This is a genomic window from Cognatishimia sp. SS12, assembly GCF_028369055.1.
Classification (GTDB): domain Bacteria; phylum Pseudomonadota; class Alphaproteobacteria; order Rhodobacterales; family Rhodobacteraceae; genus Cognatishimia.
Map to the genome: position 1 here is coordinate 167,096 of NZ_JAQNCZ010000001.1, position 455,034 is coordinate 622,129.

Genomic DNA, 455,034 nt, shown 5'->3' on the forward strand with positions numbered 1-455,034 from the left:
CGTGCCCGGTGCCGGGCTGTTTGGTGTCAACAAGGCCGGGCGGGCCCGTTGGGAGGATTTTCCCGACATCATCTCTGATGACATGTTTGTACGGCTGCATTTCAAACCGCGTGAACGGCTTGCCGTGCCCGGAACCTACATCTGGCCAGTGGCCGAGGGTTGGAAAAACCTGATCAAAGTGCGCCGCCGCCAAAACGCGGGCGTTGCGCAGCTTGCCGATCGATATCCGCGATTGATGCAGCACGAAGACAAAGGCCAAATGACTAAGGGCGAGCTGGCGCGCGCGGCCAGTCAGCGCCCGCTGGGGTTCTTGGTCTATGGGATTGTCTCCGCCATCGTGCGGTTTACCAATGATCCCGCTGCCCAAACCTGGAGCCGCGGTCGATGAGCGCGGCGCAGAAATCCGGGATCATGACCCGTGCGCGCGGGCTGCTGACAGGCGAGGCCTTCAGCGCCCGGCTGATGCGGGGCGCGGCGCTGACCGTGGCCGGATTTGGCGCGGCGCAGATTTTGCGTCTGGCATCCAACCTGATTTTGACCCGGCTGCTGTTTCCCGAAGCCTTTGGCATGATGACGCTGATCTATGTGTTTTTGCAGGGGCTGAACAATTTTTCCGACGTCGGGGTCAAACCCTCGATCCTGCAAAGCAAACGCGGCGATGATCAGGATTTTCTGGACACGGCCTGGACCATTCAAGTCATCCGGGGCTTTTTGCTGTGGGGCGTGACCTTTGCGCTCGCCATTCCCGCAGCGCGGTTCTTTGATGCGCCGCAGATGACCCAATTGCTGCCTGCAGTGGGCCTGACGCTTGTCATTTCCGGCTTTAACCCAACACGCATGGAAACCGCCAACCGCCATCTCAAATTTGGTCGCCTCACGGTGATTGACCTTGGCGCGCAGGTTGTTGGTCTGCTTGTCGCGCTGGCTTTCGCCTACCTGCTGCAATCAGTCTGGGCGCTGGTCATTAGTGGCATTATCGGCGCTTTGGCGCATCTGGTTCTGGCGATGCTGTTCCTGCCGGGACAGGCCAATCGCTTTCGCTGGGAACCGGCGGCGCGCGATGAGCTGATCCATTTTGGCAAATGGATTTTTCTCAGCACGCTGATGGGGTTTTTCCTCAGTCAGGGCGACAAGATTATCCTGGGTAAATACCTGAACCTTGAGATCCTGGGGATCTACAATATCGGCTATTTTCTCGGCAGTTTTCCGCTGGTGCTGGGCATCACTTTTATCGCGCGCCTGCTGATCCCGATTTATCGTGAGAAACCACCAAAGGAATCGCGGGCAAATTTCAAGAAATTGCAGAAAATGCGCTTTCTGCTTTCAGGAGCGCTTTTGGCGATGTTGTTTGCTGTTGGAGGGCTTTCCACCTGGCTGGTCACGACGTTGTATGACCCGCGTTATGTGCTTGCATCGGGTATCTTGGTGGTGGTCGCATGCGCGCAGCTTCCGCAATTGATCATTTTGACCTATGATCAAGCAGCTCTGGCGGCAGGGGACTCACGACGCTTTTTCGTGCTGATTGCAGCACGCGCGATCATGCTGCTTCTGGGGTTGTTGATTGGGGTCGAATATTTCGGTCTGCTTGGTGCGTTTACGGGGCAGGGGCTTGCGATGCTTCTGGTCTATCCGGTTGTGATCTGGCTGGCGCGCCACCAAGGCACCTGGGACCCGCTGCATGATGCGTTTTTTGCGGTCGTCGGCGGGGGCTTGATGGCAGTTGCCCTGACCTTGAACTGGCCCGCGGTTGCGGCGCTGATCGCCTTGAATTCGCCTTGATCTGTCCCAGTTGCCGCTCTCATTGGCAGCTAGGTTTTCTGTAACGAGTGCGGCGGCTTACCCAAGTGCGCCCGCCGAAGGATTGTGATCGAGCGGACTATGGCGACGGAAACAGAAGCGGATTATTGGACCGAGAACGATATTGCGATTGTGGGCATGGCGGCGCATTTGCCAGGCTCTGCAACGCTTGAGGACTATTGGACCAATCTGCGGGACGGGGTGGAATGTATCACCCCGCTGAGCGAAGAGGCGCTGCTGGAGGCAGGGGAAAGCCCGTCGCGCCTGCGCCACAAGAACTATGTGCGCGCGGCGGCGATTCTGGAGGATTTCGAAAAATTTGATGCGGAGTTCTTTGGCCTCAGCCCCAAAGAAGCCGCAATCATGGACCCGCAGCATCGCCAGTTTCTGGAAGTCAGCTGGGAAGCGCTGGAAATCGCCGGTCACATGCCTGAACGGTTTGAAGGCGACATTGGCGTCTTTGGCGGCTGCGGCATGGGCAGCTATTTCTATTTCAATGTCTGCAGCAACCCGGAGCTGGTGGACAGCACCGGCATGTTCCTGCTGCGCCATACCGGCAACGACAAGGATTTCCTCTCGACCCGGCTGAGCCATATTCTGGATCTGAAGGGCCCCAGCCTGTCGGTGCAGACTGCATGTTCCACCTCGCTGGTTGCCGCGCATTACGCCTGTCAGGCGCTTTTGAATGGCGAATGTGACATGGCGCTGGCGGGCGGCGTCACGATCGAGTTGCCGCACAAGCGCGGCTATATCTTTGAAGAGGGGGAAATCCTCTCGCCCGACGGTCACTGCCACGCCTTTGATCACCGCGCTCAGGGCACGGTCTTTGGCAGCGGCGCGGGCGTTGTCGTGCTGCGCCGCATGGCGGATGCTTTGGCGGATGGCGATCATATCTGGGGCGTCATTCGCGGCTCTGCGGTCAATAACGACGGCTCGGCCAAGGCGGGTTATCTGGCCCCGTCTGTGGATGGGCAAGCCGCCGCAATTGCCGACGCGCAGGCCATGGCGGATGTCACCGCTGATACCATCGATTATGTCGAATGCCACGGCACCGGCACCTATCTGGGCGACCCGATTGAGGTGGCAGCCCTGACCGAAGCTTTCCGCGAGACCACCGATGCGCGCGGCTATTGCCGCATCGGATCGGTCAAAACCAACATCGGCCATTTGGACACCGCCGCCGGGGCGGCCAGCCTGATCAAAACCGCGCTGTCGCTGCATCACAAACAGATGCCGCCGTCGCTTGGGTTTGAGGCCCCGAACCCGGCGATTGATTTTGAAAGCAGCCCGTTTGAGGTCAACGCTGCCTTGCAGCCCTGGGAGAGTCATAAGGGGCCGCGCCGTGCGGGCGTTAATTCGCTCGGCGTCGGGGGCACCAACGCCCATGTGATTGTCCAAGAGGCCCCACAGCGCCCGGCGTCCGAGCCTTCGGATTGGCCCTATCACCTGTTGACCATATCCGGACGCAACGCGAAGGCGCTGGACGCCAATTGCGCCGCGCTCGCTGCGCATCTGCGCGCCCATCCTGATCAGGATCTGGCGGATGTCGCCTATACGTTGCAAAAAGGCCGCCGCGCGTTTGAAAAGCGCCGCATTGTTGTGGCGCGCGATCACGCGGAGGCGGCGACGCTTCTAGACGAAAAGACCGAGCGCCGCGTTTTCACCCATACCGCAGATCATGCCGACCCTGAGGTCGTGTTCATGTTCCCCGGCGGCGGCGCGCAATATGCCCGCATGGCGCAGGACCTTTATGAAACCGAGCCGGTGTTTCAGGATTGGATGGACCGCGGGCTGGATATCCTGCAGGCCAAGGTCAGCCATGATGTGCGCGCGCTTTGGCTTGCCGAAGGGATGGATCTGACAGCCGCTGATGAACAGCTAAAACAGCCCTCGCTGCAACTGCCGCTGATCATGATTGTCGAATATGCGCTGGCGCAGCTCTGGATGAGTTGGGGTGTAACGCCTGCGGTGCTGATGGGCCATTCCATGGGCGAAAACACTGCCGCCTGTCTGGCCGGAGTCATGAGCTTTGAGGACTGCATCGGGCTGGTTCTTTTGCGCGGTCAACTGTTTGACACGGTGCCTGCGGGCGGCATGCTCAGCGTACCGCTGGCGCTGGATGCGCTTCACCCCTATCTGGATGATGATCTTGATATTGCTGCGGAAAATGCAGCCGATTTGACGGTGGTTTCTGGCCCCGATGCTACGCTTCAGGCACTGGCGGAGCGTTTGGCGGCGGATGAGATTGAGGCGCAGCGTATCGCCATCGATATTGCCGCCCATTCGCGCATGCTGGAGCCGATCCTGGCAAAATTCGAGGCCTATCTGCGCCAGATCACCCTGAGCGCGCCAAACCTGCCGATTATGTCGAACCGCAGCGGTCAACTGCTGAGCGACGCCGAGGCGATGGACCCGATGTATTGGGTGGGCCATCTGCGCGGCACCGTGCGCTTTGCCGCCTGCGTTGAGACCTGCGCTGCCAAACCGGGCCGCATCTTTCTTGAGGTTGGCCCGGGCAAAGCGCTCAACTCGCTGGCGCGGATGAACCGGCAGGTCGGCGCGGGGCGCACCCTGTCCAGCCTGCGCCATCCGCAGGAAGAGATTGAGGATGATCTGTATTTCATGCAGGTGCTGGGACAGCTCTGGGCCTGTGGCGCTGGATTTGACTGGGCACAAATCTGGGGCGAGGCGCGGCGCAATCGCGTGATCCTGCCGACCTATCAGTTTCAGCGCAGTTCCTATTTCATTGCACCCGGCAGTCACGCCAGTACCGCGACAGAGGCGCTGTTGCGTCAGGAAAACATGGCCGATTGGGGCTATCGTAGCGCTTGGATGCCGCGCGCGGCAGAGTGTGACGTTGATCTGGCCGAGGACCTGACACTGGCGGTGCCGCACACTTGGCTGATTTTTCTGGATGACGCTGGCCTGGGCACGGCGCTGACAGGCAAGCTGCGCGCTGCCGGGCAGACCGTAATTACCGTGGCGGCGGGTGACGCTTATGATCGCGTCAGCGAGGATCACTATCTTCTGGCCCCAGAGCGCGGCCGCGAAGGGTATGACCAGCTGTTGGCCGACCTGATCGCCCTTGGCCGTGCGCCGGACCGGATTGTGCATCTCTGGCTGCTGACGGCGAGCGCAAGCCATCGCCCGGGCAGCAGTTTCTTTCATCGCAATCTTGAGCAGGGGTTTTACAGCCTGATGTTCCTTGGCCAAGCCATGGTATCGGAAAACCTTGCGCGGCCTATTCAGTTGACAGCCGTCACCAATGGTGCGGCGCAACTGCGACAGGAGGGGCTGCCGCAGCCGGAAAAAGCCACCATCCGAGGCCCGCTGGGCGTGATGCCGCGTGAGGTGCCCGGCCTGTCGTGCAAAAGCATTGATGTGGATGAGCTGGATGTCGGGGCTTTGCTGCCGCTTTTGACCGAAGATCTGATGGCCCCGCCGGAAACTGCGCAAGTGGCCTATCGCGGCGCGCGCCGCTTTGTCAAAACCAGCAAACCCCTGCCGCTGCCCGCGCAGGCCGCACTAGAATGGCAGGCGGGTGCCACCTATCTGATCACAGGCGGTTTTGGCGGCATCGGCGTGACCGTCGCCCGGGACATGCTGCAGGCTGGGGCCAATGTGGTCCTGCAAACCCGTCGCGCACTGCCCGCGCGCAGCGAGTGGGATAGTATTCTTGAATTTACCGGCAGCACCGATCGTCGCGCGCGTCAGATCGCAATCGTCCGCGAGCTGGAGGCATTGCCCGGCAATCTAAAAATTGTTGTGGCGGATGTGAACAATATCAACGACATGCGCGCCGCCAAAGAGGATATCTTGGCGCAATTTGGCGCGATCACCGGGGTCATCCATGCTGCGGGCGTGATTAATGACGCGCCGATGCTGTCCAAATCTTCCGCCGATGTCGAAGACGTGCTGGCCCCCAAACTGCACGGCACCCTGGTGCTGGACCAGCTGTTTGCCGATGGTGCATTGGACTGGCTGGTGCTCTTTGCCTCGACCTCCACGGTGATCACTCCGGCGGGGCAGGTCGACTACGTCGCCGCAAATGAGTTCCTCAACGCCTATGCCCAAAGCCGTGCCGGTGATCAGACCAAGGTTCTCGCCGTCAATTGGGGGGTGTGGTCTGATGTGGGCATGGCTGCCGAGGCGATTGCCGCCGACACAAGCGCCAAGCCGACCAAGCGACGCCCGGTTGAGGCCCCGACCTTGTCTGACGTGGCGATCGACGCCGATGGCACCCTGACGTTTGAGGCCACGCTTGACGCCGACACCACATGGATGTTGGATCAGCACCGCAGCCTGCTGGGAGAGGCGATCATGCCCGGCACAGGGTATCTGTCGCTGATTTCAGAAGCGATGCAGGTGCTGGATGGCGCGCGGGCCTATGCTGTGCGGGATTTGACTTTTCTACGGGCGCTGCATGTGACTGAGGGCGCGACCCGCGCGCTGCGGCTGAGGCTCACGCCAACCGATGCGGGATATGATCTTGCGGTGCTGGCCGATTATCGTGACGGCTTTGTCGTGCACGCCGAAGGGCGTATTGCCATGTCCGCGATGCCGCAACCGACCGGGTTTGATCTGGCGGCGGTGCGCGCGCGTTGCGATCAAGATGTTGCGCAGGCCAAGCCGGGCGAAACCTTGCGCAGCCCGCAAGAGGCACATCTGCGCTTTGGACCGCATTGGCAGGTGGTGACGCAGACAGCGCTGGGCGCGGGCGAGGGGCTGGCCGAATTGACGCTTCCGGATCATCTGCGCCAAGAGGCAAAAGGCATGGCGCTGCACCCCGGTTTGCTTGATTTGGGCACTGGCTGGGCGATGCAATTGATTGATGGCTATCAGGCCGGAAACCTTTGGGTGCCGGTGCGCTATGACGCGCTGCGTCACTATGGGGCTTTGCCGGCGCAGATCGTCAGTTGGGTGCGATTGGTGGACGGCACTTCAGGCAGCGGCACCGCGCGGTTTGACGTGGTGCTGGCCGACAAAAACGGCTCTGTCTGTGTCGAAGTGCAGGGGCTGACCCTGCGGCGTCTGGCTGGGGGCTTTGCGCTGAATGCCATGCCCGCGCCGAAAGCCTCGGAAATTCTGCGGGACGGGGCCGCGCAACAGGTGCAGCCGCTATCGGCCAATGAACAGCGGCTCCAGCAAACCGTGGCCGAAGGGATCCCGGCGCAGCTGGGCGGCGAAGCGTTGCGGCGTGCCATGGGTCAGATGGGCCAAAGAGGCCAAGGCGCCAAAGGCCTGTCGCAGGTCATTGTCTCGTCGCTTGATCTTGCTGGCCTGTCGGCGCAGCTTGATGCGCTTGGCGCGGATGATCCGGCCCAAAACCAGGGCTTTGAGCGCCCGGATCTGGATTCAGAATTTGTTGCCCCCGCCAATGATATCGAACGCACGCTGGCGCAGTTCTGGCAGGAGCTTCTGGGCATCGACGAGGTGGGCACGCAGGACAGTTTCTTTGATCTGGGCGGGCATTCGCTGGTCGCTGTGCGGCTGTTTTCCATGGTGAAAAAGACCTATCAGATTGATTTTCCAATTTCAGTGCTGTTTGAGGCACCGACCATTGCGCAATGCGCGGCGCTGATTGCGGAGCGTATTGGTCCTGCCGCCGCAAGTGAGAGCCCGCAGCCCGCAGAGACCGCCAAGGCCGAAGTGCCAGAGCGCCGCTATACGCATATCGTGCCGATGCAAGTGGCCGCTGACAGCGAAAAAACCCCGTTTTTCCTGGTGGCGGGCATGTATGGCAATGTGCTGAACCTGCGCCATCTGGCGCATCTGATCGGCGCGGACCGGCCCATTTACGGGCTGCAGGCGCGGGGGTTGTTTGGCGATGCTGCCCCGCATGATGATCTGGCCGAGGCCGCGCGCGATTACCTTGCTGAATTGCGGCAGGTGCAGCCCAAGGGGCCGTATCTGCTGGGCGGGTTTTCAGGCGGTGGCATTACTGCTTATGAAATGGCGCAGCAGTTGACCGAGATGGGCGAAGAGGTTTCGCTTTTGGTGATGCTGGACACGCCATTGCCGCTGCGCCGCCCCCTGTCGCGCGAGGATCGCATTGCCATTCAGATGCAGGAACTCAAAGCGGGCGGGCCGGGCTATCTGGCACGCTGGATCAAGAACCGCGTCGCATGGGAGCTGCAAAAGCGCCGCCGGCCCGAGGCCACCGATGACACGGTGGGCGCGCAGTTCCATAATGCTGAGATCGAAGCCGCGTTTTACCGCGCCTTGCCGAAATATCAGCTGCGTCCCTGGCAGGGGCGGGTGGCGCTTTTCCGTCCGCCGCTTGTCGGTAAATGGCAGGTGGGGCCGGATCGCTGGGTCAACAGCGAGCGCACCTATGTGCTGCCGGACAACGACTGGGGGCAATATGTGTCCGATCTGGTGGTGAGCGAAGTGCCCGGGGATCATGACAGTATGGTGCTGGAGCCGAACGTGCGGGTCTTGGCCGCGCAGATCCAAAAAGAAATTGAACGCGCCGAGGCGCGCCACCAGGTGGTGGTGCCCTTTCGCCCGGCTGCGGAGTAAGCCATGACCGATAGCACCGTTTGGACGGTTATTCTGAATTATCGCACCGCCGAAATGACGCTGCAGGCGGCTGAGGCCGCATATGCAGATATGGCCAATATCCCGGGCAAGATTGTCATTGTCGACAACGACAGTGGCGACGGCTCGTTTGAGGCGCTTCAGGCAGGCGTTGCGGCCAAGGGCTGGCCACAGACGCGCATTGAGGTGCTGCAATCGGGCCGCAATGGCGGTTTTGGCGCGGGCAATAATTTTGGCATTCGCCATGGTTTTGCCTGTGGGATTGACGGCGCACTGCCAGATTACTTTTTCATTCTGAATTCAGATGCCTTTCCGCAAACCGGCGCGATCAATGCCCTGCGCCAGCATCTGGATCAGCATCCCAACACCGGCTTTGCGGGGAGTTATATCCACGGGCCGGATTATGCGCCGCACCTGACGGCTTTCCGTTTTCCCTCCATAAGCGGAGAGCTGGAAGGCGCGGCGCGTCTGGGGCCAATCAGCCGCCTCTTGAAACATGCGATTGTTCCGTTGCCGGTGCCCGCGCAGACCTGCCGCGTGGATTGGCTGGCCGGGGCGTCAATGATGATGCGGCGGCAGACGCTGGAAGAGATTGGCCTGTTTGATGAGGCCTATTTTCTGTATTTCGAAGAGACGGATCTGTGCCTGCGTGCGCAACGCGCCGGGTGGTCGACCGATTATGTGCGCGAAAGTGAAGTGATGCATATCGGCTCTGTCTCAACCGGCATGAAAAGCTGGCAGCGCATTCCGGGCTTCTGGCTGGATAGCCGGTGGCACTATTTCCGGCGCAACCATGGGTATGGCTATGCGATTGCCGCGACGCTGGCGCATTTGACTGGCGGGGCCATCGCGCGTTTGCGCGGTTTTGTGCAACGAAGAACCACAGAGCAGCCCAAATATTTCCTCATTGATATGGCATATCATGCGGCAAAGGCGGCGATTGGGCGCGACAATCGACGTCAGAGAAAAATTGATTATCCCAAGGGTTTAAGGCCTTTGCACGGAGAGTAGGCAATGAATATCGAGCGTCCATCCGGACAGGCACCGCAGCGTGCACTGATGATTGGCAATGAATCGCTTCTGATCGAATGCGCCAAGATTTGGCGCGCCGCAGGCCACGATATCGCCATGATCCTGACCCGGAACGACGCCATCGCTGCTTGGGCCAAGGCCGAAGGCTTGCCCTGTCAGCACCACGACGGCGCGCTATCGGCGCTGACGGTGAAAGCCGAGTATGACTGGCTCCTAAGCATTGCCAATTTGCAGATTATCCCAGAACGGATGCTGCGCGCGGCCCAACGCGGCGCGGTGAATTTCCATGATGGCCCGCTGCCTGATTACGCCGGTCTCAATGCGCCGGTCTGGGCGCGGCTGAACGGCGAATACCGCCACGGCATCAGCTGGCACATGATCGAAAACGGCATCGACGAGGGCGACATCCTTGTTCAGCGCCTGTTTGACATCCGCGAAAGCGATACCGCGCTCACGCTGAACACCAAAAGCTTTGGCGCAGCGCTCGACAGTTTCCCGGACGTGGTTGCAGCCCTTTCTACCGCAACGCTCCCGCGTCAGCCTCAGGATCTGAGCAAACGGCGCTATTTCGCGCGTGATCAGCGGCCTGAGGCCTTCGGGCGTCTCAGTTTTGACGGCACATCTTCCGAGATCATCAACATGGTGCGCGCGCTGGATCACGGCGATTATTTCAATCCGCTGACGTGCCCCAAAATATCACTTAATGGCGTCATCGCCTGCGTGGGTGCGGCGGAGATTGCGAGCGGTCAGGGGCAGCCCGGTCAGATCCTTGATGTGACAGAGGCGGCGCTGACCGTGGCCACGGCTGACGGGGCCGTCACGCTCAGCGGCCTCACCGATGCCATGGGCCGCGCGCTGCAGCCTGCAGACATTGCCCAAGCAGGGCAGCCGCTTGCTGCGCCGCAATCACCTGAACGGCTGACCGCAGCGCAGAGCAAAATTGCCCCCCACGAAAGCTTTTGGCGCGATGTCCTTGCCGGGTTCGTGCCCGCGAAATTGCCGCTGATCGCAACATCCGATGAGGCCGCTGATTTCGCGAGCCTGCCAGTTGATCTCCCAGAGGGCATGAGTGTCGCGGCGCGCTTGGCCGCCATTGCCCTGCTGGCCGAAACCAGCGGTAGCGAGGCCCCCGCGCATCTGGCGCTGGTGGCTGAGGGCATGACCCATGCGGCGGGTTATGTGGCACCTTGGGTGCCCTTCGCGCTGCGCCCCTCTGAAGACACGCCGCTCTCCGCAGTGGTTCAATCGGCAGAAGATCAGTTTGCCAGGCTTTGCGCCAAGGACAGCTATGCGCTGGACCTTGTGGCGCGCGCGCCTGATATCGCCCCGATCACAGACCCAGATATCGCCGTCATCTGTGACCCTGATGCCAGCACGCTGGAAACCGTGCCGCTGAATCTGGTGATGACCGAGGCCGGGCTGCGGCTGCGCTATGACCAAAACCGCGTGACCGAAGATCACGCCGCGCGCCTGATGGCGCGTCTGGCCTTAATCGCGCGGCAGGTGGCCGATGGCGCACTCCTGCGCAGCGCGTTGGATCCGTTACCTGTTGCTGAGCGCGACGCACTTGTGAACACGGCGAATGAAACCGCCGTTGCGGTGGATCTTGATCAAAGCATGGTGGCCGCCATTGCTGCGCAAGCGGCTGAAACCCCAGACAAAACAGCCGTGGTCTTTGCCCATGGCACGCTGACCTATGCGGAGCTTGAGGCCCGCGCCACCCGCACAGCCGCCGCGCTGATTGCGCGCGGCGTTCAAAAAGGCGACATCATTGGCGTGCATTGCAAACGCTCACTTGATCTTGTGGTGGCCTGCCTTGCGGTGATGAAAGCAGGGGCCGCCTATCTGCCACTCGATCCGAGCTTTCCTGCCGACCGCATCGCGCTTTACATAGAAGACAGCGCCACGCAGCTGATTATCACCCAATCGACGATTTCAGCTGAGCTGCCGGATACGGCCGCGCAGCTGCTGGAGATCGATGTCGATGCCAGCTGCCAAGATACCAGCCCCGGTGCGCGTGCGGATCTGCCGGCTGTGTCGGGCCGTGATCTCGCTTATATGATCTATACTTCCGGCTCTACCGGGCGCCCCAAAGGGGTCATGGTCGAGCATGGCAATGTCGCCAATTTCTTTGCCGGGATGGATGCGCGCATTCCGCCGGCGGATGATCCGGTTTGGCTGGCTGTTACCAGCCTTTCGTTTGATATTTCGGTGTTGGAGCTGTTTTACACGCTGTCACGCGGCTACAAGCTGGTGCTCAGTGGTGATGAAAGCGCCACACAGATTTCCAACGGCCCGGTCGGCAGCGGCGGAACGCCGATGGATTTCAGCCTCTATTACTGGGGCAATGACGATGGGGCGGGATCCGGTAAATATCGGCTGCTGCTGGAGGGGGCGAAATTTGCCGATGACAACGGATTTTGCGCGATCTGGACGCCTGAGCGGCATTTCCACGCCTTTGGTGGCCCCTATCCGAACCCCTCTGTAACCGGCGCAGCCGTGGCCGGGATGACGCGCAATATTGGCGTGCGGGCAGGCAGCTGCGTTGCGCCGCTGCATCATACGGCGCGCATTGCCGAAGAATGGGCCGTCATTGACAATCTGACCAATGGCAAGGCAGGGCTGGCGATTGCCAGCGGCTGGCAGCCGGATGACTTTGTCCTGCGCCCCGAAAACACGCCGCCCGCCAATAAACCGGCGATGTTTGAGCAGATCAAGGATCTGCGCAAACTCTGGCGCGGTGAAGCGGTCGAATTCGCCCGCCAGGATGGCAGCATGATGCCTGTGATCACTCAGCCCCGGCCCGTGTCCGAACAGCCTGATCTGTGGGTGACAACCGCAGGCAACCCGGAAACCTGGCGCGAAGCGGGCCGCAATGGCACCCATGTTCTGACCCACCTTCTGGGACAGAGTATCGGTGAAGTAGCTGAAAAGATTGCGTTATACCATGATGCACTGCGCGAAGCGGGGCATGACCCAAAGGCCTTTAAGGTCACGCTGATGCTGCATAGTTTTGTCGGCGCAGACCGCGAAGAAGTGCGCGAGATTGCGCGCGATCCGATGAAAGACTACCTGCGGTCTGCCGCTGGTCTGATCAAGCAATACGCATGGGCCTTCCCCGCCTTCAAGAAACCGGAAGGGGTGAAAAACCCCTTTGAACTCGATCTTGGCAGCCTGAATGACGAGGAACTGGAGGGCATCTTGGATTTTGCCTTCCTGCGCTATTTTGAAGATTCCGGCCTGTTTGGCACGGTGGAGGATTGCGTTGAAAAGGTTGAGGCGCTGAAAAAGATCGGCGTCACCGAAGTGGCCTGCCTGATTGATTACGGCATTGATACCGACGTGGTGCTTGAAGGTTTGAAACCGCTGGCCGAGGTTGTCGCGCGCTGTAACCACGGGGGCGGGGTGCGCAATGATGATGTGTCGATTGCTGGGCAGATCATGCGCCATAAGGCAACGCATCTGCAATGCACCCCCGCGATGGCGCGTATGCTGACGATGGACGAGAATGCCGCTGTCGCACTGGGGCAGATTGACCAGATGTTGATCGGCGGCGAAGCGCTCTCTGGGACGCTTGTGGCTGAAATCAACGCGCTGACGGATGCGAAAATCACCAATATGTACGGGCCAACGGAAACCACGATCTGGTCCTCCACCGCAGTCGCGCAAAGCGCCGACGGTGTCGTGAGCATCGGCACGCCGATTGCCAATACCCAGTTTTATGTGTTGGGCGAGAATATGCAGCCTGTGCCGCTTGGCGTGGCAGGGGAGCTTTATATTGGTGGCGCCGGGGTCACGCGCGGCTATTGGCAGCGCCCGGAGCTGACCGCAGAACGCTTTGTTGATAGCCCGTTTGAGCCCGGCGCGCGGCTGTATCGCACCGGCGATCTGGTGCGGGCGCGTCTGGCAGGTGGGTATGATTTCATCGGGCGCGCCGATTTTCAGGTCAAACTGCGCGGCTATCGCATTGAGCTGGGCGAAATTGAAAGCCGCCTGGAAGAGATGGCCGAGGTGGCTCAGGCGGTGGTTATCGCGCGCGAGGATACGCCTGGCGATGTACGTCTGGTGGCCTACCTGCGCGGCAGCGCCGAGCCGGAGACCATGCGCGCCCATCTGGCGCAGCACATGCCTGATTACATGGTGCCCAGTCACTTTGTGACGCTGCAGGATTTCCCCCTGACGCCAAATAAAAAGGTGGATCGCAAAGCTTTGCCCGCGCCGCAACAGCGCGCGCCGCGTGCGGCCGTTCTAAGTGCTGAAATTAACGTGAATTATGGCGCGCAATCATCTGATATTATGTCGAAAATATCGGAGATATGGTGCGATATTCTTGGGCTGGATTCCGTACATGCGGGGGACAATTTCTTTGACCTTGGCGGCCATAGTCTTTTGGCTGTTCAGGCCCATCGCCTGCTGCGGGACAGCCATGGGTATGACAAGCTGTCGATCACCGACATTTTCCGTTTCCCGGTTCTGTCGGCGCTGGCGGACCGTGTGGCCAGCTTTGGTACGCCGCAGGTGCGCCCCTCCACAAAGCAACCTGCACCCGCGCCAACTGACTCTGTCGCTGGGAAAGGGGGCTCTGCACGACAAGAAATGATGTCAAAACGGCGCGCCCTGCGCGCCCGCCGCCGGGAGAAGAGCCCATGACCATGCCATTGCGCCAATTGTCCATGCTTGAAATGGCGGCCCGCACCATTGTGCCCGCGCGGGTTGCCGTGGCTGTCACCGCCGCCGACCACACGGCGGAGCCTTTGTGGCAGGCCGAAGAGGCCGCCATCGCCGCTGCGCGCCCGGCGCGCCGGGTCGAATTTACCGCAGGCCGGGCTGCGGCGCGCAAGGCGCTGCTGGCATTGGGGCGCGCGCCCTCGGCCATCCCGATGGGGGCGGATCGCGCCCCGGTCTGGCCGCGCGCAATTGTTGGCAGCATCGCCCATGATGACCGCGCCTGTATCGCCGTGGTGGCAGAGCGGGACCGCATGCGCGCCATCGGCATAGATCTGGAACCCGACGCCCCACTGGAAGCAGACCTTTTTGGCGAGATTTGTCGCCCAGAAGAGCTGGCGTGGCTGCGGCAACTGCCGTTTGAGCGCCGGGGCCATGTCGCGCGCCGGTTTTTCAGCGCCAAAGAGGCCATCTATAAATGCCAATATGCGGTCAGCCACGAAATGTTCGATTTTCACGCGCTGTCTTTGGTTTTTGATCATCAGGGGCGATTTGATGCGCGGTTAATGAAAGCGGTGCCGGGCTTTGATCACGGGGCCTTGTTCCGCGGAACGTCCATCAAGGCTGGTGATCAGATCCTGAGCCTGTGCCACATCGGCGAAGGGGTGGATCTGGAAGATGATCACCGCAATTCAGTCATCGGATAACCACATTCCGGTGGCAGAACCCTTAGAAACAAGATTAATGCAAACAGGGTCTTGGCGACAAAACGACCGATTTGCAGAGGAATGAGTAGGCGAATGAACAGGTTGGCGACCCTTGATGAGGTGATCAGCGCGGTATTGCGACATATCGTGCTTTTGGCGGTTGTGGTGGCAATTGGGGTGGTGGCTTCGCTCTTTTATGCGCTCAGCCTGCCGCGCGAATACGAAACCAGCGCGGTGATTCAGATTGAACAGCCACAGGTGCAGGCCCCGAATCTCAGCGGCGTGTCGTCGGTGAATGCGCAGACGCTGCAGCAGCTCCAGATCATCGAGCAACGGGTGATGTCGCGTGACAATCTGTTGGCGATCATCAAAGCCGAAGGGCTGTTTGCGGCCGAGGCGGATTTGACCGACAACCAGAAAGTGGCGGCCCTGCGCCGATCGGCCAGCGTGATCCGCATTTCCGATCCGGCGCTGGCCTGGCGGCCCGACGTGATCCCAACCGCGATGAATATCACCGTTCGCCTGGGCGACCCGGAGGTAGCGACCCGTGTGGCCAACACGCTTGTGGACAATGTGCTGGAAGAAAACCGCAGTCGTCGTGCGCTCCGTGCTAGCGAAACGCTGGCGTTTTTTGAAAGTGAAGAGCAACGCCTGGGCACCGAGATCGAAGCGCTGGAGGCGCGGATTTCTGAATTCAAACGCAACAATGCCGACAGTCTTGATGGCGGATTGGCTGTGCACCGCGAAGAACTGGCGCTGCTGGAGCAGGAAAAATTGGCGGTGGATCGGGAAATCATTCAACTGACCAGCAGCACGCGCGGGACACGCAATTCCGTGGCCCAGAACCGGATCGAGCAGCTGGAAGAGCAGCGGCAGCTGCTGGAAGCGCGCATTGATCGCGTCCGGGTCTTTGTGGAAAGTGCGCCGGAAGCTGAACGCGAACTCAGCGGGCTGGAACGGGCGCTGATGAAGCTGACGGATCAGTATCAGGTCATCACGCGCAACCAGGCGGAGGCCGAAATGGGCGCGATGCTGGAGGCAAGCCAACAAAGCGAAAGCTTCCGCGTGCTCGAACGGGCCGTGGTGCCCGACTACCCGATTGCCCCGAACCGCAAAATGATTGCGCTTATGGGATGTATTTTGTCCGGGCTGGCCGGCCTTGCGTTGATTGCGGTGCTGGAATTGCGCAATCCGGTGATCCGTACAGAGCGGCAATTGGAGCGGCATTTGGCGTTGCGTGCAGTTGCCGTGATCCCCACGGTCCACGTCGCCCATGAGAAAGCGCGCAGCCGTGTCTTCTGGGGGCTGGGCATTGCCTTGGCTGTCGTGGGCTTCGTTCTTGTGGCGGCCTATGTCTCGGCCCGCTAGCGACTCGGGCGCACTTTAAATCAAATTGATTCCATTACAGAAATCAGGCGCCACATTGGCGCCTTTTTTCATGTGCGCGTGCCTTAATTGCGAATCAAATTGTGACCCGCCATAGGGTTAGGTTTCCGCATTATGCACGCATGACGTTTAATTTATTAATGATCCTAGGATTGAGGGGGAATTGGAAACGCCGCTTTTTGGCGAATTATGGACAATCGCAGGTAAGTGTCGGGATTTGTTAAGAAATGGAAAAAATCACCCGGCAAATTGGGCTTAATTTTGGCAATTTCGGATAGGATTTTGCCATACTTTAGAAAATATCGTTTAAAAACAATACGCTAAACCTATGCGTGTATGGTAATTTTCTGGACGATTTTTGCCACATTTGATACTGTTTCTTTGAAAGTTGAATTAGACGCAGATTACGACAGAGACGGAATTCCCGCCCAAACTGAATTTCAGTATCGGGGGCACGATAAGGCGGGAGGACTTCCAGACACCTCAGGGACAAACGCATGCTTTGCATGCGATGGGGCGTTGTTGTCTGCAATCCTGGGAAGGAATTGGGATGGCTTATTTGGATCGGCGCGTGATCGCGCTCGAGACGATTGCAGTGAAAGGATCGGCCCCCGGTCTGTATGCTGCGTTTTTCAAACGTGCCTTTGATCTGGCCTGTGTGGCGCTTCTGGCGTTGCCAGTGGCAGTCGTTGTCGGCTTTCTGGCGCTTTTCGTGGCGCTGGATGGGTATTCGGCGTTTTATCTGCAAAAGCGGATCGGCCGGAATGGCAAAGTGTTTTACATGGTCAAGCTGCGCAGCATGGTCAAAAATGCAGACCTGATACTGGAGGGGCATCTGGCGCGCAACCCAGAGGCGCGCGCTGAATGGGACGAAAAACAAAAGCTGAAGAATGACCCGCGCATCACCAAAGTCGGTAAATTCATCCGCAAGACCTCGCTTGATGAACTGCCGCAGCTTTGGAATGTTCTGATGGGCGATATGTCTTTGGTTGGGCCGCGCCCCATGATGGAAGACCAGAAATCCATCTATCCGGGTGCAGATTATTACAAGCTGCGTCCAGGCATCACCGGGCTGTGGCAGGTGTCAGAACGCAACGAAGCCAGCTTTGCCCAGCGCGCCTTTTACGACAACATGTATTACGACGATCTGGGTTTTGTCAGCGATCTGAAAATCATGCTGCGCACCGTGGCGGTTGTGCTGACCGCAAAAGGGCACTGACCGACCGACGAATTTGTACCCGTAACGAGTGAATTGAGAAGAGCACGCCATGAAAATGGCGTGTTTTCTTTTTAGGGTGACTCTCAAGTAAGATATCGCAGGGCGACTCGGCCCATATCGGTGCATGAGCAGTCAAAGGATCAAAGCGCAGATGCCCAACAGCATTGCCTTTCTGGTGTTGGCCAGTTGGCCCTTGATCATGGTGGGGCTATTCCGCGCCATGCCGCCGGCGCGCGCGCTGATCTGGTCGTTTCTGGGGGCCTATCTGCTGCTGCCACCCAACCCGACCGCTTTTGATTTTCCGCTGATGCCGCCGATCAACAAGTTGACGTTGCCCAATCTGACATCGCTGTTTCTGGTGATCTTCATGCTGCGCATTCAGGTCAAATGGTTGCCGGAGTCGCTCTGGGGCAAGGTGCTGACGCTGGTCTTTGTCTTTAGCCCGCTGTTCACCGTGCTGACAAATTCCGAGCCTGTGCTTTTTGCGACGGGCGGGTTGCGCGGGCTGTATTTCATGGATGTCATTGCCCTTGTGATGACGCAAATGATGTTGTTGATCAGCTTTACCCTGGCGCGGCAATTCCTGACCACCAAAGAAGATATGCGCGATCTGCTCATCGCGCTCTGTATTGCGGGGCTATTCTATTCCTTTCCGATGCTGCTTGAGGTCCGTCTGAGCCCGCAACTTAATGTTTGGATCTATGGCTATTTCCAGCACGCCTTTGATCAGATGATGCGCAACGGCGGCTTCCGCGCCATCGTGTTTCTGAACCACGGTATTTGGGCGGCGATGTTCATCATGATGGCGTTGGCCGCAACCGCGACATTGACGAAATATGCCGAAGGGCGCGCGCGGCTGCTGTTTGGTTGTGCCACGGTCTTTCTGTTCGTGGTTCTGGTCCTGAACAAAACGCTCAGCCCGCTGATCTATGGATTGGTTTTCTTGGCGCTGGTCTTCCTGACCAATTGGCGCATGCATTTGCGCCTTGCACTGTTGCTGGCCTCGCTGACCATTGCCTACCCGCTGATCAAGGGCGTGCAGATGGTTCCCGAGACGCAGATCCTGGCCGCGGCCAGCGCGGTGCACGAAGAGCGGGCGCGCTCGCTCAAGTTCCGATTTGACCAAGAGACGATCCTGCTGGACCGCGCCGCAGAAAAACCGATCTTTGGCTGGGGCACCTGGGGCCGCAACCAAATTCTTGACCCGGTGACAGGACGCATCCAGTCGATCAGCGACGGGCGCTGGATCATCACAATTGGCGTGTTTGGCTGGGTTGGTTTTCTGGCAGAGTTTGGACTTTTGGCGCTGCCGATCTTTCTGCTGGCCTTCGAGGCCGGGCGCGCAAAGAAAACGACGGAGCGCCTCCGGCAACGACATGCGCGCGCGGACATTCCCATTCGCCGCAAAGAGGAGCGGATGGTTTCGGAGCAAGCCGTTTCACCGATGGCCGGCGCGATGGCATTGATTCTGGCGCTGAACATGGTTGATCTGCTGCCCAATGCGACGCTGACACCACTGACATGGATCTTGTCAGGGGCGCTGCTCGGCTATGCAGAGGCGCTGAATGCGCAGGTTTCCGAGCTTGGCGAGCGCGCGCGTTCCATGCGGCGCACAGCGCTCTCAGGCACGCAGATGTTGGCACGCAACGCCCCGGAGTTGCCAAAGCCCCACCGGCGCAAGATCTGATCAGCGTCGCGCCGCGCGGCGTTGCCTGAGCGCGTTTGTCACCTGTGCGGGCAGGATCGCGAAACACAGCATGTAGCGTTTAAACAACCGTTTGGGATTGCTCATCATGCGCCAAAACCATTCAATCGCCAGTGCGCGGGCCCATTTCGGGGCGCGGGTCTGATGTCCGGCCAGAAAATCAAGCCCGGCCCCAATGCTGGCATAGCCAATGCCCGGTGTCAGCTCTCGACCGCGCGCGGCCAACCGTTCCTGTTTGGGCGCTCCCAGCGCCAGAAAACACAGCGCGGCCCCTGAGGATTCGATTTCTTTCAGCGCGGCTGCGGCCTCTGGCCCGTCTGGATCAAACCCGAAGGGTGGGGCAATCATTGCGGCAATCTCAAGCCCCGGTACCGCGCTGCGCATTGTGTCAGCTGCGCCTTTCAGCGCCGCGTCGGTGCTGCCCAGAAAGGCCACGCTTTTTCCTGCGAGCGCGGCCCACCGCGCCAGCGGCAGGCACAGGTCCGAACCGGGCACAAGCTCGATCGGGGTGCCTGCCAATTTGGACAGCCAGACAATTGGCCGCCCATCGGCCACCACCAAATCCTGCGCCTGATACGCCGCATAAAACGCCGGATCCGCATTCATTTTCACCAGGTGGTCAAGGTTGAGCGTTGCGAGGGCAAATCCTTGATCTTGTGCGAATTTTTCCTGAACGCACTGCTGTAGATGCGCGCGCGTGGGCACATTGATCGCAATTTCACCATTTGCGGTTTCAAACGCCATAAAACACTCCCGTCGCTCCGGCACATGGTTTAGCATGCCCGTAGGATAATGCCATCTCGCATGGCGCGGTTATTGCAATGTGCGGCAATTGCCCGACGGGTGACTTAATCTTGTCGAGATTCAGGGCTAGCACGCAGGCGAGACCTCCGTAAAAACGGATGCAGAAGAAGGGCGAGCAGGCCAAGCTATGACAGAAATTGCGATCATCGGCTGCGGTTTCGTGGCGGATCTTTATATGCGGTCGTTTGCGCGATTTCCGCACGTGACCCTGCGCGCGGCTTATGATCGTGACACCGCGCGTCGCGATGCTTTCTGTGCGCATTGGAACATCGCGCCTGCTGACAGCCTAGAGGCGTTGCTGTCTGATCTGCCTGCTGCGGGTTTGGTGCTTAATCTAACCAACCCCGGCAGCCATTATGCGATCAATATGGCCTGCCTTGAGGCGGGCCATCATGTCTATTCGGAAAAACCGCTCGCCATAGCAATGGAAGAGGCGCAGGCCATTACCGCGCTTGCCAGATCGCAGGGGCTGCAGGTTGCGTCCGCGCCTTGCAGCGTGTTGTCTGAGGCCGCGCAAACCATGGGCAAAGCCCTGCGCGATGGTGTGGCTGGCACACCGCGGCTGATCTATGCAGAGCTTGACGATGGGTTTATTCCGCAGGCCCCGTTTGAGAGTTGGCACAGCGAAAGCGGCGCGCCATGGCCCGCGCAGGATGAATTCGAAGTGGGCTGTACCCTGGAACATGCGGGCTATTACCTCAGTTGGTTGATTGCATGGTTCGGCCCGGTAAAAACCGTGGTTGCGGCCGCCGCCGAAGTGCTGCCGGACAAATCCCCCAGTGGGCGGGGCACGCCTGATTTTTCCTGCGCGACGCTGTTTTTTCACGATGGCCCGGTCGTGCGGCTGACATGCTCTATCGTTGCGCCGCATGATCACCAGATCCGCGTGATTGGCGACAAGGGCGTGCTGCGGCTGACCAAAGCCTGGGACAATAGCGCGCCAGTGCGGTTTTACCGCCGCCTGCGCATTCGCCGCCGTTTGCTTGAAAGCCCGCTGGGGCGGCGCATGCGTCTGGCAGGGCCACGCCAGCCCAAGATGGGCCGCTGGGGCGCGGCCTCGATGAATTTCGCGCTGGGTCCTGTGGAGATGCTGGAGGCCATCGCGCAAAATCGCCCCTGCCGGTTGGGGGGGGATTTTGCCTTGCATCTCAATGAAGTCACGCTTGCGATACAGAACGCCGGGTCAGACACCGGCGCGCAAGATATGACAACCACCTGCACCGTGATGGAGCCAATGCCATGGGCGCGCTAAGTCATATTGCGTATCTGACCGGCGAATACCCGCGAGCGACTGATACGTTCATTCAGCGCGAGGTTGCGGCCCTACGCGCTCTGGGCCACGACGTCAGCACCTGTTCCATCCGCCGCACCGGTGCAGCACATCTGGTGGGTGCAGAGCAGCGCGCCGAGGCCGCGCGCACCTTTCACGTTTTGGAAGCAGCCAAGAAACCGCTCCACTTGCTGCGTTGCCATCTGACATATCTGCGGCGCGACCCCCGCCGCTACGGCCGCGCGATGGCGCTGGCCCTGCGCACTGCGCCGGGGGGCCTTAGAGCCTTGGCCTATCAGCTGTTTTACTTTGCCGAGGCGGCGGTTTTGGCAGATCACCTTGAGGCGCAAGGCGTCACCCATCTGCACAACCACATCGCCAAATCCAGTTGCACGGTGGCCATGCTGATGTCAGAGCTGTCGGGCATTCCCTTCAGCTTTACCCTGCACGGGCCAGATATCTTTTTTGCACCGGACCGCTGGGCTTTGGGCGAAAAAGTGGCGCGCGCCCGCTTTGTGGCCTGCATCAGCCATTTCTGCCGCTCACAAGCGATGAGCTTTTCGCCGCCAGAGGCCTGGGAGAAACTGCATATCGTGCATTGCGGGGTGGATCCGGATCGTTATGGCGGCACGCCCGGGGCTGGCGGCAACAAGTTGCTGTTCGTTGGGCGGCTGGCCGCGGTCAAAGGGCTGCCAGTGCTGCTGCAGGCAATGCAGGCTGCACCTGATTTGACGCTGGACATCATTGGCGACGGCCCGGACCGCGCCGCGCTTGAGGCGCAAGCGCAGGGTTTGGGGCTATCTGCGCGCGTGCGCTTTTTGGGCTATAAATCGCAATCAGAGGTGGCTGAGGCCTTGATCGAAAACGATATATTTGTCCTGCCCAGCTTTGCCGAAGGCGTGCCCGTAGTGCTGATGGAGGCAATGGCCGCCGCCCGCCCTGTTGTCACGACCCGCATCGCTGGTGTGCCAGAACTTGTCAAAGATGGTGCCTCCGGTCTTTTGGTGCCGCCCGGCGATATCGCTGCGTTGACCGAAGCGCTTGTGCGCCTTGCTTCCGATCCTGAACGGCAAAAAGCCATGGGGACAGAGGGGCGCGCAAAGATTTTGGCAGAGTTCACCCTGTCCCAAGAAGCAGGCTGGCTGTCGCAGCTCTTTGAAGGCTACGCTGAAGGGCGCGCTTCATTTGCTCTGCGCCCCGCGGAGGACGCGCCATGACGCTTGCCGTGATTGCCATTGGCCGCAACGAAGGCGCAAGGCTTGAGGCCTGTCTTGCCTCTCTGCAGGGGCGCGCCGCGCGCATCATCTATGTCGATTCAGGTTCGGTTGATCAGTCCGTGGCCACAGCCCGCGCGGCCGGTGCAGAGGTGGTGGAGCTGTCGGCTGATCGCCCCTTTACCGCCGCGCGTGCGCGCAGCGCGGGCTATGCGCAGTTGAAAACCGGCGAAATGCCCGATTTTGTGCAATTTATCGATGGTGATTGCCGCGTGGCAGAGGGCTGGCTTGAGGCCGCACAGGCAGCGCTGGCCGCGGATGAACGCTTTGGGTTGGTGACAGGCTGGCGGCGCGAAATTCACCCTGAGGCCAGCATTTACAATGACCTTTGCCATGATGAATGGGACCGGCCCGAAGGCGACATTCTGACCTGCGGCGGCGATATGATGCTGCGCCCGGCGGCCTATGAGGCAGCGGGGGGCTTTGATGCGACGGTGATTGCCGCCGAGGACGATGAATTCTGCGTGCGCTTGCGCGCTGCGGGCTGGAAAATGCGCCGCATTCCGCATGAGATGAGCTTTCATGACGCCGCTATGCTGCGCTTTGGTCAATGGTGGCAACGCGCGGTGCGTTCAGGCCATGGGTTTGCCCAGGTGGGCCATATGCACCCGCCGTATTTTGCCAAAGAAATCAGGCGCGTGCAGATCTACGGGCTGGTGCTTCCGGTGTTGGCCTTGCTGGGGGGGCTATTTGCGCCGCTGCTGTTCTGGGGGGTGCTTGCGCTCTATGGCGTCAACTACCTGCGCACCTACAGAGGGCTGACCGCGCGCGGTATGGCCGCCCCTCGGGCACGGCGCCACAGTGTGTTTCTGACCCTTTCAAAACTTCCCAATGCGCTGGGCCTGCTGCTGTTTCACTGGCGGCGGCTCAAAGGGCATTCCATGCAAATCATCGAGTATAAATGACATGACGATTTCCCCCATTCGTACCGCCATCATCGGCGCGGGTTATATTGCTGACTGGCACGCCGAAGCCTTGAAAATGACACCGGGGGCCGAGCTTGTGGCGGTCTGCGACCTGTCGAGTAGCGCGGCGGACGGCTTTGCCGCCGCTCACGGTGTCGCGGCCTATCACGATCTGGACGCCATGATCGCCGCCGATATTTGCGACGCCGTCCATATCCTGACGCCGCCCAATTCGCATGCAGCGCTTGCCGAAACCTGCCTGCGCGCGGGGCTGCATGTCTTGGTGGAAAAACCCGTTGCTCTCAGCGCCGAAGACACGCGCAAGATCGTGGCTGTGGCCGAAGAGAGCGGCAAGACCTTTGCCGCCGGGCATAATTTTCTGGGCCTGCCAAGCTATCAGCGCCTGAAAGACGCGGTGCGTGCGGGAAAACTGGGCAAGATCACATCGGCGGAAATCAACTGGCACTTCCCGCTTGCGCCGCTGCGCTCTGGCCCGTTTGGCCTGTGGCTGCTGCAAGAGCCGAAGAACCTGTTGCTGGAATTGGGACCGCATCTGTTTGGCTTTGCGGTGGATCTGTTTGGCGCGCCCGAGATTGAATACCTGAGCCTTGGCAAGCCAATTGCTTTGCCGGCTGACACCGACCGCCCGCAAAGCTGGCGCATTCTGGCGCGGGCCGGGGATGTGGATGTGACGCTGAACATTTCACTTGTGGAAACCATGGATGATCGGTCAGTCACGGTGCGAGGGTCCTCTGCGCAGGCACGGCTGGATTATGCGCAGGATACGCTGGTGGTGGCGGCTGAAAACGCCTCTGACATCGTGGTAAATCCGCTGCGCCGCCAACTGTCGCAAAGCGCGCAGGCCCTGCGTGAAGGAGCGGTGAATCTGGCGCGGCAGCTCAGTTCGCTCAACCGGAAATCCGCCTATGGGCTCAGCTTTCAGGGGGCGTTTGCCGCCTTTTATGACTCGCTACAGTCCCAGAATCCGCTGGATGAACGGTTTGATGGCGCAGCGGCAGTGCAAGTGATGCAGGCGATTGACGACACGCTGGCGCTGATGCCCGCGCCGGCGGAAAAACCGCGCCCGCAAAGCAACAAGACACCCAAGCCGAACGTTTTGGTGATCGGTGGCACCGGCTTTATTGGCCGCGCCCTGACGCGCAAATTGGTGGCGCGCGGCCATGACGTGCGCGTGCTGTCGCGGGGCCGGACCGGGCCGTTTGATGATATCGCCGATCATGTCGAATTGTTTTCAGCGCCGCTCACCGACCGGGCCGCTCTGCTGGCGGCGATGGAGGGGATCGAAGCGGTTTATCACCTTGGCAAATCGCTCGACAAAAGCTGGGAGGCCTGCCTGAAAAACGATGTCGGCGTCACCGTTGGCATTGCCGAAGCGGCGCTTGAGGCAGGGGTGAAACGCTTTGTCTATACCGGCACCATCGCCTCTTATGACATGAGCGATCCGGCGGTGACGATCACCGAAAAAACCGGCTTTTCTGATGACATGAGTGACCGCAATCTTTACGCGCGCTCCAAGGCGAAATGCGAACAAGAGCTGGAAATATTACACCACACCAAAGGCTTGCCCTTGGTGATTGCCCGTCCGGGCATTGTCGTGGGGGCGGGCGGGCCATTGCAGCATTGGGGCATTGGCCGCTGGCACGGGGCCGGGGCCGTGCGCATCTGGGGCGATGGCAGCAATATCCTGCCTTTCGTGCTGATCGACGATGTTGCCGAAGCGCTGGTGTTGATGATGGAAAAAGATGCCGCCGTCGGCGAGAGTTTCAACCTCGTGGCCGACCCGATGATGTCAGCACGCGACTATTTCGCGGCCATTCATCAGAACCTCGGCGCGAAAATTGCCGTATCGCCGGGCAATTTGACAGCCTTTTGGCTGGCAGATGCGGTGAAATACGCGCTGAAACGCCACGCTCTGCGGCGCCGCGATGCGATCCGGCCTTCGCGCGCTGATTGGAAATCACGGGCGCATCTGTCGCCCTTTGACAACAGCCACAGCAAATCCTTGCTTGGCTGGACACCAGAAAGCAGCAAAGCCGAGTTCATCCGCAGCGCTATCACCGAAGCGAATTTGCTGGGCTTTTAAATTATCGCCATAATTTGTGCCCAATTGCGGGCTAAACTGCCGGAAACGCGGGAAAACCCGCTCGATACAGGACAGATGCATGACCAATGAAACCCTGCCAAGCGCACAGCGCGCCGACGTCTACATGAACCTCGGGGACGAGGCGCAGGTGCTGTGGGATGAAATGCATGAAATTGATCTGGATCGTGCGCATTTGATGCGCCACCGGATTGTAACGGCGGAAAAATCCAGCCCGGCGCACAAGCGCTTTGACATGCTGCGCACCCGGCTGTTGCTGGCCATGCGCGAACATGGCTGGACGCGCATTGCGGTCTGCGGTGTGACCGAGGGCTGCGGCTCCAGCTTTGTGGCGGCCAATCTGGCGATGTCGGTGGCGCGTATGGAGACGGTGCGTACCATCCTGTTTGACATGCATTTCACCAAGCCCAGCTTGGCTGAGCTGTTTGGCGTGTCAAACCCGGGTCGCCTGTCGGATTACCTGGCGGGTCATATCGCCCCGGAAGAATTTCTGATCCGTGCCGATGAATCCCTGGCGCTGGGGCTGAATGACACCAAAGTGTTGAATTCCTCAGAGCTGATTCAGCAGATGATGACCACGGATGTGCTGTCGGAAATGCAGGACCTGCTGTGCCCGGATATGGTGTTGTTTGACTTGCCCAGCGTGCTGGACAGCGATGATGTGCTGGGCTTTCTGCCCAACGTCGACGGTGTGCTGCTGGTTGTTGGCGGCGGAGAATCCACCCCCGAAGAGGTGCAGCGCGCTGAGGAAATCCTGGGCGAGCGTACGCAGCTGCTCGGCGTGGTGCTGAATAAGGCCGAAGGGCTGTTTGCCTGATCGCAGAGCACGCCAAACGGCGCACCCGTGGATGCGCCGCCGTTTATCTTAAGAATTGGGCCGAATGCGCGCCGCTGACTTATCAGCAAAGGCCGCCAGTCGCGCACGTGCATCTGGCTGCGTATTGACGACGCCGGCCACCACCGCCTCAGCATAAGCGGCATCCAATGCTGACATGTTCTGCATGTGGCTGATGGCGGAGCAGATCGCAAAATTGGTCAGGGGCAGGTTGGCCGCCGCGCGCTCTGCGAGTTCTAGGGCTTTGTCAAAGCTGTCGCCCGCAACGCGATATTGCGCCAGCCCCAGGTCAATGGCTTCCTGCCCCTGATAAACCCGCCCGGTCAGCATCATGTCGATCATGCGCGCCTTTCCGATCAGGTCGGCCACGCGAATGGTGGCCCCGCCGCCGGTAAACAAACCGCGCTGCCCCTCGGGCAGGGCGAAATAGGTGCTTTCATCCGCAACGCGGATATGCGCGGCGCTGGCCAGCTCCAGACCGCCGCCGACAACAGCGCCCTTCAGCGCGGCAATCACCGGCACGCCGCCATATTCCATCTTATTGAAAGCCTCATGCCAGCGCAGGCAAACATGCATGAAATCAGCCGGGCTGCGATCCGCATCATGATGTTCGATCAGGTCGAGCCCGGCGCAGAAATGATCGCCGGCTGCAGTCAGTACGATGGATTTCGCGCCGCTGCGTGGCGCGGCGTCAAACAGTGTCACCAGCTCTTCGATGGTGGCGGCGTTCAGCGCATTTCGCTTCGTGGCTCGGTTGAGCATCACAACCCAAACGCCGCTGTCTTTCTTCTCAATCAGCAGATTCTCAAATTGGTCCGTGTCAAATTCGCGTGGCATGGTGCACTCCTATTTTGTGCTTTCCTGCCAGATAATCCTTATGATATCGCATTTATATGCCAGATGATGCCAACATAATTGCCAAAACTGACAAACTGCGGGGAGGGGCATCAGACTGGGCGACCCTGCCTGTGGCGTTTCTGGAGGATTGGTTCACCGCGCTTGAGCGCTGTTGCGGCCCTGCGGGCTGCGCTGCGCTGTTGGCGCAAAACGGCATTATACGGGGACAACCGCACAGCCGGGTCAGCCGCGATCAAATTGTGCAGCTTTACCAGCAGGCGGCGGTGCATTCGGGCGATGAAATGATGGGCCTCTGGAGCAGGCCAATCCGTGCCGGCGCGCTGAAACAGCTATGTACAACGGTCATGGCAGCGCGGCAGATGCGTGGTGCGCTCTATCGCTTTTCGCAGTTCTGGAACCTTTTGCTTGATGATTTTGAACTGCACCTTGACGACACCGCAGAGGGGCTGCGCCTGCGCCTGCTGCCGCGCGGGGCCGCTGTTCCGCAGCGCTTTGGCCATATGCTGATTTTGAAACTGACCCATGGCGTGGCCTCCTGGCTTGCCGGGCAGGAATTGCCGCTCGCACGGGTGTCTTTGGCCTTCCCTGCGCCGGAGTTCGCGCGCGATTACGCCATCCTCTTTCCGGGGCCAGTGTCATTCGGGGCCGGAGCCAGTGAAATTATATTTGCCCCTGGATTTGCTGATCTGCCCATCGCACGCCATCGCGGCGAGATGGATGCCTTTTTGGCGCGGGCACCTCGGGATTGGATTTTCACCCAATCGGTGAGTCACTCGCTGGCGCTGAAGGTGCGCGGGCTGATCGAGCTTGAAGAGGGCGGGCGGCAGACGCTGGAGGCCATGGCCGCGCATCTCAATATGACGCCGCGCACCCTGATGCGCCGTCTTGCGGATGTTGGTACGTCATTTCAGGATATCAAAGACGGGCTGCGCCGTGATCTGGCGTTGCGAAAGCTGGGGGTCGAGCGAATATCCATTCCGCAAACTGCCGCGGAGCTGGGCTTTGGCTCAGAAGCCAGCTTCCACCGCGCCTTCAAACGCTGGACCGGTCATACGCCGGGGGTGTATCGGCGGGGGGATACCAACAGGGGCTGAAACGGCCGGGCCGCCCGAACGGGCTGCATCAGCTTTGCCGCGCAAGGGTATGAAATATATATGAATGCATGGATTTCACATCAAAGTGTGAAATGGTGCGGTCGAGAAGACTCGAACTTCCACTCCGGTTAAAGAACAACGACCTCAACGTTGCGCGTCTACCAATTCCGCCACGACCGCACATGACTGGTGTGGGGGTCTATAACGGCTCGCAAAATGGATGTGAAGCGCAAAAAAACACCTTGGCGGGAAAATAATGTGCCGGCGGTCAGGACGCTGGCGCGGTTGACATTGCGGGGGGCGGACATCATTGCTGCCAATTGCATCACTTGGCGGGCGCATCACCTGATTGGCGCATAAGGAGGCCGGGGCATCCCGGATCGATCATGGTAGACTGGATCATCAGCGACGGGCTGACCGATTATGACGACGCGGTGACTTTTATGGAGGCGCGGGCTGAGGCCATTCGCGCCGGGACCGCCCAAGAATGCGTCTGGCTGGTCGAGCATCCGCCGCTCTATACCGCGGGGACCTCTGCCAAACCTGCGGATCTGACGGACCCGGATCGCTTTCCCGTCTACCAAAGCAAACGCGGCGGTCAGTATACTTATCATGGGCCCGGGCAACGGGTGGCCTATGTGATGCTGGATGTGGGCGCGCGCGGCAAGGATGTGCGCGCTTTTGTCCATCAGTTGGAATCCTGGGTGATCGCAACGCTAGAGCGGTTTAACGTCAAGGGGGAAATCCGCGAGGGGCGGGTGGGCGTCTGGGTCACGCGACCTGACAAACCATTGACCGTGACCGGCGCGGTGGCCGAGGACAAAGTGGCCGCCATTGGCATCCGCCTGCGCAAATGGGTTTCGTTCCACGGGGTATCGATCAATGTGGAACCAGACCTGAGTCATTTCACCGGCATTGTGCCCTGCGGCATCACCGAGCATGGCGTGACCTCGCTTGTCGATCTTGGTCTGCCGGTCACGATGGATGACGTGGATGTTGCGCTAAAAGCCGCGTTTGAGGACACTTTCGGCTAGCGACCGCCCACGGCTTTTTGACGCATTGCGTTTGGCGCGCGCAGGGACGATGTTGTCGCTGAACGCGCATTTCAAACGCATGAGGCACTCATGAAAATCATAGCACTGGCTGCATTGGCGGTTTCGGTTGTCGCCAGCCCTCTCTGGGCAGAGGGTGACATCGACGCAGGCAAAAAGGCCTTTGGCAAATGCAAATCCTGCCACTCGGTAATTGCACCGGATGGTGCCGTCTTGGAAAAAGGCGGCAAAACCGGGCCGAACCTCTTTGCGGTCGTGGGCAGCCCTGCGGCAAGCAAGGATTTCAAATATTCCAAAACCCTCAAGGCCGCAGCCGAAGCCGGGTTGATCTGGGACGAAGCCGCGCTGGCGGCCTATGTGGCGGATCCGCGCGGCTATCTCAAAGAGCTGGGCACAGACGGCAAGACCAAGATGACTTTTAAGCTGAAGAAAGGCGGCGCTGATGTCGCGGCTTTCCTGGCATCGCTGGCGCCCGCCCCAGAGGTCGAAGTTGAGGTCGAGGCAGACGGCGCGGCAGAGGCCACCACCGACTGAGCTGTCTTGATATTTGGAACAAAAAAAGGACGCGGCCTGTTCAGGCTGCGTCCTTTGTGTTTGGGATGGACCTCATTTAGGTCAGCGTGTTCAGCAGCATAAAGATGATGCCTGACAGCAGCGCAGCGGCGGGCACGGTGATGACCCAAGCCGCGGCAATGGTCATGAAATGCGAGCGACGCACCAATTTGCGGCGGCGGCGTTCTTCGCGCGAAAATTGCTGGCGGTCTGGCAATGCCCGCCGCGCCTGTTTGATGCGGCGCTCTGTGTACCATTCGCGGAAAAAGCCGACACCAAAGACCCCGCCAACCGCGATATGAGTTGAGCTGACAGGCAAGCCCAGCCAACTGGCGATAATCACGGTGATCGCGGCCGACAGCGCGACGCAGTAGGCGCGCATTGGGTTCAGTTTGGTGATCTGGTTGCCGACCATGCGGATCAGCTTTGGCCCAAACAAGAACAGACCAAAGGAAATACCAAAGGCACCAATCAACATCACCCAGAGCGGGATGCTGACCGCCGCGAGGAAATCGCCTGTGCCCGACGCTTGCACAATCGCGGCCAGCGGGCCAACCGCATTGGCCACGTCATTTGCGCCATGGGCAAAGCTCAGCAGTGCGGCAGAGACCACAAGCGGCACGCCAAACAGCACTTTTAGCGATTTGTTACGGTTCTCCAGCCCCTCAGATTGCCGTTTGATCACCGGAATGGTCAGCGCCCAGACGGCGACGGCAGCGGCAGCGCCGATCAGCAGCGCGGTCTGCAGGTCGATCTTGACGATTTTTTTCAGGCCTTTGATGGCCAGATAGGAGGCAAACGCCCCTGCCATGATGCCTACAAGCACCGGCACCCATTTGCGCGCCGCGGCGATTTTGTCGTCTTGGTAAACAATGCGCGCCTTGATGAACCAAAGAAACCCGGCCGCGATCAGACCGCCAAGCACGGGTGAAATCACCCAGCTGGCGGCAATCGTACCCATTGTGCCCCAGCTCACGGCACCAAAGCCTGCCGCGGCAATGCCTGCGCCCATCACGCCGCCCACAACCGAATGGGTGGTAGAGACCGGCGCGCCGACCCATGTGGCAAGGTTGACCCAGAGCGCCGCCGCCAAAAGCGCGGCCATCATGGCCCAGATAAAGGTGGCCGTGTCGCCCAATGCCGTTGGGTCGATGATTCCTTTGGCAATGGTTTTGACAACGTCCCCGCCGGCCAGCAACGCGCCTGCGCTTTCAAAGATGGCGGCGATGGCAATGGCCCCAGCCATGCTGAGTGCGCCAGCGCCCACAGCCGGGCCCATGTTGTTGGCCACGTCATTGGCCCCGATGTTGAGCGCCATATAGGCCCCAAAGGCGGCGGCGATGACAACGATAAAGCCGTTGCTTGTCTGGCCAAAGAACAGTGCAGCCACCAAAGCGGCCAGCGCGATGAACACCAAGGCAATGCCGCCGCCAATGATCGGGCGCGCGGCGAAGGATGTCGCTTGCTCTAGGCTGGACAGACGCCCAAGGTCACGGTCCAGCGTTTCAAGGTGACGAACGTCCTGATTGGAATGGTCTGACATAGGTAAGGTCCCCAATTGCTTGCGCATCGCTTAGGGGCCTTGCGGGGCTATTGCAACAGATTTGTAACGGTTTTGTAACGGCCGCACCCTGCGTCATCGGCGAGGGCGTTCAGCGCTTGTTGTTAGAATGCGCGCAAAAGCTCTTTGAGTTCAGGTTCATGCACCAGATTGGCGGCCTCTTCAGGGCTGACCCATTTGCGGTTGCGCTCGTGCGCTTCGGGGAATTCATCGGCCAGCTCTTTGACCTTCACCGGGAATACCAGCGTTTCCACCGGCTGCGGCCAGCCCATGGATTTGGTCTTAAAGTAGCGATATTGCCCAAGTGGGTCTTTCTGGGTTTCGCCGCGGCGTACCCCGGCCTCTTCCCAGGCCTCAACTAGCGCCGCTTCGGCAGAGCCTTTGCCGCGCATCGGCCAGCCTTTGGGGATAATCCAACGCCCAGTGCCACGGCTGGTCACAACCAGAACTTTGCGCCCCTTGTCGCTGTCACGATAGCACAGCGCCGCAACCTGCAATCGGCGCGGACGTTGAACCATGGGGCGGATAAATTCCCCCCAAACCGTTTTAAGTGGCTTAAGCACTGACGATGCCTCGATGTCTTTTTTTCTCCAGATACCTTATTTTACTAGCGATTAAAAGGGTAGGGCGGCGGCTGGATTAAAGGACGTTAACCCTGCAGGGCGCTGGCGGGCTTTCTGGGCGATCCGCCGTTGACGCGCAAGGGCGGCGATTTATGCTGAGGTCAGATCAACGGGCAATTGGCCCGCGATTTCGATTGCAAAGGATCACAAATGCCGCCCGCACTTTCTGCTGACAAACTTATGACCCGCGCCAAACAGGCGACCAAAGCAGAAGACTGGGTGGAGGCACATGCCAATTATCAGGCGGTACTGGCGCGGTTTCCGGGCAACAAACGTGCGCGACAAGGGCTGGAGGCGCTGCGCCTTCCTGCGTTGCCCGCGCTGCTGAAGAAGGCCAAAGAAGGGCAAGCCGCGAGCAATTGGAGCCTGGTTGAGCAGCAGCTCGCGACAGCCCATGCCCTGGCCCCTGACCTTAGCCAGATCGGTGTGGCCTATGCGAGTGCCCTGATCGAAAACAGCAAACCCATCAAGGCGCTCAGCATTACAGATGAGGTTCTGGCGCGCTTTCCGCAGGAAACGGCAGCCATGATGAGCAAGTCGCTCTGCCTGCATGAATTGGACCGCCCGGCCGAAGCGTCGGCCATCCTGACCGAACTTGATGCTCTGATGCCGGATGCCGCCCCGGTGCTCAACTTGTTGGGCCTTGTGGCCCGCTCGCAGGGGCGCAAGGACGAAGCAGCGGCGTATTTCCGTCGCGCCATTGCATTGCAGCCCAATAATGCCGCGTTTCATCGGCATTTGTCGCTGGTCCTGGATTATAAGAACACCCCGGAAAATGCCGCGCATATCCGCGAGATGAAAGCCGCGCTGGCCGCAAATGGTGCGGGCAGCGCCGATGCCGCGCCGCTGCATTTTTCGCTGTTCCGGGCGCTTGACAGTCTTGGGGATCACGACAGTGCCTTTGCGCATCTGGCGCAGGGCAATAAGCTCGTCAAAGACAGCAAAGGCTATGATTTCAAATCAGACGCCGTGGTCGCCGCGGTCAGCAAAACACTTTTTGCGGCACCGCTGCCAGCGCCGGACATGGCCGAGGTGCGGCAGGCCAAGCGGCGGCAGATATTTGTGCTGGGGCTGCCGCGCACCGGGACAACTTTGGTGGAGCGCACGCTCTCGCGCGCTGCGGGCACGCAGGCCTGCGGCGAGCTGATGATTGTGCATCACGCCGTGACCGCGCTGCTGCATGAGGTGAGCAGCCGCAAGAATTCGGTCATCACTCAGGCCGATTTTGACGCGCTGCGTCAGGAATTGCTGACCGGGTTTGACGCCATTTCCAACGGCAACCCGGTGATGATCGACAAGATGCCGCTGAATTTCCGCTGGCTTGGCTATATTTGCACCGCGCTGCCCGAGGCGCAGATTGTGCATATCAACCGCGATCCAATGGCCGTGGCCTGGTCGCTCTACAAGCATCTGTTCTCGCGCGACGGCAACCGTTTTATCTATGACATTGCTGATATCGCCCGCTTTATGGTGCTGCATCGCGACCTGATGGACCATTGGCGCAAAGTCTGCCCGGGGCGTATCCATGATGTGAATTACGCCGATCTGGTGGCCGATCAGCGCAGCACCACTGAGGCGCTGGCCACCGCCACCGGCCTAGAATGGACCGAAGACTGGCTGAGCCCGGAGAAAGCCACCAACCACGTGCGCACCGCAAGTGTGATCCAGGTGCAAAAGCCGGTGTATTCCGGCAGTGACCAGGCCTGGCGCGCGTATGAAAGCCACCTTGGCCCCTTGCGCGATGCGCTGACGCAGGCTGGAATTCTGTAAATCCCGAATTCCGTGCAAGTCAAAGTGTCGCGCTTTGCACGTTGCGCTTACGTCCTTTAGGGCGAATTCGCGGCCATTTGGTTCGTGAACGCCCGGATTTTACCCCCAGAAGTCCCCCAATGCCGCCTCACGCGGCATTTTTTCTTGATCTGCGTCAAAGACGGTCATTGCCGCGCCTCACGTTGCACTCTAAAACGTGCAGGAATCCGCGCGTGAGGTGACTCCCGCGCCAATCATGCACTTCAACAGGAGGCGACGCATGGCAGACGCAGCCATTCACGGCCACGAGCACGAGGACAACCGAGGGTTCTTTACCCGCTGGTTCATGTCCACGAACCACAAAGACATCGGTCTTCTTTATCTTATTGTATCCGCAGTTGTCGGCCTGATCGCCGTCGCGCTGACTGTTGGTATGCGTCTGGAGCTCATGGAGCCGGGCGTACAATATATGTGCCAAGAGGGCAGCCGCTTCCTGTCGCTTGGGGCCACCACCGAAGGCTGTACGCCAAACGGGCACCTCTGGAACGTCTTTATCACCTATCACGGTGTGCTGATGATGTTCTTTGTTGTCATTCCGGCGCTCTTCGGGGGCTTTGGCAACTTCTTTATGCCGCTGCAAATCGGCGCGCCGGACATGGCCTTCCCGCGTCTGAACAACCTGAGCTTCTGGCTGTATGTCTGCGGGACCTCGCTGGGTGTTGCGTCGATGTTTGCACCGGGCGGCAACGGTCAGCTTGGCTCCGGCGTTGGCTGGGTTCTCTACCCGCCGCTCTCCACCACCGAAGCGGGTATGTCGATGGATCTGGCGATCTTCGCGGTGCACGTGTCTGGTGCGTCGTCGATCCTGGGTGCGATCAACATCATCACCACATTCCTGAACATGCGTGCCCCTGGCATGACCCTGTTCAAAGTGCCGCTGTTTTCCTGGTCGATCTTTGTCACCGGCTGGCTGATCCTGCTGGCGCTGCCTGTTCTGGCGGGCGCGATCACCATGTTGCTGACAGATCGTAACTTTGGCACAACCTTCTTTGATCCAGCTGGCGGCGGCGACCCGGTGCTTTATCAACACATCCTGTGGTTCTTTGGCCACCCGGAAGTGTACATCGTGATCCTGCCGGGCTTTGGTATCATCAGCCACGTGATTGCGACCTTCGCGCGCAAGCCGGTCTTTGGCTACCTGCCAATGGTCTGGGCGATCATCGCAATCGGCGCGCTGGGCTTTGTTGTCTGGGCGCACCACATGTACACCGTTGGCATGAGCCTCAGCCAGCAGTCCTACTTCATGATGGCGACCATGGTGATCGCGGTGCCGACCGGGGTTAAGATCTTCTCGTGGATCGCGACCATGTGGGGCGGCTCGATCGAGTTTAAGGCACCGATGCTCTTTGCCTTCGGCTTCCTGATCCTCTTTACCATGGGCGGCGTGACCGGCATCGTTCTGTCGCAAGCCTCTGTGGACCGCGCTTATCACGACACCTACTACGTTGTGGCGCACTTCCATTATGTGATGAGCTTGGGTGCGGTCTTTGCGATCTTCGCGGGCGTCTATTTCTACTTTGGTAAGATGACCGGCCGTCACTACCCTGAGATGGCAGCAAAGATCCACTTCTGGCTGTTCTTCATCGGCGCGAACCTGACCTTCTTCCCACAGCACTTCTTGGGTCGTCAGGGCATGCCACGCCGCTACATCGACTATCCGGAAGCCTTCGCTTACTGGAACAAGATCAGCTCTTACGGTGCGTTCCTGTCCTTTGCGTCCTTCCTGTTCTTCTTCGGCATCGTGTTCTACGCGCTGTTCAAGGGCAAGAAAGTGACCGAGAACAACTATTGGAACGAATATGCCGACACGTTGGAATGGACCCTGCCATGCCCACCGCCAGAGCATACTTTCGAAATCCTGCCCAAGCAGGAAGACTGGGACAAAGGCCACGCGCACTAATCCCGATCTGATGGATCACCAAAGAGGCCCCGGATCAAAGGATCCGGGGCCTTTTTTATTTTTGCAGAGGCGCAGAGGCACCACAGCCCGCTGGTTCTTCCAAAGAAATGCGGCCCTGTGCGCGCCATCCAGAAAAGGTCACGATGCCCTATCATTGGAACACAGATGCGCATGACCCCGTGGTGTTGACCCTCACGGCGCACCGCTCATTGCCACCGCGCGGTTTCGCGGCGGTGATCCTGGGGGCGTCGGCGATGATCGCATTGCCGCTGCTGGGCTTGCTGGGCACCAGCCACCTTTGGCGCATGCTGCCGTTTCTTGCGCTGGCCATTGTAGCGCTATGGGTGGCGCTGCGCCGGTCCTACCGCGATGGCACCGAACGCGAGCGGCTGGAGCGTCATGGCGATGTGCTGACGCTGACGCATATGCCCGTCAGGGGGGCGTCCAAACGCTGGGAGTGCAATATCTATTGGGCCCGCGCCGAGATGCACGCCACGGGCGGTCCTGTACCGCAGTATATCACCCTGTCGGGCGGCGCGCGCACCGTAGAGATCGGACGGTTTTTGTCCGAAGAAGAGCGCGTTGCGCTGTTTAAAGAGCTGTCCGGCTATTTGGCGCGGCCCGGAACGCCCGGTTGAACCGCCGCGAAGCGCTTGATTCGACCCCTCTGGTCTCATTTACCGCGAGTTACGCAAGACGATCGGTGGTGTTCAGCTCTGAAATTGCACAAAAAATTGGCAATTCAGCCGCGTTCACAACACTGTGACCACCTCATGCTGCGGTGCGGCGTCAGCTTTGTCGCCCGAAATTCGCAGTGTTGAGCAAAAAAAACGACGCTCAGGCGCGTCGTTTTTCGGGTGGATTTCAGGAACGCGGGGCAGGGGGGATCAGACGATCCCGCCTTTGATCAGACCGGTGGCAATGCGGGCATAAGCCTCGGCCATCGGGCCGTCGCCGGCGGCGATGGGCGTGCCGGAATCTCCGGCGAGCCGGGTCTCAAGATCAATGGGCAAGGCGCCCAAAAGCGGTACGCCCAGTTTCTCGGCTTCGGCGGCGACACCGCCATGACCAAAGATATGTTCTTCGTGTCCGCACTTGCTGCAGACATGTGTGGACATGTTTTCGATCATGCCCAGGATCGGCGTCTTGAGCGCGCCAAACATGTCGATCGCCTTGCGCGCATCCAGCAGCGCAACGTCCTGCGGGGTGCTGACCAGAATGGCCCCGGTAAGATCGGCCTTTTGGCACAGTGTCAGCTGCACATCACCCGTGCCGGGCGGCAGGTCGACAATCAGCACGTCAAGTTCGCCCCATTCCACCTGGCCCAGCATCTGTTGCAGCGCCCCCATCAACATGGGGCCGCGCCAAACAACCGCCTTGTCGGGATCTAGCATGAAGCCAATCGACATAAGTGTAACCCCATGAGATTGGAGGGGAATAATGGTTTTTCCGTCGGGGGAAGAGGGGCGTTTCTGGATGCCCATCATACGGGGTTGCGACGGACCATAAATGTCCGCATCCAAGAGGCCGACCTTGCGGCCTTGTTTGGCCAGCGCGACGGCCAGATTGCTGGAAACGGTGGATTTACCCACGCCGCCTTTGCCCGAACCGACCGCAATAATGCGTTTCACCCCGGCGATTTTCAGCGGGCCGTCCTGCGGTTTTGGGTGGCCGCCGACCTTCAGGCTTGGCGGGGCTTTTTCCTCATGCGCGGTCAAGGCGGCGGTCACTTTGCCCACACCCGGAACTTGCCCAACCACCTGTTCACACGCGCGGCGTAGGCCTTCCATCTGGCGGGCGATGTCGGGGCTGGGGGCCTCAATCACAAAGCGCACCTGATCCCCGTCGATCGTCAGCGCCCGGATCATGTCACGGCTGATCAGATCTCCGCCGCCGGGCAGCCCCAGGCTGGCCAGCGCTGTTTTGACATCACTTTCAGATACCATTGGTCAGGCTCTCCTCAGCTCGTGCAGGTTTCAGACACACCTAAGCAATCCTGCCAGGCAATGAAACCACACAAATGATCCGCCCTGCAAAATTCGCAGAGCGACGTTAGCGCTATTCAATTTCTGCATAGCAGCATTGCAATGGTGGTCGTTGTGCGACTGCAGCAATTTAATATATCTCTGAGGCAACAGAGACGAAGACGACGAACAGAAAGAGATCACGATGGCATACGCAGCACATTACTCGGCGAACACGGCAGCAACTGCACCACGCGCCGCTTCCATGCTGACCAAATTGATCGAGAAGTTTGGCCAGTACCGCCTCTACAAACAGACCGTGGCAGAACTGTCCATGTTGTCCAACCGCGACCTGGCCGATCTCGGCATCAGCCGCAGCGGCATCAAGGGCCTGGCACTGGAAACGGTCTACGGCAAGTAATTTAGTTTCGGATGGTCTTCCTCCTCCCTGACCATCCGACGATAGCGGCGGCATCCTCCTCCTCCCTGATGCCGTCGCAATAACAACCGGGCCGCAAGGCCCACGACATTCGAAGGCCTCGTCCTCCTCCCTAGAGGCCTTTGATGCAAGACCGGTGGCGCTCTCCTCCTCCCTGCGTCACCGGACCTGAACAACGGATCGAATGATCCAGACATGCAGATGGCCTCTCCTCCTCCCTGGCCGGATGCTGAAAAGAACGGTGGTGCCCTTCCTCCTCCCTGGCACCACCGTTTTTTTATGCCTTCTTGATGGCGCGTCTTCGGCACACAATCGTCGCAACCCTGCCGGGTCGCGGTGCAAAACTGCGCGCAGGGCCCTGAAACAAAGCGTCACATGAATTTGCGCGGCTTTGACCTGATCGCAACGCATCTTCGCGCTATGTTATGATGAGGAGCGGGCATGAAACGGAGGTAGAGCTGTCCAAAATGAAATGGCCAAGGTTCACGAAAAAGCTGCAGGCATTGTTCCGGCGCAAAATGACGGGGCCGCGCAAGGATTCCGCGCAGCAGCGCGGGCCTCAGACTCATGTGATCATATTGGACGGCACCATGTCGTCGCTGGCAGCGGGGATGGAAACCAATGCCGGGCAGGCCTATCGACTGGTCAGCGAGGTCGCGCCGCAGGTGTCGCTGTATTACGAGGCGGGCGTGCAATTTACCAAATGGCGTGACGCCCCTGACGTGATGATGGGGCGCGGCATCAATCGCCAGATCCGTCGGGCGTATGGGTTTCTGGCCTCGCGCTATCGGCCCGGCGACCGAATTTTCCTTTTTGGGTATTCACGAGGCGCCTTTGCGGTGCGCTCTTTGGCTGGCGTGATTGACCGCGTTGGTCTGCTGGAGCCGACTCATGCCACTGAACGCAATGTCCGGCAGGCGTATCGGCATTATGAATGTGCCCCCGATAGTGATGCGGCGCGGGCGTTTTCAGACGCTTATTGCCATGAAACCATAGAAATCGAGATGATCGGTGTTTGGGATACCGTCAAGGCGCTGGGGGTGCGCTTGCCAGTCATCTGGCGGGTTTCCGAGCGCAAACATGATTTTCACAACCACCATTTGGGGGATGTGATCAAACACGGGTTTCACGCGCTGGCGCTTGATGAAACCCGCAGCGCCTATACGCCCATTCTCTGGGAATGCCGAGAAGGCTGGGCCGGCAAGGCGGAACAGGTCTGGTTTCGCGGCACCCATGGCGATGTTGGCGGCCATCTGGATGGGGTCGAGGCCGCGCGCCCTCTGGCCAATATTCCGCTTGTCTGGATGCTGGGTCGCGCTGAAACCTGTGGTTTGCCTTTGCCCCGGGATTGGCGCGGGCGCTTCCCATTGGATGTGACCGCCCCCTCGATTGGCACCTGGCGCGGCTGGGGCAAACTCTTTCTTTTGCGTGGCAAACGCAAAGTTGGCGCGGATCGCTCTGAATCGATTCACGAAACCGCTTTGGCCTATCCGGGCCGCCGCCGCCGCGCACGCTGGTTTCTGCGCAAACAGACCTGACGCGGTCAGGCCACCGAATTCAGCGCGGGCTTGCCCGCAGGCACACCCAAGGCACGGCACACATCCAGCGTCAGCTTGGCTTTGTTCAGCGGATAAAAATGCAGAACATCCACGCCTTCGGCCATCAGCTTGTTACACAGATCAATGCAAAGCTCGGTCGCCAGCTTCTCTTGGCTGCCATCCAGCGCGGCGCGGGCAAAAGCCTCTTCCATCCAACCGGGAATGCTTGCGCCGCAGCGCTTGGCAAAATTGCGCGCGCCTTTCCAGTTTTCAATCGGCAGAATACCCGGAATGACCGGCGCAGTGATGCCCGCCTTTTCGCAGCGATCACGGAAGCGCAGAAATACTTCTGGTTCAAAAAAGAACTGTGTCAGCGCCTCGGATGCGCCGGCATCCATCTTGGCCTTAAGCCAGCGAACATCCGCATCTGCGTCTTTGGCCTCAGGGTGTTTTTCGGGATAGGCCCCAACGCGGATTGTGAATTGGCCTGAATCGGCCAGCGCTTCGATCAGATCAACCGAACTGGCAAAGCCGTTCGGATGGGCCTGAAATGCGCCGGTTCCCTTGGGGGGATCACCGCGCAGGGCGACGATGTCTTTAACTCCGGCGTCAAAGAATTCTTTTGCGATTTCCAGCGTTTCCGCGCGGGTGGAGCCCACGCAGGTCAGATGCGCGGCCACTTTCAGGCCGCTGGCCTTGTGCAGGGTGGCCACGGTGTCGCGCGTCAGCTCGCGCGTGCTGCCGCCGGCACCATAGGTGACAGACACAAAGCGCGGCTCAAGCGGTGACAGCGCTTGAACGCTATCCCAAAGGCGAAAGGCCCCTTCAAGGTTCTTGGGCGGCAGGAATTCGAGCGAAATACGCGGGGCAGTCATGAATTGAAGTCCTATTTCTGAGTTGTCCCCTTGTGGCACGCGCGGGGTTGTGAGAAAACTTCATAATACTCAACAACAATATGAGTTTTGCATGAGGATGCACATTGAATTCCGCCATCTGCGCACCGTGAAGGCCATTCACGAATGCGGCGGTTTGGCGCGCGCGGCAGAGCAGCTCAATATCACGCAGTCGGCCTTGTCTCATCAGATCAAAGGGCTAGAGGAACAAGCGGGTGTTGAGCTCTTTGTGCGACGCTCAAAGCCCATGAAGCTGTCAGCCGCCGGCATGCGCTTTTTGCGGCTGGCGGAACGTATCTTGCCCGAGGTCCAAGCCCTAGAGGAAGAATTCAGCGGGCTGCGCGATGGCAAATCGGGGCGACTGCATATCGCCATTGAATGCCATGCCTGTTTTGAATGGTTGTTTCCCGTGTTGGAACAGTTCCGCAAGAAATGGCCGGACGTCGATGTTGATATCCGCCCGGGGCTGGCATTTGATGCGATGCCCGCCTTGCAAAAAGAAGATGTCGATCTGGTGGTCTCCTCTGATCCAGAAAATATGCCGGGTGTCGAATTTACCCATCTCTTTGATTACAATCCGGTTTTTGTCGCCTCAAGCCAGCATCCTCTGGCGCAGAAAAAATGGATTGATGCCGAGGATTTTCGCGGAGAAACTTTGATCACTTATCCGGTGGATCGCGCACGACTGGATCTCTTCAGTCAGCTTCTGACCCCTGCCAAAGTCGAACCCGAGCGCGTGCGCCAGGCCGAGTTGACGGCGGTGATCCTGCTGCTGGTGGCGTCCAATCGCGGTGTTGCCGTGCTGCCCGATTGGGTGGTGCGCGAAGTGAAATACAGCTCTGACTATATCACACGCCCGCTGACCAAAGACGGCATCACGCGGGGGCTGTTTGCCGCCACGCGCAGTGACGATCTGGAAAAACCCTACATGCAGGATCTGATTGCGCTGGCAGGGATCGAAGCGAAAAAACTGCAGGCCATTTAAGCGGCGTTTGTCTCGGAAATTCTGGGCTTTCCCCCGGTTTCGCCCTTGGCAAAAGGGGCGTCGCGGCGTATACGCGCGCCTTGATGTCAAAGGAGCCGAGCCATGGCGGTCAGCGCAAATCTTAACGTAATGATGAAAGCCGCCCGTAAGGCAGGGCGCTCGCTGGTGAAAGACTTCCGCGAAGTCGAAAACCTGCAGGTGTCTATGAAAGGCGCGGGCGATTTTGTCAGCCGCGCGGATGTCGCTGCCGAAGAGATCATCAAAGAAGAGTTGATGGGGGCCCGCCCCACCTATGGCTGGATGGCCGAAGAGGGTGGCGAGGAAGAGGGCAAAGACCCAACACGCCGCTGGATCGTTGATCCGCTTGATGGCACCACAAACTATCTGCACGGCATGCCACATTGGGCAGTGTCCATCGCGCTTGAGCACAAAGGCGAAATCGTCGCTGGCGTGATCTTTGATGCCGCCAAAGACGAAATGTTTTACGCGGAAAAGGGCGAAGGTGCCTGGCTGAATGACAGCAACCGTCTGCGTGTGTCCGGGCGTCACCGGATGATCGAATCCGTGTTTGCAACCGGCGTGCCATTTGGTGGCCGCAAGGAGTTGCCTGACACGTTGCAGGATCTGGCGCGCTTGATGCCAACCTGCGCTGGTGTGCGTCGCTGGGGCTCTGCAGCGCTGGACATGGCCTATGTCGCCGCGGGGCGCTATGAGGGCTATTGGGAACGTGGGCTGAATGTCTGGGACATCGCAGCCGGCGTGATCATCATCAAAGAAGCGGGCGGGTTTGTGCAGGCCATGGACCCAGAAGAAAGCGTGCTTGAGAGCGGCACCGTGCTTTGTGCGAACGAGCCGATTTTTGATCAGTTCTCAAAGGTTATCCGCAACAGTTAAAGTAAAAATGGCGCTCTTAGGAGCGCCTTTTTTGTTTGCTTATCGCCGGCGTTTCACCCGGGGGACTGTGCTGCGCGCATAGCGGTATCTTGTGCCCGGATGCGGCGGATGGCCGTGGTTCACGCGCCAGAAGGCCACACCGCCCTTGCGCAGCCACAGCGGGATCACCAGCAGGAAACCGACGACAAAGCCGCCCGCATGCGCCCAATAGGCCACCCCGGCGCTGGCGGCGTCGATCGACAGCCCGTTGATCAATTGCAGCGCAAACCAGATGCCCAGCATCACCCAGGCCGGGATCGATATGACTTTGATAAAGACGATCAGGATCAGCAGGATATCGACTTTGGCGCGCGGGAAGAGCAGCAGATAGCCACCCAGCACCGCGGCGACAGCGCCCGAGGCCCCAATGGTTGGCACGGGGCTGAACGGGTCAGAGGCCACCTGCAGGAGCCCCGCAGCGATACCCCCGAAAAGATAGAACAGCGTGAACCTGCCATGGCCCATCTCATCTTCGAGATTGTCGCCGAAAATCCAGAGAAACAGCATGTTGCCCGCGATATGCATGAAGCCGCCATGCAGGAACATCGATGTGAAGAGGCCAGCAAAGCCGGTGCCAGATGAGATGCGGTCAGGAAACAGCGCCCAGTTTGAATAGAAAAGCGACAAGGCGCGCGGGTCGCTTTCCAGCGGCCAGCTGTAAAGAAAGATCGCCACATTCGCGGCGATCAGAAAGTAGGTTACATAGGGTATGCGCCCGGATGGGTTGTGATCTCGGATCGGAAACATACCCTATAGCTGGGGTGTTTGGGGGCGGGCGTCAAGCCGCCCCACCCAGCAGGGCCGCATTCCCCCCGGCCGCTGTTGTATCGACACAGACATGCCGCTCGGCGCGGGCGCGGGTGACGTCGGGCTGCCCGGTGATCAGCGGAATCAACGCGCCCTCACGCTCTGCCAGCGCTTTTTCATAGGCGCGCGCTGTGTCAGCATCGCCCCACCAAAGCACCCCGGCAAACCCGCTTAATGTGCGCAGTGCCGCCGCCTCTAGGCTGCCGCTGGCCTGCGCCGCACGTCCGCCAAGTTCGGTGATGGCCGCTGCCTGCGCCGCTGCAGCGTCAGCCCCGGGCCCAAGGCAGAGGACTGGCGCGCGGGATTCGGTGGACAGGCGGTTGGATTCGCCCGTTGGTCCCGGCAGGCTGACCGTGGTGACAGGGGCCCCGGCAGGTGCGCTGTCGATGGCCTTTTGCATCGCCGCAGCATCCATGGAGTTTGCCCAGGTGCCATTGGCCTCTTCGGTGGGCACAGCGCGGAAGCGGCTGAGGTAGTGCGGGCCACCGGCCTTGGGGCCAGTGCCGGAAAGGCCTTCGCCGCCAAAGGGTTGGCTGCCGACAATCGCGCCGATCTGGTTGCGGTTCACATAAACGTTGCCCGCGTGGATACGGTCGGACACATGCTGTACGCGGTCATCAATCCGGGTTTGCAGACCAAAGGTCAGCCCATAGCCGGTGGCATTGATCGCATCGATCACTGCGTCGATCTCGCCGGCTTTGAAGGTCGCGACATGCAGAACCGGGCCAAAGATTTCCTTTTCAAGATCAGCGATGCTGTTCACGCGGATGATGCTCGGCGCGACAAAGGTGCCGGTCTGCGGCGTGCGCAGCTGATACAGCACGCGCCCCTCAGCTTGCGCCTCTGCGATATGAGCCGAAATTTCCTGTTGCGCGCCGGCGTCAATTACTGGGCCGGAATCGGTGCTGTAATGCCACGGATCATTGAGGTTCAGCTCTTTCATCGCGCCGACCAGCATTTCAAGCACATGGTCAGCGATGTCCTCTTGCAGATAGAGGCAGCGCAGGGCCGAGCAGCGTTGACCCGCCGATTGAAACGCGCTTTCGACAATCGCTGTGACCGCCTGTTCGGGCAGGGCGGTGGAATCCACGATCATGGCGTTGAGGCCACCGGTTTCCGCGATCAGAGGCGCGCCAGGGGCCATATTGTCGGCCATGGCTTTGCGAATGCGCTGCGCGGTTGCGGTTGAGCCGGTGAAACAGACGCCATTGACGCGCGGATCAGAGGTGATCGCCGCCCCCACTTTGGAGCCTGAACCGATCACCAGCTGCAGTGCGCTGCGCGGCACACCGGCCTGATGCAGCAGTTTCACGGCCTCATAGGCGATCAGCGGCGTTTGATCTGCCGGTTTGGCGAGCACGGCATTGCCTGCGGCCAGTGCAGCAGAGATTTGGCCTGTGAAAATGGCCAGCGGGAAGTTCCAGGGGCTGATGCAGGCAAATACGCCTGCCGGGGCGTCGCTTGGGGCGTTGGCCGCATAAAAGCGCAAGAAATCAACCGCTTCGCGCAGTTCGGCCACTTGGTCCATCGGGGTCTTGCCCGCTTCGCGTGCCAGAATGGCGAAGAAGAGACCAAAGTTTTCCTCAAAGAGGTCCGCGGCCTTGTTCAATACCGCAGCGCGCTCCTCTGGGCTGGCGTCCCAGGGCTTGGCAGAAGCCAGCGCAAGCTCAATGCCTTCGGGGCTGGCGTGCGCCACGGTGCCAAGGGAATCGCCGGGCAGATAAGGGTTGGTGACAGGCACCGGCGCAAGTGTCGGCGCATCGGCTGCGAGCAGCGGAACCGCATGCCAGGCCACATCCCGGTAAGGGGTACGTGCCGCGTCGATTTTTTCAAGCGTGGGCACATCGCGCAAATCAAAGCCTTGGGAGTTCACACGCTCTGGCGCAAACAGCTCTGGCCCAGTGGTCAAGCTGCCGGAGACCTCTGCATAGGTTTCAAACGGGTCACGGGCGACCGTTTCGGGCGCGACGTCTTCGTCGACAATCTGGTTGACGAAAGAGCTGTTGGCCCCGTTTTCCAAGAGTCGACGCACAAGATAGGCCAGCAGGTCACGGTGCGCGCCCACAGGTGCATAGATCCGGCAACGTGTGCCTTCGGCGCGGTGCACGATGTCATGCAGGCTTTCGCCCATGCCGTGCAGACGCTGGAATTCGAATGTGGTTTTGTCGGTCGCCATATCCAGAACGGCGGCCACGGTGTGGGCGTTGTGGGTGGCAAATTGCGGATAGATCCGGTCGGTCATGCCCAGCAGTTTGCGCGCATTGGCGATATAACTGATGTCGGTGGCGGATTTGTTGGTGAAAACCGGGAAATCCGCAAGGCCATTGACTTGCGCCAGCTTGACCTCTGTGTCCCAATAGGCGCCTTTTACGAGCCGCACCATGATCTTGCGATCCAGTTTGGTGGCCAGCTCATAAAGGTAATCCAAGGTTGCGCCGGCCCGTTTGCCATAGGCCTGCACCACAACGCCAAAGCCATCCCAGCCGGCGAGGGCGGGTTCGGACAGCACGGTTTCGATCACATCCATCGAGATCGACAGGCGGTCGGCCTCTTCGGCGTCAATGTTCAGGCCCATTTTGGCAGATTTCGCCAGCAGCGCGAGAGACCGCAGGCGCGGCACCAGTTCATCCATCACGCGCTCGCGTTGGGTCACTTCGTAGCGCGGATGCAGCGCCGAGAGTTTGACCGAGATCCCCGGATTTTCGCGAATGTCGGCATGGGTGCAGGCGGCTGCAATCGCCGTAATCGCGCGCGAATAGGCAAGGTGATAGCGCATGGCGTCGGCATCGGTTTTCGCCGCTTCGCCCAGCATGTCGTAGGAATAGGTGTAGCCTTTGGCTTCCATCTTGCTGGCGCGATCCATCGCCTTGACGATGGTTTCTCCCAGAACGAACTGGCGGCCCATTTCCTTCATCGCGCGGCCAACGGCGGTGCGGATCACCGGCTCGCCCAGGCGTTTGACGGCACCGCGCAGCGCGCCTACGACGCCTTTGTTGTCGTCATCCAAAACCTTGCCGGTCAGCATCAGCGCCCAGGTGGAGGCATTGACCAAAGACGAGGTGGAATGGCCCAGGTGTTTGCCCCAGTCAGACGGGGCAATCTTGTCTTCGATCAGCGCATCAATGGTATCGGCATCCGGCACGCGCAACAGCGCCTCGGCCAGACACATCAGGGCGATCCCCTCATCGGTGGACAGGCCGTATTCTGCCAGAAACACCTCCATCAGACCGGGCTGGGTCTGGTTGCGGATCTTGCGCACCAGTTCTGCCGCAGCGCTGCTGATGCGCGCGCGGTCCGTGCTGCTGAGGCCGCTGGCCTCTTGCAAGCGCTGCACCAGCGCGGTTTCATCCTGATAGGTGAGGGTGTCAATGAGACGGCGATGCGATGTCATGGGATTCTCCACGAAGGTATTTCGGCGATTTGAATAGTATTGCATATCATATGTGGTCTTTTCGTCTTATTCACATTAATATGGTATTCGTTTCGCCTAAAGATTGGGGTTATTGATATGCAAAGTGATCAGGTTGAATTGGATCGTCACGACCATAAGATTCTGGATGCGCTCGCCAGCGACGGGCGGATGTCTATCACGGACCTGGCCAAGACCATCGGACTGTCAAAAACACCCACACAGGCGCGGCTGCGGCGGCTGGAAAAGGATGGTGTGATCAGCGGCTATCGCGCCATGGTGGATCCGGTGCGCTTGGGGCTTGATCACATCGCCTATGTCGAGGTGAAGCTGGACGACACGCGCGAAGCGGCGTTGCGGGCCTTTAACGCGGCGGTGCGCAAGATTGCCGAGGTTGAGCAGGCGCATATGATGGCGAGCCATTTTGACTATCTGCTGAAAGTGCGGACCCGCAATATGAAAGGGTTCCGCCGTGTCTTGGGCGAAAAAATCTCGACTCTCCCGCATGTTGCCAGCACCTCGACCTTTATGGTGATGGAAGCGGTGAAGGAATTTGGCTTGGATGACTGATGGACAAAGCTGCGGCTCTTTGCCGGGGCAAAGCCCCTGTGGTTTGCCATCACAGATCTGTTGAATCGGCCTTTACACCCCATGCCGGCACGCTATTGTCGCGCGCGTTGGTGCGCCCTCGTGGTGGAATGGTAGACACAGGAGACTTAAAATCTCTAGGCCGTATAGGCCGTGCCGGTTCGAGTCCGGCCGAGGGTACCAACAAATGTCGCGGTAGCCGTTATTGGGCCGACTGCGCCAGACGCACGTGTTCGCGGGCATCGCGCATGAGGTCGCTGACAAATTCCGGATTTTCGGCGAGCCAAGCGCGATAGGCGTGATAGCCGCGCATGTCGAAATCAAAGCGCTCTGCGCTGGACATCGCTTGATAGGTGGCGGCGTCTGTATCCCTGAGCAATTCAAATTTTATCGCCGTCTGATAGCCGACGCAAAGCTGCGCGTCTTCAAGGGGCAGGGGCGCAATTTCGGCTTGGGCGTTGCAGAAGAAAAAGGCGGTAATCAGGTGGATAAATTCCGGTGTCATTCTTGTTCCCTCCAGCCATTCAAAGCGGGGGGAGCAAGGTAAAACTACACGGGCTACGCGACACACAGCGCGCGCCGAACTCTCCACAGGGCTTTGAAGCAGTTCTTTATGTGTTGAAAAACGCGCAGCACATCCAGTCTTGGCGGCACGTCTGGGCACAGCTTGAACAGCGCGGTACCCTTATTTACTGTCGCATAAAGAGTGTGAATGTTCAATTATTATGTTAATATTCGGCGTGGTTCGCAAGAATATTGCGCGACGCCATGCTGAGGGGTTGGGCATAAAAAACGCGGCCCGCCGGGCCGCGCTTGTCGCTTTGGACAGCTCTGTGCTTAGTCGCGGGTGCCAGCGAAGCGTTCTTGCCAGCTGTCGCGTTCCTCATCGGTGATCTTGCGGAATGTCACCTCGGGCACGGTAAAGGCATGGCCGGGGGCCAATTTGGAGAGCTGCGCGGCCACATCGTCGGGCCATGGCGTCTCTTCGGCGTTCATGGAGCCCAGGAGAGAGGCGGCGGCATCCGGGATGAATGGCGCGGAGAGGACCGCATAAAGCGGGATCAGGTTCAGCGCGAGCCGGATCTGAATTGCGGCCTTGGCCGGGTCGGTCTTGAACGTCGACCAGGGGGCCACGGTCTGCAGATATTCATTGCCCGCCGCCCAGATCGCGCGCAAATCTTGCGCCGATTTGCGCACTTCCATGGCTTCCATGTGCTGCTCATAGGTGCGTACACGTCGGCTGATATCTTCGATCAACGCCAATTCGTCGGGGCCATAATTGCCACCTTCGGGCACCGCTTCGGAGAATTTGGAGCGGCAGAACTTGGTGACGCGCGAGACAAAGTTGCCCAGCACATCCGCCAGATCCTTGTTGCAGGAGCTTTGGAAGCTTTCCCAGGTAAATTCGCTGTCGCTGCTTTCAGGCGCATGGCTCAGTAGCCACCAGCGCCAGTAGTCGGCAGGCAAGAGTTCTAGCGCCTGATCCATAAAGACGCCGCGCCCGCGCGAGGTTGAGAATTGGCCACCATCATAGTTCAAGTAGTTGAAGGATTTGATGTAATCCACCAGCTTCCACGGCTCGCCCGAGCCAAAGATCGTCACCGGGAACGATAGGGTGTGGAAGGGCACGTTGTCCTTGCCCATGAACTGGGTGTAGGTCACATCTTCGGCCCCTTTGTCGGTGCGCCACCAGCGTGCCCAATCGGTGCCTTTGCCCGCATCCACCCATTCCTGGGCTGCCGCGATATATTCGATCGGGGCATCAAACCAAACGTAGAACACCTTGCCTTCCATGCCGGGCCAAGGGGCATCGCCTTTCATCACCGGCACGCCCCAATCAAGATCACGGGTGATGCCGCGGTCTTGCAACCCATCGCCGTCGTTCAGCCATTTCTTGGCGATGGATGTGGTCAGCACCGGCCAGTCACTTTTGCTGTCGATCCAGTCCGCCAGTTTGCCGCGCATTTCGGATTGGCGCAGATAGAGGTGCTTGGTTTCGCGTTCCTCAAGTTCGGTCGAGCCGGAGATGGTGGAATAGGGGTTGATCAGATCGGTTGGATCGAGCTGCTTGGTGCAGTTGTCACACTGATCCCCGCGCGCGCTTTCAAAGCCGCAGTTGGGGCAGGTGCCTTCGATATAGCGATCCGGCAGGAACCGCCCATCGGCATGGGAATACATCTGGGTTTCGCTGACTTCGCGGATCAGGCCCGCATCGGCCAGTCGGCCTGCGAAATGCTGGGTCAGCTTATGGTTCTGCACGCTGGAGGAGCGGCCAAAATGGTCAAAGGACAGGCGAAAGCCTTCGGCGATGCGGGCCTGAACCTCGTGCATTTCGGCGCAATATTCTGCGACGGGTTTGCCGGCTTTGGCCGCGGCCAGTTCTGCCGGGGTGCCATGTTCATCGGTGGCGCAGAGAAACATCACCTCATGGCCGCGCCCACGCTGATACCGGGCGAACAAATCCGCAGGCAATTGGCTGCCAACAAGGTTGCCCAGATGTTTGATGCCATTGATATACGGAATGGCGGATGTGATCAGGTGCCGTGCCATGGATCGCTTTCCTTCATGCGGTGTCCGGCCTTCCCTAGACCAAAGTTGCCCCCAGTTCCAGAGGCGGATGCGATCTGGATCCCGAATGGGCGCGTGTCGAGTATCTTCTTGCAATGAAAGGGTGCCGTGCCAAAAAAATCGCGGGTTTTGCGGTTGCAGTCTGCGGTGTCGCCCTTACCTTTGAGCCAAGCAACAGAGAGGACAGTGCCATGAAACGCAACCGGCTTGGCCGCACCGATATCGAGGTTTCGGCCCTGTGCCTTGGGACCATGACCTATGGGACACAGACCCCCATCGAGGACGCCCACCAACAGATGGATATGGCGCTAACGGCGGGGATTGATTTCTGGGACACGGCTGAAATGTACCCGGTCAATCCGGTCGCGGCCGAACACCAGGGGCGCTCCGAAGAATTCATTGGCAGCTGGTTTGAAAAATCCGGCCGCCGGAATGAAGTGATCCTGGCCACGAAACATTCGGGCGAGGGCATGAAGATCGTGCGTGATGGCGCGCCCATTTCATCGGCCACAATTCCAGAGGCGATTGATGGCTCGCTTAAGCGGCTCAAGACCGATTACATCGATCTTTATCAGTTCCACTGGCCCAATCGCGGCAGCTATATGTTCCGCAAGAATTGGACATTTGATCCCAGCGATCAGCCGCGCGCCGAAACGCTCGACAACATGGCAGATTGTCTTGAGGCGCTGCAAAAAGAAGTGGCGCGCGGGCGCATTCGCGCCTTTGGCCTGTCCAACGAAAGTGCTTGGGGCATGGCGCAATGGGTGCGGCTTGCCGAAGAGATGGGCGCGCCGCGTGCGGCCAGCATCCAGAACGAATATTCGCTGCTCTGCCGCCTCTATGATACGGATCTGGCTGAACTCAGCCATCAGGAAGACGTGGGGCTGATGGCCTTCTCGCCGCTGGCCACCGGGCTGCTGACCGGCAAATACCAGGGCGGGGCGGTGCCTGAGGGCTCGCGCCTGTCGATCGGGCGCAATCTGGGTGGCCGGATGAATGATCGCACATTGCCGATCACGCAGCTGTATCTGGATCTGGCAGCGCGTCATGATCTGGACCCGGTGCATATGGCGCTGGCCTGGTGCATGCAGCGCCCGTTTATGATGTCCGCGATCTTCGGCGCGACCACTGCGGCGCAGCTGGAGCATATCATTGCCGGTAAGGATTTGGTGCTGAGCGATGCCGTGATGCGCGAAATCGACCAAATCCACCAAAGCGCGCCAGCGCCGTATTGAGGCGCGGCCGACGCATGAGACCAAACGTGACCGTCACCACAATCTGACGGTCACGCCATACCGAAATTCGCATCTATGACCCGTGCGGCCATGTTTGCAGTTCCTTGCGCGCTTTCATCGGTTTCCAGCACATGGATGGGCACGCGCAGCCGATACACCAACCGATCGCTTTCGATCACACGTTCGGCCGTGCCCTGAAGCATCGTCGGGATAATCTTGGTCAGCAGGGTAGAGCCGAAACTCGCCGTTCCCTCGACATTGCCCCCGGCCATACCCGAAAGATCCTCCTGCCATTCAACCACCAGCTGCGGATCGGCCGCCTCCGTTTCTCTGCGCCAAGTTACGGACACCTGACCGTCGTCCCCGGACAACGCGCCGTATTTTTGCGTGTTGGTGGCAAGTTCATGAAGGGCCAGACCAAATTGCTGCGCCGCTTCTGAGCTGATGTGCAAATCGGGGCCATCGACGCGAATACGGTCTTCGTATGTCAGGCGCAGGGGGGTGAGTTGATTGTCCACTACGGTTCCCAGGTCTGCGGAGGCAGAGCTATCTCCCCCGATCACCATAGACGTCGCACTGGCCAGCGCATTGATGCGCCCCAGCAGGACCGAAACATAGTCATCAATATTGGTTTGCCCACGCGCGCTTTGCCGGGCGATGGATCCAACCACAGCCAGAAGATTTTTGCTACGGTGCACCGCTTCGCGCGCCACCACGGCCATTTTGGCATTGGCCTGTTCAAGCTCTTCTGTGCGCTCGGCGACCGTTGCTTCCAGCGCCAGCTTGATCTCGCGCAGCTCGGCCTCTGACGCTTCGTATTTGGCGACTTGTTCGCGCAATTTCTGGTTCAGCGCCTCGAGCTCTCCGTGGCTTGGAATTGCGATGAGCGTCGGCACAAGGCGGAACAGCACAAGCGCCGTCAGCCCCGACACAAGCCCGGTGGCGAGTTTGGCGATCCCAACATAGGGGTAAATTGGCCACCACAGGGTGACGATGTTCAAAAGGTGGGTGAGGCCACAGAGCAGAATAAACCCGGCAAATAGCAACACCAGCTTGCGGTTGCGCAGGTCGGGACGTTGTTTCAGCACCCGCAGCAGCGATACCGGGATCGCGGTGTAGGCCGCAAAAATAAGTACATCAGAGCCCGCCCAGAGCACCACGAGCCAAGGCTGCCAAAGCAGACACATGCCGTGGGGCATGTACTGCCAGATATCAATGAAATGTCCCATGATTCTTTATCTCTGCCCAAAGTCAATATAAGTGCTAGCACTATCCACGCCGCAGATAGAAGAACTATGCCGCTTCTGGCAGAATGCGAGGGTAATGCGAGGCTAAGGTGGGCACATTAGATCACCCCTGCCGTCTCGGAATAGGCAAAAACACTCAACAACGATGCACAAAAAAGGCCCCACTGGTGCGGGGCCTTTCTGTCATGCTCGTATCTTTGCGTTAGCCGGTCGTATCGCTGCTTGTGCCATCGTCAAAGGCCAAGAGCGGTGCATAGCGGGGGCGGGTGAACACAAACGTATCGATATCGTGGTCCCCAAGGCCGACATTCAGAATTGGGCTGTAGGTAAAGAAGCTCTCAACCACAATCACCGTATCCTGGTCTGCCATGGTCGGCAGGCTGTCTGCCAGATCCACCATATCGCTGGCTTGCATGGCTTCGTATTGCGCGCCGCGCACTTCGGACCATTGCAGCTCATAGGCGGCGTCGGTTTCGTTCCAGGTGATCACCGAGAGCCGCAGGGAGGCACCGGGGTCTGGTGTGACCTCAACGCCGTCGATATTCAGCGTCGCCGCATATTCGGTGTTTTCCGCCTGTCCGCCGACCATCGCCTCAAACAAGGTCAGTGTATTGTCGACGTAGGTTGGCGTGATCGCATTGGTTTCACGCGACAACATATCGCTGATGGTATAGCTGGCTTTTTCGGCGGCTGATTTGGTGCGGAACACATCAAAGTAGATCGCCATGGCCGCCATCGCCCAAAGCAGCAACGGCAGGATCAGCGCGGTTTCCACCGCGATGGTGCCATCTTTGTTCTTGGCGAATTGCGCCAGTCCGGCGCGAAGTCGTTTTGCAAACCGTGTCATAGCTTAACGAGGCTCCTGTACAAAGGCCGTCATCTTGGTGATGCTGGCATAGCCGGCGTCATCCTGTGTCAACGCGGCTGCAAAGCTTGTGCCGGGGAAAATCGGTTCAAACTTGGCGCAGGCGCGAATGATGACCAGCTCGTTATCCATGCCAAAGCTGTATTCTGACATGGGGGTGATTTCGGTGGATTTGTCGATGCAGGCATAGTCCTCTGGCAGGGCCTCCCAGGCGCGCAGATTGCGCGGCAAGAGTTCCAGCGTCAGGTTCTCCTGACAATCTGGCACCACGCCATATTGGCAGACCATGGCCTTCAACTCTTCATGCGTGGGGGAGGCCCCTGTGTTCAGACGGATCCAGCGCACCGTTTCATCCAGCGACCGTTCCAGCATGGTTTGCCGGATCGTCATGATCCCGATTTCCACACCCGCCATCAAGGCCAGCAGAAGGATCGGCACCATTACCACAAATTCGGTTGCGATATTCCCGGCGTCCTCGCGGCGGAACGCACGCAGTTTGTTCAGCAATACCTGTTTCATTGTGTCAACCTCAGCTGGCGGATGGAGGCGGCGATGGCCGCAAACGCATCGTTGATTTCTAGCCCATCCACATCAAAGTAGTGGCTGGCAGAGCTGGCGCAGTTTTGCAGAACGGTCTGCCCGCCCGAGGGCGCTTCAAACCCGATGGTGAACACCACGATGTCCTCGTCCTTGGCCGCATCACAGATCGCTTGGGTGCGCGTGTTCTTGGCGCTGCTGCCCACATATTTGCGGATAGAGCTGTACCAATCGTAGTTGGCGTCATCGTAGCCCATCCAAGGTTTGTAGTGATTGTCGCGGTTGTATTTCATCGACGTATAGGCCCAGAGGCCTTCATAGGTGATAACCTCGGCGCTGCCCGGTTCGTCTACCGTGACGGTGGTTTCGATTTCTTTATATTTCTTGCATTTGCCGTTCTTGCGGAAAGAGGTGCATTCGCTTGAGATTTCCGTGGTTTCATAGGTGCCCTCGCCATAGGCGTGGTCATTCCATGTCCCGTCATGTGGCCAGTAAAACATCGGCTCAAACAGATCGCCGTCGTTGTCCTCATCGCCGGAATCTTCACCGATATAGACCGAATATTTTTCTTCCTGCTCGTTCCACCAAATGTTGGATTCGCCAGAGCGGAAATCTGGGTGAATGTAATATTGCGACGTGTTCTGACCATCGGTCATCAGCACAATCACTTTCAGCGTTTCGCTCGAGGAATAGGCGTTTGGGCGGCCTTCAAAGGCGCTGGCCACGGCCCCATCGCTGATCATATTGCTGATCACAGGCTGCAGGCTGCTGTCGAGCAGCGCGGTGCCCCATTTCATGCCGATGTCGATCGACGTATTGCCGCCGCCCCACATCGAGTCGATGAAGGTTTTCAGCGCGCTTGCGTCTTTCTGCATCACCACGATCTGGCGGCTGGTGTCGGTGGATTCGCGGCAGACCGGGTTAGAAACCAGGTTGACCGGATCATCATCGCGGCCATCATTGCTGGACCAAGGGTCAAAATGCATCGTCCGTGTAAAGGCGGTCGCCGGATCCAGCGTTGTCGTCGCAAAGTCATCCGATGCAAAGTTGATGCAATTGGAATGGCTATGTTCTGTCGACAGGTTCAGATATTGCGCCAGGCTATCGGGCGCGGATACCTGCGTTGCATAGGGCACGATGTTGACCGACAGCTTGCCATCTTCGGTGGTGGTGGTCAGCGTGTCGACAAAATCCTTGGCTGCGATCTTCAGGTTATAAAGACGGCTGTTGTTGTTCATAGAGCCGGACACGTCCAGCACCATGGAAATTTCAACGCTGCCAATACGTTCTTCTGCGCCGCTCAGCGCGTTCATGGTCAAGGTGTCCACCCCGGCCAGATGCATGAATTTGGTTGCCATGGAGGTATCAGCGGTCGCGGTAACGGTGCGATAGCCTAGACCTTCTTCGACCTGAATATCCTGCAGATGCTCAGAGAGCGCGGATTTTTCAAAGTAGTCTTCGACCACGCTTTGCGGATCCAGATCTTGCTCCAACGACGATGCCGCCAGAACCGCGCGATCCAAGGTATCTTGCAGTTGCGTGCGGCGCATTTCCGCCAGCATGACGTCAACGCCGATACCGCCAACCATCAACATGATCAGGAAAATGATCATGCCTAGATAGACCATGCTACCGTCTTCTTCGCGGCGGAACTGCCGCAGGAAGCGGGCAGAATCCGTCCTTCTGTGTCGTGCAGAATGGTGTCCCATGTCTTGTCCCTCACTTAGGCCCCCAAAACCGCCCCCAAAACACGAATGGGGGCGACTCCGGATACTTTCACTCCCGATTGTGTATGACGGTAAATTTGGGCCGAAATACGGCGGGTTATGTGAATTATTGGGCCGTTTCGCCCCATATTTGCGGCATTAATGGGGCGAGGCGGGCTGATCGTGGGATTGGTGGGCTATTGTCGCGAAATCGGAAACAGAACAGATTTTCCGCGGCCTGCTGGAAATTGGATCAGAAAAAGTTTTCAAACTGATGAAATTTTGTGCAGATGCGCCTCGCTTCTTGTGGTGAAAAAGGATTAGGTGAAGCTATTGAGTTGCGACATTGAGTCGCGAGATTGCTTGTCGGGAGGTAAATGATGAGCGTAGCGAATGAGCCGAGTTTCCGTGACAGTGTGGATCTGATGTTCAACCGGGCGGTGTCCCTGTTGGACCTGTCACCTGGGCTCGAAGAAAAGATCCGTGTGTGCAACGCGACCTATACTGTGCGGTTTGGCGTGCGCTTGCGGGGCAAAATCCAGACCTTCACCGGCTACCGCTCTGTGCATTCCGAACATATGGAGCCGGTCAAGGGCGGTATTCGTTATGCGCCTTCGGTCAACCAGAACGAAGTGGAAGCGCTCGCAGCGCTGATGACCTATAAATGCGCGCTGGTTGAGGCCCCGTTTGGCGGCTCCAAAGGGGGGTTGTGCATCGACCCAACCGAATTTGAAGAACATGAGCTGGAGCTGATCACCCGGCGCTTTGCGTATGAGCTGGCCAAACGCGACCTCATCCACCCGTCACAAAACGTTCCAGCCCCTGACATGGGCACGGGTGAACGTGAAATGGCCTGGATCGCCGACCAATACGCCCGCATGAACACCACTGATATCAACGCGCGGGCTTGTGTGACCGGCAAGCCGCTGAACGCCGGCGGGATCGCGGGGCGTGTCGAGGCCACGGGCCGCGGTGTGCAATATGCGCTGCAGGAATTTTTCCGCGATGCGCGCGACATCGAAAAGGCCGGCCTGTCCGGTTCGCTGGATGGCAAGCGCGTGATTGTGCAGGGCCTTGGCAACGTGGGCTATCACGCCGCGAAATTCCTGTCCGAAGAAGATGGCTGCAAAGTGATCGGCGTGATTGAACGCGACGGCGCGGTGGTCAGCGCGGATGGGCTGGATATCGAAGCGCTGCGCCATTGGATCGTGAACCATGGCGGCGTCAAAGGGTTCCCGGATGCCACCTATGTGGAAGACGGTTCCAAGGTTCTGGAAGAGGATTGCGACATCTTGGTGCCGGCGGCGATGGAAGGTGTGATCAATCTGACCAATGCTGAGCGCATCAAAGCCCCGTTGATCATCGAGGCCGCGAATGGTCCGGTCACGGCGGGCGCGGATGATGTGCTGCGCAAGAAAGGCACGGTCATCATTCCTGACATGTATGCCAACGCAGGCGGTGTGACCGTATCGTATTTTGAGTGGGTCAAAAACCTCAGCCACATCCGCTTTGGCCGCATGCAACGCCGTCAAGAAGAGGCGCGCCACCAGCTGGTTGTCGATCAGCTCGAAGCGCTGTCAGACTCCATGGGCAAATCATGGTCGCTCAGCCCGGATTTCAAACAGAAATATCTGAAAGGCGCGGGGGAGCTTGAACTGGTCCGCTCTGGTCTGGATGACACCATGCGCATTGCCTATCAGTCGATGCGCGACATTTGGCACGACCGCGAGGATGTGACCGATCTGCGCACCGCCGCCTATCTGGTGTCGATCCAGAAAGTCGCCGCAAGCTATAAGGCCAAGGGCCTCTGAGCAGCGCGCCGCCGAAAAACCGATCAAAGCCCGCCTTGTGCGGGCTTTTTTCTTGCGGTGCCCCGGCGTGGCTGGCATTTCTGGGGCAAAGAGACGGAGATGACCCATGCGTATTGCGCTGACCTGTGCTGTGATTTTTGCTGCCAGCCAAAGCTGGGCTGAAGAGGCTGGCGACCCCAAAGCCGCGCAATGTGATGCGCTGGGCGGGGTTGTGACGCAGCTGGTTGCGCTGCGCCAAGACGGCAAACGCGAAAACCGCGCCATTCGCATGCTGACCAAGGGCAATGCCGCGATTGATGAGCCACTGCGCCCGGCGGTGCAGTTTCTGGCTGGCTGGGTCTATTCACTGACCGATGACGAACTGGGGTTTGAGCCCGGCCCGAAATACGCCGAAGCCTGCAAAACACAGTAAGCGCGCGTCCTGAAAGTCAGGCCGAGTTCTCCACAGCATTTCGCCGCCCTGCGCTGGACATCCGCGCGCGCGCGTTCATATAGTACCGCATGAGCCTCACCCCCGCTTTCATGGATGAACTGCGCAACCGTACCAGCATCGTTCAGGTGGTGGGGCGCAAGGTCATGTGGGACAGCCGCAAGTCCAATCAGGGCAAGGGCGACATGTGGGCCCCATGTCCGTTCCACCACGAAAAATCCGCGTCTTTTCACGTCGATGACCAAAAGGGGTTTTACTACTGCTTTGGTTGCGGCGCAAAAGGCGATGCCATCAATTTCGTGCAGGAAAGCGAGAATGTCAGCTTTATTGATGCGGTCAAAATCCTCGCGGATGAGGCGGGGATGACGCTGCCCGATCGCGACCCGCGCGCGCAGGAGAAAGCGGACAAGCGCGCTGGGCTGACCGAGGTGATGGAGCAGGCGGTGCAATTCTTCCGCATGTCTCTGCGTACAAATGCGGCGACCGAGGCGCGGGCCTATCTGGCGCGGCGTGGCCTGACACCGGCGCAGCTTGAGCGTTGGGAAATCGGCTTTGCGCCAAATGGCTGGCAGGCGCTTTGGGATGCGCTGAAGGCTAAGGGCGTGCCTGATGAGTTGATCCTCGGGGCAGGGCTGGCCAAACCCTCGAGCAAGGGTAAGGCCCCCTATGACGTGTTTCGCAATCGCATCATGTTTCCCATTCGCGATGCGCGCGGGCGGGCGATTGCTTTTGGCGGGCGGGCGCTGGACCCGAATGACAATGCCAAATATCTGAACTCGCCTGAAACCGCCCTGTTTGACAAAGGGCGCAACCTCTACAACCACGGCCCGGCGCGGGCCGCCGTGGGCAAAGGCCAGCCGCTCATTGTGGCCGAAGGCTATATGGATGTGATCGCGCTGGATGGCGCGGGGTTTACCGGGGCGGTTGCGCCGCTGGGCACGGCGATCACCGAAGCGCAACTGCAGCTCTTGTGGCGCATTTCGCCGGAACCTGTGATCGCGCTGGACGGCGATGCCGCGGGCATTCGCGCCGCGTTGCGTCTGATTGATCTGGCCTTGCCGATGCTTGAGGCTGGGCAAAGCCTGCGCTTTGCGATCATGCCTGAGGGGCAGGACCCGGATGATCTGCTGAAAGCCAAAGGGCCCGAGGCTTTGCAGGCCTTGCTGGATGCGGCCAAACCAATGGTGGACCTGCTGTGGCAGCGGGAAACCGAAGGCAAAAATTTTGACAGCCCGGAGCGTAAAGCCGCCCTCGACAAGGCGCTGCGCACGAAAATCAAACAGATCCGCGACCCGAGCATCCGCGCCCATTATGGGCAGGCGATCAAGGATCTGCGCTGGGAATTGTTCCGGGGCGCTGCGCCTGCACGCGCGAAGGATGGCCGCAAAGCGCGCGGCGGGGATTGGCGTAAGCCGGCGCCGCCACGCGCGCAGGCCACAACCAAAGCCTCGTTGCTGGTGGCCGGAGATGAGGCGCACCAGCGTCATATGCGCGAAGCGGTCATTTTTGCATCGATCCTTTCGACCCCGGCGGTTCTGGATGAATTTGAAGACCAGCTGGAAGCCCTGCGCTGCGCTGATGACGATCATAACTTCATCCGCGATCTTTTGCTGCGGCAGGCGCATCGCGGAGTGCAGGATCTGAAATCCATCATTGCCGACGCCATGGGGCCGGAGGCCCTTGATTTTCTGCTGGCGCACCCACATGTCCGCATTGCGCCCCCCGTGCGTCGCCCCGGTGATGTTGATACGGCGCGCCAGACTGTCGCCGAAGAGCTTGGCAAACTGACTGCGGCGCTGGGACATCGCGCCGAAGTGGCCGAAGCCGTTGAGGTGATTGGCGAGATCGAAGATGAGACGATAACCTGGCGGTTGGGCCAAGCCGCAGAGGCGCATGACCGCGCCGTGCGCAGCATTCAGGAGGATTCAGCGGAATATGAAACCGGAGAGAATGGTGCCGCCATCGACAAGGACGAACGTGCAGCGCTGAACGCGCTGATGGAACGAATCAGTTTCACGAAGAGGCGATGATGCAAATTTTCTGGCCTCTGGGTGAAGAATTCATAAAGAAATCGGGGTAAACGGGTGTGCGAATCGCGCAATCGCGCTATTGATTCGCTCTAATACGAATCACCAGCCCTTGTTTGCAGGAGCAGCGAATGGCCGCAAAAGACAACGACGACCGTAAGCCAGACGATCAGGACGCGGAAATCTCACTTGATATGAGCCAAGCCGCGGTCAAGAAAATGATCTCGGAGGCGCGCGAAAAGGGCTACATCACCTATGATCAGCTCAACAAAGTGCTGCCGCCTGATCAGGTCAGCTCTGAGCAGATCGAAGATGTGATGTCGATGCTGTCCGAAATGGGCATCAACATCATCGAAGACGAAGAAGTCGAAGACGAAGAACAAAAGTCGACCGCGCTCGTCGATGCGTCGTCTGGCAATCGTGAAATCACGCTTGGCTCGGGCAACACCGAAAAGCTCGACCGCACAGATGACCCAGTGCGCATGTACCTGCGCGAAATGGGGTCGGTTGAACTGCTGAGCCGCGAGGGCGAGATCGCCATCGCCAAACGCATTGAGGCTGGGCGCAATACGATGATTGCCGGGCTTTGCGAAAGCCCGCTGACCTTCCAGGCGATCACCATCTGGCGCGACGAACTTCTGTCCGAAGATATTCTGCTGCGTGACGTCATCGACCTGGAAACCACCTTTGGCAACCAACTGGGCGAGGATGACGACGAGGAAGAAGAGGCAAGCACCGTTTCGGCCGCCAATGTCTCCTCCGCGCCAGACAAGAAGAGTGACACGCAGGAACTAGACGCCGACGGCAACCCGATTGCCAAGGATGACGACGACGATGACGATGATGAGCAGGCGAACATGTCGCTCGCCGCGATGGAAGCAGCGCTGAAACCGCGTGTGCTGGAAACGCTGGATCGCATCGCCGACGATTACGAAATGCTGTCTGCCATGCAGGACAGCCGAATTTCGGCCACGCTGAACGAGGATGATACATTCTCTAGCGGGGATGAAGAGAAATACCAGAAGCTGCGGTCTGAGATCGTTGAACTCGTGAATGAGCTGCACCTGCACAACAACCGGATCGAAGCGCTGATCGACCAGCTATATGGCATCAACCGCCGTATCATGCAGATCGACAGTGCGATGGTGAAACTGGCTGACCAGGCACGGATCAATCGCCGCGAGTTCATTGATGCCTATCGCGGCCGTGAACTTGACCCGACCTGGCTTGAGGATATGACGCAAAAGCCCGGTCGCGGCTGGCAGATGTTCATGGAACGCTCGGTTGAAAAGGTCGAAGAACTGCGCGCGGACATGGCGCAGGTCGGGACCTATGTGGGTCTAGATATCTCTGAATTTCGCCGCATCGTGCAGCAGGTTCAGAAGGGTGAAAAAGAAGCCCGTCAGGCCAAGAAAGAAATGGTCGAGGCCAACCTGCGCCTCGTGATTTCCATCGCGAAAAAGTACACGAACCGTGGCCTGCAATTCCTTGATCTTATTCAGGAAGGGAACATCGGCCTGATGAAGGCGGTGGATAAGTTCGAATACCGCCGTGGCTATAAATTCTCGACCTACGCCACCTGGTGGATTCGCCAGGCGATCACCCGTTCGATTGCAGACCAAGCGCGCACCATTCGTATCCCTGTGCACATGATCGAAACGATCAACAAACTGGTGCGGACAGGTCGTCAGATGCTGCATGAAATTGGCCGCGAACCGACCCCGGAGGAATTGGCCGAAAAGCTTCAGATGCCGCTTGAGAAAGTGCGCAAGGTGATGAAAATCGCCAAGGAGCCGATCAGCCTTGAGACCCCGATCGGGGATGAGGAAGACAGCCAACTGGGCGACTTCATTGAGGACAAGAATGCCGTGCTGCCGCTGGACAGCGCCATTCAGGAAAACCTCAAGGAAACCACGACTCGCGTGCTGGCCTCGCTCACGCCACGCGAAGAACGGGTGCTGCGCATGCGCTTTGGTATCGGCATGAACACCGACCACACCCTCGAAGAGGTGGGCCAGCAGTTCAGCGTGACGCGCGAGCGTATTCGCCAGATCGAAGCGAAAGCGCTGCGCAAGCTGAAACACCCAAGCCGCAGTCGCAAACTGCGCAGCTTCCTGGATCAGTAAAGACACACGCCCTGCCGATGAATTGGCGGGGCGTTTTCCTATGGGGGGACCCTGATGTCACTTTTGAAAAAGCTTTTCGGCGGCGCAGCCCCGAAAGAGGCAGAGCCTGAAACCTACAAAGGGTTTTCCATTTTTGTGGCACCGCAGAAAGACGGCGCGAACTATCGCATTGCCGGTCGGATTGAAAAAGAGGTCGACGGCACGCTGAAAACCCATAATTTTCTGCGCGCCGATACTTTCAATACCGCCGACACCGCCGCCGACATGACCCTGATGAAGGCCAAGCAGCTGATTGACCAGATGGGCGAGCGCCTGTTCTAAGCGCTCGCACCCGCGCCATTTTCAGACCCTAGGTTAGGTGGGTGTTGAAAAACGCCACCGTCCGCTCCCACGCCAGATCCGCAGCCGCCTCATCAAAGCGCGGCGTGCTGTCGTTGTGGAACCCGTGGTTTGCCCCCTCGTAAATGAACGCCTCATAGGTTTTGCCATGCTCTTGCAGGGCCGCTTCATAAGCGGGCCAGCCGGCGTTGATGCGTTCATCCAGTGCCGCGTAATGCAGCATCAGCGGGGCCTGGATGCGCGGCACGTCTTCGGCCGCGGCCTGGCGACCATAATAAGGCACCGCTGCGCCCAGTTCCGGGTAGGCCACAGCTGCCGCATTGGCGACCCCGCCGCCATAACAGAACCCGGTGATGCCGACCTTTCCGGTGGTCAGTTCATGACCCATCAGGAATTCAACGGCGGCGAAGAAATCATTCATTAGCTTGGTGCCATCGACCGTGCGCTGCAATTCACGCCCTTCGGCATCATTGCCCGGATAACCGCCCACGGATGACAGCCCATCAGGGGCCAGCGCCACAAACCCGGCTTTGGCCACACGCCGTGCGACGTCCTCGATATAAGGGTTCAGCCCGCGATTTTCGTGCACGACCACAACGGCGGGGCGTTTTTCGGCAACCGGGGTGCCACCCTCGGCCGGGCGCACTAGATAGCCACGCACCTCACCGTGCCCATTGGGCGATGTGTAGGTGATATATTCGGGCAAGATCTCGGGATCGGTGAATTGCACCTGCGTCGCCCAGGCATAATTGGGCTGCATCAACTCAAACGCGGTGAGCGCCGTCATCCCGGCCAGCGTATATTTGCCGGCCCGGTTCAGAAACTCGCGCTTGGTGATTTTGCCATGCGCATAGAAATCATAAAGCTCCAGAATGGCGGGGTGAAAATCCTTGGCAGTCAGACGTTCCATAATATTATCTCCCTGAAGGCACGGCGCCGCTGCGCCGACCTGCAAAGGGTAGCACGGCGCGATAGATTGGCGACGGGCGAATGCATCACGTCCTAGTGATGAGGCAATTGGAAAAAGGCAGAGCATGCAACATCGGTTTGAGGTCCGCACCAGCGGGCAGGGGCTTTATGAATTCACCCGCGATGTTCAGGGCTGGCTGCAAACGCAGCAGGTAGGCGCGGGCCTGCTCACGCTCTTCGTGCAGCATACCTCCTGCTCGCTCTTGATCCAGGAGAATGCCGACCCCGAGGTGCAGACAGATTTGCGTAATTTCTTTCACCGGCTGGTGCCGCCAACCACCGACCCGGCGATGTCTTATTTGACCCATACCTACGAGGGCCCTGATGATATGCCTGCGCATATCAAGGCGGCGCTCTTGCCTGTGAGTTTGAATATTCCCATCGTTGATGGCGCACTGGCCTTGGGCACATGGCAGGGCATTTACCTGTTTGAACACCGCAATGCCCCGCATCAGCGCCGCATCATTGGGCATATTTCCGCCGGGTGATGCATCATATAGCGGCTGCATTTCTCCACTACCCAAACTCTAGCGGGTCGCCTATAGTGGCTGTGGATAACTTTGGGCTGCACCCAAAGTTGCATGGCATGTCGGTTTTGGGGGATTATCATGCGCTGCCCGTTTTGCGGAAATATTGACACTCAGGTGAAGGACTCGCGCCCAGCGGAAGATCATGTATCCATTCGGCGGCGACGGTTTTGCCCGGCCTGCGGTGGGCGGTTCACCACCTATGAACGGGTGCAGCTGCGCGATCTGGTGGTGGTGAAATCCTCTGGCCGCCGCGAAGATTTTGATCGCGACAAGCTGGAGCGCTCGATCCGTATCGCGCTGCAGAAACGCCCGGTGGAGCCTGAGCGGATTGACCAGATGATTTCTGGCATCGTGCGGCGTCTGGAAAGCATGGGCGAAACCGATATCAATTCCAAAACCATCGGCGAAATTGTCATGGAGGCGCTGGCGCGGATCGATACTGTGGCCTATGTGCGCTTTGCGAGCGTCTATAAAAATTTCCAGGCGGCGGATGATTTTGACAAATTCGTTTCCGAACTCAGGCCGAATGTGAAGCCAGAAGAGTGAGCCAGCAAGACCACCGTTTCATGGCGCTGGCGCTGTCCATGGGGCGGCGCGGGCAGGGGCGCTGTTGGCCGAACCCGGCCGTGGGATGCGTGATCGTGAAAGACGGGCGCATTGTCGGGCGCGGGCACACACAGCCCGGCGGTCGCCCCCATGCGGAGACTGAGGCGTTGGCGCAGGCCGGTGCCGCCGCGCGCGGGGCTACTGCCTATGTCACGCTTGAGCCCTGTTCGCACCACGGCCAGACGCCGCCTTGTGCTGAGGCACTGATTGCGGCGGGCATCGCGCGGGTTGTTGTCGCCGTGGGCGACAGCGACGGGCGTGTGGCCGGGCGCGGGTTTGACATGCTGCGGGCGGCTGGGATCTTGGTTGATGTCGGCATTGGCGCGGCTGAGGCGGCGCAGGATCTGCAGGGATTTTTTCTGAAGACAGAGCAATCGCGACCTTTCCTGACGCTCAAGCTTGCAGCCACTTTGGATGGGCGCATTGCCACAGCCACCGGTGAAAGCCAGTGGATCACCGGGCCTGAGGCACGGCGGCGTGTGCACATGAGGCGCGCCCGTCATGATGCGGTGCTGGTGGGCGGCGGCACGGCGCGGGCGGATGATCCGTCATTGACCGTGCGCGATCTGGGCATTGATCATCAGCCGGTGCGCGTGGTGGCGAGCCGTCGGCTTGACCTGCCGTTGATGAGCAAACTGGCGCGCAGCGCAACAGAGATCCCTGTGTGGCTGGCGCATGGGCCGGATGCGGATGCAGAATTGCTACGCACCTGGGCGGATCTGGGGGCAGAGCTGCTGCCCTGCGATCTGTCGGGTGGGCATTTGTCGCCAAAGTCGCTGTTGCAGGCGCTTGGGGGCAAGGGGCTGACGCGCGTCTTCTGCGAAGGCGGCGGCGCCTTGGCGGCCTCGTTGTTGTCAGCGGATCTTGTGGATGAATTGGTGGTCTTCCATGCGGGTATGGCCATGGGGGCCGAGGGCACGCCCGGCATTGGCGCGATGGGCATTGCGGCGCTGCGCGATGCGCCGCGCTTTGCGCTGGTCCGGCATGAACCGGTTGGCGGCGATATCATGAGTGTCTGGCGGCGCCCCACCTAGGGCCGCGTTATCGCCAGAAAGCGCGGCGGCTGGCCAAAATACCCTGCAGTTTTGAGAGCAAGCGATTGGCGTATCCCGGGTGGGGAATGTCGCCTTCCGACAGGCGCAGCAAGGCCTGCTCGACCGCGCAGGGCGCGCCCAGACGCGGGTCATAATAGCGCGGCGCATCAATCAGCGCCGCATGCACCAGCCCCGCCAGCGATACCTGCGCCTGGCGCCGCAGGGGGATTTTTCCCAGATCTTCGGTCAGCCCCCATCCGGCATAAAACGGCGCGCCCAGCGTGGTCACGTGACAGCCGCGCAAGAGCGCCTCAAATCCGGTGAGGGATGTCATTGTCCAGACCGCATCGACCTGTTGCAGCAGGTGCGGCAGGTCCGCATCTTCGGTGACAAAATCCGCGAGTTCATCTGCGTCATAGATCGCCCCGTCGCGCAGCCCGGTCAGCACATCTGGATGGGGTTTGTAGATCAGGTAAGCATCGGGGTTGGCGGCGCGTGCCGCCTGCAACAGCGCGCGATTGGTCTTGACCGTATCCGCGCCGGTGAGAATGGAGGCATCATCTTCGACCTGCCCCGGAACAAGGATCTTGCGACGCCCGTTCGCGGCCAGCTCTGGTGCGCTGCCGCCGAGATTGTATTTGCTGAGCCCCTGCGCCACCAGCCGCTCGATCAGCCGCTCTGCGCGCAGGCGCTGATCCGGGCGCAGCGCGCTGCGCGCGGCAATCAGCTGTTCCATGCGGCTGGGGCGGGTCGGATCGTAATAAACCCCAAGGTCATCAACGATCAGCGACAGCGGCGGCACAAGCTCTGCCCCCAGACCACGCGAACGCAGAAACCCATCCTCAACGCGCCATGTGTCGCCCGGGCCATCCTTGCTGCCCCAGGTCATGCTGCGCGGGCTGGGCGTTTCAGGTTCAAACCGCATCGGCGTGTGGGCCCCGAAGAAGCGTTGAAAATGTTTGCGCTTCCAAAGGCGAATGCCATGGCCGCTCCAGCCTGCGTGATCCTCGCGCCAGGCGCGGCTGCGCGCGTCAAGGCTGTCGATGACCGTTTCCAGCGGGCAGAGCGCATCACGTGCCGGGTCATACCATTTCGGATAGAGCAGCATCGCTGCTGCAAAGAGCTGCGCCCGCGTCAGGCGGCGCTGACGGCGCGGCACTGGGCGTTCGTCCTGCGTCAGCCCCCATCCAGCATAAAAAGGCTGGCCGAACACACGCGGCTTGTGGCCGGCAAAGATCGCTTCAAATCCCATCTGCGACGAGATGGTATAGACGCCAACCGCGCCCTCAAACAGCTGCCAGGGGCTGATGGGCTGGTCAAACAGCGTCACCCGTTCATTGACATCCGCCTCCGAATAATAGCCGCTGCGATAGCCCTGCTGGGTTTCAGGATGGGTCTTGATCAGAACCCGCGCGCCGGGGTGCTCTTCCTGTGCCATCACCAGCATTTCGCGAAAATGCGCATCGCCTGCGCCGCTGGCGGTGACGGCCGCATCGCCCCGGGTCTGATCCACCACCAGCACATAGCCGGGGTCGGGCAGGGGGGTATCAAGCGGTGTGGCGCTATATTTGCTGAGGTGCGCCTCTTGCAGACGGGCGATACAGCCGCGCGCCCGCGCCAGCAGGGCGCTGTCATCCAGTGGATGGTTTGCCAGAACCTCTTCGAGGTCCGAGGGCTGGCGTGGATCGTAATGCATGCCGCCAGTGTCCAGACACAGGCCCACCGGCGTTTCGCCCGCGCGCCCCGGAAACAGCCCGCGCAAAAAGGCATCTTCCACCCGCAGCAAAGGTACCTCGCGGCGCGCGGCCACCGCCTCGCCGCGATGCGCAGTCGGGCTGTGGCCCCAGACGCCAACCCAGTCTGCCGTGTCGCTGCCTGCGCCGGGCAGGCCCAGGCTGATGTCATAGCCGCAGAGCTTGAGGATGCGCCGCACCCTGCGCTGGGTGAGAAAGCCGCCGTTATAAACGAAAAGCCGCCGGGGAGGTGCCTCCCCGGCGGACATTTCGGTCGTCATCGGTTGCGCGTTCATCCGCCGCCGGCCAGCGTCGTCAGCGAGCTGACAGAGGTGGCTGAGCCGGTGATTGAGGAAATGGTTTTGTCCCACGTGGTGAACGGCGCTTCGGTGACGTAAAGCGTGTCGCCATCGCGGATCACGAAATCACGGGCGCGGAACATGCCATTGGGTTCGGTCAGGTCCAGCACATAGACAAGACGCTGCGCCCCAATCAGATCGTCGCGGCCCAGCACCTGATTGGCAATCGGTGCAGGTTCGTTGCGAAACACAAATACGCCGGTTGGGTCAGCGGCTGCCGAGTTCAGCCCGCCGACCTGTGCAATGGCTTCGATGGCAGACAGGGTCTGGGTTTCAAAGCTCACGCGGCTTTGCGTGCCGGTTGCGCCAAGGGCGGTAAAGGCGCGGGTGTCGGCCTCCACCAAAATGCGATCCCCGCCACGCAGGGCGATGTCCAGATGCGGGTGGTCATACAGATCCTGGAACCAGATCTTGCCGGTGGAGCCATTGCGCAGTACCAAGACCTGGGCAATTTCAGGTTCAATCGCCACACCGCCAGCGCGAGCCAGCATTGAGGCAAGGGTGCGAGTGGGGCGCTCAATCGGGTAAACGCCCTGGCCGGTCACAGCGCCAACAACCGATACGGTTGCGCCATCACCCGCCGCGCGGCGTACTTCGACCTGCGGATCAGGGGTCTGATCTTCCAGTTTGGTGCGGATCACCCGGCGAATGGCTTCGGGGGTGTTGCCAGCGGCGCGAATACGGCCCGCATAGGGCACGAAGATAAAGCCAGCGCCATCAACTTGCACTTCTTCCAGCACAGCGGCCACTTGCCCTTCCGGGCCAAGCAGGGGTTTGTCAACGTTTTCCCAGATGGTCAGCGACAGCACATCGCCGGGGCGGATGGTGTCAGAGCCAAGCTGGCCTGCATTCTTGAAAGCATCTGAAAAGCCAAGCGCCGGGGTCACGGCGGTGGCGCGGGTCACGCGGTCATTCACAGCAACCACAAAGGCGTCGCCTTGTTGCTGCACGGAGCCTGCGTAGATTTCGCGTTTGTTTGGGCCCGGTCGGGGCAGGCCACAAGAAGACACAACGGCCATAGCCGCGATAAGGGCGACGCATTTCGCCCAGCGGGACGTTTGGGGTTTCACTGCTCGGTCTCCTCGACCTGTTATTATTCTGCCTCGATATTTTCAGGCAAATTAGCGCAAATCGCCGATAAAATCTAGCGTTTGTCTAGCCTTGCCTTATTTGACGGCGCGCAACTGTTGCCGGGGTGCCGCTGTGCCCGCCTTGAGCGCGTCATAGGGATCTTCGGCAGAGAGCATCATATCCACCACATGGCGCATCAGCTGGCGGCGTCCTTTGCGTGAGTAAAACCCGCCCGCAACCTGGCTGGTTTCCAGCAGATAGCGGCGGTATTCGCGATAGGCGCTCATGTCTGGGCGGATCGCCCCGGCGAAAAACCGGCTGAGCGGCTGGCTGGTGATGAATTCGGGCTGATCATAGACCGCCTTGCCAAAAATCTTCAGCGGAATGCCGCGCCACAGCACCTGCTGCCCCGCCGTGGAATTGACCGTCACGGCGCTGCGCGCGTCATTCAGCAGCTGCGCCAGCTTGCCGCCGCGTACGAAATGCACCCGGTCCTCTATGCCGTACTGCCGCGCAAGGCGCTGGATTTCGCGCCGCACGGGGATGCGCCCGTCTTCCAAAGGGTGCGCCTTGAACACCAGATGGTGGTGCTGCGGCGCGCCTTCGGCGAAATTCTCCATCACCAGTTCCAGAAATTCGGTCTGTGTGGAAAAGGGCGAATGTTTCTGAAAGCTGCTGTCGTGCTGAAGCTGCAGAAGCGCTAGATGATACGGAAAGCCGCCAAAGCGAATGCGCCGTGTGGCGATGCGCCGTTCAATCGCGTGAAAGGGCATGCGCAAGAGACGTCGGAGATAGAGGCGAAATTCTTTGCCAACGCTCAGGTCGCGATGGGGGCGAAAGGCGGGAAACCGGCGGTTCCAGAACATCACAAACCAATGATAGAGCGCGCCGTAAAATACGTGCTGGCGCATGTCTCCCCAATGGCTGGGCGGGAGGGGCGTTTCCATATCCGAGCCTTCCAGCGCCTGTTGCATCTGGGGGATTGTCATATCCATCAGGCGCGAATTCCCGTTTGAGCCGCCGCGCTCATAGGTGATCCAGAAGGGGCGCAAATAGCCCTCTTCAAAGATATGGATGGTCAGACCCCGGTCTTTGGCGATGGCAATCGCTTCGGCATGGATCGCGCGGACATCACCATACAGCACAATGTCGGTGACAGATTTATCCGCGATCACGCGATCAAAGAATGCGGGCCACTGGCTTTGGTCGTCCTGAAACGGAATGAGCGTGGATTTATCGTTCCAGAAAAACGCATCCCCGGCATTGAAGGCGACGCGCCATACCACTGCGCCAGAGCGTGCCACCATTTTGGCGAGGCCCTGAAAAAACGGCCCGTGCGGACCTTGCAGGAATAAGAAGACGCGGCTGCTGCCGTCGCCTGCTGTGGCGGCCTGTGTCATCATTGTCTGCCCATTTGTTACAGCTTATCACGCTGCATTTTGACAAAGGTTAACGGATGTTGAGGGCAAAAGTAAGGCGTCTTGTCAGGCCAAACCGGGCGCTGTAGACCTCTGGGGACGATCCGATCACCTCACGAGGGCAGCATGTTCACTGGCATTATCACCGACATTGGCGAAATTCGCGCGCTGGAGCAGCGTGGCGATCTGAAGGCACGCATTGGCACCGGCTATGACACCTCGGGCATTGCGCTAGGGGCGTCGATTGCCAGCGATGGCGTTTGCTTGACGGTGATCGCATTGGGCGATGACTGGTATGACGTTGAAATTTCGGCAGAAACCGTATCGAAAACCAATATCGGGCAAAGCGGATGGCAGGTTGGCAAGCGCGTCAATCTGGAGCGTGCGCTGAAGGTTGGTGATGAACTTGGTGGGCATATCGTGTCGGGCCATGTCGACGGGGTTGCTGAGATTGTCGACATGCAGGACGAGGGCGACAGCACCCGTGTCACCCTGCGTGCCCCCAAAGATCTGGCCAAATTCATTGCCCCCAAAGGATCGGTTGCGCTCAACGGGACATCGCTGACGGTCAATGAGGTTGCCGGATGTGATTTTGGCATCAATTTCATTCCGCACACCAAAGAGGTGACAACCTGGGGGGATGCTAAGGTGGGCGATCTGATCAACCTGGAAATTGACACGCTTGCGCGCTATGTCGCGCGGCTGACCGAAATGAGCGAGGCGGGGTAACTCCTTTTCACGCCTTATAATTTTCCTCCTGTGACGTTGCTGCTCGACCGGCAATGCACGAATTGCTTCACTGGTCATTTCAGCCCAGATGGGCTATGGGCAGGGGGACTTCTGCTGAGCGAGACCCAAGATGAGCTTTGAAACCCCCGGCCCGGTTGAAACGGCCCTAAAAGACGCAATCAGCCCGATTGAAGACATCATTGAAGAGGCCCGCAATGGCCGGATGTACATTCTGGTGGATCACGAGGATCGCGAGAACGAAGGCGACCTGGTGATCCCTGCGAATTTCGCCACGCCGGATGCGATCAACTTTATGGCCACCCATGGCCGTGGCCTGATCTGCCTGACCCTGCCTGCGGAACGTATTGACGAGCTGGGCCTGCCGATGATGGCGATGCACAACAGCTCGCGACATGAAACTGCCTTTACGGTCTCGATCGAGGCGCGCGAAGGCGTGAGCACCGGGATCTCCGCCGCAGATCGCGCGCTGACCGTGGCGACCGCGATCAACCCGCAATGCACCGCCGCCGATATCGCAACGCCGGGCCATGTCTTCCCGCTGCGCGCGCGCAAAGGCGGCGTTTTGGTGCGGGCCGGACACACCGAGGCCGGTTGCGATGTCAGCCGTTTGGCGGGGCAATATCCTTCGTCCGTGATCTGCGAAATCATGAAAGAAGATGGCACCATGGCGCGCCTGCCGGATCTGGTGGAGTTTGCCAAGAAACATGGTCTGAAAATCGGCACCATCAGCGATCTGATCACCTTCCGGTCGCGCAATGACAATCTGGTGGTGCAAACGGCGCAGCGGATGGTTGACTCCGAATTTGGCGGCCGCTGGGACATGCGCATATTCACCGACCAGACCCATGGGGTGGAACATGTGGCGCTGATCAAGGGCGATATCACCACCGACGCGCCGGTTCTGGTGCGCACCCATGCGCTGAAGGTTGAAAAAGACATGCTGGGCCTTGGGGCCAAACGCGCCGATGAAATGCGCTCTGCCATGGAAGCGGTGGACCGGGAAGGGCGCGGGGTTGTCTGCCTCTTCCGTTCGCCGAAAAACCGCCTGTTCCAAGAAGAAGACGCAGGCCCGCGCACCGTGAAACAGATCGGTATCGGCGCGCAGATCCTCAGCAAGCTGGGGCTGAGCCGCTTGATCCTGCTGACCAATTCGCCACAGGCTGTCTATCTGGGCCTGCAGGCCTATGGTCTGGAAATCGTCGACACCCGCCCCATCGAAGTGGAGTAACCTATGGCCACCGCTGAACAGCATTACATTTTGCCCCGCCCCAGCTTTGACAAGCCGGTCAAGATTTTGATCGTGGTGTCGCCGTATTACAAAGACATTGCCGACAATATGATTGCTGGCGCCGTGGCGGAAATCGAGGCCTGCGGCGGCAGCCATGAGGTGGTCGAAGTGCCCGGCGCGCTGGAAATCCCCACCGCCATCGGCATCGCCGAACGCATGAGCAACTTTGACGGCTATGTCGCCCTTGGCTGTGTCATTCGCGGGGAAACCACCCATTACGAAACGGTCTGCAACGACAGCAGCCGCGCCATTCAGCTGTTGGGATTGCAGGGGCTGTGCATTGGCAATGGCATCCTGACGGTCGAGAACCGCCCCCAGGCCGAAGTGCGCGCAGATCCGAAAGATCAAAATAAAGGCGGCGGAGCGGCCGCTGCGGCCTTGCATCTCGTGGCACTTTCGCGCAAATGGGGCGGCCCGCGTAAGGGAGTCGGATTTATTCCGGCTTCTGATGAGATCCAGATCGCGGGTGATAGCAAAGGTGTCCCGACCGCATGACCTCTGAGACCAAAGCTGGCCTGTCCGGCAACCAGAAACGCAAGATGAAATCCGCAGCCCGTTTTTTTGCGGTGCAGGCGCTTTATCAGATGGAGCATTCTGATCAGACCTATGATCAGGTGCGTGTTCAGTTTTTGGACCACCGGTTTGGCGAAATCTTTGATGGCTATGAAATGCTGGAAGGGGATGTGCCCTTGTTCTCGTCGCTGCTGGAAGAGGCGGTGAACAATCAGGCGCTGATCGACCAGATGACGGACCGCGCGCTGGTGGCCAAATGGCCGCTGGGCCGCATCGACAGTACGCTGCGCGCATTGTTCCGCGCCGCCGGGGCCGAGCTGACGCAGATGGACACGCCGCCCAAAGTGGTGATCGTCGAATTCGTGCAAATCGCGCAGGCGTTTTTCCCCGAGGGCAAAGAGGGCAGGTTCGTCAATGGCGTGCTGGACCATATGGCCCGCGAAGCCAAACCAGAAGCGTTTTGAGTAGGCCGGGCTTTAGCCCGGCTTTTTATTTGGAATGCGTTTGGGGGTGCCGGGCTGAAGCCCGGCCTACGGGTCATGAAAAGCACCCGGCGCGGTCCAACGGACCGGGCCACGCCCGACCCTCCCCATGGGAGGGCGTTTGTTAGGCTATTTTGTTTCGTGGCGGCGCGTGTTTTGCGATAGCGCGCGATAAGGCATAGGTAGCGTCGCCCTCCCAGGATCGGGCGTGACCCTATCTGAGCCTTAAAAATCCAACCCCAAATCCACAGTCCGGGCTGAGTGTGTCAGCGCGCCGGAGGAAATGTAATCCACCCCGGTGGCTGAGATCGACGCAATGCGATCCAGTTTGACGTTGCCGCTGGCCTCGGTTTTGATCTGCCCATCGACGATCTTCACCGCCTCGCGCAGCGTGTCATTGTCCATATTGTCCAGCAGCACCACAGAGGCCCCGCCCACGGTCAGAACCTCTTTGAGCTGATCCAGACGGTCGACTTCGATTTCCACGGCCATCATGTGGCTGGCGTGCTGTTTGGTGGCCTCCAGCACTTGGCGCACGCCGCCCGCTGCGGCGATGTGGTTGTCTTTGATCAGGATCGCATCTGACAGCGAATAGCGGTGGTTGTGCCCGCCGCCATGCAGCACGGCAAGTTTCTCCATCAGCCGCATATTGGGCGTGGTTTTGCGCGTACAGGTCACACGCGCCTTGGTGCCTTTGGTTTCGGCCACAAAGCCCGCTGTTTTGGTGGCAATGCCTGTCAGGCGGCCGGCATAGTTCAGCGCCACACGCTCGCCCGAGAGGATCGAGGCGGCTTTGCCGCTGATTTCCATCAGCACATCACCCTTTTTGCAGGGCTGACCATCCGCAATATGCGTGGTGATCTCAAGCGTCGGATCCACCAGCCGAAAGGCTAGCGCCGCAACTTGCATGCCAGATACCACCGCATCTTCGCGCGCGTTCAGCTTGGCGACATAGCTGGTCTCAGCCGGGATCACCGCGCGGGTGGTCACATCGCCATAGCTGCCCAGATCTTCCAGCAGCGCAGCGCGCACCATCGGCTCTAGGATCAGGTCGGGAACGGTGGCAAAGCTCATGCTGTGTCCTTCAGAATAGCGTCGCGCCGGGCCAGCGCCTCGGCATAGGTCATGCTGGAGCGCTTGCCGTCACCGGGCAAGCTGTCGGGGAAATCGGCGCGGGCATGGGCGCCGCGGCTTTCTTCGCGCAAGAGCGCACAGAGCGTGATCATCGTCGCCGTGGCGCACATGTTTTGAAAGCTGGGCGAGGGGTCGCGCGTTTCCAGATCTGCAATGATCTTAAGCGCTGTGATCAGGCGCTCAGCCGTGCGCACAACGCCCACGTTGTCCGTCATGCATTGGCGTAATGTGGTGATGTTTTCCGGCTGGGGTGGCGTACCGATGCCGGAAAATTCCAGCGTGATTTCAGCGGTTTGTGCGGGGATGGTGGCGATATGGGTCGCGATGCCTTCGGCGCAGATGCGCGCATAGACCAGCGCCTCGAGCAGGCCGTTAGAGGCGAGGCGATTGGCCCCGTGCAGGCCTGTGCTGCTGGCTTCGCCGCAGACCCAAAGATTGCCGAGGCTGGCGCGCCCGTCGGTGCCCGTCTCAATGCCGCCCATATGGTAATGCGCAGCGGCAGCAACTGGAATTGGCTCGAGCGCCGGATCAATGCCGTTGCGGGCGCAATATTCGGCCACCGAGGGGAATTGGGTTTTGATGTCTTCGCCAAGCGCGGCGCGCGTGTCCAGCATGGGGCGATTGCCCGCTTGGCTTTGGGCATAGATCGCGCGGGCGACGACATCGCGGGGGGCGAGTTCCGCGTCGGGGTGGATCGCCTTCATGAACCGTTGGCCCTGCGCATTGATCAAGACCGCGCCTTCACCGCGCAGCGCCTCTGTTGCAAGCGGGGCCGGGTCTTCGCCGACATCCATGGCTGTGGGGTGGAATTGTACAAATTCCGCATCGGCAATCACCGCGCCCGCCCGCGCCGCCATGCCAATGACCTGACCGCGAATGCGCGGTGGGTTGGTGGTGACGGCATAAAGCCCGCCAGAGCCGCCGCCCGCCAGCAAATAGGCCGCGCCGCGCAGCATGATCGGGGCAGAGCGGCTGTCGTCACTTTCTTGGATGGCGATGCCACAGACAGCGCCATCCTGCGTGTCCAGCGCCACGGCCATCGTGCCCTCAAGCACTTGGATGCTGGGGGTCTGGTGCACCTGTTCAATCAGGGCCGCCATAATCTCTGCGCCCGCCTGATCACCTTTGACGCGCACCACGCGGGCAAAACTATGCGCGGCCTCGCGGCTGAGCACGTAGCCGCCGGTTTCGGTGCGATCAAAAGGCGTGCCCATTTTTGTGAGCGCCAGAATATGCTGGCGCGCCTCTTGCGTGACCATCTGCGCCACATCGGCATTCACCGTGCCTGCGCCTGCGTTCAGCGTGTCATGGGCGTGGTTTTCCGGGCTGTCCTCGGCATCCATGGCCGCTGCCACGCCGCCTTGCGCCCAGGCCGAGCTTGCCCCTTGGCCCAGCGTTTCCGGCGAGATCATCACCACCGGATGCGGCGCGAGGCTCAGCGCCGCATAAAGCGCGCCCATGCCCGCGCCCACAATGACAATGCGATCGGTGGTGATCTCTTGCACGTGTTTAGAGGCCCAGTTTTTTGGACAGATCAATCATCGCCTGCACAGATTGACGGGCTTTCGTAGCCATATCTGGATCGACTTCGACCTGATTTTCCATGGTGTGCAGCACATAAAGGATTTTCTCGAGTGAGATTTTCTTCATGTAGGGGCACATGTTGCAGGGCTTGGCGAATTCAACTTCGGGCAGCTCATCGGCGATGTTTGAGGCCATGGAGCATTCGGTGACCAGCATCGCCTTGGCGGGCTTGTTGTCATGCACCCATTTGATGATGCCAGAGGTGGAGCCGGTGAAGTCAGATTCTGCAACCACATCCGGTGTGCATTCCGGGTGGGCGATGATCTTGACCTCTGGGTCCAGCTCGCGATAGGCGCGCAGATCGTCAGCTGTGTAGAGTTCATGCACGATGCAAGAGCCGGGCCAGAAGACCACTTTTTTCTTGGAGAGATTGGCCACGTTTTGCGCCAGGAACTGATCTGGCGTCATGATCACGGTGTCAGACTCCATCGCATCCACGATCTGCACAGCATTGGAGCTGGTGCAGCAGATGTCAGAGGCGGCTTTGACCTCGGCGGTGGTGTTCACATAGCTGACCACGGGCGCGCCGGGGTATTTGGCGCGCATCTCTTCCACGCCTTCGGCGGTGATGCTTTCGGCCAGCGAGCAGCCCGCGCCCATATCGGGCATCAGAACGGTTTTCTCAGGGCTTAGGATTTTGCTGGTTTCAGCCATGAAATGCACGCCAGCCTGCACGATCACATCAGCATCAACATCGGTGGCTTTCATCGCCAATTGCAAAGAGTCACCGACAAAATCACTGACGCCATGGAAGATTTCCGGCGTCATGTAGTTGTGGCCGAGGATCACGGCATTGCGGGTTTTCTTCAGCTCGTTGATGGCCTTGACATAAGGCGCGTAAATCGCCCAATCCGCCGGAGAGATCACGCGATCCATCTTGGCGTAGATGTCTTGCATCGAGGCCGCGAGGTCAGGATTTGGCGCAAGGTCATAATGCTCTGCGAGCGTCGAGCGGACATTGGTAAGATCGAGCAACGGTCTGTTCCCTAAAGACTGCGATACCGCGCGTTTACACGGCTGTTACACTATAGGCTAGTGTTATAAGGGAAAAAGCCAGAAGGGCGACGGGATTTTCATGCTTTTTGACCGCGTGTTAGCGTTAAATTTTGTTCTTATTGGTGCGCTAATGGCTCGGCTGTAGCCACTTTAGGACCAGCGGCGCGCAGGTGACGATCAAAGCGATGCGCAAAATGTGGTGCAGCACCACATATGTCAGGTCCGCCCCGGCGATAATGGCCAGTACGACCATTTCGCTTTGCCCGCCGGGCAGGAACGCCAGATAGGCATCCATGTCGGACGCCGCAAGATGGCTTTGCACGATCAGGAGAATGAATATCCCGGACAGCAGCGCCAGAAGCATGGCATTCACGATGCCAGCGAAAACGATGGTGCGCATTTCGCGCAGCGTCAGCCCGACATAGCGGCTGCCGACTGCGATACCGATGAATAACTGGCTGGCCCAGATCATCTCAGCCGGGGGGCGCTGGGTGATGATGCCGCTGACCGACAAAAGCGTGGTCAGCACCATTGGGCCAAGAATGGAGGCCCCCATGATATTGAGCCGCAGCGCGATGCGCCAGCCGATCAGCCCGGCGCTGATCAGCAAGGCGATTTGCAGCGGCGGCAGATCGGCCGCAGGTCGCCCGGGCGGGGCCACCAGATCGACGGCCCAGATGGCGTTGAGGATCAAAGGGGCAATGCTGACAATGCACAGCACGCGCGTTGCATGGATCAACGACAGCACCCGCAGATTTGCCCCCGCTTCCTCGCCGAAGATCAGCAGATCCTGCAAACCGCCGGGCATGGCCGCGTAGTAGCTGGTGGTGGGATCAAAGCCGAACACCCGCCGCATGAGCGGATAAGAGGTGGCAGCGACAGTCAGCAGAAACAGCGGCAGCAGCGCCAGCGAGGCCGCCATTTGTGGCAAGGCTGACAGGACTTCGGGGGTGATCGAGGCCCCGATGGCCACCCCCAATATCGTGCGAAACGCCATGCCGATTTGGCCCATGCCTTCGAGCGACTGACCGGCAAGAGCAAGGGCCAGGCATATGGTCATCGGCCCTAGAAGAAAGGGCAGCGGAAGGCCCAAAAGCCAAAAAACCGCGGCTCCGAAGGCGGCGGCCAAAGCGGTTTTGATCTGGGTGAAAGACGGGCGCATAAATGGCCTTGGCTAGGGGGTGCGCCGCGCGAACGAAGCCGCGCGGCGGGGTTTTGTCTCGGCTCAGTCGCCGTCGGCCACGCCTTCCGCGCGCAGGCGTGCGCGGCGTTGGCGATAGCTTGGCAGCACCACCAGCACCACCGCGAGACCCAGCAGGCCCAGTGTCATCGGGCGCTCCCAGATAAAGGCCATGCCGTCATAAAGCTGCATCGCGCGGGAAAAGTTGTTTTCCAGCAGCGGCCCAAGGATAAAGCCGATCAGCAGCGGCGCGAGGGGATAATCCGCAAAGCGGAAGGCGGTGGCCACCACGCCAAAGCCGACCAGGATCAACAGCTCTGTCGCGTTGTTCTGCCCGATGTAGGCGCCCATCAAAGTAAAGAACAAGATGAAGGGGATCAGGTAGTTCCGCGGCACCGCCAGCACCTTGGCGATATATGGGATCAGCGGCAGATTGAGGATCAGCAGCACAAGGTTGCCAAGGTACATTGAAATGATGACGGCCCAGAAAATCTGTGGCTCATCCACCATCAGGCGCGGACCCGGGCTGACGTTGAGCGCAATCAGCGCCCCCAGCAGAATGGCAGTGGTGCCGGAACCGGGAATGCCCAGTGTCAGCAGCGGCACAAACGATCCGGTACAGGCGGCATTATTGGCCGATTCCGGTGCAGCGATGCCTTTGATCGATCCTTTGCCAAATTCGTCCTGCTCTTCCTTGCTGGCGATATTGCGTTCCACCGCATAGCCGAGGAAAGAGGCGATGGTGGCCCCAGCCCCCGGCAGAACGCCAATGAAAAAGCCTTGCAGCGACTGGCGGCCAATGACGGGTGCAATGCGGCGGCCCTCTGCGCGGGTGATCCGCAGGTCCTTGATTTCGTTGCTGCTTCCGCCGCCTTCGGTTTTGGACCGTTTCGGATCCAGCACCAGATAAATGGCTTCGGGCAGGGCGAACATGGCCATGGCCAGGGTGATGAACCCAAAGCCCGACTGCAGATCCATGATCCCCATGGTGAAGCGGGGCATGTTGAACAGAACGCCTTCGCCCACAGTCGCCATCATGAGGCCAAGGAACGTCATCAACAGCGCTTTGGAGACCTGCCCAGTGCCGGCAAAGGCGGCGATGGCCGACAGGCCCACCACCATAAGGGCGAAGTATTCAGAGCTGTGGAACAGCAGTGCGACAGAGGCCAATGCGGGTGCAAAGATCGCCAGCAAGATCGCGCCAATCGTGCCACCAGCAAAGGATGACACAGCGGCCACGGTCAGCGCCTTGCCCGCCTGACCCTTGCGCGCCAAGGGATAGCCGTCAAACGAGGTGGCAACCGTCGATGCCACCCCCGGGGCATTGATCAGGATAGACGAGGTCGAGCCGCCAAAAACGGCGCCATAATAGACACCCGCCAACAAGATTAGCGCGGTGGCTGGATCGCCAATGGTGATGGCAATCGGGATCATGATCGCAATGATCGACATTGGGCCAAGCCCCGGCAACATGCCGATGAATGTGCCGATCAGGCAACCGCCGATCACCATGAGAATATTGGTAAAGGTAAAGGCCGTGGACAGGCCCATCAAAAGTCCTTCGAGCATGTCAGCCTCCGTTCATGAAAAAGGGAAGGGGGCTTAGGAAGATGCCCAAAACGGAATCCACCAGCCACCAGACCGACCCGGCGGCCAGGGCCGCAACCAGCACCATTAGCCCATAGCGGCGTTCGCCCAGCAGATAGCTGCCAATGGTCAGAAACAGGAAGGTTGAAGCCAGGAACCCCAGTGGACGCAGCAGCAGGGCATATGCCACCATCAGACACAGCAGCATCACCGCCTGCGCCACGTTGTAATCGCCCAGTCGCGTCAAATCGATGTCGGGGGATTTCTCCGCGCCGATTGGCTTTTCAAGCTTCAGCAAGATCGACAGGCTCATCAGGATGCCGCCAATGCAAAGCACCTTTGGAAAACTTGAGGGCCAGATCGGGCTGCGCTTCATGATCGGTGGCAGAAGGCCATCCATGGTGAAAAAGGCTGCGTACCCATAGGCAAGGCACAGCAGTAGAATAAAAAAGGCGATCCAGCGGTCGAGCGCCATAACCTGCCCTCCTGTTTAGAGAAAATGCGCCCGGGCATAGCCGGGCGCATGACAATGATTTCAGGGGTTTAGAGGAAGCCCAGCTTCTTCATCAGATCGCCAATGACCTTTTCCTGATCTTCCAGGAATGTGCGGAAATCGCCGCCTTCGTTGTGGATGTTGACCCAACCGTTGCGGGCGCGCACGGCTTCCCACTCTTCGGTGTCATACATTTTGGCGATGGCATTCTGATAAGCCGCCAGTTTTTCTTCGGGCAGGTCAGGTGCCGCGAAGAACCCGCGCCAGTTCACAAATGTGGTGTCATTGCCCTGCTCAACCATGGTTGGCGCGTCTGGATATGCATCCACGCGCTCTGGCGCGGTGACGCCGATGATGCGCACTTCGCCCGCTTTGGCCAGTTCAACCGCTTCGGAGAAGCCGGTGGACACCGCCTGCACTTCGCCGGACAGAAGGCCTGCCATCGTCGCGCCGCCGCCATCATAAGGCACGTATTTCATTTCCACCGGGTCTGCGCCCGCTTCTTCCATCACCATGGCCGCAACCAGATGGTCCATGCCGCCTGGAACAGAGCCGCCACCCACAGCCGTGCCATTTGGATCGGCGTTGAATTTTTCAACCAGGCCGTTCAGGTCCTGAATGTCGCTGTCAGCAGCAACAACCAGCGCGGCATAATCGCCGATAGTCCCGGCCACCAGTGTCAGGTCACGGAAGCTTTGCGGGAATACGCCAGTCAGCGAACGGATCACGATGGGGGTGGAGTTCACCATCAGCGTGCCTTCTTGGCTGGCTGCGTTTTCGATCAGATAGCCAATGGCTTTACCGCCGCCGCCACCGGACATGTTTTCATAAGAGGCAGAGCCGACGAGGCCGGATTTTGTCAGTGCTTCACCCGTGCCGCGCGCCGTGCCGTCCCAGCCGCCGCCTGCGCCGCCCGGAATCAGAAAGTGGATGCTGTCCACCACCTGATGGCCGCCTGCCAAAACAGGTGCGCCCAGGCTCATCGTGGCAACCGTTGCCGCCATCATTACGCGGCGGGTGAATGTGAATTTTGTCATGGTGTCCTCCCTAAGACATATTTCCAAGTGGCCTGGGCGGGCCCTGCATGTCGTAGGGGTGCACGCACCGTCCCCATCGTCACACCCGCATGCGCATGGCCATCGCAATGGCCCGCGCCCATCGGCGTGTGGCGTGGAAATCCGGTTATGTCCTCCCCATTTGACAAGCCGCCCAAGAGCCGCTCATGACTGAAGGGAACACGCGAAGCTGACACAAACCTGTCACGCGCCGCGGATCAGGGGAGGAAATGGCATGCGGTTTCTGCTTGTCGAGGACAATGAGGGCCTGGCCGGCGCGGTGCTTGATCGCCTGCGTCTGGACGGGCATGTCGTGGATCATGCGGCCGATATTTCAGCGGCTGATCATTTTGCATCGACGGCTGATTACGATCTGATTTTATTGGATATTATGCTGCCTGACGGGGACGGGCGCAATTTTCTGAAAGCCCATCGCGCGCGGCAGAACGAAACCCCAGTGATCGTCCTGACCGCCCGCAGCGAAGTGTCAGACAGGGTCGGTGTTCTGGATCTTGGGGCGGATGATTATATCACCAAACCTTTCGATTTTTCCGAGCTTGAGGCCCGTTGCCGGGCCGTCTTGCGCCGCCGTGGCGGGGCGTCAAGCAACGCGCAGCGATTCGGATCACTGGTGTTTGATGCGCTGGCCGGTACGTTGAGAATCGGGGAAGAGGTGATCACGCTTCGCAACCGTGAGCTGCGATTGCTGGAAGTGTTCATGAGCGCGCCGGATCGGATTTTTTCAAAGTCCAAGCTTGTGGACCGGCTGTTCTCCTATGACGAAGATGTGTCCGAGAACGCCATCGAAGTCTATGTCGGACGGTTGCGCAAGCATCTGGCCGGCACCGATGTCGAAATCGCGACCGTTCGCGGGCTGGGCTATCGCATGTCGCTGATCCCGGGGCCATCATGACGGAAATACCGCAAAGCTCTGGCTCGCTCAGCCGCCGCTTGACGCTGCAACTGATGAGTGGGGCCGCAATATTGGCGACGATGCTGTATTTCGTTGTGCTGAATGTCGCCCGCGATCTGGCCGAGACCTCGCAGGACAACATCCTGTTTGCCTCGGCCACCGCAATACTGGAGGCCACGTCGGTGCAGGGCGAAGAGGTCGAAGTTGACATCCCCTACGGGGCGCTGTCGATGCTGGGCAATGTCAGTGACGATAGGGTGTTTTATCGCATTTCGGTGGCCGATACCTTTTTGACCGGCTATCGGGACCTGCCACAAGACCCTCAAGAAAATGGCGCAGGATCTCGTTATTTCACAGATACTTACAAAGGCGAAAGCGTGCGCGCCATTACGGTGATGCGTCGCATCAGCCTGAACGCGCAGGCGGCAGACGTCGCTGTGACGGTGGCACAAACTCGCACAGGGCAGATGGCCACCGTGGCGCGTATGTCGCAGGTTGCGCTGATTTCGGGCGCGGGTTTTTTCACCGTGGCCGCGGTGCTGGCCGTTTTGACCGCGCGATCTGCCATTCGCCCGCTGAACCGGCTCGCGGGCTCGGTGTCGCGGCGGGGGCCAAAGGACATGCGCCCGGTGATTGGCCCGGTGCCCAGCGAAATGGTGCCGCTTGTCACCTCGCTCAATCGTTTTATGGCGCGGCTGAAAACCTCGCTGACCCGGTCCGAAGATTTCATTGCTGAGGCGGCGCATCGCGTGCGCACGCCCTTGGCCACAGTGCGCACCCAGGCCGAGGTGCTGCTGCGCCGCGTGGACCGCGAAGAAAACCGCCATTCGCTGCGTGAAATGATCCGCGCGATTGACGAAAGCTCGCGCGCGGCGGGGCAATTGCTCGATCACGCCATGGTCACGTATCGCACGGACCACTTGGAGCGCGAGCGCATTGATCTGGCGGAGCTTGTGCGCGAATTGGTGGCGCGGCTGCAGCCGGTTGCCGAGCTGAAAGATCTGACGCTGGTCGCGGATCTTGAAGGGGATGCATGGCTGCATGGGGATGCCATTTTGATCCAGAATGCCGTGCGCAATATTCTTGATAACGCCATCAAATATTCCCCTCGCGAACGCAAGATCACGGTATCGGTCAAACGTGATGGCGAAAGCATTAACCTGCAAGTCACGGATGAGGCGGGCGGCTTTCCCACCGAAGGGTCGGCCTTGCTGACAGAACGGTTTGCGCGTGGTCAGAACTCTGCCGGCACGGTTGGCTCTGGACTGGGGCTGACCATCGCAAAGGAAGTGGCCGAAGCCCACGGCGGCAGTTTGATCCTCAACAACACCAAAGACGGAGGCGGCGCATGCGTTACCTTGCAATTTGTCTAAGCGCGCTTTGCAGCGCCATTCTGATAAGCTTTCCGCTACAAGCTTATGAAATCGAAGGACAACATCGGTTTGGGCCAGACGATGCAAACCGCGTGCTGCGCATCATTTCGACGGCCGATGTCGATATTCTTGAACCGCTGATGACGCTTTACCTCAAGGGACAGCCCGATGTTGCGATTGACTATACGCTGGTCAGTAGCGGTGAGCTGATGACCGCGATTGCGGACGAGGGCGCGCAGTTTGATCTGGCGCTGAGTTCCGCGATGGATCTGCAGATCAAACTGGCCAATGACGGCTTTAGCGCCGTGCATGAATCCAGCGCCACGGATCTGGTGCCCGAGTGGGGCAATTGGCGCAACCATGTCTTTGCTTTTTCGCAGGAAGAGGCGTCGATTGTGGTCTCCCCGCAGGCCTTTGCCGGATTGCCGATGCCGCGCGACCGGCAAGAGCTGATCAATATTCTGCGCCGCCACCCCGAGCGTTTTGCCGGCCGGGTTGCCACCTATGATCTGCGCCAAAGCGGCACCGGCTATTTGTTTGCCACGCAAGACGCGCGCACGACAGAGACCTTTTGGCGTCTGATGGAGGTGATGGGCAGTTTGGACGCGCAGCTATTTTGCTGTTCCGGTGTGATGATCGAGGCGGTGAGCCGGGGCGATCTGGCTGTGGCTTACAACGTGCTGGGCAGCTATGCACGTGCCCGCGAGGATTTGGCAGATAGCATTGCCGTGATTGATCCGGCGGATATCACGTCGATGATGCTGCGCACGGCGATCCTGCTGAAAGGGGCCAACGAAGATGCACTGGCCCGCAGCTTCATTGATCACCTGCTGCGCAGCGCCTGGGGGGCGGACACCGTGCCCGAATATCCGTTCTACAAGTGGCACCTTGATCGGTCCGAGGCCGCCGCCGCCACCAAACCCATTCGACTTGGGCCGGGGCTTTTGGTGTTTCTGGATGCGCAGAAGCGCAAGCGGTTCCTGCGGGCCTGGCTCGCCGCCATCAAACAGGAGTAGGCACAGCGTTCTGCGCTTGAAATTACAGCATTTCTCGCACTGGACCTTTGCCCCTGAATGGGGCATATGAAAAGGGAATTTGCGGAGGCATGCATGAGCATTCTGAAAACGATCCTGAGCGCTGTCACCTGGTGGAACGGCCAGACATTGAACACACGTTTTTTCACCTGGCGCAAAGGTGAGAAAGTTGGCGAAGATGATCAGGGCAACGTCTATTACCGCAACAAAGACGACAGCAAACGCTGGGTGATCTACAACGGCGAAGCCGAAGCAAGCCGCGTTGGTGCGGATTGGCATGGCTGGCTGCACCGCACGTTTGATACGCCACCCTCGGAAAAACCGCTGGTGCACAAGGCTTGGGAAAAGCCGCATCAGGAAAATCTGACCGGCACCATGCTGGCCTATGCGCCCGCCGGGTCGATTCGTGTCGGCACCCCGAAAGAGCGTAGCGACTACGAAGCTTGGCAACCGGAATAGGTGGCAAGCGATATGGCGGCGCAAAAAACGGAAATCGCGGTTGGCGGCGTCGTTCTTGCGGCGGCGCTTGGCTTTGTCATCTACATGGGGCAGGTCACGGGCTTTGCCGCGCGCAGCAGCGGTTATGATTTAACCGCCTCTTTCCGCTCGATCGAGGGGGTGACAGTTGGCACCGATGTGCGGCTTGCGGGCGTCAAGATCGGCACCGTGACGGATATCGCGCTCAACCCACAGACCTTTCGCGCTGACGCCACTGTGACCGTGCTGGACGGGATCGCATTGCCGGATGACACGTCGATTGTGATTGCCTCCGAAGGACTTTTGGGCGGCAATTTTGTCGAGGTTCTGCCCGGTGGCTCGCCCTTCAACCTGGAAGCGGGCGACGAGATCGAAGACACCCAAGGCTCTGTTAGCCTGATCAGCCTGCTGTTGAAGTTTGTCTCTGGCGGCGGGGACAGCGAATGATGCTGCGCCTGGCTACAGCTCTGTCGCTCTGCGCCGGGCTGGCCGCTGCGCAGGAAATCACCATTGAGCAGCTTGATGGGCTCGAAGATGGCATCACGCTGCGGCAAGCCCCAATCTTTGAGGATGTGATCGAAGAGGTCAAAGCCATTCGTGGCACCGGTGCGGTGCTGCGTGGGCTCGACAAGCTGACGGGTGATGTTGCTGACGTCGAGTTGCAAAGCGGCTTTAGCGTGCGGTTTGCCACTCTGCGTATTGATCTGGCTGAATGCCGCCACCCCGAAGACAATATCGCTGGCGAAGCCTTTGCCTATCTGGCGATCCATGATGGCGAAGCAGCGACCGAGACATTTTTTGAGGGCTGGATGGTGGCCTCATCCCCGGCGCTGAACGCCATGGATCATGCGCGCTATGATATCTGGGTGTTGCGCTGCACCACCGATGCGGCCAGCACCTCGGACGCGCCTGCCAGCGAATAAGCCATTATATCCGCCTTTTTGCGCACAGCCATATCCAGCGCAGCGTGATAGGCGGCGCGCGGAATTTCCACCGCGCCCAATGAGGCAAGATGCGGCGTCAGAAACTGCGTATCAAACAGGGTAAATCCGCATCTGTTCAGATGATGCACCAGAAACGCCAGGGCGATTTTTGACCCGTCGGTGGCCCCTGAGAACATGCTTTCGCCAAAAAATGCGGCCCCCAAAGTGACGCCATAGACGCCGCCAATCAGGGTGTCCTCTTGCCACACTTCCAAAGAGTGGGCTTTGCCCATTTGGTGCAAGTCCATGTAAAGACGATGAATTTCCCCGTTGATCCATGTGTCATCGCGTGCCGCGCAGCCATTTAGGACCGCTTCGAAATCCCTATTCAAAGATGCGCGGTAGCCCCCCTTGCGCATGCGGCGCGCGAGGCTGCGGGAGATGTGGAATTGATCAAGGGGCAGAACGCCACGGCGTTTGGGGTCGACCCAGAAAATATCCGGGTCGTCCCGATGTTCAGACATGGGAAAGACGCCCATCGCATAGGCGCGCATCAGCATGCTCGGTGTGATCTCACCCATGCTGGCGCGCGCCGCCAGGCATCAGCCGTAGGTGGCTTCCAGCCACTTCTCCAGCCAGTGAATGTTGTATTCTCCGGAATGGATGTCGCCTTCTTCCAGCAGCGCGTGAAAGAGCGGAATGGTGGTGTCGATCCCATCCACGATCAGCTCTCCCAGAGCGCGGTGCAGACGCGCCAGCGCCTCCTGCCGGTCGCGGCCATGCACGATCAGCTTGCCGATGAGGCTGTCGTAATAGGGCGGGATGGAATAGCCATCATAGAGCGCCGAGTCCATCCGCACACCCAGACCGCCGGGGGCGTGATATTGGGTGATCTTGCCGGGGCAGGGAGAGAAGTTTGGCAGGCGTTCTGCGTTGATGCGCACTTCGATCGAGTGACCGTTGATGGTCAGATCCTCTTGTCCAAAGGACATCGGCAGACCGGCTGCGACGCGGATTTGCTCGCGCACCAGATCCACACCAAAAATCGACTCGGTCACAGGGTGTTCCACCTGTAGTCGGGTGTTCATCTCGATGAAATAGAACTCGCCGTTTTCATAGAGAAATTCGATTGTGCCCGCGCCGATATAGTTAATCTTGGCCACAGCGTCGGCACAGATCTTACCGATCTTGGCGCGTTCTTCTGGTGTGATGGAGGGGCCGGGGGCCTCTTCAAAAACCTTTTGGTGGCGGCGTTGCAGCGAGCAGTCGCGTTCGCCCAGATGCACCGCCTTGCCTTTGCCATCGCCAAACACTTGAATTTCGATGTGGCGCGGGGTGGTGAGGTATTTCTCGATGTACACCTCGTCGTTGCCAAAGGCGGCTTTGCCCTCAGCCCGCGCGGTGCGGAACGCGCTTTCCATGTCCTTGGCTGTCTGCGCCACCTTCATGCCGCGCCCACCGCCACCGGCGGTCGCCTTGATGATCACCGGATAGCCGATCTCTTCGCCAATCTTCTTGGCGGTTTCCAGATCTGGCACGCCGCCGTCCGAGCCGGGCACACAAGGCACACCCAGATCTTTCATCGTGTCTTTGGCGGTGATCTTGTCGCCCATCACGCGGATATGTTCAGCGGTCGGACCAATAAAGGTCAGGTCGTGATCTTCGACGATTTGTACGAATTTCGCGTTTTCCGACAGAAAGCCGTAGCCCGGGTGGATCGCCTGAGCGCCCGTCACTTCGCAGGCGGCGATGACGGCGGCGAAATTCAGATAGCTGTCCGTGCTGGGTGCAGGCCCGATGCAGATCGCCTCGTCGGCCATGCGCACATGCATGGCGTCAGCATCCGCAGTGGAATGCACCGCCACGGATTTGATGCCCATTTCGCGGCAGGCGCGGATCACGCGCAGGGCGATCTCGCCGCGGTTGGCAATAAGAATTTTATCAAACATGCCCTGACCTTACTCGATGATGGCCAGTGGAGCGCCATATTCGATGGTGGCCCCATCTTCGACCAGGATGCGTTTTACGGTGCCAGATTTCGGAGCCGGGATGTGGTTCATGGTTTTCATGGCTTCAACGATCAGCAATGTGTCCCCTTCGGAGACCTGCTGGCCGACCGAAATGAACGCTGGCGCACCGGGTTCTGCCTGCAGATAAACCGTGCCCACCATCGGCGAGGTGACGGCACCGGGATGTCCGGCAGGGTCTTCGTCCACAGCAGCTGCCGGTGCTGGGGCGGCAGGTGCTGCCGGGGCCGCAGGTGCTGCCGGGGCAGGCGCAGGCGCTGGGGCAGCCATCGAGGTGATCACCTCTTGCTTGCGGCTGACGCGCACGTTCAGGCTGTCGTTGTCCGCGTATTCCCGCATGACCTCTACTTCGGTCAGATCATTTGCTTGCAACAGCTCCGCCAGAGCTTGGATGAAGGCGACATCAGAGTCGTGGTTTTTTTTGCTCATGCTTGTCCTCTGTCGCGCATATGTCAGCGCGTTTGGTTGTTTACCCCTAAAGGCCGCTTATAGGGCAATTTTGACCCAAGTAAAAGCGGCGCTTGGCGGCTGAATTGGTCCGAATTCACGCCCTATGCAAGAAAAATCGCCCCAGTGCGAAAATCAAACAGCTCAAAGCGGCATTCCGGAGAGTTTTGCCACCAGCTCTGCCAATTTGCGCGCGCCGAATTTCTTGAGCAGACGGGCGCGGTATTCTTCAACGGTGCGATAGCTCAGATCCAGGGCAAGGCCGATCTCCTTTGAGGTCTGACCGCGGCAGGTCAAAATCGCGACCTCGCGTTCGCGCTGGGTCAGCTGCACCACCGGGCGTTCCTCGGACAGGTCGGCGAATGTCCAGACGCCGCAATAAAACGGCTGATCAGGTGTCAGGGATTTGCCGCGAACCCGGCACCAGAACAATGTGCCATCAAGGCGGCGCATGATGCGTTCATCATGATATGCCCCCTGTGTTTCCATTGCCTCACGGACCCGCGCGCCGATTGTGGCAAAATCCTCTTCTGAGGCATAGAAATCGCCGATGGAGCGGCCTTTGCATGCGGCAAGGTCGCATTGGAACATGGCGGCAAAGGCATCATTGGGGCTGCGGATGACCCGGTTTTCAAGCAGGCAGATGCCAATAGGGGCGTGTTTGAAGGCGAGATCCGAAATCGACATGGGGGCATCATGCACAACTAATCGCCGGTGCCAAGGGAGCGGGGGGCGTGACGCATTTTTGCGCTTGGGGAAATCGCCATTGCTGGCCTAGGGTTTATGTCATGGGACATACTTACTGGAAGCAAAAAACCTTAATTGCGTTTGCCGCCTTCACCGGGCTCACCGGCTGTTTGGCCGAGGAAAAAACCTTTGGCTATGCCGCAGGATACGTGCGATCCTATCCGGCGCCGATTGTGCTGGACATGCCGGCGAATGCGCCGTCGATCACACAGCAATTTCGCGGCACGCTCGAAGTGAGCACTCTTGAGGGCATTGACGAGCATTTTGGCATCGATGTTCACGCGCCGATCGGCACCCCTGTGATCGCCGCCGCAGGTGGTGTGGTTGAGCGGTCTTTCTGGGGGCCAGCCTATGGCAATCAGGTGCAGATCCGCCATGCCCCTGACGCCAGCGGCAAATCCAGTCGCACCCGTTATGTGCATCTGCACAAGCGTCTGGTGGCACAGGGGGACGTTTTGGAGCGCGGCGAACAATTGGGCGAGCTTGGCGTCACCGGCTTTTTGTCGAGCGGCTTTCCGCATCTGCATTTTGAGCTGATCTATCAAGGCACCGCGCTTGGCACCAGCTCTGCTGATCCGCATCGGTTCTGGGCCCAGGGACGCGGAAAAATCACCTGCATGGGCCCTGAATGGGCAGATATCAGCCCCGAGACCTTTAAGCTGACCTATCCGGTCCCTTGTAAATAACGCTGCCGCAGAAACGCAAAAACCCGGCCATTGGCCGGGTTTTCTTTAGCGATGTTTTGCCAATCAATCGGCTCAGTCAATCAACGATGGTGGCTTCGGTGGCGGCGCGCATATCGGCCTCGCTGACGCCCTCGGCCAGTTCGACAATCTTCAGACCGCCTTCGACCACGTCCAGAACCCCAAGGTTGGTGATGATACGGTCCACAACGCTCTGGCCGGTCAGGGGCAGGGTGCAGGCTTTCAGCACTTTGCTGTCGCCGTGCTTGTTGGTGTGATCCATGACCACCACCACACGGCCCACGCCTGCCACCAGATCCATCGCGCCGCCCATGCCTTTGACCAGCTTGCCTGGGATCATCCAGTTGGCAAGGTCGCCGTTCTCGGCCACTTCCATTGCGCCCAAAATCGCCATGGCAATCTTGCCACCGCGAATCATCGCAAAGGATGTCGCGCTGTCAAAATAGGCGGTTTGCGGCAGTTCTGTGATGGTCTGCTTGCCTGCGTTGATCAGGTCCGCGTCCTCTTCGCCCTCATAGGGGAAGGGGCCCATGCCGAGCATGCCGTTTTCCGACTGCAGCGTCACTTCGATGCCCTCGGGGATATAGTTGGAGACCAGCGTTGGAATGCCGATGCCCAGGTTCACATACCAGCCGTCTTGCAGCTCTTGCGCCGCGCGGGCGGCCATTTGATTACGATCCCATGGCATATCAGGCCTCCTTCCGCTGACGGGTTGTGCGCTGCTCAATGCGCTTTTCATGGTCGCCCTTGATCAGGCGATGCACGTAGATACCAGGCAGATGGATCGCATCGGCGTCAAGCGAGCCGGTGGGCACGATCTCTTCGACTTCGGCGATGCAGATCTTGCCGCAGGTCGCTGCGGGCACGTTGAAGTTGCGCGCGGTTTTGCGGAAAATCAGGTTGCCGGTCTCATCGGCTTTCCAGGCTTTGACGATGGCCAAGTCGGCGAAGATGCCCTCTTCCATAATATAGGTTTCCATCGCGCCATCAGGGCCGGTTGGGAACTCTTTATGGTCTTTGCCTTCGGCAATCACGGTGCCAACGCCGGTTTTTGTGTAAAAACCGGGAATACCAGCGCCGCCAGCGCGCATCCGCTCGGCCAATGTGCCCTGCGGGTTGAACTCCAGTTCCAGTTCACCAGACAGATATTGACGCATGAATTCCGCGTTTTCACCGACGTAAGATGAAATCATCTTTTTGACCTGACGGGTTTGCAGCAGGATGCCGATGCCAAAATCATCCACACCTGCGTTGTTGGACGCAAAGGTCAGATCCTTGGTGCCAGCGTCTTTGATGGCTGACAGCAGCAGCTCTGGAATGCCGCAGAGGCCAAAGCCGCCCGACGCAATGAACATGCCGTCATGCAAGACCCCCTCAAGCGCCTCCGCCGCATTTGCATAGACTTTTTTCATGGAGAACTCCCTAAATTCGGATTGGGCAAGATATCAGGGGCAGCGGCCCTCAAGTCAATGATCCTGCAAGGCTCCGGTATTTCTACGGTCCAATGATGTGGCGATTTTTTTGCGCTGCAAATGAACTTTTGCGCGCGCAGGCTGCACTATACTTATGAAACAGAGCAAAGTGGAGCCCATGACAGAGAAACGCCGCGCCTTGGAGGAATATCTGGTGGCGGGCGCGCGGCTGAATGACCGTGCGGCCATCGCTGATCTTGTGCGGCTGCGGGGGCCGCGCCTGCTGGTGCACGCCACGCGGCTGCTGGGCAACCGCGACGAGGCGCAGGATGCCGTGCAAGACGCCTGGGTGGAGATTCTGCGCGATATCAGCAAATTGCGCGTTGATGCGGCCTTTGCCGCCTGGGCGACGCGCATTGTCACCCGGCGCTGTGCGCGGATCATTTCAGGCAACCAACGCAACCGCCGCATCGCACAAGATCTGGCGCCACTGACGGATTTCGCCGCAGCGCCTATGGTCGACGATCAGGCCGCAGTGCGCCGCGCGATCGCGGATCTGCCAGCGGCGCAAGGCGCGGCGGTGGCACTGTTTTATCTGGAAGACATGAGCCTGGCCGAAGTGGCTGTGGCAATGGATGTGCCGCTGGGCACGGTGAAATCCCGGCTCTCGCATGCGCGGGAGCGGCTGAGAGAAAGTTTGAAAGGAGCCTATCATGACACAGGACACGGAGCGTGACCTTGATCAGATGATCCGGGCGGCCCTGTCGGGGCAGGATCGCGATATTTTGGAGGGAACCGCAGAGCTTGGCTGGTTCAAGCTGGGGCTGAAGCAATTCAGCGGTAAACTCGGCTGGGTCACTTGGGTGATCATGATCGTGCAAAGCGCGATGTTCATTGCCGCAGTGATTTTCCTGATCCGGTTTTACAATGCGACTGATGCGCTGACAGCAGTGAAATCGGGGCTGACGGGGGGTGTTCTGCTGTTGATGGCCACGCAGCTCAAGCTGAGCCTGATGCCGCAGATGCAAGCAGATCGCGTGATCCGTGAAATCAAGCGCTTGCAGCTGATGTTGGCCCGCCGCGAGGGATAAAGCAATAATGGCCGGGCGCTAGGCCCGGCCAATCTTTGCGCGCTCAAAAGTTTACTCGCTCGTTGCGGTCTTTTTCTTGGCGGCGGTTTTCTTGGGGGCCGCTTTCTTTTTGGCGGCGGGTTTCTTTTTGCCTTTGCCGGTCTTGGCGGCTTTCTCATTCACCAGCTCAACGGCCATCTCGACGGTCAGGTCGGTGGGCTCGACCCCTTTGGGCAGGGTGGCGTTGACCTTTTCCCATTTGACATACGGACCATAGCGCCCATCCATGACGTTCATGGCCCCGCCATCCGGGTGCTCACCCAACTCACGCAGTGGCTTGGCGGCGGCGCGGCGGCCACGGCCGGGGTTGTTGCGCTTTTCGGTGATCATCTCAACCGCAAGGTTCATACCGATTTCAAACACTTCGTCCTGTGTTTTCAGATTGGCATAGACCGGTTTTTCCTCATCCGGCAGCTTGTGCATGAGGTAGGGGCCAAAGCGCCCGAAGTTGGCGGAAATCACGCCACCATCCGGGTGCTGGCCAATTTCGCGCGGCAGGTTCAGCAGCTTCAGCGCCTGTTCCAGCGTCAACTCAGCGGCATCCCAGTTTTTCGGGATGCTGGCGCGGGGCGGTTTCTTGTTCTCTTCGGTGACTTCACCGCGCTGCACATAGGGGCCAAAGCGCCCTTTTCGCATAAAGATCGTATCGCCATTGTCCTCACCCAGCTCCATATCGCCGGTATCATCGGTGTCGCCATTCAGCGGGCGGGTATAGCGGCATTCAGGATAGTTGCCGCAGCCGACAAAACCGCCGGTGCGCGAGGTTTTCAGGTGCAATTGCCCGGTGCCGCACTTGGGGCAGATCCGTGGATCTGAGCCATCTTCGCGGGGCGGATAAAGCTGTGGGGCAAGGGCCGCGTCCAGCTTGTCCAGCACTTCAGAAACCCGCAGGTCGCTGGTTTCGGCAATGGCCGCCGAGAAGTCACGCCAGAATGTGTTGAGCACCTCTTTGTAATCCAGATCCCCCGCCGAGACGTCATCGAGGCTGGTTTCCAGATCAGCGGTGAATTCATAGCCGACATATTTGCGGAAGAAATTCATCAAGAAGATCGTAACAATGCGGCCTTTTTCCTCGGGGAACAGCCGGTTCTTGTCTTTGCGGACGTATTCACGATCTTGGATGGTGGTGATCACCGAGGCATAGGTCGAAGGACGGCCAATGCCCAGCTCTTCCATACGCTTGACCAGAGTTGCCTCGGTATATCTGGGCGGGGGCTGCGTGTGGTGCTGCAGGGCCAGCACGCCGGCGTTTTCCGACAGGATGGCCGAGTCCGCGCGCTGCATGCCGCTGCTTTCAACCACAGCATCTTGCTGATCGGCGGCCTTGGCGTATTGCGCCGCCAGACCTGTTTTGGCAAAGACGATCGCTTCGCCCTGGCTGATTTGCGGCAGGCGCTTGTCGTCGTCATCCTGCGCGACATCATCGCGACCTTCTTCGTAGACCCGCAGAAAACCGTCAAACAGCACAACCTGTCCTGTGGCGCGCAGCTCTACCTGATCATCGCGCGAGGCGATGTCGACGGTGGTGCGCTCCATCCGGGCCCCTTCCATCTGACAGGCGAGCGTGCGTTTCCAGATCAGATCATAAAGCTTGCGCTGATCGTCTTCGGTCACCTTCAGCTGGCTGGTATCGCGCGACATTTCAGTGGGGCGAATACATTCGTGCGCCTCTTGGGCGTTCTTGGCTTTGTTCTTATAGATGCGCGGGCTGCTGGGCACATATTCCGCGCCATAGCGGTCGGCGATCGCGTCGCGCGCCGCGCTGACCGCTTCGGGGGCCATATCGATGCCGTCGGTCCGCATATAGGTGATATAGCCCGCCTCATAGAGGCGCTGCGCCGCATTCATACATTGACGCGCGCCCATGCCGAATTTACGGCTGGCTTCCTGCTGCAAAGTCGATGTCATAAAGGGGGCCGAGGGGTTGCGGCTTGCGGGTTTGGCTTCAACCGATTTTACGTAAAGATCGCGGGAAGTGACCGCCTGCACGGCAAGTTCGGCGGCGGTGCTGTCTTTCAACGACATCTTGTCGAGCTTTTCACCGCCAAGCACGGTCAGACGCGCTTCGAAATCCTTGCCGCGCGGGGTTTGCAGCAGCGCGCGCACAGACCAATATTCTTGCGCATTAAACGCCTCGATCTCCATCTCGCGTTCAACGATCAGCCGCAGGCAGACCGATTGCACACGACCGGCAGAGCGGGCACCGGGCAGTTTGCGCCAGAGCACCGGCGACAGTTTAAAACCCACCAGATAATCCAGCGCGCGGCGTGCCAGATAGGCCTCGACCAGCGGCTCGTCCACCTGACGCGGGTTTTTCATCGCTTCGGTGACGGCTGCTTTGGTGATGGCGTTAAAGACCACGCGCGACACCGGTGTGTCTTTCTTGATGGCGCGGCGTTTGCGCAGCGCTTCTTCGAGGTGCCAGGAAATCGCTTCTCCTTCGCGATCGGGGTCGGTCGCGAGGATCAGTTCGTTGTCGTCTTTCAGCGCATCGGCAATGGCTTTGACATGCGGGCGGGATTTTGTATCCACCTCCCAGGTCATGGCAAAATCATTGTCGGTGTCCACAGACCCATCCTTGGATGGCAGGTCGCGAATATGTCCGTAGGACGCGAGCACAGTGTAGTCAGAGCCCAAGTATTTATTGATCGTTTTGGCTTTCGCCGGAGACTCTACGACAACAACTGGCATTCAATTTCCCTTCGACTCAATACGGTCGGTCTTATGGCGGGCAAAAATGTGGGGTGAAAGGGGGGAATGTCAATGATAGGAAAATTTCATATGGAAGTTTTAGGGCGAACTGCCACTTAGTTGCGCGACAAGAGGCCCCCGGCGCGACGTGCGATCTGGCCGTTCAGCTCCATGTCGACCAGGGCGGCAGTGACCTCCCGTGTCGGCAGATTGAGATCGCGCAGCAATTGGTCTTCGGCAATCGGTGAGGGGCCAAGGTGCGACAGGATCTTTCGGTGCAGCTGCGCAAGGTCGCGCGCAGTGGTGCTGGGCACCTCGGGCAAGGCACGGCCTTTCGGGTTAGGGTCCGGGTCAGGGGCAATGGCAGAGGCCGGCGCTAAGGGGTTTTGCAGCGCCTCAATCACATCCTCGCCGCTGCGCACCAGCGTGGCCCCATCGCGGATCAGCATGTTGCAGCCCGCCGCGCGCCCATCAAAGGGATGGCCCGGCACCACCAGCACCTCGCGCCCCTGCGCCAAGGCATTCTCTGCTGTAATAAGCGAGCCAGACTTTGCTGCGGCCTCAACCACAACGACGGCCGCGCCCAGCCCCGAGATCAGCCGGTTGCGCGCCGGAAAATGTCGGGCGCGCGGGTGCATACCCATGGGCTGTTCGGACAGGATAAGGCCTCGCGTGCGTATGTCTGCCGCCAGATTGGCGTTTTCCGCCGGGTAGTCGATATCAACACCACCGGCGACCACCGCAATTGTGCCGCTGTCCAGCGCAGCGCGGTGTGCCGCCGCATCGATGCCGCGCGCCAATCCGCTGACCACGACATGGCCCGCCGCGCCAAGTTCCTGCGCCATGGCGCTCGCGGTACGGCGGCCGAGGGCCGAGGCATTGCGCGCGCCCACCAGCGCAATCGCCGGACGGGTGAGCAGGCTCAGATCGCCCTGTGCCCAAAGGAACGGTGGCGCATCCGGCAGATCGCGTAGCGCCGAAGGATAGCGTGGATCAGCAATAAACAAGAGCCGCGCGCCAGCGACGCGCGCCGCGGCACACTCGCGTTTGACCACATCCACCGGGCAGGGAGCATAATCGTTTACCCCCGCCGCCGCCGCGATCTGCGGCAGGGCCGCCAGGGCGGATGCGGCGCTGTCATGTTCAGCGCGCAGGCGATGAAAGGTGCGTGGCCCGATCCGGCGCGAGCGCATGATTTGCAACCAAGTGAAGACCTCCGCCCCGGCGGGGGTGCCCGGGCTGGCCGGTGATGTGGCGGCTTGATTTTGGCCCGACATGGCTGGCAGCTCCGTTTCGTGCCAGCGCAGTATCGGGCCGAAGTCTTAACCGGCGGTGAAACCGATCAGGCCGCAGAGCCGCCCACGGTCAGCCCGCCCATGAGCACAGTTGGCTGGCCCACGCCAACGGGGACCCATTGGCCTGCCTTGCCGCAATTGCCCATGCCGGGGTCAAGCGCCATGTCATTGCCCAGCCCACGGATTTGCATCATCGCGGTGGCCCCGTCGCCAATCAAGGTTGCGCCTTTGACCGCCGCGCCGATCTTGCCGTTTTCAACCCGGTAGGCTTCGGTGCAGGAAAAGACGAATTTACCGTTGGTAATATCGACCTGGCCGCCGCCAAAGCCGACCGCATAAAGCCCGTCTTTGAGCGAGGCAATCAGATCCGCCGGATCACTGTCGCCGCCCGCCATATAGGTATTGGTCATGCGCGGCATCGGCGCATGGGCATAGCTTTGCCGCCGCCCATTGCCGGTGGGGGCTACGCCCATCAGCCGCGCATTCTGACGGTCTTGCATATAGCCGACCAGTATGCCGTCTTCGATCAGCGTGGTTTTGCCCGAAGGGGTGCCTTCGTCATCCACCGTGATGGAGCCTCGGCGATCCGGGATGGTGCCATCGTCAATCACCGTCACCCCCTTGCTGGCGACCTGCTGGCCAATCTTGCCAGTGAAATTGCTGCTGCCTTTGCGGTTGAAATCGCCCTCAAGCCCATGGCCCACAGCCTCGTGCAGCAAAATACCTGGCCAGCCCGGGCCAAGCACGATATCCATTTGCCCCGCAGGGGCGGGCACAGCGTCAAGGTTCACCTTGGCGATCCGCAGCGCTTCGCGGGCTTTGTCCTGCCAGTCTTTCGGGTCAATCAGCCCATCCAGACCGACACGGCCCCCGCCGCCGGCGCTGCCGCTTTCGCGGCGGCCATCTTGCTCGATGATCACCGAGACATTGACCCGCGTCATGGGGCGGGTGTCCATAATGCGGGTGCCATCCGGACGCAGGATCACCACTTCTTGCATCGACGCCGCCAGCGAGGCGCTGACCTGTACAACGCGCGGGTCCAGATCGCGGGCAAAGGCGTCGATTTCGCGCAGCGTGTCGATCTTCACGGGAAAATCCGTGCCGCCGATCGGGTCGGCATCGGTATAAAGCCGCTGATTGGTGGCGCGCGGTGGTTCTGCCAATGTGCCGCCGCCTTGGCCCACGGCGAGCCGCGCAGTTTCAACCGCGCGCTTCAGCGCAGATTCGGAAATCTCGGTGGAATGCGCATAGCCTGCGACCTCGCCGTTGACCGCGCGCAGACCGAATCCTTCGGAGGCATCATAGCTGGCGGTCTTCAGGCGACCGTCATCAAAGTGCAGCGCTTCCGCGCGGCGGCGCTCCAGAAACAACTCGCCATCTTCAGCCCCTCGGGTCGCTTCGCGCAACAGCGTAAGGGCGCGCGCTTCATCCAGCGCGGTCTCAAAAGGGTCAAATTTGCTCTGCATAGCACGCTCCTGGCTGAGTGTTTTTGAGATAAATCAAAAAAGCGTCTGTTTGACGCAAGCATATTCCTTTATCTGCGCGCCAGAATATGGTTCATAGCACCGACAAAACAACGGGATTCCGTCCTCTGGGCGAATTTCCCCCCGAATAGACGACCAAAATACGCAACCGATCAGGGTGATACATGCGAATTCTTTCGACCCTCATGGGACTCTGGGCAGCCTTTTCCGCCCTTCCTGCCATTGCTCAAAGCGCTGAGCACCTCGGAAAACCAGTCGACAAGGGGCTGGGCTTTCAGCCTGCCGCGACCGAACTGTCTCGCGACATCCAGTCGCTGGACAACCTGATCAACGTGATCATCTTTATTATTGTGGCTTTCGTTGCAGCGCTGCTGCTGATCTGCATCGTGCGTTACAACCGCCGTGCCAACCCAAAGCCTGCAAGTTTTACCCACAACACGCCGCTTGAAATTGCGTGGACGGTGCTGCCAATCGTGATCCTGCTGGTGATCGGGGCGTTCTCGCTGCCGGTTCTGTTCAAGAACCAGGAAATCCCTGAGGGCGAGCTTTACATCAAAGTCACCGGCCACCAGTGGTACTGGTCCTATGAATACCCAGAGCAAGAGCTTGAATTTGACAGCTACATGATCGGTCAGCCTGCCTCCATCGGTGAGGGTGACGAGAATGTAACCCCTTACGTTCTGGATGATGCAATGCGTGCCAAACTGCAGCGCGCGGGCTATAACGACGATGAATTCCTGCTCGCGACCGACACCCGTGTTGTTGTGCCTGTAGACACTGTCGTTGTCATGGGCATCACCGCAAGCGACGTGATCCATTCCTGGACCATCCCGGCCTTTGGCGTAAAGCAGGACGCCGTGCCTGGCCGTTTGGCGCAGCTGTGGTTTAAAGCCGAAAAAGAAGGCGTTTACTTTGGCCAGTGCTCTGAGCTTTGCGGTAAAGACCACGCCTATATGCCGATCACTGTGGAAGTTGTCAGCAAAGAAGCCTTCCAGGCCTGGACCGAATCCGCCGCTGAAGAACTGGCTGCAGGCAACGCTGTGCCAACTGCCTATCAGGTCGCTTCCAACTGATCCGGCTGAGAAAGACGGGCAGTGGCACCCAGGGTGCCCTGCCCAGCTGATCTGACAGACGGGGGCATCGGCCCCCACATCAAGGACCCACCATGACCGACGCCAGCATTCATACGCAATCCCAGCAGCAGGAGGCCTCCTTTGGGGATTACTTCGCGCTTCTGAAGCCGCGGGTGATGTCTCTGGTGGTGTTCACGGCCATGGTCGGCCTCTTGGCCGCGCCGGGCGGGTTGCACCCGATCGAGGCGTTTTGCGCCATCCTGTTCATTGCTATTGGCGGCGGCGCATCCGGCGCGCTGAACATGTGGTATGACAGCGATATTGATCAGGTGATGAGCCGCACCAAATCGCGCCCCATCCCATCGGGCAAAGTGACCCGCGAAGAGGCCTTTGCCATCGGCATGGCCCTGTCGGTGATGTCGGTTGTGATGCTCGGGCTGGCGACCAATCTGGTGGCGGCGGCGCTGCTGGCCTTTACGATCTTTTTCTACGTGGTGATCTATACCATGTGGCTGAAACGCTGGACCCCGCAGAACATCGTAATCGGTGGCGCGGCAGGGGCCTTCCCTCCGATGATTGGCTGGGCGGCTGTGACGGGTGGCATTTCGGTTGAAAGCGTTCTGATGTTCACCTTGATCTTCATGTGGACCCCGCCGCATTTCTGGGCGCTGTGCCTGTTCATGAAATCTGATTATCGCGACGCGGGTGTGCCGATGCTGCACGTGACCCATGGGCGCGCCTCGACCCGCAAGCACATTCTGGTTTACACCCTGCTGTTGGCGGCGATTGCGATTGGCATTGGCTTCACCTCGGTCGGTGGCTTGATCTATCTGACTGTGGCGCTGGTGCTGAACGCGCTCTTTGTGCTTGGCGCGGTGTCGATCTGGCGGCGCAGTGACGCCGACTGCGAAGCGGACAACCACAAGCGCGAGAAAAGCTTTTTTGCGCTGTCGCTGCTGTATCTCTTTCTGCACTTTGGTGCGATCTTGGCTGAAGCGGCGCTTGCGCCTTATGGCCTGGGAGGCTGGTAATATGGGGTTTCGCGTAGAGCATGAACTTCACAAGCGTCGCTTTGGCCGCAATGTCGGTGTGGCGCTGGTACTCGTGGCCTTCGTTGTGCTGCTGCTCGGTCTGACCGTTGTCAAAGTCACGCGCGGCGATTTCGCCCCGCAAGCGGTGGGGCAATCAGCGTCATGAGCATGGACAAGAATACCAAAACCGTTCTGAAACTGGGTGGCGTGGTTGTTCTGATGGGCTCGCTGGCCTATGCCTCGGTGCCATTTTACGATTGGTTCTGCCGTGTCACCGGCTTTGGCGGCATCACGCAAGAGGCGGACGCCGGCGCGGATGAGGTGCTGGATCAATATATCACCGTCAAGTTTGACGCCTCAAAGGCGCGCGACATGATGTGGGACTTTAAGCCCGTGCAACATGAAATGCGCCTGAAGATTGGTGAAACCGGGTTGGCCTTCTATGAGGCGCACAACCCAACAAGCCGTCCGATTGCCGGGCAGGCGAGCTATAATGTGGCCCCCTATGAAGCGGGCGGCTTCTTTTCCAAGATCGACTGCTTTTGCTTTACCGAACAGGTGCTGCAACCCGGCGAGACCGTTCAGATGCCTGTGACCTTCTTTGTCGATCCTGAACTCGTCGAAGATCGCGACGCGAAATATGTAAAAGAGATCACCCTGAGCTATACGTTCTATGAAATTGATCTCCCCGAAGACACCGCGGCCTTGACCGATACTGTCAAAGCCGTAGAAACGAACGAAAACCCATCCTCCAACGAGGGATAAGACTCTATGGCGCACGCTAAAAATCACGATTATCACATTCTGACCCCATCCTGGTGGCCGTTCCTGGGCGCGGTTGCGGGCTTCTTCATGCTCTTTGGTGCGGTTCTGATGTTCCATGATGCCGGACCTTGGATGTTCCTGATCGGCCTCGTCGGCGTGCTGTACGTCATGTTCGGCTGGTGGGCTGATGTTGTCGCCGAAAGCAATGTCGGCGATCACACCCCGGTTGTGCAACTCGGCCTGCGCTATGGCTTTATCCTGTTCATCATGTCCGAAGTCATGTTCTTCGCGGCCTGGTTCTGGAGCTTCTTCAAACACGCGATTTTCCCGATGGGTCCAGACAGCCCCATGGTGGACGGCGTTTTCCCGCCCGTGGGTATCGAAACCTTTGATCCTTGGCACCTGCCGCTGATCAACACGCTGATCCTGCTCTGCTCTGGCTGCGCGGCGACCTGGGCGCACCACGCGCTGGCACATGAAAACAACCGCGAAGACACCAAATGGGGCCTGATTATTGCCATCGCTCTGGGTGTGATCTTCACCGTGTTCCAGGCCTATGAATACAGCCACGCGGCCTTTGGCTTCTCTGGCAACATCTATGCGGCCAACTTCTTCATGGCGACCGGCTTTCACGGTGCGCATGTGATCATCGGCACCATCTTCCTGTTTGTTTGCCTGCTGCGCCTGATGCGCGGTCACTTTACCCAGGAAAAACACGTCGGTTTCGAAGCGGCGGCCTGGTACTGGCACTTTGTGGATGTGGTCTGGCTGTTCCTCTTTGCAGCGGTCTACATCTGGGGCCAATAAGCCGAAGGGGTTTGTCCTTTCGCAGGAATGAGATTATAGCAAGTCGCGGCGTGACATCGCCGCGGCTTTTGACGTTAAAGGGCACTTTGTGCAGCGACTGATCCTTCCATTGTTCTTTGGCATTCTGGGCACGGCGATCCTGCTGTGGCTGGGCAGCTGGCAGGTCCAGCGTCTTGCCTGGAAAGAAGGTGTGCTGGCCGACATCAATGCCCGCATGACAGATGCCCCCGTGGCTGTGCCCGCATCGCCTGATGTCGCGCGCGACCAATATCTGCCGGTGGTGGCCAGCGGGTTGATCACCACTGACGAAATCCACGTTTTGGCCTCCAGCAAGCAAACTGGCGCGATCTATCGCGTCATTGCCGCCTTTGAAACCGCAGATGGCCGTCGTCTGCTGCTTGATCGTGGCTGGATCAAACCCGAGGCAAAAGACACGCCGCGCCCCGAAGTGGCGACCACCGTCACCGGAAACCTGCATTGGCCCGATGAGCGCGACGGCTTTACCCCAGATGCAGACACCGCAGCCAATATCTGGTTTGCGCGCGAAGTGCCCGAGATGGCCGCCAAGCTGGGCACAGAACCCGTGCTGATTGTGGCGCGCGCGACTGATGAAACACGCCCCGATGTGACCCCAATGCCGGTGACGTCTGCGGGCATTCCAAATGATCACCTGCAATATGCAGTCACCTGGTTCGGCTTGGCGCTGGTCTGGGTTGCCATGACACTGTATTACCTGCGCCGGATGCGCATACGAGAAAAGGTCTGAGAGCTGTGAAATATATCTCTACCCGCGGCAACGCGCCGGAACTGAGCTTTGCCGAAGCCATGCTGACCGGGCTTGCCCGTGACGGCGGGCTGTATCTGCCCAAGAAAATCCCAACCCTGTCGCATGACGAAATCGCCGCGCTGGCGGGGCTGCCTTATGAGGACATTGCCTTTCGGGTGATGAAGCCCTTTGTGGGCGAAAGCTTCACGGATGAAGAATTCAAAGGCATCATCGCGCGCGCCTATGCGGGCTTCCGCCATGCCGCGCGTGCGCCTTTGGTGCAGCTTGCGCCCAATCACTACTTGCTTGAGCTGTTCCACGGCCCGACGCTGGCGTTCAAAGATTTCGCCATGCAGCTGATCGGCCAGCTCTTTCAGTTTGAACTTGAGCGCCGCAAAGAGCGCGTCACAATTGTGGGCGCGACCTCAGGCGATACTGGATCGGCGGCCATCGAAGCTTTCCGTGGTCTTGATAACGTCGATGTCTTTATTCTCTACCCAGAAGGGCGCACCTCGGACATTCAGCGCAAGCAGATGACCACACCCGATGACAGCAATGTGCATGCGCTGGCGCTGGACGGGGATTTTGACGACTGCCAGGCGCGCCTGAAGGATATGTTCAACGATTTCGAGTTCCGCGACGGTGTGAAACTTGCCGGGGTCAATTCGATCAACTGGGCGCGTGTTCTGGCCCAGGTGGTGTATTACTTCAGCGCGGCCACCGCGCTGGGTGCACCGGCGCGCAAGGTCAGCTTTACGGTGCCAACCGGCAACTTTGGCGATATCTTTGCGGGGTTCATTGCCAAACAGATGGGCCTGCCCATCGACAAGCTGGTGATTGCCACCAATCAGAATGACATTCTACACCGCACGCTGACCACCGGCAGCTACACCAAAGAGGGTGTCAAACCGTCGATCAGCCCGTCGATGGATATTCAGGTGTCTTCAAACTTTGAACGCGCGCTGTTTTACGCCTATGAGCGCGATGGCGAGGCGGTTGCCAAGCTGATGGAAGATTTGCAAGACGGGTCGTTCAAGATCAGCCAGGGCGCGCTTGAGATGCTGCGCGACACTTTTGCCTCGGGCCGCGCCTCCGAGGAAGAAACCAGCGCGACGATCACCGCAGAATTTACATCGTCTGGCGAAACGCTATGCCCGCATACAGCGGTGGGCGTGAAGGTCGCCAATGAACACCTGTCAGACGTGCCGATGATCACACTGGCCACCGCCCATCCGGCGAAATTCCCCGACGCGGTGGTCGCGGCCACCGGGGCCTACCCGGATCTGCCGCCTCATATGGCCGACGCCATGCAACGCGAGGAACGCATCTGCAAGGTGCCCAACCAGCTGGCACTGCTGCAAACCCTCATCAAAGATCGGATCGCATCCCGTTGACCGTTAAACAACATACCCTGCCAAACGGCTTTCGCATTGTGACCGAGCATATGCCCGGTCTGCAATCCGCCTCTGTTGGCGTTTGGGTCACAGCCGGTGGCCGCCACGAAACACCGCAGGAAAATGGCATCGCGCATTTTCTTGAGCATATGGCCTTTAAGGGCACCAAGCGGCGCAATGCGTTGCAGATCGCCGAGGCGATCGAGGACGTGGGCGGCTATATCAACGCCTATACCAGCCGCGAGGTCACGGCCTATTACGCGCGGGTGCTCAAGGGTGATGTGCCACTGGCGCTGGATGTGATTTCCGACATTCTGCGCAACCCGGTGTTTGACCTCAAAGAGATCGAGATTGAGCGCGGCGTGATCCTGCAAGAGATTGGCCAGGCGCTGGATACGCCCGATGACGTGATCTTTGACTGGCTGCAGGAACGCGCCTATCCGGATCAGCCGATGGGCCGGACGATTTTGGGCCCGGAAGAACGGGTGCAGAATTTCTCTCGCGCGGATCTGCAGGCCTTCACCGAGCGCCATTATGCGCCCGAACGCATGGTGCTGGCGGCAGCAGGCGGCGTGGATCACGACGCGATTGTCAAACTCGCTGAAGCCATGTTTGGCGATATGGCACCGGGTGCCCCGGCGACGATCCTGCCCGCGCGCTTTGCGGGCGGTGAGTGCCGCGAGGAAAAGACGCTGGAGCAGGCGCATTTTGCTTTGGGCTTTGAAAGCCCGGATTATTGCAGCCCGGAAATTTACACCGCGCAGATCTATTCGGTTGCGCTGGGGGGCGGCATGTCATCGCGGCTCTTTCAGGAAGTGCGCGAAAAGCGCGGTCTTTGCTACACGATTTATGCGTCTGCCGGGGCCTATTCTGACAGCGGTATGACCACCATCTATGCAGGCACATCCGGTGAGCAAATCGCTGAGCTGGCCGAGATCACCATTGATGAAATGAAGCGCGCCGCGAGCGATATGAACGCCAAAGAAATCGAGCGCGCCCGCGTGCAGATGAAGGCGGGCATGCTGATGGGGCTGGAAAGCCCCTCGAGCCGCGCTGAGCGTTTGGCGCGCATGGTGTCGATCTGGGATCGCGTGCCCAGCCTCGAAGAAACCGTGGAAAAGATTGACGCGGTGACGGATGCTGATGTGCGCCGCTTTGCAGAGCATATGGCCAGCGCCGCGCCCGCCGCTATGGCGCTCTATGGTCCTGTGGCGACCGCGCCAGCGCTGCAAAAACTTGAGGAGCGCCGCGCTGCCTGATGCTGCTGACCCGCAAGAGAATCCGTATTGAAACCGAACGCCTGACCCTGCGCCCGCCGGTGCACGCGGATTTTCGCAGTTGGGCGTGGTTGCGCGAGCAATCTGCAGATTTTCTGACCCCGTGGGAGCCGTCTTGGGCGCACGACCATCTGAGCCGCAAGAACTTTACCAACCGCGTCTACTGGGCGCAGCGCAGCATCTCGGCAGGCAACGCGGTGCCGCTGTTTCTGGTTGAACGCGACTCAGAGCGCCTATTGGGGGCGATCACGCTGGACAATATTCGCCGGGGCCCTGCGCAGGCGGGCACTCTCGGGTATTGGGTTGGGCAGCAATACGCGCGGCAGGGGTACATGCGCGAAGCGATTGAGGCGCTTGTGCATCACGCTTTCCACCGGCTGCAGCTGAGCCGTATCGAAGCCGCCTGCCTGCCGGAGAATACCGCGAGCCGCGGCGTTCTCGAAAAATCAGGCTTCAAATACGAGGGTGTCGCGCAGAGCTATCTGCAGATCAATGGCCGTTGGCGGACCCATGTGCTTTACGCCGCGCTGCGCAATGACCGGCGCGGTCGCACGGACGCAGGCTAGACGATGGCGCGCTGGATCATATTGCTGCGCGGGGTCAACGTGGGCGGACACGGCAAACTGCCGATGGCGGCGCTGCGTCAGCATTTGGCTAACGCCGGATATTCCGGCGTAAAAACATATATTCAGTCCGGCAATATCGTTCTGGACAGCACGCAGGAGCGTGATGCGCTCTGCAGGCAGATCGCGGACCTGATTGAGCGTCATTTTGGCTTTTGCCCACCGGCCCTGGCCCTGCGCCCGGATGAGCTGCGCACCGCGCTGGCCGAAGCACCCTTTGAGGTGGCGGACAAAAAGCAGCTGCATCTCTATTTTCTCGGGGGCACGATCGCACTGGACGCCGAGGGCCTGCGCGCGGACTGTACATCAGGCGAGGTCTTTGAACGGCGCGGCCACGTGCTTTATCTGGCGACGCCGAATGGCATGGGGCGCTCGCGTGCAGCGGCGAAATTGGAAACCCATCTTAAGGTAGATGTGATCACCGCGCGTAATCTGAACAGCTGTGAAAAGCTGCTGGCGCTCGCCGGCGATTGAGCGGGCAGAAAATCGCGTGACCTTGTGCTATCCTGCGACGCAGGAGGAGCCGCCATGCCGGATGTCATACGCTTATTTATGTTCGCTGTCGCGATCGCCTTTGCAGGTCCTGCAAGTGCGCAGGAGGGCGCTGCCCGCCGCGCCAGTCACTGCATCGCCCTTGCCAATGCCGCGCCGGGGCTGACCTATCTGCATCAGGCCAGCTTTCACACCCCGGTGGCCGAGGACAGCGTGCGCATCCGCTACATCGACCATTCGGCCTTTTTGATTCAGACCGAGGGTGGGTTGTCGGCTGTGACGGATTTCACCGGATTTACGGGCAGTGCGCCGTTTTTGCCCGATGTCGTCACCATGAACCATGCCCATTCCAGCCACTGGACGCCGGTGCCCGACCCGGCGATCCCGCATGTGCTGCAGGGCTGGGGCAGCAATGGCGTGCCAGCCAGCCACCACTTGGATTTGGGCGAAATGCTGGTGCGCAATGTGCCTACCGACATCCGGTCGGGCATAGGGGTGGAGGAAAACGGCAATTCAATTTTCATTTTTGAAGTCGCCGGTCTGTGCATTGGTCATCTGGGGCATCTGCATCATGAACCGGACGCAGCGCAATATGCGGCATTGGGGCGGCTGGATGTGGTGATGGCGGCTGTCGATGGCGGGCGCACGGTGGATCTGCCGACGATGATGCGGATCCTCAACCGGCTCAAAGCCTCGATCGTGATCCCGATGCATTGGTTTGAGGAATTCACCTTGAACGCCTTTCTCACCGGCATGTCCGAGGCCTATGTGATCGACCGGGACGTGGGCCATGAGCTTACCGTGTCGCTCCGCAGCCTGCCAGATCAGCGCAAGATTGTGGTTTTGCGGCCAAAATTCCTCTCGCCCCCCTAGCGGTTTGCGCCCGGCATGATAGGCATGGGCCATGAGCCTGCGTTCCGTTGACACCGATTTCATAACCGCACTGTCCGCGCACCTGCCGCAAGATACCCTGCGGCCGGTTGAGCCGCGGTATCTGGAAGAGCCGCGCGCGCGCATAGAGGGCATCGGCGGCATTCTGGCCCTGCCCAAGACCACTCAGGAGGTTGCCACCATTCTGAAGGCGTGCCACGCGGCGCATGTGCCGGTGGTGCCCTATGGCGGCGGCACCGGGCTGGTGGGCGGGCAGGTGATGCCGCGTGGTGGCGCAGAGCCGCTTATCCTGTCGCTGGAGCGGATGGCGCGCATACGCAAAGTCGATGCCGCCTCGGCGGTGATGGTCGCTGAGGCCGGGGCGATCCTGGCAGATGTGCAGGCCGCCGCAGAGGCGGCAGAGCGGCTGTTTCCCCTGTCGCTGGCGGCGCAGGGCAGCGCGCGTATTGGCGGCAATCTGGCGACCAACGCCGGCGGTCTTAACGTGCTGCGCTATGGCAATGCGCGCGATTTGTGTCTGGGGCTTGAGGCGGTGCTGCCCGATGGCACCCTCTGGAACGGCCTGTCAGAGCTGCGCAAAGACAACACGGGCTATGACCTAAAAAACCTGCTGATCGGGGCCGAGGGCACATTGGGGGTCATCACGGCGGCCAGCCTCAAACTGTTTCCGCGCCCCGCCGCGTATGAAACGGCGTTTCTGGTGGTGCCGGACCCCGAGGCGGCGGTTGCGCTCTTGTCTCTGGCGCGCGGCCAGTTCGGTGAACAGATCAGCGCCTTTGAACTCATGCAGCAGCAAAGCTGGAATTTTTTGGCCCATGCTTTCCCCGAGATGCGCCAGCCGTTTGCCGAAGCGCCTGCGTGGTGCGTGCTGATTGAATTGGGTCTGTCACAGCAGGGTGCGCCGGGGGAGGCGATTGAGGCGCTGTTTGTCAATGCGCTGGAAGCGGGGCTTGTTCAGGACGGCGCGGTCGCCACGTCAGAGCAGCAGCGGCAGCAGTTCTGGGGCCTGCGGGAAAGCGTGCCGCTGGCCAATCGCAAGATCGGCGCGATCAGCAGCCATGATATCTCCGTACCGATTGCGCGCATCGGGGCGTTCGTCGCTGAGGCGCGGGCCGCTCTGGCCAAAGTGTCTGATCTGCGGATCAATTGTTTTGGACATCTTGGCGACGGCAATCTGCATTTTAATCTATTTCCCGCCGAGGGGAAAAAGCGCAGCGATTATAAGGATATGCAGGACGACCTTAAGCGGATCGTGCACGATCTTGTCGCCGCGCATAACGGGGCTTTTTCGGCTGAACACGGGGTTGGACGCCTGAAAACGTCAGACCTATTGCGCTATGGCGATCCGGGAAAACTGGCGATGATGCGGGCGGTGAAAGCCGCGCTGGACCCGCATGGCATCATGAACCCCGGCGTGATTTTTGCCGAAGGTTAAAGCCCGTCAAACGCGCAGAGCGCCTGCACATCCATGCCAAGGCCTTCCAGCTTTTTGCGCCCGCCAAGGTCCGGCAGGTCAACGATAAACGCGCAACTGAGGATCTCGCCGCCCAGACGCTCCACCAGTTTTATCCCTGCTTCGGCGGTGCCGCCGGTGGCCAGAAGATCATCCACCAGCAGGATCTTTTCACCGGCCTGAATGGCGTCGTCGTGCACTTCGACAATGGCCTCGCCGTATTCCAGTTTGTAGTCCTGTGAAATGGTGGTGCCCGGCAGTTTGCCTTTCTTACGGATCGGCACAAAGCCGACGCTCAGCTGATGGGCGATGGCCCCGCCCAGGATGAACCCACGCGCCTCAAGCCCCACCACCTTGTCGATCCGCTCGCCCGCGTAGGGGTGCAACATTTGGTCGATCGCCATGCGAAAGCCGCGCGGATCGGCAAAGAGCGTGGTCACGTCACGAAACAAAATCCCCTCGTGCGGGAAATCAACGATGGTGCGGATGTAATCTTTGACGTCACTGCTTTTGCGCATGGGGGCCTCCTGATTGCAGATTTATGTCGCTGATCCTCGGTCCGTTTGCAAGGGCAAAGCCCTGTTTTTATGCGGTATTCCCTAGGCGGAACGGCGCAGCGTAGCGGTCATCGTGGCCATGGTGATCAGCGCGACGCCGCCAAAGCGGGTCAGGTTTCTGATCACTTTTGGGCGCGCAATCTGGCGACGCAATTTGTCAGCCAAGAGCGCATAGATCAGCGCGTTGGCCGCCGCGAGGCTCACAAAAGACGCGATCATGATGGCAAATTGCGGCGCGATGGGCTGATCGGCGGTGATGAACTGCGGCACGAAGGCGATGAAAAATCCGATGCTTTTCGGGTTCAGCGCGGTCACGGTCGCCGCATGGCCAAAGACCGCGCGTGCTGAGGTGCCGTCCGCTGCATTTACCCGATCAAAAGTGGTGCGCTCGGCGCTGCGCAAAAGCTGCAGTCCGAGGTAGAGAAGATAGGCCACACCCACCCATTTGAGCACGGTAAAAGCAGTAGCTGAGGCCAGCACCAGCGCGCCTAGACCCAAAAGCGAGGCCGTCATGGCGATCAGATCCCCCACGGCGACCCCGGCGGCGGTGGCCAAAGCAACCGAGCGCCCCTGTGACAGCGCATAAGACAACACCAGGAGCACGGTGGGCCCGGGGATCAAAAGCAACGCCAAAGAGGCGGCCATGAAAGTTATCCAAAGATCAAACGGCACGGTCAGCTCCGAGTTACCACACAGCCAGTCAAGACAGCGGCCGGGCAGGGCGTCAAGCCCTTCGGTGCCCGGCCTGCTGCGCTGAATTGGTGTTAGCCAAGCACGCGGCCTGCAATCGCATCCAGCTTGGCAACGAGGGCCGGGTCGCGGGCCTCGGGGGCGGTCAGGATGGCAAATTCCAGGGCACGGTCGCAGCCATGTGCGCAAGGCGTGCGCTCGGCCCCCAGCAGCGCGGGAAGGCGTTTCACCAGATTGCGTCCTTTGTCGGCATTGCCCATCAAAGTTTCGATGATCTTGGTGACATCCACTTCGCCATGGTCCGGGTGCCAGCTGTCGTAATCGGTGATCATCGCGACGGAGGCATAACACAGCTCGGCTTCTCGGGCGAGTTTCGCCTCGGGCATATTGGTCATCCCGATGACATCACATCCCCAGCTTTCGCGATACATCTTGCTTTCGGCCAATGTGGAAAACTGCGGACCCTCCATCGCCAGATAGGTGCCGCCGCGATGCATGGTGATGCCGGCGGCCTTGCCCGCGGTCTCGCAGGCGTCCGACAGGCGCGGGCAGGTGGGGTGGGCGACGCTGACATGGGCGACGCAGCCGGTGCCGAAAAAGGATTTTTCGCGGGCAAAGGTGCGGTCGATGAACTGGTCCACCACGACAAAATCGCCGGGGGCCATTTCTTCGCGGAATGATCCGCAGGCCGAGACTGAAATCACGTCAGTGGCGCCAAGGCGTTTCAGCGCGTCGACATTGGCGCGATAGGGCACGGTTGAGGGCGAATGTTTGTGCCCGCGCCCGTGGCGGGGCAGGAACGCCATTTTAACGCCGTCAAACGACCCGGTGAGGATCTCGTCAGATGGGTCCCCCCAGGGCGTCTCCACCCGGGTCCACTGGGCGTTTTCCAAGCCGTCGATGTCATAAATGCCCGACCCGCCGATTACGGCAATCATGGTTTCAGTTGGGGATGTGGGTGTATCCGCGCTCACGTGCTCGCTCCTGTTGGTGTTCTGCCCGTAGTCTTTGCGCGCTCCGTGCAAGGATGCAACCACTTCGCGCGCAATTCCCCCCGCGCTGCGCCAATCTGGCCCGCGCCCTTGTGGACAAAGGGGTTTTCCGATAGGCGGGGCGCAAAATGCCAATCCTTTATTGCTGATGGGACGTCCCGAATGAAACGCGCTGTCTGGGCAAATTTTGCCTCAAATATTTCTCCGCCCAACCTGTCGATCATGCAGGACGAAGGCTGGTCCGTTGCGCGCGTGCGCACCGAACTTCTGTCAGGTCTGACCGTGGCGCTGGCGCTGGTGCCCGAGGCTGTCGCCTTTGCCTTTGTCGCCGGGGTCCACCCGCTGGTGGGGCTGTATGCTGCGTTTCTGGTGGGTCTGATCACCGCGATTTTTGGCGGGCGTCCCGGGATGATTTCCGGGGCGACAGGCGCGCTGGCGGTTGTGATGGTGGCGCTGGTGGCGGAACACGGGGTGGAATATCTGTTCGCCACGGTGGTCTTGATGGGCATTTTGCAGGTCTTGGCCGGGGTGATGCAATGGGGCAAATTCATCCGGCTGGTGCCGCACCCGGTGATGCTGGGCTTTGTGAACGGGCTGGCGATTGTGATTTTCCTGGCGCAGCTGACGCAGTTCCGCGACCCGGCGAGTGGCGGGGCTGACTGGTTGGCGGGCGGTCAACTCGTTCTGATGCTGGGGCTGGTCGCGCTGACCATGCTGATCATCTGGGGTATGCCCAAGCTGACGAATGTGATCCCGGCACCGCTTGCGGGCATTGGGATTGTCGCCATTCTGGTGATTGCGCTGGGGCTGGATGTGCCGCGCGTGGGCGATATGGCCAGCATCGAGGGCGGCCTGCCGAGCTTTCATATTCCGATGGTGCCGCTGTCTTTTGAAACCTTCCAGATCATTCTGCCTTATGCGGTGATCCTGGCCGCGATTGGTCTGATCGAAAGCTTGCTGACGCTGAACCTGGTGGGCGAGATCACCGGCAAACGCGGCGGCGCGTCGCAGGAATGTATCGCGCAGGGCGCGGCCAATGTTGTGACCGGCTTTTTCGGTGGCATGGGCGGCTGCGCGATGATTGGCCAGTCGATGATCAACGTCAAATCCGGCGGGCGCACCCGCATTGCCGGGATCTTTGCGGCGCTGTGTCTGCTGCTTTTCATCGTGGCGGCCAGCCCGCTGATTGAACAGATCCCGCTTGCGGCTCTGGTCGGGGTCATGTTCATGGTTGTGATCGGCACCTTTGCTTGGAACTCGCTCAAGATCATGACCAAAGTGCCGTTGATGGATGCGTTTGTGATTGTGCTGGTGACGGTTGTGACCGTGGCCACCGACCTTGCGATTGCTGTGGTTGTGGGCGTGATTGTCAGCGCCTTGGCCTATTCCTGGAACAACGCGCGCCGCATCCATGCGCTCACGCGCGAAAGCGCCACAGACAAGGGCGCTAAGGTCTATGAAATTCAGGGGCCGCTGTTCTTTGGCTCCACCGACGGGTTTGTCGAGCTATTTGATGTCGCCCAGGACCCCGACAGCGTGATTGTCGATTTCAAATACAGCCGCGTGGTGGATCAATCCGCGTTGCAGGCGATTGAAACGGTTGCCGGCAAATATGAGGAGGCGGGCAAAACGCTGACCCTGCGCCACCTCAGCCGCGATTGTCATGAGCTTTTGACCCGCGCGGGCCACCTGATGATCGACAGTGATGATGACCCAGATTATGAGATCGCCGCTGATTACAGCGTACGCACAGGCATTCTCGGCGGGCACTAAGTTGCAGAACTTGAAAATAGAAAACCCGGCCAAGCGCCGGGTTTTTTACATCAGCTCTGATCGGGGCGGTCGAGCGAAAACACCTCTGACACATAGCTGTAGTCGCGATAGCCAAGCCGGGTGAGGGGCTGCACCTTGGTGATGTCAAAGATGCCATCGTGGATATATTCGTCGCGCATATGAATGCCGACCACCTTGCCCAAAACCATGAAATTGGCCTCGCCCTCAAGGCGGATGATCTCGCTGAGCGTGCATTCCAGGCTGGCGGGGGCCTCGGCCACGCGCGGGCAGTCAATCGCCTCGCAGGCGGCGGGGGTCAGCCCGGCCTTGGCGAACTCATCGACCTCTTTGGGCAGCGGCGCGGTGGTGACGTTCATGACATCGCGCAGCACTTGCGGCACGATATTGACGCAGAAAACACCCGTGTCGCGAATATTGCTGACACTGTCCTTGCTTTCGCGTTGATCTGCCTTGCTTCCGGTGGAGCCAAACACCAATTGCGGCGGCGTGTCGGCCATCAGGTTGAAAAAGGAATAGGGGGCCAGATTCAGCGTGCCATCGCTGGCGCGGGTCGACACCCAGGCGATCGGGCGTGGCGCAACAATAGCCTTGATCGGGCTATGGGGCAAACCATGGCCATCCTGCGGGCGGTAAAACATTTTTTCGCTCCTTCACGTTTGGCAAAGAGGTAGCGCCGTGCTACTGCCGGTGCCACCATAAAATCACGAACGCGCGCATGAGGGACCGCCAAGGTGTTTCACCTGTCACAAGAAACAGAGGCCGATTGGTGGGAAGTCGAAGCGCTTTATGACCTGTGCTTTGCGCCCGGGCGCGAGGCGCTGTCGTCCTACCGGCTGCGGGACAGTGTGCCGCGCGTTGCCGAACTAGCGCTGGTGGCGCGCGATGCTGACGGCATTCTAGCCGGGGCCATTCGCTATTGGCCCGTGCATGTCGGCGCAGATCACGCGGCGCTCCTGTTGGGGCCTGTTGCTGTGCACCCGACGCGGCAGGGCGAAGGTCTGGGCGGCTTTCTCATTCGGGAAAGCGTGGCGCGCGCCAAGGATCTGGGCTGGGAGCGAGTGATCCTGGTTGGGGACGCCCCCTATTATGAGCGCTTTGGCTTTCAGACCTTGCCGCAAGTCACAATGCCGCCGCCCACAAACCCCGCCCGTGTTCTGGGGCTGGCGTTGCGGGCCGGGGCCTGGGACGGGGTTGGCGGTGCTGTCCGGGCGTGGGGCAAGGCTTGAAAACTGTCCCTGCGCGCCCACGTAGTACCGTGGAGGCCGTTATGACACAAAACCCTGACACCGCGCGTAACACCGCAAAACCAGATGTGGATGCCGAGCTTGATGCGCTTGTGCTGCGCTATCGCGGGGCCAGCGGTCTGGCCATTGATGTGCTCAACTTGCTGGGCGGGACGGCAGACGGTCTTATTGACAAATTGCCCGAGCCGGTGCGCAATCGCTTGCAGGATGCCACCGAACTGGCGCTAAAGCAGGCCATGAAGGCGGCCAATGGCTCTCGGCGGATTGTGGGGGCACCGCAAAATGGCTGGCTGCACACGGCGCTGGCCACCACCATCGGCATGGCAGGCGGGGCAGGTGGGCTGCCCTCCGCGCTGGCAGAGCTGCCGGTGACGACAACCATTTTGCTGCGCGCCATTCAGGATGTGGCGCAGGACTATGGCTTTGATCCCAGTGCTGAGAATATTCAATTTGACTGCATCGAGGTGTTCGCCGCCTCTGGCCCGTTGTCTGATGATGACAACAGTGATCTCGGCTTTCTGGGCGCGCGGATGGCGCTGTCCAGCGGCGGGCTGCAAAAGCTGACCGCATGGGTTGCGCCGCGTTTGGCCACGGTGCTCGGCCAAAAGCTGGCCGCGCAAGCCGTGCCGGTGCTCGGCGCCGCCGCCGGGGCCGCAACCAACTATGCATTTGTGAATTATTACCGCGAAATCGCCCATGTGCATTTCGGGCTGCGGCGGCTTGCGATTGAGACCGATGTACCGCACGCCATGCTGGTGGAGCAATTCCGCCGCAAGCTGCGGCCGGAATTGGCCAGCCCCGCAGCCTAGGCCGGGGCGACGGTCAGTCGCGGCCCTGCTGGCGCAAGTATTCCATCACCGCCGGGCGCACCGATTGCTCGCCGCGTTCGCGCGCATCCACAATCACCTCTTTCAGCTCAACCAGATTGGTCCGCCGGATCAGGCTTTTGACCGGTCCGATAGAGGCCGGGCGCATTGACAGTGTCGGGATCCCCATGGCGGCAAAGCAGATCGCTTCGATCGGGCGACCCGCGTCCTCGCCGCAGAAACTCAGCGGGGTATCGGTGCTGCGGCAGCGGTTGGCGATGCCTTCGATGAAGGTCAGAAAGCTGACATTCAGCGTGTCATAGCGGCGGCGCACGCGCTCATTCTCGCGGTCTGCCGCAAAGAAGAATTGCTTCAGGTCGTTGCCGCCAATGGAAATAAACGACACTTCCTCAAAGAACTTTTGCGGCGCAAAGGCCAATGAGGGGGTTTCCAGCATCGAGCCAACATCAAGCTGGCTGGGAATGGCATGGCCCAGACGCAGCTCGCGGGCGACGGCCTTGTCCATCTCGGCGCGGGCGGCTTTGAATTCATCATATTGGGCAATGAAAGGGAACATCACCTTCAGGGGTCGCCCCTTGGCAGCGCGCAGCAGGGCCTGCAACTGCATGCGCAACACACCCGGTTTGTCCAGACCAACGCGGATCGCCCGCCAGCCAAGCGCCGGGTTGGGTTCATCCTGCGGGGCCATATAGGGCAGCACCTTGTCCGACCCGATATCAAGCGTCCGGAACACCACCTGTTTGTCGCCGGCCTGATCCATCACATGGGCGTAAAGCTCGGCCAATTCGGTGCGTTTGGGCATCTGATTGCGGATCAGAAACTGCAATTCGGTCCGGAACAGTCCAACGCCTTCGGCGCCAGAGCCCGCCAGCGAGGGCAGATCCGCCATAAGGCCGGCGTTCATCTGCAATTTGATGCGGCGACCATCCAGGGATTCGGCAGGTTTGTCACGGATCGAGGCATAGCGTTCCTGCGCATTGGCGCGCATTGCGATCTTGTCACGGAACGCCGTGCTGACGGAATCGTCGGGACGCAGATGCACGATGCCCTGATCACCATCAACCATGATGTGATCGCCATTCAGCGCCTCGGTGGTAATTCTTTTGACGTGAATGACCAGCGGAATGGCCAGCGCCCGCGCCACGATGGCGGCATGGGAGCCGACCGATCCTTCTTCAAGCACGATGCCCTTGAGCTTGCGATCATATTCCAAGAGTTCTGCCGGGCCAATGTTGCGCGCCACGAGGATTGGGTCATCGGGCATCTCAGCGCCGGTGTCTTTGCCTTGTCCGGTCAGGATACGCAGCAGCCGATTGGACAGATCGTCCAGATCGTGCAGCCGGTCGCGCAGATAGGCATCATTGGCCTTGGACATGCGGGTGCGGGCGATGGACTGTTCTTTTTCCACCGCCGCTTCGGCAGAGAGGCCCTGCGCGATGTCCTGCTCCATCCGGCGCAGCCAGCCTTTGGAATTGGCGAACATGCGGTAGGCTTCCAGCACCTGAAGCTGCTCTTTGTCGCCGCCTGCGGCCCCGGCCAACATGCCGTCCACCCCCACGCGAAGCGTTTCAATGGCGTCTTTCAGGCGCTTCAGTTCCACTTCGGGATCTTCGGCGATCGGGTTGGCGACCACCACGCGCGGCTCGTGCAGCCAGACATGTCCCTCGGCCGCGCCCTCCTGGGCGGTGCCGCCGGGAATGGAGATCGGCTGCTGGTGCAGCGGAGACAGTGCAGCGCCTTCGCCCACAAAGGCCCCGAGTTCGGTCATCTCGGCCAGAACCATGGCGACAACTTCGAGCGCATAGACTTCGTCTGAGGAAAAGTTGCGCGCCTCTTTGGACTGCACAACCAGAACGCCGAGCTTTTCGCCCAGACGCTGGATCGGCACACCGCAGAAGGAGGCATAGATCTCTTCGCCGGTTTCCGGCATGAAGCGGAAGCCACGCTCAGCCGGGGCGTCAGCGGTGTTTACGACATCGCTGCTTTTGGCAACGCGACCCACCAGACCTTCGCCCATCCGCAGGCGCGTCTGGTGCACGGCCCCGGCCTTCAGGCCTTCGGTGGCGCAAAGTTCGAGGGTTTCAGGATCACGGAAAAGATAGATCGAGCACACTTCAGTGCCCATCGAGCTGGCGATCAGGCGAGTGATCTTGTCAAGCCGCGCTTGGCCAGCACTGTCTTCGGCCATGGCGTCACGCAGACGCCCCAGCAGTTTGCGACTCTCGCTGTGGGTTCTCTCGACCATATTCTTTTACCTGTCGGCGCAGCTGTCTGCGCCGATCAGGGCGCGAAGCTTAGGCCGCTTTGTCCAATTCGAATGCATCATGCAGGGCTTGGACTGCAAGTTCCATGTATTTCCGGTCTACAAGCACAGAAATTTTGATTTCTGATGTTGTGATAACCTTGATGTTGACGCCTTCGTCCGAAAGCACTTTGAACATCTTGGCGGCGACACCGGATTGCGAGCGCATGCCAATGCCGACAACCGACACTTTGGCAACGTCCGCTTCGACCTGCAAATGGTCGTAGTTCAGTTCTTTGCCTTTCAACTCGTTCATGGCCATCTCGGCGCGGGCCACCTGATCGTTGGGCAGGCTGAAGGTCATGTTGGTACGCCCTTCCTCAGAGATGTCCTGCACGATCATGTCGACATTGACGCCTGCGTCGGACAATTTGCCAAAGATGGTGGCGGCAATGCCCGGACGGTCGGCCACGGACAGAAGTGTCATCTGCGCTTCGTCACGGGAATAGGCGACACCGGCAACTACGTTGGATTCCATGATTTCATCCTCATCACAGACGAGCGTTCCTGCCTCGTCAGATTGTTCTTCAAAAGAGCTGAGCACCCGCAGCTTGACCTTGTAGCGCATCGCCATCTCAACCGAGCGGGTCTGCAGAACCTTCGCGCCCAGCGAGGCCAGTTCCAGCATCTCTTCAAAGGCGATCTTGTCCAGTTTGCGCGCCTTGGTACAGATGCGCGGATCGGTCGTATAGATGCCATCAACATCAGTATAGATATCGCAACGCTCTGCATCAAAGGCCGCTGCAAAGGCCACCGCTGTCGTATCAGACCCACCGCGCCCCAGCGTGGTAATGCGGCCCTCGGGGCTGATGCCTTGGAAACCGGCGACAACCGCCACTTTCATGCCCTCACCGAATTTGGCGTTGATATTGTCGGTGGGGATCTCTTCGATCCGCGCTTGGCCATGGGCCGACGTCGTTTTGACCGGCACCTGCCAGCCCTGCCAGCTGCGGGCCGGGATGTCCATTTCCTGCAAAGTGAGCGCCATGAGGCCCGCGGTGACATTCTCACCCGAGCTGACAACCGCGTCATATTCGCGGGCATCAAACAGTGGCGAGGTTTCATTGACCCAGCCCACCAGCTCATTGGTTTTGCCGGACATGGCCGACACGATGACGATCACGTCATAGCCTTTGGCCACCTCGACCCCGACGCGCTTGGCGGCGCGGCGAATGCGATCCAGATTGGCGACCGAGGTGCCGCCGAATTTCATTACCAATGTGGGCATGGCGTTTTGTCCTGCCTTTGACGTTCTAAGTTGCAGGGCGGTTTACGCGCTGGGCGCGCGAAGAACAAGCGTTCAGGGGGTGCCAAACCGCAGCGCAGCGGCAAAAGAATAACATTTGTTGCGCCGCGCTTCCGCTATCTGCGGCGCAGGGCAACGTGCTGTCCAATTTAGCAGAATTTTATTGCGGCAGGGTGCTGCGCCGTCTTGCGCGGGAATCAGTTGGATTTGCGACCCGGGCGAAACGGCAGGGGTAGCACAGGAATGCCGTCTTCGATCAGCGCGCGGGCATCGTCAGGTTTCGCCTCGCCATAAATGGCGCGTTCGGGGGAATCCCCGCTGTGGATCGCGCGGGCCTCGCTGGCGAAATTGTCACCGACGTAATCAGAATTCGCTTCCACCGCTTTTCTGACTTCGGCGATGCGCTTTTCCACCTCGCTTTGCGGGGTGCTGAGCGGCAGTGCCTTGTCGGCTGCTTTTTCGACGGGCTGTGGGGCAGGGCTCTGCTCGGTTTCGCCGAGGCCGGACACAGCCGAGCGTGCCGCGCGCACGCGCGGGGCCATGATTGCCTTTTCCACCTCTGTTGCGCCGCAAACGGCACAAGTGACCATGCCGGCGCTCTTGAGTTTGTCAAAGGCAGCGCCGCTTTGGAACCAGCTGCTGAACTGGTGGCCCTGGGCGCATTTCAGAGAAAATTGGATCATGTCTCAGCTCTGCGTGGATGCCTTATCATATATGCCGCCTGAATGGGCGCTTCAAGTTGGCGATCAGGCGCCGACCTGCGCTAGTGGCGCAGGTTGCGCGGATCAAAGGTCAGAATGATCTTGGCCAGCTCGGGTTCATGGACCAGCTTGGCGGCTTTCTTGCGATTGAACCATTTGCGGCGGCGTTGCCCCGCTTCTGGAAATTTGTCGTGTAGCGTCTTGGCTTTCATCGGGTAGACCATGACGGCCACCATCAGGTTTGGGGCCCTGTCCTGCCGTTTGACGTAGGTATACACCCCGAGGCACTGATCACTTGTCTTGCCCTTGACGCCAGCCTCTTCCCAGGCTTCCTGCGCTGCGGCATCCGCCGGACGCATATTGCCCATCGGCCAGCCTTTGGGCGCGATCCAGCGTTTGGTGCGGCGCGTGGTGATCAGCAGGAATTGCACCTTTCCCTGATGGATGCGGTAGATCAGGGCAGAGAATTGACTGCGTACCTCACCTTTGGGTGCGCGCCCGAGATTGAGGGGAAGTTGTACCGTCATCTTTCGTTTCACCGGTTGCTGCTGGCCTCGGTTGTGCGGGTTTCCCGCGTGTTGTTGCCCCATGGTTGGACTGTTTTGGCGTTTTGGCAAGGGAATTGCATGGTTTTATTGGGGTTTTATGGGGAAAAGCGGGTGAAAAGGGCACATTTCTATGCGTCATGGGAAAACATGGGCCGTACATGGCCCAGCCTTCAATAATCGCGTCTGTTTGAAGGGTTGAGGGCCATAAGGCCCGAAATCAGAACATGTTTCTACGAATGAATGCGAATATTGCGGGAATTTTAGGGAAACTCAGTATGTGCATTTTTTACTATATATGGACAAAATGTCCAGTAGTGGCACCGCATATTGACGTATCGAAGCGAATTGGCGGTGCATGCAAGCGATGTAGCTCCCATCTGGTGCAGTTTTTTCCCATGGTTTCCCATTTTTTTGTTGATTTGTGGCCAAAGTCATGTCATCCATAGACCTACGATGAGGTCGGGATAAAAAACGGGGCAACTAAAGATCCCGAAATAAAAATCCTAAGTCAGGTTTCATACAGGCACCGATTTTATCGAACCAAGAGATCCGGCGCGCGAGCGAGCAGACATCCCCCCAGGTGGCGCGCGCAGCTGGACATACCCCGCAATGCGGGACGAGGGCGGCGGATTGGGCAGTGGCAGCAGCTCAATCCGCCGTTTCGTTTCAAGGGCTTGCGGATCAGGTGACAACAAGAGGGGCGGGTCAGGCAGTGGCACGCAGATTCAGAGGCGAGAGCCAACATAAGGTGGACGCAAAGGGCAGGGTCTCAATCCCGGCCTCGTTTCGCCGTGTGCTCGAAGCATCTGATCCCAATTGGAAATCCGGCGAAACGCCCGAATTGGTCATTGTTTATGGCGATCACCGCAGAAATTACCTAGAATGCTATACCATCGAAGCGATCGAAGAAGTCGATGACAAGATCGACGCTCTGCCGCGCGGCTCGATGGAGCGTAAGATGCTGCAGCGTCTGTTTCACGGTCAATCCTTTCCGACCGCAGTAGATGAAACCGGGCGCCTGGTTCTGCCCGCCAAGCTGCGTCAGAAAATTGGCCTTGAGAAAGAAGCCTTTTTTATCGCTGCCGGCGACACCTTCCAGATCTGGAAGCCGGAAACCTATGAACAGGATGAGCTGTCCAAGACCGAAGAATGGCTGGAAGACTTGCCTGATGATATTGACCCGCTGATTTTCCTTGATCAGCAAAAGGAGCGCTGAGGGATGACGGACAAGGCCCCCGACACGCCGAATGCCCCCCATGTCCCTGTTTTGTTGCGCCCGCTGTTGTCGGGCGTTTCGCCTGTTCAGGGGCGCTGGCTGGATGGCACTTTTGGCGCGGGCGGTTATACGCGGGGCCTGCTCGAGGCGGGCGCCGACATGGTCTATGGCGTTGATCGTGATCCGCTGGCCTTTCAGATGGCGGCGGATTGGATCGGGCAATATGATGGCCGGATCGAACTGGTGGCAGGCGTCTTCTCGCGTATGGATGAATATGCGCAGAACCTTGATGGCGTGGTGCTGGATCTGGGCGTCAGCTCGATGCAGCTGGATCAGGCTGAGCGCGGCTTTTCCTTTATGCGCGACGGGCCGCTGGATATGCGCATGAGCCAGGATGGCCCGTCGGCCGCTGACCTAGTGAATGGCGCAAGCGAAGAAGACATCGCAGACATTCTCTATCATTACGGTGAAGAGCGCGCGAGCCGCCGCATCGCCCGCGCGATTGTGCGCGATCGGGCGGCGCAGCCGTTTAAGACCACGCTGCAGCTTGCTGAATTAATTGAAAAAAACCTGCCTCGCACCAAGCCGGGGCAAAGCCATGCGGCCACCCGCAGCTTTCAGGCGCTGCGCATTGCCGTCAATGATGAATATGGCGAGTTGTTCCGGGGTCTGATGGCCGCAGAACGGGCGCTGAAACCCGGCGGCCTGCTGGCGGTTGTGAGCTTTCATTCGATCGAGGACCGCATGGCCAAGAAGTTCATGCAGGCGCGATCAGGCCGCACCGGCGGTGGCAACCGCTATGCGCCCGAACAGGTGAAAGATCAGCCCGCATTTGAGCTTTTGACCCGCAAGGCCGTCGGCCCGGATGATCAGGAATTGGCCGAGAACCCGCGCAGCCGCTCCGCCAAGTTGCGGATTGCCCGGCGCACGGACGCGCCAGCGGGCGAAGTGGATGGCAAGATGATTGGTATGCCGATGTTAACGGCGAAAACAACGGGAAGACGTAGATAATGCGCAGCCTTGTTTATGTGATGACGGTGCTTTTTGTGATCTCGCTGGCGTTTTGGGCCTATCGCGAGAATTACGCCACGCAAGAGGCTCTGGGCGAGATCGAGCGCCTGCAAGGCGAAATCGGCACGGCGCGCAATCGCGTGGCGGTGCTAAAAGCGGAATGGGCCTATCTGAACCGCCCGGACCGTCTGCGGGATCTGGCAGAGCTGAACTTTGAGCGCCTGCAGCTGCTGCCGCTGCGCCCCGACCAATTTGGCATGATCCAGCAGGTGGCCTATCCGCCGATGGGCAGCGTCACCATTGATGGCATCGTTGAGGTCTCCAGCCAGGAGGGCATGTGATGATCCGCAAGCCGCTGCGGCCCCTGGCCACAATCATGCGCGCGCGGGCGCGCGGTGAAAATCCCGACGCCATCGAAAAGGAAAACATCCGCAAACGCCACGAAGAGATGCGCGACCGCGCACGCCTCCGTGCTGAAGGGCGACTTTTGGTGCTTGGGGTAGCCTTTCTGGCGGGTTTTGCCGTCATCGGCCTGCGCATGGGGGCCTTGGCCCATAGCGAAGCCGAAGAGCCCCGCGCCAGCGCCACGGGCGCGCGCATTCTGGCGCAGCGCGCCGATATCGTGGACCGCAAGGGGCGCATTCTGGCGACCAACCTTGAGACCTTCAGCCTTTATGCGCAGCCGCAACAGATGATCGACAAGCCGGGCGTTGCCAAAGCGCTGGTCGAAATTTTCCCGGATTTGAACGAGCAGCGCCTGCTGAAGGACTTTACCGGCAAGCGGAAATTCCTCTGGGTGCGCAAAAAACTCAGCCCCGAGCAAAAGCAGCTGGTGCATGACATTGGTGACCCTGGGTTGCTGTTTGGTCCGCGTGAAATGCGGCTTTACCCCAACGGCAAGCTGGCCGCGCATGTTCTGGGCGGGGCCGGGTTTGGCCGCGAGGGCGTGAATGCCGCTGAGGTCATCGGCGTCGCCGGGGTGGAAAAAACATTCGACGAGGTGCTGCGCGATCCGGCCAATGGCGGGCGGGCGCTGACCCTATCGCTGGATCTGACCGTGCAGGCGGCCACCGAACGGGTACTGTATGGCGGCATGAAACTGCTGAATGCCAAAGGTGCCGCCGCTGTTTTGATGGATGTGCACACGGGCGAAGTGCTGTCACTGGTTTCGCTGCCAGACTTTGACCCGAACAATCGCCCCCGTCCGCTCACACAGGGCGATGCGGCGGACAGCCCGCTGTTCAATCGTGCCCTTCAGGGGGTCTATGAGCTTGGCTCGACCTTCAAGATTTTCACTGCGGCGCAAGCGATTGAGCTGGGGCTGGTCACGGCTGAAACCGTGATTGACACCAAAGGGCCGATGAAGGTTGGCGGGCATCGCATTGGCGAGTTTCAGAACAAGAATTACGGCAAGCTCTCGGTCACGGATATCATCGTCAAAAGCTCCAACCGCGGCACGGGCCGCATGGCGCTGGACATTGGCGTAACGCGGCAGCAGGAATTCCTTAAGTCCATCGGCTTTTTTGAGCCAACCCCGATTGAAATTGTTGAGGCCAGCGGCGGCAAGCCCTTGCTGCCGGCGCGCTGGACGGATCTGTCGGCGGTGACGGTCTCTTATGGGCACGGGCTGTCGAGCACGCCGCTGCATTTGGCGGCCGCCTATGCGACGCTTGCCAATGGCGGGCGGTTGGTCAAACCCACGATTCTGCGTCAGTCTGCGCCTCAGAACGGCCCGCGTGTGCTGAGTGAGCGGGTTGCCGCTCAGTCGGTGCAGATGTTGCGCAAGGTTGTTACCGAAGGTACCGCCAGCTTTGGGGAGGTCCCCGGCTATTTCGTGGCGGGTAAAACCGGCACAGCGGACAAGCCCAAGCCAACGGGCGGCTATTACGACGACAAGGTGATCAATACATTTGCCTCGGTTTTTCCGGCGCATGATCCGAAATACGTCTTGATCGTCACTTTGGATGAGCCAGTAGAGACCTCTGGGGATGAGCCGCGTCGCACCGCTGGCTGGACGGCAGTGCCGGTCGCCGCCGAGATTGTGGAGCGCGTGGCCCCACTGTTGGGTTTGCGTCCACAAGTTGAACCCGTGGCATTGACTGATATAACCCTCGCATCACAATAACGCCCTTGATGGGCAGGGGAGCAAGGGCAGTATATGTCAGCGCAGGCAAAGGCACTTTCTGAACTGGGGCTGACGGGCGCAGCCGGGCGCAACCCCGACATCACCGGCATTGCCGTCGATAGCCGTGAAGTGAAAGAGGGCTATCTCTTTGCGGCCTTACCCGGCACGCGCGTCCATGGCGCGACATTCATTCAGTTTGCCCTGCGCATGGGCGCAAGCGCCATTCTGACCGACGCAGAAGGGGCCCGCATTGCAGACAGTGAATTGGCGGCCTCAGACGCGGCGCTGGTGATCTGCGCAGATCCGCGGCAGGCGCTGGCCTATACGGCCGCCCTGTGGTTTGGGCAGCAGCCTTCTGTGGTGGCGGCGGTCACGGGCACCAACGGCAAAACCTCGGTGTCGACATTTCTGCGCATGATCTGGCAGGAAATGGGCCTGCCCGCGATCAATCTGGGCACCACAGGGGTGGAAGGCGATTATCAAGCGCCGCTAAAACATACGACCCCAGAACCGATAACATTGCACCGCACCCTCGCTGAGGCGCAGCAGGCCGGCATTGCCTGCGCGGCGATGGAGGCCAGCTCTCACGGGCTTGAGCAGCGCCGCCTTGATGGCGTGCAGCTCGCGGCAGCGGGCTTTACCAATTTTACCCAAGACCATCTGGATTATCACGCCAGCTTTGACGATTATTTTGATGCCAAAGCCGGGTTGTTCGCGCGGGTTTTGCCCGAAGATGGCACCGCCGTTATCAATATTGACGATATGCGCGGCACCGATATGGCGGCCATCGCCAAAGGCCGCGGGCAGGATGTGCTGACGGTTGGGCGGCATGGCGCGGATATCGAGATTCAGGCGCAGCGTTTTGACGCCACCGGGCAGGATTTGCGCTTTAGTTTTCATGGCAAAAGCTATCAGACGCGCCTCTCGCTGATCGGCGGATTTCAGGCCGAAAATGTGCTGCTGGCCGCGGGGCTGGCGATTGGTTGTGGCGCGGATCCGGAGCGCGTGTTCGAAGTGTTGCCCGCGCTGACAACGGTGCGCGGGCGCATGCAACTGGCGGCCACGCGCAGCAATGGTGCGGCGGTTTTTGTCGATTACGCCCATACGCCTGACGCCATCTCCACGGCCCTGCAGGCGCTGCGTCCCCATGTCATGGGGCGGTTGGTGGCGATCATTGGCGCAGGCGGGGATCGGGACGCGGGCAAGCGCCCCTTAATGGGGGCCGCTGCGGCAGAATTTGCCGACATGGTGTTTGTCACCGATGACAACCCGCGCAGCGAAGATCCGGCCCATATCCGTGAAATGGTGATGGAAGGCGCGCCAGAGGCGATGAATATCGGCGACCGCGCCGAGGCGATTTTGCGCGGCGTTGATGCGCTGGGGCCGGGCGATGCGCTGTTGATTGCGGGCAAGGGCCATGAAACCGGACAGATAGTCGGCGATGACATCCTGCCCTTTGATGACGCAGAGCAGGCCAGCGTGGCCGTTTCTGCCTTGGACGGAGGCATGGCCTGATGCTTTGGACCGCACAAGAGGCCGCCAAGGCCACCAGCGGGCGCGCCACCGGCGATTGGGGCTGCCTGGGCATTTCGATTGACACGCGCACGCTTGCCAAGGGCGATCTTTTTGTAGCGCTCAAGGCGGTGCGGGATGGGCATGAGTTTGTGGCGCAGGCGCTTGCAAACGGGGCCGCCGCCGCTTTGGTGAGCCGCATTCCCGAGGGGGTTGCAGAGGATGCCCCCCTGCTGCTGGTGGACGATGTGCAAGCCGGGCTGGAAGATCTTGGCCGCGCGGCGCGGGCGCGGATGGCGGGCAAGGTTGTGGCTGTCACCGGGTCGGTCGGCAAAACATCGACCAAGGAAATGCTGCGCAGCACATTGTCCGGGCAGGGGCGCACCCATGCGGCCGAAGCCAGTTACAACAACCACTGGGGCGTGCCGCTGACGCTGGCGCGTATGCCGCGTGACACGGAATTTGCTGTAATCGAAATCGGCATGAGCAACCCGGGCGAAATTGCGCCGCTGGCCAAAATGGCGCGTCCGCATGTGGCGATCATCACCACGGTGGCCCCGGCGCATCTGGCAGCCTTTGAGAACATTGAGGGCATCGCCCATGAAAAAGCTTCGATCTTTGACGGGCTTGAGCCTGATGGCACAGCGATTTTCAACGGCGATCTGCCGGTTACGCCGATTTTGAAGGCCAAGGCCGCACAGCACGCCAAACGCCTGGTTTCTTTTGGGCAAAGCCCGGGGCTGTCCTATCAGCTTACGGCCGCCACAGTGGGCAAATCGGCAACCGTGGCAGAGGCCAGCCACCGCAAATCTCCGCTGCTGTTCAAAGTCGCCGCCCCCGGCGCGCACTACGCGATGAACGCATTGGCGGTCCTCGCAGCCGCGCAGGCGCTGGGGCTGGACCGGGCGATTGCGCTGGGGGATTTGGCCGCTTGGCAGCCCGGAGCCGGGCGCGGGCACCGCGAAGTGATTGCGCTGGATAAGGCTGATCCAACCCCGACCATTGAATTGATTGATGACGCCTATAATGCCAACCCGGCCTCGCTGGAAGCGTCGCTCAATGTTTTGGCCAGTGCCGCCGTGACCGATGATATCGGGCGGGTCCGGCAAGGGCGGCGGATCGCCTATTTGGGCGACATGAAAGAACTTGGCCCGCAAGAGGTCGCGCTGCATCAGGCTGTGGCGGATTATCCGGCCATGGCCAAGATCCACCGTGTGCATTGCGTCGGGCCTTTGATGAAGGCATTGCATGCCCGCCTGCCAGAGCATCAACGCGGCCGCTGGACCGAAACGGCTGACGACATGACCCAGCGTTTGGCGCAGGATCTGGACGCAGGGGATGTGGTTTTGGCCAAGGGCTCTCTCAGCATGGGGATGGCGCGCGTGGTTGACGCGATCCGCAATTTGGGTCATCCCGCGCCGGATACGAATGAAGGAAACTCCTAATGCTTTACTGGCTGACAGCGCTTTCGGATGGCGGCGACTTTTTCAACTTGTTCCGCTACATCACCTTTCGCGCTGGCGGGGCGTTTTTCACCGCGCTGGTGTTCGGGTTTCTGTTTGGACGTCCGCTGATCAACGTGCTGCGCCGCCGTCAGGGCAAGGGGCAGCCGATCCGCGATGATGGCCCTGAGGGGCATTTCAGCAAGGCGGGCACCCCGACCATGGGCGGGCTGCTCATCGTGGGGGCGCTTGTCACTTCGACCCTGCTCTGGGCGCGCTGGGACAATGGGTTTGTCTGGATTGTGCTCTTTGTCACGCTGGCCTATGGGCTGATTGGTTTTGCCGATGATTATGCCAAGGTCAGTAAGCAGAACACCAAAGGTGTGTCCAGTAAGATGCGGCTTTTGCTGGGCTTTATCATTGCCGGCATCGCCGGATATTGGGCGACAACCCTGCATCCTGAAGCGCTGCAAAACCAAGTCGCCTTGCCGGTGTTTAAGGATCTGTTGTTGAATTTTGGTTTCTTGTTCCTGCCGTTTTCGATGTTTGTCATCGTGGGCGCGGCCAATGCGGTGAACCTGACCGACGGGCTCGATGGCCTTGCCATCATGCCCTGCATGATCGCGGGCGGCGCTCTGGGTGTCATTGCCTATGCCGTCGGGCGGGTCGACTTTACCGAATACCTTGATGTGCATTACGTGCCCGGCACCGGCGAGATTCTGATTTTCTGCGCCGGGCTCATTGGTGGCGGTTTGGGGTTCTTGTGGTATAACGCGCCCCCCGCTGCGGTGTTCATGGGCGACACAGGCTCGCTCGCGCTTGGCGGCGCGCTCGGGGCCATTGCCGTAGCGACCAAACATGAATTGGTGCTGGGCATTGTCGGCGGCCTTTTTGTGGTCGAGGCGCTCTCGGTGATCATTCAGGTGCTCTATTTCAAACGCACCGGCAAGCGGGTCTTTCTGATGGCCCCGATCCACCATCATTATGAGAAAAAAGGTTGGGCCGAGCCGCAGATCGTGATCCGCTTCTGGATCATTTCTCTGATCCTCGCGATGATTGGCCTCGCGACACTGAAGGTACGGTAAACATGATCCCTGTTCGCGGATTTGACGGGGCGCAGGTTGCGGTTTTGGGGTTGGGGCGATCGGGTCTTGCCACCGCGCGGGCGCTGCATGCGGGCGGTGCAGTGCCGCTGTGCTGGGATGACAATGAAGCTGCGCGCAGCAAAGCCGAAGACGAAGGCTTTGCGATTGTCGATCTGAAGGCCAGCGGGGCATTTGAAGGCGTGGCGAGCCTGATCGTTTCGCCCGGCATTCCGCATCTTTATCCGGTGCCAAACCCGGTCGTGAAGGCTGCGCTTGCCGCAGGCGTGCCGGTGGACAATGATATCGGGCTGTTCTTTCGATCCTTCGCGACGCCGGATTGGCACGAGATGGACGTCGCCCCCAAAGTGGTGGCGGTGACCGGATCGAACGGCAAATCCACCACCTCGGCCCTGATCCACCATGTGCTGAGCGAAGCGGGGCGCAACACGCAACTGGCCGGAAATATTGGTCGCGGTGTTCTGGATATCGATCCCGCTGCCGATGGCGATGTGATTGTGCTGGAGCTGAGCAGCTATCAAACCGATCTGGCGCGCGCCCTGACGCCGGACATCGCGGTTTTCACCAATCTTTCGCCGGATCATCTGGACCGGCACGGCGGCCCCGGTGGCTATTTTGCCGCCAAACGCCGCCTGTTCGCCGAAGGCGGGCCGGACCGCGCGATCATTGGCATCGACGAGGACGAGGGGCTGTATCTGGCCGGGCAGCTTGCCGAAGGGGGCGGGGATGATCGGGTGATCCGCATTTCGGTGGCGCAAAAGCTGACCGGCCCCGGCTGGCATGTCTTTGCGCGCAAGGGCTTTCTCAGTGAATATCGCAAGGGGCGTCAGGTCGGATCGGTTGATCTGCGCCCGATCAAAGGGCTGCCCGGCGCGCATAACCATCAAAACGCCTGCGCTGCCTATGCGGTCTGCCGCACGCTGGGGCTGGCCCCACGGGTGATCGAGCAGGGCTTTGCCAGCTTTGCAGGTCTGCCGCATCGCAGTCAGATCATCGCCGAAGCAGGCGGCGTGACCTATGTGAACGACAGCAAGGCCACCAATGTAGACAGCGCCATGAAGGCGCTTTCTGCCTATGAAAACATCCGCTGGATTTGCGGCGGGCTGGAAAAAGAAGGCGGGGTTGGCGCGCTGGCCAGCGCCGCTGGGAATGTGCGCAAGGCCTATGTCATTGGCCGAGAGGCGGCGCAATTTGCCATGCAGCTCAGCGGCGTTGATACCGAAGTCTGCACCAGCATGGCGCTGGCCGTGGCGCGTGCTCATGCCGAAGCTGCGCCGGGCGAGACCGTGTTGTTGGCCCCCGCCGCAGCAAGCTTTGATCAATATGACAGCTTTGAAAAGCGCGGCGCGGATTTCATCAAAGAGGTCGAAAACGTTCTGAAAGGCTAAGCTGCAGGCACCTCAGACGGTTTCAAGCGTTTGCGATATCTGCCGGCCCGATCCGGCGATATGGTCATGGATGCAGGTCAGCGCGGCCTGCTGATCGCGGGCCTGGAAGGCGGCAATCAGGGTCTGGTGTTCGGTAATGACCTCTGCATGACGGGCCTGAGAGGCGGGCAGGCGCAGCGCGAGGGCGTTCAAGATGCGTCGCTGCAGATGCCAGATGGAAAAGGCACGCCGATTGTAGTGCTGACGCCCGATGATGGCATGAAATTGCAGATCAAGATCCGAAAGCTTGGCGCGGGCGTCATAGGCCGTGGCTTCGATTTCGGTCTGGATAGCCTGAAGCGCCTCCAGGTCCTTTTGGCTGCACTCATGCGCAAAGCTTTGCACAAAATAAGGTTCGATCAGCTTGAGCACTTCGAAAATGTCGCGCAGCGCATTGGCGTCAAACCGCGCCACTGTGGCCCCTTTGTTTTGCGCAATGGTGACAACACCTTCGCCCTGCAGCAGGCGCAGTGCTTCGCGCACGGGGATGATGGATGTGCCATAGCGATCGGCCAGGTCCTGAACCTTCAGACGTGTCCCTCCGGGAAAAACGCCCGTGCCGATATCAGCGAGGAGCCTGTCATAAATTGAAATGTTGTCCTGGGATGTTTTTGCCAAGACTGCCCCCCTTACTGTCGCAACGCGAACGCGCCGCTCTCCTCTACGGAGAATAGGGTTAGCGTATTTTTTGGAAAGGTTGAAGGGGCCACGTGGCGGCACCCCAGCGCCGCCCATACCAGCATGGCGAATTGCCAGGGCCCAAGCTGTGGAAACGGGTTAGCTCTGGCTTTGAATATGCGTGCCGGCCGCGTGGCCAGAACTCCAGGCCCATTGGAAATTGTAACCGCCAAGCCAACCTGTGACATCCATCGCCTCACCAATCACATAAAGGCCGGGCACGTCTTTGGCCGCCATGCTGCGCGAGGACAGCGCATCGGTGTCAATCCCGCCCAGCGTGACTTCGGCGGTGCGATAACCTTCCGTGCCATTAGGCGTACGCTGCCAGTTGTGCAGCGCGTCCGCCAGCGCGCGCAGGGCCGCGTCGCTTTGATCGGCTAGGTTGCCTTTCAGCTCATAAAGCGTGCTCAGATGCTCGGCCAACCGTGTGGGCAAAAGCTGGCCCAGCACGGTCGAAAGATTGCGCCGACCATCGGTGCCACGTCGGGATTTCAATGCCTCAAACGCATTTTGCCCAGGCAAAAGATCAATGGTGATCTGCTGCCCTTCGCGCCAGTAGCTTGAGATTTGCAGCATTGCCGGACCGGACAGGCCCCGGTGGGTGAACAGCATGGCTTCGTCAAAATGCGGGCCATTGGCGCTGGCGCGCACGTCTTGGGCCACGCCTGCGAGCGGCTTGAACTCGCCATTGGTGAAGGTAAAAGGCACAAGCGCGGCGCGGGTTTCGGTGACAGCCAGCCCGAACTGCCGCGCCAGATCATAGGCGAGGCCCGTTGCGCCCATCTTGGGGATGGATTTGCCCCCGGTGGCCAATACCAGATTGCGCGTGGACAAGAGAGTGGATTTCCCGTCGCGCTCAACTTTGATGGCAAAGCCGTCGGCGGTTTTGTCGACCCTATGGATTTGGGTTTTAAGCCATAGCGCGGCCCCGGCCTTTTGCATTTCGGCCAGCAGCATCTGGATAATATCCTTGGCGCTGTGATCGCAAAACAGCTGCCCCAGTGTTTTTTCGTGATAGGCGATGCCGTATCGGTTCACGAGTTCAAGGAAATCCCACTGCGTATAACGACTGAGCGCGCTTTTGCAGAAATGCGGATTCTGAGACAGGAAGTTTTCCGGCCCGGTATACATATTGGTGAAATTGCAGCGCCCGCCGCCCGAAATGCGGATTTTCTCACCCGGGGCCTTGGCGTGATCCAACACCAGCGTGCGCCCGCCCGCATGGGCCGCGCACATCATGCCCGCCGCGCCGGCCCCAAGGATGATGGTATCATACTGCATGGGCGCGCTGTGCCAGCCTGCACGCGCCGGGTCAAGCAAATCACGCAGGTGCTGCTGTAAAGCTTCCCATAGGGCGCAACTGCTGATAGAATCACTTCAGATCCGGAAAACCGGACACCCAGAGGCAGATACGCGGCAGGTCCCGATGACAGAGATGGTTTATGGCACGCTCCCTGAGCGGAATGTAGAGCCGATTCTACCCAAATGGTGGCGCACGTTGGACAAATGGACGATGTCCTGCATCCTTGCGCTGTTTGGTATTGGCCTGTTGTTGGGCTTTGCCGCCAGTCCGCCCCTCGCGGAAAAGAACGGTTTTGGGCATTTTCATTATGTGATCCGGCAAGGGATTTTTGGCGTCGCCGCGCTTGGCGCGATGTTTGTGACCTCAATGATGAGCCCCAAATTGGTGCGCCGCCTTGCGGTGCTGGGGTTCCTGGTGGCCTTTGTTGCCTTGCTGCTTTTGCCAATATTTGGCACGGATTTTGGCAAGGGCGCGGTGCGCTGGTATTCGCTTGGCTTTGCCTCCATTCAACCGTCTGAGTTTCTCAAGCCCGGCTTTGTCGTGGCCGCCGCCTGGCTGATGGCGGCCAATATGGAAATCAACGGCCCACCCGGCAAACTCTGGTCGTTTATGCTCACCATCGTGATTGTGCTTGTGCTGGCGATGCAGCCCGACTTCGGGCAAGCGTGCTTGGTGCTGTTTTCATGGGGGGTGATGTATTTCATCGCCGGTGCACCGATGACGCTTTTGGTGGCCATGATGTGTCTGGCAATCTTTGGCGGCATGATTGCCTATAATTCCTCAGAACATTTTGCCCGGCGCATTGACGGCTTTCTAAGCCCCGAGGTCGATCCCACCACCCAGCTTGGCTATGCCACCAACGCCATCCGCGAAGGCGGGTTTTTCGGCGTTGGCGTCGGCGAGGGGCAGGTGAAATGGAGTCTGCCGGACGCGCATACAGATTTCATTATCGCGGTCGCAGCCGAAGAATACGGCCTGATCCTCGTGCTGGCGATCATCGTGCTTTATGCCATCATCGTGGCGCGCAGCTTCCTGCGGCTCATTCGGGAACGCGATCCGTTCATCCGTCTGGCCGGGTCCGGTCTGGCCGCGATGTTTGGCGTGCAGGCCATGATCAACATGGGGGTGGCGGTTCGCCTCCTACCGGCCAAGGGGATGACATTGCCCTTTGTCAGTTATGGCGGTAGTTCCCTGATCGCGGGCGGGATCGCCGTGGGCATGCTTCTGGCATTCACGCGCAGCCGTCCGCAGGGTGAAATTGGTGATATTCTTCGAGGCCATTTTAGATGACACAACAGCCGCTGCTGGTGCTCGCCGCCGGAGGGACCGGGGGGCATATGTTCCCGGCGCAGGCGCTTGCCGAACGAATGCTGGCCAAGGGCTGGCGGGTTAAGCTGACCACAGACGCGCGCGGTGCGCGTTATACCGGGGGGTTCCCCGATGCCGTCGAGATCGAGGAAATGCCCTCGGCCACCTTTGCGCGCGGCGGCGTTTTGGCCAAAGCGATGGTGCCCCTGCGTATTCTGGGCGGTGTGGCCGCAGCCCTGGTCAAACTGCGCAAGGATCGTCCCGCCGCCGTGGTGGGCTTTGGCGGCTATCCGGCCATTCCGGCCATGGGCGCGGCGCTGATCCTTGGTATTCCACGTATGCTGCATGAACAAAACGGCGTTTTGGGCCGGGTGAATCAGTTGTTCGCCAAACGGGTAGATCGCGTGGCTTGCGGCACTTGGCCGACCGACTTGCCGGAAGGCGTGCAGGGTGAGTTTACAGGCAACCCAGTGCGCGGCGCCGTGCTGGAGCGCGCGGGCGCGGGCTATATTCCGCCCGGTGATTATCCGATGTCGATCCTGGTGATCGGCGGCTCGCAGGGCGCGCGCATCTTGTCGGACATCGTGCCGCCCGCGATTGACGCACTGCCCAGCGAAGTGCGCCGCCATATCCGCGTCAGCCATCAGGCGCGCGGCGAGGATTTTGACCGCGTTGCCAAATTTTATGCCGATCAGGGCATTTCGGCAGATGTGCAGGCGTTTTTCACCGACATCCCGGAGCGGATGAGCGAGGCGCAATTGGTGATTTCGCGCGCGGGGGCGTCCTCGGTCGCGGATATCTCGGTGATCGGGCGACCGTCGATCCTGATCCCGTTTGCCGCCGCGACCGCCGACCATCAGACCGCAAATGCGCGGGGTCTTGCCGATGCGGGCGGCGCGATCGTCATTCCGGAAAACTTGCTGGAAGTCGCAAGCCTTTCAGAGCAGATTGCCACAGTTCTTCAAAATTCCGACGGGGCAATGAAAATGGCACAGGCCGCGCTATCTGTCGGCAAACCGGACGCGACCGAGGCTTTGGTGGCGCTGGTTGAGGATTTGGCAAGTAACGGCGGCCGATAGGGGCGCGGCAAGGGGGCAGGGCGTATGAACGCAGCAACAAAATTACCGGGCGACGTGGGCGCGCTTCATTTCGTGGGGATCGGTGGCATCGGCATGTCTGGCATTGCCGAGGTGCTTTTGAACCACGGCTATACGGTGCAAGGCTCGGACCTGAAGGAGACCAAGATCACAAACCGCCTGGCCGAAATGGGCGCTGAGATCTTCATTGGTCAAAAGACCGAAAACCTTGAGAATGCCGAAGTTGTGGTGATTTCATCGGCGATCAAACCCGGCAATGCCGAGCTCGACGAAGCCCGCCGCCGTGGTTTGCCGGTGGTGCGCCGCGCGGAAATGCTGGCCGAGTTGATGCGCCTGAAATCCAATATCGCGGTTGCGGGAACGCACGGCAAAACCACCACCACCACCATGGTGGCGGCGCTGCTGGATCACGGCAAATTTGACCCGACCGTGATCAACGGCGGCATTATTCATGCCTATGGCTCTAACGCGCGTGTGGGGGATGGCGAATGGATGGTGGTCGAGGCCGACGAAAGCGACGGCACCTTTAACCGGCTGCCCGCAACCATCGCGATTGTGACCAATATCGACCCAGAGCATATGGAGCATTGGGGAGACTTTGATACGCTGCGGGCGGGCTTTGATGAATTTGTCTCAAATATCCCATTTTACGGTCTTGCGGTCTGCTGCAATGACCACCCCGAGGTGCAGGCACTTGTCGGCCGGATCACCGATCGGCGGGTTGTGACCTTTGGCTTTAATGCCCAGGCTGACGTGCGCGCCATCAACCTGACCTATCAGGGCGGCGTGGCGCATTTCGATGTGGCGCTGCAGACAGACGGCACAGTAATCGAGGGCTGCAAACTGCCCATGCCAGGCGATCACAACGTGTCCAACGCGCTCAGCGCGATTGCCGTGGCGCGGCATTTGGGCATGAAGGCAGAAGAAATTCGCGAAGCCTTGGCGAGTTTTGGCGGTGTGAACCGCCGCTTTACGAAGGTGGGCGAAGTCAACGGCGTGACCATCATTGATGATTATGGCCACCACCCGGTTGAGATTGCTGCCGTGTTGAAAGCAGCGCGGCAGGCCAGCGACGGGCGCGTGATCGCGGTGCATCAGCCGCATCGCTACAGTCGCCTTTCGAGCCTGTTTGACGATTTCTGCACCTGCTTTAATGAGGCCGATGTGGTCGCCATTGCCGAGGTGTTTGCCGCAGGCGAAACCCCAATTCCCGGGGCAGAGCGCGATGATCTGGTAGCGGGGCTGATCGCCCATGGCCACCGCCATGCGCGCGCCATTGTCTCTGAAGATGATCTGGAACGGCTCGTGCGCGAGCAGGCGACACCTGGCGATATCGTGGTCTGTCTTGGGGCGGGTACAATCAGCACCTGGGCCAATGGGTTGCCAGCGCGCCTTCAGCAGTAATCAAAGGGGCACCGCCATGAGCAGCTCTGTCATTGCCGCGATGATCTGGATGGTTGTGACCAACCTGCGCGGCATGTTTCCCAGCAGCGACAACCACTGGCGGTTCGCTTATCTGATGATCGCCCTTGGCGTGCCGATCCTGATCTGGTTGTTTATAGATCATGGCATCTGGCTGGCGCTGTTGTTCCTGCTGGGGGCGATGTGGATTCTGCGCTGGCCGGTGATCTATCTGGGGCGTTGGCTAAAGAAGGTGATCGGGAAATGAATGCAGACAACCTTCTGCTGATTGGCGGCACCATGGCGCTGCTGCTTGCTGTGGCAGGGTTTGTGCTGACCCAGCGCAACGCCTGGCGTGTGATCCTTTTGCTGGTGGCGTTGCTCGGCGGGCTGAACATCGGCATCTTTATCTGGTCGGAAATCCTAGAGGGGTGGAGCAGTTTTCGCCTCTTCCTCTTCTGGATTGCGGCGATTTTGCCACCGCTTGTGGGGCTCGCCGTGGGAGCCGGGCTTGGCGCGTTTGTGAACTGGCGCATCGCCCGTATTGATCTGGCCAAAGAACGCAAGAAAGGCACCGCCTCATGAGTGATGTTTTTACAGCTCTTCCCGCCGTGCGCGGCAAGCTGACAGCTGATCGGTCCTTGGCCGATCTGACTTGGCTGCGCGTGGGCGGCCCGGCGGATTATCTGTTTCAGCCGGCGGATGTCGCGGATCTGCAAGACTTTCTGGCAGCGCTTGATCCTTCGGTTGCGGTTTTTCCAATGGGCGTCGGCAGCAATCTGATTGTGCGCGATGGGGGGCTGCGCGCCGTGGTGGTGCGCCTGGGGCGCGGTTTTAACAGTATTGAGGTTCTTGAGCGCGGGCAGCTGCGTGTTGGTGCGGCTGCGCTGGATGCTCATGTGGCGCGCAAGGCGGCGGATGCGGGCATTGATCTCACGTTCCTGCGCACCATTCCCGGTGCCATCGGCGGCGCGATCTGCATGAACGCGGGCTGCTATGGGTCTTATATTGCTGACGTTTTTGTCAGTGCGCGCGCGGTGACGCGCGCCGGAGAGCTGGTGACTCTGACCGCAGAGGACCTTAAATTCCAATACCGTCAAAGCGACCTGGCAGAGGGCTGGGTGCTGGTGGATGCGGTGCTGCAGGGCTCCGATGGCACCCCCGAAGAGCTGCACGCCCGCATGGCAGAGCAGCTGGCCAAACGCGACGCCACCCAACCCACCAAAGACCGCAGCGCCGGCAGCACTTTTCGCAACCCGGCCGGCTTTTCCAGCACCGGCAAGGCCGATGATGTGCATGATCTGAAGGCTTGGAAAGTGATTGACGACGCCGGGATGCGCGGCGCGCAGATCGGCGGCGCGCAGATGAGCGAGAAGCATTCGAACTTTATGATCAACGCCGGTGGCGCAACTGCCGCAGATTTGGAAAACCTCGGCGAAGAGGTGCGAAAAAGGGTTTTCGAGACCAGCGGAATAACGTTAGAGTGGGAAATCAAACGGGTCGGCGAATTCTAGGTGTAACACATCTGGCGTCAGGCGCGCATCGCGGTCAATTTTCTGATCGTGGCAATAATAAAACCGGCGACAGTTCTGAAGAAGTCAGGGCAAATTGGTCGCTAAAGGCCCCAAAAAGGGGCGAGCATAAGGGCCGCAAACGGCCCAAGATTTGAGGCGCTAACGTGGGTATGTCGAGCAGGGCAACCCCAAAAGTGGCGGTATTGATGGGCGGTCCCTCTGCTGAACGCGAGGTGTCCTTGTCCTCAGGGCGTGAATGCGCCGCTGCTTTGAGGGAAAGTGGATGTGAGGTGATCGAGGTCGATGCAGGCCGCGATCTCGCTGCCGTTCTGACCAAGATCAAACCGGATGTTGTCTTTAACGCGCTGCATGGCCGTTGGGGCGAAGATGGCTGTGTGCAGGGGCTTCTGGAGTGGATGGGGCTGCCCTATACCCATTCCGGTGTTCTGGCGTCATCGCTGGCGATGGACAAGGAAAAGACCAAGGACGCTTATCGCGCTGCAGGGTTGCCAGTGGCGGCCAGCCGCATTGCCAGCAAGGCCGAGATTCAGGGGTCCCATGTCCTCGCGCCGCCTTATGTCGTGAAACCCTATAACGAAGGCTCCTCGGTTGGTGTCTATATCGTGCGCGATAAAGCGAACCGCCCACCGCAGATTGCTGATGATATGCCCGATCAGCTGATGGTCGAGGACTATGTGGCCGGGCGTGAGTTGACCACAACCGTCATGGGCGACAAGGCGCTGACCGTGACCGATATCCTGACGGATGGTTGGTATGATTATCATGCCAAATACGCCACCGGCGGCTCGCGCCATTTTGTGCCGGCAAACCTGCCGAAAGAGATTTTTGAGGCCTGCATGGATTACGCGCTGCGCGCCCATCAGGTTCTGGGGTGCAAAGGCATCAGCCGCACGGATTTTCGTTGGGATGAAAGCCGGGGCCTGAAGGGGCTCATTCTTTTGGAAACCAACACACAACCGGGGATGACACCCACGTCGCTCAGCCCTGAGCAGGCGCAGAGCTGCGGCATCACCTTTCCCGAGCTGTGCCGCTGGTTGGTGGAGGATGCGTCATGCGACAGATGACCCAGCGCGCGGATCCGGCCCCCTCGCGGTTGACCTACCGCTTTGAGCGTATGATGCTCACCCCGCTGTTTCGCTTTGCGCTGCGGGTGGTTCTGCCCTTTGGTCTGACCGCGCTCAGCGCGGGCATCTGGTTTTCCGATCAGGACCGACGCGACAATATCAATATGGTTATTGATGATGTGCGCACCAGCATTGTCGAACGTCCGGAATTCATGGTGAAGGCCATGGCGATCGAAGGGGCCTCTGCCAGCGTTGCAGATGATATTCGCGAAATTTTGCCCGTGGATTTCCCGGTCAGCAGCTTTGATCTCAGCCTTGAGGATATGAAAGAAACCGTGGTTGGCCTGTCGCCCGTCAAAGCGGCAAGCCTGCGGGTGCGTCCCGGCGGTGTGCTTCAGATCACCGTGGCGGAGCGCACACCCGTCATGCTCTGGCGGATGCGCGATGGCTTGCATCTGGTGGATGCCGAAGGCTTCGTAGTGGCGCAAGCGGCCGGGCGTGACGCCTATCCTGAACTGCCGGTCATGGCAGGTGAGGGCGCAGATCAGGCCACTGCCGAAGCCATGACGCTGATGCGCGCGGCCGGACCTCTGACACCGCGCGTGCGCGGCCTTGTGCGGGTTGGCGCGCGGCGCTGGGACGTGGTGCTGGACCGGGGGCAACGCATCATGTTGCCCGAAGTGGGCGCCGTGGCCGCATTGGAACATGTGGCCGCCCTGAGCCAAGTGCACGAGATGCTGGAACGTGATCTTAGCGTTGTGGATATGCGTCTGGGTGATCGACCAACAATAAGAATAGCAGAGCGCTCCGTACAGGCGTGGTGGCGTATCCGCGAGACAAGAGTGGGGCTTGAGTGATGTTTGAACTTTACCAATCGCAACGGGCCATGCGCGCCATGCGCAAAATGGCGATGCAACGCGGCGTCGTGGCGGTGCTGGATGTCGGCACGAGTAAAATCGCCTGTCTGGTCCTGCGGTTTGACGGCAGCGATCACCTCGCTGAGGCCGATGGGGTTGGGTCCCTCGCCGGGCAAAGCGGATTTCGCGTGATTGGCGCGGCGTCCACTCGATCTCGTGGTGTGCGGTTTGGCGAAATTGTTGCCATGCAAGAGACCGAGCGCGCCATTCGCACCGTGGTGCAGGCCGCGCAGAAAATGGCGCAGTTGCGGGTTGACCATGTGATCGCCTGTTTTGCCGGGGCTGAGCCGCGGTCCTATGGGCTGGATGGCCGGATTGAACTCGATGAGCAAATGGTGACGGAACAGGATGTCGCCCATGTGCTCGCCAATTGTGATGTGCCGGATTATGGGGCGGGGCGCGAGGTGCTGCACGCCCATCCAGTGAACTTCGCCCTCGACAACCGCTCTGGTCTTGCCGATCCGCGCGGGCAAATGGGGCAGGAGCTGACCTGCGATATGCATATGCTCACCGTGGATGCGGCGGTGGTGGCCAATGTCGCGCATTGCGTCAAGCGCTGTGATCTTGAACTCGCCGGTGTGGCAAGCTCGGCCTATGTGGCGGGGCTGTCGGCGCTGGTGGAGGATGAACAGGAACTGGGGGCTGCCTGTATCGACATGGGCGGCGGGGCGACCAGCCTGTCGATCTTCATGAAGAAACACATGATCTTTGCCGACAGTGTGCGTATGGGCGGCGATCATGTGACCAGCGACATTTCCATGGGGCTGCAGGTGCCGATGGCGACCGCAGAGCGGATCAAGGCGTTTTATGGCGGTGTCCATGCCACCGGCATGGATGATCGCGAGATGATTGATATTGGTGGCGACACCGGCGATTGGGAACACGATCGAAGGACAGTCAGCCGCGCCGAGCTGATCGGCATCATCCGCCCGCGGGTCGAAGAAATTCTGGAAGAGGCGCGCGCGCGTTTGGACGCGGCGGGGTTTGAACATCTGCCCAGCCAAAAGATCGTGCTGACCGGCGGCGCAAGCCAGATTCCTGGGCTTGATACTTTGGCCAGCCGCATTCTCGGCCAGCAGGTGCGTCTGGGGCGCCCGATGCGCGTCCATGGCCTGCCGCAGGCAACCACCGGGCCGGGGTTCAGCGCCGCTGTCGGCATGTGCCTGTTTGCGACAAACCCGCAGGATGAATGCTGGGATTTTGACCTGCCGGTCGAACGCCAGAGCGCCCGCACGTTCCGGCGCGCCGTACGCTGGTTCAAGGCCAACTGGTGATCTTCGGTTAGATTTAAACGCGGTTAACAGCAGAAGGAATGCCGTCGACACATCATTGAGATTCGTATAGGCTGGTGAGTAAGCATCACTAAAGATGCATTCGGTAGGGCGAGCAGGCTTTGCCAAAAAGTGAATCACCCGCGGTCAGATCGCCCCGAATTGGGCGGTCCGTTACTGCTTGTTGTGTGCCTTCATCCCAAATTCCCCAATATCTGCGCTGGTCGGCGAAATGCCGCGAATTGCGGCGCAAATTTGTCCACATTTTGTGGATAACTTCGCTTTTGGACGTGACGTGTCCACTGGCACGCGGTAATAATAGGGTTGAGTAGGAGTACAAAAACCCGCTTTAGCGGGGCGTAATAACAGGCGGACGCTCTCATGGCACTGAATCTGATGTTTCCTGAACAGGAAGACCTAAAACCCCGTATCACTGTCTTCGGCGTTGGGGGCGCTGGTGGTAACGCGGTCAACAATATGATCGCAAAACAGCTGGAAGGCGTGGACTTTGTTGTAGCCAACACTGACGCGCAGGCCTTGCAGCAGAACCAATCGCAACAGCGCGTGCAACTTGGTGTGAAAGTCACCGAGGGTCTCGGCGCAGGCGCACGGCCTGCGGTCGGCGCAGCCGCTGCAGAAGAAAGCATTGAACAGATCGTTGATCACCTGGCGGGGGCACATATGTGCTTTATCACCGCGGGTATGGGCGGCGGCACCGGCACGGGGGCCGCGCCGATCATTGCGCAAGCCGCCCGCGAACTGGGTGTTCTGACCGTCGGTGTTGTCACCAAACCCTTCCAATTCGAAGGGGCCAAGCGCATGCGTCAGGCCGAAGCAGGCGTTGAAGCGCTGCAAAAGGTCGTTGATACGCTGATCATCATCCCGAACCAGAACCTGTTCCGCCTCGCCAACGAAAAAACGACCTTCACCGAAGCCTTCGCACTGGCCGATGATGTGCTCTATCAAGGTGTGAAAGGTGTGACAGACCTGATGGTCCGTCCGGGCCTGATCAACCTCGACTTTGCTGACGTACGTGCTGTGATGGACGAGATGGGCAAGGCCATGATGGGCACTGGCGAAGCCACCGGCGAAGATCGCGCCATTCAGGCCGCCGAGAAGGCGATTGCCAACCCGCTCTTGGATGAAATCAGCCTGCGCGGTGCAAACGGCGTTCTGATCAATATCACCGGCGGTCATGACCTGACCCTGTTCGAACTGGACGAAGCCGCCAACCGCATCCGCGAAGAGGTGGATCCAGATGCCAATATCATCGTCGGCTCGACGCTGGATACCGATCTGGAAGGGGCGATGCGCGTTTCTGTTGTCGCCACCGGCATCGACGCCACCGAAGTTACCAGCGAAATGCCGGTACCGCGCCGCAAGCTGTCTGAACCACTGAAACAGTCGGTCGCCATGGAAGAGCCCGCGCCAGCAGCAGAACCAGCGCCGGCACCGGCCCCTGCTGCGCGCAACATCGCGCAAGAAGAGACGCCCGCAGAGCCAAGCCTTTTCGGAGAGTTTGACACCCAGCGCGCCGCTTCCGAAGAGCAGATGGAAGACATCTTCGAAGAGCCAGCCCCGGCCCCTGCCGCACGCAATATCGCGCAGGATGATGGTCTGCCGCCCCCGGCCTATCAACCACGGGTCGCGCAATTCCAGCCGCGTCAGGACTATTACGAAGACGAGACCGAAGGTTTTGTGGCCCCAAAGGCCCCGGCACCCGGCACCCCGTCTCCGGAAGCGATGGCGCGCCTGCGCACCGCGGTCAACAAAGTACCCTCCGCACCGCAAGAACGTCAGCCGGTCGTGAACCGCGAGGCCCCTGCGCCGGTTGAAGAAAAACCGCGCTTTGGCATCAACTCTTTGATCAACCGCATGACAGGTCACGGAGAGTCCGCGCAGCCTGCGCAGCGCCAGCAGCCCAATGTTCAGGCTGCACCGGCGCAGCCTGCGCCACAGGAAGATCCTGAGCAGGAGCGCATTGAAATTCCGGCCTTCCTGCGCCGTCAAGCGAACTGATCGCACACACATTTTTGCAAAAGGGCCGCCAGAACTGGCGGCCTTTTTCGTTTGTTTACAGAGATTTATTTTACATTCGGCGGTCTTCTGCCGCTTTGTAACCTGCATGTTTCAGATGGTTACAATCTTTGAGTTGAGTGTTTCAGGTTCAGCAATTAGGCCTATGCCACGGCCCGCAGAGGGTCTTTTGAACTGGGGCACGATTTGCAGAACACGATCAAAAATCCTATTCGCTTTGTCGGTGTTGGCCTGCATTCCGGGCGGCCTGTCCGCATGACGCTTGAGCCAGCCTCTGCTGGCTATGGGATTTGGTTTCAGCGCACCGATGTGCTGGACGGTGATCAGATGTTGCCCGCCCGCTGGGACATGGTGGAACAATCGCCGCTTTGCACCAAGCTGGTGAATGGCTCTGGGGTTAGCGTCTCTACGATCGAACATATCATGGCCGCGCTCGCGGGCTGCGGCGTGCACAATGTTCTAGTGCGCATCGACGGCCCCGAAGTGCCGATCATGGACGGCAGCAGCGCTGTTTTCGTCAAATCCATTCTGGCCTGCGGCCTGATGGGGCAGGGCGAAAAGATCCGCGCGATCGAAGTTCTAAAACCGGTGCGCGCCGAACGTGTGGATGCCTGGGCCGAATTGCATCCGGCGGATAATCTGGAAATTGATTTCCACATTGAATTTGCCGATGAGGCCATCGGTGTGCAGCACCGGACGCTTGATATGGCCAACGGCAGCTTTGTGCGCGAACTCTGCGATTGCCGCACCTTCTGCCGTCAGGCAGATGTTGAGAATATGCAGGCCAATGGTCTGGCCCTGGGCGGCATTCCCGGTATCAACGCCGTGGTGTTTGACGGCGCGCGCGTGCAAAGCGGCGCAGGCCTGCGCCGGGCGGATGAACCTGTGCGTCACAAAATGCTGGATGCGCTTGGCGATCTTTATACCGCAGGCATGCCGATCCTTGGCCGCTACGTCGGGCACCGTTCTGGTCACGCGATGACCAACAAGCTGCTGCGCGCGCTGATGAGCGACCCGAGCGCCTATCGCGTGGTTGAATGCACGCCCGAAATGGCGGCACGTCTGCCGGGGGCCGGGGTGCGCATGGCGGAAATGCCAGCCGTCGCCTAAGCTTTCGCCGGAATTCGCGCCAAAGTCATTTTGCCTCGTAAATTTCTGTGCTAACAGCAGGGGGCCGGGGCATGCCTCGGCGATGCAGTCAATAAAGGTAGAGCAGAATGGCGCGTCGCGACTCTCGTAAAATCGTAGGTGCTGCAGTTTTGTCAGCGCTTCTTCTGGCCGGGTGCGGCGGCGGTGGCGCAGATCAGAAACTCTTTGGCTCCCAACCGATCGAAGCCTTCACCGCAGAGCAGATTTTCGGCCGCGGCGAGTTTGAGCTGGAGCGCAACAAGCCCGATGATGCGGCGTTTTATTTCGCCGAAGTCGAACGGCTATATCCTTATTCGGCCTGGGCCAAACGCGCGCTGATCATGCAGGCCTTTGCCTACCATCAGGACACGGATTACGAAAACAGCCGTGCTGCGGCACAACGCTATATCGATTTTTACCCGCAGGATGATGATGCCGCCTATGCGCAATATCTGCTGGCGCTCAGCTACTATGATCAGATCGACGAAGTTGGCCGCGATCAGGGGCTGACATTTCAGGCGCTGCAATCCCTGCGCAAGGTGATTGAGACCTATCCTGACAGTGAATATGCGCGCTCTTCCGTGCTGAAATTTGATCTGGCTTTTGATCATCTCGCCGCAAAAGAAATGGAAATTGGCCGCTATTATCTGAAGCGTGACCGCTTTGCCGCCTCGATCAACCGCTTCCGCGTTGTGGTTGAAGATTTTCAGACCACCAGCCATACGCCAGAAGCGCTGCACCGACTTGTGGAGGCATATCTGTCGCTTGGCCTGACCGACGAAGCACAGACCGCCGGGGCCATCCTGGGCCACAACTTCCGTTCAACCGACTGGTATGAGGATAGCTATCGCCTGCTGACGCAGCGTGGCCTACAACCTCGGGCTCGGGGCAACGGCTGGTTGGCCAGCGTCTATCGTCAGACCATCAAAGGCAAGTGGCTCTGAGCGGGTGCAGGTGAGGGCGGTGTAACGCGATGCTGCGCGCATTAGAAATTCGCGACATGTTGATCATCGACCAGCTGGCGCTTGAGTTTCAGCCGGGTCTAAATGTGCTCACCGGGGAAACCGGGGCCGGTAAATCCATTTTGCTGGACTCGCTGGGTTTTGTGTTGGGCTGGCGCGGGCGCGCTGAACTGGTGCGCAAGGGCGCGGATCAGGGCGAGGTGGTGGCCGAATTTGACCTGCCCGAGGGCCACCCGGCTTTCGCCATTCTCGACGATGCTGGCCTGCCGGTGGACGACGGGTTGATCCTGCGGCGCGTCAACCGCAAGGACGGGCGCAAGACAGCCTGGGTCAATGATCGACGTTGTTCGGGCGAGGTGCTGCGCGCCCTGTCCGAAACGCTGGTGGAATTGCACGGCCAACACGATGATCGCGGGCTTTTGGATCCCAAGGGCCATCGCGCGCTGCTGGATCAATATGCGCAGCTTGGCCCGATGAAGGCCGATCTGCGCAGCGCTTGGACCGATATGCAAGGCGCGCGCAAAGCGTTGGCCACGGCCGAGGCGGCGCTGAGCGCGGTTGAGGCCGAAGAGGATTTTCTGCGCCATGCCGTTGCCGAGCTCGACGCGCTGGACCCGCAGCCCGGCGAAGAGGCAGAGCTTGATTCTCGTCGCCGCATGATGCAGGGGGCCGAACGCATTCGCGCAGATGTGGCGCGGGCGCAGGGCGCGCTTGGCCAGGAAGGCGCAGAGGGCGCGATGGGCGAAGCGCTGCGTTGGCTTGAAGGGGCGACAGAGGCGGTAGAAGGCCGGTTGGATGCGCCTATGGCCGCGCTGGAACGGGCGATGACCGAACTTGATGAGGCGGCCGCCGGTGTTGCCGACTGCCTTGAGGCGCTGGATTTCAACCCGCTTGAGCTGGAGCAGTGCGAAGAGAGGCTCTTTGCCATTCGTGCCCTGGCGCGCAAACATAATGTCGCGCCCGATGAACTTGGCAATTTTGCCGAGGAGCTGCGCGGTAAAATGGCAGCGCTGGACGCGGGTGAGGGCGAAATAGCTGCCCTGCGCGCCACGCTGCACGCTGCCGAAAATACCTATACCGATCAGGCGGCGGCGCTGTCTGCCGCCCGCAAAGAGGCCGCAGGCGCGCTGGATCGCGCGGTGATGGCAGAACTAGCGCCGCTGAAAATGGATCGTGCGGTGTTTACAACTGCCTTTGAGGCCGAGACCGCTGGCCCCGAGGGCATTGATGCGGTGTCCTTTACGGTGGCGACCAACCCCGGCGCGCCCTCTGGCCCCCTGGCAAAGATCGCCAGTGGCGGCGAACTCAGCCGGTTTCTGCTGGCGCTCAAGGTCTGCCTGACCGGCGAAGAACGCAACACCACCATGATCTTTGATGAAATTGACCGTGGCGTGGGCGGGGCGACAGCAGATGCGGTCGGCCGCCGTCTGGCCGCGCTGGCAGAGGGTGGGCAGATCCTGGTGGTGACGCATAGCCCGCAGGTGGCGGCCTTGGGGGCGCATCACTGGCGTGTGCAAAAACATGTGGCCGGCGAGATGACCCTTTCGACCGTTGTGCATCTGGGGGCCGCTGACCGTGTGGATGAAATTGCGCGCATGATTTCCGGCGATACGATCACCGATCAGGCACGTGGTGCCGCAGAGGCACTTCTGGCAGGCTAAGTTGCGCACAGGGCTTTTCACGCAGGGGCCAAGCGCCTAAAGCATAAGAAAGACGGAACTTTCGGGGTATCATGGCCCATCCCCTCGGCACTTTTCTTGCAGACAGTCTGCGCCGCGCTGCCGCCAGCGCACGCGGCGGCTGGCGCATTTTGCTCAAACAGGGGCCAAGCCAGTTTCAGTTCTGGGTGATCGCCCTGATCATCGGCATCGCCTCGGGGTTTGCTGCGCTGTTGTTTCGCAAAGGGATCATCTGGCTGCAATCCACGCTTTATGGCACGGAAAATATAAACCGGCTGCACAGTTTCGCCGAAACGCTGCCGTGGTATCTGATCTTAATCATTCCGATCTTTGGCGGGCTGTTCGTTGGCCTATTGCTGGACCGCTACACCCGCGATGGGCGCGCTTTTGGTCCGGCGGATGTGATCTACGGGGCCGCGCTGCGCGAAGGCCGCGTGCCCATCAAAGAAGGGCTGGTGTCTGCGCTGGCCTCATTGGTCACGCTGTCATCCGGCGGCTCCACGGGGCGCGAAGGACCGGTGGTGCATCTTGCAGCGGTAATTTCAAGCTGGGTCAGTGACCGCATTCACGCCAATGGCATCACCGGGCGCGACCTATTGGGCTGCGCGGTGGCGGCGGCGGTCTCAGCGTCGTTTAACGCGCCCATCGCTGGGGCGCTCTTTGCACTTGAGGTTGTGCTGCGCCATTTTGCGGTGCATGCCTTTGCGCCGATTGTCGTGGCCTCGGTTGCAGGAACGGTCATCAATCGGCTTGAGTTTGGCAATGTCACCGAATTTGTGCTGCCCGGTGAATCCGCCCTGGCGTTTTATCAGGAACTGCCGGCCTTTCTGATGCTGGGCGGTCTCTGTGGCTTTGTGGCCGTTGCCCTGATGTGGACGATTTTCTGGGCAGAGGACATGGGCAGCCAGATCATGGAGCACATGCGTCTGCGCCGCTGGATGCGCCCGGTGATTTCCGGCGCGCTGCTGGGCGGACTGGCGATTTGGTATCCGCATATCATCGGGGTCGGCTATGAAACCACGTCAGCGGCCCTGACCGGGGAGCTGGTGCTGCATGAGGCAATTGTCTTTGTGGTGCTCAAGGTGATCGCTGTTTCCATCACCATGGCCGGGCGCATGGGGGGCGGGGTGTTTTCACCCGCGCTGATGATCGGGGCTTTGACCGGGTTGGCCTTTGGGCTCATCGCCACGCCAATCTTTCCCGAAGTGTCCGGTTCACACACGCTTTATGCGCTGGCCGGGATGGGCGGGGTGGCAGCCGCCGTGCTGGGCGCGCCGATCTCCACGACGCTGATTGTGTTTGAATTGACAGGGGATTGGCAGACAGGCCTTGCGGTCATGGTCACGGTGTCGATTTCCACAGCGCTTGGCTCGCGGCTGGTGGATCGGTCCTTTTTCCTTACGCAGCTTGAGCGCCGCAATATCCATGTTGCTGCCGGACCGCAGGCTTATCTATTGGGCCTGTGCGGTGTCGGCAGCGTCATGACCGAGGTTGATGGCCGCAACGGGGCCAGCGAAGCGGCCTGTTGGGATCTGGTGCAGGCGGGCCGTTACACCGACGCCGGCGCCACGCTTGAGCAGGTGATGCCGCTGTTTGAACAACACGGGCTGAGCTTTCTGCCCGTGGTGCGTCTGGCCGGAGAGGACCAGGCACCGAAACTTGTCGGTGTTTTGCATCACATTGATGCGCTGATCGCTTATAACAAGGCGCTGGCCGAAACCGCCGCTGAGGAACACTCCTAAACAGTGTGCGCCCGGCGTCGGCGCGCCAGCCACAGATGCGCAATCGCCCCGCTGAGATAGCAGCAGATCAGCATCCCGATGAGGCCGGAAAAATCAAAACTGCCCATGGCCAGCAACATCAGCGGTGTGCCCAATGTATTGCCCAGGTTGCCCATCTGGCTCATGCCGCCATTGGCCCGCGCTTGCGCCTCTGCGGAGGGGTTGAGCTGCGGGATGGCGGCAAAGCTGGCAGATTGCACCAACCCGAGCATGGCAAACAGCGCCACGTAGAAAACCGCCACACTCGGAAACAGCGCGATGACAGCCACCGACGCCGCGCTGAGCGTAAACGCCATGACCACCAGCCGCACCGCATCCAGACGCGCCAGCAACCATGCGCCGAGCGTCAGCGAGGTCACAGTGCTGGCCAGCGGCAGGATCGGCAGCAGGATCAGCCGCACCTCGGGGTTCAGGTACCGGGGCAGCAGGGTCATGGTCGACACAAACGTCAGCGTGTAAAACAACCAGCCGAGCGCCGCGGCAAATTCATCGGCTGAGGCATAGCTGCGCCGATGTTGCGCCAGAATGCTGGCAAGGCCGGGGCGCGGCGCGCGTTTGACCGCGCCGCCCGGCAGCCATTTGGCCAGCACAAGCCCCATCACTGCCATATAGGCCGCATGGCCGCCATAAAGCGCACCGGTGCCAAATTTTGCGGTGACCCATGGCGCGACAAAGGCCATGACAGCAAAGGCGACGCTGAACATCGTGCTCCAGAGTGCCATGAAAAACCCGCGGTCTTTGCGCTGGCTCAATACGCCGATCAGCGTTGGGGCCGCCACAACGATGCCAAGGTGCGCCAGCCCTTCGACAATGCGCGAGGCCAAAAGGATCGGATAGGCTGGAAAGCTCGCCTGCAGCACCGAAATCGCGGCCCCAACCCCAAGCGAGGTCAAAAGCATGCGCCGAAACCCGATGGAAGAGACCAACTGCCCGGCGGTCATGCCCAGGGCCACGCCCAGGATGCTGATCACGGACACAATCAGGCCTAGCTGCATGTCGCTGACCGGATAGATCCGGCCAAGCGCTTCGAAGGTCACAGAAACTTTGGCAAATTGCCCCGCCGCGCCAAGCCCGGCAGCCCAAAGTGCCACGATCAGTGCGACTGGGGTTTTCTCAACCATGGCACATCCCCTAAGAACGCAAAAAGGGGCCGATGCGGCCCCTTGCACGTGCGTTTGATACTAATATCAGAGCTGCTCAACCGCGACATCGGCGCTGATATAAAACGCGAGATGCCCCTTGATGCGCGCAGCTTCTTCCTTGGGGTCTTCATAGCTCCAGGCGCAATCTTGGATCGTCTTGCTTTTGGTGACGATCGAGAAATGGCGTGCATCGCCTTTATGTGGGCAATGCGTGACCTTGTCGCTCGCATCCAGAAACGCCGTGGCGATATCTTCGCGCGGGAAATAGATCACAGGGGGCAGATCGCCTTCGGAGAGTTCAAGCGCATTGGAGGTTTCCCCCAAAACCGCACCACCGGCGCGAACGGACCATTTCCCTGGCGCTTTGCGGATTGTAATGTATTGGCTCATGCGTTTCTCCTCGTGTCCTCAACTTCTGCGCCCCTAAGACAGGCAACATGTTACAAGAGTATGTCAAACCGGCTGCGTTGCATCTGACAGCCAAAGTTTGGTGTCAGCATCCAGACGTGGAGCCAAGCGTGTGAAACACTCCTGATGGTAGGCATTCAGCCAATCCCGCTCTGCGGCGGTCAGCATATTGACGAGGATCATGCGCCGGTCAATCGGAACATATGTGAGTGTGCTAAATTGCAGCATCTCACGGTGATCATCGCCGTCCTTCCGTGATGGAGCTTGCTCTACCACAACCAAATTCTCAATGCGAATCCCAAATGCGCCCTCGCGGTAATATCCCGGCTCGTTGGACAGGATCATACCGGGTTTCAGCGGCACGTCGCTGACACGCGACAAGCGTTGCGGGCCTTCGTGCACGCAGAGATATGCGCCGACGCCATGGCCCAGACCATGGTCAAAATCCATCCCGGCTTGCCACAGCGGCGCGCGGCCAAAGGCCTCAAGGTCGCGCCCGGCCAAGCCCTTGGGCCAGACCAGTTGCGAGACGGCAATCATGCCTTTCAGCACCAGCGTAAAGGCGCGTTTTTCCGGCGCGCCGATGGTCGATCCGACTGGCAGGGTGCGGGTGATGTCGGTGGTGCCATCGACATATTGCCCGCCGCTGTCCAGCACCATGATTTCACCCTTTTGCAGGGTGCGGTTGCTGTCGTGGTTCACGCGATAATGGATCACCGCGCCATTGGGGCCGGTGCCAGCAATGGTATCAAAGCTGATGTCGCGCAGCTGGTTGGTGTCGCGGCGACAATTTTCCAGCCTTTGGGTGACGTCAATTTCAGTGATGCCTTGTGTGGCATTGGCGTCAAACCACGCCAGAAAGGCGCAAACAGCGGCCCCATCACGCAGATGCGCCTCGGCGGTGCCGGTGATTTCAGCGGTGTTTTTGCAGGCCTTTGGCAGCTCGCAGGGATCGCCGGCATAGGCAATATCAATGCCGGCGCCGCTGAGGGCCGAAACAATCGCCAGCGGCACGCTGTCTTTGGCCAGACGCACGGTGCCCGAAAGCCCGGTGAGCGCTGATACCAACGCTTTGGGCGCGTGGCAGCGCACATCCGGGCCCAGATGATCTTTCACATCAACCAGTTTGTCCGCGGCCATGAACAGATCCACGCTGGCGTCAGCGTGCAATATGGCAAAGCCATGCGCGACCGGGTTGCGGGGAATATCCGCGCCGCGGATATTGAGCAGCCAGCAGAGGCTGTCGGGCAGGGTGATCACGGCAGCGCTGTGCCCGGCCTTTGCCAGCTCTGCCGCAAGCCGCTTGCGCTTGTCCGCATGGCTTTCGCCGGCAAACTCCAGCGGTTGCACAAAGGCTTTGCCCTGCGGCGGGGCAGGCTGATCCTGCCAGATTTGATCCACCAGATTGGCGGTGGGCGTCAGGGTAATGGCGCGGCCTTTGAGGGCGCCCTGCAGCTCTTCGATCTGCCCGGCGGTGTGCAGCCAGGGATCAAAGGCGAGGGTTCCGCTCGGCAGATGCGCCACCAACCACGCGGCCAGTTTGACCTCGGGCCAGTTGACAGGGGTAAAAACATCCGCCACCTGCTGGCGCACCTGCAGGCGGTATCGTCCGTCTACAAAGACCCCGGCCTGATCCATCAAGGCGCAGCAAAACCCGGCGGAGCCGGTGAAGCCGGTGAGCCAAGCAAGGCGATCATCATGCGGGGCGACATATTCGCCCTGATGGGCATCCGCGCGCGGGATCAGAAAGCCATCGACTCCAGCGTCGGTCATGGCAACCCGCAGCGCCTCAAGACGCGCCGGACCATGGGCGGGATCGGATGGGTTTTCAAAGGATTGAAACATGACGCAAACCTCCTGATGCTTGGCAATTGCTAGCGGGTTGCAGGCGACAGGTCCAGCCCGCGCCAAGGCGCGACGTCGCGGAAAGAGAGGGAGCGTGGCTGCCGTCAGTGACGCTGAAGGAAAAGATAGCCGCGCTTGGCATATTGTGTCGACCAGGCGCAATGATGCGCCGCGATAGTCTGCTGAAACCCAGCGATATTGGATGTTTCATCTGCAATCAGAACCCAGCCCTGTGGTGTGACGTGATCCAGCAGGGTTGCAAGCACCTGCTGTTGCGCAGCTTGGTCAAGCATGTGCAGCGTCCGGTCGATCAAGATGATCTCAAAATTGCCGTCGGGTGTGTATTTGGTGATATCGGCAACATGGCCGGTGATCGGCAGGTTTTCCGCCTCTGCCGCCGCACGTAGGTCACGAATGCCGTTGGCCGAGAGATCAACGCCCACCACATGATGCCCTAAACGCGCAATGAACAGCGCGTCACGACCTTGGCCGCAGCCAATATCCAATACGCGCTGGGGCGCGCCGCTGAGCTTGCTAAAGAAGTCGACGAATATTTGGGTTGGATCCCCCAATGCGTTGGGCGTATCGCCGTAGAGTTTGTCGTAATTGTAAGCCATAGACCCAGCGATAGTAGATATCGCCGCCAATGGCTAAGTGTAATATTTCGTGAGCAAATGCCCAGCCTTAGACTTTGCGCATGCCCATCACGCGGGCTCGGGCGCGCGGGTCGCTGTCAAACAGGCTGGCAAGCTGCTCGGTCATCGCGCCGGCCAGTTGCTCAACATCGGTGATGGTGACGGCCCGCTGGTAATAGCGGGTGACATCATGGCCGATCCCAATCGCCAAAAGCTCCACCTGACGGCGTTTTTCCACCATGGCAATCACATCGCGCAGGTGTTTTTCCAGGTAATTGGCTGCGTTGACCGACAGGGTGCTGTCATCCACCGGCGCGCCATCGGAAATTACCATCAGGATCTTGCGCGCCTCAGGCCGGCCCGCCATGCGCCGATGCGCCCATTCCAGCGCCTCGCCGTCGATGTTTTCTTTCAGCAGGCCTTCTTTCATCATCAGCCCCAGATTGGGTCGCGTGCGCCGCCAAGGCGCGTCTGCCGACTTATAGATGATATGACGCAGATCGTTCAGGCGACCGGGCTGTTGCGGGCGACCATCCGCGAGCCATTCTTCGCGGGCCTGACCGCCTTTCCAGGCGCGCGTGGTAAAGCCGAGGATTTCGACCTTTACATTACAGCGCTCCAGCGTGCGGGCCAGCACATCGGCGCAGATTGCGGCGATGGAAATCGGGCGCCCACGCATCGAGCCAGAGTTATCCAGCAGCAGCGTCACGACTGTGTCGCGAAACTCTGTGTCTTTTTCGACTTTGAAGGACAGCGGCGTGGTCGGGTTGGCCACAACCCGCGCCAGACGCCCGGCATCCAGAATGCCCTCTTCCAGATCAAACTCCCAGCTGCGGTTCTGCTGGGCTTGCAGGCGGCGCTGCAATTTGTTGGCGAGGCGGCTGACCGCGCCCTTGAGGGGTTCCAGCTGCTGGTCAAGATAGGCGCGCAGGCGCTCTAGCTCTGCCGGTTCCGCAAGATCCTCGGCGCGAATTTCTTCGTCATGCTCAGAGCTGAACACAAGATAATCCGGGTCCGCATCGGACACGGGCTGCGGCGCGGGTGGCTCCAGCGGGGCCTCTCCTTCGGGCATTTCCACGTCATCGGCAAATTCATCCTCGGACATGTCGTCCATGGTGACTTGCGCCTCAGAACTGTCCTGCTGTTCTTCCTGTGAGGACTCGGGGGTGGCGTCGCTTTCGTCCTGATCGCTGTCATCCTGCCCGGTGCTATCGGGATCGGGCTCTTCGTCCTCTTGGGTTTCCGCCTCATCCTGCTGGTCATCTTCCAGATCGTCCGGGTCATCGCCGAGCTGATCGCCATAGCCAAGATCATCGATAATCTGACGGGCGAATTTGGCGAATTTGGACTGGTCGGACAGCATCTCTTGCAGATCTTCGAGCGTGTCGCCCGCGTTCTGTTCGATAAAGCCGCGCCAGAGGTTCATCACATTGGCCGCCGCAGGGGGCAGGTCGCGCCCGGTCGCCAGGTGGCGCAACAGGTAGTTTGCGGCCATATCCAAAGGCGCGTCCGAAGCGGTGGTGATCTTGTCGTAGTTGCGCCCCCGCGCTTCGCTTTCAATTTTGGCGTCGATATTCACGGCGGTGCCGGGCATGTCGCGCGCGCCCATCGCTTCGCAGCGTGCAATTTCCATCGCCTCAAACAGCTGCCGCGCCATACCCGCAGGCGGGGCATATTTCGCGAAGGTCGCATTGTTATGATAGCGGCGGTGCAAGGCCAGACTGTCGGCGGTCCCGCGCGCCAGCATGACCTCTTCGCGGGTCATGCGACGGCTGACCTGCGGCAAGCGCATCTGATCCCCAGACAGACCCGAAGGGTCCACCGTGTAGGTGACGCCCAGATCCGGGTCATTGGCCATCACGCGGGTGGCCTCTGCCAAGGCTTTCTTGAACGGATCGGCCGGGTTGTCAGATGGTTTTGACATGCGATCTACCTTGTTCATTCACATCGACGGGGGCAAGGGGCGGCGCACCGCCCGGCTTGCTGTCTGCTTTGGCCTGCGAGGTCAGGCCCCCCGGGCTTTAGCCCAGGCTCAGGCTTGCGGCGCTTTCTGGCAGCTCTTCGTCAAACAGGCGCTGATAGAATTCAGCAACGGTCTGGCGCTCAAGCTCGTCACATTTGTTCAGGAAGCTGAGGCGGAAGGCATAGCCGATGTCGCGGAAAATCTCGGCGTTTTGCGCCCAGGCAATCACGGTGCGCGGGGACATGACTGTCGACAGATCGCCATTCATAAAGGCGGTGCGGGTCAGATCCGCGACCGTTACCATCTGCTTGATCGTCTTGCGGCCCGCTTCGGTGTTGTAATGCGGCGTCTTGGACAGAACGATATTGGTTTCGGCATCGATGCTCAGATAGTTGAGCGTCGCCACCAGAGACCAGCGGTCCATCTGCGCTTGGTTGATCTGCTGTGTGCCGTGATAGAGCCCGGTGGTGTCACCCAGGCCCACGGTGTTGGCCGTGGCAAACAGGCGGAAATACGGGTGCGGGGTGATGATTTCATTCTGATCCAGCAGGGTCAGCTTGCCGTCATGTTCCAGCACGCGCTGGATCACAAACATCACGTCGGCGCGGCCGGCGTCATATTCGTCAAACACAATCGCCACCGGGTTGCGCAGCGCCCAGGGCAGAATGCCTTCGTGAAATTCTGTCACCTGCTTGCCGTCGCGCAGTTTGATGGCGTCTTTACCGATCAGGTCGATCCGGCTGATGTGGCTATCAAGGTTCACACGCACTGACGGCCAATTCAGCCGTGCAGCCACCTGTTCGATGTGGGTGGATTTACCGGTGCCGTGATAGCCCTGGATCATCACGCGGCGGTTGTGGCCAAAGCCCGCAAGGATGGCGAGCGTGGTGTCCGGGTCAAATTTATAGGTCGGATCCACAGCGGGCACGCGGTCGGTCCGCTCTGCAAAGCCTTTGACCGTCATATCCGTGTCGATGCCAAACACATCGCGTACCGAAATGGTCTCGGTGGGTTTTGCGTTGATGTCGGTCATGCCATCCGCCATGTCATTGTCCTTCTTGCATCGGCCTTGGCCGCGTCATCTCTGAGTATGGGTGCAACATATCGTTGCGCCGCGCGAGGGAAAGGGAAAAAGCGTCGTTTCCGGGATGCTGCGCCGGAAAACTCTGCGGAACGGGCCAAGTGGCCCCATAGAAACGCGCCAACTGGGCGCATCGGCGAAGGTAGGGCGGGCCTCACGCGGATGTGAGGCGTTTTGCTTTGCAATCCAGCCTCTGATTTTTGACTGTGGCACCAACCGTGCTGCCCGCACATTGCCAAAGGATTGCTGATCATGACCCGCCGAGAACTGCTGCTAGGGGGCGTTGCCCTATCTGTTATGGGCGGATGGGCCGCATCGCGCGCCAGCGCGGCGGGCACGTTTGAGGTCACGCGCACCGAAAGCGAATGGCGCGCCATGCTGACGCCGTTGCAATATAAGGTAATGCGCGAAGAGGGCACTGAGCGTGCCTTTACTTCGCCGCTGGACAAAAATTGGGCCGATGGCACCTATCACTGTCGCGGCTGTGACCTGCCGCTTTATTCTTCAGAACACAAATATGACAGCGGCACCGGCTGGCCGAGTTTCTATCGCGTGATGAAAGATGCCATTGGCACCAAGCCGGACCGCATCCGCCTGCGGGTCTATACCGAGGCCCATTGCCGCCGCTGTGGCAGCCATTTGGGCCATATCTTTGACGATGGTCCCAAACCCACCGGCAAACGTCATTGCATCAACGGTGTGTCGCTGGTGTTCAAGGCCGCATAGCGCGCACGCCTCAAAAGGCAAAGTCGCCCTCAACACAATGAAGTGATGGGAAAAGCCGCGCGCATTCTGATCCGAAACCTCAGGCACTCCGTATCCCCTGCATACCCAACGCGATGTTGGGCGAATTTGACAGGAGATATAGAATGCAACTCGTTAAAACTCTGGCGCTTGGCTTCACACTTGCAGCAGGTACGGCCTTTGCGGGCAGCCACGCAGCCAAGGAAAACCCGATGGTTGGCGGCGCAAAGATGATGGCGGATATGAACATCGTGGAAAACGCGGTGAACTCTGCTGATCACACCACGCTGGTTGCCGCAGTGGGCGCAGCCGGTCTGGTTGAGACGCTGCAAAGCGAGGGGCCATTTACCGTGTTTGCACCGACCAATGCCGCGTTTGACGCGCTGCCCGCGGGCACTGTCGACACGCTGCTGAAGCCGGAAAACAAGGAGATGCTGACCAAGATTCTGACCTGCCATGTTGTGGCGGCCGACGTGATGAGCGAAGCCCTGGTGGGCATGATCTCGGATGCAGATGGGGCCTATGACATTGAAACCGTTGGCGGCTGCACCCTGACCGCTATGGTCGAGGGCGAGATGGTGAAAATCAAAGACGAAAAAGGTGGCATGGCCACCGTGACCATTGCGGATGTCAAACAATCCAACGGTGTGATCCATGTGATCGACGCGGTTCTTCTGCCTGCTGAATAAGTCAGCTGGCATTGCCGCTGAACACGAAGGGCCACCCATGGCATTCATGGGTGGCCCTTTTTTCTATTTTGGAACAGTCGCTTATTTAAAGCTGTTGCTGTCCTTGATCTGATCCCAGGCCCAGACCACCTCTTGCAGCTGTTCTTCCTGGCTGCGGTCGCCGCCATTCATATCCGGGTGCAGCACTTTGATCAGCTTTTTATAGGCTTTGCGGATCTCGGCCTTGGACCAATCATCCTTGGCCTCAAGAATATCAATGGCGCGGCGCTCGGTTGGAGGCAGGCGGCGGCCGACGGCGTGGCGGCCCGGGTTCTGCGTGGCATTGCCGCCCAGCACCTGATGCGGATCCTCAATGCCCAGGCGTGCCCAAGCGCGCGCCTCGGGGTCATCCATGCGCTTTGTCTCACGCTCCCAGACTTTGTCTTTGGATTTCTGGGCGTTGGTCTCGGCCTCGGTCTTGCCCTCAAAGAAGCTCCACTGCGCGTTATACTCGCGCACGTGGTCTTTGCAGAACCAGCGATATTCATCCAGAACATCCGGTGCTTTGGGCGCACGGTATTTGCCGGCCTCTTCGCAACCATCCTTTTCACAGACACGTGTAGAGGTGGCGGACTCCCCAGACATACTGCGTCGCCCGCGCGGATTTTTCTTCTTCGCGGAAGAGACAGACATGTCAAAACCGAAGGGATCTGTTTTTGCCATGGTTCACCTTTTCGACTCGAAGCCGAGAGTTTAATCTATTGGTCGCCAGATTGAAGGGGGCAGATAGAAAAAATGCGCGTCAAAGATGAAATTCATGAGCGGTTGTCCGCAGCTTTCCAACCACGGGAGCTGCAGGTGGTCGATGACAGCGAAAGCCACCGTGGCCATGCTGGATACCAAGAGGGCGGTGAAAGCCATTTCAACGTGAGAATTCGGTCAGAAGCCTTTGAAAATAAGTCACGTTTGCAGCGCCATCGCGCGGTGCATGAGGCGATTGGCAAGGATCTGGTAGCCCGCATTCATGCGCTGGCGCTGGATATCGACAGCTAGGATTATTCGGCTGGCAGGTCTTTTTTCGCGGCCCGTGCCCGGTTGCGCAGGGCGGCGGGCAGCGCGCTGGGTTTCTCTGCGTGCAGGGACGCGGGGGCGCTGTCCTCTTCGGTGTCCTGTATCGGCGGCTCTGCCGGTTCTGCTGGCATGTCGGTGACATTGGCCGCTTCTTGAATAGGCAGTGGGTCTGCGACCACAGGTACCTCAGCGACAAGCGCCTCTTTCAGGCGCCGGAACACCATCACGCTGCGAAAAACCGTTGTGGTGCTGCGCAGCCCGCTGCGTTCTTCGCTCGGTAGGGTTTCGCTGCGCCAGAATTCCCAGCGGTCCGCCGCCAGGTCATTCATCAACGTTTCCAGCGCATATGCAAAACGCGCCTCGGGCTTTTTCACACCGCGCGCCTTGCGGCCCTTGCTGGGGGCAGGCACGACTTTGTACTCGTACAGATCCATCGGTATCTTCCATCTGGGGCGCGTTACGCGGCGGGGTTTAGCAAGCTTTCGGCAGGCTGTCTGGCCCGATTGCGCCCAACGCGCAGATTGCGGCAGCTCTGTTGCCCAAAAATCCCAGCCTGAAGAACTTGGAATTTTCTTTCATCCAAATGATTTGGCGCTACGTATGCCAAGAGACGAATAGGGGGACTTATGCCAGAGAATGCGCCAATTTTGCTGTGGATGCGCCGTGACTTTCGGCTTGCCGATCATCCGGCGCTGGCCAAAGCGGCGGCTTTGGGACGGCCTGTGGTGCCGGTCTTTGTGCTGGACGAGGTGGCCGAGACCTATGGCGCAGCCCCCAAATGGCGGCTTGAAGCGGCGATCAGGCATTTTGCGGCGGAGCTGGAAAAAATCGGATCGCGCCTGATCCTGCGCCGGGGCGGCGCGCAAGAGGTGTTGCTGGCGCTGGCTGCGGAAATTGGGGCCAGCCAAGTGCTGTGGACCCGCGCTTATGACCCCGATGCCATTGCGCGGGACACGCGCGTTAAGGCGGCGCTGAAACAGGCGGGGTATGCGGCTGAAAGCCTGCCGGGCCATTTGATGTTTGAACCCTGGGATGTCGCGCCAAAGCAGGGCAATTATTTCAAGGTTTACAGTGCCTTCTGGCGCGCGGTCAAAGAACGCCCGGTGGCGGATCTGTCCGCGAAGGCGACGCAGTTGACCGCGCCAAAGCAGTGGCCACACAGCGACGATCTGGCTGGCTGGCAGCTCTCGCGCGCCATGAACCAGGGCGCAGCGGTGCTTGCGAAATACGCAGTGGTCGGCGAGGCGGCGGCGCAGGCGCGGCTGGATCAGTTTATCGACACCGCAATTGACACCTACAAAGAGGCGCGCGATTTCCCGGATCGCCCCGCCACCTCGGGCCTGTCGGAGAACCTCGCCTGGGGGGAGATCAGCCCGGCGCGTCTTTGGTTTGCGGGGCAACGGGCACTGGAGGCAGGCGCAAAGGGCGCGGAGCATTTTCTGAAAGAAGTGGTCTGGCGCGAATTTGCCTATCATCTGGTCTATCACACCCCGCGCATCACTTCGCAGAACTGGCGCGGTGAATGGGATGGGTTTGGCTGGTCAGAGGCCGAGGATGCAGCGGTGAGGCGCTGGCAACAGGGGCGCACTGGCGTGCCTTTGGTCGATGCGGCCATGCGCGAAATGTATGTGACCGGCACCATGCACAATCGCGGGCGCATGATTGTCGCGTCCTATCTGACCAAACACATGCTGACCCATTGGCGTATCGGCCAGAAATGGTTTGAAGATTGCCTGATTGATTGGGACCCCGCGGCCAATGCCATGGGCTGGCAATGGGTGGCCGGGTCGGGCCCGGATGCCGCGCCCTATTTTCGGGTGTTCAATCCGCAGCTTCAGGCCAAGAAATTTGACGCAGACAGCCGTTATGTCAGCCGTTTTGTGGCAGAGCTGGTCGACACGCCCGCCCGCGAAGCGCTTGATTTCTATGCGGCCTGTCCTCGGTCTTGGGGGCTGACGCCCAAGGATGATTATCCTGATCCAGTGGTCGGCATAGACGAAGGCCGCAAGCGTGCGCTCGCGGCCTATGAAAATCGGTGATCGGGTAGGGTGCGCTTAGCCTTTCAGCTTTTGCGCCACCAGCTGGTTGACCGCCTTTGGGTTGGCCTTGCCGCCGGTGGCTTTCATCACCTGACCGACAAACCAGCCCGCGAGCTTGGGGTTTTCCTTGGCTTTTTCGACCTGCGCCGGATTGGCGGCGATGATCTCATCCAGCGCCGCCTCGATGGCGCCGGTGTCTGTCACCTGCTTCATGCCGCGCGCATCGACGATTTCAGCCGGATCACCGCCCTCGGTATAGACGATTTCAAACAGATCCTTGGCGATCTTGCCGGAAATTGCATCCGAACTGATCAGATCAATGATCCCGCCCAGCTGCGCAGGCGACAGCGGGCTTTCGGTGATGGTTTTGTCGTCTTTCTTCAGACGCCCAAAGAGTTCGTTGATCACCCAGTTGGCGGCCAGTTTGCCATTGCGCCCGTGGGCGACCGATTCAAAATAGGCGGCGTTTTCAGCCTCTGCGGTCAACACGGATGCGTCATATTCGGACAGGCCGAAGTCATTGACGAAACGCGCTTTTTTCTCGTCAGGCAGTTCGGGTAGCGCGGCGGCAATATCGTCCACCCAAGCCTGTTCAATCTCAAGTGGCAGCAGGTCAGGATCGGGGAAATACCGATAATCATGCGCCTCTTCTTTGGACCGCATGGAGCGGGTTTCGTTTTTGTCCGCGTCATACAGGCGGGTTTCCTGATCCACGGTGCCGCCCGCTTCGACAATGGCGATCTGACGGCGCGCTTCGTATTCGATGGCGGCTTGGATAAACCGCATGGAGTTCATGTTCTTGATCTCGCAGCGCGTGCCGAGATGCGAGAAGTCCTGCGTTTCCATGTATTTTTCATACTGACCTGGACGGCAGATCGACACGTTGACGTCCGCGCGCAGGTTGCCGTTTTGCATATTGCCATCGCAGGTGCCGAGATACCGCAGGATCTGGCGCAGCTTGGTGACATAGGCGGCGGCTTCTTCGGGGCCGCGGATGTCCGGGCGGCTGACGATTTCCATCAGCGCCACGCCAGTCCGGTTGAGGTCCACAAAGGACATGTTCGGGTCCATGTCGTGTACGGATTTGCCGGCGTCCTGTTCCAGGTGAATGCGCTCAATGCGCACCTTGCGGGCCACACCCGGGCCCATATCGACGATAATTTCACCTTCGCCGACAATCGGATGATAAAGCTGGGAAATCTGATAGCCCTGCGGCAGATCCGGGTAGAAATAATTCTTGCGGTCAAAGGCGGATTTCAGGTTGATATCCGCATTCAGACCCAGGCCGGTGCGCACGGCCTGCTCAACGCAGTATTCGTTGATGGTGGGCAACATGCCGGGCATGGCGGCATCCACAAAGGACACATTGGCGTTCGGCTCTGCGCCGAATTTCGTCGAGGCCGCAGAGAAGAGTTTCGCGTTGGAGCTGACCTGCGCGTGCACTTCCATCCCGATCACAAGTTCCCAGTCATGTTTCGCGCCCGCGATGACTTTGGGTTTCGGGGTTTCGTATGTCAGGTCCAGCATCTGCCGTCGCTCCATTTTCCTGTGTCAGATCGCGTTCTAAGACAGGGCGCGGGCCGGGGCAAGAGGCACCGCGCGCGAAAGGGGCGGCAGGGGCCGTCAGGGTTGAATTTCGGTAATGCCATCTGGGCCGAAATGGATCGTCAGCCCGTCTTCCAGCCCCGTCATAAAGGGCTGCGCAACCGCGTTCATTGCCAGGGCGCGGCCTTTTTGGGCGAGCCGCTCGATTGAGACAGAGCGCACGCCATTGTCAAACCCAAGTTCCGCATGCCCCCAGATCAGCGGATGCAGCTCGCGCAGGTGATCCTGCACCACTTGATCAAACCCTGCGCGCAGGGCGGCAGATTTCTTCATGTCCTCACCGCCCTCACGCGCCAACTGGCGGCAGGCCTGCCAGGCGCAATACAGCTGGGCGGCGATAAGATTTGCCATGGCCTGATCGCTGCGGCGTTCCAGAATATCAAAGGCCCCGTCCAGGAAATAGTCGACATCAATGTGCGCCAGCGCGGCGGGGTCGGTCAGGCTGGCGTCAAACCAGACCCAGCAATAGCCGCCAGCCCCCCAGAGGTCATAGGTGCGCGCGGCGGTGCGGCGCGCCTCAAGGTCCAGCGCGGCATGGCTGCCGTACCATTGGGGCAACATATAGGTGCCAAGCGCCCGCATATGGCGCGGGTTCTCTGGGTCCAGATCAATCAGGTCCTCAAAATCATCTGCAATGCGCTCGCCTGGATAGTCTGCCGCGGGCAACAGCGCGCAGCGCGCGGCCGACAGGGCTGCGGAGTTGAGCTCATGGGCACTGAAGCCGTCCAGAATCTCTTCGGCGCGGGCGAAATGGGCCAAAAAGGCTTCGCGGTTGGTCTGGTTCAGGCTGGCCTCGGCTACGGTGCCACGCCAGGCCCAGCCGATGTCGATATGCATATGGGCCACGATCAGCGCCAGCGCATAATCTTCGGGGAATTCTGTCAGCATCAGTTCCAGATCTTCGATGCCTTCAAAGAAATTGGAATCCTTGGCCGGTTTGCCGTGCAGCAGCGCGTGTTCCGCCGCCGCGACGACATCAGAACGGGCGCCAAACAGCAAGAGTTCGGACACCGGCGTGCCCTGCGGCGTGGTCTCGCGCGCCTGATCGGCGTCGCGGATGCGTTCACTCAGCGAGTCCCAGCGCTCTTGCCGCGCCAGGAACTGCCCCAGATCGCGCACATCCGTGTCGCCGCTCATCTTCAAAGAGGCGTTGTTCACCGGGATCTTGATCTGGTCAATCAGGTTGGCAGAGCTTGCCACATGGGTTGGCAGAAAGGCCAGGGGGGCATCATCCGCAGGCGGAGAGAACTTGCGCGCGATGGCCAGGATCGGTTCGGGCAATTTGAGTTTTGTCAAAACCGATTTCTGCGGAATGAATTTCATGGCGGGCTCCTTAATCTGGAGCCTTTGTGGACGTCAATTTGGGCGGGAAATGGGCGCGAGATGGGAAAGACGCGGACCATTGCCGATGCAAATTGGGCAATTGTGCAGCAGCATGGCTGCAATCTATGGGGAAGTTCTCGACTGTTTCGAAAAAGCGCACAGTGCGTCGTCGGCTGCGCGCTTTTTCGCTTATCCTAAGAGGCTTAGCCGAGAATGCGGCTGACCATCTCTGTCGTGTCCGGGCTGAGATTCGGTGTGGACAAGATTCGCTCAAGTTGCGCGCGGATCAGGGCCTGCCGCTTGTCATCATAGCGTTTCCAGGTCTGAAAGGCGCTGCACATGCGCGCCGTGGTCTGCGGGTTCAGCGCATCCAGTTTGATCAGCCAATCGGCCAACAGCGCATAGCCTGCGCCGCTTGGTTCGTGAAAGCCCGCATGATGACCCGCCAGCGCGCCCATGACCGCGCGGAAGCGGTTGGGGTTCTTCATGTCAAAATCAGCATGTTTCGTTAGCGCATCGGTGACAGCCACAGCCTCAGAGGGTTTGGCCATCGCGATTTGCAGGCCAAACCATTTGTTGATCACCAGCCGGTCGTCTTGCCATTGATTGTAAAATGCCGTGACCGCCGCGTCGCCTTTGCCCAGATCAATCAGTCGGGCGAGGGCCGAGAGCTGCTGGGTCATATTGTCGGCGCTCTCATACTGCGCCTGCGCTGCTGCGCCGCCATCAAGGCGCGACAACAGAGATAGTGCCGCATTGGCCAACGCCCGTTTGCCTGCGCCTTCGGCATCAGGTGCATAGGACCCCGGTGTCTGGTGATCTGCATAGAGCGCTGGCAGCACATCGGCAAAGGCTTCGGCCTTGGCTTGCCGCAGCGCCTCGCAGGCGCGGTGGATGGCGTCCGGGTCGGGGATATCGCCGGCTGCCGCCAGAACCCCGGCCAGTTCGGTTTCGGTCGGTTGGGCCAGCATCAGCGCCCGATAGGCCGGATCAAGCCCGGCGTCGGTGAGCAGCGATTTCAATCCTGCAAGATAATCGGAATTGGGCGCAGCGCCGTCGCGGATCATCGACAGCAACGTGTCGCGCGCCAGCTCGCGCCCGGCTTCCCAGCGGTTGAACGGATCGGTGTCATGCGCCAGCAAAAACGCGCGGCGCGCATTGTCGATGTCTTGCTCTAACATTACGGGGGCAGAGAAGCCCCGCAGGATCGAAGGCACAGGCCGCGCGCCAAGGTTATCGAAGGTAAAGCTTTGCTCTGCCTCGGTCAGTTCCAGCACTTGGGTTGGGTGGGTTTCATCGCCATTAGGGCTAAGCAGGCCGACCGCCACAGGGATCACACGCGGGTCTTTCACGTCTTGGCCCGGTGTCGGCGCAGTGGATTGCGACAGATGCAGCGTAAAGGTGCTGCCATCCCAGTCTTCGCGCACGCTGACCTTTGGGGTGCCTGATTGGCTGTACCAGAGTTTGAATTGGCTGAGGTCACGCCCGGTGCTGTCCTCAAACACCTGTATCCAGTCCTCGATCGTGGCGGCATCGCCATCGTGGCGGGTGAAATAGAGATCCAGCGCCTTATAATAAGCGTCATGGCCAACCAGCGTTTTCAGCATACCGATCACTTCAGCGCCTTTTTCATAGACGGTGGCCGTGTAGAAATTGTTGATCTCTTGGAACTCTTCGGGCCGCACCGGATGGCTCAGCGGGCCTTGATCCTCGGGGAACTGGCGCGCGCGCAGGGCAATGACGTCTTCGATACGTTTCACCGGCGCGCTGCGCATGTCTGAGGTGAACTGCGCGTCGCGATACACAGTCAGCCCTTCTTTCAGGCAGAGTTGAAACCAATCGCGGCAGGTGATGCGGTTGCCGGTCCAGTTGTGGAAATATTCATGGGCGATGATCGCCTCAATGCGTTCAAAATCCGCATCGGTCGATGTGGCTTGCGAGGCGAGCACACAGGAGGAGTTAAAGACATTGAGGCCCTTGTTTTCCATCGCGCCCATGTTGAAATCATCGACGGCCACGATGTTAAAGATATCTAGGTCATATTCACGGCCATAGACATCTTCGTCCCATTTCATCGAATCCTTCAGCGCTTGCATGCCAAAGGCGCATTTATCCTCATCGCCGGGGCGCACATAGATGTTCAGCTCAACCTCTTTGCCGGACATGGTGGTGAAGGTGCCGGGAAAATTGACCAGATCGCCCGCGACGAGGGCAAAAAGATAGGCGGGCTTTTTCCACGGGTCGGACCATTCGGCAAAGCCATCACCCTTTGCGCCCGGATTGCCGTTAGAGAGCAACACCGGCTCTGCCCCTTCAATGCGCACATCAAAGGTGGCCATCACATCGGGACGATCTGGGTAATAGGTGATCTTACGAAAGCCCTCAGCCTCACATTGGGTGCAATACATGCCGTTTGACATATAAAGCCCCTCAAGCGCGGTATTGGTCGCGGGGGAAATTTCCACCTCGGCTTCAAACACAAAGGGGGCGTCGGGCACTGTGGCGGTCAGGCCGGTCTCTGTCACCTCTGGGTCAATCGCTGCGCCGTCAATCTTGGCAGAGATCAATTTCAGCTGCTCACCATGCAGAAAGAACGTTTTATCCGTCGCCGCGGGATTGGGGCGGAACTGAATGCGCGACAACACGCGGGTTTCGGTGGGGTGCAGCTTGAACGTCAAATGCACACTGTCGATCAGATAGCCGAAGGGGGTGTAATCCTTAAGGTAGATCGTCTGGGGGGCTGCATCGCGCATGTGGGGCTCCGTAATGTCTGTTGGGTTAGATGTAATAGGCCTGCGCTGCGCTGCAAGCGGAATGCGGGGTCACGTCGCGTTCTGCGCCCCGAGGCTGCCACGCGGCACGAGACAGTTGTTGACCTTGACGCAATCGCCTATCACTCTCGCAAAGGGTTTAAAAAGGGGTAGCGCTATGTCACGTATTGAAAAATCCGGCCTGCAGGTCTCTGCGGAATATGTGGATTTCATTGAAAATGACGCACTGCCCGGTACCGGCGTCGCGCCAGAGGCTTTCTGGCAAGGGCTGAGCGAATTGGCCCATGAGTTTGGCCCGGAAAACGCCGCGTTGCTGGCCAAGCGCGAAGACCTGCAACAGAAGATTGACGCCTGGCACATTCGCCACCGCGCCCAGCCCCATGATCCGGCGGCCTACAAGGCCTTCCTGCAGGACATTGGCTATTTTGTGCCCGAAGGTGATGACTTTGAGATCGACACAACCAATGTCGATGCCGAAATTGCGCTTGTGCCCGGTCCGCAGCTTGTGGTGCCGGTGACAAATGCGCGTTATGCGCTGAACGCGGCCAATGCGCGCTGGGGCTCGCTCTATGATGCCTATTACGGCACCGACGCGCTGGGCAGCCTGCCCGAAGGGCGCGGCTATGATGCGGCGCGCGGCGCGGATGTGGTCGCAGCGGCCAAGGCGCATCTGGATGCCGCTGTGCCCTTTGACGGCTGCGCCTGGGCCGAGGCGACGGGGTTTGACTTTCAGGATGGCACATTTGTTGCGCTGACGGCCAAAGGCGCCATGCCGCTCAAGCGTCCGCAGCAATTTCGCGGCATCACCGAAGATCTGTCGCAGATCATCTTTGTCAAAAACGGTTTGCACATCCGTGTGGTGATCAACGCGGGCCACCCCATTGGCAAGGACGACCCGGCCGGCATCGCCGATGTCATTCTGGAAAGCGCGGTTTCGGCGATCATGGATTGCGAAGATTCCGTGGCCTGTGTGGACGCAGAAGAAAAAGTGCAGGCCTATCGCAACTGGCTTGGCCTGATGAAAGGCGATCTGGAGGCGCGGTTTGACAAAGGCGGCAAACCCCAGACCCGGCGTCTGGCCGAGGATCTGACCTATAAGACCACCGCGGGCACCGAACGCACCTTAAAGGGGCGCGCCTTGCTTTGGGTGCGCAACGTCGGGCATCTGATGACCAATCCGACGGTGCTTGACCGCAGCGGTGAGGAGATTTTCGAGGGCCTGCTGGACGCGCTGACCACGGTGGCGATTGCCATGCATGACCTCAAGCGCAGCGGCGGCAACTCTCTCAAAGGGTCAGTCTATGTGGTCAAACCCAAGATGCATGGGCCGGATGAGGTCGCCTTTGCGGATCGGATCTTTGCCAAGGTCGAAGATATTCTGGGCCTGCCGCGCCATACCGTGAAAATCGGCATCATGGACGAGGAGCGTCGCACCTCGGTGAACCTGAAGGCATGCATTCGCGCTGCCAAATCGCGGGTCGCCTTTATCAACACCGGGTTTTTGGATCGCACCGGCGATGAAATCCACACCTCGATGGAGGCTGGGGCGTTTCTGCGCAAGGATGACATCAAAACCCAGCCCTGGATTGCCGCCTATGAGGCGCTGAATGTGGATATCGGGCTGGAATGTGGCCTGAAGGGCCGGGCGCAGATCGGCAAGGGCATGTGGGCCATGCCCGATATGATGCAGGCGATGATTGCGCAAAAGATCGGCCACCCCAAGGCCGGCGCGACCTGTGCCTGGGTGCCAAGCCCCACCGCCGCGACACTGCATGCGCTGCATTATCACTTGGTAGATGTGATGGACGTGCAAGATGGGCTGCGCGCAGAGGGGCGGCGCGCTTCTGTCGATGACATCCTGAAAATCCCGCTTGCCCAAAACCCCGACTGGAGCGCCGAAGACATTCGCCGCGAAGTGGAAAACAACGCGCAGGGCATTCTGGGTTATGTGGTGCGCTGGGTCGATCAGGGCGTGGGCTGCTCTAAAGTGCCGGACATCAATGATGTCGGCCTGATGGAGGATCGCGCGACCTGCCGGATTTCCTCGCAGCATATCGCCAACTGGCTGCACCATGATGTGGTGACGGCGCAGGACGTCATGGGCGCGCTGCATAAGATGGCCGCCGTGGTCGATGCGCAGAACGCAGATGATCCGCTCTATCAGCCGATGGCCCCGGATTTTGATGGCGTTGCCTTCCAGGCGGCCTGTGATCTGGTGTTCAAGGGGCGCATGCAGCCTTCGGGCTATACCGAGCCGGTCTTGCACGCCCGCCGGCTTGAACTGAAAGCGCAATAAGCCGTGCGCCTGACGCGCCGACAGATGATAAAGGCGGGGACGGCGGCTGCGCTTGCCGCTGGGGGGAGGCCCGCGATGGCAAAGACCTTTGAGGTTTCGCGACCTTATGTGCCGCCCGAAGAGGCGGCGCATGCGCTGACCTTCATGCAATGGCCCAGCAGCCGCAAAGTCTATCGCGAGCGCTGGGCTCTGAAAGAGGCGCAGGACGCCATCCTGCGCATTGCCAATGCCATCGCCGATTTTGAGCCGGTGGTGATGCTGGCCGATGCAGGCTTGCACGCCAAAGTGCGCCCGCAGCTGGCGCAGAATGTGACGCTTTGGGATGTGCCGACCGATGACCTTTGGTGCCGGGACTCTGGCCCGTTGTTTGCCTGGCACAATCGGGCGCTTTGCGTCAGCCATATTCAGTTCAATGGCTGGGGCGGCAAGCAGGTCCATGGCAGCGATGCGCTGGTGGCCGCGCGCGTGGCCGAGCGGCTGGGCCTTGATTTGTTGCCCAGCGGCCTGAGCGGCGAAGCGGGCGGGGTTGAACACGACGGGCAGGGGCTTTTGATGGCGCATGCCAGTTCCTGGCTTGGCCGCAGCCGCAACCCGGGCCTCAGCCGCAATGACATCGGGGCACGTTTACTGCGCGCGTATGGCGCGGATCAGATCATCTGGTCAGACGGGGTCGCCGGGCTTGATATCACCGATTATCACATCGACAGCCTGGCGCGCTTTACCGGTGCGGGCCGCGTCCTGATGAACCTGCCACAGGTGCCGGACCCGGAGGACCCCTTTCATCAGGCCGCGCTCAGAACGCACGACCGTTTGTTAGGCGCGGGTTTGACCGTCGATGTCATCGCAGAGCCAGAGGCCCCGCGGGTGCGTGATCTCGACTTCGTGGCGTCTTATGCCAATTACTATGTCTGCAACGGGGCGGTGATTGCCGCGCAGTTCGGCGATGCCGAGTATGACGCCGCAGCCGCCCGGGCGCTCGCCAAACACTTTCCTGACCGCGCCATCGTTCAACTTGAAGTTGATGCGCTTGGCTATCTGGGTGGCGGCATTCACTGCGCGACGCAGCAGATGCCACAGACATAGACTTTGCGCATTTGACCTGTTTCAATTTGCGCAAAAGTGAGGCATCTTGGCCCTGCGCAAAACGATTACGTAGTTAGTTTGAGGGTAGAATGGCCGAAATCAACATTCGCAAAGCACGCACCATCATTCGGAAAACGCTGGAAAAAGGACGTGAGATGGATCTGCAGCCACTTGCGGTTGTAGTGGTGGATGCCGGTGGCCATGTGATCGCCTTTGAACGCGAAGACGGCAGCCCTCCCGGGCGCTTTCCAATCGCGCAGGGTAAGGCCTATGCGGTGGTGATGATGGGCAAGGGCGGCGAGGCCCTGCACAACCATGCGGAGCAACGACCTCAATTTGCGGGTGCGCTGGCCAGCGTCTATCACGGACAATATATCCCCGTTCCGGGCGGCATTCTTGTGCGCAGCAAGAAAGGCGAGGTTCTGGGGGCGGTCGGCGTCAGCGGTGACACCAGCGCAAATGACGCAGAGGCCGGTCTTGCCGGGATTCTCTCTGCCGGTCTGCTGGGCGAAGCCTAAAGGCGCGTTCCGGCGCAGCCCTGCGGATTTGCACAGATCTTTGCGCATGATTTCCTATGGTTATCGCGCGGGGCTGATGTAAGCTGATGGCATGGAACGTGAAAGGACACCCATGCAGCGCCCTGTGATCGGCATCATTGGCAATCAATATCTGATCGACGGGCATTACCCTGCCCATACCGGTGGCAAGATGAATTCAGAAGCGATCGCAGCTGTGGCAGGCTGCATGCCGTTGCTGGTGCCTGCAGATCCGCGATTGGTGTCGGTGCCTGAATTGTTGACCTGCTGCGATGGTTTTTTGCTGACCGGGGGGCGTCCGAATGTGCACCCCAGTGAATATGGCGAAGACGTCACCGAGGCCCATGGCGAATTTGATCAGGCCCGCGATGCCATTGTCCTGCCACTGGTGCGGGCCTGCGTTGAAAGCGGGCAGCCCTTCTTGGGTATTTGCCGCGGCTTTCAAGAGGTCAATGTGGCGATGGGCGGGTCGCTATACCCGGAAATTCGTGATCTGCCGGGCCGCCAGAACCACCGGATGCCGCCCGATGGCACGCTGGAGGAAAAATTCGCGCTGCGCCATGAGGTGAAATTTACCCCGGGCGGCGTGTTTCATCGGCTGATGGGGGCAGAGCGGGTGATGACAAACACGCTCCACGGGCAGGGGATCAAACGTGCTGGCGCGCGCGTCGTCATTGACGGACATGCCCCGGATGGCACACCAGAGGCGACCTATATTCAGGATGCGCCGGGATTCACGCTTTCTGTCCAGTGGCACCCAGAATGGAACGCGGCGGCGGACCCTGTCAGCCGCCCCTTGTTTGAGGCCTTTGGCCATGCCGCGCGCGCCTGGGCACAGGGGCAGGCGGTACCGGTTGCGGCCATTTAGGCCGCTTTTTGCTGCATGCCTTTGATCATGCGCAGCACCATGCGGCGCGGCAGCAGCGGTGTGACCCAGTTCAACAGCAGAGACAGGCGACGTTCGTTGATCACCACCAATTTGCCTTTCATCATCCCGTCATAGCCTATTTTGGCAACGCTGGCCGCGCTTGCGCCTTTCTGGTCGGACAGACCTGTACCGGCCAGATCGGCGGTCGCGACAAATTCAGTGTTAACAAGACCGGGGTTAAGCGATGTGACCGTCACGCCCAATGCGCGCAGCTCTTCGTCTAGGGCCTGGCTGTAGGACATGACAAAAGCCTTGCTGGCAAAATACACCGCCTGCAGCGGGCCAGGCATCATCGCGGCGGTTGAGGCCACGTTGAGAATGCGGCCTTGTCCTGCCTTGGCCATTTTGCGCGCAAAGGCGTGGGTAAGCTCGGCGAGGGCCTGAACGTTGAGGCGGATCATCGCCGCTTCATCTTCCCAATTGCGCTTGATGTGCAGCCCGTGGCCGCCAAAGCCTGCGTTGTTGATCAGAATATCCACGGCCAGGCCGCGGTTTTCGACTTCGGCAATCAGCGCCGCAGCGCCACCAGCCGCCGCCAGATCGCAGGCGATCACATCGGCCGTGATGCCATAACTCTCGCGCAGTTCCTGCGCCAGCGCTTCCAGCGCGGGCAGGCGGCGCGCGGTCAGGATGACATCGCCCCCCTGCGCCGCGTGATAGCGCGCAAATTCTTTGCCAATGCCCGACGAGGCCCCGGTGATCAGTGCGGTCTGTGCCATGGTCTGTCCTTTCAAGATCGGTTCATTAGACGTTCTGACATATTTAGCGTAAAATGTCAGGATGTCAATTGACAAAATTTATCCAAACTGTCAGAACGTCTAAATGCACAGTAACGACCCAATCGAACACCCGCCTGAAACGGCTCAGCTTGATGATCCCAAGGCGACCGCCATTTTGCATGCGGCCTTTGCCACCTTTAGCCTCTATGGCTACCGGCGCAGTGCCATGGCAGATATCGCCAAGGCAGCGGGCATTTCGCGCGCGGCGCTTTACCTGCATTTCAAGAACAAAGAAGATATCCTGCGCGGCATGATGCAGCGGTATTACCAGGGCGCAGAGATCGACTTTGCCGCCGCACTCGGCGCGCCCGGCGTGGTGATGTCGCAATTGCAAAACGGGTTTGCGGCCCTTTCGGGCGAGACGTTTCGCCAATTGCTGAATGCGCCGCATGGGCATGAGCTGCTGGACGTCAAAGCCGAAGCTGGCCCGGTCGTGGCGGAGGGGGAGGCGGCGCTGGCGCGGGTCTTGGCGCAGTATCTGCGAGACGCCGAAGCGGCGGGCCGCATTTCACTGGACCTGATTGGCGCAGATGCTGATGCGGCCGCAGGGGTAATGATGCAGGCCTATAAAGGGCTGAAACAAGATGGCCCCAGCTACGAGGTGTTTTGCGAAAAACGCGATCAGCTTGCACGGATCTATGCGGCGGCGCTGATGCGCTAACTACGCATATCTGACGCGCTTGATTCCAGCCTCAAACGCAACATGGCGGCGCGCGAATTTTGTGTCGTCCAGACATTGCGGCGCGCTGATCCGGTCCATACGGAAATGCCGAAACGCCCCGCGTGCCGGATCCCAAGCCACCAAATACCACAGCGGCGGCAGGATCAGCATCGCTTGCGGTTCAACCTGCCGAATGGACGTCTGTCCCTTGGCGTCGCGATACTGAAATTCCAACAGATGCTGATGCAGAAACGCGGGTTCAACGGCGCTGAGCAACGCGGCATCCATCGCCCCCATGTGTGATGTGTCGACACCGGCGGCAAGCGGGCCGATCCAGAGACACTGCATCAGGCGGCGCAAATCGCGCACTTTGTCGGCGGGCAGGGCGCGTTCGATCTTGGCCAGCCCGGCATCCGCCAATGCGCCAAACGGCAGCTGCGCGGCGGCGCGCATACTGGCAACAGAAATCACCAGCGCAAAGACCTCGGGAACAGACAGGCGCGGTGTGGTCTGAAGGGATTGTGGGTCCAGATAAAGCCCGCCGCCGCGCCCCGGCTCGGAATGGATGACAAACCCCAGATCGCGCAGGGCGGCAATGTCGCGCAACAGCGTGCGGCGCGAGGCCCCGACCTCCTGCGCAAGCTCGGCGAGGGTGGCAGTGCCAGCGCGGCGCAGGCTGCGAATGATGGCGTCATGTCGGGCTCGGATGGTCATGGCAGCAGTATAGCAAGAAAGGTGCCAAATTTTGGCACCTTTTTCTGGCACACCGCACTGCGAGACTCAAAAACAGGAAGTAAGTCTATGACAGATTATCAGAAATTCCCGGAGCCGAAGATGATTTCGGCCAATGGCGTGACGCTCGAAGTGTTCGAAGCTGGGGCGGAAAACGCCGGAAATCCCATCGTTTTATGCCACGGATGGCCCGAAATCGCCTATTCTTGGCGGCACCAGATCCCGGCGCTCGTGGCGGCGGGCTACCATGTGATCGCGCCCAATCAGCGCGGTTTCGGTGGTTCGTCCTGCCCGAACGAGGTGACGGCCTATGACATCACATGCCTCACCGGCGATCTAATCGGTCTTTTGGATCACTATGGCTATCAGGATGCGGTGTTTGTTGGCCATGACTGGGGCGCGAATATTATCTGGTCCCTCGCGCTGTTGCACCCGACGCGCGTGAAAAAGATCATCAACCTGGCGCTGCCCTATCAGGCCCGCACCGAGGTGCCGTGGATCACTTTTATGGAAGCCGTGTTTGGACCGGACCATTACTTTGTGCATTTCAACCGTCATCCCGGTGTCGCGGACGCGGTGCTCGATGCCCATAGCGCGCAGTTTCTGAACAATCTTTTTCGCAAAGACCTGCCGCCGGCGCCGCCACCTGCGGGCATGATGATGATCAATCTTGCCAAGGCGGATGCCGCTTTGGGGCAGCCGATCCTGACCAATGCGGAATTGGCGGTTTATGTTGCCGCTTTTGAGGCGTCGGGGTTCACCGGCGGGATCAACTGGTATCGCAACCTTGATCGCAACTGGAATATCCTGGCGGATGTTGACCCCATTGTGCGCGCCCCGGCGCTGATGATCTATGGCACGCAGGATATGATCCCGCCGTCAGACACCCTGACGGATTTTGTGCCAAATGCTGAGGTCATCCACCTGCCGTGCGGCCATTGGATTCAGCAGGAACTGCCCGCCGAAACCACGCAGGCCATGCTGCGCTGGCTGGCGGCGGACTAGAGGCGCTGCGTCATTGCACGTCGGGCTCCGGGATCCCGAGCTCGGCGCGTTTCTTTTTGGACAGCCCTTTGCTGACCAGCGCGTAGGACAGGCGAATGTGGTCCTTCAGCTCTGCATCGGGCAGGCCCGGGGTGTCGTATTGCTGCAGCCATTTCATCCCGCGCGAGGCCAGATAGGGGGCGGGGCGAACGCCCGGCTGGCCTTGCAGCACCTCAAAGGCGAGCGGCGTGACCTTGAAGGTAAAGGCGTCACGCCCGTCCGCCCAGCCGCAGATGGCAAACACCTTGCCACCGACTTTCCAGACGTCAGCATTGCCCCACTGCACAACATGGCTGGTCGCGGGCAGTGCAGCGCAGAAATTTTGAAATTCGTCACGTGTCATAGCCGGGCCTTTTGTGTTTCATCAGGTTGCGCCGAACCAGACGCCGGTACAAGCGCGCGTTGATCGGGTGCCAAAGGTCAGCCATATGTTAGCGCTGTGCTTTTGCGGGATTGCAAGGCTCTCTCGTATAACTACGGGTAAGTTCGCCGCATTTCTTGCAAAAACACCAGCAGTCACTTGTGAATATGTCCGCCAGACAGTATGCAAAATTCCAATCGGCACAGACCGAACCGGGGGAATAGGAAGTTCTGTTAAGGGGGACTGGAACGTGAAAATCGGAACGCCAAAGGAGATTTTTGAGGGTGAGGCGCGTGTCGCCATGACCCCGGACTCCGCCATGCAACTGCAAAAGCTTGGATATGAGTGTCTCATCGAAAAAGGCGCAGGGGAGGCTGCGGGTTTTTCGGATGCTCTTTACGAAGACGCAGGCGTCACGGTGGTTAAAACCGCCGCCGCGCTGTGGAAAGAGGCGGACATTATCGCCAAGGTGCGTCAGCCCGAAGAGGTGGAGCTGAAGCGCCTGAACAAATCCAAGACGCTGATATCCTTCTTCAACCCAGCCGGGAATGAAACCGGCATGGAGATGGCCAAATCCAAAGGCGCGAATGTCATCGCCATGGAAATGGTGCCGCGGATTTCGCGTGCGCAGAAAATGGACGCTTTGTCCTCCATGGCCAATATCGCCGGCTATCGCGCGGTGATCGAGGCGGGCAACAACTTTGGTCGCTTCTTTACCGGACAGATCACCGCCGCGGGCAAGGTGCCACCGGCCAAGGTTCTGGTTGTGGGCGCAGGGGTGGCCGGTCTGGCCGCCATCGGGACGGCAACGTCGCTGGGCGCTGTGACCTATGCGTTTGATGTGCGTCCCGAAGTGGCAGAGCAAGTTGAATCCATGGGCGCGGAATTCGTCTATCTCGACTTTGAGGAAGAGCAGCAGGATGGCGCGGCCTCTGGCGGTTATGCCTCTGTGTCCAGCCCCGAATTCCGCGAAGCGCAGTTGGCCAAGTTCCGCGAGCTGGCGCCAGAAGTGGACATCGTGATCACAACGGCGTTGATCCCGAACCGCGAAGCGCCTGAGCTGTGGACCGAAGATATGGTCGCAGCGATGAAGCCAGGCTCGGTGATTGTCGATCTGGCCGCCGAAAAAGGCGGGAACTGCAAGCTGACCGTCAAAGACGAAAAAATCGTCACCGACAATGGCGTGACCATTATCGGCTATACCGATTTCCCGTCCCGTATGGCGGCGCAGGCCTCCAGCCTCTATGCCACCAACATCCGCCATATGATGACCGACCTGACCCCTGAAAAAGACGGTCAGATCAACCACAATATGGAAGATGACGTGATCCGCGGTGCGACTGTGACGTTTGAAGGTGATATCACCTTCCCGCCACCCCCGCCAAAGGTGCAGGCGATTGCCGCGCAGAAACCCAAAGAGGTTGCGCCAGAGCTGACCCCAGAAGAAAAGCGCGCCGCCGAAGTCGCCGCGTTCAAAGCGCAGACCAAACAGCAAGTGACCTTGCTGGCGATTGGTGGCGCGTTGATCTTGGGGGCAGGTCTGTTTGCACCGGCCAGCTTTATGCAGCACTTCATCGTGTTTGTTCTGGCGGTCTTTGTTGGCTTCCAAGTGATCTGGGGCGTGGCGCACAGCTTGCACACACCGCTGATGGCTGTGACCAATGCGATCTCTTCGATCATCATTCTGGGTGCGCTGATGCAAATCGGCTCCGGCTCGTTCCTGGTGATCCTGCTTGCCGCGCTTTCGGTCTTTATGGCCGGGATCAATATTTTCGGCGGCTTCCTCGTGACACGGCGCATGCTCGCCATGTTCCAGAAATCTTAAGGAGACGGGGACAATGGAATTTGGTTTTACAACAGCGGCTTATGTGGTCGCAGCGGTTCTTTTCATCCTGTCTTTGGGTGGTCTGAGCGGTCAGGAAAGCGCGAAACGCGCGGTCTGGTATGGCATTGTTGGTATGGCGCTTGCCGTTGTGGCAACGCTGATTGGTCCGGGCTCTGGTCTGTGGCTTTTGTCGATCCTGCTGATCATCGGCGGCGGCTCTATCGGGTATTATGTGGCTAAAAAGGTCCAGATGACCGAGATGCCTCAGCTGGTGGCAGCGATGCACTCTCTGGTGGGCCTGGCAGCGGTTTTTGTGGGTTTGATTGCCCATATCGAACTGGGCCGAGTCCTGGCGATGGACGAGGCCGAGAAAAAAGCGCTCGAAGGTTTTGCGGCACTTTTGGCCAAGAAAGATGGCGTCGAAGTCGGCATCCTGCGGGTTGAGCTGTTCTTGGGTATCTTCATCGGTGCGGTCACTTTTACCGGCTCTGTCATTGCCTATGGCAAACTGGCGGGCAAGGTTTCGTCGGCGGCAACCAAACTGCCGGGCGGTCATGTACTGAACGCGGGCGCAGCGGCGCTCTCGGTGATCTGTCTGATCTGGTACTGCAACACAGGGGGCATTTTGCCACTGACCCTGATGACCATCGCAGCGCTGTTCATTGGCTATCACCTGATCATGGGGATCGGCGGCGCGGACATGCCTGTGGTTGTCTCGATGCTGAACTCTTACTCCGGTTGGGCCGCGGCGGCGATTGGCTTCTCGCTGGGCAATGATCTGTTGATCGTTGTGGGTGCGCTGGTTGGCTCGTCAGGTGCGATCCTCAGCTACATCATGTGTAAGGCGATGAACCGGTCGTTCGTCAGCGTTATTCTGGGCGGCTTTGGCGGTACCACTGGTCCTGCTATGGAAGTGGAAGGCGAGCAGATCGCAATCGATGCGGATGGCGTTGCCACCGCGCTTGAAGAAGCGGATTCTGTGATCATCATTCCGGGCTACGGCATGGCGGTGGCGCAGGCACAGCAGAATGTGGCGGAACTCACCCGTCGTCTGCGGGCCAAAGGCAAGAACGTGCGCTTTGCAATCCACCCGGTTGCGGGGCGTCTGCCGGGGCATATGAACGTGCTCTTGGCCGAAGCCAAAGTGCCCTATGACATCGTGATGGAAATGGACGAGATCAACGAGGACTTCCCGGAAACGGATGTGGCGATCGTGATCGGCTCTAATGACATCGTGAACCCTGCGGCGCAGGAAGATCCGAACTCCCCCATCGCGGGCATGCCGGTTCTGGAATGCTGGAAAGCCAAGCAGGTGTTTGTCTCGAAACGGGGTCAAGGGACCGGCTATTCCGGCATCGAAAACCCGCTGTTCTACAAAGAGAACACCCGCATGTTCTATGGCGACGCCAAAGCATCGCTGGACACGCTGCTGGGTCTGATCAGCTAAGGCTGACAAGAGATGAAAGACTGAAAGCCCCGCCTCTGGCGGGGCTTTTTCTTTGGATGTGCTATGCTTGGTCGTGGCTGCGCGGCGGCACCCCGCAGATGATGAAAGGTATGACAGATGCAAAAGGTAGACGGGATCGGCGGGGTCTTCTTTCGGGCCGAAGACCCAAAGGCGCTGGCAGAATGGTATGAGCGGCATCTTGGCATTGATCCGGTGGCCGAGGTGCCCTGGACCACTGCGGCGGGCCATACGGTCTTTGCGCCCTTTGCCAAAGACACCAGCTATTTCGGGCGCGACAGCCAGCAATGGATGATCAACTTTCGCGTGGCCGATCTGGCCGCGATGATTGCCCAGCTTGAGGCGGCGGGTATCGCAGTTCAGACCAATCCCGCGTGGGATGCAGATGGCGCCTACGGCAAGTTTGCCCGCATTCACGACCCAGAAGGGAACCCGATAGAGCTGTGGGAGCCGCCAAAGGCCTGACCCGTGCGCGGGCAGGCCATGGTGGATGGTTTGCCCGTTTGGTCAAAGCGACCGGATTGCACCGGATTCTCAGTGGCTTAGAGTTACTGTATACCGTTGTATTCCTCTAAGTCATTGAAAATGAATAAAAATCTTTACAAAGCTGCTGCAATCGCTACTTTGCCCTGAAGAACAGGAGCCATTATGACGCCGATTGAAAACCATCCGCAGCGCTTTGCATTGGCCAATGAACTGCACGCACGCCCTTTTCCGTCCCTGTTGGCCCCGTCCACAGCGGCGTTTCTGGCGATCAAAAAGGGCACCGACGCGGCGGCGCGCGATACCGGCGAAGATCTGGCCTATTTGATCAAGCTGCTGGATCGTTTCGGTGCCCCGCACCCGCAACCCGGCGCGACGCATTATTCGGGCCAAATCGGGCGGCATGAACTAAAGTGGGAACAGCACACTGAATTTGTGACCTTCACGGTCTTTACGCCGGGGGTGTCACAGCGCCCATTTGATCCGGCTGAGTTTGATGTCTTCCCCGACGACTGGCTCGCTGAGGCACCGGGGCTGCGGTTTACATCGGCCTTGATCCGCGTCGAAGCGCGGCCAGATCAGGCGACGATTACCCAAAACCTGAAAGACTGGTTTGTGCCCGAAAGCCTTGCGGTCAGCGAAGTTCTGGATCAATCGGCGGTGATCGCGGGTGACTTTCGGATCGACAATGCCGGGCACCTGCGCTTTGCGGTATTTGTGCCCGAAACAACCGGCAAACAACGCATTGGCCGTATCGTGCAGCGCCTGTGCGAGATTGAAACCTATAAATCGATGTCGATGCTGGGCTTTTCCCGGACGCGCGAAATGTCGAGCCATCTTGGCCGGATCGAACCGCAATTGAGCAAATTGATGGGCGAAATGGGCAGTGAGGCGGACGCGGAACAGACCCTGAATGGTCTTTTGGCCATTTCCGGAGAGCTTGAAACATTGGTGGCGCGCGCCTCTTTCCGCTTTGGGGCGACGCGGGCCTATCAAGCCATTGTTGAGCAGCGGATCGATGTGCTGCGCGAAACCCGCTATCAGTCGCGCCAGACCTTTACCGAGTTCATGATGCGTCGCTATGAACCTGCGATGCGCACTGTGGCCTCTACAGAGGCGCGCATTCAATCGCTGGCGGATCGGGCCATGCGTGCCGGCGATCTGCTGCGGACCAAAGTGGATGTTGCGCGCTCTGCGCAAAACCAGAAACTGCTGGCCAGCATGGATCGCCGCGCGGATCTGGCGCTGCGCCTTCAGGAAACTGTCGAAGGCCTTTCGGTTGTTGCCATCAGCTATTACGCGGTCTCGCTGGCGGGATATCTGTTTTATCCTCTGACCTCGGTTCTGGGCATCTCCAAAGGGGTGCTGATCGCGGCGCTGACACTGCCTGTCATTGCAGCGGTTTGGTATATGGTCCGCCGAATTCGCGCCCGCATGCACTAGCAGCGCTTGGTAAAGGGGCGCAGTTTGGCTAAGACTGGGGCGCAGGCTGTTGCAAAGGGGGCCCCATGGCTGTGATCCTGTCACCACGCGAGATTTTGGAACGTCTCGTTGCGTTTCCGACCGTCAGCAGCGCAAGCAACCTGCCGCTGGTCGACTGGGTCGAAGAGTATCTTGCCAGTCACGGCATTCAGGCGCAGCGCCATTACGATGACACCGCCGAGAAAGCCGCGCTGTTTGCCCATGTGGGGCCCGGCGTGGCGGGTGGGGTCGTTCTTTCGGGCCACACAGATGTGGTGCCGGTGGCCGGACAGAGCTGGGACAGCGATCCCTTTCAGGTGACGGAAAAAGACGGTCGGCTCTATGGCCGCGGCACCTGCGATATGAAGGGGTTTGATGCGCTGGCGATTGCCGCGATGGTGGCGGCGCAGCAGCAGGGCGTAAAGCGCCCGCTGCAATTGGCGCTGAGCTACGATGAGGAAATTGGCTGCATCGGTGCGCCGGGCATGATTGCCGCCATGGCGGGCCTGCCGCGCGCCTCAGTGGTGATCGTGGGGGAGCCGTCGATGATGAAGGCGGTGAATGGCCATAAGGGCACGGCCTCGTTTCAGGTGCACCTGCGCGGTCATGCGGTGCATTCTTCGCTGCTGCATCAGGGTGTCAGTGCGATCATGGAAGGGGCCAAGTTGATCGACTGGGCCAATCAGCGCAACGCCGAGAATATGGCCGCAACGCCGGGCACGCTGGCCTCGGTGTTTGATCCGCCCTGTACCACGTTGCATGTCGGCATGATCAAGGGCGGCACCGCCCATAATATCACCGCCAAAGACTGCTGGTTTGAGGTTGATTTTCGGGTCGTCCCCGGCGAGGCGGTGCGCGACTGGCAAGAGGCTTTCACAGCAAAAGCAAATGAAATCGCCGCCGCCATGCAGGCGGTTGTGTCGGAAACCGGCATTGACCTGACGGTCGGCTTTGATGTGCCGCCGCTGGTGCCGGAAAATGATGGGCCCGCCGAAAGATTGGTGCGCCGCCTCACCGGGGACAATGCCAGCCATGTGGTGTCTTACGCCACCGAGGGGGGGCAGTTTCAGCAGGCGGGCTATTCTACGATCATCTGCGGCCCCGGGGATATCGCGCAGGCCCACCAACCCAATGAATATCTTGAACGATCCCAACTTGCCGCTGGCGAGGCTTTCATGCAGGCGCTTTTGGCCGAATTGGCGCAGCCGCAAAGACCGGAGTAACCATGCCCATTAAGAACCGTTTTGCCGAGCTGCTGCCTGAGATCACAGCCTGGCGGCGTGACATTCACAGCCACCCCGAGATCTTGTTTGACACCCATCGCACGGCGGCGCTGGTGGCTGAAAAACTGCGCGACTTTGGCTGTGACGAGGTGGTCGAGGGCATTGGTCGAACCGGTGTGGTGGGTGTCATCAAGGGGCGCAGCCAGCGCTCGGGCAAGGTTGTTGGTCTACGCGCAGACATGGACGCGCTGCCCATCCAGGAAGAAACCGGGCTGGCCTATGCGTCCAAAACGCCGGGGGCGATGCATGCCTGTGGTCATGATGGGCATACCGCCATGCTGCTGGGCGCAGCGCGCTATCTGGCGGAAACCCGCAATTTTGACGGCACGGCTGTCGTGATTTTCCAGCCCGCCGAAGAGGGCGGCGGCGGCGCGCGCGTCATGTGCGAAGATGGGCTGATGGCGCGGTTTGGCATTCAGCAGGTCTATGGCATGCACAACTGGCCGGGGGTGCCCGCGGGGCAGTTTGCGATCCGTGCTGGCGCGTTTTTTGCCGCCACGGATCTCTTTGAAATCAAACTGGTGGGGCGCGGGGCGCATGCGGCCAAACCGCATGACGGCATTGACCCGACGGTGATGGCCAGCCATGTGGTGCTGGCCCTGCAGACCATTGCCAGCCGCAATGCCGACCCGGTGGATCAACTGGTGGTGTCTGTCACCAGCTTTCAGACCAGTTCAACTGCCTTTAACGTCATTCCTCAGAGCGTGACCATCAGGGGCACTGTGCGCACCATGAGCACCGAGATGCGCGCCCTTGCCGAAGAGCGTATTCGCGCCATTTGCACCCTGCAATGTCAAAGCTTTGGTGGGGACGCCGAGATCAGCTATCGGCGCGGCTATCCGGTTATGGTGAACCATGCGGCGGAAACCGAGTTTGCCGCGGATGTGGCGCGCAGCGTCAGCGGGGCCTGCGCAGAGGCACCGCTGGTGATGGGGGGCGAAGATTTCGCCTATATGCTTGAAGAGCGCCCGGGGGCCTATATTCTTGTCGGCAATGGCGACACGGCGATGGTGCATCACCCGAAATATGATTTCAACGATGAGGTCATCCCAGCCGGCTGTAGCTGGTGGGCTGAAATTGCCGAACAGGCCATGCCCATAAGTGCCCGGTAGGCGGCGGGTTTATCCGCCCGTGTGACTCATGTGGCGGCTCATCTGACCGCCCACTTCCTGACGCGAATAGTCAAAATCATGGCCCTTGGGCTTGAGCGTTATGGCGCGCCGGATCGCGTCTTCCAGTTCGGCATTCTCGGCCGAGGCCCGCAGCGGCGCACGCAGGTCCGCCATATCCTCTTGTCCCAGACACATGTAAAGTTGCCCGGTGCAGGTCAGGCGCACACGGTTGCAGCTTTCGCAAAAATTATGCGACAGCGGTGTGATAAAGCCGATTTTCTGCCCGGTCTCTTCCAGCCGCACATAGCGCGCCGGGCCGCCCGTGCGCTCGCTCAGTTCGGTCAAAGTGTAGTGCGCACCATAGGCTTTGCGCAGATCTGAGAGCGCCCAATATTGGTCCAGCCGGTCCTCATTGCCCAGATCGCCCATGGGCATGACCTCAATCCAGGTCAGATCCATGTCGCGCGCGGCGCACCACTGGGTGATGGGTAGCAGTTCATCTTCGTTCACGCCCTTCAGCGCCACAGCGTTGATCTTGACCCGCAGCCCGGCCTTTTGCGCCGCGTCAATGCCACGCAGCACATTTTCCAGTCGGCCCCAACGGGTGATCTGCGCGAATTTGTCGGCATCAATGGTATCAAGCGAGATATTCACCCGCCGCACGCCGCAGGCATAAAGGTCATCGGCAAAACGATGCAGCTGACTGCCATTGGTGGTCAGGGTCAGTTCTTTCAGCTGGCCGCTGTCCAGATGGCGGCCCATGGCGCGAAAAAAGGTCATGATATCGCGGCGCACCAAAGGCTCCCCGCCGGTAATGCGCAGCTTTTCCACCCCAAGCGCCACAAACTGGCTGCAAAGGCGATCCAGCTCTTCCAGGGTTAAGAGATCCCGCTTGGGCAGAAAGGTCATATCCTCCGCCATGCAATAGACGCAGCGAAAATCGCAGCGGTCTGTGACGGAGACACGCAGATAGGAGATGGCGCGCTGGAAAGGGTCGATCAATGGGGCTGTCATGTCGTAGAGTTAAGCATGGCCTTTCGGCAGAGCAAGCCTAATTCATTATGAGTACGAGGGGATTTTGTATGAAACACATGATTTTGATGCTTTCCGGGGTCGCGCTGTCTGCCTGTGCAGTGGTGCAAGAGCCCGCGCCGATTGTCGCGCCAGCGCCGCAGGTTTCAGGCCCGGTCACAGAGCCAGAGGCCCAGATCCTTGCCGAAGCCGCCAAAGTTGATCCGGGCGGCAGCACAAAGACCGGCGTGCTGGGCACTACGATTGCGACCTTGGATGCCAAGCTGCCGGGCATGATGGTGAAGACGCCGCTGGTTGATGTCACCCAAGATGGGCAGATTCAATACGCCGGGCGCACGGTTAAGGTACAGCTGATCCCGATCACTGGCCCGGACACCGGCGGTACTTTTGTGTCGCTTCCGGCGATGCAGGCGGTGGGGGCTCCGCTTGCGGGGCTGCCCAAATTGACTGTGATCGGGCTTTGAGCTGCCGCTTAGTCGAGGTAGCGCGCGGCTTCCTTGCGGGCAAAGGCTTTCATCTGATCGCCATGCGCCGCCAGAAAGGCGCGGGCGCGCGGCGCGTCATGCTTTGACAGATCGCGCAGCCACCAGGCCACGGCCTTCTGAATGAACCATTCCGGGTCGTTCACATAAGACGCGGCCCAGCCCAGAATGCGATCACGCGCCGCAAGTTCATGATCTTTGGGAAAATTCTGTTTAGTCCAGGGCAGGGTGATCACCAGCGCCGCGCGGCGCGTCCACATATGATCGGATGTGGTCCAGGTTTCGATGGTGTCCAGCCGCGCCGGATCGGCCACCAGCCGTTTTTGACCGGCCGCGCAGGCATGGTCGGCGATGGCCCAGCTGTCAAAATCCGGCACCCAGCTTTGGATCAGTGCCCAGGCCTCGTTATCCGGGCGCAGCCGCGCCTGCGTCAGAAGCTTTGCCGCCGCGATCCGCGCTTCAAAAATGTCACTCTGCCAAAGTGCATCCGCCAGGGCGACACGTTCCGCAACCGACAGGCTTTGCCGCCAGGCTTTGGTGATGTCGTTCAGCGCCGGGTTTGGCACGCCCAGCACGGGGCGTGTCTGTTTGTGATAGCTGGCCTTTTGCGCGGCAGTCTCAGGTGCCGCCTCTGCCCTCAGTGCACTCAGGGCCTGCTCCAGCGTCAGCGCCATTATTCCACCGTCACCGATTTGGCGAGGTTGCGCGGCTGGTCCACATCGGTGCCTTTGGCAATCGCAGTGTGATAGGCGAGCAGCTGCGCCGGGATCGCGTAAAGGATCGGCGTGAGGATCGGCGAGACCTCTGGCAGTGTGATGGTCTGCCAAGTGTCTGCGCCGCCTTCCTTTGCTCCGCGCGCATCGGTGATCAACAGCACTTTGCCATTACGGGCCATGACCTCTTGCATGTTGGAAATCGACTTATCAAACAGCGCGTCCCGCGGGGCCAGAACCACCACTGGCACATGTTTGTCGATCAGGGCAATGGGGCCATGTTTCAACTCGCCACTCGCATAAGCTTCGGCGTGTATGTAACTGATTTCTTTGAGTTTAAGCGCACCTTCCAGCGCCAGAGGATACATCAGGCCACGCCCCAGGAACAGAATGTCACGGGCCTCGGCCAGCTTGCGCGCCACGCCTTCCATCTGGTTTTCCACCGCAAGCGCGGTGTTCAGAATGCCCGGCAGCGCGCGCAGCGATGACAGGTGATCGCTGAGGGTTTCGCGATCAACCGCGCCGCGTTCCCCTGCCGCCTTGAGCGCCAGCATCAATAGCACGGTCAGCTGGCAGGTGAATGCCTTGGTCGAGGCAACGCCAATTTCCGTACCCGCCAGAATGGGCAGCGCCAGATCGCTTTCACGCGCGATCGAGCTTTCGGCGACATTCACCACCGAGATGATTTTTTCGGCTTTGCCCGCGCAATAGCGCAGGGCGGCCAGCGTATCAGCGGTCTCGCCCGACTGGCTGACAAACAGCGCCACAGTGCCCTTGGTGATGGGCGGTTCGCGATAACGGAATTCAGAGGCGATATCGACCTCTACCGGGATGCCGGCGAGCTGCTCAAACCAATATTTCGCGGTCAGGCAGGCATAAAACGCTGTGCCGCAGGCCACCATGGTCAGACGCTCGACCTTGGTGAAATCAAGATCGGCCCCATCCGGAAGGGTGATTTCGGTGCCCTCGTTGGAAATATAGTGGCGCAGAGCTTCGCCGATCACTGTGGGCTGCTCGGCGATTTCTTTGGCCATGAAGTGCTTGTGCCCGGCTTTGTCCACTTGGGAGGCAGAAATTTCGATGGTCTTTTTCTCGCGCGTCACCTTGGTGCCCGCGGCGTCAAAAATCTCAAGCGAGGTGCGGGTCAATACGGCGCAGTCACCTTCGTCCAGATAGGTGATTTCACTTGTCAGCGGGGCCAGTGCGATGGCATCCGAGCCAATGAACATTTCGCCGTCGCCATGGCCAATCGCCAGCGGCGAGCCCTTGCGCGCTGCGACGATCAGATCCTCTTCGCCTTCAAACAAAAACGCGACCGCAAAGGCACCATCAAGCCGCGCCAGCGCCTGTCGCGCCGCCGCCACCGGCGCAAGGCCCTGCGCCAGATACATCTGTGCCAGCAACGCGATGGTTTCGGTGTCGGTCTGGGTGCCAAATTCAAACCCGGCCTCGGCCAGTTCGCTGCGCAGCTCACGAAAGTTTTCAATAATGCCATTGTGCACCACGGCGACGGGGCCGGCGCGATGGGGGTGGGCGTTGTCTACCGATGGCGCCCCGTGGGTGGCCCACCGGGTGTGGCCAATGCCGGATTTGCCCCGCAACGGGTCATGCACCAACAGATCAGAGAGGTTGACCAGCTTGCCGACCGCACGGCGACGCTCTAGCGTGCCGTCGTTAATCGTCGCAATGCCCGCGCTGTCATAGCCGCGATATTCCAGACGCTTGAGCGCCTCAACCAGCAGAGGGGCCGCTTCGTGGTGGCCAAGTACACCGACAATTCCGCACATTATTCTTTTCCCTCGTCCCGCTTGGCCTTTTTGGCCTTTAACATTTCAAACAATTTACGTGCCATGCCCGGTTTGCTGACCTGCTGCGCCCGTGCCAGCGCTAGGGCACCATCCTCGACATCTTTGGTGATGACAGAGCCGCTGCCGGTCATCGCCTCATCCCCAACGCGCACCGGGGCCACCAGCATGGTGTTGGACCCGATAAAGGCGTTCCGGCCAATGGTGGTTTTGTGTTTCATCACCCCGTCATAGTTGCAGGTGATGGTACCTGCACCGATATTGGCGTACTCGCCCACCTCGGCGTCGCCGACATAAGACAAGTGGTTCACCTTTGCGCCCGTGTCGATGATGGCATTTTTGGTTTCGACAAAATTGCCGATCTTGACGTCTTCGGCCAATTCCGTGCCCGGACGCAGCCGCGCATAGGGGCCGACGATGCCGCCACGCGAGACATGCGCGCCTTCAAGATGGCTGAAGGCCCGAATGCGCACGCCGCTTTCCACCGTCACCTCGGGGCCAAAAAACACGTTGGGTTCAATCACGCTGTCGCGGCCAATCACGGTATCATGGCTCAGCCAGACAGAGGCCGGGTCCACGAGGGTGACGCCATCTAGCATCAACTCTGCGCGGGCGCGGGCCTGAAAGGCGGCTTCGGCCTCGGCCAGATGCGCGCGGGAATTGACGCCCATGGTTTCGCTGCCGTCGCAGGCAATGGCGGTGGCGGAATGGCCCGCGTCGCGCGCCACTTTGACAATATCAGTCAGGTAGTATTCACCCGAGGCGTTTTCGTCATTAATGGCGTCCAGAAGGTCAAAGAGCAATGTGCCTTTGATCAGCATAACGCCGCTATTACAGAATGTTACGGTGCGCTCTTCATCCCTGGCGTCGGCAAATTCGACAATGGATTGCAGGGCATCATCCTGCATGATCAGACGACCGTATTTTTCGGTGGCGTCGGCATGAAACCCCAAAACAACCACAGCGTGGTCTGCGCGTGCGGCCACCATCCGTTCCAATGTGTCTGGTTGAATAAACGGCGTGTCGCCGAACAGCACCACAACGTCGCCGTCAAACCCGGCGAGCGCCTCGCGCGTGACCATGACCGCATGGCCGGTGCCTTTCTGCTCTTCTTGCAGAACAACCGTCGCCTCGGGATCATAATCTGTTGCGGCCTTAGCCACTGCATCAAAACCATGGCCAGCCACAACAACGCTGCGCTCTGGATTGAGCGTCGCGCCTGCTTTCATCGCGTGCACCAGCATGGGCGCTCCGGCGATTTCATGTAATACCTTGGGCATGTCGGAATTCATCCGCGTGCCTTTGCCAGCGGCCAAAATGACCAGCGCGATGCTCATAATGTTTTCTCTTTGTAATTCGCTTGCGGTCGTTTTATCCGGTTGGGCATGGGGCGCAAGGGCCGCAGGCATCAAAGAAGGTTGCGAGTTGTAACAGCGATGGGCGCTTTCTCGCTTGATCTGCGGTGCAGCGCGCACAAAAGGCAAAGGGACAGGCATGAAATCGGTGATTTTTGATCTGGATGGCACGCTGGCGGACACCAGTGGCGATTTGCTGGCCGCGGCCAATGTGTGTTTCCGCGATATGGGCCATGGCGACGTGCTGCACACGGGCCGCGATGCCGGCATTGCCCTGCGTGGAGGGCGCATGATGCTGACACAGGGTTTGAAGCGCATCGTGGCCTATGACCCGGCCACAGTGGATCGCTATTATCCGATGCTTCTTGAGGCCTATAGCAGCGCCATTGCGCATCACACGCGGCTCTATCCCGGGGCAATGGAGTCGGTGGCGGCTCTGGTGGAACTGGGTTTTGGGGTCGGGATCTGCACCAATAAACCCGAGGCGCTCGCCGAACAATTGTTGCAGACGCTCGGCGTGCGCGACGCTTTTGGCGCGCTGGTCGGGGCTGACACGCTGCCGGTGCGCAAACCGGATCCGGCCCCTTTGCGCGAAACGGCGCGTCGTCTTGGGGGTGATCCGGCGCAATGCCTTTTGGTGGGTGATAGCGATACCGATCGCAACACCGCGCGCGCGGCAGGCGTGCCCTCGGTGCTGGTGACATTCGGGCCAAGCGGCGAGGATATGGCCGCGCTGCAGCCAGAGGCCCTGTTGGCGGATTTCACCGCGCTGCCAGATGTCGCGCTCAGCCTGCTGGGTCCGGCGCGCGCGCCCTAGGGCAAGGCAAATCCGCAATTTCGAAATTTCAAATCCAGCCCCGGCGCATTGACGTATGGCGGCACAATTCACGAAAGTGGTCCCATGACAGAGGTATTCACCGGCAATTTCACCCAGCAAGAGCCGATCCCGGAGGAGGGCATCGCAGCAGCCGTTGCCGTCATGCGCAGTGGGCGACTGCATCGCTATAACGTGGCCGCTGGTGAGGCGGGCGAGGTGGCGCTGCTCGAGCGTGAGTTTGCCGACTACCTAGGGGCCAAATACTGCCTCGCCGTGGCCTCCGGTGGCTATGCCATGGGGGCGGCGTTGCGGGCGTTGGGGGTGAAGCCCGGCGACAAGGTTCTGACCAACGCCTTTACGCTTGCGCCCGTGCCAGGGGCGATTGCAGCGGTGGGCGCGGTGCCGGTGTTTGTCGGCGTGACCGAAGATTTGGTGATCGATTTGGAGGATCTGGCCGCCAAAGCAGATCAGGCGGATGTCTTGATGCTGTCGCATATGCGCGGGCATCTTTGCGATATGGAGGCCTTGATGGCGCTTTGCGATGCGCGCGGTCTGCGGGTGATCGAAGATTGCGCCCATACCATGGGGGCCGATTGGAAGGGGCGGCCGTCTGGGCTTTGGGGGGTGATGGGCTGTTATTCCACCCAGACCTACAAACATATCAATTCTGGCGAGGGCGGGTTTCTGGTGTCTGATGATGCCGAACTGATGGCGCGGGCCACCATCCTGTCGGGGTCTTATATGCTGTATGACCGGCATCTTGCCGCCCCTGCGCCCGAGGTATTTGAAAGGGTGAAATACCACACGCCCAATGTCTCGGGCCGTATGGATCATCTGCGCGCGGCGGTTCTGCGTCCGCAGGTGCGTGCGCTGGATGCGCAATGCGCGGCGTGGAATGCGCGCTATCTGAAAATCGAAGCGGGCTTGCGCGGCACGCCGGGTCTCAAGGTGATTGACCGCCCAGAGGCCGGGCGGTTTGTCGGCTCTTCCATCCAGTTCTTGCTGCTGGACTGGGGGGAGGCGCATATCAAGGACGTCGTGGCCCGCTGTCAGACCCGCGGTGTGGAGCTGAAATGGTTTGGCGGCAAGGAACCTGTCGCCTTTACCTCGCGCTATGACAGCTGGCGCTATGCGCCTTCAGCGCCCATGCCTGCCAGCGACCGTATTTTGGCGTCGATCATGGACATGCGTGTGCCACTGACCTTTAGCCTAGAGGATTGCGCGCTGATTGCCCGGATCATTCAAGAAGAAGTGCGCGCAGTGCATCACATTGTGCACGGCGGATAGCCAGCGCCTAAAATGTCTTGCTTTGCTCAGGGGCGCGTCCGATAGATCGGTATGTTTAAGACCCCAGCCATTACGTTTATTTTGTTGACCCTGATGATTGATGCCATCGGCATTGGCATCGTCTTCCCGATCATGCCCGATCTGATGGATCGCGTTGGGGCCGGAGATACCGGGCAGGGCGCGTTTTGGGGTGGGTTGCTGATGGCGGCCTATGCTGCGGCCTTATTCCTAAGTGGCCCGATTGTTGGCAGTATTTCAGACGCCATTGGGCGCAGGCCGATTTTGATTGCGGCGCTTGCGATGCTGGCGCTTGATTATGTGATCATGGCGGTGGCCGAGAGTTTCTGGCTGCTGTTGCTGGGGCGTACGCTGGCCGGTCTGGCAGGGGCGACCTATATCACGGCGACGGCCTATATCGCTGATATCTCATCGCAAAAAGACAAGGCCGCGAATTTTGGTCTGATCGGCGCAGCCTTTGGCATCGGGTTTGTGCTGGGGCCTGCCGTCGGCGGCCTCGCAGCCGGGATCAGCATTTCCGCGCCGTTTTGGATTGCGGCGGCCTTGTCGGCGGCCAATGCGATCTTTGGCTTTTTTGTATTGCCCGAGAGTCTGCCGCCAGAAAAACGTCGTCCCTTTGGGCGGCGGGATCTTAACCCGTTTCGATCAATGTTTGATGCCTTCCGCCTGCCGGGGCTGGCGGTGCCCCTGATCTGCATCTTCATCTTTGAATTTGCCAATATGGTCTATCCGACCTTGTGGGCATTTTGGACCCGCGAGGTGTTTGATTGGCCAACGCTCTACATCGGGCTGTCGCTGGCGGCCTATGGCGTGTTGCTGGCCGGGGTGCAGGGCGGGTTGATGCCGGTCTTTATCAATTGGATCGGGGAATACCGGACTTTGATGCTGGGCATGGGGTCAGCTGTGGTTGGGTTGATTGGCTTTGGCTTTACTGGGTCAGTGATCGCGCTGGCGGTGTTTTTGGTGGTTGCTGCCTTGGCGGATCTTGTCCCCACGCTGATGACAGCCATGGCGTCAAATCAGGCGGATGAGGATCGTCAGGGTCTGGTGCAAGGCGTGATTGCATCGCTGTCTTCGGTGGCGGCGATCTTGGCACCAATTGTGATGACCGGCCTGTTTCAGGCTTCGGTGGATGACAAGGGTGTCTATCTGCCCGGCGCGCCATTCTTCTTTTCTGCGTTGCTGGTGATTGCGATGGTCCCCTTGGTGATCCGCCTGCGGGGCCACGCAGCCGCCTGATCGCAGCGGAATTACAGGCATTTTGACAAAGGAACGTCGCGTCCAAACGCGGTACGCACCCTTGCGTGAATCAAGGGTTTCCGTTTCAATTGAACAAACGTTCAATAACGGGGTGTCCCATGTTTATGCACACTATGAATTTTGATCTTGGCGAAGACGTCAACGCATTGCGCGACATGGTGCACCGCTGGGCGCAGGATCGCGTAAAGCCGATGGCGGCCGAGATCGACGAAAAAAACGCCTTTCCAAATGAGTTGTGGAAAGAGCTTGGCGAGTTGGGCCTGCTGGGCGTGACCGTGCCCGAGGAATTCGGCGGCGCAGGCATGGGCTATCTGGCGCATGTGATCGCGGTGGAAGAAATCGCCCGCGCCTCGGCCTCGGTCTCGCTGTCTTATGGCGCGCATTCCAACCTCTGCGTGAACCAGATCAAACTGAACGGCACGGCCGAGCAGAAAGCCAAATACCTGCCCAAGCTGGTATCGGGCGAACATGTCGGCGCTTTGGCAATGTCGGAAACCGGCGCAGGCTCTGACGTTGTGTCGATGAAGCTGCGGGCCGAAAAGAAGAATGACCGCTTTGTTCTGAACGGCAATAAATTCTGGATCACCAATGCGCCGGATGCGAGCACGCTGGTGGTCTACGCCAAAACCGACCCAGAGGCCGGTTCTAAAGGCATCACCGCCTTTATCATCGAAAAGGAGATGGCTGGCTTTTCGGTGTCCCCGCATTTTGACAAGCTGGGCATGCGCGGTTCAAACACAGCTGAGCTGATCTTTGACAACGTCGAAGTGCCGTTTGAAAACATTCTGGGCGAAGAGGGCCGCGGTGTGCGCGTTCTAATGTCCGGTCTGGATTACGAACGTGTGGTGCTGTCGGGCATTGGCACCGGCATCATGGCGGCCTGCCTGGATGAGGTCATGCCTTACCTCAAAGAGCGCACACAATTTGGCCGCCCCATCGGTGATTTCCAACTGATGCAGGGCAAAATCGCCGACATGTACACCAAGATGAATTCGGCGCGCGCCTATGTCTATGAGGTGGCAAAGGCCTGTGATCGCGGTCAGGTGACACGCCAGGATGCGGCAGCCTGTGTGCTCTATGCGTCTGAAGAGGCCATGGTTGTGGCGCATCAGGCGGTGCAGGCCATGGGCGGTGCGGGCTTTATGAATGAAACCCCTGTCAGCCGTATTTTCCGCGATGCCAAGCTGATGGAAATCGGCGCGGGCACCAGTGAAATTCGCCGCATGCTGATCGGCCGCGAGCTGATGAGCAAGATGGCCTGATCTGAAATTTTGACGCATTATCTGGAGCTTGAGACATGAAACTCACTTCTGCTGCTCTTCCGTCCTCCGAGGCGTTTAAGGCCAATGTGGCCGGTCACGAAGAGGCGTTGAAAATCGTTTCTGACGTGGCGCAGGCGGCTGCGCTTGGTGGCGGCGACCGCGCGCGCGAGCGTCACCTGAGCCGCGGTAAAATGCTTCCGCGTGAGCGCGTGGCCAATCTGCTGGATCCCGGTTCTCCGTTTTTGGAAGTCGGCGCGACAGCGGCCCATGGTCTTTACGACGGCGCGGCCCCGGCGGCAGGTGTGGTGGCCGGGATTGGCCGGGTGCATGGCCAAGAGGTGATGGTTGTCTGCAACGATGCCACCGTCAAAGGCGGCACCTATTATCCGATGACCGTCAAAAAACACCTGCGTGCCCAAGAGATTGCCGAAGAATGCAACCTGCCGTGCATCTATCTGGTGGACAGTGGCGGGGCGAACCTGCCCAACCAGGATGAAGTTTTTCCAGATCGCGATCACTTTGGCCGGATTTTCTACAATCAGGCCCGGATGAGCGCCAAGGGCATTCCGCAGATTGCGGTTGTCATGGGCTCTTGTACCGCGGGCGGGGCCTATGTGCCTGCCATGTCTGACGTGACCATTATTGTAAAAGAACAAGGCACGATCTTCCTGGCAGGTCCCCCCTTGGTCAAAGCCGCCACCGGCGAAGTCGTTTCGTCAGAAGATCTGGGCGGCGGCGATGTGCACACGCGCCTGTCGGGTGTGGCAGATTACCTGGCCGAAGATGACGCCCATGCGCTGGCACTGGCGCGCCGCGCGGTCAGCCATCTGAACCGCGCCAAGCCGCAGACCGTCAATTGGCAGTCCCCCGAAGAACCCGCCTATGATCCGGCTGAAATCTTTGGTGTTGTGCCCACCGATCTGCGCACGCCTTATGACATCCGCGAAGTCATCGCGCGTGTGGTGGATGGCAGCCGCTTTGATGAGTTCAAACCGCGTTTTGGCGAAACGCTGGTGACAGGCTTTGCACATGTCAAAGGCTGCCCCGTGGGCATCGTCGCCAACAACGGCGTGCTGTTCAGCGAAAGCGCGATCAAAGGTGCGCATTTCGTCGAACTCTGCAGCCAGCGTAAAATCCCGCTGGTGTTCCTACAGAACATCACCGGCTTTATGGTCGGGCGCAAATATGAAAGCGAAGGCATCGCGCGGCATGGGGCCAAGATGGTGACAGCCGTGGCCAGCACCAATGTGCCCAAGATCACCATGTTGGTTGGCGGCTCTTTTGGGGCAGGCAACTATGGTATGTCGGGCCGGGCCTATAGCCCACGCTTCTTGTGGACCTGGCCCAACTCGCGCATCTCTGTGATGGGCGGCGCGCAGGCCGCTGGGGTTTTGGCCACCGTCAAACGCGACGCGATTGAACGTCAAGGTGGTAGTTGGTCCGCGGACGAAGAAGCGGCGTTCAAGCAGCCCACCATCGACATGTTCGAAGAGCAGAGCCATCCGCTCTATGCCTCGGCCCGCCTGTGGGATGACGGCATTATTGATCCGCGCAAGACCCGCGATGTATTGGCCCTGAGCCTCAGCGCCGCGCTCTGTGCGCCGATCGAAGATACCCGCTTTGGCGTGTTCCGCATGTGATACGCCCGTGATGTACCGGGGGCCAGCCCCCGGGATGCGGCCTTGCCGCATCCTCCCCCGGAGTATTTTTGAAAAGATGAATGCAAGGTCCAGGAGGCCGCAATGTTTGACAAGATCCTGATTGCCAACCGAGGCGAAATTGCCTGCCGGATCATGGAAACCGCCCGCGCCATGGGGGTGAAAACCGTGGCGGTCCATTCCGATGTGGACGCGGATGCCAAACATGTGGCCCTGGCGGATGAGGCTGTCGCCATTGGCGGTGCCCGCCCGGCCGAAAGCTATCTGCGCGGCGAGGTGATCATTCAGGCGGCGCTGGAAACGGGCGCAAAGGCAATCCACCCCGGCTATGGTTTCCTGTCGGAAAACCCGGAGTTTGTGGACGCGGTGGAAGCGGCGGGCTTGGTGTTTATTGGCCCATCGGCCAAGGCCATTCGCGCCATGGGCCTGAAAGACGCCGCCAAGGCCCTGATGGTGGAGGCCGGGGTGCCGGTGGTGCCCGGCTATCATGGGGCGGAGCAAGATCCGGCATTCTTACAGCAGCAGGCCGATGAAATTGGCTATCCGGTCTTGATCAAAGCCGTCGCAGGCGGCGGCGGCAAGGGCATGCGGCTGGTGGAGGCTGCAGGTGAGTTCATGGATGCGCTCAAGAGCGCGCAGAACGAAGCAACGACTGCCTTTGGAAACCCGGATGTGCTGATTGAAAAATATATCCAGCAGCCGCGCCACATCGAGGTGCAAGTCTTTGGCGATGGCGAAACTGCCGTGCATTTGTTTGAGCGCGATTGTTCGCTGCAGCGCCGCCACCAAAAAGTCATCGAAGAGGCCCCAGCACCCGGCATGACCGTAGAGATGCGCGCCGCGATGGGCGATGCGGCTGTGCGCGCTGCCGAGGCAATTGGCTATAAAGGTGCGGGCACCATTGAGTTTATTGTCGATGGCTCAGATGGGCTGCGCGCGGATGGGTTTTGGTTCATGGAAATGAACACACGGCTGCAGGTGGAGCACCCGGTGACGGAGCTGATCACCGGCGTTGATCTGGTGGAGTGGCAGTTGCGTGTGGCCGCGGGCGAAGCGATCCCGCGTCAGCAGGATGAGCTAAAGATTATCGGTCATGCGTTTGAATCCCGGCTTTACGCCGAAGACGTGCCCAAAGGTTTCTTGCCCGCCACCGGCAGGCTGAGCCATCTGAAATTCCCAGAGAGCTGCCGCGCCGACAGCGGCGTGCGCGCGGGCGACAGCATCAGCCCGTTTTATGACCCGATGATCGCCAAGGTGATTGTGCATGGGCCAACCCGCGCGGTGGCCTTGTCGAAAATGTCCCAGGCGCTTGCAGGCTGCGAAGTTGCGGGCACGGTGACAAACCTGGCGTTTTTGGGCGCGCTTTGTGCGCATGATGGGTTCAAAGCAGGCGAGGTCGACACAGGGTTGATTGCCCGCGACCTTGACGCACTGGTGGCAGAGCCGGCGTTGCCCCCCGCGACACTCGCCCAGGCCGCGATGGCGGCAGCAGGGCTGCTGGACGCGCCGCAATCTGAGCAGGGCTTTACGCTCTGGGCACCACTGGTGCAGCAGGTGGACCTGCGCCGCGGCGAGGAATATTACACCGTCAAACTGCAGGTGATGGGGCCCGATCATGTGCTGGCAGAGGTCGCGGGCACAGAAATCACCGCCCGGCGCGGGCTGGATGGCTGGAAAATCGGCGGGCGAAAAGCGGCCGTCGCGGCGCAGAGCGGCGCTGAAATCACGGTCTTTGACAGCTTTGGCATCACCTTTGAAACGATTGATCCACTTGAGAAATCATCTGGTCACACTGGGGATGGCAACATCATCGAAGCGCCAATGCCCGGGCTGGTCAAAGCGGTGTTTGTCAGCAAAGGGCAACATGTTGCAGCGGGGGACCGGCTTGCGATATTGGAAGCCATGAAAATGGAACATGCGCTTCTTGCGGCGCGCGATGGGACCGTCGCCGAGGTGCTCGTCGCCGAGGGCAGCCAGGTTGAGGCCGGGGCCGCGCTGATCCGTTTGGAGGAAGAGGGGTAACGCTATGTCGGTCTTGCATCATGTGCCCGCCTCCAGGTCCTTCCGCATCCTCTGGTTGCTGCACGAAATGGGCTTGCCGGTCCGCCTGAAAACATATCGCATCGGCGATGGCTCCCTGCGCGATCCGGGCTTTTTGGCGCTTTCGCCGGCGGGGCGGGTGCCAGCGCTGGAAATCGACGGCAAGGTGCTGTTTGAAAGCGCGGCGATCACCCAGTATCTTTGCGAAACCCGCCCGCTTTCGGGGCTGGCCCCGGGGCCGGATGCGCCCGAGCGGGTGCCGTTCTTGCAGTGGTTGTCCTATGCGGAAACACAAGCCAGTCTGTTGGCGGATCTGAATTTGCAGATGGTCTTTCTGCGCCCGCCTGCGCAGCCTTCGCCGGCGGTGGTCAAGCTGCAGGTGGCGCGTTTGCGCGCCAGTCTTGCGCCGCTGGAGACGCATTTGAAACAGCAGGACTGGTTGCTTGAAAGCGGGTTTTCGGCGGCGGATACCATGCTGGGCTATAACCTTTTTGCGGTGCCGTATTTCGTGGATCTGGCCCCGTTTGACAATCTGCAGGCGTATATAGGCCGCATCGAGGCGCGCCCTGCTTACAAGGCTGCGCGGGCCATGGACGGGCCGCAGGCGTTTTATGACAAACCGTTTTATCCGGTTCCAGAAGGGGCGTGATATGTCTGAATTCGTTGAGGTTTTCGAAGTTGGACCGCGCGATGGTCTGCAAAATGAAAAGGCCGAAATCGCCACTGCTGACAAGGTCGCCCTGGTTGACCTGCTGAGCAGCGCGGGGTTCAAACGCATCGAGATTGCCAGTTTCGTTTCGCCCAAATGGGTGCCGCAGATGGCGGATTCTGCGGCTGTATTGGCGGGCATTACCCGGCGTGCCGGGGTGTCCTATGCCGCTTTGACGCCGAACATGCGCGGCTTTGAAGGGGCCGTGGCGGCGCAGGCAGATGAGGTCGCGATTTTCGGGTCGGCGAGCGAAGGGTTTTCCAAGGCCAATATCAACGCCACCATTGCCGAGAGCCTGGACCGCTTTGCGCCTGTTGCAGCCGCCGCGCAGGCTGCCGGGCTGCCTGTGCGCGGCTATGTCAGTTGCGTCACCGATTGCCCCTATGACGGGCCGGTCACGCCGGGGGCGGTCGCCAAAGTGGCGAAAGCGCTGTTTGATATGGGCTGCTATGAGGTGTCCTTGGGGGACACGATCGGGCAGGGCACGCCAGAAAAGATTGACGCCATGCTCGCTGCTGTGGCTGATGTTGTGCCAGCCGCGCAGCTGGCCGGACATTACCATGATACCGCTGGCCGGGCGCTGGTGAATATCGAGGTGTCGCTTGCACGCGGGCTGCGGGTGTTTGACGCGGCCGTGGGCGGTCTTGGCGGCTGCCCCTATGCGCCGGGGGCTGCGGGCAATGTGGCGACAGAGGCCGTGGATGCGCGTCTGAAGGCACTGGGATATACGACCGGGCTGGACGCCGCGATCCTGGCAGAGGCCGCCGAAAAGGCGCGCGCGATGCGCCAGCCGCGCGCGGTGGATTAACTAGATAAGGCAGGGACCATGCAAAGCTATTCTACGATCACGATTGAGATTGATCCGCGCGGCGTTGCCGAAGTGACATTAAACCGGCCAGAAAAACACAATGCCATGTCCGCCGAAATGATGGTGGAGCTGACAGCCGCCGCCGCTGAACTGGGCGCAGATCCGGCGGTGCGTGTTGTCGTGCTGACCGGCGCGGGCAAAAGCTTTTGCGCGGGGGGGGATCTCGGCTGGATGAAGGCGCAGATGGCTGCAGATCGCGACACACGCTTTGTGGAGGCGCGCAAATTAGCTGAGATGCTTAATGCCCTGAATACGCTTCCTAAACCCCTGATCGGTAAGTTGCAGGGCAATGCCTTTGGCGGTGGGGTCGGCATGGCTTCGGTCTGTGACGTGGCCATTGGGGTCGACAGTCTGACCATGGGTCTGACCGAGGTCAAATTGGGGCTGATCCCGGCCACGATTGGTCCTTATGTCTTGGCCCGCATGGGCGAAGCGATGGCGCGACGGGTCTTTATGTCGGCGCGGCTGTTTGGCGCTGACGAGGCGGTGACTTTGGGTCTGCTGGCCAAGGCGGTGCCTGCGGCGGATCTGGACGCAGCCGTGGAGGCGGAAATTGCGCCTTACCTGAAATGCGCACCCGAGGCCGTGACGCGCGCCAAAGCATTGGCGCGCTCGCTGGGCCCCAAGATTGATGACGCGGTGATCGACCATACGATCAACGAATTGGTCGCCTGCTGGGACGGCGCAGAGGCCAAAGAAGGGGTGGGAGCCTTTTTTGACAAACGCCCACCGGCTTGGACCACGTAAACAAACCCGGACAACCCCGTCAATTCTGACCAGAATCGACGGGTTTATCCCGAAAGATGCGTCTGAAAATCAATCAGTTTTGCCTGTTTTTGCGCAGCACCGCGCAACAAAGTTCTGACCCGCTTGGGCCAGAGCGGTAAAAAAGCGGTAAAAAACTGTGACCTTTCGGGCAAGGCGCTGACGCGATTTGCGGCAAAATTCACCATATTTTACATGGGTGCGGCAGCAATGCCGGTGCGCGCCGCAAAAGCGGTGTGGTAGGTCCAGATATGGTTGACCCCACCTTGGGGCAGGGGTAAACCCCGTTCTGATCTATAAGCCATCTGACTGCAGGATTTTACCTGCATGAAAGGAGCCACCCCGTGGAAGAGATGCTGAGGGAATACCTTCCCATTCTCGTCTTTCTGGCCATCGCCATTGCTCTTGGTCTCGTCCTTGTTCTTGCTGCTGTCATTGTTGCCGTGCGCAACCCGGACCCAGAGAAGGTGAGTGCATATGAGTGTGGTTTCAATGCCTTTGACGACGCGCGCATGAAATTTGACGTTCGATTCTATCTGGTTTCGATCCTGTTCATCATCTTTGATCTGGAAATTGCGATGCTGTTCCCTTGGGCCGTGGCCTTTAAGGATGTCAGCATGGTGGGCTTCTGGTCGATGATGGTATTCCTCGGCGTGCTGACCATCGGCTTTGCCTATGAGTGGAAGAAGGGGGCCCTGGAATGGGAGTGATGACGGGTGCAAACACCGCTGGCGTCGACAAAGAAGTCGCCACCCAAGCGCTGAACGCCGAGTTGCAGGACAAAGGGTTTCTGCTGACCTCGACCGAAGACATCATCAACTGGGCCCGCACCGGGTCTTTGCACTGGATGACCTTTGGTCTGGCGTGCTGCGCGGTTGAAATGATTCAGCTCTCGATGCCGCGCTATGACCTTGAACGGTTTGGCACCGCCCCACGCGCATCCCCGCGCCAGTCCGACCTGATGATTGTGGCCGGCACGCTGACTAACAAAATGGCCCCCGCGCTGCGCAAGGTCTATGACCAGATGCCAGAGCCACGCTATGTGATCTCCATGGGCTCCTGCGCCAATGGCGGCGGCTACTACCATTATTCCTACTCCGTGGTGCGTGGCTGTGACCGGGTTGTGCCTGTTGACGTCTATGTGCCGGGCTGCCCGCCCACCGCAGAAGCGCTGCTGTATGGCATCCTGCAGCTGCAACGTAAGATCCGCCGCACAGGGACAATTGTACGATGAGCGATGCGATGAAAGAGCTGGGCGCTCTGATTGAAGCCAAACGCCCGGATTGCGTGCTGAGCTGGGATGTTGCTTTTGATGAGCTGACAGTCAATGTCACACCGGCCAACCTGGTTGGTTTTGTTGAGTTCTTGCGCAGCGAACCGACCTGCAAATTCACACAGCTGATCGACCAGACCGCCGTGGATTACCCCGAGCGCGACAAGCGCTTTGATGTGATCTATCACTTCCTGTCGATGCATCAGAACCAGCGCATTCGGGTGCGCGTGGCGATCCGCGCCGATGAAATGCTGCCTTCGATCACATCGGTGCATGCCGGGGCAAACTGGTTTGAGCGCGAGACATTTGACATGTTCGGGATCATCTTTACCGATCACCCGGATCTGCGCCGCCTGCTGACCGACTATGGGTTCCGCGGCTATCCGCTGCGCAAAGACTTCCCAACCACTGGCTACACCGAAGTGCGTTATGACGACGAGCTGAAGCGCGTGGTCTATGAACCTGTCAGCCTGACACAGGAATACCGCCAGTTTGATTTCATGTCCCCATGGGAGGGCGCGAATTACATTCTGCCGGGTGATGAAAAAGAGGGGGCGAAGTGATGCCGTTTCTGACCGAGATGATCTGCCTGTCGATTGCCGCGATTGTGGTTGCGATGGCTGCGCCTGCGCCCCAAAAACAGCGCGTCAAAGTGCGCGTGCGCAAGGAGGCCAAATGATGGACGGCTCCAAGTTTGATGATGGCAGCGTTGATACGCTGCAGGGCGAACAGAAAATCCGCAATTTCAACCTGAACTTCGGCCCGCAGCACCCGGCTGCGCACGGGGTTCTGCGCTTGGTTCTGGAACTTGACGGCGAGATTGTCGAGCGCTGTGACCCGCACGTCGGTCTGTTGCACCGTGGGACTGAAAAGCTCATGGAAAGCCGGACCTACCTGCAAAACCTGCCGTATTTTGACCGCCTCGATTACGTTGCGCCGATGAACCAGGAACATGCTTGGTGTCTGGCGATTGAAAAGCTGACCGGCACGATTGTGCCGCGTCGTGGCCAGTTGATCCGCGTGCTCTTCTGCGAAATTGGCCGTGTGCTGAACCACCTGATGAACGTGACGACGCAGGCGATGGACGTTGGCGCGCTGACCCCACCGCTTTGGGGCTTTGAAGAGCGCGAAAAGCTGATGATTTTCTACGAGCGGGCCTGCGGTGCCCGTTTGCACGCCGCTTATTTCCGCCCTGGCGGGGTGCATCAGGATCTGCCGGACGCGCTGCTAGATGACATCGAAGAATGGGCCATCACCTTCCCGGCACGTCTGGATGACATCGATGGGCTGCTGACAGAAAACCGCATCTTCAAACAGCGTAACGTTGATATCGGCGTCGTGGACGAAGAGATGGTGCTGCAATATGGCTTTACCGGCGTGATGGCGCGTTCGGCAGGGCTGGCATGGGATCTGCGCCGTGCGCAGCCTTACGAATGCTATGACGAGTTTGAATTCCAGGTGCCTGTGGGCAAAAACGGCGATTGCTATGATCGCTACCTGATGCGCATGGAAGAAATGCGCCAGTCGGTCAGCATTATCCGCCAAGCCATCGTGAAACTGCGCGAAGCCACCGGCGATGTGCTGGCACGCGGCAAGCTTACGCCGCCAAAACGTGGCGAGATGAAAACCTCGATGGAAAGCCTGATCCATCACTTCAAACTCTACACCGAGGGTTTTCACGTTCCGGCGGGCGAAGTTTACGCCGCAGTGGAAGCGCCCAAAGGCGAGTTTGGCGTGTATCTGGTCGCGGATGGCAGCAACAAGCCATACCGCAGCAAGATCCGCGCGCCCGGCTATGCGCATTTGCAAGCCATGGACACTTTGGCAGGCGGCCACCAGTTGGCTGACGTTGCCGCAATTATCGGTACGATGGATATCGTGTTTGGGGAGATTGACCGCTAATGCTGCGCCGTCTGTATCATGAGCAACCCGAAAGCTTTGCCTTCACCCCGGCCAACCAGGCCTGGGCCGAAGCGCAGATCACCAAATTTCCCGAAGGGCGTCAGGCCTCGGCAGTGATCCCGCTGTTGTGGCGGGCACAGGAGCAGGAAGGCTGGGTCAGCAAACCGGCGATTGAATATGTCGCTGACATGCTGGGCATGGCCTATATCCGCGTGCTGGAAGTCTGCTCTTTCTACTTTATGTTTCAGATGCAACCTGTTGGATCTGTTGCGCATATTCAGATCTGCGGCACGTTGTCCTGCATGATCTGCGGCGCGGAAGACCTGATTAAAGTGTGTCAGGAAAAAATCGCGCCAAATCCCCATGAGTTGTCAGCCGATGGCAAGTTCAGCTGGGAAGAGGTCGAATGCCTTGGCGCTTGCACCAACGCACCGATGGCGCAAATCGGCAAAGACTTTTACGAAGATCTGACCGCCGAAGGCTTTGCCAAAATGCTGGACGATATGGCCGCTGGCCAAGTGCCGGTGCCCGGCCCGCAAAATGGTCGCTATGCCGCAGAGCCACTGTCCGGTCTGACGACGCTGACCGAGCATGACAGCGGCAAGACGCAATATAATGCCTCCGCCCAACTGGCGACGGATATTGGCGACACCATCAAGCGCATCGACGGCACCGAAGTGCCGCTGAAAACGCCTTGGATCGGCAAAGACGGCGTGGTTGCTGGCCGCGCCGCAGCGGATCCGACACCGGCTGAACCGGCAACAGGTCTGCCGGCCGCAAAGCAGGCTGAGCTGCGCAAAAAGAAAGAAGCCGAAGAGATCGCCCGCCCGGACGTCAAACCGGCCGCAGAGCCGGTTGAGCCGTCTGAGGTCGACGTCGAAGAGCGCGCTCCGGAAACTCTGGAGGCGGCGCGCGATGGCAAGGCGGATAACCTCAAGCTGTTGAAAGGCGTGGGTCCAAAGCTGGAAGCGACGTTGAACGAGCTTGGCTTTTACCACTTTGACCAGATCGCTGCCTGGGGCGCTGAAGAAATCGCCTGGGTGGACAGCCGCCTGAAGTTCAAAGGTCGCATTGAGCGGGATGGCTGGATCGAACAAGCCAAAATTCTTGCCGACGGCGGCGAAACCGAATTCTCCACGCGCTCCAAAAAGGGCGACGCATAGGGGATGTGAATGATGGGTGAGCACACTGATCAGTCCCTGGCAAGGCGCAGCCGCATGGTGAGCCTGGTGATTGCCGGAACGCTGATCACTTGGATGCTCATCCAACTGATAGGAAAGCAGATCGGACTGCCCGGGCGCTATGCCCTGCTGTTTGATTTTGCTGCCATTGCGGCGCTGATTTGGGCGCTGGTGAACGTATTTCAGATCTGGCGCGCGCGTCAGTCAACAGAAGGGTAAAACGGGATGCTCAAGGATCAGGACCGTATCTTTACCAATCTTTATGGCATGCATGAGCGGACCCTGAAGGGTGCGCAGAAACGCGGCCATTGGGATGGCACTGCGGGCATCATTGAAAAGGGCCGTGACTGGATCATTGACACCATGAAGGCCTCGGGCCTGCGTGGGCGGGGCGGGGCGGGTTTCCCGACCGGTCTGAAATGGTCGTTCATGCCAAAAGAAAGCGATGGCCGCCCGTCTTATCTGGTGATCAACGCCGATGAATCAGAGCCGGGCACCTGCAAAGACCGCGAAATCATGCGCCACGATCCGCACACGCTGATCGAAGGCGCGCTGATCGCCTCTTTCGCGATGAACGCGCATACGGCCTATATCTATATTCGCGGTGAATTCATTCGTGAACGCGAGGCGCTGCAAGCGGCGATCGATGAGGCCTATGATGCCGGCATGCTGGGCAAGAACGCCGCTGGGTCTGGCTGGGATTTTGATCTCTTCCTGCATCACGGTGCGGGCGCTTATATCTGCGGTGAAGAAACTGCGCTGCTGGAAAGCCTTGAAGGCAAAAAAGGCATGCCGCGCATGAAGCCACCGTTCCCGGCAGGGGCGGGTCTTTATGGCTGCCCAACCACTGTCAACAACGTTGAATCCATCGCTGTGGTGCCGACCATCCTGCGCCGCGGCGCAGATTGGTTCACCAGCTTTGGCCGCGCCAACAACGCGGGCACCAAGCTGTTTGGTATCTCTGGCCACGTCAACAACCCCTGTGTGGTTGAAGAGGCGATGTCGATCTCCTTTGAAGAGCTGATTGAAAAGCATTGCGGCGGTATTCGCGGCGGCTGGGACAATCTGCTTGCGGTTATTCCGGGCGGCTCGTCTGTGCCCTGCGTGCGCGGTGAAAACATGCGCGACGCGGTGATGGATTTTGACTATCTGCGCAATGATCTGGGCTCTGGTCTGGGGACGGCCGCTGTTATCGTGATGGACAAGAATACCGACATCATCAAAGCGATCTGGCGTCTGGCGAAGTTCTATAAACACGAAAGCTGTGGCCAGTGTACCCCATGCCGCGAAGGCACCGGTTGGATGATGCGCGTGATGGATCGTCTCGTGAAGGGCGAAGCAGAGCTTGAAGAGATTGACATGCTGTGGGATGTGACCAAGCAGGTCGAAGGCCACACCATCTGTGCGCTTGGCGATGCGGCGGCTTGGCCTATTCAGGGCTTGATCCGCAACTTCCGCGAAGAAATCGAAGATCGCATCAAGGCCCAGAAAACGGGCCGTATGGGCGCAATGGCGGCGGAGTGATCAATATGCGTGGTGCAGTTCTTCTTGTGATGTGTCTGGCGGCGGCGGCCCCGGCGTGCTCGCGTCTGAAAAAGGACGACGGCGTGCGTTTTGACGGCGAGCGTTTTCGCATCAAGGCCAGCAAGGTCTCCAAAGAAGATCGCGCGCGTTTTATTGTTGCGGCCAGCCCGGCCTCTGCCACGCTCGAAGGGGCGCTTGAGGCGGCGGCGTACGGGGGCACGAAATATTGCATCCAGGAATATGGCACCTCGCTGATTGCCTGGTCTCATGGTCCCGATGACACCCCACGCCTTGAAGGTGACGCGCTGATCATGGAAGGGCAGTGCAAACCGTGATCACCCCGATCGCATATCCGGGCCTGACGGCCCCTGCTGATCAGCAGAAGCGCGCCGATATTGGCGCGTGTTATTGCATATCAGCCCCTCAAATCTCTGATTTGAGCCAGGCAGGCTGCGTTTTCGCGGCCCGCTTTGGCATGCAAAAAGGAGAGATGACATGCGCATGATGGCACTGGCATTGGTTTTGGCGGCAAGCACCGCGCAGGCGAAACCACCGCTTGAAGAGGTCAAAAGCGTCACAGATGGGCTGCTTTGGGTGGGGATTGCGGATGAAATCCGCAATGTTTGCCCCAGCATTTCGGCGCGAATGGTCAAAGCGCTTGGCTATATCAATAGCATTCAGGCCGACGCCAAGGCGCGCGGCTATACCAAGGCAGAAATTGATGCCTTCCGCACCAGCGAGGCCAATAAGGCAGAGCTGCGCCGCCGCGGAGAGGCGTATCTGAAATCGCATGGGGTCGATTTTGACGACCCTGAAAGTTACTGCGTGCTTGGGCGCGCGGAAATCAAGAAATCCAGCCAGATCGGCGCGCTGTTAAAGGCCAAGTAACCATGTCTGACCTACGCAAGATCATCATTGACGAAAAAGAACTGGAAGTGGACGGCGCGATGACGCTGATCCAGGCCTGTGAGCAGGCCGGGATCGAGGTGCCACGGTTCTGCTACCACGAGCGCCTGTCCATTGCCGGCAATTGCCGCATGTGTCTGGTCGAAGTCGTCGGCGGCCCGCCAAAGCCAACCGCATCTTGCGCCATGCAGGTCAAAGATTTGCGCCCCGGACCTGAAGGCCAGCCGCCTGTTGTGAAAACCAACTCTCCGATGGTCAAAAAGGCCCGCGAAGGGGTGATGGAATTCCTGCTCATCAACCACCCGCTGGATTGCCCGATCTGCGATCAGGGCGGCGAATGTGACCTGCAGGATCAGGCCATGGCCTATGGCCTGTCCGGCAGCCGCTTTAAAGAAGCCAAGCGCGCGGTGGATGATCTGGATCTGGGGCCGCTGGTTGCGACCACAATGACCCGCTGTATTTCTTGCACCCGCTGCGTGCGCTTCACCACCGAGGTGGCGGGCATCACACAGATGGGCCAGACAGGCCGCGGCGAAGATGCGGAAATCACCAGCTATCTGAATGAGACGCTGCACAGCAACCTGCAGGGCAATATCATTGATCTGTGCCCAGTGGGCGCGCTGACCTCCAAGCCCTATGCCTTTACCGCCCGCCCATGGGAGCTGACCAAGACCGAAACCATCGATGTGATGGACGCGCTTGGCTCGAACATTCGGGTCGACACCAAGGGCCGCGAAGTGATGCGCATTCTGCCGCGCAACCACGATGGCGTGAACGAAGAATGGATTTCCGACAAAACACGCTTTGTCTGGGATGGTCTGCGTCGTCAGCGTCTGGATCGCCCCTATGTGCGTGAAAACGGCAAGCTGCGCCCCGCAAGCTGGCCCGAAGCGCTGAGCGTCGTCGCTACAGCTATGAAGGGCAAAAAAGTTGCCGGCCTGGTCGGTGATCTTGTGTCCACCGAAGCGGCCTATGCGCTGAAAACCCTGATCGAAAGCATGGGCGGCAATGTGGAATGCCGCACTGACAATGCGCGTCTGCCGATTGGCAACCGCTCTGGATACGTCGGCACTGCCAGCATCGAGGACATCGACAGCGCCAAGGCGATCATGCTGATCGGCACCAACCCAGAGTTGGAAGCGCCGGTGCTGAACGCGCGCCTCCGCAAGGCCTGGCTGAATGGGGCCAAGATTGGTGTTGTCGGCGAAAAGCTGGATCTTTCTTACGAATATTTCCACATCGGCACCGACCGCGCTGCGCTTAAGGGGCTGCTGGGTCCAAACACCAAAGACGCGCTTGGCAAAGACACGCTGGTGATCGTCGGGCAGGGCGCGCTGCGCGAAGCGGACGGCCTGTCGGTTCTGGCCCATGCCCAGAAATTTGCCGAGATGACCGAAAGCAAATTCATGGTGCTGCACACCGCCGCTGGCCGTGTTGGCGCGATGGATGTGGGCGCTGTCACCGAAGGCGGTCTGACCGCCGCCATCGACGGGGCCGAGGTGATTTATAACCTTGGTGCGGATGAGGTGGACATCGATGCCGGTGCCTTTGTGATCTATCAGGGCAGCCATGGGGATCGCGGCGCGCACCGCGCGGATGTGATCCTGCCAGCGGCGGCCTATACCGAAGAAAACGGCCTGTTCGTGAACACCGAAGGGCGCCCACAGCTTGCGATGCGCGCAAACTTTGCGCCGGGCGAAGCCAAGGAAAACTGGGCGATCCTGCGGGCGCTGTCTGCCGAATTGAATGCGGTCTTGCCGTTTGACAGCCTGGCGCAGCTGCGCACAGCGATGATCGCCGATGTGCCGCATCTGGCGCAGGTGGATCAGGTGATCGAAAACGATTGGCAGCCACAAGAGATTGACGCGCTTGGCGAAGCGGATTTCCGCAGCGCCATCAGCGATTTCTATCTGACCAACCCGATTGCCCGCGCCAGCGCGCTGATGGCAGAGCTGTCTGCCGGCGCAAAGGCCCGCGGCGCTGAAAAAATCGCGGCGGAGTGAGCTGATGACGCTGTCCATCCCACAAGCAGGCGGTCTGCTGGCGCTTTGCGCTGGCCTGTCGGCCTGCACGGTGGATGGCGGTGATACGGCCGCGCGCGGTGATCTGGATTTTGCCCCCCAATATGATGGCGTCAGCACGCGTCTTCTGGATGGGGATCTGGTGAATTTCCATGTCGAAATGCGCGGGGCAAGAAACGAGGCAGATGTTCAGTCCTATGCCGAATGTGCGGCGGCGCAATATACGCTGATCCGTGGATACGGATTTGCGCGACATCTGCGGACAACAATTGAATTTCAGGGTGGAATTTGGCGAGGGGATGCTGTTTACACCATCTCGCCAGCGCTGCCTCGTGGATTGAAAACCATCGACGCGGAAGTCACGGTTTCAAGCTGCGAAGAAAATAGAATACCCACGGTGTGAGGACCTATGGCTGATTTCTTTACCACTCCCCTCGGATTAGGCGTGATGATCGTTGCGCAAGTGCTGGCTGTCGTCGGCTTTGTGATGATCTCGCTGCTGTTTCTGGTGTATGGGGACCGCAAAATCTGGGCGGCAGTGCAGATGCGTCGTGGCCCGAACGTGGTGGGGGCCTGGGGGCTTCTGCAAACCGTGGCGGATGCGCTGAAATATATCGTGAAAGAGGTCGTCGTGCCTGCGGGTGCGGATAAAACCGTCTTTTTGCTTGCGCCGCTGACCTCTTTTGTTCTGGCGATGATTGCCTGGGCGGTGATCCCGTTCAACGACACCTGGGTGCTCTCGGACATCAACGTCGCGATCCTTTATGTCTTTGCCGTCTCCTCGCTTGAGGTTTACGGCGTGATCATGGGGGGCTGGGCGTCGAACTCGAAATACCCGTTCCTTGGCAGCCTGCGCTCTGCGGCGCAGATGATTTCTTACGAAGTCTCCATTGGTCTCATCATTGTGGGCATCATCATCACCACAGGCTCGATGAACTTTGGTGATATCGTGCGCGCGCAGGATGGCGATTACGGCTTCTTTAGCTGGTATTGGCTGCCGCATTTCCCGATGGTCTTCCTGTTCTTCATCTCGGCGCTGGCGGAAACCAACCGCCCACCGTTTGACCTCCCCGAAGCGGAATCCGAACTGGTGGCGGGCTATCAGGTGGAATATTCATCGACACCCTTCCTGCTGTTCATGGCCGGGGAATATATCGCCATCTTCCTGATGTGCGCGCTGACCTCGCTCTTGTTCTTTGGCGGCTGGCTGTCGCCGATCCCGGGCCTGCCTGATGGCGCGCTGTGGATGGTGGGCAAGATGGCGTTCTTCTTCTTCATCTTCGCGATGGTGAAGGCGATCACCCCGCGCTACCGCTATGACCAGCTGATGCGTATTGGTTGGAAAGTCTTCCTGCCGCTCTCCCTCGCTTGGGTGGTGATTGTGGCATTCCTCGCAAAATTCGAAGCCTTCGGCGGTGCCTATGCACGCTGGGCGATTGGAGGCTGATATGGCAAACGTTGACTACACCCGCGCTGCCAAATATTTCCTGCTGGCGGATTTCATCAAAGGCTTTCAGCTTGGGTTGAAATACTTCTTTGCCCCCAAGGCAACGCTGAACTACCCGCATGAAAAGGGGCCATTGTCGCCACGGTTCCGTGGTGAACACGCGCTGCGTCGCTATCCAAATGGTGAAGAGCGTTGCATTGCCTGCAAACTCTGCGAGGCGGTTTGCCCGGCGCAGGCGATCACCATTGACGCCGAACCGCGCGAAGACGGCAGCCGCCGCACCACGCGCTATGACATCGACATGACCAAATGCATTTACTGCGGTTTCTGCCAAGAGGCCTGCCCGGTGGATGCAATTGTCGAAGGCCCGAATTTCGAATTTGCGACCGAAACCCGCGAAGAGCTGTTCTATGACAAGGCAAAACTGCTGGAGAATGGCGAGCGCTGGGAAGCGGAGATCGCGCGCAACCTAGAACTGGATGCACCTTACCGATGACCGACAGCTCAAACCCCTTTGAAAAGATGATCCAACAGTATCAGGACATGGCGAAAGCCATGAACCCTGCTTTGGAATCCTTCACGCCAAAAGGGTTTGAAAAACTGCTGCCGACCATGCCCAAGGACATGATGGAAATGTTCTTTGGCAACACGCTGAACGCTGACGGGCTGGACGCCAAGACCCGCCTGCTTTTGACACTGGCTGCGCTGACCGTTTTGGGTGGGCAGGCTGACGCACAAATTCGCCTGACGGTCCGGCATCTGCTGGAGCTGGGCGCAACGAAACAAGAAATCGTCGAGACCATTGGCCAGATGTCAATGTTCGCCGGCATCCCCGCCATGACCAAAGTGATGGAACTGTCACAAGAGGTCATGGACGACAACGAGGAAAGTGAGACATGACCATTGCGGTGCTTGCATTCTACCTGTTTGCGATCTGTGTGATCGCGGGCGGTCTTTTCACGGTCATCAGCAAGAACCCGGTGCATTCCGTACTGTGGTTGATTTTGGCCTTCATCAGCTCTGCCGGGCTGTTCGTGCTTTTGGGCGCGGAATTCGTGGCGATGCTGCTGGTCATTGTTTATGTCGGCGCGGTCGCAGTGCTGTTCCTCTTTGTTGTGATGATGCTGGACGTTGACTTTGCCGAGCTTAAAGCCGGGATGGCGCAATATCTGCCGCTTGCCATTCTGATCGGCGTGGTGCTGCTGATGCAATTCGGCATTGCCTTTGGCGTCTGGGAAACCGCTGAGCAGGCCGAAAGCCTGCGCGCCGCCGTTGCGCCGGAAGGGGTGGAGAACACCGCCGCGCTTGGCCTGTTGATCTATGACCAATATTTCCTTCTGTTCCAACTGGCGGGGCTGATCCTGCTGGTGGCGATGATTGGCGCGATTGTCCTGACGATCCGTCACCGCCGCGACATCAAGCGTCAGAATGTTCTGACCCAGATGTGGCGCGATCCGGCCACCGCGATGGAGCTGAAAGACATCAAACCGGGGCAGGGGCTGTAATGGCGCTGCACAAGACTAACAAAGACGCGCGCGGGGATGGCCTTGCTGCCCTGCGTATCGTGAAACAAAAAAGAATTGGGACCAGTGGGTGACGATATGATCGGACTGGAACATTATTTGACCGTGGCGGCGACCTTGTTCGTCATTGGTATTTTTGGCCTCTTCCTCAACCGGAAGAACGTCATCATCCTCTTGATGTCGATCGAACTGATGCTGCTGGCGGTGAATATCAACCTCGTGGCGTTCTCCAGCTATCTTGGCGATCTGGTCGGGCAGGTGTTCACGCTTTTCGTGCTCACCGTGGCAGCCGCAGAGGCGGCGATTGGCCTCGCGATCCTGGTGTCCTTCTTCCGCAACCGTGGCACCATCGCGGTTGAAGATGTCAACGTGATGAAAGGCTGATCGAGCATGGAAACCATCATCCTCTTTGCGCCTCTCGTCGGGGCGATTGTCGGCGGCTTTGGCTGGCGGTATATCGGCGAGACCGCCGCGCAATACCTGACCACCGGCCTGCTGTTCCTGGCCTGTGCGCTCTCTTGGATCGTGTTCCTGACCCATGGGCCAGAGACGCAGCACATCCATATTCTGGATTTCATCCAATCCGGCGCGCTGGACACCAGCTGGTCCATCCGTCTGGACCGTCTGACATCCATCATGCTGATTGTTGTCACCTCGGTGTCGGCGCTCGTGCATCTTTATTCGCTGGGCTACATGGCGCATGACGATCATTTTGGGGACGACTACAAATACAAAGCGCGCTTCTTTGCCTACCTCAGCTTCTTCACCTTTGCGATGCTGATGCTGGTGACATCTGACAACCTTGTGCAGATGTTCTTTGGCTGGGAAGGCGTGGGCGTGGCCTCCTATTTGCTGATTGGCTTTTACTTCAAGAAGCCTTCGGCAGGTGCCGCCGCGATCAAAGCCTTTGTTGTGAACCGTGTCGGTGACTTTGGCTTTGCGCTGGGGATCTTCGGCCTCTTCATGCTGACCGACAGCATTCAGTTCGACGTGATCTTTGCCTCTGCGCCGGAGCTGGCGGAAACCACTGTGACCTTCCTTTGGACCGACTGGAACGCGGCGAACCTTTTGGCCTTCCTGCTGTTTGTCGGCGCGATGGGGAAATCGGCGCAGCTGTTCCTGCACACATGGCTGCCGGACGCGATGGAAGGCCCGACCCCTGTGTCGGCGCTGATCCACGCGGCGACCATGGTGACTGCGGGTGTATTCCTGGTGTGCCGCATGTCGCCGCTGATGGAATATGCCGATGCGACCATGGCGTTTGTGACCTTCTTGGGCGCGACAACGGCCTTTGTTGCCGCGACCATCGGTCTGGTGCAGAACGATATCAAACGTGTGATTGCCTATTCGACCATGTCACAGCTGGGCTATATGTTCGTGGCTGCGGGCGTTGGCGTTTATTCGGTGGCGATGTTCCACCTGTTCACCCACGCATTCTTCAAAGCGATGCTGTTCCTGGGCGCGGGCTCTGTCATTCACGGCATGCACCACGAGCAAGACATGCGGAACTATGGCGGTCTGCGTAAAAAGCTGCCTTATACCTTCTGGGCGATGATGCTGGGCACATTGGCCATCACCGGGGTTGGTATTCCGCTGACCCATATTGGTTTTGCTGGCTTCCTGTCCAAGGATGCGGTGATTGAAAGCGCCTTTGCGGGCACGGCGGGTGGCTATGCCTTCTGGATGCTGGTGATCGCAGCGCTTTTCACCAGCTTTTACAGCTGGCGCCTGATGTTCCTGACCTTCTTCGGCAAGGCCCGTGGCGACGCGCATACCCATGACCATGCGCATGAAAGCCCGATGGTGATGCTGGTGCCACTTGGGGTTCTGTCCCTTGGGGCGGTCTTTGCCGGGATGATCTGGTATGGCAGCTTCTTTGGCGACCACCATAAGGTGAACAGCTTCTTCGGGATCGAGGCGCACGCCGAGGCCTCCGAACATGGCGATGACAGCCACGGTGAAGCCGCTAAGGCGGATGACCATGGCGCAGCGGATACCCACGGCACCGCGGATGACCATGGCGCGGACAGCGCAATGGCGGATGCCGCCCATGGCGCGGCACCCACCGGCGCGATCTTCATGGCCGCGGACAACCACGTGCTGGACGATGCGCACCACGTGCCGACCTGGGTTAAACTCAGCCCATTTGTGGCCATGGTCATCGGGTTCATCACTGCGGTCTGGTTCTACATTTGGAACCCCGAGATGCCCAAGCGCGTCGCGCAAACGCAGCGCCCGCTCTATCTGTTCCTCTTGAACAAATGGTACTTTGACGAGATCTACGATTTCCTCTTTGTGCGTCCGGCGATGGCGATCGGCCGCTTCTTCTGGAAGCGCGGGGATGGCAATGTGATTGATGGCTCTATCAATGGCGTCGCCATGGGCATTGTGCCCTTCTTCACCAAACTCGCTGGCCGCGCGCAGTCCGGTTACATCTTTACCTATGCCTTTGCCATGGTGATCGGCCTCGCCGTTCTCATCACCTGGATGACGCTCAGCGGAGGAGCGCACTGATGGATAACCTTCTTTCCATTGTCACCTTCATTCCTGCGCTGGCGGCGGCGATCCTGCTGGTGTTCCTGCGCGGGGACAGCGACAGCGCCGCGCGCAACGCCAAATGGGTGGCGCTGATTGCAACGGTGATCACCTTTCTGATTTCGCTGTTCATCCTGTTCCAGTTCGACCCGAATGACACCAACATGCAGTTCGTTGAAGAGCGCGACTGGCTCTTGGGCCTGAAGTACAAGCTGGGCGTGGACGGCATTTCGGTGCTCTTCGTGATGCTCACGACCTTCATGATGCCGCTGACCATCGCGGCCTCCTGGGGTGTGGAAAAGCGCGTGAAGGAATACATGATTGCCTTCCTGCTTCTGGAAACGCTGATGCTGGGCGTCTTTATGGCGCTGGATCTGGTGCTGTTCTACCTCTTCTTTGAGGCTGGCCTGATCCCGATGTTCCTGATCATCGGCATCTGGGGCGGTGCGAACCGCATCTACGCAAGCTTTAAGTTCTTCCTGTACACCTTCCTTGGCTCTGTTCTGATGCTGGTGGCCATGGTGGCGATGTTTGCTGACGCTGGCACCACCGACATTCCGACGCTGATGAACCATACGTTTGCCTCTGAAAGCTTCTCTATCCTTGGCATTCAGGTCATCGGTGGTCTGCAGACCCTGCTGTTCCTGGCGTTCTTTGCCTCTTTTGCGGTAAAAATGCCGATGTGGCCGGTGCACACCTGGTTGCCGGATGCGCACGTTCAGGCCCCAACCGCGGGGTCGGTTGTGCTGGCGGCGATCCTCTTGAAAATGGGCGGCTATGGCTTCCTGCGGTTCAGCTTGCCGATGTTCCCCATTGGGGCGGATGTGCTGACCGATCTGGTGCTGTGGATGTCGGCGATTGCCATTGTCTACACCTCGCTGGTGGCGCTGGTGCAGCAGGACATGAAAAAGCTGATCGCTTATTCCTCGGTTGCGCACATGGGCTATGTGACCATGGGGATCTTTGTTGGAAACCAGCAGGGGATTGACGGCGCGATCTTCCAGATGATCAGCCACGGCTTTATCTCTGGCGCGCTCTTCCTGTGCGTTGGCGTGATCTATGATCGTATGCACACCCGCGATATCGACGCCTATGGTGGCCTTGTGAACCGCATGCCAGCCTATGCGCTGATCTTCATGTTCTTCACCATGGCCAACGTTGGCCTGCCGGGCACCTCTGGTTTTGTCGGTGAATTCCTGACCCTGATGGGGGCCTTCCAGAAAAACACCTGGGTGGCCGCAATTGCGACCTCGGGTGTGATCCTCTCGGCGGCCTATGCGCTGTGGCTCTATCGCCGCGTCGTGTTGGGCGAGCTGATCAAGGAAAGCCTGAAAACCATCACCGATATGACCGCGCGCGAAAAATGGATTTTTGCACCGCTGGTGGCAATGACCCTGATCCTGGGTGTTTACCCGGCGCTGGTCACAGATATCATTGGCCCCTCGGTTGAGGCGCTGCTTATTAACTACGAAACCGCACTGGCTCATGCTCCGGCAGCAGGCCAAGTGGCTGCGCACTGACGGGAGCCATCCAAGATGATCTCTGCTGATCTGAATATCATCCTGCCGGAAGTCATTCTGGCGATCTACGCGATGGTCGCGCTTGTGGGCGCGGTCTACACCGGAAAGGACGCGCTGGCCGGGCCGCTGACCTGGCTGACGGCGGGGGTCTTTGTCCTGCTTGCGGCCTGGATTGGTCTGGGCGGTGAAGGCAACCAGACCGCCTTTGGCGGCATGTTCAACGACGATGGCTTTGCGCGCTTTGCCAAAGTGACCATCCTGCTGTCTGCCGCCGCTGTGCTGGTGATGGGCAAGGACTATATGGCGCGCCGCGACATGCTGCGCTTTGAATATGCCTCGCTTGTCTCGCTGGCCGTTGTCGGCATGATGATGATGGTAAGCGCGGGCAACCTGATGTCGCTCTACATGGGACTCGAGTTGCAATCGCTGGCGCTCTATGTCGTCGCCTCGCTGCGTCGTGACAGCGTGAAATCGACCGAAGCGGGCATGAAATACTTCGTGCTGGGCGCGCTCTCCTCCGGTTTGCTGCTTTATGGCTCCTCGCTGGTCTACGGCTTTGCCGGGACAACTGATTTCGCGGGGATCATCATTGCGGCGGGCGAGGGGCACACCACTCTCGGTCTGCTCTTTGGTCTGACCTTCATTGCCTGTGGCCTTGCGTTCAAAGTGTCGGCTGTGCCGTTCCACATGTGGACACCGGATGTCTACGAAGGTGCGCCAACGCCGATAACAGCGTTTTTTGCCACCGCGCCAAAAGTGGCGGCTATGGCCCTGTTTGCGCGCGTCGTGCATGATGCCTTTGGCGGCGTTGTGAAGGATTGGCAGCAGATCATCGCGCTGCTTTCGCTGCTGTCGATGTTCCTGGGCGCGGTTGCGGCCATCGGTCAAAGAGACATCAAACGCCTGATGGCCTATTCGTCGATTGCCCATATGGGCTATGCGCTGATGGGTCTGGCGGCAGGGACAGCCTTTGGCGTGCAGGCGATGCTGATCTATATGGCGATCTACGTCACCATGAATATCGGTACATTCGCCTTTATCCTGTCGATGGAGAAAGATGGCCACCCGGTCACGGATATTGCCGCGCTGAACATGTATTCCAAGCGCGCGCCCGGCAAGGCGCTGGCCATGCTGATCCTGCTGTTCTCGCTGGCGGGGGTTCCGCCGCTGGTCGGGTTCTTTGGCAAGTTCTATGTGCTGCGGGCCGCCTATGATGCGGGCCTCGCGTGGCTGGCCATCGCGGGTGTGATCGCCTCTGTGATTGGCGCGTTTTATTACCTGCGTATCGTCTTCTTCATGTACTTTGGCGACGAAGACGCCGAAGGGCTGGATCAGGGCCGCAACCCGGTGCTGATGGGCTTCCTGATGGCCTCGGCTGCGGTGATGCTGATCGGGGTTGTAAACCTCTTTGGCATCGAAACGCTGGCTGAAGCGGCGGCGCTGACGCTGGTCAACTAAGCGCAGCTCACAAAACAAGTTTGAAAGACGCGCCCGCGACGGGCGCGTCTTTTTGCATTATCATCAGCGCAATATCTCACGAGGAGTGAAAACGCATGTTGCAAGATTGGCCCCAAGGATACGGTCGCGTGGTGCTTGAGGAAGTGGACAGCACCAATGCCGAGGCTCTGCGTCGCGCCCCGGATCTGACCGGGCCAACCTGGATCTTGGGGCTTAAGCAGACTGCTGGGCGCGGGCGTCGTGGGCGCGACTGGCGCTCGCAATCTGGCAATTTTGCCGCCACGCTGGTGCTACGGCCGCAGGAAACCCCGGATGTGGTTGCCCTGCGCAGTTTTGTGGCGGCGCTGGCGCTGTTTGATGCCTTTGTGGCGGTCACGGGCCGCGCCACCGGCTTTGCGCTGAAATGGCCCAACGACGTTTTGTTGAACGGCGGGAAGGTCGCAGGCATCCTGTTGGAAAGCGCGGGGATCAGTGGCCAGCAGATCGCACATATGGCGATCGGGATTGGCGTCAATCTGGCCCAGGCCCCGGATGCCAGCGCGCTTGAGGCCACCGCGACACGCCCGGTGTCGTTGCTGTCCGAAGGCGGCGCTGCTGTCACGCCAGAGGCGTTTCTGGAGGTGCTGGCTCAGGCCTATGCCGCCTGGGAGATGCAATTTACCACCTACGGCTTTGAGCCGATCCGCGCGGCTTGGATTGCCCGCGCCGCCAAAATCGGCGAGGTGATCCGCGCCCGCACCATGCGCGAGGAGTTCACCGGCACGTTTGAGACGGTGGACAAACAGGGCAATCTGGTGTTGAAGACGGCGCAAGGCGCTGTGGCGATCCCCGCCGCTGATATCTTTTTCTGAGGGTGGTGAGCATGCTTCTGACCATTGACTGCGGCAATACCAATACCGTGTTTTCGATCTGGGATGGCACGCGGTTTCTGGCGACTTGGCGCACAGCCACCATGCACCAGCGGACCGCTGATCAGTATTTTGTCTGGCTGTCCACACTGATGGAAGTGCAAAAGCTGAAGGTTGAGATCACGGATATGATCATCAGCTCCACCGTGCCGCGCGTTGTGTTCAATCTGCGGGTCTTGGCCGATCGGTATTTCAATTGCCGGCCGCTGGTGGTAGGCAAGCCGGAATGCAATTTGCCCGTGGACGTCCGTGTCGATACCGGCACCCAGGTGGGCCCAGACCGGCTGGTTAACACGGTAGCTGGCCATGCCCTTTATGGCGGTGATCTGATTATCGTTGATTTTGGTACCGCAACCACCTTTGATGTTGTAGCTGCTGATGGGGCCTATATTGGGGGTGTGATTGCGCCGGGCGTGAACCTAAGCCTTGAGGCGCTGCATTTGGCTGCAGCCGCGCTGCCACATGTTGATATCAGCAAACCGCAATCGGTGATCGGTACCAATACCGTGGCCTGCATGCAATCGGGTGTGTTCTGGGGCTATGTTGGCCTTGTGCGCGAGATTTGCGCCCGCATCAAAGCCGAGCGTGATCGGCCTATGAAAGTAATTTCTACGGGGGGGCTCGCCCCGTTATTTCAACAGAGCGAAGCGTTGTTTGACGCTTTTGAAGATGACCTAACAATGCATGGGCTCACAGTGATCCATGCCTACAATACAGAAAGCTAACGCATTTATGAGCAGTGACCGTTTGATCTATCTGCCCCTTGGTGGGGCGGGTGAAATTGGCATGAACGCCTATGTTTATGGCTATGGTCCGCAGGGCAAAGAACGTCTGATCCTGGTGGATCTTGGCGTGACTTTTTCCGATATGGAAACTTCGCCCGGTGTTGATCTGATTTTCCCGGATATGAGCTGGCTGATCGCCAACAAGGATCGGCTGGACGCCATTTTCATCACCCATGGCCACGAAGACCACGTGGGCGCGGTGGGCCAATTTTGGGAAAAGCTGGGGGCCCCGGTTTACGCGCGGGCTTTCACGGCCAATCTGGCGCGCCACAAGATGCGCGATCAGGGATTGCCCGATGATGTTGTCACCACGATAGGGGCCTGGCCCGAGGTGACGCAGGCCGGCCCGTTCAGCGTCGGCGTTCTGCCGATGTCGCATTCGATTCCCGAGAGCGGCGCGTTGGTGATCGACAGCCCGGCAGGTCGCGTCATTCACACCGGCGATTTCAAGCTGGATGAGACCCCGATTGTGGGCGAACCCTTTGATCCCGACCTTTGGGCGTCGGTCAGCAAAAATGGCGTCAAGGCGCTGGTCTGCGACAGCACCAATGTGTTTTCGCCCCATGCGGGCCGCTCCGAAGCCTCGGTTGGTCCCGAAATTGAAAAGCTGGTGGCCGCGGCCCCCAATATGGTCGCAGCGACCACCTTTGCCTCCAACGTGGCGCGGGTCAAAACCCTGGCCGAAGCAGGCGAACGCGCTGGTCGCTCGATCTGCCTGATGGGCCGCGCCATGCGCCGGATGATCGAAGCCGCGATTGAAACCGGGGTGCTTGACAGCTTTCCCAAGGTGGTCTCACCCGAGGATGCCCGCGCGCTGCCACGCGAAAACCTGATGCTGCTGGTTACAGGCTCGCAGGGCGAACGCCGCGCCGCAACCGCACAGCTCGCACGCGGCAAGCATAATGGCATGACCCTGAAAGAGGGCGATCTGTTCCTCTTCAGTTCAAAAACCATTCCGGGCAATGAAAAAGGTGTGTTCCGCATTATCAATCAGCTGTCCGAGAGGGGCGTTGATGTCGTGGATGATACTGGCGGTCTGTATCACGTGTCCGGCCATGCCAACCGCCCCGACCTTGAGCGGCTGCAGGATATCGTGAACCCGGATATGGTGATCCCGATGCATGGCGAACACCGCCACCTGCGCGAGCATGCGAAACTGAGCGAAGCCAAGGGCCGCGCCAGTGTCGTGGCTGTCAACGGCACGATGCTGGATCTGACCGGCGCAGCACCAAAAGTGACCGAGTTTGTCGAGACCGGCCGGACCTATCTGGATGGCACGGTCAAGATTGGCGCGCTGGATGGTGTGGTGCGTGATCGTATCCGCATGGCGCTGAATGGTCATGTCATGGTGAATGTCATTCTGGACGAAGACGATGAGCCCTTGGGCGAGGCCTGGGTGGAAGTGATGGGGTTGCCGGTACAGGGCAGCAGCAATGCACCGCTGGCTGATATTCTGGAAGCGGACCTGACACAGTTCTTGGGCCGGGCCGGCGCAAAAACGCTGGCGGATGATGACAAACTTGAAGAGGGGCTGCGCCGCATAGCGCGCAATTCCTGCAAGGATGAAATCGGCAAAAAACCGGAATGTACGGTGATCATCAGCCGCCTGAGCTAAGCGCAGGCAAGAGCATACAAAAAAGGGGCCAGCTGGCCCCTTTTTCTATTATATCAAACGACTGTTTAAAACGATTTAGCTGGCGCGCCGCTCATCAAAGCTGAGCGCGATAAAGCTGGGCAGGTGATCGCCCATGCCCACAACATCATTGCCATGGCCGCGATCGTTGCCGCGCCCGCGCGAGCGGCTACGCCCCGAAGGTTTGTCGCGGTTTGGCTGCTTGTTGTCACGCTTGGCAGTGTCTTTCTTGTCCTGCTGTGGCGCGGCACTCTCGGCCTTTTTCTCGACTTTTTTCTCGGGCTTGGTGTCGGTGTCTTCCGCTTTGGCCTTTTTCGGCTTGCTCGGCGTCACCGGGTTTTCAATGCGCGGGATCTCTTTTTGAATCAGCGCTTCAATCGCGGCGAAGTTCTTTTCGTCGCGTGGCACGCAGATCATCACGGTCTTGCCAGACTTTCCAGCGCGACCCGTGCGGCCGATGCGGTGCACGTAATCTTCGGCATGGCTGGGCACGTCAAAGTTAAAAACGTGGCTCACATCCGGGATGTCGAGCCCGCGCGCCGCCACATCAGACGCCACAAGAAAGCGCAGCTCACCACTACGGAAGGCATCAAGCGTTTTTGTGCGATGGGACTGATCCAGATCGCCATGGATCGGCGCGGCGTCCAGCCCGTATTTCTTCATCGATTTGGCGGTGATATCAACGTCGGTCTTGCGGTTGCAAAAGATGATCGCGTTGGTGCAGGCATCACCTTCCTGTTTGATCAACTCGCGCAGTACTTTGCGCTTTTCGCTGCCTTCGCGGTCGCGGCGCGAGGCTTTGAACATCACCACGCCTTGGGTGATATTTTCCGATGCCGTCGCTTGGCGTGCCACTTCGATGCGCACCGGGGCCGATAGGAACGTGTTGGTGATGCGTTCAATTTCAGGGGCCATTGTGGCCGAGAAGAAAAGTGTCTGACGGGTGAATGGCGTAAGGCCAAAGATCCGCTCGATATCGGGGATGAACCCCATGTCAAGCATACGGTCGGCTTCGTCCACCACCATGACTTTAACGTCCGACAGGATCAGTTTGCCCCGTTCGAAATGGTCCAGCAGGCGGCCCGGCGTGGCAATCAGGACATCAACGCCCTTGTCGATGATCGCCTCTTGTTCCTTGAAGCTCACGCCGCCAATCAGCAGCGCTTTGGTCAGCTTCAGATGCTTGGTGTAAGCGTCGAAGTTTTCGGCCACCTGGGCGGCCAATTCGCGCGTTGGGCAAAGCACCAGGCTGCGCGGCATCCGGGCGCGGGCACGGCCACGGGCAAGAAGCGAAATCATTGGGAGGGTGAAGCTGGCGGTTTTGCCAGTGCCGGTTTGGGCAATGCCCAGAACATCCTTGCCCTCAAGTGCGGGCGGGATCGCGCCAGCCTGAATTGGGGTGGGGCTTTCATAGCCCGCTTCGGCGACGGCTTTCAGAACTTTTGGGTTCAGATTCAGATCGGAAAATTTTGTCATGCGTATCCGTGATTTACGGACACTCAGGCCCGTAGCGGCGAAGGGGGATCAGGCCCGTATGGCCTCGTGTTATGTCACGGTAATGATCCCTCGCGCAGGGCATAGCCTAATCCGTTGAAGAGGTCAACGAAAGCTCGGCCTTGCGCCGCAGTGTCAGCGATTTGTTTCTGTTTTGGAAACAGATGCTTGCCAATCTGGAAAATGTTTCGCCCGCTTTGCCGCCAAGTCCAGCGTGAACACGCGCAGCATGTTTTGGCCTTCTAAGGCCTCCAGCAGGCGCGGCGTGGCGAGGCAAACCTCTTCGAAAAAGGCGCGCAGATCCGCCTCGCCGGTTTCGGTCAGGCCCGAAAACAGCGCGTGCCGCGTGATGCGCCCGCCCGACGACCCGCCCGTCAATTCGGCCCGATAAGACCCGCGCGTCAGGCGGAACTGCATGATTTCAAGCCATTTTTCCCAGCTTTCCACATGTCGATGACAGAGCAACACATCAGGCGCGGTCTGCTGCGGCATTTCCTGATCGCCGTGCTGAAAGATGCGGTGGATGCCGAATTTGACATCTGCATGCCCGGTGCGCGCGATCACCTTGCCGGCGGTGTGGCTGATGAACCCGTCTTTGAAAAGCCCGCCGAAATTCGGATAAAGCGCGCGCTCGACGCTCTGTTTGTCCCGCCCGGCGGGCACTTTGGTTTTGCAATAGGTTTTCGGCCCGGCAGTCTCGCTCACGTCGCAAAGCGATTCCACAGGCTCGACTCGCAAACTCGGCATGTCTGCGGGTTGTGCCGCAAGGATTTCGGCCATGGGCCGGGTCGGGCAGAGGAATTCATCCACATCGATATGCGCCAGCCAATCCAGCCCCTCAGCCTGCCGATAGGCGCGCGACGCATTCTGAACCTGTCGCACCTGATGTTTCTTGGGGCGGCGGCCATGGGTCTTTTGCCAATAGGCGTCGTCGCACAGCGTGGTGGTGACGGCGGGATTGTGCGCCAAGGCAGCGGCCGTTTCGGCGTTGGCATCATCTAGGTAGACAAAGATGTGATCCGCCCCCAGATCCAGATGGTAGGCGACAAAATTCAGCGTGTCTTCTGTCGGGGCTTTGATTGTGGTGACAATGCCCCAGCGCGGGGTGGCAGCGGTCATGGGGTGATGACCTCTTGGCTCATTTTTTCGATCTTACGCGCCAGATCGAGGTTGATTTCATAAAGCGCGTCATGGGCGGCAAGCGCTTTCAAAACATCCGGGCGGGCGCGGCACATCTCGTCAAAGAAAGCGTCTATACTTTCATTTTCATTATTTGGGTCAAGGCTTTCCAGCGCAGAGCTCACGTCGATGCCATCGGTTTGGACCTGGCGATAACCTTCTGCAAGGCGGCGCGGCAGGGCGCTTTGGAATTTGGCAAAGCTGGGCGCATGGCAATGCGCGATGCGCAGGTCCGCGGCCATTGCCCCATTGCTGGCCGCTTTGCGCTGATGCTTGACGACATAATTGCCAACGCGAATTTTTCCGATCTTGCCGCGCACAAAAATGCGGGGATGCGCAGGGCCCAGGATCAGATCAGGCAGATACCGGCCAAACACCGGATAAAGATCGTCGCGCTGGTTGGCGTCGAGGCCATAATCATCTGCCGGCGGGCGGAACAAATGCGGTGCATCGGCAAATTGTTCGACAACCGGCAGGGTCAAAAAGGCAAGATCACCAGAGGTGCTGGCCAGACGGTCAGCCACCGGCTGATCCGCGGTCAGGAATTCATCCGTGTCCAGCATGGCAATCCAGTCAAGCCGCATATTGCGCCGGGCACGATTGAAATAAAACAGCTTTCGGGCGTTGCGCGTGGTCAGCTTTTCGCGCTGCTCTTCGGTGATGACGGTTTCATCGGCGATGACAATGCTGATACGCGGATGGTGCATCAGCTCTTCGGGGGCATGGGCCGGGTCATCGGCGGTCAGCACAACGGCGTCGGCCCCCAAATCCAGATGATGCGCGGCAAAGCAGATCGCCTGTTCGCGGTCCTCATTCAAGGTGGCGGCCACGCCCCAGCGCAGGCGCGCGGGGTTGGTTTCGACAATACGGCGCGGCACCGGGATCGGGTTGGGGTTTGTCAGCGCGCGGCGCTTGCGGCGATGGTCCGCCATGCGGCGCAGACGTCGAAACAGCGTGCCGGGATCGGTGTTGATGGCGTCAAGCAGATGTTCGGCCAACGGGCGCACAACCGCATCCTGCCTGGCGTCCTGCCAGAGCCGCGTCAGTACAGCGACATCCAGCCCGCCGCCCAATAGCGCATAGGTCGGGCTGTCCAGCGGCAGGGCGGTATTTGATTTTTCCGCGCCCGAAAACACCTCATCCGGGCGGTGGCCGGAATAAAGCCGCTCAAATTCGTAAAGTTTGATCATCGCAAACATCAGCATCAGCGCCCGGCCAATGCTGCGCTGCGCCTCGTTCACGCCATGGTCACCAAACGTCGTGATCGCCGACACCAGCCAGCGCAGCGGCAGGTGCGCGATCAAGAAGTCGCCATGTTCCGCCCAGATGCGTTGAAATAGCGCGGGGGCATGATCCGGGAAATCTGTTTTGCGCAGGTTGGAAATCACCAGCCCGTGCAGCGCCAGCAGGGCAGGTTGCCCGTCAAATTCCTGTTCCAGCGTATGTTTTTTGGCCGCATAGCTGGACCCGCCCGCCTTGCGCGGGCTGGCGGCAGTCGGCGTGGTGCACAGCGCAGCCAGATCCGTATCAAGCGGCGCAAGCGCCTCGCCCTCGGCATAGTCCAACGGTTCGCGCCGCGATTCGGCGCGCTCCATCAGTTTGTCGTATCCACCCGGATATGTTTCTGTCTTTGCCATCTGCTCGTGCGGCCCCGATTTGGCCGCCCTTGGGTTGAGCGGCTAGACCATCATTTCCTTTGTAGCGGTAAGTCGCACGTCTGGATAGTCTCTGCCGACGCGATCAATATCCCATTGCAGTCGCGTCAGGTACACGATGTCCCCATCATGATCGTGCGCGATGTGCTGTTTATTGGCTTCGGTAAATTTATCAACGGCTTGCTTGTCGCCGCTCACCCAGCGGGCGCTGGTAAACTGACTGGCGTCAAAGCGCACTGGCAGGCCATATTCCAGTTCAATCCGGCTGGCGAGCACTTCAAATTGCAGCGCGCCGACCACGCCAACGACAAAGCCCGACCCGATCGAGGGTTTGAAGACTTTGGCCGCACCTTCTTCGGCAAATTGCATCAGCGCTTTTTCAAGGTGCTTGGCCTTCATGGGATCGCCTGCACGCACGCCCTGCAAAAGTTCGGGCGCGAACGAAGGGATGCCGGTTGCGCGCAGCATTTCGCCTTCGGTCAGCGTGTCGCCAATGCGCAGCTGCCCGTGGTTGGGAATGCCGATGATATCGCCCGCCCAGGCCTCTTCGGCCAACTCGCGGTCCGAGGCGAGGAATAGCACCGGGTTGCTGATTGCCATGGGCTTTTTGCTGCGCACATGGGTCAGCTTCATGCCGCGTTTGAAATGGCCGGACGCCAGGCGCACAAAAGCCACGCGGTCGCGGTGCTTTGGGTCCATATTGGCCTGGACCTTGAAGACAAAGCCCGCGACCTTTTTTTCTTCGGGCGCAATGGCGCGTGGATCGGCGGATTGCACCTGTGGCTCTGGCCCGAAATTGGCAATACCATGCATCAGTTCCTGCACCCCGAAGGAGTTGATGGCAGAGCCGAACCAGATGGGCGTCATATGCCCTTCCAGCACCGCCTGCGGGTCAAGCTTGGGCAGCAGCTCCTTGGCCATTTCGACCTCTTCCAGGAACTTCTCAAGCAGGTCGGCGGGCACGTGTTCGGCCAGTTTCGGATCATCCAGCCCCGAAATTTCAATGCTTTCCGCCACTTTGTTGCGGTCCGCGCGATCCATCAGCTCCAGCCGGTCGCGCAGCAGATCGTAACAGCCCAGAAACTCGCGCCCGACGCCAATCGGCCAAGAGGCCGGGGTGACGTCAATCGCAAGGTTTTCCTGAATTTCATCAATGATCTCAAACGTGTCCCGACTTTCGCGGTCCATCTTGTTACAGAAGGTCAGGATCGGCAGGTCGCGCAGGCGGCAGACTTCGAAAAGCTTTTGCGTCTGGCTTTCGACACCTTTGGCCCCGTCGATCACCATCACCGCCGCATCCACCGCCGTCAGGGTGCGATAGGTATCTTCGGAAAAGTCCGAGTGGCCCGGCGTGTCGACCAGGTTGAACCTGTAGGTGTCAAAGTCAAAGGACATCGCCGATGCCGAGACCGAAATGCCGCGGTCCTGCTCCATCTTCATGAAGTCCGAGCGCGTGCGCCGCGCTTCGCCCTTGGCACGCACTTGGCCCGCCATCTGAATCGCGCCACCATAAAGCAGGAACTTTTCAGTCAGCGTGGTTTTGCCCGCATCCGGGTGCGAGATGATCGCAAACGTGCGGCGACGCGCGATTTCGGGCGGGAGTGCGGGGCGGTTTGTGGCGGTGTCTAACATGTTGGCGCATATAGCTGCCCGACCGCCGCCGCGCAAGCCAGCCTGCACAGTGCCCGTGCCTTGTGCAGAGGGTTTATCGCCCGGAAGCGCGCCGCAGATATTCGGCGGTGTCGATGTCCTGTAAAAAAGCTTCGTTCAGCTCAAGCGCGATGGCGTCTTTGCCGGGCAGGCCGGGCTGACTTTGCGCGAATTTTGCCGCCAGTTCCCGGGGCAGCACCGGGCGGGTGCTGTGGGTGACGGCCATGGTTTCGGTGGCTATGCCCTCGGCAAAGATGATTTCATGCGTATCAAACAGGATCTGGACATATTCGACAAAACCGCCGTCGGTTGTGGTGATGCTGTCGCCGTTCACCAGATGCCGCGCCTTCACCAGAAGCTCTGCTTGGCCAACGCCAAAGGCATCCTGTCGTTGATAGATGAACAGCCGGTGGTCCGGGTGCACGGTCAGATCGCCAAGATTGTTGAGCGTGCCGGCCTTGATGGTGACGGGCGCAAAGGGGCCGCTGGCGCGCAGGGTGCTGCGGCCGATCCAGCGGATTTTCTGGATGCCGGAATCACGGGTCAGGATGCGATCCCCAACCTTGAGCGTTTCGACCGGGTGCTGCGCCCCCGTCGCCATGGTGATATTGGTGCCTGCCGCAAAGGACACGCAGTTGATCAGGGCCATGCGCCGCTTTGCGTTTTCGCAATCAATGCCAACAAGCGTATAGGCGGTTTTTGCGGCTAGGGGGGCCAGCGGGTAAAGGTAAATTTCCGCGATATGGCCGCTGGTGTCCACTTCGACCAAAATCAGCGCTTCGATGGTGCCCCCGTGCAGGGGCATCAAGGTGATGCAGCTGTCCAGATGCAAAGTGGCCCCGGGCGTGCCAAGCGCGGAATTTGGCGCGACCTGATAGCCGCCCTGCGGGGTCAAGATGACAGAGAGGGCGCGCGATTGCGCATCGGCACCCAGCTCATAGCTGTCATCCAGCAAGAGCTCTGCGGCATGCGATAGCGCATCACCGTGGTTGGCACCGCTCGTGACAAGGAAATCAGCAGCGCAATAGACCGGCAACTGCTGTCCGGCGCTGGATGGTGCCATCTGGTCCGATACCTCTGTGTCAGACATTCACTTTCCCTTTGTCTTGCGTCTTCTCAAAGATGCTGACCAAATATGGCAACATCAGGGATTGCCCTCGGCATTTTGCTGGCAGAGGGGCAAGGCAGCTGCGAAGGTAGCATAAAAGTTGGGAGCGCGACTATGGATTTGGGACTCACCGGGAAAAAAGCATTGGTTTGCGCCAGCTCAAAGGGGCTGGGGCTGGGCTGCGCCGAAGCGCTGGCTGAGGCTGGCGTAGATCTTGTGATGAATGCGCGCGGCGCAGAGGCGCTGGAAGCTGCGGCAGATGATATCCGCAAGCGGTTTGGCGTGTCAGTCATGACTGTCGCTGCGGATGTCACCACTGCAGAGGGACAAGCGGCGGTGCTGGCAGCTGCCAAGGGGGCTGATATCCTTGTGACCAATGCCGGGGGGCCGCCGCCGGGCCTCTGGAGCGATTGGGACCGCGACGATTTCATCAAGGCGCTGGATGCCAATATGCTCGCGCCCATCGCGCTGATGAAGGCGATGCTGCCTGATATGATTGCCAAAGGGTGGGGACGGGTGGTCAACATCACGTCAGTTTCGGTCAAAGCGCCCATTCCGCAACTGGGCCTGTCAAACTCCGCCCGTGCTGGCCTGACTGGCTATGTTGCCGGCACCGCGCGGCAGGTGGCTGAACATGGTGTGACCATCAACAACATGCAGCCGGGTATTCATGCGACGGATCGGGCGGTTGCGCTGGACGGGGGCGCGGGCAAGGCAGAGGGCATTTCCGCAGCAGAGGCGCGTGCTAACCGCGAAGCCGGCATTCCGGCGCGCCGCTATGGCACGCGCCAGGAATTTGGCGCAACCTGTGCCTTCCTCTGTTCGCAACATGCCGGGTTTATCGTGGGGCAGAACATCCTGCTCGACGGCGGCGCGACCAACACCACAATGTAAGACCCGGAAACCAAATGGCCGAGAGTTTTTCCCTTGCGGATCATATCTTTAATGCGCAGTCTATTGCCGATCTTGCCCATGAATATGCGGCAGCTCTGCCGGGGTTTGACCCGGCAGCGTTTCAGTCGACTGTCCTGGCCGGCTTCGAAGAGCGCGGGTTTCTGGAGCGGCTGGAATGGATTGCCGATTGCCTGACGCCATACTTGGCAGATGATTTCCCGCGTATGGCGGATCAGCTTGAGGCGACCATGGTCCCAGAGCTTGACCCCACGCGCACGGATGATGATTTTGGGCGGTTTATCCATGCGGTGCCCGGCGTGCTGGCGGTGCGCCATGGGCTGGCGGCGCATCCGGACCGCGCGCTTGATCTGCTTTATCGAGCGACGAAACGGTTCTCGATGGAGTTTTACATTCGACCGTTCCTCAATCACTGGCCAGAACAGACCTATGCCCGGCTACAGCTGTGGGTGCGGGATGACAATTATCACGTGCGCCGCCTGGTCAGTGAAGGCACCCGCCCCAAACTGCCCTGGGCCAAAAAAGTGACGCTGCCGCCAGAGAAAACGCTGCCGCTGCTGACGGCCCTACATGGGGACACGACCCGCTATGTGACCCGCTCTGTGGCCAATCACCTGAATGACATTGCCAAGACCGCGCCAGATCTCGTGGTCAAAACACTAAGCGATTGGCGCGATACAGATCAGCAAGACCCCAAGGAACTCGGCTGGATGACACGCCATGCGCTGCGCACCTTGGTGAAACAGGGGCATGGCGGGGCGCTTGCGCTGCTGGGCTATGCGCCCGACGCGCCAGTGCGCTTGCGCAGCCTGCAGCTCAAATCAGCGACCGTTGCCGCCGGGAAGGCCGTGGAATTTGATCTGACACTGACAGCAGAAAAACGATGCCCGGTGATTGTGGATTATCAGATCGTCTTTCAGCGCCACGGCGGAAAGACGAGTGCCAAAGTCTTTAAGCTTAAGCAGACCGTTGTGCCCGCCGACAAACCGCTCTTGCTGTCAAAGCGTCATGTCCTAAAAGCAGACGCGACAACCTTTCGGCTATACCCCGGTGCCCATGAGGTGATTGTGCAGGTCAACGGCAAAGAGATGGGGCGCGCCAGCTTTGCGCTGACGGTTTAGCGGCAGTCCCCCGTGATGACAGGGTTTCACATTCGCGTGGGACACAGCGCCGGGCGCTAGCTTGACGATTTCCGCGCTGTTACAGCGGATTGACAGCAACCATCAGGAGAGCGCCATGACGGCCACCGCAATTATCGCCATCTTTGCCTTCATCATAGTGGCAAGCCTTTACGTGGCTCCGCGCCGTGCCTCGGTCGAAGGGTTCTTTGGTGGTCTCAGCGCGACGGGCGTTGCGCCGGGGTTGTGGACCTTGGTCCTCAGTCAGGTGACAACCTGGATTTTTGCCCGCTCGCTGATGAATGCCGCGATCCTAGGGTTCTTCTATGGCATTGCCGGTGTGCTGGCCTATGCGGCCTATTACGGCTCTTTCCTGACGGGCGGCTTTATTGTCGGGCGCTTGCGGCGGCGGGGGGCACGCTCGGTCCAGGATTGGCTGAGCGAGGCATTCGGTGCGCTGGGCACAGGATGCTATAATCTGGTGATTGCGCTGCGATTGTTGTCCGAGGTTTTCGCTAATTTGATTGTGGTTGGTCTGATCTTTAGCGCGGCGCTGCCCGAAGTGGCCTTTGCCGAGACCGCATCGATCCTGATCGTGGGGGCATTGGCGCTGGGCTATTCGGCTTGGGGGGGCTTCAGCGCGGCGTTGCGCACCGATGTGGCGCAGATGCTGCTGTTTCTTGTGGTTTTTGCGCTGGCCTTTCTGGCGCTGGTGCTGCAGCCGGGGTTTTCGCTCGGCGCGGTGCTGACTGCGGAGGGTGTTTCGGGCCAATACAACGGCTGGGTGCTGCTGATCGTGGCCTTTCTGCAGGTGTTTTCCTATCCGGTGCATGACCCGGTGATGATGGATCGCGGCTTTGTCGCGGATGAGGCAACAACCCGCAAAAGCTTTCTGCATGCGTTCTGGATCTCGGCGCTGTGCATCATCGGCTTTGGGTTCTTTGGTATTCAGGCCGCTTTGGAAGGGGCAGAGTATGATGGTCAACTGATCGGCACATGGGCGACGATCCTGCCGGCATGGGTCTTTGTGCTGCTTCTGGTGTCCTTGCTGGTATCGGCGCTGTCGACGCTGGACAGCGCGCTCAGCTCGGCGGCGCGTCTGGTGGTCGAAGAACTGTCGCTGGCCCCCAAGACCCTCAATGGTGGGCGTATCGCCATGCTGGTGTTTGCCCTCGCGGGGGGTGCGCTGACGCTTTGGGGCAATCAATCGCTGTTTGATGCGGTGGCCGTGTCTGGGACCGCGTCAATGTTCCTGACGCCGGTAATTGTGGCCGGGCTTTTGATGCGCCGCAAGGTGGCGCTCTGGGCTTATGTGGTCAGCTTTGGCGCGGCCATGCTGGGCGCGGCCGCCTATTTCCTGCGCGCCAACGAGGCGGTGGCTGCGGTTCTGGTTGAGGGGCACAAATACGAACAGCTCTTGCAGATTTGTATTGCCGTTCTGGTTGTCGGTTTTGTCGCTGTGGCGCTGGGCGCACGCAGGGTTGAAGAGGGTCAGGCAGGCTGATAAATGATTCAAAACCCGATGACTTTCATCGGGTATTGCAAGAGGCAGCCGTGACAGAAGAGCAAAGGCCGACAACGCCGCCCCGTCTGGAAATCCGCAATCTCAACCGTCGCTTTGGCGATCGGCTGGTGGTGAATGACGTGTCGCTGAGCATTGAGCCGGGGCAGGTGACGTGCCTTTTGGGGCCCTCGGGCTGCGGCAAGTCAACAACGCTGCGCATGATTGCCGGTGTTGATATGCAGGACAGCGGTGAGATTTATGTCGATGGCGAGCTGATTTGCGACACCCACTTCCGCATTCCGCCGGAGCGGCGGCAAATCGGGTTGATGTTTCAGGATTTTGCGCTGTTCCCACATCTGAGCGTCGCGGATAATGTGGCCTTTGGCCTGAAGGACAGCGCGGGCGTCAAACGGCGCCGCGTCGCGGCGCTGCTGGACAAAGTGGGGCTGGGCTGGGCGATTGATGACTATCCCCATGTGCTGTCAGGCGGCGAGCAGCAGCGCGTGGCGCTCGCCCGCGCCCTTGCGCCGCGTCCGCGCATCATGCTGATGGATGAGCCATTTTCTGGGCTGGACAACCGTCTGCGCGATGGCATTCGCGATGAAACGCTGGCTCTGCTCAAAGAAGAAGACACCGCCGTGCTGCTGGTCACGCACGAGCCGGAAGAGGCGCTGCGCATGGCCGATGAAATCGCGCTCATGCGGGACGGCAAGATTGTTCAGTGCGGCGCGCCTTACAACATCTACAACGCGCCGGTGGACCGCGAAGCCATGGCGTTTTTCAGCGACGTAAATGTCATTCGGGGCACCAGTCGCGGCGCGTTGACCGACACGCTGTTTGGGCAGTTTCTAACGCCGGGCTGCGCTGACGGGGCCGAGGTTGAGATTGTCATTCGCCCGCAGCATCTGCATCTGGATTTCTACCGTTCCGGCAAAGGCCCTGCGCCCTCGGATCTACATGGGCAAGCGGCGGCAGGGATCGTTGAGCGCGCCCGTTTTATGGGCACTGAAAGCCTAGTGGAATTTCGCATGGAACATGATGGCAGCCTCCTGAAGGCCACGGTGCCAAACGTGTTTATCCCGCAGGCTGGCACGCGCCTTTGGCTGACATTGCGGCGCGACAGATGTTTTGTGTTTCCTGTAAAGAACGTCCATTAAGGCGTTGTCAGGGTTCAAAATTTTCCGGGACGCCAAAGGGTGGCGTATCAAGCGTTGTACCGGTCAGAGCCTTCAGAAACGCGATGATATCTGCCACCTCTTGATCGCTCAGGCTGATCGGTTGAATGTCGACTTTGGCGCGATGACGCGCCCTCTCAAGCCGGTCTGAGTGCACCACGAAATCAATGGCGGCCAGCCAAGGCGCATCGGGCAGCTGCGCATCTGCAGGCTGCCAAGCATCCAGCGCGGTCAGCGGATCAAGGTGGTGCCGCACGATGCCTTCGAGTGTCGCATAGGCCCCGTTGTGCCCATAGGGCGCAGTTAAGGCCACGTTGCGCAGCATCGGCGTGCGAAAGCGATAGGCATCCTCCAGATCATCACTTTCCCCCATGCGGCCCACGTCGCGCACCATCGGGTCAAATCGGCGGGTGCGCCCGGGGCCAAAGGCGGGCAGGGCGAGCGCGTGGAATTTCTGATCACTCATCAAAGGCCCGGAATGGCAGCTGCTGCAATTGGCTTTGCCGTAAAACAGCGCCATGCCGCTTTGTTCGCTGGTGGTCAACGCGCTGATGTCACCGGCCAGATATTGATCAAACCGACTGTCGATGCTGGTCCATTCCACGGCCATAAAGGCGGCCAGCGCATTTGCGATTTCGACAATCGTGACCTCTTCGGGCGCGATGATATGCTCAAAGGCGTCGACAAAACGCGGGCCGTAATCGCCCTTTGTGCGCGTGGCTTTGGCAATGATGGGCCAGGGCGCATCAATTCGCTCATGCACAGCGCCAGCAATCTGGTTTTCGCCGGGATTGCCTGCCATTTCAAACTGCGCCACCAGCGGAAACACGGCTTGCGCGGCGAGGATGGAGTTAAAGCCTTTGGGCAGCCATTCCTCGGCGGGGGAATTGAACCCGTTCTGATAGTCGTCCGAGATGCTGAGCCGTCCATCGTGAAACAGGGTGTGGATCTCTTTGGCCCCCAGATTCCACAGCGCAGGCGCATTGCGCGGGATGCGTTTTTTGATGCGACTTGTGCCCGTGCCGGCGGTGCGCTCACGGCCCAGACCGACGCCACCTTCGCCAATGCCCAGCGACAGGCCATCGCCGGTGCCAAGATCAGGATGATGACAGGTCGCGCAGCTGATATTTCTGTTACCTGACAGGATTTTGTCGTAAAAAAGATCACGCCCCAACGCGGCCTGTTTCATGTCAAATTCAATGAAATCCGCTGCGCTGAGAGGCCTTGGGAGGTCCGCCGCAACAGCGCCTGTTGCGGCCAGAATAGAAAGACAGAAAAGATGCGCGCGATAGCTTTTGCTTTGACCTTGATGGCGACGCCGCTTGCGGCGGAAATTGAACATGCCCGTGACCTTATGGATGAGGGGAAATTTGAGCAAGCCTACCAAGAGTTGTGGCCCGCGGCGCGGTCTGGCAATGCGGATGCCGAGGAACTCATCGGCGTGATGTATGCCATGGGGCTGGGGGTGGAGCGGGACGATCAGCGCGCCTTTGAATGGTACCTGCGCAGTTCGCTCAAGGGGCATCCGGGCGCGCAGTCTGGCATTGGCTGGTATTACGAGGTTGGGCGCGGGATGCCAGCGCCCGATCTGGTGCGGGCCTATATGTGGTACACGCTCTCGGCCATTGGCGGCGATCCGGATGCGGCGATCAGCCTGGAAGAAGTGGTCAAAAAGATGACCCCGGAAGAGATCGAAAAAGCGCATGTCTTGGTGAATGACTATAAGGCTTGGATGTACCCGTTCCGCTAAGCGTTGCGGGATTGGCGAGGCGCGCAGTGCGCCTCGCCAGATATCATAGCGGTGCTTACTCGACGTCGACAGCCCGCGCCGCTGCAACCGCTTCTTCAGCCGTCGCAACTGAGGCGCTCAGCGCGTTGAAGACCTCTTCACCGTTGGCAACATTGGCTTTGAACCAGTCGTAAACCGGCGCTGCGGCCTCTTTGAACATCGCCTTTTCTTCTGGGGTTGGCACGTAAAGATCGCCGCCACCGGCAACAAACTCTTCGTAGGCGGCGATTGATTTGCGTTTTGGCGAGGCAAATGTCGCCTGTTGCAGCTGATAGAACCCATCGCTGACCACGGCGCGCAGGCCTTCTGGCATGCCGGTCAGTTTTTCATTGTTCATGAACCACAGCGCGCCCATATAGGCGTGACCGTCCAGCGTGACATATTGCAGACCCGCCTCTGGGAATTTCATGCTCATGATGTCGGTGATGCCGTTTTTGGAGCCTTCGACAACGCCGGTCTGGAACGAGGTGAAAAGCTCAGGCCATGGGATTGGGGTCGGGGAGGCCCCCAGCGCTTTAACCAGCTCTTGTGGCAGATCCGCGACCACGGTGCGGATTTTCAGACCTTCCATGTCAGATGGCATCGCAACACGGCGTTTGGTGTTGGCAAAATTGCGCCAGCCACCTGTGTTGCCGATCGTCATCAGGCGGATTGCACCGCTGGAATCTTCCATCACGCGCTTTTTCATCGTGTTGGTGAATTCCGTGCCACTGGCCAGCGCTGCCTCGGCAATGCGGTCATCTGACATCAGATAAGGCAGATCCAGCACTTGAACATAGGGGAAGATGCCCGACACACCGCCAGAGGTGGAGACATAAACGTCGATCTGACCTTCGGCGATACCTTGCAGACATTCTGCGCCGTTGGAGCACAGCTGCGTGCCCATGAAGATTTCGACTTCGATCGCGCCGTTGGAGGCCGATTCAACGTAGTTCTTGAAGACAACAAGACCGTCATAGTCTTCGTCATTTTCATTGGCATTGGCTGTAGCGCGGATGGTGTAATCCGCCGCTGAGGCCGTCATCGCCGTGGCCGCAAGCAGCGCGGCGACCGACAGTGACTTGAGGGTGTGTTTGAGCATGGTGTTTCCTCCCCTGTTAACTCAAATCAATTTGCGAAACCCGTCAGACGCGGGATCGTCATGCTAATGGCCGGGACATAGGTGATCAGAAAGATCACCGCGATTTCCACGGCCAGGAACGGTAAAATGGCTTTGGCGATGGTTTCGACTTTCTCGCGCGACACCGCCGCCGCCACAAAGAGCACCAATCCCATGGGCGGCGTGGCCAGACCCACGGTCAGGTTGACGCTCATGATGATGGCAAAGTGAATCGGGTCCACCCCAAGGTCGATAAAGATCGGCCCCAGGATCGGCCCCAGAATGATGATGGCCGGGCCCGCATCCAGGAACATGCCAACAACAAACAGCAATATGTTGATCAGAAACAGCAGGATCAACGGATTGTCGCTGAGGTTCAGGATAAAGGCAGCCAGCGTTTCTGGCGCGTGGCTCAGGCTGACCACGGTCTTAAAGGCCATGGCCGCGCCCACCAGCAACAGCACCACAGCTGATGTGATGCCAGCCCGGATCAGCACCTCGGGCAGGTCGTCAAGGCGCATGGTGCGCAAGACGCCAAAGGCAACGATCAACGCATAGGCCACCGCGATGGCCGCCGCTTCGGTCGGGGTGAAGACCCCGGCCAGAATGCCGCCCAAGATCAAGACAGGTGTTTGCAGCGGCACCACGGCGCGTTTGCAGACCATGCGGAAATCCTGGCTAACCAGACGACGTAGGCCCAGCATCAGCCCATGTGCCGCCAGGATGCCGCCGCCAAACGTCAACCATTTGGCTGTGCTGGTCGGCTCTGCGCCCAAGGGGACAAACTGCGCCAGCAGCAGCCCAATGTTGAGCCGCAAAAGCGCGAAAGAGAACCAATATTCCAGCGGTTTGATTTCGGCCCCAGAGAGGACCACACGCTGCGCCGGCGGCAGGTTGTACCGATCCGCAGTGACGCGCACCATCACCATCAGGCCGACGCCGACCATGATACCCGGCACGATGCCCGCCAAGAACAGCGCCGCAACGCTTTCGCCCATCACATAGGCATAGATGATCATGATGCCCGAAGGCGGAATGATCGGCCCAATGACCGAGCTGGCGGCCGTCACCGCGGCCGCGAATTTGCGGGTATAGCCCTGCTTTTCCATCGCTGGGATCAACATGGAGCCAAGCGCCGACGTATCGGCGACGGCCGAGCCCGAGAGGCCAGCAAAGAGGATCGACGAGAGGATATTCACCTGCGCCAACCCGCCCCGCAGATGACCCATCAGCGCTTGCGAAAATTCCACCAGCCGTACGGTGATGCCGCCTTTGTTCATCAGCTCGCCTGCAAGCATGAAAAAGGGAATCGCCATCAAAGGAAAGCTGTCCATCCCGTTGTAAACATTGCGATAGAGCAGGGTGATGTCTTTTTCCTGCCCATTGAGCCAAAGCAGGATACCCGGCGCAGCCAGCAGGCCGAAAAACACCGGCAAGCCGACGGTCAGAAAGATCAGAAAGACTGGTAGAAACCAAATCAGCATTATTCTGCCCCCCGCAGTTCTGCGCCGTCGATATGGGGCAGGCGGTCGCGCCCCCCAAGCAGGTGCACAATGTTGCGCAGCAGCAGCTCAATATTGACCGAGATCAGCAGGACGACTCCCACCAGAAGCGAGGCCATCATCCAGCTGCGCGGCACACGGTACCAGCTGTCAAAACTGATGGATGTCGGCAGGTAGAGCGAGGCGGTGGCAAAACGGCCGCCAAAGCCGGTGACTTCGCCATAGCCCAGCCGCACCGCGACCAGCAGCACCGCGAGCGAAATGACCAGCAAAAACAGATTCAGAATTGAGCCCACACGTTTGGGCAACATGTCAGGAACGGTTTCAATCGCGACAAAACCGCCGCGCCGAAACGCGGTCGGGGCCATGAGGCCGGTCATCCACAGCATGCCAAAACGCGCCGCCTCATCTGGCCAAGGCAGCGCGTTGTTTAAAATATACCGGAAAAACACCTGAATGAGAATGGCCGCCACCATGAATGCCACGGCCACACAGCCGATCCCGCGCCCAATCTTGAGCAACAGAGCATTCACGAAACTTAGCGGCGAAATAATCGCCAACAATCCGCCCATGCAGATCCCTCCCTGGTTGTGGTGCGCACCTGTCCTCCACAGGTGCGCTGCGCTTATGTTTGCGCGAACTCGCCGTATTTCCCGGCGAAAAAGGCCAGCGCGTCTCCATCGCGCATTTCGGCCCTCAGAACCTCTCCTAGAATAATCATATGATCGCCGCCGTCGTATCCTGCGACGCGTTTGCATTCAAACCGTGCGAGGCAGTTGGCCAACACGGGTACGCCTTCGATATTGCGTTCATGTTCAATATGTTGCAAGGCAAAAGCGTTCTTGGCAAAACCCATGCAGAGATCGGCTTGATCCGCCCCCAGAACATGGATCGCATAGTGGTCTGCCTCGGCGAAATAGGGGTAACGCCGTGACGTTTTGCTGGGGGCCCAAAGCACCAAAGGCGGGTCCAAAGAGACCGAAGAAAAGCTGTTTGCGGTGATGCCGACCGGGCCATCTGCACCTTGGGTCGTGACCACTGTCACCCCGGTCGCAAACCGCCCAAAAGCGTCCCGCAGCAGTCGCGTGTTTTCGCGGTCTGGTTGAAACGCAACCGGCATATTGGGCGCATGGGCATTCATCACGGCACCTCTTGTCCCAGCGCCGCCTCATACAGACGATACCAGCTTTCGCGATCAAGCGAGACCTTTAGCGCATCCGCCAGCGTTGCGATGCGCGTCAGGTTGTTGGTGCCCATGACAGGCAAAATTTTTGCCGGATGCGCCAACAGAAAGGCCACCGCAATGGCGGCGCGATCGACGTCATTTTCAGCCGCCAATTCATCCAGTACCGCGCCCAATTGGCCGCTTGCCCCCATCAAAGCGCCGCCGCCGAGCGGCGACCAGGCCATGACCGCATCGCCCTGTTTTTGATGGAAAGCCAGATCACCATTGGTGAAGGGGCTGATTTCGCCGAGTGAAATTTCGATCTGGTTTGTCACCAGTTTGGTTTTCATGCCCGATTGCAGCAGATCCCAATCCCAGGGGCGAAAGTTGGACACGCCAATGTTGCCCACTTTGCCAGAGGCCACCAGATCATCCAGCGCCGCGCCGGTTTCGTGGTGATCCATCATCGGGTCGGGGCGGTGGATCAGCAGTAGGTCAATGTGCTCGATCCCCATTTCGCTCAGGGAGGTATCGACTGATTTTTCAATATGCCGGCGCGAGGTGTCGTAATGTTTGACCTTGGCGTCCGCATAACGCCCGCAGGGGGCGATGATGTCACATTTGGTGACAATTTCCATTTGATCGCGGAGGGCTTTGTTCGCTTTCAATGCCCCGCCCAGCACGGCCTCGGCCGCGTAATCCCCGTAGATGTCGGCCTGGTCAAAGGTGGTGATCCCCTGCGCAAGGCAGGCTTGGATCTTGGCTTCGACATGGGCCGCCGAAGTGTCGCTGTCATCCCCAAGCCGCCACATGCCGTAAACGATCTGGCTCATAGAAAGGGTGGGGGAAAGGTCAACGCGGTTCATTAGCGGCGCACTCCGGTACCAAGGGGGGTTGCAGGGGGTGTGGCGGGCACGCGGCCATATTCATGCGGCAAGGAGCATGTTTTCAGGTTCGGCAGCACGCGCGCGCCAAAATGTTTGGCTTCCTCAAGATGTGGATAGCCCGAAAAGATAAAGGCGCGGATGCCCATCTTTTGGTATTCTTCGATCTTGCTCATGACCTGGTCGGTGGAGCCAACCAGCGCTGCGCCGCAGCCAGAGCGGGCGCGGCCCACGCCGGTCCAAAGATTGGGCTCGATATACCCGTATTTGTCCGCCAACTCGCGATTTTTGGCCTGATGGCTGACCCCCAAAGAGCCGCTGTCCAGCGCACGCTCGCGGATCATTTGGCCGTATTCATCATCCAGCTTGCTGACGATGTGATCGGCGTATTCCTGCGCTTCTTTCTCGGTGTCGCGCACGATCATATGCACGCGCAGTCCGTAATCGAGGGTGCGGTTGTATTTCTCGGCCACACTGTGAACGGCTTTCATGCGGCCCTTTAGCTCTTCGATCTTTTCAGGCCACATCAGATAGACGTCACAATGCTCGCCGCAGAGTTCCAGCGCGGAAGGGGAATAGCCGCCAAAATACAGCAGCGGGCCGCCGTTTTGCTGATAGGGGCGCACCGGGTCAGTGGTAAGACCTTTGAAGTTGTAGACTTCGCCCTCGTGGTTAATCTCGTCCTGAGTCCAAGCCTGTTTCAGGATCTCAACCACCTCGCGTGAGCGTTGGTACCGATAGGCGCTTTCTTCCTTTTCGCCGGGAAAATCGGAGCTGATGATATTGATCGTCAGCCGACCTTCCAGCATGTGGTCCAGCGTGGCGATGGTGCGCGCCAACATAATGGGTTGCACCTCACCGCAACGAACCGCCGCAAGCAGGTTGATCTTGTCGGTGATCGGCGCGCAGCCCGCCACAAAGGACAGCGTGTCTTGCCCAACCTGATAGGACGATGGGCAGAGGATATTGCGAAACCCTTGCTTCTCCGCCTCTTTCACAATGTTTGAACAATGCGCCCAGGACGAGCGCAGGTTGCCGTCCGGCACGCCCAGAAATTCGTAGTCATCCGAACAAAGTGCTGAAAACCAAGAAACTTCTGCGGCCTGCAGGTCTGGCGATGTGATCGGGACGACTGTCATTTTCAAACCTATGGGTTGTCTTCGCTTGCTTCTTGGGTAACATCCGCTTTGATATGGATCAATAGTGTATCAATTTTTTCTGCGACATCCTGACACGGGGGCGAATATGACAAACCGATCTCGAAATGCGCTGCCGGTATATGTTCAGATCGCTGAACTGATCATGCGCGACATAGACGCCGGGCGCCTCTTGGATGGCGAACGGCTGCCACCGGAGCGGGAAATGTCAGCGAGCCTGAACACCTCGGTGGGGACATTGCGCAAGGCGCTTGGCGAGCTCACGGAAAAAGGGCTTTTGGAGCGAATACAAGGCTCTGGCAACTATGTGCGCGCCGGGGCCACACGTGACTCTGTCTATGGCATGTTCCGCCTTGAGTTGCATGAGGGCGGTGGATTGCCCCGTGCAGATGTCCTGTCGGTCGAAACGCTGGCGAAGCCGGATGACCTGCCAGATTTTGGCTATGCTGCACGCGCAGCGCGGATCCGCCGCCTGCGGTATTTGAATGACACAATCATCGCGGTTGAGGAAATCTGGCTCGACGAATCTGCGGGGAAGGTCACGGCCAGCGCTCTGTCAGATTCGCTTTATCGCTTTTATCAGAAGCAGCTTGGCTTCTGGATCACCCGGGCCGAAGACCGCGTGGGCATTGGTCAGGTGCCGACATGGGCACCGGCAACGTTCACCAAAGCGCCGGGAACAACAGTAGGATTTGTGGAACGTTTGAGCTGGGCGGATAAAGACGCCCCGATCGAATATTCCCGCACTTGGTTTGACACGGATCAGGCGCTGTATGTGCAGCGCTTGAAATAAGGGGAGACATCATGACCCGTGACATCACCTATGGCATCATCGGCTGCGGCATGATGGGTCAGGAACACCTGCGCAACATCGCCTTGCTCGATGGCGCAAAGGTTGGCGCGATATATGAGCCAAACGACATCATGGCCAATGCCGCCAAGGCGATTGCCCCGAATGCACAGCTTTGTGCCTCGCTGGAGGAATTGTTGGACGGCAAGGATCTGGATTGCCTATTGGTGGCCAGCCCGAACCATTTGCATGTGCCACAGCTTGAAGTGATTGCAGCGCGCAACCCATTGCCCTTGCTTATGGAGAAGCCGCTGTTCACCGACCCGGCAGACGCCGATAAGCTGCGCGCGTTCAAGCAAAGCTATCCGGCTCCAATCTGGGTGGCGATGGAATACCGCTATATGCCGCCGATTCAGACCCTGCTGGAGCAGGTCGAAAAGGCGACAGGCGGCGTGACCATGCTGACGATCCGCGAACATCGTTTTCCATTCTTGCAAAAGGTCGGCAATTGGAACCGCTTCAACCAAAATTCCGGCGGGACGCTGGTCGAGAAATGTTGCCATTTCTTTGATCTGATGCGGCTGATCATTGGCGCGGATCCGGTGCGTATCACCGCCTCTGCCGGGCAAGAGGTGAACCATCTGGATGAAACCTATGATGAGGTGCCCAGCGATATCTGGGACAGCGCTTATGTCATTGTCGATTTCGCAAATGGTGCGCGCGCCATGCTTGAACTTTGCATGTATGCCGAGGGCAGCAAATTTCAGGAAGAGATCAGCGCCGTAGGTCCCAATGGCAAGATCGAGGCTTTGGTGCCAGGTCCGGGACGGTTCTGGCCAACCCATCTGGGGGAGCCGCCGGTGTCACAGGTGATTGTCAGCCCGCGCAGCCCCAAGGGGCCGCAGGTGGTTGAGATCCCGGTTGATCCGACCATTCTGGACGCGGGGGACCACAATGGGTCGACCTTTTATCAGCATGTCAAATTCCTTGAGGTCGTGCGCGGCCTCTCTGATCCCGAAGTGACGCTCATGGACGGGCTGCATGCGGTGCGCATGGGGCAGCTGGCGCAAGAGTCTGCACTTGAACATTGCGTTAAAACCTATTGATAAAAAATGATAACGCGCCATTTCGGAATGGCGCGTTATTCCGGCGGGCCTATTGCGCCGGGGCTTCTTTTGGGCGCAGCGCCAGCCAGATCAAAGCGGCACCTGCCAGAACAATAAAGGGGGCCATGGCCAGGTTGACGGCCGTCCAACCCTGCACAGCATCGCCGCCAGAGCAGTTCATCAGCCCGCCAGAGGCCAGCGAGGCAACGGTGACACCGCCAAAGACGATCAGATCGTTCATCCCCTGAATGCGGCCGCGCTCATGCGTCTCATGGGCGCTGGCCAGCATGGCTGTTGCGCCAATAAAGCCGAAATTCCAGCCGACGCCCAAGAGGATCAGCGCGACAAAGAAATTGCCAAGCTCGACACCTTGCAGGGCCACGGCCCCGGCAGCGGCGAGGATCAGCATCCCAAGCCCCACGATTTTCTCAACGCCAAAGCGGGCGATCAGATGGCCGGTGAAAAACGACGGTGCAAACATCGCGATCACATGGCCGCTGACGACATCTGCGGCGGCGTCAGTCCCAAAACCGCAGCCCACCACCGCCAGAGGGGTGGAGGTCATCATGAGGTTCATCAGCGCGTATGAAACAGTGCCGCAGATGATGGCAACTGCGATCCGCGGCGTGCGCAGCAGCTCCATCCGGCTGCGGCCCTTTGGGGCATCGGCCTTGGGTGCTTCGGGGGTCGGCAGGTCCAGCAGCAGGAAGAGCGCCATACCAATGATATTCAGCCCAACGACTGCTCCATAGGTGCCAATAAACGGCACGACCCACAGATCTGCTGTGAACTTTACAAGTTGCGGCCCAAAGAGCGCGGCCAAAAGCCCGCCGGCCATCACATAGGAAATCGCCTTGGGTCGAAAGCTATCGGAAGCGCAGTCAGCCGCCGCAAAGCGGTAAAAGCCATGCGCACTCATATAGACACCAGTGAACAGGCTGCCCAAGAGAAACAGGCCAAAGCTCCCATGATACAGACCAAGCGCGCCGACAATGCCGCCCAAAATGCCAAAGGCCGCCCCCAGCATAAAGCCAAAGCGCCGCCCCCGGCTTTGCATGATACTGGCCATGGGTGTTGCGGTCAGCATGGAGCCGAGCACGATCATGGAAATGGGCAGCGTGGCAAAGCAGGCGTTGCTCGCCAGTGATTGCCCGGCGAGGCCGCCAATGGTGAAGATCATCGGCATCTGCGCGCCAATGATGGCCTGCGCCAGCACCAGCACCACAACGGCGCGTTTGGCGCGCCTATCGTCAGCGTATTGGGTCATGAAATCTGACTAAAGCGCGCGCGCCGCTTTGCAAAGCAAAATCACTTGCGCAAAACCGCATATTTGCAGCGCGTTTTCGCAAGCGGCGGTTTGACATGCTGCACCGCATGGGTCACAGCCGGGATATGAGCGAACGGATTATCAAAACAGAGGCCTGCGTTGCGGAGGGGGCAGACTGGCTCGCACGCCAAGACGCGCGCTTTGCCACAGCCTTGCAAGAGGTCGGTCCGCTGCCGCTGCGCCTGCGCAAAGACGGCTTCGCAGCGCTGCTGTCCGCCATTGTCAGCCAGCAGGTCAGCGTCGCCTCCGCCAATGCGATTTGGGCCAAGATGCAGGCCGCAAAGCTGACGGGGCCGCGCAAGATCCTTTGGGCGCGCGAGGAGGATCTGCGCGCTGTTGGGCTGAGTCGGCAGAAAATGCGCTATGCCCGCGCGCTGGCTGAGGCGCGTATTGATTTTGCCGCCCTGCGCCATGCCTCCACAGAGGAGGTCGTGGCCCGTTTGACTGAGGTCAGCGGCATTGGCGTCTGGACCGCCGAGATTTATGCCATGTTCAGCCTGGGCCGGGCAGATGTCTTTGCGCCCGGTGATCTCGCCTTGCAAGAAGCGGCGCGCCTGCTGTTTGATCTGCCCGAGCGACCCAGTGAAAAAGCGCTGCGCCAGATGGCCGCCGACTGGTCGCCCTGGAGATCGGTTGCAGCGCGGCTCTTGTGGGCCTACTACCATGTGGCAAAGGATAGGGAAGGCATCCGATGACACGAGTACTAAACACGCTCCGCAAAGAGCCGCTTTCAGGCGAAACCCGCTCTGTTGTGGTGTTTCTGCACGGCTATGGTGCCAATGGGCAGGACCTGATTGGTCTCGCGGACCCGCTGGCTGAACATCTGCCCGACACGCTGTTTCTTGCGCCTGATGCGCCAGAAACCATCCCCGGCATGCCAATGGGACTGCAATGGTTTCCGATCCCCTGGATCGACGGCAGTTCCGAAGAGGAAAGCGAACGCGGCATGATGGCCGCAGTTGACGATCTCAACGCCTTTCTGGATGCGATGATGGTGGACGAAGACGTGCTGCCTGAGCAGGTGGTGTTGTTTGGGTTTTCGCAAGGCACGATGATGGCGCTGCATGTTGCGCCGCGCCGCGAAGATGAAGTGGCTGGTGTGGTGGCCTTTTCCGGGCGTCTCTTGCGCCCCGAGCTGCTCGCCGATGACACCGTCAGCCGCCCTGCGGTTCTGCTGGTGCATGGCGATGCGGATGATGTGGTGCCGGTGCAATCCTTGCCCGAAGCGGCCGAGGCGCTACAGCAGGCGGGCTTCAAGGACGTCTATGCCCATATCATGAAAGGCACAGCCCATGGGATCGCGCCTGACGGGCTGAGCGTGGCGTTGGCCTTTATGCGCGACAAACTCAGCCTCTGAGGGCGTCGCCGAGGCGGTGGGCATGGCCGCTTGTGGATAACTGTCACAGCCCCGTTACGGAATCATTCTACCCCTTCTCTCAAACTCATACATCGTGGGGCTTGCCAAGTGGCGAACGCGATATATAGTGGTGGTAGAGTTGGGGCGGGGTGTCCCGCCCGAATGCTGAAAATTCAGGCAGTTGGGCGGAGGTTGAGTCCCAAATGGACGGCGATTTCAGGACAGAATTTGTACACCAGCCAGGTGGGCTACGGCAGAATCCGGCATTGGTTCTAAACGCGGATTATAGACCGTTGTCATATTATCCGCTGTCGTTATGGCCATGGCAGGATGCGATCAAGGCGGTCTATATGGACCGCGTTGATATTGTGGCGGAATACGACCAAATCGTGCGCAGCCCCAGTACCGAAATTCGGATACCTTCGGTGGTGGTTCTCAGAGATTATGTCAAACCAGTAAAGCGCGTGGCCTTCACGCGCTTTAATCTTTTTTTGCGGGATGAATTCCGTTGCCAATACTGTGGCGGCAAAGGGGATTTGACGTTTGATCACGTGATCCCGCGCGCGGCTGGCGGTGTCACCAGCTGGGAAAATGTGGTTGCGGCCTGCAGCCCATGCAACCTGCGCAAAGGCTCCAAAAGCCTGCGGCAAGCCAATATGCATCTGCGCAAACCCCCTCGGCAACCGAGGGCCACAGAATTGCGCAACATGGGCCGCAAATTCCCGCCTAACCACTTGCATGAAAGCTGGGTGGATTTCCTCTATTGGGATGCCGAGCTGGAAGCGTAAACCTGGGTCATTCAAAGCGGGGGCGGGCACGGAGCTTTCAGCTGCCTAATCTAAGGCGGTCATCAGGCCAAAAACCTTGCGCCGCATCCATGCGGCCATGGGGGTGGCCTCTGATCGCTTGTGCCAGATGCCGATAATCAAAGCCGGATCAATCTTCATCGGCGGCTCAAAAACCCTGAGTCCAAAAGTCCCGGCGACTTTCTCGGCCAGTTGCGCAGGTACAAGGGCGATGAGGTCGCTTTCGCTCACCGCGCGGCAGACACCGCTAAAGACCGGCACCGTCATGGCGACTTGCCGGGTTTTTCCCACCCGGTGCAGAGCAGCATCCCCCATCGCGGCGAGGTTCCCCTCGGGTGAAAACAGAACGTGGTTCAAGGTGCAAAAGACTTCCATTGGCATCTGCTCGCCGTCTGTCAGCTCTGCGATGCCCGGATTGCCTTTGCGCGCAATCACATGGAACGGCGAATGAAACAGCGGCTGGGTGTTGATCCAGTCTGGCACGGCCATGTCGGGGATGAGCGCGATGTCGGCGTTGCGCCGCTCAAGGCTTGCTGCGTAGTCATTGGGCACAAGATCCACGAGCTGCGCCCGAATTCCAGGCGCTGATTTCTGCAAGAGATCGCCCAGGGGCGGCATCAGAAGTTCAGCGAAAAAATCGCTTGCGGCAATCCTGAATGTGCCTTCGGCGGTCTGCGGGTCAAAGACGGTTGGCGGCGCCAGCATGGCCTCTAGGCGCTCCAGTTCTTCTCGCAATCCGGTTTCAAGCCCGGCGGCATAATCGGTGGCCACCAATTGGTTGCCCTGCCGCACGAAAAGCTGATCGCCCAAAGCATGACGCAGGCGTGACAGAGCGCCCGAAACAGCGGATTGTGACATCGCCAGTCGGCGCGCAGCTTTGACGGTTGAACCTTCCTGAAGCAGCGCGTTCAAGACACGCAGAAGGTTCAGATCGAGCGTCGCGAAATTCACTTTGTCGATACCTCTTATCTGATAATGCGATTTGCCTGATAGGTTGGCCCCGTTGTATTATTCTGTCAACGAAAGCGCTTTCGTTTCAATCCACAGACAAAGGAGAGAAACGATGAAAGATCTGGCCCGGCTTGACGGCGCCATCGACTGGCTCGGCGTTCAGTACAAGACCATCCTGACACCAGCGCAAAGCGGCGGTGCGATGTCCATCGTGGACAGTTTGTCGCCCGTTGGCAGTGGCCCGCCGCGCCATGTGCATGAGACCGAAGATGAGGCATTTATCATCATGACGGGCCAGTGCAAATTTTGGCTCGAAGGGGACGAATTTACTGCCGGTGCCGGCGAAAGCGTGTTCATCCCGCGCGGCAAGGAACACACGTTCAAAGTGATTGGGGATGAGCCCTGCCGCCATGTGTTGATCCTGACGCCTGGCGGTTTTGAAGGGTTCTTTGCCGATATGGCGGCAGGTCAGTTCCGCATTCCAGAAGACATGGCAGCGATCGAAGAATCAGCCAAACGGCACAATCTGGTTTTTACCGGCCCGCCGCTGGAGTGACGTGAAATGGCAAAGCATATCGTCTATCACATTCCTGTCTGCCCCTTCTCACAGCGTCTGGAAATTCTGTTGGCTCTACGGGGGCAGCGTGACGCGGTCGAGTTCAGGGTTGTGGACATCACAAAACCCCGCGACCCCGAATTGCTCGCCAAGACACGTGGCACAACCGCATTGCCGGTGCTTGAAACCAGCGATGGTCGCATTTTGAAAGAGAGCCTGGTGATCCTACGCTATCTTGATGAGGCATTGGAGGGGCGTGCGCTGCGCCGGGCTGATCCGGTCGAACACGCGATTGAATCCATGCTGATCGCGCGTGAAGGGCCTTTTACAATGGCGGGCTATCTCTTTGTCATGAACCAGGACCGCAATCAGCGGGACGCGCATCGCGACAAAGTGCTGGCGCTTTACCGGGACATCAATGATTTTCTCGTCGATCAGAACCCAGACGGGCCATATCTATTTGACGATTTTGGCTTGGCAGAGACGGTTTTTACGCCTGTTTTCAAACGGTTCTGGTTCTTGGAATATTACGAGGATTTCACGCTGCCGGCAGAAGGCGGCTATGATCGCGTGCGGCAATGGCGTGATGCCTGCATGGCGCATCCTGCGACGGGGCAAGTCACCCAAGAGGAAATCGTCAAGCTTTATTACGACTACGCACTCGGTGCTGGAAATGGGGCTTTGCCTGCGGGGCGCGCGGTGTCCAGTTTTGCCATTCAGCCAAAATGGCAGGACAGGCCGATGCCCCCGCGCGACAAATACGCTGGTTCAGCCAGCGACCACGCGCTTGGCCTTGCCAGCTGACGCACCGCTAACAGCGCGCGCCTTTGATCAAAAAGCCCCCCTCAGCGTGGCTGAGGGGGGCGAAACGCGCGGCGTGCAGCCGGAAGGAAAGGGACGTTACTGCACGACCTTTGCGCGCTGAAGCATGCCAAAGAGATCGCGCGGATCATCTGGGTCCGCCAGCATATCCAGCGGCTCAGAAAATGGCGTGTCTTTGACGCGGTCACGGATGTAGCGCAGGGCCGAGAAATCCTCGATCGCAAAGCCGACGCCGTCAAATAGGGTGATCTGCTTGTCATCCTTGCGGCCGGTGGCTTTGCCGGTGATCACTTCCCAGAGTTCAATCACAGGGAAATCTTCGGGCATCTGCTGAATTTCGCCTTCGATGCGGGTCTGCGGCGGGAATTCCACGAAAACATCCGACCGTTCCAGAATGCCAGAGGCCAATTCGGTCTTGCCCGGGCAATCGCCGCCGATGGCGTTGATATGCACACCGGCGCCGACCATGTTGTCGCTGAGGATGGTGGCGTTTTTCTTGTCGGCGGTGCAGGTGGTCAAGATCTGCGCGCCCTGAATGGCCTCTTCAGGCGTTTGACAGATGGTCACGTCAACCCCCATGCCGCGCAGGTTGCGCGCACATTTTTCCGAGGCCGCCGAGTCCACATCATAAAGGCGCACGTTTTCAATGCCGACAATGGCCTTCATCGCCAGCGTCTGAAATTCGGACTGCGCGCCATTGCCAATCATCGCCATGGTTTTGGCATTCTTGGGGGCCAGATATTTTGCCGCCATCGCAGATGTCGCAGCAGTGCGCAGCGCGGTCAGCACGGTCATTTCGGTCAGAAGCACCGGATAGCCAGTGTAAACATCCGCCAGCAGACCAAAGGCGGTCACGGTTTGCAGGCCCTCAGATGTGTTCTTGGGGTGGCCGTTGACGTATTTGAAACCATAGGCTTCGCCATCGCTGGTTGGCATCAGCTCAATCACACCGACGTCAGAATGCGAGGCAACGCGCGGGGTTTTGTCAAACAGCTCCCAGCGGCGGAAATCGGCTTCGACATAAGACGCCAGATCGCGCAGCATGTCTTCGATGCCGATGTGATGCACAAGGCGCATCATATTGTCGACGCTTACGAATGGGACGAGGGCTTTGTCAGATGGTTGTGGCATGGGGACCTCTTAGGTGCGACGTGTCAGGTGGATGCCAGCGATCATGCAGCGCACAGAGCCGCCGGCGGTTTCGATTGTGGGGATGGACAGGGGCAGGGGCTCTGCCGATTTTTCGACAATGGCCAACTGGTCCGGGCGCAAGGATTTGAGCGCGCGCTCCGAAAGGGCCAGCACCCGGCGGTGGCCCATCAGTTCAATCGCGTTGCCTGCAAATTCACCAATCTGTTCGTGGCTCAGCGCGATGACCTCGCAGCCAGATTCCTCAAGCCGGTGCGCAACCGTGCGGCGGCGCTCAGGCTCGACAATCATGTCCAGACAAATCAGCGCATAATCGGTGCCAATGCCCATCAGCACGTTGGTGTGATAAACATCACGCCCTTGGGCATCCTTGGCCTCAAATGCGATGGGTTCATAGTTAAAATGCGTGCAGAAACGCTCCAAGATCACCGGGTCGGCGCGGTTGGATTGCACGGTATAGGCAATGCGCCCGGTGTGATCGAGCACCATGGCCCCGGTGCCTTCCAGCGCCAGATTGTCTTGCTCAAGACCCGAATAATCAATCACGTCCTGTACGCGATATTCGGCCTTCAGCATTTCGATGACATCCATGCGCCGTTCTTTGCGACGGTTTTCTGCGAACATCGGATAGATGGCGACATGCCCGCCGGCATGGGTGGAAAACCAGTTGTTGGGGAACACACTGTCCGGCGTGTCGGTGCCGGTGTCGTCAAACACATGCACCCGCACGCCAGCATCGCGCAGCTTGGCAACCGCGCCGTCAAATTCGCGCAGCGCGGCCTCAGAGGTGGCATCCACGCTGGCGTTGCTCAGGGTTTGAAACGCATTGTCATCGCGCGTTTCCGGGTTAGAGCAGAAGTGATGCGGGCGGATCATCACAACCGATTGGGGGGCTTGAACAGATTTCATCAATAGCTCCGGGTGGGTCTGTCAAAGATGCGGCGCCCCAGCGACGATGCGGCCAGGTCAACCATCAGAGAGGCGGTGCGCCCGCGCTCATCCAGGAAGGGGTTCAGCTCAACCAGGTCGAGCGAGGTCATCAGCCCGCTGTCATGCAGAAGCTCCATCACCAGATGCGCCTCGCGCACGGTTGCGCCGCCTGGCACGGTGGTGCCCACTGCGGGCGCAACGCTTGGGTCAAGAAAATCGACATCCAACGACACATGCAGCAACCCGTTGGCATCAGACACTTTTTTCAAGAATGCCGTCAAAGGTTTGGCAATGCCGTTTTCGTCAATTTCGCGCATGTCGTGGCGCAGAATGTTGCTTTGTTGCAGGGCCTCGCGCTCTGCGCCATCCACACTGCGCAGGCCGATGATGCAGATGTTTTCCTGCGGGACGGGGGCGGTCAGTTCAGGAAACCCGTCAAAGCCCTCGCGCCCGGTGAAATAGGCCACAGGCGTGCCGTGCAGGTTGCCGGAATCGGTGCTCTGCGGCGTGTGGTAATCGGAATGCGCATCCAGCCACAGCACAAATTGCGGACGATTCTGCGCCTTGGCATAGCGGCTGACGCCCAAAACGGACCCCGCCCCTAGGCTGTGATCGCCGCCCAGGAAAATCGGCAGACCGCGCGCCATCGCCGCTTCGGCGGCGTCGGCGATCGCATGGGTCCAGCCGATGGTTTCAGCCCAATGATGCACATGTTCGGCAGGCGGCGTTGCTTCAACGGAGGCTGGTTTCAAATTCCCGGTGTCGGCAACCTCATGGCCCAGCTCAGTCAAAGATTCGACAAGCCCCGCGGTGCGATAGGCGTCAGGCCCCATCAAACAGCCCCGGCGTTTCTTGCCGGAATCTACCGGCGCGCCAATGAGAATACAGGTTTTCAGTGACATCGATTCACACCCCATTTGAAGATATGATCGCAGTTTGATGCCAATTCGGGTTGAATTATAGCGCTCAAATTGTACAAATTGGGCAGTGATTGCGCGAAATGGAAGGGTAAACGTTCGAAATGGATGATGTTGACCGGCAGTTGATATCTGCGTTGCGCCACGACGCGCGCGCGTCGCTTTCGGACCTGGCGACAGAGCTGGGTGTGTCGCGGACCACGGTGCGCGGACGGATTGAGCGCCTGCGCGAACGCGGCGATATCGTCGGTTTCAGCGTGGTGCTGAAAGAGGATGTGCAACAAGATCTGGTGCGTGGCCTGATGATGATCGGCATCGAAGGGCGCGGCGCGGATCGCATCAGCCGCCAGCTTCAGGGCATGCCGACCGTGCGGGCCATTCACTCCACCAACGGGCGCTGGGATCTGATTGTTGAGCTGGGCACTCAGACGCTAGAGGATTTGGACGCAGTTCTTGCCCGCATCCGGCGGCTGGAAGGGGTGGCGCACAGCGAAACCAATCTGCTGCTTGCCACGCGCAAACGCAGCTGACGCTTAGGCCGTCTTGCGCGCCGCAATCACCCAGAGCACGGCCAGCACCAGCGAAAACACCGCGTTCAGGTTGGCCATGGTCAGCCCGGCCATCTGCCAAGGAATCTCGTCGCAGCGGATCAGCGGCGCGGTCATGATCTGCTCAAAGAGCTCATCGCTGTTCAGCCCGCCAATATCGGTGGAGGTACAGGAATTCGGCCCTTCCCAGAGTTTGCGTTCCACGCCGGAATGATAGATGCCGATCACGCCGGTCGTGGCCGTTGCGGCCGCGCCAAGCCAAGCCAGCACCCGAAGCCCCGCCGCATAGGCGATGGCCCCAATGAGCACCGCCGCCATATGTGGATAGCGTTGCCAGTAGCAAAGCTTGCAGGGTGCATAGCCGAAATACTGAAACCCCCAAGCCCCAATGAGCAAGGCCGCGGAGGCAGCGGTGAGCGAAAGGATCAATGCGCGTTGGGTCATATTATAGGTACCGAACAAGGAAAAAGCCGCCGAGCAGCAGGATCAGGAACAGGGTAAAAACCAGTCCCAGGCGTTTTTCAATGAAATTGCGGATGGGTGCGCCAAAACCCCACAGCAGGCCTGCGACGATGAAAAACCGCAAGCCGCGTGCCAGAATTGAGGTCGCAACAAAGGTCACAAGCGGCATGCCGCTCCAGCCCGACATGATGGTGATCACCTTGTACGGGAACGGGGTGATCCCCGCGCCCAGAACAGCCCAGAAACCGAAATCGTTAAAGCGCGTGTTAAACGCGGCCATTGCGTCCCCTTTGCCAAGCGCGTCCAGAATCGGCTGGCCAATCTGTTCATAGGCAAAGGCACCGATTCCATAGCCAAGCAGCCCGCCCAAGACCGAGGACACTGTCGCGACCAGCGCGATCAACCAGGCGCGGTGCGGGGCTGCGAGAATCATGGGAATCATCAGGATATCCGGCGGGATCGGAAACACGCTGCTTTCGATAAAGCTGACAAAAGCCAGTGCCCAAAGTGCATGCGGATGGTCCGCAAGGCGCATTGTCCAATTGTAAAGGTTTCTGATCATAACGGCCCCATCTTCTTGCGCCACTGCCTGCGGTCTTTGCGCGTTAAGTGCAAGCGTTAATTGCGCCTTGGCTGATTTCGGGCGGGGCGGCGGAAGGGGTGCGAAAAATGTAGGCGCGAATGCTAATTTTGCGTTTTCTCTCTGGACGAAGGCAGCGGGCTTGGGTATCTCAGCCAAACGTGCCCAAGTGGCGGAATGGTAGACGCAGGGGATTCAAAATCCCCCGTCCTAGCGGACGTGCCGGTTCGAGTCCGGCCTTGGGTACCAGCTTACCTCGCTGGAAACAAAAACGGGATGTGCCTTGGCACATCCTTTTTTTGTTGTCACAGCCGTGTCAGAGGGCGAGCGCGCCATAGGTGATATCTGCGGCCTCGAGCGCCCCTTCGAGGAAGCCACCAAATTCGCGCGCTGTTTCGCTTCCAGAGAAAAACAGTTTTCCAGCCAATGGTTTGTCCAGTGCGGGCGCTGGACCATAGGCCGGGTGGTGACCTAGCGGCGCGGCATCTGCCGGTGTCGCCGTAAACGCATCGGCGGCCCAATCTTTGATATGAAGTGCCAGGGGTTCTGCGGCTTGCGGGCCGAAAAGCCGCGCGAATTGCGCAAGCGCGGCGGCACGCAGTGCGCTGATATCTGTGCGCGCGGCGGCAGGGAGGCCGACAAAGCCGAATAAGGCGGCGGGGCCATTTGGCAGGCTCGCATCATGGATTTCGACCATGGGGCCATGGCGGCTCATGGCGTCGCCGGACAATCCGGCATCCCGCCAAAAGGGGGCCTCATAGGTCGCCAAGACCTTGGCTTGGCCGGCCATCCATGTCGGCGTCGCGGCGAGCCGGGCGCGGGCCGCATCTGGCAGGTCCGGCATTTGGATTGTTTCGGCAGCAAGCCGTGGGGGCAGGGCAAGAACAACCTGGCGCGCCTGAATGCTGCGCCCACGATCGTCGATTACATGCAATCGGTCATTGCCGCTCTCGATGCGGGCAATGCGCCAGCCGTGGTGCAGCCTGTCCTGCGGCAGCTTTTGGACAAGGGCAGAGATCAAACCGGCAAATCCGCCCTCAAGGCGCAGAGAGCCTTGCATTGAGGCAAAGCCAGCGCCCCGTTCAACCCGGCCCCGGGCATCTTCGAAGCTGAGCGTGCCAGCCCAATGTTGCTCATAAACCTTGAGGTTCAGCTGCCGGATCAGCGCCGCGATCCTCGGTTGGCCCGGCCAGAACCAGGCTGGACCAAGGTCAAAGGCGGCGTCTGGGCCGATCCCGCAGATGCGGCCGCCAAACCGCGGGCGCGCTTCGATCAGGGTGACGTCGCGACCTTCGGCGTAAAGGCGGGTGGCCAGCGCCAACCCAGAGAGGCCGCCGCCGACAATTAAGATATCGGTGTGCATTGTGGGTCCAATGTTAGACAGTTGGGGCCTTTGCAAACGGCAGATGGCCGGTTTTTGACCAGAGTTTTGCCCCGTCCGTCCCGGCAGTGGCCGTGAACGCGGCCCCATCAGGCAGCCGGGTCCAGCTGCCTTTGGTCAAGATCTCCCCATCACCTGTCAGGCTGCCCGAAAGCACCAGCAATTCAATCCCGCCCGCATCGCTGAGCGATAGTTTGGCACCGGGGGCCAGCTCCTGATAGCGCACAGTCTCGCGCGTATCCTCATGCAGCACGGCGGTCGCAACGCCATCTAGAGGAGCCCCAAGCTCGTCGGCCATGGTTTTTCGAAATTGCGTGCGGTCATTCGCGTCGAATTGCCAGAGTTTGACAAAGATCACGCAGCCCTCTGCGGCGCCGGGCGTATGGGCCGTGGTCGGCGGGTTGCGCACATATGTGCCCGCCGGATAATCCCCATGTTCATCCTGAAACACGCCCTCCAGCACAATGAACTCCTCGCCGCCGGTGTGGGTATGGGCCGAAAATTTGCTGGCCGGCGCATACCGGACAATTGAGGTCGCGCGCGCGACCTCATCACCAATCCGGTCCAGCATGCGCCGGTCCACGCCTTTCATGGGGGAGGGGACCCAATCAAGCGTTTCTGTGTCAATCGTGACCTTTTGGGAAAAGTCTGAATTCAGTTCCATGATCCCATCCTTTCAGGCTCAATTGGCGACCGAGGGGCGCTCGGCAACCCGTGCGCGCCAGGCGTGCAAATGGGTCAGCTCTTCGGCGATGTCGACCTTGGCAAAATCAGCAAAGGCAAGCCCCGCAAAGACCGTGATATCCGCGACCGAAAACGCATCGCCCGCAACGTAAGGGCTCTCGGCCAGAACACCATCCAGGTAAGACATGGTTTTGGTGGCGACGGCTTTGCGTTTTTCGCCCCATTCTGCGCATTGGTCCGTTTCAAGATCTGGGCCAAGGCCGGGGGTGGCGTGGTGGAAATAGTCAGCCACCGCATTCAAGAGACCATTTTCAGCGCGCAGGTTCATCATAGAGATATGCGCGCGCGCAAAGGGGGAGCGCCCGGTCAACGATGGCCCGTCAAAGCTGCCGTCAATGTATTCGGTGATGGCGGTGCACTGCGCAATGCAGGTGCCATCTGCAAGCTCAAGGTAGGGGACCGTCGCGTCCGGGTTCTTTGCGCGAAAGGCCTCGCTGCGGTGTTCCCCCGCCATGACATCCACAGGGACAAAGGTCACGGCGTCCGATGCGTTTTTTTCGGCCAGCGCCATGCGGATGCGGGCAGGGTTGGGGAAACCGGCGGTTTCATAGATCTTCATGACGTGGCCTTTCTGAGAACGCGTTTACATATACCTACTGATAGGTAGATAATTTTGCAAGACATTCTTACGCTGGCCATATGTTGCTCAAATGTGTTTTATCTTTCTGATTTCTTTTTGTTTTTTCCCTGATGTGAACCAGAACGCGGCAAAAAAACGCGCTCACTTTGGTGTGAGCGCGCTGCGTTTGCTTGAATATTGTTGCCCTAGAGGTGGCGCAGAATCACGCTTTCATGTTTGCGCAGGATGGGGCGCGCTGCAGTAAATACGGCCTCCGGCGCGTGCTCCAGATCCGGGAAAAGCGTGAATATCTCTGTGCGTTGCGCGTCATCCAGACCTGCCAAGGCCTGCGCACCGGGCTGAAAGCTTTCGCTCCAGATGCCATCAGACAGCACAATTTCATGGCCGTCGCACATGAAATGCACATAGCTGATGTCGGTGACATCGGCGCGGGTAATACCGGGCATGCCAATCAGATGTTTTGCCGACACGAGAATTTCTGTCTCGCCAAACAGCAGTTCGGTTTTTGGGTCCGTGATCAATACGCGATGGTTGGGGCTGACGCACATGTCGCGACTGGGCAGCGCATTGCCCAAAGCCCCGCGCGCGATTTTGACCGGCTGTAGATAGCTGTGTTGCGCCAGTTCCCGTGCGGACAAAACACGGTGGCCGAGCCATCGGATGGGCTGCATGCCATGGTCGCGGGTTTTCACAAGGTCGCCGATCATAAGATCTTCGACCAAGATATCGCCACGTGCCGTGTTGATCCTGGTGCCCGGCGTGAAGCAAGGCACAATCGTTTCTACACCCTCAAATTCGGCGCTGCCGGTGACGGCACCATGCGCGTCAAGGAATTCGATCATGCCGGATTCGCTGTCATATTCATTATAGACCACGCGGTAATCGCCCGCGCCCGACAGGTTGATCACATCGTTGTCGCCGTCAGACTCGCCGCCCCAGATCGTGTCGCCATCGGTGATGTCGCGGAAGGTGTCGCTGCCGTCGCCGCCATTCAGCAGATCGGCGGCATCGCCACCATAGAACACGTCATCTCCTTCGTCGCCTTGCAGCTCGTCCGCGCCGCTGCCGCCATAAAGCGTGTCATTGCCAAGGCGCGCGTAGATCGAGTCGTTGCCCGCGCCGCCTTCGATGATGTCATCGCCTTCGCCTGCGAAAACCCGGTCATCGCCGCCGAGGGCGCGGATGTGGTCGTCATCGCCGCTCATGCCGGGCAGGGTGGCGTCGTCGCCGTCAATCACGTCGCCGTCGGTGTCTGCCTCATTGATGTTCAGCGTATCGTCGCCTTCGGTGCCGGTGACATAGCCATCCGGTGCCGCTGGGATGCCCATTGCCTCCAGAACGGCGGCGTCCGAAACATCGGCTGCGCTGACGCCGACGAGTGTCAGGGCCGCGCCGCTGGGGAAAGTCAGCACCGCGTTGCCATCACTGTCAGCGGAAACGCTGACATTCTTGGTGGTGATCGGAAGCTCCTCATCATGCCAGATCAAGGCGCTCACATCCAGCAAGTCGCCGGCGGTATAGCTGCCGTCGCTGTTTTCGCTGGGCAAGGTAAAGCCGGTCACGCTGTCCTGGCCTGAGCCATCAGACAGCAAAATCGTATCCTGACCAGCGGACAATACGATATGTTCGATATCGAAAAAGGTGGTTGTGTCGGTCCCGTCTGTAAAACTGCCGCGGCCAGGGGTGCTGTCGGTCAGATCAAGTGTGACGCCTGTGGTGACAGCGGACATGTCGATGGTGTCGCCATCCACCTCATCAATGTCCTCGCCTTCGATGGTGTCATTGCCAAAGCCATCTTCAATCACAAAGACGTCGTCGTTATAACCGCCCCAAAGGAAATCATCGCCCTCGCCGGTGCCGCCCGAATAGATGGTGTCATTGCCGATACTGCCGCGCAGATAGTCATTGCCGGTGCCGCCGTGCAGTTCATCATCGCCGATATGCCCATTGATGCTATCGTCGCCGCTGCCGCCAAAGACGGTGTCATTGCCTTCGTTGGTTTCAATTGTGTCGCTGCCTGCGCCACCAAAAAACAGGTTGTCGCCCGCGCCGCCCAGCAGGTAATCATCCCCGTCGCCGCCATCCAGCGTGTCGTTGCCTTCCTCGCCAATCAAGACGTCGTTGCCATCTTCGCCCAGGATCACGTCGTCGCCATCCCCAGCGTAAACCGTGTCATTGCCGTCCCCTGCATGGATGACATCATCGCCATCGGTGACGCGGTCGCCCTCGGGGTCATCCACATAGGTTTCGTCAATCAGATCAGCGGCGGCCGTGCCCTCAACGATTCCGACCGAAGCGTTGACAAAGCTGATGTTGCCCACGCCGATATCGCCGGTCTGCGCCGCGTCTTCGCCGTTTTCAAAAATGATCTCGAGCGAAGTGATCGGCCCGATGATCGATACGCTGACGGTGTCTTCGGCCCCTCCGGTATTGGTGGCGCTGTCTGCCATGCCAAAAGCGTCCAGAATGCCATCGCTGGCGCTGTGGGTGGTGTGCAGATCCGAATAGGACACCGGAAAGATGTTGCCAGCAGCGTCGGTGGCCAGAATGGTGACGCGCTCATCCCAATCCGTGCCGTTCTGGTCGACATCAAAGAGTTCAAATTTCACATTCTCGACCGGACCGTCAAACTCAATCGTGGTGGTCACAGCATCGGACAACCCGCTGACCCAGAGCGTTTCAGCAGCGGGGCTGCCGCGGCTTTCAATAGCGCCGGTCTGCCCATCGCCATTGGTGGAGGTTGTGATGGTCACATCCATCGCCGCCTCGCCGCTGCCGACGGTGGAGGATCCGTTGGTGCCGGTGTCGGCCCAGTTCAAGATCTTTGCGCTTGGCATAGTCTGCTCCGTCTCAATGCTCGTTTTGCGCGCGCGATGTGCGCGTGCTTATTAATTTGACTAGGATGTGACCGGGCAATGCGGTCGTACTGTGATGGAAATTGGGCAAATTTCGTGCGGATTTTATTAATTCTGACGGAAATGGGCCATTCCCTTGGCGATGTCAAATATTGCCTGAATTCATCAGGTTTTAGTCAAATTGCCGCCGTTTTTGCCTTCTACTCCGAGGGCATTGCCAGGCCCGCAGAAGCAGGCCAAAATGATAAAACGGATTAAGCGAATGCGCGTTCGGATTGTGAATCGACGTCTTGCAGAGCAGGCCGTCCTCCCCAGTTTCGGGGATAATATTTTTGCGCAGGTTCAAGAGCGTTGCGGTGTGCAGGCCGTTGTTCCCGCACCTGCGGAGGGCCGCGCAGCCAACGTCCTGCGCCCAGCCGGATTTCAATGCACCGGCATTGACCGCATCACCCAAGCCACCCCTGCCGATCAGCGCGGCGTCAGCTGCCTTGCGGCGACCGCCACGGTCGTGACAAGCGCCGGTCTACGCGCCCTGCATGATCTGCGCGCCGGGGATCTGGTTCTGACACGGGACAACGGATTTCAACCCCTGCTTTGGATCGGCCATGTCGCGGGTGACAAAGCGGTGCCAATGGCGATTGAAATCGCCGCAGATGCCATCGACGAAGGCATCCCGAGCGAGCCGCTGATTGTCTCGGCCCGGCAGCGCATTCTGCTGTCTTGTCCAGAAATTGCTGCGCAATTTGGCACCACTGAGGTGCTCGCCCGTGCGGTTGACCTCTTGCACCTTGAGGGTGTGAGTGAAGTGGCGGCCCCGGACAGTTTCTTTGCGCTGTTCTTTGCGCGCCATGAGGTGCTGCGCGTCAATGACGCCTGGCTGGACACTTTGCAGCCGGATGCGGAGAATATGCGGTGCTTCAGTTCATCTCAGCGCGATGCCATCACAGCCTTGTGCCCGCGTCTGAACGCGCTGCCGCTGGAGCGAAGCTATCCGGCGGCGCGTCCCAGCCTGCGGCGCGCCTTTGCTCGTCAGTTCCAGCGCAGCTGAGATTCAGCGCTGCTCCTCGTCGATGCGCGAAGGCTTTTCAAGCGGGCGCATCTTGAGTTTGGTGATGCGGTTGTCCGTGCGTTCCAGAATTTCAAACCGGAACCCATGAAAGGCAAAAACCTGTCCGGCGGACGGGATGGTCTGCGCCTCATGAATCACCAGCCCCGCGATGGTATTTGCCTCATCATCCGGCAGGTTCCAGTCACTGGCGCGATTGAGGTCGCGGATGGTCATCGCACCGTCGATCAGGAAATGCCCGTCGTCTGATTTACGGATCGGGTGTTCATCATCTGGGTCAAACTCATCGGTGATTTCCCCCACGATTTCTTCCAGAATGTCTTCGAGCGTGATCAGCCCGCGCAGCGCGCCATATTCATCCACCACCAGGGCAAAGTGGCTGCGGCGCTTCAGGAACTGGCGCATTTGATCATCCAGCGATGACGTATCTGGCACAAAATAGGGTTTTTTGGCCACGAGGCTGAGATCAAAGCTGGTGAGGTCGCCGGCGGTGGATTGTCCGGCGGTCAGACGCCCATGCATCGCGCGCAAGAGGTCTTTGGCATGGACAACGCCGACGATATTTTCGGGGTCGTCTTTGTAAACGGGCAGGCGGGTGTAATTGCTTTCCAGACATTGCGCCAGAATATCAGCCGGGGCGTCATCGGCGTTGATCATCTCGATGCCCGAGCGGTGCAGCATGATCTCTTCGACGGTGCGCTCGGCCAGGTCAAGCGCGCCCAGAATGCGGTCACGGTCTTCCTTTTCCACGATGCCTTCGCTGTGGCCCAGCTGGATCGCGCCGGCAATCTCTTCGCGCACAGCAAGAATATGGCTGTCCGGGTCCGTGCGCACGCCAAAGACACGCAGCACCAGCCGGACCAGCAGGCGCACGGCTGAGACGACAGGCGCAAAGACTGTGACCACCACACGGATCACCCCGGCCACGCGCGACGCGGCGGTTTCCGGTTCGGTGATGGCATAGGTTTTGGGCAGCACCTCGGCAAAGATCAGCACCAAGAGCGTCATGACCAAAGTGGCCAGCGCAACGCCGCTTTCGCCAAAAACGCGCGTGAACAGCGCGGTGGCCAGCGAGGTCGCCAGAATGTTCACCAGGTTGTTGCCCAGCAAAACCGAGCCGATCAGGCGTTCGCTGTCTTCGGTCACATCCAGCGCGCGCTGCGCCCCGGTGTTGCCCTTGTCCGCCTGGCTGCGCAGCTTGCCCCGGCTTGCCGCCGTCAGTGCGGTTTCGCTTCCGGAAAAAAACGCGGACAGTGCCAATAGAACAGCAATGGCCCCAGCCGTGACCCAAAAGGCGCTATCCAATCCCATAGATGTGATTTCCCTCGGTGAAAAAATCCACTTAACTGATGACGTTATGGGGCGCAGCGCGCGCGCGTACAAGGGTGCCAGCAAAGGATAGTGTATGAAAACAGTGGATCTGGGTGTTTTGGATGGTCCGCTGTTGCTGTTTGGTGGGCCTTATTCCAACCTTCAGGCGACCAAGGCGCTGCTGAGTGTCGCGCAAGAGCGCGGTATTGCCCCCACGCAGATGATCTGCACCGGCGATCTGGTGGCCTATTGCGCGGATGGGGCCGCGACTGTCGCGCTGCTGCGCGATCACGGCTGCGCCATATTGGCGGGCAATTGCGAAAAGCAGCTTGCCGCAGGCGCGCTGGATTGCGGCTGCGGGTTTGACAGCGGCACCACCTGTGATCTGCTCTCAGCGGGCTGGTACGCCCATGCCAATGACACCATTGACGCGGGCCAGCGAGACTGGATGGCAGACCTGCCGGATCTGATCACCTTCTCGCACGCCGGGCGACGCTATGCGGTGGTGCATGGCGGGGCCACCGATATCAGCCGCTTTGTCTGGCCAACGTCACCTGACGCCGTCTTTGCCGAAGAGTTCGCCGCAATAACGCAGCATGTCGGCGCGGTGGATGCCGTGATTGCCGGGCATTCAGGCCTGGCGTTTGAGCGCGTGAGCTCAAAGGGGCTTTGGCTCAATGCCGGGGCAATTGGCATGCCCGCAAACAATGGTGACACCGCAACCCGGTACATGCTGTTGCAGGGCGGGCAGGTCGAGATTTGCGCCCTGAAATATGACTATGACGCCGCCGCCCGCGCAATGGAGGCAGCGGGCCTGCGCCAAGGCTATCACAGCGCGCTGCGCACAGGCTATTGGCCCTCAGAAGAGGTCTTGCCACTGGACCTGCGCCGCGCCGGATAAGCGCCTAGCCGTCTTTGGCCAAAGGGTGGTTTTCCAGCACCAGCTCTTTCAGCCGTTCGTCAAGAACATGGGTATAAATCTCGGTCGTGGCGACATCGGCATGGCCCAGCAGCGTCTGGATCGACCGCAGGTCCGCCCCATTGGCCAACAGATGGGTCGCAAAGGCATGACGCAGAGTATGCGGGGTGACTTTGTCCGGGTTGACCCCGCCGGTCACGGCAAATTCCTTGATCAGTGCATAAAACCTGTGGCGGGTCAGATGGCCCAGCTTGCCCCGGCTTGGAAAAAGATAGCGCGAGGCAGGTTTGCCATCTTGCTGGCGCGCCTCTTCCAGCGTGTCACGCGCCACCAGCCAACTCGCCAGCGCATTGCGCGCTGCCGGTGACAACGGCACCATACGTTCTTTGCCGCCTTTCCCGCGGATCAGCAGCATACGCGGATCACCACGCGCGGCGCTTACGGGCAGGGAGACCAATTCAGACACCCGCATGCCGGTGGCGTATAGCACCTCCATCAGGCAGATATTGCGCTGCCGGTCATGGGCGTTGCGGCCTGATGCACGCGCGGCCTCGATCAGCTTGTCGACCTCGATGACTTCAAGCGTCTTGGGCAAGCGTTTGTCTTGCCCGGGCCCTTTGATCTGAATGGCTGGATTTGTCTCCATCCAGCCCTCTTCAAAAGCAAAGCGATAGAGCTGTTTGATCGCCGATAGCCGCCGCGCGCGGGTAGATTTTGCCAGCCCCTGCGCATCGCAATGCACCAGATATTTTTCGACAGCGTCACGGCTGACCTCATTGAGGCCAATGTTCTGCGCTGCAAGCCAACCGGAAAAATCCTTCAGATCACGCGCATAGGCCATCTGCGTGTTTGTCGAGGCCCCCAGTTCGGCGGCCTGTGCTTCCAGAAAAGTTGAAATCCAATTAAAATTACTCATTAAAATCCTCGCTCTAGCAGCAGAACTTGAAGCGCTGCCTGCCGTGCGGTGTCTTCCAGCCCAATGGCGCGAAATGTCGCCAGGGCATGCGTCAAAGCAGGCAGATCGCCTGCGGCTCCTTTTGAGAATAGCGTCATCGTCTGTAAAATCACTTCGCCCAGTTGTCCCCGCGCCAAGTGATTTGACAGAGTTTGCGGCACACCCGCCCCGTGAAACGCATCGGAAACGGCTTGTTTCAAGCCGGTGTCGGCGCGTCGCGGCGGGGTTCCGGTGGCAAGCCCTGCGAAATAGTCTTTTGGCCCTCGTTGGCCCACGGTTTCATAGTTGGGGGAGAGAAGCAATATTTCTCTCGCCAGAGTTGCAGGATTACCGCTGAGTGCGATCTTTTCCAGCGCAGGGCCGTAAAACCGGGCAAAGCTCACCTCTAGGCGGGCCTGGCGCATGGCTATCCAAGCGCTTTCCAGGCTTTTGGCGACCGCGCGCGCGTCTTTAGCGGCAATCGCGCGATCAAAGGCCTGTACTGCGGCGACCCGGTCCCAGACGCCGCCAGAGGCCGCGGGACGCCGATCGGTATAGATGCCAAACAACCGGTTTTCCGGCAGCGCGCCAGAGCGCGCCAGCCGTTCGGCGGCATCAAGCTGCGCTTTCCACCCGGCATTCGGGCCGATGTCGATATGTGCAAAGGCGCGGGGCAGGGTGGTGGTGGCCAGAGTTTCGCCAATAGCCTCATAAAGGCGGAATTTCAGTGGATTCGGATCTGTCGGCCTGACAAGCAGCGGCTCACCTTCAAACAGCTCCGGATCGAGAAACCGCAACAGCAGCGCATCTTCTTCCTCGCTGATCAATCCCAAGAGTTGGGCTGAATTCAGCGTGAGCGCCGCAGAGGTCCAGTCACCCGCGCGCGCCTGGCAAAATATCCGGCTGGCGTAGTCATCCGTCAGGCGCGGCGCGGCCAGCAGCGCGGTGCAGGCCTCTTGTTCTTCGCCCAGCAACAGAGAGACATCAAACCAGCGCTGAAACAGGTGGGGCACCGAGGGGTTCGCCCGCTGCAACAGCGCATGGGCCTGTTCAATCGCGCCCATCGCCATCAGCTGATCGACCCGCGCCAGCAGTAAGGCGTCATTGCCAGCGCTGTTAAAGGGCGGGTTCGCCTCTGCCAGCAACAGGGTATAGGTCAGCGCCTGAATGGCTGGCAGCGCCTCGGCGGATTGTTCATTGACCAGCTCTGCCAAACGTTCTGCGCGACTGGCTTGCCAGAGGTTGGCAGGCAGGCCGGTGACGCTGCTGGGCAGCAGGCCCACCGCATCGCGGCCCGTGTCGTCCAGCGGATCAACTGCCACGTCGGGCGTGTCCCCATCCTCGGCCACGGGCGGCTCGCCTGTGATGTCTAATGTGACGGTTGGCGTTTGGTTCAGCCAATCAATGGCCGATAATGGCGTATGGGTCTCTGCGGCCAACTCTGTTGCGAGCAGCCCGGCCGCAACCGCCAGCCAATGGGGCCTAGCTGCCATCAAGCGGCACCGTCACGCGCATTTCACGTTGCGGGGCAGAAAAATCCGCGCCAAAAATCGGGCCGATATAGGCATAGCCAATCAGTCCGATGGCAATCAGAATTATCAAAAAAAACACTGCTCTGAACAGCTTGCCCATATGTGTCCCCAATCTCGCCCGTATATTTTTTTCGCATTATAACTGGCCTTTTACGCAAGATCACGTCATTCAGTGCCAAATGGCGGATTTTGGCCGGGCTGGGGCCTAAAATCCCATATCGGGGCTGATGTTGGCATGAAACTCAAAAAAACTGTTGTCATGGTCGGGATGATGGGGGCCGGTAAGACGGCTGTCGGACGGGCGCTGGCGGCCAAGCTGGATGTGCCTTTTCTCGATTCGGATGCTGAAATCGTGAAGGCGGCCAATATGGAAATCGCAGAGATTTTCGCGCGCGACGGCGAGGCGTTTTTTCGTCAGAAAGAAACGCAGGTCATTGACCGGCTGCTGGAAGAAGAGCGCGGCATTCTATCCACCGGGGGCGGGGCCTTTCTGTCTGATGTCAATCGGGCGATGATTGCCGAAAAAGGGGTGGCCGTCTGGCTGGACGCGGATCTGGAGCTGCTCTGGCAGCGCGTGCGCCACAAGGACACGCGCCCGCTGTTGCGGACCGCCGACCCCAAAGCCACGCTGACCGATATTTATGAGGCGCGTGTGCCGGTCTATGCCAAGGCCGATCTGTCGGTGAAGTCGCATGCTTCTTATTCGATCGAAGATATGGCGGATCGTGTGCTTGCCGCGCTGCTGACCCGCCCGGATGTACTGGAGAGATAACCATGGAAACCGTCCATGTTGGCCTCGGCGCACGCGCCTATGATATCCACATTGGCCCCGGCCTGCTGGCCCGCGCCGGGGATTTGATCAGCGCTGTCAGCCCGCGCAAGCGTATGATGATTGTGACCGAAGAAAACGTTGCCCCGCTGCATCTTAAGGCGCTGCAAGACGGGCTAGCGCATGCCGGGATCACAAGCGAGGCGCTGGTCTTGCCGGCGGGGGAAAGCACCAAGAGCTGGCGCTATTACCAAGAGGTCAGCGAATGGCTTCTGTCCCAAAAAGTCGAGCGCAAAGATCTGGTGATCGCGCTTGGTGGCGGGGTCATCGGGGATCTGACCGGCTTTGCCGCCGCCACGCTGCGGCGTGGGGTCGGGTTTGTGCAGGTTCCGACATCGCTGCTGGCACAGGTGGATAGTTCGGTTGGCGGCAAGACCGGCATCAACGCGCCGCAGGGCAAAAACCTGATAGGTGCGTTTCATCAGCCGACATTGGTGCTGGCCGATACCGAGGTGCTGGGCACCATGACCGTGCGTGATCTGCTGTCTGGATATGGCGAGGTGGTCAAATACGGGCTGCTAGGCGATGCGGCGTTTTTTGACTGGTTGGAACAGCAGGGTCCGAAATTGGCGGCGGGCGATATGGGCGCGCGTATCGCTGCGGTCAAACGGTCGTGCGAAATGAAGGCCGATATCGTGATCCGCGACGAGACGGAACAAGGCGATCGCGCATTGCTCAATCTGGGTCATACTTTCTGTCATGCGCTTGAGGCGGCGACCGGATATGGCGACCGGCTGCTACATGGCGAAGGGGTGGCGATTGGCTGCGCGCTGGCGTTTGAGCTGTCGGCGCGCCTTGGGCTGTGCAGTCAGGAAGATCCCAGCCGCGTGCGCGCGCACCTGAGGGCGATGGGCATGAAGACTGACCTCAGCGATATCGACGGCGATTTGCCATCGGCCGAAGCGCTGGTGGAGTTGATGGGGCAAGACAAGAAGGTGGTTGATGGCCAGCTGCGGTTTATTCTGGCGCGGGGCATTGGCGAGGCCTTCGTGACGGCGGATGTGCCAAAGGATGCGGTGCTGAAACTCTTGTCTGACGCGCTGGCGGCGCGGACCTAAACCGCGCTGCGAGCCTGGGTTATGCCCCCGGTTTGCGGGCGGCATACCCCATGCTCAGCTGGTGCGCGAGCCTCGCGCTGGCCAGTGGGATTGCCGAAATATCGATCAATCCACCTTGGGTGAAGAGCGCTTTGGCACGGCTTTCGCTGATGCGCTGCGTGCGCCAGAGCAATTGGATCACAGCGCCAAGCGCGGTCGGTCGGGTGATGGCGCTGATGACAAGCCCGCCGGGGCGCAGCACGCGGGCAATTTCTGCCATGCCCAAATGCGGGTTGAGCATATGCTCAAGCACATGTCCCAACAGCACCACATCGCAGCTTTCATCCGCCAGGGGCAAGGCCAATAGGCTGCCCTCAATCACGGTGGCGTGCACACCAAGCGCGTCAAGATTGCGCTGTGCCTGCCCAAGCATCGCGGGGGAAATATCGACCCCGGTCAGATGCACGGGCGTGTGGTGATACTGGCAAAAGGCCCCGGCCAAAGCGCCGGTGCCGATGCCAATGTCAACCACATGTGGTTTGGGCGTGGTCAAAGCATAGCGCGGTTGCGCCGCAACACTTTGGATCAGCGCCGCATAGGCCGCGCCAAAGCCAAGCCTGTCAATTTTGCGCGCCCATTTATGCGACAGCGCGTCATACTGTGTCGAGAGCTGCGCCGCGTCATATTCTTCGCGTCCGACGCTGATGTGCCAACTGCCAAGACGCTTTGAAAACAGTGGCAAAATTCGCGGCGCACGGGCGGTTTTCTGATCGGTCTGCAAAGCGCTGAGCAAAAGCGGCGCGTCAGTCATTTTGTGCCCCGCTTTGCGCCTGTTCCGTGATCGGCCAGCGCAGCGCCAGCACAAAAATGACCGCAAGTGTCACAAGAACCACCACCGCAAAAAAGATGTCATCCGGATCGTTGGGCACGCCCAGAAAAAGGCCCGCGCCTGCCACGGGGGCGGCACCAAGATTTAGCCGCCGGGCCCAGCGTGGCAGGGCCAGAACCGACAGCACGAAGGCAAGCAGCAGGATCTCAACCGCAAGGGCCCCCATGAGCAACACGCTCTCGGTGACTGGATTGCCATTGACGTGACCTGTCAGAATTTCTTCGACATTAGCGGCAATGGTTAATTCGTGAATGTCACGAAAGAGAATATTGAGAATGGCAAAGAGCCAGAGCATCGCAAGCATCTGGCCACGGTTCGGGGCAGGGTGAGACATCGGTAGATCCTTTTTGCGACATCTTCACCTCTGTGAAATTTGAATGGAATTGACGAAAATCTTGGGTCTTGTATACGCAAATAGATGAACTGGGATGCTGTAGATTTTGACTGGAACCATATCCGCGCCTTTCTGGCGACGGTGGAGCATGGGTCATTGTCGGGCGCGGCCCGGGCGCTGCGGCAAACTCAGCCGACACTCAGCCGGCAGATTTCGGCCTTGGAAGACACGCTGCAAGTCACCCTGTTTGAACGCGGCACACGTATCATGCAATTGACCGAGGCGGGCCGTCAGCTCTTGCCGCAGGTGCGGCATATGGCAGAGGCCGCCACACAGATTTCGCGTGTCGCCACGGGGCAGAACCAGACTGTCGAAGGGCTTGTGCGCATCACCTGCAGCGATGCAATGGCGGCCTTTGCCTTGCCATCGGTGCTGGTTGAAATGCAGGCGGTGAACCCCGGCATCCGGATCGAATTGATTGCCGCCAATGATCTGAAAAGCCTTTCGCGGCGGGATGCTGATATTGCGCTGCGTCATGTGCGCCCCGACGAACCTGACCTGATTGCCAAGCGCATTGGCGACATCACCGTGTCTCTCTTTGCCTCTGAAAGCTACATGCGCCGGCTTGGTCCGGTCAGCAGCCCCGCCGATCTGAGCCGCGCGCAGTTTATTGGCTATGAATCACCTGAAAGGCTCATCCCGCAACTGGCCGCTTTGGGGATCGCGGTGAATGCAAAGAGTTTTGCCATCACCTCCTCCACCGGCAGCGCCATGTACGAATTGGCCCGCGCCGGGGCGGGTATTGCCATCTTGCCCGAAAGCGTCGCCGAGGGCCGCTTGGCTCTCACGCGCGTATTGCCGGACCTGCCGAGTTTTGCTGTGCCCACGTGGCTTGTCACACACCGGGAAATCAAAACCAGCCGCCGCATCCGCCTGACCTTTGACTATCTGGTGTCCGCCCTGACAGAAGATGGCTGGAAATCACTGGTTGCGAAATTCTGATGCAGTCATGATACGCTACAAAAACAAAGCCCCGCGATTGCGGGGCTTTGAAATTTAGAACGGGATTTCGTCATCCAGATCGCGCGAGGGGGCGCTGCTTTGACCGCCGCCGAAGCCACCGCCGCCACCTTGCTGGCCGCTGTCATAGCCGCCTTGACCACCGCCACCGTAGCTGCCGCCCTGGCCGCCACGGTAGCCGCCGCCACCGCCTTGGCCGCCGCCTTCGCCGCGCCCGTCGAGCATGGTCAATGTGCTGCCAAAGCCTTGCAGCACCACTTCGGTGCTGTAACGGTCCTGACCGGATTGGTCCTGCCATTTGCGGGTTTGCAGCTGGCCCTCGATATAGACTTTGGAGCCCTTGCGCAGAAATTGCTCACAGACGCGCACCAGCCCCTCGCTGAACACCGCAACCGAATGCCATTCGGTTTTTTCGCGACGTTCGCCAGTGTTGCGGTCTTTCCAGGTTTCCGAAGTGGCAATGCGCAGGTTGCAGACCTTGCCGCCATTCTGGAAGGAACGCACTTCTGGATCACGCCCCAGATTACCAATCAGCATTACTTTGTTCAGTGATCCGGCCATAGAGCTCTTCCCCGTGAATCGTGTTTCAAAATCGCGTCCACATACACCACCCCAAAGAAAGGAAGGCCAGCAGAAACTTGCGTACGCTGACAGAGTGAAACGCAAAGGCTTTAAAAATCAAGAAACAACGTTATATTCGCGTGAATTCTGCGCAGGTGCCTGCGCGGTATCGTGAAGGGACAGTGACTATGCGACTGGGGTTTGCCGTTCTTATGGCAGGCGCACTTGGCCTGACCAGCGCCATGCTGGGCACCGCTGTGGGTGCCGGTGATATCATCGGCAGCAAGTCCCGCACCAGCCTTTTCAAAAGCCAGACCAGCGTCTTGGATACCCGCGCTGCGGCGCAGTACAAAAACTCCGTTCGGCTGCAACCCGCCAATGTGGTGACGCCAACAAAATGGGGCAGCACCCAGCCCTATAAGGGCAAGTACCGCGGACCATATATTGATCTCGCCCGCAGTGCGGCGCTGCGCCACAACGTGCCGGTCGACCTGTTCCTGCGCCTTGTGCAGCAGGAAAGCGGCTGGAATGCCCGTGCCCGGTCCCACAAAGGGGCAATGGGCCTGGCGCAGCTGATGCCTGGCACTGCGCGGCTGCTGGGGGTGGATGCGAATGATCCGGCGCAGAACCTGGAAGGGGGCGCGCGTTATTTGGCAGAACAATATCGCGAATTCCGGTCCTGGCGACTGGCGCTCGCCGCTTATAATGCGGGGCCGCAAGCGGTGCGCAAATATGGCGGCGTTCCGCCTTATCGCGAAACGCAGAACTACGTAAAAATTATCTGGGGTAGTGGCTAAACCGGCTGCAAGGCCTTGGATTTACGTCGAATTTCTGTAGGCGTGGCCTTGCAATGCTGCTGCATGAACCGCGTGAAATAGGCCGGGCTCGCAAACCCGAGCGTTTCTGAAATCTGTTTGAAGGATGTCTGTTCGCGTTGCAGTTTTTTGCGCGCGGCGACGGTGAGGCATTGCGTCAGAATTTGCGCCGCGGTCAGCCCAGAGGATTGCTTGCACACCCGCGTCAGATGCGTGGGGGTGACGCCAAGTTTAGCGGCGAGATCCGCCATGGAGGCCCCGCTGTCATATTCTTGCGCAGCCAAGGCTGAAAACCGCGTCATCAGCCGCACAGAGGCGCTGGGTTTCTTGGCGGCGGGCAGGAGCGCCAGTTGCCGTTTCAGCCAGATCGCAATCAACCCGGCCTGCGCGCAGAGCGCATCTTCGAAAAATGGGCGGGACTGCTGCTGCTCGCGGCTCATGTCATCCAAAAGGCCGGTCAACTCGGCCTGCAAAAGCCCGTCCTGAATGCGCAGCTGCTGCGGCATCTGCGGAAATTCGGCCAGCGCAGGGGCCGCGCCGGCAGGGATGCGCACGACCTGACCAAGGCTATGGCGCCCCAGATCAATGGACCAGATGTGCCCGGCTGGTACAAATATGGCGTTATGCGTGCCAAAGCCGCGCCTTTGCCCATCCAGGGTCAGCACCCCCTGACCACGGGTGATCCACAAAAGAAGGTGATCTTCTTCAACATGCATCAGCTGCAGCGCGGCCGGGTCATTGGCGCTGAGCTGCGCCAGGGTGCGAATGGTGATTTGTGACATGGTCAGGTGTTCAGTATTTGCGTTGGTGCGATGAATACAAGATTCGGCCCGCATGCCTAGGGTGGCGCGGCAAAAATGTCCGAAAAACGTCATTATGGGCGAATTATCGCGCGTTGGCGGCCCGCTTAGGGGGCAATCGGGGTCCAGTCTTTCATGCGCGCGCGAAACCAGGTGCGCTGACGTTTGGCATATTGCCGCGTGGCGATGGTGGCGCGTTCGCGCGCCTCATCCAGCGTGATTTCTCCGCGCAGATAGGCGATCAGCTCAGGCGCTCCAATGGCTTTGGAGCTGGCCAGCGCCGGGTTCCAATCGGGCAGGTTCGCTTCGGCCTCCTCCAGCGCGCCACTGCTGAGCATGAGGTCAAAGCGCCGCGCGATCCGCGCGTTCAACCATTGCTTGTCGACATCAAAAACAAAAGCGGCCGCCTTATCACGCGGCAGCAACGGGGCGGGCGTTTCATCCTGCCATTGCCAAATCGGCTTGCCCGTCGCGGCGAGTACTTCCCAGGCGCGCTGCACGCGCATGGGGTTTTGCACATCTATCCGCGCGCGGGTTTCGGCATCGAGCTCGGCCAGAAGCGCGCCAATCCCGTCGCGCGCGACGATCGCATTGGCCTTGTCGCGCAGCGCCTCGGGTGTGGCGGGGATCTCGGCCAACCCGGCGGTCAACGCCGTGAAATTGAGCCCGGTGCCGCCAACAATGATCGGGCGCTGCGTGCCACTTAGAAAGGGCGCAACCTCGCGGAGCCAATGCCCCGTTGAATACGGCGCGGTCTTGCTGACATGGCCATAAAGCGCATGTGGCGCCGTGGCCTCATCCTCAGCTGAGGGTCGCGCGGAGAGCACACGCCAGTTGTCATAAACCTGCAGGGCATCGGCATTGACAATCACGCCGCCCTGACGCGCGGCAATCTCCAGCGCAAGGGCGCTCTTTCCGCTGGCAGTGGGCCCCGCGATCAGCACCGGTGCCTCAGGAGATAGCAAATCAAAGTTGATCAAAGCGGAAATCCATTTTTTTCAGCGATCTGGCCATTTGACCGGAGATCACGCATTGAACCTGAAGGCGTTTTCAGACATCTTGCGCGCAACTTACAATCCTGTGCCGACGGAGTGCAACATGACCGTGTCATCCCCCGAAAATCAGACCAAATACAAGCGCGTCATGCTAAAAATTTCTGGCGAAGCGCTGATGGGGGATCAGGGCTTTGGCCTGCATCCGCCGACCGTGCAGCGCATTGCCGAAGAGGTAAAGTCGGTACATGAGATGGGCGTTGAAATCTGCATGGTCATCGGCGGCGGCAATATCTTCCGCGGCCTTTCCGGCTCAGCGCAGGGTATGGAACGCACGACTGCTGACTATATGGGGATGCTGGCGACGGTGATGAATGCCCTGGCCATGCAATCGGCGCTGGAAAGCCTGGGGGTCTTTACCCGCGTGATTTCTGCGATCCCGATGGATCAGGTCTGCGAGCCCTATATTCGCCGCCGCGCGGTGCGCCACCTTGAAAAGAAGCGGGTCTGCATCTTTGCTGCCGGCACCGGCAACCCTTATTTCACCACCGACACCGCCGCGACGCTGCGCGCCAATGAAATGGCATGCGAGGCGATCTTTAAAGGCACCAAGGTGGATGGCGTCTATGACAAAGACCCGGTCAAACATGACGATGCGGTCCGTTACGATCACGTCAGCTATGATGATGTACTGGCCAAACGCCTGGGCGTGATGGACGCAAGCGCCATTGCCTTGGCGCGCGACAACAACTTGCCGATCATCGTCTTTTCGCTGGATGAACCCGGTGGCTTCCGCGGCATTCTCGCGGGCAAAGGCACCTATACCAAAGTACTCTGACACATGATCAACGTGGGGCAGGCGCGCCTTGCCCCATGATGGCCCGACCGTGATTGCTGAGGCGGGCATAACGACAGTTGTTATCCAAAGGCAAAAGGCGGTATACCCAAATAAAAATTGGGTGCGCCCCGTAACGCAGGACCAAAAGCTATGGCAGACAAAGAATTTGAGCTTGATACCGATGATCTGACCCGCCGCATGGAAGGCGCGATGGCCAATCTGAAAACAGAATTTGCGTCATTGCGCACCGGCCGGGCCTCGGCCAGCATGTTGGAACCAGTGCAAGTGGATGCCTATGGCTCGATGACACCGATCAACCAGGTTGGCACCGTGAACGTGCCGGAGCCACGCATGGTGACGATCAATGTCTGGGACAAAGGTCTTGTTGGCAAAGTCGAAAAGGCGATCCGCGAGTCGGGCCTGGGTATCAACCCGCAGCTCAATGGCACCATCATCATGTTGCCAATCCCAGAGCTGAACGAAGAGCGTCGCCGCGAGTTGGGTAAAGTGGCTGGTCAATACGCCGAAAGCGCCCGCGTGTCCGTGCGCAACGTGCGCCGCGATGGGATGGATCAGATCAAGAAAGCCAAAAACGACGGCATGTCCGAGGATGACCAGAAACTCTGGGAAGGCGAGATGCAGGAAATGACGGATTCCTACATCAAAAAGATCGACGACGCGCTTGAGACCAAGCAAGCCGAGATCATGCAGGTATAAGTCGGATTACTGTGAACATGGCCACCAAAGACAGCCTGAGCGAAGGCCCACGTCACGTGGCCCTGATCATGGACGGTAACGGACGCTGGGCGCAAGCGCGCGGGCGTCCGCGCCTTTTTGGCCATCACGCCGGGGCCAAACGTGTGAAAGAAATCGTGCGCGCCTGCAAACCGCTGGGCGTGAAATACATGACGATTTTTGCCTTCTCGACGGAGAACTGGAAGCGCACGCAGTCCGAAGTTTCCGGGCTGATGAGCCTCTTTCGCCAATACATCCGCAAAGAAGCGCGTGGCCTGAAGGCCGAGGGGGTGCGCGTGCGCTTTATCGGCGACCGGGTGCGGCTGGATGAAAAACTCGTCAAGCTGATGAATGAGCTTGAAGAGATGACTGCCGAAAATGATGTCGTCAACCTGACGATCGCCATCAACTACGGCGGGCGCGACGAGGTGGCCCGCGCCACCAAACGTTTGGCGCGCGATGTGGCGAACGGTACGCTCAGCCCCGATGACGTCGACGAAGAAACCCTGCCGCGCTATCTGGACACCCACGTGCTGCCCGACCCTGATCTGGTGATCCGCACCAGCGGCGAGGCGCGGATTTCCAACTTTTTGCTTTGGCAATCCGCCTATGCGGAATATGAATTTATCGACACGCTCTGGCCGGATTTCACGGAAGAGGAATTCACCCGCATTGTTGGCTCTTTTGGCGGGCGAAAGCGCCGCTTTGGGGCCGTCCCTGCATGAGCGCGCGCGGCAAATGGGGGGATTTGCAGGCACGCTTTTTTTCCGCAATCGTCATGCTCGTCGTGGGGCTGGGCGCACTTTGGTATGGCGGTGTTGCTTTTCTATTGTTGATCGCTCTGATTGGGGGCGGGATGATGTGGGAACTTTCACGCATCATGAAGCCGGAGCCGCGTGAATTTGCGTCTCTCATTGGGCTCGTCACGGCGGCAACCCTGTGCAGCATCGTGTTTCTCCCAGAAAAATACTTTCTTTTTGCGACAGCCATTCCGGCCTTTGTCGGGGCGTTTTTCATTGGCCGCGATAAGCTGATTTTCTGCGGCTATGCGCTGGGGTTGATGTTTGCCTGCTTCGGCGTGCTGCTCTTGCGCGATTTTCGCGGTTTGGACACCGTGCTGTGGCTCGGCGCGGTGGTTGTTGTGACGGATGTGGCCGGCTATTTCGCCGGGCGCATCCTGGGTGGGCCGAAATTCTGGCCTGCGGTCAGCCCCAAGAAAACATGGTCCGGCACGGCGGCGGGTTGGGTGGCTTCGGCCATTCTGGGCTTTGCCGTGGGCGGGGCCGAGTTTGCCTTTCTCAGCGTTGGCCTGTCGTTTGCCAGCCAGCTCGGGGATATCGCTGAAAGTGCCATCAAAAGGCGCTATGGCGTCAAGGACAGCAGCGCGCTGATCCCCGGTCACGGGGGGCTGCTGGATCGATTTGATGGTCTGATCGCTGCTGCGCTTTTGATGTTTGTGATCTCGGTGCTGGTTGGCCTGCCGCAATTTCCGGGCTAGATAGCACTGACGAAGCGGAGTGAGCATGAAACGCCTTTCCATTTTTGGCGCAACCGGGTCCATTGGGCAGAACACGATTGACCTCGTGCGGCGCGCGCGTGCCGAATATCAGGTTGTGGCGCTGACGGGCGGGGCCAATGTGGCGCTGCTGGCGCGTGATGCCATTGATCTGAGGGCCGAGATTGCCGTCACCGCCTTTCCCGAACGGCTTGAGGATCTGCGCGCTGCGCTGGCCGGATCAGGCGTCAAGGCGGCGGCAGGGCCTGCCGCGTTGGCCGAGGCTGCGGCGATGCCAGCAGATTGGGTGATGTCCGCCATTATCGGTGCGGCCGGGCTTGAGCCAGGGTTGATCGCGCTTCAGCAGGGGGCGACGCTGGCACTGGCCAACAAGGAATCCTTGGTCACAGCTGGGCCGCTGGTGATGCGGACCGTCGCGCAGCATCAGGCGCAGCTGCTGCCGGTCGACAGTGAACATTCGGCCATTTTCCAGGGGCTTGTGGGCGAGCGTATCGAAGATGTCGAGCGCATCACCATCACGGCCAGCGGCGGCGCCTTTCGTGATTGGCCATTGGATCAGATGGCCGCCGCCACGCCGGCGCAGGCTGCAACCCATCCCAATTGGGATATGGGGCAACGCATTACCATCGACAGCGCCTCTATGTTCAACAAAGCGCTCGAGGTGATTGAGACCAAAGAATTCTTTGGCGTCAGGCCTGACCAGATCGAGGTCTTGGTGCACCCGGAATCTTTGGTGCACGCTTTGGTGGGGTTTCGCGATGGCGCGCAGATGGCCCATGTTGGCACCGCAGATATGCGCCATGCGATTGGCTATGCGCTGCATTACCCGGCGCGGCTGCCATTGCCTGTGCCGCGGCTGAACCTCGCGCAGGTCGGGCAATTGAATTTCTACGCGCCAGATCCGGCGCGCTATCCGGCGCTGCGCCTTGCTTGGGACGTGATGGAGATCGGCGGCATGGCTGGCTGTATCTTTAACGCCGCCAAAGAAAGCGCGCTGGACGCCTTTATCGCCGGTCACATCGGATTTCTTGATATGGCGCAGGTGGTTGAAAAAACCCTCAATAAACTGGCGGCTGACCGCAGTCTTATTCAGGCGGAAATGTCGCTTGAGACTGTGAAACAGACCGATAAAATCGCGCGCAGATTGGCGCAAGACTTTGCGATGCCGCAGATGACAACCGACAAAGGATAATCCATTTTGGACCTCACTTCTTTTCTGCCGCAGTTTCAAAGCGGGGCCTTGACCCTGATTGCCTTTGTTGTCGCGCTTTCGGTGATTGTCGCGATCCACGAATACGGCCATTACATTGTTGGTCGCTGGTCGGGCATCCATGCAGAGGTGTTTTCGCTGGGCTTTGGGCCAGTGCTGTTTTCGCGTCATGACAAGCGCGGCACCAAATGGCAGGTCGCGCTGATCCCGATGGGGGGCTATGTGCGCTTTAAGGGCGACAGCGATGCGGCCTCGGGCAAGGATGGCGAGGTGATCTCATCGCTCAGCAAAGAAGAGTTGCGCAGCACAATGCACGGCGCGCCGCTTTGGGCGCGGTCTGCCACGGTTGCGGCAGGGCCGATCTTTAATTTTGTGCTGTCGATCCTGATTTTTGCCGGGGTGATCCTGTCGCAAGGGGCCATTGGCGAGCGGCTGATTGTCGGTGAACTGCGCGATTTGCCCGCCGAGGGCGCGGCACTGCAGACCGGCGATGTGGTTCTGGCCATTGACGGGCAGGACCTGCCGGATCTGTCCGATAGCGCAGCAAATGACGCCTTTCTTGCGGCGCTGCGCACCACGGAGATTGTCCCATATCAGGTTGATCGCGATGGCGATGTGATCACCGTCCCGGGGCCCTACCTCTATCCGCCCATCGTGCTGCAATTGTCGCCGCGCAGCGCGGCGATTGACGCCGGGCTTGCGCCTGGTGATGTCATCACCGCCATTAACGGCGTGCCGATTGCGGCCTTTCGCGAGCTGAAGGATGCGGTGGAAGGCTCTGGCGGTGCGGCGCTGGCGCTGCGGGTCTGGCGCGACGGAACCGAAGGGGATTTCACCCTGACGCCGCGCCGCGTGGACGAGCCGCTGCCCGATGGTGGGTTTCAGACCCAATGGCGCATTGGCATCGGCGGTGGTCTGGCGTTTGAGCCAGCGCGCGAATCCGTTGGCGTCGGGGCGGCTGTCTCAGGCGGCGTGTCCCAGACACTGCGCATCATCAATGGCTCGCTGTCCGGGCTCTATCACATGGTGACAGGCGCGATCAGCAGCTGTAACTTGTCTGGCCCCATTGGCATTGCCCAGACCTCGGGTGCCATGGCCAGCCAGGGCACACAGAATTTCATCTGGTTCATTGCGGTCTTGTCGACGGCAATTGGCCTGCTCAATCTCTTCCCAATCCCGGTGCTCGATGGCGGGCATTTGGTGTTTCATGCCTATGAAGCGGTCAGCGGCAAACCCCCGAATGACAAAGTGATGCGGGTGATGATGACAGTCGGGTTGGTGTTGATCCTGAGCCTGATGCTCTTTGGTGTCAGCAACGATCTGTTCTGCCCGTAACGGCACACTAACACCCAGTGTGGGGCAGGGCGCTGCGCGTGCCTTTGCCCCCAATGCCCCCCAATGCCCCCATTGCTGCCCCATTCTTGCCCGATTTCACCTGCATGTTCTCACGCAGGTACTTTGAAATTGGGAGACCCTGATGCAAACGATTCAAAACGGCTATCAAGCGATGGGCGTGCTGTTGGACGTGAACTGGGAGCGTCTGCTGTACCCTGCCGCTATTCTTCTGTCTCTGGGCGTTGGTGCCCAATTGGGCAGCATGGGGCTGTTCTGGCACTAAGCCGCTGCGACATTCGCACGACAGCCTGACTTTTTTCGCACGCGCCCCCCTCCGGGGGCGCGTCTGTTTTTGACAAGTTGGCCCTTTCCCGATACTCACAACTTAACTGGGATGTCTGACAGGATTTGGGGTTATGAGAGAGCATATGTGGGGTGCCGGTCGGGCGCAGAAACAACATCGTGGGGTTTTGCGCCGGACGGCCTTTGCGTTTTCCGTATTGGTTTCAACGGGCTTTCTGTTGGCTCCCGACTCGGCCAATGCACAAAGCTATCGCTTTAACGGGCTGGTGATCGAGGGCAACAACCGCATTGAGGATGCTGCCATCGCCTCATACGCGGGAATCAGTCAGGGGCAGGTTGTTTCTGCCGGCGATCTGAATGAAGCCTATCAGCGTATTCTGGCCACGGGTCTTTTTGAAACCGTTGAACTGACCCCGCGCGGCAATCGCCTTGAAATCTCCGTTGTCGAATTCCCAACAATCAACGTCATCCGCTTTGAAGGCAATCGCCGCCTGAAAGACGATGAACTTGAGGCAGTCATAGAAAGCCAATCGCGCCGCGTGCTGAACCCGGCCGTCGCCGAGCGGGACGCCAATGCCATCGCCGAAGCCTACGCCCAGAGTGGCCGTATCGCCGCCCGTGTGACCCCACGTGTGATCCGCCGTTCTGACAATCGGGCGGATCTGGTCTTTGAAATTTTCGAAGGGGCGCTGGCTGAAATTGAACGCCTGAGCTTTGTCGGCAACCGCACCTTCAGCGACCGCCGCTTGCGCCGCGTGTTGAGCACCAAACAGGCAGGCCTGCTGCGTGCGCTGGTCAAACGCGACACACTGGTTGAGGATCGCATTGAATTTGACAAGCAGGTTCTCACTGATTTTTACCAATCGCGCGGTTATGTGGATTTCCGCATCACCGGCGTGAATGCCGAGTTGGCGCGCGAGCGTGACGGTTATTTCCTGACCTTCAACGTCGAAGAGGGTCAGCAGTTCTCATTTGGTGAAGTGACCGCATCCAGCGACCTGCCCGAAGTGGATGTGGAGCTGTTCCAAGACGCACTGAAAGTGCGGCCGGGCGTGACCTATTCACCCAGTCTCGTTGAAAATTCGATCTCGCGCCTTGAGCGTCTGGCCATCAAAGAAGGGCTTGATTTCGTGCGGGTCGAGCCACGCATCACCCGCAATGATCGCGATCTGACGCTGGATGTTGAATTCGCGCTTGTGCGTGGTCCACGTATTTTCGTCGAGCGGATTGATATCGAAGGCAATACCACCACGCTTGATCGCGTTGTGCGCCAGCAGTTCAAAATTGCCGAGGGCGATCCGTTTAACCCACGTGAAATCCGCGAAGCCGCAGAACGCATCCGCGCGCTTGGTTTCTTTGAATCCACCGACGTGAATGCGCGCGAAGGCTCCAGCCCGGATCAGGTTGTTGTGGACGTCGACGTGGAAGAGCAGCCCACAGGCTCTCTGTCCTTTGGTGGTACCTATTCGACCGATACGGGCTTTGGCCTGGTCGTGGGCTTTTCCGAGCGCAACTTCCTCGGGCGCGGGCAGCGACTTACAGCAAATGTGTCGACCTCGCCGGATGTGAACAACTATGAACTTAGCTTCACGGAACCGGCGTTTCTTGGGCGCGACGTGGCGGTTGGGTTCAGCGGGACCTACCGCGATTTGACCTTCAATCAGGTCCGCTATGAAAACACGGTTGGTAAGTTTGAACCATTCATCGGCTTCTCCACTGGCGAAAACAGCCGCGTGCAGCTGCGCTATACCTATGAGTCGGTCGACATGTCGATCCCGGGCACCAATCTCGGGGTGCTGATTGACGCCGAAGCCGCGCGCGGCACGCTGGCGCGCAGCTCGCTTGGGTATACTTACATCTACGACACTCGTATTGGCGGGCTGAACCCGGATGCTGGTGTCCTGCTTGAGTTTGGTCAGGATTACGCGGGGGTCGGCGGCGACATCAATTATGTCAGCACCTCTGCAAAGGCGATTGCCCAAACCCAAGTGCTGAGCGGCGATGTCACGCTGCGGGCTTCGGTCGAAGGCGGTTTCCTTTACACGCCGAACAATGATTCTCGGATCAATGATCGCTTTGTACCTTCCAGCCAGCAATTCCGCGGCTTCCAACCTTTCGGGATCGGCCCGCGACAGATTTCTGGCGGTGCGGACGATGGCTTGGGCGGTAAATATTTTGCTGTCGCCCGTTTTGAAGCCGCATTCCCGCTGGGTCTGCCGGAAGAATATGGCATCTCAGGCGGTGTCTTTTACGATGTCGGTTCGGTCTGGGGCGTGGACGCCACCGGGCCTGGCGTTGTCTCCGATGATTTCAGCCTGCGCCATGTGGTTGGTGTCTCGGTCTTCTGGGATACGCCGATTGGGCCACTGCAGTTCAACTTCTCAAAAGCCCTCAAGAAAGAGAGCTTTGACAAGGAACAGAACTTTAACCTGACGATCCGGACAGAGTTCTAAAGTGCGCGCGCTTGCGTTTGCGGTGATGCTCTTGGGGGCCGGTTTCGCGCTGGCCCCTGTTTCGGCGCAACAGCAGCCGCCTGCGACGGCCAGCCAGATTGTCATCATCGATTCTGAGCGGCTTTACCTGCGATCAGATTTTGGCGAACGCGCCTTGGCAGAGCAGGAGGCCGCCAAGGCCGTGCTGCTGGCAGAAAACCGGCAGATCGCTGCTGAACTGGCCGCCGAGGAAGAAGAGCTGACAAAAAAACGCGAAACCATGCCAGCCGAGGATTTTCGCAAATTGGCGGATGCCTTTGATGGCCGGGTGCAGGAAATTCGCAATATTCAGGACGAAAAAGAACGCACGATCGTGCGCCAGGCCGAAGAGGCGCGGCGTGATTTCTTTGCGTCGCTTTCGCCGGTGCTTCAGCGCGTGCTGACCGAACGGGGCGCGTCCATCATCCTGGAAAAACGCGCCACTTTTGCCTCCAGCAGTTCTTTGGACATCACGGATCGCGTGTTGCAGGTGGCCAATACGCTGATTGGTGATGGGCACAGCGCCGACAATACAGACGCATCCCCCACCGACAATTAGGCAAGGCCCTGCCTGCTTGCCCTGCGCCGCCGGGGTTGCTAGGGACAGGGTGAGACAAGAATAAAAACAGCAGGAGCCTGCAATGAGCGAGTCATTCAAAAGCGCAGACATTCATCTGATCCAGCGGATCATTCCGCATCGCTATCCCTTCCTGCTGGTGGACAAAGTGGTTGATATCGACGGCTATCAATCGGCGACCGGCATTAAGAATGTCACCATGAACGAACCGCATTTTCAGGGGCATTTCCCGGGCAATCCGATCATGCCGGGTGTCACCATCGTCGAGGCGATGGCGCAGACCGCCGCGGTGATGGTCGGCACAGAGCTGGGCATGGAAGACAAGAACATGCAGGTCTATTTCATGGCCATCGACAAATGCAAATTCCGCCGCATGGTGGTGCCCGGTGATGTGCTGAAAATGAAGCTGACCACAACCCGCGGCAAACCTGGCGGCAAAGTCTGGAAGTTCTCTGGCGTTGCTGAGGTCGAGGGTGAAATGGCCGCCGAGGCCGAGTTTACCGCCATGATGGAATTGCCCAAGGAGTGACGCGAATGGCCATTTCTCCAGAGGCGCAGATTCACCCGTCAGCGGTGATCGAAGAGGGCGCAGAGATTGCGGCTGGGTGCGTCATCGGGCCGTTTTGCACTGTTGGGGCGCAGGTGGTTCTGCACGCGCGCGTCACGCTGAAATCTCATGTTGTGGTTTGTGGCGATACCGAAATCGGCGAAGACACCAGCGTTTTCAGTTTTGCTGTGTTGGGTGAAATCCCGCAGGATCTGAAATTCAAGGGCGAGGCCTCCAAGCTGCGCATCGGGGCGCGCAACCGCATTCGCGAACATGTCACCATGAACGCGGGCACCGAAGGTGGCGGCGGACTGACCAGCGTGGGCAATGACGGTCTGTTCATGGCCGGCTGCCATGTTGCGCATGATGTGCATATCGCCGATCGGGTCATTCTGGTGAATTCGGTCGCCATTGCCGGCCATTGCGTGATCGAAGATGACGTGATCGTAGGCGGCTTGTCCGGTGTGCATCAATGGGTGCGTATCGGCCATGGGGCCATCATTGGCGCGGTTTGCATGGTGACAAATGATGTCATGCCTTATGGGCTGGTGCAGGGGCCGCGCGGCAAGCTGGATGGTCTGAACCTCGTCGGCCTTAAACGGCGCGGGGTTGCGCGGGCCGATATCGCCGCGTTGCGCGCCGCCTTTCAGGCTTTGGCCAAAGGCGAGGGGTCGTTTCAACAGCGCGCGGGTAAGCTTTCGCAAGACAGCGACAATGCCTATGTGAAGGAAATCGTTGATTTTATTCTGGGCGAGAGCGATCGCTCCTTTCTAACGCCGGAGTAAGCCATGGGCCGCCTTGCCATTCTCTCTGCCAAGGGCGGCCTGCCGGTCGCTTTGGCGGCTGCGCATCCGGATGCGCTGATCTTTACCCTGCAAGGCGTGGATCATGACCACAGCTGCGCGACGATTGAGCATCGGTTTGATCGTCTGGGTGACATGATCACCGATATGAAAACGCGCGGCGTGACCGAGGTGGTGTTTGCGGGCGCGATGATCCGCCCGGCGCTGGACCCGGCGCAGTTTGACGAATTGATGCAGCAAATCGCGCCTGAGCTGATGAAAGCCTTTCAAAGCGGGGATGACGCGCTCCTGCGCTTTATCATCACCCTCTTTGAGGACCGCGGCATCGCCGTGCGCGGCGCGCATGACCTCTTGCCAGAGCTGACCGCCAACCCTGGCCTAATTGCCGGTCCCGAGCCGGATGTTGCGCAACTTGACGACGCCAAGAAAGCCGCAGAGATCCTGCGCACCCTCGCGCCGATGGATGTCGGTCAGGGGGCGGTGGTCGCCGCCGGGCTGTGTCTGGGCATCGAAACCCTGCAGGGCACCGATGCGCTGTTGCGCTTTGTCGCCGAAACGCCCGCGAGCCTGCGGCGCGGCAAGGGTGTCCTGGTGAAAGCGCCCAAAGCCGGGCAGGATCTGCGCGTCGATATGCCCGCGATTGGCACCCAAACCATTGACGGTCTGGCCGCCGCTGGCCTGGCGGGCATTGTGATTGCCGCAGGCCGGGTGTTGCTGGTGGATCGCCCCGCGATTGAGGCCCGCGCCGCAGCCTGCGGGGTCTTTGTGTTGGCGCAGGAAAACCTCTGATGAAAGTCTATGTGATCGCCGGGGAACTCTCGGGGGACAAACTGGGCGCGGCGCTGATGGCGGGGCTGAAGACCCTGCACGGGGCCGACATCCATTTTCACGGTGTCGGCGGGCCGCGCATGCAGGCCGAAGGTCTGGCGAGTCAGTTCCCGATGGAAGAGCTGTCGATCATGGGGCTGGTGGAAATTCTGCCAAAATACCTGCACCTCAAACGCCGTATCCGTGAATGCGCCGCCGCCATTGAGGCGCTGCAACCGGATGTGTTGATCACCATCGACAGTCCTGACTTTTGCCTGCGCGTCGCAAAATTAGTGCGCGAAAACAGCACCTTGCGTGCGGTTCATTATGTTGCGCCGTCGGTCTGGGCCTGGCGGCCGAAACGCGCGGAGAAAATGGCACCCTTCATAGATCAGGTGCTGGCGCTGCTACCGTTTGAGCCCCCCTATATGGAGGCCCATGGTATGCGCTGCGATTTTGTCGGCCATCCCGTGGTGAATGACCCGGTGGCCAGTGCTGATGAGATTGCCGCCTTTCGCGCGGCCCATAATCTGAACGCTGCGCCCATGGCGCTGATCCTGCCGGGCAGCCGCAGCGGAGAGGTGCGCCGCCTCTTGCCGATTTTCAAAGATGTTATGACGCGGCTGCAAGCATCGCGGCCTGATCTGCGGTTTGTGTTGCCCGCTGCCCCGCCGGTGGCGGATTTGGTACATGAGATGACCGCAGATATGGATGCGCCGCCACTGATCCTGGATACGCGCGAGATGGCGCGCGAGGCGGCGCAGGTTGAAAAGCGCGCGGCCTTTGGTGCGGCAGATGTGGCGCTTGCAGCCTCGGGCACCGTGTCGCTTGAACTGGCCGCCGCTGGCACACCGATGGTGATTGCCTATGACGTCAACTGGATCAGCCGCAAGATCTTTGAGCGCATGCTGAAGATCGACACGCTGACACTGGCCAATCTGGTGACAGAAACCCGCGTGATCCCGGAATTCATCGGCAGGGATTGCCGTGCTGATCTGATCGCGCCGGGGATTCTGGCGGTGCTGGACGCGCCAGAGGCGCAGCAGAAGGTGGTCGCAGAAACCATGCAGCGCCTTGGCCGTGGCGGTGAAGATCCGGGCCTGCGTGCCGCGCGCGCTGTGCTGGACGGTCTACAAGACTGAGCTGACGCGCCGCGTTACGCGCCGCGCCAGATCCAGCCGCCGCCAAAGATGCGGCTGCTGTCATTGTCGTAAAAGACGCAGGCCTGCCCGGGGGAGACGCCTTCTTCCGGTGTCAGCAATTCTACTTCGGCAGTGGTCGGCCCGGTTGGGCGAATGATCGCCTCGCGCGGCGGGCGGGTAGAGCGGACTTTGACCGCCATGTGCCATTCTTTCCGGCTTTCAAATGGGGTATCCCCCAGCCAGTTGATTTCGCGCACCGGGATGATGCGGGTCGACAGCAATTCTTTGGGGCCGACAATCACTTGTTTTTTGTCGACGTCCAGCTTGACGACATAGATCGGCTCGCTCAGCCCGCCGATACCCAGCCCGCGGCGCTGACCGATGGTATAGTGAATGACGCCATTGTGCTGGCCCACCACCTTGCCGGTGTGATCCACAATCTCGCCCGGTTCCGCCGCGCCGGGACGCAGTTTTTCGATGACCTGTGCATAATTGCCATTAGGCACAAAACAGATGTCTTGGCTGTCCGGTTTGTCGGCCACTGCCAGCCCGTATTCTGCCGCCAGCGCCCGGGTGGCGTCTTTGTCCGGCAGATGGCCCAGCGGAAAGCGCAGGTAATCCAACTGCTCGGGTGTGGTGGAAAAGAGGAAATAGCTTTGGTCGCGCCGCGCGTCTGCGGCGCTGTGCAGCTCGGGTCCATTGGGCCCAATCTTGCGCTGTATGTAATGGCCTGTGGCCATGCAATCCGCCTCCAGATCCTTGGCGGTTTCCAGCAGGTCTTTGAACTTCACCCGCTCATTGCAGCGAATGCAGGGCACCGGGGTTGCCCCCGCCAGGTAGCTATCGGCAAATTCGTCAATCACCGCATCCTGAAAGATGTTCTCATAATCCAGAACGTAATGCGGAAAGCCCTTTTCTTCGGCGACGCGGCGCGCATCGTGAATGTCGATGCCCGCGCAGCAGGCACCTTTCTTGGCCAGGGCCGCGCCGTGATCATAAAGCTGCAGGGTGACGCCCACCACATCATAGCCTTCGTCCGCCAGCTGCGCTGCCACCACAGAGCTGTCCACGCCGCCCGACATGGCGACGACAACGCGGGTCTCTGAGGGCGGCTTGGCAAAGCCAAGCGAATTCAGAGGGGGATTTTGATCCAGAGCCATGGGATTCTCCTGCGGCGGCGAAAGAAAGGAATATAAGAAAATTCGACATACTCTCAAGCCCCAGTTTTAGGCTTCGTTAAGCTGCTGCCGTCACCCTTGGTGCAAAGGCGAGGACAGGTGATGTTTTTGAAAAAGATTGACGGGCGGCGCACGGTAACTTTGCCAGATGGGCGGGTGTTGTCGCAGGCGGATTTGCCAAGTGAAAACACCCGACGCTGGGTTGCATCACGCAAGGCTGCTGTGGTGCATGGCGTGCGGTTCGGTCTGCTGTCGCGGCGCGAGGCCTTGCAGCGCTATGGGCTGTCCGAAGAAGAGTTTTCGCAGTGGGAAGAGGCGGTCAGCACCCATGGCGAACGGGCGCTGAAGGTGACGAGACTACAAAAATATAGACAACTTTAACGGGTATGTTAGTCTTCCGGTTACAAATTAAGCATTAATTAACTCATAGCTGCTCAGGTCACTGGACTGCTGTGCCTTTACCGGAGAGATTTGATGCGAATTTTATTGATCGAAGACGATCCTGCCACCGCAAAAAGTATTGAGCTGATGCTCACCCATGCCAATTTGAACGTCTACACCACCGATTTGGGGGAGGAAGGCATCGATCTGGCGAAACTTTATGATTATGATTTGATCCTGCTGGATCTTGGTCTGCCGGATATGCTGGGTCATGATGTCTTGCGGCAATTGCGTCTGGCGCGGGTGGACACGCCTATTCTGATCCTGTCAGGGGATGATGACACCGACAGCAAGCTCAAAGGCTTTGGCTGTGGCGCGGATGATTATCTGACAAAACCCTTTCATCGCGAAGAGTTGGTGGCCAGAATTCATGCGATTATCCGCCGTTCCAAGGGCCATGCGCAATCGGTTATTAATACCGGCCGCATTGCGGTCAACTTGGATGCCAAAACCGCCAGCGCCGATGGCGCGCCGGTGCATCTGACCGGCAAGGAATATCAGATGCTGGAACTGCTGAGCCTGCGCAAGGGCACCACGCTGACCAAGGAAATGTTCCTCAATCATCTTTACGGCGGCATGGATGAGCCGGAACTGAAGATCATTGATGTGTTCATTTGCAAGCTGCGCAAAAAGCTGAGCGAGGCGACCGATGGCGAGAATTACATCGAAACCGTCTGGGGGCGGGGATATGTGTTGCGCGACCCGGACCCTGTGGTTGTGCAGATGCCCGAAGAGGTAGCATTGCGCGCCTGACCCTCTCATGCGAATTCGCCCCGAGGGTGCTGTGCTCTCTGGACGAACATAGCGGCCCGTTTTATCTATTTGATAATTAATGGGAGCGGGCGCGCGTGACGAAGAAGAAACCGATATCCGAACTGACCGAGGCTGAGGCGCGGGCAGAGTTGGAAACCTTGGCCGCCGCGTTGACCAAAGCCAATCAGGCCTATCATGGCGCGGATGCCCCGGAGCTGTCGGATGCGGATTATGATGCGCTGAAACAGCGCAACCTTGCGATCGAGTCGGCGTTTCCCGCGTTAAAGCGCGCTGACAGCCCCAGCGATCAGGTCGGGGCCCCGGTGACGTCGGGCTTTGGCAAGATCACCCATGTGGTGCCAATGCTCTCGCTGGGCAATGCGTTTGACGACGAAGAGGTCAGCCAGTTCACGGCGCGGATTCGCGCGTTCCTGTCGCTTGCGCCGGATGCGCCGTTGGCCTTTACCGCAGAGCCAAAGATCGACGGTCTCAGCCTGTCGCTACGCTATGAGAACGGCAAGCTGGTGCAGGCCGCCACGCGGGGCGATGGGGCCACCGGCGAAAACGTCACTGCCAATGCGCGCACCATTGATGACATTCCGACCGAATTGACCGGCGCGCCGGACGTGCTGGAGGTGCGCGGCGAAGTTTACATGAGCCACGCGGATTTTGCGGCGCTGAACGCGGCGCAAGAGGCAGCGGGCGGCAAGCTCTTTGCCAATCCGCGCAACGCCGCGGCCGGGTCGTTGCGCCAGCTTGATGCCAGCATCACCAAGGCGCGTCCCTTGCGGTTCTTTGCCTATGCTTGGGGCGACCTCAGCGCGCCATTGGCCGAGACGCAATCGGGGGCAATTGCGCGGCTTGGCGCTTTGGGATTTCAGACCAACCCATTGACAAAACTATGTCATTCGTCGCGCGATCTGATTGCGCATTACCGCGATATCGAAGCGCAGCGTGCCACGCTTGGCTATGATATCGACGGCGTGGTCTATAAGGTGGATGCGCTGGATTTGCAGGCGCGGCTTGGGTTTCGCGCCACCACGCCACGCTGGGCAATTGCCCATAAATTCCCGGCAGAGCTGGCCTGGACCTGGCTTGAGGGGATCGACATTCAGGTCGGGCGCACCGGCGCGCTCTCGCCCGTGGCGCGGCTGCAACCCGTCACCGTGGGGGGCGTCGTAGTCTCAAATGCCACGCTGCACAACGAAGATTACATCACCGGGCGCGACAGCAAGGGGGGCGAAATCCGCGGCGGCAAGGATATTCGCATTGGCGACTGGGTGCAGGTTTATCGCGCCGGCGATGTGATCCCGAAAATCGCCGATGTGGATCTGACCAAACGCCCCAAGGACGCGGTGCCTTATGTCTTTCCGGCGACCTGCCCGGAATGCGGATCAGAGGCCGTGCGCGAAGAGGGCGACGCGGTGCGCCGCTGTATTGGTGGCTTGATCTGCCCGGCGCAAGCGATTGAAAAGCTGAAACATTTCGTGTCTCGCAAGGCCTTTGATATCGAAGGGCTGGGCGCGAAACAGATCGAAATGTTCTATGACGATGCGGACCTGCCGATCAAGCAGCCGGTGGATATCTTTACGCTCGCGGCCCGCGATGGCGGCAACCTGAACCGGCTGAAAAACCGCAAAGGCTGGGGCGCGCAATCGGCGGCCAACCTCTTTGCAGCCATTGAGGAACGGCGCAGCATCGGCTTTGGCCGTCTGCTGTTTTCGCTCGGCATCCGGCATGTGGGCGAAGTGGCCTCAAACCTGCTGGCGCGTCACTATGGGGACTGGGCTGCTTTCACGCAGGCGATGGACGATGCCGCCGGTTTTGAGGGGGCGGCCTGGCAGGATTTGTTGGATATCGATGGCATCGGCGAGGTCATGGCGCGCTCACTGGTCAGCGCCTTTGCCGCGCCGCGCGAGCGGGCCTCGATTGATGCGCTGACCGAACATCTGACGGTTGAGGCCGCCGCGCAGCCCAAGACCGAGGGCAGCCCAGTGGCCGGCAAAACCGTGGTTTTCACCGGCACACTTGAAAAGATGACCCGCGCCGAGGCCAAGGCCCGCGCCGAGGCGCTGGGGGCGAAAGTCTCCGGCTCTGTCTCGGGCAAGACCGATATCCTGATCGCTGGCCCGGGCGCGGGATCAAAGGCCAAAAAGGCCGCGGACCTTGGGGTCAAAACCATTGACGAAGACGCCTGGCTGGCGTTGATCGAGGGGCTGTGAGCGGTCGCCCCGAAGCCCTTTTCCCGCTGTTTGCGGATCTGACCAAGCTGGAGGGCGTGGGCCCCAAGATTGCCCAGTTGATGGGAAATATGGGGCTTGAGCTGCCGCGCGATGTGGTTTTTTCCTTGCCTTATGCCGTGGTGGACCGGCGGCGTCGCGATACGGTGCAGGGGGCAGAGCTGCCCGGCGTTGTCACCGTTGCGGTCACGGTTCTGCGCCATCGCGCCCCGCGCAACAAACGCGGCGCCTACCGCGTGACCGTTGCAGATGCCGCCACCGAATTTGATCTGGTGTTTTTTCATGCGCGCGGCAGCTATCTAGAGGCGCAGCTGCCGGTGGGTAGCCAGCGGCTCGTCTCTGGCAAGGCTGAGTTGTTTGATGGCGTCGCGCAGATGGTGCATCCCGATCACATGCTGCCTTTGGACGAGGCCGCTCAGATCCCGGATTTCGAACCGGTTTATAATCTGACCGCTGGCGTCACGTTGAAAACCATGGGCAAAGCGGTGCGATCGGCCCTGCGTCTGGCCCCGCCGATGGCCGAATGGATTGATCCGGGGCAAAAGACCAAGGCCGGCTGGCCGGACTGGCAGGCCGCGATCAGCGCCGCACATGACCCGCAAGGACGCGGAGATCTGGCGGCCACGGCCCCGGCGCGCGAGCGGCTGGCCTATGACGAATTTTTTGCCCATCAATTGACGCTGGCTTTGGCGCGGGCGCAGGTGCGGCGGGGCAAAGGCCGCGCCAGCGCCGGGACCGGGCGGCTGCAGCAAAAGGTTTTGGCGGCTTTGCCTTATCGGCCCACCGGCGCGCAGCAGCGCGCCATTGCCGATATCTCCGCCGACATGGCGCGCGCCCATAAGATGAACCGCCTGCTGCAAGGTGATGTCGGGGCGGGCAAGACACTTGTCGCCTTCATGGCGCTGCTGGTCGCGGTGGAGGCAGGCGGGCAGGGCGTGATGATGGCCCCGACCGAAATTCTCGCGCGCCAGCACATGCAGGGGCTGCGCCCCTTGGCCGAACAGGCAGGCGTGGTGCTTGAGATTCTGACGGGGCGCGACAAGGGCAAAGAACGCGCCGCCAAGCTGGCTGCACTGGCGCGGGGGGATATCCATATTCTGGTCGGCACCCACGCGGTGTTTCAAGCAGATGTGGCGTTTCACGATCTGCGGCTGGCGATTGTCGATGAACAGCACCGCTTTGGCGTGCGCCAGCGGCTGGAGCTGGGGCAAAAGGGCGGTTTGGCCGATGTTCTGGTGATGACGGCGACGCCGATCCCGCGCTCGCTCGCGCTGGCGCAATATGGTGATATGGATGTGTCGATCCTGGATGAAAAGCCGCCCGGCCGGCAGCCAATCAAAACCGTCATGGTGTCTTCGGGCCGCATGGACGAGGTTGTCGCGCGGCTGCAGCAGGTGGTGCGCGAGGGCAAGCAAGCCTATTGGGTCTGCCCGCTGGTCGAGGAAAGCGAGGTCATGGACCTGACCGCCGCTGAGCAGCGGTTCCAACATTTGCGTGCAACCCTTGGCGAGGGGGTGGTTGGCCTTGTGCATGGCCAGATGCCCCCGGCTGACAAAGACGCCGGCATGGCCGCCTTTGCGCGTGGCGATACCAAAGTGCTGGTTGCCACCACGGTGATTGAGGTGGGCGTTGATGTGCCCAATGCCACCATCATGGTGATCGAACGGGCCGAGACCTTTGGCTTGGCGCAGCTACACCAGCTGCGCGGCCGGGTCGGGCGCGGCACCCAAGCCTCCACCTGTCTGCTGATGTATCAACCGCCGCTCAGTCAAAATGGCGAACGGCGCCTGACCGTGATGCGCGACACAGACGATGGGTTTGTGATTGCGGAAACCGATCTTGAGATGCGCGGCGCGGGGGACATGATTGGCACGGCGCAATCCGGTCTGCCGCGCTTTCAGATCGCGGATATGGAATCGCAGGCCGCGCTGATGGCGGTGGCGCAATCAGACGCACGCAAACTGTTGACCGATGACCCGACGCTGACTTCGCCGCGTGGACAGGCCGCGCGCGGGCTGCTGTGGCTGATGCAACAAGATCAAGCAATTCGTTTGATTTCAGTGGGTTAAGTTTTTTCGTTCTTTTTTGTTCACAAATGTTCTTAAAAAGTTCTTTACACGCTGCGCGCAATATGCGAACAAAAAGGCAACAAAAGGAATGACACAGCAGGAGGCACCAAGATGTTCACTCAGATCAAAACCATCGTGACGAATTCGCAAAGCACGTTGCTGCAGGATGCGATTGGCATGGCGGCCTTGGTTGTGATGCTGCTGGTGGCACTGCACATTCCCGGAGTTGCCTGATTTACCTCTGCCTTGCGCGCGCGGCTGCTCCGGCCAACGTATTCTGCCCCCCAGTTTGATACGTCGGATGTCACTGCCTGTCCCCGGGTTTCCGCTATGTCTGCCTCATAGCCTCACACCGGTTCAGTCCGCGCGCGCATCCTTGTCGCCGCCTTCCTCCCCGGGAAGTGCGGCGATTTTTTTTGCCATCCCAATGCGCTGGTTTCTTTGGTTCCGTGGGGCCTCTGTGCCCGTGCGCTCGTGCGCTCGGGCGCGGAACGGGGCGCATTGATTAACTCAGATGGGTGAGCTCCTGCACCAGCCAAGTGCCGAAGACGTCGATCTGCGTGCTGCGGCTTTTCCCGGATCCAGTTGCGAGCCAATAGGCGTGATCGGTCTTGAACGGGGCCTCATAAGGCACAACCAACCGCCCCTCGCTAAGATCTTCGCGCACAAGAAACGTCGGAACCAGCGCGACACCAAGCCCCGAGATTGCCGCCGCGATCGACAGGTAAAAATCCTGAAAGCCAAAGCCGGTTGCATCGCCCCGTGGGCCTGTCTGATCACTCTGATGGGCGCTCAGCCAGCGTGTCCACAGCTCTGGCCGTGTGGTGGTGTGGATCAGGGGGAGCCGCGCTAGATCGGCAGGGTCAGACAGGGGCTGCGCCGCAATCAGCGCGGGGCTGCACACGGGAACAACGACCTCGTCAAACAGGTGGGCCCAGTTTTGCGCGGCCTCAGAGATGGGGCCCGGCACCACCGCGCCATCATGCCCGCTGGTCGCAAAATCCGGGCAGACATCCGAAACCGACAGGTCAAGGACAAGCTGCCCGTGTTTGAGATGAAACTCTGCCAGACGCGGCGCCAGCCACCGCAGGGCCAGACTCGCCGGGGCGGAGATTTTCAAGACATGCACGCCGCGCGCTGTGGCGTGGCTTGCCAAAGTGGCCCGTTCAATCTGGCCCAATGCCGAACTGGTGTCTTGGTGAAAGGCGGCACCTTCGGCGGTCAGCGACACCCCCGTGCGCGTGCGGATCAGGAGCGTGTTGCCAAGAAAGGCCTCGAGATTCTGAATATGCTTGCTGACCGCGCTTTGGCTGATCTGCAAGGCCCGGGCCGCCGCACTGAACGAGCCTTTGCGCACAACCGCGTCAAAGACTTTTACGGCATTTAAGGGGGGCAGGTTTCTGTCCATAAGTATCTCTTTTTGAGATGGCTGCCCGAGTTTTTTAGCAGTTTTCTGACGAAATTCAGCAATTAATATTCCAAGGGTCAAAGTCTGCGTAGAGATTGGGGATTTCAAAGATGCCACAAGACACATTTTCGCCCGCGCCGGTGCGGTTGATGCCATCGGTGCCTTTGTCACCCACGCTTGAGGCGGACGCCTTGGCGCAAAAGCTGCGCCGGGATGGGCGCGAGGTTTATCACATGGGGTTCGGACAGGCCCCGTTTCCTGCGCCGCAGCGGTTGGTTGATGCGCTCAATATCCATGCCCATGAAAAATCTTATTTGCCGGTGGCGGGGCTGCCGGAACTGCGTCAGGCCGTGGCCACCCATCAGCAGCGATTGATCGGCACCGATCCAGAGGCGGTGGATGTGTTGATCGCCCCGGGCAGCAAATTGATCATCTATGCGGTGCAAATGGCGATTGAAGGGGATTTGCTTTTGCCGGTTCCGTCCTGGGTCAGCTATGCGCCGCAGGCTGCCATGCTGGGCCAAAAGGTCATTCCCGTCGCAACAGACCTGACGCCAGAGGGAATGCTGATTTCGGGTGCCGCATTGGAGCGTACCATCCAAGACGCGAGGGCAGCTGGCCAGAACCCGACAAAAATCCTGCTCAACTACCCCAGTAATCCGACCGGGCTGACCATCCCGCAAGAGCAGTTGCAAGACATTGCAAAGGTGTGTGTTGCGCATGGCGTCACCATCATTGCCGACGAAATTTATGGCCGTCTGGTGTTTGATGGCAGATATCGCTCTATTGCGCGCTATGCGCCGGACAATACGGTGGTCACGAGCGGGCTATCCAAACACCTGTCGATAGGTGGCTGGCGGCTTGGTATTGGTGTGGTTCCCAAAGCGATCACCGGCTTGTTTGAGGCACTGACCGGGATTGCCAGCGAAACCTGGTCCTGTGTCGCGGCCCCGATTCAGATGGCCGCGATTGAGGCCTATCAAGGCCATGAGGACATCGAGGAATTTGTCAAAGACAGCACGGTCATTCACGCGGCTGTCACGCGCTTTGTGGCAGAGGGGCTGCGCGAGATTGGCATTAAGTGCCTTGATGCACAGGGCGGATTCTATCTGTGGCCGGATTTTGGCACCGTCGCTGACCATCCAACTTCAGAGGCTTTGTCACGGGATTTGATGATGCAAGAGGGGATTGTGGCTTTGCCGGGCACTGCCTTTGGCGCGCCCCCCGAAGCGCTGCGGCTGCGCTTGTCGACCTGCGATTTTGACGGGGCCGAGGCGCTGGCGTTTTTGCGCAAAGCGGGCGGTCGACTAACGCCGCAGGACGTGCCGCAGTTTGCACCACGTGTGGCTGCTGCGCTTGATGGGTTTCGTAGGTTTGTGCATGCACAACACGCCTGATCGAGATCGCGCCTGACGGCTGGCGTCAGGCGCAGTCTGATTGCGCGGCCTGATCAAAGGCCTCTAGGCTGGCGTCAAGCGCCAGCAGGATCGAGGCATGGCGGTTCTTGTAGTCGCGCGCAGGGCGCAGAACTTCCAGCCCGTCAAATGGCGCGGGCGGGGTGGGGCCACCCTCTTTTAGCATCAATTTCAGCGCGTCGCGCGCGGCGGCAATCTCATCCCGGCTGCGGCCGATGATATTCTGCCCGACAACCGAGGCGGCCGCTTGTCCCAATGCGCAGGCTTTTACATCCTGTCCAAATTCCGCAACGACACCGTTTTCAACCACCAGATCAACGGTGATGGTCGAGCCGCACAGAGGCGCGCGTTTCTTGACGGTGGCATCGGGCGCAGCCACTCGATCCGTATGCGGCATCTCGGTCGCAAGGGACAGGATCTGCCCTGAGTAAAGCTTGATCAGATCGGTTTCGCCAGACATCACAGTTCCCTTTTGCGCGTCTTTCCTAGATAGAGAGGCTGACGGCAGATGCAAAGGGAAACATCATGACATTTGATCCACAAAGCCTGAAGTATGACGCGGCCGGTTTGATCCCGGCGATTGCGCAGGATGCGGACACCCATGAGGTGCTGATGATGGCTTGGATGAATGCGGATGCGGTGGCCAAGACACTGGAAAGCGGCAAGGTGACCTATTGGTCGCGTTCGCGCCAGCAGTTCTGGATCAAGGGCGAAACCAGCGGTCATACGCAGGCGCTGGTGGATTTTCGCTATGATTGCGATCGGGATTGCATTCTGGTGCTGGTGCGCCAAGAAGGCCCGGCTTGTCACACCAATCGCCGCAGCTGCTTTTACCGTTCGGTGCGCGAGGGTGAGGTCATCGAATTGATGAAGCCCATGGTATAAAGCACTACAAACCAACCATTTTTCGAATGTCGGCCGGGCTGGCCCCGGCAGCGCGATAGGTGGCAATGGCGCGGGCATCATCGCGTTTTGCAAGGCGTTTGCCCGCCGCATCGCGGATCAGATCATGGTGGTGATACTGCGGCACAGCGAGGCCGAGCAGCGCCTGCAGTGCCACATGAACCTGCGTGGCCTCCCACAAATCGGCACCGCGCGTGACCTGGGTGATGTTCTGTGCAGCATCATCCACCACCACTGACAAATGATAGCTGCTGGCCATGCCGCGGCGCACCAGAATGATATCGCCAACATCGCGGATCAGCGCCTCTGCCGTCACCGCATGGGTGCCAGAATAAAGCGCGCCAACTTCGGTAAACTGCAGATCCTTCAGCAGCGGGGCGGCCTTTTCCATATTCAGCCGCAGCACGTCGTCGGGGCCAGCGTCTGCCGGGGTGCGCGCGCGGCAGGTGCCCGGATAAATGCGCCCGTCTGGGCCAAATTGCGGCACGCCTTCTTGCGGGGCCGAGGCAGCGGCCTCAATGTCCGCGCGGCGGCAGCGGCAGGGATAGGTCAGGCCCATGTCTGTCAGCCGCGCTAATGCAGCCTGATAGGCCGCTGTGCGCTCTGACTGGCGCATCACGGGTGTGGGCCAGTCCAGCCCTAACCAGGCGAGATCCTCAAAAATCTGCGCTTCCCACTCTGGGCGACTGCGACTTTGGTCAATATCCTCGATGCGCAGCAAAAACCTGCCACCCGCCTGCGCGGCATCGGCGGCAGCGATCAGCGCAGAATAGGCGTGCCCCAGATGCAGCGGGCCAGTGGGCGAAGGGGCGAAACGGGTGCAAAATTGCAAGGGCGTGCCTTTGGGAAGTTGGTATGGCTCAGCTTTGCGTGCTGAGCCAGTTTTGCCAAGCCTCTTTGGCGCGGTCTGTATAGGCCTTGTAGCGGTCCTTGCGCCCCCGGCGCCCGCCCTTGAGCCCGTCCACGGGTTGAAAAAGCCCGAAATTGACGTTCATCGGCTGAAAGGTCTTGGCCTCGGCGCCGCCGGTGATGTGATGCACCAGCGCGCCCATGGCCGAATTGAGCGGTGCAGTCGGCAAAGGTGTGCCCAGGATTTCCGCCGCTGCCAGACGCCCAGCCAGCAGCCCCATGGCGGCGCTTTCCACATAGCCTTCCACACCGGTGATCTGCCCGGCAAAGCGAATGTTGGGGCGTGATTTCAGACGCATCTGATCATCCAGCAATGTCGGCGAATTGATAAACGTGTTGCGGTGGATCCCACCAAGCCGGGCAAAGGACGCTTCTTCCAGACCCGGAATCATCTTAAAGACTTCGGTCTGCGCGCCGTATTTCATTTTGGTCTGAAAGCCGACGATATTTAGCAATGTTCCCAAGGCGTTATCGCGCCGTAGCTGCACAACCGCATAGGGTTTGTTGTCCGGATCATGCGCATTGGTCAGCCCCACTGGTTTCATCGGCCCATGGCGCAAGGTCTCGCGGCCCCGTTCGGCCATCACTTCGATTGGCAGGCAGCCATCAAAATAGCCGGCGGTTTCGCCTTCGTGAAACTCGGCTTTGTCGGCGGCCAGCAGCGCGTCAATAAAGGCCTCATACTGGTCTTTGGTCATCGGGCAGTTGAGGTAGGCTTTCTGCTCTTCCTCGGTGTCGCCCTTGTCATAGCGCGATTGTAGCCAGGCGATATCCATATTGATGCTGTCGGCATAGACAATCGGCGCGATGGCATCAAAGAACGCCAGTGCATCAGCCCCGGTTTCCGCCTGAATCGCGCCGCCAAGCCCGGCGGACGTCAGCGGGCCGGTCGCGATGATCCAATGGCCCTCGCTGGGCAATTCGGTGATTTCGCCATACGCGACCTGAATGCGCGGGTGGGCCAACAGCGTGTCGGTGACACTCTGTGCAAACGGGTCGCGATCCACCGCCAGCGCGCCGCCAGCCGGCAGGCGGTGCTTGTCCGCCATCTGCATGATCAGGCCGTTTGCAGCGCGCATTTCCCAGTGCAAAAGCCCGACAGCGTTCTGTTCGCTGTCATCAGAGCGAAAGGAGTTGGAACAGACCATCTCCGCAAGATTGCCGGTGCGATGGGCAAAGGTTTCCACCTTGGGGCGCATTTCGTGGATCACCACGTTAAGGCCCATGTTGGCAGCCTGCCAGGCGGCCTCTGATCCGGCCATTCCGCCGCCGATGATGTGCAATGTCTGTGTCATAGGGGCGAAATAGGCCAGTCCGGGCGCTTTGAAAAGGGGCAAGCGCCGCATGGTGGGCGCGCGCTGCGAGGCGCGGTGGTTTTGCGAAGGAGGAAAAGGTATCACTTGGGTCGCTGCGGCAGGAAGGTCGAGGTCAGAGAGAGTTGACCCTGGAGGGACTTTCCACCTGGCAGCGACCCAATCGTGGTCGCCGACATTGTCGGTATGCCGGTTATGGCATGCGGGTGAGGGGCGGACCAGTTCAAATTGGGAAAAAATGCGGCACGAATTCGGAAACAATCGAGATCTCGGACCATTGTTTGAAAATTTTATAAAAATTTGAATGCGTTGCAGGTGGCAGGATGCACGGGCAGCGCGCGGCTTTGCCGCATTTTGGGCCTAATTATGTAATGTCGCGGTTTTCCGGCTGCGCTTTGGTGCCGCAACGTTCCGCGCGCTGCCGGCTTGTGTTTTGCGCGGCGGCTCGCAACCCTGATCATGTCAGAACCAAAGGGAGGATGCGGCGTGACGGCCATGATGACACGAGAGGATGTGACGCGCTTTCTGGCCGAGGTTTTTCCGCAGATGGGGCCTGAATTTGTGATCGATCTGCTGGCACGGGACCGGGCGGTGATGCGGCTGCGCGTCGCGGATCAGCATTTGCGCCCCGGCGGCACAGTATCCGGCCCGTCAATGTTTGCGCTTGCCGATGTGGCGGCCTATGTCGCGACGCTTGCGCGTATCGGGCCCAAGGCGCTGGCCGTGACCACCCATTGCAGTATTGATTTCATGCGCAAACCGGCGGCGGGGCAGGACCTTATCGCTGAGGCCGAGGTTCTGAAGCTGGGCCGCGCCTTGGCGGTGATTTCTGTGCGCCTGCGGTCTGAGGGGCAGCTGGACCTCGTGGCCATCGCCTCTCTCACCTATTCCATTCCCCCGGACAAACCGGCGGCATAAGCGCATTATCTTGGCGGAAAAAAAGCCGGGGCGAACCCCGGCCAAGTAAGCTGACGTCCGACGGGGTGTACGTCCGTCAGCACGGTGGCCGCCGATGCAGCCAATCTCGTCACCGGGAGTGACACCGAAGACGAAAGGCCGACAGAACGCGCAAGCGCCGTCGACACCAAAGCCGAGCTGAGAGGCCGACCGAGGGCGACATATTTCCAACATGGGACCGGAAGAGGGTGGCCCATCCCAAAAACATGTCGTTTTCCTCTTGAGCAAATCAGAGGCTTGCCAGATAATTGTATCAATACAAATACCATGGCGAATTGGTAATCAGTGGGTACAATTTCAAAAAACGTGCGTCTAGGATAATATTGTAATGGATACAAAATGGCAGCCGCAGCAATTGCGTGCAGGCACCGCAAAATATAAGGCTCTGGCCACGGAAATCCGCGATGCCATCGCCTCTGGCACGCTGACGGCGGGGGAAAAACTCCCCCCGGTGCGTGATCTGGCCTATCGCCTCAGCATCACGCCGGGCACAGCGGCACGGGCCTATTCGATCCTTGTGGAAGAGGGCACTTTGGAGGCAGGCGTCGGGCGGGGCACCTTTGTTTCCAATCCGTTTCAAAGCGCCGGGCCACAGGAATGGCCCGAAATCGTCGACTGCCTCAGCCCCCGTATTCCAGACATGGGGCAGGACAAGCTGATCCGGGATTCCCTGCGCCAAGTGGCACAGGATTTGCCGACTAAGGCTTTGATGCAATACCCAAAAAGAGAGGTGAACCGCCCCGCGCGCCGGGCCTTTATGCAGTGGATGGGGGATGCGCCGCTCGGGCATTACACCGAAGATGACCTGGTGATCACCCACGGCGGACAGAACGCTTTGATGCATATCATGCAGGCGGTCTTGCGCGGCCCGGCCCCAGTCGTTCTGGTGGATGAGGTCAGTTATTCCGGCTTTCGCAAAGCGGCCGAACTCTGCCGTGCGCAGGTCGTTGGGGTGCCTTGGGATGGCGAAGGGCCGGATGCCGATGCTTTGGAAAAATTGGTACAATCTACCGGATCGACTTTGTATTGTACCTCATCGGAAATCAATAATCCGACGACACGTCCCACATCGCCAAAACGTCGGCGGGAAATTGCTGCTGTGGCGTTGCGCCATGGGCTGCATGTGGTGGATGACGATTGTTATTACACGGGCAGCCACAGCGCCGAGACTTACCGCGCGCTTTTGCCGGACCTTGGCTGGTATGTCGGCTCGCCGTCCAAACTGGTGTCGCCCGCTTTGCGTGTCGGGTTCACCTTGCCGCCGCGCGGCTGGGTCGGGCAGATGTTGCAAAGCGTGCAGCTGAGCCATTTTGGCGTCTCAAGCATCCTGACCGAGGCGTTTGCGCGCGTGATGACCGACGAAAACCTGCCACGTATCATTGCCAATGTGCAGGGGCGGATCAACGCGGATCTGCGTTTTGTCGTGAAGCAACTGGGCGGCTATCCGATCCGCTGGCGCAGCCATGTGCCGCTGGTCTGGGTCGAGCTGCCGGTGGCCTGGCGCGCGCCTGCCTTTACCCAAGCGGCCAAGGCCGCCGGGGTCGAGTTGAAATCAGCAGATGAATTCACTCTACGGGATGGGCGGGCTGTGCATGCGGTGCGGATTGCGATCAACGGGCAAATTGATCAGGCGCGGTTTCAGCAGGCGGTGATGGTGCTGCGTGACCTGCTGGACAACCCGCCACGCGGTTTTACCACGTAATTTGCCATGATGCGCATGAAAATTTATGGGGTAAAATAATACCTATTTTGTAATTCATTGAAAACAAACAATTAAATTGGCTTTTGTGCGGTTGACTGTCCCTGTGGGGGCTTTATAACCCGCCCATCGCATATTGATGTGTCGACTCGCGCCATGTGGGGCGACCATCTGTCAACCAAACCTAGGTAGACCACCATGAAAACCTTTTCTGCTACTCCGGCAGACATCGACAAGAAATGGATCATCATCGACGCCGAAGGCGTGGTGCTGGGCCGTCTTGCGTCGATCGTCGCGACCCGCCTGCGCGGTAAGCACAAGCCGTCGTTCACCCCGCATATGGACTGTGGCGACAACGTGATTGTCATCAACGCTGACAAAGTTCAGATGACTGGCAAGAAGCGCACTGACAAGAAATATTACTGGCACACTGGCCACCCAGGCGGCATCAAGCACCGCACTGCGGAGCAGATCCTGGAAGGGGCCTATCCAGAGCGTGTCGTGACTGCTGCTGTTAAGCGCATGCTGCCAGGCAACCGCCTGAGCCGCAAAATCATGACCAACCTGCGTGTTTATGCCGGTGCTGAGCACCCACATGACGCGCAATCGCCAGAAGTTGTGGATGTCAAATCCATGAACTCCAAGAACACGCGGAGCTAATCAATGGCTGATCAAATCAATTCTCTGGAAGAGCTGTCCGCTGTTGCAAACGGCGACGCGCTGGTGGCCGAAGCAGCCCCACGTGAGCCGCAGCGCGACGAGCTGGGCCGTTCTTATGCAACCGGCAAGCGTAAAGACGCTGTTGCGCGCGTTTGGATCAAACCAGGTTCTGGCAAAGTCGTTGTTAACGGCAAGCCACAAAACGAATATTTCGCACGTCCGGTTCTGCAAATGATCCTGGCGCAGCCATTCACTGTTGCGGGCGTTGAAGGTGAATTCGACGTTTATGCAACCGTGAAAGGTGGCGGCCTGTCCGGTCAAGCGGGCGCGGTCAAGCACGGGATTTCCAAAGCGCTGCAGCTTTATGAACCCTCCCTGCGCGGCGCGCTGAAAGCCGCTGGCTTCCTGACCCGCGACAGCCGTGTTGTTGAACGTAAGAAATTCGGTAAGCGCAAAGCCCGCCGGTCCTTCCAGTTCTCCAAGCGTTAATCGCTGGCCAAAGACTTTTCAAAAGGGCTGCCTTCGGGCGGCCCTTTTTTTCTTTGGTGTATCGCCAAAATTAGGCGGTGACATTTTGAGTATTTGAGAAAAGGTGAAGCTGCCCTAGCTCTTGGTCAGCGCGCCGCTAATTTTGCATTTCCCAAATCTTTGGCGTCGGAAAATGCGCGGTCTTTGTACAATTTGGCCGATCCAATGGGTGGGGGACATCTGCGATAGAGCCGTCCGCTGATACGCGATCCTTGCGGATATATGTTAGCTCCAGCACATCGGGGATGGTGTGACCGGCCAGGGAAAAATACGGCGCGGTATTGTTTGCGTGGATATGGCACAGCAGGTGATTGGCGTTCAACTGGTTCAGGATCTTACCGAAACGCGCCAACCAATCGGCCTGCCACATCTTATGGAGATCATGAATTTCAAGAAGAATGATGCGAAAGCGGTCAAGCGTGGCGGCTGAGACATGCGGCAGAACATCATATTCTGCACCCTCGATGTCCATTTGAAGGATCAGATCACCGTCGTTCGGGACAGACGCCTTTATCCAACTTGGCAAGGTGACGAAGGGATCCGCATCGCGCGCGCCCAAAAACGTTTTCTGAAACTGCATATTGGGCAGCAAATGATCGGGTTCCTCAACCGATGCATCCATCAGAAAGCAATCAATGCCGCGACGGGCGATTTCATGATCAAAGCCGACGGTATCTGACACGCCGGGCGAAAAAAGCGCGGCGATTCCGTCCAGATCATCGGGCAACAGATAGCCGCCATCATCCTCTGGCCCCAAGCGCACGAGCGGCACATCAATGGCATATGGCGCAAGTTTGGTGAGTGCAGAGGTTATCTTGTCCTGCGGGGCGTGATTTTCAGATGCGCGAAAAGAACCCACTTCGCGGCTTAGGCGCGCGCTTTTACGTTTCCATTTTCTGTTGCGATTGGCGGTTTGTAAGGTGGACCTGAGAGTCGTCAGCATTATGAGCAATCTTATAGCGTTCAAATTACCCCTTAAGGGGAAATACATTATGAAATTTCAGCTATAAGTGTACTCTTAAGCGTCCGGTTTGATCAAGCCGAGACCGCGCAGATAAACGCCGATACCGCTTTCCAGCAGATCTTCGGGTGGGAAGGGGCTTTGGCTGCCGGGTGAATTTCGCGCGAAAAGTTCGACGACCCCGTGGCTCATCGCCCAGATATGCGCGGAAAACATCGTTGCGGGGGGGCGTTTTTCCGGCGGGATATGTTCAGATAGGTCGCTTGCGGCCTGTTCCATCACACTGCGGGCGCGCCCGGCGACGGCGGCCAGCTCGGGCGTGCGATTGACCGAAACGCCGCTTTCAAACATTGCAATGTAATGGCCGGGGTATTTGCGGGCAAAGGCCAGATAGGCCCGGCCCGTCGCCTCAAAACTCGCCAGGGCCGATGGTTTTCCCTTGTCATAGGCGTATTGCATAAGGTCCGCAAAAATTTCATAGCCCTGACGCGCCGCTTCGGCGATCAGATCTTCGCGGCCTTCAAAGTGGCGATAGACCGCGGCCGGGGTGACGCCGGCGGTTTTGGCGGCCTCGGACAGGGTGAAGCCAGTTGGTCCTTTGGATTCAATCAGTTGCAGCGCTGCCTCAACCAAGGCCTGGCGCAGATTGCCATGATGATAACCGCGTTTAGGCATGCCAAATATCCGTGCCGCCGCAAATTTTCGCATCGCACGCGCCGATGGCGGCGCTGTCCTTGTGGGCATAATCCACGCGCGACAGCACGTGGCGCAGCGCATTGAGCCGTGCGCGGCGTTTGTCATCGCTGCGAATAACGGTCCAGGGGGCATGGGCGCTGTCCGATTGTGCAAAAGTCTCGGCAATCGCCTGCGTATAAGCATCCCATTTTTTCAGGCCTTCAACGTCAATCCAGCTGAGTTTCCACTGTTTCAGCGGATCAGATTCACGCGCCAAAAAGCGGCGCAGCTGTTCCGCGCGCCCGACGTTGAGCCAGAATTTGATCAGGATGACGCCATCATCCACCAGCATCTTTTCAAAATTATTCACCTGCTTGAAAAACAGCGCCCGCTCGGCATCGGTGCAAAAGCCAAAGACCTTTTCCACCACACCCCGGTTGTACCAGCTGCGGTCAAAAAACACGAGTTCCCCTGCGGCCGGCAGGTGCGGCACATAGCGTTGAAAATACCACTGGCTCTGCTCAGTCTCGGTTGGTTTGCCCAGGGCCACAACGCGGGCATGGCGCGGGTTCAGGTTTTCGCGGAAGCGTTTGATCGTGCCGCCTTTTCCGGCGGCGTCGCGGCCTTCAAACACAATGGCGATGCGCTGTCCGCTCTCGCGCAGGCTGGCCTGTAGTTTTGCCAGCTCGATCTGCAGCGCGGCCATCTCACTTTCGTAGGCTTTGCGCTTTTGCCGGGCATCATAGGGAAAGCTGTCGTCCAGAATAGCGCCCTTGTCCGCTGAGGCGATGGCCTGTCGGATCGCCGCGGGCGCGGTGTCTTTGTAAAAAGCGCTGATCGCGCCATCAAAGGGCAGCTCCATGAAAACCTCGTTGTTTTCTTTTAATATGGCGGTGTTAGGCGATCAGTTCAACTTTGCCCGTGCGGAAGCGCGGTCAATCGCGTCAATCACGGCGGTTTCGGCGCTGTGGTGCGGCATGTGTCCGATGCCCTCCAGTACCGTGAGATGGGCATTGGGCAGGATGCGCGACAGCGGGCGCGAGTGGATCTCAAGCCCGACGGTGGTGTCCGCATCGCCATGCAGCAATTCGGTGGGGGTGGTGATCTGCGGCAGCCGGGGTTGCAGCGCCTTGATTTCCTCAAGCAGGCCGGCTCGTTGCAGGGCATTTGCGCGCAGCGCGCTGCGGCGCAGGGTCAGGCCAGGGCCAAAGTGCGCGGCATAGCCTTCGGGGGCCGATTGCGGCGCAAAAACGCTTTCGACCTCGCGATTGACCTTGCTTGTCGGCACCCAGGCGGTCAGCACCGGAATGACCAGCGGGCCTAAGAGCGGGTGCGATGTCAGGCCGTAAAACAGGCTCAGCGCGCTGGTCCAGGGCAGCGATGGGGTCGACAGCGCCACAAGCGCCGCAATGTTGTCGGGGTGATGGGCGGCCCAGGCCAGGGCGACCGAGCCGCCATAACTTTGGCCCAGCACAATCGGGGTTTCTGCGCCCAGTTGCGCCGCTGTTTTCTGTAGCAATGTGGCTTGCTGCTGAATGCTGGCCCCACCCATCGGCGCGGTATAGCCCAGCCCGGGGCGGTCAATGGCAATGACCCGGTAGCGGTCTGCCAGTTTGCCCACCAGAGAAAAGGTGAAATCGCGCGCACTGCCGGAGGAGCCGTGGATCAGGACCAGATCAGGCCCGCTGCCACGCACCACCACATGCACCGGATGGCCATCGACCCGCAGGATTTGCCCCTCGGGCGGATAGCGCTTTTCAGCCCGCGCCTCATTGGCGCGGGCCTTGATCATCGTGGCCACTGCAAAGGCGACCAGAAGAAAAGCGCATATGATGAACGCCTTAGCTGCCAATGTTGTTCATGTCGTAATGGGTGGTTTCATAGACTTCGGTGATCCAATTGCCATAAAGCAGATGCGCATGGCTGCGCCAGCGGTTCTGCGGCGGCTGGCTGGGATCATCATCCGGGTAATAGTTCATCGGCACGTTGATCGGCGTGCCCTCGGCGACGTCGCGATCATATTCCTGTTTCAGCGTGTCGCTGTCATATTCGAAATGGTTGAAGATATAGAGCGCACGGTGCTTGCTGTCCTCAACCAGGCAGGGGCCGGCTTCGTCGCTGGCCAGCAGGGTTTTGAGCGCTGGCACAGCGTCAATTTCGGCCTGTTTCATTTCGGTCCAGCGGCTGACCGGAATCACGCAATCATCGGAAAAGCCGCGCAGAAAATGGCTGGACGGGTCCAGATTCTTGTGACGGAAACAGCCAAAGGCCTTGGCGTCCAGCAGGTGTTTTTTTACGCCGTGGAAATAGTTGATCATGGCCATGCCGCCCCAGCAGACCCCAAAGGTCGAATGCACATGGGTCTGCGTCCAGTCAAAGACCTCGCGCAATTCGTCCCAATAGGTGACATCGTCAAACGGCAAATGTTCGATCGGGGCCCCGGTGATGATCAGCCCATCAAATTTTTCGCCCGTGGCTTTGACCTCGGAAAAGGGGCGATAGAATTCGGCCATATGTTCTGCGGCTGTGTTCTTGGTCTGATGCTCGCTCATGCGGATCAGCGACAGTTCAATCTGCAACGCCGTTGCGCCAATGAGGCGGGCGAATTGATTTTCTGTCTGGATCTTTTTTGGCATCAGGTTCAGCAGGCCAATCCGCAGTGGGCGGATATCCTGCCGGGCCGCTTGATCTTCTGCCATCACCATGACGCCTTCGCGCGAAAGCACGTCAAAGGCAGGCAGGTCTGAGGGCAGTTTGATGGGCATTGGACAGTCTTCTTTTATGGTGGAAGGGGTTATGTAGGGCAGGCGGCAGCGTCACTCAAGGGCGCTTGCGATCAGCGCGTCAAACTCTGACGGGCTTGTGACTTTGGCCAGATCTTCAGCGCGCAGGGTGATGCCCCATTTGGACATCGCCTCATAGCGGGGCTGACGATGGGCCAGAGCCTTGGCATAGGTCCAGCGCACAAAAGCATCCGGGTTCACCTCGTCAGGGGCGCAGCCCTCGCTTTGCAGATATTCGTTCCAGCGATCAATCAGGAAATCCGGCTGATAATACATCGGCTTTGGCGCTTTATCAAAGCGGCGGATCAACTCATCCGTATGGGCGTCAGACCCTTTGATCCAGACCATTAACGCCGTCTCGCTTAGCATCTTTAGGATCGGATCTTCGGGATCTTCTGGGTTCACCACCTCGCAGATCGAGCCGCCGGTATCGCAAACGAAATGGTCATAGCCATACAGCTCATGCGCCCGCGCAACGAAATGCGGCGTGTCGTTAAGTGCAGCAATTTCAGCTTCGCGGTGTTGATTTTGGCGGCGCAGATATTCTTCAAACGGCACACCGCCGAGGTCGGGATTGCCGGGTTTGCCTAAATAGGTGCTGAGGGGGGCGAGATTGTTGAAAGTGATGTTAGAGCCGATGTAAATGCTGTCACTCAGCAGCAGCTCACGCAGAAACGGCACTTTCATCGCTTCGGCTTTGGCGTTGTCCGCGATGTGTTCGCCCATGTATCGGGTGCCAATCCGGTAGTCGACCGAATAGTGAAACCAATCACCGGAGTCGCGCAACATGTTGGAAACATGGGTTTTCCCCAGGCCTGACATAGCAAAGAGAAGAACCTTTTTTTGCGGCGCGTCCCGCCAGTCGCTTGCGGAGTTGTAAAGCATCTACCCGACCCTGTTGGTTTTACTTGTAGGTAGCGGGCAGGCCGCGCCGGGTCAATGTCATGCAGCAGGACCACCGCGCCGATCCGGGCGCGATGGTCGTGATTTTCAAAAGCGGAAACGCACTTTGAGACCCGCGCCCCAGGCGCTGTTGTCACTGAATGACGCCGCGGTTGCCGGTGAGATGGATGCCAGCGTTGTATCTGCATCGCCCAGCCAGACGTGGCTGACGCCGCCGGTGATCTCCATATTGCCCTGCTTGTAGGTCGCGCCAATGGTGACACCGGATTTTCCATTTGTGGGTTTCAGGTTCGAAGAAAAGCCGGACACCCGCGGCTCGTGCATTACCGAAATAGCCCCGGACCAGTTTTCATTGAAGCGGCGGCCCACGCCCAAAGTATAGGTGATGGTGTCAGAGCTATAGGACACAAGCGGCACGGTGGTCGCGGCAACATAGCCCGGTGGGGAAATGTCAAATTCCGACCAATCCACCCAGCGCGCGCTGCCAAACAACAACGTGTCTTTGGCGATGCCAGTCTGAAATTCCAGGTTCAGCGATTGCGGGGTTTCGGTGGACAGGCTGTTGGTGCCGGGCACGGGGCCGGTTTCGACGATGGTCCAATCGTGCTGGATGGCCGAATTATAGGTCAGCGCGACGCGCAGCGCGATATCCGGCCGCTCATAGGCCACCCCGGCGACATAGCCAAAGCTGCCATCATTGTCGCTGCTGGCGGTGTAACCGGCCACAAACGGCAGGGAGGCCGCGGCCTCCAGCGTCTGATAGCGCAACCCGCCAAAGACACTGACATTGCTGTCGGTGGTGTATTTGATCAATCCGGTGAGGGCTTTGCTGTTCAGCGTGGCTGTGGAGCCTGCGGCAAAATATCCGGTGCCGCTGGGGTAGGCCACGTCTGCGCCAAAGGGTTGATCAAAAATCAACGCCGCCGACAGGCCCGTGCCCAGATCCTGTTTATAGGCCAGACCTGTCTGAAAATACCGCTCGCTCATGTCACCTGAGGCAACGCCCGTCGTCACCGCCACGCCGGTGCCAGAAACGCTGGGATCGACCACGCCAACGCTCAGTTCAACCAGATCGCCCTGTTCAAAAAGGATGCTGGCCGATTGTGTGGTTCGCTCGACCCCGCCAGCCATTGCGCCGCTGGCAAGAACCCCAATTGCCGCTGCACCTGTCAGTGCTTTTTTCATGTCACGCCTCCCCGCGTGTTATTGCAGTTCGGGCACGCTAGGAAACGGTGGGCTTTGGGGTCAATTGGTGACTGCGCGTTAAACTGATCAGTCTAACGCAAAGTCAACTTGGCGTTGTTTTTGGATTCTGTGATGATGTTCAAGTAGTTACCCGCGAAAATCAGAACAGCGCCAAACAGTACGCTCAGTTGTAGAGGTTCCGCGTAAAGCAGCGCGCCCACCAAAGCGATCACTGGTAGCCTGACAAAGTCGATGGGCGAAACAACCGATGCGGGTGCCAGTGACAGCGCGGTCGTCATGCAAAAATGCGCTGTGACGCCCGCGAGCCCGATCAGAACAACCAAGGGCAATATGGCCAAGGATGGCAACGTGATCTGCAGGTCGTATCCCGTGGCAATCAACCCAAATCCGCTTTGCATCAGGGTAAGGTAAAACAGGATGGCATAGGTGCTGTGGCGCGCGGTCAGTCGTTTGGTAAAGATCACGGTCAGCGCAAAACAAATGGCGCAGGCCGCCGCTGGCAGAATGCCCGGCCCCAGACCGCCGACACCAGGCTGCGCGATGATGAGGATGCCAACAAAGCCGATCAGCGCCGCCAAAAGCCCCACCGCGCGGATCGGCCGCCCCAGCAAGAATGGCGACAGCAGCAAGACCCAGATCGGTGTGGTGAACTCCAGCGCGAAAAGCTGCGCAAGCGGCATCAGTGTCAGCGCATAAAACCACAGGTTCTGCCCAGCGAAATGCGCCAGATTACGCATGCCATGCAGGCCCAGATCCGCGCGGGTGATAGTGTGAAACTGCCGCTTCAGCGCGATCAGGCCGATGACGATCAGCAGCCCGATCAGGCTGCGGTAGGTCATGATTTCGAAGGTATCCAGTTCAGCGCTGGCCTCGCGCCCGGCAACGGCCATGACGGAAAAGGAAACAATCGCCCCTGACATCCAAAGCGATGCCCTCAAAAAGTCACTCATGGTTGCCTCACTCCGCCCGCGGCGACTGTGGGGGCAATTCAGACATCGGTCAAGTCACCGGCGCGCGCCCGCGGCACGGTGAGGCCTAGGGCCTCCTTGGCTGAATATTTTGGCTGCCAGCCGAAATCCGTCGGAGCAAGGCGCAGGGGCGCAAAAAAATTGTCGTAAAGATAGGGGCGGCGCAGCACTGTGGCGCTGGCTTTGAGCAGCGGCAGCGGCAGGGGAAACAGCCGCTCAGGCCGCCCCAGAGCCTTGCGCAGCGTTCGCGCGATGGTGGTGGCGGTCAGATCATCGTGATCGCTGGCCAGAATATCCTGCGGCGCGTTCGGGTCCAGGATGCAATGGCGGATCAGGTCTGCAAGGTTTTGCACCGCCATCATGCTGCGCGGCGCGTTGCAATAGGCAAAGGGCAGGGGCGCAGCGCTATCGCAGAGTTTGTGAAAGCGCCGCCACAGCCCCGGCGCATGCGGCCCGTAGACCAATGGCACACGCAAAATCGTGGTGCGCATGCCGCTGGTGCGCACGATCTCTTCGGCTTCCAGCTTGCCCTGCGCATAAGGCGAATTCGGCGCAACGGGATGATCAAAAGAAATGACCTGATCCGAACTGCGCAGCCCATAGACCGCCACGGTCGACAGAAACACAAAATGCCCGACGCCCGCCGCTTCGGCCTGCGCAATCAGCGCAGCAACGGCGTCACGATTGTCGCGGCGATGCTGCGCAAGCGCAGTTTTTTTGTCGTCGCGCCCATGCACGCGCGCGGCGCAATGCACGACGGCCTTGGCCCCGGTCAGCACCTTGGACAGATCGCCGATATTGCCAAGATCAAAGCCGTGCACCAGCCCTTTGGCCGGTTTGCGTGTCAGGCCAACCGGGTATTCCCCGGCTTCGGCCAAGGCGCGCATCACATGGGTGCCCACAAAGCCAGAGGCACCAGTGACAACGATATGGTTCTTTTGGGGGGACATGCCGGCTGCTCGCTTTGTTGCTTTTGCCACATCTACAAAATGGACGCCGCCTGACAAAGAGGGAAAAGCCGCCATGCACCGCAAAAGCAGGCGGCGCGCAAAGAAAAAGGCCGCGCGCTGATCTGCGCCCGGCCTTTTGTGTCTGTCAGGGATTTATTCCCACTCGATCGTGCCCGGAGGCTTGGAGGTGATGTCATAGGTGCAGCGGTTGATGCCCTTGACCTCATTGATGATCCGGGTGGCGGTTTCGCCCAGGAATTCATGGCTGAAGGGGTAATAATCCGCGGTCATGCCGTCCACCGAGGTCACAGCACGCAGGGCGCAGGCATAGTCATAGGTGCGGCCATCGCCCATCACACCCACGGTGCGCACCGGCAGAATGGCCACAAAAGCCTGCCAGATATCGTCATAAAGACCGTGCTTGCGGATCTGGTCGATAAAAATCGCATCTGCTTCGCGCAGGATGTCGAGCTTTTCGCGGGTGATTTCGCCCGGACAGCGGATCGCCAGACCCGGCCCCGGGAAGGGATGGCGGCCAATGAAACTGTCCGGCAGCCCCAGCTCGCGGCCCAAAGCGCGCACTTCGTCTTTGAAGAGCTCGCGCAGCGGCTCTACCAGTTTCAGGCCCATCTTTTCAGGCAGACCACCGACGTTGTGGTGCGATTTGATTGTAACCGAAGGCCCGCCAGAGAAGGACACAGATTCGATCACATCGGGATACAGCGTGCCCTGCGCGAGGAATTCGGCCCCCTCGATCTGGTCCGCGTATTTCTGGAACACATCGATAAAGAGCTTGCCGATAATCTTGCGCTTGGTTTCCGGGTCAGATTGGCCTTCCAATTCGCCCAAGAACAACTCGGTTTCATCGGCGTGGATCACCTGCAGGTTCATGTGATCGCGGAACATGCCGACAACTTCCTGCGCTTCGTTCTTGCGCAGCAAGCCGTGGTCCACAAACACACAGGTCAGCTGATCGCCAATCGCCTCGTGGATCAGCGCCGCCGCGACAGAACTGTCGACACCGCCAGACAGGGCGCAGATGACGTTTTTGTCGCCGACCTGATCGCGGATCGCCTCGACCATCTGTTCGCGATAGGCCCCCATCGTCCAGTCGCCCTTGAACCCGGCGAGACGCACGAAGTTTTCATATAGCGTTGCGCCGTTGGGCGTGTGGTGTACCTCAGGGTGGAATTGCACAGCATAGAAGTTGCGCGCAAGATCGGCGGTGATGGCATAAGGCGCGTTTGGCGAGGTGCCGTAGACTTCAAAACCGGGCGCGATCTCAGAGACATGATCGCCATGGCTCATCCAGACCTGTTCGGTCTGCTCAAGGAACCAGCCTGCCAGCAGGTCAATGCGCTCTTCGCTTGGGGTGACATGGGCGCGGCCAAATTCGGCGGTGCCATGGCCGGACTGAACGGTGCCGCCCAGTTGATGCATCATCACCTGTTGCCCATAGCAGATCCCAAGGATCGGTACGCCGTAGTCAAAAATTTCCTGCGGCGCGCGCGGGCTGCCCTCGCGGGTCACGCTGTCAGGGCCACCGGAAAAGATCACGGCCTTGGGCGCAAAGCTGCGCACGAAGTCCATGGTGACATTCTGATAGGGGTGTATTTCACAATAGACATTCAGCTCACGCAGGCGGCGCGCGATCAGCTGCGTCACCTGGCTGCCAAAGTCTATGATAAGAAGGCGGTCATGGGATGTCTCTGTCATGCAGGCCGCATAGGGCAAAGCGGGCGTTGAGGCAAGATTGTTTCAGCCAATATGCAAAATCATCTGTCGCCTTTGCGCGCCTTTTTCGCAGCCGGGCGGAGTTGAGAAATTTTTCTTGCCAAAATTCGCACGGGTACGGGACAGTGTTACACAACTTAACAGGGTGTTGCGTGACAGGCGTGCGGGCGCGCGCCGTGCTCTGGAACCGTTTACGATTGGGAAACAATCTTTCCAATATCCAGCGGCGCTGCGCTGCCGGAGGATATGCAAATTTCAGACCAATCGGGGGCAGGTATGTCAACAGAAGTAAGCCGCGCGAATGAGACGGGTAAAGTACCGGGCTGGGTGCCGGCCTATGCGGTACGGTATTTGGAGCACACAGAAAAAGGCGTTTCAATTCGGCAGCTTGCAAGGAATTCACAATGTCATGCCTCCACGGTATTGCGCCAGATAAGGCGGGTCGAGGCCCGGCGCGAAGATCCGCTGATCGACGAGGCGCTGGTGCTGCTGGGCAAACATGTTCAGGCCGATGACGGTCACAGCGCCGCCAGTTTGGCGCAGGTCGGGCGCAACGCTTTGCCCGAGGGGCCGCCCAGCGAGGAGAGTTTTGACAACGCCGCGCGGGAGGTCCTCTCAAAGTTGAACCAGCCCTCCGCAGTGTTGGCGGTTGCCGTCGACATGGAAAAGGGGGTCGTGGTGCGGGACGGTGCGGATGGCGTGCCCGAACGTATGGCGGTGGTCGACCGGGCCATCGCGCAGGCTTTGGCGCTGAAAGACTGGATCAGCTGCCAGACCGCGGCCCGCATTAGCCGCTATGAAATCACCCCGGCGGGCCGCGATGCGCTGGCGCAGTTGCTGGCCGCCGGTGCAAATGTCGCCCTGCGTGATGCGGCCGACGCGGCTGCGGCCACCTCGGTGCGGTTTCACAGCCAGGAAAGCCCCCTGACCGTCCTGGCCCGGCATCGGGACCGAGAAGGCAAACCGTTTATTTCACGCGATCTGGTCGCCGCCGGCGAACGCCTGCGTGAAGATTTCGAATTGGCGCAGATGAATGGTGTCTTTGCCGCTGATATCTGTGGCTGGCTGGCCGAGACCCGCGCCTCCCGTGACACCTCGGCGGACCATACGGCGGGGCATCAGGTGCAGAACGCCGCAGATCGCCTGCACCGCGCCTTTGAAACTTTGGGCGAGGGGCTGGCAGACGTGGCGCTGCGCTGCTGCTGTTACCAAGAGGGGCTGGAGCAGGCCGAGCGCAGCCTCGGATGGCCCGCGCGCTCGGGCAAAGTGGTGCTGCGCATTGCATTGGCGCGCCTTGCCGCACATTATCAGGCCGCCCGACAAGAGCAGGGCGACCTGATCGGCTAAGGCGTCAGCCCTGCATCGCCATGCGCGCCGTGCGGATGCCATTGGCGTAGGCCGGGCTGATCTGCTCGTAATGGGTCAACACGCGGGCAATGGTTTCTTCTTTCGCGCCCTGCATCGCTTCTGCGGTGTTCTGATACAGCCGCGCCCGCTGCGCGTCGTCCATCAGATCGTGCAATGCCCGGGCCTGACTGTAATCATCATTGCCTTCGCGATGATCAAACCGATCTGCATCGCCTGACACCGCCAGCGGGGGTTCGGCAAAATCGCGGTCCTCGCGCGGGGCACCTTCGATCGAATTGGGTTCGTAATACACATCCGGGTTGCCGGTGCGCCCGCCGGTAAAGTTCATCTGGCCATCTTTGTGATAGTGATGCACCGGGCATTTGGGGGCGTTGACGGGCAGGGCCTCGTAATGGGTGCCAAGGCGATAGCGATGGGCATCTGCATAAGAAAAGATGCGGGCTTGCAGCACTTTGTCTGGGCTGAAACCGACCCCCGGCACGATATTGGAGGGGCTGAAGGCCGCTTGCTCAATTTCGGCAAAGTAATTGTCCGGGTTCCGGTTGAGTTCAAATTCCCCGATGGTGATGGGCGGAAAATCCGCATGCGGCCAGACTTTCGTCAGATCAAACGGGTTGAAGGCGGTTTGCGCGGCCTCAGCTTCGCTCATCACTTGAATCTGTAGGGTCCATTTCGGGAAGTCACCGTCTTCGATCGCCCCAAACAGTGCCTCTTGATACCCTTCGCGGGTTTCGCCGATCTTGGCACCGGACTCCGCATTGGTCAGATGTTGGTGCCCCTGCTGGGTTTTGAAGTGGAATTTCACCCAGGTGCGCTCCCCCTGATCATTGATCAGGCTGTAGGTATGCGAGCCATAGCCATTCATGTGCATGGGCGTGGTCGGGCAGCCGCGATCCGACATCAGGATGGTGACCTGATGCAGCGCCTCTGGGCTGAGCGACCAGTAATCCCACATTGCTTCGGCGCTGCGCATATTGGTGCGCGGGTGGCGTTTTTGCGTGTGGATGAAATCAGGGAACTTGTAGGGGTCGCGCAGAAAGAACACCGGGGTGTTGTTGCCTACCAGATCCCAATTGCCGTCGTCGGTATAGAATTTCAACGCAAAACCACGCACGTCGCGTTCGTTGTCCGCTGCGCCGAGCTCTCCGGCCACGGTGGAAAAACGCGCCAGCATCGGCGTGGTCGCGCCTTTTTGCAGCGCTTTGGCTTTGGTGTATTGGCTGATGTCTTCGGTGATACGCAACGCACCATAGGCCCCCCAGCCTTTGGCATGTACCACGCGCTCTGGAATGCGTTCGCGGTTTTGATGCGCCAGCTTTTCAATCAGCTGATAGTCCTGCAGCAGCACCGGGCCCCGCGCGCCGGCGGTCATGCTGTTTTGGTTGTCCGAAACCGGGGCACCGGCGGAGGTGGTCATTGTTTTCTTGGTCATGGGTCACTCTCTACAAATCTGATACGCGCAGGGTCGCAGGATAATGTGATAATATCCAATTGTAGTTTTTCATGAGTTTGATAGGAAATACTTATGAATGTGACGCTAAAACATCTGACCTACTTCGCAGCTTTGGCCGAGCATCGGCATTTTGGTCGCGCGGCAGAGGCGTGCCATGTCAGTCAGCCCGCCTTGTCGGTTCAGATCCGCGATCTGGAGCAGGCCCTGAACGGCCCGCTGGTCGAGCGGCGCACCCGTGACGTGACCCTGACCCCCTTTGGTCGCCAGACCTTGGCCGCCGCACAGCGGATCTTGCAGGAAATCGAAGCGCTCGAGCGGGCGGCGCGCTGGCGCAAAGGGCTGGCGGGGTCGCTGTCGCTTGGGATGATCCCGACGATTGCGCCTTATCTTCTGCCCGGGGCGCTCGCCGCGCTGCGCGCGCGCGACATTTCGTTGGATGTACACCTGCGCGAGGGCAAGACCGAGCGATTGATTTCCCTCTTGCATGCCGGGCATCTGGATGCGGCGGTCATGGCGCTGCCTTCGGGGGGCGAGGGGTTGGTGGATATCCCGTTGTTTGAAGATCGCTTTTTGCTGGCCGGGACGCCCGCGCAGCTTAAGGCGCTGGATCACGCCAGTGATGGGCTGCACCCAGAGGCGTTGCAACCGCATCGCCTGATGCTGCTGGAAGATGGCCATTGCCTGACCGATCAGGCACTTGCGGTCTGTGGACGTGGCCGGGGGCACAGCCAAATTGACATGGGGGCATCGTCGCTGCCGACGCTGACCCGTCTGGTGGCGGCCGGGTTTGGCCTGACATTGCTGCCCGAACTGTCGATTGCCGATGAACAGAGCGCCACACCCGAGATTGCGCTGCGCCGCTTTGCTGATCCGCAGCCCGCGCGACACATCGGTCTGGTGCGCCGCGCCGGGGTCAGTGATGCCGGGTGGTTTGACGCTTTGGCGGCTGTTCTTCAAGACGTCGGTCAGGCGCTGGTTGCGCAAACACGCTGACCAATAGAAACGAAAAAAGCCCGCGCAAGGCGGGCTTTTCAGATGATTTTTCCAGAGATACCTGTGGCTTATGCCGCGGCTTCGTCTGCCTTGGCTTTCAGGTGCTTCAGCAGGTTTTCTGGGGAGCTTTCGCCATAAGGATCTTCTGGGTGGTTGTCATCACGGCCTGGCTCTTCGAACCATGCTTCGACCACACCATCGTTGACGATGGCCGCATAGCGCCAGGAGCGCATGCCAAAGCCGAGGTTGTCTTTGTCAACCAGCATCCCGACTTTGCGGGTGAACTGGCCGGACCCATCCGGGATCACTTTGACGTTTTTGATGCCCTGCGCTTCGGCCCATTTGTTCATGACAAAGCTATCGTTCACGGACATGCAGTAAATCTCGTCGATGCCCTGCGCTTTGAACTCGTCAAAGCCGTTTTCAAAGCCCGGCAGCTGATAGGTAGAGCAGGTCGGGGTGAACGCCCCTGGCAGCGAGAACAGGATCACGCGCTTACCAGCGAAGTAATCATCGGTGCTCATGTCCTGCCAGCGGAAAGGGTTTGGCCCCTCAATGCTTTCGTCGCGTACGCGGGTGCGGAAGGTCACTTTGGGCAGTTTTTGGCCTGCAAACATCATGATGTCCTTGTTTTGAATTTCCATTGAGGTGCGATTTAAAATGATTCTAATCTTACTTCAATTGCTCGGCCGGGTTTTCCTGTTGATCTGCGGCAATATTGAACAGCCCGCGCGCGATATTTCAGCACTTGCATAGCGGCATTGCACCTCTGGCCCTAGCTGCTATCAGTCGCTATGTTACCAAGACTTGTCGCAACCCTCGCCATAAGGACGCCAGCGTGAGAGACCTGAAAATCCCAGAGCAGCGCCACCCGGAAAAAGCCCACCGTCCGGATAATGCGCAGCCCAAGAAGCCAAAGTGGATTCGCGTCAAGGCCCCCACGGGCGAAGGCTATAACGCCACCAAGAAGATCATGCGCGAAAACAAGCTGGTGACGGTCTGCGAAGAGGCGGGCTGCCCCAATGCTGGCGAATGCTGGAGCCAAGGCCACGCCACCATGATGATCATGGGCGATATCTGTACGCGCGGCTGCACCTTCTGCAATATCGCCACCGGTCGCCCGGATGCGCTGGATGCGTTTGAACCGGGCCGCGTCGCGGATGCGGTGCAGAAACTGGGTCTCAATCACGTGGTGATCACCTCGGTGGATCGGGATGACCTCAAAGACGGCGGGGCGGAGCATTTTGCCCAGACCATCCGCGCGGTGCGTCATCGCTCCCCCAAGACCACCATCGAAATTCTGACGCCTGATTTTCTGAAATGTGACGACTCGGTTTTGGAAACCGTCGTGGCAGCCAAGCCGGATGTCTTTAACCATAACCTTGAAACGGTTCCCGGCCTCTATCCCGAGGTGCGCCCCGGCGCGCGTTACTTCCACAGCCTGCGCCTTTTGCAGCGCGTGAAGGAACTGGACCCCAGCATCTTTACCAAATCCGGTATTATGGTTGGGCTGGGCGAAGATCGCCAATCCGTGCTGCAAGTGATGGATGACGCCCGCGCGGCAGATGTGGATTTCCTGACCATCGGGCAATATCTACAACCGACCCCGAAACACCATGCGGTGGATCGGTTTGTGACGCCTGAAGAATTCGACAGCTTTGAGAAAGCCGCCTATGGCAAGGGGTTCCTGATGGTGTCGGCCACGCCGCTGACCCGCAGTTCATATCATGCCGGGGACGATTTCGCGAAGCTGCGCGCCAATCGCTTGGCCAAGCTGGGTCAAGCGTAAGGCGCTGATTTTGCAATAAAAATGCTAAGCGTCGGCCCGGGTGGGCGCGAAATGCGCCCGCCGTGGGGCGGGCGGACGCATGCCCGCCGCTGACGCGACAGGCTATGTCTCAGGTAGGGCTTTTAGATAGGCGGCGATCGCCGCGCGATCTTCGGCGCTCAGCCGCGCCATGTTTTCCACCACATGCGCCATCGCGCCGCCAACGCTGTCAAAATCAGGCGTAAAGCCGCTTTCCAAGTAGAACGCGATGTCGTTCTCTGACCAGCTGAGGGTGCCCGGTGAAATGCCGGGGATCTTGCCTTCGCCCGGCAGCTCGGCCCCCGTCAACCAGGCGTCGTATTGCAGATCGCCCAGCGGGCCGCGCGGTGTGTGACATTCGCCGCAATGGGCCAGTGCCTCAACCAGATAGCGCCCGCGTTCCAATTGCGGTGTATCGGCGGCGTCCATCACCCAATCATCATTGAAAAACAAGAACTTCCATCCACCAAGGCTGCGGCGAATGTTGAAGGGAAACCCGACCTCATGCGCGCGGCTTGCGGTGTCGGACACTGGCAAATCATCCATGAAGGCCTTGAGGTCGACAATGTCCTGATCGGTCATCTTGCTATAGGCCAGATATGGAAAGGCCGGGTAATAATGCTGCCCCTCAGGTGACACGCCCTTGGTCAGAGCATTGGCAAGGTCTGCAACATCCCAGCCGCCGATGCCAACCTCGGGATCAGGTGAAATATTGGGGGCATAGAAAGTGCCGAAATCCGATGGAAAGGCCTGACCGCCAGTGAGCAGCGGCATGTCAGACGCTTCGGCTTTGGGCGCGGCATGGCAAGATGCGCAGCCGGCGGCGTGAAAAACCAACGCGCCCCGGTCGGCGTCGCCGCTGAGCGCGTCAAAACGGGCGGCGTCCACCGTTTGGGGGCGCGTGATAAAATAAAAGGCTGCAAGGCCCACGAGGGCAAGAAAGATAAACCATCTGACAAAGCGGGCCATACAGATCCTTTAGATTAGCGGCTGCGATATTCTCTGTGACAGGCGGTACAGGCGGCACCAAGTGGCCCCATTGCGCCGCGCAGCGCGTCCAGATCCGTGCTTGCCGCTGCTGCCATTGCGTTGGCCGCCTCGGTGGCCGCAGTTGCTTTGGCGATCACATCAGGGAAGTTCTGCCAGAGTTCCGGCTTGGCGCGGGTGCCTTCAACGCTGCCGTTGTCAGAGCCTTCGGGCCACATGTTCATGCCGTTGATGCTGGCCGCGGCCACGATATTGTCGGCCGCGATCTGCGCCACAGCGGCATCATATTCGATGTCGCCCTTGGCCATGCCGCCAAGAACACCAAGGTTGTGGTTATAGAGGTTCATCTGCCCTTGGCGCGCTTTGATCGCGCTATTATGGGCGGCATGACCATCCGCGTAGGTTAGGGTCGCCGTCAATGCCATCGCAGCAGCGGTTAGTGCAAGTGCTGTTCGTTTCACAATCGTCTCCCTGATTAACACCCCAAGGGCTCTGCATTCAGCCTAAGGCAAAATGTCGCAATTCATAGTGTCCAGAGGCGCAAACACCTCACGATTGTGTGAATGCCCGGCAAAACGGCACACTACTCATTGTAGTGGCTGCGCTTTGATACGCTGGCCGCCCATCTTTTCCGGGCTCAGCGCCTCGGGCCAGCCCCAAAAGTATTCCACCGCAAACAGCAACGCAGCCAATGCCAGGACAATGGCCACAAGGATTTGCCGTTGCCGCGACGGGGGGCGGCGCACCCAAAGCGCAGCCCGCAAGAGCCAGCGCGGGTTCATTCGGTAAAGCGCACTTTGCCGATATAGGGCAGGTTGCGATTTCGCTGTGCGTAATCAATGCCGTATCCGACGACAAATTCGTCGGGGATCTCAAAGCCGGTCCAATCGGCGCGCACGTCCGCCTCGCGGCGCGACGGCTTGTCCAGCAGCGCAATGGTGCGCATTTTACGGGGCAACCGGCTTTCCAGCAGGTGTTTGACATGGCTTAGGGTGTGGCCGGTGTCCACGATATCTTCGACAACCAGCACATCGCGCCCGTGAATTTCACCGCGCAAATCCTTGAGAATGCGCACCTCGCGGCTGCTTTCTGTGCTATTGCCATAAGACGAGGCCTCTAGAAAATCGACCTCCACCGGCAGATCAAGCTCGCGCACAAGGTCAGCGATAAACACAAATGACCCGCGCAGCAGCCCCACCACAACCAGCTTGTCGGTGTCGGCAAATTCGCGGCGAATGTCGCTGGACAGCGCTTCGATACGGGCGGCGATGGATTTGGCAGAGATCATCTGGTCGATCACATAGGCAGGCTGTGACATGCTTCCCTCTTGATTTTTCAGCCCTACCATACGAAACGGGCGCCCAGAGTCCATGCGAAACCACGACGTCAGAAGAAGGCCCTTCATGCCCACACATTCCGAAACCCGCACCCTCCCATACAGCGCAGCGCAGATGTATGATCTGGTGGCGGATGTGGCGGCCTATCCGGAGTTTCTGCCCTGGTGCGCGGCGGCGCGTATCCGCGCGCGCGAAGATCACGGCACGACCGAAGTGATGTTGGCCGACCTGGTGATTTCTTTCAAAGTGTTCCGCGAACGCTTTGGCTCGCGCGTCACCTTGCACGCGGAGGACAAGAATATTCTGACCGAATACCTCGATGGGCCCTTCAAATACCTCAAGAGCACCTGGGATTTCAAAGATATCGACGGCGGCTGTGAGGTTTCGTTTTTTGTGGATTTCGAATTTAAGAGCGCTCTCTTGCAGGGCATCATTGGCGTCGTATTCAACGAGGCCATGCACCGCATTGTGCGCGCCTTTGAAAAACGCGCCGCCGCGCTTTACGGCTGACCTCGGTTGACCCCGTAGGCCGGGCTTCAGCCCGGCACATGAGTTGGGCCCAAAGAAAATGGGCGACCCAAAGGCCGCCCACATCAGAACATTTAGCGCGCGTACTTAAGAGCTGACATCATAGGCCCGCTCACCATGCACGTTGAGATCCAGACCGTTGGTTTCGGTTTCTTCATCCACGCGCAGCGGGGTGATCAGCGCGCAGAGTTTGATCAGCACAAAGGTCACCACCAGGGTAAAGACACCGACAATCGCCAGCCCGCCCAGCTGCGCCGCCCAGGACCCTGCGCCAAAGACGGCGATCATGATGGTGCCGAAAATACCGCCCACACCGTGTACGGCAAAGACGTCCAGCGTATCGTCAATCTTCAGCCCATTGCGGATCACGTTGACCGCCTCTTGGCACAGAATGCCTGCGATGGCCCCGATGATCAGCGCCTCTACCGGGCCGACAAAGCCTGAGGCGGGCGTGATCGACGCAAGGCCCGCAATGGTGCCCGTGACCATGCCCACAAGCGAGGCTTTGCCATATTTGATCTTTTCCCACAGCGCCCAAGTGAGCGAGGCGGTGGCCGCAGAAATATGGGTGACAGTCAGCGCCATGGCTGCGCCGCCATCAGCGGCCAGTTGTGAGCCGCCGTTAAAGCCGAACCAGCCGACCCACAACATGGCCGCGCCAATCATCACCATCCACGGGGCATGCGGCGGCGTGGTTTTGTTTTTGCGCGGGCCGAGCACAAAGGCCAGCAGCAGCGCGGCCAGACCTGCGGTTTCATGCACCACGATGCCGCCAGCGAAATCGCGCACACCGGTCTCGCCAAAGATGCCGCCATCGGCCAGCATGCCGCCGCCCCAGATCCAATGCACCACCGGCGCATAGCAGAGCAGCATCCAAAGGCCCGAGAACAGCAGCACAAAGCCAAAGCCGATCCGCTCTACATAGGCACCGACAATCAGGGCCGGGGTGATGATGGCAAAGGTCATTTGAAAGGCAAAGAACAGCACTTCGGGCAGGGTGCCCGACAGGCTGTCAGCGGTGATGCCCGCAAGGAAGAACTTGCCCGCGCCGCCCCACAGCCCGCTGCCGCCTTCGCCAAAGGCGATGGAATAGCCAAAGATGAACCACAGAACGCTCATCACGCAGGCAATGGCATAGCAATGCATAAAGACGCTGAGAACGTTGCGCGCGCGCACAAGCCCGCCGTAAAATAGCGCCAGCCCCGGCAGCGTCATAAAGAGTACAAGCGCCGTAGCGACAATGATCCAGGCGGTGTCCGCTCCGTTCATGGTCTGATCCTTTCCCAAGTTCCGTTTTTTGTGATTGCAGCGGACAAAGCGGAAGTTGGACGCAAAACAAAGCAGCAAGCGCGTCAAATGCGCTCGAAAATTGAGCAAAACGCCAATTGGTCAAAATTTGCGCGAAAACAGGGGTGCTGTGCTTAAATATTGATCAGTTTAAGGATAGGGCGCGCCGCAACAGGGTGAGCGCGTGGATTTTGGCCGACTCTCGCACATTTTTTCGACCAAGTGCGCCAAATTCCACCGTTTCAACAAATGTCCCGGTGCGCGAAGTGATGCCAAAACAGACACGGCCTTCGGGTTTATGCGCCGATCCGCCCGGGCCGGCGATGCCGGTGACGGAAACGGCAATATCCGCCTTGCTATTAGCGCGCGCGCCTTCGGCCATCTCGCGCGCCACCTCTTCAGACACCGCGCCATGAGCGTTGAGTGTCTCCGGCAAAACGCCCAGCATCTCGATTTTGGCGGCATTGGTATAGGTCACAAAACCGCGTTCCGCCACGGCAGAGGAGCCTGGGATATCCGTCAGCGCCGCCATGACCAGCCCGCCGGTGCAGCTTTCGGCGGTGGCGATCATGAGGCCCTGCGCGGTCCCTTGGCGAATGATCTCTGCCGCCAGATCCGTCACGCCAACACCAGATGAAACAGCGCCGCCAGTGCGGCGGTGCCAAGCGCGGCGTAAACGCCCGCAATCACATCATCCAGCATCACGCCCAAAGCGTCCCCGCGCCGGTCGGCCCAGCCCACAAGATTGGGTTTGGTGATGTCAAAGAGGCGAAACAACAAAAAGCCGCAGATCCAGCCGGGATAGAGCGCCAGCGCATCTAGACCTGCGTGCCAAGCCCCGTAGCTGACCGGCCAAAGCGCCAGCCATTGTCCGGCGACCTCGTCAATCACCACTTCGCTGGGGTCGTGATCCTCGGCGTCGCGGGTGACTTCCGCTGTGGCCCACCAGCCGAGCGGAAACACCAGCAGTGTCGCGAGCACGAGCAGTGGGAAGCCGCCTAGGGCATGCAGGCCAAGCGCCAAAAGCACGGCGACCGCAGAGCCCCAGGTCCCAGGGGCCGGGCGCAGATAGCCGCTGCCGCCCACGGTTGCGATCAACTGCGCGGCGCTCATGGCTTGACCAGCGTTGCGGTGGCGATGGCGGCAATGCCTTCTTCGCGGCCAGTAAAGCCGAGCCGCTCGGAGGTGGTGGCTTTGACAGAGACTTGATCGGGGCGCAGCCCCATCAGTTCACCCATGCGCGCCATCATCTTGGCGGCATGTGGTCCGACCTTGGGCTGCTCGCAGATCAGCGTGCAGTCGATATTGGAAATGGCATAGCCCATCTCTTGCGCCAGCGCGACCGCATGTTTGAGGAAAATGGCGCTGTCGGCGTCTTTCCATTCTGCCTCGCTGGGCGGGAAGTGGCGGCCAATGTCGCCCTCTGCCAGCGCGCCATAGATGGCATCGGTGACGGCATGCATGCCGACATCGGCATCTGAATGCCCCCGCAGCGCTTTGTCATGTGGCACGCGCACACCGCAGAGCACAACATGATCGCCCGGTTCAAACGCATGTACGTCAAACCCGTTGCCCAAACGAATATCCATATGTCCTCTCAGGATTTTTTCCGCCCGAGCGAAATCGCCCGGGGTGGTGATTTTCAAATTGTCTTCGCTGCCTTCGGTGATGGTCACGTGCATGCCAGCAGCGCGGGCGATGGCAACGTCATCTGTGGCCTCGCCCTCAAATGCGCGATGCGCCGCCAGCAGCGGCGCAAAGTGAAACCCTTGTGGCGTCTGCGCCCGGAACAATCCGGCGCGGTCCTCAACCCCGGTCACGGCTGCTTCGGCGCCGCGCCAGAGTGAATCGGTGACTGCCAGCGCCGGGGCGGCTCCTTGGTGGGTGCGCAGCGCGTCAAGGACGGCGCTGATGCAGGCCGCGGGCACAGCAGGGCGGGCGACATCATGGATCAGAACCAGATCAAAGCCGCGACCTTCCAAGGCCTCCAGCCCATTGCGCACCGATTGCGCCCGGCTTGTGCCGCCTGCCACAGACTCATGCGGCAGGCTGGCGTATTGCGCCGCGTCCGCGGGATTGACCACAAGCAGCACGTGATCAATGCCCGGATGCGCTGCAAATTGCGCACAGGTCCAGTCGGCCACGCGCTTTCCGGCCAGCGGCTGCCATTGTTTGGGCACGCTGCCGCCGGCGCGGCTGCCACGTCCGGCGGCCACGATGATTGCGGCTGTTTTTGAGGCACTTACTGTCATGCGCCTTGTCTAAGCCCTGCCAGTGAAAGACGCAATTCAGCCCTTGATGCTGATTAAAATTTAGGCGATTGCGTAAAACTAGCACAAATATTTGGGTGGTTTCGTTGTGACCCCTCTGTAATGGGCCTAATTTAACGGCAAGCGATAAGGAATTTGATCGGTGGATATCCGACTCGGTACCATAACACTCACCCCGCCTGTTTTTCTGGCACCCTTGGCCGGAATCACGGATCTGCCGTTCCGCGACGTGGTGGCCAGCTTTGGGGCTGGGCTGGTGGTGTCCGAGATGATCGCCTCCCAAGATTTGTTGAACGCCAAGCCGGGCGTGCGCGAAAAGGCCGAACTGGGCTTTGGCGTTGCCGGAACTTCAGTGCAGATCGCAGGGTGCGAAGCCTATTGGATGGCTGAGGCGGCAAAAATGGCGGCGGGCAACGGGGCGCAGATCATTGATATCAATATGGGCTGTCCGGCCAAAAAGGTAACGAGCAGCAGCGGGGCCGGGGCCTCCGGTTCTGCGCTGCTGCGTGATCTTGATCACGCGCTGACGTTGATTGAGGCCGTGGTCGATGCGGTTGATGTGCCCGTCACATTGAAAACCCGCCTGGGCTGGGATGATGAATTGCTGAATGCGCCCGATCTTGCCACGCGGGCCGAGGCGGCGGGCATCCAGATGTTGACCATTCATGGGCGCACGCGCTGTCAGTTTTACAAAGGCACCGCCGATTGGGCCGCGATTGCGCAGGTGAAAAGCGCTGTGAAAATCCCCGTCATTGCCAATGGCGATATCGTGGATGCCGCCAGTGCCCGTCGGGCGCTTGATCTCTCGGGGGCAGATGGCGTGATGATGGGGCGCGGCGTGCAGGGACGCCCGTGGCTCTTGGCCGAAGTCGCCGCCGCACTCTATGGCACGCCCGTACCGAAAATTCCGACCGGGCAGGATTTTATTGATTTGGTATCAGACCATTACAGGGCGATCCTTGCCTTTTATGGCGAAGATCTGGGCCTGCGCGTCGCGCGCAAGCATTTAGGCTGGTACATGGATAATGTGAATACGAATAAAATGTTAAGAAACAGAATTTTAACAGCAAGATCCTCACGTGAGGTGCTGGCCCTATTGCCAGATGCACTGAGCCTTGATGACAGCCGGAGTGCCGCCTGATGGATAATACCGCGCTCTGGTCCTCATTGCCGTTGCCCGCCTTGCTGGTGGACGAACATGATACGATCCAAGACCTGAATGGCGTTGCCGAAAACTTCCTGAATGCGTCGGCCAAATCATTGATTGGGGCCCCGGTCTGGGACCGCATTGCCGTGGACGCCCCACTGGAGGAAGCCTTTGCCCGGGCGCGTGCGCAAGGCACGCCACTCTTTGTCAACGACGTCGATGTCGGCACGGGCAACGCGCCGCCGATGCAATGCAATCTGCAAATCGCGCCTTTGCAGGGCAGTGATGGGCAGATGATTTTTCTGATATCCCCCAGAGAGTTGGCCAATCGCGTCACCAAATCTGAAGGGGTGAAAAACGCCGCAAAATCGGCCATCGGTATGGCCGAAATGCTCGCCCACGAAATTAAGAACCCGCTGGCCGGCATCACAGGGGCCGCACAGCTTTTGTCGATGAACCTGTCGCCGGATGATCTGGAACTGACCGATCTGATCGTTGAAGAAAGCCGCCGCATTGTGAAGCTGCTGGAGCAGGTGGAACAGTTCGGCAATCTGCAACCGCCCGCCCGCGCCGCGGTCAACATCCATGATGTGCTTGATCGGGCGCGCCGCTCAGCCTTGCTGGGGTTCGGCGCGCATATGAAGATCATCGAGGATTATGACCCCTCGTTGCCGCCTGCTGTCGGGGATGCCGATCAATTGCTGCAGGTGGTGCTAAATCTTCTTAAGAACGCCTCAGAAGCGTCTGGAAAAACAGGTACAATTCGCATTCACAGCTACTTTGAGCATAGCTTTAAGTTGCGGCGCAGCGACGGGTCGGGACAGGCCCTGCCGCTGCAGATAGAAATCATTGATGACGGCCCGGGGCTGCCGCAGGACATCAAGGGCGATATATTTGATCCCTTTGTGTCTGGCCGTGAAAACGGCACCGGGCTGGGGCTGGCGCTGGTCAGCAAGATTATTTCGGATCACGGGGGGTGGATCTCTGTGGATTCCGTTCCCGGGCGCACGGTTTTCCGTATCTCTCTGCCACGCGCGCCCAAAGACCTTATTCCCGTAGAGGAGACATAACAGATGGATGGCACCGTACTTGTCGCGGATGATGATCGCACGATCCGCACCGTTCTGACGCAAGCCCTAACACGCGCGGGCTGCAAAGTGCATGCGACCAGCTCGCTGACAACCTTGATGCGCTGGGTTGCGGAAGGCAAAGGCGATGTGGTGATCACCGATGTTGTGATGCCTGATGGCAATGGCCTTGAGATGCTGCCCAAGATTTCCGAGGATCGTCCCGGTTTGCCGGTGATTGTGATTTCGGCGCAGAATACCATCATGACCGCAATTCAAGCGGCGGAGGCGGATGCCTATGATTATCTGCCCAAGCCCTTTGATTTGCCCGACCTGATGAAGCGCACCGGTAAGGCGCTGAGCCAAAAGCGCCGCGCCGCGCCGGCCAGCACCGCCGCTGACAACAGCCGGCCTGATGAGCTGCCGCTTGTGGGCCGCACCCCGGTGATGCAAGCGCTCTACCGCGTGGTGGCCCGGGTCATGAACACCGATCTTCCGGTGATGATTTCGGGCGAAAGCGGGACAGGTAAGTCATTGATTGCACGTGAAATTCACGACTTTTCTGATCGCCGTACCCTGCCATTTGTCACCGTCACCGCGGCAGATCTGGCCGATCTTGAAGGGCCAGCCCGCATTCTGGCGCGCGCCAAAGGTGGCACGATCCTGTTTGATGAGGTTTCTGATTTTGACGACGATGATCAGGCGCGCGTGGTGCGCATGATCGACAATCCCGGCGAACATGCGCCGCGGTTTATGGCCACCAGTCAGCAGAACCTGATGGATGCGGTTGAAAACGGCAAGGTGCGTCAGGATCTGTTTTATCGCCTGAACGGCGCGGCCTTGCATCTGCCCTCGCTGCGCGAGCGGGTTGATGACATCCCGCTGTTGATGGAGCATTTTCTGGCCCGTGCCGAACGGGACGGTGCGCCGATGCGCAGCTTCTCCTCCGATGCGCGCGAACTGTTCCGCGCCTATAGTTGGCCGGGCAATGTGCGCCAGCTTGAAAACGCCGTCAAACGACTGGTTCTGACCGCGCGCGGTGATGAAATCGCCCGCTCTGAGGCCGAAGGCGTGCTCGGCAGTCAGCCAGAAGCGGTGCCGCTCCTGGGGGGCAGCGAAAGCGAAAAGCTGTCAGGCTCGGTTGAGCGGCATTTGAAACGTTATTTCGATCTGCACGGCAATATGCTGCCGCCACCGGGGCTTTATGCGCGGATCCTGCGCGAGATTGAGTTGCCGCTCATCGAAATTGCGCTGGACGCCACCGGCGGAAATCAGGCGAAATGCGCCGATCTGCTCGGCATCAATCGCAATACTTTGCGCAAAAAGATCACCGATCTGGATATTCACGTGACACGCCGCCGTAAGTTGATGTAAAACTGCCACAGGCGTTGCGCTTTCGCCGCATAGGGCAGGCGCACACCTATATCTGGCAATGCGCCGCTTGGGCGCCACTAGATCAACTGGGGGCAGCGGGTGACAACCCGGGCAAAAACAACACATTGGGTGCGTCTGCGCCGCTTGCAACGGCAGCGGCGGGTGCAGAATTTTGCCACCTTTGGGCTGGTGGTGCTGGGGCCGATTCTGGCGCTGGCCACATTCCTTGTCTTTGGGCCGATGGATCAGGGCGCATCCTCTGTTGCGCTGCGCGCCATTCTGCTGGCCGACCTTGTTTATGTGCTGCTGGTGGCGGCTTTGGTACTGCAACGGATTGTGCGCATGATCTCATCGCGCCGGGCGCATTCGGCGGGGTCGCGCTTGCATATGCGCCTGACCGGGGCCTTTGCGCTGATGGCCCTTTTGCCCGCTGTCACCATGGCGATCTTTGCCGGGCTAACCATCAATATCGGCCTTGAAGGCTGGTTTTCTGACCGGGTCAGCAACGTGATCGGCAACTCGGTTGCCGCTGCCGAAGCCTATGAGGCGGAACATGTGCGCGGCCTTGAAGAAGACGCCATCGCCATTGCCCGCTTTATCAACGCGCGCCGGGCCAGCAGCGGCACGGTGATTGGCGCCGGGGAATTCCGCGAAATGCTGAGTCAGGCGCAGCCGCAAATTCAACGCGGCCTGCGCGAAGCTTTTGTGGTGGATGGTGGCGGCGCGCTGCGTGCGCGCGGCGACCGATCCTATTTGTTTGATTTTGAACAGCCCACGCCTGAACAGATCGAGGCGGCGCGCGAAGATGGCATTACCTTCATGCGCGATCTTGAGCAAAACGAGCTGCGCGCGCTATTGCCGCTGACCGCTTATGTCGACCGTTTTCTGTACGTCAGTCGCGAGGTGGACGGCGCGATTTTCAGCCTGCTGGATGAAACCCAGGAATCGGCCCAGCTTTATGCCCAACTTGAAAATGAACGTGGCGAGGTGCTGATCCGCTTTGGCCTGATCTATATGGGCTTTGCCGTCATTCTGATCCTGGCGGCCACGTGGCTGGGCCTCTGGTTCGCCGAGCGGCTGTCGCGCCCTGTGGGCCGTCTGACCGGCGCGGCGCAACTGGTCGGGGCCGGGGATCTGGATGTGCAGGTCGTCGAAGAAGAGGGCGATGATGAAATCGCCATGCTCGGGCGTTATTTCAACCAGATGACCAAACAGCTGAAGCTGCAGCGCCAGACCCTGATGGAAAACACCGAGCAGATCGAAAGCCGTCGCCGCCTGTTTGACTCTGTGCTTGGCTCTGTCACCTCCGGCGTTTTGGGGTTGGATGTGACCGGGCGGATCACATTCTATAACCGCTCTGCCGAAAAGCTTCTTGGCATAATGGATGAACAGACCCAGATGCCGCTTGGCGTTGCGATCCCTGAATTTGACGCGCTTTTCACCGAGGTCACATCCTCTGGCGCTGAGGTGGCGCAGGAAGAGATCAAAGTGGTGCGCGATGGGCAGCTGGAAAGCCTATTGGTGCGCATTGCCACCCGCCGCAGCGAAGAGGGCACGCTGGAAGGATATGTGCTGGCCTTTGATGAGGTCACAGATCTGGTGACGGCGCAGCGGATGGCCGCCTGGGGTGATGTGGCGCGGCGCATTGCCCATGAAATCAAGAACCCGCTGACGCCGATCCAACTGTCTGCCGAACGTATCAAACGTAAATTTGCGCCGCAGGTTGGCGAGGACCGCGAAAAGCTGGAGCAGATGACCGGGGTGATTGTGCGCCAAACCAACGATTTGCGGCGTATTGTGGATGAATTCAGCAAATTTGCCCGCATGCCAGAACCTGAGCGGCGCGAGGTCAATATTGCCCAGCTTCTCAAAGATGCGGTGCTCTTGCAGGAAAGCGGCCAGCCCAATGTGCGCTTCTCCACCGATATTGCGGACACGCCCATCTTTGCCCACGCCGATGACACCATGCTCAATCAGGCGCTGACCAACCTGATCAAAAACGCTGGCGAAGCCACCGAGAGCCTCGCCAGCAAGGGCACCGTGCCCGATCTGGTGCCAGAAATTCGCGTGACGCTGACCCATGAGGGCAAAAATTGCCGCATACAGATTGCAGACAATGGCATCGGCCTGCCCGAAGACCGCGCGCGCCTGTTCGAACCCTATGTGACGACACGCGACAAAGGCACCGGTCTGGGGCTGCCGATTGTCAAAAAGATCATCGAAGAACACGGCGGCAGCCTCGCGCTGCTGGATGCGCCGGTCTTTGACGGAAACAGCCATTTTGGCGCAATGGCAGAGATTGTTTTGCCAGTAATGAGTGCCGCGTCGGGTGACGACGCGCTGATAAAATTGGGGGATGAAACCGATGGGTGATATTCTGATCGTTGACGACGAACGCGACATTCGCGAGTTGGTCTCTGATATCTTGGAAGACGAGGGGTATTCCACACGGCTGGCAGGCACCAGCGATGAGGCAATGAAAGAAGTCACCTCAGAGCGGCCGGCGCTGATGATCCTCGATATCTGGCTCAAAGACAGCCAGATGGATGGGATCGACATTCTGAAAGCGGTGAAACGTGATTACCCAGAGGTGCCGATTGTCATCATCTCGGGTCACGGCAATGTTGAAATTGCCGTCGCTGCGATCAAGCAGGGTGCTTATGACTTTATTGAAAAACCCTTTAATATTGACCAGTTGCTGGTCGTTATCCGTCGCGCGATGGAGGCAAGCCGCCTGCGCAACGAGAATATCGAACTGAAGCGTCAGGACAGCAAAGCCACTGAGATGATCGGGCAAAGTGCTGCGTTCCGTGGGCTGGTGTCCAATCTGGATAAGGTCACAAAATCAAATGGTCGCGTTATGCTGTGCGGTCCGGCCGGGTCCGGCAAAGAGGTGGCGGCGCGCTACATCCACGCCAATTCCAACCGCGCCAGCGGCCCCTTTGTCACCGTGAACTGTGCGGGGGTGGAACCAGAGCGCATGGAAGAGGTGCTGTTTGGCCGTGAAAGCGCAGAGCGCGGCGTGGAGCCGGGGCTGCTGGAACAGGCCAATGGCGGCATCGTCTATTTTGACGAAGTGGCTGATATGCCGCTGGGCACCCAATCCAAGATCCTGCGGGTGCTGGTGGATCAACGGTTTGCGCGTGTGGGCGGCAGTGACAATGTCAATGTGGATCTGCGGGTCATCTCCTCCACCAGCAAGGATCTGGAGGCCGAAATTGCCGAGGGCCGCTTTCGACAAGAACTCTATCACCGTTTGAACGTGGTGCCGATTGCGGTGCCATCCTTGTCCGAACGGCGCGAGGATATCCCGGAACTGGCGGGATATTTCATCAACGGATTCAACCAATCACAGGGTTTGCCACTGCGCAGCCTGGCGGACGATGCGGTGGCTTTGATGCAGACCATGCGTTGGCCGGGCAATGTGCGACAGCTCAAGAACCTGATTGAGCGGGTGCTGATTTTGGGCGATGGCACTGGGCCGATTGAAGCGCGCGAGTTGCCGGGCGATGAAACTCCCACGCAGGACGAAGGGCGTGTGGTGCTCTCCGGGGCGCTGGCGACCCTGCCGCTGCGTGAGGCGCGCGAAGCCTTTGAACGTGAATACCTGCTGACGCAGATCAACCGGTTTGGCGGCAATATCAGCCGCACGGCGTCTTTCGTCGGGATGGAGCGTTCGGCTCTGCACCGCAAACTGAAATCGCTGGGTGTTGTGACCTCAAACAAGGCTGGCAACCGGGTGGCGCGTGTTGACGAAATGGGCAGCTAGGGTGCTAAGCATTTGACGAGATTGGCGCGTTCTGCCAAACCAAACGTCGGGCATATGCGGAGGCATAGATGAAGGTCATTATTTGCGGTGCCGGTCAGGTGGGCTGGCAAATCGCGCGGCACCTCTCAAACGAGCGCAATGACGTCACCGTGGTGGATTACAATGCTGATCTTGTGCGCCGGGCCACCGACACGCTTGATGTGCAGGGCGTGGCCGGGTTTGCCAGCTATCCGGATGTGCTGGAGCGGGCAGGCGCACGGGATGCGGATATGATCATTGCCGCGACCCATTCGGACGAGGTCAACATGGTGACCTGTCAGATTGCCCATTCGGTGTTTGACGTCCCGCGCAAGATCGCGCGTCTGCGGGCGCAATCCTATTTGGATGCGATTTATTCCGATCTCTATCGGCGCGATCATATGCCGATTGAGGTGGTGATCAGCCCCGAACGCGAGGTCGCGGCCGCAGCATTGAAACGTCTGGCGGCCCCGGCGGCCTTTGACACGGAATTCTTTCTGGACGGCAAGCTGCAGCTTTTGGGGATCACGCTGGACGAAGATTGCCCGGTTTTGAACACCCCGCTGCGGCAGCTGTCAGATCTGTTTTCCACATTGCGCGCCGTGGTGGTTGGTGTGCGCCGGGAAGGGGTGCTGTTTGCGCCAGAGCCGGGCGATCAGATGTTTGGCGGCGACGAAATCTATGTGATGTCCAATATCAAGGACGCACAGCGCACGCTTGAGATTTTCGGCAAGAAATCAAACAAACAAGAGCGTGTCATTCTGATCGGCGGCGGCAATGTCGGCCGCATGGTTGCCGAAAAGATCGAGGCACTGCCGGGCCGCGGCATTCGCGCCAAGATGATCGAAAAGAGCCGTCAGGTCGCCGAAGCGGCGGCTGAATCGCTGGAGCGCACGATTGTGCTGCATGGCGATGGCCTGGACAGCGCGCTGCTGCGCGAGGCGGGGATTGACCGCGCTGATGCGGTGCTGGCAGTGACCGATGATGACAAAACCAATATTCTTACGGCGGTACGCGCCAAGTCACAGGGCTGCCCGCTGGCCATTGCGCTGATCAATGATCCGACGTTGGTGCCGCTGATGGCCCCGCTTGGGATTGACGCCTATATCAACCCGCGCGCCACCACCGTGTCGTCGATCTTGCGCCATATCCGCCATGGGCGCGTCAGCGACGTCTATTCGCTGGGTGATGCAGAGGCCGAGATTATCGAGGCCGAGGTTCTGTCGACCTCGCCGATTGCCGGGCAGCTGGTGCGCGACATTTCCTTCCCCGAAGGCGTGCTGATCGGCGGCCTGATGCAGGATGGCGAGCTGGTCAAACCGCTGGGGGATACCCGGATCAACGAAGGTGATAAACTGGCGCTCTTTGCTCTGGCCAAAGACATCGGCGAGGTTGAGCGTCTGTTGCAAGTTTCGATTGATTTCTTCTGAGCAGCATGGGGCAGGCGCTCAGAAATATGCCGCTGTTTCTGCAGCTTCTGGGCATCGCGGGCGCTTCGATGCTTATTCCGTCCGTCTATGCGCTGACGCTGGAACAATTCCACATCGCGCGCAGCTTTTTCTATAGCGGCATTCTGACCCTGCTGAGCGTGGTTTTGGTCGCCGTCGCCACGGCGCAAGGCACTGAACGTAAGTCTGTCCGCCTGCAGCGATATCTCTTGGCCCTGCTGGCGGCATTCACCCTGTTGCCGCTGGCCTTGGCAGTGCCGTTTTACGAGGGGCTGCGCACCACAAGTTTCCTGAACGCTTATCTTGAAATGGTCAGCGCCTTCACCACCACCGGGCTGGTGCTGTTTGACGATCCATCGCGGCTGTCGCCGGTCTTGCACCTCTGGCGCGCACAGGTGGCCTGGATGGGCGGCATGATGATGTGGGTTGCGGCGGCGGCGGTGCTCTCGCCGCTGAACCTGGGTGGATTTGAGGTTTCGGCTCGCGCGGATTTTGGCCAGTTCAATGAGCAGGGCGGTCGGCTTGGGCGGCTTGACGCGGCGCGGCGCTGGCAACGCACCAGCCTGCATCTGGTGCCGATCTATGCCGGTCTGACCGTGGTGCTGTGGGTGTTGCAGATGATCTTGGGGGAAACGTCGATTGTCGCGTTGGTACACGCCATGTCGGTTCTCTCTACCAGCGGGATTTCGGCTGTCGGCGGCGTGCAGAACGCCGGGATCGGGCTGGGCGGCGAGGTTCTGATTTTTCTCTTTCTGTTCTTTGCCCTGTCGCGGCAGACCTTTTCCACCGATCTGGGGGCCACGCGCCGCGAAGGGTTGCTGGATGATCCCGAATTTCGTTTCGCAGCGTTCCTGATCGCCAGCGTCTCGCTATTTTTGTTCCTCCGCCACTGGGTGGGGGCCATTGACGTTGATGAGGAAGAAAACTTTGTCGCCGCTCTGCGCGCGCTTTGGGGGACGGTGTTCACCGTGCTGTCTTTTCTGACCACCACCGGCTTTGAAAGCGCCGAATGGGACACCGCGCAGAACTGGTCGGGTCTTGGGACGCCCGGTCTCTTGCTGCTTGGCCTTTCGATGATCGGCGGCGGCGTGGCGACCACGGCGGGTGGGGTCAAGTTGATCCGGGTCTTTGCGCTCTATTTGCAAGGATTGCGCGAGATTGAATTGATGGTGCACCCCAGTTCTGTCAGTCGCTCTGGCGTGCGCAACCGGCGCATTCGGCGGCAGGGAGCCTTGATTGCTTGGGTGTTTTTCATGCTGTTCGCGCTGACCTTGGCGGCTGTCACGCTGCTGCTGACGGCCCTGCAGATCGACTTTGAAGACGCGCTGGTTCTGGCCATTGCCACGCTCTCGACCACCGGCCCGCTGGTACAAAGCGCCGCGTCTGACAGTATTGAGTTGCTGGGCGCAGGCCTGGCGGTCAAGGCGGTGCTGTGTGCAGCCATGGTTCTGGGACGATTGGAAACCTTGGTGATCATTGCGCTCTTGTCGCCAAACCTTTGGCGCGACTGATCAATAATCCCAAATTTACGCTTGGAAATTTGCATTTAGGGGTGGAATATCCTCTTCGGGCATTCCATACTTACCCCCGGATATTCACGCACCCGTGGCAACAACAAAAACAAAGGCGAACAAGCTATGGCTTCGGATCGACAAAATCTTCAGGACGCATTTCTTAATCACGTTCGGAAAACCAAAGTTCCGGTGACAATTTTTCTGATCAACGGTGTCAAGCTGCAGGGTGTGATTACGTGGTTTGACAATTTCTGCGTGCTTCTGCGCCGCGATGGTCAAAGCCAGCTGGTGTATAAACACGCGATTTCCACCATTATGCCGGCCCAGCCGATCAGCCTGTATGAAGGTGAAGAACCCTCTTGATGGAACATGAAACGCATGTCACCCGCGCTTGGGTGCTGCGTCCGGAACTAAAAGCCGCTGACCCGCGTCGTGAGGCCTCTTTCGCTCTGGAAGAGGCCATTTCGCTTGCGGCCGCTTTGCCCAATCTGGATGTGATCGGCGCAGACATCGTCAAGCTGCAGAAATTGCAGCCCGGCAAGCTGTTTGGCTCGGGCAAGATCGACGAGCTGAAAGCCAAATTCAAAGCCGAAGAGATCGAGCTTGTCTTGATCGACGGCGCGGTCACGCCGGTACAGCAGCGCAATCTTGAAAAAGAATGGGGTGTGAAGCTGCTGGACCGCACCGGTCTGATCCTTGAAATTTTTAGCGACCGCGCGCGCACGCGCGAAGGGGTGCTGCAGGTCGAAATGGCGGCGCTGTCCTATCAACGCACCCGTCTTGTGCGGGCCTGGACTCACCTTGAACGGCAGCGTGGCGGGCTTGGGTTTGTTGGCGGCCCCGGCGAAACCCAGATCGAGGCGGACCGCCGCGCGATTGATGATCAATTGGTGCGCCTGCGTCGCCAATTGTCCAAAGTGGTGAAAACCCGCGAATTGCATCGCGGTGCCCGCGCCAAAGTGCCTTATCCGATTGTGGCGCTTGTGGGCTATACCAACGCCGGAAAATCCACGCTCTTTAACCGCGTGACCGGCGCGGATGTGCTGGCCAAAGACATGCTATTTGCCACGCTGGATCCCACCATGCGCCGCCTTGAGCTGCCGGATGGGCCAGAGGTCATCCTGTCTGATACCGTGGGCTTCATTTCCGATCTGCCGACCGAGTTGGTCGCGTCCTTCCGCGCCACGCTCGAAGAGGTGCTGGCCGCCGACATCATCCTGCATGTGCGCGATATTTCGCATTCCGAAAGCGACATTCAGGCCGAAGACGTGCAGGACATCTTGTCGTCCTTGGGCGTCAACGAAGATATCCCGCAGCTTGAAGTCTGGAATAAGATCGATTTGCTTGAAGGCGATGAGGCTGCCGCCAAAGAAGCGATTGCCGCCCGCAGCGAGGATATCTTTGCCATTTCCGCCATCACCGGCGCAGGCATCGATGCGCTACTCAGCGCCGTCACCGCGCAGTTGCAGGGCGAGATTACAACAGAGGTTCTGTCGCTGAGTTTCGCCGAAGGCAAACAGCGCGCTTGGCTCTTTGCCGAAGGATTGGTGGCAGAGGAGGTCCAGACCGACACGGGGTTTGACGTCACCGTCAACTGGACGGCCAAACAGGCCGCGCAGTATAAACGCCTGTAACATCAGGCTGTTACGATACCTTTTTCATTAAATCTTGCAGCCTGTCGTAAAGCGAAGCGTCAGCCATCTGGCTGACGTTAAACCGCATGTGATGGGGCTTGGATTGGCTGGGGCTAAAAACATTGCCCGGTGCCAGCACCAGATTTTGCTCTAACGCCAGACGCGCCAGCTTTGCGGCGTCGATCCCTTTGGGCAATTGGCACCACAGATAAAACCCGCCGCGTGGTTTGACCCAGATGTGGAGGCCCAGGCTTTCGAGGTTTTGCATGGCCGCGCGGCGGCCTTGGCTGAGGCGGTGCTGCAAGGCCTGCATATGTTTGCGATAGCTGCCATCGGTCAGCGCCCGGTGCAGCACCTCAGCGATCATCGGGCTGGGGCCACTGAATTGGCTGGCGACTTGCAGATCAATCAGCGCCTCAACCCAATCCGCCCGCGCCGCGATATACCCGCAGCGCAGCGAGGCAGAGAGCGTCTTGGTAAAACTGCCAACCCGCAGCACCCGGTCCAGCCCATCCAGAGTGGCAAGGCGCGGTGACATATCCGGTTCAAATTCGCTAAAGATATCATCTTCGACAATCAGCACATCATGCGCCGCCGCAAGGCTGAGCACGCGATGGGCGACGGGGGCGGTGATCGTGGCCCCGGTTGGATTGTGCAGCGCGGAGTTGGTCAGGTAAAGCCGGGGGCGATGCGTGCGCAACACCTGTTCAAACGCCGCCAAATCGGGGCCGTCGCGCGTATAAGCCACGCTGACAAAGCGGATTTGATGCGCGCGCATCAAGGCCTGAAAGTTGAAATAACACGGATCATCCAGCACCACAGTATCGCCGGGCCGCAGGATCAATCGGCAGATCAAATCCAGCGCTTGCGAGCCAGATCCGGTGAGCAGGATATTCTGGTTTGGCGGCGCGCTCAGCCCTTGATCCAGAAGGCGGCTGGACACCAGACGGCGCAGACCCGCATGACCGCGCGCGGGCGCATAATCTGTGAGCAACGCCTCGGGGGCCGCAGTGACGGCGCGCAGGGATTTGCGCAGCGATGTCAGGGGCATCCAGCCAGAGGGCAGCCAACCGCAGCCGGGCTTTTCCAGCGCGGGATCACTGTCGATGGATTGCCGCGCCACCCACAGCGGATCAACCTCGCGTGCCAATTGCGGGCCGGTTTCTGATACCGAAAACGCCTGCGGTTTGTCGGCGACAAAAAAGCCAGCGCCCCGCCGCGCCGTAATACTGCCGTCCGCAACAAGGCGATCATAGGCGTCCGCCACAGTTGTCGGAGACAGATCAAATTTCTGCGCGGCGGCGCGGATTGAGGGCAGCTTGTCACCGGCCATCAACATACGGGTTGCGATGCGGCGCTGGATGTCGGCGATCACGGCATCGCGGCGGGTTGGGTTTGGCATGGGCTCACTGTAGGGGTGCGAAAACTGGTACAGTTTTGTAAAATTGTATGGCTCTGTCTCTGTCTAACCGCTGCGCCCCTGCTTAGGAAAGACAAAAATGCAGGAGCATCTATGCAAGTTTCATTTACCGGCTGGGGCAGTGGCCTGATGGGCGTCATGATTTTTAGCGGCTCTTTACCGGCCACGCGGGTGGCGGTGACGCAGCTTGATCCACTCTTTTTGACATCGCTGCGCGCGCTTATCGCCGCGGTGCTGGCCTGCGCGCTCTTGGTGATCTTTCGGCAAAAGCGGCCGCACCGGGGCGATTGTCTTGCGCTGATCATCGTTGCGCTGGGGGTGGTGGTTGGCTTTCCGCTGCTCACCGCCTTGGCGCTGGAACATATCACCGCGGCCCGCTCGACCGTGTTCATAGGCCTGCTGCCGTTGGCGACCGCGCTGTTTGGCGTGCTGCGCGGCGGTGAGCGACCGCGCCGGGCGTTTTGGGTGTTTTCCATTTTGGGCAGCGCGGCGGTGGTCTGTTTTGCCTGGCTGCAAGGTGGCGCAGGCACTTGGCGCGGCGATGGGCTGATGCTGTTGGCGATCACGCTCTGCGGGCTTGGCTATGCCGAAGGCGCGCAGCTGTCGCGCCGCCTTGGCGGCTGGCAGGTGATTTCCTGGGCTTTGCTGCTGTCCGCGCCGCTGATGCTGGCGGCGACCGTGGTGTTTTGGCCCGGCACACTGCAGGGGCTGAGCGCGCCTGTTTGGCTGAGCCTTGGCTATGTCTCGCTGTTTTCAATGCTGATCGGATTTGTCTTTTGGTATCGCGGCCTTGCCCTTGGCGGCACCGCCGGCGTCGGGCAATTACAATTGCTGCAACCCTTCATGGGCATGGGCTTGGCTGCGCTTTTGCTGGGCGAGGCGGTCGCGCCCGTGATGGTGGGCGCGATGATTTTTTTGGTGGCCTGCGTCGCCGGGGCCAAACGCTTTGGCTAAGTGCGCGCGGCTAGGGCAGCAGGCGGGTGATGCCGACGGCGGCGGCGCGGGCGAGCTCTTCGTCGAGCGACATCGGCACATATTCGCCGCGTCGCCACAGCTGCGCCATGTCGTCATAATGTCGGCTGAGGAAATGGCCCGATTGCCCAGTTGAAATAATAAAGACTGAGCTGTCCGGATCGGCAAAATCATAGACGCCGCGATAGCCCGCCGCATGGACGTTGCGGAAAGGATCCGGGCCAGTGCCGATGGATTTGCCGCGCTGCAACGTGTTGTCCCCGCCGCTGGTGGATTGGCGGATGTTCACAAAATGCTTGAGCAGCGGTACATCGCCTAGCACCTGATGATCATGCGCCGCTTGGTGTGCATCGCCCCAGCGCAGAGATTCCAGCGCAGCGCCATATTTCTCGTCGATCCAGATCAGCGCATCATCCAGCGCCAGCCGCGCCATGTCGCTGCAAGTTTCTGTCGGCGCGCTTTGCACCACATCACACCAGATCGCTGCGCCATCCACGTCGCGGAACACTCGTTCGATGAACAGCGGTTCAAGATGGGTGAATTCGGCGGTCAGCGGGCCCAATTCGTCCTGAATCAGCCGTTTCTGCAGGGCGCGCATCCAGGCTGAATAAATCAGCGGTTCTGGCAGATGTTCGTTCATCTCGCCATTCCATTCCGCCAACAGCGTCAGCGCACGCTGGCGCTGGCGCTCTTGCGTGCCTTCTGGGGCGGTTTCCCCGGTGAACCACAGATCAGCACCCACAAGCGGCAACAGACTGCGCGCTGTAAAGCTGACGGTATCAAGCTGCGCTTCAATAAAACTGTCGCGCGTGTGCACTTCGCGGCTTTGCATCAGGCGCTGCCAGCGTTGCACCCGCTGGCTGTCGCCCCATGAAAACGACAGATGCAGCGGGTAGGGGCGGTCGATCACCTTGTTGTTGGTGTTGCCCAAAATGCCCCCGACGGGCGAGATAAACTGCGGGTTGCTGGAATAGGGCAGACGCCCCTGCCAGCGGTTTTCTTTGCGCCAGCCAAGGCTTGGCATGCGGCCCTGGCTTTGGTGGCCTGCGGCGCGGCGCGGCAGGGCCCCGACGGTTTTCAGGGCAATGGCCTGTCGGTCCACCAGCGTCAGGTTGGTCGCCGGGGACAGATATGCTTCGGCGCTGGCAATCGCCTCGCGCACGGTCCGGGCGTACATCAGATCAATGGCCGCGTTCATTGAGGTATCTTGCGGGCTCAGCGCGGTCCAGCTGACAGCGGCGACATGGCCCTTGGGCGTGATGGTTTTCAGATCAAACTGATCGCCGGGCAGCACCGGGCCATTGTCACTCCAGCGCAAGGTCAGGGTGATGGGGGCCTCATCCTTGATCTGGATGATCGACTTGCGTGTCAGAAAGTCTTTGTAGCCGTCCGGCGTCTTGTACTGATTGGGATTATTCGGGTTCAGCTCTTCGATCAGCACATCCTGATCGTCGACATGGGCCGCGGTCAGACCCCAGCCGAGCGCATCGCTGCGCCCGCTGAGAACGGCGGGTATGCCGGGAATGGTGCCGCCGATAACGCCGCCGCTTTGCAGCTGCAAGCGCGCCAGATACCAGATGGATGGGGCCGAAAGTTCAAGATGGGGATCATTGGCCAGCAGGGTGCCGCTGGAGGCGGAGCGACCGGGCGCAGCGGCCCAGGCGTTGGAGGCACCCGCCATGCCGCGCCGCTTAAAGGGGGACAACGGATGCGGCGCGAGGCTGGCGGTGCGTTCAAATTGCGGCACTGGCGGCATGATGGCCGCATATTCGGGCAAGGTGGCGACGCCGGCACCGGGGGCGTCGGGCATGACATCCGCCAGCCGCGCCTCGTCCGGGATCACCAGAGACACGCGCGCGCGCAGCACCTCATCCTGCAGGTGGTCGGTCAGCTGCAGCGCCATGACCTTTTGGATGGCGACAGAATCGGCCACCTGCCAGGGGGCGATGGGGGCCGTGAACAAAAACATCTCGGGTGCCCCGCGGCCCAGGGCGGCGCGGTTGACCTCGTTGATGCGGGCATTCACGCCATTGGCATAGGCCGTCATCAAGGTTTTGCTGCGCGGGCTGAGACTGTCGACGGATTTCACCGCCAGCGGATAGATATCCAATCGCCGGATCAGGCTGTCGATCCGTACGGTGCGGCTGCCAAAGATTTCGGACAGCCGCCCCTGCGCGGTGCGGCGCATCGTCATCATCTGCCACAGGCGATCCTGGGCATGGGCATAGCCCAGAGCAAAGAACACATCCGAATCCTGCGCGCCGAAAATATGCGGCACATTGGCATTGTTGCGCACGATCTCGACCGGGGCGCTGACATAGCCTGTCTGTAGGTCCTTGTTATAGTCCGGAAGCGATCGGGAGGCGAAAAAATATACCAATCCCAATATGATAGCGCTGAGAATGACGAGGCTGCCTGCGATGCGAAGTAGCCATTTGAAAAGAGTTGCCATGAAGTGCCTATGAATACCTTGCGCAGAGGTGATATGCCCGAGGGGAGATTACTGCGAAACAGAAAAAGGTGAAAGCAGATGGCGAAAATTGCGTTTCTCGGCCTTGGGGTGATGGGATATCCGATGGCGGGTCATTTGCAGGCCGCGGGCCATGAGGTGACAGTCTATAATCGCACCGCCGCCAAGGCCGAAGCCTGGGTCGCCCAGCACGGCGGCGCGATGGCAGCCACCCCAAAAGCGGCGGCCAAAGGGGCAGACTTTGTCATGGCCTGCGTTGGCAATGACGATGATCTGCGGTCGGTCTGCACCGGGCCGGAGGGCGCGTTTCATGGCATGTCGCCTGGCGCATGTTTCGTTGATCACACCACTGTCTCCGCCAAGGTCACGGCCGAGCTTTATGACACCGCCAAAGCCGCGGGGCTGAGTTTCGTTGATGCGCCGATTTCCGGCGGGCAGGCCGGCGCAGAAAACGGCGTCTTGTCGGTGATGTGCGGCGGGGACGCGGCGGCCTATGCGGCGGCGGAGCCGATTATTCAGGCCTATGCGCGGATCTGTCGCCGGATCGGCGAGTCCGGCGCGGGCCAGATGACCAAGATGTGCAACCAGATCGCCATCGCCGGGCTGGTGCAAGGCCTGTCCGAAGCGTTGCATTTTGCCGAAAGCGCCGGGCTGGATGGCCGCGCGGTGGTTGAGGTTATCAGCCAGGGTGCCGCAGGCAGCTGGCAGATGCAGAACCGGCATGAAACCATGCTGGATGATCATTTTGATCACGGGTTTGCGGTGGATTGGATGCGCAAGGATCTGGGGATTTGCCTGTCGACGGCTGATGAAATTGGCGCAAGCCTGCCTGTCACGGCGCTGGTCGATCAGTTCTACAAGGATGTGCAGAAAATGGGCGGCAACCGCTGGGATACATCCAGTCTTATCAAGCGGTTGCGTGATAAATCTTAACCGCCTGCCTTAATGTTAAAACGCCGCCTTAAGAGGCGGCGTTTTTCGTTTTATTTCTATGTTTTACGGGATGATGCGCGAGTATTTCGTGCCTTCCAGTGTTGCCCCAACCCGCAGACCTGCGCGGCCAAAGATGATCGCCAGAACCGGCGAGGTCAGCGAGGTGGTGTCCGTCGCCAAAGAGTCGCCTTCGTTGGAAATGACATATTCCAGATCAGCCCCGGCGGCCCAACCGCTAGAGCGGCGGAAGTTCAGCAGCGCATCCTGCGTCATGAAAAACAGCACATGGGCGTATTGCTGCGCGCCGATCTGAATGCCGAAATTCGCCTTGGTGGTGGAGTAGTAATCGACCGTGATGTCATCAACGATCAGCGCGCCGCGCCCATAGGCCCCGCCGATGCCCAGCCCGGCCTCTGTGACCAGCGGCATGACCAGCATGCCAACCGATTTTTCTTTGAGGGTCACGGTGTTGGGGTAGGTCGCATACATATGCTGCAGCGTGGTGTTGACGCGGGCGTCAATGGTTTCAGCGCCATTGCTGCCAATGCCATTGCCGCATGCGGCGGTAACCGATGCCCCTGCCAATGCGCTAAAGGCAAATGTTCGTCTGCTCATCTGTGTCATGTGAAAGCCTGTGTTTCGATCAAGGTTTGTTATTTTTCTGCTCTGCCGGCGATACCGGTCTTGCGCATAGCTTAGCGGAATTCCGCTAAGCTGTCATCTTTCAGATCACCCTTCGGCGGGTTCCAGCCCGCGCAGTTTGCGCGCCACCGCCGGGGCGAAATAGGTCAGGATGCCGTCACACCCGGCACGTTTGAAGGCCAGCAGGCTTTCCATCATTGCTGCGTCACCATCAATCCAGCCGTTTTGCGCCGCCGCCTGGATCATCGCGTATTCGCCGCTGACCTGATAGGCAAAGGTGGGCACGCCAAAGCTGTCTTTGACCCGGCGGCAGATATCAAGATAGGGCATCCCCGGTTTGACCATCACCATATCCGCGCCTTCGCTGAGGTCGCGCTGCACCAGACGCAGCGCTTCGTTGCTGTTGGCGGGCGTCATCTGATAGGTGGTTTTGTCCCCCTTGAGCGCGCCTGAGGCCCCAACGGCATCGCGGAATGGGCCGTAAAAGGCACTGGCGTATTTCGCCGCGTAGCTCATGATGGTGACATTATGATAGCCGCCGTCTTCCAGTGCGCTGCGAATGGCGGCGATCCGGTTGTCCATCATGTCCGAGGGGCCGATGATATCCGCGCCCGCCGCCGCTTGGCTGAGCGCCTGTTTCACCAGCGCCTCCACGGTGCGGTCATTGACGATCTCGCCATCTTCCACAAACCCGTCGTGGCCGTTGCTATTGTAAGGGTCCAGCGCCACATCGGTCATCACAGCGATGCCGGGCACCTCGGCCTTGATGGCGCGGGTGGCGCGGTTTGACAGGTTGTCGGGGTTCCAGGCCTCGGCGCAATCTTCGGTCTTTAGCGCCGGATCGGTGTAGGGAAAAAGGCAGATCACCGGAATGCCCAGATCGCGCGCCTCTTGCGCGGCCTTAACCACCTGATCCACCGACAGGCGGTTGACGCCCGGCATCGATGCCACTGGCTCCACCACGTTTTCCCCATCGCGCACAAACACCGGCCAGATCAGATCATTCACGCTCAGCGCATGTTCTTGCACCAGGGCGCGCAGCGGCGCGCTTGAACGTGTGCGCCGCAGCCGTGCGGCGGGAAAGGGGGCAACAGTCGGCTTCATGATGACCTCATTTTTTTCTTGGACTGAGTTGCCACGGATATTGTGCCGCGACAAGGGTAGGAATTGGCCATAAGCCGCGCTATGTGGAGGCATTGACGACAAGGACAGCTCACGTGGACTGGCACACTACCATTCTGGAACTCATTGATTTGCGCAGTTTCTCGAACCTTTGGTTCTGGATCATGCTTGCGGTTATCTGGTCATCTGCCAGTCATTGGATCATCGGCGTGCCCTATGATCTGGTGCTGCGCGCGCGCCGCAAAGGGGGGCGCTATGAAGAAGATCTGGAAGATCTGGTGCGCATCAACGTCGGGCGCCTGATGTATATCGGCCAAAGCTCGGGCCTGTGGATGACCTCTTTTGGGTGTTTCATGCTCGCCATTATGGCGGTGCTGGGGTTTTACTATCGCATTGAATTTGCCCAGGCCGTGTTTCTCATTCTCTTTCCGCTCAGTCTGGTGGGGCTGCTGTCGCTGGCGGCGGCGCGGGGCATTCAGGCCGATGAGCTGCGCGGCGAAGCGCTTTATAAACGGCTGGCGCGCCACCGCGTCTATGTGCAGCTGATTGGCATGTTGGCGATCTTTTTGACCTCCCTTTGGGGGATGTACCAGAACTTTCAGATTTCACCGCTGAACTAAGGGGCAAGCATGTCGCAGCAGCATATCACCGTTGGCGGTGCGCCCGAGGGTTATGACGCCAAGCTGATCCTGGATGAGGTGGCCAAATCCGGTGGCCCATTGGTGCATATTGCGCGCGATGACAAACGCATTGCGGCGCTTAAGGCGGCGCTGGCGTTCTATCGCCCTGATATGCCGGTGGTGGTGTTTCCTGGCTGGGATTGTTTGCCCTATGACCGCGTGTCGCCCAACGCCGATATATCTGCCGCGCGGATGGCGACGCTGGCCGGGCTGGTGCATGGCACCATGCCCAGCGAATTCGTATTGCTGACCACGCTCAATGCCGCCATGCAGCGCGTGCCAGCGCGCGACACGCTGAAGGGCGCGACCTTTCAAGCGCGGGTGGGCAACCGGATTGATGAAAAGGATTTGCGCGATTTTCTGGTGCGCATGGGCTTTACGCAGGCCCCGACGGTGATGGAGCCGGGGGATTATGCCATTCGCGGCGGCATTATAGATATCTTCCCGCCCGGTGACAGCGGGCCAGTGCGGCTTGATCTTTTTGGTGATGTGCTGGATGGCGTGCGCGGGTTTGATCCGGTCAGTCAGCGCACCACCGAGAAACTCGACATGGTGGAGCTTGCGCCGGTCTCTGAGGTGATCTTGGACGATGCCGCCATTGCCCGTTTTCGCCAGAACTACCGGGTGGAGTTTGGCTCCGCTGGGACAGATGATCCGCTGTATGAGGCGGTGAGTGCAGGGCGCAAACATCAAGGAGTGGAACATTGGCTGCCGTTCTTTCATGAGCGGTTGGAAACGCTGCTGGATTATCTGCCCAAGGCCACGGTCAGTCAGGATGATCAGGTCGATGCCATGCGGCTTGCGCGGTGGGAGTCGATCGTAGATCAATACGAAACGCGCACCCATGCGTTGTCACAGAAAAAACGTTTAGATTCAGTATACAAACCTGTGCCTCCTCATCTTTTGTATCAAGATGAAGAGAGCTGGGACAAGCAGTTGCAAGATCGTCGTATTCTGCACTTTAAACCCCTGCCGCAAGCATCAGGTCCCGGCGCAACTGACGGCATGGCGCGCATTGGGCGGAATTTTGCACCCGAGCGCCTACAAGAAAACATAAGCCTTTTCAGCGCACTTGCGGGTCATATTAAAGCAAAGATGCAAGATGGTCCGGTAATCGTCGCGTCCTATTCCGAAGGCGCGCGCGAACGGCTGAGTGGTCTGATCGAAGACGAAGGCCTGGCTGAAACAATTCTGATCAGTGATGCCCGCGCAATCGACAATCGCGGGCTTTACCTGACCGTCTGGGCGCTCGAAGCCGGGTTCGAAGCGCCGGCCATGACGGTGATTTCCGAGCAGGATGTGCTGGGCGATCGGTTGATCCGCGCGCCACGCAAGAAACGCAAAGCCGAAAATTTCCTGACCGAAACCCAGGCGCTGTCGCTGGGCGATCTGGTGGTGCATGTCGATCACGGCATTGGCCGCTATCTGGGGCTTGAGGTCATCACCGCCGCCGGCGCGGCGCATGAATGTCTGGCGCTTGAATATGCGGAGAGTTCAAAACTCTATCTGCCGGTTGAGAATATCGAACTGCTGTCCAAATACGGCCATGACGAAGGGCTGCTGGATAAACTCGGTGGTGGGGCCTGGCAGGCCAAGAAAGCGCGGCTGAAAGAACGCATTCGCGAAGTCGCAGACAAGCTGATCCGCGTCGCTGCCGAACGTGCGCTGCGCAAAGCCCCTGTGCTCGAAGCGCCGCATCACGCCTGGGAGGCGTTTTCGGCGCGGTTCCCCTATCAGGAGACCGATGACCAGCTGCGCGCGATCGAAGATGTGCTGACTGACCTCAGCGCCGGGCAGCCGATGGATCGGCTGATCTGCGGTGATGTCGGCTTTGGCAAAACCGAAGTGGCGATGCGCGCGGCCTTTGTGGCGGCCATGACCGGGGTGCAGGTGGCGGTGATCGCGCCCACGACCTTGCTGGCGCGGCAGCATTACAAAAGCTTTGCCGAACGTTTTCGCGGCTTCCCGCTGGAGGTGCGTGGCCTGTCGCGCTTTATCTCGGCCAAAGAGGCGGAGAAAACCCGCGAGGGCCTGTCGCGCGGCACGGTTGATATTGTGATCGGCACCCACGCGCTTTTGGCAAAAAGCGTGAAATTTCAGAACCTTGGCCTCTTGATTGTGGATGAAGAGCAGCATTTTGGCGTGAGCCACAAAGAACGGCTGAAGCAGATGCGCTCTGATGTGCATGTGCTGACCCTGACCGCCACGCCAATTCCGCGCACCTTGCAGCTGAGCCTGTCGGGCGTGCGCGATCTGTCGATTATCGGTACGCCGCCGGTCGACCGGCTGGCGATCCGCACCTATGTCAGCGAATTTGACGCCGTGACCATCCGTGAGGCGCTGCTGCGTGAACGCTATCGCGGCGGGCAGAGTTTTTACGTGGTGCCGCGCATTTCAGATCTGCCCGAGATCGAAGAGTTCTTAAAAGAACAATTGCCTGAGCTGTCATATGTGGTGGCCCACGGGCAGATGGCCGCGGGCGAGCTTGATGATCGCATGAACGCCTTTTATGACGGGCAATATGATGTCTTGCTGGCCACAACGATTGTGGAAAGCGGGCTGGATATCCCAACTGCCAACACGATGGTGGTGCATCGCGCGGATATGTTCGGCCTCTCGCAGCTTTATCAGATCCGTGGCCGGGTCGGGCGCAGCAAGACACGCGCCTATGCCTATCTGACGACCAAACCGCGCAAACCGCTGACGCCCGCGGCCGAAAAACGCCTGCGTGTGCTGGGTTCACTTGATACATTAGGAGCAGGTTTTACCCTTGCTTCCCAAGACCTTGACATTCGAGGTGCAGGTAATCTGTTAGGTGAAGAACAGTCCGGACAGATGCGTGATGTGGGTTATGAGCTTTACCAATCCATGTTGGAAGAGGCCATTGCCAAGATCAAATCTGGTGAGATGGAGGGCCTGACCGAAACCGATGATCAATGGGCCCCACAGATCAACCTGGGTGTGCCGGTCTTGATCCCGGAAACCTATGTGCCTGATCTGGATGTGCGACTGGGACTTTACCGTCGTCTCAGCAGCTTGTCGCGCAAAGTTGAACTGGAAGGCTTTGCTGCCGAGTTGATTGATCGGTTTGGCAAACTGCCCAAAGAGGTGAACACGCTGCTGCTGGTGGTGCGGATCAAAGCCATGTGCAAACGCGCCGGCATTGCCAAACTGGATGGTGGCCCCAAAGGGGCAACCATTCAGTTCCACAATGACAAGTTTCCCTCGCCGCAGGGGCTGGTCGAATTTCTCACCGCGCAAAAAGACCTCGCCAAGATCAAAGACAATAAGATTGTCGTGCGGCGTGATTGGCGCAGCGACGCAGACAAGATCAAAGGGGCTTTTGCGATTGCCCGTGATCTGGCGCAGAAAGCAAAGGTTTAGGCGGGCTGCGTCAGTTGCCGTGGCCCAAGCATCAGCATCAGGATCTGCGCCAGCCCGGCGCAGATCAGCACCCCGATCAGTAGGGCGAGGGGCGTGCCGTCAAAACTGAGGCTGACGGGAATGGCCATCAGGGCCGACACCACCGTGGCCGCCGCGCCGTTGATAGAGGCGGCTAGCCCCGCGATATGGCCCAAAGGCTCCAGCGCCAGGGCATTCAGATTGCCAAAGATAAACCCGATCGAGAAAAGCAGGCAGGTCAGCCAGGCGAAAAAAACCCAAACACTCATGACGTCATAGGACCAAGCCAGCAAAGCCATCAGGCTCAGCCCGATCTGCGCCACAAGCGCCGCTTTGATCAAAAAGCGCATGCCGAATTTCAGCACCAACCGCCCGTTCACCACACTGGCGGGTATCGACAGCAAGGCCGCCCCGGCAAAGAAATAGGGAAAGCTGTCCGTGACGCCAAAGGTCTGTGCATAAATCGGCTGCACCACCGAGATCATGGAAAACAGGCTGGCATAGCCCAGCGTCTGGGTTGCAACCGCATATCGAAACACTCGATTGCCAAAGCATTCTCTGACGGCAGACAAGATATCGCGCAGCGAAATCCGCCGGCGATTGTGCCGCGCCAGCGTCTCGGTGCGTCGCAGCGCCAGCCATAGGCCGATCAGGGCCGCAAAGAGCGTGAAGGCAAAGAAAATCCAGCGCCAGCCTGCGAGGTTGAGGATCGATTGCCCCACCAAAGGCGCAACCGCCGGAACCAGCGCAAAGACCGTCATCGCAAAGGACACGATGGAGGCCATGCGCTCGCCGGAATAAAGATCGCGCACCATGGCAAGCCCGGCAATGCGCGGCCCGGCCATGGCCAGCCCTTGCAGAAAGCGCCCCGCCAAAATCCCCGTCAGATCCGTCGCCAACCCCGCCCAGAGCGCGCCGAGCATATAGATCGCAAAGCCCCCCAGAATGATCGGCTTGCGCCCGAACGCATCCGACAGTGGCCCCGCAAAAAAGGTGCCAACCCCCAAGCCCAGCACAAAAATGGTCACAACCAGCGTGGCTTTTTCTGGGGCATCCGGCGTCAGCTCGCGGCCCATTTGCGTCAGTGCCGGCAGCATCGCATCGATGGAAAAGGCAATGGTGGCAAAGAGCATTGCAACCAGCGCAATAAACTCCAGCTCCGCTGAGCGGCTGAGGCGAGACATCAGATCGTCCTTTGAGTGGGTCCGCGCGGCGCAAAATTGCGCTGAGTGCGGCGTAAAACAGACCGCACCCTACAGCGGGTCAGCCCGGATGCAAGCCTTTACCCCGCGACCTTTTGTGCAATTTTACTGGTCTTGTTGTGCGTGCAGTTCGGCGATGACCTTGCGCCAAAGCTCTGGCGGTTGCGAACCCGGCACCGCGTGCTGCCCCGCAACGATAAAGGTGGGCACCGAGTTTACCCCCATTTCGCGTGCGGTCTGATCACGCTTTTGGATGTCTTCGCGATCCTCATCTGTCTTTAACAGCCGCATCACGACCGAGGCGTCCATGCCTGCGCTGTCGGCGATATCAGCCAGAACCTCATGATCGCCAATATCGCGGCCTTGCTGGAAATAAGCGTCAAACAGCTGATCCACCACAGCATTCTGTTTGCCGTCGATCTTGGCCCAATGCAGCAAACGGTGCGCATCCAGCGTATTTGGCGTGCGTTTGATCGCCGCCACATCCAGCGGGATGTCATTGGCTTCGGCATGGGCAACGATCTGGCCATAGGTTTTGACCGCGTTTTCCTTGCCGCCAAATTTCCGCTCCAGATAGTCGGCGCGGTCCATGCCTTCGGCGGGCATATCCGGGTTCAACTGAAACGGATGCCATTCAATGACAAAGGGGTGGACACCTTCTTCGGCCAACGCGCGGTCGAGCAGGGTTTTGCCGATATAGCACCAGGGGCAGATCGGGTCGGACATGATATCAAGCTTTACCGGTGTTGCTGTCATCCTGGGCCTCGTACATGGTTTGCAGCGCTTTGCGCGCCAATTTTCCGTTTGCATTCACCGGCAGCTGGGGCAGGCGGCGATACAGTCGAGGCTGCTTGTAACGGGCCAGAACCGAATTGGCAAAAGCTTCTAGGGCGGCGACGTTCACGTCCCTGTCAGCGGTGTAGAAGGCGGCGATGATGCTTGTTCCGGGTTTGACGGCAATATCGGTGACGGCGACGCCTGTCAGCCCGTCAAAGCCCATCAGTGCGGCTTCGACCTCAAGGGGGGAGACGCGAAAGCCGCCAGCATTCATTATGTCATCGGCGCGGCCCAGATAGGTGATGCTGCCATCAGCGGCGATACGCCCCAGATCGCCGGTCAGAAACCAGTCGCCCCGAAAACGTGCTGCTGTCGCCTCTGGCGCATCAAGATACCCCAGCATCAAACCAGGATCATCGCGGTGCACAGCAATCTCACCCGCCGTCCCGAGGGCAACAGGCCCACCTGCGCCCACAATGGCGACGCGGCGGCCGGGCTGCGGGCGGCCAAGCGTGCCGGTCTGGGCCGGGGCGCTGGGGCTGCCCGAAATGAAGGTGGAACATTCGGACATGCCAAAGGCCTCGTGCAGGGCGGTCCCGGTGGCGGCCTGCCAGTCGCGGCGCAGGGGTTCAGGCAGTTTTTCACCGGCGCTGAGCCCATGCCGCAGGTGCGGCAGCGCGGGAAGGCGGCCTCCTTTCAACATTTTGCGGTAGACGCCGGGCGCGGCGGCCAGAAGCGTTGCCTTGTGGCGGTGCAGCAACAGAGGCAGCGCCTCAAGCTGCACGCCAGGGGCCGGGATCAGGCTGGTAGCCCCCAGGCTCCAGGGATCCAGAAGCCCCGCGCCAAGCGTAAAGGTCCAATTGAACGCCCCAGCGTGCAGCAGCCGGTCGGCCTCGGTCAATCCATACCATCCCGTATGCATCATCTGCCGCGCCCAGATGGCCCGATGGCCATGCATCACCGCACGGGGCCGCGCGCTGGTGCCCGAGGTAAAGACGATATAGGCCAGACGGTTCGGATCCCCCAGATGAAACGCCGCCTGCGGGCCGGATTTCCAGGCGTCCAGCACATCGGTTGTCAGCACGGCGCAGTCAGGCTGCCCCAGCGCGGCCTGCCCATCATGCACTACCAGCTGCGGTTTGATCAGGTCATAGAGCGGGGCGAGTTCGGCCGCGGTCAGCTGCGCGGATGTCGGAACGGCCACCATGCCAGCGGCGATGGCGGCCAGATAGACAATCGGGAAATCCACCGAATTACCAATGCGCATCATGAGGCGTGCGCCCGGTGTCAGCCCCTGATCCAGCAGCCCCTGCGCCACGCCCAAAACGGCCTGCTTCAGCGCCGCGTAGCTGAGCGTTTCTGTACGCTCGGGACCGGCGATGATCAGCGCGGGTTTTGCGCCCATTACGTCGGCCTTGGCAAGCACATGTTGCGCCAGGTTAAACGGCGCGGGGCAGGGCGCGGGGGCACCATGATCAAAAATTGACAGCATATCACTGTGCTAGGCAATCGCCGTGTTTCCGGCAAGAGGCTGACCTCTGGGCGAGACAACATAACGCAAGGTTCTTGATGTTTTTTTGCAGGCGGCCTAGACACTTGGCATGACGGACAGAGACCCCAAAAGCCTTATTCAGGTTGCCCGCGAGAATGGCCCCCAAGAAGAGGCAGAGCCATTGGACCTTGGCCAGCGTGTGCGCGAGCTGCGCAAAGCGCGCAATTGGACGCTGGAGCAAGCGGCTTCGCAGGCGGGGCTGGCGCGCTCCACCCTGTCCAAGATCGAAAATGGTCAGATGTCGCCCACCTATGATGCCCTCAAGAAATTGGCCGAAGGGTTGGAAATTTCGGTGCCGCAGCTGTTTACCCCGCCCATGCGCGATCAGATCAATGGCCGTATGGTGGTGACAAAACAGGGGCAGGGCGCGCATCGCCCCACCGCCACCTATGAGCATGAATTGCTGGCAGAAAATCTGACCAAGAAAAACATGCTGCCCTACCGCGCCCGCGTGCGCGCCCGCAGCATGGAGGAATTTGACGGCTGGGTGCGCCATGACGGCGAAGAGTTTCTTTATGTGCTGACTGGGGTCATCAAGCTCTACACAGAGTTTTACGAACCCATCGAAATGCGCCGCGGGGACAGCGCCTATTATGATGGCACCATGGGGCACAACGTTGTGTCGCTGAGCGAAGAAGACGCCAATATTCTGTGGGTGACGTCGCTGGCCTAGCTGCGTGCAACGCCTGTGAGCGTTGTTTCTAGGTCGCCATAGCCGGTAAAACGGTATTCATAGGCCAGACCCAATTGCGCTGCGCAGGCGCGGGCTTTTTCCTCCAGCGCCGTGTCTATGGTTTGCGCCTGATAGACCAATTTTTCATAATGGCCAAAATACGTGTCGCGCAGCTCTGGGTATCGGTCCAGCCCAAGGGGTTTGATCACAAAGGCCTCAAACTGGCGCACCAGAAAATCCGTGAGGTAAAAGGCGGTGAATTCGGTGTCGCTCTTCGCTGCAAAGCGGTCGTTGCCCTCAAAAAAACTATAGCAATGCGGGCCGGGCACCATCTTAACCCCCAACTCGTCGCAGACGCGCTGCAACTGCCCACCGGTGCCGCAATCGGCATAGACAACAAAGATCTGATCAAAATCCGCGCGGTGTTTTTCAACAGCGTGGCGCACGGCGGCGGGGATGTCTTGTGGGCTGTTGTGCAAAATGGCGGGCAGACATGTGATGGCCATGTGATCCCAGCCATTACTCTCTTTGAGATCAATGATTTCACGCGCCAGCGCGCCGCATGCTATCAGCAACACGCGCCCCGTTTCCACGCTGGCCTCAAGGCCCGCGCGGGTCAATGTGTCATCATTAAGCTGCGCCATTTGGCCTGATCACGCGGTCAGCTGATTGTGTTTGCGCGCCATGAGGGATTTCGCGGTTTCCACCGCCACGGCCGCATCGCGACAATAGGCGTCGGCGCCAATCGCCTTGCCGAATTCTTCGTTCAGCGGCGCGCCGCCCACCAGCACGATGTAATCATCGCGCAGCCCCTGTTCTTTCATCGTGTCGATGACGATTTTCATATAGGGCATGGTGGTCGTCAGCAGGGCAGACATGCCAATAATGTCAGCTTCAAATTCCTTGGCCGCGTCCAGATAGCTTTCCACCGGGTTGTTGATGCCGATGTTTTTGACTTCAAAACCAGCGCCTTCCATCATCATGGTTACCAAGTTCTGGCCAATGTCGTGAATGTCGCCTTTGACGGTGCCAATCACCATACGGCCCGCGCGTGGCGCGCCGGTTTCCACCAGCAAGGGCTTGAGAATGGCCATGCCACCCTTCATCGCGCCAGCAGCCATCAGAACTTCGGGGACAAACAGGATACCGTCACGGAAATCATTGCCCACGATGGTCATGCCGCCCACCAGCGCCTCGGTCAGCACCTTGTATGGGGCCCAGCCGCGATCAAGCAGGATCTGCACGCCTTCTTCCAGCTCATCCTTGAGCCCGTCGTAAAGATCGTCATACATCTGCTCGACCAGCTCTTCGTCGTTGAGTTCGGAGAGGATGAGGTCTTCTTCGTCTGACATTGGTCTTCCTTTGTGGGCCGCTGCACGGCAGGGCCATAATGGGCGTCGCGCTGCGATGCAGCGCCGGTTAAGCCCCTTATAAGGTGGAAAGATTCATAATTCTTGCCAAAAATATTCATTTTAATCATGTGGTGAATTGTATTTGTTCTCTTTTTGTTCTAATTTTTTGCCATGTCCGATGATCTGCCTCTGCCCATTTCCGATGACCGTCGCCGCGCGCGTGGCGCGATCAGCAATACCTCGGGCCGCTACGAAGGCGCGGTGCGGGTTGAAACCCATGACGGCTGGGATATGGCCGAAGAGCGCGCCTTGTTTCGCACCGAGGTGCGCGAGGAGCTGGCGCGCAGTATCATCACCCGCAACAGCTCCCCCGATATTTCCTTTGACCGTTCGATCAACCCTTATCGCGGTTGCGAACATGGCTGCATCTATTGTTTTGCGCGTCCCACCCATGCCTATCTGGGCTATTCGCCAGGGCTGGATTTTGAAACCAAGCTGATCGCGCGGCCCAATGCCGCCGCGCTGCTGGACAAAAGCCTGCGCAAACACGGCTATGCGGTGGCACCGATTGCGATTGGGACCAATACGGATCCCTACCAGCCTATTGAAAAGACATATAAAATCATGCGCGATGTGCTGAAAGTGCTCCAGGCCTTTCGCCATCCGGTCACTATCATCACCAAGGGCACGCTGATTGAACGGGATATTGATATTCTCAGCGATATGGCGCGCGATGGGCTGGTGCAGGTCGGGGTCTCTGTCACTTCGCTGGATCTGCGCACGTCGCGATTGATGGAGCCGCGCGCCCCCAGCCCGGCGCGACGTCTGGCGCTGATCGAGCGGCTGAGCGCCGCTGGCATTCCGGTACGGCTTATGCTGGCCCCTGTTGTCCCTGCCGTTACCGACCATGAGGTGGAGCGGATATTGGGTGCCGGGGCCAATGCGGGCGCGCGGGCTGCCAGCTATATCGTGTTGCGCCTGCCGCTTGAGGTGTCAGAGCTGTTTCAGGAATGGCTGGGCGCGCATTTTCCGGATCGCAAAGCCAAGGCGATGGCGCAGATCAGCGATATGCATGGCGGCAAACCCTACGATCCCGAATGGGGCAAGCGCATGCGCGGCGAGGGGCAGTATGCCCAGCTGCTGGCGCATCGCGTAAAGCTGGCGATGCGGCGGCTCGGGCTCAGCAGCAAGCTGCCCGCCCTGCGCGATGACCTTTTTGCCGTGCCCTTTGAAGAGGGCGACCAGCTGAGCCTGTTTTGACGCGGTCAGCCGCGGCGGCGGCGACGGTTGCGGCGCGGCGCAGCCCCATCATCACTGGCTTCGGTGCCATCTTTGCTAGAGGAGAACGCCCCAAGCGCAGCGGCAATGGTTTCCAGGCTTGGCCGCTCTTGGCGCGGGCGAGTTTCCAGCGCCTCGCGCATGGCGACCAGATGTTCCGGCATGGTGCCGCAACAGCCGCCAATGATCGTCGCCCCGGCGTCCCGCGCCAGCACAGCGTAATCTGCCATCAGCTCTGGCGTGCCATCATAATGGATATGCCCGTCAACATATTTTGGAATACCCGCATTGCCCTTGGAAATCACCGGGCGCTCCGTGCCCTGCGCGCTAAAGCCCAGCACGGTGCGCAAGAGGTCCGAGGCCCCGGTTCCGCAGTTTGCGCCAAAGCCGATCGGCGGGTTGGGAAGCTCTTCAACCAGTTTCACCATATCCGCTGACGTCACGCCCATCATGGTGCGCCCGGCGGTGTCAAAGCTCATGGTACCGCACCAATCCATGCCCGCAAGGGCAAAGCCTTCGGCCGCCGCGCGGAATTCTTCTGGCGCTGAAATGGTTTCGAGCCACAGCACATCCGCGCCGCCTTCTTTCAGACCCTCGGCCTGTTCATGAAACATTTCGACCGCATCGGCATGGCTTAGCGTGCCCACAGGCTCCATGATATCCCCGGTCGGCCCAACCGAGCCTGCGACGATCACCGTGCGGCCGGCGGCATCGGCGACCTCGCGGCCAATCTCGGCAGAAATGCGCGACAGCTCGCGGGCGCGGTGGCCCGCGTTGTGCAATTTCAAACGCGAGGCATTGCCGCCAAAGGAGTTGGTCAGAAACAGATCGCTGCCGCTGTCGACGGCGAATTTATAGAGTTTCTTGATCCGGTCCGGATGCTCTTCGTTCCACAGCTCGGGCGCATCGCCCGAGGTCAGGCCCATGTTGAACAGGTTGGTGCCGGTTGCGCCATCCGCCAGAAGCCAATCGCGGGTTTCAAGCAGGCGGGAAAGGGCATTGGTCATCGGTGATTCCTTCGGGCAAAGTCAGCGCGCGCCCCGGATGTGCCATGGGCGCGCACAAGGTTCAAATTCAAACCATTCAATATGATTATGAGTTGTGGGTCGGCTCCGCCTCTGGAGCTGCGATGCGGGCGGGCGCGGTGAGGGGCGTGGCGCGTCGCACCGAACGGATCAGGTCCATCGCGGCCAGCGTCAACTGCCCCCAGCCCGGCGCTGCCATATAGAGCGGTTGCCAGTGCGGATTAAAACTGGCTTTGAACTGGCGCAGCCCTTTGCCACCGGATTTGCGGCAGACAAGTCCGCGCAGCGCGGTCTCAAGTGGGCCGTGGCCTTCGGGCGGCGGCGGGGCCGCCGCAAGCGACAGCCGCGGCACGCCCGCGTCTTTGGCCGCCAGAATGGCGCTGTTGACCAGCAGATGCATCGCGCCATCTGGCGCTCCGGGGCGCAGGCGCATCAGATCAAGGCACCATTCATGCGCCGTGGCATGAAAGGTGACAAAGCCCAGCAGCGCGCCCTGATGATACGCCAGAAAGACCGACTGATGGGTGATATACCCCGGTTCAAACTGCCCCATGGAAAGACCCCGAGCGCCGCCGTTTGCCGCCTCCCAAGCCGATGAAATTTCGGCCATTTCTGCAAAGGGCAGGATCGGCGGATTGCTGCGGATTTCAATGCCGGATTTTTCCGCGTTGCGCAGTTTGCGCCGCAGCTGCCGATAGGGCGCGCCTTGCATGCTGTGTGTGTCCGGGCGCACCAGCGCTTCGTCCGCGACATGCAGCACGGACCAGCCGGTCTGCCGCGCCCGCAGCGCGTGGCGCGCGGTGATCTTGTATTTGCAGACAATCCGGTTCTGTGCCCGCGCCAGGGTTTTTAAGGGCGAGGCCAGATCAGCCGAATGCCCAAGCACCGGATCAAAGATCGAGGTCAGCGTTTGGCCGGTGCGCACCACGCTGCAGGTGCCGTTGCCGGTTGTCAGGATCAGCCCGCCGTTTTGCCGCACGATGCCAAGCTCGGCCCGCGCGGTGCCATGGCGCAAGGCTTCGTCCAGACAGGAGGGTTGTGCGTCATCGGGCAGCAAGCTTTCCGACAGCGGGCGCAGCAGCGCCAACCCGCCCAGAACAGCGGGCAGCGCATAATAAATCAAGCGAAAGGCCAGAATGGCCGCCATCAGCTCTGTTTCCGGCACAAATGGCAGAAGCGCCAGCAGAGTCAGCTCAAAGGGGCCAACGCCGCCGGGGGTGCCAGACAGGATCGCCGCCCCAAGGGCAATCAGGTAGACCGGGAAGATCTGCGCCAAGCTCAGATCGATGCTGGCGGGCAGCAGGAGCCAAAGCGCCGTCGCCGCGGCCAGTGTATCAATCAAGCACAGCCCCAGCATTGCGCCCAATGCGGGCAGGGTGGGCAGCTCAACCTCGCGGCCTGAGCGCCGCAATACCGGGTTGAAAAACGCGAGCCCCAGCATCAGCGCCGCAATAGCAAGGACAGAACAGGGAATGGAGGCATGCACATTTGCGGTCGGCAATATGAGCACCGCAGCCGAGGTGATCACAGCCCAAGACCCAAGAAAGCAAAGCGTGACAAAAGCGGTGATCTTTGCCGCCCGTACCAGCCCAAGCCCCGACAGCAGTCGCCAGCGGATAAACGCGCCGACAATGGCCCCAGCGCCGAGCGTTTGCCCCACGGCAATAGCGCTGGCCCCGCTGAGGGTGGCGCGCCGCACGCAGATGCCCGTGCGGAAATGTCGATGCGCAATCACATCATAGCGGGCCACGGCCCAGAAACTCAGCGCTGTGGCCAGACCCGCACCGGCCCAATGCCAAGCGGTAACAGAAAGAACGCTCTGCCAAAGCTGCGCGAAATCAATATGGCTGATCTGCTGAAACACCGCCCAGCAGCACAGCGCCCCAATGGCCAACGGCACCACATGCCGCAAAACGGTGGAAAAACGACGAATGACCTGCCCCAAGCCTTCACCTCATGCTTTTGTTTTTGCTCGATCCGTCGCCGTTCTGGCGCAGATCGTTACCAAAAGCTTATCATTTCAGGGTTAAAAAAATGCCAAAACAGCCAGCGCTTTCGGCTGGCTGTTTTGCAGGTGTTTCCAATGGCCTACTTAGGCTTCGCCCGTCAGCTGCTGCTTCGCGAGGATCACACATTCGCGGCGTTTTGCGCGGATAACATCGCTGGGGGTATTGCCCTGCATGTCTGCGGTCACTTTGCGAATGACGTCCTCATCGCCGGCCTCTTCGAAATCCGAATTGATAACCGTTTTGACGTAATCGACCGCTTCCTGGCCGCTCAGGCCCAGCTCTGCAGCGGCCCATTCCCCCAAAAGCTTATTGGCGCGCACTTCGGCTTTGAAGCGCATTTCTTCATCATGCGCGAATTTGGCTTCGAATGCCTTTTCACGATCGTCAAATGTCGTCATCTGGGGTTCCTTCCGCGATTAAGCCTTGTCTCTTATGATATGCCCACACTGGCAGCATGTCGCAAGGGGTTTGCAGAGCTTGCGACAAACTCGCCCATGGATTAAAGAGCGCCCATGAAGCGGAGAGTCGGTCTCCGTCCACAGCGAAAGAGTCCCTCATGGCCCGCGGCAAGAAAATCTATGAAGGCAAGGCAAAGGATCTGTTCGAAGGACCAGAGCCCGGAACCATCATTCAATACTTCAAAGATGATGCCACCGCATTCAACGCGGAAAAGCGTGATGTGATTGACGGCAAAGGCGTGCTCAACAACCGCCTGAGCGAATATTTCATGGTGGGCCTGGGCCAAATTGGCGTGCCAACCCACTTTCTCAAGCGCCTGAATATGCGTGAGCAATTGGTGCGCGCCTGTGAAATTATCCCGCTTGAAGTGATTGTGCGCAACTATGCGGCCGGCTCGCTCGCGAAACGTCTGGGCCTGGAAGAGGGCACACAGCTGCCGCGCCCGATTGTGGAATATAGCTACAAGGATGACTCGCTGGGTGATCCGCTGGTGACAGAAGAATATATCGCCGCCTTTGGCTGGGCCAGCCAGCAAGACATGGATGACATCCTGAGCATCGCGCTTCGGGTCAATGATTTCCTGGCCGGGGTGATGTATGGCGTTGGCATCAAGCTGATTGATTTCAAGATCGAGATTGGCCGTGTCTATGAAGGTGATTTCCAGCGTCTGGTTGTGGCCGATGAGATCAGCCCGGACAGCTGCCGCCTGTGGGATATCGAAAGCGGCCAGAAGCTGGACAAAGACGTGTTCCGCCGGGATCTGGGCAATCTGACTGATGCCTATTCCGAAGTGGCCCGCCGTTTGGGGGTGCTGCCCAAAAACGCCACCCCGATGCAGAAGCCAACCCTGATCAACTGAGCCCAGACTGCGCTGCGCGCGGGGCTTTTGAGTATTTATGAAAAGATGAAGCCGATCTGGGTTTTGTCGCAATGAGCTGGAGATTTTCGACATGAAAGCACGTGTCTATGTGATGCTGAAGAACGGCGTTCTGGACCCGCAGGGAGAAGCGGTGCGTCACGCGCTGGGATCGCTGGGGTTTGACGGCGTGGAAGGCGTGCGCCAGGGCAAAGTGATTGAGCTGGACCTGGCTGCGGGCACCACAGAGGCGACCGTGACCGAAATGTGTGAAAAGCTGCTCGCCAATACTGTGATCGAAAGCTACCGCGTGGAGCTGGTGTAATGAAGGCGGCGGTTGTTGTCTTTCCCGGATCAAACTGCGACCGCGACCTTGCGGTGGCCTTTGAACGTGCCGGGGCCGATGTCACCATGGTCTGGCACAAGGAAACCGCGCTGCCAGAGGGTGTGGATATTGTCGGCGTACCGGGCGGGTTTTCGTATGGCGATTATCTGCGCTGCGGCGCGATTGCCGCCAATTCGCCGATTTGCCGCGCTGTCGTCAAACACGCTGAGGCGGGTGGCTATGCGCTGGGGGTCTGCAATGGCTTTCAAATTCTCACAGAAACCGGCCTGCTTCCGGGCGCCCTGCGTCGCAACGCAGGGTTGAAATACATCTGCCGCACCGTGGGGCTGAAGGTGGCGACCACCGACAGCGCCTTTACCGCAGGCTATGTCAAGGGCGACGAGATCATGATCCCGATCGCGCATCATGATGGCAATTATTATGCGGATGACGAGGTTCTGGCGCGTTTGACTGGTGAGGACCGCGTGGCCTTTACCTATAGCGACAACCCCAATGGGTCGATTGCTGATATCGCTGGCGTGCTCAGCGCGAACCGCCGGGTCCTCGGCATGATGCCGCACCCTGAACGGGCGGCAGATCAAGGCCATGGCGGCACCGATGGAACGGCAATGTTCAGCGCATTGGTCGGCCAAGTGGTAACAGCCTGACTTGAGTGCGCCGCCGCGGCGGCGTACCCTACCTGCCATGAGCGGGAAAACTGTGAAGAAACGTAATCAGTTGCAATTGCGCACCATCAGCTGGCGGGTGCGTCTGATGTTGCTTGCGCTCTGCGTTGTGGCGGGCGCGACCATCTGGATCACCAACAGCCTGCTGACTGACCGCTTTACCCAGAATACGCGCAACCGGGCCGAGCTGCGCCTGGCGCTCTATTCGGGCAACCTGCAATCGGAATTGCGGCGCAGCTCTATTGTGCCGCAGCTCTTGGCGCGCGATCCGGAATTGATCCGGGCTTTGCGTACTGGGGATTTCAGCCTGTCCACCGCACGGCTGATTTCTTTTGAAGATGAAATCGGGGCCGCTTCGCTGGTGCTGCTGGATACCGAAGGGCGCACCGTGGCGGCCACGGATCGCAACCGTTTGGGCGAAAACCATCGGCAGGCCCCGAGTTTTATCAATGCCATGCGCGCCAATACCACGGTGTTTACCGTCGCGCCGCGCGAGTCGGCGGGCTATCGCTTTACCTATTCGCGCCGTCTGGATGATCAGGCGCAGGCGCTTGGGGTCATTGTTGTCGAGGTTGATCTGCAGAAATTTGAGCGCGCCTGGGCGGGCATTTCAGATGCGGTGCTGGTGACGGACAGCGAAGGCACGATTATCATGGCGACAGAGCCGCGCTGGCGCGGTTTGACCGAGGCAGAGGCGCTGGTGCGTCAGCCGCCCAAGGGGGCCATTGAACGGGCCATTCAAGCGACCTCGGAATGGACGGCATTGCCCGCCGATGCTTATTTGCAGGGCGAGGCGGTGATGCGCAAAGAGGCGCGCATTCCGTTCCGTGGCTGGCAGATGGCCAGTTTCACCACCTATGCCAATGTGCGCGAACGGGTGAATGCGGTGCTGGCGCTGGAGATTATGGGATTCGCCATCCTTCTGGCGCTGGCCTTCTATTTTCTCAGCCGAAAGAACGCCTTGCGCATGGCGCTGTTCCAGCGGGAATCGGCAAGCCTTCGCGCATTGAACCAACGCTTGCAGCGGGAAATCGCCGAGCGTGAACGCATGCAAGCGAGCCTTGAAGTGGCTGAGCAGACGCTGGCACAAAGCTCAAAACTGGCCGCCTTGGGGGAGATGTCGGCGGCGGTGTCCCATGAGTTGAACCAGCCTCTCGCAGCGATGAAAACCTATCTGGCGGGGGCGCGTCTTTTGGTGCGACGCAACCGGTTTGAAGAGGCGCTGACATCCTTTCAGCGCATTGATGATCTGATCGAGCGCATGGGGGCCATCACCAAGCAGCTCAAGAGCTATGCGCGTAAGGGCGGGGAGGACTTTCGCCCTGTAGAAATGGGCGATGCGCTGGCCTCGGCGGTGTCGTTGATGGAGCCGCAGCTGCGCCAGAGCCAGGTCAAGATCGCGCGTGTGATCCCCGATACGCCGGTCCGGGTGATGGGGGATCGGGTGCGGATTGAGCAGGTGATGATCAACCTGTTGCGCAATGCCCTGGACGCCACCAAAGGTGTTGATGACCCAGAGATCGAAGTGATGCTTTCTGCGGGGGAAACCGCGACATTAACGGTGCGTGACAATGGTGATGGGATCGAGAATCTCGATGATCTGTTTGAACCGTTTTACACCACCAAACAGCCGGGCGAGGGTGTGGGGCTGGGGCTTGCCATTTCCTCCGGGATCGTCAACGACCTAGGCGGACGGCTGACCGCGCGAAACGGTCAGAATGGTGGGGCTGTATTTGAAGTGCAGCTCCCTATCTTAAGTGATGAGATTGAAGCGGCGGAGTAGAAGATGGCTCAGGCTATGAAAATTGCGATTGTGGATGACGAAAAGGATATGCGTCAGTCTATCAGCCAATGGCTGGCCCTGTCGGGGTATGACACCGAGACCTTTGCCAGCGCCGAAGAGGCGCTGAAGGTGCTGGGGCCGGATTATCCGGGCATCGTGATCACCGATATCAAAATGCCGGGCATGGATGGCATGCAGTTTCTGAAAAAGCTGATGGGCACGGACAGCGCGCTGCCGGTGATCATGATCACCGGCCATGGCGATGTGCCGATGGCGGTTGAAGCCATGCGAGTCGGGGCCTTTGATTTTCTGGAAAAACCATTCAATCCCGACCGGATGAGCCAACTGGCCAAAAAGGCGGCCAATGCGCGCCGCCTGACGCTGGACAATCGCGTGCTGCGCAAAGAGCTGTCCGATGGCAGCCAGTTGATGAAAAAGCTGATCGGCTCCTCGCCGGTCATGTCGCGCCTGAAAGAGGATATCCTTGATCTTGGGCAGGCGGATGGCCACGTGTTGATCGACGGTGAAACCGGCACCGGCAAGACCCTTGTGGCGCATGCGCTGCATGCCGTCGGCAGCCGAGCGGGCAAGAAATTCGTGCTCGTCAGCTGTTCGGCCCTGGAAGAAGACGCGCTCTCTAAGCGGCTCTTTGGCCCGATGCAGCCTGAGGACACGCAGTTGCCTGCCGTCGAAGAAGCGCGCGGCGGCACGCTTGTGCTGGAGGATATCGAAGCGCTGAGCGACACATTGCAGGCGCGGCTGCTGAGCCTGATCAATGAACAGGGCACCCCGGCGGAAACGCGCATTGTGGCGATCTGCAATTTGCAGGAACAGAACCGCACCTGCGAGGACGCCCTGCGCTCTGATTTGTTTTACCGGCTTGCGGCGCTGCGCATTACGGTGCCACCGCTGCGTCAGCGTGGTGAGGATATTCTGTCGCTGTTCACGCGCCATGCGGAACAATTCTCTGATGAATATGGCTGCGATGCCCCGCAGGTCAGCGCGCAAGAGGCGGCGCAGCTGTTGCAGGCCCCTTGGCCGGGCAATGTGCGCCAGCTGATCAACCTTGCGGAACGCGCCGTGCTGCAATCACGCCGGGGTGGGGGCACAATTGCCTCGCTCCTGATGAATGACCACGAAGAGATGCAGCCGGTGATGACCACGGAAGGCAAACCGCTGAAAGAATATGTCGAAGCCTTTGAACGCATGCTGATTGACAACACTATGCGGCGTCATCGCGGCTCCATTGCCAGCGTGATGGACGAACTTTGTCTGCCGCGGCGCACCTTGAATGAAAAAATGGCCAAATACGGCTTGCAGCGCGCAGACTACCTCTAGGCGTTTTGCGTCATAGCCTGTGGATAAAAACCGCGTCGCAGCTCAGGCTGCGGGGCGGTTTCTGATTTTCGCGCGCGCTTTTCCCCATTGTCATTCCACTATCTGTAGTCTTATGTAGAGATGACGGATTGCGTTATTGACGCTCCGCTTGAGTTTCGCTGATCCGAGTCTGAGATGGACGCAGTTGCGCCCCAGACCCGTGTCAGGCCGATTGAGCCCCTATTCGGGGCTGGACAAATGCCCGTGTCGCAAAATGCGCCGGGCCTGCAACAGGTGCCCCACGGGGCATCGGAGAAGAACCGCGATGAAGCGCGCGCAACACGTGAGAGACCGAGTAGAGGCCGCAAGCGGCCCTGTCGGCGTCGCGCCTTCCTTCGCCTTGACAAGACACCCCCCGCTTTCCCTGGAACCGCCCGGATTGACACCCCGGCGCGCCAGTCGATCGCGCGGGTGCAAACGGAAAATATGGCTAAGAAAATGCTCATCGATGCCACCCACGCGGAAGAAACCCGCGTTGTGGTGGTCGACGGAAACAAGGTCGAGGAATTTGATTTTGAATCCGAAAACAAACGTCAGCTTGCTGGCAACATCTATCTTGCAAAAGTAACACGGGTTGAGCCGTCGCTGCAGGCGGCCTTTGTTGATTACGGCGGCAATCGCCACGGCTTCCTCGCGTTTTCGGAGATCCACCCGGATTATTACCAGATCCCGGTCGCAGATCGCGAAGCGCTGATGGAAGAAGAGCGCGCCTATGCCGAGTCGCTGAAGGACCGCGACGAGGAAGACGAAAAGCCCAAACCCAGCCGCAGCCGCCGCTCGCGGTCCCGTTCGCGTGGCAAAGGGGGCGCGGACAAGGCTGCTGATAAGAAAGCCGCCGCCGCTGAGCAGGAAAAGCCTGATCAGATCGAAGGCATGGAAACCATTGATCTGGCTGAAGACGATACTGTCGCCGCAGACGCCGGGCTGATCGAAGCCCCAGAAACTACCCCTGAAGCAGCCACAGCAGAAGACGCAGCCGCCGCGGAAACGCCGGACCAAAAGCCCCAAGAGGCCGAGGCTGACGACGCTGCGCCTGCCGAAACCGCAGAAGACAGCGCCGCTGCGGATACCGAAGAGGCTGAGGCCGCGCCAGAGGAGGCTGCTGAGGCCGACGGCAAAGGCAAACCTGGTCAGACCATGGCCGCGAAATCCGAAAGCGATGGCACCGATGCGGTAGCGACGCAGGACCCAGCGACCGGCGAAGAAACCGAAAGTGATGCCCAAGAGGCCGAGGCCGACGACGCTGAAGCCGCCGCTGACACGTCTGCTGATGCCGAAGCAGAAGCCTCCGCAGATGCTGCGGACGACGCGGCAGAAGAGAGCGCGGATGAGGCTGCTGAGGAAGACGAAGACTCCAAGCCACGAAAGCGTTCCAAAGCGAGCGACAAGGATGATTCCATCGAGTCCGTCGCGGATGAAGATGACAGCGAAGATATTCGCCCGCCGCGCAAACCACGCGCGCGCCGCTACAAAATTCAGGAAGTGATCAAGGTCCGCCAGATTTTGCTGGTGCAGGTCGTGAAAGAAGAGCGCGGCAACAAGGGCGCGGCGCTGACCACCTACCTCAGCCTGGCCGGGCGCTACTGCGTTCTGATGCCAAACACGGCTCGTGGTGGCGGCATCAGCCGCAAGATCACCAATGTGGCCGACCGCAAGAAGCTGAAAGAAATCGCCAATGAAATCGACGTGCCAAGTGGCGCGGGGCTGATCGTTCGGACCGCCGGTGCGAAACGCACCAAATCCGAGATCAAGCGCGATTACGAATATCTGCAGCGCCTGTGGGAACAGATCCGTGAGCTGACGCTGAAATCCACTGCGCCGGCCAAGATCTACGAAGAAGGCGACCTGATCAAACGCTCGATCCGCGACCTTTATAATCGCGAGATTGATGAGGTTCTGGTCGAAGGCGACCGCGGCTATCGCATCGCCAAGGACTTCATGAAGATGATCATGCCGTCCCACGCCAAGAACGTGAAGAATTACCAGGATCAGCTGCCGCTTCTCGCGCGCTATCAGGTGGAAAGCTATCTCAGTGGCATGTTCAATCCAACCGTGCAGCTGAAATCCGGCGGTTACATCGTGATCGGCGTGACCGAGGCGCTGGTGGCGATTGACGTCAACTCTGGTCGGGCCACCAAAGAAGGCTCGATCGAGGAAACAGCGCTGAAAACCAACCTTGAGGCTGCCGAAGAAGTGGCGCGACAGCTGCGCCTGCGCGATTTGGCCGGGCTGATTGTCATTGACTTCATCGACATGGACGAGCGTAAAAACAACGCCGCCGTGGAAAAGCGGATGAAAGACAAGCTCAAGACCGACCGCGCCCGCATTCAGGTGGGCCGCATTTCCGGCTTTGGCCTGATGGAAATGTCGCGTCAGCGTCTGCGCCCCGGCATGATCGAGGCGACCACCAGCCCGTGTCCACATTGTCACGGCACTGGCCTGATCCGGTCTGACGACAACCTGGCCCTGAACATCCTGCGCCAGATCGAAGAGGAAGGTACGCGCCGCCGCTCGCGCGAGGTGCTGGTAAAGGCCCCTGTGTCCATCGCCAATTACCTGATGAACCAAAAGCGTGACCACATCGCCCAGATCGAGGCACGCTATGGTCTGTCGGTGCGCATCGAAGCGGATGTGCATCTGATCTCGCCAGACTTCTCGATTGAAAAGTTCAAAACCGCGACCCGCGTTGTGCCAGAGGCTGCGCCAGTTGTGTCCGTGGATACCAATCTGATGGATCAGATTGATGAGGACATCGAAGAGCAGGCCGGCGCCACCGAGGAGGCCGAGGTAGAGCCCGCTGCGCCGGACGAGGGCGAAAAGCCCAAGAAACGCCGTCGCCGTCGTCGCCGCTCGCGCAAGTCACGGGATGGCGAAGGCCAGGCCAACGAAAACGGGGAGACCTCTGGCACGTCCGAGACCGAGGCGGAGAAATCCGAAGAGGCGGAGACCGCGCCAGCAGAGGATCAGGTGGCCGAAGCCACCGAGGCATCCGGCGAAACGAAAGAAGATGCGGCGGAAGCCAAACCCAAGCCCAGCCGCTCGCGCAGCCGGTCCCGGTCCCGCAGCAAGTCCAAAGCGGATGCGCCCAAGACCGACGCCGCTGCACCGGCTGAGGAAGCTGCAGAGGCAGTGGAGGCGGCGGCGGAGCCCGCAGCAACCACAGAGGCCCCGGCCGCTGCAGAGGCCGCGCCCGAAGCGGATGTGCAAGTTCTGGAAAAAGCACCAGAGCCTACACAAGACGCCGCGCCGGAACCTGTGGCTGAAACCACACCAGAGGCCAGCCCAGAGCCGGTTGACGCGCCAGAACCTGCCGCTGCGCCAGAGCCAAAGGCAGAAGAGCCCGCCAAACCCGCCAAGCCAAAGCGGCGCGGCTGGTGGTCGATGAGTAAATAAGACGATAACTCAAGAAAGCGCCGGGCATTGCCCGGCGTTTTTTTTGCTCCCGCTCAACGCCCATCCGGCGGTCTCAGGCAGTAGTCACCAGAAGTTCTCAGCCGCCTTTGCGCACCAGAAAGCGGATCGCGCCGTTCTCTTCGGTTTGGTCCACCAACGTGTGGCCCTGTTCATTGCAGAAATGGGGCACATCGACGATGCTGGCCGGATCATCCGCCAGCAGAAGCACCTCGGCCCCCGCCTCAAGCGGTTGCATGCGTTTGCGCAGTTTCAGAACGGGCAGGGGGCACAGCAGCCCCAGCGTATCAATTTCAAGCGATGGACCGGACATAGGCCCGGGATAATCGCGCAATCACTCTCTGTCCACAGGGATGTGATCTTATGTCTCGTGACCTTGCCGCCACGATCGCCTATGTGAGTCGTATGTTTGGATTTGAGATCATCGATGCGGCGCTGTTGCCCGCCATGTTCATCGCGCTCGCGGCTGGGTTTATTTCTTTTCTCAGCCCCTGCGTGCTGCCGATTGTGCCGCCGTATTTGGCCTATATGAGTGGCGTCTCCGTCACCGATCTGTCCGAGGGGCAGGCGCGCAACAAGGCGCTGCTGCCAGCGGTGTTTTTTGTCATGGGGCTGTCGACGGTCTTTTTGATACTCGGTTTTACCGCCTCGGCCATTGGGACGCTGTTTTTGCAGTATCAGGGATGGTTTAACACCCTGGCGGGCATTCTGGTGATGATCTTTGGCGCGCATTTCATCGGCATCTATCGTATCGGCTTTCTCAACCGCGAGGCGCGTTTGGATGTGGGCGACCGGGGTGGCAGCGCCTTTGGCGCTTATATCCTGGGTCTTGCCTTTGCCTTTGGCTGGACCCCCTGCATTGGCCCGCAGCTTGGCGCGATCCTGTCGATGGCCGCGAGCGAAGCCTCGTTGACCCGGGGGACCTTGCTGCTGGCGATCTATGCGCTGGGGCTGGGTGTGCCATTTTTGCTGGTCGCTGCCTTCCTGCCGCGCCTCACGGGCGTGATGGGGTGGATGAAACGCCATATGGAACAGATCGAGCGCCTGATGGGCCTTTTGCTGTGGACCATCGGGCTTTTGATGCTGACCGGCGGATTTTCGGCGTTTTCCTATTGGCTGCTCGAAGCATTCCCGGCCTTGGCGCTTTTGGGATAAGCGGTTAGTCTCTTTTCAAACTGCGGCACTCCATAAACGCAGGAGAGAGAAGAATGGCTGAGCAGATGCCAAAGAACGTGCGCAGGCGCCGGGTGTTCTACATCCCCGGTTATGATCCGATTCACCCCCGGCGCTATCGCGAGCTTTACCGCAAGGAGGGCGCTGCGCAGGCGGCGCTGTCCGGCTATTCTGTGTCCCTGGCGCCGAAAGCGACCGATGGCCCCACCAGCGGCCCTTATGGCTGGCGCGTGAATGCAGAGATCGAAGGCGGCGCGACCACCAGTGAATTTGATGTGCTGGTCTGGGCCGATATCGTGCGCGGCAGTATGGATCTGGGCATCACCGCCACCTATCTGCAACTGGCGCGGACTGCCTGGGTCTATATTGCCAGCGGCGCGCTGTGGCGGCTGATGCGGCTGCGCAAAGGGCCGGTGATTGCGGCGCTGTATCCGGTGGTGTTTCTGCTTGTGCAGCTGCTTTTGGCGCTTTTGGCAGCCTATGGGCTGGCGCAGCTGATCACCCTGTGGCTACCCGCCTGGGCCGGGCTTGCGGCGCTGGCGATTGTGCCCCTGCTACTGAATTGGTTCAAAAAGCGCGACAACAAATTTTTTGCCTATTACCTGATGCATGACTATGCCTATTCGGCCTCCACGCGCGGGGCGCATCCGCCTGAGTTATCAGCGCGGATGGCCGAATTTCAGGCCCATATCGCCGCAGCGCTGCGCAGTGATGTCGATGAAGTGCTGATCGTTGGCCATAGTTCGGGCGCGCATCTGGCGGTTTCGGTGCTGGCCAATCTGCTGCGCGCGGACGACGCACCGGAGAACGGCCCTGTTCTGTCTTTCCTGTCGCTGGGGCAGGTGGTGCCGATGGTGTCTTTCCTGCCAGATGCCCATGAGCTGCGCGCCGATCTTGCCTATCTTTGTCAGCGAGATGAACTGCACTGGGTGGATGTCACCGCGCCGGGGGATGGCTGCGCCTTTGCGCTTTGTGATCCGGTCGCGGTCAGCGGCGTCGCGCCAGACAGTGGTAAGCGCTGGCCCCTTGTGCTGTCGGCGGCCTTTACCCAGACCCTCAGCCCCAAGCGTTGGAAAGAGCTGCGCTGGCGCTTTTTCCGCCTGCATTTTCAATACCTTTGCGCTTTTGATCAGCCGGGGGATTATGATTATTTCCGCATCACTGCCGGCCCCAAAACCCTGTGGCAACGCTTTGAGGGGCGCGCGCCGTCAAAATCGCGGATCGAGGCCCCGGTGAACAAATTCACGAGCGTCACGCCATGAGGCCGCCCAAACCGCCCGCGCGGCCCGATCGCGTGTCGCTGCTGAGATATGCGCGGCTCTTCAAGCAAGACCTCCTGTCGGCGCAGCCTCAGCGGCTTTATCGCGCTTGGATGGCCGAATTCCGCACGCCGTTTTTCCGCTCCTACCTGCTCAACCAGCCGGATCTGGTGCGCGCGGTGCTGAAAGAACGGCCCGATGATTTCCCCAAATCCATGCGCATCGCCGAAGGGCTGCGGCCCTTGCTGGGCAATTCGGTTTTTCTGACCAATGGCGCGGTCTGGAAGCGGCAGCGCCGCATCATTGACCCCTCGTTTGAAGGGGGGCGGCTGCGCGACAGTTATCCGGCCATGTGGGCAGCGGCAGAGGCAATGGTCGCGCGGCTTGCCGCGCACAGGGACGCGCCGCTGGAAATCGAAGCCGAAGCCAGCCATGCCGCAGCGGATGTGATCTTTCGCACCCTGTTTTCCATCCCAATTGAACACAGGGTTGCCCGGCAGGTGTTTGACCAGTTTCGCGATTATCAGCGCAGCCAGCCGATCCTGAACGTCGCCGCCTTTGTGCCGCTGCCGCGCTGGATGCCGCGGTTTTTCAGCCGCCGCACCAAAAAGACCGCCAAATCGATCCGCGCGCTGATCACCGATCTGACGCAAGAAAGACTGGCGGCGATCAACGCGGGCACCGCACCTGATGATCTGGCCACCAAGATCATGACCACAAAAGATCCTGAAACCGGCGATATGTTCAGCGCCGAAGAGATGGTGGATCAGGTGGCGATTTTCTTTTTGGCGGGCCATGAAACCAGCGCTTCGGCTTTGGCCTGGGCGCTCTATCTGATGGCGGCTTTCCCGGACTGGCAGGACAAGGTCGCCGCCGAGGCAGAGGTGCTGACAGGCTGTGATTTTGCCCATGTGCGGCAGCTTGGTATCAGCCGCGATGTCTTTCGCGAGGCGCTGCGGCTCTATCCGCCGGTGCCCATGATGGTGCGGCAGAACGCGCAGAATGAGGTGTTTCGCGACCGCGCCATCACGCCGGGTGCGCAGATGGTGCTGTCGCCCTGGCATCTGCACCGGCATGAACGGCTGTGGGACAATCCGGATGGCTTTGATCCTGCGCGCTGGCAAAGTGAGAACGGCAAAAAATGCATGCGCGAGGCCTATATGCCGTTCTCCACCGGGGCGCGTGTTTGTCCGGGGGCCGGCTTTGCCATGGTTGAAGGCGTGTTGATGCTGTCCCTGATCCTGAAACATTTCCGCATTGAAACCGCCTCTGATACGCCCCCGGTGCCAGTCGCGCATCTGACCGTGCGCAGCAAAGACGGCATTTGGCTCAGGTTAACGCCGCGCAGGGACACCAAGAGGTCATAAACAAAAAAGGCACCCCGGAGGGTGCCTTTTCTTTGGATCGTTCCCGTCTCAGAACCAGCCAGAGACGCGGCGGGCCCCGCCTGAGATGTCATTGCCGATCCCTTCGACCGTTGCGCAGGCCGAAAGGGCGGCAAGAAGGGTCATTACGATTGCAATGCGTTTCATTCACTCACCTTTGTACCACCAACTGTGCGGCATCCAATCGACGCCATCGCCGTAAATGGGCAGGGTTTCCGGATAGGTGATTTCTTTGACATGGGCAATACGGCCAACGGCAAAGTTCCAGAAAGGGATCACATAGCGCCCTGCGGTGAGCGTGCGGTCCAGCGCCTTGGTGGCGGCGACGAAACTGTCTTGATCAGGAGCGTTCAGCATTTCGGCGATCAAACCATCAATGGCCGGGGATTTCACGCCCATCCAGTTGCGCGCGCCTTCCTGGTCGGCGGCTTCGCTGCCCCAATACAGGTTCTGTTCATTGCCAGGGCTCAGTGAAACAGCGCGGCGATAATAGCTGAGATCAAAGTCAAAGCTGTTGGTGCGCGACGTATATTGCGAGCCATCGACCACCTCGACATTGAGCGCAATGCCCAGCCGCTTCAGCGCTTCGGCATAGATATCCACCACGGTGGCAGTTTCGGTGTCACCCTGCCGCAGCAGCACGTTGAGCGTCAACGTAGTGCCATCCGGGCCGGTCATTTCACCGTCCTGAATGGTATAGCCGGCGTCCGCAAATAGATCGGTGGCCTTGCGGATATTGGCGCGGTTGCGCGCGGTACCGTCGGACACGGGCAGGGCGTAGCCTTCCAGTGCGCCATCGGGCAGGATATCTGCATAGGGCGCAAGATATTCGGCCACTTTGCCTTCGGCGGGGCCATCACCCATCGCCAAAATCGAGTTGCTGAAATACGAGCTGATGCGCGGCTGGCGGCCGCCGGTGATCGTATCGTTGATGAATTCAAAGTTGAACGCATGGATCAGCGCATCGCGCACGCGGATGTCATCCAGTGGCGCGCGGCGGGTGTTCATCACCAGGCCGGTAATGCCCGAGGGTTTCTGATGCGGAATTTCCGCCTTGATCACATCGCCATTTTGCACGCGCGGGAAATCATATTTCGTGGCCCAGGCTTCGGCGTTGAATTCGCGCATATAGCTGATTTCACCGGCCTTGAAGGCTTCAAACAGCACCGCACCGTCGCCGAAGAATTCGATCTGGATCTCATCAAAATTATGGGTACCCCGACGGAAGGGCAGATCCTTGCCCCAATAGTCTTTGTTGCGGGTCAGGGTGACAAAGCGGTTCGCCTCAAAATCGGTGATCATATAGGGCGAGGTGGTCATTGGGATATCTTCGAGCGTGCTGTCGTTGATATCCTTGCCCTCCCATTGCGCCTTTTTCAGGATTGGGCGCAGACCGGCAATCAGCGCGAGTTCCCGGTCATCGACATTAAATGTCAGCCGCACGGTGCGCTCGCCCGTCTGCTCGATCTTGTCGACCTTGCCCCAGAACCCCAGATAGCGCGGGTGCCCGACCGTGCCGAGGGTTTCGTAAGACCAGATCACATCGTCGACGGTCACTGGGGTGCCATCCCAGAATTTCGCCTCCGGGCGCAGGGTGAATTCAACCCATTCGCGATTCGGCCCGGTCTCAATCGACTCAGCCAAGAGCCCGTAAAGCGCGAATGGTTCGCCCTGGCTGCGGCCCATCAGGCTTTCGGCTGCGAAAAATCGCAACTGCCACGGAACGGAGCCGGTGCGGATGAAGGGGTTGAGCGAATCAAAGCCGCCATTGTTGCCGGTAACGAATCGCCCGCCCTTGGGCGCATCGGGGTTTGCGTAGGGCAAGGACACAAAATCCGGTGGTAGCGCAGGTTCCCCATACATAGCTATGCCATGCTTTGGTTCTGCCATAGCGCCAGCGCCCAAGAAAATAAGAGCGACCGCTGCGGATTTACGTAGGATTTTATGGAAACTATTTGATCGCATACTCAAGACAATCCCTCTCTGCCCATGTTTAATTGAGGTCAAGGTAACGAGGGATTCCTGCCTTATCAAACTTTTAGCTTGGACTCTCGGCGCGAGATTGCTTATAAAGAATTTACTGCTCGATAGGTTTCTTGCCTGTATGAAACCTGCCTCAATAACTTTACGCCCGCTTCGTGCGGGCGTTTTTTTTTGCGCTGGGGCCCTCTGCTGCTGAACTGAGGATCTTAGGGTGGGCATAGCGGGATCACAGAGGATTTTGATGCCGCCGCTTGCCTTATCGTGCAAATGCAGCATTTATTGATGCAACTGCACAATTGAGGGGAGTCAATCGCATGACGTTGCAAGGGAAAACCGCTGTCATCACCGGGTCGAATTCGGGCATTGGTCTGGGCATTGCGCGCGAAATGGCGCGGGCCGGGGCAAATGTGGTGCTCAATTCGTTTACCGACCGGGACGAAGATCATGCGTTGGCCAAAGAGATTGGCACAGAATTTGGCGTCACGGCGCTGTATGTGCAGGCGGATATGTCAAAAGGCGACCAATGCCGGGCGCTGATCGAAAAGGCCGAAGGCTGCGATATCCTGATCAACAACGCCGGCATTCAGCATGTGGCACCGATTGATGAGTTTCCGACCGACAAATGGGACGCGATCATCGCGATCAACATGAATTCGACCTTTCACACCATGGCGGCAGCACTGCCGCATATGCGCCAACGCGGCTGGGGACGCATCGTCAATATCGCCTCGGCGCATGGGTTGACGGCCTCGCCCTATAAATCGGCCTATATCGCCGCCAAACACGGTGTGGTCGGCATGACCAAGACCGTTGCGCTGGAAACCGCAGAAGAGCCGATCACATGCAATGCCATTTGCCCGGGCTATGTGCTGACGCCGTTGGTTGAGGCGCAGATTCCCGACACCATGAAAGAATATGACATGTCGCGCGAAGATGTGATCAAGAATGTCATGCTCAAGCGCCAGCCTTCCAAGGAATTCGCCACGGTAGAGCAGATGGGCGGCACTGCTGTTTTTCTCTGTTCTGATGCGGCGGCGCAGATCACCGGCACCACGATCAGCGTGGATGGCGGCTGGACAGCGCTCTGACACGGCACAAAGGGGCCAAACCTATGCGGATTAATCTGGCGTTGCAGGGTGGGGGTGCCCATGGGGCCTTTACCTGGGGGGTGCTTGATGTGCTGTTGCAGGACCCCGACATCGAGATTGCCGCGATTTCCGGCACCTCGGCAGGGGCAATGAATGGCGCAGCACTCAAGGCGGGCATGCTCAGCGGCGGCCCAGAGGCCGCACGCGCCAATCTGGATTGGCTCTGGACGCGGATGGGCGCACTCAGTGGGACGGGCTTTCCGGAATGGATGGCAGCCTTTGGCCCGGCGGCGGTGTCGCGCATGTTGGAAAATTCCTGGCCTTATGTTATGACTGACCTTTGGGCGCGCATGACCTCGCCCTATGCGTTCGGGCCGTTTTATCAAAATCCTTTGCGCGAAATTGCCGAAGCTTTTCAGTATGATAAGGTCTGCGCCGATCAGGGGCCGCAATTGTTTGTCTGTGCCACCAATGTGCGCACGGGCAAGGCGCGCGTGTTTACGCGCAACGAAATCTCGACCGAGGCGATCCTCGCCTCAGCCTGCCTGCCGACGCTGTTCCAGGCGGTGGAGATTGAGGATCCGAAAACCGGGCGGCGCGATGCCTATTGGGATGGCGGCTTTACCGGCAACCCGGCGCTTTGGCCTTTTTTCAAACCGGACTTGCCCGATGACGTGTTGATTGTGAACATCAATCCGCTGGAACGCGCAGAAACACCAACCGCGCCGCAGCAGATTCAATCGCGCATGAATGAGATCAGTTTCAATGCCGCGCTGATGGGCGAATTGCGCGCGATTTCTTTTGTGCAGCGGCTCATTAGCGACGGTGCGCTGACCAGCAATGACATGAAAGACGTGCGCATTCATATGATTGCGGATGATGATTTGATGACCGACCTGTCGGTGGCCACCAAAACCATTCCGGTGCCGCAGATTCTGGATGCGTTAAAACGCGCCGGGCAGGTGGCGGCGCGCAAGTTTCTGGAAAACCACCGCAAAGACCTTGGCACCCGCGGCACCGTCGATCTGACGTCGATGTACAGCTAAGCTATTCGGCGGCTTTGTCGGGTGCGGGCACATTGGCCGCTTCTGGGGCAGTCTCTGGCGCTTCGGGCGGCAAGGCCGGATTTTTCGGGTTGGGGTAAACCAGCCCAGCAGAAATCACCAATTTCGCGGCATCTTCCACTGACATATCAAGTTCGATCACATCGCTTTTGGGAAAGAACAGCAAAAACCCAGAGGTCGGGTTGGGTGTGGTGGGGACAAAGACGGACAGCAGCTGTTCGTCATGCGGTGGGCGCGCGTTGATTTCGCCCTTGGCTTGGGTCGAAACAAACCCCACAGCCCAGATCCCCTTGCGCGGATATTCGATCAAACAAGCCTTTTCAAAGCTGCGTTCGGATTGGGCAAAGACGGTTTCCGCGATTTGTTTCACGCCGGAATAGATCGAGCGCACAACCGGCATCCGGTCGACCAGCGTTTCGCCATAGCGGATCATCGAGCGCCCAATCAGGCCCTTGGCGATCCACCCGGTAAAGACGGTGAAAATCAGGAAAAAGACAACGCCGACACCGCGGATGTTGATTGAGTTGTCTTCACCAATCCAGGCGTTGTAACGCGCCTCGCCGATGGCATAGCGCACCAGGTTATCCGGTTGATAAAACTCGGGCACAAACGGCAGAACAAATCCGTCCACCCAGCCAATGAAGCTCCAGATCAGCCAGATGGTGAAGGCGACAGGCGCAATGACGACAAGCCCCGTCAGAAACGAGGTGCGCAGCCGTGCCAGAATGCCGGGGCGACTGGCAGGTTTGTGTTCATCAAATGGTGTCGTCATGGTGGCCCTAGTCTGTTTTGGTTAAGATAACACTTCTCTAAGGGGCTTCAATGTGTCCGGGCCCGTTGCAGGTGGCTCAAAGAGGCATTTTTACCTGCGCGCTGGCAATTTCAGCAGCAAGTTTGGCATTGTTGAGCACCAGCGCGATATTCGCGGTCAGAGAGCGGCCTTCGGTCAGTTCAAAAATCCGGCTTAGCAGGAAGGGTGTGACCGCCTTGCCGCTCACGCCCTGCGCCTCGGCTTCTTGGTTGGCCTGCGCGATGATCGGCGCAAGCTCTGCGCTGGGGATCTCTGCCTCGGCTGGAATCGGGTTGGCAATCAACTGCCCGCCGGGCAGACCCATACGGGCGCGCATGGCGTGGGCGGCGGCAATCTCCTCGGCGCTGTCCATGCGCAGGGGGGCGGCCAGCGTGGATTGCGCCGACCAGAAGGCCGGGAAGGCATCCTGACCATAGGCAATCACCGGCACACCGTGGGTTTCCAGAACCTCAAGCGTTTTGGGAATATCCAGGATCGCCTTGGCCCCGGCAGCAACCACAGTGACGGGCGTCGCGGCGAGTTCCAAGAGGTCGGCAGAGATATCAAAGCTTTGGTCCGCGCCCATATGCACGCCGCCGATGCCGCCGGTGGCAAACACGGTGATGCCCGCAATATGCGCCGCGATCATGGTTGCGGCGACAGTTGTGGCACCGTAGCGGCCCAGCGCCATGCAGACGGGCATATCGGCGCGCGAGACTTTCATCACGTCTTTGGCCGTGGCGAGCTGCTCAAGCTGCGGATCGCTCAGACCGATGTGCAAAACGCCGTCCATCACCGCAATTGTCGCTGGCACCGCGCCCGCCGCGCGCACTGTGGCCTCAACCTTGCGCGCCACCTCGACGTTTTGCGGGTAGGGCATGCCATGGGTGATAATCGTGCTTTCCAGCGCCACAATCGGCGCGCCGCGCGCTTTGGCATCGGCCACCTCGGGGGACATCACATAGGGCGGGATCATTTTGGGCTTCCTCCGGAAACATAGCTGGCGGCGGCCTTGAGGGCACGCGAAAGGCTTTGGCTGCGATCCGACCCGGATTTTTCCGAGGCGATGTGCGCGGCCATAAAGGTATCGCCCGCGCCGGTGACGCGCGTCACCATCACCGCAGGCGGGGTTTGGGTGATAATGCCGTCTTTGGTGGCATCACTGGCGCTGCGGCCCCCGTCGGTCACAAGCGCGCGGCGTGCGCCGCGGGTCAGCAGACCGGCTGCGGCCTCTTCAGAACTGGCAAACTCGGTCTGGCACAGCAATCCGGCCTCTTCGAGGTTGACGTACAGCACCGCGCGGTCATGCACCAGAAACGGCAGCAGCCGCTCGGCCTTGCCGGGGCTGGCCGGGGCCACGCGCAGGTCGGCCTTGGCAAAAGCGGGGCTGACAGCGATCTTTTCCAGCAGGCGTTGGGTCAGGTTGCCATCCAGCGCAATGAAACCATCATAGGGCGCCTCAGCGTCGCCCAAAGTGCCGTCCATCAGCGGGCGCAGGATTTTGTCGCCAGCGGCCTCCAGCGAATGGGCGTCGGCAATGGCCGCGATCAGCCCATTGGCCCCTTCGACCGCCATATAGCGATCGGTCGGCAAATCTTCGGAGCGGTAGATATGGCGTGTGTCTAGTCCCAGATCCTCAGCGGCCTCGATCAGCTCATCCCCCTGAGAATCGCGCCCGACCGCGGTCAGCAGCGAGGGTTTCAGCCCAAAGCGCGAGATCGTCATGCCAATATTCATCGCCACGCCGCCCGGAATGCGCGTGATCCGCCCGGCCACATCCGAGCCTTGGCGCATGTGCACCGGGGCGCGGCCAATCACGTCCCACAGCACCGAGCCAATGCATAAAATGTCATGTGTCTTAGTCATAATCCGCTTGTGGCGACAAAGCCGGCGCAAGGCAAGGGGGCTAGTCCGGGACTGCGAAAGTCAGAGCAGCCCAATGGCTGTGCCAGACCGCTGATTTTTTTGCGACCACCTCGGCTGTGGGGTGGCGCAAAAGCACAGCATCCAGCAAGTAGTGAAAGCCCGGCGTGACAGGGATCAGCGCGCGGCCGTCAGCGTCGGTGCGCGCAAGGCTGACCGTCACCCCGCCAGCAGGAGATTTTGCAAAAACCTCCACCTGGGCGTTCGCGCGGGGGTTGCCCTCTTCCAACAGCTGCACCGGCATGCCCGCGCTGACATCTTCGGTATAGGGGTTTTTGAGCGCAACAAATTCGAGCAGCAAGCCCGCAGGCGTATCATCACCCGCGCCGTGTCCCACAGCGATCAGGGCTTTGACATGGCGGGTGTAGGCTTCTTTTAGGGGGAACTCTGGGGCCGGATTGGCCGAGATGTCCAGATCCTTATGGGTCACAAAGCGGGCAAATTTTTCCGGATCTTTGTAGCTGACCGTATCGACGCCGGTTTGCACGATCAGTTGCAGCAGCCCCTCGGCGTTCGGCATATAATTGATGGCCGGGATATCACCGGCGCGGCCCGTCAGGGGCAGGCGTTCTGCACCCTGCCAGGCCTCTGCACGCACGGCGCGATTGTCAAACCACGCCAAGCGGCTGCCGCGAAAGTTTTCGCCATTGCGAAAATCGGCGAGCAGTGTGTCCTCTGCTGCGATCTGGAAATCTTCGGTGTCGATCCAAAATTCATGGGCAAATGAAATGTCTGCTGCCATAAAGAGGCCAACAAAAGAAAAAGACAGGCGTTTTATGAGTGTTTTCAATTCCATATTCTACAAGCTGATCAGCTGGGCGATTTTGTCAACCGTATTGGTCGGTTTCGCGGCGAGTGCCCATGAGGTGAACCCGACAATCGCCGACCTCAGCGTGGCCGAAGGCACTGCAACGCTCGATCTGCGCCTGAATGCCGAAGCCTTTCTCAGCGGGCTGGATTTGGATGCCGTGGGCGACACGGATGACGCGGCCGAAGCGGCGGATTATGACACGCTTCAGGCCCAGCCGGGCAGCGAGATCGCCAAGGCCTTCACCGAAAATGTAGATCGCTTTCTGTCTGGCGTCACGCTGACCGCCGACGGCGCACCGCTGGCGCTGACTTTGGTTGAGATCCAAACCCCAGAACAAAGCGTGGAAAATGTGGCGCGGCCCAGCCTTGCGCGCTTTACCGCTGCGCTGCCGGCAGATGGGCAGCGCCTGCAATTGGCCTGGCCCGAAGGCTATGGCGGGCTGGTGCTGCGGCAGCAGGGCGTCAGCGCGCCCTATACGGGCATCTTGCAGGGCGGCGAGACCAGCGATGTCATGAATTTCCTCACCGGCAGCCCGCAAAGCGGGTTCGCCGTATTCCTTGATTACATTCCGGTGGGTTTTGATCACATTCTGCCAAAGGGTCTGGATCACATCCTCTTTGTGCTGGGGCTTTTTTTCTTGTCGCTGCGCCTTGGTCCGCTGTTCTGGCAAGTGTCGGCCTTTACGCTCGCCCATACGGTTACATTGGCAGCAGGGGCACTGGGCTGGGTCACAGTGCCCGGCAGCATTGTGGAGCCGATCATTGCCGCAAGCATCGTTTACGTGGGGGTCGAAAACATCCTCAGCCGCGGGCTCAGCCCGTGGCGGCCTGTGGTGGTGTTTCTCTTTGGGCTGCTGCACGGGCTGGGCTTTGCCTCGGTGCTGGGCGATTTTGGCCTGCCCAGCGGTCAGTTCATCCCGGCGCTTCTTGGGTTTAACATTGGGGTGGAAATTGGCCAGCTGACGGTGATCGCCATTGCCTTTTTGGGGGTGGGTCTGTGGTTTGGCCGCAAACCCTGGTATCGCCGCCGCATTGCCAACCCCGCCTCTGCCGCCATTGCGGTGGTCGGGGCCTATTGGTTCATCGAGCGGGTGTTTCTGTAAATCACCAACGCCGCCCCCGAGGCTCTCTGGGGCGGCAGCTTCTGATCAGCGCATCGCGGCCAGCAAGGTTTTAAGCTGCGCAACCGGATCTTCGGCGCGCCAGATTTCTTCGCCGATGCCAAAGAAATCTGTGACCGGCGCAAGGCTGCGCACGATCTCTTCGTTCAGCGCGCCCTCGGCGACAATCGGCACTTCGATCATCTGCGACCACCAGTCAAACAGCGCGCGCTCTGCCAGGCTGCCGTCTCCCAGCGGCGTGGCCGCGACCGGGCCAAAGGCCACGTAATCCGCGCCGGTTTCCCCAGCGGTCATCCCATCATGACGTGAGGTGCCGCAGAAGCTGCCGACAATGGCGTCATCGCCCAGTTCCTTGCGCACCTTTCGCACCGAGCGCGCACCATCGGTCAGATGCACCCCATCCAGCCCCAGCCGTTCGGCCAACAGCACATGCTCATTGATCACCAGCGCGATATCCCGGCTATAGCAGACCTCGCGTACTGCATCGGCCGCACGGCTGATCCGGTCCTCGTCTCGCGTCGCCAAGGCAACACGCACGCAGGCCACTTCGGTACTGTCAAGCACACGCGCTAATGTGTCGGGAAAGCGGCTCAGTTCAATTTCAGGTGGGGTGATCAGGTAGATTTGCGGTTGCTCGATCTCTGACATAGTGGTCTTCCCGGAAACTCTTTTGCGCTGCTATACCGTGGAATTTTGCGTTTGGCTATCAGGACATGACGCCAGTGGGGTCATTTCGCGGGCATGTCCCCCACATAGTCCAGCGCCAGCCGCAGAATTTTCAGGCGGCGCGCGTCATCGGCAAAGAGATCTTCATCGGCATCAATGAAACCGGGCATGGGCCGTTTGGTAAAGGCCATCTCGCTTGCGCCATCAATGGCAAGCGCGGCCGCCTCAAGCTCCTTGCCAACGCGGAACATGCCGCCGCCTTTGTGCACACCGCAGAGCATGTTGCCGTTCAGCATGAAACAAATGCCGCCAAACATCTTTTTTTCGGCAATGCCCGTCTGATCTTGCAGATCATCGCGCAACAGGGCCAGATGCCCTTCATCATAGGCCATTGGACGTTCCCTCATCTGGTTGAACGGGATCAGAACAAACCATGAGCGCTTGTTTTGCAAGAGGCGCTTGGGTATGAGCCACACGATCAATCAGGAGATGCCCATGCCCAGCCCCCATCCTCAACCGGCTTTTGTGCTTGTGCGCCCGCAGATGGGCGAGAATATCGGCGGTGCGGCGCGGGCGATGTGGAACTTTGGCCTGGATCGTATGCGCATCGTTGATCCGCGTGATGGCTGGCCCAACCAGAAAGCCGTGGCGATGTCCTCTGGGGCGGGGCGGCTGCTGGACGAAGCGCAGCTGTGCAAGACGGTGCCCGAGGCGATTGCCGATTGCACCTATGTCTTTGCCACCACCGCCCGCATGCGCGACATGACCAAACCTGTCATGACGCCTGAGCACGCCATGCAGATCGCACGCGAAAAGATCGCCGCGGGCGAAAAGGTTGCGGTCCTCTTTGGGCCAGAACGCGCCGGGCTTGAGAATGACGATATTGCCCCGGCCAATGCCATTATCAATGTGCCGGTGAACCCGCAGTATGCCTCGCTCAATCTGGCACAATGCGTGCTGTTGACGGCCTATGAATGGATGCGCGGCAGCGTCGATGTTGCGCCCGAGCGGGTGGAGATGGCCAAAACGGTCTGGGCCAACCAATCCGAGGTTGAGGCCCTGGCCGGCCATTATGAAGAGCGCATGGAGGAGGCTGGGTTTTTCTTTCCCGACCATAAGGTCGAAAGCATGAAGCTGAACCTGCGCAACATGTGGTCGCGCCTGCCGCTGACGCGGGCGGATGTGCAGATGCTGCATGGCATGATGCGCCAGATCGTGCGCTGGAAAGAGCGCGGCGACTGACCGCAGCCAGCCTGCGCGAATTCCCAAAGCTGCGCCTTGAAGCGCTGCGGTGCGCGCCCTAATCTCCGCCCAAACGGCAAGGACAGACCCATGAGCCAGAAACGCAGTATTTTCGAAGATGTCAGTGACAGCTCGCCCAAAGAGAGCGTCAAAACTGGCGCAATTGACAGCCGCCCCAAAGGCGCACGGCGGGGCATTCGCGCCTGGCTGATGGTGCTTTTCGCGCTGGTGGTGGTGATGATTGCCATCGGGGGGCTGACGCGGTTGACCGACAGCGGTCTGTCGATCACCGAATGGAAACCGGTGACCGGCGCGCTGCCGCCAATGGACGCCGCCAGCTGGGAGGCGGAGTTTGAGAGATACCAACAGATCCCTGAATATCAGTTGCAAAACAAAGGCATGAGCCTGGCCGAGTTCAAAACCATCTATTGGTGGGAGTGGGGCCACCGCCAGTTGGGACGCGTCATCGGCCTTGTCTGGGCGCTTGGCTTTGCCGGCTTTGCGCTGACGCGCAATATCCCCGCGGGCTGGACCGGACGGCTGTTTCTGATTGGTGGTCTGGGCGGTCTGCAAGGCGCCATTGGCTGGTGGATGGTGTCGTCAGGCCTGACCGGCAGCCGGCTGGACGTGGCCTCCTATCGGCTGGCGGTCCATCTGGGGCTGGCCTTTGTTATTTTGGGCTTTATCGCCTGGTATGTGTTTCTGCTGGGACGGGAAGAGCGCGCGCTGATGCAGGCGCGGCGCGGCAAAGAGGCCAAGCTCTTTTCGCTGTCTACCGGGCTTTTGCACGCGGCCATGCTGCAGATCCTGCTCGGCGCGCTGGTGGCGGGGATTGACGCAGGGCGCAGCTTTACCGATTGGCCGCTGATGGCCGGATCGTTCCTGCCGCCCGAAATGTTTGATCTGACCCCGGTCTGGACCAATTTCTTTGAAAACCCCGGCACCGTGCAGTTCATGCACCGCATCTGGGGGTATCTGTTGGTGATCTTTGCGGTGGTGGTCTGGCGGCGGGCACAAGGCTCGGCCCATTCCGCGACGCGCTTTGCCTTTAACGCGGTGATGGCGGCGCTGGCGCTGCAAGTGGCGCTCGGGATTGCCACCGTGCTGTATGTTGCGCCCTGGCACCTGGCGATCTTGCACCAGATCATGGCTGTGATCGTCTGGGTGCTGATCCTCAGGGCGCGGTTCATGGCGCATTATCCGGTTGCAACATCCGTGAGAGGGGGCTGAGCCATGGCGGCATTTGACGATTTGATGGCCTTTCAGAAACAGACGCAGGCGCTGGCGCAGGTCGCCGGGCGGCTTGGCTGGGATCAGGAAACCGTGATGCCGCGCGGGGCCGTCCGGCAGCGCGGCGAGGAAATGGCAGCGATGGAAAGCGTTTTGCACGCGCGCCGTGTTGATCCGAAGCTGGGGGACTGGGTGGCCGAGATTGACGAGACAGCGCTGGATGTGGCCGGACAGGCGCAGCTGCGCGAAATCCGCCGGAGCTATGAGCGGACACAGAAAATACCGGCTGATCTGGCTGCTGCGCTTGCCAAGACCACCAGCCTTGCGCAAGGCGTCTGGGCTGAGGCGCGGGCGGGCGAAGACGTGGCGGCCTTTCTGCCGACCCTCAGCGAAGTGGTGAACCTGCGCCGTCAGGAAGCCGCCGCGCTGGCCGAGGGCGGCGATCGCTATGATGCATTGCTGCAGGATTATGAACCGGGGATGCGCGCCAGCGATCTGGCGTCCATGTTTGACACCATGCGCCCCCGTCTGGTGGCGCTGCGCAGCGCCATACTGGACCGTCCGGAACCAGAGGCCCTGCAAGGGCGCTTTTCCGAGGCCGGTCAGCTGCGCATATCTGACGCGCTGGCGCGGGCCTTTGGTTATGATTTCACCCAGGGGCGCATCGACAAAGCGGTGCATCCCTTCAGCTCGGGATCCGGGCAGGATGTGCGCATCACGACGCGCGTCAGCGAGGATGACCCGTTCAATTGTTTTTATTCCACCGTGCATGAAGTTGGCCATGCCTGTTACGAGCAAACCATTGATGAGGCGTATCTTTTGACGCCAATCGGGCAGGGCGTGTCGATGGGCGTACACGAAAGTCAAAGCCGGATTTATGAAAACCAACTGGGCCGGTCGCGCGCCTTTACCGCGTGGCTCTTTGATCAAATGCGCGCCGAATTTGGCGAGATGAACATCAAGGATGCAGAGGCCTTTTACGCGGCGGTCAACCGGGTCAATCGCGGCTATATCCGCACCGAAGCCGATGAGGTGCAGTATAATCTGCATATCATGCTGCGCTTTGATCTTGAGCGCGCGTTGATGCTGGGCGACCTGGAGGTCGCCGATCTGGAAGCGGCGTGGAATGATCGCTTCGCACCAGATTTCGGCTATGCGGTCGATCGCCCCAGCAACGGCGTGCTGCAGGATGTGCATTGGTCCGTCGGGCTGTTTGGCTATTTCCCGACCTATGCGCTTGGCAATCTTTATGCGGGGTGTCTCTATCAAACGCTGCGCGCTGATGTGCCCGGGCTAGATGCGGCGCTGCGCCATGGCGACACCGCGGGTGCAACCGGCTGGCTGGCGGACAAGCTTCAGCAGCATGGCGGTCTGCGTCCCCCGGCGGAGACCATCGCGCATGCCTGCGGTTTTGCCCCCAACGCGGAGCCAATGCTGGCCTACCTCGAAGAGAAATTTGGCGAGATTTACGGGCTGTAGTCTGACCATCCAGTGACATGCTAAGCGGCCGACCGGGCGGGGGCGGAACGCGCCCGCCGTGGGGCGGGCGGACGCGTGTCTGCCGCATGCGCGACAGACATGAGAAGCAAACATAATAAAGCCGCCGCAGTGTCCTGCGACGGCTTTTTCATTTCGTCGTGGGTGACATCAGCTGTCGCTGTTATCGCCGTCTGTTGCCGGTGTGTCTGCGTCTAGCGCATCTTCATCCTCGGCCTGTTCCGCAATGCGGGCGACAGAAACCACCTCTTCGCCAGCGCCAGTGTTAAAGACCTTCACGCCGCCAGCCGACCGGCTGCGGAAGGAAATCCCGTCAACCGGCACCCGGATGGATTGGCCTTTGGAGGTGGCCAGCATGATTTGATCTTCCATCTCGACCGGGAAAGACGCCACCAATTCACCGCCACGCATCGCCTTGTCCATCGCGGCAACACCCATGCCGCCACGACCGCGCACCGGATAATCATGCGAGCTTGAGAGCTTGCCCGAGCCGCTGGTGGTGATCGTGAGGATCAAGTTTTCAACTGCAGACATTTCGGCATAACGTTCCTGGCTGACCGAGGCGTTTTCGTTGCCTTCCTCGTCGCTTACAGCGTCATCTTCAAGTGTCCCCGCAACAGCGCGGCGCATTTTCAGATAGGCGGCGCGCTCGTCAGGTGTCGCCTCAAAGTGGCGGATCACCGACATGGAAACCACATGGTCGCCCGCATTCAGACGAATGCCGCGCACACCAGTGGAATCGCGCCCTTTGAAGATCCGCACATCCGTGGTTGGGAAGCGGATGGCACGGCCTGAATTGGTCACCAGCATCACATCGTCTTCTTCGGTGGCGATCCGGGCATTTACCAGTTCAACCCCTTCGGGCAGTTTCATGGCGATCTTGCCGTTGCGTTTGACGTTGGTGAAATCGCTCAGCGCGTTGCGGCGCACATCGCCGGCCGATGTCGCAAAGACGATCTGCAGATCTGCCCAATCATCCTCGTCCCGATCCACCGGCATAATAGCCGCAATCGACACACCGGTTGGGATCGGCAGGATATTCACAATCGCCTTGCCCTTAGACGTGCGGCTGCCCAGCGGCAGGCGCCATGTTTTCAGCTTGTAAGCCATGCCATCGGTGGTGAAGAACAAGAGCTGCGTATGGGTATTGGCCACAAAGAGCGTGGTCACCACGTCTTCTTCTTTGGTTTGCATCCCCGACAGGCCCTTGCCACCGCGTTTCTGCGCGCGGAAATCAGCCAGAGCGGTACGTTTGATATAGCCACCCGAGGTGATGGTCACGACCATATCTTCGCGTTCGATCAGGTCTTCGTCGTCCATATCGCCGGACCAATCGACAATCTCGGTGCGGCGCGGAACGGCGAATTTTTCTTTGACCTCAGACAGTTCAGCTGAAATCAGCCCCATGATCCGTTCGCGCGAGCCGAGAATTTCAAGGTATTCCTTGATCTTGCCTGCCAGCTCTTCCAGCTCATCGGTGACTTCTTTCACACCAATCTGCGTCAGGCGCTGCAAACGCAATTCCAGAATGGCGCGCACCTGCGTTTCAGACAGGTTATAGGTGCCATCGTCGTTCATCTTATGGGTCGGATCGTCAATCAGACGGATGTATCCAGCGATGTCAGCAGCAGGCCAGCGGCGCTCCATCAGTTTGGCGCGCGCTTCGGCGGCATCCGCAGAGGCGCGGATAGTGGCGACAACCTCGTCGACATTGGAGACAGCAACAGCCAGACCACACAGGATATGGCTGCGTTCGCGTGCCTTGCGCAGCTCATAGGCGGTGCGGCGCGCCACCACTTCTTCGCGGAAGTCGATGAAAGAGGTCAGAAAGGCGCGCAATGTCAGCTGTTCAGGCCGACCGCCATTCAGCGCCAGCATGTTGCAGCCAAAATAGGTCTGCATCGGGGTGAAGCGATAGAGCTGGTTCAGCACCACTTCGGCGGTGGCGTCGCGCTTTAGTTCAACAACAACACGCACACCGTTGCGGTCAGATTCATCCTGAACATGCGCCACGCCTTCGACTTTTTTCTCGCGCACCTGTTCGGCGATCTTTTCGATCATTGCCGCTTTGTTCACCTGATACGGGATTTCGTCGATCACAATGGCGTAGCGATCCTTGCGGATCTCTTCGACGCGGGATTTTGCGCGGATGATGACGCTGCCGCGCCCTTCAAGATAGGCTTTGCGCGCGCCCGAGCGGCCGAGCATGATGCCCCCCGTCGGGAAATCAGGGCCGGGCACATATTGGATCAACTCTTCTGAGCTGAGATCGGGGTTGTCGATCAAGGCCAGCGTGGCATCACAGACCTCGCCAAGGTTATGCGGCGGAATATTTGTGGCCATGCCAACGGCAATACCGCCGGCCCCATTGACCAGCATATTTGGAAAGCGCGCCGGAAGGACCGTGGGTTCCTGGTCCTTGCCATCATAGTTGTCTTGAAAATCGACCGTATCTTTTTCAATGTCCGCCAGCACAAAAGCGGCGGGTTTGTCCATGCGCACCTCGGTATAGCGCATGGCGGCGGGGTTATCGCCATCCATCGAGCCAAAGTTACCCTGGCCATCCAAAAGCGGCAGGGACATCGAAAAATCCTGCGCCATCCGCACCAAGGCATCATAGATCGCGCCATCACCATGCGGGTGGTATTTACCCATGACATCGCCAACCGGACGCGCCGATTTGCGATAGGATTTTTCATGGGTGTTGCCGGTTTCATGCATCGCATACAGGATGCGCCGGTGCACCGGTTTCAGCCCATCGCGCAGATCAGGAATGGCGCGGCTGACGATCACGCTCATAGCGTAGTCGAGATAGCTGGTGCGCATCTCGTCTTCGATGGAAACCGAAGGGCCGGCGTGCGCCATGCGAACTACGGTGTTTTCGTCTTCATTTTCAGGTACTTCTGGTGTGTCGCTCACGTGAGGTGCTCGCTTCTCTCAGGCGTCAATATTTTGTTGAAAGTTTTATAACAGACGCAGGATATGGGGCGCAATGGCGCATGGCGGCAAAGCGCCAGTGCCCACGCGCAATGCTGCTAGTGCATTGTAAAGACACAAATATTTTTTGTGGAAAAGCCGTGAAATCTGCGGATCAAACCGCGCGGCCTAGGCGGAACAACTTGCCCCGCCCAAAACGCAGAATTTGGCGCAATGCGGATGGTTGAGATGAACAGGTTTTTCCGCGTCTTCCAACCTCGGGCCCATGTCAAATTCCGGCTCATAGGGCAGCAGCGTGCAGGCGATCACCGATGGGGTGTCTGCGCCCTTGTGTTTCACCACCATCCGCGAGTTTGAGCACATGACCTGCGTCGGCGATTTGTCCAAAATACCCCAGCAGGCGGTGGTGATTTCCGGCACTTCAACCTTTTCATCCATTTCAGGAAAAAGCACAGTTATACCAGGATTTTGTGCGTCGATATCAAAGTGATGCTTTTGGTAAAAATTGGCATAACCGATGCGGGCGTCTGCCTCAGACTCGCCCCAGACGGTGCGCCCGGCGACCGCCATGTTAAAGCCGTTGTCGCGCAGCCAGGCCATGCCGGTGATCGTGCGCGCAAAACTGCCTTTGCCGCGTTCCTTGTCATGCAACTCTTCGGACCAGTGATCGACCGAGATGCGGAACGTCAGCTTGTCAACGTAGCGCTCTTTTAAGGACAGCAGCCCTTCTTTCACGCGCTTGCGCTGCATTGGCATCATGGCGTTTGTGAGGATCAGCACCTCATAGCCGCGGTCCAAGGCGCGTTTGGTCATCTCAACCATATCGGGGTTCATGAAGGGTTCGCCGCCGGTAAAGGCGATTTCACGCACGCCCCAATTGCGCTCTTCCAGCTGATCCAGATAATCGGACACTTCATCCGCGGTCAGATAGACCAGCGCGTCATTGGTGGGGGAACTGAGGATATAGCAGTTCTCGCATTCGATATTGCACAGCGTTCCGGTGTTGAACCACAGGGTTTGTGGGTCACTCAAGGCCACATGCGCCCGGGTTTCGCCCTTGGCGGTGACGTAGGGGTCCTGAAATTTCCCGATGTTGACGCTGTCTTTCATGCGGTGTCATCCTGTTGTTTCTTTTGTGCTATCGAAGATACTCTTGGCTGGGAATAGCTTTGAGTGGTGCTGACACAGTTGTGATATATCTTGTGTGCGGCACGCGGCGCTGATAGTGAGCGTTAGCGCTAACAGAAACGTGAATACCGGCGATGTTCGGCTGCATGACAAACGGTCATGATGGGGTGAGAGATGGTATCAAGAATTATTCCGGTTGATGAATTTGACCTCATCATATTTGGCGGCACGGGGGATCTTGCGCGACGTAAAATCATCCCGGCGCTGTTCAAACGGTTTCAGGATGAGCAGATCCCATCAGGCTCGCGTATCATTGGTGCTGCGCGCAGTGATATGGATGCAGAGGCCTTTCGTGAATTTGCACGCGATGCCATTGTAGCCGAATGCAAAGTATCACATGAAAATAAGGACTTAGCGGAATTTGTTGAGGCGTTGGATTATGTAATGATCGATGCGCTTGGCGAAGAAGGCTGGGCCGATCTTTCAGCGTTGCTACAACCCGGGCGCGTCCGGGCCTTTTACTTCTCTGTTGGCCCCAGCCTTTTTGATGCGCTGGCCGAACGGCTCGACCGCCACCAGATGGTTGATGCTGAAACGCGCATCGTGGTGGAAAAACCCTTTGGCCGCGATCTGAGCAGCGCGCGGGCGCTCAACAAAGTGCTGTCTGCGCGGTTTGACGAAACGCAGATCTACCGGATTGACCATTACCTTGGCAAAGAGACCGTACAGAACCTCATGGCTGTGCGCTTCGGCAATGTGCTGTTTGAACCGTTATGGAACAGCCAATTTGTTGATCATATTCAGATTACGGTTGCTGAAACTGTAGGCGTCGGCGGGCGCGGCTCCTATTATGACAAATCCGGTGCCATGCGCGATATGGTGCAAAACCACCTGATGCAGCTCTTGTGTCTGACGGCAATGGAACCACCGGCCAAATTTGACCCGGACGCGGTGCGGGACGAAAAGCTTAAGGTGATCCGCGCGCTGAACGCGGTTGAGCCGCATCACATCATTCGCGGCCAATATGACGCCAGTGCCGAGGACAGCAGTTTTCGCGAAGATGTCGAAAACCCGCAGTCCAAAACCGAAAGCTTTATTGCGCTCAAGTGTCATGTGCAAAACTGGCGGTGGGCGGGCACGCCGTTTTATTTGCGGACAGGCAAACGGCTTGAGGCGCGGGATTCAGAGATCATCGTGGTTTTTAAGGATGCGCCGCACAGTATTTTTGGCGCAGAAGCGGGCCGCCATCACAATGAGCTGCGCATTCAGTTGCAGCCAGACGAAGGTATTACGCTTAAGGTGACGATCAAGGAACCGGGGCCGGGCGGCATGCGTTTGCTGGATGTGCCGCTCGATATGAGTTTCGCCGAGACGCTTGGCCCGGCGGCCGACACGCCGGACGCCTATGAACGGCTGATCATGGATGTGGTGCGCGGCAATCAAACGTTGTTTATGCGCAATGACGAGGTAGAGGCGGCCTGGGCCTGGACGGACCCGATCATTCAGGGCTGGGAATCGCGCGGCGATGTGCCCAAACCCTACGACAGCTTTAGCCAGGGGCCTGCTGCCGCGGATATGTTGATGCAGCGGGATGGCCGCACGTGGAGGGAGATTGGACAATGAATTTAATGAAGTATGGCGATGCTGATATGATGGCGATTGATGTCGCGCAGAATATCGCAGGGGATCTCACGGCCACTTTGCAGCATCAGGAACGCGCGCTTTTGGCGGTGCCCGGCGGGACAACACCGGGGCCGATTTTTGACGTGCTGTGCGCCGCTGATCTGGATTGGTCGCGCGTGGATGTTGTGCTGACGGATGAACGTTGGGTTGCCGAGATCAGCCCGCGCAGCAACACCAAACTTTTGCGCGACCGGCTGCTGGTCAACCGGGCCGCCGCCGCGACACTGCTGCCGCTTTATGCCGAAGCGGGCACACCGGAAGAGGCATTGCCCGGTCTGATTGCTACGCTGGAAGACAAATTGCCGATTGATGTCGCCATTCTGGGCATGGGCGCAGATATGCACACGGCCTCATTGTTCCCGGATTCTGATGAATTGCTGGCCGCGCTTGCGCCGGATGCGCCGCTATTGTTGACCGTACGCCCGGACAGCCAGCCCGAGGCACGCGTGACCCTCGCCGCGCATGTTCTGAACGGCGCATTGCGCAAGCATATCGTTTTCAAAGGGGCAGACAAACTGGCCGCGCTGGAGCGCGCGCGCAGCCTGCCACCTGAACAAGCCCCAATCAGCGCCGTTCTGGATGGCGCAACAGTGCATTATACGGAGTGACCTATGTGGGATGACCTCAGCGGCCAATACGCCACCAGCCGCGCGCGTAAAATCGCAGATCTTTTTGATGATACCGCCCGGGGCGCAGAGTTCGCCATATCTGCGGATGAATTGTTTTTTGATTACAGCAAAACCAATATTGATCGCGCCACACGCGACAGTCTGATTGCGCTGGCGCACAAGCAGAACATCGCCGAGCGGCGCGATCAGATGTTTGCCGGCGAGAAGATCAACACCACCGAGGGGCGCGCCGTCCTGCATACGGCGCTGCGCAATCTGGATGGCGGCGCGGTGCATGTCGATGGGGCCGATGTCATGCCCGGCGTCTTGGATGTCCTTGATAAAATGTCCGATTTTGCCGATGCTGTGCGCAGCGGCCGCTTTGCCGGCGCGGGCGGCAAGATCACCGATGTGGTCAATATTGGCATTGGCGGGTCTGATCTTGGCCCGGCGATGGCGGTGCTGGCGCTGGCACCTTACGCGGACGGACCGAAATGCCATTTCATTTCCAACGTCGACGGGGCAGATCTGGCCGATACGCTGGCCCCGCTGGATCCGAAAACCACACTGGTGCTTGTCGCCAGCAAGACATTCACCACGCTTGAAACCATGATGAATGCGCAAAGCGCGCTGGATTGGATGGCCAAAGAGGTGGCCGACCCGGCGGCGCAATTTGCCGCGATTTCCACCGCGATGAAAGAAACTGCCGACTTTGGCATCCCGGCTGAGCGTGTCTTTGGGTTTGAGGATTGGGTTGGCGGGCGATATTCCATGTGGGGGCCGATTGGGCTTTCGATCATGCTTGCGGTTGGGCCTGAGAATTTCCGTGATTTTCTGCGTGGCGGCCAGGCGATGGACCGGCATTTTTGCACTGCGGATCTGTCTCAGAACATGCCAGTGATGTTGGCGCTGGTGGGGATCTGGCATCATCAGGTCTGCGGCTATGGCACACGCGCAGTTCTGCCGTATGAACAGCGCCTGTTGCGATTGCCCGCCTATCTGCAACAGCTTGAGATGGAGAGCAACGGCAAGTCTGTCAGCGCTAAGGGCGAAGAGCTGGATCAACCGGTTGGGCCGATTGTCTGGGGCGAGCCGGGCACCAATGGCCAACATGCGTTTTATCAGTTGATCCATCAGGGCAAACAGGTTGTGCCCTGCGAATTCATGGTCGGCGCTGAGGGCCACGAAGCGGAGCTTGCGCATCATCACCGGGCGCTTTTGGCCAATTGCCTCGCACAATCCGAAGCGCTGATGCTGGGCCGCGATCTTGATCGCGCGCGCATCATGATGGCCGAAAAGGGGCTGACCGGCGCAGAGCTGGAAGCCAATGCTATGCAGCGGGTTTTCTCCGGCAATCGTCCATCCACGACGCTGATCTACAAAAAGCTGACGCCATTTGTCTTGGGCCAGATCATCGCGCTCTATGAACATCGCGTCTTTGTCGAGGGCACAATTCTGGGCATCAACCCCTATGATCAATGGGGGGTTGAGCTGGGCAAAGAGCTGGCGCAGAAACTGGCACCTGCGGTCGAAGAGGGCGGTGACACCACCGATCTGCACGCCGCAACGGCGCGGCTGGTTGAAGTCGCAAAGTCCATGCGTGGCGATGGGTAGTGCGCCTTGTGTATTAGGTAATAAAAAACCCGCATTCCTTTGTGAATGCGGGTTTTTTTGTGACTCTTAAAGTGATGCCTTCATGGCGTTAACCGCGACGGCGGCGCCCACCGCGCCGACCGCGCCCGCCGCCAGAGTCATCAGAGCCCGGGGTTTTGTTGAACTTGATCCACGCTGCGCCGCCGGCATCGTGATTGGTCAGGAAGTTCGCGGCGCGGATCGCCTCCATCTCTTTGCCGGGGCGCGCATGCGTTGAGCCCATGCCAAACAGCTGCACAAAGGCTTCGTCGTCCATGTCCTCGGGCAAAATGATGCCGGCCGCCAGAACCGCCGCTTTCTTTTCGGCGATTTTCTTGGCGCTGACGGGCAGGGCCACCGGGTTCATGATCGCGGATGTCATGCCTGCGGCCATGGCCATTGGCAGGAATGCATTGTTGATGCCATGGCGGTTGGGCAGGCCAAAAGAGATATTGGACGCGCCGCAGGTGGTGTTCACGCCCAGCTCGCTGCGCAGGCGCCGCACCAGGGTAAAGACCTGCTGCCCGGCAGTGCCCATCGCGCCGATCGGCATGACCAGCGGGTCCACCACGATATCATGCGCCGGGATGCCATGATCCGCCGCGCGCTCGACAATGCGTTTGGCAACGGCAAAGCGCACATCGGGATCTTCGGAAATTCCGGTGTCATCATTGGAAATCGCCACCACTGGCACGTTGTATTTCTTGACCAGCGGCAGCACCGCCTCCAGACGTTCCTCTTCGCCGGTCACGGAGTTCAGCAGTGGGCGTCCCTGCGCCACTTCCAGCCCGGCCTCCAGTGCGCCGGGGACCGAACTGTCGATACACAGCGGCACATCGGTCACTTCCTGCACCTTTAAGATGAGTTCGCGCATCAATGTCGGCTCAACAAAATTGTTGTCCGCATAACGTACATCTTCGGCCATCTTGTTGGAAAAAACCGCGCCGGAATTGATATCCAGAATGGTTGCGCCCGCCGCGACCTGCGCCAGCGCATCAGCCTGCACGCGGGAAAAATCGCCGCGCTCCAGCTCTTCGTTCAGGATTTTGCGCCCGGTTGGGTTGATCCGTTCCCCGATCACGCAGAACGGGTGGTCAAAGCCGATCAGGGCGGATTTGCTGCCCGATTGAACAAGTGTTTCAGTCATGGAATATCCTAAACGGAGTTGCTGCTGGTCGCCCAGCCATCATTATCGATCAGCGTTTTCAGGCGCGGGGTATCATATTCGTGTTCGAGCCGGGCGATTTCTGCCTCCAGCACATCGGCAGGGGCACCGTCGACCTCGTAAGGCACGCCTTTGCGCCATTCGGCGAGGTAGCTGTCGCTGTCCGCAAGGCCGTTTTTCATCGCGGCACGGTCAATCGCCTGTTCAAACCGTTCCGCCAAGGGGCGCTTTGCGCCACGACGACCCTTGCCGACGATGACCTGCGCCGGGATATCGCGCCAGAACACAATGGTGACTTCGGGCATTTTGCCTCCCACAGATGCGGGGTGCAACGCGCACCCGGTTCAATCCTCGCGCATTTGTATCGTTCAAACCGGGTCGGGGCCATGGGGCAAAGGCTGAAAAATCCTAATGATGATCTTGAGCAGAACCCGCCAGAGGGATTGCGAGTCATCAGCAAAGCCAGTAGGATCAACTCAACTCGAAATGGAGGGCGTGACCATGGCGCCCAAGCGTCCCAAAGGTGCGGGCGCATTCCCAAAACCGGTAGAGAGCCCCGCGCCCAACACCCAGGATCCCAGTGCGCTTTACGCCGCGTTGGATCTGGGAACAAACAGTTGTCGCATGCTGATTGCCCAGCCGAAGGGCAGTCAGTTTCATGTTGTCGACAGCTTTTCAAAATCGGTGCAGCTTGGCTCCGGTCTGGAAAAGACCGGGCGCTTGTCGCGCGGCTCTATGCGGCGCACGATACAGGCGCTGCGGATTTGTCAGCAGAAATTGAAACGCCATCGCGTCACCCGTATGCGACTGGTCGCGACCGAGGCCTGCCGCCGTGCGCGCAACGCCAAGGAGTTTATCAACCAGGTGCGCCGCGAAACCGGCCTGCAGCTTGAGATTATCCCAGCTGAAGAAGAGGCGCGCCTGGCGGTGATTTCCTGCGCGCCGCTGGTGTCGACAAAAACCGAACAATTGCTGGTGGTGGATATCGGTGGTGGGTCGACCGAATTGGTGTGGATTGATCTGTCGAACGTGCCGCATCGCGACCGGCCCAAATCCATCATGCGGATGCGGCGCGGGCTGCAAACCATCGACAGCCCGTTTCCTGCGGCCAAAGTGGTGGATTGGATCTCAGTCCCCCTTGGGGTGGCGACGCTGCGCGATCAGTTCAATGATGTCGAAGACGACGCTGCGCGCTTTGCGCTCATGAGTTGGTTCTTTGAGGAGAACTTGGCAGAGTTTGCGCCAATTCAGACCGAACAGGCGCGCGAGGGTTTTCAGATTGTCGGCACTTCGGGCACGGTCACAACCGTGGCCGCCAGCCATCTGGGATTGCGGCGCTATGATCGCACCAAGGTGGACGGGCTGCGCATGAGTTCGGAACAGATTGATGCGGTGATCAATGATTATTTGCGTATGGGACCGGCGGGGCGGCGGCGCGATCCGCGGATCGGGCAGGACCGGCACGCGCTGATCATGTCGGGCTCGGCGATTTTGCAGGCGCTGTTGCGCTGCTGGCCGACGGATCAGCTGTCGGTGGCGGATCGGGGGCTGCGCGAAGGGCTGCTCTATGCACAGATGTCGACGGATGGCGTCTTGGAAGACGGGCCGTTCTAGGTATAAGGGCGCCCTGACAGAGCGATCGGGGGCGAAAAGCGATGAAAAAGAAAAACACATCCGGGCGCGGTCAACGTGATCTGACGGTAAAGGTCAAAACTGCGCGCGGGCGCAGCATCAGCTCGACCCGCTGGCTGCAACGTCAGTTGAATGATCCTTATGTGAAGCGCGCCCAAGCCGAAGGCTATCGCGGCCGCGCCGCTTTCAAGATCATGGAGATTGACGACAAATACCGCTTTCTCCTGCCCGGCGCACGGGTGGTGGATCTGGGCTGCGCGCCCGGTGGCTGGTTGCAGATTGCCATCAATCGGGTCAATGCGCTTGGGGAAAAGCCCGGCAAAAAAGTGGGCCGCGTGCTGGGCATTGACCTGCAAGAGGTGGAGCCGCTGGCAGGCGCGGAAATTCATCAACTGGATTTCATGTCAGATGATGCGGATCTACAGGTCAAAGACTGGCTGGGCGGCAAGGCAGATGTGGTGATGTCCGATATGGCGGCGGCCTCGTCCGGGCATAAACAGACCGATCACTTGCGCATCATCGCGCTTTGCGAGGCGGCGGCCTATCTGGCGTTTGACGTGCTGGAAGAGGGCGGCACCTTTGTGGCCAAGGTTCTGGCTGGCGGCGCAGAGGGTGAATTGCAGAAACTTCTGAAACAGAAATTCACTAAAGTGGCGAATTTCAAACCGCCTTCGTCGCGGGCGGATTCATCTGAAAAATTTGTCGTGGCGACAGGCTTTCGCGGCTGAGATTTTAGAACCGCAGTGAGGCGCAGGCCAAATCGCGAAAGGCGGTCATGGCGGCGGCCTCTGCTTCGGCCGCGTTGTCCGCGATCTCCGTGCGCTCTGACGGCTGCTGTTGGCGCATCAGCGCAAACAGCTGCGCGTGGCGGCGGCTGTGATCCTTGCACGAACTTTTGCGTCGGTCTGCATGTCTTAGCACCATGGTGCGTCCTCCGGTCTGGTGGGGGGACTGTCTAGCGAAAGTTTGTCAACAAAGGCTCAAGCCGAGGGCAGGACGCGACAAAATAAGGGAAATTTCGCGGCAAACACTGCGATTCATCAGGAAAGTTCGGGAAAATGGTGGGTCGTGAGAGGCTCGAACTCCCGACATCTTCGGTGTAAACGAAGCGCTCTACCAACTGAGCTAACGACCCGATGTGGGGCGTTTTAATCTTTTCGCGCCACGAAGCGCAAGACCCAAAAAACCGATTTGTGAAAATTTTTTTACGCGGCGCAACACGATGAAAAATGTGTGATTTTTTGCGGTTCCAGCCGCGCGTGACTTGCGGCGATTCCATTCTCGCCCCGGGGCAGCGGGCGCAAGGCGCGTGGCGCTTTGGCTGCGCCTTTTGTATTTTAGCAGGCGCGGGCGCGGAAAAAGCCAGTGAAAAAAGGCGGCTTTTTGCGGTGATTTCAGAGCTGTCAAAAAAATGCAAAGAAGTCCGTCTAAAGCGCTTGACCCTGCCTGCGCCTCCGCATAAACCACAGCTCACCGAAGCGACGGCAACGTCGCCAAGGCAGACTTCAGAGAGCGGTTGTAGCTCAGTTGGTTAGAGTACCGGCCTGTCACGCCGGGGGTCGCGGGTTCGAGCCCCGTCAACCGCGCCACTCTGAACGTCCCCGGCCCGGGTAGGGCAACTCGCCGAAAGGCAAAGCGCGGTTGTAGCTCAGTTGGTTAGAGTACCGGCCTGTCACGCCGGGGGTCGCGGGTTCGAGCCCCGTCAACCGCGCCACTTTCCCTCCCTTTAGATTGAATGTGGTTTACGCGCTAAACGACTTCAAGGTCGGCCTTCAGGCTGTCGATCCGGTCGAGCAGAGCGGCGCGCTTTTCGTCAAGCTCGCGCTGCAACCTCTCTATATGCATCAGTTTTTCTTCCATGCGGTCGATACCATCGAGGCAGGGGCCTTGGCCCTCGTCGGCCAGGCAGGCGCTCATGCTGCGGATCTCGCGGGTGGAAAACCCCGTGGCAATGAAATCATGTAGGCCTCCATCGGCATGGGGCGGCCGGCACCGGAATTGTTGACGATCAGATCAATGCGGTCCCATAGGGTCAGCGCCGTCTGGACAATCTCTTGCCCGCTGTCAACTGATGCGCTGTCCACCTGCACAGTGGCGATGGCATCATGCTGTTCTGCCGCTTTGCGCAATTTTCCTGGGTCGCGTCCGGTGATCAGCACCTGCGCGCCCCGCTGCGCCAGCGCGCGTGCGGTGGCCAGGCCAATCCCCGCGCTGCCGCCGGTTACAATGGCCACTTTGCCTTGCCAAACGTCGTTTTCTGTCATGTCTATAGTCTCCTGTCCGTAGTGTATGGAACGTGACAGGGGAGGCTTTAGCGCTGTGACACTAACGTTAAGGTCAAGGCATTCTTGCCGAGCGCCGGTGATTTTCGACTGTCATCCCTGCGGATCACTGAGATCGTTCAGGATCGGGCAGTTGGGACGGTCGTCCCCTGCGCATTTGGATACAAGATGCGATAGCGTCGCTCGCATCTCTTGCAACCCGGCGATCTTGGCGTCGATGTCCTGCAGGTTTTTCTCGGCCATCCGTTTTACATCGGCACTGGCGCGGGATTTGTCATCGTAAAGCGCCAGCAGCCTATGGCAATCCTTGATGGTAAATCCAAGCGAACGGGCCCGGCCGACAAACGCCAGCTTGTGCAGGTCCACCTCGCTGAAATCACGATAACCATTTTCGGCGCGCGCCGGTTTGATAAAACCGATGTCTTCATAATAGCGGATGGTTTTGGCCGGCACGCCTGCGCGGGCGGCCACTTCGCTGATGTTCATGCGGCGGCTCCTGTTGCAGCGGTGGGCTGGCTAAGGGGTGGCGTGGTGCGCGCGCCGTGCCAGCGCAGGCGCAAAGCGTTGCTCAGCACAAAGACGGACGACAGCGCCATGGCTGCGGCAGCCAGCACTGGCGACAGCAGCGGGCCACCAAAGGGGACCAGCAGGCCAGCGGCCACCGGGATCAGCAGGATGTTATAGCCAAAGGCCCAACCAAGGTTCTGATGAATATTGCGCATGGTTGCGCCCGAGATATCAATCGCGGTGACCACGCCGCCAAGATCGGCGGTCAGCAGCACGACATCTGCTGCCTCAATGGCGACATCTGTGCCATGTCCAATGGCAATGCCGACATCGGCAGCGGCCAGCGCCGGGGCATCGTTGATACCATCGCCGACAAAGGCCAGGCGGCCCGCCTCTTGCTGCAGCGCCTTCAGCGCGTCCACTTTGCCGTCCGGCAGAACCTCGGCCACCACATGGTCGATGCCCAGTTTGTCGCCGATCGCCTTGGCGGTGGCTTTGGTGTCGCCTGTGATCATCGCGACGCGCAGCCCCTGCGCCTTTAGGGCGGCAATGGCGGCGGGTGTTGTGGCGGTGATCGGGTCCGCGGCAGCGAGCACCGCGACAAGCGCGCCGTCAATCGCAGCATAGATCGGGGTCTTTCCGGCGCGGGCCAGCGTATCGGCCTGGGCACGATAGGGGTGCGTATCGACGGCGTGGTCTGCCATCAGCCGCGCTGTGCCCAGCAAAACAGTCTGCCCGTCCACCTTGGCGCGCACGCCCATTCCGGTCAGTGCCGTCAGATCGCGCGCAGGCGACAGCGTGAGCGCGCGCGCCTTGGCAGCGGCGACAATGGCCTTGGCCACCGGATGCTCTGCGTCTTGCTCAACCGAGGCGATGCGGCGCAGCACCTCTGCTTCGTCCTGACCGGGTGTGACCTGCAGGTCGGTCAATGCCGGTGCGCCTTCGGTCAGGGTGCCGGTCTTGTCAAATGCCACCACTTTGACCCGGTGCAATTGTTGCAAGGCGTCCCCCCGCCGAAAGAGCACCCCCAGTTGCGCCGCACGCCCCGTGCCCACCATGATCGAGGTGGGCGTGGCCAACCCCATGGCGCAGGGGCAGGCGATGATCAGGACCGACACGCCGACGACCAATGCGCGGCTCAGGGTGGGCTCCGGCCCCAACATGATCCAGATCAGTACGGCGGCCAGCGCGACGGCCATGACGGCGGGCACAAACCAGCGTGTGATCTGATCGACCAGCCCCTGGATGGGCAGCTTTGCGCCTTGCGCCTCTTGCACCATACGGATGATCTGCGCCAGCGTGGTGTCAGCCCCGACCTTTTCAGCGGAGAACACCAGCGCGCCATTGCCATTGATCGTGCCCCCGACAACGGTATCGCCAACCGATTTCTGCACCGGCACCGGCTCGCCTGTGATCATGCTTTCATCGACATAGCTTGAGCCGCGGGTGATCCGCCCGTCCACGGCGATTTTCTCGCCGGGGCGCAGATGCAGCTGATCGCCCACGACAATCTCTGCGATCGGGACATCAATCACTTTGCCGCCGCGATCCACGCGCGCGGTGCGCGGCTGTAGCCCGATGAGGTTGCGAATGGCCGCGCCGGTGCGCCCCTTGGCGCGGGCCTCAAGCAGGCGGCCCAGCAAAATCAACACCACAATGACAGCGGCGGCCTCATAATAGACATGGCGACTGCCGTCGGGCAGCAGACTGGGCGCAAAGGTTGCGACAACCGAATAGCCATAGGCCGCGCTGGTGCCGAGGGCGACGAGCGAATTCATATCGGGCGCGGCGCGCAGCAAGGCGGGATAGCCCGCGATGTAAAACGCGCGTCCAGGGCCAAGCAGCACCAGCGTGACGAGCACAAACTGAATGAGATAGCTGGTCTGCTGCCCGATGTGCGCCATGATCCAATGATGGAACCCCGGGATCATATGCCCGCCCATTTCAACAATGAACACCGGCAGCGTCAGCGCCGCCGCCAGCAGAAAACGGCGGGCCAGAGCGTCCCATTCAGCGGCTTTTTCGCGCACGCGGGCCTCTGTCAGATCGCGGGTGCTGTGCAAGGTTTCTGAGGCGGGCACCTGCGCGTCATAGCCGGCAGCGCCAAGCGCGCGCGCCATATCATCAGGTGAGATCGCGCCCGAAAAATACCGAACCGACGCTGTTTCAGCCGCCAAATTGACGCTGGCGTTGTGGACGCCGGGCAGGGCGGTCAGTGCGCGCTCAACGCTGCCCACGCATGATCCGCAATGCATGCCGGAAATATGCAGCGTGAGGTCCTTCATCCGTGCGGGATAGCCCGCGGCAGAAAGCGCGTCGGTGATGACATTCGCTGCGGTGCCGGTCTCTAACGTGACCTGCGCGCTCTGGTTGGCAAGGTTCACACGTGCCGCAGCAACGCCGGGCGCCGCCGCCAAAGCGCGCTCTGCCCGTCCGGCGCAGCCGCCGCAGGTCATCCCGTCGATTTCAATTGTAAGCGTTTCAGCGTGTTGCATCGGCCACCTTCGTCATAGCGTCTGCCAGAGACATAGTGGTTCCAGTGACTGGAAGGTCAAGGGCCCCATGCGAATTTCCATCTCAGGCAGGGCAGTATCAGCGCCGCAGGCGATCACAAAAGCCGCGCAATGCGCGTCGACGCGCAGGGTATGCGCGCAGCTTTGAGACGGGTCAGAATGAAAATGGCGGAGAGACAGGGATTCGAACCCTGGGTCCCCGTGAAGGGACAACGGTTTTCGAGACCGCCCCGTTCGACCACTCCGGCACCTCTCCGCGGGGGTCTTGGTAGCGGCGGGATGTATCGCGGTTTTTTGATGGGGGCAAGGGGGATTTACGTTGTTTCTGACAGGAAACAGCCTAAGTATGAAAACAGGTTATCTCATAGGAGTTTTCGGTGCGCCGCGCGATATCACTTGCCCAACCCGCCACTTTGAAACCAATTGTTTTGGCTCAGCTGTTCGGCCTTGTTGCCTTGCTGTTTCTGGCGCTGCCCGTCAAAGCCGCCAACCGCGCGGATGTCGAGCGGTTTTTGCAGATCACCGGGTTTGATGTCGCGGTGGAATCCATTGCGCAGGATGCCGAAGATGCGCCAGAAATGCTGGGGCTGGAGGCGGGAGCGTTTGGCGCCACTTGGTCGCTGCTGGCGGATGAAATTTTTGACGTTGAGGGCATGATGACCCAGGCGGTGGATATCCTGGAGCAGACCCTGGATCAGGAATTGCTGGATCATGCAGTGGGCTTTTATGACAGCGCGCTGGGGCAACGTCTGGTGAAATCCGAAAACCTGTCGGTTCTGGATGATGGCGCGCTGAAACAGATCGCCGGGCAACAGATTATTGCCGAAATGGTGGAAACCGGCGATCCGAAGATCGAATATTTTCAGCGCATGAATGTGGCGATTGACCCCGAAGGTGTCGGCCTGCGTGCTATGCAGCAAATTCAGGTGCGTTTTCTGGTGGCGGCGTCCCGCGCCGGGGTGATCGAAGAGGATCTGGACGAAGAGATGCTTTGGTCGCAGCTGGATGCCAACCGCGCCGAAACCCTGCGCAGCGTGCATGCCGCGGGTCTGGCTGGGGCGGCCTATACCTATCAAGGCTTTAGCGCTGACGAAATTCTGGCCTATACCGAAGCCCTGGAGCATCCAAAGATGCAGACTGTCTATGAGCTGATGAATGCGGTGCACTACCAGATCATGGGCGATCGGTTTGACGAAATCTCTAAACATCTGGACAGTCTGCAGCCCAGCGAAGAACTTTGATTTTGAGCAAGGGCAGAGGGGTGGAGCGCCGGGCGCGGCACCCCCGCCCAAGCAAGGCGTTAGGGTGTTTCGACAGCTGCCTTTAGCTCCGCGTTGAACGTCTGATAAAGCGGCAGGAGCTGCGCCACAAAAACCGCCGCATTGGCATTATCAACGATCTCATCGGACTGAACAAACAGCGTGCCCGCGCCGCAGGGCGAAACCCGGTACATATGGTTGTCGTGACCCCCACCGATATCTTCCGGGAAAGGGTCGGACCAACCAAAGGCGCGCCCATCTTCATAGATCAGCTGATGTGGAATTTGCATCTCGTTTGGCGCGCCGTTCTCATCGGTGCCAAAGATGAACGTGATGGTGACGCTTCCGCCATCCTTTATCTCACCTGTCATACCTTGCAGGGTGGCGCTGCTCCAACCCGCCATGCGGTCAAAGTTCGTCAGGGTTGCCCAGACATCCGGGGCCGGTGCGTTGATCAATATCGATGTGTCCACGGTGGCATGAGTTGCGCTGAGTTGCGCAATCTGCCCCCGCATCATGGTTTCATCACAAGCTGTTTCTGCGTGAAGCGGTGAATGGACGGCCAGCATAAAGAGTGCTGTGGGAACTGCGCGCGCGGCGCGCGAAAGAGACTGTGTCATGAGGACTCCGTTGTCGATGTTGGGGGGGGGCGGTGGCGCGAGCCAGCGCGATGTTATTTACTTGGATCGCCGGTCGCCCAGGCCACACCGTCACCACGATCCATGGTGGCCATCAGCGCCATGTCGGCATCGTCAATCTGGAAGGAAAAGAGATCGATGTTTTGCCGCATTCTGTTGGGGTTCAGGCTTTTGGGCAGCACCGCATAGCCATTCTGCACGCCCCAGCGCAGCAACAGTTGTGCTTCGGAAACGCCGTATTTCTCGGCCATGGCTTTGAAAACCGTATCTTCGGCCTTCATGGCGTCGGTTTTGGCGCTGTCCTGACCCGGTGTGCTGCGCCAGGTCGAGAGCGGCACAAGGCTGCTGTAGGCAATTGGCGCGATGTTGTGGCGTGCCATATAGGCCAGAAGATCTGGTTTCTGGGACCAAGGGTGCAGCTCGATCTGATTGGCATCGGGCAGGGGCAGACCAGCAGCGCTGATCTCTTCTAGATGGGTTTCGTTGAAGTTGCTGACACCGATCGAATGCGCTTTGCCCTGGGCCTGCAAGTCCAGAAGGGCGCGCCATTGCTCCAGCCGCATGTCGCCGCCATAGGGCGCGTGGATCAGGTAAAGGTCCACATAGTCCAGCCCAAGCCGTTGCAGACTTGCGTCACATTCCGCAATGGTCTGTGCGCGGGTCTTGGGTGCATCGCCCCAAGCGGGGTTTCCGGGCCACAGCTTGGCGGTCACAAAGAGATCCTTGCGCGACATCCCCTCGGCCTCCATCCCCTGTTTGATGCCGGCGCCGACGGTCTCTTCGTTGTGATACCCCGAGGCGGTATCGATATGCCGATAGCCCGCGGCAAGGGCGGCGCTGATGGCTGCCTTGGCATCCTCATTGGATATCAGATAGGTCCCAAACCCAACCGCTGGAATTTCGGTGTCCGAATTCAATGTGAATGTTTTTGGCGTTCCAGGCATGACATCCTCCGTGTGTTGTGTGCTGGGTCAATATCTATCCCGGGTGGCTGTGACCGTCCTGCCAGTTTCTCTGTAAAACCTATCAATTTCTCCAAAGGTGCGGAATTTTGATGGCATCGTGCCAGACACTTGCTACAAAAAGACAAGGAGATTTAGATGGCATTCATGAGACTGATACACTTGGCAGAACGGCTGGAAGTGCTTGAAGAAGCTGCGGGGAGCCGGGTTCTGCCCGCAGCGCATGTTTTTAAACGCACAAAGGCCAGCGTATTTGAGGCGGTCGTCTATAATCCGGTGATTTGCCTGATCCTACAGGGCCGCAAAGAAATGACTGTCGGACATCGCCGTATTTCCCTTAGTGAAGGTGAGGCCCTTCTGGTCAGTCACGACCTGCCGGTGGCCTCAAAGATCACGCAGGCCAGTCCAGAGACCCCGTATCTTGCGCTGATTTTCTCATTGGATTTGGGCATCCTGCGCAGTCTCTATGAACAGGTCGGCACCGCGTTGCCCAGTCCGGATCATGCCACATCTGTCTTGTCAGCCGCCCCTGACCCGGCATGGGTGGCGCCGATGGTGCGCTATCTTGAACTGATGGATGCGCCGCTCGATGCGCAGGTGCTTGGGCCGATGATCTTAAGGGAAATCCATTTTCGACTGCTGCAATCGCCCAGCGGCGGCATGTTGCGCAATTTGCTTTCGGTGGACAGTCATGCCAGCCGCATCGCCAAATCCATCCAGAAAATCAGGGCCAGCTTTCGCCAGCCATTGGTTGTCGGGGTCTTGGCAGAGGTCGCCGGGATGAGCCCGTCGTCGTTTCACCAGCATTTCAAATCCGTCACGGGCACAACACCGCTGCAGTATCAGAAAGACCTGCGCATGATCGAAGCGCGCACTCTTTTGGAGCGTGGCGTGTCCTCGGTCTCGCAGGCTGGCTTTGACGTGGGCTATGAAAGCCCCACGCATTTCAGTCGCGACTATGCGCGCAAGTTCGGCTGTTCGCCGAAACATCACCTGGCGCGGACTGCCTAAAGGCGCGCCGTTGACCGCAGAGGGCCTATGGGGCATGACTGCGGCCGGGCGGCGCGCCATGGCGAAATAAGAATGGCGGAATAAGAATGGCCAATTCCCGCAACTCGGACTTGACTATTGGGGCGCATGCTCACATAAGCACGCATCGGCGTAAGGAATCCCTTGCGCCGTGTTTTGTTGTAACAACGCCCTGACACAGGGCGCGCAGTTCGAGGCGGCATTAGCCACAACACTCGCAAGAGGGCCATAGAACGCGGTCAGATGAAGGAATTAGGACATGTTCGCAGTCCTTAAGACCGGTGGCAAACAGTATAAAGTACAGGCAGGCGATGTTCTGCGTGTTGAAAAACTGGCCGCCGATGCAGGTGAAAAAATTCAATTCAACGAAGTTCTGATGCTCGGCGGTGACAAAACCGTTGTGGGCGCGCCTTTCGTTGAAGGTGCTGCTGTTCAGGCCGATGTGATCGACCAGATCAAAGGCGACAAGCTGATCAAATTCGTCAAGCGTCGTCGTAAGCACAGCTCCAAGCGCACCGTTGGCCACCGTCAAAAGCTGACTTTGGTTCGTGTGACCGACATTCTCGCCTCTGGCGCAGACAAATCCGGCGTCAAAGCCGCGATCGGGTCGGGTTCTGTTGCTGCTGCGCCTGCCGCACCAGCGAAAGCCGCACCTAAGAAAGCGGCCGCCAAGAAAGCTGCGCCTGCAGCCGAAGGCGCAGATGATCTGAAAAAGCTGTCTGGCGTTGGCCCGGCACTGGAAAAGAAACTGCTGGAAGCGGGCATCACCTCTTTCGCGCAGATCGCAGCCTGGACTGACGCTGATATTGCCGAGTTCGACGAAAAACTGTCGTTCAAAGGCCGCATCGAGCGTGAAGGTTGGGTTGAACAAGCCAAAGACCTGGCGAAGTAAGCGAAGTATAGGAGACCAACGATATGGCACATAAAAAAGCTGGTGGTAGTTCCCGTAACGGTCGCGACTCTGCGGGTCGTCGTTTGGGTGTGAAAAAATACGGTGGCGAGTCTGTCATCGCAGGCAACATCATCATGCGTCAGCGTGGCACAAAGATGTGGCCAGGCGACGGCGTCGGCATGGGCAAAGACCACACCATCTTTGCAACCACCGATGGCAACGTGAAGTTCCACAAGGGCCTCAAAGGCCGCACCTTTATTTCGGTCCTGCCAGTGGCGGAGGCCGCTGAGTAAACCGACCCAAAGGTTGTAATGAACATTCAGGGATCGGTCTTAGGGCCGGTCCCTTTTTGGTTTTCACGTTTGGTGTCAAAGATTTGACTTAATATTATGGCAGCTTTTGTCACTTGTTATTCAGTCGGCGACACTTAGCTAAGCCTTACTCAATATACAGGCGTTTTGTAATGAGTGTGCGCGTCCCTTTGGGAGGAGAGACGGGCATGGCGTGTAAAACAGGCGTTACGCGCGCCGCTTATGACACCATGTGTCGGGCCCCGTTGGATTGGGGTCACGGCAGATGACTTGGAGGATTGCACATGTTGCACGAAAAAATCGTGACCCAAATGGTGCTCGAGACAGACCGCTTTGATCTGCGCCCCTTGCGGCGGTCAGATCAAGGATTGATTGATCTATATGCCAGCGACAAAGCGCTGGCGCGCATGACCGCGTCGATCCCGCATCCGCTGCCGCCCGGCGCGACCGAGGCGTTGATCAACCGCGCGCACAGCGACACGCGCGTGGAAGATATCTGGGCCATCGATGGCACCAAAAGTGGTGCGTCCGAGCTTGTGGGGCTGATTTCGCTTGTGCGGATTGACGCGGGGCTGACGGAAATTGGTTTCTGGGTGGCCCCGCCATTCTGGAACACCGGCATCGCATCCGAAGCCGTGGCAGCGCTGATCGCGGCCAATCCGCTGGACAGTAAAACCATGTATGCCAGCGTCTTTCAGGACAACCCGGCCTCGGCCCGCGTGATGACCAATTCCGGCTTCCAGTATCTGGGGGATGCCGAAACCTTCTCGGTGGCGCGCAATGCGCTGGTGCCGACATGGACCTATAGCCTAAAACTTAATTGAGCTTGCCCCCGTCTTTGCGCTACTAGGCGGGGGAACACCCGCCCAAAAGGGCCAATAAGGACAGCCACATGAAATTTCTTGATCTGACCAAGGTCTATATCCGCTCTGGCGGCGGCGGTGGTGGCTGTGTGTCGTTCCGGCGCGAAAAGTTTATTGAATACGGCGGGCCGGACGGCGGCGACGGGGGCAATGGCGGTTCGGTCTGGGCCGAAGCGGTCGAAGGGCTGAATACGCTGATTGATTTTCGCTATCAGCAGCATTTCTTTGCGCGATCCGGTCAGGCCGGCATGGGCAGCGGGCGCACCGGCGCGCGCGGTGATGATATTGTGCTGCGGGTGCCTGTGGGCACTGAAATTCTGGATGAAGATCAGGAAACGCTGATTGCGGATTTGACCGAAGTCGGCCAGCGCGTCTTGCTGGCCAAGGGCGGCAATGGCGGCTTTGGCAACCTGCATTTCAAATCCTCAACCAATCAGGCCCCACGCCGGGCCAATCCGGGCCAGGAAGGGGTGGAGCGGACCCTGTGGCTGCGCCTGAAACTGATTGCCGATGTTGGCCTGCTGGGGCTGCCCAACGCGGGCAAATCCACCTTTTTGGCGGCGACCTCAAACGCGCGGCCCAAGATTGCCGACTATCCGTTTACCACGCTTTATCCCAACCTTGGGGTCGTGGGCGTTGATAACGTTGAATTTGTGGTCGCTGATATCCCCGGCCTGATTGAAGGGGCCTCAGAAGGGCGCGGGCTGGGGGATTTGTTCCTGGGCCATGTCGAACGCTGCGCGGTGCTCTTGCATCTGGTGGATGGCACCTCTGGCGATCCGATGGAGGATTACCGCACCATCGTCAACGAGGTTGAGGCCTATGGCGGCGTCTTGGCCGAAAAGCCGCGCATCACCGTGCTTAACAAGATTGACGCGCTGGATGCCGAAGAACGCGCTTTCCTCAAAGAGGAGATGGAGGCCGTTGCCGAAGGACCGGTGATGCTGATGTCTGGCGCAAGTCAGGAGAACGTCACCGAGGTTCTGCGCGCATTGCGCAAGGAAATTGACGACAATCGCCTGCGGATCAAACAGGCCGACGAAGCGGATGAGGAAGAGGCACCTTGGCAACCCTGAGCGATGCCAAACGGCTGGTCATCAAGATTGGCTCTGCCCTGTTGGTGGACCGGGCCAGCGGCCAGCTGCGCGCGGATTGGCTGACCGGGCTGGCGGCGGATGTCGCCAAGCTGAAACAGCAGGGCAAAGATGTGGTGCTGGTGTCCTCCGGCTCCATCGCGCTCGGGCGCGGGGTGCTGGGGCTGGCGACGCAAGATTTACCGCTGGAGCAATCCCAAGCCGCCGCCGCCGTTGGACAGATCCGGCTCGCACGGGCCTATGAAGAGGCGCTGGCACCCCATGGCATCACCACCGCGCAGGTGCTGGTCACGCTGGAAGACAGCGCCAACCGCCGCCGCTATCTGAATTCACGCGCGACATTGGCCCATCTTTTGGGGCTGGGTGTGGTGCCCATTGTGAACGAAAACGATACCGTCGCCACGGATGAAATCCGCTATGGCGACAATGACCGTTTGGCCGCGCAGATCGCGCTGACCACCGGGGCGGATCAGCTAATCTTGCTGTCCGATGTCGATGGGTTTTATTCCGGCAACCCGCACAGCGACCCAAATGCGCAGCATTTCCCGATGATCGACGATATCACCCCCGACCTCGAAGCGATGGCTGGCGAAGGCGTGTCGGGCCTCTCCAAAGGCGGTATGATCACCAAGATCCTGGCCGCCAAGACCGCCACTGCCGGCGGCTGCGCCATGGCCATCACCGAAGGGTCGGTCATGCGGCCTTTGACGGCGTTGGCTAACGGCGCGAAATGCACCTGGTTCACTGCGCAGGTGACACCGCAACAGGCGCGCAAACGCTGGATCAGCTCGATGAAGCCCCAGGGCAGCCTGACGGTGGATGCGGGCGCAGCGGCGGCGCTGACGCGCGGCAAAAGCCTGCTGCCCGCAGGTGTCAGCGCGGTGCAGGGCGCGTTTGAACGGGGCGATCCGATTGAAATTCGCGCCACGGATGGGCGCAAAATCGGGCAGGGGCTCGCGGGCTATTCCGCCGCCGAAGCCCAGCAAATCAAAGGCGCGCAAAGCGGCGACGTGGAATCCATTTTGGGTTATTCCGGGCGCGCGGCGCTGGTGCACCGGGACGACATGGCGCAATAGGCGCGCAAAAAATGAAATACAAAGGACAGATCTGATGAACGACATCGCAGATATCCCCGCCCTGATGGCCGATATTGGCGCGCGCGCCAAAGCCGCAAGCGCGGAGCTGGCCTTTGCCCCGGCCGAGGCCAAGGAGCAAGCGCTGAACGCCGCGGCTGACGCGGTTTGGGCGCGGCGCGATGAGATTATTGCTGCCAACGCCAAGGATATGGACTTTGGCCGCGAGAAAGGTCTCAGCCCTGCGATGATGGACCGGCTGATGCTGGATGAGGCGCGCATTCAGGGCATCTGCGATGGGCTGCGCGCTGTGGCGGCACAGGACGACCCTGTCGGCGAAGTGCTGGCAGAATGGGATCGCCCAACCGGGCTGAATATTCGTCGCGTGCGCACCCCTTTGGGGGTCATCGGCGTTATTTATGAAAGCCGCCCCAATGTGACGGCGGATGCCGGGGCGCTGTGCCTGAAATCAGGCAATGCCGTGATCCTGCGCGGCGGCTCGGAAAGCTTCCATTCCTCGGGCGCAATCCACGCCTGTCTGGTCGAGGGGCTCAAGGCTGCCGGTCTGCCCGAAGACGCCGTGCAGCTGGTGCCCACCCGTGATCGCGCGGCGGTGCAGGAGCTCTTGACCATGGTCGACACGGTCGATGTCATTGTGCCGCGCGGCGGCAAGGGGCTGGTCGGGCTGGTGCAGCGCGAAGCGCGCGTGCCGGTCTTTGCCCATCTGGAAGGGATTGTGCACATCTATGTTGATGCCGCGGCCGACCCGCAAAAGGCGCTGGATGTGGTGATGAATGCCAAAACCCGCCGCACGGGCATTTGCGGCGCGGCAGAATGCCTGCTGCTGCACCGAGATATCGCGCAGGATCTTGGTCTAACGCTCATTACCGCGCTGGTGGATGCAGGCGTGCGGGTGCATGCCGACGAAAATCTGGCGCATATCGCTGGGACCACCGCGGCCACGGAGGCCGATTGGGGCAAGGAATATCTGGATATGGATATTGCCGTCAAAGTGGTGGATGGCGTTGATGGCGCGATCGATCACATCCGCACCTATAGCTCAAGCCACACCGATTGCGTGCTGACCGAAGATGACGCGGTGGCAGATCGGTTCTTTGAACGGCTTGATTCCGCTATTCTGATGCGCAATGCCTCCACCCAATTTGCCGATGGCGGCGAATTTGGCATGGGCGCAGAAATTGGCATCGCCACCGGCAAAATGCACGCGCGCGGGCCGGTCGGAGCAGCGCAGCTGACCAGCTTTAAATATCTGGTGGTCGGCGATGGCACCACGCGCGCCTGAGCGCCGCAGGCATTAGAATGAAAGCGTGATCCGGCTGTCTTCGATCCGGGTCACAAGCTGTCGTCCTTGGCGGGCGAGCCACTCGGGCAAGAGCGCAAAGTTCACAGTATCGGCGGCGACCTCACATGGCGTTTCGCCCTGCTCAAGCGCCGTCCAGAGCGCCGGGTCGCTGCGCAGCTGTGGCCCTTCGGCAGCGATATGCCAGCGCCCATCTTCGCCGCGCTGAGAGCGGATCAAACCGCCCCGCGCCAAAGCCCTTTCACAGCAGAGCGCGGCCAAACAGGCTGCCTTGGCCTCAGCGCGCGGAACCGCCTCAGCCACCTGCCATTCATGCTGCAATCGCGCGTCGCTGAGTTCGGCGCAGAGCGCGCGCATCTCATGGGCGCTGACACTCTGGCCGTCACCGGCGCGCCCGAAGGCGAGGCGAAACAGCCGCACCCGCGCGCTGGCCGCCTCGGCGCTGTCGCTGATCAGCGCCAATTCCGGGCTGCTTTGCCCGGACATCGCCAAAAGCTCCATCCCGTTGGAAATTGCGCCCACCGGACTGATCAGATCGTGGCAAATGCGAGAGGCTATCAGTTCGCTGAAATTTGGTTTAGACATGGGCGACCTTTCTAGGAGATGAAAATGGATGACCTCAACGCATTTCTTGAGCCGGGTATGCTGGTGCGGCACCCCGGGCAGGCGGATTGGGGTTTGGGGCAGGTTCAGTCGAATATCGGCGGTAAGATCACCGTCAATTTTCGCGAGGCGGGCAAAGTTGTGCTGGATGGGCAAAGGGTTGCGCTGCTCCCGGTATTTGATGACGCGCCGGATGGTACGTGAATGATGCAACTATAAAGTGAATAGTTTTTCAAGCTTTCTGGTCAAATTAGGCAACATCCACTCGCTTGCCCTGCGCACAGCTTCGTCATAAAAGCACTAAAAACGGTTCTCCGAGATACATGCCCGCCACGCCCAATACCTTTCGCCTGAAACTTGCCGACACCGATGCGGACCTGCGCGCGGCGCAGCGGCTGCGCTATGAGGTGTTTGTCAAAGAGCTGGGCGGGCAGGGCGAGATGGTGGATCATGCCGCCCAGCTGGAGCGGGATGCCTTTGACCCCTATTTTGATCATCTCATGCTGCTCGATAATGCGCGGGGCGAGACTGTGGAAGATCAGACCGTTGGGGTTTACCGGCTGCTGCGCGATGATCAGATGCCCAAAATTGGGCGATACTACACCGAAAGCGAATATGATGTGACGCCGCTTAAGCAAAGCGGTCGCAAGCTGCTGGAGCTGGGGCGCAGCTGTCTGCACCGCGACTATCGCGGCGGCACGGCGATGTATGTGCTGTGGAATGGTCTGGCGGACTATGTCAAAGACCATGGCATTGAGCTGCTGTTTGGCACGGCGAGCTTTCACGGCACGGATATTGCCGCGCTGGCCCCGTCGCTGTCGTTGTTGCACCACCGGCACCTTGCCCCGGCAGAGCTGCGGGTGCGCGCCAAGGCGGATCATTTTCAGACCATGGACCTGATGGCCGAAGGCGACATTGACCGCCGCGCCGCCATGCGCGAGGTGCCGGCGCTGATCAAAGGGTATCTGCGGCTTGGCGGCCTTGTGGGCGAGGGGGCTTATATCGATCACGCCTTCAACACCACCGATGTCTGCCTGATCATGGATACCGCGCGGCTAAATGCGACGCAGCGCAGCATCTACACGCGCGGGGCGTAACATGGCCTCCCCCACCTGGAGCAGCGATGGCGACTATCCGCACTATGCCCCGATCACATTTTGGGGCTGGCTGCGGGTGCTCTGGCGCGGCGGGTTGATTGTGCTGGTCTTGCTGGTCGGCATTGTGGCGTTGTTTCTGATCCGCCTTGTGGAGCGGCCCCTTTGTGGCCTGCGCCGCCCGGTGGGCGGGTATGTTCCGCCGCTTGTGGTGCGCACGGCCATGCGGATCATGGGGCTGCGGTATCGCGCCAAGGGCACAATCATGCGGGGCCGGGGCGCTGTCGTGGCCAACCATTCGTCTTGGCTGGATATTTTCACGCTCAACGCGCGCAACCCGGTGTTTTTTGTCGCAAAATCAGAGGTGGCGACATGGCCGGGCATCGGCTTCCTGGCGCGGCTTGCCGGTACACTTTTTATTGCGCGCGACCGCAAAGAGGCGCAGGCCCAGACCAAGCTGTTTGAAGACAGTATTTTGGCGGGCCAGAAACTGCTGTTCTTCCCGGAAGGCACGTCAACCGACAGCTTGCGGGTGCTGCCGTTCAAATCGACGCTGTTTGCGGCCTTTATGACAGATGCGCTGCGCGACACGATGCGGGTGCAGCCGGTCACAGTGAACTACCATGCGCCGACCGGGGCGGACCCCCGCTTTTACGGCTGGTGGGGCGACATGGATTTTGGCGGCCATATGCTGCAGATGCTCGCAGCGCGCAAACATGGCAGTGTCGAGGTGGTCTATCACCCGGCGGTTCCGGTGGCGGAATTCGCCAGCCGCAAGGCGCTGGCGGCCCATGCAGAGGCGGCGGTGCGCGGTGCCCACAAGGGCGCTTTGCCTGCTGCGGGTCGCTAAGGCGCATGAAATGGCGCGCAAGAGCATGCCAAAACGCTGATTTACACAAAAACCGCGTAAACCCCGTGCCTTTGCCCTTGTCATGATGGTCAAACCGCTGTATTGCGCGCGCATTCAAACCCGCAGGTGGGGTTTGGGCTGGTTCAGGGGAGACATCCCTGACGGTCCGCCGGTTGGAGCAAACGCTTCTACTTCCCCCACCCAGGCGTAAACCGGAAAAAGGAAATACAAGCATGGCTCTTCCTGAGTTCACCATGCGCCAGCTGCTGGAAGCAGGCGTACACTTTGGTCACCAAACACAACGCTGGAACCCACGTATGGGCGAGTTCATCTACGGCTCGCGCAATGGTATCCACATCATGGACCTCACACAGACCGTTCCAATGCTGGACGCTGCGCTGAACGTTGTTCGTGAAACCGTCGCAAAAGGCGGCCGCGTTCTGTTCGTGGGCACCAAGCGTCAGGCCGCTGCGCCGATTGCAGATGCCGCAGAGAAATCTGCACAGTACTTCATGAACCACCGCTGGCTCGGCGGCACGCTGACCAACTGGAAAACGGTTTCCCAGTCCATCAACCGTCTGAAAGAGATCGACGAGAAGCTCGCGTCTGGTGCCGAAGGCCTGACCAAGAAAGAGCGTCTGGGCATGGAACGTGACCAGCAGAAACTGCAAGCTTCCCTGGGCGGCATCCGCGAAATGGGCGGTGTTCCTGATCTGCTGTTCGTCATCGACGTGAAAAAAGAAGCGCTGGCCATCGCCGAAGCCAACAAACTGGGCATCCCAGTTGTTGCGGTTGTGGACACCAACTGCTCCCCTGACGGCATCGATTACATCATCCCAGGCAACGACGACGCCTCCCGTGCGATCTCGCTGTACTGTGATCTGGCCTCCCGCGCGGCGCTGGACGGCATGTCTGCCATGATGGGCGCTGCTGGCGTTGATCTGGGCGAATTCGAAGAAGCACCCGTCGAAGAAGCGGTTGCAGAAGAAGCTGCCGCAGACGCATAAGCGTTACATTTCTGACATGGGGGCAGGGTAAGCCCGCCCCCATAACGACCTTGCAAAATTTAGGAGAACCACGATGGCTGTTACTGCCGCAATGGTGAAAGAACTGCGCGAACTGACCGGCGCAGGCATGATGGACGCGAAAAAAGCGCTGACCGAAACCGATGGTGATCAAGAAGCGGCCATCGACTGGCTGCGCACCAAAGGTCTGGCGAAAGCGGCGAAGAAATCCGGCCGTATCGCAGCCGAAGGTCTGGTGGCTGTTTCCGTCGAAGGCGGCAAAGGCGTGGCTGTCGAAGTCAACTCCGAAACCGACTTTGTTGGTAAGAACGCGGAATTCCAAGAAATGGTTGCTGGCATCGCAAATGTCGCTCTGACCGTTTCTGACGTTGAAGCGCTGAAAAACGCCGACCTGGGTGGCAAGCCTGTGTCCGAAGTCATCACCGACAAGATCGCCACCATCGGCGAAAACATGTCTGTGCGCCGCATGGCGATTGTCGAAGGTGACATCGTGACATCATATGTGCACAACCCAGCGACCACTGGCATGGGCAACATCGGTGTTCTCGTGGCGCTGAAAGGCGGCGACGAAGCTTTTGGTAAGCAGGTTGCAATGCACATCGCGGCGGCAAACCCTCAGGCGCTGTCCGAAGCGAGCCTGGACCCAGCTGTTGTTGAAAAAGAGCGCAACGTTCAAATCGAGATCGCACGCGAGTCTGGCAAGCCAGAGCAAGTGATCGAGAAAATGATCGTTGGTCGCATGAAGAAATTCATGTCCGAAGTGACCCTGCTGGGCCAAGACTTCGTGATCAACCCTGATCTGACCGTCGAAGCTGCTGCCAAAGAAGCCGGTGCCGAAATCGTTGGTTTCGTGCGCATGGAAGTTGGCGAAGGCATCGAGAAAAAAGAAGAAGATTTCGCAGCAGAAGTTGCTAAAGCAGCTCAGGGCTAAGTCCCGCGCGCGATCTTTGGATCAGAAAACACCGCCTTCGGGCGGTGTTTTTTTGTGCCTTCTACCAGCCCAGATCTGCGGGCAAGCTGCGGGGCAGGCATAGGAAAACGGCGTCACGGAGGGCCCGTAACGCCGCATGATCCTAGCCCTGCAAGGGGATGACGGGCCCGTGTGCCATTGGCGCAATTGCCGCGGCGGCTGTGCCAGTGCACAGGCAAAGAGCGCAGAGCCCTGAAATCGCAGAGGTGCGCTCCTTATGTTCCAGGCTTAGCCTCACTCACGGAACAGCAAACACGATAATCAAATGTGAGGATTACGTAAGGTCAGGTTTTCCTTACCTCGGCGTTAAGCAATAATAATGCATTAATTTCAGGGTATTAGCTGTTTTCAACAATAAACATCTGACGCTGCAACGAGGCTTTCAGCACCGCTTGCGCCGTGGTTTCAACTGCCAGAGCCTCGCGCGCAAGGCGCAGATGTTTTTCAACCGTGGCCGGTGTGCGCCCGATCAGCGTGGCAATGTCCTGTACGGTTTTGCCATCTGAAACCCATTCCAGAACCTCACGCTGGCGGCGTGTCAGCGCGCGTTTGGGGTTTTCATAGGGCAGGGTGAGGATCTTGAGGTGCAGCACATTGTTCATCAGTTGCAGCGCAGCGCCATGCTCTGCCCAGATCGCATCCAACGCCGCCTGCGAGGTCCCGGCCGGTCCGGTCAGGCCAATCGCGCCCTTGGCGCGCTGCGAAACGGATTTGAAACTGATGGTATAGCCCGCAGTGACGCCAAAGCTCTGATTGAACTCAAGAACCGCAAGCTCTTGGTCTGTCAGCGTTTTTTTCTGCAGTTTCTCTGCAATATGCCCCCAGCTGCACGCGCCGTCATTTTCCAGCGCCCAATGGATCATCGGGCCGTGCAGAAACATACGCTCGCCAAAGAACCGCTCTAGATAGTCCGGGCAGTGATTGGACAGAACAATGAAATCCTCTGGATCACCTAGTTTCCGATTGACGCGAAAATTGGTGAACCCATAGATCAGCCGGTCAAAACCATAGTCGGCCATCTTGGCCACATGCATGGCCCAAAGCGCCTCAAGCGAGGTGGCGCTGGTCAGCTCGGCAAGATAGCGCAGCGACCGATCCGGCATGGCGCTATGACAGATGCGCCATCAGGGCATCAATCGCGAGGCCATAGCCCGCGGCACCAAAGCCGCAAATCTGACCCAGCGCGACCGGCGCGATATAGGATTTATGGCGGAAAGCCTCGCGCGCATGAATGTTAGACAGATGCAGTTCGATCACCGGCAGCTCCACCGAGGCGATGGCATCCATCAGCGCGATGGAGGTATGCGTGAACGCGCCGGCATTGAGGACAATGCCATCATGGGTGCCTTTGGCGGCGTGTATCGCGTCAATCAGCGCGCCTTCGTGGTTGCTTTGCAAACAGCTAACGCGGATGTTCAGCCGCTGCGCGTGCGCGGCGCACATCGCTTCGATATCGTTGAGCGTGGTCTTGCCGTAGACCTCAGGCTGGCGCGTGCCCAGCAGATTGAGGTTCGGGCCATTCAGAATAAGAAGAGAGGTCATAAGCGCATCCTTGAAGTTGCCCAAGATGTAGCGCCAATCGCTTTGCGCTGTCTAGCAGCCTCAGCGCGGGCAATGGTATAAGTTGCAGGGATGTCGACGTTTTCGCGGGTTTCGCAGCTCTGTATACATCCAATATTAACATAATCATCCTTATGCGTTATGGATGTTCGAATTTGAGCGACCGCTAAGGATCTTAATTGTACATCCCCTGTTGGCGTTTTGCTGTGGTTTGCGCCGTGGACTTGCACTGTGACCAATTGTTCCCGCGCGCTGTGTTGCGTCTTGTAGGTTTGGGTTGCTGCGCCGTCAAACCGATCTGCGCCAATACGCATCTGCTGCGCGTCTATAGCTCATCCGCGCGCCGCGGTGCCTACGGCTTTGTATTGTGTGAGCGCATTGCTGCTCATACGCCGTTGATGCAGAATTCAGCCTCGCCAGTCCTCACAATGACATCTGCTTTGGGGTTCGCGCGCTGTTGATTTGTTAAAAATTGCGCCTATTTTGGGAACCCATGCGCCTATCAATGTGAATTATTTTCAAATTTTAATGTATAATTATTTGATTTTAAATAATATAATCCAAAAATGTAAAAAACATTTACATTCCCTCTTGTTTCCCGCGCCACAATTCCCATCTCATTCAATGTGAAAGGCATTCACATCAACATCTAACCACGGAGATCTCAATGACACCTGTTGCCACCGCCGCCACGTCTACCACCCATATGGGCTGGTTTTCCCGCAGCGAGGCCTGGCTGGATAGTAAAGGCAAAGGCGCCTGGATTGCAGCTATGGTCCTCGGTTTTGTGTTCTTCTGGCCAGTCGGCCTGGCCCTTCTGTTTTATATGATCTGGAGCAAACGCATGTTCAGCAAAAACCGCAGCTGCCGCCACAAGGGGCGCCGCATGCACGTCATGACCCCAACCGGAAATTCCGCTTTTGACGCCTATCGCGACGAAATGATCCGTCGTTTGGAAGACGAGCAAGCCAGCTTTGAATCCTTCCTAGAGCGTCTGCGCGAAGCCAAGGACAAGTCGGAGTTTGACCAGTTCATGGACGAGCGCGCCAAAAAGGCCGCCGAAGAGCGCAAGGCGCAGACGGACGTCCAAGAAGAGGCCTAAGCCTATTAACCTCCCCCCCAAGACTGGCCCCTGCATTGCGGGGGCCCATTTTCTGAGTATACAAAAGACATGACCATGCACGCATTCACCCTGCCCGACCCTGACACCCAGCCGGAATTTTACGCCGATACGCCGACGAAACGTCTGCTGGCCTGGGTGTTTGACATGATCCTGATTGGCATTCTTTGTGTTGTGATCCTGCCGTTCACGGCCTTTACCGGGATCTTCTTTTTCCCCTTCCTCATGCTGGTTGTCGGCTTTGCCTATCGGGTGATCACGCTGACCAATGGGTCAGCCACGCTCGGCATGCGGCTGTTTGGCGTTGAAATGCGCACCCAAGACGGCGCGCGTTTTGACTTTGGCCAGGCCTTTTTGCACACCTTGGGATATAGCATTTCGCTGTCTTTCCCGGTGTTGCAGGTGATCTCGATTGTGCTGATGCTGACATCGGGGCGCAAACAGGGGCTGACCGATCACGTTATGGGCACGGTCGCGGTCAATCGCGCAGCCCGGTACTAAGCGCCTAAATTTACTTGGCGGGGCCGCAGTGCATTGTTAAGCTTTCGATAATTCGAAACCAATATGCGGCCCTCATGCGTCACTCCCTGCCCCTTGCCCCCCAGTTTTACGTCACGGCCCCACAGCCGTGCCCCTATCTGCCCGGCAAGATGGAGCGCAAACTGTTCACCGCATTGCAGGGTGACAACGCACAAGAGCTGAATGATGCCTTGTCCCATCAGGGTTTTCGTCGCTCGCAGAATGTACTCTATCGTCCGTCCTGCGCGGATTGCGCCGCCTGTCTGTCGGCCCGCATTGATGTGCGCCGCTACACGGCGTCCAAAAGCCAGAAGCGTATTTTGAAGCGCAACGCGCATCTGACACGCCGGGCCACATCGCCCTGGGCCACCGAAGAACAATTTGATCTGTTTCGCACCTATCTGGACGCGCGCCACGCTGATGGCGGTATGGCGGATATGGATGTGTTCGAATTTGCCGCAATGATCGAAGAAACGCCCATCCGCTCGCGCGTGGTGGAATATACCGATGACTCCGATCGCAGCCTGACCGCCGTGTGCCTGACCGACGTGATCGAAGATGGCGTGAGCATGGTCTACAGCTTTTTCAAACCGGATCTGCCGCGTCAGTCGCTGGGCACCTATCTGATCCTGGATCATATCCGTATCGCCCAGGACGCGGGGCTGCCCTATGTCTATCTGGGTTATTGGGTGCCCGGCAGTGCAAAAATGGGCTACAAAGCGCGGTTTTCCGGGCTAGAGGTGTTTTTGAACAACCGCTGGCAGGCCCTGCGCGCGCCGGAGGCTTTTGACCCGGCGGATCTGCCCGCCTGCAGCGATCCGATTTCCCAACAGGTCTCAGGCATCATGCTGCCTGATTCAGCGGCGCGGCGGCAAAAATAACCTTTAACGGGAAAATTGCGCCTGATTTTCATTAAAATCGGTTTCCCAGGCCATTTGCGCAATATTTGGAAAGAAAAAATCCACCAGACGACAGATTTTTTCCATCTTTGGCGGTTGACGCCCGTTTTCCACAGCCATAATGTCCCCCCGAAACAAAGAGGACCCGACGCATGTTCAAGCTAGTCGTCATCGTGAATTTTTGGCGCATGGGCCGGTAACGGACACCCAGAATGGACCCCATGCGCCCCCGAAATTCTCGGGGGCTTTTTTGTAGATATATGACGTCGCAAGTGGAGAGACAGATGACACGTCAGATGACCGGTGCGAAAATGGTGGTTCAAGCTCTGAGAGATCAGGGTGTCGATACAGTCTTTGGGTATCCGGGCGGGGCTGTCCTGCCGATCTACGATGAGATTTTCCAGCAAAATGACATTCGTCACATTCTGGTGCGCCACGAACAGGCCGCCGTGCACGCTGCCGAAGGCTATGCGCGCTCAACCGGCAAGGTGGGCGTTGCGCTGGTGACATCTGGCCCCGGCGCGACCAATGCCGTGACCGGGCTGACCGATGCGCTGCTTGATTCAATTCCGATTGTTGTGATCTCTGGCCAGGTGCCGACCTTTATGATTGGCTCTGACGCCTTTCAAGAAGCCGACACAGTGGGCATCACCCGCCCCTGCACCAAGCACAACTGGCTCGCCAAGGAAACGGATGCGCTGTCTGAAACCCTGCATCAGGCCTTTCATGTTGCGCGTTCCGGCCGCCCTGGTCCGGTGCTGATCGACATCCCGAAGGACACGCAGTTTGCTTCGGGCACCTATGTCGCGCCAAACACGGCTCGGGTGGATCATTATCAGCCGCAGCTGAAAGGCGACATCACCGAGATCACCGAGCTGGTCGAGCTGATGGAAAAGGCTAAGCGCCCGGTGTTTTACACCGGCGGCGGCGTGATCAACTCTGGCGTTGCGGCCAGCCAATTGCTGCGTGAACTGGTGGATGCCACCGGCTTTCCGATTACCTCGACCCTGATGGGCCTTGGGGCTTATCCGGCCTCTGGCAAGTCGTGGCTCGGGATGCTGGGTATGCATGGGCTCTATGAGGCCAATATGGCGATGCATGACTGCGATCTGATGATCAACGTTGGCGCGCGCTTTGATGACCGGATTACCGGGCTGATCTCGGCGTTTTCGCCGAAATCCAAAAAGGCGCATATCGATATTGACCCCAGCTCGATTAACAAGGTGATCCGGGTTGATATTCCGATTGTCGGCGATGTGGCCCATGTTTTGGAAGATCTGCTGAAGGTTTGGAAAGCGCGTGGGCGCAAGACCAACCAGGAAGGCCTGCAAAAATGGTGGGGCCAGATCAATGAATGGCGCGCCAAGGATTGCCTGAGCTTTAAGCAAGAAGGCAAGGTGATCAAACCACAATATGCGCTGAAGCGGTTTGAAGAGCTGAGCCGCGGGATGGATCGTTATGTCACCACCGAAGTGGGCCAGCACCAGATGTGGGCGGCGCAATATCTGAATTTTGAAGATCCGCATCGCTGGATGACCTCTGGCGGTTTGGGCACCATGGGTTATGGCTTCCCCGCCTCTGTTGGTGTGCAGGTTGCGCATCCTGAGGCGCTGGTTGTGAACGTCGCGGGCGAAGCGAGCTGGCTGATGAATATGCAGGAAATGGGCACCGCGATGCAGTTTGGCCTGCCTGTGAAACAGTTCATCCTGAATAACGAACGTCTTGGCATGGTGCGCCAGTGGCAAGAGCTGCTGCATGGCGAGCGCTATTCACACAGCTGGTCAGAGTCCCTGCCGGACTTTGTGAAACTCGCCGAAGCGTTCGGGGCCAAGGGCATCATCTGTTCTGATCCGGATGATCTGGATGATGCGATCATGGAAATGATCAATTACGACGGCCCGGTGATCTTTGATTGCTTGGTTGAGAAACACGAGAACTGCTTCCCGATGATCCCATCGGGCAAACCGCATAACGAAATGCTTCTGGGCGAAGCCTCAACCCAGGGTGCCATCGAATCCGGCGGCGCGGTTCTGGTGTAAGGAGAGAAAACATGGCTGCTCTGAAAATCAAAAAAGGCTCCACAAGCCATTCCGCCTATAATCTGCGCCCGAATTTCTCGGATGTGCTGGAACGCCACACGCTTGCAGTGCGCGTTGATAACGAACCGGGCGTGCTGGCCCGCGTGATTGGTCTGTTTTCCGGCCGTGGGTATAACATCGAAAGCCTGACGGTGGCTGAGGTTGACCACACCGGCCATCAGTCGCGGATCACGATTGTGACCACCGGGACACCGCAGGTGATTGAACAGATCAAAGCCCAACTGGGCCGCATCGTGCCCGTGCACGAAGTGCATGATTTGACTGTCGAAGGCCCTGCAGTTGAGCGTGAGCTTGGCCTGTTTAAAGTGGCTGGCACGGGTGACAAACGTGTCGAGGCGATGCGCCTTGCGGATATTTTCCGCGCCAATGTGGTGGATACAACACTAGAAAGCTTTGTCTTTGAAATCACTGGCGCGCCAGAAAAAATCGATGCCTTTGCCGACCTGATGCGCCCGCTTGGCTTGCAAGAAGTGGCGCGCACCGGCGTTGCTGCACTGTCGCGCGGCGCAGAGTAAGCTCATCCATCACATGACATACGCCTGATTATGGCGGGGCAAAGGGGGCCTAGGCCCCCTTTTTTCTGTACTGCATTAGCTTTTGATCAACGTGTAAAGCCGCCAGCTGGCATGGCCGAGCAGCGGGAAGACGATGAAGAGCCCTAGAAATCCGGGCAACATGGCAAGAAACAGCAAGACCGCAATCAAGATGCCCCAAGCCACCAGTGGAATGAAACTGGTTTGCACTGCCTGAAAGCTGGCGATGATCGCGGTTATGAAATCAATCTCGCGGTCTAGCAACAGCGGCAGTGAAAACACTGTTAACATGAATAAAACCAGGGCAAATACCGCACCAACGGCACTCCCAAAAGCCAGCATCATCAACCCATTAGAGCTAAAATATACATCAAAGCTTGAAGAGATGTTCGTCATCGTAGACAGGCCCAGAAACAGCGCAAAAATCATATGCGCCAGAAAGAACCAGAATAAAAAGAAAATCACGATGATGGCGCAGATCGAGGGCAATTGCCGCCGCCGCTGATGCGCCACAACGCCAAAGATCGCGCCGGGTGTGATTGGCAGGCCCAGATCAAGCCTATGGGACACCTCATACAGCCCCACCGCGGCAAAGGGTCCCAAAAGCGGAAAGCCGATGGCCGCAAAGATCAGCCAATAGCTTTGTCCCGTGGCCAGGGTGATCCAAGTGATCAGCCACCCCCCCAAGACGTAAAAGCCTGCAAAAATAAGACCATAGATCGGGTGCGCCATGAAATCGCGCCAGCCCAATACCAAAGCTTGTTTCAGATGGGAAAACCCAATACTGCCCAATTCGGGCAGCCCCATAGGTTTGGGTGCCTCGGTCATACTCTCCTCCAAAGTATGTTCGCGCGCAGGTCTAGTTCAGCGCGGTTTGGCTTTGAAAGCAAGTGTTTGTCGCGCTGAATGCGGCGCGAGGTGTAGTTATTCTGTGGAGTCAGTCGCCCTGCGCATCCGCGCGGCTTTTGCCCGCTACATTCATCGCCAAGGTCGCCGCCATCAACCCATCCAGATCCCCATCCAAAACCCCTTTAGTATCAGAGGTTTCAAAGTTGGTCCTCAGGTCTTTCACCATCTGATACGGCTGCAGAACATACGACCGGATCTGATTGCCCCAGCCTGCATCGCCCTTGTTTTCATGGGCTTCGTTGATAGCGGCATTGCGACGGTCAAGCTCTTGTTGATAGAGCCTTGATTTCAAAGCCTTCATCGCGATGTCGCGGTTTTGGTGCTGCGATTTTTCCGAGCTGGTCACAACAATGCCCGTCGGAATGTGGGTGATCCGCACCGCAGAGTCGGTGGTGTTGACGTGCTGACCGCCCGCCCCGGAGGAGCGATAGGTATCAATGCGGATATCCGATGGGTTGACGTCGATTTCAATATTGTCGTCCACCACCGGATAGACCCAGACCGAGCTAAAGGATGTGTGGCGCTTGGCGGCGCTGTCATAGGGCGAAATACGCACCAGCCGGTGCACGCCGGATTCTGATTTCAGCCAGCCGTAAGCGTTGTGGCCGGAAATCTTGTAAGCGGCGGATTTGATCCCCGCTTCTTCCCCCGGGCTCATGGATTGCAACTCCACCGTATAGCCGCGTTTTTCGGCCCACCGCACATACATCCGCGCCAGCATCGAGGCCCAGTCACAGCTTTCGGTGCCGCCAGCACCAGAGTTGATTTCAAGGAAAGTGTCATTGCTGTCCGCTTCACCGTCCAGCAGCGCTTCCAGCTCTTTTTCCGCGGCGACGTCTTTGAGGGCAAAGATCGCGTTTTCCGCGTCTTTGACGACCTCTTCGTCGTCTTCCATCTCGCCAAGTTCGATCATCTCGATATTATCAGACAGGTCCGTCGCCAGGCTGTTTACGCCGTCAATCGCATCCACCAGCAACTGGCGCTCGCGCATCAGTTTCTGTGCCGCTTCAGCGTCATCCCAAAGGTTCGGGTCCTCGACACGGGCGTTGAATTCTTCCAGACGATAGGCCGCTGTTTCCCAGTCGAGACGCTGCTTAAGCAGGTCGATGGATTTTTCGATGTCAGCCACGGTGTTCTGAATCTCAGCGCGCATGTCACAGTCCTGTAGGTCGTTTCAGAATAGCGGTGTAAACCACCGCTGGGGGGCGGGCAAGCCGCTGCCGCCGCTTGCCGCCAAATTCCTGAAATGGGTTAATAAAGCCCGCCTGAGCTGAGCGTCCCAAAGGAGGCATCGGGCACCACGGCGCGCTCCCCGGTTGAGGTTGTGACCGCCGTACCAGTGGATTGCACGTCCTCAAACAAAGGCAGGTTGGACCCCATTGCAAAACCGCCGTCAAAGGCCACGCCAAACAGCGGCTCTTCGCCTTCGCGGAAATATTCGGCAACCACATTTGGCCCGCTGGCGTCATCGGCCAGACGCGCACCGCTGAAACGGTCAATTTTGATAAAGCGGCCACCGGGCGGAACGCGGAACTTGCCGGCGCCGTATTTTTCAATGGCGGCTTGCATGAACTCTTGGAACACCGGGCCGCAGGTGTTGCCGCCAAACGTGCCCCGCCCCAGCGGGCGCGGCTGATCATGACCGATATAGCAGCCCGCGGCGATGGAATTGGTAAAGCCGACAAACCAGACATCGCGCGCCTCATTGGTGGTACCGGTTTTGCCGGCCACCGGCACGGGCAGATCAATGGCGCTGCTGGCAGTGCCGCGATCGACGACGCCGCGCATCATGGAGGTGAGCTGATAGGCGGTGATGGCGTTCATCACCCGCTCGCGGTTTGAGACGATCTGGGGCGCTTTGTCATCATCGATCTGCGCAATGTTACACTCAACACAATCGCGCTGATCGTGGCGATACAGTGTTTTGCCATAGCGGTCCTGCACCCGGTCCACCAGCGTGGGCTCCACCCGTTCACCGCCGTTGGCGAACATCGCATAGGCCGACACCATTTTGAACAGCGTGCTTTCTTCGGACCCCAGAGAGTTCGCCAGGAACAGCCCCATGCGGTCATAAACGCCAAAGCGGCGCGCGTAATCGGCGACCACATCCATGCCCACCTCTTGCGCCAGACGGATCGTCATCAGGTTCCGCGACATTTCGATGCCGGTCCGCAAGGGGGTTGGCCCATAGAATTTGTTGGACGAGTTGCGCGGCCGCCAGAGCCCTTGGGGTGTGTTGATCTCAATCGGGGCGTCAATCACAATCGTCGCGGGGGTGTAGCCGCTGTCGAGTGCGGCGGCATAAACAAAGGGTTTGAAGCTTGAGCCGGGCTGACGCTGCGCCTGGGTGGTGCGGTTAAAGACCGAATCCTGATACGAAAAGCCGCCCTGCATCGCCAGAACGCGGCCGTTGTTGACGTCCATCGCCATAAAGCCGCCCTGCACCTCGCTGACCTGACGCAAGGTCCAGCGGATAAAGCTGCCATCGCTGTCCTTGGTCATGGCGCGCACCAGCACAACGTCGCCCACGGTCAAGAGATCACCCGCGACCTTCGCCTTGGGGCCAAGCGTGCCGTCTTCAAGCTGCTTGCGCGCCCAGGTGACGTCCTCAGCAGGTATGAAATGGCCATCGTCATCCTCGGGCACGTCCTCAATGCCAATGCGGGCGGCGCTGTTGCCCACGCTCAGCACCACCGCCGGGTGCCAGCGGCCATTCAACATGACGTCACGCGGTACCGAGACATTGGCCAGCGCGGCGCGCCAGGCCTCTTCGCTGCCCAGCTGATCCTTGGCGATGGTCTCTCCGGTGCCGCGCCAGACGCCTTGGTCACGATCGTATTTTTCAAGGCTGCGCTGCAGCGCTATGGCGGCAACCTCTTGAAGTTCTGGATCAAGAGTGGCCCGTACCGACATGCCGCCGCTAAAAAACTCTTCTTCGCCAAAATCTCGGCTCAGCTGGCGGCGAATTTCATCGGTGAAATAATCACGTGGCGGCAATTCTGCGCGGAAACTTTCGTAATCGCCATTCTGAACTGAAAGCAATGGTTGAGCTACGGAAGCTTTATATTCATTTTCAGTAAGATAACCGTTTTCCTTCATCTCTTTCAAAACGAAGTCTCGGCGCTGCTGCAAGCGCTCTTTACGGCGCACCGGGTGATAATCACTGGGTGCTTTGGGCAGCGAGGCGAGCACCGCTGCCTCATGCGGGGCCAAGGCGGTGAGCGGCTTGTTGAAATAGGTCTGCGACGCAGCCGCCACCCCATAAGAGTTCTGGCCCAGGAAAATCTCATTCAGGTAAAGCTCTAGAATGCGGTCTTTGCTCAGGCTTTCCTCAACCCGGGTGGCCAGAATGATTTCTTTGATCTTGCGCTCAATCCGGCGGTCGCTGGACAAGAGAAAATTCTTCATCACCTGCTGCGTGATGGTCGAGGCCCCGCGCACGTTTTCACCGCGCGAGCGCACCGCTTCGACCGCCGCGGCTGCGATACCGCGCGCGTCATAGCCGGAGTGTTCGTAAAAATGTTTGTCCTCAGCCGAGATGAAAGCGTTTTTCACCAGATCAGGGATTTCATCGGCGGGGATAAACAGGCGCCGTTCTTTGGCAAATTCATCAATAATGCGCCCCTCGCCCGAATAAATCCGGCTGATGGTCGGCGGCTGGTATTGGGCCAAGGACTCATGACTGGGCAGATCCTGCCCGTAAATAAAGAACACCGCGCCAATCGACAGCGCCACAACGGCAAGGCCCATGGTCAGCAGTGTAAAAAGGCTTCCGAAGAAGGACAGGATGAATCTCAGCACGAGGGCCCCCAAAGATCAGTCATGCACTCTATACTGCGCTGTGCACGGGCGGTCAAAACACAACCGTCACAGGGACGCGCTGATTTTCGCCACCCAATGGCCTATTGGCGCACCAGATCGCGCGCCGCCCGATCGGCAATCACCCAGGCCTGAAGCCCATCGCGCACCCCTTCGGCCACGCGGGCGCGCCAGTCTGCATCCTGCAGATTGGCAAAGTCCCGGTCAGAGGACATAAAGCCCACCTCGATCAGCACCGACGGGATATCCGCCGCCTTGAGCACCGAAAACCCGGCCCGGCGATTGGGTTTACTGTTCAGCTTGCCCACGGTGCCTTGCATGCCCAGCACCATCGCAGTGGCTAAACGCTCAGATCGCGGTGTGGTTTCCTGCCGCGCCAAATCAAGCAGCACATTTGCAATCAGATCGTCGGTGCCCGACAGGTCCGTGCCCGCTAGAACATTGTCCCGGTCATGACGTTCGGCCAGAAATTGCGAGGCTTTGTCGCTGGCGGCATCCGACAGCGTATAAACCGTGGCCCCATGGGCATGCCCCTGCTGCAGCATATCGGCATGGAGTGAAATAAACACGTCTGCGCCCTGCGCATGGGCCAGCGCAACGCGGCCATCCAGCGATACAAATTGATCATCATCGCGCGTCAGATGCACATCAAACCCACCGGCACGGCGCAGGGTATCGCGCAGCTCGCGCGCGAGGGTCAGCATCAGATCCTTTTCTTGCAGGCCATCGCGCTCCGCGCCCGGATCAATCCCGCCGTGGCCGGGATCAATCATCACCACCGTTGGGGCCCAGTCGGGCTTGGGCGCAGGAGGTTTGATATCGCGCGCAGGTTCCGGCAAATCCCAACGCGGATCAGCCGGGGCACCGGCGGCGGCCGCAAAGCTTTCGGCATCTGTGGCGATCAAAATGGCTGATAATTGTGCGCTACCCTCCAGCGTGTTCAGCCGCATTTCTGCCGCTTCAATCTGCATCGGGCTGGCGAGATCCATGACCATACGGCTCCAGCCGGGGCGCAGCCCGCCCATGCGGATCGCCGCAATACGGTCCGTCTGCAAAAGATCCGCCGCCACAACGCCGCGCCAGTCAATTTCGCGAAAGTCCAGAACCAGTCGCCGTGGGTCGTCCAGCGTGAAAATGCGCCAGGGCACCCCTTGGCTAAGCGCGAGATCAATCTGCACGCCGCCGCGCCGGGCATCACGCACCGCGCTTTGGCTGCTGTCCACGCGCGCGAGGGCGCTAAAGCCATCCGTTGCTTCCTGCGCAGAAACAGCAGGCACCAGCGCACAGCTAAGCGCCAGCATCAAACGAAATAGAAATCTCATGGTACCGCCCTTGGTCTTTGGTCCTGATCTTTCACAAAGCGATGGGGCCGCGCAAGCCCCACGGCGGCTTGCAGGCCCGCGCGCCATCACATTCCGGCGAAGTGCCGCGCAGCGGGTTGAGTTCCGTGGTTTTTTCCGCCCTAGTGGCGGCATGACCACCCTGCCCATCCTTCGCCCGTTTTCGCTGCGCGCCACGCTGGCAGCCATGCTCACATGTGTGGTTTTGCTGACCGCCCTGCCCGCCAAGGCCGTAACGCTGCTGCGCGATCCGGACATTGAACATGCGCTGCAACAGCTTGCCGCGCCGATTTTGTCTGCGGCGGGTCTGGGAAATTCCGTACGCATTCTGGTGGTGAAAGACAGCAAGCTGAACGCCTTTGTGGTCGATACCCAACATATATTTTTGCATTCCGGCCTGATCATGCGCAGCGACAGCCCCGAAATGCTGCGGGCGGTGATTGCGCATGAGGCGGCGCATATTGCCAATGGGCATATTGCCCGGCGCCTTGCCAACTATGGCAACGCGCGCACCGCAGCCGGTCTTGGTATTGCGCTGGCGAGCATTGCGGCGGCGGCCACGGGCAATGGGGAGCTCGGCGCAGGCATCGCGCTTGGCGCGACGAGTTCAGCGCAGCGCGTTTTCCTGTCGCATACGCGCGCCGAAGAGGCCTCTGCTGATTCTTCGGCCATTCGCTATATGGTGCGCTCGGGCACAGATACGCAGGGCGCGGTCGATGTGTTCGAACTTTTTCGCGGCCAAGAGCTGCTGAACAGCGCGCGCCAGGATCCTTATGTGCGCAGCCATCCGTTGACCCGCGATCGGTTGCGCACCGCGCGTGCCGCCGCGCAGGCCCATGCGGGCAAAGCCGTGGATGATCCGGCGGCGCGCTATTGGTTTGGGCGCGCCAAGGGCAAGCTGACGGCCTTTTTACGCCAGCCAAAATGGACCAAGCGCCGCCTGAAAGACAGCCCCAGCGAAGATGTGCGCCTGATGCGCGAAGCGGTGATGTATCACCGACAGTCTGAGACCAAAAAAGCGCTGGCAGCGATGGATCGCGTGATCGCGCTGCGCCCCAAGGACCCCTATTATTATGAACTCAAGGGGCAGATCCTGATGGAAAGCCGCAATGTCGGCGCGGCCCTGCCCGCCTATAAGCGCTGCGTTGACCTTGCGCCGCAGAATGCGCAATGCCTCGGCAGTTACGGGCGCGCGCTTTTGGCGGCTGGGCAGATCCGCCCCGCGCTGAGCGTGCTGGAGCGCGCGCGCAGCCGCGATTTTCGCGATGCGCGGGTGTTGCGCGATCTGGGGTCGGCCTATGCGCAGGCGGGCAATCCGGGCATGGCCTCGGTGGCCGCCGCCGAAAGATACGCCTTGCAGGGGCGCATGAAAGATGCAGGTATTCAAGCCAAACGCGCGGCTGGGCTTTTGCCGACCGGATCCCCGGGCTGGCGGCGCGCAGATGATATTATTCTCGCCGCGAAACGCGCAGAGAAAGACAAAAAGTAGGAGCATTCCCGTGAAACGATTTCTGATGGCTACGGCCCTGATCGCCTTGACCCAGCCAGCCAGCGCGCTGGATCTGAAAACCATGAGCGATGAGGAACGTCAGATCTTCCGCGAGGAGGTGCGCGCCTATCTGCTGGACAATCCAGAGGTCATTATGGAAGCGGTTGCGGTGCTGGAGCAGCGCCAGGCCCAAGATCAGGTCTCTGCGGATATGAACCTGGTGGCGGCCAATGCCGATGCGATTTTTGACGATGGCTATTCCTGGATCGGCGGCAACCCGGAGGGTGATTTCACCATGGTTGAATTCGTCGATTATCGCTGTGGCTATTGCCGCCGGGCGCATGACGAAGTCAAGGAACTGGTTCAAGCGGATGGCAATATCCGCCTGATCGTCAAAGAATTTCCGATCCTCGGCGAAGATTCCGAGGCCAGCGCGCGCTTTGCCATTGCGGTCAAAAACACGCTCGGTGCAGAGGCCTATGCCAAGGTCAATGACGCGTTGATCCGTTTGAATACCGGCATCAATGAGGTTGCGCTGCGCCGCCTGTCGGCCACCCTGGGCTTTGACGCAGAGCCGCTGCTGGCGATGATGGATGACGCAAGCGTGACCGCCGAAATTCAGCAGACGCGCCTATTGGCACAGCGGCTTCAGATCACCGGCACGCCGACCTTTGTGATGCAGGACGAAATGATGCGCGGCTATGCGCCACTGGACACCATGCAGCAAATCGTGGCGCAAAAACGTGGTTAAGGGGCGTTACGCCCTGTCTGTTTCTGCGGCGCGGGCGGCCTCTAGCTGGGCCGCCTTCGCTTCGACCTGCTCCACGATGTGATCCACCATTTGATCGTTGGACAGTTTGTGGCTTTGTTTGCCCGCCAGATAGACCATGCCGGACCCTGCGCCGCCGCCGGTAAAGCCGACATCGGTCATCAAAGCCTCGCCCGGGCCATTGACCACACAGCCGATGATCGACAGGCTCATCGGGGTTTTGATATGTTCAAGTCGTTTCTCAAGAGTCTCAACAGTCTTAATGACATCAAAGCCTTGGCGCGCGCAGCTGGGGCAAGAGATGATGTTCACACCGCGGTGCCGCAGCCCCAGAGATTTCAGGATTTCAAAGCCAACCTTGACCTCTTCGACCGGATCCGCTGACAGGCTGACGCGCAGCGTATCGCCGATGCCCATACACAAGAGCTGCCCCATGCCGATGGCGGATTTGATGGTGCCAGACACAAAACCACCCGCTTCGGTAATCCCCAGGTGGATCGGCGCATCAGTGGCGTCCGCCAGCATCTGATAGGCGGCGGAGGCCATGAAGACATCCGAGGCTTTCACGCTGATCTTGAATTCGTGAAAATCATTGTCCTGCAGGATCTTGATATGATCAAGGCCCGACTCAATCATCGCATCGGGGCATGGTTCGCCGTATTTATCCAGCAGGTGCTTTTCCAGAGAGCCGGCGTTCACGCCAATGCGGATCGAGCAGCCATGATCTTTTGCGGCTTTGATCACCTCTTTGACGCGGCTGTCATCGCCAATATTGCCCGGGTTGATCCGCAGACAGGCGGCCCCGGCCTCGGCGGCTTCGATGGCGCGTTTGTAGTGGAAATGGATGTCAGCCACGATCGGCACCGGGCTTTCTTTGCAAATCTCGCGCAATGCCTGCGTTGCCGCGACATCGGGGGCCGAAATGCGCACGATATCCGCGCCCGCCTCTGCCGCTGCCAGAACTTGTGCCAGTGTCGCTTTGACGTCCGAACTGTCGGTATTGGTCATCGTCTGCACCGAAATCGGGGCATCGCCCCCGACGGGCACATTGCCCACCATGATCTGGCGCGATTTGCGGCGTTCAATGGTGCGCCACGGGCGAATATGGTTCACAGACATGAAAAAGCCCCATCCGAAAGTCGTTGGGGCCTATGTAAGCTGCCCCCATCGCGGGGGCAATGCATCTGGTCAAAGAAAACTAGTCTTCCTCGACAACCACGCTGGCGGCTTGCGCGACGGCCACAACTTCGGCCAGTGCGGCATCGCCGGAAATATCCGCAACGGCAAAATTTTCTTCGACGGCGGTCACGTCAATGGCCAGGTTTTTGACAACACCGGTGCCCTGACCCGCGGGGCCGCGAATTTCGCCGTTCAAGCGGAAATAAACAGACCCGGACATGCCCGCCTGCAGCGTTGGCGCGTTTTCCGTATTGGGCACGATGAATTCTTCGCCGGTATCCAGCGTCTTTTCAAACAGGATTGAGCCATCTGCGGCGCGCACGCGCACCCAAGCGGGGCGCACGGCGAACATCACGACTTCTGGGTCAGCTTCCTCCAGAACCTGCGGCACGACAGGTGCGGCTGGTTCAATGGCTTCGGCTGCCAGAATTGGCGCGCTGCGTTCTGGCATAAAGGTGCCAATGCTCTGTGGGTTCAGCGTCGAGATCGGCGCATCCCGCGACACCAGCACCGGAACATCCAGCGCCTGCGGGCGATAGAGCCGATCAAGCTTGTTTTCTGGCGGGGTAAAGACGCCAGAGGCCTGCACAGCGCTTTCCACTTCGTCAATGGCCGCTTCGGTCAACGGATCAAGCGCCGAAAGCACAACAGGCGTTTGCTCAACCGGGGCCAGGCGCACGCGCTGCACTTCGTTCAGAACGCTCCAGCCGCCATAGCCAATGCCGCCGATCAGCGCGAGCAGCACCAGCGAAGAGCCGATGGCGCGCGGTTCAATCCGCGACAGGATGGACTCCTGCACCGGCACAAAGCCGGCATTGGCCTTGGCAAACGGGTTGCTTTCGGCTTTGGCGGCAATCGGCGTATCTGGTTTGCGTTTGCTAGAGGCTTCCGAGGACATGCCATGGGCGGTTTGAAACCCGCTTTCGCGACAGAATTTCGCAAAGGTTTCATCCGGATCCATGTTGAGATAGCGCGCATAAGAGCGCACGTATCCGGCGATGAACCCCGGCGTTTCAAAGGCGCTTGGATCAGCATTTTCGATGGCTGCAATATAAGAAGCTTTGATGCGCAATTCCCGCTGAACATCCAGCAGTGATTTCCCAATGGTTGCGCGTTCACCGCGCATCTCGTCGCCGAGTCGGAATTCGTAATCGTCAAAACCTTTGGGGGCCTCTTCCGCCGCCTCCGGTTTGCGCCATTTGCGCGTAATCATGCTCAAAGCCTCACTGCCAAAACAGTCCGAGAAAATTCCCCGATTCGAACTGCCCCCACTTTTATTGAGACCAATATAACACAGATCAAGGCTTTATGCACCAGATGCTGTGTCAGCCCGCCAGTTCGGCGCGATTTAGCGCACAGTGGGACCAAAGTTCGTCCATGGCTTTGACCAGCGCATCAATCTCTTTGGGGCCATGCACCGGCGAAGGTGTAAACCGCAGCCGCTCGGTGCCGCGTGGCACCGTCGGGAAGTTGATTGGCTGCACATAGATGCCGTGATCTTCCAGCAGCATGTCGCTCAACTTTTTGGTGTGTACCGGGTTGCCCACAATCACCGGAACAATATGCGTGCCGTGATCAATAATCGGCAGGCCCAGCCCCTTGAGACGCATTTTCAGGATTTTGGCCTGCAGTTGATGCTGCTCGCGCAGGGTCTGATCCTGCTTGAGATGCGCGATCGAAGCGGCGGCGGCCGCAGCGACGGCTGGCGGCATCGATGAGGTAAAGATGAACCCCGGCGCATAAGAGCGGATGGCGTCGCACATCTGCGCGCTGGCCGCGATATAGCCGCCCTGCACGCCATAGGCCTTGGCCAATGTGCCGTTGATAATGTCGATGCGGTCACTCAGCCCGTCCCGTTCGGCGACGCCGCCCCCGCGCGGGCCATACATGCCCACGGCATGGACCTCATCCAAATAGGTCAGCGCGCCAAATTCATCCGCCAGATCACAGATTTCAGCCATCGGACCAAAATCGCCATCCATGGAATAGATCGATTCAAACGCAATCATTTTTGGCGCGGCCGGATCATCGGCCTCAAGCAGCGCGCGCAGATGCGCCAAATCATTGTGGCGGAAAATCCGCTTGGCCCCGCCGTTGCGGCGGATGCCTTCGATCATCGAAGCATGGTTCAGCTCATCCGAATAGATGATCAGGCCGGGAAACAGCTTGTGCAAGGTCGACAGGGTCGCATCATTGGCGTTGTAGGCGCTGGTAAACAGCAGCGCGCCCTCTTTCTGGTGCAGGTCTGCCAGCTCGGCCTCTAGACGATTGTGATAGACCGTTGTGCCAGAAATATTGCGCGTCCCGCCCGAACCTGCGCCGGTGGCGTCAATCGCTTCGTGCATCGCCTCAAGCACTACCGGATGCTGCCCCATCCCCAGATAGTCGTTGCCACACCAAACGGTGATCGGGCGTGTCGTGCCATCTTCGCGGCGCCAGATGGCGTGTGGGAAATGCCCGTTGGTACGTTCGATATCAATGAACGTGCGATAGCGGCCTTCTTCGTGAAGACGTTTCAGAGCTTGATCGAGCGTCGCGGAATAATCCACTGGCGTCCCTCCGGTTTGCTGGCTGGCAGCTTGCGACCTTACGAGATTCGCCGCACGGGCGAAAAAATGACTGTTAAGGATTGGATATACTGCGCGTTTTCGTTGGATGCCACCATACAATTTGTCGCTCTCGCGACTTTGATCCAGATCAACATCCTTTCGCGGCGTCTGGACAGTGCGCCAAAGCTTGTTAGGGTCGCGCAAAATCAGACCGCTGAAAGGACCCTCATCATGTCTTTGGATACCGTGTTGCGCCGGATCGACGCAGAGATGCCCGCCGCCACCGAGCGCCTGCTGGAGCTGCTGCGCATTCCGTCAATTTCCACCGATCCCGCTTATAAAAAAGACTGCGACGCCGCCGCAGATTGGTTGGTCGCGGACCTCGCTTCAATTGGTGTAAAGGCGGAAAAACGCGCTACGCCGGGCCATCCGATGGTGGTGGGCCATGTTGAGGGTGACGGGCCGCATGTGCTGTTTTACGGCCATTATGACGTACAGCCGGTTGATCCGCTGGACCTGTGGCATTCTGACCCATTTGCCCCCGCCCTCGAAGACACCCCGGCGGGCAAGGTCATTCGCGGGCGCGGTGCGTCTGATGACAAAGGGCAGTTGATGACCTTTGTCGAAGCCTGCCGCGCCTGGCAGGCCGAACATGGCCGCCTGCCCTGCAAGATCACCTTTTTCTTTGAGGGCGAAGAGGAAAGCGGCTCCCCATCGCTGGTGCCCTTTATGGAAGAGAACGCAGATGAGCTGCGCTCAGACGTTGCTCTGATCTGCGACACGGGTCTTTTCCAAAGCAAAACTCCGGCGATCATCACCCAACTGCGCGGGCTTTTGGGCGAAGAACTGACGATCAAAGCGGCGGATAAAGATCTGCATTCTGGCATGTTCGGCGGCGTGGCGATGAACCCGATCCGCGTGCTGACCAAGATCATCGCCGGGCTGCATGATGCCAATGGGCGCGTCACCCTGCCTGGCTTTTATGACGGCGTTGCTGATCTGCCCGAAGAGGTGGCGCAGCAATGGCAGGGGCTGGCCTTTGATCACAAGGCGTTTTTGGGGGATGTCGGGTTGTCGGAGCCTGCGGGCGAAATCGGGCGTACACCGTTGGAAATGATCTGGTCGCAGCCAACCTGCGAAGTGAATGGCATCTGGGGGGGCTATACCGGAGAAGGGTTTAAAACCGTGCTGCCTGCCGAAGCTTCGGCCAAGATCAGCTTCCGTCTGGTCAGCGATCAGGACCCGCATAAGATCCGCGAAGCGTTTCGGGCCTATGTGAGCGCGCAGCTGCCCGCGGACTGTACGGTGGAATTCAAAGGGCACGGGGCATCGCGCGCCTCGACCATGTCCACCGATCATGCGGCCTTTGAGCAGGCGCGCCAGGCCCTGTCCGATGAATGGCCCGAGGCCGCGGCCTTTGCCGGTTGTGGCGGATCGATCCCGATTGCGGGACATTTCAAACGTATTCTGGACACCGATGCCATGCTGATCGGCTTTGCCAGGGATGACGATCAGATCCATTCCCCGAATGAAAAATATGATCTGGAAAGTTTTCACAAAGGCATCCGCAGCTGGGCGCGCATTCTGGATGCCATGACCCGGTCTTGATGTTGTCGCGCGCGCAATATCTGCCCAAGCTGCGCGCGCAACACATTATTTTTGCTCAGGAAAATGCGCGCGCGATGAGACGCAAAAAAATGCGGAAAAATATCGGATTGCCCCTTGCGCCCCCCGGGGGTTTTTAGCTAAACACCCCCTCACGGACAGGTGGCCGAGTGGTCGAAGGCGCACGCCTGGAAAGTGTGTAGGCGGGAGACCGTCTCCAGGGTTCGAATCCCTGTCTGTCCGCCACTCTTCTTCTTCATGACGATCCCCGGGTTCTTCCATCGAACCGCCCGGCAAAAAACAACCACCCCGTGGGGTGGCTGTCTGGCTGCTCTCTTTTCAGACCCTGCGGATTACCAGGAATTATACCCAAGGTATTTGCCGGACATTTCTAATTTAACCCGGTCGCCCTTTTCATGCGGCACGCGGGTGAGTTTCATGTCAAAATCAATCGCTGACATGATGCCTGTGCCGAATTTCTCTTCGATCAGCGCTTTGATGGTTGGCCCATAGACCCCGACGATTTCATAAAGGCGATAGATGCAGGGATCGGTTGGCACCGTTTGCTCCCAGACCTTGGTGGGCGGCTCTTGTAGCACGCTGATGGCCTCTTGCGGCAGGCCAAGCGCCGTCACCAAGGCTTCGGCCTTATCGGCGGGAAAGGCGTTCATGCCCATACAGGCCGAATGGGTCCAAACCGGGGACATGTCGATTTGTTCGGCGATGCCCTCCCAGGTCAATCCGGCCTGTTTTTTGGCCGAAAGGATCATGACGGTCACGTCCTCTTTGGACATCATCACTGGCACTTCAAAAGTATCTTTCATATTGGTCTCCGTTAAGTAGTCACAAGCCAAGCGCGGTCAGCCCAGGATGGTCATCCGGGCGCCGCCCCTGCGGCCAAAGGAACAGCCGGTCTTTGTCATCAATGGGCACATCGTTGATCGAGGCATGGCGTTCCGCCATCAGCCCGTTTTCATCAAATTGCCAGTTCTCATTGCCGTGGGCGCGATACCATTGGCCGGTTTCGTCGTGCCATTCGTAGCAAAAGCGCACCGCGATGCGATTAGGGCCATAGGCCCAGATTTCCTTGATCAGCCGATAGCCGTTTTCGGTGCGCCATTTTTCGGTCAGAAACGCTTCGACCTCGGCGCGCCCGTTCAAAAATTGCGACCGGTTGCGCCATTTTGTGTCCGGCGTATAGGCCAGCGCCACTTTGGCCGGGTCACGTCCGTTCCAGCCGTCTTCGGCCATGCGCACCTTTTTCACTGCGTCGTCATAGGAAAACGGCGGCACCGGCGGGCGGGGTTGAATCGGGGTCGTCACGGTTCTGCTCTTTCATTCATTGACCGCGCGCAGCACGGGTTCGTCTTCATCGTTGGCTTTCGGGTCCTCGGGCGCAGGCGCGGTCAGATCAATGCGCACGGTGTCCGGGGTCAGATCAGCAGCGTCACTTTGCTGGCCCGCCAATTCCTTTGAGCGGTGCCCAAGGAATTGCACCAAATGGTTGCGGATTGGGTAGTAATTCGCATGCTCGATAATCTCTGTCCGGTTGCGCGGGCGCGGAATGGTGATCTCAACGCTTTCCGCGACACGGGCAAAAGGCCCATTGGTCATCAGCAGAATGCGGTCGGCCAGCAAGATCGCCTCGTCGATGTCATGGGTGATCATAAAGACGGTCTGCTCGGTCCCGCCCCAGATCTTAAGCAGCTCATCCTGAATGGTGCCCCGTGTCAGCGCGTCCAGCGCCCCAAAGGGTTCATCCAAAAGCAGCAGCTTTGGGTGGTTGGCAAAAGCGCGTGCAATTGACACTCGCTGACGCATACCGCCTGAGAGCTGGCTGGGTTTGCGGTGCACAACGTCACCTTCGAGGCCCACCATCGCAAGATATTCGCGCGCGTGTTCCTCAACCTTGGCCTTGGACCAATCGGGATAGCGCGCCTTAACGCCAAAGGTGACATTCTTGAGCGTCGAGAGCCAGGGCAGCAGGGAATAGTTCTGAAACACCACCCCGCGATCCAGCGAGGGGCCCGAAACGGCATAGCCGTCCATTTTCACCACGCCGGAGGTCGGCTCTGCCAGACCGGCGAGGATGTTCATAATTGTGGATTTGCCGCAACCGGAATGGCCCAGAATGCAAACAAATTCACCCTTTTCAATCCCGAAGCTGGCGTTTTCAAAGACCGTCAGCGTGCCGCCATTTCCTTCCGGAAATTTCTGCGTCAGACGCTCGATACTGAGATAGGATTTTGACACGTGGTGGCTCCTTATTCGACGTAGGCAACGGTGCGCTGCAGGAAAGCAAAGCTTGAATCCAGCAGCATGCCCACGACGCCGATCATGAGGATTGAGAAAATCACAGAGGTCAGATCGAGGTTGTTCCACTCGTTCCAGACGTAATAGCCAATGCCGGTGCCGCCCACGAGCATCTCGGCCGCCACGATGACCAGCCATGCAATCCCGATAGAGATGCGCATGCCTGTGATGATCGTCGGGGCTGCAGCGGGCAGGATCACGGTAAAGGCCGTGCGCAGGCTGCTGAGTTCGTGGGTCCGGGCGACATTCACCCAATCTTCGCGGACGCCCGCCACGCCAAAGGCGGTGTTGATCAGCATCGGCCAGATCGAGCAGATGAAAATCACAAAGATCGCGCTGGCTTCGCTGTCCTGAATGATAAATAGCGCCAGCGGCATCCATGCCAGGGGCGAAATCGGCCGCAGCACCTGGATAAAGGGGTTAAACGCCTTATAGGCCACTTGGCTCATGCCGATGAGAAACCCGAAAGGCACCGCCACCAGCGCGGCCAACAGATAGCCCGCCAGAACCCGATAGATCGAATAGCCGATCTGAATACCAATACCCTTGTCGTTGGGGCCAGCATCATAAAACGGGTTTGACAGCTGTTCCCACGCCTTGATCAGCACATCGCTCGGCGGCGGCACTGCGGCTTTTGGGGCCCCCAGCCCGCTGAGTTTTTCATATTCTGTCAGGTCCTCAAGGGACTTCTGGGCGGGAATGGCGGCCTCCCAAATCAGGAGGCCGACCAGCAACATCACCACCGATAACAGGATGGCGCGTTGGTTTACTGAAAGCTGATCCAGCATGATCACGCTTTTCCGATGGCAAAGCTCTTGGCGTAGGCTTCAGGCTCTGCCGGATCAAAGGTTTTGCCCATGATGGTATGGGATTTATAGGTGATGTCCGGAGCGTCATAGCCCAGATCATTCATGACCTTCTTGGCGTCAGCCGCCAGATAGACCTGCTCGGCCACCTTTTTGTAGTCGACATCGCCCTCGATATAGCCCCAACGTTTCATCTGCGTCAGGATCCAGACACCCATCGAATGCCAGGGGAATGGGTCAAAGTCGATGCGATCCGGGACGCGCTGCACCTCGCCCAGACCATCGGCATAGGTGCCCGTCAGAACCTGTTCGATCACCGGCACCGGCTGGTTCAGATAGTTTGCAGGCGCAATCGCAGAGGAAATTTCCTTGCGGTTGTCCGGGTTGGAGGCAAACTGCGTCGCATCAATGATCGATTTCAGCAGCGCGCCATAGGTGTTGGGCAATTCGGTCGCAAAGCTGAGCGGCGCGGCAAAGGCGCAGCATGGGTGGCCTTCCCAGATGTCTTTGGTCAGCATGTGAATAAAGCCGATGCCTTCCCAGACCGCACGTTGGTTGAACGGATCCGGCGACAGATAGCCATCAAGGTTGCCCGCACGCAGGTTTGCGACCATTTCTGGCGGCGGCACCACGCGGATCTGGATATCAACATCCGGGTCCAACCCATGTTCCGCCACATAATAGCGCAGCAGGAAGTTGTGCATGGAATATTCAAATGGCACCCCGAAGGTGAAACCTTTCCACTGTTTCGGATCGCGCTTGTCCAGATGCTCGTTGGACAGAACAATGGCCTGGCCATTGATGTTTTCCACCGCGGGCATGATGTAAGGCGTCGCCACGGAGCCAGCGCCAAGCGTCATGGCCAGAGGCATTGGTGTCAGCATGTGGCTGGCGTCATATTCGCCGGACAAAGATTTGTCGCGCGCCACGGCCCAGCCCGCGGTCTTGATGACCTGTGCGTTCAGACCATAGCGTTCATAAAAGCCCATGGGCTGCGCCATGATGATTGGCGTGGCGCAGGTGATTGGCACAAAACCGATATTGAGGTCGGTCTTTTCCGGCGTGCCCAGATTGTCAAGAATGGCCGCTTTGGCCTTGTCCATTGGAAAGACCGAGGCCAGCGCCGCCGCGATGGTGCCGCCGCCCATCATCCCCATGAAAGACCGGCGGCTCACGTCATTCTGGCCAAACATCGAGCGGACAACCGCGCTTTCGACCGCACGTTCCAGCATGTCATCAGATGACATGGTTTTGGCTTCGACATGGTCGTGGTCATGCCCGTGGCCGCTGACGCATCCCTCGCATCCACAATCTGCACCGTGGCGCAGATCCGTTTTTTCTGAGAATGGATTTCCCAAACTTTTAATAGTCATTTTCAACCCCATCTGTTGGTCCTCCTTAGTGTTCCAGCGCAAAGGCCCATAAAAAAGCCACTGACTAATATTTGTGCATTGGGGAAATTTCACCGTTTTCCAGTGGGTTAATCTGGTTTTGCTTCACAGGTGCATTACGATATTTCGTGAATTACGATATTTCGTATGTGATGACGCCCCTTGGCGGTTAACCTTTGGGCATGCGCGACGAATCTCATTTCATTCTTGATGCCCTGCCCGAAGCGGCCGTGTTGCTGAACGCGCGGACAGATCAGATATTGGCCGCCAATGATAAGGCAGCGCAGATGCTGGAGTGCCCGCTCGCGACGCTGCAGACCACCGCGTTCTCGGGTTTTGTCGGCGCCGCTTTGCCCAAATTTGTGGTCTTCATCGAAGAGGTTGATCACCGCAGCGAGGGCTGGACCCGCGACATCCCGCTAGTGACCTATGACAAAGCCCCACTGACCGTTGAAATCAGAGCCCGCTGTCTGGAACACGACCCGGGGCACTTCCTCTTGTTGCTGAGCGACCTGCAATCGCTGGAAGATCGGGCAAACGCCACCCAGGCGCAGGAAATGTATCGCGCGGGTCTGGGCACTTGGAAACGCGCCGAAGCCTTTTTCGGCGAGTTGGAGCGGCAAAACCAACTGATCCTCAACGCCGCAGGCGAAGGCATCTATGGGATCAACGCTGAGGGCAAAACCACCTTTGTAAACCGCGCGGCCCAGGAAATGCTCGGCTGGACCAGCGAAGATCTGTTTGGTCGCGACATTCACAAGATGATCCACCATCATCATCTCAGCGGCGAAAGCTACCCGGCGCATGATTGCCCGATTTACCGGTCGTTCCGATTTGAACAAGTGCACCGGATCGAGGACGAGGTGTTCTGGCGCAAGGATGGCAAACCCATTCGGGTGGAGTATGTGTCGACCCCCATCTATGACCAGCAGGTGCTGGCCGGGGCGGTGGTGATTTTTCGCGATATCACCGAGCGCAAGGAAAACGAACGCAAGTTGCAGGCCGCTCTTGAAGAGGTCGCCGGCTTGCGGGATCGGCTGGAGCAGGAAAACGCCTACCTACAGGAGGCGATCACCTCAGAGCGGGCGCACCACGATATTATCGGCAGCTCGGCCGCGACCAAGCAGGTGCTGGCGCGGATCGACCTGGTGGCCAACACCGAAGCAACGGTTTTGATCCATGGCGAGACCGGCACCGGAAAATCGCTGGTGGCGACGGAAATCCACAAATCCAGCGCCCGCGCGCGGCGCCCGCTGATCCACTTCAAATGCGGCTCGGTCGCGCCAGAAAATGTCGAGGCCGAACTATTCGGTCAACTGCGCGGGGCCTATTCTGCGGCCACCCGCGACAAGCCCGGCAAACTAGAGCTCGCCCATGGGGGCACGCTGTTCATTGATGATATCGAAGAGTTGCCCTTTGAAATTCAAGGCAAGCTGCTGCACGCCCTGCAAAGCGGCCAGGTGACACGTCTGGGGGATACACGGGAAAAGCCGCTGGATGTCAGGGTCATCGCGGCGACATCGCTGCTGGAAACCAGTCTGGCGCGCAATGACCGCCTGCGCGAAGATCTCTATCTCTTTTTGAATGTCTTCCCGATCCACTGCCTGCCCTTGCGGCAACGCCGCGATGACATCGCGCCGCTGGCGGCGCATTTGCTGCGGATCATTTGCCGCCGCCTCAACCGCGCCTTGCCGATCATGACCGAAGGCGTCGTGCAGCAGCTGCAGTCTTATGATTGGCCCGGTAATGTGCGCGAGCTGCACAACGTGATGGAGCGCGCGGCAATTGTTTCGCAGGGCAACAAGCTGGTGGTTGAGCTGAACGTGACCGCGGCGCAAGCCCCGGACAACACCTCGCGCTTTCAGACCGAGGCCGTGATGCAAGAGATGATGAAACAGAACGTCATCGCCGCGCTGCGCGAGGCTGGGGGGCGCGTGTCCGGCAAAAACGGTGCGGCGGAGCTGTTGGATATCAAGCCAACCACGCTGTATTCACGCATCAAAACCTACGACATCCAAGACGCAGATTGGCGCTGAAGTTGACGCAGGTCAAGGACAGGTCAGCCCTGTGATGTCATGGTCTGGGCGCATAATAAAGGAGCCCGCCATGACCGGACAGACCACTGCCGCGCCCACGATCAATGCCAAAACCGACCCCGCCGACCCAGCGCTGAAGGCTGCGGCCACGGCTGAGATCATCGGTTTTGAGAACGGCGAATACCCCTATGCCCAACGGATGGGGCGCAAAGCCTACGAGGCCGAGAAAGCCGCGCTGCAGGTTGAGCTCTTGAAGGTGCAGCACTGGATCGAAGAGACCGGACAGAAAGTCGTTATGCTGTTTGAGGGGCGCGATGCGGCTGGCAAAGGCGGCACCATCAAGCGGTTTATGGAGCATCTCAACCCGCGGGCGGCCCGGGTTGTGGCGCTCAACAAACCCAGCGATCATGAACGCGGCCAGTGGTTTTTTCAGCGCTATATCAAACATTTGCCAACCGCAGGTGAAATCGTGCTTTATGACCGCAGCTGGTATAATCGGGCTGGGGTCGAACGGGTGATGAACTTCTGTGAACCCTCTGAATACCTTGAATTTATGCGTCAGACGCCTGAATTTGAACGGATGCTGACGCGCAGTGGCATCCGGCTGTTCAAATATTGGTTTTCGGTCACGCAGGAGGAACAGCGCCGTCGATTTGCCGCGCGCGAAACCGACCCGCTGAAGCAATGGAAGCTGTCGCCGATTGACCGCGCAAGTCTGGACAAATGGGATGATTACACCGAAGCCAAGGAGGCGATGTTCTTTTACACCGACACCGCAGATGCCCCTTGGACGGTGATCCGCTCAAACGACAAAAAACGCGCGCGCCTCAACTGCATGCGGCATTTTCTTGCCCGTTTGGATTACCCGGGCAAGGACCACGCGCTGGTCGCGGCCCCGGACCCCAAGATCGTGCATCATGCAGAGGCTGTTGTTCATGCCTCAGATCACATTCTGGCGGCATCCCTGCACCCTAAAACGCGCAAACGGTGATCTCAGCGCGCTCACATGCCATCCGCAAACGGCCCGTCACCCAGTCTGCCCTGGCGGCATCAGGATTGGGTGAGGGGCAAGGACACTGTGACGGTTGTGCCGACGTCTTTTTCGCTGTCCAGCGTGATGGTGCCGTTATGGGCATGCACAAAGCTTTTGGTGAAAAACAATCCGTTGCCCACCCCGGAAAAGGCGCGTTTGTCCGAAGAATCTTCTTGGGTGAATTTGTCAAAGGCGCGCGGCACAAACTCTTCGGACATGCCGCAACCGTTGTCTTTGACGGCGACGGTCACGCTGCGTTCATCGGTCAGAACACGCACCGTGACCGCGCCGCCCTGCCCCGAAAACTTGATGGCATTGCCGAGCAATTCCTGAAAAACCTGCGACAGTTTTTCTGGGTCAGCATACATCTTGATCGTATCTGAGGCGCAGATTTTCTTGATCTCAATCTGCTTTTGCGCAGCGGCCATGCTGCAGGCCTCAATCACCTCATCCAGAAAATTGCATAGGCAGAATTCGCGGCATTCAAGGTCCAGGTTCTCGGACTGAAATTTCTCAAAGGCCAGCAGGCTTTCGATCAGCGCGTTCAGCCGTTGCCCCGAGCGGTCCGCCATATCGACAACACGCGCGCCCGCCTCGCTGAGCGCGCCGGTACTGCCGGATTTCAGCAAGCCAATCGCTCCGATAATGGCGGTCATGGGCGTGCGCAATTCGTGGCTGATCGTTGAAATGAAATCCGCCTTCGCGCGAAAGCCCGCCTCTGCGAGTTCCAGAAGGCGCGATTTTTCGTCCGCGATCCGAGCTTGATTGCGCGCATCCAGCCAGAAAATGCTGATCATTAGGATGGCGACCAGCACCGTTGCATACGACATCAGTCTGAGACGGGTAGAAATGCGGCGCAGATCGTCCCGCACCGCTTTTTCGGCATCGCCCGCAACGTCAAGCGCCACAAGCGAAAGATCATGCATGCGGCTTTCAAACGGGTAGAAGGCACCAAGAATACGCAGCGCTTTGCCCCTGTCCGTATCCCCGAGGCCAGTCACATTGGTATCCTGCGCCCGCAGCGTCGCGCCTAAATCGTTGATGACGTTCAGCTCCGCATCCATGTCGCGCAGCCACGCCCCGGCATCCCCTTGCGACGCGATATTCCAGCGGCTCCAAAGCAAGTCAAAACGGTGGTTCACGGTTGTATGTTCATAGCCCGGTGCCTCCGCAACGTAGAGGGCGAGCGCTTTGTTGAACTTCAGCAATTCCACTTCAATCTGGGTGGCCATCCAAAGGGGGCCACCCCGGTGGTTTGACTTTGCATGCAGCAAGGATTCTTGCGCAGAATTGAACGTGAAAAGTCCGGCGACCAACCCGATCAGAACGGTGATGATCGCCGCGCGCTTCGCGAGCCGCCAGTCAATCATTTAGTCAGTTCAAGTTTTGCCAGTTGCCACACAAGACGGTTGTTGAAATTCGGATCATTCAGTTCTGCGTAATCATCCATCGGGTAGATCACCCAGATCGGTCCTTTGTCACGGCGCGACAGAAACTCCCCATCTTTCTTGATGGCGAGGATCACCTCGTATTGGTCGGCCTCGATCAAGGGTGCGTCTGCGCTATAGTCGTTCAGCGCCACCAGTTTCACCGTGGTTGCACCACTAGGCTGTATCAGCGCCACCACATCACGCAGCAATGGCCCCGAGAACCGGGGGGTTCCATCGACGTATTCATTGCCTGTCACCACCTCGGTCTGGGGCAGCGCCAAGAGTTCATCCATGGTCATTTCCATGGTTTCCGTCTGTACCTGATTGGTGTGATCCACAAGGGTCAGAACCGTGTCTGCCTGTACCATCGCTGCGCTAAAAATCAGCGCTGCGCTTGTGGCAATGGCCTTAGCCGCTTGTCCAAGCATCTGAAATTCCCTTTACACAAGGTTTCTATCTATGCGGGAATTCTGATCAGAAGCGCAACTGCTGTCAAGGCAACGAGAAGTTTCAAAAGTATATTAACTGATAGAGGGCAACTTCCGGCTCATTTACATCACTATTGTCATCGAATGAGCGACAAAACATAAACAATTTTAGGATTATCGGCGCGATCGTTCAGGCCGCGGCACCACTATCCAAAGTGCAGCGCCACGCGGCGGTTCTGTTTGCCTTTTTTCTCAATCTTGCCAATGCGGACATGGCCGATTTCGCCTGTGCGGGCGACATGTGTGCCGCCGCAGGGCTGGAGATCGACCTGCTCGCCGCCCTGCCCGATCATCACCAATCGCACATGGCCGCTGCCCATTGGCGGCTTGACCGACATGGTTTTCACCAGCTGCGGATTGGCCAGCAATTCGTCATCGGTGATCCACATCTCTGAGACGGGCAGATCGCGTCTGATCAACTCGTTCAACTGTTCTTGCAGCACATCCTTGTCCGCAGGCGCGTCCGGCATATCAAAATCAAGCCGGCCCTTTTCAGCCCCAATCGCGCCGCCGGTGACAGGCAGCGGGATGATGACCGACAGCAAGTGCAGCGCGGTATGCATGCGCATGTGACGGTGGCGGCGGTCCCAATCCAGTTTCTGGATCACCTCGGCACCAACGGGCGGAAGGGCCGCTGGTTCTGCGGGCACCAGCGCAATGTCTTTGCCATCCGCCTTGACGCTGGTCGCAATGCTGAGCGCACCGCCATCCCAGATCAGCGCGCCACTGTCACCCGGTTGCCCGCCGCCGGTGGGATAAAACAGGGTTTCGTCCAGAATGACCCCGCCTTCCGGCGTATGGGCCTGCACACGGGCGGTGGTTTCGCGCAAGTAAGCGTTTTCCAGAAACAGGCGCTCGGTCATTCTTTGCTGTCCTCGTCAGGATGGGTCTCGGCGTCCTGGGCCGGTGGTGTCGCCTGCGTTTGCGGGCGCAGCGTCTCAGGGTTGCGCAGCCAGATATCGCTTTGCGGGAAGGGAATTTCGATCTTCTCTTCTTCAAAGCGGCGGGCGACTTCGAAATTGAGTTCTGATTTCACGGCCATCTGCCAATTCACATCGCGCAAAATCGCGCGGATCTCAAAATCTAGCGAACTGGCGCCAAATCCGGTGAAGAGCACCGCCGGCGGCGGGTTCTCCAGCACCAGGGGATGGGCGCGCACAATCTCCATCAAGATCTTTTCCACGCGGCGCGGATCGGTGCCATAGGCGACCCCGACCGGCACAATCGCGCGCCCGATGGTATTGCCGCGGGTAAAGTTGGTGACGGTGCCGCTGACCAGATCGGCGTTGGGGACAATCACATCGGTGCGATCAAACGTCTCGATGCGGGTGGAGCGCACGGAAATATCGCGCACATAGCCCATATTGCCATTCACCTCGATCCAATCGCCTTCGGAAATTGGCCGTTCAATCAAAAGGATGATGCCACTGACAAAGTTTGACACCACGTTCTGCAAACCAAAACCGATGCCTACCGAAAGCGCACCCGCCACCAGCGCGATCGAGCTAAGGTCAATGCCCGCCGCCGTGATAGCGATCAGCGCCGCCAAGAAAATACCGACGTACCCCAAGCCCGAGACAATGGCGTTGCGCCCGCCAAGATCCATTTTGGTTTTCGGCAAGATGGTATTTTTCATCGCCCCTTGCAGCAGGCGCGTGATGGTAAACCCAACAACAAAGACCAGCACAAAGGTAAAGAAATCTGCAAGAGAAATGCGCGTTTCCCCAATGGCAAACCCATTGGAGAAATCGGTCCAAAGCTCGGTCAGATCCGACCAGCGGGCCCCCCAGATCAGCGCCAGAAACGGCAGCGCCGCCAAGATCAGCATCACGCCCAGCAAGACCGGCACCAAGCCGTCAGACAGATCATCGCCCTCGCCCATCACCAGGGAGAATATGGCCGAGGTAATACGCTGCAGGATCAGCACAAAGGCCAGCACTTGCATGGTCATGATCGCGGGCATGATCAATTGCTGCGCCGCGCGGAAATAGCCTATGCAGGCCAGGGCGAGACCGATCAGCGCCGCGGCCATGATCAGGCGTTTGATGATCGACAGCACGCGGTCGCCATAGGTGGCGCTGGTGCTGTCTGGGCGTTCGTGGTGCCCCAATAGCACCGCGAGGCGCCAAAAGATCACCGCAGCGACGGCAAAGAGCGGAAAGAACAGCACCGCGCGGGTGCCATCAGACCAGCCGTCATATTGCGCGATCTCAGTCAAGATTCCGTTGACTGCGAGAATACTGCCAAGAATACCGGCATAAAGCCGCCCCTCGCGCCGCTCGCCATCTTCCAGACGGATGAAAGGCAGCACCTCGGAGGTTTGCGGAAAGACACGGCTGCCGAGCCAAATCGACACCAGCACCAGCAGCCCCGCCTCGGGCAGGGTCGATAGCAGCAGCTCGCCGCGCAGGCCCGGCAGCTCGGTGGCATAGGCTGCTTCGATCAGGGCCAGCAGGCCGACAAACGGCAAGATGATCTGACCTAGTGACACCACCGAGGCGGCCAGCCAACGCCCTGAGAAGGCCCCGCGCGTTTGAACCGTGTTGGCCAAGGCCTCAAACCAGCCACGCCCGCGCGACAGCAGCAGAAACGCCACTGCGAGCAGCAGCAAAACTTCGGGGAAGTTATGGCGCAATTCGGTTTTCTGGATCGGGTTTTGCCAGGCGACGCCCATTTCGTTGGTCACATGCCCAATGGATGTCAGCAGCGTGTCGAGCGCAGAGGGCCACAAAACCGGGTTGAGCGGTGTTGGACCCAGTTCGAGCAACTCATCGGTTTGGCGCGCGCGCAAGATCGTGTCGATGCCGCGGATCAGCCCTTCAGCTTCGGCCAGGGCGACCTCGGCGCGCTTTGAAGGCACCTGCAATTCGGCGAGCTGGGTGTTCAATGCGGCGCGCTGCGCCTTGATGTCGGCGGGCTCCTCGCCGCTTTCGGGCACCGGCCCTAGCGTGTTGAGCTGGGTCTGAACCGTCTCAATGGCATTGCTGTTGATGGATTGCGCCGCGCGGAACCTTTCGCGCCAGGCATCAATCTGGCCGCGCAAATCTTCGAGCGCAACATCCGAGGCCCGCCCGGCCTCAACCGCATCTGCGGCGCGCGCCGCGAGGCTGTTCCATTCCGAATAATCTGGCCCCGCAGCCGTCTGAGCCACAGAAAAAACCGCGCTGCAAAACAGCAGCACGGTTGCGAAAATCAGGTTTGCGATGCGTGGCATCTATCCTCACACGTCTTCAAAAACACCCGGAATGCTCCCCGGTCCTTCGCTCAGCCAACCGGGAAGCGGCAGGCCTTTTTCCTTCAGGAAGGTCGGGTTGAACATCTTGGATTGATAGCGGGTGCCGTAATCACAGAGCATGGTCACAATGGTATGGCCGGGGCCCATTTCCTTGGCCATACGGATTGCGCCAGCGACGTTGATCCCAGACGAGCCACCCAAACACAGGCCTTCGTTTTCCAAGAGGTCATAGCAGATCGGCAGCGCCTCATGGTCGCTGATCTGATACATCATGTCTGGGGTGAACCCATCCAGGTTGGCGGTGATCCGCCCCTGCCCGATCCCCTCGGTGATGGACGTGCCTTCGGCATTGGCAACGCCATCGCGGAACAGCGTAAACATGCCCGAGCCCATCGGGTCAGCCAAGGCCACCTTGACGCCTTTGGGTTGCAGCGCCTCGCCAACCCCGGCCAGCGTGCCGCCAGAGCCGATGGCACAAACGAAACCATCCACTTTGCCGCCGGTCTGTTCCCAGATTTCCGGGCCGGTGGTTTCGACATGGGCCTGACGGTTGGCGGTGTTGTCAAACTGGTTGGCCCAGATGGCGCCATTGGCCTCGGTCTTGTTCAACTCTTCGGCCAAGCGGCCCGAATAGCGCACATAGTTGTTGGGGTTCTTGTAAGGGGCCGCTGGCACCTGCACCAATTCCGCCCCGGCCAGGCGGATCATGTCTTTCTTTTCCTGGCTTTGCGTTTCCGGGATCACGATCACAGTGCGGAACCCCATCGAGGCCCCCACCAGCGCCAGACCGATGCCGGTGTTGCCTGCGGTGCCTTCAACAATCGTGCCCCCGGGGCGCAGCGCGCCGCGCGCGATGGCATCCTTGATGATATAAAGCGCGGCCCGGTCTTTGACCGATTGGCCGGGGTTCATGAATTCTGCTTTACCGTAAATCTCGCAGCCGGTGTCCTCGCTGGCTTGGTTGAGCCGGATCAGAGGAGTGTTGCCGATGGCGTCGGCCAGATTTCGAGCGATACGCATCAGGGCGCCTTTCATTTGGTCTTTGTGTCTTGCCCGTATGTCTAGGGCGATGGGCAGCGGAACTCAAGCCACAGCGCGCAAGCGATCACGGCTTCTTGCCAGCCAAAGCGCTGCAAGGACAAGTGGCGCATTTGCGGCCTCAAACCCCTCGACCATCTCCATCAGCCTGTCAAAACTATAGAGATAGGATTTGATATCTTCGGCTTCGGCGTCCAGCCCGGCCACGCCGGTGACATCATCCGGCAGATCCGCCTCACCGACGAAGATGTTGAAATATTCGGTGCTGCATCCGGGTGACGCATAACAGCGGGCCACGCTGTGCAATTTGCTTAAGCTCAGCCCGGCTTCTTCGCGCGCTTCGCGATGGGCGGTTTCTTCAGGGGTTTCACCGGGATCAACGCGGCCTGCAATCGGCTCCAGCATCCAGGGTTTTTCATCGCCGCGCGCATAAGGACCCGGCCGGAATTGTTCGATCAGCAACACGCGGTCCCGCCGCGGATCATAGGGCAAGACGATACTGGCATCGGAGGCGGCAAAAACCTCGCGCGACACCGGGGCGCTCATTGCGCCGTCATATTGCCGAAAGGCGACCTCATGGGTTTCAACACTGAAAAAATTGGTAAAGGGGCGGGTCAGCCCAATGGCCTCTGTATCTGTGCGGCGAAATCCACTGGGGCTGAAAGCATCGTTGCGCATCATGGCGTTGACCTTGGCAGCCGCGCGTACGCGGATCATGGGCGCGCGCATCGCAAGCGTGGCGGCGTCAATCTGGCCAAAGTAACTCATTTCTTCCTCGGCGGCGAACACGGCCCGGGGCGCATGGCTGGCGCGCCAATTGCCAAAGTCCCAAGGGCCTTCGGTGGTCGGCTCTGATTGATTGGGCAGGAAAGCCTCTGCGCGCTGCGGGCCGTGCGCGGTGGTGACGTCAACCGGCGCAAGACTGTAGCCGCCTTCATAAAACGCGAGCCGCTGCATGTCAGCCTCACTCACACCTTTAAGCAGCAGCCCCTCTGCCCGTGCGCCTTGCACGGGGATCAACACCGGATAATCCGCATCCGCGAGGGCCAAGGCCGCATACCCATCCAGGGACGCTGCCGCGATCTCGGAGGGCGAGACCGATCGGCCCAGCACGATTTCCAACAACGGCAGATGCCGCAGCGTGCCGTAAAAAAACAATGTCGACAAATTTATCTCCAGCGGCGCGAAATGGCCTCGGCTAGCAGCCCGGCAAGGACTGCGCCAACAAAAAGGGTCACAAGAATGGGCGGATGCAACAGCAAAAGGCCGTTTTCACCCATCATTTTGAATATGGATTGGATCGCCTCTGCCGTGCGGTCATAGCGCAGGTTGAGCGAATTGCCCATCATCTGCCAACAGGCATGGGCAAAGAGCAAGATCAGTACCATCGCCAGCATGGCGGTGATACCGGCGTTGACCGAAGGCATGATGCCGCGCCCGGCGTTTTTGCCCAGCAGCTTCCAGCCAATCACCGCCCCAAACGCAAAATTCACATAGGTGAAATAGCCAAAATCCATGCCTTCCGGCATCAGCGGTTTGATCATTTCCGAGACAACAGCGGCCAAAAGGCCGAGGGCAAGGGCGGAAAAGAGATTGGCGGCGGTGGGCATTGTGCGGTCTGCTCTGGCTTTTGTCCTACCCTACGGCGCAGGTGGCCCGCGCCGCAAGGGCATAGCCGCTAAAGAAGGTCATCCAGTGCAGTCAATAGCGCGTCAACTTCGGCCTGCTGGGTATAATGCACAAAGCTCAGGCGCAGAACACCGGGATGGGGCGCAACGTTTTGCGCGTTCAGGGCGCGCACGGCATAAAAATCCCCGGCCCCCACCATCAGCCCGCGCGCGGCCAGCGCCTCTGCCAGCGCCTGCGGATCTTTCTGGGTCGCCAGCGCCACGGTTGGCGCGCGGCTCTTTGCATCGCGTCCGCCCAATAGGCGCACAGAATTTTTGCTGCCTAGGTGATCCAGCAACGGCTGCAATAGCTGTATTTCGTGCGCGCGCATCAACGTGTTGACGCCGGTCGCCTCCGTGGTTGGCGTGCCTGATATGCCGTGATGAGCGGCAAGCGCTTCAAAATAGTCAATCATCCCGGCACAAGCTGCCACCTGGGCATGGTCTGGCCCTGCGGGTGTAAAGCGCTTGTAAAGCACGTCGCCATTAAAGAAATGCCCCTGATTGGGCAGCAACGCGCCGAGTGCACGCCGGATCGCCATGACCCCCTGATGCGGCCCGTAGGTTTTATACGCTGAGAACAAATAGACGTCCGCCCCAAGGTCGTCGACATTGGGCAGCCCATGGGGCGCATAAGACACCCCATCAACAATCGCAAAGGCCCCAGAAGCATGCGCCATGGCGCAAATTTCTTTGACGGGGTTGATCTCGCCCACAACGTTGGAGCAATGCGGAAAACAGACAAAGCGCACCGCGTCTGTCAACAAATCGCCCAATTGCGCCGGGTCCAGCCGCCCGGTTTCCGGATCTATTTGCCATTCGATCACGCGAATGCCTTCATCCGCCAACCGGCGCCAAGGGCCGGTGTTGGCCTCATGGTCCTGATTGGTGACGATGATCGCCTCACCGGGTGTGAGCAGCTTGCGCATGGCCTGCGCCAGCACATAGGTGTTTTGCGTGCTCGAGGGCCCAAAGCTGATTTCATCGGTCTCAACACCCATCCAGGCGGCGATGCGGCGGCGGGCTTCGTCCATCTCTTCGCCGGCCAGACGGCTGGCCTCATAGGCACCATAGGGTTGCACTTTGCGCTGGGTGTAATAGCGGATCAGCCGGTCGATCACTGGTTTGGCGGTATAGGAGCCGCCGGCGTTTTCAAAGAAAGCCTGGCCTTGCAAACTGGGTTCAGCGAAGGCCGGGAATTGGCTGCGGACAAAGTCAATATCAAGCGTCATGGCCAGTTCCTAGGGCGACTTATTCAGACAATGCAGCGCGGATCTTGGCGGCCTGTGCTTTCAGCACGTCAAAATCTGCCATTTTTCCTGGCGGGCGCAGCGCGACGCCATCGTGGCGCGGCAGCACGTGGTAATGCAGGTGAAACACCTCCTGCCCGCCTGCTGCTTCGTTGAATTGCTGCACGGTCACGCCATCTGCCGCAAAGGCTTTCATCACCGCATGGCCCATTTTCTGCACGGTCGCCAAACAGGCGGCCAGTTGCGCCGGGCTGGCGTCCAGCATATTGCGGGCGGCATCTTTGGGGATCACCAGGCAATGGCCATCGGCACGGGGCATGATATCCATAAAGACAAAAGTGGCGTCATCTTCGTAAAGTTTTTCCGATGGGATCTCGCCGCGTAGGATTTTGGCAAAAATATTGTCGCTGTCATATGTCATCAGACCACCCCCCAAACCGGTGCCGCCATCAGAATCGGGCGGCTTTCCTTGGGCAGTTTGTCATATCCCTGCAGGGCGGCAAGCGGCATTCTGCACGCGGATCAGAAGCGACGCGCCAACATCGTGCCAAGCGTCAGATCATCACCCATGGCCACGGCTGAAACATCCAGCGCGATTTCTGGGGCGAGATCAAATTCCGCCAACATGCCGCCGCTGTTTTCTGCGCTGCCAAACTCGGCCCGATAAAACCCAAACAGATGCACCTTGGGGGCCGCGTCAAACCCGGCGGCCAGTTCAACCGCGCTGCCAGCGCCGTTGGCCGCCATGACATAACCGCCCAGTGAGACCGTCACCCCCTGCAAATCCTGCGCATAGACAATCTTGGCGTTACCCTCGCCTTTTGATGTCACCTCTAACGCTAGGTCGAGATGCGCGCCTGGCAGATCCTCGGCCCAGCCCGCACCGAGCACGCGCAGATCTTGCCCCGGGACGTCATGTAATGAGAGCGCGTAGTGCCCCGCCCCGTGCGGCGCGGTCACTGCGACGCCGACAGGCAGAAAATCGGCTTGCTCCAGCGTGCCCTGCGTCAGTGCGCTGCGGCTTTGGCCCGAGCGATCGAGCAGTTTGCGTGGCAGCACATGATAAAGGCCGCTTTGCGCAAAATCGTCAAACGCCGGGCGCGGCGCACCGGCCTCAACCTGCAGCCCGCTGGTGCCGACATATCCCAGGCTGACATAGGTTTCATGTTTGCGGCCCACGACGCCAAAAGCGCCAAGTTCGGCCCGCACCCCCTGCCAGGTCAGCTTGGCGCTAAAATCGCCATAGAGGTCATCCACCCGGTCGCCGCCCGTCCACGTGGCGCTGAGGCCCAATTCGCCCTCCAGCGATCGGCCCAATGGCTCGGCAAATGCTGCAGTTGCAGAAATCAGCGCTGCCAAGGGAATGGCCGCAGAAATCATGCGAGGAAACGTCATCTAAGGCACCAGAATTATGAAGAAATATCGAAGGGTTCTACATAATGCACGCGCAGCAATTCGCAAGCTTGAGACAGGAGGCCCGCGCAATCTGATGCAAGAACGGCACAGAAAATTTCGCCCACTTCCCGGCCGCATGCCCTTGCAACGGCGCGCCACGCGGATTACATCAGTAGGGCTTCTTCGGAAGCTATGGACATAAACGCGCTCGTAATAAGCGGATCGGACCCGGGGGCGGTACCCGGCGTCTCCACCAATCAACCTTCATTTGGGGTCGGATGGGGACGAAATAGGATCGACGAACGTCTAAAGGGGTTAGCTTTGTCTCGGCTGTCTGCCACCGTTATCGGCGAATTTTGTACAATTGCAAATGACAATCGTGCACCAGTAGCAATGGCCGCGTAAGCGACCGGAGCGACTGACTCTTAAGCCCTATCGCTTGCAGCTATAGGCGGGGTTCGCAGGTACCTGGCAACAGAAACCTGCATTTTTCCGTTTCAGCGCCGATCTTTACCACTCTGCTACCTTTTGCTGGTTTGCTGATGCTGAACGCATTTGCATTGGGGGCAAAGATGACACCGCAGCAACATATGCTGGATCAATGGTTCAAACGGGTTTGGAACGAAAATGATCTGGCGGCCATCGACGAATATTTCCAACCGGATTCCAAGGCGCGCGGGGTGATCCCTGGCATGGCGCTGGGCGCTGGCGACTATCATGATTTTGTGCCTATGATCAACGAGTTGATCACCGATATTCACACCAAGATGGAAGTGATGACGCAGGCAGGAGACTGGGTGCAGGGGCTGTATTCGGTCACGGCGCGCGCAGCGCACAACGCCGCCCCGATACACGTCAGCGGCCAGGTCTGCGTGCGCTTTGAAGGCGACAAGATGGTTGAGGCTTACAACAATTTCGACTTTTTCGGCATGTTCGAACAGTTGGGGCAATTGCCAGAACAGTCGCTGGCGCTGTGTCTGTCAGGCCAGTCCCTATCCTGACACCGCCGTAGACCGGGCGGCTTGACCGGCCAAAACAATCGTGGCATTTCAATCCTATGGGGCCGCGATTACCCCGTGAGGCTCAGGCTGAAGGATCGCATCCTCTTTGTGATATGAAAGGATGCCTATGCCTGCCTTAAATGAAATTTCCCCTGCCCAGTTGATGCGTCGGATTGGCGTGCCGGATGCACCGGCCCTGATTGACGTGCGTCTGCCCGAAGATGTGGCCGAAATCCCTTCGCGTGTGCCAACCGCCCTGCCCTTTGCCCATGAGGATCTTGACGGGATCATCGCGGCCATTGGCACGCGCGCTGCTGTTGTGATCTGTCACAAGGGCCGCAAACTCAGCCATGGGGTACGCGCCCGTTTGCAAGCGCGCGGCATGTCAGCCGAGGTCCTCAGCGGCGGGTCTGTGGCCTGGCAGGAAGCCGCGCTGCCGGCCGTGCCGGATGCCGCGCTGCGCGAGGCTGGCCCGCTCTGGGTCACACGCCATCGCCCGAAAATTGACCGCATCGCCTGTCCTTGGCTGATCCGCCGTTTTGTCGACCCGGCGGCAGAATTCCTGTTTGTCCCGCCCGCAGAGGTTGCGGATGTCGCCGCACGTTTTGGCGCGACGATGTTTGACATGCCGGGTGGTGACTGGGGCCATGAAGGCTCGGGGTGCAGCTTTGACACCATGTGCCGCCGCTTTGGTCTGCGCGACCCGGCACTGGCGCGGCTGGCCACCGTTGTGCGCGCGGCTGACACCGGGGCGCATGACCTTGCGCCCGAAGCCGCGGGCTTGCTTGCGATTTCAGCGGGACTGTCGCGCCAGTATCGCGATGATAACGCACAGCTGGCGGCGGGGCTGCCGATCTATGATGCCCTCTATCGCTGGGCGCGCGACGCCTTTGATGAAACGCACGCGGATCGCCCCGCGCCCTCTGGACCCCGCCAGCCATGACCCCCACATATTCTGACCTGTTTCGCGTCTTTGGGCGCATCGGCATGCTGAGCTTTGGCGGCCCGGCGGCGCAAATCGCATTGATGCACAAAGAACTTGTCGAAGAGCGCCCCTGGATGAGCGAAGAGAAATTTCTGGGCGCATTGTCCTTTTGTATGCTGTTGCCCGGGCCCGAGGCGATGCAGCTGGCCACCTATGCCGGCTGGCGCCTGCGCGGAACAGCGGGCGGTTTGCTGGCCGGGTTGCTTTTTGTGCTGCCCGGTGCGGCGGTCATTCTGGCCTTGGCAGCGTCATATGTGACCTATGGCGGCGTGCCCTTGGTGCAGGCGGCGTTCCTCGGGGTGAAATCTGCAGTGGTGGTTGTGGTGCTTCAGGCGCTTTGGAAACTCTCGCGCAAGGCCTTGATCACCCCGCTCAGTTGGGCGCTCGCAGCGGCCGCATTTGTGGCCATCTATGCTTTGGGTCTGCCATTTCCGTTGATTGTTGCGCTTGCGGCGCTCATTGGGTTTGCACTTGCGCCGCACCCACCGGAGGGCGCGGCTGCGGTCGCCCCGCCCGCGACCAAACGCGCCACCGTGCCAACCTTCGCCATCTGGAGCGCGCTTTGGGCGCTGCCTGTCGCGCTGGTTTTCTGGCTCGACCACAGCTTTCTTCAGGATATCGCGCTTTTCTTTTCCAAACTGGCGATTGTCACCTTTGGGGGGGCCTATGCCGTCCTGGCCTATATGACCCAGACGGTCAGCGTGGATTACGGCTGGATCAGCACGGCGCAAATGATTGATGCGCTGGGCCTTGCAGAAACCACGCCCGGCCCGCTGATCCTTGTCACGGAATTTGTTGGTCTTTTGGCGGGCTATCAGCAAGGCGGCGTTCTTTTGATGCTATTGGCGGGGGCGCTGACGCTCTGGTGCACCTTTGTGCCCTGTTTTCTCTGGATTTTCGTGGCCGCGCCGTATGTCGAATGGCTGACCGCCCAACCGCGCCTTAAGGCAGGGCTGGCGGGAATCACCGCAGCGGTGGTGGGCGTGATTCTGAACCTGTCCCTCTGGTTTGCGCTGCATGTTCTTTTTGCCGACGTCGCGCGCAGCGCCCTCGGGGCCGTGCCGGTCTGGCACAGCTTTGATCCTTTTGCGCTGCTGTTGGTGGCGGTTGCGGCGGGGCTATTGCTCTGGCGCAAACTGTCATTGCCGCTTGTTTTGCTGATCATGGCCGCACTCAGCACCGGGGCCGCAATGATGTGATCGAAATCTGCTTGCGGCTGCTTTTGTTTTCAGAAGAATGATCTATGCTGACACCCAAGACGACGAATAAGGTGACTCATGATTGGCTCAATCGACTATGGCAACTTGATGCACCGCGCTATGCGGGGCCTGATTCAAGAGGTTTTGCAAGGGGTTAAGGATGATGGCTTGCCCGGTGAGCATCATTTTTTCATCACCTTTGACACGCGCCATCCGGATGTGGAAATCGCTGATTGGCTGTCAGATCGCTACCCGACGGAAATGACGGTTGTCATGCAGCATTGGTACGACAATCTGGACGTGACGGATGAAGGGTTTGCCATCACGCTCAACTTTGGCGACGCGCCTGAGCCGCTGTATATCCCCTATGACTCGATCCTGACGTTTGTCGACCCAAGCGTTGAATTCGGTCTGCGGTTTGAAACACAGGTGGCCGCCGATGACGAGGATGATGAGGACGACGCCCTGGACGCTGACGAAGCGGTTTCCGAAGTTCTGGCAGACCCCGAAGAGGTCGCAGAAAAACCGGACGCACAGGTTGTAAGCCTCGACAGCTTCCGGAAAACCTGATGGGCCATGCGGGGGCCCGGCGCTGCAAACTGGGCGTGTTATCGCAAACAGGATGAAAACCGCCCTAATCAGCGGTATTCAATGGGTTACAGCATTGCATATTGCGCCCCCTGCGGTATGACATTCGCGAACTGAGTTACCGGAGGTCATGATGACTGAAACCCGCACCGAAACCGACAGCTTTGGGCCGCTCGAAGTCCCTGCAGACAAATATTGGGGGGCGCAGACCCAGCGCTCGATCATGAATTTCCCCATCGGCTGGGAACAACAGCCCGTCGCAATCGTGCGCGCGCTGGGCGTGATTAAGAAAGCCTGCGCCATGGCCAACAAGGCCAACGGCGATCTGGATGCACGGATTGCGGATGCCATCATTGCGGCGGCTGGCGAAGTGATCGAGGGCAAGTTTGACGACAACTTCCCGCTGGTGGTGTGGCAGACTGGCTCTGGCACCCAATCCAACATGAACTCCAACGAAGTGATCGCAAATCGCGCCATCGAAATGCTCGGCGGCACCATCGGCTCCAAAGACCCGGTGCACCCGAATGATCACTGCAACATGGGCCAGTCCTCAAACGACACGTTCCCGACCGCCATGCATATCGGCGCGGCGATGATGGTGCGCGACGTGCTGCTGCCCGGCCTGACGAAACTGGCCGAAGGGCTGGAAGCCAAATCCGAAGAATTCAAAGACATCATCAAGATCGGCCGCACCCATACACAAGATGCGACCCCGCTGACCTTGGGCCAAGAATTCTCAGGCTACGCGCATCAGATCCGCCAAGGCATCAAGCGGGTCGAAGCAGCCCTGCCCGGCATCTATGAGCTGGCGCAAGGCGGCACCGCTGTGGGCACCGGCCTGAACACCAAAAAAGGCTGGGGCGAGGATGTCGCGGCCAATATGGCCGAAATCACCGGCCTGCCTTTTGTCACGGCCCCCAATAAATTCGAAGCTTTGGCCGCCCATGACGCCATGGTCTTTATGTCCGGCGCATTGGCGACCGTTGCTGGCGCGATGTATAAAATCGCCAATGACATCCGCTTTCTGGGCTCTGGCCCGCGCTCGGGCCTTGGCGAGCTGATCCTGCCGGAAAATGAACCCGGCTCCTCCATCATGCCGGGCAAGGTGAACCCAACCCAAGCCGAAGCGATGACACAGGTGGCCGCGCATGTGATGGGCAACAATGCAGCCATGACATTCGCTGGCTCGCAGGGTCACTTTGAGCTGAATGTTTACAACCCGATGATGTCCTACAATCTGCTGCAATCCATGCAGCTCTTGGGCGATGTGGCTGACAGCTTTACCGAGCGTATGCTCAACGGCATCCAGGCCAATGAGCCGCGTATTGAAAAGCTGATGAAAGAATCGCTGATGCTGGTGACGGCGCTGGCCCCGACCATCGGCTATGACAACGCCACCAAGGTTGCCAAAACCGCGCATAAAAACGGCACCACCCTGAAAGAAGAGGCGATTGCCCTCGGCTTTGTGGATGAGGCGACTTTTGATGCCGTCGTCCGGCCCGAACAGATGATCGGCCCGAAAGACTGATGGCAGAGCCGGTCAATCTGAACCGGTTTCGCAAAGCAAAAGCGCGGGCTGCCAAAAAGGCCCGCGCTGATACAAACGCTGCAAAATTTGGCCGCAGTAAAGCCGATAAGCAACGTGAGGAAAGTAAAATTTCCAAGCTGAAACAGCACCTTGATCAGCATAAGCGAGAGGATACATGAGCCGGCCGGTGAAACGCTCGCTCACGCTCAAGGGCCATCGCACCAGCGTCTCACTAGAGGATGAATTCTGGCAGGCCTTCCGCGCGATCGCTGCAGAAAAAAATCTGCCGATCAACGTTCTGGCCGCCGAAATCGACGCAGCGCGCGACCTTGAGGCTGGCCTCGCCAGTGCCATCCGCCTGTACGTATTGCGACACCATCAGCACAAAGGCTGACTGCGCTTCATCTTTTCAAAAATACTCGCGCCGCAGGCACCGCCGGCACGGCGGTTCATCCTGCTGCTGCCACCTCACGCACCCGCGCAATCATGGCGCGCAGCCCGTTTGAACGTTGCGAAGACAGGTGTTCATTCAGCCCCAGACGCTCCAGCTCGGCGCGGGCATCCACCGCCAAAACCTCTGCCAGGGTCAGCCCGTTGTAAAGCTTGCGCAGCACCGCGATCAGCCCACGCACAATCATGGCGTCAGAATCGCCGTCAAACGTAAGTACGCCATCTGCGATGGTAGGATGCAGCCAGACCTGACTTGCGCAGCCGTCGACTTTTGTGGCGGGCACTTTCAGCGCGTCTTCCAGCGGGTCCATGGCTTTGCCCTGCTCGATCACATAACGATAGCGATCTTCCCAATCTTCCAGAAAATCAAAATCTTCAACAATCTCTTCAAATGCAGCTGTGGCCATGGGTCATCCTTTCTGTCTTTCACCTAGGCGCTGGCGCGCAAAAGGTCCAGAGCCGCCTTGCCGCTTTTCAATTGCGCAACAATGCGCTAACCCAATAGCAAAGCAAATGGGGCGCGAGATGCATAAACCGATTGGTGTTCTTCTGGTTTCTACGCTGGTTCTGACCAGCTGCGGTACGGTGCGCGATAGCCGCCTTAATCCATTTAACTGGTTTGGCCGCGCCGAACGGGTCGAAACTGTCGACGCCGAAGAGATCAACCCGCTGATCCCGCGCAAACGCGACAGTATCTTTGACCGCGAGGAGGTGGCCTACCCCGGCGTGCCGGTTGCCAATATTACCGAACTGCGGGTGGAACGTGTGTCGGGCGGGGCCTTGATCCGCGCCAAGGGCATCGCCGCCACCCAGGGCGCGTTTGAGGCGTTGCTGGAGCCTGAGAATGACGATGAGCTGCCCGTTGATGGCGTGCTGACCTATCGTCTGCTGGCGATCCAGCCTGCGGGCTTCCGCCAAGGCACTCCGCAGTCGCGTGAACTCAATATCGCACGCTTCCGCACTTTGCAGGATCTTGATGGCGTGCGCGTCATTCGCGTGGTCGGCGCGCAGAATGCGCTGCAGGTCCGCCGCTAAGCTCTTATGATGTGGCCTGCCAACTTACGGCAGGCGCACAATCTTGATTGACGTGCCTTTGGCAGAAAGCGCGATTTCACCGTCGCAGAGGCGCAGCGCGTCATCGCCGAACACCTCGCGCCGCCAGCCCTTGAGTGCAGCGACATCCCGTTCCCCCGAAGCAATAGCGTCCAGATCCGCGGCGCTGGCAATCAGCTTACTGGCGACACCCGAACATTCGGTTTTGGATTTGAGCAATACGCGCAGCAGATCGGCGAGCGCCGGGTTCACCTGGCTTTTGTCCTTGGCGTTGGCCACACGCGGCATGTCAGCAGGTGGGCACTCGACCCCGGCCTTGACCGCGGCGAGAATACCATCGGCAATCTCCCCCTTGCGGGCTTCGCGCAACAACAGCCGCGAACGGCCCAGATCATTGGCGTTCGCTGGCTTGGTGGAGGCCAATTCGATCAGCGCATCATCTTTGAAGACGCGGTTGCGCGGGATATTGCGGCTTTGGGCATAGGCCTCACGAAACCGCGCCAACTCACGCACAACGGCGAGGAACTTTGGTGTGGTTGTGCGGGTTTTCACCCGTTTCCATGCGTCCTCGGGCTTAACGATATAGGTGCCCGGTGTGGTCAGAACGCCCAGCTCTTCCTGCACCCAACGGGCGCGGCCGGTTTCCTGCAGTTTTGCGTCCAGAAATTCGTAAATATTGCGCAGATGGGTCACATCGGCCAGCGCATAGCGTTTCTGCGCATCGGTCAGCGGGCGGCGTGACCAATCGGTAAAGCGGCTGGATTTGTCCACACCCTGCTTTGCGATTTTGCGCACCAATGTTTCATAGCCGACCTGATCGCCAAAGCCGCAGACCATCGCCGCCACCTGGGTATCAAACAGCGGTGTGGGAAAGACCCCGGCTTCAATAAAGAAAATCTCCAGATCCTGCCGCGCGGCGTGGAACACTTTGACCACATTGGTGTCGCGAAAAAGATCATACAGCGGCTCTAGGGAAAGCCCTTCGGCCAGCGGGTCAACCAGCACGGCGGTGTCATCGCTGGTTCCGGGCATGGCCAATTGAACGAGGCACAATTTGGAATAATAGGTGCGTTCGCGCAGAAACTCGGTGTCGATGGTGACATAGGGATGCTGGCGGGCTTCCTCGCAAAACGCTTTCAGTTCTTGCGTGCTCGTCAATGTCTTCATAAAGGTCTGTCTTTGATCGTTGATTGTGTCTGCTCGGTTTCAGACCTACGTGGATTTACCCGAAATTGCAATTCCTGCCCCGTTCGGGGTGGCGGCGCTGATATCTGAAGCGGTCAGAGGTCCAAACGCGCCTGCTCTCCGGCAGCAAAACGGCGCAGGACAGCGGGATAAAGCTTGTGTTCCTGTGTGAGGACGCGCGCGGCAAGATCGTCGGGCGTATCCCCCGCAAAAACCGGCACCCGCGCCTGTCCCAAAATCGGCCCATCGTCCAGTGCCGGCGTGACCAGATGCACGGTACAGCCGTGTTCGGCATCCCCCGCAGCGAGCGCCCGGGCATGCGTATGCAGCCCTTTGTATTTTGGCAAAAGCGACGGGTGAATGTTCAGCATCCGTCCCTCCCAAGGGGCGACAAAGCTTTCCGTCAAAACCCGCATGAAACCTGCAAGGCACAGGATATCGGGTTGCACCTTGTCCAGCTCTGCCTGAAGTGCGGCCTGGAACGCCTCGCGGTCGCCTTTAAAAGGGCGGTGGTCCACCACTGCGGTGGGCACTCCCAGC

At 59.4% G+C, this 455,034-nt stretch carries 424 protein-coding genes, 8 tRNA genes and 1 other RNA gene (2 of these 433 only partly in view); 251 read left to right on the top strand and 182 right to left on the bottom strand.

Annotated features, from left to right (window positions below; translation table 11 throughout):
• From N6L24_RS00855 to N6L24_RS00895, 9 genes are all read left to right on the top strand, one after another.
• Positions 1-388 carry the end of a glycosyltransferase gene (locus N6L24_RS00855; RefSeq protein ID WP_334312304.1) on the top strand. It extends 440 nt beyond the left edge of the window, so only the last 388 of its 828 coding nucleotides appear in the window; its start codon lies off the left edge, out of view; it ends in the stop codon at positions 386-388.
• Entirely contained in the window at positions 385-1,779 is a 1,395-nt protein-coding gene (locus N6L24_RS00860; protein ID WP_271842754.1) for an oligosaccharide flippase family protein, read from the top strand. Before N6L24_RS00855 ends, N6L24_RS00860 begins: the two co-directional genes overlap by 4 nt.
• A gap of 99 nt (positions 1,780-1,878) precedes the next feature.
• Positions 1,879-8,319, top strand: coding sequence for a type I polyketide synthase (locus N6L24_RS00865; protein WP_271842755.1), 6,441 nt, complete (start codon positions 1,879-1,881; stop codon positions 8,317-8,319).
• Between the two features lie 3 nt (positions 8,320-8,322).
• Positions 8,323-9,348: a glycosyltransferase family 2 protein gene (locus N6L24_RS00870; RefSeq protein ID WP_271842756.1), complete on the top strand. Its 1,026-nt coding sequence runs from the start codon at positions 8,323-8,325 to the stop codon at positions 9,346-9,348.
• A 3-nt stretch (positions 9,349-9,351) separates the two neighbouring features.
• Positions 9,352-14,019, top strand: a complete 4,668-nt coding sequence (locus tag N6L24_RS00875) for a MupA/Atu3671 family FMN-dependent luciferase-like monooxygenase (RefSeq protein ID WP_271842757.1) — start codon at positions 9,352-9,354, stop codon at positions 14,017-14,019.
• A complete protein-coding gene (locus N6L24_RS00880; RefSeq protein ID WP_271842758.1) occupies positions 14,016-14,741 on the top strand; it encodes a 4'-phosphopantetheinyl transferase family protein in 726 nt (241 codons plus the stop codon). Before N6L24_RS00875 ends, N6L24_RS00880 begins: the two co-directional genes overlap by 4 nt.
• 93 nt (positions 14,742-14,834) lie before the next feature.
• The gene (locus N6L24_RS00885; protein WP_271842759.1) at positions 14,835-16,109 is read left to right on the top strand and encodes a GumC family protein; all 1,275 of its coding nucleotides are present in this window, start codon (positions 14,835-14,837) and stop codon (positions 16,107-16,109) included.
• 568 nt (positions 16,110-16,677) lie between these two features.
• On the top strand, positions 16,678-17,346 hold the full coding sequence (locus tag N6L24_RS00890; protein ID WP_271842760.1) for a sugar transferase: 669 nt from the start codon (positions 16,678-16,680) through the stop codon (positions 17,344-17,346).
• A 151-nt stretch (positions 17,347-17,497) separates the two neighbouring features.
• Positions 17,498-19,033 carry a hypothetical protein gene (locus N6L24_RS00895; protein WP_271842761.1) on the top strand — a complete coding sequence of 512 codons (1,536 nt, stop codon included), beginning with the start codon at positions 17,498-17,500 and terminating at the stop codon, positions 19,031-19,033.
• On the opposite strand, the gene N6L24_RS00900 is transcribed toward N6L24_RS00895, so the two are convergent.
• Positions 19,034-19,795: a WecB/TagA/CpsF family glycosyltransferase gene (locus N6L24_RS00900; protein ID WP_271842762.1), complete on the bottom strand. Its 762-nt coding sequence runs from the start codon at positions 19,793-19,795 to the stop codon at positions 19,034-19,036. It abuts the gene before it with no gap.
• 187 nt (positions 19,796-19,982) lie between these two features.
• Between N6L24_RS00900 and N6L24_RS00905 the strand changes: the two genes are divergently transcribed.
• From N6L24_RS00905 to N6L24_RS00925, 5 genes are all read left to right on the top strand, one after another.
• Complete coding sequence (locus tag N6L24_RS00905; RefSeq protein WP_271842763.1) at positions 19,983-21,107, top strand: Gfo/Idh/MocA family protein; 1,125 nt, start codon at positions 19,983-19,985, stop codon at positions 21,105-21,107.
• Complete coding sequence (locus tag N6L24_RS00910) at positions 21,095-22,342, top strand: glycosyltransferase family 4 protein (RefSeq protein WP_271842764.1); 1,248 nt, start codon at positions 21,095-21,097, stop codon at positions 22,340-22,342. Before N6L24_RS00905 ends, N6L24_RS00910 begins: the two co-directional genes overlap by 13 nt.
• Positions 22,339-23,304, top strand: a complete 966-nt coding sequence (locus tag N6L24_RS00915) for a glycosyltransferase (protein WP_271842765.1) — start codon at positions 22,339-22,341, stop codon at positions 23,302-23,304. The genes N6L24_RS00910 and N6L24_RS00915 overlap by 4 nt, the downstream gene beginning before the upstream one ends.
• A 1-nt stretch (position 23,305) precedes the next feature.
• A complete protein-coding gene (locus N6L24_RS00920) occupies positions 23,306-25,408 on the top strand; it encodes an NAD-dependent epimerase/dehydratase family protein (protein WP_271842766.1) in 2,103 nt (700 codons plus the stop codon).
• A gap of 79 nt (positions 25,409-25,487) precedes the next feature.
• Positions 25,488-26,243, top strand: coding sequence for a CpsD/CapB family tyrosine-protein kinase (locus N6L24_RS00925; RefSeq protein WP_271842767.1), 756 nt, complete (start codon positions 25,488-25,490; stop codon positions 26,241-26,243).
• Positions 26,244-26,291: 48 nt separating this feature from the next.
• On the opposite strand, the gene N6L24_RS00930 is transcribed toward N6L24_RS00925, so the two are convergent.
• Complete coding sequence (locus tag N6L24_RS00930) at positions 26,292-27,098, bottom strand: crotonase/enoyl-CoA hydratase family protein (protein WP_271842768.1); 807 nt, start codon at positions 27,096-27,098, stop codon at positions 26,292-26,294.
• Positions 27,099-27,154: 56 nt separating this feature from the next.
• On the opposite strand from N6L24_RS00930, the gene N6L24_RS00935 reads away from it, so the two are divergent.
• Positions 27,155-28,213 carry an AraC family transcriptional regulator gene (locus N6L24_RS00935; RefSeq protein WP_271842769.1) on the top strand — a complete coding sequence of 353 codons (1,059 nt, stop codon included), beginning with the start codon at positions 27,155-27,157 and terminating at the stop codon, positions 28,211-28,213.
• Positions 28,214-28,306: 93 nt separating this feature from the next.
• Here the strand turns inward: N6L24_RS00935 and N6L24_RS00940 are convergent.
• Positions 28,307-28,393 (bottom strand) — tRNA-Leu (locus N6L24_RS00940).
• 206 nt (positions 28,394-28,599) lie between these two features.
• Between N6L24_RS00940 and lipB the strand changes: the two genes are divergently transcribed.
• Positions 28,600-29,247: a lipoyl(octanoyl) transferase LipB gene (lipB, locus tag N6L24_RS00945; RefSeq protein WP_271842770.1), complete on the top strand. Its 648-nt coding sequence runs from the start codon at positions 28,600-28,602 to the stop codon at positions 29,245-29,247.
• 90 nt (positions 29,248-29,337) lie between these two features.
• Positions 29,338-29,799 (top strand): c-type cytochrome, encoded by a 462-nt coding sequence (locus N6L24_RS00950; protein WP_271842771.1) that lies wholly within the window; start codon positions 29,338-29,340, stop codon positions 29,797-29,799.
• 76 nt (positions 29,800-29,875) lie between these two features.
• Here the strand turns inward: N6L24_RS00950 and N6L24_RS00955 are convergent, their stop codons facing one another.
• Positions 29,876-31,360, bottom strand: a complete 1,485-nt coding sequence (locus N6L24_RS00955; RefSeq protein WP_271842772.1) for an inorganic phosphate transporter — start codon at positions 31,358-31,360, stop codon at positions 29,876-29,878.
• Positions 31,361-31,482: 122 nt separating this feature from the next.
• Positions 31,483-31,896: an NUDIX hydrolase gene (locus N6L24_RS00960; protein WP_271842773.1), complete on the bottom strand. Its 414-nt coding sequence runs from the start codon at positions 31,894-31,896 to the stop codon at positions 31,483-31,485.
• 255 nt (positions 31,897-32,151) lie between these two features.
• On the opposite strand from N6L24_RS00960, the gene N6L24_RS00965 reads away from it, so the two are divergent.
• The 3 genes from N6L24_RS00965 to N6L24_RS00975 all read left to right on the top strand — a co-directional run bounded on the left by N6L24_RS00965 (position 32,152) and on the right by N6L24_RS00975 (position 36,348).
• Positions 32,152-33,771 carry a tetratricopeptide repeat-containing sulfotransferase family protein gene (locus tag N6L24_RS00965; RefSeq protein WP_271842774.1) on the top strand — a complete coding sequence of 540 codons (1,620 nt, stop codon included), beginning with the start codon at positions 32,152-32,154 and terminating at the stop codon, positions 33,769-33,771.
• 259 nt (positions 33,772-34,030) lie between these two features.
• On the top strand, positions 34,031-35,710 hold the full coding sequence (gene ctaD, locus N6L24_RS00970) for a cytochrome c oxidase subunit I (protein WP_271842775.1): 1,680 nt from the start codon (positions 34,031-34,033) through the stop codon (positions 35,708-35,710).
• Positions 35,711-35,853: 143 nt separating this feature from the next.
• The gene (locus tag N6L24_RS00975; protein WP_271842776.1) at positions 35,854-36,348 is read left to right on the top strand and encodes a DUF2244 domain-containing protein; all 495 of its coding nucleotides are present in this window, start codon (positions 35,854-35,856) and stop codon (positions 36,346-36,348) included.
• 249 nt (positions 36,349-36,597) lie between these two features.
• On the opposite strand, the gene N6L24_RS00980 is transcribed toward N6L24_RS00975, so the two are convergent.
• Positions 36,598-37,656, bottom strand: a complete 1,059-nt coding sequence (locus N6L24_RS00980; RefSeq protein WP_271842777.1) for an Mrp/NBP35 family ATP-binding protein — start codon at positions 37,654-37,656, stop codon at positions 36,598-36,600.
• Positions 37,657-37,879: 223 nt separating this feature from the next.
• Here N6L24_RS00980 and N6L24_RS00985 point away from each other — a divergent pair, with 223 nt between their 5' ends.
• Positions 37,880-38,095, top strand: coding sequence for a DUF1127 domain-containing protein (locus N6L24_RS00985; RefSeq protein WP_271842778.1), 216 nt, complete (start codon positions 37,880-37,882; stop codon positions 38,093-38,095).
• A 536-nt stretch (positions 38,096-38,631) separates the two neighbouring features.
• Entirely contained in the window at positions 38,632-39,651 is a 1,020-nt protein-coding gene (locus N6L24_RS00990) for a DUF2235 domain-containing protein (RefSeq protein ID WP_271843450.1), read from the top strand.
• A gap of 5 nt (positions 39,652-39,656) precedes the next feature.
• Here N6L24_RS00990 and metF read toward each other — a convergent pair whose 3' ends face one another.
• Positions 39,657-40,526 carry a methylenetetrahydrofolate reductase [NAD(P)H] gene (gene metF, locus N6L24_RS00995; RefSeq protein ID WP_271842779.1) on the bottom strand — a complete coding sequence of 290 codons (870 nt, stop codon included), beginning with the start codon at positions 40,524-40,526 and terminating at the stop codon, positions 39,657-39,659.
• Positions 40,527-40,623: 97 nt separating this feature from the next.
• Here metF and N6L24_RS01000 point away from each other — a divergent pair, with 97 nt between their 5' ends.
• On the top strand, positions 40,624-41,529 hold the full coding sequence (locus N6L24_RS01000; protein ID WP_271843451.1) for a LysR family transcriptional regulator: 906 nt from the start codon (positions 40,624-40,626) through the stop codon (positions 41,527-41,529).
• A gap of 102 nt (positions 41,530-41,631) precedes the next feature.
• Positions 41,632-42,423 carry an inositol monophosphatase family protein gene (locus tag N6L24_RS01005; RefSeq protein WP_271842780.1) on the top strand — a complete coding sequence of 264 codons (792 nt, stop codon included), beginning with the start codon at positions 41,632-41,634 and terminating at the stop codon, positions 42,421-42,423.
• Between the two features lie 39 nt (positions 42,424-42,462).
• On the opposite strand, the gene N6L24_RS01010 is transcribed toward N6L24_RS01005, so the two are convergent.
• Entirely contained in the window at positions 42,463-43,209 is a 747-nt protein-coding gene (locus N6L24_RS01010) for a rhomboid family intramembrane serine protease (protein WP_271842781.1), read from the bottom strand.
• Positions 43,210-43,240: 31 nt separating this feature from the next.
• On the bottom strand, positions 43,241-46,660 hold the full coding sequence (putA, locus tag N6L24_RS01015) for a bifunctional proline dehydrogenase/L-glutamate gamma-semialdehyde dehydrogenase PutA (RefSeq protein ID WP_271842782.1): 3,420 nt from the start codon (positions 46,658-46,660) through the stop codon (positions 43,241-43,243).
• A 117-nt stretch (positions 46,661-46,777) separates the two neighbouring features.
• Between putA and N6L24_RS01020 the strand changes: the two genes are divergently transcribed.
• Positions 46,778-47,248: an Lrp/AsnC family transcriptional regulator gene (locus tag N6L24_RS01020; protein ID WP_271842783.1), complete on the top strand. Its 471-nt coding sequence runs from the start codon at positions 46,778-46,780 to the stop codon at positions 47,246-47,248.
• A gap of 114 nt (positions 47,249-47,362) precedes the next feature.
• Positions 47,363-47,449 (top strand) — tRNA-Leu (locus N6L24_RS01025).
• Between the two features lie 19 nt (positions 47,450-47,468).
• Here N6L24_RS01025 and N6L24_RS01030 read toward each other — a convergent pair.
• Both N6L24_RS01030 and metG read right to left on the bottom strand, forming a co-directional pair.
• Complete coding sequence (locus tag N6L24_RS01030; RefSeq protein WP_271842784.1) at positions 47,469-47,771, bottom strand: hypothetical protein; 303 nt, start codon at positions 47,769-47,771, stop codon at positions 47,469-47,471.
• A 332-nt stretch (positions 47,772-48,103) separates the two neighbouring features.
• Complete coding sequence (metG, locus tag N6L24_RS01035; RefSeq protein ID WP_271842785.1) at positions 48,104-49,816, bottom strand: methionine--tRNA ligase; 1,713 nt, start codon at positions 49,814-49,816, stop codon at positions 48,104-48,106.
• A 209-nt stretch (positions 49,817-50,025) separates the two neighbouring features.
• Between metG and N6L24_RS01040 the strand changes: the two genes are divergently transcribed.
• Entirely contained in the window at positions 50,026-51,069 is a 1,044-nt protein-coding gene (locus N6L24_RS01040; protein WP_271842786.1) for an aldo/keto reductase, read from the top strand.
• A gap of 50 nt (positions 51,070-51,119) precedes the next feature.
• Here the strand turns inward: N6L24_RS01040 and N6L24_RS01045 are convergent, their stop codons facing one another.
• From N6L24_RS01045 to N6L24_RS01060, 4 genes are all read right to left on the bottom strand, one after another.
• Entirely contained in the window at positions 51,120-52,298 is a 1,179-nt protein-coding gene (locus N6L24_RS01045; RefSeq protein ID WP_271842787.1) for a sensor histidine kinase, read from the bottom strand.
• Between the two features lie 220 nt (positions 52,299-52,518).
• Positions 52,519-53,163, bottom strand: a complete 645-nt coding sequence (locus N6L24_RS01050) for a TadE/TadG family type IV pilus assembly protein (RefSeq protein WP_271842788.1) — start codon at positions 53,161-53,163, stop codon at positions 52,519-52,521.
• Between the two features lie 3 nt (positions 53,164-53,166).
• The gene (locus tag N6L24_RS01055) at positions 53,167-53,700 is read right to left on the bottom strand and encodes a TadE/TadG family type IV pilus assembly protein (protein WP_271842789.1); all 534 of its coding nucleotides are present in this window, start codon (positions 53,698-53,700) and stop codon (positions 53,167-53,169) included.
• Complete coding sequence (locus tag N6L24_RS01060) at positions 53,697-55,427, bottom strand: TadE/TadG family type IV pilus assembly protein (RefSeq protein WP_271842790.1); 1,731 nt, start codon at positions 55,425-55,427, stop codon at positions 53,697-53,699. Before N6L24_RS01060 ends, N6L24_RS01055 begins: the two co-directional genes overlap by 4 nt.
• A gap of 377 nt (positions 55,428-55,804) precedes the next feature.
• Here N6L24_RS01060 and N6L24_RS01065 point away from each other — a divergent pair, with 377 nt between their 5' ends.
• The 5 genes from N6L24_RS01065 to N6L24_RS01085 all read left to right on the top strand — a co-directional run bounded on the left by N6L24_RS01065 (position 55,805) and on the right by N6L24_RS01085 (position 62,139).
• Positions 55,805-57,235, top strand: coding sequence for a Glu/Leu/Phe/Val family dehydrogenase (locus N6L24_RS01065; protein WP_271842791.1), 1,431 nt, complete (start codon positions 55,805-55,807; stop codon positions 57,233-57,235).
• 106 nt (positions 57,236-57,341) lie between these two features.
• Positions 57,342-57,647, top strand: a complete 306-nt coding sequence (locus N6L24_RS01070; RefSeq protein WP_271842792.1) for a hypothetical protein — start codon at positions 57,342-57,344, stop codon at positions 57,645-57,647.
• Between the two features lie 89 nt (positions 57,648-57,736).
• Positions 57,737-59,695 carry a DNA primase gene (gene dnaG, locus N6L24_RS01075; RefSeq protein ID WP_271842793.1) on the top strand — a complete coding sequence of 653 codons (1,959 nt, stop codon included), beginning with the start codon at positions 57,737-57,739 and terminating at the stop codon, positions 59,693-59,695.
• A 128-nt stretch (positions 59,696-59,823) separates the two neighbouring features.
• Positions 59,824-61,818 carry an RNA polymerase sigma factor RpoD gene (gene rpoD, locus N6L24_RS01080; RefSeq protein WP_271842794.1) on the top strand — a complete coding sequence of 665 codons (1,995 nt, stop codon included), beginning with the start codon at positions 59,824-59,826 and terminating at the stop codon, positions 61,816-61,818.
• Between the two features lie 54 nt (positions 61,819-61,872).
• Complete coding sequence (locus N6L24_RS01085; RefSeq protein ID WP_271842795.1) at positions 61,873-62,139, top strand: HlyU family transcriptional regulator; 267 nt, start codon at positions 61,873-61,875, stop codon at positions 62,137-62,139.
• A 28-nt stretch (positions 62,140-62,167) separates the two neighbouring features.
• On the opposite strand, the gene yghX is transcribed toward N6L24_RS01085, so the two are convergent.
• Positions 62,168-63,067 carry a YghX family hydrolase gene (yghX, locus tag N6L24_RS01090; protein ID WP_271842796.1) on the bottom strand — a complete coding sequence of 300 codons (900 nt, stop codon included), beginning with the start codon at positions 63,065-63,067 and terminating at the stop codon, positions 62,168-62,170.
• 124 nt (positions 63,068-63,191) lie between these two features.
• Here yghX and N6L24_RS01095 point away from each other — a divergent pair, with 124 nt between their 5' ends.
• The 3 genes from N6L24_RS01095 to ribD all read left to right on the top strand — a co-directional run bounded on the left by N6L24_RS01095 (position 63,192) and on the right by ribD (position 65,296).
• A complete protein-coding gene (locus N6L24_RS01095) occupies positions 63,192-63,614 on the top strand; it encodes a secondary thiamine-phosphate synthase enzyme YjbQ (protein WP_271842797.1) in 423 nt (140 codons plus the stop codon).
• A gap of 120 nt (positions 63,615-63,734) precedes the next feature.
• A complete protein-coding gene (gene nrdR, locus N6L24_RS01100) occupies positions 63,735-64,202 on the top strand; it encodes a transcriptional regulator NrdR (protein WP_271842798.1) in 468 nt (155 codons plus the stop codon).
• Positions 64,199-65,296, top strand: coding sequence for a bifunctional diaminohydroxyphosphoribosylaminopyrimidine deaminase/5-amino-6-(5-phosphoribosylamino)uracil reductase RibD (ribD, locus tag N6L24_RS01105; protein WP_271842799.1), 1,098 nt, complete (start codon positions 64,199-64,201; stop codon positions 65,294-65,296). The genes nrdR and ribD overlap by 4 nt, the downstream gene beginning before the upstream one ends.
• A 7-nt stretch (positions 65,297-65,303) precedes the next feature.
• On the opposite strand, the gene N6L24_RS01110 is transcribed toward ribD, so the two are convergent.
• The 3 genes from N6L24_RS01110 to N6L24_RS01120 all read right to left on the bottom strand — a co-directional run bounded on the left by N6L24_RS01110 (position 65,304) and on the right by N6L24_RS01120 (position 69,862).
• Complete coding sequence (locus N6L24_RS01110; protein ID WP_271842800.1) at positions 65,304-67,310, bottom strand: capsular polysaccharide biosynthesis protein; 2,007 nt, start codon at positions 67,308-67,310, stop codon at positions 65,304-65,306.
• An 11-nt stretch (positions 67,311-67,321) separates the two neighbouring features.
• On the bottom strand, positions 67,322-68,458 hold the full coding sequence (locus tag N6L24_RS01115) for a polysaccharide biosynthesis/export family protein (protein WP_442872566.1): 1,137 nt from the start codon (positions 68,456-68,458) through the stop codon (positions 67,322-67,324).
• A gap of 96 nt (positions 68,459-68,554) precedes the next feature.
• Positions 68,555-69,862 (bottom strand): capsule biosynthesis protein, encoded by a 1,308-nt coding sequence (locus N6L24_RS01120; RefSeq protein WP_271842801.1) that lies wholly within the window; start codon positions 69,860-69,862, stop codon positions 68,555-68,557.
• A 141-nt stretch (positions 69,863-70,003) separates the two neighbouring features.
• Between N6L24_RS01120 and N6L24_RS01125 the strand changes: the two genes are divergently transcribed.
• The 4 genes from N6L24_RS01125 to nusB all read left to right on the top strand — a co-directional run bounded on the left by N6L24_RS01125 (position 70,004) and on the right by nusB (position 72,892).
• Positions 70,004-70,606 (top strand): riboflavin synthase, encoded by a 603-nt coding sequence (locus N6L24_RS01125; RefSeq protein ID WP_271842802.1) that lies wholly within the window; start codon positions 70,004-70,006, stop codon positions 70,604-70,606.
• Positions 70,607-70,736: 130 nt separating this feature from the next.
• A complete protein-coding gene (gene ribB / locus N6L24_RS01130) occupies positions 70,737-71,855 on the top strand; it encodes a 3,4-dihydroxy-2-butanone-4-phosphate synthase (protein WP_271842803.1) in 1,119 nt (372 codons plus the stop codon).
• A 3-nt stretch (positions 71,856-71,858) separates the two neighbouring features.
• Positions 71,859-72,410 carry a 6,7-dimethyl-8-ribityllumazine synthase gene (locus N6L24_RS01135; protein ID WP_271842804.1) on the top strand — a complete coding sequence of 184 codons (552 nt, stop codon included), beginning with the start codon at positions 71,859-71,861 and terminating at the stop codon, positions 72,408-72,410.
• Entirely contained in the window at positions 72,407-72,892 is a 486-nt protein-coding gene (nusB, locus tag N6L24_RS01140) for a transcription antitermination factor NusB (RefSeq protein ID WP_271842805.1), read from the top strand. The genes N6L24_RS01135 and nusB overlap by 4 nt, the downstream gene beginning before the upstream one ends.
• A 243-nt stretch (positions 72,893-73,135) precedes the next feature.
• Here nusB and nadC read toward each other — a convergent pair whose 3' ends face one another.
• The 7 genes from nadC to N6L24_RS01175 all read right to left on the bottom strand — a co-directional run bounded on the left by nadC (position 73,136) and on the right by N6L24_RS01175 (position 80,921).
• Positions 73,136-73,984, bottom strand: coding sequence for a carboxylating nicotinate-nucleotide diphosphorylase (gene nadC / locus N6L24_RS01145; RefSeq protein ID WP_271842806.1), 849 nt, complete (start codon positions 73,982-73,984; stop codon positions 73,136-73,138).
• Entirely contained in the window at positions 73,981-75,549 is a 1,569-nt protein-coding gene (locus N6L24_RS01150; protein ID WP_271843453.1) for an L-aspartate oxidase, read from the bottom strand. Before N6L24_RS01150 ends, nadC begins: the two co-directional genes overlap by 4 nt.
• 4 nt (positions 75,550-75,553) lie before the next feature.
• Positions 75,554-76,603, bottom strand: coding sequence for a quinolinate synthase NadA (gene nadA / locus N6L24_RS01155; protein ID WP_271842807.1), 1,050 nt, complete (start codon positions 76,601-76,603; stop codon positions 75,554-75,556).
• 148 nt (positions 76,604-76,751) lie between these two features.
• Positions 76,752-77,786 carry an AbrB family transcriptional regulator gene (locus N6L24_RS01160; RefSeq protein WP_271842808.1) on the bottom strand — a complete coding sequence of 345 codons (1,035 nt, stop codon included), beginning with the start codon at positions 77,784-77,786 and terminating at the stop codon, positions 76,752-76,754.
• Between the two features lie 63 nt (positions 77,787-77,849).
• Positions 77,850-79,373, bottom strand: a complete 1,524-nt coding sequence (locus N6L24_RS01165; RefSeq protein ID WP_271842809.1) for a tripartite tricarboxylate transporter permease — start codon at positions 79,371-79,373, stop codon at positions 77,850-77,852.
• Between the two features lies 1 nt (position 79,374).
• Entirely contained in the window at positions 79,375-79,866 is a 492-nt protein-coding gene (locus tag N6L24_RS01170; RefSeq protein ID WP_271842810.1) for a tripartite tricarboxylate transporter TctB family protein, read from the bottom strand.
• A gap of 68 nt (positions 79,867-79,934) precedes the next feature.
• Positions 79,935-80,921 (bottom strand): Bug family tripartite tricarboxylate transporter substrate binding protein, encoded by a 987-nt coding sequence (locus N6L24_RS01175; RefSeq protein ID WP_271842811.1) that lies wholly within the window; start codon positions 80,919-80,921, stop codon positions 79,935-79,937.
• A gap of 253 nt (positions 80,922-81,174) precedes the next feature.
• Between N6L24_RS01175 and N6L24_RS01180 the strand changes: the two genes are divergently transcribed.
• The 6 genes from N6L24_RS01180 to N6L24_RS01205 all read left to right on the top strand — a co-directional run bounded on the left by N6L24_RS01180 (position 81,175) and on the right by N6L24_RS01205 (position 85,659).
• Positions 81,175-81,852 (top strand): response regulator transcription factor, encoded by a 678-nt coding sequence (locus tag N6L24_RS01180; RefSeq protein WP_271842812.1) that lies wholly within the window; start codon positions 81,175-81,177, stop codon positions 81,850-81,852.
• Positions 81,849-83,225, top strand: coding sequence for a sensor histidine kinase (locus N6L24_RS01185; protein ID WP_271842813.1), 1,377 nt, complete (start codon positions 81,849-81,851; stop codon positions 83,223-83,225). Before N6L24_RS01180 ends, N6L24_RS01185 begins: the two co-directional genes overlap by 4 nt.
• Positions 83,201-84,241, top strand: a complete 1,041-nt coding sequence (locus tag N6L24_RS01190) for an ABC transporter substrate-binding protein (RefSeq protein ID WP_271842814.1) — start codon at positions 83,201-83,203, stop codon at positions 84,239-84,241. Before N6L24_RS01185 ends, N6L24_RS01190 begins: the two co-directional genes overlap by 25 nt.
• A gap of 93 nt (positions 84,242-84,334) precedes the next feature.
• Positions 84,335-84,718 (top strand): NADH:ubiquinone oxidoreductase subunit NDUFA12, encoded by a 384-nt coding sequence (locus tag N6L24_RS01195; protein ID WP_271842815.1) that lies wholly within the window; start codon positions 84,335-84,337, stop codon positions 84,716-84,718.
• A gap of 12 nt (positions 84,719-84,730) precedes the next feature.
• A complete protein-coding gene (gene mlaD, locus N6L24_RS01200) occupies positions 84,731-85,183 on the top strand; it encodes an outer membrane lipid asymmetry maintenance protein MlaD (protein WP_271842816.1) in 453 nt (150 codons plus the stop codon).
• Entirely contained in the window at positions 85,183-85,659 is a 477-nt protein-coding gene (locus tag N6L24_RS01205; RefSeq protein ID WP_271842817.1) for a DUF2155 domain-containing protein, read from the top strand. The genes mlaD and N6L24_RS01205 overlap by 1 nt, the downstream gene beginning before the upstream one ends.
• Here the strand turns inward: N6L24_RS01205 and aat are convergent.
• The 4 genes from aat to N6L24_RS01225 all read right to left on the bottom strand — a co-directional run bounded on the left by aat (position 85,590) and on the right by N6L24_RS01225 (position 88,814).
• Entirely contained in the window at positions 85,590-86,240 is a 651-nt protein-coding gene (aat, locus tag N6L24_RS01210; RefSeq protein WP_271842818.1) for a leucyl/phenylalanyl-tRNA--protein transferase, read from the bottom strand. The two genes, N6L24_RS01205 and aat, sit on opposite strands and share 70 nt — an antisense overlap.
• Before the next feature lie 21 nt (positions 86,241-86,261).
• Entirely contained in the window at positions 86,262-87,608 is a 1,347-nt protein-coding gene (gene accC, locus N6L24_RS01215) for an acetyl-CoA carboxylase biotin carboxylase subunit (protein ID WP_271842819.1), read from the bottom strand.
• Positions 87,609-87,617: 9 nt separating this feature from the next.
• On the bottom strand, positions 87,618-88,115 hold the full coding sequence (gene accB, locus N6L24_RS01220; protein ID WP_271842820.1) for an acetyl-CoA carboxylase biotin carboxyl carrier protein: 498 nt from the start codon (positions 88,113-88,115) through the stop codon (positions 87,618-87,620).
• A gap of 162 nt (positions 88,116-88,277) precedes the next feature.
• Complete coding sequence (locus N6L24_RS01225) at positions 88,278-88,814, bottom strand: PAS and helix-turn-helix domain-containing protein (protein WP_271843454.1); 537 nt, start codon at positions 88,812-88,814, stop codon at positions 88,278-88,280.
• A gap of 107 nt (positions 88,815-88,921) precedes the next feature.
• On the opposite strand from N6L24_RS01225, the gene N6L24_RS01230 reads away from it, so the two are divergent.
• On the top strand, positions 88,922-89,566 hold the full coding sequence (locus N6L24_RS01230) for a M23 family metallopeptidase (RefSeq protein ID WP_271842821.1): 645 nt from the start codon (positions 88,922-88,924) through the stop codon (positions 89,564-89,566).
• Positions 89,567-89,642: 76 nt separating this feature from the next.
• Here the strand turns inward: N6L24_RS01230 and N6L24_RS01235 are convergent, their stop codons facing one another.
• On the bottom strand, positions 89,643-90,272 hold the full coding sequence (locus N6L24_RS01235) for a 3-oxoacid CoA-transferase subunit B (RefSeq protein WP_271842822.1): 630 nt from the start codon (positions 90,270-90,272) through the stop codon (positions 89,643-89,645).
• A gap of 1 nt (position 90,273) precedes the next feature.
• The gene (locus tag N6L24_RS01240; RefSeq protein ID WP_271842823.1) at positions 90,274-90,996 is read right to left on the bottom strand and encodes a CoA transferase subunit A; all 723 of its coding nucleotides are present in this window, start codon (positions 90,994-90,996) and stop codon (positions 90,274-90,276) included.
• A 178-nt stretch (positions 90,997-91,174) separates the two neighbouring features.
• Between N6L24_RS01240 and N6L24_RS01245 the strand changes: the two genes are divergently transcribed.
• Both N6L24_RS01245 and N6L24_RS01250 read left to right on the top strand, forming a co-directional pair.
• Complete coding sequence (locus N6L24_RS01245; protein ID WP_271842824.1) at positions 91,175-91,732, top strand: RNA polymerase sigma factor; 558 nt, start codon at positions 91,175-91,177, stop codon at positions 91,730-91,732.
• Positions 91,710-92,087: a DUF6768 family protein gene (locus N6L24_RS01250; protein ID WP_271842825.1), complete on the top strand. Its 378-nt coding sequence runs from the start codon at positions 91,710-91,712 to the stop codon at positions 92,085-92,087. The genes N6L24_RS01245 and N6L24_RS01250 overlap by 23 nt, the downstream gene beginning before the upstream one ends.
• Positions 92,088-92,138: 51 nt before the next feature.
• Here the strand turns inward: N6L24_RS01250 and topA are convergent, their stop codons facing one another.
• From topA to tldD, 3 genes are all read right to left on the bottom strand, one after another.
• Positions 92,139-94,817, bottom strand: coding sequence for a type I DNA topoisomerase (topA, locus tag N6L24_RS01255; protein WP_271842826.1), 2,679 nt, complete (start codon positions 94,815-94,817; stop codon positions 92,139-92,141).
• Between the two features lie 116 nt (positions 94,818-94,933).
• Positions 94,934-96,094: a DNA-processing protein DprA gene (gene dprA, locus N6L24_RS01260; protein ID WP_271842827.1), complete on the bottom strand. Its 1,161-nt coding sequence runs from the start codon at positions 96,092-96,094 to the stop codon at positions 94,934-94,936.
• Positions 96,095-96,159: 65 nt separating this feature from the next.
• Complete coding sequence (tldD, locus tag N6L24_RS01265) at positions 96,160-97,578, bottom strand: metalloprotease TldD (RefSeq protein ID WP_271842828.1); 1,419 nt, start codon at positions 97,576-97,578, stop codon at positions 96,160-96,162.
• 182 nt (positions 97,579-97,760) lie between these two features.
• Here tldD and coxB point away from each other — a divergent pair, with 182 nt between their 5' ends.
• The 12 genes from coxB (at position 97,761) to N6L24_RS01325 (ending at position 108,150) form a co-directional block, all read left to right on the top strand.
• The gene (gene coxB / locus N6L24_RS01270; protein WP_271842829.1) at positions 97,761-98,669 is read left to right on the top strand and encodes a cytochrome c oxidase subunit II; all 909 of its coding nucleotides are present in this window, start codon (positions 97,761-97,763) and stop codon (positions 98,667-98,669) included.
• 92 nt (positions 98,670-98,761) lie between these two features.
• Complete coding sequence (gene cyoE, locus N6L24_RS01275; protein ID WP_271842830.1) at positions 98,762-99,700, top strand: heme o synthase; 939 nt, start codon at positions 98,762-98,764, stop codon at positions 99,698-99,700.
• 1 nt (position 99,701) lies between these two features.
• Positions 99,702-99,866: a hypothetical protein gene (locus N6L24_RS01280; protein ID WP_271842831.1), complete on the top strand. Its 165-nt coding sequence runs from the start codon at positions 99,702-99,704 to the stop codon at positions 99,864-99,866.
• Positions 99,863-100,465, top strand: a complete 603-nt coding sequence (locus tag N6L24_RS01285) for a cytochrome c oxidase assembly protein (RefSeq protein ID WP_271842832.1) — start codon at positions 99,863-99,865, stop codon at positions 100,463-100,465. The genes N6L24_RS01280 and N6L24_RS01285 overlap by 4 nt, the downstream gene beginning before the upstream one ends.
• A gap of 6 nt (positions 100,466-100,471) precedes the next feature.
• Positions 100,472-101,272, top strand: a complete 801-nt coding sequence (locus tag N6L24_RS01290) for a cytochrome c oxidase subunit 3 (protein ID WP_271842833.1) — start codon at positions 100,472-100,474, stop codon at positions 101,270-101,272.
• A gap of 88 nt (positions 101,273-101,360) precedes the next feature.
• Positions 101,361-102,038, top strand: a complete 678-nt coding sequence (locus N6L24_RS01295) for an SURF1 family protein (RefSeq protein ID WP_271842834.1) — start codon at positions 101,361-101,363, stop codon at positions 102,036-102,038.
• Between the two features lie 5 nt (positions 102,039-102,043).
• The gene (thrC, locus tag N6L24_RS01300) at positions 102,044-103,432 is read left to right on the top strand and encodes a threonine synthase (RefSeq protein ID WP_271842835.1); all 1,389 of its coding nucleotides are present in this window, start codon (positions 102,044-102,046) and stop codon (positions 103,430-103,432) included.
• Positions 103,429-104,691, top strand: a complete 1,263-nt coding sequence (locus N6L24_RS01305) for a M16 family metallopeptidase (RefSeq protein WP_271842836.1) — start codon at positions 103,429-103,431, stop codon at positions 104,689-104,691. Before thrC ends, N6L24_RS01305 begins: the two co-directional genes overlap by 4 nt.
• Positions 104,691-105,275 (top strand): GNAT family N-acetyltransferase, encoded by a 585-nt coding sequence (locus tag N6L24_RS01310; protein ID WP_271842837.1) that lies wholly within the window; start codon positions 104,691-104,693, stop codon positions 105,273-105,275. The genes N6L24_RS01305 and N6L24_RS01310 overlap by 1 nt, the downstream gene beginning before the upstream one ends.
• Before the next feature lie 3 nt (positions 105,276-105,278).
• Positions 105,279-105,806 carry a DUF1697 domain-containing protein gene (locus N6L24_RS01315; RefSeq protein WP_271842838.1) on the top strand — a complete coding sequence of 176 codons (528 nt, stop codon included), beginning with the start codon at positions 105,279-105,281 and terminating at the stop codon, positions 105,804-105,806.
• 54 nt (positions 105,807-105,860) lie between these two features.
• Complete coding sequence (locus tag N6L24_RS01320) at positions 105,861-106,697, top strand: MBL fold metallo-hydrolase (protein WP_271842839.1); 837 nt, start codon at positions 105,861-105,863, stop codon at positions 106,695-106,697.
• Between the two features lie 31 nt (positions 106,698-106,728).
• The gene (locus N6L24_RS01325; protein WP_271842840.1) at positions 106,729-108,150 is read left to right on the top strand and encodes an FAD-binding oxidoreductase; all 1,422 of its coding nucleotides are present in this window, start codon (positions 106,729-106,731) and stop codon (positions 108,148-108,150) included.
• Here N6L24_RS01325 and N6L24_RS01330 read toward each other — a convergent pair.
• From N6L24_RS01330 to N6L24_RS01340, 3 genes are all read right to left on the bottom strand, one after another.
• Positions 108,147-108,686, bottom strand: coding sequence for an adenine phosphoribosyltransferase (locus tag N6L24_RS01330; protein ID WP_271842841.1), 540 nt, complete (start codon positions 108,684-108,686; stop codon positions 108,147-108,149). The two genes, N6L24_RS01325 and N6L24_RS01330, sit on opposite strands and share 4 nt — an antisense overlap.
• 81 nt (positions 108,687-108,767) lie before the next feature.
• Positions 108,768-109,397, bottom strand: coding sequence for a LysE family translocator (locus N6L24_RS01335; RefSeq protein WP_271842842.1), 630 nt, complete (start codon positions 109,395-109,397; stop codon positions 108,768-108,770).
• Positions 109,398-109,489: 92 nt separating this feature from the next.
• Entirely contained in the window at positions 109,490-110,353 is an 864-nt protein-coding gene (locus N6L24_RS01340) for an S-methyl-5'-thioadenosine phosphorylase (protein ID WP_271843455.1), read from the bottom strand.
• Between the two features lie 216 nt (positions 110,354-110,569).
• Here N6L24_RS01340 and N6L24_RS01345 point away from each other — a divergent pair, with 216 nt between their 5' ends.
• Positions 110,570-112,180 (top strand): SulP family inorganic anion transporter, encoded by a 1,611-nt coding sequence (locus tag N6L24_RS01345; protein WP_271842843.1) that lies wholly within the window; start codon positions 110,570-110,572, stop codon positions 112,178-112,180.
• Between the two features lie 50 nt (positions 112,181-112,230).
• Here N6L24_RS01345 and N6L24_RS01350 read toward each other — a convergent pair whose 3' ends face one another.
• Entirely contained in the window at positions 112,231-112,839 is a 609-nt protein-coding gene (locus N6L24_RS01350; protein ID WP_271842844.1) for a flavin reductase family protein, read from the bottom strand.
• Between the two features lie 93 nt (positions 112,840-112,932).
• Between N6L24_RS01350 and N6L24_RS01355 the strand changes: the two genes are divergently transcribed.
• Together N6L24_RS01355 and N6L24_RS01360 are read left to right on the top strand one after the other, a co-directional pair.
• Positions 112,933-113,427 (top strand): GNAT family N-acetyltransferase, encoded by a 495-nt coding sequence (locus tag N6L24_RS01355; RefSeq protein WP_271842845.1) that lies wholly within the window; start codon positions 112,933-112,935, stop codon positions 113,425-113,427.
• 41 nt (positions 113,428-113,468) lie between these two features.
• Positions 113,469-114,254, top strand: coding sequence for an EcsC family protein (locus N6L24_RS01360; protein ID WP_271842846.1), 786 nt, complete (start codon positions 113,469-113,471; stop codon positions 114,252-114,254).
• A gap of 13 nt (positions 114,255-114,267) precedes the next feature.
• Here the strand turns inward: N6L24_RS01360 and ptsP are convergent, their stop codons facing one another.
• The 4 genes from ptsP to N6L24_RS01380 form a co-directional block, all read right to left on the bottom strand.
• Positions 114,268-116,517 carry a phosphoenolpyruvate--protein phosphotransferase gene (gene ptsP / locus N6L24_RS01365; RefSeq protein WP_271842847.1) on the bottom strand — a complete coding sequence of 750 codons (2,250 nt, stop codon included), beginning with the start codon at positions 116,515-116,517 and terminating at the stop codon, positions 114,268-114,270.
• A 49-nt stretch (positions 116,518-116,566) separates the two neighbouring features.
• Positions 116,567-117,802 carry an aspartate kinase gene (locus N6L24_RS01370; RefSeq protein WP_271842848.1) on the bottom strand — a complete coding sequence of 412 codons (1,236 nt, stop codon included), beginning with the start codon at positions 117,800-117,802 and terminating at the stop codon, positions 116,567-116,569.
• A 215-nt stretch (positions 117,803-118,017) separates the two neighbouring features.
• A complete protein-coding gene (locus tag N6L24_RS01375) occupies positions 118,018-118,503 on the bottom strand; it encodes a DUF1178 family protein (RefSeq protein WP_271842849.1) in 486 nt (161 codons plus the stop codon).
• 80 nt (positions 118,504-118,583) lie between these two features.
• Positions 118,584-119,048, bottom strand: coding sequence for an NUDIX hydrolase (locus N6L24_RS01380; protein ID WP_271842850.1), 465 nt, complete (start codon positions 119,046-119,048; stop codon positions 118,584-118,586).
• A 733-nt stretch (positions 119,049-119,781) separates the two neighbouring features.
• Here N6L24_RS01380 and mraZ point away from each other — a divergent pair.
• Genes mraZ through murD form a run of 8 tightly spaced genes read left to right on the top strand, consistent with a single transcriptional unit; the run spans position 119,782 to position 128,866 of the window.
• Entirely contained in the window at positions 119,782-120,285 is a 504-nt protein-coding gene (gene mraZ / locus N6L24_RS01385; protein ID WP_271842851.1) for a division/cell wall cluster transcriptional repressor MraZ, read from the top strand.
• A 3-nt stretch (positions 120,286-120,288) separates the two neighbouring features.
• Positions 120,289-121,296, top strand: coding sequence for a 16S rRNA (cytosine(1402)-N(4))-methyltransferase RsmH (rsmH, locus tag N6L24_RS01390; protein ID WP_271842852.1), 1,008 nt, complete (start codon positions 120,289-120,291; stop codon positions 121,294-121,296).
• On the top strand, positions 121,296-121,637 hold the full coding sequence (gene ftsL, locus N6L24_RS01395; RefSeq protein WP_271842853.1) for a cell division protein FtsL: 342 nt from the start codon (positions 121,296-121,298) through the stop codon (positions 121,635-121,637). Before rsmH ends, ftsL begins: the two co-directional genes overlap by 1 nt.
• Entirely contained in the window at positions 121,637-123,421 is a 1,785-nt protein-coding gene (locus N6L24_RS01400) for a peptidoglycan D,D-transpeptidase FtsI family protein (protein WP_271842854.1), read from the top strand. Before ftsL ends, N6L24_RS01400 begins: the two co-directional genes overlap by 1 nt.
• Before the next feature lie 33 nt (positions 123,422-123,454).
• Complete coding sequence (locus N6L24_RS01405) at positions 123,455-124,936, top strand: UDP-N-acetylmuramoyl-L-alanyl-D-glutamate--2,6-diaminopimelate ligase (RefSeq protein ID WP_271842855.1); 1,482 nt, start codon at positions 123,455-123,457, stop codon at positions 124,934-124,936.
• On the top strand, positions 124,933-126,378 hold the full coding sequence (locus tag N6L24_RS01410; RefSeq protein WP_271843456.1) for a UDP-N-acetylmuramoyl-tripeptide--D-alanyl-D-alanine ligase: 1,446 nt from the start codon (positions 124,933-124,935) through the stop codon (positions 126,376-126,378). Before N6L24_RS01405 ends, N6L24_RS01410 begins: the two co-directional genes overlap by 4 nt.
• Entirely contained in the window at positions 126,378-127,460 is a 1,083-nt protein-coding gene (gene mraY / locus N6L24_RS01415) for a phospho-N-acetylmuramoyl-pentapeptide-transferase (protein WP_271842856.1), read from the top strand. The genes N6L24_RS01410 and mraY overlap by 1 nt, the downstream gene beginning before the upstream one ends.
• A 2-nt stretch (positions 127,461-127,462) precedes the next feature.
• A complete protein-coding gene (gene murD / locus N6L24_RS01420) occupies positions 127,463-128,866 on the top strand; it encodes a UDP-N-acetylmuramoyl-L-alanine--D-glutamate ligase (protein ID WP_271842857.1) in 1,404 nt (467 codons plus the stop codon).
• 12 nt (positions 128,867-128,878) lie between these two features.
• Here the strand turns inward: murD and N6L24_RS01425 are convergent, their stop codons facing one another.
• Together N6L24_RS01425 and N6L24_RS01430 are read right to left on the bottom strand one after the other, a co-directional pair.
• On the bottom strand, positions 128,879-129,523 hold the full coding sequence (locus N6L24_RS01425; protein WP_271842858.1) for a GntR family transcriptional regulator: 645 nt from the start codon (positions 129,521-129,523) through the stop codon (positions 128,879-128,881).
• Between the two features lie 159 nt (positions 129,524-129,682).
• Positions 129,683-130,864 (bottom strand): NAD(P)/FAD-dependent oxidoreductase, encoded by a 1,182-nt coding sequence (locus tag N6L24_RS01430; protein ID WP_271842859.1) that lies wholly within the window; start codon positions 130,862-130,864, stop codon positions 129,683-129,685.
• A gap of 145 nt (positions 130,865-131,009) precedes the next feature.
• Between N6L24_RS01430 and ftsW the strand changes: the two genes are divergently transcribed.
• From ftsW to N6L24_RS01500, 14 genes are all read left to right on the top strand, one after another.
• Positions 131,010-132,176 (top strand): putative lipid II flippase FtsW, encoded by a 1,167-nt coding sequence (gene ftsW, locus N6L24_RS01435; RefSeq protein WP_271842860.1) that lies wholly within the window; start codon positions 131,010-131,012, stop codon positions 132,174-132,176.
• The gene (locus N6L24_RS01440) at positions 132,173-133,273 is read left to right on the top strand and encodes a UDP-N-acetylglucosamine--N-acetylmuramyl-(pentapeptide) pyrophosphoryl-undecaprenol N-acetylglucosamine transferase (RefSeq protein ID WP_271842861.1); all 1,101 of its coding nucleotides are present in this window, start codon (positions 132,173-132,175) and stop codon (positions 133,271-133,273) included. The genes ftsW and N6L24_RS01440 overlap by 4 nt, the downstream gene beginning before the upstream one ends.
• A 24-nt stretch (positions 133,274-133,297) precedes the next feature.
• Positions 133,298-134,695: a UDP-N-acetylmuramate--L-alanine ligase gene (gene murC / locus N6L24_RS01445; protein WP_271842862.1), complete on the top strand. Its 1,398-nt coding sequence runs from the start codon at positions 133,298-133,300 to the stop codon at positions 134,693-134,695.
• A 16-nt stretch (positions 134,696-134,711) separates the two neighbouring features.
• Entirely contained in the window at positions 134,712-134,960 is a 249-nt protein-coding gene (locus N6L24_RS01450) for a DUF2484 family protein (RefSeq protein WP_271842863.1), read from the top strand.
• Positions 134,957-135,277 (top strand): hypothetical protein, encoded by a 321-nt coding sequence (locus N6L24_RS01455; RefSeq protein WP_271842864.1) that lies wholly within the window; start codon positions 134,957-134,959, stop codon positions 135,275-135,277. Before N6L24_RS01450 ends, N6L24_RS01455 begins: the two co-directional genes overlap by 4 nt.
• Positions 135,274-136,206 (top strand): UDP-N-acetylmuramate dehydrogenase, encoded by a 933-nt coding sequence (murB, locus tag N6L24_RS01460; protein ID WP_271842865.1) that lies wholly within the window; start codon positions 135,274-135,276, stop codon positions 136,204-136,206. The genes N6L24_RS01455 and murB overlap by 4 nt, the downstream gene beginning before the upstream one ends.
• A 170-nt stretch (positions 136,207-136,376) precedes the next feature.
• Complete coding sequence (locus N6L24_RS01465; protein ID WP_442872567.1) at positions 136,377-137,291, top strand: D-alanine--D-alanine ligase; 915 nt, start codon at positions 136,377-136,379, stop codon at positions 137,289-137,291.
• On the top strand, positions 137,279-138,148 hold the full coding sequence (locus tag N6L24_RS01470) for a cell division protein FtsQ/DivIB (RefSeq protein ID WP_271842867.1): 870 nt from the start codon (positions 137,279-137,281) through the stop codon (positions 138,146-138,148). The genes N6L24_RS01465 and N6L24_RS01470 overlap by 13 nt, the downstream gene beginning before the upstream one ends.
• Positions 138,148-139,482 (top strand): cell division protein FtsA, encoded by a 1,335-nt coding sequence (gene ftsA / locus N6L24_RS01475; protein ID WP_271842868.1) that lies wholly within the window; start codon positions 138,148-138,150, stop codon positions 139,480-139,482. The genes N6L24_RS01470 and ftsA overlap by 1 nt, the downstream gene beginning before the upstream one ends.
• 378 nt (positions 139,483-139,860) lie before the next feature.
• Positions 139,861-141,498 (top strand): cell division protein FtsZ, encoded by a 1,638-nt coding sequence (gene ftsZ, locus N6L24_RS01480; protein ID WP_271842869.1) that lies wholly within the window; start codon positions 139,861-139,863, stop codon positions 141,496-141,498.
• Positions 141,499-141,702: 204 nt separating this feature from the next.
• Complete coding sequence (gene lpxC / locus N6L24_RS01485; protein WP_271842870.1) at positions 141,703-142,626, top strand: UDP-3-O-acyl-N-acetylglucosamine deacetylase; 924 nt, start codon at positions 141,703-141,705, stop codon at positions 142,624-142,626.
• Positions 142,627-142,733: 107 nt separating this feature from the next.
• Positions 142,734-143,588 carry an outer membrane protein assembly factor BamD gene (locus N6L24_RS01490; RefSeq protein WP_271842871.1) on the top strand — a complete coding sequence of 285 codons (855 nt, stop codon included), beginning with the start codon at positions 142,734-142,736 and terminating at the stop codon, positions 143,586-143,588.
• A 29-nt stretch (positions 143,589-143,617) separates the two neighbouring features.
• Positions 143,618-145,267, top strand: a complete 1,650-nt coding sequence (gene recN / locus N6L24_RS01495) for a DNA repair protein RecN (protein ID WP_271842872.1) — start codon at positions 143,618-143,620, stop codon at positions 145,265-145,267.
• Between the two features lie 71 nt (positions 145,268-145,338).
• Entirely contained in the window at positions 145,339-147,027 is a 1,689-nt protein-coding gene (locus N6L24_RS01500; protein WP_271842873.1) for a chloride channel protein, read from the top strand.
• Here N6L24_RS01500 and N6L24_RS01505 read toward each other — a convergent pair.
• The 6 genes from N6L24_RS01505 to cobS all read right to left on the bottom strand — a co-directional run bounded on the left by N6L24_RS01505 (position 147,024) and on the right by cobS (position 154,104).
• Entirely contained in the window at positions 147,024-148,187 is a 1,164-nt protein-coding gene (locus N6L24_RS01505; protein WP_271842874.1) for an MFS transporter, read from the bottom strand. The two genes, N6L24_RS01500 and N6L24_RS01505, sit on opposite strands and share 4 nt — an antisense overlap.
• A gap of 66 nt (positions 148,188-148,253) precedes the next feature.
• A complete protein-coding gene (locus tag N6L24_RS01510; protein ID WP_271842875.1) occupies positions 148,254-148,598 on the bottom strand; it encodes a DUF427 domain-containing protein in 345 nt (114 codons plus the stop codon).
• A gap of 63 nt (positions 148,599-148,661) precedes the next feature.
• Positions 148,662-150,461, bottom strand: coding sequence for an aminopeptidase P family protein (locus N6L24_RS01515; protein ID WP_271842876.1), 1,800 nt, complete (start codon positions 150,459-150,461; stop codon positions 148,662-148,664).
• 104 nt (positions 150,462-150,565) lie between these two features.
• Positions 150,566-151,078: a class I SAM-dependent methyltransferase gene (locus N6L24_RS01520; protein WP_271842877.1), complete on the bottom strand. Its 513-nt coding sequence runs from the start codon at positions 151,076-151,078 to the stop codon at positions 150,566-150,568.
• A gap of 67 nt (positions 151,079-151,145) precedes the next feature.
• Positions 151,146-153,020 carry a cobaltochelatase subunit CobT gene (cobT, locus tag N6L24_RS01525; protein WP_271842878.1) on the bottom strand — a complete coding sequence of 625 codons (1,875 nt, stop codon included), beginning with the start codon at positions 153,018-153,020 and terminating at the stop codon, positions 151,146-151,148.
• Positions 153,021-153,117: 97 nt separating this feature from the next.
• Positions 153,118-154,104, bottom strand: coding sequence for a cobaltochelatase subunit CobS (gene cobS / locus N6L24_RS01530; protein ID WP_271842879.1), 987 nt, complete (start codon positions 154,102-154,104; stop codon positions 153,118-153,120).
• A 288-nt stretch (positions 154,105-154,392) separates the two neighbouring features.
• Here cobS and msrB point away from each other — a divergent pair, with 288 nt between their 5' ends.
• Together msrB and N6L24_RS01540 are read left to right on the top strand one after the other, a co-directional pair.
• Positions 154,393-154,866 (top strand): peptide-methionine (R)-S-oxide reductase MsrB, encoded by a 474-nt coding sequence (gene msrB, locus N6L24_RS01535; RefSeq protein WP_271842880.1) that lies wholly within the window; start codon positions 154,393-154,395, stop codon positions 154,864-154,866.
• Between the two features lie 143 nt (positions 154,867-155,009).
• Entirely contained in the window at positions 155,010-155,573 is a 564-nt protein-coding gene (locus tag N6L24_RS01540; protein ID WP_271842881.1) for a fasciclin domain-containing protein, read from the top strand.
• Positions 155,574-155,654: 81 nt separating this feature from the next.
• On the opposite strand, the gene N6L24_RS01545 is transcribed toward N6L24_RS01540, so the two are convergent.
• Entirely contained in the window at positions 155,655-156,275 is a 621-nt protein-coding gene (locus N6L24_RS01545) for a J domain-containing protein (protein WP_271842882.1), read from the bottom strand.
• A gap of 72 nt (positions 156,276-156,347) precedes the next feature.
• On the opposite strand from N6L24_RS01545, the gene N6L24_RS01550 reads away from it, so the two are divergent.
• Positions 156,348-156,605, top strand: coding sequence for a BolA family protein (locus tag N6L24_RS01550; RefSeq protein ID WP_271842883.1), 258 nt, complete (start codon positions 156,348-156,350; stop codon positions 156,603-156,605).
• A gap of 2 nt (positions 156,606-156,607) precedes the next feature.
• Here N6L24_RS01550 and N6L24_RS01555 read toward each other — a convergent pair whose 3' ends face one another.
• Positions 156,608-157,057 (bottom strand): DUF4177 domain-containing protein, encoded by a 450-nt coding sequence (locus N6L24_RS01555; protein WP_271842884.1) that lies wholly within the window; start codon positions 157,055-157,057, stop codon positions 156,608-156,610.
• 192 nt (positions 157,058-157,249) lie between these two features.
• On the opposite strand from N6L24_RS01555, the gene N6L24_RS01560 reads away from it, so the two are divergent.
• Complete coding sequence (locus N6L24_RS01560) at positions 157,250-158,662, top strand: cryptochrome/photolyase family protein (RefSeq protein WP_271842885.1); 1,413 nt, start codon at positions 157,250-157,252, stop codon at positions 158,660-158,662.
• Between the two features lie 15 nt (positions 158,663-158,677).
• On the opposite strand, the gene gatB is transcribed toward N6L24_RS01560, so the two are convergent.
• From gatB to pepN, 3 genes are all read right to left on the bottom strand, one after another.
• Complete coding sequence (gene gatB, locus N6L24_RS01565) at positions 158,678-160,189, bottom strand: Asp-tRNA(Asn)/Glu-tRNA(Gln) amidotransferase subunit GatB (protein WP_271842886.1); 1,512 nt, start codon at positions 160,187-160,189, stop codon at positions 158,678-158,680.
• 96 nt (positions 160,190-160,285) lie between these two features.
• Positions 160,286-161,590: a hypothetical protein gene (locus N6L24_RS01570; protein WP_271842887.1), complete on the bottom strand. Its 1,305-nt coding sequence runs from the start codon at positions 161,588-161,590 to the stop codon at positions 160,286-160,288.
• A 203-nt stretch (positions 161,591-161,793) separates the two neighbouring features.
• Positions 161,794-164,343, bottom strand: coding sequence for an aminopeptidase N (gene pepN, locus N6L24_RS01575; protein WP_271842888.1), 2,550 nt, complete (start codon positions 164,341-164,343; stop codon positions 161,794-161,796).
• Between the two features lie 175 nt (positions 164,344-164,518).
• Between pepN and N6L24_RS01580 the strand changes: the two genes are divergently transcribed.
• The 4 genes from N6L24_RS01580 to N6L24_RS01595 all read left to right on the top strand — a co-directional run bounded on the left by N6L24_RS01580 (position 164,519) and on the right by N6L24_RS01595 (position 169,144).
• Positions 164,519-166,657, top strand: coding sequence for a malate synthase G (locus N6L24_RS01580; protein ID WP_271842889.1), 2,139 nt, complete (start codon positions 164,519-164,521; stop codon positions 166,655-166,657).
• 9 nt (positions 166,658-166,666) lie between these two features.
• Complete coding sequence (locus tag N6L24_RS01585; RefSeq protein ID WP_442872575.1) at positions 166,667-167,740, top strand: agmatine deiminase family protein; 1,074 nt, start codon at positions 166,667-166,669, stop codon at positions 167,738-167,740.
• An 89-nt stretch (positions 167,741-167,829) separates the two neighbouring features.
• Positions 167,830-168,258 (top strand): GlcG/HbpS family heme-binding protein, encoded by a 429-nt coding sequence (locus N6L24_RS01590; RefSeq protein ID WP_271842891.1) that lies wholly within the window; start codon positions 167,830-167,832, stop codon positions 168,256-168,258.
• 112 nt (positions 168,259-168,370) lie between these two features.
• Positions 168,371-169,144: a gamma-glutamyl-gamma-aminobutyrate hydrolase family protein gene (locus N6L24_RS01595; protein WP_271843457.1), complete on the top strand. Its 774-nt coding sequence runs from the start codon at positions 168,371-168,373 to the stop codon at positions 169,142-169,144.
• Here the strand turns inward: N6L24_RS01595 and N6L24_RS01600 are convergent.
• Positions 169,141-169,923, bottom strand: coding sequence for an SDR family NAD(P)-dependent oxidoreductase (locus N6L24_RS01600; protein WP_271842892.1), 783 nt, complete (start codon positions 169,921-169,923; stop codon positions 169,141-169,143). The genes N6L24_RS01595 and N6L24_RS01600 overlap by 4 nt on opposite strands.
• Before the next feature lie 103 nt (positions 169,924-170,026).
• On the opposite strand from N6L24_RS01600, the gene N6L24_RS01605 reads away from it, so the two are divergent.
• Positions 170,027-170,644, top strand: a complete 618-nt coding sequence (locus tag N6L24_RS01605; RefSeq protein ID WP_271842893.1) for a TetR/AcrR family transcriptional regulator — start codon at positions 170,027-170,029, stop codon at positions 170,642-170,644.
• Here N6L24_RS01605 and N6L24_RS01610 read toward each other — a convergent pair whose 3' ends face one another.
• Positions 170,645-171,358 (bottom strand): helix-turn-helix transcriptional regulator, encoded by a 714-nt coding sequence (locus N6L24_RS01610; RefSeq protein ID WP_271842894.1) that lies wholly within the window; start codon positions 171,356-171,358, stop codon positions 170,645-170,647. It abuts the gene before it with no gap.
• 87 nt (positions 171,359-171,445) lie between these two features.
• Here N6L24_RS01610 and N6L24_RS01615 point away from each other — a divergent pair, with 87 nt between their 5' ends.
• Positions 171,446-172,381 carry an alpha/beta fold hydrolase gene (locus tag N6L24_RS01615; RefSeq protein WP_271842895.1) on the top strand — a complete coding sequence of 312 codons (936 nt, stop codon included), beginning with the start codon at positions 171,446-171,448 and terminating at the stop codon, positions 172,379-172,381.
• A gap of 10 nt (positions 172,382-172,391) precedes the next feature.
• On the opposite strand, the gene N6L24_RS01620 is transcribed toward N6L24_RS01615, so the two are convergent.
• Positions 172,392-172,763, bottom strand: coding sequence for an MmcQ/YjbR family DNA-binding protein (locus N6L24_RS01620; RefSeq protein ID WP_271842896.1), 372 nt, complete (start codon positions 172,761-172,763; stop codon positions 172,392-172,394).
• Positions 172,764-173,031: 268 nt separating this feature from the next.
• On the opposite strand from N6L24_RS01620, the gene N6L24_RS01625 reads away from it, so the two are divergent.
• From N6L24_RS01625 to N6L24_RS01650, 6 genes are all read left to right on the top strand, one after another.
• The gene (locus N6L24_RS01625; protein WP_271842897.1) at positions 173,032-174,606 is read left to right on the top strand and encodes a Re/Si-specific NAD(P)(+) transhydrogenase subunit alpha; all 1,575 of its coding nucleotides are present in this window, start codon (positions 173,032-173,034) and stop codon (positions 174,604-174,606) included.
• A gap of 13 nt (positions 174,607-174,619) precedes the next feature.
• A complete protein-coding gene (locus N6L24_RS01630; protein ID WP_271842898.1) occupies positions 174,620-176,053 on the top strand; it encodes an NAD(P)(+) transhydrogenase (Re/Si-specific) subunit beta in 1,434 nt (477 codons plus the stop codon).
• Between the two features lie 117 nt (positions 176,054-176,170).
• Entirely contained in the window at positions 176,171-176,536 is a 366-nt protein-coding gene (locus N6L24_RS01635; RefSeq protein WP_271842899.1) for a VOC family protein, read from the top strand.
• A 183-nt stretch (positions 176,537-176,719) separates the two neighbouring features.
• Entirely contained in the window at positions 176,720-177,997 is a 1,278-nt protein-coding gene (locus tag N6L24_RS01640) for a DUF3422 family protein (protein ID WP_271842900.1), read from the top strand.
• A gap of 65 nt (positions 177,998-178,062) precedes the next feature.
• Entirely contained in the window at positions 178,063-179,238 is a 1,176-nt protein-coding gene (gene argE / locus N6L24_RS01645; RefSeq protein ID WP_271842901.1) for an acetylornithine deacetylase, read from the top strand.
• Between the two features lie 2 nt (positions 179,239-179,240).
• Positions 179,241-180,410 carry a M20 aminoacylase family protein gene (locus N6L24_RS01650; protein WP_271842902.1) on the top strand — a complete coding sequence of 390 codons (1,170 nt, stop codon included), beginning with the start codon at positions 179,241-179,243 and terminating at the stop codon, positions 180,408-180,410.
• 9 nt (positions 180,411-180,419) lie between these two features.
• Here the strand turns inward: N6L24_RS01650 and moaA are convergent, their stop codons facing one another.
• Positions 180,420-181,424 (bottom strand): GTP 3',8-cyclase MoaA, encoded by a 1,005-nt coding sequence (moaA, locus tag N6L24_RS01655; RefSeq protein ID WP_271842903.1) that lies wholly within the window; start codon positions 181,422-181,424, stop codon positions 180,420-180,422.
• 68 nt (positions 181,425-181,492) lie between these two features.
• Here moaA and N6L24_RS01660 point away from each other — a divergent pair, with 68 nt between their 5' ends.
• Positions 181,493-181,906 (top strand): hypothetical protein, encoded by a 414-nt coding sequence (locus N6L24_RS01660; protein WP_271842904.1) that lies wholly within the window; start codon positions 181,493-181,495, stop codon positions 181,904-181,906.
• An 8-nt stretch (positions 181,907-181,914) separates the two neighbouring features.
• On the opposite strand, the gene N6L24_RS01665 is transcribed toward N6L24_RS01660, so the two are convergent.
• From N6L24_RS01665 to glmU, 3 genes are read right to left on the bottom strand one after another with little or no spacing between them, the layout of a single operon-like run.
• Entirely contained in the window at positions 181,915-182,592 is a 678-nt protein-coding gene (locus tag N6L24_RS01665) for a DNA alkylation repair protein (protein WP_442872576.1), read from the bottom strand.
• A gap of 5 nt (positions 182,593-182,597) precedes the next feature.
• On the bottom strand, positions 182,598-184,424 hold the full coding sequence (gene glmS, locus N6L24_RS01670; RefSeq protein WP_271842906.1) for a glutamine--fructose-6-phosphate transaminase (isomerizing): 1,827 nt from the start codon (positions 184,422-184,424) through the stop codon (positions 182,598-182,600).
• Positions 184,424-185,779, bottom strand: a complete 1,356-nt coding sequence (gene glmU / locus N6L24_RS01675) for a bifunctional UDP-N-acetylglucosamine diphosphorylase/glucosamine-1-phosphate N-acetyltransferase GlmU (RefSeq protein ID WP_271842907.1) — start codon at positions 185,777-185,779, stop codon at positions 184,424-184,426. Before glmU ends, glmS begins: the two co-directional genes overlap by 1 nt.
• 157 nt (positions 185,780-185,936) lie before the next feature.
• Here glmU and N6L24_RS01680 point away from each other — a divergent pair, with 157 nt between their 5' ends.
• The 31 genes from N6L24_RS01680 (at position 185,937) to N6L24_RS01830 (ending at position 217,079) form a co-directional block, all read left to right on the top strand.
• Positions 185,937-186,614 carry an HAD-IA family hydrolase gene (locus tag N6L24_RS01680; protein ID WP_271842908.1) on the top strand — a complete coding sequence of 226 codons (678 nt, stop codon included), beginning with the start codon at positions 185,937-185,939 and terminating at the stop codon, positions 186,612-186,614.
• 84 nt (positions 186,615-186,698) lie between these two features.
• Positions 186,699-187,901: a DegT/DnrJ/EryC1/StrS family aminotransferase gene (locus N6L24_RS01685; RefSeq protein ID WP_271842909.1), complete on the top strand. Its 1,203-nt coding sequence runs from the start codon at positions 186,699-186,701 to the stop codon at positions 187,899-187,901.
• 51 nt (positions 187,902-187,952) lie between these two features.
• Positions 187,953-189,158, top strand: a complete 1,206-nt coding sequence (locus N6L24_RS01690; RefSeq protein WP_271842910.1) for an MFS transporter — start codon at positions 187,953-187,955, stop codon at positions 189,156-189,158.
• A gap of 119 nt (positions 189,159-189,277) precedes the next feature.
• Positions 189,278-190,441 carry an isovaleryl-CoA dehydrogenase gene (locus tag N6L24_RS01695; RefSeq protein WP_271842911.1) on the top strand — a complete coding sequence of 388 codons (1,164 nt, stop codon included), beginning with the start codon at positions 189,278-189,280 and terminating at the stop codon, positions 190,439-190,441.
• A 35-nt stretch (positions 190,442-190,476) separates the two neighbouring features.
• Positions 190,477-192,081, top strand: a complete 1,605-nt coding sequence (locus N6L24_RS01700) for a carboxyl transferase domain-containing protein (RefSeq protein WP_271842912.1) — start codon at positions 190,477-190,479, stop codon at positions 192,079-192,081.
• A gap of 102 nt (positions 192,082-192,183) precedes the next feature.
• Positions 192,184-194,121 (top strand): acetyl/propionyl/methylcrotonyl-CoA carboxylase subunit alpha, encoded by a 1,938-nt coding sequence (locus N6L24_RS01705; RefSeq protein ID WP_271842913.1) that lies wholly within the window; start codon positions 192,184-192,186, stop codon positions 194,119-194,121.
• Positions 194,122-194,125: 4 nt separating this feature from the next.
• Positions 194,126-194,788: a glutathione S-transferase family protein gene (locus N6L24_RS01710; RefSeq protein ID WP_271842914.1), complete on the top strand. Its 663-nt coding sequence runs from the start codon at positions 194,126-194,128 to the stop codon at positions 194,786-194,788.
• A gap of 1 nt (position 194,789) precedes the next feature.
• Positions 194,790-195,656 carry a hydroxymethylglutaryl-CoA lyase gene (locus N6L24_RS01715; RefSeq protein ID WP_271842915.1) on the top strand — a complete coding sequence of 289 codons (867 nt, stop codon included), beginning with the start codon at positions 194,790-194,792 and terminating at the stop codon, positions 195,654-195,656.
• Between the two features lie 18 nt (positions 195,657-195,674).
• Positions 195,675-196,463, top strand: a complete 789-nt coding sequence (locus N6L24_RS01720) for a crotonase/enoyl-CoA hydratase family protein (RefSeq protein WP_271842916.1) — start codon at positions 195,675-195,677, stop codon at positions 196,461-196,463.
• Positions 196,464-196,825: 362 nt separating this feature from the next.
• Positions 196,826-197,191, top strand: a complete 366-nt coding sequence (locus tag N6L24_RS01725) for an NADH-quinone oxidoreductase subunit A (RefSeq protein ID WP_271842917.1) — start codon at positions 196,826-196,828, stop codon at positions 197,189-197,191.
• Positions 197,191-197,715 (top strand): NuoB/complex I 20 kDa subunit family protein, encoded by a 525-nt coding sequence (locus N6L24_RS01730; protein ID WP_271842918.1) that lies wholly within the window; start codon positions 197,191-197,193, stop codon positions 197,713-197,715. Before N6L24_RS01725 ends, N6L24_RS01730 begins: the two co-directional genes overlap by 1 nt.
• Complete coding sequence (locus N6L24_RS01735; protein WP_271842919.1) at positions 197,712-198,317, top strand: NADH-quinone oxidoreductase subunit C; 606 nt, start codon at positions 197,712-197,714, stop codon at positions 198,315-198,317. The genes N6L24_RS01730 and N6L24_RS01735 overlap by 4 nt, the downstream gene beginning before the upstream one ends.
• Positions 198,318-198,432: 115 nt before the next feature.
• Positions 198,433-199,656: an NADH-quinone oxidoreductase subunit D gene (locus N6L24_RS01740; RefSeq protein ID WP_271843458.1), complete on the top strand. Its 1,224-nt coding sequence runs from the start codon at positions 198,433-198,435 to the stop codon at positions 199,654-199,656.
• Positions 199,656-200,819: an NADH-quinone oxidoreductase subunit E gene (locus tag N6L24_RS01745; RefSeq protein WP_271842920.1), complete on the top strand. Its 1,164-nt coding sequence runs from the start codon at positions 199,656-199,658 to the stop codon at positions 200,817-200,819. Before N6L24_RS01740 ends, N6L24_RS01745 begins: the two co-directional genes overlap by 1 nt.
• A gap of 12 nt (positions 200,820-200,831) precedes the next feature.
• On the top strand, positions 200,832-201,056 hold the full coding sequence (locus tag N6L24_RS01750) for a DUF5337 domain-containing protein (RefSeq protein WP_271842921.1): 225 nt from the start codon (positions 200,832-200,834) through the stop codon (positions 201,054-201,056).
• Between the two features lie 6 nt (positions 201,057-201,062).
• Positions 201,063-202,361 carry an NADH-quinone oxidoreductase subunit NuoF gene (nuoF, locus tag N6L24_RS01755; RefSeq protein ID WP_271842922.1) on the top strand — a complete coding sequence of 433 codons (1,299 nt, stop codon included), beginning with the start codon at positions 201,063-201,065 and terminating at the stop codon, positions 202,359-202,361.
• A gap of 5 nt (positions 202,362-202,366) precedes the next feature.
• Complete coding sequence (locus N6L24_RS01760; RefSeq protein ID WP_271842923.1) at positions 202,367-202,696, top strand: hypothetical protein; 330 nt, start codon at positions 202,367-202,369, stop codon at positions 202,694-202,696.
• 160 nt (positions 202,697-202,856) lie between these two features.
• Positions 202,857-203,249 carry a DUF5333 domain-containing protein gene (locus N6L24_RS01765; protein ID WP_271842924.1) on the top strand — a complete coding sequence of 131 codons (393 nt, stop codon included), beginning with the start codon at positions 202,857-202,859 and terminating at the stop codon, positions 203,247-203,249.
• Between the two features lie 2 nt (positions 203,250-203,251).
• The gene (gene nuoG / locus N6L24_RS01770) at positions 203,252-205,270 is read left to right on the top strand and encodes an NADH-quinone oxidoreductase subunit NuoG (protein WP_271842925.1); all 2,019 of its coding nucleotides are present in this window, start codon (positions 203,252-203,254) and stop codon (positions 205,268-205,270) included.
• A gap of 4 nt (positions 205,271-205,274) precedes the next feature.
• Positions 205,275-205,691: a hypothetical protein gene (locus N6L24_RS01775; RefSeq protein ID WP_271842926.1), complete on the top strand. Its 417-nt coding sequence runs from the start codon at positions 205,275-205,277 to the stop codon at positions 205,689-205,691.
• A 6-nt stretch (positions 205,692-205,697) separates the two neighbouring features.
• The gene (nuoH, locus tag N6L24_RS01780) at positions 205,698-206,735 is read left to right on the top strand and encodes an NADH-quinone oxidoreductase subunit NuoH (RefSeq protein WP_271842927.1); all 1,038 of its coding nucleotides are present in this window, start codon (positions 205,698-205,700) and stop codon (positions 206,733-206,735) included.
• 1 nt (position 206,736) lies between these two features.
• Positions 206,737-207,231, top strand: coding sequence for an NADH-quinone oxidoreductase subunit NuoI (gene nuoI / locus N6L24_RS01785; RefSeq protein WP_271842928.1), 495 nt, complete (start codon positions 206,737-206,739; stop codon positions 207,229-207,231).
• The gene (locus N6L24_RS01790; protein ID WP_271842929.1) at positions 207,228-207,635 is read left to right on the top strand and encodes a carboxymuconolactone decarboxylase family protein; all 408 of its coding nucleotides are present in this window, start codon (positions 207,228-207,230) and stop codon (positions 207,633-207,635) included. The genes nuoI and N6L24_RS01790 overlap by 4 nt, the downstream gene beginning before the upstream one ends.
• Complete coding sequence (locus N6L24_RS01795) at positions 207,632-208,240, top strand: NADH-quinone oxidoreductase subunit J (RefSeq protein ID WP_271842930.1); 609 nt, start codon at positions 207,632-207,634, stop codon at positions 208,238-208,240. Before N6L24_RS01790 ends, N6L24_RS01795 begins: the two co-directional genes overlap by 4 nt.
• Positions 208,241-208,336: 96 nt before the next feature.
• On the top strand, positions 208,337-208,642 hold the full coding sequence (nuoK, locus tag N6L24_RS01800) for an NADH-quinone oxidoreductase subunit NuoK (protein WP_022572432.1): 306 nt from the start codon (positions 208,337-208,339) through the stop codon (positions 208,640-208,642).
• Between the two features lie 6 nt (positions 208,643-208,648).
• Positions 208,649-210,772 carry an NADH-quinone oxidoreductase subunit L gene (gene nuoL / locus N6L24_RS01805; RefSeq protein WP_271842931.1) on the top strand — a complete coding sequence of 708 codons (2,124 nt, stop codon included), beginning with the start codon at positions 208,649-208,651 and terminating at the stop codon, positions 210,770-210,772.
• A complete protein-coding gene (locus N6L24_RS01810; RefSeq protein WP_271842932.1) occupies positions 210,772-212,313 on the top strand; it encodes an NADH-quinone oxidoreductase subunit M in 1,542 nt (513 codons plus the stop codon). The genes nuoL and N6L24_RS01810 overlap by 1 nt, the downstream gene beginning before the upstream one ends.
• Before the next feature lie 15 nt (positions 212,314-212,328).
• On the top strand, positions 212,329-213,771 hold the full coding sequence (gene nuoN / locus N6L24_RS01815; protein WP_271842933.1) for an NADH-quinone oxidoreductase subunit NuoN: 1,443 nt from the start codon (positions 212,329-212,331) through the stop codon (positions 213,769-213,771).
• Positions 213,772-213,866: 95 nt separating this feature from the next.
• On the top strand, positions 213,867-214,622 hold the full coding sequence (locus N6L24_RS01820; RefSeq protein WP_271842934.1) for a biotin--[acetyl-CoA-carboxylase] ligase: 756 nt from the start codon (positions 213,867-213,869) through the stop codon (positions 214,620-214,622).
• Positions 214,623-214,633: 11 nt separating this feature from the next.
• A complete protein-coding gene (locus N6L24_RS01825; RefSeq protein WP_271842935.1) occupies positions 214,634-215,404 on the top strand; it encodes a type III pantothenate kinase in 771 nt (256 codons plus the stop codon).
• A 7-nt stretch (positions 215,405-215,411) separates the two neighbouring features.
• Entirely contained in the window at positions 215,412-217,079 is a 1,668-nt protein-coding gene (locus N6L24_RS01830) for a ribonuclease J (RefSeq protein WP_271842936.1), read from the top strand.
• A gap of 75 nt (positions 217,080-217,154) precedes the next feature.
• Here N6L24_RS01830 and N6L24_RS01835 read toward each other — a convergent pair whose 3' ends face one another.
• The 5 genes from N6L24_RS01835 to N6L24_RS01855 all read right to left on the bottom strand — a co-directional run bounded on the left by N6L24_RS01835 (position 217,155) and on the right by N6L24_RS01855 (position 224,165).
• Complete coding sequence (locus tag N6L24_RS01835; RefSeq protein ID WP_271842937.1) at positions 217,155-218,573, bottom strand: DEAD/DEAH box helicase; 1,419 nt, start codon at positions 218,571-218,573, stop codon at positions 217,155-217,157.
• A 153-nt stretch (positions 218,574-218,726) separates the two neighbouring features.
• Positions 218,727-219,710, bottom strand: a complete 984-nt coding sequence (locus tag N6L24_RS01840; RefSeq protein ID WP_271842938.1) for a glycosyltransferase family 2 protein — start codon at positions 219,708-219,710, stop codon at positions 218,727-218,729.
• Entirely contained in the window at positions 219,707-221,407 is a 1,701-nt protein-coding gene (locus tag N6L24_RS01845) for a glycosyltransferase family 2 protein (RefSeq protein ID WP_271842939.1), read from the bottom strand. The genes N6L24_RS01840 and N6L24_RS01845 overlap by 4 nt, the downstream gene beginning before the upstream one ends.
• A 42-nt stretch (positions 221,408-221,449) precedes the next feature.
• Positions 221,450-223,057 (bottom strand): peptide chain release factor 3, encoded by a 1,608-nt coding sequence (locus N6L24_RS01850; RefSeq protein ID WP_271842940.1) that lies wholly within the window; start codon positions 223,055-223,057, stop codon positions 221,450-221,452.
• A gap of 73 nt (positions 223,058-223,130) precedes the next feature.
• Positions 223,131-224,165, bottom strand: coding sequence for a Hint domain-containing protein (locus tag N6L24_RS01855; RefSeq protein WP_271842941.1), 1,035 nt, complete (start codon positions 224,163-224,165; stop codon positions 223,131-223,133).
• A 132-nt stretch (positions 224,166-224,297) separates the two neighbouring features.
• Between N6L24_RS01855 and N6L24_RS01860 the strand changes: the two genes are divergently transcribed.
• The 4 genes from N6L24_RS01860 to N6L24_RS01875 all read left to right on the top strand — a co-directional run bounded on the left by N6L24_RS01860 (position 224,298) and on the right by N6L24_RS01875 (position 228,874).
• Positions 224,298-225,077, top strand: coding sequence for an SDR family oxidoreductase (locus N6L24_RS01860; protein ID WP_271842942.1), 780 nt, complete (start codon positions 224,298-224,300; stop codon positions 225,075-225,077).
• Positions 225,078-225,091: 14 nt separating this feature from the next.
• The gene (locus N6L24_RS01865; RefSeq protein ID WP_271842943.1) at positions 225,092-226,216 is read left to right on the top strand and encodes a hypothetical protein; all 1,125 of its coding nucleotides are present in this window, start codon (positions 225,092-225,094) and stop codon (positions 226,214-226,216) included.
• Positions 226,217-226,331: 115 nt separating this feature from the next.
• The gene (locus N6L24_RS01870) at positions 226,332-227,717 is read left to right on the top strand and encodes a sodium:proline symporter (protein ID WP_271842944.1); all 1,386 of its coding nucleotides are present in this window, start codon (positions 226,332-226,334) and stop codon (positions 227,715-227,717) included.
• A gap of 50 nt (positions 227,718-227,767) precedes the next feature.
• Positions 227,768-228,874: an ABC transporter ATP-binding protein gene (locus N6L24_RS01875; protein WP_271842945.1), complete on the top strand. Its 1,107-nt coding sequence runs from the start codon at positions 227,768-227,770 to the stop codon at positions 228,872-228,874.
• A gap of 7 nt (positions 228,875-228,881) precedes the next feature.
• Here N6L24_RS01875 and N6L24_RS01880 read toward each other — a convergent pair whose 3' ends face one another.
• Positions 228,882-230,081 carry a cytochrome-c peroxidase gene (locus N6L24_RS01880; RefSeq protein WP_334312305.1) on the bottom strand — a complete coding sequence of 400 codons (1,200 nt, stop codon included), beginning with the start codon at positions 230,079-230,081 and terminating at the stop codon, positions 228,882-228,884.
• Positions 230,082-230,171: 90 nt separating this feature from the next.
• On the opposite strand from N6L24_RS01880, the gene N6L24_RS01885 reads away from it, so the two are divergent.
• Positions 230,172-230,642 (top strand): tetratricopeptide repeat protein, encoded by a 471-nt coding sequence (locus N6L24_RS01885; protein WP_271842946.1) that lies wholly within the window; start codon positions 230,172-230,174, stop codon positions 230,640-230,642.
• 55 nt (positions 230,643-230,697) lie between these two features.
• Here the strand turns inward: N6L24_RS01885 and N6L24_RS01890 are convergent, their stop codons facing one another.
• Genes N6L24_RS01890 through N6L24_RS01915 form a run of 6 tightly spaced genes read right to left on the bottom strand, consistent with a single transcriptional unit; the run spans position 230,698 to position 236,470 of the window.
• Positions 230,698-231,762 carry a TRAP transporter substrate-binding protein gene (locus N6L24_RS01890; RefSeq protein WP_271842947.1) on the bottom strand — a complete coding sequence of 355 codons (1,065 nt, stop codon included), beginning with the start codon at positions 231,760-231,762 and terminating at the stop codon, positions 230,698-230,700.
• Positions 231,763-231,788: 26 nt separating this feature from the next.
• A complete protein-coding gene (locus N6L24_RS01895) occupies positions 231,789-233,264 on the bottom strand; it encodes a TRAP transporter large permease (protein ID WP_271842948.1) in 1,476 nt (491 codons plus the stop codon).
• Complete coding sequence (locus N6L24_RS01900; protein WP_271842949.1) at positions 233,264-233,854, bottom strand: TRAP transporter small permease; 591 nt, start codon at positions 233,852-233,854, stop codon at positions 233,264-233,266. The genes N6L24_RS01895 and N6L24_RS01900 overlap by 1 nt, the downstream gene beginning before the upstream one ends.
• A gap of 53 nt (positions 233,855-233,907) precedes the next feature.
• Positions 233,908-234,423 carry a flavin reductase family protein gene (locus tag N6L24_RS01905; RefSeq protein ID WP_271842950.1) on the bottom strand — a complete coding sequence of 172 codons (516 nt, stop codon included), beginning with the start codon at positions 234,421-234,423 and terminating at the stop codon, positions 233,908-233,910.
• On the bottom strand, positions 234,423-235,313 hold the full coding sequence (locus N6L24_RS01910) for an aldo/keto reductase (protein ID WP_271842951.1): 891 nt from the start codon (positions 235,311-235,313) through the stop codon (positions 234,423-234,425). Before N6L24_RS01910 ends, N6L24_RS01905 begins: the two co-directional genes overlap by 1 nt.
• Entirely contained in the window at positions 235,313-236,470 is a 1,158-nt protein-coding gene (locus N6L24_RS01915; RefSeq protein WP_271842952.1) for an LLM class flavin-dependent oxidoreductase, read from the bottom strand. The genes N6L24_RS01910 and N6L24_RS01915 overlap by 1 nt, the downstream gene beginning before the upstream one ends.
• A gap of 106 nt (positions 236,471-236,576) precedes the next feature.
• Between N6L24_RS01915 and N6L24_RS01920 the strand changes: the two genes are divergently transcribed.
• Together N6L24_RS01920 and N6L24_RS01925 are read left to right on the top strand one after the other, a co-directional pair.
• A complete protein-coding gene (locus N6L24_RS01920) occupies positions 236,577-237,281 on the top strand; it encodes a GntR family transcriptional regulator (protein ID WP_271842953.1) in 705 nt (234 codons plus the stop codon).
• 11 nt (positions 237,282-237,292) lie between these two features.
• Positions 237,293-238,384 (top strand): Gfo/Idh/MocA family protein, encoded by a 1,092-nt coding sequence (locus N6L24_RS01925; RefSeq protein ID WP_271842954.1) that lies wholly within the window; start codon positions 237,293-237,295, stop codon positions 238,382-238,384.
• Between the two features lie 49 nt (positions 238,385-238,433).
• On the opposite strand, the gene N6L24_RS01930 is transcribed toward N6L24_RS01925, so the two are convergent.
• Positions 238,434-239,651 (bottom strand): MFS transporter, encoded by a 1,218-nt coding sequence (locus N6L24_RS01930; protein WP_271842955.1) that lies wholly within the window; start codon positions 239,649-239,651, stop codon positions 238,434-238,436.
• A gap of 95 nt (positions 239,652-239,746) precedes the next feature.
• On the opposite strand from N6L24_RS01930, the gene N6L24_RS01935 reads away from it, so the two are divergent.
• The 3 genes from N6L24_RS01935 to N6L24_RS01945 all read left to right on the top strand — a co-directional run bounded on the left by N6L24_RS01935 (position 239,747) and on the right by N6L24_RS01945 (position 241,856).
• The gene (locus N6L24_RS01935) at positions 239,747-240,406 is read left to right on the top strand and encodes a DNA-3-methyladenine glycosylase family protein (protein WP_442872568.1); all 660 of its coding nucleotides are present in this window, start codon (positions 239,747-239,749) and stop codon (positions 240,404-240,406) included.
• Complete coding sequence (locus N6L24_RS01940; RefSeq protein WP_271842956.1) at positions 240,403-241,068, top strand: alpha/beta hydrolase; 666 nt, start codon at positions 240,403-240,405, stop codon at positions 241,066-241,068. Before N6L24_RS01935 ends, N6L24_RS01940 begins: the two co-directional genes overlap by 4 nt.
• Before the next feature lie 203 nt (positions 241,069-241,271).
• A complete protein-coding gene (locus tag N6L24_RS01945) occupies positions 241,272-241,856 on the top strand; it encodes an HNH endonuclease (RefSeq protein WP_271842957.1) in 585 nt (194 codons plus the stop codon).
• Positions 241,857-241,901: 45 nt separating this feature from the next.
• On the opposite strand, the gene N6L24_RS01950 is transcribed toward N6L24_RS01945, so the two are convergent.
• On the bottom strand, positions 241,902-242,825 hold the full coding sequence (locus N6L24_RS01950; protein WP_271842958.1) for a LysR family transcriptional regulator: 924 nt from the start codon (positions 242,823-242,825) through the stop codon (positions 241,902-241,904).
• Positions 242,826-242,937: 112 nt separating this feature from the next.
• Here N6L24_RS01950 and N6L24_RS01955 point away from each other — a divergent pair, with 112 nt between their 5' ends.
• Both N6L24_RS01955 and N6L24_RS01960 read left to right on the top strand, forming a co-directional pair.
• The gene (locus N6L24_RS01955) at positions 242,938-243,381 is read left to right on the top strand and encodes a cupin domain-containing protein (RefSeq protein WP_271842959.1); all 444 of its coding nucleotides are present in this window, start codon (positions 242,938-242,940) and stop codon (positions 243,379-243,381) included.
• A 6-nt stretch (positions 243,382-243,387) separates the two neighbouring features.
• Entirely contained in the window at positions 243,388-244,185 is a 798-nt protein-coding gene (locus N6L24_RS01960) for a glutathione S-transferase family protein (RefSeq protein WP_271842960.1), read from the top strand.
• 96 nt (positions 244,186-244,281) lie between these two features.
• On the opposite strand, the gene N6L24_RS01965 is transcribed toward N6L24_RS01960, so the two are convergent.
• Genes N6L24_RS01965 through rocF form a run of 3 tightly spaced genes read right to left on the bottom strand, consistent with a single transcriptional unit; the run spans position 244,282 to position 247,184 of the window.
• Complete coding sequence (locus tag N6L24_RS01965) at positions 244,282-245,334, bottom strand: ornithine cyclodeaminase (RefSeq protein WP_271842961.1); 1,053 nt, start codon at positions 245,332-245,334, stop codon at positions 244,282-244,284.
• 9 nt (positions 245,335-245,343) lie between these two features.
• Entirely contained in the window at positions 245,344-246,261 is a 918-nt protein-coding gene (gene ctlX / locus N6L24_RS01970; protein WP_271842962.1) for a citrulline utilization hydrolase CtlX, read from the bottom strand.
• A complete protein-coding gene (gene rocF, locus N6L24_RS01975; protein ID WP_271842963.1) occupies positions 246,261-247,184 on the bottom strand; it encodes an arginase in 924 nt (307 codons plus the stop codon). The genes ctlX and rocF overlap by 1 nt, the downstream gene beginning before the upstream one ends.
• A gap of 119 nt (positions 247,185-247,303) precedes the next feature.
• Here rocF and N6L24_RS01980 point away from each other — a divergent pair, with 119 nt between their 5' ends.
• Complete coding sequence (locus N6L24_RS01980; RefSeq protein WP_271842964.1) at positions 247,304-247,729, top strand: Lrp/AsnC family transcriptional regulator; 426 nt, start codon at positions 247,304-247,306, stop codon at positions 247,727-247,729.
• A 3-nt stretch (positions 247,730-247,732) separates the two neighbouring features.
• Here N6L24_RS01980 and N6L24_RS01985 read toward each other — a convergent pair whose 3' ends face one another.
• Both N6L24_RS01985 and N6L24_RS01990 read right to left on the bottom strand, forming a co-directional pair.
• Positions 247,733-248,191: a disulfide bond formation protein B gene (locus N6L24_RS01985; RefSeq protein WP_271842965.1), complete on the bottom strand. Its 459-nt coding sequence runs from the start codon at positions 248,189-248,191 to the stop codon at positions 247,733-247,735.
• Between the two features lies 1 nt (position 248,192).
• Complete coding sequence (locus N6L24_RS01990) at positions 248,193-248,771, bottom strand: YqaA family protein (RefSeq protein ID WP_271842966.1); 579 nt, start codon at positions 248,769-248,771, stop codon at positions 248,193-248,195.
• Positions 248,772-248,952: 181 nt separating this feature from the next.
• Between N6L24_RS01990 and N6L24_RS01995 the strand changes: the two genes are divergently transcribed.
• Positions 248,953-249,038, top strand: a tRNA-Leu gene (locus N6L24_RS01995).
• Between the two features lie 67 nt (positions 249,039-249,105).
• Here the strand turns inward: N6L24_RS01995 and N6L24_RS02000 are convergent.
• The 4 genes from N6L24_RS02000 to N6L24_RS02015 all read right to left on the bottom strand — a co-directional run bounded on the left by N6L24_RS02000 (position 249,106) and on the right by N6L24_RS02015 (position 254,331).
• Positions 249,106-250,152: a flavin monoamine oxidase family protein gene (locus N6L24_RS02000; protein ID WP_271842967.1), complete on the bottom strand. Its 1,047-nt coding sequence runs from the start codon at positions 250,150-250,152 to the stop codon at positions 249,106-249,108.
• 13 nt (positions 250,153-250,165) lie between these two features.
• Complete coding sequence (locus N6L24_RS02005) at positions 250,166-250,834, bottom strand: cupin domain-containing protein (RefSeq protein ID WP_271842968.1); 669 nt, start codon at positions 250,832-250,834, stop codon at positions 250,166-250,168.
• A gap of 18 nt (positions 250,835-250,852) precedes the next feature.
• Positions 250,853-251,473 (bottom strand): glutathione S-transferase family protein, encoded by a 621-nt coding sequence (locus N6L24_RS02010; protein WP_271842969.1) that lies wholly within the window; start codon positions 251,471-251,473, stop codon positions 250,853-250,855.
• A 206-nt stretch (positions 251,474-251,679) separates the two neighbouring features.
• On the bottom strand, positions 251,680-254,331 hold the full coding sequence (locus N6L24_RS02015; protein ID WP_271842970.1) for a Hint domain-containing protein: 2,652 nt from the start codon (positions 254,329-254,331) through the stop codon (positions 251,680-251,682).
• Between the two features lie 280 nt (positions 254,332-254,611).
• Between N6L24_RS02015 and N6L24_RS02020 the strand changes: the two genes are divergently transcribed.
• Positions 254,612-255,397, top strand: a complete 786-nt coding sequence (locus N6L24_RS02020) for a Hint domain-containing protein (protein WP_271842971.1) — start codon at positions 254,612-254,614, stop codon at positions 255,395-255,397.
• Positions 255,398-255,400: 3 nt separating this feature from the next.
• Here the strand turns inward: N6L24_RS02020 and N6L24_RS02025 are convergent, their stop codons facing one another.
• A complete protein-coding gene (locus tag N6L24_RS02025; protein WP_271842972.1) occupies positions 255,401-256,726 on the bottom strand; it encodes an HlyC/CorC family transporter in 1,326 nt (441 codons plus the stop codon).
• A gap of 94 nt (positions 256,727-256,820) precedes the next feature.
• On the opposite strand from N6L24_RS02025, the gene N6L24_RS02030 reads away from it, so the two are divergent.
• Entirely contained in the window at positions 256,821-257,627 is an 807-nt protein-coding gene (locus N6L24_RS02030) for a metallophosphoesterase family protein (RefSeq protein ID WP_271842973.1), read from the top strand.
• Positions 257,628-257,631: 4 nt separating this feature from the next.
• On the opposite strand, the gene N6L24_RS02035 is transcribed toward N6L24_RS02030, so the two are convergent.
• Together N6L24_RS02035 and N6L24_RS02040 are read right to left on the bottom strand one after the other, a co-directional pair.
• Positions 257,632-258,561, bottom strand: coding sequence for a site-specific tyrosine recombinase XerD (locus tag N6L24_RS02035; RefSeq protein WP_271842974.1), 930 nt, complete (start codon positions 258,559-258,561; stop codon positions 257,632-257,634).
• Positions 258,561-260,072 (bottom strand): hypothetical protein, encoded by a 1,512-nt coding sequence (locus N6L24_RS02040; protein ID WP_271842975.1) that lies wholly within the window; start codon positions 260,070-260,072, stop codon positions 258,561-258,563. Before N6L24_RS02040 ends, N6L24_RS02035 begins: the two co-directional genes overlap by 1 nt.
• Before the next feature lie 274 nt (positions 260,073-260,346).
• Here N6L24_RS02040 and N6L24_RS02045 point away from each other — a divergent pair, with 274 nt between their 5' ends.
• Both N6L24_RS02045 and aroB read left to right on the top strand, forming a co-directional pair.
• Complete coding sequence (locus N6L24_RS02045) at positions 260,347-260,883, top strand: shikimate kinase (protein ID WP_271842976.1); 537 nt, start codon at positions 260,347-260,349, stop codon at positions 260,881-260,883.
• Between the two features lie 2 nt (positions 260,884-260,885).
• The gene (gene aroB, locus N6L24_RS02050) at positions 260,886-261,998 is read left to right on the top strand and encodes a 3-dehydroquinate synthase (RefSeq protein WP_271842977.1); all 1,113 of its coding nucleotides are present in this window, start codon (positions 260,886-260,888) and stop codon (positions 261,996-261,998) included.
• 19 nt (positions 261,999-262,017) lie between these two features.
• Here the strand turns inward: aroB and N6L24_RS02055 are convergent, their stop codons facing one another.
• Both N6L24_RS02055 and N6L24_RS02060 read right to left on the bottom strand, forming a co-directional pair.
• Positions 262,018-262,788 carry a class I SAM-dependent methyltransferase gene (locus N6L24_RS02055; protein WP_271842978.1) on the bottom strand — a complete coding sequence of 257 codons (771 nt, stop codon included), beginning with the start codon at positions 262,786-262,788 and terminating at the stop codon, positions 262,018-262,020.
• Entirely contained in the window at positions 262,781-263,200 is a 420-nt protein-coding gene (locus tag N6L24_RS02060) for a DUF6326 family protein (protein ID WP_271842979.1), read from the bottom strand. Before N6L24_RS02060 ends, N6L24_RS02055 begins: the two co-directional genes overlap by 8 nt.
• A gap of 84 nt (positions 263,201-263,284) precedes the next feature.
• Here N6L24_RS02060 and N6L24_RS02065 point away from each other — a divergent pair, with 84 nt between their 5' ends.
• Entirely contained in the window at positions 263,285-264,202 is a 918-nt protein-coding gene (locus N6L24_RS02065) for a LysR family transcriptional regulator (protein WP_271842980.1), read from the top strand.
• A gap of 54 nt (positions 264,203-264,256) precedes the next feature.
• On the opposite strand, the gene ssb is transcribed toward N6L24_RS02065, so the two are convergent.
• A complete protein-coding gene (ssb, locus tag N6L24_RS02070) occupies positions 264,257-264,781 on the bottom strand; it encodes a single-stranded DNA-binding protein (RefSeq protein ID WP_271842981.1) in 525 nt (174 codons plus the stop codon).
• 242 nt (positions 264,782-265,023) lie between these two features.
• Here ssb and N6L24_RS02075 point away from each other — a divergent pair, with 242 nt between their 5' ends.
• Entirely contained in the window at positions 265,024-265,578 is a 555-nt protein-coding gene (locus N6L24_RS02075) for a lytic transglycosylase domain-containing protein (RefSeq protein WP_442872577.1), read from the top strand.
• Here the strand turns inward: N6L24_RS02075 and N6L24_RS02080 are convergent.
• Both N6L24_RS02080 and miaA read right to left on the bottom strand, forming a co-directional pair.
• Entirely contained in the window at positions 265,575-266,378 is an 804-nt protein-coding gene (locus tag N6L24_RS02080; RefSeq protein WP_271842982.1) for a helix-turn-helix domain-containing protein, read from the bottom strand. The genes N6L24_RS02075 and N6L24_RS02080 overlap by 4 nt on opposite strands.
• 125 nt (positions 266,379-266,503) lie before the next feature.
• Positions 266,504-267,376 (bottom strand): tRNA (adenosine(37)-N6)-dimethylallyltransferase MiaA, encoded by an 873-nt coding sequence (miaA, locus tag N6L24_RS02085; RefSeq protein WP_442872569.1) that lies wholly within the window; start codon positions 267,374-267,376, stop codon positions 266,504-266,506.
• Positions 267,377-267,494: 118 nt separating this feature from the next.
• On the opposite strand from miaA, the gene pyrH reads away from it, so the two are divergent.
• From pyrH to lpxB, 13 genes are all read left to right on the top strand, one after another.
• Positions 267,495-268,226, top strand: coding sequence for a UMP kinase (gene pyrH, locus N6L24_RS02090; RefSeq protein ID WP_271842983.1), 732 nt, complete (start codon positions 267,495-267,497; stop codon positions 268,224-268,226).
• Positions 268,227-268,376: 150 nt separating this feature from the next.
• Entirely contained in the window at positions 268,377-268,943 is a 567-nt protein-coding gene (frr, locus tag N6L24_RS02095; RefSeq protein WP_271842984.1) for a ribosome recycling factor, read from the top strand.
• Positions 268,944-268,960: 17 nt separating this feature from the next.
• Positions 268,961-269,686: an isoprenyl transferase gene (locus tag N6L24_RS02100; RefSeq protein ID WP_271842985.1), complete on the top strand. Its 726-nt coding sequence runs from the start codon at positions 268,961-268,963 to the stop codon at positions 269,684-269,686.
• A 23-nt stretch (positions 269,687-269,709) separates the two neighbouring features.
• Positions 269,710-270,459 carry a phosphatidate cytidylyltransferase gene (locus N6L24_RS02105; RefSeq protein ID WP_334312306.1) on the top strand — a complete coding sequence of 250 codons (750 nt, stop codon included), beginning with the start codon at positions 269,710-269,712 and terminating at the stop codon, positions 270,457-270,459.
• 25 nt (positions 270,460-270,484) lie between these two features.
• Positions 270,485-271,669 (top strand): 1-deoxy-D-xylulose-5-phosphate reductoisomerase, encoded by a 1,185-nt coding sequence (gene dxr / locus N6L24_RS02110; RefSeq protein WP_271842987.1) that lies wholly within the window; start codon positions 270,485-270,487, stop codon positions 271,667-271,669.
• Positions 271,670-271,675: 6 nt separating this feature from the next.
• Complete coding sequence (gene rseP / locus N6L24_RS02115) at positions 271,676-273,022, top strand: RIP metalloprotease RseP (protein WP_271842988.1); 1,347 nt, start codon at positions 271,676-271,678, stop codon at positions 273,020-273,022.
• A 142-nt stretch (positions 273,023-273,164) separates the two neighbouring features.
• Complete coding sequence (locus tag N6L24_RS02120) at positions 273,165-273,305, top strand: hypothetical protein (RefSeq protein ID WP_271842989.1); 141 nt, start codon at positions 273,165-273,167, stop codon at positions 273,303-273,305.
• Between the two features lie 133 nt (positions 273,306-273,438).
• On the top strand, positions 273,439-275,778 hold the full coding sequence (bamA, locus tag N6L24_RS02125) for an outer membrane protein assembly factor BamA (protein ID WP_271842990.1): 2,340 nt from the start codon (positions 273,439-273,441) through the stop codon (positions 275,776-275,778).
• A gap of 1 nt (position 275,779) precedes the next feature.
• Complete coding sequence (locus N6L24_RS02130; protein ID WP_271842991.1) at positions 275,780-276,355, top strand: OmpH family outer membrane protein; 576 nt, start codon at positions 275,780-275,782, stop codon at positions 276,353-276,355.
• An 82-nt stretch (positions 276,356-276,437) separates the two neighbouring features.
• On the top strand, positions 276,438-276,902 hold the full coding sequence (fabZ, locus tag N6L24_RS02135) for a 3-hydroxyacyl-ACP dehydratase FabZ (RefSeq protein WP_271842992.1): 465 nt from the start codon (positions 276,438-276,440) through the stop codon (positions 276,900-276,902).
• A gap of 5 nt (positions 276,903-276,907) precedes the next feature.
• Positions 276,908-277,705, top strand: a complete 798-nt coding sequence (gene lpxA / locus N6L24_RS02140; protein ID WP_271842993.1) for an acyl-ACP--UDP-N-acetylglucosamine O-acyltransferase — start codon at positions 276,908-276,910, stop codon at positions 277,703-277,705.
• Between the two features lie 3 nt (positions 277,706-277,708).
• Complete coding sequence (locus tag N6L24_RS02145; RefSeq protein WP_271842994.1) at positions 277,709-278,512, top strand: LpxI family protein; 804 nt, start codon at positions 277,709-277,711, stop codon at positions 278,510-278,512.
• Positions 278,512-279,672, top strand: coding sequence for a lipid-A-disaccharide synthase (gene lpxB / locus N6L24_RS02150; RefSeq protein WP_271842995.1), 1,161 nt, complete (start codon positions 278,512-278,514; stop codon positions 279,670-279,672). Before N6L24_RS02145 ends, lpxB begins: the two co-directional genes overlap by 1 nt.
• 14 nt (positions 279,673-279,686) lie before the next feature.
• On the opposite strand, the gene mnmA is transcribed toward lpxB, so the two are convergent.
• Complete coding sequence (mnmA, locus tag N6L24_RS02155; RefSeq protein ID WP_271842996.1) at positions 279,687-280,832, bottom strand: tRNA 2-thiouridine(34) synthase MnmA; 1,146 nt, start codon at positions 280,830-280,832, stop codon at positions 279,687-279,689.
• A 120-nt stretch (positions 280,833-280,952) separates the two neighbouring features.
• Between mnmA and sciP the strand changes: the two genes are divergently transcribed.
• The 5 genes from sciP (at position 280,953) to N6L24_RS02180 (ending at position 286,587) form a co-directional block, all read left to right on the top strand.
• Positions 280,953-281,231 carry a CtrA inhibitor SciP gene (gene sciP / locus N6L24_RS02160; protein WP_271842997.1) on the top strand — a complete coding sequence of 93 codons (279 nt, stop codon included), beginning with the start codon at positions 280,953-280,955 and terminating at the stop codon, positions 281,229-281,231.
• Between the two features lie 93 nt (positions 281,232-281,324).
• Positions 281,325-282,044 (top strand): response regulator transcription factor CtrA, encoded by a 720-nt coding sequence (gene ctrA / locus N6L24_RS02165; RefSeq protein ID WP_271842998.1) that lies wholly within the window; start codon positions 281,325-281,327, stop codon positions 282,042-282,044.
• A gap of 95 nt (positions 282,045-282,139) precedes the next feature.
• Positions 282,140-284,266, top strand: a complete 2,127-nt coding sequence (gene ligA / locus N6L24_RS02170) for an NAD-dependent DNA ligase LigA (protein ID WP_271842999.1) — start codon at positions 282,140-282,142, stop codon at positions 284,264-284,266.
• Entirely contained in the window at positions 284,263-286,353 is a 2,091-nt protein-coding gene (gene recG / locus N6L24_RS02175; protein ID WP_271843000.1) for an ATP-dependent DNA helicase RecG, read from the top strand. The genes ligA and recG overlap by 4 nt, the downstream gene beginning before the upstream one ends.
• Positions 286,354-286,464: 111 nt before the next feature.
• Positions 286,465-286,587 carry a hypothetical protein gene (locus tag N6L24_RS02180; protein ID WP_271843001.1) on the top strand — a complete coding sequence of 41 codons (123 nt, stop codon included), beginning with the start codon at positions 286,465-286,467 and terminating at the stop codon, positions 286,585-286,587.
• A gap of 271 nt (positions 286,588-286,858) precedes the next feature.
• Here the strand turns inward: N6L24_RS02180 and N6L24_RS02185 are convergent, their stop codons facing one another.
• On the bottom strand, positions 286,859-287,761 hold the full coding sequence (locus N6L24_RS02185; RefSeq protein WP_271843002.1) for a LysR substrate-binding domain-containing protein: 903 nt from the start codon (positions 287,759-287,761) through the stop codon (positions 286,859-286,861).
• A 110-nt stretch (positions 287,762-287,871) separates the two neighbouring features.
• On the opposite strand from N6L24_RS02185, the gene N6L24_RS02190 reads away from it, so the two are divergent.
• Positions 287,872-289,158 (top strand): pyridoxal phosphate-dependent aminotransferase, encoded by a 1,287-nt coding sequence (locus N6L24_RS02190; RefSeq protein WP_271843003.1) that lies wholly within the window; start codon positions 287,872-287,874, stop codon positions 289,156-289,158.
• A 25-nt stretch (positions 289,159-289,183) separates the two neighbouring features.
• Here N6L24_RS02190 and N6L24_RS02195 read toward each other — a convergent pair whose 3' ends face one another.
• On the bottom strand, positions 289,184-289,636 hold the full coding sequence (locus N6L24_RS02195; RefSeq protein ID WP_271843004.1) for an iron-sulfur cluster assembly scaffold protein: 453 nt from the start codon (positions 289,634-289,636) through the stop codon (positions 289,184-289,186).
• 65 nt (positions 289,637-289,701) lie between these two features.
• Here N6L24_RS02195 and hisI point away from each other — a divergent pair, with 65 nt between their 5' ends.
• Complete coding sequence (gene hisI, locus N6L24_RS02200; RefSeq protein ID WP_271843005.1) at positions 289,702-290,061, top strand: phosphoribosyl-AMP cyclohydrolase; 360 nt, start codon at positions 289,702-289,704, stop codon at positions 290,059-290,061.
• Between the two features lie 4 nt (positions 290,062-290,065).
• Here the strand turns inward: hisI and gluQRS are convergent, their stop codons facing one another.
• Both gluQRS and trmFO read right to left on the bottom strand, forming a co-directional pair.
• Positions 290,066-290,911, bottom strand: a complete 846-nt coding sequence (gene gluQRS / locus N6L24_RS02205; protein WP_271843006.1) for a tRNA glutamyl-Q(34) synthetase GluQRS — start codon at positions 290,909-290,911, stop codon at positions 290,066-290,068.
• A 28-nt stretch (positions 290,912-290,939) separates the two neighbouring features.
• A complete protein-coding gene (gene trmFO / locus N6L24_RS02210) occupies positions 290,940-292,283 on the bottom strand; it encodes a methylenetetrahydrofolate--tRNA-(uracil(54)-C(5))-methyltransferase (FADH(2)-oxidizing) TrmFO (protein ID WP_271843007.1) in 1,344 nt (447 codons plus the stop codon).
• 504 nt (positions 292,284-292,787) lie between these two features.
• On the opposite strand from trmFO, the gene N6L24_RS02215 reads away from it, so the two are divergent.
• The 4 genes from N6L24_RS02215 to rpsI all read left to right on the top strand — a co-directional run bounded on the left by N6L24_RS02215 (position 292,788) and on the right by rpsI (position 296,106).
• Complete coding sequence (locus tag N6L24_RS02215) at positions 292,788-293,219, top strand: PaaI family thioesterase (protein ID WP_442872570.1); 432 nt, start codon at positions 292,788-292,790, stop codon at positions 293,217-293,219.
• Between the two features lie 367 nt (positions 293,220-293,586).
• Positions 293,587-294,960: an aminotransferase-like domain-containing protein gene (locus tag N6L24_RS02220; protein ID WP_271843008.1), complete on the top strand. Its 1,374-nt coding sequence runs from the start codon at positions 293,587-293,589 to the stop codon at positions 294,958-294,960.
• Positions 294,961-295,155: 195 nt separating this feature from the next.
• Entirely contained in the window at positions 295,156-295,617 is a 462-nt protein-coding gene (gene rplM, locus N6L24_RS02225) for a 50S ribosomal protein L13 (protein ID WP_271843009.1), read from the top strand.
• A gap of 3 nt (positions 295,618-295,620) precedes the next feature.
• The gene (gene rpsI, locus N6L24_RS02230; protein ID WP_271843010.1) at positions 295,621-296,106 is read left to right on the top strand and encodes a 30S ribosomal protein S9; all 486 of its coding nucleotides are present in this window, start codon (positions 295,621-295,623) and stop codon (positions 296,104-296,106) included.
• Between the two features lie 136 nt (positions 296,107-296,242).
• On the opposite strand, the gene N6L24_RS02235 is transcribed toward rpsI, so the two are convergent.
• The 10 genes from N6L24_RS02235 to guaA all read right to left on the bottom strand — a co-directional run bounded on the left by N6L24_RS02235 (position 296,243) and on the right by guaA (position 306,307).
• A complete protein-coding gene (locus tag N6L24_RS02235) occupies positions 296,243-297,004 on the bottom strand; it encodes an FkbM family methyltransferase (RefSeq protein ID WP_271843011.1) in 762 nt (253 codons plus the stop codon).
• A 159-nt stretch (positions 297,005-297,163) separates the two neighbouring features.
• Complete coding sequence (locus tag N6L24_RS02240; protein WP_271843012.1) at positions 297,164-297,781, bottom strand: TetR/AcrR family transcriptional regulator; 618 nt, start codon at positions 297,779-297,781, stop codon at positions 297,164-297,166.
• Positions 297,774-298,643: a polyphosphate kinase 2 gene (gene ppk2, locus N6L24_RS02245; RefSeq protein ID WP_271843013.1), complete on the bottom strand. Its 870-nt coding sequence runs from the start codon at positions 298,641-298,643 to the stop codon at positions 297,774-297,776. The genes N6L24_RS02240 and ppk2 (N6L24_RS02245) overlap by 8 nt, the downstream gene beginning before the upstream one ends.
• Before the next feature lie 42 nt (positions 298,644-298,685).
• Positions 298,686-299,573: an alpha/beta fold hydrolase gene (locus N6L24_RS02250; RefSeq protein ID WP_271843014.1), complete on the bottom strand. Its 888-nt coding sequence runs from the start codon at positions 299,571-299,573 to the stop codon at positions 298,686-298,688.
• A 49-nt stretch (positions 299,574-299,622) separates the two neighbouring features.
• Positions 299,623-300,546 (bottom strand): homoserine O-acetyltransferase MetA, encoded by a 924-nt coding sequence (gene metA, locus N6L24_RS02255; RefSeq protein ID WP_271843015.1) that lies wholly within the window; start codon positions 300,544-300,546, stop codon positions 299,623-299,625.
• A 51-nt stretch (positions 300,547-300,597) separates the two neighbouring features.
• Positions 300,598-301,449 (bottom strand): ATPase, encoded by an 852-nt coding sequence (locus tag N6L24_RS02260; protein ID WP_271843016.1) that lies wholly within the window; start codon positions 301,447-301,449, stop codon positions 300,598-300,600.
• Between the two features lie 105 nt (positions 301,450-301,554).
• The gene (locus N6L24_RS02265) at positions 301,555-302,652 is read right to left on the bottom strand and encodes an OmpP1/FadL family transporter (RefSeq protein ID WP_271843017.1); all 1,098 of its coding nucleotides are present in this window, start codon (positions 302,650-302,652) and stop codon (positions 301,555-301,557) included.
• A gap of 92 nt (positions 302,653-302,744) precedes the next feature.
• Positions 302,745-303,623, bottom strand: coding sequence for a DMT family transporter (locus N6L24_RS02270; protein WP_271843018.1), 879 nt, complete (start codon positions 303,621-303,623; stop codon positions 302,745-302,747).
• A 38-nt stretch (positions 303,624-303,661) separates the two neighbouring features.
• Complete coding sequence (locus N6L24_RS02275) at positions 303,662-304,591, bottom strand: NAD-dependent epimerase/dehydratase family protein (protein WP_271843019.1); 930 nt, start codon at positions 304,589-304,591, stop codon at positions 303,662-303,664.
• Between the two features lie 153 nt (positions 304,592-304,744).
• Positions 304,745-306,307 (bottom strand): glutamine-hydrolyzing GMP synthase, encoded by a 1,563-nt coding sequence (gene guaA, locus N6L24_RS02280; protein ID WP_271843020.1) that lies wholly within the window; start codon positions 306,305-306,307, stop codon positions 304,745-304,747.
• 294 nt (positions 306,308-306,601) lie between these two features.
• On the opposite strand from guaA, the gene N6L24_RS02285 reads away from it, so the two are divergent.
• Positions 306,602-307,672 carry a DUF6456 domain-containing protein gene (locus N6L24_RS02285; protein ID WP_271843021.1) on the top strand — a complete coding sequence of 357 codons (1,071 nt, stop codon included), beginning with the start codon at positions 306,602-306,604 and terminating at the stop codon, positions 307,670-307,672.
• A 4-nt stretch (positions 307,673-307,676) separates the two neighbouring features.
• On the opposite strand, the gene N6L24_RS02290 is transcribed toward N6L24_RS02285, so the two are convergent.
• Complete coding sequence (locus N6L24_RS02290) at positions 307,677-309,125, bottom strand: catalase (RefSeq protein ID WP_271843022.1); 1,449 nt, start codon at positions 309,123-309,125, stop codon at positions 307,677-307,679.
• A gap of 93 nt (positions 309,126-309,218) precedes the next feature.
• On the opposite strand from N6L24_RS02290, the gene N6L24_RS02295 reads away from it, so the two are divergent.
• Entirely contained in the window at positions 309,219-310,139 is a 921-nt protein-coding gene (locus N6L24_RS02295; RefSeq protein ID WP_271843023.1) for a LysR substrate-binding domain-containing protein, read from the top strand.
• Between the two features lie 68 nt (positions 310,140-310,207).
• On the opposite strand, the gene N6L24_RS02300 is transcribed toward N6L24_RS02295, so the two are convergent.
• Complete coding sequence (locus N6L24_RS02300; protein ID WP_271843024.1) at positions 310,208-310,756, bottom strand: peroxiredoxin; 549 nt, start codon at positions 310,754-310,756, stop codon at positions 310,208-310,210.
• Positions 310,757-310,977: 221 nt separating this feature from the next.
• On the opposite strand from N6L24_RS02300, the gene lipA reads away from it, so the two are divergent.
• Positions 310,978-311,928, top strand: a complete 951-nt coding sequence (lipA, locus tag N6L24_RS02305; RefSeq protein WP_271843025.1) for a lipoyl synthase — start codon at positions 310,978-310,980, stop codon at positions 311,926-311,928.
• A gap of 102 nt (positions 311,929-312,030) precedes the next feature.
• Here lipA and N6L24_RS02310 read toward each other — a convergent pair whose 3' ends face one another.
• From N6L24_RS02310 to hpt, 4 genes are all read right to left on the bottom strand, one after another.
• Positions 312,031-312,915, bottom strand: a complete 885-nt coding sequence (locus N6L24_RS02310) for a cytochrome c (RefSeq protein WP_271843026.1) — start codon at positions 312,913-312,915, stop codon at positions 312,031-312,033.
• A 14-nt stretch (positions 312,916-312,929) separates the two neighbouring features.
• On the bottom strand, positions 312,930-313,394 hold the full coding sequence (locus N6L24_RS02315; RefSeq protein ID WP_271843027.1) for a c-type cytochrome: 465 nt from the start codon (positions 313,392-313,394) through the stop codon (positions 312,930-312,932).
• 126 nt (positions 313,395-313,520) lie between these two features.
• The gene (locus N6L24_RS02320) at positions 313,521-313,715 is read right to left on the bottom strand and encodes a hypothetical protein (protein WP_271843028.1); all 195 of its coding nucleotides are present in this window, start codon (positions 313,713-313,715) and stop codon (positions 313,521-313,523) included.
• Positions 313,712-314,251 (bottom strand): hypoxanthine phosphoribosyltransferase, encoded by a 540-nt coding sequence (hpt, locus tag N6L24_RS02325; protein WP_271843029.1) that lies wholly within the window; start codon positions 314,249-314,251, stop codon positions 313,712-313,714. Before hpt ends, N6L24_RS02320 begins: the two co-directional genes overlap by 4 nt.
• 85 nt (positions 314,252-314,336) lie before the next feature.
• On the opposite strand from hpt, the gene N6L24_RS02330 reads away from it, so the two are divergent.
• Positions 314,337-314,780 (top strand): type II toxin-antitoxin system RatA family toxin, encoded by a 444-nt coding sequence (locus N6L24_RS02330; RefSeq protein ID WP_271843030.1) that lies wholly within the window; start codon positions 314,337-314,339, stop codon positions 314,778-314,780.
• A 105-nt stretch (positions 314,781-314,885) separates the two neighbouring features.
• On the opposite strand, the gene N6L24_RS02335 is transcribed toward N6L24_RS02330, so the two are convergent.
• The 4 genes from N6L24_RS02335 to N6L24_RS02350 all read right to left on the bottom strand — a co-directional run bounded on the left by N6L24_RS02335 (position 314,886) and on the right by N6L24_RS02350 (position 318,337).
• The gene (locus N6L24_RS02335) at positions 314,886-316,067 is read right to left on the bottom strand and encodes an ammonium transporter (RefSeq protein ID WP_271843031.1); all 1,182 of its coding nucleotides are present in this window, start codon (positions 316,065-316,067) and stop codon (positions 314,886-314,888) included.
• Positions 316,068-316,230: 163 nt separating this feature from the next.
• Entirely contained in the window at positions 316,231-316,707 is a 477-nt protein-coding gene (locus tag N6L24_RS02340) for a CinA family protein (protein WP_271843032.1), read from the bottom strand.
• On the bottom strand, positions 316,704-317,198 hold the full coding sequence (locus N6L24_RS02345) for a phosphatidylglycerophosphatase A family protein (protein WP_271843033.1): 495 nt from the start codon (positions 317,196-317,198) through the stop codon (positions 316,704-316,706). The genes N6L24_RS02340 and N6L24_RS02345 overlap by 4 nt, the downstream gene beginning before the upstream one ends.
• On the bottom strand, positions 317,195-318,337 hold the full coding sequence (locus N6L24_RS02350; RefSeq protein ID WP_271843034.1) for a bifunctional 2-C-methyl-D-erythritol 4-phosphate cytidylyltransferase/2-C-methyl-D-erythritol 2,4-cyclodiphosphate synthase: 1,143 nt from the start codon (positions 318,335-318,337) through the stop codon (positions 317,195-317,197). The genes N6L24_RS02345 and N6L24_RS02350 overlap by 4 nt, the downstream gene beginning before the upstream one ends.
• Positions 318,338-318,497: 160 nt before the next feature.
• Here N6L24_RS02350 and dusB point away from each other — a divergent pair, with 160 nt between their 5' ends.
• The 9 genes from dusB to hflX all read left to right on the top strand — a co-directional run bounded on the left by dusB (position 318,498) and on the right by hflX (position 330,326).
• Entirely contained in the window at positions 318,498-319,496 is a 999-nt protein-coding gene (gene dusB / locus N6L24_RS02355; RefSeq protein ID WP_271843035.1) for a tRNA dihydrouridine synthase DusB, read from the top strand.
• On the top strand, positions 319,496-320,572 hold the full coding sequence (locus N6L24_RS02360; RefSeq protein WP_271843036.1) for a two-component system sensor histidine kinase NtrB: 1,077 nt from the start codon (positions 319,496-319,498) through the stop codon (positions 320,570-320,572). Before dusB ends, N6L24_RS02360 begins: the two co-directional genes overlap by 1 nt.
• 3 nt (positions 320,573-320,575) lie before the next feature.
• Positions 320,576-321,943: a response regulator gene (locus tag N6L24_RS02365; RefSeq protein ID WP_271843037.1), complete on the top strand. Its 1,368-nt coding sequence runs from the start codon at positions 320,576-320,578 to the stop codon at positions 321,941-321,943.
• A 99-nt stretch (positions 321,944-322,042) separates the two neighbouring features.
• On the top strand, positions 322,043-324,316 hold the full coding sequence (locus tag N6L24_RS02370; RefSeq protein WP_271843038.1) for a sensor histidine kinase NtrY-like: 2,274 nt from the start codon (positions 322,043-322,045) through the stop codon (positions 324,314-324,316).
• Positions 324,309-325,712, top strand: a complete 1,404-nt coding sequence (gene ntrX, locus N6L24_RS02375; protein ID WP_271843039.1) for a nitrogen assimilation response regulator NtrX — start codon at positions 324,309-324,311, stop codon at positions 325,710-325,712. The genes N6L24_RS02370 and ntrX overlap by 8 nt, the downstream gene beginning before the upstream one ends.
• Before the next feature lie 68 nt (positions 325,713-325,780).
• Positions 325,781-327,160, top strand: coding sequence for a Trk system potassium transporter TrkA (gene trkA, locus N6L24_RS02380; RefSeq protein ID WP_271843040.1), 1,380 nt, complete (start codon positions 325,781-325,783; stop codon positions 327,158-327,160).
• 26 nt (positions 327,161-327,186) lie between these two features.
• Complete coding sequence (locus N6L24_RS02385; protein WP_271843041.1) at positions 327,187-328,689, top strand: potassium transporter TrkG; 1,503 nt, start codon at positions 327,187-327,189, stop codon at positions 328,687-328,689.
• A gap of 126 nt (positions 328,690-328,815) precedes the next feature.
• Entirely contained in the window at positions 328,816-329,055 is a 240-nt protein-coding gene (gene hfq, locus N6L24_RS02390) for an RNA chaperone Hfq (protein WP_271843042.1), read from the top strand.
• Positions 329,055-330,326 carry a GTPase HflX gene (hflX, locus tag N6L24_RS02395; RefSeq protein ID WP_271843043.1) on the top strand — a complete coding sequence of 424 codons (1,272 nt, stop codon included), beginning with the start codon at positions 329,055-329,057 and terminating at the stop codon, positions 330,324-330,326. The genes hfq and hflX overlap by 1 nt, the downstream gene beginning before the upstream one ends.
• A gap of 10 nt (positions 330,327-330,336) precedes the next feature.
• Here hflX and N6L24_RS02400 read toward each other — a convergent pair whose 3' ends face one another.
• Entirely contained in the window at positions 330,337-331,728 is a 1,392-nt protein-coding gene (locus N6L24_RS02400; protein ID WP_271843044.1) for an aminotransferase-like domain-containing protein, read from the bottom strand.
• A gap of 111 nt (positions 331,729-331,839) precedes the next feature.
• Between N6L24_RS02400 and N6L24_RS02405 the strand changes: the two genes are divergently transcribed.
• Positions 331,840-332,700 carry a DMT family transporter gene (locus tag N6L24_RS02405; RefSeq protein ID WP_271843045.1) on the top strand — a complete coding sequence of 287 codons (861 nt, stop codon included), beginning with the start codon at positions 331,840-331,842 and terminating at the stop codon, positions 332,698-332,700.
• A gap of 10 nt (positions 332,701-332,710) precedes the next feature.
• Here the strand turns inward: N6L24_RS02405 and N6L24_RS02410 are convergent, their stop codons facing one another.
• The gene (locus tag N6L24_RS02410; RefSeq protein WP_271843046.1) at positions 332,711-335,170 is read right to left on the bottom strand and encodes a penicillin acylase family protein; all 2,460 of its coding nucleotides are present in this window, start codon (positions 335,168-335,170) and stop codon (positions 332,711-332,713) included.
• 78 nt (positions 335,171-335,248) lie between these two features.
• Here N6L24_RS02410 and N6L24_RS02415 point away from each other — a divergent pair, with 78 nt between their 5' ends.
• The gene (locus N6L24_RS02415) at positions 335,249-336,121 is read left to right on the top strand and encodes an NAD(P)-dependent oxidoreductase (protein ID WP_271843047.1); all 873 of its coding nucleotides are present in this window, start codon (positions 335,249-335,251) and stop codon (positions 336,119-336,121) included.
• A 63-nt stretch (positions 336,122-336,184) separates the two neighbouring features.
• Here N6L24_RS02415 and N6L24_RS02420 read toward each other — a convergent pair whose 3' ends face one another.
• Together N6L24_RS02420 and hemB are read right to left on the bottom strand one after the other, a co-directional pair.
• Positions 336,185-336,745 (bottom strand): YSC84-related protein, encoded by a 561-nt coding sequence (locus N6L24_RS02420; RefSeq protein WP_271843048.1) that lies wholly within the window; start codon positions 336,743-336,745, stop codon positions 336,185-336,187.
• A 105-nt stretch (positions 336,746-336,850) separates the two neighbouring features.
• Positions 336,851-337,867: a porphobilinogen synthase gene (hemB, locus tag N6L24_RS02425; protein WP_271843049.1), complete on the bottom strand. Its 1,017-nt coding sequence runs from the start codon at positions 337,865-337,867 to the stop codon at positions 336,851-336,853.
• A 113-nt stretch (positions 337,868-337,980) separates the two neighbouring features.
• On the opposite strand from hemB, the gene N6L24_RS02430 reads away from it, so the two are divergent.
• Positions 337,981-338,505 (top strand): component of SufBCD complex, encoded by a 525-nt coding sequence (locus N6L24_RS02430; RefSeq protein WP_271843050.1) that lies wholly within the window; start codon positions 337,981-337,983, stop codon positions 338,503-338,505.
• Between the two features lie 9 nt (positions 338,506-338,514).
• Entirely contained in the window at positions 338,515-341,949 is a 3,435-nt protein-coding gene (mfd, locus tag N6L24_RS02435; protein ID WP_271843051.1) for a transcription-repair coupling factor, read from the top strand.
• Here mfd and N6L24_RS02440 read toward each other — a convergent pair.
• The 3 genes from N6L24_RS02440 to N6L24_RS02450 all read right to left on the bottom strand — a co-directional run bounded on the left by N6L24_RS02440 (position 341,946) and on the right by N6L24_RS02450 (position 345,438).
• Positions 341,946-343,151 carry a multidrug effflux MFS transporter gene (locus tag N6L24_RS02440; protein WP_271843052.1) on the bottom strand — a complete coding sequence of 402 codons (1,206 nt, stop codon included), beginning with the start codon at positions 343,149-343,151 and terminating at the stop codon, positions 341,946-341,948. The two genes, mfd and N6L24_RS02440, sit on opposite strands and share 4 nt — an antisense overlap.
• Before the next feature lie 123 nt (positions 343,152-343,274).
• On the bottom strand, positions 343,275-343,925 hold the full coding sequence (locus N6L24_RS02445) for a DsbA family oxidoreductase (RefSeq protein WP_271843053.1): 651 nt from the start codon (positions 343,923-343,925) through the stop codon (positions 343,275-343,277).
• A complete protein-coding gene (locus tag N6L24_RS02450) occupies positions 343,900-345,438 on the bottom strand; it encodes a class I adenylate-forming enzyme family protein (RefSeq protein ID WP_271843054.1) in 1,539 nt (512 codons plus the stop codon). The genes N6L24_RS02445 and N6L24_RS02450 overlap by 26 nt, the downstream gene beginning before the upstream one ends.
• 109 nt (positions 345,439-345,547) lie before the next feature.
• Between N6L24_RS02450 and N6L24_RS02455 the strand changes: the two genes are divergently transcribed.
• The gene (locus tag N6L24_RS02455; protein ID WP_271843055.1) at positions 345,548-346,171 is read left to right on the top strand and encodes a helix-turn-helix domain-containing protein; all 624 of its coding nucleotides are present in this window, start codon (positions 345,548-345,550) and stop codon (positions 346,169-346,171) included.
• Here the strand turns inward: N6L24_RS02455 and N6L24_RS02460 are convergent.
• Both N6L24_RS02460 and N6L24_RS02465 read right to left on the bottom strand, forming a co-directional pair.
• A complete protein-coding gene (locus N6L24_RS02460) occupies positions 346,168-346,815 on the bottom strand; it encodes a DUF1638 domain-containing protein (RefSeq protein ID WP_271843056.1) in 648 nt (215 codons plus the stop codon). The two genes, N6L24_RS02455 and N6L24_RS02460, sit on opposite strands and share 4 nt — an antisense overlap.
• Positions 346,816-346,824: 9 nt before the next feature.
• Positions 346,825-347,523 carry a corrinoid protein gene (locus N6L24_RS02465; RefSeq protein ID WP_271843057.1) on the bottom strand — a complete coding sequence of 233 codons (699 nt, stop codon included), beginning with the start codon at positions 347,521-347,523 and terminating at the stop codon, positions 346,825-346,827.
• A 171-nt stretch (positions 347,524-347,694) separates the two neighbouring features.
• On the opposite strand from N6L24_RS02465, the gene N6L24_RS02470 reads away from it, so the two are divergent.
• The gene (locus N6L24_RS02470) at positions 347,695-348,783 is read left to right on the top strand and encodes a PA0069 family radical SAM protein (RefSeq protein WP_271843058.1); all 1,089 of its coding nucleotides are present in this window, start codon (positions 347,695-347,697) and stop codon (positions 348,781-348,783) included.
• Positions 348,784-348,788: 5 nt separating this feature from the next.
• On the opposite strand, the gene bmt is transcribed toward N6L24_RS02470, so the two are convergent.
• The 3 genes from bmt to N6L24_RS02485 all read right to left on the bottom strand — a co-directional run bounded on the left by bmt (position 348,789) and on the right by N6L24_RS02485 (position 352,233).
• Positions 348,789-349,808 (bottom strand): betaine--homocysteine S-methyltransferase, encoded by a 1,020-nt coding sequence (gene bmt, locus N6L24_RS02475; RefSeq protein ID WP_271843059.1) that lies wholly within the window; start codon positions 349,806-349,808, stop codon positions 348,789-348,791.
• An 85-nt stretch (positions 349,809-349,893) separates the two neighbouring features.
• Positions 349,894-351,771: a phosphatidylglycerol lysyltransferase domain-containing protein gene (locus N6L24_RS02480; RefSeq protein ID WP_271843060.1), complete on the bottom strand. Its 1,878-nt coding sequence runs from the start codon at positions 351,769-351,771 to the stop codon at positions 349,894-349,896.
• A gap of 147 nt (positions 351,772-351,918) precedes the next feature.
• Entirely contained in the window at positions 351,919-352,233 is a 315-nt protein-coding gene (locus N6L24_RS02485; RefSeq protein ID WP_271843061.1) for a DUF1476 domain-containing protein, read from the bottom strand.
• 158 nt (positions 352,234-352,391) lie between these two features.
• Here N6L24_RS02485 and purC point away from each other — a divergent pair, with 158 nt between their 5' ends.
• From purC to N6L24_RS02515, 6 genes are all read left to right on the top strand, one after another.
• Positions 352,392-353,153, top strand: coding sequence for a phosphoribosylaminoimidazolesuccinocarboxamide synthase (gene purC / locus N6L24_RS02490; RefSeq protein WP_271843062.1), 762 nt, complete (start codon positions 352,392-352,394; stop codon positions 353,151-353,153).
• Between the two features lie 91 nt (positions 353,154-353,244).
• Positions 353,245-353,475, top strand: coding sequence for a phosphoribosylformylglycinamidine synthase subunit PurS (gene purS, locus N6L24_RS02495; protein ID WP_271843063.1), 231 nt, complete (start codon positions 353,245-353,247; stop codon positions 353,473-353,475).
• Positions 353,475-354,143, top strand: a complete 669-nt coding sequence (gene purQ / locus N6L24_RS02500) for a phosphoribosylformylglycinamidine synthase subunit PurQ (RefSeq protein WP_271843064.1) — start codon at positions 353,475-353,477, stop codon at positions 354,141-354,143. Before purS ends, purQ begins: the two co-directional genes overlap by 1 nt.
• 37 nt (positions 354,144-354,180) lie before the next feature.
• Positions 354,181-355,944 carry a sensor histidine kinase gene (locus N6L24_RS02505; protein ID WP_271843065.1) on the top strand — a complete coding sequence of 588 codons (1,764 nt, stop codon included), beginning with the start codon at positions 354,181-354,183 and terminating at the stop codon, positions 355,942-355,944.
• Positions 355,945-355,947: 3 nt separating this feature from the next.
• Positions 355,948-357,282: a sigma-54-dependent transcriptional regulator gene (locus N6L24_RS02510; protein ID WP_271843066.1), complete on the top strand. Its 1,335-nt coding sequence runs from the start codon at positions 355,948-355,950 to the stop codon at positions 357,280-357,282.
• Between the two features lie 465 nt (positions 357,283-357,747).
• Positions 357,748-360,714 (top strand): Rne/Rng family ribonuclease, encoded by a 2,967-nt coding sequence (locus N6L24_RS02515; protein ID WP_271843067.1) that lies wholly within the window; start codon positions 357,748-357,750, stop codon positions 360,712-360,714.
• 97 nt (positions 360,715-360,811) lie between these two features.
• Here the strand turns inward: N6L24_RS02515 and N6L24_RS02520 are convergent, their stop codons facing one another.
• Positions 360,812-361,066, bottom strand: a complete 255-nt coding sequence (locus N6L24_RS02520) for a sulfurtransferase TusA family protein (protein WP_334312307.1) — start codon at positions 361,064-361,066, stop codon at positions 360,812-360,814.
• Between the two features lie 71 nt (positions 361,067-361,137).
• On the opposite strand from N6L24_RS02520, the gene N6L24_RS02525 reads away from it, so the two are divergent.
• The 3 genes from N6L24_RS02525 to N6L24_RS02535 are packed head-to-tail and all read left to right on the top strand — an operon-like array spanning position 361,138 to position 364,531.
• Entirely contained in the window at positions 361,138-361,887 is a 750-nt protein-coding gene (locus N6L24_RS02525) for a cytochrome c biogenesis CcdA family protein (RefSeq protein WP_271843465.1), read from the top strand.
• A 53-nt stretch (positions 361,888-361,940) separates the two neighbouring features.
• Positions 361,941-363,167, top strand: a complete 1,227-nt coding sequence (locus N6L24_RS02530) for a hypothetical protein (RefSeq protein ID WP_271843068.1) — start codon at positions 361,941-361,943, stop codon at positions 363,165-363,167.
• Positions 363,164-364,531 (top strand): cytochrome P450, encoded by a 1,368-nt coding sequence (locus N6L24_RS02535; protein ID WP_271843069.1) that lies wholly within the window; start codon positions 363,164-363,166, stop codon positions 364,529-364,531. The genes N6L24_RS02530 and N6L24_RS02535 overlap by 4 nt, the downstream gene beginning before the upstream one ends.
• A 48-nt stretch (positions 364,532-364,579) precedes the next feature.
• On the opposite strand, the gene N6L24_RS02540 is transcribed toward N6L24_RS02535, so the two are convergent.
• Together N6L24_RS02540 and N6L24_RS02545 are read right to left on the bottom strand one after the other, a co-directional pair.
• Complete coding sequence (locus tag N6L24_RS02540) at positions 364,580-364,696, bottom strand: entericidin EcnA/B family protein (protein WP_271843070.1); 117 nt, start codon at positions 364,694-364,696, stop codon at positions 364,580-364,582.
• Positions 364,697-366,514, bottom strand: coding sequence for an extracellular solute-binding protein (locus N6L24_RS02545; protein WP_442872578.1), 1,818 nt, complete (start codon positions 366,512-366,514; stop codon positions 364,697-364,699). It abuts the gene before it with no gap.
• A gap of 332 nt (positions 366,515-366,846) precedes the next feature.
• Here N6L24_RS02545 and N6L24_RS02550 point away from each other — a divergent pair, with 332 nt between their 5' ends.
• Positions 366,847-367,620 carry a 3-hydroxybutyrate dehydrogenase gene (locus N6L24_RS02550; RefSeq protein WP_271843072.1) on the top strand — a complete coding sequence of 258 codons (774 nt, stop codon included), beginning with the start codon at positions 366,847-366,849 and terminating at the stop codon, positions 367,618-367,620.
• Positions 367,621-367,643: 23 nt separating this feature from the next.
• Positions 367,644-368,666 carry a patatin-like phospholipase family protein gene (locus tag N6L24_RS02555; RefSeq protein WP_271843073.1) on the top strand — a complete coding sequence of 341 codons (1,023 nt, stop codon included), beginning with the start codon at positions 367,644-367,646 and terminating at the stop codon, positions 368,664-368,666.
• 1 nt (position 368,667) lies between these two features.
• Here N6L24_RS02555 and N6L24_RS02560 read toward each other — a convergent pair whose 3' ends face one another.
• From N6L24_RS02560 to N6L24_RS02575, 4 genes are all read right to left on the bottom strand, one after another.
• Positions 368,668-369,456 (bottom strand): DUF502 domain-containing protein, encoded by a 789-nt coding sequence (locus N6L24_RS02560; RefSeq protein WP_271843074.1) that lies wholly within the window; start codon positions 369,454-369,456, stop codon positions 368,668-368,670.
• A 76-nt stretch (positions 369,457-369,532) separates the two neighbouring features.
• On the bottom strand, positions 369,533-370,450 hold the full coding sequence (locus N6L24_RS02565; protein WP_271843075.1) for a pseudouridine-5'-phosphate glycosidase: 918 nt from the start codon (positions 370,448-370,450) through the stop codon (positions 369,533-369,535).
• Complete coding sequence (locus tag N6L24_RS02570) at positions 370,447-371,340, bottom strand: PfkB family carbohydrate kinase (protein ID WP_271843076.1); 894 nt, start codon at positions 371,338-371,340, stop codon at positions 370,447-370,449. Before N6L24_RS02570 ends, N6L24_RS02565 begins: the two co-directional genes overlap by 4 nt.
• 40 nt (positions 371,341-371,380) lie before the next feature.
• Positions 371,381-372,139 (bottom strand): DUF4198 domain-containing protein, encoded by a 759-nt coding sequence (locus N6L24_RS02575; protein WP_271843077.1) that lies wholly within the window; start codon positions 372,137-372,139, stop codon positions 371,381-371,383.
• A gap of 34 nt (positions 372,140-372,173) precedes the next feature.
• On the opposite strand from N6L24_RS02575, the gene N6L24_RS02580 reads away from it, so the two are divergent.
• Complete coding sequence (locus tag N6L24_RS02580; RefSeq protein ID WP_271843078.1) at positions 372,174-373,310, top strand: HupE/UreJ family protein; 1,137 nt, start codon at positions 372,174-372,176, stop codon at positions 373,308-373,310.
• A gap of 45 nt (positions 373,311-373,355) precedes the next feature.
• Here N6L24_RS02580 and N6L24_RS02585 read toward each other — a convergent pair whose 3' ends face one another.
• Positions 373,356-373,976, bottom strand: coding sequence for a thiamine phosphate synthase (locus N6L24_RS02585; RefSeq protein ID WP_271843079.1), 621 nt, complete (start codon positions 373,974-373,976; stop codon positions 373,356-373,358).
• A gap of 80 nt (positions 373,977-374,056) precedes the next feature.
• Complete coding sequence (locus tag N6L24_RS02590) at positions 374,057-374,386, bottom strand: TfoX/Sxy family protein (protein WP_271843080.1); 330 nt, start codon at positions 374,384-374,386, stop codon at positions 374,057-374,059.
• Positions 374,387-374,489: 103 nt separating this feature from the next.
• On the opposite strand from N6L24_RS02590, the gene N6L24_RS02595 reads away from it, so the two are divergent.
• From N6L24_RS02595 to N6L24_RS02605, 3 genes are all read left to right on the top strand, one after another.
• The gene (locus tag N6L24_RS02595) at positions 374,490-375,236 is read left to right on the top strand and encodes an RNA methyltransferase (RefSeq protein ID WP_271843466.1); all 747 of its coding nucleotides are present in this window, start codon (positions 374,490-374,492) and stop codon (positions 375,234-375,236) included.
• A 90-nt stretch (positions 375,237-375,326) separates the two neighbouring features.
• Complete coding sequence (gene ctaA / locus N6L24_RS02600) at positions 375,327-376,466, top strand: heme A synthase (RefSeq protein ID WP_271843081.1); 1,140 nt, start codon at positions 375,327-375,329, stop codon at positions 376,464-376,466.
• Positions 376,467-376,469: 3 nt separating this feature from the next.
• Complete coding sequence (locus tag N6L24_RS02605; protein ID WP_271843082.1) at positions 376,470-377,945, top strand: carboxypeptidase M32; 1,476 nt, start codon at positions 376,470-376,472, stop codon at positions 377,943-377,945.
• Positions 377,946-378,113: 168 nt separating this feature from the next.
• Here N6L24_RS02605 and gyrA read toward each other — a convergent pair whose 3' ends face one another.
• Positions 378,114-380,882, bottom strand: coding sequence for a DNA gyrase subunit A (gyrA, locus tag N6L24_RS02610; protein WP_271843083.1), 2,769 nt, complete (start codon positions 380,880-380,882; stop codon positions 378,114-378,116).
• Positions 380,883-381,068: 186 nt separating this feature from the next.
• On the bottom strand, positions 381,069-382,010 hold the full coding sequence (locus N6L24_RS02615) for a radical SAM protein (RefSeq protein WP_271843084.1): 942 nt from the start codon (positions 382,008-382,010) through the stop codon (positions 381,069-381,071).
• A 192-nt stretch (positions 382,011-382,202) separates the two neighbouring features.
• Between N6L24_RS02615 and zwf the strand changes: the two genes are divergently transcribed.
• The 3 genes from zwf to pgi are packed head-to-tail and all read left to right on the top strand — an operon-like array spanning position 382,203 to position 385,933.
• The gene (gene zwf, locus N6L24_RS02620; RefSeq protein ID WP_271843085.1) at positions 382,203-383,651 is read left to right on the top strand and encodes a glucose-6-phosphate dehydrogenase; all 1,449 of its coding nucleotides are present in this window, start codon (positions 382,203-382,205) and stop codon (positions 383,649-383,651) included.
• Positions 383,648-384,319, top strand: coding sequence for a 6-phosphogluconolactonase (gene pgl, locus N6L24_RS02625; protein WP_271843086.1), 672 nt, complete (start codon positions 383,648-383,650; stop codon positions 384,317-384,319). Before zwf ends, pgl begins: the two co-directional genes overlap by 4 nt.
• A gap of 3 nt (positions 384,320-384,322) precedes the next feature.
• On the top strand, positions 384,323-385,933 hold the full coding sequence (pgi, locus tag N6L24_RS02630) for a glucose-6-phosphate isomerase (RefSeq protein WP_271843087.1): 1,611 nt from the start codon (positions 384,323-384,325) through the stop codon (positions 385,931-385,933).
• Positions 385,934-386,021: 88 nt separating this feature from the next.
• On the opposite strand, the gene N6L24_RS02635 is transcribed toward pgi, so the two are convergent.
• Complete coding sequence (locus N6L24_RS02635; protein ID WP_271843088.1) at positions 386,022-387,098, bottom strand: methyltetrahydrofolate cobalamin methyltransferase; 1,077 nt, start codon at positions 387,096-387,098, stop codon at positions 386,022-386,024.
• A gap of 8 nt (positions 387,099-387,106) precedes the next feature.
• On the bottom strand, positions 387,107-387,421 hold the full coding sequence (locus N6L24_RS02640; RefSeq protein WP_271843089.1) for a virulence factor: 315 nt from the start codon (positions 387,419-387,421) through the stop codon (positions 387,107-387,109).
• Positions 387,422-387,617: 196 nt separating this feature from the next.
• On the opposite strand from N6L24_RS02640, the gene N6L24_RS02645 reads away from it, so the two are divergent.
• Both N6L24_RS02645 and N6L24_RS02650 read left to right on the top strand, forming a co-directional pair.
• Positions 387,618-388,730 carry a Ppx/GppA phosphatase family protein gene (locus N6L24_RS02645; protein WP_271843090.1) on the top strand — a complete coding sequence of 371 codons (1,113 nt, stop codon included), beginning with the start codon at positions 387,618-387,620 and terminating at the stop codon, positions 388,728-388,730.
• Between the two features lie 41 nt (positions 388,731-388,771).
• Positions 388,772-389,476 (top strand): RlmE family RNA methyltransferase, encoded by a 705-nt coding sequence (locus tag N6L24_RS02650; RefSeq protein WP_271843091.1) that lies wholly within the window; start codon positions 388,772-388,774, stop codon positions 389,474-389,476.
• A 4-nt stretch (positions 389,477-389,480) separates the two neighbouring features.
• On the opposite strand, the gene N6L24_RS02655 is transcribed toward N6L24_RS02650, so the two are convergent.
• Positions 389,481-389,672 (bottom strand): hypothetical protein, encoded by a 192-nt coding sequence (locus N6L24_RS02655; RefSeq protein WP_271843092.1) that lies wholly within the window; start codon positions 389,670-389,672, stop codon positions 389,481-389,483.
• 135 nt (positions 389,673-389,807) lie between these two features.
• A tRNA-Val gene (locus N6L24_RS02660) sits at positions 389,808-389,883 on the bottom strand.
• A gap of 377 nt (positions 389,884-390,260) precedes the next feature.
• Between N6L24_RS02660 and N6L24_RS02665 the strand changes: the two genes are divergently transcribed.
• Positions 390,261-390,337: transfer RNA gene (locus tag N6L24_RS02665), tRNA-Asp, on the top strand.
• A 48-nt stretch (positions 390,338-390,385) separates the two neighbouring features.
• Positions 390,386-390,462 (top strand) — tRNA-Asp (locus N6L24_RS02670).
• A 35-nt stretch (positions 390,463-390,497) separates the two neighbouring features.
• Here the strand turns inward: N6L24_RS02670 and N6L24_RS02675 are convergent.
• The 5 genes from N6L24_RS02675 to N6L24_RS02695 all read right to left on the bottom strand — a co-directional run bounded on the left by N6L24_RS02675 (position 390,498) and on the right by N6L24_RS02695 (position 394,306).
• Positions 390,498-390,665: a hypothetical protein gene (locus N6L24_RS02675; RefSeq protein ID WP_271843093.1), complete on the bottom strand. Its 168-nt coding sequence runs from the start codon at positions 390,663-390,665 to the stop codon at positions 390,498-390,500.
• The gene (locus N6L24_RS02680; RefSeq protein WP_271843094.1) at positions 390,662-391,012 is read right to left on the bottom strand and encodes an SDR family NAD(P)-dependent oxidoreductase; all 351 of its coding nucleotides are present in this window, start codon (positions 391,010-391,012) and stop codon (positions 390,662-390,664) included. The genes N6L24_RS02675 and N6L24_RS02680 overlap by 4 nt, the downstream gene beginning before the upstream one ends.
• 111 nt (positions 391,013-391,123) lie before the next feature.
• Complete coding sequence (gene cueR, locus N6L24_RS02685) at positions 391,124-391,516, bottom strand: Cu(I)-responsive transcriptional regulator (RefSeq protein WP_271843095.1); 393 nt, start codon at positions 391,514-391,516, stop codon at positions 391,124-391,126.
• Positions 391,513-394,032, bottom strand: coding sequence for a heavy metal translocating P-type ATPase (locus N6L24_RS02690; RefSeq protein WP_271843096.1), 2,520 nt, complete (start codon positions 394,030-394,032; stop codon positions 391,513-391,515). The genes cueR and N6L24_RS02690 overlap by 4 nt, the downstream gene beginning before the upstream one ends.
• Positions 394,033-394,216: 184 nt before the next feature.
• A tRNA-Ser gene (locus N6L24_RS02695) sits at positions 394,217-394,306 on the bottom strand.
• A 121-nt stretch (positions 394,307-394,427) separates the two neighbouring features.
• Between N6L24_RS02695 and N6L24_RS02700 the strand changes: the two genes are divergently transcribed.
• A complete protein-coding gene (locus N6L24_RS02700; protein WP_271843097.1) occupies positions 394,428-395,291 on the top strand; it encodes a DUF2059 domain-containing protein in 864 nt (287 codons plus the stop codon).
• 59 nt (positions 395,292-395,350) lie between these two features.
• On the opposite strand, the gene N6L24_RS02705 is transcribed toward N6L24_RS02700, so the two are convergent.
• Positions 395,351-395,929, bottom strand: a complete 579-nt coding sequence (locus tag N6L24_RS02705) for an SRPBCC family protein (protein ID WP_271843098.1) — start codon at positions 395,927-395,929, stop codon at positions 395,351-395,353.
• A gap of 53 nt (positions 395,930-395,982) precedes the next feature.
• Entirely contained in the window at positions 395,983-396,891 is a 909-nt protein-coding gene (locus tag N6L24_RS02710) for an aldo/keto reductase (RefSeq protein ID WP_271843099.1), read from the bottom strand.
• 156 nt (positions 396,892-397,047) lie between these two features.
• On the opposite strand from N6L24_RS02710, the gene N6L24_RS02715 reads away from it, so the two are divergent.
• The 7 genes from N6L24_RS02715 (at position 397,048) to N6L24_RS02745 (ending at position 403,474) form a co-directional block, all read left to right on the top strand.
• Complete coding sequence (locus tag N6L24_RS02715) at positions 397,048-397,920, top strand: AraC family transcriptional regulator (protein WP_271843100.1); 873 nt, start codon at positions 397,048-397,050, stop codon at positions 397,918-397,920.
• Positions 397,921-398,197: 277 nt separating this feature from the next.
• Positions 398,198-398,830 (top strand): 50S ribosomal protein L21, encoded by a 633-nt coding sequence (locus tag N6L24_RS02720; RefSeq protein WP_271843101.1) that lies wholly within the window; start codon positions 398,198-398,200, stop codon positions 398,828-398,830.
• Between the two features lie 23 nt (positions 398,831-398,853).
• On the top strand, positions 398,854-399,123 hold the full coding sequence (gene rpmA / locus N6L24_RS02725) for a 50S ribosomal protein L27 (protein WP_271843102.1): 270 nt from the start codon (positions 398,854-398,856) through the stop codon (positions 399,121-399,123).
• A gap of 302 nt (positions 399,124-399,425) precedes the next feature.
• A complete protein-coding gene (locus N6L24_RS02730; RefSeq protein ID WP_271843103.1) occupies positions 399,426-399,965 on the top strand; it encodes a GNAT family N-acetyltransferase in 540 nt (179 codons plus the stop codon).
• A gap of 68 nt (positions 399,966-400,033) precedes the next feature.
• On the top strand, positions 400,034-401,080 hold the full coding sequence (gene obgE, locus N6L24_RS02735; protein ID WP_271843104.1) for a GTPase ObgE: 1,047 nt from the start codon (positions 400,034-400,036) through the stop codon (positions 401,078-401,080).
• A complete protein-coding gene (gene proB, locus N6L24_RS02740) occupies positions 401,068-402,174 on the top strand; it encodes a glutamate 5-kinase (protein ID WP_271843105.1) in 1,107 nt (368 codons plus the stop codon). The genes obgE and proB overlap by 13 nt, the downstream gene beginning before the upstream one ends.
• A gap of 34 nt (positions 402,175-402,208) precedes the next feature.
• Positions 402,209-403,474 carry a glutamate-5-semialdehyde dehydrogenase gene (locus tag N6L24_RS02745; RefSeq protein ID WP_271843106.1) on the top strand — a complete coding sequence of 422 codons (1,266 nt, stop codon included), beginning with the start codon at positions 402,209-402,211 and terminating at the stop codon, positions 403,472-403,474.
• A gap of 12 nt (positions 403,475-403,486) precedes the next feature.
• On the opposite strand, the gene N6L24_RS02750 is transcribed toward N6L24_RS02745, so the two are convergent.
• Positions 403,487-404,077, bottom strand: coding sequence for a histidine phosphotransferase family protein (locus N6L24_RS02750; protein ID WP_271843107.1), 591 nt, complete (start codon positions 404,075-404,077; stop codon positions 403,487-403,489).
• A 24-nt stretch (positions 404,078-404,101) separates the two neighbouring features.
• On the opposite strand from N6L24_RS02750, the gene N6L24_RS02755 reads away from it, so the two are divergent.
• The 5 genes from N6L24_RS02755 to tsf all read left to right on the top strand — a co-directional run bounded on the left by N6L24_RS02755 (position 404,102) and on the right by tsf (position 407,995).
• A complete protein-coding gene (locus N6L24_RS02755) occupies positions 404,102-404,299 on the top strand; it encodes a DUF3553 domain-containing protein (protein WP_271843108.1) in 198 nt (65 codons plus the stop codon).
• Between the two features lie 119 nt (positions 404,300-404,418).
• A complete protein-coding gene (locus N6L24_RS02760; protein WP_271843109.1) occupies positions 404,419-405,192 on the top strand; it encodes a GNAT family N-acetyltransferase in 774 nt (257 codons plus the stop codon).
• Position 405,193: 1 nt separating this feature from the next.
• Positions 405,194-406,039, top strand: coding sequence for a lysophospholipid acyltransferase family protein (locus N6L24_RS02765; RefSeq protein WP_271843110.1), 846 nt, complete (start codon positions 405,194-405,196; stop codon positions 406,037-406,039).
• 233 nt (positions 406,040-406,272) lie between these two features.
• Positions 406,273-407,046 (top strand): 30S ribosomal protein S2, encoded by a 774-nt coding sequence (gene rpsB / locus N6L24_RS02770; protein WP_271843111.1) that lies wholly within the window; start codon positions 406,273-406,275, stop codon positions 407,044-407,046.
• 73 nt (positions 407,047-407,119) lie between these two features.
• A complete protein-coding gene (gene tsf, locus N6L24_RS02775) occupies positions 407,120-407,995 on the top strand; it encodes a translation elongation factor Ts (protein WP_271843112.1) in 876 nt (291 codons plus the stop codon).
• A 377-nt stretch (positions 407,996-408,372) separates the two neighbouring features.
• Here tsf and N6L24_RS02780 read toward each other — a convergent pair whose 3' ends face one another.
• Together N6L24_RS02780 and aroQ are read right to left on the bottom strand one after the other, a co-directional pair.
• The gene (locus tag N6L24_RS02780; RefSeq protein WP_271843113.1) at positions 408,373-409,137 is read right to left on the bottom strand and encodes a helix-turn-helix transcriptional regulator; all 765 of its coding nucleotides are present in this window, start codon (positions 409,135-409,137) and stop codon (positions 408,373-408,375) included.
• Between the two features lie 4 nt (positions 409,138-409,141).
• Positions 409,142-409,576: a type II 3-dehydroquinate dehydratase gene (aroQ, locus tag N6L24_RS02785; protein ID WP_271843114.1), complete on the bottom strand. Its 435-nt coding sequence runs from the start codon at positions 409,574-409,576 to the stop codon at positions 409,142-409,144.
• A 685-nt stretch (positions 409,577-410,261) separates the two neighbouring features.
• Between aroQ and N6L24_RS02790 the strand changes: the two genes are divergently transcribed.
• The 3 genes from N6L24_RS02790 (at position 410,262) to N6L24_RS02800 (ending at position 412,114) form a co-directional block, all read left to right on the top strand.
• On the top strand, positions 410,262-410,696 hold the full coding sequence (locus N6L24_RS02790) for a DUF2852 domain-containing protein (RefSeq protein ID WP_271843115.1): 435 nt from the start codon (positions 410,262-410,264) through the stop codon (positions 410,694-410,696).
• Positions 410,697-410,765: 69 nt separating this feature from the next.
• Positions 410,766-411,215 (top strand): RDD family protein, encoded by a 450-nt coding sequence (locus N6L24_RS02795; protein ID WP_271843116.1) that lies wholly within the window; start codon positions 410,766-410,768, stop codon positions 411,213-411,215.
• Positions 411,216-411,289: 74 nt separating this feature from the next.
• Positions 411,290-412,114: an arginyltransferase gene (locus tag N6L24_RS02800; protein WP_271843117.1), complete on the top strand. Its 825-nt coding sequence runs from the start codon at positions 411,290-411,292 to the stop codon at positions 412,112-412,114.
• 3 nt (positions 412,115-412,117) lie between these two features.
• Here the strand turns inward: N6L24_RS02800 and N6L24_RS02805 are convergent, their stop codons facing one another.
• The gene (locus tag N6L24_RS02805; RefSeq protein WP_271843118.1) at positions 412,118-412,252 is read right to left on the bottom strand and encodes a hypothetical protein; all 135 of its coding nucleotides are present in this window, start codon (positions 412,250-412,252) and stop codon (positions 412,118-412,120) included.
• Between the two features lie 164 nt (positions 412,253-412,416).
• Between N6L24_RS02805 and N6L24_RS02810 the strand changes: the two genes are divergently transcribed.
• On the top strand, positions 412,417-414,171 hold the full coding sequence (locus N6L24_RS02810) for an acetolactate synthase 3 large subunit (RefSeq protein ID WP_271843119.1): 1,755 nt from the start codon (positions 412,417-412,419) through the stop codon (positions 414,169-414,171).
• 11 nt (positions 414,172-414,182) lie between these two features.
• Positions 414,183-414,746, top strand: coding sequence for an acetolactate synthase small subunit (ilvN, locus tag N6L24_RS02815; protein ID WP_271843120.1), 564 nt, complete (start codon positions 414,183-414,185; stop codon positions 414,744-414,746).
• A gap of 75 nt (positions 414,747-414,821) precedes the next feature.
• Here ilvN and N6L24_RS02820 read toward each other — a convergent pair whose 3' ends face one another.
• The 4 genes from N6L24_RS02820 to N6L24_RS02835 all read right to left on the bottom strand — a co-directional run bounded on the left by N6L24_RS02820 (position 414,822) and on the right by N6L24_RS02835 (position 420,814).
• The gene (locus N6L24_RS02820; RefSeq protein ID WP_271843121.1) at positions 414,822-415,592 is read right to left on the bottom strand and encodes a DUF2189 domain-containing protein; all 771 of its coding nucleotides are present in this window, start codon (positions 415,590-415,592) and stop codon (positions 414,822-414,824) included.
• 109 nt (positions 415,593-415,701) lie between these two features.
• A complete protein-coding gene (prfB, locus tag N6L24_RS02825; RefSeq protein WP_271843122.1) occupies positions 415,702-416,826 on the bottom strand; it encodes a peptide chain release factor 2 in 1,125 nt (374 codons plus the stop codon).
• 98 nt (positions 416,827-416,924) lie between these two features.
• Positions 416,925-419,474: a penicillin-binding protein 1A gene (locus N6L24_RS02830; protein ID WP_271843123.1), complete on the bottom strand. Its 2,550-nt coding sequence runs from the start codon at positions 419,472-419,474 to the stop codon at positions 416,925-416,927.
• Between the two features lie 101 nt (positions 419,475-419,575).
• Complete coding sequence (locus N6L24_RS02835; protein WP_271843124.1) at positions 419,576-420,814, bottom strand: N-acetylmuramoyl-L-alanine amidase; 1,239 nt, start codon at positions 420,812-420,814, stop codon at positions 419,576-419,578.
• 151 nt (positions 420,815-420,965) lie between these two features.
• Between N6L24_RS02835 and N6L24_RS02840 the strand changes: the two genes are divergently transcribed.
• Positions 420,966-422,321 carry a M48 family metalloprotease gene (locus tag N6L24_RS02840; RefSeq protein ID WP_334312308.1) on the top strand — a complete coding sequence of 452 codons (1,356 nt, stop codon included), beginning with the start codon at positions 420,966-420,968 and terminating at the stop codon, positions 422,319-422,321.
• A gap of 10 nt (positions 422,322-422,331) precedes the next feature.
• Positions 422,332-423,072 carry a DsbA family protein gene (locus tag N6L24_RS02845; protein ID WP_271843125.1) on the top strand — a complete coding sequence of 247 codons (741 nt, stop codon included), beginning with the start codon at positions 422,332-422,334 and terminating at the stop codon, positions 423,070-423,072.
• Between the two features lie 6 nt (positions 423,073-423,078).
• Here N6L24_RS02845 and ispG read toward each other — a convergent pair whose 3' ends face one another.
• From ispG to hemA, 3 genes are all read right to left on the bottom strand, one after another.
• On the bottom strand, positions 423,079-424,209 hold the full coding sequence (ispG, locus tag N6L24_RS02850; protein WP_271843126.1) for a flavodoxin-dependent (E)-4-hydroxy-3-methylbut-2-enyl-diphosphate synthase: 1,131 nt from the start codon (positions 424,207-424,209) through the stop codon (positions 423,079-423,081).
• 79 nt (positions 424,210-424,288) lie between these two features.
• Positions 424,289-425,482, bottom strand: a complete 1,194-nt coding sequence (locus N6L24_RS02855) for a helix-turn-helix domain-containing protein (protein WP_271843127.1) — start codon at positions 425,480-425,482, stop codon at positions 424,289-424,291.
• Positions 425,483-425,594: 112 nt separating this feature from the next.
• A complete protein-coding gene (gene hemA, locus N6L24_RS02860; protein ID WP_271843128.1) occupies positions 425,595-426,818 on the bottom strand; it encodes a 5-aminolevulinate synthase in 1,224 nt (407 codons plus the stop codon).
• 231 nt (positions 426,819-427,049) lie between these two features.
• On the opposite strand from hemA, the gene N6L24_RS02865 reads away from it, so the two are divergent.
• On the top strand, positions 427,050-428,426 hold the full coding sequence (locus tag N6L24_RS02865) for a M20/M25/M40 family metallo-hydrolase (RefSeq protein WP_271843129.1): 1,377 nt from the start codon (positions 427,050-427,052) through the stop codon (positions 428,424-428,426).
• A gap of 153 nt (positions 428,427-428,579) precedes the next feature.
• A tRNA-Ser gene (locus N6L24_RS02870) sits at positions 428,580-428,669 on the top strand.
• A gap of 107 nt (positions 428,670-428,776) precedes the next feature.
• Here the strand turns inward: N6L24_RS02870 and cynS are convergent.
• From cynS to N6L24_RS02895, 5 genes are read right to left on the bottom strand one after another with little or no spacing between them, the layout of a single operon-like run.
• On the bottom strand, positions 428,777-429,247 hold the full coding sequence (gene cynS / locus N6L24_RS02875; RefSeq protein WP_271843130.1) for a cyanase: 471 nt from the start codon (positions 429,245-429,247) through the stop codon (positions 428,777-428,779).
• 19 nt (positions 429,248-429,266) lie between these two features.
• Complete coding sequence (locus N6L24_RS02880; protein WP_271843131.1) at positions 429,267-429,746, bottom strand: nuclear transport factor 2 family protein; 480 nt, start codon at positions 429,744-429,746, stop codon at positions 429,267-429,269.
• Between the two features lie 12 nt (positions 429,747-429,758).
• A complete protein-coding gene (locus N6L24_RS02885; RefSeq protein WP_271843132.1) occupies positions 429,759-430,676 on the bottom strand; it encodes an ABC transporter ATP-binding protein in 918 nt (305 codons plus the stop codon).
• 11 nt (positions 430,677-430,687) lie between these two features.
• Positions 430,688-431,524, bottom strand: a complete 837-nt coding sequence (gene ntrB, locus N6L24_RS02890; RefSeq protein WP_271843133.1) for a nitrate ABC transporter permease — start codon at positions 431,522-431,524, stop codon at positions 430,688-430,690.
• Positions 431,525-431,526: 2 nt separating this feature from the next.
• Positions 431,527-432,915 carry a CmpA/NrtA family ABC transporter substrate-binding protein gene (locus tag N6L24_RS02895; RefSeq protein WP_271843134.1) on the bottom strand — a complete coding sequence of 463 codons (1,389 nt, stop codon included), beginning with the start codon at positions 432,913-432,915 and terminating at the stop codon, positions 431,527-431,529.
• Positions 432,916-433,115: 200 nt separating this feature from the next.
• Between N6L24_RS02895 and N6L24_RS02900 the strand changes: the two genes are divergently transcribed.
• Together N6L24_RS02900 and ppk2 (N6L24_RS02905) are read left to right on the top strand one after the other, a co-directional pair.
• Positions 433,116-434,969, top strand: coding sequence for a sigma 54-interacting transcriptional regulator (locus N6L24_RS02900; protein ID WP_271843135.1), 1,854 nt, complete (start codon positions 433,116-433,118; stop codon positions 434,967-434,969).
• A gap of 70 nt (positions 434,970-435,039) precedes the next feature.
• A complete protein-coding gene (gene ppk2, locus N6L24_RS02905; RefSeq protein ID WP_271843136.1) occupies positions 435,040-435,960 on the top strand; it encodes a polyphosphate kinase 2 in 921 nt (306 codons plus the stop codon).
• 59 nt (positions 435,961-436,019) lie between these two features.
• Here ppk2 (N6L24_RS02905) and N6L24_RS02910 read toward each other — a convergent pair whose 3' ends face one another.
• The 10 genes from N6L24_RS02910 to N6L24_RS02955 form a co-directional block, all read right to left on the bottom strand.
• On the bottom strand, positions 436,020-437,372 hold the full coding sequence (locus tag N6L24_RS02910) for a sensor histidine kinase (protein WP_271843137.1): 1,353 nt from the start codon (positions 437,370-437,372) through the stop codon (positions 436,020-436,022).
• On the bottom strand, positions 437,369-437,860 hold the full coding sequence (locus N6L24_RS02915; protein ID WP_271843138.1) for a molybdopterin-dependent oxidoreductase: 492 nt from the start codon (positions 437,858-437,860) through the stop codon (positions 437,369-437,371). The genes N6L24_RS02910 and N6L24_RS02915 overlap by 4 nt, the downstream gene beginning before the upstream one ends.
• A gap of 206 nt (positions 437,861-438,066) precedes the next feature.
• Positions 438,067-438,783 (bottom strand): alanyl-tRNA editing protein, encoded by a 717-nt coding sequence (locus tag N6L24_RS02920; protein ID WP_271843139.1) that lies wholly within the window; start codon positions 438,781-438,783, stop codon positions 438,067-438,069.
• Positions 438,780-441,134, bottom strand: a complete 2,355-nt coding sequence (locus N6L24_RS02925) for a DUF3772 domain-containing protein (RefSeq protein WP_271843140.1) — start codon at positions 441,132-441,134, stop codon at positions 438,780-438,782. Before N6L24_RS02925 ends, N6L24_RS02920 begins: the two co-directional genes overlap by 4 nt.
• 6 nt (positions 441,135-441,140) lie before the next feature.
• Positions 441,141-442,175: a cysteine synthase A gene (locus N6L24_RS02930; protein ID WP_271843141.1), complete on the bottom strand. Its 1,035-nt coding sequence runs from the start codon at positions 442,173-442,175 to the stop codon at positions 441,141-441,143.
• 63 nt (positions 442,176-442,238) lie between these two features.
• Positions 442,239-443,360 carry an NUDIX domain-containing protein gene (locus N6L24_RS02935; RefSeq protein ID WP_271843142.1) on the bottom strand — a complete coding sequence of 374 codons (1,122 nt, stop codon included), beginning with the start codon at positions 443,358-443,360 and terminating at the stop codon, positions 442,239-442,241.
• A gap of 2 nt (positions 443,361-443,362) precedes the next feature.
• Entirely contained in the window at positions 443,363-443,803 is a 441-nt protein-coding gene (locus tag N6L24_RS02940) for a TrgA family protein (RefSeq protein WP_271843143.1), read from the bottom strand.
• 68 nt (positions 443,804-443,871) lie between these two features.
• Positions 443,872-445,092, bottom strand: coding sequence for an aminotransferase class V-fold PLP-dependent enzyme (locus N6L24_RS02945; RefSeq protein WP_271843144.1), 1,221 nt, complete (start codon positions 445,090-445,092; stop codon positions 443,872-443,874).
• A gap of 19 nt (positions 445,093-445,111) precedes the next feature.
• A complete protein-coding gene (locus N6L24_RS02950; RefSeq protein WP_271843468.1) occupies positions 445,112-445,534 on the bottom strand; it encodes an HIT family protein in 423 nt (140 codons plus the stop codon).
• Between the two features lie 98 nt (positions 445,535-445,632).
• Complete coding sequence (locus tag N6L24_RS02955; protein WP_271843145.1) at positions 445,633-446,505, bottom strand: hypothetical protein; 873 nt, start codon at positions 446,503-446,505, stop codon at positions 445,633-445,635.
• Between the two features lie 138 nt (positions 446,506-446,643).
• Between N6L24_RS02955 and ssrA the strand changes: the two genes are divergently transcribed.
• The 8 genes from ssrA to N6L24_RS02995 all read left to right on the top strand — a co-directional run bounded on the left by ssrA (position 446,644) and on the right by N6L24_RS02995 (position 452,200).
• Positions 446,644-446,994: a transfer-messenger RNA gene (gene ssrA / locus N6L24_RS02960) on the top strand.
• Positions 446,995-447,077: 83 nt separating this feature from the next.
• Positions 447,078-447,506 carry an ester cyclase gene (locus N6L24_RS02965; RefSeq protein WP_271843146.1) on the top strand — a complete coding sequence of 143 codons (429 nt, stop codon included), beginning with the start codon at positions 447,078-447,080 and terminating at the stop codon, positions 447,504-447,506.
• A gap of 127 nt (positions 447,507-447,633) precedes the next feature.
• A complete protein-coding gene (locus tag N6L24_RS02970) occupies positions 447,634-448,449 on the top strand; it encodes a chromate resistance protein ChrB domain-containing protein (protein ID WP_271843147.1) in 816 nt (271 codons plus the stop codon).
• Positions 448,446-449,690 (top strand): chromate efflux transporter, encoded by a 1,245-nt coding sequence (chrA, locus tag N6L24_RS02975; protein WP_271843148.1) that lies wholly within the window; start codon positions 448,446-448,448, stop codon positions 449,688-449,690. The genes N6L24_RS02970 and chrA overlap by 4 nt, the downstream gene beginning before the upstream one ends.
• 78 nt (positions 449,691-449,768) lie before the next feature.
• Positions 449,769-450,260 (top strand): SspB family protein, encoded by a 492-nt coding sequence (locus N6L24_RS02980; RefSeq protein ID WP_271843149.1) that lies wholly within the window; start codon positions 449,769-449,771, stop codon positions 450,258-450,260.
• Between the two features lie 151 nt (positions 450,261-450,411).
• The gene (gene fumC, locus N6L24_RS02985) at positions 450,412-451,806 is read left to right on the top strand and encodes a class II fumarate hydratase (RefSeq protein WP_271843150.1); all 1,395 of its coding nucleotides are present in this window, start codon (positions 450,412-450,414) and stop codon (positions 451,804-451,806) included.
• Positions 451,806-451,985 (top strand): DUF4169 family protein, encoded by a 180-nt coding sequence (locus tag N6L24_RS02990; RefSeq protein ID WP_271843151.1) that lies wholly within the window; start codon positions 451,806-451,808, stop codon positions 451,983-451,985. The genes fumC and N6L24_RS02990 overlap by 1 nt, the downstream gene beginning before the upstream one ends.
• The gene (locus N6L24_RS02995) at positions 451,982-452,200 is read left to right on the top strand and encodes a ribbon-helix-helix domain-containing protein (RefSeq protein WP_271843152.1); all 219 of its coding nucleotides are present in this window, start codon (positions 451,982-451,984) and stop codon (positions 452,198-452,200) included. The genes N6L24_RS02990 and N6L24_RS02995 overlap by 4 nt, the downstream gene beginning before the upstream one ends.
• 55 nt (positions 452,201-452,255) lie before the next feature.
• On the opposite strand, the gene N6L24_RS03000 is transcribed toward N6L24_RS02995, so the two are convergent.
• Positions 452,256-452,663, bottom strand: a complete 408-nt coding sequence (locus N6L24_RS03000; RefSeq protein WP_271843153.1) for a SufE family protein — start codon at positions 452,661-452,663, stop codon at positions 452,256-452,258.
• A gap of 118 nt (positions 452,664-452,781) precedes the next feature.
• Here N6L24_RS03000 and N6L24_RS03005 point away from each other — a divergent pair, with 118 nt between their 5' ends.
• A complete protein-coding gene (locus N6L24_RS03005; protein ID WP_271843154.1) occupies positions 452,782-453,291 on the top strand; it encodes a hypothetical protein in 510 nt (169 codons plus the stop codon).
• A 24-nt stretch (positions 453,292-453,315) separates the two neighbouring features.
• Here N6L24_RS03005 and rnd read toward each other — a convergent pair whose 3' ends face one another.
• Positions 453,316-454,476 carry a ribonuclease D gene (gene rnd, locus N6L24_RS03010; protein WP_271843155.1) on the bottom strand — a complete coding sequence of 387 codons (1,161 nt, stop codon included), beginning with the start codon at positions 454,474-454,476 and terminating at the stop codon, positions 453,316-453,318.
• Positions 454,477-454,589: 113 nt separating this feature from the next.
• A protein-coding gene (gene purN / locus N6L24_RS03015; RefSeq protein WP_271843156.1) for a phosphoribosylglycinamide formyltransferase crosses the window boundary here: on the bottom strand, positions 454,590-455,034 show its 3' portion. It continues 149 nt past the right edge of the window; only the last 445 of its 594 coding nucleotides appear in the window; the start codon falls outside the window, past its right edge; its stop codon occupies positions 454,590-454,592.

What these genes read in the sequence shown, in the direction of transcription:
- N6L24_RS00860 (WP_271842754.1), top strand. Translation starts at nt 385, where the DNA reads ATGAGCGCGGCGCAGAAATCCGGGATCATGACCCGTGCGCGCGGGCTG.
- N6L24_RS00865 (WP_271842755.1), top strand. Translation starts at nt 1,879, where the DNA reads ATGGCGACGGAAACAGAAGCGGATTATTGGACCGAGAACGATATTGCG.
- N6L24_RS00870 (WP_271842756.1), top strand. Translation starts at nt 8,323, where the DNA reads ATGACCGATAGCACCGTTTGGACGGTTATTCTGAATTATCGCACCGCC.
- N6L24_RS00875 (WP_271842757.1), top strand. Translation starts at nt 9,352, where the DNA reads ATGAATATCGAGCGTCCATCCGGACAGGCACCGCAGCGTGCACTGATG.
- N6L24_RS00880 (WP_271842758.1), top strand. Translation starts at nt 14,016, where the DNA reads ATGACCATGCCATTGCGCCAATTGTCCATGCTTGAAATGGCGGCCCGC.
- N6L24_RS00885 (WP_271842759.1), top strand. Translation starts at nt 14,835, where the DNA reads ATGAACAGGTTGGCGACCCTTGATGAGGTGATCAGCGCGGTATTGCGA.
- N6L24_RS00890 (WP_271842760.1), top strand. Translation starts at nt 16,678, where the DNA reads ATGGCTTATTTGGATCGGCGCGTGATCGCGCTCGAGACGATTGCAGTG.
- N6L24_RS00895 (WP_271842761.1), top strand. Translation starts at nt 17,498, where the DNA reads ATGCCCAACAGCATTGCCTTTCTGGTGTTGGCCAGTTGGCCCTTGATC.
- N6L24_RS00900 (WP_271842762.1), bottom strand. Translation starts at nt 19,795, where the DNA reads ATGGCGTTTGAAACCGCAAATGGTGAAATTGCGATCAATGTGCCCACG.
- N6L24_RS00905 (WP_271842763.1), top strand. Translation starts at nt 19,983, where the DNA reads ATGACAGAAATTGCGATCATCGGCTGCGGTTTCGTGGCGGATCTTTAT.
- N6L24_RS00910 (WP_271842764.1), top strand. Translation starts at nt 21,095, where the DNA reads ATGGGCGCGCTAAGTCATATTGCGTATCTGACCGGCGAATACCCGCGA.
- N6L24_RS00915 (WP_271842765.1), top strand. Translation starts at nt 22,339, where the DNA reads ATGACGCTTGCCGTGATTGCCATTGGCCGCAACGAAGGCGCAAGGCTT.
- N6L24_RS00920 (WP_271842766.1), top strand. Translation starts at nt 23,306, where the DNA reads ATGACGATTTCCCCCATTCGTACCGCCATCATCGGCGCGGGTTATATT.
- N6L24_RS00925 (WP_271842767.1), top strand. Translation starts at nt 25,488, where the DNA reads ATGACCAATGAAACCCTGCCAAGCGCACAGCGCGCCGACGTCTACATG.
- N6L24_RS00930 (WP_271842768.1), bottom strand. Translation starts at nt 27,098, where the DNA reads ATGCCACGCGAATTTGACACGGACCAATTTGAGAATCTGCTGATTGAG.
- N6L24_RS00935 (WP_271842769.1), top strand. Translation starts at nt 27,155, where the DNA reads ATGCCAGATGATGCCAACATAATTGCCAAAACTGACAAACTGCGGGGA.
- lipB (WP_271842770.1), top strand. Translation starts at nt 28,600, where the DNA reads ATGGTAGACTGGATCATCAGCGACGGGCTGACCGATTATGACGACGCG.
- N6L24_RS00950 (WP_271842771.1), top strand. Translation starts at nt 29,338, where the DNA reads ATGAAAATCATAGCACTGGCTGCATTGGCGGTTTCGGTTGTCGCCAGC.
- N6L24_RS00955 (WP_271842772.1), bottom strand. Translation starts at nt 31,360, where the DNA reads ATGTCAGACCATTCCAATCAGGACGTTCGTCACCTTGAAACGCTGGAC.
- N6L24_RS00960 (WP_271842773.1), bottom strand. Translation starts at nt 31,896, where the DNA reads ATGGTTCAACGTCCGCGCCGATTGCAGGTTGCGGCGCTGTGCTATCGT.
- N6L24_RS00965 (WP_271842774.1), top strand. Translation starts at nt 32,152, where the DNA reads ATGCCGCCCGCACTTTCTGCTGACAAACTTATGACCCGCGCCAAACAG.
- ctaD (WP_271842775.1), top strand. Translation starts at nt 34,031, where the DNA reads ATGGCAGACGCAGCCATTCACGGCCACGAGCACGAGGACAACCGAGGG.
- N6L24_RS00975 (WP_271842776.1), top strand. Translation starts at nt 35,854, where the DNA reads ATGCCCTATCATTGGAACACAGATGCGCATGACCCCGTGGTGTTGACC.
- N6L24_RS00980 (WP_271842777.1), bottom strand. Translation starts at nt 37,656, where the DNA reads ATGGTATCTGAAAGTGATGTCAAAACAGCGCTGGCCAGCCTGGGGCTG.
- N6L24_RS00985 (WP_271842778.1), top strand. Translation starts at nt 37,880, where the DNA reads ATGGCATACGCAGCACATTACTCGGCGAACACGGCAGCAACTGCACCA.
- N6L24_RS00990 (WP_271843450.1), top strand. Translation starts at nt 38,632, where the DNA reads ATGACGGGGCCGCGCAAGGATTCCGCGCAGCAGCGCGGGCCTCAGACT.
- metF (WP_271842779.1), bottom strand. Translation starts at nt 40,526, where the DNA reads ATGACTGCCCCGCGTATTTCGCTCGAATTCCTGCCGCCCAAGAACCTT.
- N6L24_RS01000 (WP_271843451.1), top strand. Translation starts at nt 40,624, where the DNA reads ATGCACATTGAATTCCGCCATCTGCGCACCGTGAAGGCCATTCACGAA.
- N6L24_RS01005 (WP_271842780.1), top strand. Translation starts at nt 41,632, where the DNA reads ATGGCGGTCAGCGCAAATCTTAACGTAATGATGAAAGCCGCCCGTAAG.
- N6L24_RS01010 (WP_271842781.1), bottom strand. Translation starts at nt 43,209, where the DNA reads ATGTTTCCGATCCGAGATCACAACCCATCCGGGCGCATACCCTATGTA.
- putA (WP_271842782.1), bottom strand. Translation starts at nt 46,660, where the DNA reads ATGACATCGCATCGCCGTCTCATTGACACCCTCACCTATCAGGATGAA.
- N6L24_RS01020 (WP_271842783.1), top strand. Translation starts at nt 46,778, where the DNA reads ATGCAAAGTGATCAGGTTGAATTGGATCGTCACGACCATAAGATTCTG.
- N6L24_RS01030 (WP_271842784.1), bottom strand. Translation starts at nt 47,771, where the DNA reads ATGACACCGGAATTTATCCACCTGATTACCGCCTTTTTCTTCTGCAAC.
- metG (WP_271842785.1), bottom strand. Translation starts at nt 49,816, where the DNA reads ATGGCACGGCACCTGATCACATCCGCCATTCCGTATATCAATGGCATC.
- N6L24_RS01040 (WP_271842786.1), top strand. Translation starts at nt 50,026, where the DNA reads ATGAAACGCAACCGGCTTGGCCGCACCGATATCGAGGTTTCGGCCCTG.
- N6L24_RS01045 (WP_271842787.1), bottom strand. Translation starts at nt 52,298, where the DNA reads ATGGGACATTTCATTGATATCTGGCAGTACATGCCCCACGGCATGTGT.
- N6L24_RS01050 (WP_271842788.1), bottom strand. Translation starts at nt 53,163, where the DNA reads ATGACACGGTTTGCAAAACGACTTCGCGCCGGACTGGCGCAATTCGCC.
- N6L24_RS01055 (WP_271842789.1), bottom strand. Translation starts at nt 53,700, where the DNA reads ATGAAACAGGTATTGCTGAACAAACTGCGTGCGTTCCGCCGCGAGGAC.
- N6L24_RS01060 (WP_271842790.1), bottom strand. Translation starts at nt 55,427, where the DNA reads ATGGGACACCATTCTGCACGACACAGAAGGACGGATTCTGCCCGCTTC.
- N6L24_RS01065 (WP_271842791.1), top strand. Translation starts at nt 55,805, where the DNA reads ATGAGCGTAGCGAATGAGCCGAGTTTCCGTGACAGTGTGGATCTGATG.
- N6L24_RS01070 (WP_271842792.1), top strand. Translation starts at nt 57,342, where the DNA reads ATGCGTATTGCGCTGACCTGTGCTGTGATTTTTGCTGCCAGCCAAAGC.
- dnaG (WP_271842793.1), top strand. Translation starts at nt 57,737, where the DNA reads ATGAGCCTCACCCCCGCTTTCATGGATGAACTGCGCAACCGTACCAGC.
- rpoD (WP_271842794.1), top strand. Translation starts at nt 59,824, where the DNA reads ATGGCCGCAAAAGACAACGACGACCGTAAGCCAGACGATCAGGACGCG.
- N6L24_RS01085 (WP_271842795.1), top strand. Translation starts at nt 61,873, where the DNA reads ATGTCACTTTTGAAAAAGCTTTTCGGCGGCGCAGCCCCGAAAGAGGCA.
- yghX (WP_271842796.1), bottom strand. Translation starts at nt 63,067, where the DNA reads ATGGAACGTCTGACTGCCAAGGATTTTCACCCCGCCATTCTGGAGCTT.
- N6L24_RS01095 (WP_271842797.1), top strand. Translation starts at nt 63,192, where the DNA reads ATGCAACATCGGTTTGAGGTCCGCACCAGCGGGCAGGGGCTTTATGAA.
- nrdR (WP_271842798.1), top strand. Translation starts at nt 63,735, where the DNA reads ATGCGCTGCCCGTTTTGCGGAAATATTGACACTCAGGTGAAGGACTCG.
- N6L24_RS01110 (WP_271842800.1), bottom strand. Translation starts at nt 67,310, where the DNA reads ATGACGACCGAAATGTCCGCCGGGGAGGCACCTCCCCGGCGGCTTTTC.
- N6L24_RS01120 (WP_271842801.1), bottom strand. Translation starts at nt 69,862, where the DNA reads ATGATGACACAGGCCGCCACAGCAGGCGACGGCAGCAGCCGCGTCTTC.
- N6L24_RS01125 (WP_271842802.1), top strand. Translation starts at nt 70,004, where the DNA reads ATGTTCACTGGCATTATCACCGACATTGGCGAAATTCGCGCGCTGGAG.
- ribB (WP_271842803.1), top strand. Translation starts at nt 70,737, where the DNA reads ATGAGCTTTGAAACCCCCGGCCCGGTTGAAACGGCCCTAAAAGACGCA.
- N6L24_RS01135 (WP_271842804.1), top strand. Translation starts at nt 71,859, where the DNA reads ATGGCCACCGCTGAACAGCATTACATTTTGCCCCGCCCCAGCTTTGAC.
- nusB (WP_271842805.1), top strand. Translation starts at nt 72,407, where the DNA reads ATGACCTCTGAGACCAAAGCTGGCCTGTCCGGCAACCAGAAACGCAAG.
- nadC (WP_271842806.1), bottom strand. Translation starts at nt 73,984, where the DNA reads ATGAGCTTTGCCACCGTTCCCGACCTGATCCTAGAGCCGATGGTGCGC.
- N6L24_RS01160 (WP_271842808.1), bottom strand. Translation starts at nt 77,786, where the DNA reads ATGCGCCCGTCTTTCACCCAGATCAAAACCGCTTTGGCCGCCGCCTTC.
- N6L24_RS01165 (WP_271842809.1), bottom strand. Translation starts at nt 79,373, where the DNA reads ATGCTCGAAGGACTTTTGATGGGCCTGTCCACGGCCTTTACCTTTACC.
- N6L24_RS01170 (WP_271842810.1), bottom strand. Translation starts at nt 79,866, where the DNA reads ATGGCGCTCGACCGCTGGATCGCCTTTTTTATTCTACTGCTGTGCCTT.
- N6L24_RS01175 (WP_271842811.1), bottom strand. Translation starts at nt 80,921, where the DNA reads ATGACAAAATTCACATTCACCCGCCGCGTAATGATGGCGGCAACGGTT.
- N6L24_RS01180 (WP_271842812.1), top strand. Translation starts at nt 81,175, where the DNA reads ATGCGGTTTCTGCTTGTCGAGGACAATGAGGGCCTGGCCGGCGCGGTG.
- N6L24_RS01185 (WP_271842813.1), top strand. Translation starts at nt 81,849, where the DNA reads ATGACGGAAATACCGCAAAGCTCTGGCTCGCTCAGCCGCCGCTTGACG.
- N6L24_RS01190 (WP_271842814.1), top strand. Translation starts at nt 83,201, where the DNA reads ATGCGTTACCTTGCAATTTGTCTAAGCGCGCTTTGCAGCGCCATTCTG.
- N6L24_RS01195 (WP_271842815.1), top strand. Translation starts at nt 84,335, where the DNA reads ATGAGCATTCTGAAAACGATCCTGAGCGCTGTCACCTGGTGGAACGGC.
- mlaD (WP_271842816.1), top strand. Translation starts at nt 84,731, where the DNA reads ATGGCGGCGCAAAAAACGGAAATCGCGGTTGGCGGCGTCGTTCTTGCG.
- N6L24_RS01205 (WP_271842817.1), top strand. Translation starts at nt 85,183, where the DNA reads ATGCTGCGCCTGGCTACAGCTCTGTCGCTCTGCGCCGGGCTGGCCGCT.
- aat (WP_271842818.1), bottom strand. Translation starts at nt 86,240, where the DNA reads ATGGGTGAGATCACACCGAGCATGCTGATGCGCGCCTATGCGATGGGC.
- accC (WP_271842819.1), bottom strand. Translation starts at nt 87,608, where the DNA reads ATGTTTGATAAAATTCTTATTGCCAACCGCGGCGAGATCGCCCTGCGC.
- accB (WP_271842820.1), bottom strand. Translation starts at nt 88,115, where the DNA reads ATGAGCAAAAAAAACCACGACTCTGATGTCGCCTTCATCCAAGCTCTG.
- N6L24_RS01230 (WP_271842821.1), top strand. Translation starts at nt 88,922, where the DNA reads ATGGGACATACTTACTGGAAGCAAAAAACCTTAATTGCGTTTGCCGCC.
- N6L24_RS01235 (WP_271842822.1), bottom strand. Translation starts at nt 90,272, where the DNA reads ATGCCATGGGATCGTAATCAAATGGCCGCCCGCGCGGCGCAAGAGCTG.
- N6L24_RS01240 (WP_271842823.1), bottom strand. Translation starts at nt 90,996, where the DNA reads ATGAAAAAAGTCTATGCAAATGCGGCGGAGGCGCTTGAGGGGGTCTTG.
- N6L24_RS01245 (WP_271842824.1), top strand. Translation starts at nt 91,175, where the DNA reads ATGACAGAGAAACGCCGCGCCTTGGAGGAATATCTGGTGGCGGGCGCG.
- N6L24_RS01250 (WP_271842825.1), top strand. Translation starts at nt 91,710, where the DNA reads ATGACACAGGACACGGAGCGTGACCTTGATCAGATGATCCGGGCGGCC.
- topA (WP_271842826.1), bottom strand. Translation starts at nt 94,817, where the DNA reads ATGCCAGTTGTTGTCGTAGAGTCTCCGGCGAAAGCCAAAACGATCAAT.
- dprA (WP_271842827.1), bottom strand. Translation starts at nt 96,094, where the DNA reads ATGTCGGGCCAAAATCAAGCCGCCACATCACCGGCCAGCCCGGGCACC.
- tldD (WP_271842828.1), bottom strand. Translation starts at nt 97,578, where the DNA reads ATGCAGAGCAAATTTGACCCTTTTGAGACCGCGCTGGATGAAGCGCGC.
- coxB (WP_271842829.1), top strand. Translation starts at nt 97,761, where the DNA reads ATGCGAATTCTTTCGACCCTCATGGGACTCTGGGCAGCCTTTTCCGCC.
- cyoE (WP_271842830.1), top strand. Translation starts at nt 98,762, where the DNA reads ATGACCGACGCCAGCATTCATACGCAATCCCAGCAGCAGGAGGCCTCC.
- N6L24_RS01280 (WP_271842831.1), top strand. Translation starts at nt 99,702, where the DNA reads ATGGGGTTTCGCGTAGAGCATGAACTTCACAAGCGTCGCTTTGGCCGC.
- N6L24_RS01285 (WP_271842832.1), top strand. Translation starts at nt 99,863, where the DNA reads ATGAGCATGGACAAGAATACCAAAACCGTTCTGAAACTGGGTGGCGTG.
- N6L24_RS01290 (WP_271842833.1), top strand. Translation starts at nt 100,472, where the DNA reads ATGGCGCACGCTAAAAATCACGATTATCACATTCTGACCCCATCCTGG.
- N6L24_RS01310 (WP_271842837.1), top strand. Translation starts at nt 104,691, where the DNA reads ATGCTGCTGACCCGCAAGAGAATCCGTATTGAAACCGAACGCCTGACC.
- N6L24_RS01315 (WP_271842838.1), top strand. Translation starts at nt 105,279, where the DNA reads ATGGCGCGCTGGATCATATTGCTGCGCGGGGTCAACGTGGGCGGACAC.
- N6L24_RS01320 (WP_271842839.1), top strand. Translation starts at nt 105,861, where the DNA reads ATGCCGGATGTCATACGCTTATTTATGTTCGCTGTCGCGATCGCCTTT.
- N6L24_RS01325 (WP_271842840.1), top strand. Translation starts at nt 106,729, where the DNA reads ATGAGCCTGCGTTCCGTTGACACCGATTTCATAACCGCACTGTCCGCG.
- N6L24_RS01330 (WP_271842841.1), bottom strand. Translation starts at nt 108,686, where the DNA reads ATGCGCAAAAGCAGTGACGTCAAAGATTACATCCGCACCATCGTTGAT.
- N6L24_RS01340 (WP_271843455.1), bottom strand. Translation starts at nt 110,353, where the DNA reads ATGATTGCCGTAATCGGCGGGTCGGGCATTTATGACATCGACGGCTTG.
- N6L24_RS01345 (WP_271842843.1), top strand. Translation starts at nt 110,570, where the DNA reads ATGAAACGCGCTGTCTGGGCAAATTTTGCCTCAAATATTTCTCCGCCC.
- N6L24_RS01350 (WP_271842844.1), bottom strand. Translation starts at nt 112,839, where the DNA reads ATGTTTTACCGCCCGCAGGATGGCCATGGTTTGCCCCATAGCCCGATC.
- N6L24_RS01360 (WP_271842846.1), top strand. Translation starts at nt 113,469, where the DNA reads ATGACACAAAACCCTGACACCGCGCGTAACACCGCAAAACCAGATGTG.
- ptsP (WP_271842847.1), bottom strand. Translation starts at nt 116,517, where the DNA reads ATGGTCGAGAGAACCCACAGCGAGAGTCGCAAACTGCTGGGGCGTCTG.
- N6L24_RS01370 (WP_271842848.1), bottom strand. Translation starts at nt 117,802, where the DNA reads ATGCCCACATTGGTAATGAAATTCGGCGGCACCTCGGTCGCCAATCTG.
- N6L24_RS01375 (WP_271842849.1), bottom strand. Translation starts at nt 118,503, where the DNA reads ATGATCCAATTTTCTCTGAAATGCGCCCAGGGCCACCAGTTCAGCAGC.
- N6L24_RS01380 (WP_271842850.1), bottom strand. Translation starts at nt 119,048, where the DNA reads ATGACGGTACAACTTCCCCTCAATCTCGGGCGCGCACCCAAAGGTGAG.
- rsmH (WP_271842852.1), top strand. Translation starts at nt 120,289, where the DNA reads ATGACGGACAAGGCCCCCGACACGCCGAATGCCCCCCATGTCCCTGTT.
- ftsL (WP_271842853.1), top strand. Translation starts at nt 121,296, where the DNA reads ATGCGCAGCCTTGTTTATGTGATGACGGTGCTTTTTGTGATCTCGCTG.
- N6L24_RS01400 (WP_271842854.1), top strand. Translation starts at nt 121,637, where the DNA reads ATGATCCGCAAGCCGCTGCGGCCCCTGGCCACAATCATGCGCGCGCGG.
- N6L24_RS01405 (WP_271842855.1), top strand. Translation starts at nt 123,455, where the DNA reads ATGTCAGCGCAGGCAAAGGCACTTTCTGAACTGGGGCTGACGGGCGCA.
- mraY (WP_271842856.1), top strand. Translation starts at nt 126,378, where the DNA reads ATGCTTTACTGGCTGACAGCGCTTTCGGATGGCGGCGACTTTTTCAAC.
- murD (WP_271842857.1), top strand. Translation starts at nt 127,463, where the DNA reads ATGATCCCTGTTCGCGGATTTGACGGGGCGCAGGTTGCGGTTTTGGGG.
- N6L24_RS01430 (WP_271842859.1), bottom strand. Translation starts at nt 130,864, where the DNA reads ATGCAGTATGATACCATCATCCTTGGGGCCGGCGCGGCGGGCATGATG.
- ftsW (WP_271842860.1), top strand. Translation starts at nt 131,010, where the DNA reads ATGACAGAGATGGTTTATGGCACGCTCCCTGAGCGGAATGTAGAGCCG.
- N6L24_RS01440 (WP_271842861.1), top strand. Translation starts at nt 132,173, where the DNA reads ATGACACAACAGCCGCTGCTGGTGCTCGCCGCCGGAGGGACCGGGGGG.
- murC (WP_271842862.1), top strand. Translation starts at nt 133,298, where the DNA reads ATGAACGCAGCAACAAAATTACCGGGCGACGTGGGCGCGCTTCATTTC.
- N6L24_RS01450 (WP_271842863.1), top strand. Translation starts at nt 134,712, where the DNA reads ATGAGCAGCTCTGTCATTGCCGCGATGATCTGGATGGTTGTGACCAAC.
- N6L24_RS01455 (WP_271842864.1), top strand. Translation starts at nt 134,957, where the DNA reads ATGAATGCAGACAACCTTCTGCTGATTGGCGGCACCATGGCGCTGCTG.
- murB (WP_271842865.1), top strand. Translation starts at nt 135,274, where the DNA reads ATGAGTGATGTTTTTACAGCTCTTCCCGCCGTGCGCGGCAAGCTGACA.
- N6L24_RS01465 (WP_442872567.1), top strand. Translation starts at nt 136,377, where the DNA reads ATGTCGAGCAGGGCAACCCCAAAAGTGGCGGTATTGATGGGCGGTCCC.
- N6L24_RS01470 (WP_271842867.1), top strand. Translation starts at nt 137,279, where the DNA reads ATGCGACAGATGACCCAGCGCGCGGATCCGGCCCCCTCGCGGTTGACC.
- ftsA (WP_271842868.1), top strand. Translation starts at nt 138,148, where the DNA reads ATGTTTGAACTTTACCAATCGCAACGGGCCATGCGCGCCATGCGCAAA.
- ftsZ (WP_271842869.1), top strand. Translation starts at nt 139,861, where the DNA reads ATGGCACTGAATCTGATGTTTCCTGAACAGGAAGACCTAAAACCCCGT.
- N6L24_RS01490 (WP_271842871.1), top strand. Translation starts at nt 142,734, where the DNA reads ATGGCGCGTCGCGACTCTCGTAAAATCGTAGGTGCTGCAGTTTTGTCA.
- recN (WP_271842872.1), top strand. Translation starts at nt 143,618, where the DNA reads ATGCTGCGCGCATTAGAAATTCGCGACATGTTGATCATCGACCAGCTG.
- N6L24_RS01500 (WP_271842873.1), top strand. Translation starts at nt 145,339, where the DNA reads ATGGCCCATCCCCTCGGCACTTTTCTTGCAGACAGTCTGCGCCGCGCT.
- N6L24_RS01505 (WP_271842874.1), bottom strand. Translation starts at nt 148,187, where the DNA reads ATGGTTGAGAAAACCCCAGTCGCACTGATCGTGGCACTTTGGGCTGCC.
- N6L24_RS01510 (WP_271842875.1), bottom strand. Translation starts at nt 148,598, where the DNA reads ATGAGCCAATACATTACAATCCGCAAAGCGCCAGGGAAATGGTCCGTT.
- N6L24_RS01515 (WP_271842876.1), bottom strand. Translation starts at nt 150,461, where the DNA reads ATGTTTCAATCCTTTGAAAACCCATCCGATCCCGCCCATGGTCCGGCG.
- N6L24_RS01520 (WP_271842877.1), bottom strand. Translation starts at nt 151,078, where the DNA reads ATGGCTTACAATTACGACAAACTCTACGGCGATACGCCCAACGCATTG.
- cobT (WP_271842878.1), bottom strand. Translation starts at nt 153,020, where the DNA reads ATGTCAAAACCATCTGACAACCCGGCCGATCCGTTCAAGAAAGCCTTG.
- cobS (WP_271842879.1), bottom strand. Translation starts at nt 154,104, where the DNA reads ATGGCGGATGGCATGACCGACATCAACGCAAAACCCACCGAGACCATT.
- msrB (WP_271842880.1), top strand. Translation starts at nt 154,393, where the DNA reads ATGACCCGCCGAGAACTGCTGCTAGGGGGCGTTGCCCTATCTGTTATG.
- N6L24_RS01540 (WP_271842881.1), top strand. Translation starts at nt 155,010, where the DNA reads ATGCAACTCGTTAAAACTCTGGCGCTTGGCTTCACACTTGCAGCAGGT.
- N6L24_RS01545 (WP_271842882.1), bottom strand. Translation starts at nt 156,275, where the DNA reads ATGGCAAAAACAGATCCCTTCGGTTTTGACATGTCTGTCTCTTCCGCG.
- N6L24_RS01550 (WP_271842883.1), top strand. Translation starts at nt 156,348, where the DNA reads ATGCGCGTCAAAGATGAAATTCATGAGCGGTTGTCCGCAGCTTTCCAA.
- N6L24_RS01555 (WP_271842884.1), bottom strand. Translation starts at nt 157,057, where the DNA reads ATGGATCTGTACGAGTACAAAGTCGTGCCTGCCCCCAGCAAGGGCCGC.
- N6L24_RS01560 (WP_271842885.1), top strand. Translation starts at nt 157,250, where the DNA reads ATGCCAGAGAATGCGCCAATTTTGCTGTGGATGCGCCGTGACTTTCGG.
- gatB (WP_271842886.1), bottom strand. Translation starts at nt 160,189, where the DNA reads ATGCTGGACCTGACATACGAAACCCCGAAACCCAAAGTCATCGCGGGC.
- N6L24_RS01570 (WP_271842887.1), bottom strand. Translation starts at nt 161,590, where the DNA reads ATGAAATTCATTCCGCAGAAATCGGTTTTGACAAAACTCAAATTGCCC.
- pepN (WP_271842888.1), bottom strand. Translation starts at nt 164,343, where the DNA reads ATGCGCGATGCAGCCCCCCAGACGATCTACCTTAAGGATTACACCCCC.
- N6L24_RS01580 (WP_271842889.1), top strand. Translation starts at nt 164,519, where the DNA reads ATGTCACGTATTGAAAAATCCGGCCTGCAGGTCTCTGCGGAATATGTG.
- N6L24_RS01590 (WP_271842891.1), top strand. Translation starts at nt 167,830, where the DNA reads ATGGCCGAAATCAACATTCGCAAAGCACGCACCATCATTCGGAAAACG.
- N6L24_RS01595 (WP_271843457.1), top strand. Translation starts at nt 168,371, where the DNA reads ATGCAGCGCCCTGTGATCGGCATCATTGGCAATCAATATCTGATCGAC.
- N6L24_RS01600 (WP_271842892.1), bottom strand. Translation starts at nt 169,923, where the DNA reads ATGGCACAGACCGCACTGATCACCGGGGCCTCGTCGGGCATTGGCAAA.
- N6L24_RS01605 (WP_271842893.1), top strand. Translation starts at nt 170,027, where the DNA reads ATGCACAGTAACGACCCAATCGAACACCCGCCTGAAACGGCTCAGCTT.
- N6L24_RS01610 (WP_271842894.1), bottom strand. Translation starts at nt 171,358, where the DNA reads ATGACCATCCGAGCCCGACATGACGCCATCATTCGCAGCCTGCGCCGC.
- N6L24_RS01615 (WP_271842895.1), top strand. Translation starts at nt 171,446, where the DNA reads ATGACAGATTATCAGAAATTCCCGGAGCCGAAGATGATTTCGGCCAAT.
- N6L24_RS01620 (WP_271842896.1), bottom strand. Translation starts at nt 172,763, where the DNA reads ATGACACGTGACGAATTTCAAAATTTCTGCGCTGCACTGCCCGCGACC.
- N6L24_RS01630 (WP_271842898.1), top strand. Translation starts at nt 174,620, where the DNA reads ATGGAATTTGGTTTTACAACAGCGGCTTATGTGGTCGCAGCGGTTCTT.
- N6L24_RS01635 (WP_271842899.1), top strand. Translation starts at nt 176,171, where the DNA reads ATGCAAAAGGTAGACGGGATCGGCGGGGTCTTCTTTCGGGCCGAAGAC.
- N6L24_RS01640 (WP_271842900.1), top strand. Translation starts at nt 176,720, where the DNA reads ATGACGCCGATTGAAAACCATCCGCAGCGCTTTGCATTGGCCAATGAA.
- argE (WP_271842901.1), top strand. Translation starts at nt 178,063, where the DNA reads ATGGCTGTGATCCTGTCACCACGCGAGATTTTGGAACGTCTCGTTGCG.
- N6L24_RS01650 (WP_271842902.1), top strand. Translation starts at nt 179,241, where the DNA reads ATGCCCATTAAGAACCGTTTTGCCGAGCTGCTGCCTGAGATCACAGCC.
- moaA (WP_271842903.1), bottom strand. Translation starts at nt 181,424, where the DNA reads ATGACAGCCCCATTGATCGACCCTTTCCAGCGCGCCATCTCCTATCTG.
- N6L24_RS01660 (WP_271842904.1), top strand. Translation starts at nt 181,493, where the DNA reads ATGAAACACATGATTTTGATGCTTTCCGGGGTCGCGCTGTCTGCCTGT.
- glmS (WP_271842906.1), bottom strand. Translation starts at nt 184,424, where the DNA reads ATGTGCGGAATTGTCGGTGTACTTGGCCACCACGAAGCGGCCCCTCTG.
- glmU (WP_271842907.1), bottom strand. Translation starts at nt 185,779, where the DNA reads ATGAGCATCGCGCTGGTCATTTTGGCCGCTGGCAAAGGCACGCGGATG.
- N6L24_RS01680 (WP_271842908.1), top strand. Translation starts at nt 185,937, where the DNA reads ATGAAATCGGTGATTTTTGATCTGGATGGCACGCTGGCGGACACCAGT.
- N6L24_RS01685 (WP_271842909.1), top strand. Translation starts at nt 186,699, where the DNA reads ATGACAGAGGTATTCACCGGCAATTTCACCCAGCAAGAGCCGATCCCG.
- N6L24_RS01690 (WP_271842910.1), top strand. Translation starts at nt 187,953, where the DNA reads ATGTTTAAGACCCCAGCCATTACGTTTATTTTGTTGACCCTGATGATT.
- N6L24_RS01695 (WP_271842911.1), top strand. Translation starts at nt 189,278, where the DNA reads ATGTTTATGCACACTATGAATTTTGATCTTGGCGAAGACGTCAACGCA.
- N6L24_RS01700 (WP_271842912.1), top strand. Translation starts at nt 190,477, where the DNA reads ATGAAACTCACTTCTGCTGCTCTTCCGTCCTCCGAGGCGTTTAAGGCC.
- N6L24_RS01705 (WP_271842913.1), top strand. Translation starts at nt 192,184, where the DNA reads ATGTTTGACAAGATCCTGATTGCCAACCGAGGCGAAATTGCCTGCCGG.
- N6L24_RS01710 (WP_271842914.1), top strand. Translation starts at nt 194,126, where the DNA reads ATGTCGGTCTTGCATCATGTGCCCGCCTCCAGGTCCTTCCGCATCCTC.
- N6L24_RS01715 (WP_271842915.1), top strand. Translation starts at nt 194,790, where the DNA reads ATGTCTGAATTCGTTGAGGTTTTCGAAGTTGGACCGCGCGATGGTCTG.
- N6L24_RS01720 (WP_271842916.1), top strand. Translation starts at nt 195,675, where the DNA reads ATGCAAAGCTATTCTACGATCACGATTGAGATTGATCCGCGCGGCGTT.
- N6L24_RS01730 (WP_271842918.1), top strand. Translation starts at nt 197,191, where the DNA reads ATGACGGGTGCAAACACCGCTGGCGTCGACAAAGAAGTCGCCACCCAA.
- N6L24_RS01735 (WP_271842919.1), top strand. Translation starts at nt 197,712, where the DNA reads ATGAGCGATGCGATGAAAGAGCTGGGCGCTCTGATTGAAGCCAAACGC.
- N6L24_RS01740 (WP_271843458.1), top strand. Translation starts at nt 198,433, where the DNA reads ATGGACGGCTCCAAGTTTGATGATGGCAGCGTTGATACGCTGCAGGGC.
- N6L24_RS01745 (WP_271842920.1), top strand. Translation starts at nt 199,656, where the DNA reads ATGCTGCGCCGTCTGTATCATGAGCAACCCGAAAGCTTTGCCTTCACC.
- N6L24_RS01750 (WP_271842921.1), top strand. Translation starts at nt 200,832, where the DNA reads ATGGGTGAGCACACTGATCAGTCCCTGGCAAGGCGCAGCCGCATGGTG.
- nuoF (WP_271842922.1), top strand. Translation starts at nt 201,063, where the DNA reads ATGCTCAAGGATCAGGACCGTATCTTTACCAATCTTTATGGCATGCAT.
- N6L24_RS01760 (WP_271842923.1), top strand. Translation starts at nt 202,367, where the DNA reads ATGCGTGGTGCAGTTCTTCTTGTGATGTGTCTGGCGGCGGCGGCCCCG.
- N6L24_RS01765 (WP_271842924.1), top strand. Translation starts at nt 202,857, where the DNA reads ATGCGCATGATGGCACTGGCATTGGTTTTGGCGGCAAGCACCGCGCAG.
- nuoG (WP_271842925.1), top strand. Translation starts at nt 203,252, where the DNA reads ATGTCTGACCTACGCAAGATCATCATTGACGAAAAAGAACTGGAAGTG.
- N6L24_RS01775 (WP_271842926.1), top strand. Translation starts at nt 205,275, where the DNA reads ATGACGCTGTCCATCCCACAAGCAGGCGGTCTGCTGGCGCTTTGCGCT.
- nuoH (WP_271842927.1), top strand. Translation starts at nt 205,698, where the DNA reads ATGGCTGATTTCTTTACCACTCCCCTCGGATTAGGCGTGATGATCGTT.
- nuoI (WP_271842928.1), top strand. Translation starts at nt 206,737, where the DNA reads ATGGCAAACGTTGACTACACCCGCGCTGCCAAATATTTCCTGCTGGCG.
- N6L24_RS01790 (WP_271842929.1), top strand. Translation starts at nt 207,228, where the DNA reads ATGACCGACAGCTCAAACCCCTTTGAAAAGATGATCCAACAGTATCAG.
- N6L24_RS01795 (WP_271842930.1), top strand. Translation starts at nt 207,632, where the DNA reads ATGACCATTGCGGTGCTTGCATTCTACCTGTTTGCGATCTGTGTGATC.
- nuoK (WP_022572432.1), top strand. Translation starts at nt 208,337, where the DNA reads ATGATCGGACTGGAACATTATTTGACCGTGGCGGCGACCTTGTTCGTC.
- nuoL (WP_271842931.1), top strand. Translation starts at nt 208,649, where the DNA reads ATGGAAACCATCATCCTCTTTGCGCCTCTCGTCGGGGCGATTGTCGGC.
- N6L24_RS01810 (WP_271842932.1), top strand. Translation starts at nt 210,772, where the DNA reads ATGGATAACCTTCTTTCCATTGTCACCTTCATTCCTGCGCTGGCGGCG.
- nuoN (WP_271842933.1), top strand. Translation starts at nt 212,329, where the DNA reads ATGATCTCTGCTGATCTGAATATCATCCTGCCGGAAGTCATTCTGGCG.
- N6L24_RS01820 (WP_271842934.1), top strand. Translation starts at nt 213,867, where the DNA reads ATGTTGCAAGATTGGCCCCAAGGATACGGTCGCGTGGTGCTTGAGGAA.
- N6L24_RS01825 (WP_271842935.1), top strand. Translation starts at nt 214,634, where the DNA reads ATGCTTCTGACCATTGACTGCGGCAATACCAATACCGTGTTTTCGATC.
- N6L24_RS01830 (WP_271842936.1), top strand. Translation starts at nt 215,412, where the DNA reads ATGAGCAGTGACCGTTTGATCTATCTGCCCCTTGGTGGGGCGGGTGAA.
- N6L24_RS01835 (WP_271842937.1), bottom strand. Translation starts at nt 218,573, where the DNA reads ATGACAAAATTTTCCGATCTGAATCTGAACCCAAAAGTTCTGAAAGCC.
- N6L24_RS01840 (WP_271842938.1), bottom strand. Translation starts at nt 219,710, where the DNA reads ATGACCGCTGCCACCCCGCGCTGGGGCATTGTCACCACAATCAAAGCC.
- N6L24_RS01845 (WP_271842939.1), bottom strand. Translation starts at nt 221,407, where the DNA reads ATGGCAAAGACAGAAACATATCCGGGTGGATACGACAAACTGATGGAG.
- N6L24_RS01850 (WP_271842940.1), bottom strand. Translation starts at nt 223,057, where the DNA reads ATGTTAGACACCGCCACAAACCGCCCCGCACTCCCGCCCGAAATCGCG.
- N6L24_RS01855 (WP_271842941.1), bottom strand. Translation starts at nt 224,165, where the DNA reads ATGTCTGACACAGAGGTATCGGACCAGATGGCACCATCCAGCGCCGGA.
- N6L24_RS01860 (WP_271842942.1), top strand. Translation starts at nt 224,298, where the DNA reads ATGGATTTGGGACTCACCGGGAAAAAAGCATTGGTTTGCGCCAGCTCA.
- N6L24_RS01865 (WP_271842943.1), top strand. Translation starts at nt 225,092, where the DNA reads ATGGCCGAGAGTTTTTCCCTTGCGGATCATATCTTTAATGCGCAGTCT.
- N6L24_RS01870 (WP_271842944.1), top strand. Translation starts at nt 226,332, where the DNA reads ATGACGGCCACCGCAATTATCGCCATCTTTGCCTTCATCATAGTGGCA.
- N6L24_RS01880 (WP_334312305.1), bottom strand. Translation starts at nt 230,081, where the DNA reads ATGAAACAGGCCGCGTTGGGGCGTGATCTTTTTTACGACAAAATCCTG.
- N6L24_RS01885 (WP_271842946.1), top strand. Translation starts at nt 230,172, where the DNA reads ATGCGCGCGATAGCTTTTGCTTTGACCTTGATGGCGACGCCGCTTGCG.
- N6L24_RS01890 (WP_271842947.1), bottom strand. Translation starts at nt 231,762, where the DNA reads ATGCTCAAACACACCCTCAAGTCACTGTCGGTCGCCGCGCTGCTTGCG.
- N6L24_RS01895 (WP_271842948.1), bottom strand. Translation starts at nt 233,264, where the DNA reads ATGCTGATTTGGTTTCTACCAGTCTTTCTGATCTTTCTGACCGTCGGC.
- N6L24_RS01900 (WP_271842949.1), bottom strand. Translation starts at nt 233,854, where the DNA reads ATGGGCGGATTGTTGGCGATTATTTCGCCGCTAAGTTTCGTGAATGCT.
- N6L24_RS01905 (WP_271842950.1), bottom strand. Translation starts at nt 234,423, where the DNA reads ATGAATGCCCATGCGCCCAATATGCCGGTTGCGTTTCAACCAGACCGC.
- N6L24_RS01910 (WP_271842951.1), bottom strand. Translation starts at nt 235,313, where the DNA reads ATGAACCGCGTTGACCTTTCCCCCACCCTTTCTATGAGCCAGATCGTT.
- N6L24_RS01915 (WP_271842952.1), bottom strand. Translation starts at nt 236,470, where the DNA reads ATGACAGTCGTCCCGATCACATCGCCAGACCTGCAGGCCGCAGAAGTT.
- N6L24_RS01920 (WP_271842953.1), top strand. Translation starts at nt 236,577, where the DNA reads ATGACAAACCGATCTCGAAATGCGCTGCCGGTATATGTTCAGATCGCT.
- N6L24_RS01925 (WP_271842954.1), top strand. Translation starts at nt 237,293, where the DNA reads ATGACCCGTGACATCACCTATGGCATCATCGGCTGCGGCATGATGGGT.
- N6L24_RS01930 (WP_271842955.1), bottom strand. Translation starts at nt 239,651, where the DNA reads ATGACCCAATACGCTGACGATAGGCGCGCCAAACGCGCCGTTGTGGTG.
- N6L24_RS01935 (WP_442872568.1), top strand. Translation starts at nt 239,747, where the DNA reads ATGCTGCACCGCATGGGTCACAGCCGGGATATGAGCGAACGGATTATC.
- N6L24_RS01940 (WP_271842956.1), top strand. Translation starts at nt 240,403, where the DNA reads ATGACACGAGTACTAAACACGCTCCGCAAAGAGCCGCTTTCAGGCGAA.
- N6L24_RS01945 (WP_271842957.1), top strand. Translation starts at nt 241,272, where the DNA reads ATGGACGGCGATTTCAGGACAGAATTTGTACACCAGCCAGGTGGGCTA.
- N6L24_RS01955 (WP_271842959.1), top strand. Translation starts at nt 242,938, where the DNA reads ATGAAAGATCTGGCCCGGCTTGACGGCGCCATCGACTGGCTCGGCGTT.
- N6L24_RS01960 (WP_271842960.1), top strand. Translation starts at nt 243,388, where the DNA reads ATGGCAAAGCATATCGTCTATCACATTCCTGTCTGCCCCTTCTCACAG.
- N6L24_RS01965 (WP_271842961.1), bottom strand. Translation starts at nt 245,334, where the DNA reads ATGCCACAACCATCTGACAAAGCCCTCGTCCCATTCGTAAGCGTCGAC.
- ctlX (WP_271842962.1), bottom strand. Translation starts at nt 246,261, where the DNA reads ATGAAATCTGTTCAAGCCCCCCAATCGGTTGTGATGATCCGCCCGCAT.
- rocF (WP_271842963.1), bottom strand. Translation starts at nt 247,184, where the DNA reads ATGTCACTGAAAACCTGTATTCTCATTGGCGCGCCGGTAGATTCCGGC.
- N6L24_RS01980 (WP_271842964.1), top strand. Translation starts at nt 247,304, where the DNA reads ATGGATGATGTTGACCGGCAGTTGATATCTGCGTTGCGCCACGACGCG.
- N6L24_RS01985 (WP_271842965.1), bottom strand. Translation starts at nt 248,191, where the DNA reads ATGACCCAACGCGCATTGATCCTTTCGCTCACCGCTGCCTCCGCGGCC.
- N6L24_RS01990 (WP_271842966.1), bottom strand. Translation starts at nt 248,771, where the DNA reads ATGATCAGAAACCTTTACAATTGGACAATGCGCCTTGCGGACCATCCG.
- N6L24_RS02000 (WP_271842967.1), bottom strand. Translation starts at nt 250,152, where the DNA reads ATGCACACCGATATCTTAATTGTCGGCGGCGGCCTCTCTGGGTTGGCG.
- N6L24_RS02005 (WP_271842968.1), bottom strand. Translation starts at nt 250,834, where the DNA reads ATGGAACTGAATTCAGACTTTTCCCAAAAGGTCACGATTGACACAGAA.
- N6L24_RS02010 (WP_271842969.1), bottom strand. Translation starts at nt 251,473, where the DNA reads ATGAAGATCTATGAAACCGCCGGTTTCCCCAACCCTGCCCGCATCCGC.
- N6L24_RS02015 (WP_271842970.1), bottom strand. Translation starts at nt 254,331, where the DNA reads ATGCCAAGCGCAAAGATCTTGAACTGGGCCGACACCGGCACCAACGGA.
- N6L24_RS02020 (WP_271842971.1), top strand. Translation starts at nt 254,612, where the DNA reads ATGCGCGTTCGGATTGTGAATCGACGTCTTGCAGAGCAGGCCGTCCTC.
- N6L24_RS02025 (WP_271842972.1), bottom strand. Translation starts at nt 256,726, where the DNA reads ATGGGATTGGATAGCGCCTTTTGGGTCACGGCTGGGGCCATTGCTGTT.
- N6L24_RS02030 (WP_271842973.1), top strand. Translation starts at nt 256,821, where the DNA reads ATGAAAACAGTGGATCTGGGTGTTTTGGATGGTCCGCTGTTGCTGTTT.
- N6L24_RS02035 (WP_271842974.1), bottom strand. Translation starts at nt 258,561, where the DNA reads ATGAGTAATTTTAATTGGATTTCAACTTTTCTGGAAGCACAGGCCGCC.
- N6L24_RS02040 (WP_271842975.1), bottom strand. Translation starts at nt 260,072, where the DNA reads ATGGCAGCTAGGCCCCATTGGCTGGCGGTTGCGGCCGGGCTGCTCGCA.
- N6L24_RS02045 (WP_271842976.1), top strand. Translation starts at nt 260,347, where the DNA reads ATGAAACTCAAAAAAACTGTTGTCATGGTCGGGATGATGGGGGCCGGT.
- aroB (WP_271842977.1), top strand. Translation starts at nt 260,886, where the DNA reads ATGGAAACCGTCCATGTTGGCCTCGGCGCACGCGCCTATGATATCCAC.
- N6L24_RS02055 (WP_271842978.1), bottom strand. Translation starts at nt 262,788, where the DNA reads ATGACTGACGCGCCGCTTTTGCTCAGCGCTTTGCAGACCGATCAGAAA.
- N6L24_RS02060 (WP_271842979.1), bottom strand. Translation starts at nt 263,200, where the DNA reads ATGTCTCACCCTGCCCCGAACCGTGGCCAGATGCTTGCGATGCTCTGG.
- N6L24_RS02065 (WP_271842980.1), top strand. Translation starts at nt 263,285, where the DNA reads ATGAACTGGGATGCTGTAGATTTTGACTGGAACCATATCCGCGCCTTT.
- ssb (WP_271842981.1), bottom strand. Translation starts at nt 264,781, where the DNA reads ATGGCCGGATCACTGAACAAAGTAATGCTGATTGGTAATCTGGGGCGT.
- N6L24_RS02075 (WP_442872577.1), top strand. Translation starts at nt 265,024, where the DNA reads ATGCTGGGCACCGCTGTGGGTGCCGGTGATATCATCGGCAGCAAGTCC.
- N6L24_RS02080 (WP_271842982.1), bottom strand. Translation starts at nt 266,378, where the DNA reads ATGTCACAAATCACCATTCGCACCCTGGCGCAGCTCAGCGCCAATGAC.
- pyrH (WP_271842983.1), top strand. Translation starts at nt 267,495, where the DNA reads ATGACCGTGTCATCCCCCGAAAATCAGACCAAATACAAGCGCGTCATG.
- frr (WP_271842984.1), top strand. Translation starts at nt 268,377, where the DNA reads ATGGCAGACAAAGAATTTGAGCTTGATACCGATGATCTGACCCGCCGC.
- N6L24_RS02100 (WP_271842985.1), top strand. Translation starts at nt 268,961, where the DNA reads ATGGCCACCAAAGACAGCCTGAGCGAAGGCCCACGTCACGTGGCCCTG.
- dxr (WP_271842987.1), top strand. Translation starts at nt 270,485, where the DNA reads ATGAAACGCCTTTCCATTTTTGGCGCAACCGGGTCCATTGGGCAGAAC.
- N6L24_RS02120 (WP_271842989.1), top strand. Translation starts at nt 273,165, where the DNA reads ATGCAAACGATTCAAAACGGCTATCAAGCGATGGGCGTGCTGTTGGAC.
- bamA (WP_271842990.1), top strand. Translation starts at nt 273,439, where the DNA reads ATGAGAGAGCATATGTGGGGTGCCGGTCGGGCGCAGAAACAACATCGT.
- fabZ (WP_271842992.1), top strand. Translation starts at nt 276,438, where the DNA reads ATGAGCGAGTCATTCAAAAGCGCAGACATTCATCTGATCCAGCGGATC.
- lpxA (WP_271842993.1), top strand. Translation starts at nt 276,908, where the DNA reads ATGGCCATTTCTCCAGAGGCGCAGATTCACCCGTCAGCGGTGATCGAA.
- N6L24_RS02145 (WP_271842994.1), top strand. Translation starts at nt 277,709, where the DNA reads ATGGGCCGCCTTGCCATTCTCTCTGCCAAGGGCGGCCTGCCGGTCGCT.
- lpxB (WP_271842995.1), top strand. Translation starts at nt 278,512, where the DNA reads ATGAAAGTCTATGTGATCGCCGGGGAACTCTCGGGGGACAAACTGGGC.
- mnmA (WP_271842996.1), bottom strand. Translation starts at nt 280,832, where the DNA reads ATGGCTCTGGATCAAAATCCCCCTCTGAATTCGCTTGGCTTTGCCAAG.
- sciP (WP_271842997.1), top strand. Translation starts at nt 280,953, where the DNA reads ATGTTTTTGAAAAAGATTGACGGGCGGCGCACGGTAACTTTGCCAGAT.
- ctrA (WP_271842998.1), top strand. Translation starts at nt 281,325, where the DNA reads ATGCGAATTTTATTGATCGAAGACGATCCTGCCACCGCAAAAAGTATT.
- N6L24_RS02180 (WP_271843001.1), top strand. Translation starts at nt 286,465, where the DNA reads ATGTTCACTCAGATCAAAACCATCGTGACGAATTCGCAAAGCACGTTG.
- N6L24_RS02185 (WP_271843002.1), bottom strand. Translation starts at nt 287,761, where the DNA reads ATGGACAGAAACCTGCCCCCCTTAAATGCCGTAAAAGTCTTTGACGCG.
- N6L24_RS02190 (WP_271843003.1), top strand. Translation starts at nt 287,872, where the DNA reads ATGCCACAAGACACATTTTCGCCCGCGCCGGTGCGGTTGATGCCATCG.
- N6L24_RS02195 (WP_271843004.1), bottom strand. Translation starts at nt 289,636, where the DNA reads ATGTCTGGCGAAACCGATCTGATCAAGCTTTACTCAGGGCAGATCCTG.
- hisI (WP_271843005.1), top strand. Translation starts at nt 289,702, where the DNA reads ATGACATTTGATCCACAAAGCCTGAAGTATGACGCGGCCGGTTTGATC.
- trmFO (WP_271843007.1), bottom strand. Translation starts at nt 292,283, where the DNA reads ATGACACAGACATTGCACATCATCGGCGGCGGAATGGCCGGATCAGAG.
- N6L24_RS02220 (WP_271843008.1), top strand. Translation starts at nt 293,587, where the DNA reads ATGGATACAAAATGGCAGCCGCAGCAATTGCGTGCAGGCACCGCAAAA.
- rplM (WP_271843009.1), top strand. Translation starts at nt 295,156, where the DNA reads ATGAAAACCTTTTCTGCTACTCCGGCAGACATCGACAAGAAATGGATC.
- rpsI (WP_271843010.1), top strand. Translation starts at nt 295,621, where the DNA reads ATGGCTGATCAAATCAATTCTCTGGAAGAGCTGTCCGCTGTTGCAAAC.
- N6L24_RS02240 (WP_271843012.1), bottom strand. Translation starts at nt 297,781, where the DNA reads ATGCCTAAACGCGGTTATCATCATGGCAATCTGCGCCAGGCCTTGGTT.
- ppk2 (WP_271843013.1), bottom strand. Translation starts at nt 298,643, where the DNA reads ATGGAGCTGCCCTTTGATGGCGCGATCAGCGCTTTTTACAAAGACACC.
- N6L24_RS02250 (WP_271843014.1), bottom strand. Translation starts at nt 299,573, where the DNA reads ATGATCAAGGCCCGCGCCAATGAGGCGCGGGCTGAAAAGCGCTATCCG.
- metA (WP_271843015.1), bottom strand. Translation starts at nt 300,546, where the DNA reads ATGCCCATCAAACTGCCCTCAGACCTGCCTGCCTTTGACGTGCTTTCG.
- N6L24_RS02260 (WP_271843016.1), bottom strand. Translation starts at nt 301,449, where the DNA reads ATGCTTTACAACTCCGCAAGCGACTGGCGGGACGCGCCGCAAAAAAAG.
- N6L24_RS02265 (WP_271843017.1), bottom strand. Translation starts at nt 302,652, where the DNA reads ATGAAAAAAGCACTGACAGGTGCAGCGGCAATTGGGGTTCTTGCCAGC.
- N6L24_RS02270 (WP_271843018.1), bottom strand. Translation starts at nt 303,623, where the DNA reads ATGAGTGACTTTTTGAGGGCATCGCTTTGGATGTCAGGGGCGATTGTT.
- N6L24_RS02275 (WP_271843019.1), bottom strand. Translation starts at nt 304,591, where the DNA reads ATGTCCCCCCAAAAGAACCATATCGTTGTCACTGGTGCCTCTGGCTTT.
- guaA (WP_271843020.1), bottom strand. Translation starts at nt 306,307, where the DNA reads ATGACAGAGACATCCCATGACCGCCTTCTTATCATAGACTTTGGCAGC.
- N6L24_RS02285 (WP_271843021.1), top strand. Translation starts at nt 306,602, where the DNA reads ATGTCAACAGAAGTAAGCCGCGCGAATGAGACGGGTAAAGTACCGGGC.
- N6L24_RS02290 (WP_271843022.1), bottom strand. Translation starts at nt 309,125, where the DNA reads ATGACCAAGAAAACAATGACCACCTCCGCCGGTGCCCCGGTTTCGGAC.
- N6L24_RS02295 (WP_271843023.1), top strand. Translation starts at nt 309,219, where the DNA reads ATGAATGTGACGCTAAAACATCTGACCTACTTCGCAGCTTTGGCCGAG.
- N6L24_RS02300 (WP_271843024.1), bottom strand. Translation starts at nt 310,756, where the DNA reads ATGTTTGCAGGCCAAAAACTGCCCAAAGTGACCTTCCGCACCCGCGTA.
- N6L24_RS02310 (WP_271843026.1), bottom strand. Translation starts at nt 312,915, where the DNA reads ATGGCCCGCTTTGTCAGATGGTTTATCTTTCTTGCCCTCGTGGGCCTT.
- N6L24_RS02320 (WP_271843028.1), bottom strand. Translation starts at nt 313,715, where the DNA reads ATGAACCCGCGCTGGCTCTTGCGGGCTGCGCTTTGGGTGCGCCGCCCC.
- hpt (WP_271843029.1), bottom strand. Translation starts at nt 314,251, where the DNA reads ATGTCACAGCCTGCCTATGTGATCGACCAGATGATCTCTGCCAAATCC.
- N6L24_RS02330 (WP_271843030.1), top strand. Translation starts at nt 314,337, where the DNA reads ATGCCCACACATTCCGAAACCCGCACCCTCCCATACAGCGCAGCGCAG.
- N6L24_RS02335 (WP_271843031.1), bottom strand. Translation starts at nt 316,067, where the DNA reads ATGAACGGAGCGGACACCGCCTGGATCATTGTCGCTACGGCGCTTGTA.
- N6L24_RS02345 (WP_271843033.1), bottom strand. Translation starts at nt 317,198, where the DNA reads ATGAGCGCCGCGCAGTTGATCGCAACCGTGGGCGGCAGCGGCTATCTG.
- N6L24_RS02350 (WP_271843034.1), bottom strand. Translation starts at nt 318,337, where the DNA reads ATGACAGTAAGTGCCTCAAAAACAGCCGCAATCATCGTGGCCGCCGGA.
- N6L24_RS02360 (WP_271843036.1), top strand. Translation starts at nt 319,496, where the DNA reads ATGGATAATACCGCGCTCTGGTCCTCATTGCCGTTGCCCGCCTTGCTG.
- N6L24_RS02365 (WP_271843037.1), top strand. Translation starts at nt 320,576, where the DNA reads ATGGATGGCACCGTACTTGTCGCGGATGATGATCGCACGATCCGCACC.
- ntrX (WP_271843039.1), top strand. Translation starts at nt 324,309, where the DNA reads ATGGGTGATATTCTGATCGTTGACGACGAACGCGACATTCGCGAGTTG.
- trkA (WP_271843040.1), top strand. Translation starts at nt 325,781, where the DNA reads ATGAAGGTCATTATTTGCGGTGCCGGTCAGGTGGGCTGGCAAATCGCG.
- N6L24_RS02385 (WP_271843041.1), top strand. Translation starts at nt 327,187, where the DNA reads ATGCCGCTGTTTCTGCAGCTTCTGGGCATCGCGGGCGCTTCGATGCTT.
- hfq (WP_271843042.1), top strand. Translation starts at nt 328,816, where the DNA reads ATGGCTTCGGATCGACAAAATCTTCAGGACGCATTTCTTAATCACGTT.
- hflX (WP_271843043.1), top strand. Translation starts at nt 329,055, where the DNA reads ATGGAACATGAAACGCATGTCACCCGCGCTTGGGTGCTGCGTCCGGAA.
- N6L24_RS02400 (WP_271843044.1), bottom strand. Translation starts at nt 331,728, where the DNA reads ATGCCAAACCCAACCCGCCGCGATGCCGTGATCGCCGACATCCAGCGC.
- N6L24_RS02405 (WP_271843045.1), top strand. Translation starts at nt 331,840, where the DNA reads ATGCAAGTTTCATTTACCGGCTGGGGCAGTGGCCTGATGGGCGTCATG.
- N6L24_RS02410 (WP_271843046.1), bottom strand. Translation starts at nt 335,170, where the DNA reads ATGGCAACTCTTTTCAAATGGCTACTTCGCATCGCAGGCAGCCTCGTC.
- N6L24_RS02415 (WP_271843047.1), top strand. Translation starts at nt 335,249, where the DNA reads ATGGCGAAAATTGCGTTTCTCGGCCTTGGGGTGATGGGATATCCGATG.
- N6L24_RS02420 (WP_271843048.1), bottom strand. Translation starts at nt 336,745, where the DNA reads ATGACACAGATGAGCAGACGAACATTTGCCTTTAGCGCATTGGCAGGG.
- hemB (WP_271843049.1), bottom strand. Translation starts at nt 337,867, where the DNA reads ATGAAGCCGACTGTTGCCCCCTTTCCCGCCGCACGGCTGCGGCGCACA.
- mfd (WP_271843051.1), top strand. Translation starts at nt 338,515, where the DNA reads ATGTCGCAGCAGCATATCACCGTTGGCGGTGCGCCCGAGGGTTATGAC.
- N6L24_RS02440 (WP_271843052.1), bottom strand. Translation starts at nt 343,151, where the DNA reads ATGTCTCGCCTCAGCCGCTCAGCGGAGCTGGAGTTTATTGCGCTGGTT.
- N6L24_RS02445 (WP_271843053.1), bottom strand. Translation starts at nt 343,925, where the DNA reads ATGACAGCAACACCGGTAAAGCTTGATATCATGTCCGACCCGATCTGC.
- N6L24_RS02450 (WP_271843054.1), bottom strand. Translation starts at nt 345,438, where the DNA reads ATGCTGTCAATTTTTGATCATGGTGCCCCCGCGCCCTGCCCCGCGCCG.
- N6L24_RS02455 (WP_271843055.1), top strand. Translation starts at nt 345,548, where the DNA reads ATGACGGACAGAGACCCCAAAAGCCTTATTCAGGTTGCCCGCGAGAAT.
- N6L24_RS02460 (WP_271843056.1), bottom strand. Translation starts at nt 346,815, where the DNA reads ATGGCGCAGCTTAATGATGACACATTGACCCGCGCGGGCCTTGAGGCC.
- N6L24_RS02465 (WP_271843057.1), bottom strand. Translation starts at nt 347,523, where the DNA reads ATGTCAGACGAAGAAGACCTCATCCTCTCCGAACTCAACGACGAAGAG.
- N6L24_RS02470 (WP_271843058.1), top strand. Translation starts at nt 347,695, where the DNA reads ATGTCCGATGATCTGCCTCTGCCCATTTCCGATGACCGTCGCCGCGCG.
- bmt (WP_271843059.1), bottom strand. Translation starts at nt 349,808, where the DNA reads ATGACCAATGCCCTTTCCCGCCTGCTTGAAACCCGCGATTGGCTTCTG.
- N6L24_RS02485 (WP_271843061.1), bottom strand. Translation starts at nt 352,233, where the DNA reads ATGACGACATTTGACGATCGTGAAAAGGCATTCGAAGCCAAATTCGCG.
- purC (WP_271843062.1), top strand. Translation starts at nt 352,392, where the DNA reads ATGGCCCGCGGCAAGAAAATCTATGAAGGCAAGGCAAAGGATCTGTTC.
- purS (WP_271843063.1), top strand. Translation starts at nt 353,245, where the DNA reads ATGAAAGCACGTGTCTATGTGATGCTGAAGAACGGCGTTCTGGACCCG.
- purQ (WP_271843064.1), top strand. Translation starts at nt 353,475, where the DNA reads ATGAAGGCGGCGGTTGTTGTCTTTCCCGGATCAAACTGCGACCGCGAC.
- N6L24_RS02505 (WP_271843065.1), top strand. Translation starts at nt 354,181, where the DNA reads ATGAGCGGGAAAACTGTGAAGAAACGTAATCAGTTGCAATTGCGCACC.
- N6L24_RS02510 (WP_271843066.1), top strand. Translation starts at nt 355,948, where the DNA reads ATGGCTCAGGCTATGAAAATTGCGATTGTGGATGACGAAAAGGATATG.
- N6L24_RS02515 (WP_271843067.1), top strand. Translation starts at nt 357,748, where the DNA reads ATGGCTAAGAAAATGCTCATCGATGCCACCCACGCGGAAGAAACCCGC.
- N6L24_RS02525 (WP_271843465.1), top strand. Translation starts at nt 361,138, where the DNA reads ATGTTTGGATTTGAGATCATCGATGCGGCGCTGTTGCCCGCCATGTTC.
- N6L24_RS02530 (WP_271843068.1), top strand. Translation starts at nt 361,941, where the DNA reads ATGGCTGAGCAGATGCCAAAGAACGTGCGCAGGCGCCGGGTGTTCTAC.
- N6L24_RS02535 (WP_271843069.1), top strand. Translation starts at nt 363,164, where the DNA reads ATGAGGCCGCCCAAACCGCCCGCGCGGCCCGATCGCGTGTCGCTGCTG.
- N6L24_RS02540 (WP_271843070.1), bottom strand. Translation starts at nt 364,696, where the DNA reads ATGAAACGCATTGCAATCGTAATGACCCTTCTTGCCGCCCTTTCGGCC.
- N6L24_RS02545 (WP_442872578.1), bottom strand. Translation starts at nt 366,514, where the DNA reads ATGCGATCAAATAGTTTCCATAAAATCCTACGTAAATCCGCAGCGGTC.
- N6L24_RS02550 (WP_271843072.1), top strand. Translation starts at nt 366,847, where the DNA reads ATGACGTTGCAAGGGAAAACCGCTGTCATCACCGGGTCGAATTCGGGC.
- N6L24_RS02555 (WP_271843073.1), top strand. Translation starts at nt 367,644, where the DNA reads ATGCGGATTAATCTGGCGTTGCAGGGTGGGGGTGCCCATGGGGCCTTT.
- N6L24_RS02560 (WP_271843074.1), bottom strand. Translation starts at nt 369,456, where the DNA reads ATGACGACACCATTTGATGAACACAAACCTGCCAGTCGCCCCGGCATT.
- N6L24_RS02565 (WP_271843075.1), bottom strand. Translation starts at nt 370,450, where the DNA reads ATGATCCCGCCCTATGTGATGTCCCCCGAGGTGGCCGATGCCAAAGCG.
- N6L24_RS02570 (WP_271843076.1), bottom strand. Translation starts at nt 371,340, where the DNA reads ATGACTAAGACACATGACATTTTATGCATTGGCTCGGTGCTGTGGGAC.
- N6L24_RS02575 (WP_271843077.1), bottom strand. Translation starts at nt 372,139, where the DNA reads ATGGCAGCAGACATTTCATTTGCCCATGAATTTTGGATCGACACCGAA.
- N6L24_RS02580 (WP_271843078.1), top strand. Translation starts at nt 372,174, where the DNA reads ATGAGTGTTTTCAATTCCATATTCTACAAGCTGATCAGCTGGGCGATT.
- N6L24_RS02585 (WP_271843079.1), bottom strand. Translation starts at nt 373,976, where the DNA reads ATGTCAGAGATCGAGCAACCGCAAATCTACCTGATCACCCCACCTGAA.
- N6L24_RS02590 (WP_271843080.1), bottom strand. Translation starts at nt 374,386, where the DNA reads ATGGCCTATGATGAAGGGCATCTGGCCCTGTTGCGCGATGATCTGCAA.
- N6L24_RS02595 (WP_271843466.1), top strand. Translation starts at nt 374,490, where the DNA reads ATGCCCAGCCCCCATCCTCAACCGGCTTTTGTGCTTGTGCGCCCGCAG.
- ctaA (WP_271843081.1), top strand. Translation starts at nt 375,327, where the DNA reads ATGAGCCAGAAACGCAGTATTTTCGAAGATGTCAGTGACAGCTCGCCC.
- N6L24_RS02605 (WP_271843082.1), top strand. Translation starts at nt 376,470, where the DNA reads ATGGCGGCATTTGACGATTTGATGGCCTTTCAGAAACAGACGCAGGCG.
- N6L24_RS02615 (WP_271843084.1), bottom strand. Translation starts at nt 382,010, where the DNA reads ATGAAAGACAGCGTCAACATCGGGAAATTTCAGGACCCCTACGTCACC.
- zwf (WP_271843085.1), top strand. Translation starts at nt 382,203, where the DNA reads ATGGTATCAAGAATTATTCCGGTTGATGAATTTGACCTCATCATATTT.
- pgl (WP_271843086.1), top strand. Translation starts at nt 383,648, where the DNA reads ATGAATTTAATGAAGTATGGCGATGCTGATATGATGGCGATTGATGTC.
- pgi (WP_271843087.1), top strand. Translation starts at nt 384,323, where the DNA reads ATGTGGGATGACCTCAGCGGCCAATACGCCACCAGCCGCGCGCGTAAA.
- N6L24_RS02635 (WP_271843088.1), bottom strand. Translation starts at nt 387,098, where the DNA reads ATGACTGAAACACTTGTTCAATCGGGCAGCAAATCCGCCCTGATCGGC.
- N6L24_RS02640 (WP_271843089.1), bottom strand. Translation starts at nt 387,421, where the DNA reads ATGCCCGAAGTCACCATTGTGTTCTGGCGCGATATCCCGGCGCAGGTC.
- N6L24_RS02645 (WP_271843090.1), top strand. Translation starts at nt 387,618, where the DNA reads ATGGCGCCCAAGCGTCCCAAAGGTGCGGGCGCATTCCCAAAACCGGTA.
- N6L24_RS02650 (WP_271843091.1), top strand. Translation starts at nt 388,772, where the DNA reads ATGAAAAAGAAAAACACATCCGGGCGCGGTCAACGTGATCTGACGGTA.
- N6L24_RS02655 (WP_271843092.1), bottom strand. Translation starts at nt 389,672, where the DNA reads ATGGTGCTAAGACATGCAGACCGACGCAAAAGTTCGTGCAAGGATCAC.
- N6L24_RS02675 (WP_271843093.1), bottom strand. Translation starts at nt 390,665, where the DNA reads ATGAGCGCCTGCCTGGCCGACGAGGGCCAAGGCCCCTGCCTCGATGGT.
- N6L24_RS02680 (WP_271843094.1), bottom strand. Translation starts at nt 391,012, where the DNA reads ATGACAGAAAACGACGTTTGGCAAGGCAAAGTGGCCATTGTAACCGGC.
- cueR (WP_271843095.1), bottom strand. Translation starts at nt 391,516, where the DNA reads ATGAACATCAGCGAAGTGGCCGCCCGCGCAGGCGTGCCGGCCAAAACC.
- N6L24_RS02690 (WP_271843096.1), bottom strand. Translation starts at nt 394,032, where the DNA reads ATGCAACACGCTGAAACGCTTACAATTGAAATCGACGGGATGACCTGC.
- N6L24_RS02705 (WP_271843098.1), bottom strand. Translation starts at nt 395,929, where the DNA reads ATGACACAGTCTCTTTCGCGCGCCGCGCGCGCAGTTCCCACAGCACTC.
- N6L24_RS02710 (WP_271843099.1), bottom strand. Translation starts at nt 396,891, where the DNA reads ATGCCTGGAACGCCAAAAACATTCACATTGAATTCGGACACCGAAATT.
- N6L24_RS02715 (WP_271843100.1), top strand. Translation starts at nt 397,048, where the DNA reads ATGGCATTCATGAGACTGATACACTTGGCAGAACGGCTGGAAGTGCTT.
- N6L24_RS02720 (WP_271843101.1), top strand. Translation starts at nt 398,198, where the DNA reads ATGTTCGCAGTCCTTAAGACCGGTGGCAAACAGTATAAAGTACAGGCA.
- rpmA (WP_271843102.1), top strand. Translation starts at nt 398,854, where the DNA reads ATGGCACATAAAAAAGCTGGTGGTAGTTCCCGTAACGGTCGCGACTCT.
- N6L24_RS02730 (WP_271843103.1), top strand. Translation starts at nt 399,426, where the DNA reads ATGTTGCACGAAAAAATCGTGACCCAAATGGTGCTCGAGACAGACCGC.
- obgE (WP_271843104.1), top strand. Translation starts at nt 400,034, where the DNA reads ATGAAATTTCTTGATCTGACCAAGGTCTATATCCGCTCTGGCGGCGGC.
- N6L24_RS02745 (WP_271843106.1), top strand. Translation starts at nt 402,209, where the DNA reads ATGAACGACATCGCAGATATCCCCGCCCTGATGGCCGATATTGGCGCG.
- N6L24_RS02750 (WP_271843107.1), bottom strand. Translation starts at nt 404,077, where the DNA reads ATGTCTAAACCAAATTTCAGCGAACTGATAGCCTCTCGCATTTGCCAC.
- N6L24_RS02755 (WP_271843108.1), top strand. Translation starts at nt 404,102, where the DNA reads ATGGATGACCTCAACGCATTTCTTGAGCCGGGTATGCTGGTGCGGCAC.
- N6L24_RS02760 (WP_271843109.1), top strand. Translation starts at nt 404,419, where the DNA reads ATGCCCGCCACGCCCAATACCTTTCGCCTGAAACTTGCCGACACCGAT.
- N6L24_RS02765 (WP_271843110.1), top strand. Translation starts at nt 405,194, where the DNA reads ATGGCCTCCCCCACCTGGAGCAGCGATGGCGACTATCCGCACTATGCC.
- rpsB (WP_271843111.1), top strand. Translation starts at nt 406,273, where the DNA reads ATGGCTCTTCCTGAGTTCACCATGCGCCAGCTGCTGGAAGCAGGCGTA.
- tsf (WP_271843112.1), top strand. Translation starts at nt 407,120, where the DNA reads ATGGCTGTTACTGCCGCAATGGTGAAAGAACTGCGCGAACTGACCGGC.
- N6L24_RS02780 (WP_271843113.1), bottom strand. Translation starts at nt 409,137, where the DNA reads ATGCCGGATCGGTCGCTGCGCTATCTTGCCGAGCTGACCAGCGCCACC.
- aroQ (WP_271843114.1), bottom strand. Translation starts at nt 409,576, where the DNA reads ATGACCTCTCTTCTTATTCTGAATGGCCCGAACCTCAATCTGCTGGGC.
- N6L24_RS02790 (WP_271843115.1), top strand. Translation starts at nt 410,262, where the DNA reads ATGACACCTGTTGCCACCGCCGCCACGTCTACCACCCATATGGGCTGG.
- N6L24_RS02795 (WP_271843116.1), top strand. Translation starts at nt 410,766, where the DNA reads ATGACCATGCACGCATTCACCCTGCCCGACCCTGACACCCAGCCGGAA.
- N6L24_RS02800 (WP_271843117.1), top strand. Translation starts at nt 411,290, where the DNA reads ATGCGTCACTCCCTGCCCCTTGCCCCCCAGTTTTACGTCACGGCCCCA.
- N6L24_RS02805 (WP_271843118.1), bottom strand. Translation starts at nt 412,252, where the DNA reads ATGGCTGTGGAAAACGGGCGTCAACCGCCAAAGATGGAAAAAATCTGT.
- N6L24_RS02810 (WP_271843119.1), top strand. Translation starts at nt 412,417, where the DNA reads ATGACACGTCAGATGACCGGTGCGAAAATGGTGGTTCAAGCTCTGAGA.
- ilvN (WP_271843120.1), top strand. Translation starts at nt 414,183, where the DNA reads ATGGCTGCTCTGAAAATCAAAAAAGGCTCCACAAGCCATTCCGCCTAT.
- N6L24_RS02820 (WP_271843121.1), bottom strand. Translation starts at nt 415,592, where the DNA reads ATGACCGAGGCACCCAAACCTATGGGGCTGCCCGAATTGGGCAGTATT.
- prfB (WP_271843122.1), bottom strand. Translation starts at nt 416,826, where the DNA reads ATGCGCGCTGAGATTCAGAACACCGTGGCTGACATCGAAAAATCCATC.
- N6L24_RS02835 (WP_271843124.1), bottom strand. Translation starts at nt 420,814, where the DNA reads ATGAGATTTCTATTTCGTTTGATGCTGGCGCTTAGCTGTGCGCTGGTG.
- N6L24_RS02840 (WP_334312308.1), top strand. Translation starts at nt 420,966, where the DNA reads ATGACCACCCTGCCCATCCTTCGCCCGTTTTCGCTGCGCGCCACGCTG.
- ispG (WP_271843126.1), bottom strand. Translation starts at nt 424,209, where the DNA reads ATGTCTGTGAACCATATTCGCCCGTGGCGCACCATTGAACGCCGCAAA.
- N6L24_RS02855 (WP_271843127.1), bottom strand. Translation starts at nt 425,482, where the DNA reads ATGATTACGCGCAAATGGCGCAAACCGGAGGCGGCGGAAGAGGCCCCC.
- N6L24_RS02865 (WP_271843129.1), top strand. Translation starts at nt 427,050, where the DNA reads ATGTCTTTGGATACCGTGTTGCGCCGGATCGACGCAGAGATGCCCGCC.
- cynS (WP_271843130.1), bottom strand. Translation starts at nt 429,247, where the DNA reads ATGAAAGATACTTTTGAAGTGCCAGTGATGATGTCCAAAGAGGACGTG.
- ntrB (WP_271843133.1), bottom strand. Translation starts at nt 431,524, where the DNA reads ATGCTGGATCAGCTTTCAGTAAACCAACGCGCCATCCTGTTATCGGTG.
- N6L24_RS02895 (WP_271843134.1), bottom strand. Translation starts at nt 432,915, where the DNA reads ATGACTATTAAAAGTTTGGGAAATCCATTCTCAGAAAAAACGGATCTG.
- N6L24_RS02900 (WP_271843135.1), top strand. Translation starts at nt 433,116, where the DNA reads ATGCGCGACGAATCTCATTTCATTCTTGATGCCCTGCCCGAAGCGGCC.
- ppk2 (WP_271843136.1), top strand. Translation starts at nt 435,040, where the DNA reads ATGACCGGACAGACCACTGCCGCGCCCACGATCAATGCCAAAACCGAC.
- N6L24_RS02910 (WP_271843137.1), bottom strand. Translation starts at nt 437,372, where the DNA reads ATGATTGACTGGCGGCTCGCGAAGCGCGCGGCGATCATCACCGTTCTG.
- N6L24_RS02915 (WP_271843138.1), bottom strand. Translation starts at nt 437,860, where the DNA reads ATGCTTGGACAAGCGGCTAAGGCCATTGCCACAAGCGCAGCGCTGATT.
- N6L24_RS02920 (WP_271843139.1), bottom strand. Translation starts at nt 438,783, where the DNA reads ATGACCGAGCGCCTGTTTCTGGAAAACGCTTACTTGCGCGAAACCACC.
- N6L24_RS02925 (WP_271843140.1), bottom strand. Translation starts at nt 441,134, where the DNA reads ATGCCACGCATCGCAAACCTGATTTTCGCAACCGTGCTGCTGTTTTGC.
- N6L24_RS02930 (WP_271843141.1), bottom strand. Translation starts at nt 442,175, where the DNA reads ATGCGTATCGCTCGAAATCTGGCCGACGCCATCGGCAACACTCCTCTG.
- N6L24_RS02940 (WP_271843143.1), bottom strand. Translation starts at nt 443,803, where the DNA reads ATGCCCACCGCCGCCAATCTCTTTTCCGCCCTTGCCCTCGGCCTTTTG.
- N6L24_RS02945 (WP_271843144.1), bottom strand. Translation starts at nt 445,092, where the DNA reads ATGACGCTTGATATTGACTTTGTCCGCAGCCAATTCCCGGCCTTCGCT.
- N6L24_RS02955 (WP_271843145.1), bottom strand. Translation starts at nt 446,505, where the DNA reads ATGACGTTTCCTCGCATGATTTCTGCGGCCATTCCCTTGGCAGCGCTG.
- N6L24_RS02965 (WP_271843146.1), top strand. Translation starts at nt 447,078, where the DNA reads ATGACACCGCAGCAACATATGCTGGATCAATGGTTCAAACGGGTTTGG.
- N6L24_RS02970 (WP_271843147.1), top strand. Translation starts at nt 447,634, where the DNA reads ATGCCTGCCTTAAATGAAATTTCCCCTGCCCAGTTGATGCGTCGGATT.
- chrA (WP_271843148.1), top strand. Translation starts at nt 448,446, where the DNA reads ATGACCCCCACATATTCTGACCTGTTTCGCGTCTTTGGGCGCATCGGC.
- N6L24_RS02980 (WP_271843149.1), top strand. Translation starts at nt 449,769, where the DNA reads ATGATTGGCTCAATCGACTATGGCAACTTGATGCACCGCGCTATGCGG.
- fumC (WP_271843150.1), top strand. Translation starts at nt 450,412, where the DNA reads ATGACTGAAACCCGCACCGAAACCGACAGCTTTGGGCCGCTCGAAGTC.
- N6L24_RS02990 (WP_271843151.1), top strand. Translation starts at nt 451,806, where the DNA reads ATGGCAGAGCCGGTCAATCTGAACCGGTTTCGCAAAGCAAAAGCGCGG.
- N6L24_RS02995 (WP_271843152.1), top strand. Translation starts at nt 451,982, where the DNA reads ATGAGCCGGCCGGTGAAACGCTCGCTCACGCTCAAGGGCCATCGCACC.
- N6L24_RS03000 (WP_271843153.1), bottom strand. Translation starts at nt 452,663, where the DNA reads ATGGCCACAGCTGCATTTGAAGAGATTGTTGAAGATTTTGATTTTCTG.
- N6L24_RS03005 (WP_271843154.1), top strand. Translation starts at nt 452,782, where the DNA reads ATGCATAAACCGATTGGTGTTCTTCTGGTTTCTACGCTGGTTCTGACC.
- rnd (WP_271843155.1), bottom strand. Translation starts at nt 454,476, where the DNA reads ATGAAGACATTGACGAGCACGCAAGAACTGAAAGCGTTTTGCGAGGAA.